Annotated in this window: 397 protein-coding genes, 7 tRNA genes, 2 rRNA genes, 1 pseudogene and 1 riboswitch (1 of these 408 cut by a window edge); of the genes and pseudogenes, 190 read left to right on the forward strand and 217 right to left on the reverse strand. The window is 70.6% G+C overall.

Annotated features, from left to right (window positions below; all coding sequences use genetic code 11):
• From K338_RS0100250 to K338_RS0100260, 3 genes are all read right to left on the reverse strand, one after another.
• Positions 1 to 1,222 carry the 5' portion of a GuaB1 family IMP dehydrogenase-related protein gene (locus K338_RS0100250; protein WP_022916179.1) on the reverse strand. Its footprint begins 233 nt before the window's first position, so 1,222 of the gene's 1,455 nt are visible here — the first part of the coding sequence; its start codon is at positions 1,220 to 1,222; its stop codon lies beyond the left edge, outside the window.
• A 108-nt stretch (positions 1,223 to 1,330) separates the two neighbouring features.
• Positions 1,331 to 2,413, reverse strand: a complete 1,083-nt coding sequence (locus tag K338_RS0100255) for a class I SAM-dependent methyltransferase (RefSeq protein ID WP_022916180.1) — start codon at positions 2,411 to 2,413, stop codon at positions 1,331 to 1,333.
• A 179-nt stretch (positions 2,414 to 2,592) separates the two neighbouring features.
• Complete coding sequence (locus tag K338_RS0100260) at positions 2,593 to 4,200, reverse strand: helix-turn-helix transcriptional regulator (RefSeq protein WP_169579500.1); 1,608 nt, start codon at positions 4,198 to 4,200, stop codon at positions 2,593 to 2,595.
• Positions 4,201 to 4,367: 167 nt separating this feature from the next.
• Between K338_RS0100260 and K338_RS24190 the strand changes: the two genes are divergently transcribed.
• From K338_RS24190 to K338_RS0100275, 3 genes are all read left to right on the forward strand, one after another.
• On the forward strand, positions 4,368 to 5,069 hold the full coding sequence (locus tag K338_RS24190; protein WP_022916182.1) for a YqaJ viral recombinase family protein: 702 nt from the start codon (positions 4,368 to 4,370) through the stop codon (positions 5,067 to 5,069).
• A 121-nt stretch (positions 5,070 to 5,190) separates the two neighbouring features.
• Positions 5,191 to 6,246, forward strand: a complete 1,056-nt coding sequence (locus K338_RS19565) for a ribose-phosphate diphosphokinase (protein WP_022916183.1) — start codon at positions 5,191 to 5,193, stop codon at positions 6,244 to 6,246.
• Positions 6,247 to 6,256: 10 nt separating this feature from the next.
• Positions 6,257 to 6,616 (forward strand): hypothetical protein, encoded by a 360-nt coding sequence (locus K338_RS0100275; protein ID WP_022916184.1) that lies wholly within the window; start codon positions 6,257 to 6,259, stop codon positions 6,614 to 6,616.
• Between the two features lie 55 nt (positions 6,617 to 6,671).
• Here K338_RS0100275 and K338_RS19570 read toward each other — a convergent pair whose 3' ends face one another.
• The 4 genes from K338_RS19570 to K338_RS0100295 form a co-directional block, all read right to left on the reverse strand.
• Positions 6,672 to 8,711, reverse strand: a complete 2,040-nt coding sequence (locus K338_RS19570) for a 3-hydroxyacyl-CoA dehydrogenase NAD-binding domain-containing protein (protein ID WP_022916185.1) — start codon at positions 8,709 to 8,711, stop codon at positions 6,672 to 6,674.
• A complete protein-coding gene (locus K338_RS0100285; protein WP_022916186.1) occupies positions 8,708 to 9,922 on the reverse strand; it encodes a thiolase family protein in 1,215 nt (404 codons plus the stop codon). Before K338_RS0100285 ends, K338_RS19570 begins: the two co-directional genes overlap by 4 nt.
• Before the next feature lie 217 nt (positions 9,923 to 10,139).
• Positions 10,140 to 11,375, reverse strand: coding sequence for an HRDC domain-containing protein (locus K338_RS19575; protein WP_022916187.1), 1,236 nt, complete (start codon positions 11,373 to 11,375; stop codon positions 10,140 to 10,142).
• Positions 11,372 to 11,950 carry a DUF3000 domain-containing protein gene (locus K338_RS0100295; RefSeq protein ID WP_022916188.1) on the reverse strand — a complete coding sequence of 193 codons (579 nt, stop codon included), beginning with the start codon at positions 11,948 to 11,950 and terminating at the stop codon, positions 11,372 to 11,374. The genes K338_RS19575 and K338_RS0100295 overlap by 4 nt, the downstream gene beginning before the upstream one ends.
• A 102-nt stretch (positions 11,951 to 12,052) precedes the next feature.
• On the opposite strand from K338_RS0100295, the gene K338_RS0100300 reads away from it, so the two are divergent.
• Positions 12,053 to 13,291 (forward strand): carboxylate--amine ligase, encoded by a 1,239-nt coding sequence (locus K338_RS0100300; protein ID WP_022916189.1) that lies wholly within the window; start codon positions 12,053 to 12,055, stop codon positions 13,289 to 13,291.
• Positions 13,292 to 13,369: 78 nt separating this feature from the next.
• On the opposite strand, the gene K338_RS0100305 is transcribed toward K338_RS0100300, so the two are convergent.
• The 6 genes from K338_RS0100305 to K338_RS0100330 all read right to left on the reverse strand — a co-directional run bounded on the left by K338_RS0100305 (position 13,370) and on the right by K338_RS0100330 (position 18,287).
• The gene (locus tag K338_RS0100305) at positions 13,370 to 13,843 is read right to left on the reverse strand and encodes a hypothetical protein (RefSeq protein ID WP_022916190.1); all 474 of its coding nucleotides are present in this window, start codon (positions 13,841 to 13,843) and stop codon (positions 13,370 to 13,372) included.
• 77 nt (positions 13,844 to 13,920) lie between these two features.
• Positions 13,921 to 14,346, reverse strand: coding sequence for an HIT family protein (locus tag K338_RS0100310; protein ID WP_022916191.1), 426 nt, complete (start codon positions 14,344 to 14,346; stop codon positions 13,921 to 13,923).
• Positions 14,347 to 14,496: 150 nt separating this feature from the next.
• Positions 14,497 to 15,252, reverse strand: coding sequence for an iron ABC transporter ATP-binding protein (locus K338_RS0100315; protein ID WP_022916192.1), 756 nt, complete (start codon positions 15,250 to 15,252; stop codon positions 14,497 to 14,499).
• Positions 15,249 to 16,301, reverse strand: coding sequence for an iron chelate uptake ABC transporter family permease subunit (locus K338_RS0100320; protein ID WP_022916193.1), 1,053 nt, complete (start codon positions 16,299 to 16,301; stop codon positions 15,249 to 15,251). The genes K338_RS0100315 and K338_RS0100320 overlap by 4 nt, the downstream gene beginning before the upstream one ends.
• Positions 16,294 to 17,277 (reverse strand): ABC transporter permease, encoded by a 984-nt coding sequence (locus K338_RS0100325; protein ID WP_022916194.1) that lies wholly within the window; start codon positions 17,275 to 17,277, stop codon positions 16,294 to 16,296. Before K338_RS0100325 ends, K338_RS0100320 begins: the two co-directional genes overlap by 8 nt.
• Positions 17,278 to 17,282: 5 nt before the next feature.
• Complete coding sequence (locus K338_RS0100330) at positions 17,283 to 18,287, reverse strand: siderophore ABC transporter substrate-binding protein (RefSeq protein ID WP_022916195.1); 1,005 nt, start codon at positions 18,285 to 18,287, stop codon at positions 17,283 to 17,285.
• 149 nt (positions 18,288 to 18,436) lie between these two features.
• Between K338_RS0100330 and K338_RS0100335 the strand changes: the two genes are divergently transcribed.
• Complete coding sequence (locus K338_RS0100335) at positions 18,437 to 19,336, forward strand: aminodeoxychorismate lyase (protein WP_022916196.1); 900 nt, start codon at positions 18,437 to 18,439, stop codon at positions 19,334 to 19,336.
• A gap of 5 nt (positions 19,337 to 19,341) precedes the next feature.
• The gene (locus K338_RS0100340; RefSeq protein WP_022916197.1) at positions 19,342 to 20,121 is read left to right on the forward strand and encodes a fructosamine kinase family protein; all 780 of its coding nucleotides are present in this window, start codon (positions 19,342 to 19,344) and stop codon (positions 20,119 to 20,121) included.
• Here the strand turns inward: K338_RS0100340 and treZ are convergent.
• The 7 genes from treZ to K338_RS0100380 form a co-directional block, all read right to left on the reverse strand.
• Positions 20,076 to 21,875, reverse strand: a complete 1,800-nt coding sequence (gene treZ, locus K338_RS19580; protein ID WP_022916198.1) for a malto-oligosyltrehalose trehalohydrolase — start codon at positions 21,873 to 21,875, stop codon at positions 20,076 to 20,078. The genes K338_RS0100340 and treZ overlap by 46 nt on opposite strands.
• Entirely contained in the window at positions 21,872 to 24,349 is a 2,478-nt protein-coding gene (gene treY / locus K338_RS0100350; RefSeq protein WP_022916199.1) for a malto-oligosyltrehalose synthase, read from the reverse strand. Before treY ends, treZ begins: the two co-directional genes overlap by 4 nt.
• Positions 24,346 to 26,469 (reverse strand): glycogen debranching protein GlgX, encoded by a 2,124-nt coding sequence (gene glgX, locus K338_RS0100355; RefSeq protein ID WP_022916200.1) that lies wholly within the window; start codon positions 26,467 to 26,469, stop codon positions 24,346 to 24,348. The genes treY and glgX overlap by 4 nt, the downstream gene beginning before the upstream one ends.
• 15 nt (positions 26,470 to 26,484) lie before the next feature.
• Complete coding sequence (locus K338_RS19585) at positions 26,485 to 28,104, reverse strand: molybdopterin-dependent oxidoreductase (protein ID WP_051154616.1); 1,620 nt, start codon at positions 28,102 to 28,104, stop codon at positions 26,485 to 26,487.
• Positions 28,105 to 28,135: 31 nt separating this feature from the next.
• Positions 28,136 to 30,283, reverse strand: a complete 2,148-nt coding sequence (locus tag K338_RS0100365) for a DEAD/DEAH box helicase (protein WP_022916201.1) — start codon at positions 30,281 to 30,283, stop codon at positions 28,136 to 28,138.
• A gap of 279 nt (positions 30,284 to 30,562) precedes the next feature.
• Positions 30,563 to 30,634 (reverse strand) — tRNA-Val (locus tag K338_RS0100375).
• Between the two features lie 69 nt (positions 30,635 to 30,703).
• On the reverse strand, positions 30,704 to 31,822 hold the full coding sequence (locus K338_RS0100380) for a chorismate-binding protein (RefSeq protein ID WP_022916202.1): 1,119 nt from the start codon (positions 31,820 to 31,822) through the stop codon (positions 30,704 to 30,706).
• A gap of 102 nt (positions 31,823 to 31,924) precedes the next feature.
• On the opposite strand from K338_RS0100380, the gene K338_RS0100385 reads away from it, so the two are divergent.
• The 3 genes from K338_RS0100385 (at position 31,925) to K338_RS0100395 (ending at position 32,199) form a co-directional block, all read left to right on the forward strand.
• Positions 31,925 to 31,997: transfer RNA gene (locus K338_RS0100385), tRNA-Gly, on the forward strand.
• Between the two features lie 51 nt (positions 31,998 to 32,048).
• A tRNA-Cys gene (locus K338_RS0100390) sits at positions 32,049 to 32,119 on the forward strand.
• Between the two features lie 5 nt (positions 32,120 to 32,124).
• Positions 32,125 to 32,199: transfer RNA gene (locus K338_RS0100395), tRNA-Val, on the forward strand.
• Positions 32,200 to 32,201: 2 nt separating this feature from the next.
• On the opposite strand, the gene K338_RS0100400 is transcribed toward K338_RS0100395, so the two are convergent.
• On the reverse strand, positions 32,202 to 33,242 hold the full coding sequence (locus tag K338_RS0100400) for a LacI family DNA-binding transcriptional regulator (RefSeq protein ID WP_022916203.1): 1,041 nt from the start codon (positions 33,240 to 33,242) through the stop codon (positions 32,202 to 32,204).
• Between the two features lie 228 nt (positions 33,243 to 33,470).
• Between K338_RS0100400 and K338_RS0100405 the strand changes: the two genes are divergently transcribed.
• From K338_RS0100405 to K338_RS0100425, 5 genes are read left to right on the forward strand one after another with little or no spacing between them, the layout of a single operon-like run.
• The gene (locus K338_RS0100405; protein ID WP_022916204.1) at positions 33,471 to 34,796 is read left to right on the forward strand and encodes an extracellular solute-binding protein; all 1,326 of its coding nucleotides are present in this window, start codon (positions 33,471 to 33,473) and stop codon (positions 34,794 to 34,796) included.
• Positions 34,793 to 35,734, forward strand: a complete 942-nt coding sequence (locus K338_RS19590) for a carbohydrate ABC transporter permease (RefSeq protein ID WP_022916205.1) — start codon at positions 34,793 to 34,795, stop codon at positions 35,732 to 35,734. Before K338_RS0100405 ends, K338_RS19590 begins: the two co-directional genes overlap by 4 nt.
• A gap of 2 nt (positions 35,735 to 35,736) precedes the next feature.
• Positions 35,737 to 36,618 carry a carbohydrate ABC transporter permease gene (locus K338_RS0100415; RefSeq protein ID WP_022916206.1) on the forward strand — a complete coding sequence of 294 codons (882 nt, stop codon included), beginning with the start codon at positions 35,737 to 35,739 and terminating at the stop codon, positions 36,616 to 36,618.
• A gap of 43 nt (positions 36,619 to 36,661) precedes the next feature.
• The gene (locus K338_RS0100420; RefSeq protein WP_022916207.1) at positions 36,662 to 38,626 is read left to right on the forward strand and encodes a right-handed parallel beta-helix repeat-containing protein; all 1,965 of its coding nucleotides are present in this window, start codon (positions 36,662 to 36,664) and stop codon (positions 38,624 to 38,626) included.
• Between the two features lie 38 nt (positions 38,627 to 38,664).
• Positions 38,665 to 39,129, forward strand: coding sequence for a P-loop nucleotide/nucleoside kinase family protein (locus K338_RS0100425; RefSeq protein WP_022916208.1), 465 nt, complete (start codon positions 38,665 to 38,667; stop codon positions 39,127 to 39,129).
• A gap of 28 nt (positions 39,130 to 39,157) precedes the next feature.
• Here K338_RS0100425 and K338_RS0100430 read toward each other — a convergent pair whose 3' ends face one another.
• Positions 39,158 to 39,802: a TetR/AcrR family transcriptional regulator gene (locus K338_RS0100430; protein WP_022916209.1), complete on the reverse strand. Its 645-nt coding sequence runs from the start codon at positions 39,800 to 39,802 to the stop codon at positions 39,158 to 39,160.
• Positions 39,803 to 39,916: 114 nt separating this feature from the next.
• On the opposite strand from K338_RS0100430, the gene K338_RS19595 reads away from it, so the two are divergent.
• The 22 genes from K338_RS19595 to K338_RS0100540 all read left to right on the forward strand — a co-directional run bounded on the left by K338_RS19595 (position 39,917) and on the right by K338_RS0100540 (position 64,143).
• Entirely contained in the window at positions 39,917 to 41,365 is a 1,449-nt protein-coding gene (locus K338_RS19595) for a glycoside hydrolase family 1 protein (protein ID WP_022916210.1), read from the forward strand.
• Positions 41,362 to 42,594 (forward strand): MFS transporter, encoded by a 1,233-nt coding sequence (locus K338_RS0100440; RefSeq protein ID WP_022916211.1) that lies wholly within the window; start codon positions 41,362 to 41,364, stop codon positions 42,592 to 42,594. The genes K338_RS19595 and K338_RS0100440 overlap by 4 nt, the downstream gene beginning before the upstream one ends.
• Positions 42,595 to 42,640: 46 nt before the next feature.
• Positions 42,641 to 44,416 carry a sulfatase gene (locus K338_RS0100445; protein WP_022916212.1) on the forward strand — a complete coding sequence of 592 codons (1,776 nt, stop codon included), beginning with the start codon at positions 42,641 to 42,643 and terminating at the stop codon, positions 44,414 to 44,416.
• 158 nt (positions 44,417 to 44,574) lie between these two features.
• Positions 44,575 to 46,581 carry a threonine--tRNA ligase gene (thrS, locus tag K338_RS0100450; protein ID WP_022916213.1) on the forward strand — a complete coding sequence of 669 codons (2,007 nt, stop codon included), beginning with the start codon at positions 44,575 to 44,577 and terminating at the stop codon, positions 46,579 to 46,581.
• A gap of 2 nt (positions 46,582 to 46,583) precedes the next feature.
• Positions 46,584 to 47,129: an HIT family protein gene (locus K338_RS0100455; RefSeq protein WP_040652497.1), complete on the forward strand. Its 546-nt coding sequence runs from the start codon at positions 46,584 to 46,586 to the stop codon at positions 47,127 to 47,129.
• Positions 47,116 to 47,745, forward strand: a complete 630-nt coding sequence (gene pgsA, locus K338_RS0100460; RefSeq protein ID WP_040652500.1) for a phosphatidylinositol phosphate synthase — start codon at positions 47,116 to 47,118, stop codon at positions 47,743 to 47,745. Before K338_RS0100455 ends, pgsA begins: the two co-directional genes overlap by 14 nt.
• Positions 47,742 to 48,713 (forward strand): phosphatidylinositol mannoside acyltransferase, encoded by a 972-nt coding sequence (locus K338_RS0100465; protein ID WP_027286273.1) that lies wholly within the window; start codon positions 47,742 to 47,744, stop codon positions 48,711 to 48,713. Before pgsA ends, K338_RS0100465 begins: the two co-directional genes overlap by 4 nt.
• Positions 48,710 to 49,873 carry a glycosyltransferase family 4 protein gene (locus K338_RS19600; RefSeq protein WP_022916214.1) on the forward strand — a complete coding sequence of 388 codons (1,164 nt, stop codon included), beginning with the start codon at positions 48,710 to 48,712 and terminating at the stop codon, positions 49,871 to 49,873. The genes K338_RS0100465 and K338_RS19600 overlap by 4 nt, the downstream gene beginning before the upstream one ends.
• Positions 49,870 to 50,469: a LemA family protein gene (locus K338_RS19605; RefSeq protein WP_022916215.1), complete on the forward strand. Its 600-nt coding sequence runs from the start codon at positions 49,870 to 49,872 to the stop codon at positions 50,467 to 50,469. The genes K338_RS19600 and K338_RS19605 overlap by 4 nt, the downstream gene beginning before the upstream one ends.
• Before the next feature lie 15 nt (positions 50,470 to 50,484).
• Entirely contained in the window at positions 50,485 to 51,849 is a 1,365-nt protein-coding gene (locus K338_RS19610; protein ID WP_022916216.1) for a PrsW family glutamic-type intramembrane protease, read from the forward strand.
• A 186-nt stretch (positions 51,850 to 52,035) separates the two neighbouring features.
• The gene (gene pdxS, locus K338_RS0100485) at positions 52,036 to 52,953 is read left to right on the forward strand and encodes a pyridoxal 5'-phosphate synthase lyase subunit PdxS (RefSeq protein WP_022916217.1); all 918 of its coding nucleotides are present in this window, start codon (positions 52,036 to 52,038) and stop codon (positions 52,951 to 52,953) included.
• A gap of 10 nt (positions 52,954 to 52,963) precedes the next feature.
• On the forward strand, positions 52,964 to 53,515 hold the full coding sequence (locus K338_RS0100490) for an NUDIX hydrolase (RefSeq protein WP_022916218.1): 552 nt from the start codon (positions 52,964 to 52,966) through the stop codon (positions 53,513 to 53,515).
• Positions 53,512 to 54,141: a pyridoxal 5'-phosphate synthase glutaminase subunit PdxT gene (pdxT, locus tag K338_RS0100495; RefSeq protein WP_022916219.1), complete on the forward strand. Its 630-nt coding sequence runs from the start codon at positions 53,512 to 53,514 to the stop codon at positions 54,139 to 54,141. Before K338_RS0100490 ends, pdxT begins: the two co-directional genes overlap by 4 nt.
• Before the next feature lie 19 nt (positions 54,142 to 54,160).
• Positions 54,161 to 54,922 (forward strand): YebC/PmpR family DNA-binding transcriptional regulator, encoded by a 762-nt coding sequence (locus tag K338_RS0100500; protein WP_022916220.1) that lies wholly within the window; start codon positions 54,161 to 54,163, stop codon positions 54,920 to 54,922.
• Between the two features lie 175 nt (positions 54,923 to 55,097).
• Positions 55,098 to 55,697 carry a crossover junction endodeoxyribonuclease RuvC gene (gene ruvC, locus K338_RS0100505; protein WP_022916221.1) on the forward strand — a complete coding sequence of 200 codons (600 nt, stop codon included), beginning with the start codon at positions 55,098 to 55,100 and terminating at the stop codon, positions 55,695 to 55,697.
• Between the two features lie 42 nt (positions 55,698 to 55,739).
• Positions 55,740 to 56,348 (forward strand): Holliday junction branch migration protein RuvA, encoded by a 609-nt coding sequence (ruvA, locus tag K338_RS0100510; RefSeq protein ID WP_022916222.1) that lies wholly within the window; start codon positions 55,740 to 55,742, stop codon positions 56,346 to 56,348.
• A complete protein-coding gene (gene ruvB, locus K338_RS0100515) occupies positions 56,341 to 57,369 on the forward strand; it encodes a Holliday junction branch migration DNA helicase RuvB (protein ID WP_022916223.1) in 1,029 nt (342 codons plus the stop codon). The genes ruvA and ruvB overlap by 8 nt, the downstream gene beginning before the upstream one ends.
• Before the next feature lie 124 nt (positions 57,370 to 57,493).
• A complete protein-coding gene (locus K338_RS24195; RefSeq protein ID WP_022916224.1) occupies positions 57,494 to 57,943 on the forward strand; it encodes a preprotein translocase subunit YajC in 450 nt (149 codons plus the stop codon).
• A 42-nt stretch (positions 57,944 to 57,985) separates the two neighbouring features.
• The gene (gene secD, locus K338_RS19620; RefSeq protein ID WP_022916225.1) at positions 57,986 to 60,064 is read left to right on the forward strand and encodes a protein translocase subunit SecD; all 2,079 of its coding nucleotides are present in this window, start codon (positions 57,986 to 57,988) and stop codon (positions 60,062 to 60,064) included.
• Positions 60,064 to 61,164, forward strand: a complete 1,101-nt coding sequence (gene secF, locus K338_RS0100530; protein ID WP_022916226.1) for a protein translocase subunit SecF — start codon at positions 60,064 to 60,066, stop codon at positions 61,162 to 61,164. The genes secD and secF overlap by 1 nt, the downstream gene beginning before the upstream one ends.
• Positions 61,161 to 61,703 carry an adenine phosphoribosyltransferase gene (locus tag K338_RS0100535; protein ID WP_022916227.1) on the forward strand — a complete coding sequence of 181 codons (543 nt, stop codon included), beginning with the start codon at positions 61,161 to 61,163 and terminating at the stop codon, positions 61,701 to 61,703. The genes secF and K338_RS0100535 overlap by 4 nt, the downstream gene beginning before the upstream one ends.
• 112 nt (positions 61,704 to 61,815) lie before the next feature.
• Entirely contained in the window at positions 61,816 to 64,143 is a 2,328-nt protein-coding gene (locus tag K338_RS0100540) for a RelA/SpoT family protein (RefSeq protein ID WP_022916228.1), read from the forward strand.
• 85 nt (positions 64,144 to 64,228) lie between these two features.
• On the opposite strand, the gene K338_RS0100545 is transcribed toward K338_RS0100540, so the two are convergent.
• Both K338_RS0100545 and K338_RS0100550 read right to left on the reverse strand, forming a co-directional pair.
• Complete coding sequence (locus K338_RS0100545) at positions 64,229 to 65,911, reverse strand: DUF349 domain-containing protein (RefSeq protein ID WP_022916229.1); 1,683 nt, start codon at positions 65,909 to 65,911, stop codon at positions 64,229 to 64,231.
• Positions 65,908 to 66,723: a peptidylprolyl isomerase gene (locus tag K338_RS0100550; RefSeq protein WP_027286276.1), complete on the reverse strand. Its 816-nt coding sequence runs from the start codon at positions 66,721 to 66,723 to the stop codon at positions 65,908 to 65,910. Before K338_RS0100550 ends, K338_RS0100545 begins: the two co-directional genes overlap by 4 nt.
• Positions 66,724 to 66,941: 218 nt before the next feature.
• On the opposite strand from K338_RS0100550, the gene hisS reads away from it, so the two are divergent.
• Positions 66,942 to 68,285: a histidine--tRNA ligase gene (hisS, locus tag K338_RS0100555; RefSeq protein WP_022916231.1), complete on the forward strand. Its 1,344-nt coding sequence runs from the start codon at positions 66,942 to 66,944 to the stop codon at positions 68,283 to 68,285.
• A gap of 27 nt (positions 68,286 to 68,312) precedes the next feature.
• Here hisS and K338_RS19625 read toward each other — a convergent pair whose 3' ends face one another.
• Positions 68,313 to 70,160, reverse strand: a complete 1,848-nt coding sequence (locus K338_RS19625) for a DEAD/DEAH box helicase (RefSeq protein ID WP_022916232.1) — start codon at positions 70,158 to 70,160, stop codon at positions 68,313 to 68,315.
• 333 nt (positions 70,161 to 70,493) lie between these two features.
• Between K338_RS19625 and K338_RS19630 the strand changes: the two genes are divergently transcribed.
• From K338_RS19630 to K338_RS24200, 4 genes are read left to right on the forward strand one after another with little or no spacing between them, the layout of a single operon-like run.
• Complete coding sequence (locus K338_RS19630; RefSeq protein ID WP_022916233.1) at positions 70,494 to 72,224, forward strand: dynamin family protein; 1,731 nt, start codon at positions 70,494 to 70,496, stop codon at positions 72,222 to 72,224.
• The gene (locus tag K338_RS19635) at positions 72,221 to 73,963 is read left to right on the forward strand and encodes a GTPase family protein (RefSeq protein WP_022916234.1); all 1,743 of its coding nucleotides are present in this window, start codon (positions 72,221 to 72,223) and stop codon (positions 73,961 to 73,963) included. Before K338_RS19630 ends, K338_RS19635 begins: the two co-directional genes overlap by 4 nt.
• Before the next feature lie 54 nt (positions 73,964 to 74,017).
• A complete protein-coding gene (gene aspS, locus K338_RS0100575; protein WP_022916235.1) occupies positions 74,018 to 75,826 on the forward strand; it encodes an aspartate--tRNA ligase in 1,809 nt (602 codons plus the stop codon).
• Entirely contained in the window at positions 75,823 to 76,626 is an 804-nt protein-coding gene (locus tag K338_RS24200; protein ID WP_022916236.1) for a GNAT family N-acetyltransferase, read from the forward strand. Before aspS ends, K338_RS24200 begins: the two co-directional genes overlap by 4 nt.
• Before the next feature lie 85 nt (positions 76,627 to 76,711).
• Here the strand turns inward: K338_RS24200 and K338_RS0100585 are convergent, their stop codons facing one another.
• On the reverse strand, positions 76,712 to 79,006 hold the full coding sequence (locus tag K338_RS0100585; protein WP_022916237.1) for an MMPL family transporter: 2,295 nt from the start codon (positions 79,004 to 79,006) through the stop codon (positions 76,712 to 76,714).
• Between the two features lie 33 nt (positions 79,007 to 79,039).
• Between K338_RS0100585 and K338_RS0100590 the strand changes: the two genes are divergently transcribed.
• From K338_RS0100590 to metK, 30 genes are all read left to right on the forward strand, one after another.
• Positions 79,040 to 80,386 carry a replication-associated recombination protein A gene (locus tag K338_RS0100590; RefSeq protein WP_022916238.1) on the forward strand — a complete coding sequence of 449 codons (1,347 nt, stop codon included), beginning with the start codon at positions 79,040 to 79,042 and terminating at the stop codon, positions 80,384 to 80,386.
• A gap of 232 nt (positions 80,387 to 80,618) precedes the next feature.
• On the forward strand, positions 80,619 to 81,245 hold the full coding sequence (gene rpsD, locus K338_RS0100595) for a 30S ribosomal protein S4 (RefSeq protein ID WP_022916239.1): 627 nt from the start codon (positions 80,619 to 80,621) through the stop codon (positions 81,243 to 81,245).
• Positions 81,246 to 81,395: 150 nt separating this feature from the next.
• A complete protein-coding gene (locus K338_RS0100600; protein ID WP_022916240.1) occupies positions 81,396 to 81,749 on the forward strand; it encodes a DUF948 domain-containing protein in 354 nt (117 codons plus the stop codon).
• Positions 81,746 to 82,102, forward strand: a complete 357-nt coding sequence (locus K338_RS0100605; protein ID WP_022916241.1) for a hypothetical protein — start codon at positions 81,746 to 81,748, stop codon at positions 82,100 to 82,102. Before K338_RS0100600 ends, K338_RS0100605 begins: the two co-directional genes overlap by 4 nt.
• Positions 82,103 to 82,184: 82 nt before the next feature.
• Complete coding sequence (gene alaS, locus K338_RS0100610) at positions 82,185 to 84,893, forward strand: alanine--tRNA ligase (protein ID WP_022916242.1); 2,709 nt, start codon at positions 82,185 to 82,187, stop codon at positions 84,891 to 84,893.
• The gene (ruvX, locus tag K338_RS19645; protein WP_022916243.1) at positions 84,886 to 85,395 is read left to right on the forward strand and encodes a Holliday junction resolvase RuvX; all 510 of its coding nucleotides are present in this window, start codon (positions 84,886 to 84,888) and stop codon (positions 85,393 to 85,395) included. The genes alaS and ruvX overlap by 8 nt, the downstream gene beginning before the upstream one ends.
• Positions 85,392 to 86,555, forward strand: coding sequence for an endolytic transglycosylase MltG (mltG, locus tag K338_RS19650; RefSeq protein ID WP_022916244.1), 1,164 nt, complete (start codon positions 85,392 to 85,394; stop codon positions 86,553 to 86,555). Before ruvX ends, mltG begins: the two co-directional genes overlap by 4 nt.
• Positions 86,552 to 87,412 (forward strand): shikimate dehydrogenase, encoded by an 861-nt coding sequence (locus K338_RS0100625; RefSeq protein ID WP_022916245.1) that lies wholly within the window; start codon positions 86,552 to 86,554, stop codon positions 87,410 to 87,412. Before mltG ends, K338_RS0100625 begins: the two co-directional genes overlap by 4 nt.
• A 128-nt stretch (positions 87,413 to 87,540) precedes the next feature.
• Complete coding sequence (locus tag K338_RS19655; RefSeq protein ID WP_022916246.1) at positions 87,541 to 88,200, forward strand: prepilin peptidase; 660 nt, start codon at positions 87,541 to 87,543, stop codon at positions 88,198 to 88,200.
• Between the two features lie 90 nt (positions 88,201 to 88,290).
• Complete coding sequence (gene aroC / locus K338_RS0100635) at positions 88,291 to 89,508, forward strand: chorismate synthase (protein ID WP_022916247.1); 1,218 nt, start codon at positions 88,291 to 88,293, stop codon at positions 89,506 to 89,508.
• Positions 89,505 to 90,044 (forward strand): shikimate kinase, encoded by a 540-nt coding sequence (locus K338_RS0100640; protein WP_022916248.1) that lies wholly within the window; start codon positions 89,505 to 89,507, stop codon positions 90,042 to 90,044. The genes aroC and K338_RS0100640 overlap by 4 nt, the downstream gene beginning before the upstream one ends.
• On the forward strand, positions 90,041 to 91,126 hold the full coding sequence (gene aroB, locus K338_RS0100645; protein ID WP_022916249.1) for a 3-dehydroquinate synthase: 1,086 nt from the start codon (positions 90,041 to 90,043) through the stop codon (positions 91,124 to 91,126). Before K338_RS0100640 ends, aroB begins: the two co-directional genes overlap by 4 nt.
• Positions 91,123 to 91,614 (forward strand): type II 3-dehydroquinate dehydratase, encoded by a 492-nt coding sequence (locus K338_RS0100650; RefSeq protein WP_022916250.1) that lies wholly within the window; start codon positions 91,123 to 91,125, stop codon positions 91,612 to 91,614. The genes aroB and K338_RS0100650 overlap by 4 nt, the downstream gene beginning before the upstream one ends.
• 76 nt (positions 91,615 to 91,690) lie before the next feature.
• Positions 91,691 to 92,308 carry a hypothetical protein gene (locus tag K338_RS0100655; protein ID WP_022916251.1) on the forward strand — a complete coding sequence of 206 codons (618 nt, stop codon included), beginning with the start codon at positions 91,691 to 91,693 and terminating at the stop codon, positions 92,306 to 92,308.
• A gap of 5 nt (positions 92,309 to 92,313) precedes the next feature.
• Positions 92,314 to 92,712 carry a hypothetical protein gene (locus K338_RS0100660; RefSeq protein WP_022916252.1) on the forward strand — a complete coding sequence of 133 codons (399 nt, stop codon included), beginning with the start codon at positions 92,314 to 92,316 and terminating at the stop codon, positions 92,710 to 92,712.
• A gap of 80 nt (positions 92,713 to 92,792) precedes the next feature.
• Positions 92,793 to 93,356 (forward strand): elongation factor P, encoded by a 564-nt coding sequence (gene efp / locus K338_RS0100665; protein WP_022916253.1) that lies wholly within the window; start codon positions 92,793 to 92,795, stop codon positions 93,354 to 93,356.
• Positions 93,356 to 93,799, forward strand: a complete 444-nt coding sequence (gene nusB / locus K338_RS0100670) for a transcription antitermination factor NusB (RefSeq protein WP_022916254.1) — start codon at positions 93,356 to 93,358, stop codon at positions 93,797 to 93,799. Before efp ends, nusB begins: the two co-directional genes overlap by 1 nt.
• A 1-nt stretch (position 93,800) precedes the next feature.
• The gene (locus tag K338_RS0100675) at positions 93,801 to 95,150 is read left to right on the forward strand and encodes an MFS transporter (protein ID WP_051154617.1); all 1,350 of its coding nucleotides are present in this window, start codon (positions 93,801 to 93,803) and stop codon (positions 95,148 to 95,150) included.
• A complete protein-coding gene (locus K338_RS0100680) occupies positions 95,147 to 96,553 on the forward strand; it encodes a pyridoxal phosphate-dependent decarboxylase family protein (protein ID WP_022916256.1) in 1,407 nt (468 codons plus the stop codon). The genes K338_RS0100675 and K338_RS0100680 overlap by 4 nt, the downstream gene beginning before the upstream one ends.
• A gap of 222 nt (positions 96,554 to 96,775) precedes the next feature.
• Entirely contained in the window at positions 96,776 to 97,330 is a 555-nt protein-coding gene (gene pyrR / locus K338_RS0100685) for a bifunctional pyr operon transcriptional regulator/uracil phosphoribosyltransferase PyrR (RefSeq protein ID WP_022916257.1), read from the forward strand.
• Positions 97,327 to 98,292: an aspartate carbamoyltransferase catalytic subunit gene (locus K338_RS0100690; protein ID WP_022916258.1), complete on the forward strand. Its 966-nt coding sequence runs from the start codon at positions 97,327 to 97,329 to the stop codon at positions 98,290 to 98,292. Before pyrR ends, K338_RS0100690 begins: the two co-directional genes overlap by 4 nt.
• Positions 98,289 to 99,614 (forward strand): dihydroorotase, encoded by a 1,326-nt coding sequence (locus tag K338_RS19660; RefSeq protein WP_022916259.1) that lies wholly within the window; start codon positions 98,289 to 98,291, stop codon positions 99,612 to 99,614. The genes K338_RS0100690 and K338_RS19660 overlap by 4 nt, the downstream gene beginning before the upstream one ends.
• A 38-nt stretch (positions 99,615 to 99,652) precedes the next feature.
• Positions 99,653 to 100,858, forward strand: coding sequence for a glutamine-hydrolyzing carbamoyl-phosphate synthase small subunit (gene carA, locus K338_RS0100700; protein ID WP_211218181.1), 1,206 nt, complete (start codon positions 99,653 to 99,655; stop codon positions 100,856 to 100,858).
• Entirely contained in the window at positions 100,858 to 104,172 is a 3,315-nt protein-coding gene (gene carB, locus K338_RS0100705; protein ID WP_022916261.1) for a carbamoyl-phosphate synthase large subunit, read from the forward strand. The genes carA and carB overlap by 1 nt, the downstream gene beginning before the upstream one ends.
• Complete coding sequence (gene pyrF, locus K338_RS19665) at positions 104,169 to 105,104, forward strand: orotidine-5'-phosphate decarboxylase (RefSeq protein WP_022916262.1); 936 nt, start codon at positions 104,169 to 104,171, stop codon at positions 105,102 to 105,104. The genes carB and pyrF overlap by 4 nt, the downstream gene beginning before the upstream one ends.
• Before the next feature lie 66 nt (positions 105,105 to 105,170).
• A complete protein-coding gene (mihF, locus tag K338_RS0100715; RefSeq protein ID WP_022916263.1) occupies positions 105,171 to 105,482 on the forward strand; it encodes an integration host factor, actinobacterial type in 312 nt (103 codons plus the stop codon).
• The gene (gene gmk, locus K338_RS0100720) at positions 105,475 to 106,056 is read left to right on the forward strand and encodes a guanylate kinase (RefSeq protein ID WP_022916264.1); all 582 of its coding nucleotides are present in this window, start codon (positions 105,475 to 105,477) and stop codon (positions 106,054 to 106,056) included. The genes mihF and gmk overlap by 8 nt, the downstream gene beginning before the upstream one ends.
• 144 nt (positions 106,057 to 106,200) lie before the next feature.
• Positions 106,201 to 106,464: a DNA-directed RNA polymerase subunit omega gene (gene rpoZ, locus K338_RS0100725; RefSeq protein ID WP_022916265.1), complete on the forward strand. Its 264-nt coding sequence runs from the start codon at positions 106,201 to 106,203 to the stop codon at positions 106,462 to 106,464.
• A gap of 7 nt (positions 106,465 to 106,471) precedes the next feature.
• Positions 106,472 to 107,770 carry a bifunctional phosphopantothenoylcysteine decarboxylase/phosphopantothenate--cysteine ligase CoaBC gene (gene coaBC, locus K338_RS19670; RefSeq protein WP_022916266.1) on the forward strand — a complete coding sequence of 433 codons (1,299 nt, stop codon included), beginning with the start codon at positions 106,472 to 106,474 and terminating at the stop codon, positions 107,768 to 107,770.
• On the forward strand, positions 107,767 to 108,975 hold the full coding sequence (gene metK / locus K338_RS0100735) for a methionine adenosyltransferase (RefSeq protein WP_022916267.1): 1,209 nt from the start codon (positions 107,767 to 107,769) through the stop codon (positions 108,973 to 108,975). Before coaBC ends, metK begins: the two co-directional genes overlap by 4 nt.
• A 14-nt stretch (positions 108,976 to 108,989) precedes the next feature.
• Here the strand turns inward: metK and K338_RS0100740 are convergent, their stop codons facing one another.
• Positions 108,990 to 109,580, reverse strand: coding sequence for an HNH endonuclease signature motif containing protein (locus tag K338_RS0100740; RefSeq protein ID WP_157612131.1), 591 nt, complete (start codon positions 109,578 to 109,580; stop codon positions 108,990 to 108,992).
• Positions 109,471 to 110,307: a DUF222 domain-containing protein gene (locus K338_RS0100745; protein WP_022916269.1), complete on the reverse strand. Its 837-nt coding sequence runs from the start codon at positions 110,305 to 110,307 to the stop codon at positions 109,471 to 109,473. The genes K338_RS0100740 and K338_RS0100745 overlap by 110 nt, the downstream gene beginning before the upstream one ends.
• Positions 110,308 to 110,800: 493 nt before the next feature.
• On the opposite strand from K338_RS0100745, the gene K338_RS0100750 reads away from it, so the two are divergent.
• The 10 genes from K338_RS0100750 (at position 110,801) to K338_RS25925 (ending at position 120,765) form a co-directional block, all read left to right on the forward strand.
• Complete coding sequence (locus K338_RS0100750; RefSeq protein WP_157612135.1) at positions 110,801 to 112,906, forward strand: primosomal protein N'; 2,106 nt, start codon at positions 110,801 to 110,803, stop codon at positions 112,904 to 112,906.
• A 104-nt stretch (positions 112,907 to 113,010) separates the two neighbouring features.
• A complete protein-coding gene (locus tag K338_RS0100755; protein ID WP_022916271.1) occupies positions 113,011 to 113,631 on the forward strand; it encodes an HAD family hydrolase in 621 nt (206 codons plus the stop codon).
• A 125-nt stretch (positions 113,632 to 113,756) separates the two neighbouring features.
• Positions 113,757 to 114,722: a methionyl-tRNA formyltransferase gene (gene fmt, locus K338_RS0100760; protein ID WP_022916272.1), complete on the forward strand. Its 966-nt coding sequence runs from the start codon at positions 113,757 to 113,759 to the stop codon at positions 114,720 to 114,722.
• Positions 114,719 to 116,221, forward strand: a complete 1,503-nt coding sequence (locus K338_RS19675) for an RsmB/NOP family class I SAM-dependent RNA methyltransferase (protein WP_051154619.1) — start codon at positions 114,719 to 114,721, stop codon at positions 116,219 to 116,221. The genes fmt and K338_RS19675 overlap by 4 nt, the downstream gene beginning before the upstream one ends.
• A 57-nt stretch (positions 116,222 to 116,278) precedes the next feature.
• On the forward strand, positions 116,279 to 116,944 hold the full coding sequence (rpe, locus tag K338_RS0100770; RefSeq protein ID WP_022916274.1) for a ribulose-phosphate 3-epimerase: 666 nt from the start codon (positions 116,279 to 116,281) through the stop codon (positions 116,942 to 116,944).
• Positions 116,945 to 117,106: 162 nt separating this feature from the next.
• Positions 117,107 to 117,234: riboswitch (FMN riboswitch) on the forward strand.
• Between the two features lie 86 nt (positions 117,235 to 117,320).
• Entirely contained in the window at positions 117,321 to 118,070 is a 750-nt protein-coding gene (locus K338_RS19680; protein ID WP_022916275.1) for an ABC transporter permease, read from the forward strand.
• Complete coding sequence (locus K338_RS0100780) at positions 118,067 to 119,077, forward strand: ABC transporter substrate-binding protein (protein WP_169579502.1); 1,011 nt, start codon at positions 118,067 to 118,069, stop codon at positions 119,075 to 119,077. Before K338_RS19680 ends, K338_RS0100780 begins: the two co-directional genes overlap by 4 nt.
• A 9-nt stretch (positions 119,078 to 119,086) precedes the next feature.
• Positions 119,087 to 119,350, forward strand: a complete 264-nt coding sequence (locus tag K338_RS0100785) for a phosphoribosyl-ATP diphosphatase (protein WP_022916277.1) — start codon at positions 119,087 to 119,089, stop codon at positions 119,348 to 119,350.
• Between the two features lie 71 nt (positions 119,351 to 119,421).
• A complete protein-coding gene (hisG, locus tag K338_RS0100790; protein WP_022916278.1) occupies positions 119,422 to 120,264 on the forward strand; it encodes an ATP phosphoribosyltransferase in 843 nt (280 codons plus the stop codon).
• A 9-nt stretch (positions 120,265 to 120,273) separates the two neighbouring features.
• Positions 120,274 to 120,765 carry a PH domain-containing protein gene (locus K338_RS25925; RefSeq protein ID WP_022916279.1) on the forward strand — a complete coding sequence of 164 codons (492 nt, stop codon included), beginning with the start codon at positions 120,274 to 120,276 and terminating at the stop codon, positions 120,763 to 120,765.
• Here K338_RS25925 and K338_RS0100800 read toward each other — a convergent pair.
• On the reverse strand, positions 120,694 to 121,833 hold the full coding sequence (locus K338_RS0100800; protein WP_027286281.1) for a DUF3866 family protein: 1,140 nt from the start codon (positions 121,831 to 121,833) through the stop codon (positions 120,694 to 120,696). The genes K338_RS25925 and K338_RS0100800 overlap by 72 nt on opposite strands.
• A gap of 77 nt (positions 121,834 to 121,910) precedes the next feature.
• Between K338_RS0100800 and K338_RS0100805 the strand changes: the two genes are divergently transcribed.
• The 9 genes from K338_RS0100805 to K338_RS19705 all read left to right on the forward strand — a co-directional run bounded on the left by K338_RS0100805 (position 121,911) and on the right by K338_RS19705 (position 132,001).
• Positions 121,911 to 122,873: a helix-turn-helix transcriptional regulator gene (locus K338_RS0100805; protein WP_022916281.1), complete on the forward strand. Its 963-nt coding sequence runs from the start codon at positions 121,911 to 121,913 to the stop codon at positions 122,871 to 122,873.
• Positions 122,873 to 123,889 carry a helix-turn-helix transcriptional regulator gene (locus K338_RS0100810; RefSeq protein WP_022916282.1) on the forward strand — a complete coding sequence of 339 codons (1,017 nt, stop codon included), beginning with the start codon at positions 122,873 to 122,875 and terminating at the stop codon, positions 123,887 to 123,889. Before K338_RS0100805 ends, K338_RS0100810 begins: the two co-directional genes overlap by 1 nt.
• A 4-nt stretch (positions 123,890 to 123,893) precedes the next feature.
• Complete coding sequence (locus K338_RS19690) at positions 123,894 to 124,223, forward strand: hypothetical protein (RefSeq protein ID WP_022916283.1); 330 nt, start codon at positions 123,894 to 123,896, stop codon at positions 124,221 to 124,223.
• A 37-nt stretch (positions 124,224 to 124,260) separates the two neighbouring features.
• Positions 124,261 to 124,596: a twin-arginine translocase TatA/TatE family subunit gene (gene tatA, locus K338_RS19695; protein WP_157612137.1), complete on the forward strand. Its 336-nt coding sequence runs from the start codon at positions 124,261 to 124,263 to the stop codon at positions 124,594 to 124,596.
• 35 nt (positions 124,597 to 124,631) lie between these two features.
• Entirely contained in the window at positions 124,632 to 125,399 is a 768-nt protein-coding gene (gene tatC, locus K338_RS0100825) for a twin-arginine translocase subunit TatC (protein ID WP_022916285.1), read from the forward strand.
• Between the two features lie 46 nt (positions 125,400 to 125,445).
• Positions 125,446 to 126,438 carry a diacylglycerol/lipid kinase family protein gene (locus K338_RS0100830; RefSeq protein ID WP_022916286.1) on the forward strand — a complete coding sequence of 331 codons (993 nt, stop codon included), beginning with the start codon at positions 125,446 to 125,448 and terminating at the stop codon, positions 126,436 to 126,438.
• A 9-nt stretch (positions 126,439 to 126,447) separates the two neighbouring features.
• Positions 126,448 to 129,222, forward strand: a complete 2,775-nt coding sequence (locus K338_RS0100835; RefSeq protein WP_022916287.1) for a DEAD/DEAH box helicase — start codon at positions 126,448 to 126,450, stop codon at positions 129,220 to 129,222.
• A 374-nt stretch (positions 129,223 to 129,596) separates the two neighbouring features.
• Complete coding sequence (gene lnt, locus K338_RS19700) at positions 129,597 to 131,255, forward strand: apolipoprotein N-acyltransferase (RefSeq protein ID WP_084480512.1); 1,659 nt, start codon at positions 129,597 to 129,599, stop codon at positions 131,253 to 131,255.
• A gap of 5 nt (positions 131,256 to 131,260) precedes the next feature.
• Entirely contained in the window at positions 131,261 to 132,001 is a 741-nt protein-coding gene (locus K338_RS19705) for a polyprenol monophosphomannose synthase (protein WP_211218178.1), read from the forward strand.
• On the opposite strand, the gene K338_RS0100850 is transcribed toward K338_RS19705, so the two are convergent.
• Positions 131,977 to 132,324 (reverse strand): RNA polymerase-binding protein RbpA, encoded by a 348-nt coding sequence (locus K338_RS0100850; protein ID WP_022916290.1) that lies wholly within the window; start codon positions 132,322 to 132,324, stop codon positions 131,977 to 131,979. The two genes, K338_RS19705 and K338_RS0100850, sit on opposite strands and share 25 nt — an antisense overlap.
• 143 nt (positions 132,325 to 132,467) lie before the next feature.
• Here K338_RS0100850 and K338_RS0100855 point away from each other — a divergent pair, with 143 nt between their 5' ends.
• On the forward strand, positions 132,468 to 133,400 hold the full coding sequence (locus tag K338_RS0100855; RefSeq protein WP_022916291.1) for an aldo/keto reductase: 933 nt from the start codon (positions 132,468 to 132,470) through the stop codon (positions 133,398 to 133,400).
• 63 nt (positions 133,401 to 133,463) lie between these two features.
• Positions 133,464 to 134,249, forward strand: a complete 786-nt coding sequence (locus tag K338_RS0100860) for a putative protein N(5)-glutamine methyltransferase (protein WP_022916292.1) — start codon at positions 133,464 to 133,466, stop codon at positions 134,247 to 134,249.
• A 21-nt stretch (positions 134,250 to 134,270) separates the two neighbouring features.
• On the opposite strand, the gene K338_RS0100865 is transcribed toward K338_RS0100860, so the two are convergent.
• The 6 genes from K338_RS0100865 to K338_RS19710 all read right to left on the reverse strand — a co-directional run bounded on the left by K338_RS0100865 (position 134,271) and on the right by K338_RS19710 (position 138,268).
• Positions 134,271 to 134,549, reverse strand: coding sequence for a hypothetical protein (locus K338_RS0100865; protein WP_157612139.1), 279 nt, complete (start codon positions 134,547 to 134,549; stop codon positions 134,271 to 134,273).
• A gap of 55 nt (positions 134,550 to 134,604) precedes the next feature.
• Positions 134,605 to 135,201: a DinB family protein gene (locus K338_RS0100870; RefSeq protein WP_022916294.1), complete on the reverse strand. Its 597-nt coding sequence runs from the start codon at positions 135,199 to 135,201 to the stop codon at positions 134,605 to 134,607.
• A gap of 66 nt (positions 135,202 to 135,267) precedes the next feature.
• On the reverse strand, positions 135,268 to 136,020 hold the full coding sequence (locus K338_RS0100875; protein ID WP_022916295.1) for a ZIP family metal transporter: 753 nt from the start codon (positions 136,018 to 136,020) through the stop codon (positions 135,268 to 135,270).
• A 43-nt stretch (positions 136,021 to 136,063) separates the two neighbouring features.
• A complete protein-coding gene (locus K338_RS0100880; RefSeq protein ID WP_022916296.1) occupies positions 136,064 to 136,738 on the reverse strand; it encodes a GntR family transcriptional regulator in 675 nt (224 codons plus the stop codon).
• A complete protein-coding gene (locus K338_RS0100885; RefSeq protein ID WP_022916297.1) occupies positions 136,725 to 137,459 on the reverse strand; it encodes a maleate cis-trans isomerase family protein in 735 nt (244 codons plus the stop codon). Before K338_RS0100885 ends, K338_RS0100880 begins: the two co-directional genes overlap by 14 nt.
• A complete protein-coding gene (locus tag K338_RS19710; protein WP_022916298.1) occupies positions 137,456 to 138,268 on the reverse strand; it encodes a maleate cis-trans isomerase family protein in 813 nt (270 codons plus the stop codon). The genes K338_RS0100885 and K338_RS19710 overlap by 4 nt, the downstream gene beginning before the upstream one ends.
• A 70-nt stretch (positions 138,269 to 138,338) precedes the next feature.
• Between K338_RS19710 and K338_RS0100895 the strand changes: the two genes are divergently transcribed.
• Together K338_RS0100895 and K338_RS0100900 are read left to right on the forward strand one after the other, a co-directional pair.
• A complete protein-coding gene (locus K338_RS0100895; protein ID WP_022916299.1) occupies positions 138,339 to 139,310 on the forward strand; it encodes a D-2-hydroxyacid dehydrogenase in 972 nt (323 codons plus the stop codon).
• Between the two features lies 1 nt (position 139,311).
• Positions 139,312 to 140,679, forward strand: coding sequence for an amidase (locus tag K338_RS0100900; RefSeq protein WP_022916300.1), 1,368 nt, complete (start codon positions 139,312 to 139,314; stop codon positions 140,677 to 140,679).
• 122 nt (positions 140,680 to 140,801) lie between these two features.
• On the opposite strand, the gene K338_RS0100905 is transcribed toward K338_RS0100900, so the two are convergent.
• Positions 140,802 to 141,314 carry a DUF3830 family protein gene (locus K338_RS0100905; protein WP_022916301.1) on the reverse strand — a complete coding sequence of 171 codons (513 nt, stop codon included), beginning with the start codon at positions 141,312 to 141,314 and terminating at the stop codon, positions 140,802 to 140,804.
• A gap of 45 nt (positions 141,315 to 141,359) precedes the next feature.
• Positions 141,360 to 142,601, reverse strand: a complete 1,242-nt coding sequence (locus K338_RS0100910) for an aspartate aminotransferase family protein (protein WP_022916302.1) — start codon at positions 142,599 to 142,601, stop codon at positions 141,360 to 141,362.
• Between the two features lie 72 nt (positions 142,602 to 142,673).
• On the opposite strand from K338_RS0100910, the gene K338_RS0100915 reads away from it, so the two are divergent.
• From K338_RS0100915 to K338_RS0100935, 5 genes are read left to right on the forward strand one after another with little or no spacing between them, the layout of a single operon-like run.
• A complete protein-coding gene (locus tag K338_RS0100915) occupies positions 142,674 to 144,146 on the forward strand; it encodes an NAD-dependent succinate-semialdehyde dehydrogenase (protein ID WP_022916303.1) in 1,473 nt (490 codons plus the stop codon).
• Positions 144,147 to 144,187: 41 nt separating this feature from the next.
• Entirely contained in the window at positions 144,188 to 144,637 is a 450-nt protein-coding gene (locus K338_RS0100920; RefSeq protein WP_022916304.1) for a helix-turn-helix transcriptional regulator, read from the forward strand.
• Between the two features lie 5 nt (positions 144,638 to 144,642).
• Positions 144,643 to 145,053 carry a VOC family protein gene (locus tag K338_RS0100925; protein WP_027286286.1) on the forward strand — a complete coding sequence of 137 codons (411 nt, stop codon included), beginning with the start codon at positions 144,643 to 144,645 and terminating at the stop codon, positions 145,051 to 145,053.
• Between the two features lie 6 nt (positions 145,054 to 145,059).
• Positions 145,060 to 145,596: a pyridoxamine 5'-phosphate oxidase family protein gene (locus K338_RS19715; protein WP_022916306.1), complete on the forward strand. Its 537-nt coding sequence runs from the start codon at positions 145,060 to 145,062 to the stop codon at positions 145,594 to 145,596.
• Between the two features lie 44 nt (positions 145,597 to 145,640).
• Positions 145,641 to 148,025: an ATP-binding cassette domain-containing protein gene (locus K338_RS0100935; protein ID WP_022916307.1), complete on the forward strand. Its 2,385-nt coding sequence runs from the start codon at positions 145,641 to 145,643 to the stop codon at positions 148,023 to 148,025.
• Positions 148,026 to 148,030: 5 nt separating this feature from the next.
• On the opposite strand, the gene K338_RS24885 is transcribed toward K338_RS0100935, so the two are convergent.
• The 5 genes from K338_RS24885 to K338_RS0100955 are packed head-to-tail and all read right to left on the reverse strand — an operon-like array spanning position 148,031 to position 150,949.
• Positions 148,031 to 148,354 carry a DUF3626 domain-containing protein gene (locus K338_RS24885; RefSeq protein ID WP_051154621.1) on the reverse strand — a complete coding sequence of 108 codons (324 nt, stop codon included), beginning with the start codon at positions 148,352 to 148,354 and terminating at the stop codon, positions 148,031 to 148,033.
• Positions 148,321 to 148,620 carry a DUF3626 domain-containing protein gene (locus K338_RS26535; protein WP_425413812.1) on the reverse strand — a complete coding sequence of 100 codons (300 nt, stop codon included), beginning with the start codon at positions 148,618 to 148,620 and terminating at the stop codon, positions 148,321 to 148,323. Before K338_RS26535 ends, K338_RS24885 begins: the two co-directional genes overlap by 34 nt.
• Before the next feature lie 17 nt (positions 148,621 to 148,637).
• A complete protein-coding gene (locus K338_RS0100945; protein WP_022916308.1) occupies positions 148,638 to 149,099 on the reverse strand; it encodes a VOC family protein in 462 nt (153 codons plus the stop codon).
• A complete protein-coding gene (locus K338_RS0100950) occupies positions 149,096 to 149,671 on the reverse strand; it encodes a DinB family protein (RefSeq protein WP_022916309.1) in 576 nt (191 codons plus the stop codon). Before K338_RS0100950 ends, K338_RS0100945 begins: the two co-directional genes overlap by 4 nt.
• 39 nt (positions 149,672 to 149,710) lie before the next feature.
• Positions 149,711 to 150,949: a pyridoxal phosphate-dependent aminotransferase gene (locus K338_RS0100955; RefSeq protein ID WP_022916310.1), complete on the reverse strand. Its 1,239-nt coding sequence runs from the start codon at positions 150,947 to 150,949 to the stop codon at positions 149,711 to 149,713.
• 116 nt (positions 150,950 to 151,065) lie between these two features.
• Here K338_RS0100955 and K338_RS0100960 point away from each other — a divergent pair, with 116 nt between their 5' ends.
• The 5 genes from K338_RS0100960 to rph all read left to right on the forward strand — a co-directional run bounded on the left by K338_RS0100960 (position 151,066) and on the right by rph (position 156,979).
• Positions 151,066 to 152,040: a helix-turn-helix transcriptional regulator gene (locus K338_RS0100960; RefSeq protein WP_022916311.1), complete on the forward strand. Its 975-nt coding sequence runs from the start codon at positions 151,066 to 151,068 to the stop codon at positions 152,038 to 152,040.
• A 217-nt stretch (positions 152,041 to 152,257) separates the two neighbouring features.
• Positions 152,258 to 152,941, forward strand: a complete 684-nt coding sequence (locus tag K338_RS24210) for a DUF998 domain-containing protein (RefSeq protein ID WP_169579503.1) — start codon at positions 152,258 to 152,260, stop codon at positions 152,939 to 152,941.
• Positions 152,923 to 153,204 (forward strand): hypothetical protein, encoded by a 282-nt coding sequence (locus K338_RS0100970; RefSeq protein ID WP_022916313.1) that lies wholly within the window; start codon positions 152,923 to 152,925, stop codon positions 153,202 to 153,204. Before K338_RS24210 ends, K338_RS0100970 begins: the two co-directional genes overlap by 19 nt.
• A gap of 124 nt (positions 153,205 to 153,328) precedes the next feature.
• Positions 153,329 to 154,195, forward strand: a complete 867-nt coding sequence (locus tag K338_RS0100975; protein WP_022916314.1) for a GNAT family N-acetyltransferase — start codon at positions 153,329 to 153,331, stop codon at positions 154,193 to 154,195.
• A 162-nt stretch (positions 154,196 to 154,357) separates the two neighbouring features.
• Positions 154,358 to 156,979 carry a rifamycin-inactivating phosphotransferase gene (gene rph, locus K338_RS0100980; protein WP_022916315.1) on the forward strand — a complete coding sequence of 874 codons (2,622 nt, stop codon included), beginning with the start codon at positions 154,358 to 154,360 and terminating at the stop codon, positions 156,977 to 156,979.
• A gap of 15 nt (positions 156,980 to 156,994) precedes the next feature.
• Here rph and K338_RS0100985 read toward each other — a convergent pair whose 3' ends face one another.
• Both K338_RS0100985 and K338_RS0100990 read right to left on the reverse strand, forming a co-directional pair.
• Positions 156,995 to 157,519 carry a lipocalin family protein gene (locus K338_RS0100985; RefSeq protein ID WP_022916316.1) on the reverse strand — a complete coding sequence of 175 codons (525 nt, stop codon included), beginning with the start codon at positions 157,517 to 157,519 and terminating at the stop codon, positions 156,995 to 156,997.
• A 105-nt stretch (positions 157,520 to 157,624) separates the two neighbouring features.
• A complete protein-coding gene (locus tag K338_RS0100990) occupies positions 157,625 to 158,506 on the reverse strand; it encodes an aminoglycoside phosphotransferase family protein (RefSeq protein WP_022916317.1) in 882 nt (293 codons plus the stop codon).
• A 75-nt stretch (positions 158,507 to 158,581) separates the two neighbouring features.
• Here K338_RS0100990 and K338_RS0100995 point away from each other — a divergent pair, with 75 nt between their 5' ends.
• On the forward strand, positions 158,582 to 159,646 hold the full coding sequence (locus K338_RS0100995) for an acyltransferase (protein WP_022916318.1): 1,065 nt from the start codon (positions 158,582 to 158,584) through the stop codon (positions 159,644 to 159,646).
• A 13-nt stretch (positions 159,647 to 159,659) separates the two neighbouring features.
• Here K338_RS0100995 and K338_RS19730 read toward each other — a convergent pair whose 3' ends face one another.
• Positions 159,660 to 159,875, reverse strand: coding sequence for a chorismate mutase (locus tag K338_RS19730; RefSeq protein ID WP_022916319.1), 216 nt, complete (start codon positions 159,873 to 159,875; stop codon positions 159,660 to 159,662).
• 1,416 nt (positions 159,876 to 161,291) lie between these two features.
• On the opposite strand from K338_RS19730, the gene K338_RS0101005 reads away from it, so the two are divergent.
• Positions 161,292 to 161,720, forward strand: coding sequence for a hypothetical protein (locus tag K338_RS0101005; protein WP_022916320.1), 429 nt, complete (start codon positions 161,292 to 161,294; stop codon positions 161,718 to 161,720).
• 737 nt (positions 161,721 to 162,457) lie between these two features.
• Here K338_RS0101005 and K338_RS0101010 read toward each other — a convergent pair.
• Positions 162,458 to 162,637, reverse strand: coding sequence for a hypothetical protein (locus K338_RS0101010; protein ID WP_022916321.1), 180 nt, complete (start codon positions 162,635 to 162,637; stop codon positions 162,458 to 162,460).
• Positions 162,638 to 162,867: 230 nt separating this feature from the next.
• Here K338_RS0101010 and K338_RS0101015 point away from each other — a divergent pair, with 230 nt between their 5' ends.
• Positions 162,868 to 164,043, forward strand: a complete 1,176-nt coding sequence (locus K338_RS0101015) for a plasmid pRiA4b ORF-3 family protein (RefSeq protein WP_022916322.1) — start codon at positions 162,868 to 162,870, stop codon at positions 164,041 to 164,043.
• Between the two features lie 22 nt (positions 164,044 to 164,065).
• On the opposite strand, the gene K338_RS0101020 is transcribed toward K338_RS0101015, so the two are convergent.
• The gene (locus tag K338_RS0101020; protein WP_022916323.1) at positions 164,066 to 165,328 is read right to left on the reverse strand and encodes a cytochrome P450; all 1,263 of its coding nucleotides are present in this window, start codon (positions 165,326 to 165,328) and stop codon (positions 164,066 to 164,068) included.
• Positions 165,329 to 165,359: 31 nt separating this feature from the next.
• Here K338_RS0101020 and K338_RS24215 point away from each other — a divergent pair, with 31 nt between their 5' ends.
• On the forward strand, positions 165,360 to 165,992 hold the full coding sequence (locus tag K338_RS24215; RefSeq protein WP_022916324.1) for a TetR/AcrR family transcriptional regulator: 633 nt from the start codon (positions 165,360 to 165,362) through the stop codon (positions 165,990 to 165,992).
• 7 nt (positions 165,993 to 165,999) lie between these two features.
• Here the strand turns inward: K338_RS24215 and K338_RS19740 are convergent, their stop codons facing one another.
• Complete coding sequence (locus K338_RS19740) at positions 166,000 to 167,034, reverse strand: glycoside hydrolase family 3 N-terminal domain-containing protein (RefSeq protein ID WP_245542870.1); 1,035 nt, start codon at positions 167,032 to 167,034, stop codon at positions 166,000 to 166,002.
• Between the two features lie 417 nt (positions 167,035 to 167,451).
• Here K338_RS19740 and K338_RS0101035 point away from each other — a divergent pair, with 417 nt between their 5' ends.
• The 3 genes from K338_RS0101035 to helR all read left to right on the forward strand — a co-directional run bounded on the left by K338_RS0101035 (position 167,452) and on the right by helR (position 171,376).
• Positions 167,452 to 167,859, forward strand: coding sequence for a YciI family protein (locus tag K338_RS0101035; protein ID WP_022916326.1), 408 nt, complete (start codon positions 167,452 to 167,454; stop codon positions 167,857 to 167,859).
• Between the two features lie 7 nt (positions 167,860 to 167,866).
• Positions 167,867 to 169,006 (forward strand): RNA polymerase sigma factor, encoded by a 1,140-nt coding sequence (locus K338_RS0101040; RefSeq protein WP_022916327.1) that lies wholly within the window; start codon positions 167,867 to 167,869, stop codon positions 169,004 to 169,006.
• Between the two features lie 105 nt (positions 169,007 to 169,111).
• Complete coding sequence (gene helR / locus K338_RS0101045) at positions 169,112 to 171,376, forward strand: RNA polymerase recycling motor ATPase HelR (protein WP_022916328.1); 2,265 nt, start codon at positions 169,112 to 169,114, stop codon at positions 171,374 to 171,376.
• Positions 171,377 to 171,405: 29 nt separating this feature from the next.
• Here the strand turns inward: helR and K338_RS0101050 are convergent, their stop codons facing one another.
• From K338_RS0101050 to K338_RS0101060, 3 genes are all read right to left on the reverse strand, one after another.
• The gene (locus tag K338_RS0101050) at positions 171,406 to 171,639 is read right to left on the reverse strand and encodes a hypothetical protein (protein WP_022916329.1); all 234 of its coding nucleotides are present in this window, start codon (positions 171,637 to 171,639) and stop codon (positions 171,406 to 171,408) included.
• Between the two features lie 218 nt (positions 171,640 to 171,857).
• The gene (locus K338_RS0101055) at positions 171,858 to 172,478 is read right to left on the reverse strand and encodes an L-threonylcarbamoyladenylate synthase (protein ID WP_022916330.1); all 621 of its coding nucleotides are present in this window, start codon (positions 172,476 to 172,478) and stop codon (positions 171,858 to 171,860) included.
• A gap of 15 nt (positions 172,479 to 172,493) precedes the next feature.
• Positions 172,494 to 175,892: a pyruvate carboxylase gene (locus K338_RS0101060; RefSeq protein ID WP_022916331.1), complete on the reverse strand. Its 3,399-nt coding sequence runs from the start codon at positions 175,890 to 175,892 to the stop codon at positions 172,494 to 172,496.
• A gap of 213 nt (positions 175,893 to 176,105) precedes the next feature.
• Here K338_RS0101060 and K338_RS0101065 point away from each other — a divergent pair, with 213 nt between their 5' ends.
• Positions 176,106 to 176,666 carry a hypothetical protein gene (locus K338_RS0101065; protein ID WP_157612143.1) on the forward strand — a complete coding sequence of 187 codons (561 nt, stop codon included), beginning with the start codon at positions 176,106 to 176,108 and terminating at the stop codon, positions 176,664 to 176,666.
• 24 nt (positions 176,667 to 176,690) lie between these two features.
• On the opposite strand, the gene K338_RS0101070 is transcribed toward K338_RS0101065, so the two are convergent.
• The 8 genes from K338_RS0101070 to K338_RS0101105 all read right to left on the reverse strand — a co-directional run bounded on the left by K338_RS0101070 (position 176,691) and on the right by K338_RS0101105 (position 182,247).
• On the reverse strand, positions 176,691 to 177,275 hold the full coding sequence (locus K338_RS0101070) for a MerR family transcriptional regulator (RefSeq protein ID WP_022916333.1): 585 nt from the start codon (positions 177,273 to 177,275) through the stop codon (positions 176,691 to 176,693).
• A gap of 229 nt (positions 177,276 to 177,504) precedes the next feature.
• Positions 177,505 to 178,038 (reverse strand): bifunctional nuclease family protein, encoded by a 534-nt coding sequence (locus tag K338_RS0101075; RefSeq protein ID WP_022916334.1) that lies wholly within the window; start codon positions 178,036 to 178,038, stop codon positions 177,505 to 177,507.
• A gap of 46 nt (positions 178,039 to 178,084) precedes the next feature.
• Positions 178,085 to 178,861 (reverse strand): transcriptional regulator FtsR, encoded by a 777-nt coding sequence (gene ftsR / locus K338_RS19745; RefSeq protein ID WP_022916335.1) that lies wholly within the window; start codon positions 178,859 to 178,861, stop codon positions 178,085 to 178,087.
• Complete coding sequence (locus tag K338_RS0101085) at positions 178,858 to 179,370, reverse strand: FHA domain-containing protein (RefSeq protein WP_022916336.1); 513 nt, start codon at positions 179,368 to 179,370, stop codon at positions 178,858 to 178,860. The genes ftsR and K338_RS0101085 overlap by 4 nt, the downstream gene beginning before the upstream one ends.
• A 208-nt stretch (positions 179,371 to 179,578) precedes the next feature.
• Positions 179,579 to 180,361: a DUF881 domain-containing protein gene (locus K338_RS19750; protein WP_022916337.1), complete on the reverse strand. Its 783-nt coding sequence runs from the start codon at positions 180,359 to 180,361 to the stop codon at positions 179,579 to 179,581.
• Entirely contained in the window at positions 180,358 to 180,690 is a 333-nt protein-coding gene (locus K338_RS0101095; RefSeq protein WP_022916338.1) for a small basic family protein, read from the reverse strand. Before K338_RS0101095 ends, K338_RS19750 begins: the two co-directional genes overlap by 4 nt.
• 64 nt (positions 180,691 to 180,754) lie before the next feature.
• The gene (locus tag K338_RS19755; RefSeq protein ID WP_022916339.1) at positions 180,755 to 181,615 is read right to left on the reverse strand and encodes a DUF881 domain-containing protein; all 861 of its coding nucleotides are present in this window, start codon (positions 181,613 to 181,615) and stop codon (positions 180,755 to 180,757) included.
• Entirely contained in the window at positions 181,612 to 182,247 is a 636-nt protein-coding gene (locus K338_RS0101105) for a CDP-alcohol phosphatidyltransferase family protein (RefSeq protein ID WP_022916340.1), read from the reverse strand. The genes K338_RS19755 and K338_RS0101105 overlap by 4 nt, the downstream gene beginning before the upstream one ends.
• A gap of 66 nt (positions 182,248 to 182,313) precedes the next feature.
• Here K338_RS0101105 and K338_RS0101110 point away from each other — a divergent pair, with 66 nt between their 5' ends.
• The 3 genes from K338_RS0101110 (at position 182,314) to K338_RS0101120 (ending at position 183,526) form a co-directional block, all read left to right on the forward strand.
• Positions 182,314 to 182,622: an MTH1187 family thiamine-binding protein gene (locus K338_RS0101110; protein ID WP_027286291.1), complete on the forward strand. Its 309-nt coding sequence runs from the start codon at positions 182,314 to 182,316 to the stop codon at positions 182,620 to 182,622.
• A gap of 3 nt (positions 182,623 to 182,625) precedes the next feature.
• The gene (locus tag K338_RS0101115) at positions 182,626 to 183,204 is read left to right on the forward strand and encodes a DUF4126 domain-containing protein (RefSeq protein WP_022916342.1); all 579 of its coding nucleotides are present in this window, start codon (positions 182,626 to 182,628) and stop codon (positions 183,202 to 183,204) included.
• Between the two features lie 109 nt (positions 183,205 to 183,313).
• The gene (locus tag K338_RS0101120) at positions 183,314 to 183,526 is read left to right on the forward strand and encodes a hypothetical protein (RefSeq protein WP_022916343.1); all 213 of its coding nucleotides are present in this window, start codon (positions 183,314 to 183,316) and stop codon (positions 183,524 to 183,526) included.
• A gap of 9 nt (positions 183,527 to 183,535) precedes the next feature.
• On the opposite strand, the gene K338_RS0101125 is transcribed toward K338_RS0101120, so the two are convergent.
• The 7 genes from K338_RS0101125 to K338_RS0101155 form a co-directional block, all read right to left on the reverse strand.
• The gene (locus tag K338_RS0101125) at positions 183,536 to 183,832 is read right to left on the reverse strand and encodes a hypothetical protein (protein ID WP_022916344.1); all 297 of its coding nucleotides are present in this window, start codon (positions 183,830 to 183,832) and stop codon (positions 183,536 to 183,538) included.
• A gap of 78 nt (positions 183,833 to 183,910) precedes the next feature.
• Positions 183,911 to 184,735, reverse strand: a complete 825-nt coding sequence (locus K338_RS0101130; RefSeq protein WP_022916345.1) for a hypothetical protein — start codon at positions 184,733 to 184,735, stop codon at positions 183,911 to 183,913.
• Between the two features lie 63 nt (positions 184,736 to 184,798).
• Complete coding sequence (locus K338_RS0101135) at positions 184,799 to 185,812, reverse strand: iron-siderophore ABC transporter substrate-binding protein (RefSeq protein WP_022916346.1); 1,014 nt, start codon at positions 185,810 to 185,812, stop codon at positions 184,799 to 184,801.
• A 9-nt stretch (positions 185,813 to 185,821) separates the two neighbouring features.
• The gene (locus tag K338_RS0101140) at positions 185,822 to 186,622 is read right to left on the reverse strand and encodes an ABC transporter ATP-binding protein (RefSeq protein WP_022916347.1); all 801 of its coding nucleotides are present in this window, start codon (positions 186,620 to 186,622) and stop codon (positions 185,822 to 185,824) included.
• The gene (locus K338_RS19760) at positions 186,619 to 187,668 is read right to left on the reverse strand and encodes a FecCD family ABC transporter permease (protein WP_022916348.1); all 1,050 of its coding nucleotides are present in this window, start codon (positions 187,666 to 187,668) and stop codon (positions 186,619 to 186,621) included. Before K338_RS19760 ends, K338_RS0101140 begins: the two co-directional genes overlap by 4 nt.
• Positions 187,665 to 188,750, reverse strand: coding sequence for a FecCD family ABC transporter permease (locus K338_RS0101150; RefSeq protein WP_022916349.1), 1,086 nt, complete (start codon positions 188,748 to 188,750; stop codon positions 187,665 to 187,667). Before K338_RS0101150 ends, K338_RS19760 begins: the two co-directional genes overlap by 4 nt.
• The gene (locus K338_RS0101155) at positions 188,747 to 189,760 is read right to left on the reverse strand and encodes a siderophore-interacting protein (RefSeq protein ID WP_022916350.1); all 1,014 of its coding nucleotides are present in this window, start codon (positions 189,758 to 189,760) and stop codon (positions 188,747 to 188,749) included. The genes K338_RS0101150 and K338_RS0101155 overlap by 4 nt, the downstream gene beginning before the upstream one ends.
• A 162-nt stretch (positions 189,761 to 189,922) precedes the next feature.
• Between K338_RS0101155 and K338_RS0101160 the strand changes: the two genes are divergently transcribed.
• From K338_RS0101160 to K338_RS0101190, 7 genes are all read left to right on the forward strand, one after another.
• The gene (locus tag K338_RS0101160) at positions 189,923 to 190,900 is read left to right on the forward strand and encodes an ABC transporter substrate-binding protein (RefSeq protein ID WP_022916351.1); all 978 of its coding nucleotides are present in this window, start codon (positions 189,923 to 189,925) and stop codon (positions 190,898 to 190,900) included.
• Positions 190,901 to 190,910: 10 nt separating this feature from the next.
• A complete protein-coding gene (locus K338_RS0101165) occupies positions 190,911 to 191,822 on the forward strand; it encodes an ABC transporter permease (RefSeq protein ID WP_022916352.1) in 912 nt (303 codons plus the stop codon).
• Complete coding sequence (locus tag K338_RS0101170) at positions 191,822 to 192,613, forward strand: ABC transporter ATP-binding protein (RefSeq protein WP_022916353.1); 792 nt, start codon at positions 191,822 to 191,824, stop codon at positions 192,611 to 192,613. Before K338_RS0101165 ends, K338_RS0101170 begins: the two co-directional genes overlap by 1 nt.
• Before the next feature lie 84 nt (positions 192,614 to 192,697).
• Entirely contained in the window at positions 192,698 to 194,095 is a 1,398-nt protein-coding gene (locus K338_RS19765) for a sensor histidine kinase (protein WP_022916354.1), read from the forward strand.
• Entirely contained in the window at positions 194,092 to 194,808 is a 717-nt protein-coding gene (locus K338_RS0101180; protein ID WP_022916355.1) for a response regulator, read from the forward strand. Before K338_RS19765 ends, K338_RS0101180 begins: the two co-directional genes overlap by 4 nt.
• Positions 194,809 to 194,943: 135 nt before the next feature.
• Entirely contained in the window at positions 194,944 to 195,834 is an 891-nt protein-coding gene (locus K338_RS0101185; protein ID WP_022916356.1) for an ABC transporter ATP-binding protein, read from the forward strand.
• Positions 195,831 to 197,051, forward strand: a complete 1,221-nt coding sequence (locus tag K338_RS0101190) for an ABC transporter permease (protein ID WP_022916357.1) — start codon at positions 195,831 to 195,833, stop codon at positions 197,049 to 197,051. Before K338_RS0101185 ends, K338_RS0101190 begins: the two co-directional genes overlap by 4 nt.
• A gap of 9 nt (positions 197,052 to 197,060) precedes the next feature.
• Here K338_RS0101190 and K338_RS26060 read toward each other — a convergent pair whose 3' ends face one another.
• Complete coding sequence (locus tag K338_RS26060) at positions 197,061 to 198,302, reverse strand: DUF2510 domain-containing protein (RefSeq protein ID WP_022916358.1); 1,242 nt, start codon at positions 198,300 to 198,302, stop codon at positions 197,061 to 197,063.
• Between the two features lie 269 nt (positions 198,303 to 198,571).
• On the opposite strand from K338_RS26060, the gene K338_RS0101200 reads away from it, so the two are divergent.
• Positions 198,572 to 199,924, forward strand: coding sequence for a mechanosensitive ion channel (locus tag K338_RS0101200; protein ID WP_022916359.1), 1,353 nt, complete (start codon positions 198,572 to 198,574; stop codon positions 199,922 to 199,924).
• Positions 199,925 to 200,172: 248 nt separating this feature from the next.
• Positions 200,173 to 201,522, forward strand: a complete 1,350-nt coding sequence (gene gdhA / locus K338_RS0101205) for an NADP-specific glutamate dehydrogenase (RefSeq protein WP_027286294.1) — start codon at positions 200,173 to 200,175, stop codon at positions 201,520 to 201,522.
• A 24-nt stretch (positions 201,523 to 201,546) separates the two neighbouring features.
• Here the strand turns inward: gdhA and K338_RS0101210 are convergent, their stop codons facing one another.
• Positions 201,547 to 204,030 carry a phosphoketolase family protein gene (locus K338_RS0101210; RefSeq protein WP_022916361.1) on the reverse strand — a complete coding sequence of 828 codons (2,484 nt, stop codon included), beginning with the start codon at positions 204,028 to 204,030 and terminating at the stop codon, positions 201,547 to 201,549.
• Positions 204,011 to 205,600: an MFS transporter gene (locus tag K338_RS19770; protein WP_022916362.1), complete on the reverse strand. Its 1,590-nt coding sequence runs from the start codon at positions 205,598 to 205,600 to the stop codon at positions 204,011 to 204,013. Before K338_RS19770 ends, K338_RS0101210 begins: the two co-directional genes overlap by 20 nt.
• A 78-nt stretch (positions 205,601 to 205,678) precedes the next feature.
• Between K338_RS19770 and K338_RS0101220 the strand changes: the two genes are divergently transcribed.
• On the forward strand, positions 205,679 to 206,203 hold the full coding sequence (locus K338_RS0101220; RefSeq protein WP_022916363.1) for a TetR/AcrR family transcriptional regulator: 525 nt from the start codon (positions 205,679 to 205,681) through the stop codon (positions 206,201 to 206,203).
• Between the two features lie 70 nt (positions 206,204 to 206,273).
• Here the strand turns inward: K338_RS0101220 and K338_RS0101225 are convergent, their stop codons facing one another.
• A complete protein-coding gene (locus K338_RS0101225) occupies positions 206,274 to 207,218 on the reverse strand; it encodes an AraC family transcriptional regulator (protein ID WP_022916364.1) in 945 nt (314 codons plus the stop codon).
• A 90-nt stretch (positions 207,219 to 207,308) separates the two neighbouring features.
• On the opposite strand from K338_RS0101225, the gene K338_RS0101230 reads away from it, so the two are divergent.
• Both K338_RS0101230 and K338_RS0101235 read left to right on the forward strand, forming a co-directional pair.
• Positions 207,309 to 208,172, forward strand: coding sequence for an SDR family oxidoreductase (locus K338_RS0101230; RefSeq protein WP_022916365.1), 864 nt, complete (start codon positions 207,309 to 207,311; stop codon positions 208,170 to 208,172).
• A complete protein-coding gene (locus K338_RS0101235) occupies positions 208,169 to 208,663 on the forward strand; it encodes an anthrone oxygenase family protein (RefSeq protein WP_022916366.1) in 495 nt (164 codons plus the stop codon). Before K338_RS0101230 ends, K338_RS0101235 begins: the two co-directional genes overlap by 4 nt.
• Positions 208,664 to 208,732: 69 nt before the next feature.
• On the opposite strand, the gene K338_RS0101240 is transcribed toward K338_RS0101235, so the two are convergent.
• The 3 genes from K338_RS0101240 to K338_RS19775 form a co-directional block, all read right to left on the reverse strand.
• Positions 208,733 to 208,806: transfer RNA gene (locus tag K338_RS0101240), tRNA-Pro, on the reverse strand.
• A 94-nt stretch (positions 208,807 to 208,900) separates the two neighbouring features.
• Positions 208,901 to 209,266 (reverse strand): VOC family protein, encoded by a 366-nt coding sequence (locus K338_RS0101245; RefSeq protein WP_022916367.1) that lies wholly within the window; start codon positions 209,264 to 209,266, stop codon positions 208,901 to 208,903.
• The gene (locus tag K338_RS19775) at positions 209,263 to 210,270 is read right to left on the reverse strand and encodes a LysR family transcriptional regulator (protein ID WP_084480471.1); all 1,008 of its coding nucleotides are present in this window, start codon (positions 210,268 to 210,270) and stop codon (positions 209,263 to 209,265) included. The genes K338_RS0101245 and K338_RS19775 overlap by 4 nt, the downstream gene beginning before the upstream one ends.
• A gap of 179 nt (positions 210,271 to 210,449) precedes the next feature.
• Between K338_RS19775 and K338_RS0101255 the strand changes: the two genes are divergently transcribed.
• On the forward strand, positions 210,450 to 211,694 hold the full coding sequence (locus K338_RS0101255) for a Glu/Leu/Phe/Val family dehydrogenase (protein ID WP_022916369.1): 1,245 nt from the start codon (positions 210,450 to 210,452) through the stop codon (positions 211,692 to 211,694).
• Between the two features lie 29 nt (positions 211,695 to 211,723).
• Here the strand turns inward: K338_RS0101255 and K338_RS24220 are convergent, their stop codons facing one another.
• Positions 211,724 to 213,394 (reverse strand): HNH endonuclease signature motif containing protein, encoded by a 1,671-nt coding sequence (locus K338_RS24220; protein WP_022916370.1) that lies wholly within the window; start codon positions 213,392 to 213,394, stop codon positions 211,724 to 211,726.
• Between the two features lie 103 nt (positions 213,395 to 213,497).
• Between K338_RS24220 and K338_RS0101265 the strand changes: the two genes are divergently transcribed.
• Positions 213,498 to 214,745, forward strand: coding sequence for an MFS transporter (locus K338_RS0101265; RefSeq protein WP_022916371.1), 1,248 nt, complete (start codon positions 213,498 to 213,500; stop codon positions 214,743 to 214,745).
• On the opposite strand, the gene K338_RS26065 is transcribed toward K338_RS0101265, so the two are convergent.
• From K338_RS26065 to K338_RS0101275, 3 genes are all read right to left on the reverse strand, one after another.
• The gene (locus K338_RS26065; protein ID WP_027286297.1) at positions 214,729 to 215,232 is read right to left on the reverse strand and encodes an anhydro-N-acetylmuramic acid kinase; all 504 of its coding nucleotides are present in this window, start codon (positions 215,230 to 215,232) and stop codon (positions 214,729 to 214,731) included. The two genes, K338_RS0101265 and K338_RS26065, sit on opposite strands and share 17 nt — an antisense overlap.
• Positions 215,115 to 215,417 carry an anhydro-N-acetylmuramic acid kinase gene (locus K338_RS26485; RefSeq protein ID WP_342662696.1) on the reverse strand — a complete coding sequence of 101 codons (303 nt, stop codon included), beginning with the start codon at positions 215,415 to 215,417 and terminating at the stop codon, positions 215,115 to 215,117. The genes K338_RS26065 and K338_RS26485 overlap by 118 nt, the downstream gene beginning before the upstream one ends.
• Positions 215,418 to 215,585: 168 nt before the next feature.
• Entirely contained in the window at positions 215,586 to 217,127 is a 1,542-nt protein-coding gene (locus K338_RS0101275; protein WP_022916372.1) for a glycoside hydrolase family 3 N-terminal domain-containing protein, read from the reverse strand.
• Between the two features lie 85 nt (positions 217,128 to 217,212).
• Here K338_RS0101275 and K338_RS0101280 point away from each other — a divergent pair, with 85 nt between their 5' ends.
• Genes K338_RS0101280 through murQ form a run of 8 tightly spaced genes read left to right on the forward strand, consistent with a single transcriptional unit; the run spans position 217,213 to position 226,251 of the window.
• Positions 217,213 to 218,397, forward strand: a complete 1,185-nt coding sequence (locus tag K338_RS0101280) for an exo-beta-N-acetylmuramidase NamZ family protein (protein WP_022916373.1) — start codon at positions 217,213 to 217,215, stop codon at positions 218,395 to 218,397.
• Positions 218,394 to 219,104, forward strand: a complete 711-nt coding sequence (locus K338_RS0101285) for a PIG-L deacetylase family protein (RefSeq protein WP_022916374.1) — start codon at positions 218,394 to 218,396, stop codon at positions 219,102 to 219,104. Before K338_RS0101280 ends, K338_RS0101285 begins: the two co-directional genes overlap by 4 nt.
• Positions 219,105 to 219,108: 4 nt before the next feature.
• Positions 219,109 to 220,089, forward strand: coding sequence for a GNAT family N-acetyltransferase (locus K338_RS19790; protein WP_022916375.1), 981 nt, complete (start codon positions 219,109 to 219,111; stop codon positions 220,087 to 220,089).
• A complete protein-coding gene (locus K338_RS19795) occupies positions 220,086 to 221,738 on the forward strand; it encodes an ABC transporter substrate-binding protein (protein WP_022916376.1) in 1,653 nt (550 codons plus the stop codon). The genes K338_RS19790 and K338_RS19795 overlap by 4 nt, the downstream gene beginning before the upstream one ends.
• Positions 221,735 to 222,712, forward strand: a complete 978-nt coding sequence (locus tag K338_RS0101300; protein ID WP_022916377.1) for an ABC transporter permease — start codon at positions 221,735 to 221,737, stop codon at positions 222,710 to 222,712. The genes K338_RS19795 and K338_RS0101300 overlap by 4 nt, the downstream gene beginning before the upstream one ends.
• Positions 222,713 to 222,715: 3 nt before the next feature.
• A complete protein-coding gene (locus K338_RS0101305) occupies positions 222,716 to 224,479 on the forward strand; it encodes a dipeptide/oligopeptide/nickel ABC transporter permease/ATP-binding protein (RefSeq protein ID WP_022916378.1) in 1,764 nt (587 codons plus the stop codon).
• Complete coding sequence (locus K338_RS0101310) at positions 224,476 to 225,318, forward strand: ABC transporter ATP-binding protein (protein WP_022916379.1); 843 nt, start codon at positions 224,476 to 224,478, stop codon at positions 225,316 to 225,318. The genes K338_RS0101305 and K338_RS0101310 overlap by 4 nt, the downstream gene beginning before the upstream one ends.
• A 12-nt stretch (positions 225,319 to 225,330) precedes the next feature.
• Positions 225,331 to 226,251, forward strand: a complete 921-nt coding sequence (murQ, locus tag K338_RS19800) for an N-acetylmuramic acid 6-phosphate etherase (RefSeq protein WP_022916380.1) — start codon at positions 225,331 to 225,333, stop codon at positions 226,249 to 226,251.
• Between the two features lie 21 nt (positions 226,252 to 226,272).
• Here the strand turns inward: murQ and K338_RS19805 are convergent, their stop codons facing one another.
• From K338_RS19805 to K338_RS0101330, 3 genes are all read right to left on the reverse strand, one after another.
• The gene (locus K338_RS19805) at positions 226,273 to 227,397 is read right to left on the reverse strand and encodes a serine hydrolase domain-containing protein (protein ID WP_022916381.1); all 1,125 of its coding nucleotides are present in this window, start codon (positions 227,395 to 227,397) and stop codon (positions 226,273 to 226,275) included.
• Positions 227,394 to 228,242, reverse strand: coding sequence for a MurR/RpiR family transcriptional regulator (locus tag K338_RS0101325; RefSeq protein ID WP_022916382.1), 849 nt, complete (start codon positions 228,240 to 228,242; stop codon positions 227,394 to 227,396). Before K338_RS0101325 ends, K338_RS19805 begins: the two co-directional genes overlap by 4 nt.
• Before the next feature lie 69 nt (positions 228,243 to 228,311).
• A complete protein-coding gene (locus tag K338_RS0101330) occupies positions 228,312 to 229,298 on the reverse strand; it encodes a diaminopimelate dehydrogenase (RefSeq protein ID WP_022916383.1) in 987 nt (328 codons plus the stop codon).
• Between the two features lie 104 nt (positions 229,299 to 229,402).
• Between K338_RS0101330 and K338_RS0101335 the strand changes: the two genes are divergently transcribed.
• Positions 229,403 to 229,744, forward strand: coding sequence for a nuclear transport factor 2 family protein (locus tag K338_RS0101335; protein WP_022916384.1), 342 nt, complete (start codon positions 229,403 to 229,405; stop codon positions 229,742 to 229,744).
• A gap of 63 nt (positions 229,745 to 229,807) precedes the next feature.
• Here the strand turns inward: K338_RS0101335 and K338_RS0101340 are convergent, their stop codons facing one another.
• The 10 genes from K338_RS0101340 to K338_RS0101385 are packed head-to-tail and all read right to left on the reverse strand — an operon-like array spanning position 229,808 to position 238,584.
• Positions 229,808 to 230,182 carry a hypothetical protein gene (locus K338_RS0101340; RefSeq protein ID WP_022916385.1) on the reverse strand — a complete coding sequence of 125 codons (375 nt, stop codon included), beginning with the start codon at positions 230,180 to 230,182 and terminating at the stop codon, positions 229,808 to 229,810.
• A 53-nt stretch (positions 230,183 to 230,235) separates the two neighbouring features.
• Positions 230,236 to 231,726 carry a ribosome biogenesis GTPase Der gene (der, locus tag K338_RS0101345; RefSeq protein WP_022916386.1) on the reverse strand — a complete coding sequence of 497 codons (1,491 nt, stop codon included), beginning with the start codon at positions 231,724 to 231,726 and terminating at the stop codon, positions 230,236 to 230,238.
• A 47-nt stretch (positions 231,727 to 231,773) separates the two neighbouring features.
• On the reverse strand, positions 231,774 to 232,481 hold the full coding sequence (locus tag K338_RS0101350) for a lysophospholipid acyltransferase family protein (RefSeq protein WP_022916387.1): 708 nt from the start codon (positions 232,479 to 232,481) through the stop codon (positions 231,774 to 231,776).
• Entirely contained in the window at positions 232,478 to 233,200 is a 723-nt protein-coding gene (gene cmk, locus K338_RS0101355) for a (d)CMP kinase (RefSeq protein WP_022916388.1), read from the reverse strand. The genes K338_RS0101350 and cmk overlap by 4 nt, the downstream gene beginning before the upstream one ends.
• On the reverse strand, positions 233,197 to 234,333 hold the full coding sequence (locus K338_RS0101360; protein ID WP_022916389.1) for a prephenate dehydrogenase: 1,137 nt from the start codon (positions 234,331 to 234,333) through the stop codon (positions 233,197 to 233,199). The genes cmk and K338_RS0101360 overlap by 4 nt, the downstream gene beginning before the upstream one ends.
• A 26-nt stretch (positions 234,334 to 234,359) precedes the next feature.
• Complete coding sequence (locus K338_RS0101365) at positions 234,360 to 235,379, reverse strand: DUF2332 domain-containing protein (RefSeq protein ID WP_022916390.1); 1,020 nt, start codon at positions 235,377 to 235,379, stop codon at positions 234,360 to 234,362.
• 6 nt (positions 235,380 to 235,385) lie between these two features.
• Positions 235,386 to 236,138, reverse strand: coding sequence for a pseudouridine synthase (locus K338_RS0101370; RefSeq protein WP_022916391.1), 753 nt, complete (start codon positions 236,136 to 236,138; stop codon positions 235,386 to 235,388).
• Positions 236,139 to 236,142: 4 nt separating this feature from the next.
• The gene (scpB, locus tag K338_RS19810; RefSeq protein ID WP_022916392.1) at positions 236,143 to 236,733 is read right to left on the reverse strand and encodes an SMC-Scp complex subunit ScpB; all 591 of its coding nucleotides are present in this window, start codon (positions 236,731 to 236,733) and stop codon (positions 236,143 to 236,145) included.
• Complete coding sequence (locus K338_RS19815; protein WP_022916393.1) at positions 236,730 to 237,659, reverse strand: segregation and condensation protein A; 930 nt, start codon at positions 237,657 to 237,659, stop codon at positions 236,730 to 236,732. The genes scpB and K338_RS19815 overlap by 4 nt, the downstream gene beginning before the upstream one ends.
• Entirely contained in the window at positions 237,643 to 238,584 is a 942-nt protein-coding gene (locus tag K338_RS0101385; RefSeq protein ID WP_084480473.1) for a ParA family protein, read from the reverse strand. Before K338_RS0101385 ends, K338_RS19815 begins: the two co-directional genes overlap by 17 nt.
• Between K338_RS0101385 and K338_RS0101390 the strand changes: the two genes are divergently transcribed.
• A complete protein-coding gene (locus K338_RS0101390; RefSeq protein ID WP_022916395.1) occupies positions 238,583 to 239,776 on the forward strand; it encodes a GNAT family N-acetyltransferase in 1,194 nt (397 codons plus the stop codon). The two genes, K338_RS0101385 and K338_RS0101390, sit on opposite strands and share 2 nt — an antisense overlap.
• Before the next feature lie 7 nt (positions 239,777 to 239,783).
• Here the strand turns inward: K338_RS0101390 and K338_RS25780 are convergent, their stop codons facing one another.
• A complete protein-coding gene (locus K338_RS25780; protein WP_022916396.1) occupies positions 239,784 to 240,221 on the reverse strand; it encodes a hypothetical protein in 438 nt (145 codons plus the stop codon).
• A gap of 55 nt (positions 240,222 to 240,276) precedes the next feature.
• On the opposite strand from K338_RS25780, the gene K338_RS0101400 reads away from it, so the two are divergent.
• Positions 240,277 to 241,098, forward strand: coding sequence for a MerR family transcriptional regulator (locus K338_RS0101400; RefSeq protein ID WP_022916397.1), 822 nt, complete (start codon positions 240,277 to 240,279; stop codon positions 241,096 to 241,098).
• Positions 241,095 to 242,021 (forward strand): transglutaminase-like domain-containing protein, encoded by a 927-nt coding sequence (locus K338_RS19820; RefSeq protein WP_022916398.1) that lies wholly within the window; start codon positions 241,095 to 241,097, stop codon positions 242,019 to 242,021. The genes K338_RS0101400 and K338_RS19820 overlap by 4 nt, the downstream gene beginning before the upstream one ends.
• Before the next feature lie 33 nt (positions 242,022 to 242,054).
• On the opposite strand, the gene K338_RS0101410 is transcribed toward K338_RS19820, so the two are convergent.
• Genes K338_RS0101410 through K338_RS0101420 form a run of 3 tightly spaced genes read right to left on the reverse strand, consistent with a single transcriptional unit; the run spans position 242,055 to position 244,516 of the window.
• Positions 242,055 to 242,630, reverse strand: a complete 576-nt coding sequence (locus tag K338_RS0101410; RefSeq protein ID WP_022916399.1) for a hypothetical protein — start codon at positions 242,628 to 242,630, stop codon at positions 242,055 to 242,057.
• Positions 242,627 to 243,583, reverse strand: a complete 957-nt coding sequence (locus K338_RS0101415; protein WP_022916400.1) for a site-specific tyrosine recombinase XerD — start codon at positions 243,581 to 243,583, stop codon at positions 242,627 to 242,629. Before K338_RS0101415 ends, K338_RS0101410 begins: the two co-directional genes overlap by 4 nt.
• A gap of 3 nt (positions 243,584 to 243,586) precedes the next feature.
• Positions 243,587 to 244,516, reverse strand: coding sequence for a heme o synthase (locus tag K338_RS0101420; protein ID WP_423817696.1), 930 nt, complete (start codon positions 244,514 to 244,516; stop codon positions 243,587 to 243,589).
• Between the two features lie 248 nt (positions 244,517 to 244,764).
• Here K338_RS0101420 and tkt point away from each other — a divergent pair, with 248 nt between their 5' ends.
• The 5 genes from tkt to pgl are packed head-to-tail and all read left to right on the forward strand — an operon-like array spanning position 244,765 to position 251,238.
• Positions 244,765 to 246,888 carry a transketolase gene (gene tkt / locus K338_RS19825; protein ID WP_022916402.1) on the forward strand — a complete coding sequence of 708 codons (2,124 nt, stop codon included), beginning with the start codon at positions 244,765 to 244,767 and terminating at the stop codon, positions 246,886 to 246,888.
• A gap of 2 nt (positions 246,889 to 246,890) precedes the next feature.
• Entirely contained in the window at positions 246,891 to 248,018 is a 1,128-nt protein-coding gene (gene tal / locus K338_RS0101430; protein ID WP_022916403.1) for a transaldolase, read from the forward strand.
• A gap of 9 nt (positions 248,019 to 248,027) precedes the next feature.
• Positions 248,028 to 249,560: a glucose-6-phosphate dehydrogenase gene (zwf, locus tag K338_RS0101435; protein WP_022916404.1), complete on the forward strand. Its 1,533-nt coding sequence runs from the start codon at positions 248,028 to 248,030 to the stop codon at positions 249,558 to 249,560.
• A complete protein-coding gene (locus tag K338_RS0101440) occupies positions 249,557 to 250,495 on the forward strand; it encodes a glucose-6-phosphate dehydrogenase assembly protein OpcA (RefSeq protein WP_022916405.1) in 939 nt (312 codons plus the stop codon). Before zwf ends, K338_RS0101440 begins: the two co-directional genes overlap by 4 nt.
• Positions 250,492 to 251,238, forward strand: a complete 747-nt coding sequence (gene pgl / locus K338_RS0101445) for a 6-phosphogluconolactonase (RefSeq protein ID WP_022916406.1) — start codon at positions 250,492 to 250,494, stop codon at positions 251,236 to 251,238. Before K338_RS0101440 ends, pgl begins: the two co-directional genes overlap by 4 nt.
• Positions 251,239 to 251,266: 28 nt before the next feature.
• Here pgl and K338_RS0101450 read toward each other — a convergent pair whose 3' ends face one another.
• From K338_RS0101450 to uvrC, 11 genes are all read right to left on the reverse strand, one after another.
• Positions 251,267 to 252,727, reverse strand: coding sequence for an HNH endonuclease signature motif containing protein (locus K338_RS0101450; protein ID WP_022916407.1), 1,461 nt, complete (start codon positions 252,725 to 252,727; stop codon positions 251,267 to 251,269).
• Positions 252,728 to 252,829: 102 nt separating this feature from the next.
• On the reverse strand, positions 252,830 to 253,186 hold the full coding sequence (locus tag K338_RS0101455; protein WP_022916408.1) for an RNHCP domain-containing protein: 357 nt from the start codon (positions 253,184 to 253,186) through the stop codon (positions 252,830 to 252,832).
• 342 nt (positions 253,187 to 253,528) lie between these two features.
• Positions 253,529 to 253,876 (reverse strand): RNA polymerase-binding protein RbpA, encoded by a 348-nt coding sequence (locus K338_RS0101460; RefSeq protein WP_022916409.1) that lies wholly within the window; start codon positions 253,874 to 253,876, stop codon positions 253,529 to 253,531.
• 8 nt (positions 253,877 to 253,884) lie between these two features.
• On the reverse strand, positions 253,885 to 254,130 hold the full coding sequence (secG, locus tag K338_RS0101465; RefSeq protein WP_022916410.1) for a preprotein translocase subunit SecG: 246 nt from the start codon (positions 254,128 to 254,130) through the stop codon (positions 253,885 to 253,887).
• Between the two features lie 89 nt (positions 254,131 to 254,219).
• On the reverse strand, positions 254,220 to 255,017 hold the full coding sequence (tpiA, locus tag K338_RS0101470) for a triose-phosphate isomerase (protein WP_022916411.1): 798 nt from the start codon (positions 255,015 to 255,017) through the stop codon (positions 254,220 to 254,222).
• A 45-nt stretch (positions 255,018 to 255,062) separates the two neighbouring features.
• Positions 255,063 to 256,259 carry a phosphoglycerate kinase gene (locus K338_RS0101475; protein WP_022916412.1) on the reverse strand — a complete coding sequence of 399 codons (1,197 nt, stop codon included), beginning with the start codon at positions 256,257 to 256,259 and terminating at the stop codon, positions 255,063 to 255,065.
• A gap of 101 nt (positions 256,260 to 256,360) precedes the next feature.
• Positions 256,361 to 257,368, reverse strand: coding sequence for a type I glyceraldehyde-3-phosphate dehydrogenase (gap, locus tag K338_RS0101480; protein WP_022916413.1), 1,008 nt, complete (start codon positions 257,366 to 257,368; stop codon positions 256,361 to 256,363).
• A 193-nt stretch (positions 257,369 to 257,561) separates the two neighbouring features.
• Positions 257,562 to 258,542: a DNA-binding protein WhiA gene (gene whiA / locus K338_RS0101485; protein WP_027286304.1), complete on the reverse strand. Its 981-nt coding sequence runs from the start codon at positions 258,540 to 258,542 to the stop codon at positions 257,562 to 257,564.
• 17 nt (positions 258,543 to 258,559) lie between these two features.
• On the reverse strand, positions 258,560 to 259,555 hold the full coding sequence (locus K338_RS0101490; RefSeq protein WP_022916415.1) for a gluconeogenesis factor YvcK family protein: 996 nt from the start codon (positions 259,553 to 259,555) through the stop codon (positions 258,560 to 258,562).
• An 8-nt stretch (positions 259,556 to 259,563) separates the two neighbouring features.
• Entirely contained in the window at positions 259,564 to 260,514 is a 951-nt protein-coding gene (gene rapZ / locus K338_RS0101495; RefSeq protein ID WP_022916416.1) for an RNase adapter RapZ, read from the reverse strand.
• Between the two features lie 4 nt (positions 260,515 to 260,518).
• Positions 260,519 to 262,510: an excinuclease ABC subunit UvrC gene (uvrC, locus tag K338_RS0101500; protein ID WP_022916417.1), complete on the reverse strand. Its 1,992-nt coding sequence runs from the start codon at positions 262,508 to 262,510 to the stop codon at positions 260,519 to 260,521.
• Positions 262,511 to 262,543: 33 nt separating this feature from the next.
• Here uvrC and K338_RS0101505 point away from each other — a divergent pair, with 33 nt between their 5' ends.
• Entirely contained in the window at positions 262,544 to 263,026 is a 483-nt protein-coding gene (locus K338_RS0101505; protein WP_022916418.1) for an OsmC family protein, read from the forward strand.
• A gap of 3 nt (positions 263,027 to 263,029) precedes the next feature.
• On the opposite strand, the gene uvrA is transcribed toward K338_RS0101505, so the two are convergent.
• Positions 263,030 to 266,008 carry an excinuclease ABC subunit UvrA gene (gene uvrA, locus K338_RS0101510; RefSeq protein ID WP_022916419.1) on the reverse strand — a complete coding sequence of 993 codons (2,979 nt, stop codon included), beginning with the start codon at positions 266,006 to 266,008 and terminating at the stop codon, positions 263,030 to 263,032.
• 104 nt (positions 266,009 to 266,112) lie between these two features.
• On the opposite strand from uvrA, the gene K338_RS0101515 reads away from it, so the two are divergent.
• Positions 266,113 to 266,811, forward strand: a complete 699-nt coding sequence (locus tag K338_RS0101515; RefSeq protein WP_022916420.1) for an MBL fold metallo-hydrolase — start codon at positions 266,113 to 266,115, stop codon at positions 266,809 to 266,811.
• Positions 266,812 to 266,840: 29 nt separating this feature from the next.
• Positions 266,841 to 267,137 (forward strand): YciI family protein, encoded by a 297-nt coding sequence (locus tag K338_RS0101520; protein WP_022916421.1) that lies wholly within the window; start codon positions 266,841 to 266,843, stop codon positions 267,135 to 267,137.
• Here K338_RS0101520 and K338_RS0101525 read toward each other — a convergent pair.
• The 8 genes from K338_RS0101525 to K338_RS0101560 all read right to left on the reverse strand — a co-directional run bounded on the left by K338_RS0101525 (position 267,134) and on the right by K338_RS0101560 (position 276,151).
• Complete coding sequence (locus K338_RS0101525; protein ID WP_022916422.1) at positions 267,134 to 268,102, reverse strand: TerC family protein; 969 nt, start codon at positions 268,100 to 268,102, stop codon at positions 267,134 to 267,136. The two genes, K338_RS0101520 and K338_RS0101525, sit on opposite strands and share 4 nt — an antisense overlap.
• 139 nt (positions 268,103 to 268,241) lie before the next feature.
• On the reverse strand, positions 268,242 to 269,258 hold the full coding sequence (locus K338_RS0101530; RefSeq protein ID WP_022916423.1) for a TerC family protein: 1,017 nt from the start codon (positions 269,256 to 269,258) through the stop codon (positions 268,242 to 268,244).
• A gap of 183 nt (positions 269,259 to 269,441) precedes the next feature.
• On the reverse strand, positions 269,442 to 271,040 hold the full coding sequence (locus K338_RS19830; protein ID WP_022916424.1) for a sodium/proline symporter: 1,599 nt from the start codon (positions 271,038 to 271,040) through the stop codon (positions 269,442 to 269,444).
• A gap of 78 nt (positions 271,041 to 271,118) precedes the next feature.
• Positions 271,119 to 272,006, reverse strand: coding sequence for a carbohydrate ABC transporter permease (locus K338_RS0101540; protein ID WP_022916425.1), 888 nt, complete (start codon positions 272,004 to 272,006; stop codon positions 271,119 to 271,121).
• Entirely contained in the window at positions 272,006 to 272,914 is a 909-nt protein-coding gene (locus K338_RS0101545) for a carbohydrate ABC transporter permease (RefSeq protein ID WP_022916426.1), read from the reverse strand. Before K338_RS0101545 ends, K338_RS0101540 begins: the two co-directional genes overlap by 1 nt.
• Positions 272,915 to 272,979: 65 nt before the next feature.
• Positions 272,980 to 274,410, reverse strand: coding sequence for an N-acetylglucosamine/diacetylchitobiose ABC transporter substrate-binding protein (gene ngcE / locus K338_RS0101550; RefSeq protein WP_022916427.1), 1,431 nt, complete (start codon positions 274,408 to 274,410; stop codon positions 272,980 to 272,982).
• 108 nt (positions 274,411 to 274,518) lie between these two features.
• On the reverse strand, positions 274,519 to 275,274 hold the full coding sequence (locus K338_RS0101555; RefSeq protein ID WP_022916428.1) for a sugar isomerase domain-containing protein: 756 nt from the start codon (positions 275,272 to 275,274) through the stop codon (positions 274,519 to 274,521).
• A gap of 16 nt (positions 275,275 to 275,290) precedes the next feature.
• Entirely contained in the window at positions 275,291 to 276,151 is an 861-nt protein-coding gene (locus K338_RS0101560; protein ID WP_022916429.1) for a MurR/RpiR family transcriptional regulator, read from the reverse strand.
• Positions 276,152 to 276,276: 125 nt separating this feature from the next.
• On the opposite strand from K338_RS0101560, the gene K338_RS19835 reads away from it, so the two are divergent.
• Positions 276,277 to 277,260, forward strand: coding sequence for an N-acetylglucosamine kinase (locus K338_RS19835; protein ID WP_022916430.1), 984 nt, complete (start codon positions 276,277 to 276,279; stop codon positions 277,258 to 277,260).
• A gap of 13 nt (positions 277,261 to 277,273) precedes the next feature.
• Here K338_RS19835 and uvrB read toward each other — a convergent pair whose 3' ends face one another.
• The gene (gene uvrB / locus K338_RS0101570) at positions 277,274 to 279,358 is read right to left on the reverse strand and encodes an excinuclease ABC subunit UvrB (RefSeq protein ID WP_022916431.1); all 2,085 of its coding nucleotides are present in this window, start codon (positions 279,356 to 279,358) and stop codon (positions 277,274 to 277,276) included.
• 141 nt (positions 279,359 to 279,499) lie between these two features.
• On the opposite strand from uvrB, the gene K338_RS0101575 reads away from it, so the two are divergent.
• From K338_RS0101575 to K338_RS0101590, 4 genes are all read left to right on the forward strand, one after another.
• Positions 279,500 to 279,967: a helix-turn-helix domain-containing protein gene (locus K338_RS0101575; RefSeq protein ID WP_022916432.1), complete on the forward strand. Its 468-nt coding sequence runs from the start codon at positions 279,500 to 279,502 to the stop codon at positions 279,965 to 279,967.
• Complete coding sequence (locus K338_RS24225) at positions 279,967 to 280,689, forward strand: alpha/beta fold hydrolase (RefSeq protein WP_022916433.1); 723 nt, start codon at positions 279,967 to 279,969, stop codon at positions 280,687 to 280,689. The genes K338_RS0101575 and K338_RS24225 overlap by 1 nt, the downstream gene beginning before the upstream one ends.
• Positions 280,690 to 280,762: 73 nt before the next feature.
• Positions 280,763 to 281,449 (forward strand): alpha/beta hydrolase, encoded by a 687-nt coding sequence (locus K338_RS0101585; protein WP_022916434.1) that lies wholly within the window; start codon positions 280,763 to 280,765, stop codon positions 281,447 to 281,449.
• 124 nt (positions 281,450 to 281,573) lie between these two features.
• On the forward strand, positions 281,574 to 282,008 hold the full coding sequence (locus K338_RS0101590; protein WP_022916435.1) for an OsmC family peroxiredoxin: 435 nt from the start codon (positions 281,574 to 281,576) through the stop codon (positions 282,006 to 282,008).
• 25 nt (positions 282,009 to 282,033) lie between these two features.
• Here K338_RS0101590 and coaE read toward each other — a convergent pair whose 3' ends face one another.
• Both coaE and rpsA read right to left on the reverse strand, forming a co-directional pair.
• Positions 282,034 to 283,242 carry a dephospho-CoA kinase gene (coaE, locus tag K338_RS0101595; protein WP_022916436.1) on the reverse strand — a complete coding sequence of 403 codons (1,209 nt, stop codon included), beginning with the start codon at positions 283,240 to 283,242 and terminating at the stop codon, positions 282,034 to 282,036.
• 149 nt (positions 283,243 to 283,391) lie between these two features.
• Entirely contained in the window at positions 283,392 to 284,858 is a 1,467-nt protein-coding gene (gene rpsA / locus K338_RS0101600) for a 30S ribosomal protein S1 (protein ID WP_022916437.1), read from the reverse strand.
• 278 nt (positions 284,859 to 285,136) lie between these two features.
• Here rpsA and K338_RS0101605 point away from each other — a divergent pair, with 278 nt between their 5' ends.
• A complete protein-coding gene (locus K338_RS0101605) occupies positions 285,137 to 285,994 on the forward strand; it encodes a class I SAM-dependent methyltransferase (RefSeq protein ID WP_022916438.1) in 858 nt (285 codons plus the stop codon).
• A gap of 18 nt (positions 285,995 to 286,012) precedes the next feature.
• Here K338_RS0101605 and polA read toward each other — a convergent pair whose 3' ends face one another.
• A complete protein-coding gene (gene polA, locus K338_RS0101610; protein WP_040652526.1) occupies positions 286,013 to 288,709 on the reverse strand; it encodes a DNA polymerase I in 2,697 nt (898 codons plus the stop codon).
• Between polA and K338_RS0101615 the strand changes: the two genes are divergently transcribed.
• Positions 288,708 to 289,130, forward strand: coding sequence for a PaaI family thioesterase (locus K338_RS0101615; protein ID WP_022916440.1), 423 nt, complete (start codon positions 288,708 to 288,710; stop codon positions 289,128 to 289,130). The two genes, polA and K338_RS0101615, sit on opposite strands and share 2 nt — an antisense overlap.
• Here K338_RS0101615 and K338_RS0101620 read toward each other — a convergent pair.
• The 23 genes from K338_RS0101620 to K338_RS0101735 form a co-directional block, all read right to left on the reverse strand.
• The gene (locus K338_RS0101620) at positions 289,049 to 289,756 is read right to left on the reverse strand and encodes a GNAT family N-acetyltransferase (RefSeq protein ID WP_022916441.1); all 708 of its coding nucleotides are present in this window, start codon (positions 289,754 to 289,756) and stop codon (positions 289,049 to 289,051) included. The genes K338_RS0101615 and K338_RS0101620 overlap by 82 nt on opposite strands.
• A 72-nt stretch (positions 289,757 to 289,828) precedes the next feature.
• Positions 289,829 to 290,443 carry an ANTAR domain-containing response regulator gene (locus tag K338_RS0101625; protein WP_211218183.1) on the reverse strand — a complete coding sequence of 205 codons (615 nt, stop codon included), beginning with the start codon at positions 290,441 to 290,443 and terminating at the stop codon, positions 289,829 to 289,831.
• A gap of 471 nt (positions 290,444 to 290,914) precedes the next feature.
• Positions 290,915 to 290,998 (reverse strand) — tRNA-Leu (locus tag K338_RS0101635).
• 78 nt (positions 290,999 to 291,076) lie between these two features.
• Positions 291,077 to 291,700 carry a hypothetical protein gene (locus K338_RS0101640; protein ID WP_022916443.1) on the reverse strand — a complete coding sequence of 208 codons (624 nt, stop codon included), beginning with the start codon at positions 291,698 to 291,700 and terminating at the stop codon, positions 291,077 to 291,079.
• Between the two features lie 161 nt (positions 291,701 to 291,861).
• Positions 291,862 to 293,094, reverse strand: coding sequence for an arginine deiminase (locus K338_RS0101645; protein ID WP_022916444.1), 1,233 nt, complete (start codon positions 293,092 to 293,094; stop codon positions 291,862 to 291,864).
• 3 nt (positions 293,095 to 293,097) lie between these two features.
• Entirely contained in the window at positions 293,098 to 293,817 is a 720-nt protein-coding gene (locus tag K338_RS0101650; RefSeq protein ID WP_022916445.1) for a hypothetical protein, read from the reverse strand.
• 97 nt (positions 293,818 to 293,914) lie between these two features.
• Entirely contained in the window at positions 293,915 to 294,628 is a 714-nt protein-coding gene (locus K338_RS0101655) for a hypothetical protein (RefSeq protein ID WP_157612150.1), read from the reverse strand.
• 103 nt (positions 294,629 to 294,731) lie between these two features.
• A complete protein-coding gene (locus K338_RS0101660; RefSeq protein WP_157612151.1) occupies positions 294,732 to 295,418 on the reverse strand; it encodes a hypothetical protein in 687 nt (228 codons plus the stop codon).
• Positions 295,415 to 296,845 carry a pyruvate kinase gene (pyk, locus tag K338_RS0101665; protein WP_022916448.1) on the reverse strand — a complete coding sequence of 477 codons (1,431 nt, stop codon included), beginning with the start codon at positions 296,843 to 296,845 and terminating at the stop codon, positions 295,415 to 295,417. Before pyk ends, K338_RS0101660 begins: the two co-directional genes overlap by 4 nt.
• Before the next feature lie 63 nt (positions 296,846 to 296,908).
• Positions 296,909 to 298,372, reverse strand: a complete 1,464-nt coding sequence (locus K338_RS0101670; RefSeq protein WP_022916449.1) for a glutamate synthase subunit beta — start codon at positions 298,370 to 298,372, stop codon at positions 296,909 to 296,911.
• Entirely contained in the window at positions 298,365 to 302,948 is a 4,584-nt protein-coding gene (gene gltB, locus K338_RS0101675) for a glutamate synthase large subunit (protein WP_022916450.1), read from the reverse strand. The genes K338_RS0101670 and gltB overlap by 8 nt, the downstream gene beginning before the upstream one ends.
• A 182-nt stretch (positions 302,949 to 303,130) precedes the next feature.
• Positions 303,131 to 304,180 (reverse strand): prolipoprotein diacylglyceryl transferase, encoded by a 1,050-nt coding sequence (gene lgt / locus K338_RS19850; RefSeq protein ID WP_022916451.1) that lies wholly within the window; start codon positions 304,178 to 304,180, stop codon positions 303,131 to 303,133.
• Positions 304,177 to 305,007: a tryptophan synthase subunit alpha gene (trpA, locus tag K338_RS0101685; RefSeq protein WP_022916452.1), complete on the reverse strand. Its 831-nt coding sequence runs from the start codon at positions 305,005 to 305,007 to the stop codon at positions 304,177 to 304,179. The genes lgt and trpA overlap by 4 nt, the downstream gene beginning before the upstream one ends.
• Complete coding sequence (gene trpB / locus K338_RS0101690) at positions 305,004 to 306,257, reverse strand: tryptophan synthase subunit beta (protein ID WP_022916453.1); 1,254 nt, start codon at positions 306,255 to 306,257, stop codon at positions 305,004 to 305,006. The genes trpA and trpB overlap by 4 nt, the downstream gene beginning before the upstream one ends.
• Entirely contained in the window at positions 306,254 to 307,069 is an 816-nt protein-coding gene (gene trpC / locus K338_RS0101695) for an indole-3-glycerol phosphate synthase TrpC (protein WP_022916454.1), read from the reverse strand. The genes trpB and trpC overlap by 4 nt, the downstream gene beginning before the upstream one ends.
• Before the next feature lie 87 nt (positions 307,070 to 307,156).
• The gene (locus tag K338_RS24230; RefSeq protein ID WP_022916455.1) at positions 307,157 to 307,705 is read right to left on the reverse strand and encodes a DUF4190 domain-containing protein; all 549 of its coding nucleotides are present in this window, start codon (positions 307,703 to 307,705) and stop codon (positions 307,157 to 307,159) included.
• A gap of 65 nt (positions 307,706 to 307,770) precedes the next feature.
• A complete protein-coding gene (locus K338_RS0101705; protein WP_245542871.1) occupies positions 307,771 to 308,100 on the reverse strand; it encodes a DUF2752 domain-containing protein in 330 nt (109 codons plus the stop codon).
• Between the two features lie 80 nt (positions 308,101 to 308,180).
• Positions 308,181 to 308,507, reverse strand: a complete 327-nt coding sequence (locus tag K338_RS0101710) for an HGxxPAAW family protein (RefSeq protein WP_022916457.1) — start codon at positions 308,505 to 308,507, stop codon at positions 308,181 to 308,183.
• A 3-nt stretch (positions 308,508 to 308,510) separates the two neighbouring features.
• The gene (locus K338_RS25785; RefSeq protein WP_169579505.1) at positions 308,511 to 309,113 is read right to left on the reverse strand and encodes a Trp biosynthesis-associated membrane protein; all 603 of its coding nucleotides are present in this window, start codon (positions 309,111 to 309,113) and stop codon (positions 308,511 to 308,513) included.
• Positions 309,110 to 310,678 (reverse strand): anthranilate synthase component I, encoded by a 1,569-nt coding sequence (locus tag K338_RS0101720; protein ID WP_022916459.1) that lies wholly within the window; start codon positions 310,676 to 310,678, stop codon positions 309,110 to 309,112. The genes K338_RS25785 and K338_RS0101720 overlap by 4 nt, the downstream gene beginning before the upstream one ends.
• Positions 310,675 to 311,055 carry a phosphoribosyl-AMP cyclohydrolase gene (gene hisI / locus K338_RS0101725; RefSeq protein ID WP_022916460.1) on the reverse strand — a complete coding sequence of 127 codons (381 nt, stop codon included), beginning with the start codon at positions 311,053 to 311,055 and terminating at the stop codon, positions 310,675 to 310,677. The genes K338_RS0101720 and hisI overlap by 4 nt, the downstream gene beginning before the upstream one ends.
• Before the next feature lie 42 nt (positions 311,056 to 311,097).
• A complete protein-coding gene (locus tag K338_RS0101730; protein ID WP_084480526.1) occupies positions 311,098 to 312,816 on the reverse strand; it encodes an ABC transporter ATP-binding protein in 1,719 nt (572 codons plus the stop codon).
• 56 nt (positions 312,817 to 312,872) lie between these two features.
• Entirely contained in the window at positions 312,873 to 314,726 is a 1,854-nt protein-coding gene (locus tag K338_RS0101735; protein WP_022916462.1) for an ABC transporter ATP-binding protein, read from the reverse strand.
• A 131-nt stretch (positions 314,727 to 314,857) separates the two neighbouring features.
• Between K338_RS0101735 and K338_RS0101740 the strand changes: the two genes are divergently transcribed.
• The gene (locus K338_RS0101740) at positions 314,858 to 315,484 is read left to right on the forward strand and encodes a TIGR03085 family metal-binding protein (RefSeq protein WP_022916463.1); all 627 of its coding nucleotides are present in this window, start codon (positions 314,858 to 314,860) and stop codon (positions 315,482 to 315,484) included.
• Here K338_RS0101740 and hisF read toward each other — a convergent pair.
• The 12 genes from hisF to K338_RS0101800 all read right to left on the reverse strand — a co-directional run bounded on the left by hisF (position 315,459) and on the right by K338_RS0101800 (position 327,774).
• On the reverse strand, positions 315,459 to 316,241 hold the full coding sequence (hisF, locus tag K338_RS0101745) for an imidazole glycerol phosphate synthase subunit HisF (protein ID WP_022916464.1): 783 nt from the start codon (positions 316,239 to 316,241) through the stop codon (positions 315,459 to 315,461). The two genes, K338_RS0101740 and hisF, sit on opposite strands and share 26 nt — an antisense overlap.
• Positions 316,238 to 317,125, reverse strand: coding sequence for an FKBP-type peptidyl-prolyl cis-trans isomerase (locus K338_RS19865; RefSeq protein WP_022916465.1), 888 nt, complete (start codon positions 317,123 to 317,125; stop codon positions 316,238 to 316,240). The genes hisF and K338_RS19865 overlap by 4 nt, the downstream gene beginning before the upstream one ends.
• Positions 317,126 to 317,168: 43 nt before the next feature.
• Entirely contained in the window at positions 317,169 to 318,569 is a 1,401-nt protein-coding gene (gene pafA / locus K338_RS19870; protein ID WP_022916466.1) for a Pup--protein ligase, read from the reverse strand.
• Positions 318,566 to 319,354: a proteasome subunit alpha gene (prcA, locus tag K338_RS19875; protein WP_022916467.1), complete on the reverse strand. Its 789-nt coding sequence runs from the start codon at positions 319,352 to 319,354 to the stop codon at positions 318,566 to 318,568. Before prcA ends, pafA begins: the two co-directional genes overlap by 4 nt.
• Complete coding sequence (gene prcB, locus K338_RS0101765; RefSeq protein ID WP_022916468.1) at positions 319,351 to 320,175, reverse strand: proteasome subunit beta; 825 nt, start codon at positions 320,173 to 320,175, stop codon at positions 319,351 to 319,353. Before prcB ends, prcA begins: the two co-directional genes overlap by 4 nt.
• Entirely contained in the window at positions 320,172 to 320,360 is a 189-nt protein-coding gene (locus K338_RS0101770; protein ID WP_022916469.1) for a ubiquitin-like protein Pup, read from the reverse strand. Before K338_RS0101770 ends, prcB begins: the two co-directional genes overlap by 4 nt.
• Positions 320,361 to 320,430: 70 nt before the next feature.
• The gene (gene dop, locus K338_RS0101775) at positions 320,431 to 322,035 is read right to left on the reverse strand and encodes a depupylase/deamidase Dop (protein WP_022916470.1); all 1,605 of its coding nucleotides are present in this window, start codon (positions 322,033 to 322,035) and stop codon (positions 320,431 to 320,433) included.
• A 155-nt stretch (positions 322,036 to 322,190) separates the two neighbouring features.
• Complete coding sequence (locus tag K338_RS25405) at positions 322,191 to 322,346, reverse strand: hypothetical protein (RefSeq protein ID WP_157612155.1); 156 nt, start codon at positions 322,344 to 322,346, stop codon at positions 322,191 to 322,193.
• 814 nt (positions 322,347 to 323,160) lie between these two features.
• On the reverse strand, positions 323,161 to 324,798 hold the full coding sequence (arc, locus tag K338_RS0101785) for a proteasome ATPase (RefSeq protein ID WP_027286317.1): 1,638 nt from the start codon (positions 324,796 to 324,798) through the stop codon (positions 323,161 to 323,163).
• 37 nt (positions 324,799 to 324,835) lie between these two features.
• Positions 324,836 to 325,843 carry a tRNA (adenine-N1)-methyltransferase gene (locus K338_RS19880; protein ID WP_051154624.1) on the reverse strand — a complete coding sequence of 336 codons (1,008 nt, stop codon included), beginning with the start codon at positions 325,841 to 325,843 and terminating at the stop codon, positions 324,836 to 324,838.
• Positions 325,844 to 325,931: 88 nt separating this feature from the next.
• On the reverse strand, positions 325,932 to 327,068 hold the full coding sequence (locus tag K338_RS0101795; RefSeq protein ID WP_022916474.1) for a site-2 protease family protein: 1,137 nt from the start codon (positions 327,066 to 327,068) through the stop codon (positions 325,932 to 325,934).
• The gene (locus K338_RS0101800) at positions 327,046 to 327,774 is read right to left on the reverse strand and encodes an HAD family hydrolase (protein ID WP_027286318.1); all 729 of its coding nucleotides are present in this window, start codon (positions 327,772 to 327,774) and stop codon (positions 327,046 to 327,048) included. The genes K338_RS0101795 and K338_RS0101800 overlap by 23 nt, the downstream gene beginning before the upstream one ends.
• Positions 327,775 to 327,921: 147 nt before the next feature.
• Between K338_RS0101800 and K338_RS0101805 the strand changes: the two genes are divergently transcribed.
• Together K338_RS0101805 and K338_RS0101810 are read left to right on the forward strand one after the other, a co-directional pair.
• Positions 327,922 to 329,298, forward strand: coding sequence for an FAD-binding oxidoreductase (locus K338_RS0101805; protein WP_022916476.1), 1,377 nt, complete (start codon positions 327,922 to 327,924; stop codon positions 329,296 to 329,298).
• Positions 329,299 to 329,434: 136 nt separating this feature from the next.
• Complete coding sequence (locus tag K338_RS0101810) at positions 329,435 to 330,244, forward strand: PAC2 family protein (protein WP_022916477.1); 810 nt, start codon at positions 329,435 to 329,437, stop codon at positions 330,242 to 330,244.
• A gap of 21 nt (positions 330,245 to 330,265) precedes the next feature.
• Here K338_RS0101810 and mshC read toward each other — a convergent pair whose 3' ends face one another.
• Entirely contained in the window at positions 330,266 to 331,513 is a 1,248-nt protein-coding gene (gene mshC, locus K338_RS0101815; protein WP_022916478.1) for a cysteine--1-D-myo-inosityl 2-amino-2-deoxy-alpha-D-glucopyranoside ligase, read from the reverse strand.
• Positions 331,514 to 331,522: 9 nt separating this feature from the next.
• Entirely contained in the window at positions 331,523 to 332,371 is an 849-nt protein-coding gene (locus tag K338_RS0101820; RefSeq protein ID WP_022916479.1) for an undecaprenyl-diphosphate phosphatase, read from the reverse strand.
• A gap of 42 nt (positions 332,372 to 332,413) precedes the next feature.
• Between K338_RS0101820 and K338_RS0101825 the strand changes: the two genes are divergently transcribed.
• Positions 332,414 to 333,364: an aldo/keto reductase gene (locus K338_RS0101825; protein WP_022916480.1), complete on the forward strand. Its 951-nt coding sequence runs from the start codon at positions 332,414 to 332,416 to the stop codon at positions 333,362 to 333,364.
• On the opposite strand, the gene K338_RS19885 is transcribed toward K338_RS0101825, so the two are convergent.
• Positions 333,346 to 333,678 carry a hypothetical protein gene (locus K338_RS19885; protein ID WP_022916481.1) on the reverse strand — a complete coding sequence of 111 codons (333 nt, stop codon included), beginning with the start codon at positions 333,676 to 333,678 and terminating at the stop codon, positions 333,346 to 333,348. The genes K338_RS0101825 and K338_RS19885 overlap by 19 nt on opposite strands.
• Before the next feature lie 114 nt (positions 333,679 to 333,792).
• Here K338_RS19885 and K338_RS0101835 point away from each other — a divergent pair, with 114 nt between their 5' ends.
• On the forward strand, positions 333,793 to 334,011 hold the full coding sequence (locus K338_RS0101835) for a DUF5703 family protein (protein ID WP_022916482.1): 219 nt from the start codon (positions 333,793 to 333,795) through the stop codon (positions 334,009 to 334,011).
• Positions 334,012 to 334,105: 94 nt separating this feature from the next.
• Here the strand turns inward: K338_RS0101835 and K338_RS0101840 are convergent, their stop codons facing one another.
• The 3 genes from K338_RS0101840 to K338_RS0101850 form a co-directional block, all read right to left on the reverse strand.
• On the reverse strand, positions 334,106 to 335,440 hold the full coding sequence (locus tag K338_RS0101840; protein WP_022916483.1) for a M20/M25/M40 family metallo-hydrolase: 1,335 nt from the start codon (positions 335,438 to 335,440) through the stop codon (positions 334,106 to 334,108).
• A complete protein-coding gene (locus tag K338_RS0101845) occupies positions 335,440 to 337,515 on the reverse strand; it encodes a M3 family metallopeptidase (RefSeq protein ID WP_022916484.1) in 2,076 nt (691 codons plus the stop codon). Before K338_RS0101845 ends, K338_RS0101840 begins: the two co-directional genes overlap by 1 nt.
• Positions 337,516 to 337,787: 272 nt before the next feature.
• On the reverse strand, positions 337,788 to 338,261 hold the full coding sequence (locus K338_RS0101850) for a tRNA (cytidine(34)-2'-O)-methyltransferase (RefSeq protein WP_027286322.1): 474 nt from the start codon (positions 338,259 to 338,261) through the stop codon (positions 337,788 to 337,790).
• Positions 338,262 to 338,430: 169 nt separating this feature from the next.
• On the opposite strand from K338_RS0101850, the gene K338_RS26340 reads away from it, so the two are divergent.
• The 3 genes and pseudogenes from K338_RS26340 (at position 338,431) to K338_RS0101865 (ending at position 348,731) form a co-directional block, all read left to right on the forward strand.
• The gene (locus tag K338_RS26340) at positions 338,431 to 341,283 is read left to right on the forward strand and encodes a S8 family serine peptidase (protein ID WP_169579506.1); all 2,853 of its coding nucleotides are present in this window, start codon (positions 338,431 to 338,433) and stop codon (positions 341,281 to 341,283) included.
• A 203-nt stretch (positions 341,284 to 341,486) separates the two neighbouring features.
• Positions 341,487 to 341,575, forward strand: a tRNA-Leu gene (locus K338_RS0101860).
• Positions 341,576 to 342,143: 568 nt separating this feature from the next.
• A pseudogene (locus tag K338_RS0101865) lies at positions 342,144 to 348,731 on the forward strand (Spy0128 family protein).
• Positions 348,732 to 348,746: 15 nt separating this feature from the next.
• On the opposite strand, the gene K338_RS0101875 reads toward K338_RS0101865, so the two are convergent.
• Together K338_RS0101875 and K338_RS0101880 are read right to left on the reverse strand one after the other, a co-directional pair.
• On the reverse strand, positions 348,747 to 349,598 hold the full coding sequence (locus tag K338_RS0101875; RefSeq protein ID WP_022916489.1) for an aldo/keto reductase: 852 nt from the start codon (positions 349,596 to 349,598) through the stop codon (positions 348,747 to 348,749).
• A gap of 62 nt (positions 349,599 to 349,660) precedes the next feature.
• Positions 349,661 to 350,218, reverse strand: a complete 558-nt coding sequence (locus K338_RS0101880) for a VIT1/CCC1 transporter family protein (RefSeq protein WP_022916490.1) — start codon at positions 350,216 to 350,218, stop codon at positions 349,661 to 349,663.
• A 171-nt stretch (positions 350,219 to 350,389) separates the two neighbouring features.
• On the opposite strand from K338_RS0101880, the gene K338_RS0101885 reads away from it, so the two are divergent.
• Positions 350,390 to 351,364: an epimerase gene (locus K338_RS0101885; RefSeq protein ID WP_022916491.1), complete on the forward strand. Its 975-nt coding sequence runs from the start codon at positions 350,390 to 350,392 to the stop codon at positions 351,362 to 351,364.
• A 24-nt stretch (positions 351,365 to 351,388) separates the two neighbouring features.
• Here K338_RS0101885 and K338_RS0101890 read toward each other — a convergent pair whose 3' ends face one another.
• Positions 351,389 to 352,378, reverse strand: a complete 990-nt coding sequence (locus tag K338_RS0101890) for a Gfo/Idh/MocA family protein (protein ID WP_027286326.1) — start codon at positions 352,376 to 352,378, stop codon at positions 351,389 to 351,391.
• Positions 352,379 to 352,448: 70 nt separating this feature from the next.
• On the opposite strand from K338_RS0101890, the gene K338_RS19895 reads away from it, so the two are divergent.
• The 3 genes from K338_RS19895 (at position 352,449) to K338_RS19905 (ending at position 355,413) form a co-directional block, all read left to right on the forward strand.
• Positions 352,449 to 353,447 (forward strand): aminoglycoside phosphotransferase family protein, encoded by a 999-nt coding sequence (locus K338_RS19895; RefSeq protein WP_022916493.1) that lies wholly within the window; start codon positions 352,449 to 352,451, stop codon positions 353,445 to 353,447.
• Positions 353,448 to 353,515: 68 nt separating this feature from the next.
• Positions 353,516 to 354,718 carry an AI-2E family transporter gene (locus K338_RS19900; protein ID WP_084480530.1) on the forward strand — a complete coding sequence of 401 codons (1,203 nt, stop codon included), beginning with the start codon at positions 353,516 to 353,518 and terminating at the stop codon, positions 354,716 to 354,718.
• Entirely contained in the window at positions 354,715 to 355,413 is a 699-nt protein-coding gene (locus K338_RS19905; RefSeq protein WP_022916495.1) for a spermidine synthase, read from the forward strand. The genes K338_RS19900 and K338_RS19905 overlap by 4 nt, the downstream gene beginning before the upstream one ends.
• On the opposite strand, the gene K338_RS0101910 is transcribed toward K338_RS19905, so the two are convergent.
• Complete coding sequence (locus K338_RS0101910) at positions 355,373 to 358,576, reverse strand: error-prone DNA polymerase (RefSeq protein WP_022916496.1); 3,204 nt, start codon at positions 358,574 to 358,576, stop codon at positions 355,373 to 355,375. The two genes, K338_RS19905 and K338_RS0101910, sit on opposite strands and share 41 nt — an antisense overlap.
• Before the next feature lie 227 nt (positions 358,577 to 358,803).
• On the opposite strand from K338_RS0101910, the gene K338_RS0101915 reads away from it, so the two are divergent.
• The 4 genes from K338_RS0101915 to K338_RS19915 all read left to right on the forward strand — a co-directional run bounded on the left by K338_RS0101915 (position 358,804) and on the right by K338_RS19915 (position 362,419).
• Entirely contained in the window at positions 358,804 to 359,274 is a 471-nt protein-coding gene (locus tag K338_RS0101915; protein ID WP_022916497.1) for a hemerythrin domain-containing protein, read from the forward strand.
• Between the two features lie 170 nt (positions 359,275 to 359,444).
• The gene (locus K338_RS25790; RefSeq protein WP_022916498.1) at positions 359,445 to 361,187 is read left to right on the forward strand and encodes an HNH endonuclease signature motif containing protein; all 1,743 of its coding nucleotides are present in this window, start codon (positions 359,445 to 359,447) and stop codon (positions 361,185 to 361,187) included.
• Positions 361,188 to 361,269: 82 nt separating this feature from the next.
• Positions 361,270 to 361,953, forward strand: coding sequence for an HAD family hydrolase (locus K338_RS24900; protein ID WP_022916499.1), 684 nt, complete (start codon positions 361,270 to 361,272; stop codon positions 361,951 to 361,953).
• A 4-nt stretch (positions 361,954 to 361,957) separates the two neighbouring features.
• Positions 361,958 to 362,419 (forward strand): nitroreductase family deazaflavin-dependent oxidoreductase, encoded by a 462-nt coding sequence (locus K338_RS19915; RefSeq protein ID WP_051154626.1) that lies wholly within the window; start codon positions 361,958 to 361,960, stop codon positions 362,417 to 362,419.
• Here the strand turns inward: K338_RS19915 and K338_RS26345 are convergent.
• Together K338_RS26345 and K338_RS19920 are read right to left on the reverse strand one after the other, a co-directional pair.
• Positions 362,410 to 364,083, reverse strand: coding sequence for a DNA polymerase Y family protein (locus K338_RS26345; protein WP_027286328.1), 1,674 nt, complete (start codon positions 364,081 to 364,083; stop codon positions 362,410 to 362,412). The two genes, K338_RS19915 and K338_RS26345, sit on opposite strands and share 10 nt — an antisense overlap.
• A gap of 19 nt (positions 364,084 to 364,102) precedes the next feature.
• Positions 364,103 to 364,996 (reverse strand): hypothetical protein, encoded by an 894-nt coding sequence (locus K338_RS19920; protein ID WP_022916502.1) that lies wholly within the window; start codon positions 364,994 to 364,996, stop codon positions 364,103 to 364,105.
• A 239-nt stretch (positions 364,997 to 365,235) separates the two neighbouring features.
• On the opposite strand from K338_RS19920, the gene K338_RS0101945 reads away from it, so the two are divergent.
• Positions 365,236 to 365,703, forward strand: coding sequence for a YbhB/YbcL family Raf kinase inhibitor-like protein (locus K338_RS0101945; RefSeq protein ID WP_338100860.1), 468 nt, complete (start codon positions 365,236 to 365,238; stop codon positions 365,701 to 365,703).
• Entirely contained in the window at positions 365,703 to 366,254 is a 552-nt protein-coding gene (locus K338_RS0101950; protein ID WP_022916504.1) for a YbaK/EbsC family protein, read from the forward strand. Before K338_RS0101945 ends, K338_RS0101950 begins: the two co-directional genes overlap by 1 nt.
• A gap of 113 nt (positions 366,255 to 366,367) precedes the next feature.
• On the opposite strand, the gene K338_RS0101955 is transcribed toward K338_RS0101950, so the two are convergent.
• The 3 genes from K338_RS0101955 to K338_RS0101965 are packed head-to-tail and all read right to left on the reverse strand — an operon-like array spanning position 366,368 to position 369,659.
• Positions 366,368 to 367,420, reverse strand: coding sequence for a dihydrodipicolinate synthase family protein (locus tag K338_RS0101955; protein ID WP_022916505.1), 1,053 nt, complete (start codon positions 367,418 to 367,420; stop codon positions 366,368 to 366,370).
• Positions 367,420 to 368,454, reverse strand: coding sequence for an NAD-dependent epimerase/dehydratase family protein (locus K338_RS0101960; RefSeq protein ID WP_022916506.1), 1,035 nt, complete (start codon positions 368,452 to 368,454; stop codon positions 367,420 to 367,422). The genes K338_RS0101955 and K338_RS0101960 overlap by 1 nt, the downstream gene beginning before the upstream one ends.
• Positions 368,451 to 369,659 carry an Nramp family divalent metal transporter gene (locus K338_RS0101965; RefSeq protein ID WP_084480495.1) on the reverse strand — a complete coding sequence of 403 codons (1,209 nt, stop codon included), beginning with the start codon at positions 369,657 to 369,659 and terminating at the stop codon, positions 368,451 to 368,453. The genes K338_RS0101960 and K338_RS0101965 overlap by 4 nt, the downstream gene beginning before the upstream one ends.
• Before the next feature lie 107 nt (positions 369,660 to 369,766).
• On the opposite strand from K338_RS0101965, the gene K338_RS0101970 reads away from it, so the two are divergent.
• Positions 369,767 to 370,774, forward strand: coding sequence for a LacI family DNA-binding transcriptional regulator (locus K338_RS0101970; protein ID WP_169579508.1), 1,008 nt, complete (start codon positions 369,767 to 369,769; stop codon positions 370,772 to 370,774).
• Positions 370,775 to 370,781: 7 nt separating this feature from the next.
• Here K338_RS0101970 and K338_RS0101975 read toward each other — a convergent pair whose 3' ends face one another.
• The 8 genes from K338_RS0101975 to K338_RS0102010 form a co-directional block, all read right to left on the reverse strand.
• Entirely contained in the window at positions 370,782 to 372,506 is a 1,725-nt protein-coding gene (locus K338_RS0101975; protein ID WP_022916509.1) for a pyruvate dehydrogenase, read from the reverse strand.
• Between the two features lie 97 nt (positions 372,507 to 372,603).
• Positions 372,604 to 373,989 carry a 6-phospho-beta-glucosidase gene (locus K338_RS0101980; protein ID WP_022916510.1) on the reverse strand — a complete coding sequence of 462 codons (1,386 nt, stop codon included), beginning with the start codon at positions 373,987 to 373,989 and terminating at the stop codon, positions 372,604 to 372,606.
• 34 nt (positions 373,990 to 374,023) lie between these two features.
• On the reverse strand, positions 374,024 to 376,903 hold the full coding sequence (locus tag K338_RS0101985) for a cation-translocating P-type ATPase (protein WP_022916511.1): 2,880 nt from the start codon (positions 376,901 to 376,903) through the stop codon (positions 374,024 to 374,026).
• A gap of 76 nt (positions 376,904 to 376,979) precedes the next feature.
• Complete coding sequence (metH, locus tag K338_RS0101990; protein ID WP_022916512.1) at positions 376,980 to 380,510, reverse strand: methionine synthase; 3,531 nt, start codon at positions 380,508 to 380,510, stop codon at positions 376,980 to 376,982.
• A 101-nt stretch (positions 380,511 to 380,611) separates the two neighbouring features.
• Positions 380,612 to 381,445 (reverse strand): class II fructose-bisphosphate aldolase, encoded by an 834-nt coding sequence (locus tag K338_RS0101995; RefSeq protein WP_022916513.1) that lies wholly within the window; start codon positions 381,443 to 381,445, stop codon positions 380,612 to 380,614.
• On the reverse strand, positions 381,432 to 382,361 hold the full coding sequence (locus K338_RS0102000; RefSeq protein ID WP_022916514.1) for a 1-phosphofructokinase family hexose kinase: 930 nt from the start codon (positions 382,359 to 382,361) through the stop codon (positions 381,432 to 381,434). The genes K338_RS0101995 and K338_RS0102000 overlap by 14 nt, the downstream gene beginning before the upstream one ends.
• Positions 382,358 to 383,227 (reverse strand): ROK family protein, encoded by an 870-nt coding sequence (locus K338_RS0102005; protein ID WP_022916515.1) that lies wholly within the window; start codon positions 383,225 to 383,227, stop codon positions 382,358 to 382,360. Before K338_RS0102005 ends, K338_RS0102000 begins: the two co-directional genes overlap by 4 nt.
• 1 nt (position 383,228) lies before the next feature.
• Positions 383,229 to 384,113, reverse strand: a complete 885-nt coding sequence (locus K338_RS0102010) for an SIS domain-containing protein (RefSeq protein ID WP_022916516.1) — start codon at positions 384,111 to 384,113, stop codon at positions 383,229 to 383,231.
• 102 nt (positions 384,114 to 384,215) lie between these two features.
• Here K338_RS0102010 and K338_RS0102015 point away from each other — a divergent pair, with 102 nt between their 5' ends.
• A complete protein-coding gene (locus K338_RS0102015) occupies positions 384,216 to 384,998 on the forward strand; it encodes a DeoR/GlpR family DNA-binding transcription regulator (RefSeq protein WP_027286333.1) in 783 nt (260 codons plus the stop codon).
• 6 nt (positions 384,999 to 385,004) lie between these two features.
• On the opposite strand, the gene K338_RS0102020 is transcribed toward K338_RS0102015, so the two are convergent.
• The 3 genes from K338_RS0102020 to K338_RS0102030 form a co-directional block, all read right to left on the reverse strand.
• Positions 385,005 to 386,093 carry an alpha/beta fold hydrolase gene (locus tag K338_RS0102020; RefSeq protein WP_022916518.1) on the reverse strand — a complete coding sequence of 363 codons (1,089 nt, stop codon included), beginning with the start codon at positions 386,091 to 386,093 and terminating at the stop codon, positions 385,005 to 385,007.
• A 12-nt stretch (positions 386,094 to 386,105) separates the two neighbouring features.
• Positions 386,106 to 387,062 (reverse strand): 5'-3' exonuclease, encoded by a 957-nt coding sequence (locus tag K338_RS0102025; RefSeq protein WP_022916519.1) that lies wholly within the window; start codon positions 387,060 to 387,062, stop codon positions 386,106 to 386,108.
• A gap of 94 nt (positions 387,063 to 387,156) precedes the next feature.
• Positions 387,157 to 388,113, reverse strand: coding sequence for an NAD-dependent epimerase/dehydratase family protein (locus K338_RS0102030; RefSeq protein WP_027286336.1), 957 nt, complete (start codon positions 388,111 to 388,113; stop codon positions 387,157 to 387,159).
• 156 nt (positions 388,114 to 388,269) lie between these two features.
• On the opposite strand from K338_RS0102030, the gene K338_RS0102035 reads away from it, so the two are divergent.
• A complete protein-coding gene (locus tag K338_RS0102035; protein WP_051154627.1) occupies positions 388,270 to 388,992 on the forward strand; it encodes a TetR/AcrR family transcriptional regulator in 723 nt (240 codons plus the stop codon).
• 190 nt (positions 388,993 to 389,182) lie between these two features.
• On the opposite strand, the gene K338_RS19925 is transcribed toward K338_RS0102035, so the two are convergent.
• From K338_RS19925 to K338_RS0102075, 8 genes are all read right to left on the reverse strand, one after another.
• Positions 389,183 to 391,183 (reverse strand): BNR-4 repeat-containing protein, encoded by a 2,001-nt coding sequence (locus tag K338_RS19925; protein ID WP_169579509.1) that lies wholly within the window; start codon positions 391,181 to 391,183, stop codon positions 389,183 to 389,185.
• A gap of 254 nt (positions 391,184 to 391,437) precedes the next feature.
• Positions 391,438 to 392,274, reverse strand: coding sequence for a TrmH family RNA methyltransferase (locus tag K338_RS19930; protein WP_084480532.1), 837 nt, complete (start codon positions 392,272 to 392,274; stop codon positions 391,438 to 391,440).
• Positions 392,275 to 392,340: 66 nt separating this feature from the next.
• A complete protein-coding gene (locus K338_RS0102050) occupies positions 392,341 to 393,513 on the reverse strand; it encodes a glycosyltransferase family 4 protein (protein ID WP_022916524.1) in 1,173 nt (390 codons plus the stop codon).
• Positions 393,514 to 393,686: 173 nt separating this feature from the next.
• A complete protein-coding gene (locus tag K338_RS0102055) occupies positions 393,687 to 395,711 on the reverse strand; it encodes an ABC transporter ATP-binding protein (protein ID WP_022916525.1) in 2,025 nt (674 codons plus the stop codon).
• Complete coding sequence (locus K338_RS0102060) at positions 395,711 to 397,441, reverse strand: ABC transporter ATP-binding protein (RefSeq protein WP_022916526.1); 1,731 nt, start codon at positions 397,439 to 397,441, stop codon at positions 395,711 to 395,713. The genes K338_RS0102055 and K338_RS0102060 overlap by 1 nt, the downstream gene beginning before the upstream one ends.
• Positions 397,442 to 397,479: 38 nt before the next feature.
• Positions 397,480 to 398,676 (reverse strand): SPFH domain-containing protein, encoded by a 1,197-nt coding sequence (locus tag K338_RS0102065; protein ID WP_022916527.1) that lies wholly within the window; start codon positions 398,674 to 398,676, stop codon positions 397,480 to 397,482.
• A 106-nt stretch (positions 398,677 to 398,782) separates the two neighbouring features.
• A complete protein-coding gene (locus tag K338_RS19935; protein WP_022916528.1) occupies positions 398,783 to 399,295 on the reverse strand; it encodes an NfeD family protein in 513 nt (170 codons plus the stop codon).
• Between the two features lie 62 nt (positions 399,296 to 399,357).
• Positions 399,358 to 400,200, reverse strand: coding sequence for an ABC transporter ATP-binding protein (locus tag K338_RS0102075; RefSeq protein ID WP_022916529.1), 843 nt, complete (start codon positions 400,198 to 400,200; stop codon positions 399,358 to 399,360).
• 108 nt (positions 400,201 to 400,308) lie between these two features.
• On the opposite strand from K338_RS0102075, the gene K338_RS0102080 reads away from it, so the two are divergent.
• Positions 400,309 to 401,055, forward strand: a complete 747-nt coding sequence (locus K338_RS0102080; protein ID WP_022916530.1) for a hypothetical protein — start codon at positions 400,309 to 400,311, stop codon at positions 401,053 to 401,055.
• A gap of 7 nt (positions 401,056 to 401,062) precedes the next feature.
• On the opposite strand, the gene glgA is transcribed toward K338_RS0102080, so the two are convergent.
• On the reverse strand, positions 401,063 to 402,262 hold the full coding sequence (gene glgA, locus K338_RS0102085; RefSeq protein WP_027286339.1) for a glycogen synthase: 1,200 nt from the start codon (positions 402,260 to 402,262) through the stop codon (positions 401,063 to 401,065).
• Between the two features lie 90 nt (positions 402,263 to 402,352).
• Here glgA and glgC point away from each other — a divergent pair, with 90 nt between their 5' ends.
• The gene (glgC, locus tag K338_RS0102090; protein ID WP_022916532.1) at positions 402,353 to 403,597 is read left to right on the forward strand and encodes a glucose-1-phosphate adenylyltransferase; all 1,245 of its coding nucleotides are present in this window, start codon (positions 402,353 to 402,355) and stop codon (positions 403,595 to 403,597) included.
• On the forward strand, positions 403,594 to 404,262 hold the full coding sequence (serB, locus tag K338_RS0102095) for a phosphoserine phosphatase SerB (protein ID WP_022916533.1): 669 nt from the start codon (positions 403,594 to 403,596) through the stop codon (positions 404,260 to 404,262). The genes glgC and serB overlap by 4 nt, the downstream gene beginning before the upstream one ends.
• Positions 404,263 to 404,274: 12 nt before the next feature.
• On the opposite strand, the gene K338_RS0102100 is transcribed toward serB, so the two are convergent.
• From K338_RS0102100 to fabG, 4 genes are all read right to left on the reverse strand, one after another.
• Complete coding sequence (locus K338_RS0102100; protein ID WP_022916534.1) at positions 404,275 to 404,604, reverse strand: hypothetical protein; 330 nt, start codon at positions 404,602 to 404,604, stop codon at positions 404,275 to 404,277.
• 238 nt (positions 404,605 to 404,842) lie between these two features.
• Complete coding sequence (locus K338_RS0102105; RefSeq protein WP_022916535.1) at positions 404,843 to 405,376, reverse strand: SixA phosphatase family protein; 534 nt, start codon at positions 405,374 to 405,376, stop codon at positions 404,843 to 404,845.
• Positions 405,377 to 405,380: 4 nt separating this feature from the next.
• Complete coding sequence (gene fabI / locus K338_RS0102110) at positions 405,381 to 406,148, reverse strand: enoyl-ACP reductase FabI (RefSeq protein ID WP_022916536.1); 768 nt, start codon at positions 406,146 to 406,148, stop codon at positions 405,381 to 405,383.
• 32 nt (positions 406,149 to 406,180) lie between these two features.
• The gene (fabG, locus tag K338_RS0102115) at positions 406,181 to 406,930 is read right to left on the reverse strand and encodes a 3-oxoacyl-ACP reductase FabG (RefSeq protein ID WP_022916537.1); all 750 of its coding nucleotides are present in this window, start codon (positions 406,928 to 406,930) and stop codon (positions 406,181 to 406,183) included.
• A 132-nt stretch (positions 406,931 to 407,062) separates the two neighbouring features.
• Between fabG and K338_RS19940 the strand changes: the two genes are divergently transcribed.
• From K338_RS19940 to K338_RS19945, 3 genes are read left to right on the forward strand one after another with little or no spacing between them, the layout of a single operon-like run.
• Positions 407,063 to 407,362, forward strand: a complete 300-nt coding sequence (locus tag K338_RS19940; RefSeq protein WP_022916538.1) for a DUF3099 domain-containing protein — start codon at positions 407,063 to 407,065, stop codon at positions 407,360 to 407,362.
• On the forward strand, positions 407,359 to 407,565 hold the full coding sequence (locus tag K338_RS0102125; RefSeq protein ID WP_022916539.1) for a hypothetical protein: 207 nt from the start codon (positions 407,359 to 407,361) through the stop codon (positions 407,563 to 407,565). Before K338_RS19940 ends, K338_RS0102125 begins: the two co-directional genes overlap by 4 nt.
• Positions 407,562 to 408,551, forward strand: a complete 990-nt coding sequence (locus tag K338_RS19945) for an SURF1 family protein (protein WP_022916540.1) — start codon at positions 407,562 to 407,564, stop codon at positions 408,549 to 408,551. Before K338_RS0102125 ends, K338_RS19945 begins: the two co-directional genes overlap by 4 nt.
• Here K338_RS19945 and K338_RS0102135 read toward each other — a convergent pair.
• Positions 408,524 to 410,122: an ABC-F family ATP-binding cassette domain-containing protein gene (locus tag K338_RS0102135; RefSeq protein ID WP_027286342.1), complete on the reverse strand. Its 1,599-nt coding sequence runs from the start codon at positions 410,120 to 410,122 to the stop codon at positions 408,524 to 408,526. The two genes, K338_RS19945 and K338_RS0102135, sit on opposite strands and share 28 nt — an antisense overlap.
• A gap of 90 nt (positions 410,123 to 410,212) precedes the next feature.
• Here K338_RS0102135 and K338_RS19950 point away from each other — a divergent pair, with 90 nt between their 5' ends.
• Entirely contained in the window at positions 410,213 to 411,145 is a 933-nt protein-coding gene (locus tag K338_RS19950; RefSeq protein ID WP_022916542.1) for a GNAT family N-acetyltransferase, read from the forward strand.
• 27 nt (positions 411,146 to 411,172) lie between these two features.
• On the opposite strand, the gene K338_RS0102145 is transcribed toward K338_RS19950, so the two are convergent.
• Genes K338_RS0102145 through K338_RS0102180 form a run of 8 tightly spaced genes read right to left on the reverse strand, consistent with a single transcriptional unit; the run spans position 411,173 to position 417,855 of the window.
• Entirely contained in the window at positions 411,173 to 411,511 is a 339-nt protein-coding gene (locus tag K338_RS0102145) for a metal-sulfur cluster assembly factor (protein WP_022916543.1), read from the reverse strand.
• A complete protein-coding gene (sufU, locus tag K338_RS0102150; RefSeq protein ID WP_022916544.1) occupies positions 411,504 to 412,007 on the reverse strand; it encodes a Fe-S cluster assembly sulfur transfer protein SufU in 504 nt (167 codons plus the stop codon). The genes K338_RS0102145 and sufU overlap by 8 nt, the downstream gene beginning before the upstream one ends.
• Positions 412,007 to 413,299, reverse strand: a complete 1,293-nt coding sequence (locus K338_RS0102155; protein ID WP_022916545.1) for a SufS family cysteine desulfurase — start codon at positions 413,297 to 413,299, stop codon at positions 412,007 to 412,009. The genes sufU and K338_RS0102155 overlap by 1 nt, the downstream gene beginning before the upstream one ends.
• Before the next feature lie 2 nt (positions 413,300 to 413,301).
• Positions 413,302 to 414,057, reverse strand: a complete 756-nt coding sequence (gene sufC / locus K338_RS0102160) for a Fe-S cluster assembly ATPase SufC (protein ID WP_022916546.1) — start codon at positions 414,055 to 414,057, stop codon at positions 413,302 to 413,304.
• Positions 414,058 to 414,086: 29 nt separating this feature from the next.
• A complete protein-coding gene (locus K338_RS0102165; RefSeq protein WP_022916547.1) occupies positions 414,087 to 414,434 on the reverse strand; it encodes a non-heme iron oxygenase ferredoxin subunit in 348 nt (115 codons plus the stop codon).
• A complete protein-coding gene (gene sufD, locus K338_RS19955) occupies positions 414,431 to 415,714 on the reverse strand; it encodes a Fe-S cluster assembly protein SufD (protein WP_022916548.1) in 1,284 nt (427 codons plus the stop codon). The genes K338_RS0102165 and sufD overlap by 4 nt, the downstream gene beginning before the upstream one ends.
• Entirely contained in the window at positions 415,714 to 417,165 is a 1,452-nt protein-coding gene (sufB, locus tag K338_RS0102175; protein WP_022916549.1) for a Fe-S cluster assembly protein SufB, read from the reverse strand. The genes sufD and sufB overlap by 1 nt, the downstream gene beginning before the upstream one ends.
• A 9-nt stretch (positions 417,166 to 417,174) precedes the next feature.
• A complete protein-coding gene (locus tag K338_RS0102180; RefSeq protein ID WP_022916550.1) occupies positions 417,175 to 417,855 on the reverse strand; it encodes a helix-turn-helix transcriptional regulator in 681 nt (226 codons plus the stop codon).
• Between the two features lie 204 nt (positions 417,856 to 418,059).
• Here K338_RS0102180 and K338_RS0102185 point away from each other — a divergent pair, with 204 nt between their 5' ends.
• The 6 genes from K338_RS0102185 to K338_RS19960 all read left to right on the forward strand — a co-directional run bounded on the left by K338_RS0102185 (position 418,060) and on the right by K338_RS19960 (position 423,533).
• Complete coding sequence (locus K338_RS0102185) at positions 418,060 to 418,959, forward strand: ABC transporter ATP-binding protein (RefSeq protein ID WP_022916551.1); 900 nt, start codon at positions 418,060 to 418,062, stop codon at positions 418,957 to 418,959.
• Positions 418,956 to 419,699, forward strand: a complete 744-nt coding sequence (locus K338_RS0102190) for an ABC transporter permease (RefSeq protein ID WP_022916552.1) — start codon at positions 418,956 to 418,958, stop codon at positions 419,697 to 419,699. The genes K338_RS0102185 and K338_RS0102190 overlap by 4 nt, the downstream gene beginning before the upstream one ends.
• Positions 419,700 to 419,962: 263 nt before the next feature.
• A complete protein-coding gene (locus tag K338_RS0102195; protein ID WP_022916553.1) occupies positions 419,963 to 420,856 on the forward strand; it encodes a MetQ/NlpA family ABC transporter substrate-binding protein in 894 nt (297 codons plus the stop codon).
• Positions 420,857 to 421,888 (forward strand): methionine ABC transporter ATP-binding protein, encoded by a 1,032-nt coding sequence (locus tag K338_RS0102200; protein ID WP_022916554.1) that lies wholly within the window; start codon positions 420,857 to 420,859, stop codon positions 421,886 to 421,888.
• On the forward strand, positions 421,885 to 422,544 hold the full coding sequence (locus tag K338_RS0102205) for a methionine ABC transporter permease (protein WP_022916555.1): 660 nt from the start codon (positions 421,885 to 421,887) through the stop codon (positions 422,542 to 422,544). Before K338_RS0102200 ends, K338_RS0102205 begins: the two co-directional genes overlap by 4 nt.
• A gap of 17 nt (positions 422,545 to 422,561) precedes the next feature.
• The gene (locus K338_RS19960) at positions 422,562 to 423,533 is read left to right on the forward strand and encodes a COX15/CtaA family protein (RefSeq protein WP_022916556.1); all 972 of its coding nucleotides are present in this window, start codon (positions 422,562 to 422,564) and stop codon (positions 423,531 to 423,533) included.
• 148 nt (positions 423,534 to 423,681) lie between these two features.
• On the opposite strand, the gene K338_RS0102215 is transcribed toward K338_RS19960, so the two are convergent.
• The 15 genes from K338_RS0102215 to K338_RS0102285 form a co-directional block, all read right to left on the reverse strand.
• Entirely contained in the window at positions 423,682 to 424,323 is a 642-nt protein-coding gene (locus tag K338_RS0102215; protein ID WP_022916557.1) for an NUDIX domain-containing protein, read from the reverse strand.
• A complete protein-coding gene (locus K338_RS0102220; protein WP_022916558.1) occupies positions 424,316 to 426,025 on the reverse strand; it encodes a CTP synthase in 1,710 nt (569 codons plus the stop codon). The genes K338_RS0102215 and K338_RS0102220 overlap by 8 nt, the downstream gene beginning before the upstream one ends.
• A 6-nt stretch (positions 426,026 to 426,031) precedes the next feature.
• A complete protein-coding gene (locus K338_RS0102225) occupies positions 426,032 to 427,117 on the reverse strand; it encodes a glycosyltransferase family 4 protein (protein WP_022916559.1) in 1,086 nt (361 codons plus the stop codon).
• On the reverse strand, positions 427,110 to 428,720 hold the full coding sequence (murJ, locus tag K338_RS19965) for a murein biosynthesis integral membrane protein MurJ (RefSeq protein ID WP_040652531.1): 1,611 nt from the start codon (positions 428,718 to 428,720) through the stop codon (positions 427,110 to 427,112). Before murJ ends, K338_RS0102225 begins: the two co-directional genes overlap by 8 nt.
• Positions 428,717 to 429,583: a hypothetical protein gene (locus K338_RS19970; protein ID WP_245542872.1), complete on the reverse strand. Its 867-nt coding sequence runs from the start codon at positions 429,581 to 429,583 to the stop codon at positions 428,717 to 428,719. Before K338_RS19970 ends, murJ begins: the two co-directional genes overlap by 4 nt.
• On the reverse strand, positions 429,580 to 430,590 hold the full coding sequence (locus tag K338_RS0102240; RefSeq protein WP_022916560.1) for a copper transporter: 1,011 nt from the start codon (positions 430,588 to 430,590) through the stop codon (positions 429,580 to 429,582). Before K338_RS0102240 ends, K338_RS19970 begins: the two co-directional genes overlap by 4 nt.
• Before the next feature lie 30 nt (positions 430,591 to 430,620).
• Entirely contained in the window at positions 430,621 to 431,814 is a 1,194-nt protein-coding gene (steA, locus tag K338_RS19975) for a putative cytokinetic ring protein SteA (protein ID WP_022916561.1), read from the reverse strand.
• The gene (recN, locus tag K338_RS0102250) at positions 431,811 to 433,547 is read right to left on the reverse strand and encodes a DNA repair protein RecN (protein WP_022916562.1); all 1,737 of its coding nucleotides are present in this window, start codon (positions 433,545 to 433,547) and stop codon (positions 431,811 to 431,813) included. The genes steA and recN overlap by 4 nt, the downstream gene beginning before the upstream one ends.
• The gene (locus tag K338_RS19980; RefSeq protein WP_022916563.1) at positions 433,544 to 434,389 is read right to left on the reverse strand and encodes an NAD kinase; all 846 of its coding nucleotides are present in this window, start codon (positions 434,387 to 434,389) and stop codon (positions 433,544 to 433,546) included. The genes recN and K338_RS19980 overlap by 4 nt, the downstream gene beginning before the upstream one ends.
• Entirely contained in the window at positions 434,386 to 435,228 is an 843-nt protein-coding gene (locus K338_RS0102260) for a TlyA family RNA methyltransferase (RefSeq protein WP_022916564.1), read from the reverse strand. Before K338_RS0102260 ends, K338_RS19980 begins: the two co-directional genes overlap by 4 nt.
• Positions 435,228 to 435,365, reverse strand: coding sequence for a hypothetical protein (locus K338_RS25795; protein WP_022916565.1), 138 nt, complete (start codon positions 435,363 to 435,365; stop codon positions 435,228 to 435,230). Before K338_RS25795 ends, K338_RS0102260 begins: the two co-directional genes overlap by 1 nt.
• Positions 435,366 to 435,425: 60 nt before the next feature.
• On the reverse strand, positions 435,426 to 436,484 hold the full coding sequence (locus tag K338_RS19985) for an HAD-IIA family hydrolase (RefSeq protein ID WP_022916566.1): 1,059 nt from the start codon (positions 436,482 to 436,484) through the stop codon (positions 435,426 to 435,428).
• Positions 436,477 to 437,622 (reverse strand): hypothetical protein, encoded by a 1,146-nt coding sequence (locus tag K338_RS25410; RefSeq protein ID WP_022916567.1) that lies wholly within the window; start codon positions 437,620 to 437,622, stop codon positions 436,477 to 436,479. The genes K338_RS19985 and K338_RS25410 overlap by 8 nt, the downstream gene beginning before the upstream one ends.
• Before the next feature lie 165 nt (positions 437,623 to 437,787).
• Positions 437,788 to 437,905: ribosomal RNA gene (rrf, locus tag K338_RS0102280) — 5S ribosomal RNA — on the reverse strand.
• Positions 437,906 to 438,054: 149 nt separating this feature from the next.
• Positions 438,055 to 438,311: ribosomal RNA gene (locus tag K338_RS0102285) — 23S ribosomal RNA — on the reverse strand; the annotation flags it as partial.

Below are 438,311 nucleotides of genomic sequence, written 5' to 3' on the forward strand. Positions count from 1 at the left end.
ACGCCGTGGCGTCCGCCGAGGTGCGGGCGGCCACCGCACGTGCCGAGGCCATCCCGAAGCTCTCCTTGTAGGCGCGGCCGTCGGCATCGTGGTGCAGGTCCCCGGTGGACTCGTACGTGCCAGCGAACCAGGAGCCGACCATCACCTGGGACGCCCCAGCAGCCAAGGCCAGGGCGACGTCCCTGGGGTGCCGGATACCGCCGTCGGCCCACACGTGCGCACCCAGCTCCCGGGCCCGCTGGGCGCACTCCAGCACAGCGGAGAACTGCGGCCGTCCGACCGCGGTCATCATCCGCGTGGTGCACATAGCCCCGGGGCCCACCCCGACCTTGACGACGTCCGCTCCGGCCTCCACCAGGTCGCTGACCCCCTCGGCGGTGACCACGTTGCCGGCCACCACCGGCACCTGCGGGTCCAGGGAGCGCACCGCGCGCAGCGCGTCGACCATCTTCGACTGGTGCCCGTGCGCGGTGTCCACCACCAGAGTGTCCGCCCCGGCCTGCAGCAAGCCACGCGCGCGTGCAGCGACGTCGCCGTTGACGCCGACGGCGGCGGCCACCCGCAGCCGGCCCGCGTCGTCCACCGCTGGGGCATAGATCGAGGAGCGCAGCGCGCCGGTCTTGGTCAGCACCCCGACCAGCCGGCCGTCGGCGTCCACGACCGGGGCGAACCGGCGGCGGGCAGCCTCCTGCGCCTCGTAGGCCTTCTCCAGCGCGTCCGGACCAGTGAGCACGTCCAGGGTCAGCACCGTCGGCTCGGGCGTCATCACCTGGCCGGCCTGGGTGAACTGGTCCACGCCCTGGCAGTCCGAGCGGGTGACCACACCCACCGGACGGCCGCTGTCGACGACCACCGCCGCCCCGTGGGAACGCTTCTCGATCAGGGTGAGCACCGTGTGCACCGTGTCCTCGCGGTCCACGGTCACCGGCGTCTCCAGCACCGGGTGGGCGGCCTTGACCTCACCGATGGTGCGCTGCACCTGGTCCAACGGCACGTCCTGGGGGAGCACCGCCATGGCTCCGCGGCGAGCGACGGTCTCGGCCATCCGGCGGCCGCTGATCGCGGTCATGTTCGCGACCACCACCGGGATGGTGGTGCCGGTACCGTCGCTCGTGGTCAGGTCGACGTCGAACCGGGAGGAGACCTGGGAGTAGGACGGGACCAGGAACACGTCCCCGTAGGTGAGGTCGTGTCCGCTGTGGTGGCCGGGCAACATTCGCATGAGCCCTAGCCTATTCGGTCCTGCCGCAGGAGAGCACAGATCCTTGCCGGGCTGCCACCCGCTGGTCGACCCGGTCCTGGTCGCCCGTCTGGCCGTAGTGCGCAGGGCTCAGGCCACGGCTCGGAAGTACACGTTGAACGGGTCGGAGTCCAGAGTGGTCGTCTGCACGTCGGTGAACCCCGCCGCACCGAGCATCCGGGTGGCCAGCTGAGTACCCCATCCGGAGCCCAGCCCTGCACCGCCCTGGCCGAGGGAGATCGTCATGCAGTGCAGCAGGGACACGGTGTACAGGTACGCACCCCAGGGCAGCTCGACGTTCTCCTCGAGGTTGCTGGAGGCACGAAAGTCGACCATCAGGAACACACCTCCAGGGCGCAGGCTGCGCCGGATCTCGGCCAGCACGCGGTCCGGGTAGGCCTGGTCATGGATGGCGTCGAACGCAGTGACCAGGTCGAACTGGCCCGGCGCCTCCAGGTGGGCGGCGTCCCGGCAGACGAACTCAGCATTGGTCAGACCCATCGCGGCGGCCTCGGCGCGGGCCACCTCGAGCGGTTCGGGCAGGAAGTCGTAGCCGGTCACCCTGCTGTGTGGGTAGCGCTGGGCGATGAGGTTGACGGCATGGCCTCGCCCGCAGCCGATGTCGGCCACGTCGATCCCGGTTTCGAGCTGGTCGGTCCGGTCGGTGACGGGCAGGATGTGGTCGATCAGTGCGGCGTCGTGCACGGCTGCGCTCTCCTCGGCCATCGCTTCCTGGAACCTGGGGTAGTCCCGGTAGCCGGTGCCGCCGCCCGTGCTGAAGCAGTCCCGGACCCGGGGCAGCACCCGGGTGAGCTCGCCGAGCATGGACAGACTTCGGGCCAGGTTGTCCGCCCCGTCGCCGGTGAGGACGGCCGCAGCAGCGGGCGGTAGCCGGTAGGTGCCCTCTCCAGGCTGGTAGCAGATGAGCCTGCCGCAGGTCGCGGCAGCGAGCCACTCCCGGACGTAGCGTTCCTGCAGACCGGCGGCATCGGCGATCTGGGCCGAGGTCGACGGCGGAAGGTCACCGAGCGTACGCAACAGTCCGGTGTCGTGGCCGAGCGCCACGAGCAGGGCCAGGGACCCGCCTTCCATCACCTGGAGCATCCGGGCGGTAGCGTCCTGGAGGGTCGGGTCTGGTGGTGCGGGTGGGGTGTCAGTGTGTTCGCGAAGCATGGGGCTCGCCTTCTTCGTCTCGGTCCGGTGCGGGCTGCACCGGTGATGGGACGACGCTAGGTGCCTCGGGTCGCGGCCGGCATCGGGCGAACACACCAACGTGTGCCAGCGCAGATGGGGCAGACAGTGCAGGCCGGCCAGGGGACTGGGCAGGACCTGTTCCGACATGGCGAGCAGGTTCAGCTGCCGATGCCGTGCCGGCGCGCCCATGCTGCGGCCGCGGTGCGGCTGGACACCTCCAGCTTGCGGTAGATGTTCGCCAGGTGCCGACCGACCGTCTTCTCGCTGATCACCAGCTCGCTGGCAACCTGCTTGTTGGTGGCACCCGCGCTGATCGCAGCGAGCACCTCCAGCTCGCGGCCGGTGAGCCCACCAGGCGTCCGCCCCCGGCCGGTGAGCCGGTCGACGTCCGGTTGAGCCCCCAGGGAGCGGTACACGGCCAGGGCGGTAGCGTGCTCGGCGCGAGCAGGGCCCCGCTCCCCGCGTGCCAGGTGGGCCCGGGCGAGCAGCTCGTGCACCGATCCGACGCCGTAGCGGTAGCGCTGCTGGCGATATACCTCCAGTGCCTCGCCGAGCCGGGTGAGGGCCTGCTCTGGCTGACCGGCGGCAAGGGCCAGAGCGGCGTGGGCGTGTGCGCTGCGGGCGCGCAGACCGGGGCTGTCGTACCACTGGGCGATCGCGGTCAGTCGCTCGGCGAAGCTCCGCGCATCCGGGAGCGCACCCACCAGGACCGCCACGTGCACGCCCGCAAGCAGCAGTCGACCACCCTCGAACCGGCGCCGGGTGGCAAGCGAGGCGTGCAGCTGGGCCAGGGCCCCGAACCCATCACCTGCGGCGGCGGTGAGCAGGGCGGGCCCGGGTTGGGGGTCGATGCCCAGGTCGCGGGCGGCGGCATATGCGCTCTTCGCGCCAGCGACATCGCCCCGCAGCCGGCGCACGTCCCCGAGCTCACGGAATCCTTCGCCGGCTACCCAGCCGTGGGCCGGGGCGAGGCTGCGGCTGCGGTCGTCCAGCTCCGCCACCACCCGGTCCCAGTCGCCCTCGGCGCTGCTCAGCTGCAGTCGATGCACCCGGGAGACGCCGTAGTAGGTGAATCGGCGAGACAGGGGTGAGGCCCAGCTTTCCATCGCGTCGGTCCACCGGCGCATCCGGTTCAGGTCCCCGAGCGCCTCGCACAGGTGCAGCACGCTGCAGTACACGTCCCCGGCCCACATCGCCGGCAGACGCCCACCTACTGCGGTCAGCATCGCCTCGTCCAGCAGGTCGAAACCCTCCTGCACGTGACCGTGCAGGACCGCGGACAGACCGGCCAGCACCCCGGCGAAGGCGCGCAGTGCCGGGTCGTCGAAGGTCTCGGCCAGAGTGGTCAGCTGGGCTGCGGCCTGGGCTGCCTCTTCGGCGCCGCCGCCGTCGGCCGTCAGCTCCCCGTCGGTCTCCAACCGGCTGACCGTCTCGGCGTAGACCAGGTAGCCGCCGGCCACGGAACGTTCTCGCCCCGCTAGTGCGCGCCGCGCACGGGCGAACCAGGCCGACCCCAGGCCGGCCTCGCCGGCGGTGTAGCTGATCAGGGCGAGGTCCAGCGCTCCGCGGGCGGCGGCCTCGACCCGACCGGCTGTCAGCTGTGCCCGGAATGCCTCTTCGGCCAGCGTGACGGCGCTGGGGACCTCACCGAGCCACCACTCGCACATCGCCAGCAGCGAGAGCGTGTCCGGATCCAGCGCCTCCTGGTCGCGGGCACGGCGCAGCTCCGCGCGGGCCACCGACCACTGGCAGGTCGAGTAAGCCATACGCGCCCGTCGCACGCGCTCGGTGACGTCCATGTCCGTTCCCAGCTGTCCCGCACGTAGCCTACGCCGTGTCGGTGACACGCGCCTTGCGGGTCTGGGCGGGTACCCGGGACAGCTGCGGCGTGCCTGCGCCACCGGCTGGCTGACCGGGTCCTAGGGTGGGGGCCGTGCCCAGCTACCGTTTCGCCCGTGACCCGGGCGGCGGTGTCATCTCCTCAGCGAACCGGGTGGCGTGGCTGCGCGCTCGGCTGTGGGGCGTGACCGCTACCGATGCCCGCCGGCTGGTCACCAGCCGGGGGAAGGTGAGCAAGCAGCGCCAGCGGCTGCTGGCAGAGAAGCTCTCCGGGCGTACGCTGCCCCGGCTGCCGCAGTTCGCGCACGGCATCGAACGCGAGCCGGTGATCGCTGCCTGGGTGCACCAACGGTTCGGCATCGCCCCCAGCGGTGCTCTGTGCATCGGTCGCAACGAGCGGCACCTGGCCACCCCGGACGGGATCGGGGAGCACTCCATCGCCGAGATCAAGACCTCGGTGGCGGACCTGGACAGTGCCGCTCGCACCTATGCCGACCAGCTGCAGTGGCAGCTGCACGTCACTGGCTGCGAGCGAGTGCTGTTCGTGGTGGAGCACCGGCACACGCTGCGCCGCGACTTCCGCTGGATCGTCCGGGACGAGGCACGGATCGCGCTGCTGGCCGAGCATGCGGACGCATTCCTCGCCGAGCTAGACGCTGCCCGAGCCGCCTGGGTGGCGCGGGCCGAGCAGGAGGAGGTCGTCGCGCACGGGTGGGACGAGCGCGCCCCGGAGACAGCACCTACCCCGGAAGACTGGGCCACCGTCACCCCGGCGCGCGTGGCGACCGGCACCTAGTCCGGCCCTGGCACCGTACGACCGGCCGCCCTCTCCGCGGCCGCAGGAGTCATCGCGCCCCCAGCACCCGGGTCCGGGAGCTAGCATGTGCCCAGCAGTCGCCGACGCGAAGGGAGGCCGGATGCGTCACGCCGGCCGGTGGGATGACACGAACGACATCGTGGTCTTCAGCGGCAGTGCCCACCCGGCGCTGGCGCGGAGCATCTGCGCGGAGCTAGGGCTGACGGTCGCCCCCTCCCGCACGTCCCGGTTCTCCAACGACTGCCTGCAGTCCCAGCTGCTGAGCAACTGCCGGCAGCGGGACGTGTACATCGTGCAGCCGCTGGTGCCACCCACCCAGGACCACCTGATGGAGCTGCTGCTGATGGTGAATGCCGCCCGCGGCGCGTCGGCCGCGCAGGTGACCGCAGTGATCCCGCACTTCGCCTACGCACGCTCGGACAAGAAGGACGCCTCCCGCATCTCCCTCGGTGGACGCCTGGTGGCGGACCTGCTGCAGACCGCTGGGGTGGACCGGGTGCTGACGATGACGCTGCACGCCCCGCAGGTGCACGGGTTCTTCTCCGTGCCGGTGGACCACCTGACCGCGCTCGGGGTGCTCGCCGAGCACTACCGGGAGCAGGACCTCACGGACTCGATCGTGGTCTCCCCGGACCTGGGCAATGCGAAGGAAGCGACCCAGTTCTCCCGGCTCCTCGGGCTACCGGTGGCGGCCGGGTCGAAGCAGCGGATGGCCGACGACCGGGTGGTGATCGACGCGATCGTCGGTGACGTGGCCGGCAAGCGGGCGATCATCCTCGACGACGAGATCGCCACCGGCGGCTCGATCGTCACCCTGCTCGAGCGACTGGCGGCGGACGGCGCCACCGGGGCGAGCGTGGCGTGCACGCACGGCCTGTTCACCGGGTCGGCGCAGGAACGGCTCAGCGGGCACCCGATGATCACCGAGGTGGTCACCACCGACACGGTGCCGGCCCCGCCGGACTGGCACGAGCTGACCGCGCGGTCGGTGTCCCAGCTGTTCGCCGAGGCGATCCGGCGGGTGCACGAGGGGGAGTCGGTCTCCAGCCTGTTCGACGGTGTGGACCCCACGCACGCACCCCCGCAGCCCAGCCTGTTCGAACCGGACCACCGCGCGATGCCGCGCCGCGACTACGCCAGCGCCCCCGCCCGCTGACCAGGCCTGCATGGGTACCCAGACCGAGCCCGAGCACCGGGTGCGAGCTGGGCTGATCGGCCTGAGCGGCCTCGGCGTCGGTACGTTGCTGCTGCTCTGGGTCGCGATCGTGCCGATGGATGCGGTGTGCTCGGCGGTCGGCGGGTCCGGCGAGCTGCCCCCGTGCACTGCTGCGGACCGGATTGCAGCGGGTCTTGGGTGGAGCTTGAGAATCGGCGCGGGCTACGGTCTCAGCGCGGGTGTGGTGTTGCTGTTTGGGCGCCGTCGTTCGCGCGTCGTGGTTCCGGCGGTACTGGTCGGTTACGGGGTGCTGTGCTTGGTCGCTCTGGGCCAGGTGATGGCCTCGACCGGGGTCGTGCTGTCGGGGTGAGATCGCCGTGTCGTGCCCGCCGGGTGCTGCCGCCCGGCGAGCACGACCAGATCGGCTATGCCAGCGCACCCTCGCGCTGCAGGTACGGGGTGATCCCGCCGAGGTGGAACGGCCAACCGGCGCCGAGGATCATGCCCAGGTCGATGTCCTCCTTCTCCGCCACCACCTGCTCGTCCAGCATCATCCGGACCTCGTCGGCCAGTGCCTGCTGCACCCGCGCGAGCAGCGCGGCCTCGTCCTGCCCGCCGACCTCGGAACGGGAGCCGAAGTACCGGGCGATCTGCGGATCGACGGGGGACCCCGCGCTGGGGCGACCCTCAAAGATGACGAACGGGGCGCCGTCGGCAATCATCTGCTGCAGCCCGGGGGAGTCGGGGTAGCGGTCCCCGAGCTGTTCACGCAGCGTGTCCAGCACGTGCCCGGCCACGGCCGGGCCGACCAGCTGCAGCAGCTGGAACGGGCCCATCGGCAGCCCCATCGGCCGCAGCGCGCGGTCGGCCACGGTGACGTCGGTGCCCTCCTCCAGGGAGCCGAGCACCTCACCGAGCAGGCGCACCAGCAGCCGGTTCACCACGAACCCGGGCGCGTCGGCGACCGCGATGGCCGACTTGCGACAGGCCTTGGCGACGGTGAACGCCGTTGCGTACGTGGCGTCGTCGGTGCGCTCGGTGCGGATCACCTCCACCAGCGGCATCTGGGCGACCGGGTTGAAGAAGTGCAGGCCGACCACCCGCTCGGGATGAGCCAGGTGCGCGGCCATGTCGGTGATGGACAGCGCCGAGGTGTTGGTGGCCAGGACGGCGTCCGGGCGGATCACCTGCTCCAGGTCGGCGAAGACCTGCTGCTTGACGCTCAGCTCCTCGAACACCGCCTCGATCACCAGGTCCGCCTCGGCCAGGTCGGCGAGGTCTGTGGTGCCGGAGACCAGGGAGCGGATCCGGTTGGCCTCGGCCTCGCCGATGCGGCCCTTGGCCACGAGCGTGTCCAGCTCGGCGCTGACATAGCCGACACCACGCTCGGTGCGCTCGGCGTCCAGGTCGCGCATGATCACCGGCACCTGCATCCGGCGCGCGAAGAGCAGGGCCAGCTGGGAGGCCATCAGCCCGGCCCCGGCCACGCCGATGCTGCGCACCGGTCGGGCCAGGTCCGCCTCCGGGGCGCCGGCCGGGTTCTTGGCTCGACGGCTGGTCAGGTCGAAGGCGTACACACCAGCAGCGAACTGCGGGGAGCAGATCAGCTCGGCCAGCGCCACGTTCTCCGCCTCGAAGCTCTCCGCCCGCTCGCTGGTGGCAGATACCTCGAGCAGGTCCAGGGCGCGGTAGGCAGCCGGTGCCGCCCCGTGCAGGCGGGCGTCCACCTGCTGGCGGGCGGCGCCGATCATCGTCTTCGCCTCGTCGACCGGGGTGGGCTCGCGGCGCTCGGGGGTGATGTCGCCGCGGAGCACGCTGACGGTGAACCGCAGGGACTCGGCGAGGAAGTCCGCCGAGTCGAGCACCGCGTCGGCGATGCCGAGCTCGCCGACCTGGGCAGCCTTGAGCTGGGTGTTGTTGCGCAACGGGTTGGTGATGATCACCTGCAGCGCGTTCTCCATGCCGATCAGCCGGGGCAGGTGGTAGGTGCCGCCCCAGCCCGGGATCAGCCCGAGGAACACCTCCGGCAGGCCCACGGCGCGGACCGCGGACGAGACGGTGCGGTAGTCGCAGGCCAGCGCCAGCTCGAGCCCGCCGCCGAGGGCCACGCCACCGATGTAGGCGAACGTGGGCACCGGCAGGTCGGCGAGGATCGCGTAGGTCTCATGGCCCATCTCGGCGATCTGCCGAGCCGCCTCCGGGGTGGTCAGCTGGGCCGCCTCGTGCAGATCGGCCCCGGCGGCGAAGTGGAACTGCTTGCCGGTGACGCCCACGGCGACGATCTCACCGGCCTCGGCGCGCGCGCTGAGCCGTTCCAGCGCAGTACGCAGCTCGGCCATGCCCTCGGGGCCGAAGGTGATCGGCTTGGTGGGACCGGCGCCGTTCTCCAGAGTGATCAGGGCGAGGGTGCCCAGGTCCTCCAGCTGTACGTCTCGGACTAGGGCGCGGGTGATCCGCTCGGTCATCGCTGGTTCTCCTTCTCCTCGGCGTGGTGCGGGTTGGCCCAGATCACCGAGCCGCCCTGGCCCAGACCCACGCACATGGTGGTCAGGCCGTAGCGGACCTCAGGGTGGGCCTGGAACTGGCGGGCGAGCTGGCTCATCAGCCGGATGCCGGAGGCGGCCAGCGGGTGGCCGACCGCGATCGCACCGCCGTAGGGGTTGATGCGCGGGTCGTCGTCGGGGATGTCGAAGGCGTCCAGGAAGGCGAGCACCTGGACGGCGAAGGCTTCGTTGATCTCGATCAGGCCGAGGTCCTCGATGCTCAGTCCCGCCAGGTCGAGCGCCTTGCGGGTGGCCGGCACCGGGCCCAGGCCCATCAGCGCCGGGTCCACCCCGGCGTAGGCGTAGGAGACCAGCCGGGCCCGGGGGGCCAGACCGAGCTCGGCGGCCAGGTCGGCGGAGGTGAGCAGGGCGGCGGTAGCGCCGTCGGTGAGCGGGGAAGAGGTGGCGGCGGTGACCCGCCCACCGGGGCGGAACGGAGTGGGCAGGTCGGCCATACCCGCGACAGTGGTGCCGGGGCGGGGTGGTTCGTCGGCGGTGGCCAGGCCCCAGCCGCGCTCCGGATCGGGTACGCCGACCGGGACCAGGTCGGGGGTGATGTGGCCTGCGGCGAGGGCCTCGGCGTACTTGCGCTGGGAGGCTTCGGCGTAGGCGTCCGCTCGCTCGCGGGTGAGTGCCGGGTAGGTGTCGTGCAAGTTCTCCGCGGTGGCGCCCATCACCAGGGCGTCGGAGGCGACGAGCCGTTCGGTGAGGAACCTGGGGTTGGGGTCGGCGTCCTTGCCCAGCGGGTGGTGTCCCATGTGCTCCACCCCGCCGGCGAGCACGGCGTCCGCCGCCCCTACGGCCACCTGGGCGGCCACCGAGGTGACGGCGGACATCGCCCCGGCGCACATCCGGTCGATGGCGTAGCCGGGCACCTCGCCGGGCAGGCCGGCGAGCAGCCCGACGGTCCGGCCCAGGGTGAGTCCCTGGTCGCCGACCTGGCTGGTGGCAGCGATGGCGACCTCGTCGATCTTCTCCGGCGGAAGCTCGGGGTGGCGGCGGAGCAGGTCCCGCACCACCGCGGTGGCGATGTCATCAGCGCGGGTGTGCGCGTACAGGCCGTCGGGCTTGGCGCGGCCGAAGGGGGAGCGAAGTGCGTCAACGAGCACGACGTCACGGCCGAGGAGTGGCATCAGGACCTCCCGGTCACCTCAGTGAGACTGCGAGTACTAGGTACTTTCGGTACCACTGTAGTACGTGCACCGCCAGGGTGCTGACCGGTGCGCGGACCGGGTGAAGCGATACCTGCGGCGCCGCGGCGATACCGCGGAGCACGTCCGCACGGGCGAAGTATCGCCCGAATCGTTTCAACCCGGGGTGGGAGCCGCGGGGTGGTGGGGTGGGGGCGGGTCAGGGGGCGGCGTCGAGGAGCTGGTGGCTGAGCGCGTCGGCCACCTGCTCGATCTGCCAGTCCCGTGCGCCGAGCTCGTGCAGGCTCTCTGCCACAGCCTCGGCGGAGATCCGGCGCGGCGGCGACCAGGCCAGGCGGCGCTGGTACTCCGGGGTGAGCAGGTTCTCCTGCGGCAGGTGCAGCTCCTCGGCGATGGTACGTACCGTGCTGCGCACCACCACCAGGCGCTCCGCACCCTCGGGGTTGCGGTCCCGCCACGCCTTCGGCGGGGGAAGGCTGTCCGAGACCGGTGCCCGCCGGGAGGGGTAGCTGGAGGGATCCAGGGCCGTGGCCCGCCGCAGCGCCTCGAACCAGGTGCGCAGCCGCCGGGCCGCGTTCTTCGTGCGGAACCCGGGCAACCTGCCCAGCTCGGCCATCGTGTCCGGGCGGGCGACGGCAGCGGCGACGATGGCAGCGTCGGTGAGCACCCGGCCGGGGGCGATGTCTGCGGCACGGGCCTGGGCGTCCCGGGTGTTCCAGAGCTCGCGCACGATCGCCAGGCCGAGTCCGTCGCGAACCTGGTGGCTGCCCGAGGTCCGCCGCCACGGGTCTCGGCGCGGCGGGGGCGGCGGGGCGGTGCGGACGGCCTCGAACTCCTGCTCGGCCCATTCCAGCTTGCCGGCCTCGGCGAGCTCGGCAGCAAGCTTGGTGCGCAGCTCGACCAGCACCTCCACGTCCAGGGCGGCGTAGCGCAGCCAGTCCTCCGGCAGCGGCCGGGTGGACCAGTCGGCGGCCGAGTGCTCCTTGGCCAGCTCCAGGCCGAGCTCCTCGGCGACCATCGTGCCGAGCCCGACCCGCTGGTAGCCGAGCAGCCGGGCGCCGAGCTCGGTGTCGAACAGCGCACCCGGGCGCATCCCGACCTCGGCCAGGCAGGGCAGGTCCTGGTTGGCGGCGTGCAGCACCCACTCCGCGGTACCGATCACCTCGGACAAGGCGCTCAGGTCGGGCAGGGCCTGCGGATCGATCAGGGCGGTGCCGGCGCCTTCCCGGCGCAGCTGCACCAGGTAGGCGCTCTGCCCGTACCGGTAGCCGGAGGCGCGCTCAGCGTCCACCGCCACCGGTCCGGTGCCGGCGGCGAACGAGGAGACGGTCTCGGCCAGCGCCTGCGGGGTGTCCACCACCCCGGTGAGCCCATCGGCGGGCTCGGTCAGTGGCGTCAGTTCCTGGTCGGTCTCCGGTGTGCGTGCTGAGCTCATCGTTTCGGCTTCAACGGGCTGACGTTGTCCGGGATCGGCGGCAGCCCGGCCGCCTGACAGGTCATCAGCGCCCAGGACCGCAGGTGCGGTGCCAGGTCGGTGGAGTTGGGCGTCCAGGAGGCACGGATCTCGATCTCCACCTCACCGGAACGCAGCTCCAGCCCGCCGAAGGTCTCCGACAGCACCCGGGTGACCGTTCCCGACAGCGAGTGGTACCCGGCGTCCTGGGCCTCCAGGGCGTCGGTGAGCCAGGACCAGCCGACCTCGCCGAGCATCGGGTCGGCGGCGAACTCGTCCTCCAGGGTGGCCCGGGCCATCACGATCACCCGGAACTCCCCGTTCCACGCTTCCTGGCCCTCCGGGTCGTAGAGCACCACGAACCGTCCCGAGCCGAGCATCTCTTCCGGGTCGTCGCTCGGGTTCACCTCACCGGTCAGGGCCAGGGCGTAGGGCGCGATGCGAGTGGGTGGCGGGATCTCCTCCAGGCGCAGCTCAGGGCGCATCCGGTGCCCGCGCAGGCTCAGCAAGGCGGCCTCGAAGTCCGGAGGCGCGACCGGGGTGCGCTGCACGTTCACGTGTACAGGCTAAGCCGCCCACCTGACCGGGACCGGCAGGGCGCGCCGAGGGGAGCCGGTAGACTCACCGCGGCCCGCGCACGCTAGGAGGATCCCGACCGGATGAGCTCGACCAGGCTGCGGCCGGTGCTGCTCGGCACCGACCTGGGCATCTACGCGATGGCCCGCTCCTTCCACGAGACCTTCGGGGTGACCTCGGTGGTGGTCAGCGAGCTGCCCCGCGGCCCGGTGAACGACTCGGCCATCCTGCAGAACGTGTTCACCGGCGCCGACTCCAGCGAGGAGGACACGCTCAGCGCACTGAAGAACGTGGCCGCGCAGGAGCCGGGGAGCACCCACGTGCTGCTGGTGAACTCCGACCACCAGCTCGCCTTCGTGCTGGCGCACCGGGAGCAGCTGGAGCAGCACTACGTGGTCCCCTACGCCGATGCGGCGGCGGTCGCCCGGTTGGCGGACAAGACCGCGATGTACCGGGTGCTCGCCGAGCTCGGCATCCCGGCGCCGGCCACTGTGCCGGTCGAACCGGGTGCCGGTGAGCAGGCCTGGCGGCAGGCTGCCGAGGGCCTGACCTACCCGATCGTGATGAAGCCGTTCGCCGGTGCAGAGTTCGAGGAGCTGGACTTCGCCGGGCACCGCAAGGTCTACCGCCTGGACGATGCCGAGGAGCTGGTCACCGAGCTGCACCGGATCGCCGCCACCGGGTACACCGGCACGATGCTGCTGCAGCAGCTCGTCCTCGGCGACGACACCTACAACCGGGTGGTGAACGTCTACCGGGACCGCCGGGGCCAGCTGACCATGGCGGCCTCCGGGCAGGTGCTGCTGGCCATGCACCAGCCGACCTTCATCGGAAACTCAGCGATCATCATGGTCGACTACGACGAGCAGCTGATCGAACCGGTGCGCGCGGTGCTGGAAGCGGTGGATTACCGCGGGTTCGCCAGTGTGGACTTCAAGGTGGACTCCCGCACCGGTGTGGCCTACCTGCTGGACATCAACCCCCGGCCGGGCCGCTCGCACTATTACGCCGGCGTCGGTGGGGCGTCCGCGGCACGGAGCGTGGTGGCGGACTTCGTCACCGACACCGCGCTGCCCACCCAACGGGCCACCCGACCGGGGGTGTACGCCTACATCCCCACATTCGTGCTCGGCCGCTACGTGCGCGACCGCGCACTGCTGCACCGGGTGCGAGCGGTGCTGCGCCGCCGCCGGGCGGTGCACCCGCTGGCCTATGCCGCCGATCGCAACCTCAAACGGTGGTGGTACCGGGTCTTGGCGCAGGTGAACCAGCTGCGCGGGCTGTGGCGCTACTACCGGCGGCCCACCGACTCCGGCTTCTGACCACCCCACGTCCGGTCCTCATGCTGGGCGTGCGCCCTAGCGCACCCTCAGCATGACGACCCGGTGGGGGTGCTGGCGCTAGCCCAGCCGGTTGGTGCCGGCGTACAGGTGCAGCACCGGTAGGCCGAGCTCCTCGCGGGCCTTGGAGGCCCAGTCGGCGTGGAAGGTGTCCTCCACAGCGTGCGGCCGGGTGACCACCACGAGCTCGTCGGCACGCAGGTTGTTCACCGCCTGGGTGAGGGCCGGCAGCGGGTCGTCGGCGATCACGTGCCCGTCCGCCACCGCCCCGGCCTCGGTGAGCCGTTGCAGGGAGAGCTGCAGTGCCTCGCCGGCCTCCTGCTTGGCCTCGTCGGCACCGGGCCGGTGGGTGAGGGACTCCCATGCTTCCCGCAGCTCGAACAGGGACAGGTGGTTGATGAAGTCCGAGACCAGGTTCCTCGAGGTGTCCGCCGGCACCAGCACGTGAAAGGTGGCGTCGGGATGCAACCCCAGGATGTTGCTGATGTCGTCAGCACGCAGGGCTTCCTCGGTGAGGACGATGATCGTGGCCATCCCCTGAGCATAGAGGTCGACGGCGGAGCCTGGGGTGGTCGGTCCGGCTCGCCCGGGCCGGTGGTGCGGCCCTAGGTTCAGCTGGTCGGCACCTGGGCGCCGTGGCCGGCTGCGCGGAGCGCGTCCCGGACCGTCTCGGCGGCCTGGTCCAGCTCCTCGGCCGGTGCGGGGCTGGTGGCGCCGAGGTCGAAGTCGGCGGCCGAACGGCTGGGCCAGACGTGCACGTGCGCGTGCGGCACCTCGTACCCCTGGATCAGCAACCCGATGCGGGCCGGGTCGTACGCCTGCTGCTGGGCCTTGCCGATCGTCTGCGCGACGGCGAACAGGTGCCCGGCCAGGTCGGCGGGCAGGTCCACCCAGTGGCTGATCTCCTCCCGCGGGACCACCAGCACGTGCCCGGGCTGCAGGGGTTCGATGGTCAGGAAGGCGGCGCACCGGTCGTCGGACCAGACGAACCGGCCCGGGATCTCCCCGGCGATGATGCGGCTGAAGACGGTGGTCATGGTCCTCCTCGGTTCCGAACTGGCTGCTTCCACGCTAGCGGGTCGCACGCTGCCCAGCCCACGCCCACGCTGCCCCAGTCCCGAACGCCCGACTTCGCGACCTGGATCGTTTCAGCCGCCGCGAACCCCAGCGTTCGCGAATGGGGTGGGTCAGTAGTAGACCGCCAGCGGACCGTTCGGGCCGTCGATCACCTGCACCGGCGTGTCGAACACCTCGGTGAGCACCGGTGCGGTCATCACCTGTGCGCACGGGCCGAACTCGACCACAGCGCCGTCCTTGACCGCGCAGATGTAGTCGGCGTAGTGGCTGGCGAAGTTCACGTCGTGCAGCACGATGACGATCGTGCGGCCGAGCTCGGCCGCTGCGCGGTGCAGGTGCTTCATCATCTGCACGCTGTGACGCATGTCCAGGTTGTTCAGCGGTTCGTCCAGGAGCACGAACTCGGTGTCCTGGCAGAGCACCATCGCTACGTATGCGCGCTGCCGCTGCCCGCCGGAGAGCTCGTCCAGGTACCGGCCCTCCAGGTCGGCGAGCTCGAAGAAGTCGATCGCCTGGCTGATCATCTCCTCGTCCACAGCGGTCAGCCGACCCTTGGAGTGCGGGAACCGGCCGAAGGCCACCAGCTGGCGCACGGTCAGCCGGGTGATGAAGTGGTTCTCCTGGCGGAGCACCGAGACCACCTTGGCGAGGTCCTTGGAGCGGGTCCGGGCCACGTCGTACCCGGCGATCTCGATCGTGCCGGCGTCCAGACCGAGCAACCGTCCGATCAGGGTGAGCAACGTGGACTTCCCGGCACCGTTGGGTCCGATCAGCGCGGTGATCCCACCGGCGGGGATCGCCAGGTCGACCGGGCCGATGCGTACCTCGCTGGTGTAGTCCTTGCGTACGCCGTCGAGAGTGATCACAGGCGCCCCTTTCGGAGGATGACGACCAGGAAGGTCACACCGCCCACCAGCTCGATGATGATGGAGACCACGCCCTGGGCGTAGAACAGGTTCTTCATCACGAAGTAGGCCCCGGACAGCACCACGAAGCCGGTGAGCACCGCGACCGGGAGCACGTGCCGGTGGTCGTGCGTGTCGGCGAACTGGTAGGCGAGGGTGGCGACCAGGAAACCGAGGAACGTCATCGGTCCGACCAGGGCGGTGGAGGTGGCCATCAGCACCGCCACCAGCACCAGCACCACGACGAGCTCACGGCGGTGGTTCAGGCCGAGCCCGGTGGTCACGTCCCGGCCCAGGGCCATCACGTTCAGCCGGCGGGCCCGGCGCCAGAGCAGCAGCCCGGCGCCGGCGGCGAGCGGTACGGCGATCGGCAGGTAGTCGGCATCGGCACTGGAGATCGAGCCGAACAGGCGTGCGGTGAGGAGGTCGAACTCGCTCGGGGTGAGCAGGCGCTGCAGGAACGTGGACACCGATCCCAGACCGGCACCGATGATGATGCCGATGAGCAGCAGCACGTGCAGGTTCCCGTGCTTGCCGGAGAGCAGCCAACCGTAGAGCGCCACCGCCAGGCCCACCATGAGCACGATCTGACCGATGAACTGTGGCACGCCGGTGAGCATGGTCAGCCCGGTGGCGCCGAGCAGGTAGATCGCCCCGGTCTGCACCGCCACGTACAGGGACTCGAACCCGAGGATCGAGGGGGTGACGATCCGGTTCGTGGTGACAGTCTGGAAGGCGACCGTGGCCATCGCCTGGCAGAACGCCACGATGAGCATGACCAGCACGTTCTTGCTGCGCAGCGCCACGATCCGCCAGAACCCTGCGGTGCCCACCGGCATCGGGTTGTCCCAGACGACCAGGGCGATGCCGAACGCGGCTGCCAAGAGCGCCAACCCGATCAGCACCAGCCAGTAGCGTCGCGCCCGGCGGGTGCCGGGGAGCGCTGCGGAGGTGCGCACCGTCCTGGGTGGGGTCGGGGTCGCGCGCACGGCGGTGGTCAGCTCAGCCATGGCGCCGCTGCCTGAGGATCAGGATGATGAACACCGCCGCACCGACCACACCGAGGATGAGGGAGACCGGTACCTCGAAGGGCATGATGATGGTGCGCCCGATCAGGTCGCACACGGTGACGATGGCGATCCCGAGCAGGCACACCCAGGGCAGGTTGGACCGCAGGTCGTCACCGCGGACCATGGACACGATGTTCGGCACGATCAGCCCGAGGAACGGCAGGTTGCCGACCACCACGGTGACCACCCCGGTCGCCAGGGCGATCAGCACTGTGCCCAGCAGCACCACACGTTGGTAGCTGACGCCGACCGTGGTGGCGATCTCCTCGCCGAGGCCCGCGACGGTGAACCGGTCCGCCACCAGGAACACCACCACGCCGACTGCGGCCACGATCCACAGCGGCTCGTACTGCCCGCGCAGCACTGTGGTGAAGCTCCCGGCGAACCAGATGCCGAGGTTCTGCAGCATGTCGGTCTGCAGCGCGACGAAGGTGGAGACCGAGCCGACCACGGCGCCGAGCATGATGCCGACGATCGGCACGATCAGCGAGGACCGCAGCGACACCTGCCGGAGGAACGCGAAGAACAGCATGGTGCCCAGGAAGGCGGCGATCACAGCGCCGCTCATCCGCGTCAGGATGCTGGCCGAGGGAAACAGGATCATCGTCACCAGCAGCCCCAGTCCCGCCCACTCGGTGGTGCCGGTGGTCGTGGGCTCCACGAACCGGTTCTGGGTGAGCAGCTGCATCACCAGCCCGCACATCGACATCGCCGCACCGGCCAGCACCAGGGCGATGGTCCGCGGGATGCGGGTGATGGCGAACATCTGGCTGCCGTCCTCGGCTCCGAAGACGTCGTAGACGCCGATGAGCAGCGAGCCGACCAGCAGCGCCAGCACGGCCAAGGTCCCCAGCAGCAGCTTCCAGTCGAAGAGCGTGCGGGATCCCGGCCGTGCTGGCGTCACTGCAGTCGTCATCAGGGTCAGCTCGCGGCCTCGAAGGCGTCGGCCAAGGTGTTGAAGAACTCCGTGTAGGTCTGGATGCCCTCGTTGGTGTAGGTGTCCGCGGGCATGTACACGATCTGGTCGGACTGCACTGCGGTGACGTTCGTCAGCGCTGCCGAGCCCTCCAGGACCTCGGCTGCCGGGGTGTACTCCGGGTCGTCCGCCATGACGGCCGCATCCCGGTCCATCACCAGGATCCAGTCCGGGTCGGAGTCGGCGATCGCCTCCACGGAGATCTCGTCTCCCTGGTGGTCGGTGCTGGCGTCCTCCACCTCCAGGGCAGGGGTGAGGTCCAGGATGTCGAACACCGGACCGAGGGTACGCCCCTCACCCGGAGCGGAGTAGCCGATCTGGCCACCGGAGGTGATCACCGCCATCACCGTGCTCTGGCCGTCATAGGCAGCACTCGCCCGTTCGATCGCGGCCTCGAAGTCTTCGACCAGGGTCTGCGCCTCGTCCTGCTTGTCGAACACCTCACCGAGCACGGTCACCTGCCGGGCGAGCTCGGTGTCGAACGGCTCGCCCTCGCGCGGGTCCAGCTCCAGGATGGTGGCCTCCGGCACCAGCTCGACGAAGTCGTCGTGGTACTGGGAGAACCGCTGGCCGTTGACGATCAGGTCGGGCTCGGCCGCGACGACCGCTTCCAGGTCCGGTTCCCGGTGGCTGCCCAGGTCCACGATCGAGTCGTCCTCGGTGTACGGGATCGTGCTGGGCATCAAGGACACGGCTCCGGCGGAGAGCTCCACGCCCCAGTCCGAGAGTGTCTCGAACGTGCGGTTGTCGGTGGCGACGACGGAGGTCGGTGGCGAGGGCACGGTCTGGGTGCCGTTGTTGTCCTCGACCTCGATGGTGGCACCCTGCTCGGTGCTCGCCGACTGCCCGCCACAGGCGGCCACGGCGAGCACAGCACCGGCAGCGGTGGCCGCGAGCAGGGCGCGGGTAGTGCGAGCGGCACGAGGGCCACGGAGGGGGTTCGATGGCATGGTGATCCTTCACTGAGCATGCGGACGGGTCCAGGGGCTGCCCTGGACGGAACATCTCCACCCTAGAGGTGAGCGTAGGCTTACCTTACTGGTTCTCAGATGAATTTGATCACATCACCATGTCATAAACCGGGGCCTATCCTGCTGTTGTGTCTCACACCACGAACACCTCTGCACCGCCTGTGCTGCTGCTGGTCGATGCGCCGACAGTCGCCGAACCGGCACGTGCCCCGGGATTCCGTGCCGCGGACCCGCACGCGCCGCAGGTCCAGGTCACCGACCTGGGCGTCAGCCGAGGTGATGGTGTGTTCGAGACGATCGGCGTGGTCGCTGGGCGACCGCTGCAGCTCGAGCCGCACCTGACGCGGCTGACACACTCCGCAGCAGTGCTCGACCTGCCCGCACCTCGCGCCGACGTCTGGCGTGCTGCAGTGCTCGCGGCGATCGGGGCAGCCGGTGGCGGCGACCTGTCGGTGAAGACTGTGCTCACCCGTGGGGTGGAGGGCACCGACCGGTGCACCGGGTGGGTGCTGGCCACCGCCGCACCGGACATGACCCGCGCGCGGCAGCATGGGCTGCGTGTGGTCACCCTGGACCGGGGGTACTCCTCGGACGTGGCGGTCACCTCCCCGTGGCTGCTGCAAGGAGCCAAGTACACCTCCTATGCGGTGAACATGGCTGCCCTGCGCGAGGCGCGCTCTCGCGGCGCCGACGACGTGATCTTCACCAGCACCGACGGCTACGTGCTCGAGGGCCCCACCGCCAGCGTGGTGCTGCGTGCAGCCGAGACGCTCATCACCCCCGCCACCGACCAGGGCATCCTGGCCGGCACCACCCAGTCGGAGGTGTTCACCTTCGCCGCCTCGCGAGGGATGCGCACCGAGGCCCGCCCGGTCCCGGTGGCCGAGCTGGAACATGCCGAGCAGGTCTGGCTGTGCTCGAGCGTTCGGTTGTGCGCCCCGGTGCGCAGCCTGGACGGACGAGAGCTCACCGTGGACCGAGAGCTGACCGAGGCGCTGCTGGCGCACCTTGCCGGACGTGGAGAGTGAGGCCGGTGGCCCAGACCTACACCAAGTCCGACGCCCAGGCCCCGACGGGCTTCTTCGCCACCGAGGCTGCTGGACTGCGGTGGCTGGCCGCCGCCGGCGGCGCACCGGTGGTCGGGGTGCACACGGTCTCAGACACCGAGCTGGTGCTGGACCGGCTGCACCCGGTACGCCCCACCCCGGGCGCAGCGCGGAACTTCGGGCGCGGCCTGGCCCGCACCCATGCGGCCGGGGCGGACTCCTTCGGGGCGCTGCCGCCGGGCGCGGCCGGCTACTGGTTCGGCCCGCTGTCCGACCCGCTGCCGTTACCGGAGGCGACCGCTGCTGCCTTCGGGGAGTTCTACGCCCAGGCGCGGGTGTGGCCGTTGACCGAGCGGTGCCGCCAGTCCGGGGCGATCGGCCAGCCACTCGCCACCGGGCTGCAGGAAGTGTGCCGTCAGCTGCGCGACGGGCGTTGGGACGAGGCTGCTGGGGCACCGGTGCGACCGGCACGGCTGCACGGAGACCTGTGGTCCGGCAACCTGATGTGGACCACCGACGGTGTGGTGCTCATCGACCCGGCGGCCTGCGGCGGGCACCCGGAGGCGGACCTGGCGATGCTGGAGCTCTTCGGCGCGCCGCACCTGGAGGAGATCCTGGCTGGGTACGGCGAGGTGGCCGAGCTGGCGCCGGACTGGCGGGCCCGGATCGGGCTGCACCAGCTGTTCCCGCTGCTCGTGCACGCCTTGCTGTTCGGCGGCAGCTACGCCTCTGCCACCGGTGCTGCCGTGGACCAGCTGCTGGGCTGACGCAGGATCGTCACGCCGACCGGCGGCAGCGTGAGGCCGTCGTCACCAGTGGCGAGGGGGTCGGCCCAGCTGAGCAGCGGGGTCATGCTCGCGGCCCCCGCCAGGGGCACCCGCACCGGCTGGTCCCCGGGAGCGTGGCTGACCAGCACGTGCACGCTGCCGCGGGTGAGCACCAGCCAGCTCCCGTCGACGGCGCAGCTCACCGTGGTGCGCCCGCGGTCACCACTGCGCAGGTCGTCCTGGTCGGCGCGCAGCCTGATCAGCCGCTGGTAGAAGTCCCGGACCTTCGCGTGCCGGCCGCTGCTCGCCTCGGACCAGTCCAGCACGCTGGCGGCCATGGTCGCCGGGTCTTGCGGGTCGGGCACAGTGATGTCGGTGCGTCCGTAGACCTCCTGCCAACCGTGCTCGGCGAACTCCCGCTGCCGCCCGGCACGCACCGCCTCGGCCAGCTCCGGGTCGGCATGGTCGGTGAAGTACTGCCACGGCGTGCTCGCCGCCCATTCCTGGCCCATGAACAGCATCGGCGTGTACGGGGCGCACAGCAGCAACGCGGCAGCCACCGCCAGCTGGGCGTCGGAGAGCCGTGCCGCCGGCCGGTCGCCCAGGCCACGGTTGCCGACCTGGTCGTGGGTGCTGGTGGAGACGACGAAGTGCAGCCCGTCGGTCGCCGCCGGCACCGGGCGGCCCCAGTCGCGGCCGCGGAAGGTGGAGTAGGTGCCGTCGTGCACGAACACGTCCGTGAGCGCCTTGGCCAGGGTCTGGGCAGAGCCGAAGTCCACGTAGTAGCCGTGCCGCTCCCCGGTGAGGTAGGCGTGGATCGCGTGGTGCACGTCGTCGTCCCACTGCGCGGTCATGCCCATACCACCCGCAGCGGTGGGGGTGACCATCGCCGCGTCGTTCAGGTCGGACTCGGCGATCAGGCTCAGCGGTCGGCCCAGCTCGGCGGACAGGTCCTGCACGGCGTCGGCCAGCTCGGCGAGCAGGTGGGTGGGCGAGTCGTCGATGAGCGCGTGCACCGCATCCAACCGCAGCGCGTCCAGGTGGAAGTCGGCCAACCAGCGCAACGCGTTGTCGATGATGAAAGCACGCACCTCGGCGCTGCCGGGGCCGTCCAGGTTCACCGCCTGACCCCACGGCGTCTGGTGCGCATCGGTGAAGTACGGGCCGAACTTCGCCAAGTAGTTCCCGGAGGGTCCGAGGTGGTTGTAGACCACGTCCAGGCTCACCGCCAGGCCCAGACCGTGCGCGCTGTCCACGAACGCCTGCAGCGCCTGCGGGCCGCCGTAGGCCTGGTGCACCGCATACAGGTCCACCCCGTCGTAGCCCCAGCCGCGGCTGCCCTCGAACGCGGCCACCGGCATCAGCTGCACCATGTCCACACCGAGCTCGGCCAGGTCCGGCAACCGGCTGGCAGCCGCCGCCAGGGTTCCCTCCGGTGTGAAGGTGCCCACGTGCAGCTCGTAGATGACCGCTCCGCGAGCATCCCTGCCGGCCCAGTCGTGGTCGGTGAAGGGGAACCGGGTGGTGTCGAAGTGCCGGGAGGCGGCGTGCACCCCGGCGGGCTGCCACGGGCTGCGCGGGTCCGGGAACGGGCCCTGCCCGTCCACCAGGAACGCGTAGTCCTGGCCGTGCGCCAACGGCCGGCCCAGGTCCCACCACTGGCCGTCCCGGGCGAGATCCTCCCGGCCCCCGGACAGCTCCACCTGCACCCGCGCGGCTCCTGGTGCCCACACCCGCAGCGAACCGCCGGTCATGGCGGGCTCACCCGCTCCAGCACGGCCACCGGGCCGCTGCGCAGCAGCTCGGCCAGCGGTACCTCACCGGCGGTGTGCTCGGCACCGGCGATCACATCTCGCCACCGTCCCTCCGGCAGCACCAGGCTGTGCTCACCCCAGCCGCCCACGCTGCGCAGCTGCTGCAGCCGCCGGGTCACCACGGTGACCACCTGAGGCGCCTCGGCCACGGTGCGGGCGAACGCCACCGCGTGCCCGGTGGAGGTGCGCAGCACCCGGTAACCGGCCTCTGCCCCGACGAACGCCTCCGACCGGCGCCGCCGCAGCCGTAGCAGCGCCGCGGTCATCCGCAGCTTCTCGCTGGCCAGGTCCCAGGGGCCGGCACCGGCGTCCAGGCGTTCCAGCGCGGCAGCGATCGGCCCGTGGTCCACCGGTCGGCGGTTGTCCGGGTCGACCAGGGCCACCGTGGTGACCTCGGTGCCCTGGTAGGTGTCGGCCACCCCGGGCACAGTCAGCTGCAGCGCCCGGGCACCCAGGGTCGCTGCCCGCACGGTCTCGGCGGTGCGCTCCACCCAACCGGTCATCACCTCGGCCACCTCCGGTGAGCCGAGCACGTGCCGAGCGTAGGAGACCAGGGCGGCTTCGCCGTCGTCATCTGGAGCGACCCAGCTGGTCCACTCCTTGGCCTCCCGGGCGGCCTTGACCAGGTAGTCGGCCAGCCGGTCGGCGGCCAGCGGTCCTTCGGCGGTCCAGGTGCCAGCCAGGGTCTGCCAGAGCAGGTTCTCACTGCGCCCGGGCAGGTCCGGTGGTCGGGCCTCGGCAGTGCACCCCCGCAGCCGGGCCACCAGCTCGACCCACTCGTGCGCGTGCTCGGAGAGCACCCCGATGCGGGCACGCACGTCCTCACCGCGTTTCGCGTCGTGGGTGCTCAGCGCCGTCAGTGTGTGCGGGTACAGCTGCTGGGCCCGGGCGCACCAGGCGTGCAGCTCGTCCGGCTCGATCGCGAACGTCTCCGGTGAGCCGCCGACCTCGCACAGGCTGGTCAGGTGGGTCCACCGGTAGAACGCGGTGTCCTCCACCCCCTTGGCCATCACCGCCCCGCAGACCTGCTGGAACCGGACGATGGCCTCCGCCCGGCGCTGTTCGCCGCGGCGGCCGGCGCTGCCGGCCTCCTGGCCGAGCACCAGGGCGGTGACCACCGCCAGGGTGTCGTGCCGTTCCTCTTCCAGCACGGTAGCGGCCTGGGCGGCCCAGTCCTGCACCAGGTGGGCAGTACCCGCATCGAGGGGTCCACCAGGGCGCACGTAGGCGCGGTACCGGTCGCAGGCCACCACCAGCTCGCGCACGCAGTCGGTGATGGCACCCAGGGTGTGGTCCCGCAGCCGGATGTCGTCGGCGCAGATCTCCGCGACCAGCGCGGCCAGCCGGTGCACCTCGGCGTGCAGCGACCCGGTGGCGATCTCCCGCTTGGCCTCGGTGACCAGCGCCGGCAGCGTGCCCAGTGCATCCGGGGTGAGGGTGGCCATCAGACCGCCCAACGGCAGTGCCCCGGCCTGCTCGGTGAGCACCTGGCCGATCCGCCAGGCGGCGTCGTAACCGGTGGTGCCGGCCACCGGCCAGCCGGCGGGCAGGTCCTCGTGCGGCTCGAGGATCTTCTCCGCGACCGTCCACAGCCCGCCGGAGGCCTCGTGCAGGCGGCGGAAGTACTCACCCGGGTCGGCCAGACCGTCCGGGTGGTCGATGCGCAGCCCGTCAATCAGTCCCTCGTCCACCAGCTCCAGGATGAGGGCGTGCGTGGCCTGGAAGACCTCCTCGCGCTCTACTCGCAGCCCGACCAGGGAACCGACGTCGAAGAACCGCCGGTAGTTCAGCTCCTCGCTGGCCACCCGCCAGTAGGCCAGCCGGTAGTGCTGGCGTTCCAGCAGCTCCTCCAGCGGCAGGTCCGCTGTGCCGTCCCGGATCGGGAACCGGTGCTCGTAGTAGCACAGCACGGGCTGGTCGGGGGTCAGGAACGCCTCCGGCTCCTCCACCCGCTCCACCCGCAGGGCGCCGGAGGCCAGGGCGGTGCCGATCCGTTCCCCGAGCACCGGCATGAGCACCTGGTCGGACTCCGAGAGGTCCACGTCGAACCAGTCGGCGTAGTCCGACTCCCGGCCCCGGGCGAGCACGTCCCAGAGCAGGCGGTTGTGGCTGGCCGGGGTGGGCACGGCCATGTGGTTGGGGACCACGTCCACGATCACCCCGAGACCGCGTTCGTGCGCCCGGGTGGCGAGCGCTTCGAACCCGGACCGGCCGCCGAGCACCGGGGAGATGGTGGTGTGGTCGACCACGTCGTAGCCGTGCGTGGAGCCTGGTGCGGCGGTGAGGATGGGGGAGAGGTACAGATCGGTGATGCCGAGGTTGACCAGGTGGTCCAGCAGGTTCGCGGCACCAGAGAACGTCAGGTCGGGGCCCAGCTGGAGCCGGTAGGTCGAGACCGGGACGCGAGCGCTCACGTAGTTGGTTCCTCCTCTGCCTGCCGGGCGAGGATGACGATGCACCGCCCGGTCACGGTCACCGTGGCTGCTGCGGCGATCTCGTCCGGCAGGTCCAGCTCGGTGTCGGTGCTCAGCACCGGGGTCCAGGCGGCACCGTAGTCCGCGGGCAGGGTGAACTCCAGGTCCTGCGCGCTGGCGCTGATGAGCACCAGCAACGAGTCGTCCACGATCCGACCACCGGTCATGTCCGGCTCCTCGATCGCCTCCCCGTTCAGGAACACGGTCAGCGAGCGGGCGTAGGAGGTGGTCCACGCCTCGGTGTCCATCGGCACCCCGCTGGGTTCGAACCAGGCGATGTCCGGCAGCTCCGGCAAGCCGTTAGCGGCGGAGGTGGAGCCGTTGAAGAACCGGCGTCGGCGGAGCACCGGGTGGTCGGCGCGGAAGGCGATCAGCTGGCGGGTGAAGGCCAGCAGCGGTTCGTCGATGTCCTCCCAGTCGATCCAGGACAGCTCGTTGTCCTGGGCGTAGACGTTGTTGTTGCCCTGCTGGGTGCGGCCCACCTCGTCCCCGTGGGAGAGCATCGGCACACCCTGGGAGATCATCAGCGTGGTGAGGAAGTTGCGCTGCTGGCGCCTGCGCAGCCTCAGCACGTCCTCGTCGTCGGTCGGGCCCTCCACCCCGCAGTTCCAGGACCGGTTGTGGCTCTCCCCGTCCTGGCCGTCCTCACCGTTGGCCTCGTTGTGCTTCTCGTTGTAGGAGACCAGGTCAGCGAGCGTGAACCCGTCGTGGGCGGTGACGAAGTTGATCGAGGCGACCGGGGTGCGTCCGGTGCGCTCGTACAGGTCGGAGGAACCGGTCAGCCGGCTGGCGAACTCTCCCAGGGTGGACGGCTCACCCCGCCAGAAGTCCCGGACGGTGTCCCGGTACTTGCCGTTCCACTCGGTCCACAGCGGCGGGAACCCACCCACCTGGTAGCCGCCGCTGCCCAGGTCCCACGGTTCGGCGATCAGCTTGGTCTGGGAGATCACCGGATCCTGCTGGATGATGTCGAAGAACGAGGAGAGCTTGTCCACCTCGTGGAACTGCCGGGCCAGGGTGGCGGCCAGGTCGAACCGGAACCCGTCCACGTGCATCTCGGTGATCCAGTACCGCAGCGAGTCCATGATCAGCTGCAGCACGTGCGGGGAGCGCATCAGCAGCGAGTTGCCGGTGCCGGTGGTGTCGAAGTAGTGCGCCTTGTCGTCGTCGACGAGCCGGTAGTAGGCGGCGTTGTCCAGACCGCGGAAGGACAGCGTCGGGCCCTGGTGGTTGCCCTCGGCGGTGTGGTTGTACACCACGTCGAGGATCACCTCGATGTTCGCCGCGTGCAGTGCCTTGACCAGGCTCTTGAACTCCAGCACCTGCTCACCGCGGGAACCCGAGGCGGAGTACCCGTTGTGCGGGGCGAAGAAGCCGATGGTGTTGTAGCCCCAGTAGTTGCTCAACCCACGGTCGACCAGCGGCGGGTCCTGCACGAACTGGTGCACCGGCATCAGCTCCAGGGCGGTGACACCGAGGTCCTGCAGGTGCTCGATGATCGCCGGGTGCGCAAGCGCCGCGTAGGTGCCCCGGATGTCCTCCGGGACGGCCGGGTGGCGCATGGTCAGCCCACGCACGTGCGCCTCGTAGATCACGCTCTCGTGGTACTCGTGGTCCGGTGGCCGGTCGTGCTCCCAGTCGAAGAACGGGTTGGTGACCACCGAGGTCATCGTGTGCGTGGCGGAGTCGGCCTCGTTCAGCTGACCAGACTCGTCGCCGAAGTAGTAGGAGAACAGCGCCTCGTCGCCGTCGATCTGACCGTCGATCGCCTTGGCGTACGGGTCGAGGAGCAGCTTGGCGGGGTTGCACCGGTGCCCGGCGGCCGGATCGTGCGGTCCGTGCACCCGGTAGCCGTACCGCTGTCCGGGGTTGACGCCGGGCAGGTAGGCGTGCCAGACGTCCGCATCCATCTCGGTGAGCTCGATCCGCTCCTCGGAGCCGTCGTCGTCGAGGAGGCACAGCTCCACCTGCTCCGCCACCGAGGAGTAGATGGCGAAGTTGGTGCCGCTGCCGTTGAACGTCGCCCCGAGCGGGTAGGGCTGGCCGGGCCAGATGCGCATCCTCACAGCGTGCCATTATCCCTGCTCGTTCGCGTGTTCATGGCGATGCGAGCGGGAAACGTTTGCCGGCGACGGCGGGGCGTGCGGTGATCCTGTCTGTGCCGTGGCGTACCTGGTCAGCTGATCAGCACGGAGACCACGTGGTAGCCGGAGGCGCCGTTCGGCAGCGGGGGAGCGGTGTGCTCGGTCTGCACCCCGGTGGCGTCCCAGGCGCGGCAGCGCACCGCGTGCCGGCCGGGATGAGCGCCGTCCCAGGTGAAGGACCACTGCCGCCAGGTGTCCACCCCCGGTGTGGCGGCCAGGTCGGCATCCTGCCAGGGGCCCTCGTCCACCTGCACCTGCACCCGGTCCACCCCGCGGTGCCGCCCAGGCGGTACCACCGATCGGTACGGAACCGGCGGGCAGCTCGGAACCGGATCGGGGTACGTCGATCCGGCACGCAGTCTTGATCGGGCCGCGAGGGTCCCAGCCTCGGTCGGTCCAGTAGGCGGTAGCGTCGGCGAACCTGGTCACCTCCAGCTCGGTGACCCACTTGGTGGCCGAGACGTAGCCGTACAGCCCGGGCACCACCATCCGCACCGGGAACCCATGCTCCACCGGCAGCGGCTCGCCGTTCATCGCGACTGCGAGCAGTGCATCCCGGTCGTCGGTGAGCACCGGGAGCGGAGTGGAGGCGGTGAAGCCGTCGACGCTGCGGGACAGGACCATGTCTGCGCTGGGGTCCACCCCGGCGCGGGCGAGCACGTCTCGGACCGGTAGCCCGATCCAGGTGGCGTTGCCGGCCAGGTCGCCACCCACAGTGTTGGACACGCAGGTCACGGTGATGGTCGCCGCCACCAGTGCGGCGTCGAGCAGCTCGTCGAAGGTGAGCCTCACCTCCTGGTCCACCAGCCCGTGCACGCGCAGCTGCCAGTCCTGCGGGTCCACCTGCGGTACCACGAACGCGGTGTCCACCCGGTAGAAGTCCTCGTTCGGGGTCACGAACGGGGGCATCCCCGCCAGCTCTACCTGCGTCCCGGGCGGGATCGGCGGCGCATCGTCCACCGGTTCGGACACCTGCACCTGTTCGCGGACCGCATCGGTGACGCTGCGGGAGCGGGTGAGCAGGCTGCCCACAGCGGCTACCAGGGCGGAGACGGCGATGGTCGCGCCGACACCGGTGAGGAACCGGCGGCGGTCACCGGGGGCCGCCGCGCCGCCGGCCCGCTGGAGCAGCAGGTGCAGAGCGAGCAGTCCGGCCACCCCAGCCAGCGCGCTGGGGACGAGAGCGACGAGGTCGGCGTCCGGGCGGGTCAGCGCGCACACCGCGCAGACCGCGGTGAGCAGGCACACCGCCGCAGTGGCCCAGGGGAGGTGCCGGATGCCGAGCAGCCCGATGGCCACCGCGAGCACCGCGCACACCGTGACCATCACCACAGCCAGGGCGACCTTGTCCGCGGTGCCGAAGGTCGCGATCGCCCAGTCCTTCAGCCCGGCCGGAGCCAGGTCCACCACCGTGGCGCCGAGGGCGGCGTGCGGTGCGGCCGGTGGGTCCAGCAGCGCGGCACTGGCCCAGCCGAGCAGGAAGAACACCGTGGCTGCGAGCAGACCGGCGAAGGTTGCCCGGCCACAGTGGGCACGTCCGGGTGCGGCCATGGCCCCACGGTACGCCGCGCGGTGACGGCCGTCAGCCGAGGGCGGAGACCATCAGGTGCACCAGCGCATCCACCTGCACGGTCTCGCTGGAGACGATCTCCTCGTCGCTGCCGTCCAGTGCGCGGGCGGCCAGGGACTGCTTGGAGTCGATCAGCTCGGCGATCTTCGTGTCGATGGTGTGCGCGGCCAAGATGCGCCAGGCGGTGACCGACTCCTCCTGCCCGATCCGGTGCACCCGGTCGATCGCCTGCTCCTGCTCGGCGGCGGTCCAGGACAGCTCGCCGAGGACCACGTTGGAGGCGGCGTGCAGATTCAGCCCGACGCCGGCGGCCAGCAGGGAGCAGACCGCGACAGAGACCTCGGGGTCCTTCTGGAACGCGTCGATCGCGGCCTGTCGCGCCTTGCTGGACTGGTCCCCGCGGATGGAGACGGTCTGCAGCCCAGCCTCGGTGAGCACCTGCTCAGCGGTGTCCATCACATCGATGTGCTTGGCGAAGAACACCACCTTGCCCACCGAGTGCACCAGCTGGGCGGCGTAGTCCGCCGCGAGCGACGCCTTCGCCTGACCGATCCGGCGGACCATGGTGAACACGTTGTCGCCGTCGGCGGTGGGGGAGGTGGAGTCCAGCTCGGTGCGGGCGATGCGGCGCATCAGCTCCAGGTCCGGTCCGTCGGTGGGATCGGCGTGCGACTCGCCAGCCTCGAGCATCCGGTGGTAACGCTGCAGCAACCGGCGCGCCAGGTCCTGCTCTGCAGCGCGGATGGACCGGCCGATCTCGTTGTCCAGCTCCACCGGAAGGTCGGCGACCCGTTTGGCCGGGAGGTCCTTGGCCACGTCGGCCTTGGTGCGGCGCACGATCCCAAGGTCGATCACCGCCGAGCGCGCCAGCGGGTAGAACTCCCGGTCGGCGGGGGTCAGCCCGGTGGCCTCGAGCTTCGCTGTCAGCTCCCGGCTGGGGCGTTCACCGTCGGTCCAGCCGAGGAACTGCCAGATAGCGTTGAAGTCCTCCACGTCGTTGATCAGCGGAGTACCGGTCAGGGCCATCAGCAGCGGGTCGCTACCCGGGATGCGTTCGCGCAGCTGCCGGGAGAGGTTGAGCACGTGCTGGGAACGCTGCGAGCTGAGGTTCTTGATGAAGTGTGCCTCGTCCACCACCATCGAGCGGAAGCCGAGGTTGCCCAACCAGGTCAGGTGCCGGTCCAGGACGGCGTAGTTGACGACGAACACGTCGGCGAAGGCATCCATGTCGTTGCCGTCCCCGTTGATCACGGTCACGCTGCGCTGCGGTGTCCACCGCTGCACCTCGCGTTCCCAGTTGATCTTCACCACGTTCGGGACCACGGCCAGCATCGGGTAGGCCCCCGCAGCCGAGGCAGCCAGCACCGACTGTGCGGTCTTGCCCAGCCCCGGTTCGTCGGCGAGCAGGAAGGTTCGGTGCCCACGACGGACCGCCTCGAGCAGACGTGCCTGGTGCGGCATCAGCTCCAGTCCCGGTGGGGAGTACCAGTCCTTCCGGGGCGGCTGGGGCAGCTCCATGGACGCCGCACCACCCCCGGCGCCCTGCTCGAACGCGCGGTACAGCGGGCCCATCAGGTCCCAACCGGAGAGGTAGCCGGGCGGCTCCTCCACTCGCGGGGGGGACAGGTCCGGCTCGAGGAACGGGTTCGCCCGGGTGCGGGCCCGTACCTGCCGCGGCACCACCTGACGCGCAGCGAGCTCGTCCGGCACCAACGTCACCCGGCGCTGCACCGGAGCCTTGATCCGCAGCTCCTCCTCGGAGAGCTCGGCACCGGACTCCAGCAGCCAGTCGTTACGCATCCGCTGGGCCGCCGGACCTGGTTCGGTGTCCGGGTCCAGCAGGGACAGCAGCGAGGTGTCCTGGGCGGCGGTGCGTGCCAGGATCTGGGCGACGCCGTCCAGCCGCTTGAGGATCTCGGTGCGCGCCGAGCCGGAGATCTCCTCGTCCGACTTGATCCGGGCTCGCTCCTCGCGCACGAGCAGGGCGATCACCTGGAACTTCACCCGGTTGGTCGGGCCCACCTTGCCCTTGACCGACTTGGCCTCCACCTCGCGCACGCGCCGGGCGAGGATGGGCAAGATCGGGGCAGGGTCGTTGCGGCGCGGGAGAGTGCGGGTCCCGTTCCGACCCGAGGTACGGCGGCGGCCGTTCGACGGCATGATCCTCCTGGATACGACGGGGCGGGTCCGACCCGGCCCCTTCAGGCGTGACGTCCCGGACAGCGCGGCAGACAGGAAAGCCGACATCATGGAGGAGTGTCGGGCTACCGCGCACGAGACCTGCGCTGGTGCGCAGTCTACGCGAGATACTTCTGGTTCGGGTACGACCACACGCAGGAATCGCCGGTGGTGCGTATCACACCACGGAGAACCGCCCTGGCGTGGGTGCACCGCCACACGACGAAGGCCGCGGAGGGGGCACCCTGCCGCGGCCTGCTGTGGGCGATACTGGGTTCGAACCAGTGACCTCCTCGGTGTGAACGAGGCGCTCTACCGCTGAGCCAATCGCCCGCATCACGGGCTTGCCGTGACGGGTACCGATCCTAGCAGCCGTTTCCCGGTGCGATGCACACCGGGGCGTCAGCTGCTGGCCAGCGCCACCAGCCGGGCCGCTTTCAGCTCGGTCTCGGCCCACTCGGCTTCCGGGTCGGAGCCGATGGTGATGCCCGCACCGGTGCCGAAGCGCAGCAGCCCACCGGCCCAAGTGAAGGTACGGATCGCCACGGCGACCATCGCCGTCTGCGCATCCGCATCGATCCAGCCGACCTGACCGCAGTACACCCCACGCGCAGCCGGCTCCAGCTCGTCGATCAGCTGCAGCGCACTGCTCTTCGGCGCTCCGGAGGTGCTTCCCGGTGGGTGCAGTGCACGGAGCACCCCGCCCCAACGGACCGGTTCGTCGCTGAGCCGCCCGCGCACCCGGGAGACCAGGTGCACCAGCCCCGGATGCTTCTCGGTTGCGAGCAGGTCGGTCACGGTCACGGTGCCCGGCGCGCAGATGCGCTGCAGGTCGTTGCGGACCAGATCGGTGATCATCACGTTCTCGGCCCGGTCCTTGGCGCCGAGGTCAGCGGGAGTCCGGCCCGTACCCTTGATCGGGCCAGACCGGACCATGCCCTGCTCGACGGCGAAGGACAGCTCCGGGGAGGCGCTCACCACCCAGCAGCCCGGCCAGGTGGAGGTGGCCGGTGCGCTGCCGTGCCCGTCCGTCGCGCCCAGGGTGGTGGCTGCACCGGGGATGTCCAGGTAGCCGGCGTAGGGAGCCGGATTGCCGCCGGCCAGCACCTCGGCCAGCGCACCAGCGTCCGGACGGTCCGGCACCGGGGCGGACAGCACCCGGCAGATGTTCGCCTGGTAGACGTCGCCCTCCCGGATCGCTTCCTGGGTGCGGGCCACCGCGTGCAGGTAGGCGTCCCGGTCCATCGTGCTGGACCACAGACCAGGGCGAGGTCCCTGCCAGGCCCGGGCCCCGCCGTCGTGCGCACCTTCCTGGCACTGGCTGCGTGCTGCCACCTGCGCGAACCGCCATGCGTGCACCGGGCCAGCGAACTCCCCGGCGATCGCCCACCAGCCGCCGCCGTCGAGAGCGTCCGGGGTCCGGGTGAGATCGGCGTAGTCGCAGACGCCCTCTGCCCGCACCCCGGCGAACTGCGCGACCCCTGGAGCGGTCGGGGCAGAGGTGGCAGCGGAGTGTGACATGCACGACACGCTAGCCCGGCCGGATCGATTGGACGTGGTCGCGACGCGTGGGTTAGAGTCTTCGACGCACGCAGGACGCACCACGGTGCGGTCGGCGGGCATGCGGATGTGGCTCAGTTGGTAGAGCATCACCTTGCCAAGGTGAGGGTCGCGGGTTCGAGTCCCGTCATCCGCTCGGAGGCGGCGGCCCCCAGCAGGAGAGACGGCAGGTCTCACGTCGTCACCCGGTGGGTTGGCCGAGAGGCGAGGCAGCGGCCTGCAAAGCCGTACACACGGGTTCGAATCCCGTACCCACCTCGCACGGGCGATTGGCGCAGCGGTAGCGCGCTTCCCTGACACGGAAGAGGTCACTGGTTCGAACCCAGTATCGCCCACCACATCAGCGGCCGGAGCTCATCGGCGGGGCAGTGGAGTCCCGCACGATCAGCCGGGTGGACAGCTGCACGTGGTGGGAGTCGGCACGCTCACCGCGCGACTGCTGCAGCAGCGTACGCAGGGCCACGCGGCCCATGTCGATGATCGGCTGCCGGACCGTGGTCAGCAGCGGGGCGGTGGACAGTGCTGCGTAGGTGTCGTCGTACCCGACGACGGACAGGTCCTCGGGTACGTGCAGCTGGCGCCTGCGCGCCGCCTCGAGCACGCCCAGCGCAGCGGCGTCGCAGCCGGCGAACACCGCGGTCGGCGGCTGAGCCAGGTCCAGCATGCAGGTCGCCATCTCCAGCCCGGCGAGAAAGGTGAAGTCCTGTTCCCGCACCAGCTCAGGGACCACGGCTACCGATGCTGAGCTCATCGCGCTGAGGAACCCCTGCAGCCGCTCGCGCGATGCCGCCGAGGCCGGCGGCCCACCAGCGAAGCCGATGCGCCGGTGCCCCAGCTGCAGCAGGTGCCTGGTCGCCTGCACGCCGCCGGCAAAGTTCGTCGACCCGACGGACACCACCTCGTCGTCGAGCGGATCCAGCGGGTCGATGAGCACCACGCTCAGACCCACCTCACGCATGAGCTCACGCTGCTGTGCGGTCAGCTCGGAGGTCACCACGATCACACCGGCACGCCGATGCGCGGCCAGGCGCCGGATCCAGGCAGGGGACAGCGGTCCGGCACCATCGGGGTCGAGGTCCAGCTTGTCCACCAGGACCTCGAGACCCTGCGCGCGGGCTGCTGTGACCACACCGTCGAGCACCTGCACCGAGTACACGTTGGCCAGGGTGTCGAAGACGACGTTCACCTTCTGCAGCGAGTCGGAACCGCGTGGCCCGGTGGACGGGACGTAGCCGAGCTCGTCGATCACCCGCTCGACCCGCTCGCGGGTGGTCGCGGACACGTCCGGGCGCTGGTTGAGCACCTTGGATGCGGTCGCCTTCGACACTCCCGCCACGCGCGCCACCTCAGCCAACGTGGCCCGGGCCGTCCCAACGACCATCAGCGCCCTCCTTCATCTCAGGCCGCAAACCAGCATAGTATCGAAATGGTTTCGATCCGCCTTCTCCGCCGGTAATCCGGGATGTATCAGGAAGATCTTGACCGCACATCAGCGGTCACCTACGGTGGAATCCACGGCAGGGCCTGAACAGTTTCTGCGAGGGTCTCGAAACGGGCCTGGTGAGACGTACCGACGCGACTCGACCAGGGCAGATCACAGGAGATCACCATGGATCAGCAGCACACATCCCGTAGGTCCTTCCTCACCTTGGCGATCAGCACACCGGTCGTCATCGGCGCGCTGACCGCATGCGGCTCATCTGGGCCGGGGGAGAACGCCGAGGGCGAGGCAAGCATCTGGATCCTCACCGGACAGCCGCAGGAGGGGATCCGCACCGACGCGGTAGACGCGTTCAACGAGGCCAACCCGGACGGGACGTTGACGCTCACCGGGTTCCAGAACGATGCGTTCAAGACCAAGATCCGCACGGCCATCGGCGCCGGAGAGGCCCCCACTGTCATCTGGACCTGGGGTGGGGGAGGTCTCAAGGACTATGTGAACAATGACCAGGTCGATGACCTCACCGGCTGGTTCGAGGACAACCCGGACGTCAAGGACGCCCTGTTCACCAGCTCGTTCGGCGCTGCGACCGTCGAGGACAAGATCTACGCGATCCCGTGCGAGACGGTCTCGCCGATCGTGATGTTCTACAACCTCCGGCTGTTCGACCAGGTGGGCGCAGAGCCGCCGGAGACGTGGGACGAGCTGATGGACCTGGTGCCGGTGTTCAACGATGCCGGCGTGGCACCGTTCGCCCTCGCCGGGCAGTCCCGCTGGACGAACATGATGTGGCTGGAGTTCCTCTACGACCGCATCGGCGGGCCGGACGTGTGGGCCGCGATCTACGCCGGTGAACCGGACGCGTGGTCCGACCCGGCGGCGATCGAAGCCTCCACCAAGGTGCAGGACCTGGTGAAGGCGAACGGGTTCATCAACGGGTTCGAGTCGATTACCGCCGACTCCAACGCCGACCAGGCGCTGCTGTACACGGACAAGGCGGCGATGATGCTGCACGGCGCCTGGGTGTACGGCTCGATGAAGGCCGATGGCGACGACTTCGTCACCGGTGGCCACCTCGGTTATGCGAACTTCCCGGTGGTGGAGGGCGGCAAGGGCGACCCCGCCGCCTCCGTGGGGAACCCCGCCTCCTACTACGCGCTCAACGCCAGTGCCACCGAGGAGGAGAAGGAGATCGCGAAGAACTTCTTCGCCACCGGTCTGAACACCGACGCCACCGCTGACGCTTGGATCGCCACCGGCGGTGTGCCGGTGATGAACGGTGTGGACAGCAAATTCTCCAGCTCTGAGGACGCCGACTGGCTGCAGTTCGTCTACGACGTCGCCTCCCAGGCACCCAACTTCGAACAGTCCTGGGACCAGGCGCTGAGCTCGCAGACGGCGGAGACCCTGCTGAACAACATCGAGCAGCTGTTCGGTCTGTCCATCACACCGGAACAGTTCGCCGACAACATGAACCAGACGCTGGGACAGTGAGCACCACGACGTCGGCAGCGCCCCCTGCGACCGGAGCCCGTCCGGAGCACCCACCGCGGTCCGGCGGTGCCAGGAGTGGATCGCTGGCCTGGTTGACCCTGCCTGCGGTGGTGGTCTTCGTCGCGTTCGCGATCATCCCGCTGCTGGGCGTGTTCTACCTCAGCTTCCAGAACTGGAACGGGATCGGTGCGATCACCCCGGCGGGGCTGTCCAACTGGACGGCGATGCTCGTCGACCCTGCACTGTACTCGGCGCTGTGGAAGACGTTCGTGGTGATGGGCCTGTCCTGGGCGGTACAGACACCGCTGAGCATCCTGCTCGGTGTGTTCATCGCCGGGAGCCAGCGCTACCGCGCGGTGTACTCGGTGTTCTTCTTCATCCCGCTGCTGCTCAGCTCAGCGGCGATCTCGATCGCCTTCAAGGCCTTGCTAGACCCGAACTTCGGGCTCGGGGCGGGCCTCGGGGTCCCCTGGTTGGCACAGAACTGGCTCGGTGAGCCGGCGCTGGCGATGGGGGTGGTGATCTTCATCGTCAGCTGGCAGTTCATCCCGTTCCACTCGTTGATCTACCAGGGCGGGATCCGGCAGATACCCGTCTCCCTGTACGAAGCAGCAGAGATCGACGGCGCAGGTCGGGTCCGGCAGTTCTTCAGTCTCACGCTGCCCCAGCTGAAGTACACGATCATCACCTCCTCGACCCTGATGATCGTCGGCTCGCTGGTGTTCTTCGACCTGATCTTCGTGCTCACCGCAGGCGGCCCAGCCGATGCGACCCGCGTCCTGGCCCTGGACATGTACCTGCGCGGGTTCCGCGGCCACATGATGGGTCCGGCGAGCGTCGTCGCCGTCATCCTGGTGCTGCTCGGGCTGGTGCTTGCGTTGGCCCTGCAACGGATCGGCGGGCGGGATCCCAGCGCCAGCCAGCTGGAAGGGGCCTGACCATGGCGATCCCAACCCAGGCGACCTCCCCCCGCGCATCGTCCGAGCAGCCTCGGACCTACGCCAAGCGGCGCCCGAACGTCCCGGCCGGCCTGCTCAGCACAGTGTGGCTGCTCATCGTCATGGTGCCGATCTACTGGGTGGTGATCACCAGCTTCAAGAGCTCCGCAGGGTACTACCGTTCCAACCCGATGGCCCCGCCGGTCGATCCGACGCTGGAGAACTACCGACTGGTGATCGAGTCCGACTTCGCCCTGTACTTCGTGAACTCCGTGGTGATCAGCGTCGGCGCAGTCGTTCCAGCGGTGCTGATGTCCTTCATGTGTGCGTTCGCGATCGTGCGCGGCGGCACCGGACGCTACCTGCGCGGGGTCAACGCGATGTTCCTCATGGGCCTGGCCATCCCGCTGCAGGCCACGATCATCCCCGTCTACCTGATCATCATCCAGCTGGGGCTCTATGACACGTTGCGCGGCCTGATCCTGCCGTCCATGGCGTTCGCGCTCCCGCTGACCATCCTCATCCTGTCCAACTTCATCCGGGACGTCCCCAACGAGCTGTTCGAGTCGATGCGGCTGGACGGAGCGACCGAGTGGGGCACCATGTGGCGCCTCGCCTTCCCGCTGACCAAACCCGCCCTGGTGACCGTGACCATCTACCAGGCGCTGGTGGTGTGGAACTCCTTCCTGCTCCCGCTGGTGCTCACCCAGAGCCCGGACAAGCGGGTGCTGCCGTTGGCGCTGTGGAGCTTCCAGGGACAGTACAGCGTGAACATCCCGGCCGTGCTCGCCTCGGTGATCCTCACGACGCTGCCGATCCTGGTGCTGTACGTCATCGGTCGACGGCAGCTGCTGTCCGGACTCACCGCGGGTTTCACCAAGTAGCACGCATACGCATCCCACCCTGGCGAACGAAAGGCGCACCCAGATGGCCGTCCTGCATGTTTCTCCGACCGGTTCCGACACGGCCGACGGGGCAGAGCGAACACCGCTGCGCACCATCTCCCGCGCGGCTGCGCTGGCCCTCCCGGGTGACACGGTGCAGGTGCACGGCGGCCAGTACCGGGAGTGGGTCCGGCCGGCCCGGGGCGGGATCAGCGACCAGCGCCGGATCGTCTACACCGCAGCGCCGGGCGAGCACGTGGTGATCAAGGGGTCAGAACCCGTGCCGGACTGGCAGCGCGAGCCCGACGGGGTGTGGCGAGCCGAGATCCCGAACACGGTGTTCGGTGCCGTCAACCCGTTCGCCGAAACGGTCCACGGTGACTGGCACGTGCCGCCGACGACCGGGGAGGAGCACCACCTCGGCCAGGTGTACCTGAACGGACGTGCACTACGGGAGGTGCACGACCGTGCCGCTGTCGCCCGCCCTACCACCCGCACCTCCGCCGTCGACGGCTGGACCGGGACGCAGCAACCAGTGCCGGACCCGGAGTGGAGCCAGGCGGTCTGGTACGCCGAGGTGGGCAGGGAGGTGACCACGCTGTGGGCCAGCTTCCATGGGGCGGACCCGACGGCCGAGCTCGTCGAGATCACTGTCCGCCGCTCGGTCTTCTACCCGAGCGAGCACCACATCGACTACATCACGGTCCGGGGCTTTGAGATGGCGCACGCCGCCACCCCCTGGGCACCGCCGACTGCGGACCAGCCCGGTCTGGTCGGCCCGAACTGGGCCAAGGGCTGGGTGATCGAGGACAACCTCATCCACGACGCCACCTGCTCGGGCATCTCCCTGGGCAAAGAGGCCGCGACCGGGCACAACTACGCCACCGAACGCGGCGACAAGCCCGGTTACCAGTACCAGCTGGAGTCGGTGTTCGCTGCTCGGCAGATCGGGTGGGACCGGGAGCACATCGGCTCGCACGTGGTGCGCCGCAACACGATCTACGACTGCGGTCAGAACGGGATCGTCGGTCACCTCGGCGCCGTCTTCTCCACCATCGAGGACAACCACATCCACCACATCGCGACCAGGCGGGAGTTCTACGGCTACGAGATCGCCGGCATCAAGCTGCACGCCGCGATCGACGTGCAGATCCGGCGCAACCGCATCCACGACTGCACACTGGGCATCTGGCTCGACTGGCAGACCCAGGGTACCCGGGTGAGCCGCAACCTGTGCTACGCCAACACCCGGGACCTGTTCGTCGAGGTGAGCCACGGGCCCTATGTGGTGGACCACAACGTGCTCGCCTCCCCGGTGGCGCTGGAGATCTTCAGCCAGGGTGGGGCGTTCGTGCACAACCTCGTGGCCGGGGCGGTACGGCTGGAGCAGGTGCTGGACCGGGCCACGCCCTACCACCGCCCGCACAGCACCCAGGTGGCCGGGTACGCGGTGGTCTGCGGCGGTGACGACCGGCTGATCGGCAACCTGTTCCTGGGCGGTGATGCCGACCGTGCGTTTGCCCCGGACAACGCCGGCCACCCGCTGGCCACCTACGGTACGCACGGCTACGACGGTTGTCCGCCGACCTTCGCGGACTACCTGGCCACGGTGAACGAGACGGTGGGTGACCACCAGCGGTTCCACGGCCACCACCAGCCCGCCTACATCCACCACAACGCCTACGCGAACGGGGCGCGGGCGTACCAGCACGAGCAGCACCCGAACCTGACCGGGGACCAGGTGCGCGTGGCAGTGGTCGACGAGGGTACGGAGGTGTACCTGGAGATGACGGTGCCAAAGGTGCTGGTCGGCGCCGCCGTGGGTGTGGTGAGCACCGAGCACCTGCCGCGGGTACGGCTGGCCGACGCCGACTTCGAAACGGTCGACGGTGCCCCGCTGGTGCTGGACACCGACCTGGTCGGCAACGCCAAGCATCCTGGTACCGGGTACCCGGTGGGTCCGCTTGCGGCGCTGCCGGCGGGCCGGTCCCGGACCCGGGTGTGGTGAGCCGACGCGCTCGATCAGCGGTGCTCTAGGCTCAGGGCGTGCCCCGCGTCGTCCTCATGTGCGGTCCGGCCGGTTCCGGGAAGACCACCTACGCCCGCGGTCTGGAGCAGCAGGGACTGGTCCGCCTGTCGATCGACGAGGAAGCCTGGGCTCGGGGCTACCGGCGCCAGCCGCTCGACGAGGAGGTGGTCGCCCAGATCGAGGGTGGGCTACGAGGGCGTCTCGTCTCGCTGGTGCGTGCTGGCCGGGACGTGGTCGTGGACCTCTCCTTCTGGTCGCAGCAGAAGCGCGCGGAGTACCGTGCCCTGCTCACCGAGCTGGGTGTGCTGGCCGAGACGGTCTACCTGGCGACGCCGCGGGAAGTGGTGCTGGCACGGGTGGCAGCACGCTCGGGGGCAGGTGCCGACGACGTGCAGCTCAGCCCGGCGACCGCCGCCCGCTACTTCGACCACTTCGAGGTACCGACCGAGGACGAAGGACCTCTGCTCGTCGTCGAGAGCTGATCGCCGGCCCGTCGCGGGCACCCCGGCATCACTCCTGCGGCGACGGCTCCGGGGCGGTGGGCGGCTCCGGGGCAGCGAGGGCGGTCAGCGCCCGGGCTGCCGCCGCGAGCGCATCACGGGCCGCACGGTCGTCCCGGTCCACCAACCAGGTCAGGGTGAGCCCGTCGGTGACGTGCACCAGCAACCGGGCCACCGTGCCGAGCGGTACCTGCCAGCGCGTCCCGGTCTCGGAGGCCGCCAGCTGGAGAGCGGCCGCAGCGATCTCCCGGTAACGGCGGTACTGGTGCTGCGCCAGCTCCGGTTGGCTCCGGATGGCGTACTGGGTGAGCTCCAGCATCGCCTGCTCCCGCAGTGGGTCGGCCCGCAGGTGCTCCAGGTACCCGGTGAGTCCCTCGATCAGCAGCTCCTCCAAGGTCTTTCCCGCCAGCTCCTGGGGCAGCACGGCCGCCTGCTCGCCGTCGGTGACCTCGGTGATGAGCATCTCCAGCAGCTCCTCGCGGGAGGTGAAGGCGTAGTGGAAGCTGGCCAGGGACATGCCTGCCTCGGCCACGACCGCACGCGCCGAGGTTGCGGCCAGGCCTCGGGTGGCGATCACCGTGAACGCTGCGGCGACCAGCTGGCGACGGCGTTGTTCCACCGGGATGCGCACCATCGTCTCCACCCTCTCGACCATCGACCTGCAGCTGTTTGCCAGGGCCTCGGACCGCGCCTAGGCTAGCGCGAACTGGGACGATCGTCCCAGTATGGGCGACGGCGGACGTCGAGGTCCGCTCAGGAGGCATCTGACGTGGACCACGATTCGACCGACCAGCTCATCCTTCCGGACGGCTTCCTGGTGGGCACCGCGACCGCAGCGGCCCAGGTGGAAGGAGGTGTGGCCGCCGGTGGACGCACCCGGAGCGTGTGGGAGGCGTTCAGCGCCGAGCCCGGGCGGATCCTGGACGGCAGCGACACGTCGGTGACCACCGACCACTATCACCGCTACCGCGAGGACGTAGCGCTGATGAGCGACCTGGGGGTGGACGCCTACCGGTTCTCCCTGTCCTGGACGCGTCTGCAGCCGCACGGCAGCGGTGCGTTGGACGCAGCGGGGGTGGACTTCTACGACCGGCTGCTCGACGAGCTGCTCGCCGCCGGGATCGCACCGTTCGTCACCCTGACGCACTGGGACCTACCGGTGGAGTACACCGGTGGCTGGCTGGACCGGGACACCGCAGCACGGTTCGGTGAGCTGGCAGCGCTGGCGGGTGACCGGTTCGGCGACCGGGTGCACACGTGGATCACGCTGAACGAGCCGGCCACGGTCACGTTGAACGGCTACGCCCTCGGGCTGCACGCCCCGGGCCAGAGCCTGCTGTTCGACGCACTACCGACCGTCCACCACCAGCTGCTCGCCCACGGTCTGGGGGTGCAGGCGCTACGTGCGGCTGGTGTACGCGGGCAGATCGGTATCACCAACGTGCACTCGCCGGTGCTGCCCGCCAGCGGCAGCCCGGACGACCAGCTGATGGCCGTGCTGTTCGACCTGGTGCACAACCGGGTGTTTGCCGACCCGGTGCTCCTGGGCCACTACCCGCAGGTGCCGGCCGAGCTGGCCGACCTGTTCGGATCGTTGGCGGAGGTCCCGGCAGCAGACCTGGCCACGATCGCCCAACCGTTGGACTGCTACGGACTGAACTACTACATGCCATCCCGCGTGGCCGCTGGTGCCGGGGACGGCAGCAGCCCGGACGGCAGCAGTGCTGCGATGGCGGCGGCCCCGTTCCGGCTCCTGGACCTGGACGGCTACCAGCGCACCGGTTTCGGCTGGCCGGTGGCACCGGAGTTCCTCAGCGTCACCCTCACCGAGATGGCGCACCGTTACGGCGCGCAGCTGCCGCCGGTGTACATCACCGAGGGTGGGGCGAGCTTCCCGGACGTCCCCGGTCCGGACGGCACGGTCGCCGACGACCAGCGCATCGACTACCTGCACCGGCACATCGCGGCGGCACTCGCTGCGACCTGCCCGGGCGGTCCGGCCGAGGAGCTGGACCTGCGCGGCTACTTCGTCTGGTCGCTGCTGGACAACTGGGAGTGGGCCGCCGGCTTCAGCCAGCGGTTCGGGCTGGTGCACGTGGACTTCGACACGCTGGTACGCACCCCGAAGGCGTCCTTCCGCTGGTTGCAGGACGTGCTCGCCCGACGCCGGCAGGCTCTGGGACGCCCGCCCGTGGCAGCACACCGCGGGCAGCGATGACCAGCCCGACCGCGGCCCGTCCCGGTGCTGCAGCGCAGCAACCGGTCGGTCCCGGTTGGTTGCTCGGTTTCGCTGCCGCCTGGTTCGGGTTCTGGTTGCTGGTGATGTTGCCCGGGCAGTTCATGGTGGTCAAGCTCGCCAGCGTGATCGACCCGGTCGACAAGGTCGCGCTCTCCTCAGCTCTGATCGCAGTGATGGCGGTGGTGATCGTGGTGTCCGTGCCGATCGTCGGCTGGTTGTGCGACCGCAGCCGGCCGCGATTCGGGCGCCGGCGCACCTGGGCGCTGGCCGGTCTGTTGCTGGGTACTGTGCCGTTCGCGTTCGTGGGCTTTCAGCAGGGCGGTCTCGGTGCCGGTGTGCTGCTCGCCCTGGTGGCACTGGGCGAGGCGATCATGCTGGTCTCGCTCTCGGCGATCATCGCCGACCGCGTGCCGCACGGGCAGCGGGGCAGCGCCTCTGCGGCGATGGGTGTGCCACAGGTGATCGCACTGGCCGGGGGCATGGTCCTGGTCACCGAGGTGATCACGGACGTGGGGCACAGCTGGCTGGTGATCGCCGTGCTCGCCCTGCTGTGCCCGCTGCCGTTCCTGCTGCGCTACCGCGAGGTGGAGGCGCCGCCGACCCCATCGCGCCGGTGGGCTGCCGGCGGGCCACGCCGTCGGGTGGACCTGGCCCGGTACCACGACTACACCTGGGCGTTGGTCTCCCGGGTGCTGATCAATGGCGGCAACCTGGTGGGCACCACCTATCTGCTCTACTTCCTCGCCGACGTGCTTGGTCTGCCCGACCCGGACGGGGCGCTCCTGGTGCTGGTGCTCGTCTACCTGCTGGCCTGCGGGCTCGCCTCCTGGGCAGGTGGAAGGCTGACCGACCGGGTCGGACGACGGCGACCGTTCGTCGCCGTAGCAGGGGCACTGCAGGCGGCCGCCGCCCTGACGTTGGCCCTGGTGCCGACCTGGGATGCCGCGATCGTCGCCGCTGTGCTGCTGGGGCTAGGGTTCGGCACGTTTCTGTCCGTGGACCAGGCGCTGCTCACCGACGTCCTGCCCGACCCGGCCACCCGTGCCCGCGACCTGGGCATCGTCAACTCCGCCCAGCACCTGCCGATGGCGCCGCTGGTCGGGTGGGCCGTGCTCAGCGTGGCCGGCTACAGCGAGCTGTACGTGGTGGCCGCGGTGATCATGCTCGCCGGAGCCGCCGCGGTGTACCAGATCCGGTCCGTAGCCTAGATGGAGGTCCGCAGAGCCTCCGAGCTCACCGAGAAGGGATGTTTCGTTGCGCGCGATCGTCGTCATGTTCGACACCCTGAACCGCCGCTTCCTGCCGCCCTATGGGGCCAAGGGGGTGCACGCACCGAACTTCGAGCGGCTCGCCCAGCACTCGGTGCAGTTCGACAACTGCTATGGCGGCTCGATGCCGTGCATGCCTGCCCGCCGGGAGATGCACACCGCCCGGTACAACTTCTTGCACCGCTCCTGGGGGCCGTTGGAGCCGTTCGACGACTCGGTGCCGCAGCTGCTCACCGAGTCGGGCGTGTACACCCATCTGGTCACCGACCACCAGCACTACTGGCTCGACGGTGGTGCCACCTACCACCCGCGGTTCCGCACCTTCGAGCTGTTCCGCGGTCAGGAAGGGGACGAGTGGAAGGGGCACGTGGCCGACCCGGACCTCAGTGATATCGCCCCGTTCACCGGCAACCACGAGCTCCGCCGCCAGGACCGGATCAACCGGGGGTACCTGACCACCGAGGCGGAGCACCCGCAGACCCGCACGTTCGATGCCGGCCTGCACTTCATCGACACCAACGCCGACCAGGACTCCTGGATGGTGCAGATCGAGACCTTCGACCCGCACGAACCGTTCTTCAGCTATGAGCAGTACCACCAGCTGTACGAGCAGGTGGCCACCGACTCCGGGCTGGAGTTCGACTGGCCCGACTACGTGCCGGTCACCCAGAGCGAGGCGGACCTGGCGCACCTGCAGCGTCGCTACCTGGCGCTGCTGTCGATGTGCGACCACTCCCTGGGCCGGGTGCTGGACGCGATGGACCGGCACCAGATGTGGGACGACACCATGCTGATCGTGTGCACCGACCACGGTCTGCTGCTCGGCGAGCACGACTGGCTGGGCAAGAACGTCATGCCGCTGTACGACGAGACCATCCACACCCCGTTGTTCGTCTGGGATCCGCGCACCGGCGTGGCCGGGGAGAGCCGAGACGCGCTGGTGCAGACGATCGACCTCGGACCCACTCTGCTCGAGGCGTTCGGTCTGGAGCCCACACCGGACATGCAGGGCCGCTCGCTGGCGGAGGTGATCCGGGCCGGGACACCGGTGCGGGACGCGGCACTGTTCGGGCTGCACGGTGGCCACGTGTGCGTGACCGACGGGCGGTACGTGTACATGCGTGCCTGCGCCGGGGACGACAACCAGCCGCTCTTCGACTACACGCTGATGCCGACCTCGATGCGTGGCCGGTTCACTCCGGAAGTGCTCGCCCGCGCTGAGCTGGTGGCCCCGTTCGGATTCACCAAGGGGGTCCCGGTGCTGAAGGTCCCGGCGATCGGACCGAACAACCCGGCCGCTTTCGGTTCCTTGCTGTTCGACCTGGCCACCGACCCGGTCCAGGCCGACCCGCTCACCGATCCGACGTTGGAGCAACAGATGGCCGAGCTGCTCGTGGCGCTGATGCGCGCGAACGAGGCGCCCGCGGAGCAGTTCGAACGGCTCGGTCTGCCCGCGACCGGACCGGTGCTCGTCGAGCACCTCGCGCTCGCTGCAGGGTCCGCCCCGAAGAGCACGGGACCCGATCCCCAGCTCCTGGCCGCGCTCGAGCAGACACCGCTGGGCACCCGGACCGTGCGTGAGCTGCGCGCCGACCGCGAAGCACTGGAGCAGCTGCGCAGCGTTCTCGGCGACTTGGTGGACGCACCGCTGCCGGCCCAGGCCGAGCAGATGACGCTGGTGCAGATTGCGGGATCCACCACCGGACTGCTCGGGGAGGCGCAGCTGCGTGCTCTGGCCGAGATCTTCAACAGCGGCCCCTGACCCCACCATTCCCGACCGCTCGGGTTCGCGGCCGGGAAGGGCTTTCCGGCCGCGAACCCGAGCGGTCGCGACCCGGGGTGGTTTTGAGGTACAGGGTGGCCCCAGTGACTCGCTACGATCGACGAGACCGATACCGACCCACCCCAAGGAGCACGACCGTGCCCGAGATCTCCCTGCTCATCGATGGAACACAGCGTTCGTTCCCGGCGGGCACCACGGGCACCGACGTGTTCGGCCAGGACCGGGCCATCGTGGCAGTGCGGGTGGACGGTCAGCTGCGCGACCTGGTGGCCGAGCTGCCGAACGGCGGTGAGGTCGAGGGGGTACGCATCGACTCCCCGGACGGGCTGAACATCCTGCGGCACTCCGCAGCACACGTGCTCGCCCAGGCTGTGCAGCAGGTGAACCCGGACGCAAGGCTCGGCATCGGACCGCCGATCACCGACGGCTTCTACTACGACTTCGACGTGGCCGAACCGTTCACCCCGGACCAGCTCAAGGCGTTGGAGAAGGCGATGCAGCGGATCGTCAAGGAGGGGCAGACGTTCCGCCGGCGGGTGGTCAGCGACGAGGAGGCGCGCGCGGAGCTGGCTGCTGAGCCGTACAAGCTCGAGCTGATCGGGCTCAAGGGTTCCGGTGGCGACGCCGCCGAGGCCGCAGAAGGGGCTTCGGTGGAGGTCGGCGCCGGTGAGCTGACCATCTACGACAACGTGCGCCGCAGCGGTGAGGTGGCGTGGAAGGACCTGTGCCGTGGCCCGCACCTGCCTTCCACCCGGTTGATCGGCAACGGTTTCTCCCTGATGCGCAGCGCGGCCGCCTACTGGCGCGGCAGCGAGAAGAACCCGCAGCTGCAGCGCATCTACGGCACCGCGTGGCCGACCAAGGAGGAGCTGGTCGCCTACAAGGACCGGCTCGCCGAGGCCGAGAGGCGGGACCACCGCAAGCTGGGCGCAGAGCTCGACCTGTTCTCCTTCCCGGAGGAGATCGGTTCCGGGCTGCCGGTGTTCCACCCCAAGGGCGCGATGATCCGGATGGAGATGGAGGACTACTCCCGCCGGCGGCACGTGCAGGCGGGGTACTCCTTCGTCACCACCCCGCACATCACCAAGTCGAAGCTGTTCGAGACCTCCAAGCACCTGGAGTGGTACGCCGAGGGGATGTACCCGCCGATGCACGTGGACGAGGTGCGCGAGGGTGAGGAGATCATCAAGCCCGGCCAGGACTACTACCTGAAGCCGATGAACTGCCCGATGCACAACCTGGTGTACAGCTCCCGGGGCCGGTCCTACCGGGAGCTGCCGCTGCGGCTGTTCGAGTTCGGTCACGTGTACCGGTACGAGAAGTCCGGGGTGGTGCACGGCCTGACCAGGGCGCGCGGCTTCACCCAGGACGATGCCCACATCTACTGCAGCCACGAGCAGATGCGTGACGAGCTCGGCTCGCTGCTGACCTTCGTGCTCGACCTGCTCAAGGACTACGGGCTGGACGACTTCTACCTCGAGCTCTCCACCCGGGACCCGGAGAAGTCCGTGGGTGATGAGGCCACCTGGGAGGAGGCCACCCGGACCCTGGCCGAGGTGGCCACCGCCTCCGGACTGGACCTGGTGCCCGACCCCGGCGGGGCAGCGTTCTACGGGCCGAAGATCTCCGTGCAGGCCAAGGACGCCATCGGCCGCACCTGGCAGCTGTCCACCATCCAGCTGGACTTCTTCGAACCGGAGCTGTTCGACCTGGAGTACACGGCAGCCGACGGGTCACGGCAGCGGCCGGTGATGATCCACCGGGCGCTGTTCGGGTCTATCGAACGCTTCTTCGGGGTGCTGCTGGAGCACTACGCCGGTGCGTTCCCCCCGTGGCTGGCGCCGGTGCAGGTGCAGGCGGTGCCGGTCGCTGAGGTCTTCGAGGACTACCTCGGCGACGTCGTGGCCCGGCTGCGTGCCGCGGGGGTCCGTGCCGAGCTGGACACCTCCGACGACCGGTTCAACAAGAAGATCCGCACCGCCACGAAGCAGAAGGTGCCGTTCGTGCTCATCGCCGGCGGCGAGGACGCGGAGGCAGGGGCCGTCTCCTTCCGGTACCGGGACGGCAGCCAGCGCAACGGCGTCCCGGTCCAGGAGGCGATCAGCTTGATCACCGACGCGATCACCACCCGGGTGCAGGTCTGAGCATGGAGGAGGCGGAGCAGCACCCGGCAGTCCCGGACGGGTACGACCGGTTGTGGACCCCGCACCGGATGGCCTACATCGACGGGGAGAACAAGCCCTCCGACGACAACGCCGGGCCGGGCTGCCCGTTCTGCGCCGCACCAGCGCAGACCGACGAGCAGGCGCTCGTCGTGCACCGGGGTGAGAGCTGCTACGCGGTGCTCAACCTGTACCCGTACAACCCGGGGCACCTGCTCATCTGCCCCTACCGGCACGTCCCGGACCTGACTACGATGACCGCCGTCGAACGGGCGGAGATGACCGAGCTGAGCGCTGCGGCGATGCGCACGCTACAGCAGGTGAAGGCCTGCGACGGGTTCAACCTGGGGATGAACGCTGGTGCGGTAGCCGGTGCCGGCGTGGCCGGGCACGTGCACCAGCACGTGGTACCGCGTTGGGCCGGGGACTCCAACTTCCTGCCGATCGTGGGCCGTGCGCGTGCGTTGCCGGAGCTGCTCGGCCAGACTCGTGCGCAGCTGGCCAGCGGGTGGGTCGATGGTCCTCGGTAACCACGGGCGGGGTTTCACCGCGGCGGTGTTCGGGCCGCTGGCACACCTGCTGGTGCGCCTGCGGGTGAGCCCGAACGTGGTGACCGTGATCGGCACCGTGGCCACCAGTGCAGCCGCCCTGCTGCTGCTGCCGCCCGGGCACCTGGTGGCCGGCGTGCTGGTGGTGCTGGTGCTCGCCTTCGCCGACTCGGTCGACGGGTTGATGGCGCGGGAGCTGGGTCGGGAGAGCGCGTTCGGCGCCTACCTGGACTCCACCATGGACCGCATCACCGACGCCGCGATCTTCACCGCTCTGGGCCTGTACCTGCTCGGGCAGGACGAGCAGCGCTGGCAGGGACTCGGCCTCGGCCTGGCGATGGCGTGTGTGTTCGCCGGGATGCTGGTCTCCTATGCCCGCGCCCGGGCGGAGGGTCTGGGGATCAGCGCCAAGGCCGGCATCGCAGAGCGCACCGACCGGCTGGTGTTCGCCGGGATCGCCACGCTCGCGGTGGGTCTTGGCGCCTCACCGGTGGTGCTGGTGGTCGCGCTGGCGTTGCTGGTGCTGGCCAACCTGGTCACCGTGGTGCAACGCAGCCTGGTGGTCCACCGGGCCTCGACCGAGCAGGAGCGCACATGAAGGCGCTGGACCCGGCCCGGGTGTTCCTGCTCGCGTGGCGGGTGGTGCCCCGGCTGCCGCGGCCGGTGGCGCGTGGGATCTTCGACCTGGTCGCGCTCGCCGCGCACACGTTGCGCATCCCGGCGGTGCGTCAGCTGGAACGCAACCTGACCCGGTTGACCGAGGGCGCCCAGGGACGCCAGCTGCGCCGTCTCTCCCGGGCCGGGATGCGCTCCTACATGCGCTACTACTGCGAAGCCTTCCAGCTGCCGGGGATGACCGAGGAAGAGATCGACGCCCGGGTGCGTACCAGCGGCTACGAGAAGTACGCCGAGCTGGTGGCTCGGGGGGAGACGGTGGTGCTGGCGTTGGGCCACTCCGGCAACTGGGATCTGGCCGGCGCGTGGGCGAACCGGCACATCGGCACCGTGATCACCGTGGCCGAACGGCTGGAGCCGCCGGAGCTGTTCGAAGCCTTCGCCGGCTTCCGGGAGTCCCTGGGCATGGTGATCGTGCCGTTCCAGAAGGGCGGCGGGGTGTTCCGGGACCTGCTGCGAGCCAGCCGCCGCCCGGGGATCGTGCCGCTGCTGGCCGACCGGGACCTGTCCAGCACCGGGGTGGACGTCCGGCTCGGCGAGCACGAGGTGCGGGTGGCGCCCGGTCCTGCCGCGCTGGCGCTGGCCAGGGGCATCCCGCTCATCCCCGTCCTGATCCACTACGAACGGCTCAGTGGTCAGCGCCGCCGGGCCGCCCGCAGCCCGTGGGGCATCCATGTCGACTTCCTTTCCGAGGTGGAGGTGCCTGCCGCAGACGATCCGGCCGTGACGAACGCCGACCGGGTGGCGCAGATGACCCGGCAGTGGTTCACCGAGTACGCTCGAGCGCTCGCTCACGTGCCGCAGGACTGGCACATGCTGCAGAAGGTCTACACGGCCGACCTCGATCCTGGCCGGCTGGCCCGGGCCCGAGCACAGGCGGAGGAGACATGAGGGTCGGCCTGGTCTGCCCGTACTCGTTCGACGCACCCGGTGGGGTGCAGTTCCACATCCGCGATCTTGCCGAGCACCTGATCGGCCACGGGCACCACGTCTCCGTGCTCGCCCCGGCCGACGAGGACACCGAGGTGCCCGACTACCTGGTGTCGGTCGGTGGTGCCGTTCCGGTGCGGTACAACGGGTCGGTGGCACGGCTCAGCTTCGGCCCGGCGGTCTCCGCACGGACCGCACGGTGGCTGGCCACCGGCGCCTTCGACGTGGTGCACATCCACGAACCGTTCGCCCCGTCGGTGGGGATGATCGCCCTGCGCCGGTCCGAGGCGCCCGTGGTGGCCACGTTCCACTCCGCGCAGGAGCGCTCCCGAGCGCTGCAGGTCGCCTACCCGCTGGTACGCCCCGGACTGGAACAGATCAGCGCACGCATCGCCGTCTCCGAGGATGCCCGCCGGACCGTGGTGGAGCACCTGGGCGGGGACGCGGTGGTGATCCCGAACGGGGTGAACACCCGCTACTTCGCTGATGCGACGCCCAACCCGGCCTGGCAGGGTACGCCCGAACGGCCCACGTTGGCGTTCCTCGGCCGCCTGGACGAACCCCGCAAGGGACTGCAGGTGCTGATGGCTGCTGTGCCCGCCATCCGGGCCCGGTACCCCGGGCTGCGGGTGCTGGTGGCCGGTCGTGGTGACCTGGCCGCCGCCACAGCCCAGCTGGGAGAGCATGCGGCGGCGGTGGAGGAGCTCGGTGCGATCAGCGACGCGGAGAAGGCAGCACTGTTCGCCTCTGTGGACGCCTACATCGCCCCGCAGACCGGCGGAGAGAGCTTCGGCATCGTCCTGGTGGAGGCGATGAGCGCGGGCACGTCGGTCATCGCCAGCGACCTGAACGCGTTCCGCCGGGTGCTCGACGACGGGGGATCGGGGTTCTTGTTCAGCACCGGCGACCCGGCGTCGCTGGCGGACACGGTGCTTCGCACGCTCGGCGACCCGGCCGAACGGGGCCGGCGGCGTGCGCATGCCGAGACAGCGGTGCGCCGGTTCGACTGGGACGAGGTGGCCGCCCGCATCCTGGACGTGTACGCGATGGTCACCGCTCACGGCTCCCAGCCCTCGACCGGGTGGCTCCGGCGGCTGTTCGGCCCGCGGAGCGCGCCGTGACCCCGGCCGAGATCGCACTGCTGGTGCTCGCGGCGCTCGTGGTGATCGTGCTCGCCCTGAGCAGCGTGGCGCGGCGGCTGGACCGGCTGCACCGGCGAGAGACCCGGTCCCGCGCCACCTTGGAGGCCCAGCTGGTGCACCGGGCCGAGGCCGCCACCGCCCTCACCGAGTCCGACCTTCTCGATCCAGCCAGCGCGCTGATCCTGGCCGAGGCCGGGTGGCGGGCGGCGGTCACCGCCCCGCGTCTGCTGGGTGAGGACGGCGCGGACGCTGCTGAGGAGCGGGGCCTGGCGGAGAGCGAGCTCACCCGTGCGCTGCGGGCTGCGCTCGGCCCGGCCGCCGACCAGGAGCAGTGGGCGACCACCCCGGAGAGCTCGCAGCTGCTCGCTCGGCTGGCCACTGCGAGCTATCGGGTGCAGCTGGCCCGTCGGTTCCACAACGACGCAGTGGTGCAGATCCGACGGATCCGGCGCAACCTCCTGGTGCGGTTCTTCCATCTCGCCGGGCGGGCACCGTTGCCGCAGACCTTCGAGATGGATGACGAGCTCACCGTGCTCGACCCGTCCTCTGGCACGAGCCCGAGCAGTGCTGGCTGAACTACGCTGACGAGCATGTCCGCGCCCCCACCACAAGGTCCACCCGGCCGCGAGTACCCGCGCGCCGCTCGACCAGCCAGCGGCCGCGGCGCGGGCAGCCCGGCCCCGGGCGGCTCGCCCGGTGGCCGGCCGGCAGAGGGCTGGCCCGGCGGCCGGTCGCCGACCGGGCAGCACACCGGATATCCGCCTGCCTACCGCCCGCAGCTCGGCGCTCCGGCGCCGTCGGGGTGGGGCACCGCCGGCTACGCACCACCGGCGAACACCACCGGTCCGATCGAGCAGCTGTGGACCCCCGGCCAGCGCACCAGCAACCGGCTGGTGTTCAACGTGGTGATCTACGTCGTCGGGGGCATCGCCCTGCTCCTTGCCCTCGGATACATCGCGCTGGGCACGGGCCTGTCCTCGACGTCGGTGGCCTTCGTGCTCGCCCTGGTGCCGTTGACGATCGTGCTGCTCGGTGTGCGCTGGTTGGACCGGTGGGAACCAGAGCCGAAGACGATCCTGCTCGTCGCTCTGCTCTGGGGTGCCGGGGTGGCGGTGCTCAGCGCACTGGTGCTCAACTCAGCCTTCCAGCTGTGGATCTTCTCCCGGACCGGGGACCAGCACGGCACCATGCAGACCACTGCGATCGTGGTCGCGCCGATCGTGGAGGAGCTGGTCAAGGGCCTGGGCGTGCTGGTGATCTACCTGTTCCGCCGACAACAGTTCGACGGGCCGGTGGACGGTGTGGTCTACGCGGCCACCGTCGCAGCCGGGTTCGCGTTCACCGAGAACATCCTGTACTTCTCCCAGAATGCCGACTTCGTGGCCGAGGTGTTCGTGATGCGCGGCATCTTCTCGCCGTTCGCGCACGCCCTGTTCACCTCCTGCATCGGGATCGCGGTCGGGCTGGCCGCCCGCTCCGCACGAGGCGGGGTGATCGTGCTGGCATTCCCAGCCGGGCTGGTCGGGGCGATGGGGCTGCACGCGTTGTGGAACGGTTCGGCGCTGATCGGTAACAACTTCCTGCTCCTGTACGCCCTCATCCAGGTGCCGCTGTTCCTGGCGATGGTGGCACTGCTGATCTGGCTGCGCCGGCAGGAGTCGAAGGTGATCCGCGCCCGGCTGACCGAGTACGCCCAGGCTGGCTGGTTCGCCCCGCACGAGGTGGACATGCTCGCCTCGATGCGACTGCGCAGCCAGGCGAAGCTGTGGGCGAGCGGATACGGCGAGCGCGCCAAGGCGACGATGGTCTCGTTCCAGCGCAATGCCACCATGCTGGCGTTCCGGCGCCAGCAGGTGCTCAGCCGGCGCCTTCGGCAGACCGTCTCCGAGGAGGAGCTGCTGCACGCAGTGCAGCGGGACCGGCACGCGTTCGCCGGCACGACGCTCGGCCGCTGACTCGCCTGCGCAGGGCAGCTGGTGTGGAAAGCTGCTGGTGCCCTGACCCCAGTCATCCTCCGCACGAGGGGCGGCCGCACGCACCCGCTGGCCCTCGAGACGGGGTCGATCCGTGCCAGCTGACCTCGGCTCCCGGCGGTAGACTGCAGCATGCCCGTCCCGCCGTCTGAGAGCCGTGAGGTCACTGTGTCCGACACCGCCAGCACCGCCACCCCGCCCGCCCCCGAGCACGGCACCAGCAGGGTGAAGCGCGGGATGGCGGACATGCTCAAGGGCGGGGTGATCATGGACGTGGTCACCCCGGAGCAGGCGAAGGTCGCCGAGGACGCCGGTGCGGTGGCCGTGATGGCCCTGGAGCGGGTGCCCGCCGACATCCGCGCGCAGGGCGGGGTGGCCAGGATGAGCGACCCGGACATGATCGCCGGGATCGTCGAGGCGGTCTCCATCCCGGTGATGGCCAAGGCGCGCATCGGTCACTTCGTCGAGGCGCAGGTGCTGCAGTCGCTCGGCGTGGACTACATCGACGAGTCCGAGGTGCTCACCCCGGCGGACTACACCCACCACATCGACAAGTGGGCCTTCACCGCGCCGTTCGTCTGCGGGGCCACCAACCTGGGCGAGGCGCTGCGCCGGATCACCGAGGGCGCGGCGATGATCCGCTCCAAGGGGGAGGCCGGCACCGGGGACGTGTCCAACGCCACCACGCACATGCGCACCATCCGCGCCGAGATCGCCCGACTGGCCGCGCTGCCCCAGGACGAGCTGTTCGTGGCCGCCAAGGAGCTGCAGGCACCGCACGACCTGGTCGTCGAGGTCGCCGCCGCCGGCAAGCTGCCGGTCGTGCTGTTCACCGCCGGCGGGATCGCCACCCCGGCAGACGCGGCGATGATGATGCAGCTCGGCGCCGAGGGTGTGTTCGTCGGCTCTGGGATCTTCAAGTCCGGTGACCCTGCGGCCCGCGCTGCGGCCATCGTGCGTGCCACGACGTTCTACGACGACCCGGCCGAGATCGCGAAGGCTTCCCGCGGGCTGGGCGAGGCGATGGTGGGCATCAACGTCGACGACATCCCGGTCCCGCACCGGCTGGCCGAGCGCGGCTGGTGACCCACGCCGCGTGAGCAACCTCGGCCCGGACTGGCAGCGGCTGCCCGACGGCACCGCTTTCCGGAAGGCTGCCCGCGTCGTCGTCTTCGACGCCGCGGGCCGGGTGCTGCTCGTCCGCGGGCACGACGCCGACCAGACCGAGCGCAGCTGGTGGTTCACCATCGGTGGAGGTATCGACCCGGGGGAGACCCCACGCGCTGCAGCGGTGCGCGAGCTGGCCGAGGAGTCCGGGCTGCGGCTGAGCGAGGCCGACCTGGTGGGTCCGGTGCTCACCCGGGAGGCAGAGTTCGACTTCTTCGCGGAGACCGTCCGGCAGGACGAGGTGTTCTTCCTCGCCCGTACCCGCGGCCAGGTGAGGCTCAGCACCGACGGATGGACCGCCGTCGAGCAAGGGTTCATGGACGAGCTGGACTGGTGGCACGCCGAAGATCTCGCCCAGCTGGACCTGGAGGTCTTCCCCGCCGAGCTGCCGGATCTGGTCCGCAGCTGGCGGGAGGGGTGGGACGGCCAGGTGCTGCACCTGGGTTTCCAGGACGACGGCGCTGGTCGGGGTGGTCGGTGACCTCGCCCGTCGTCGGGGTGCTCGCCCTGCAGGGCGACGTGCACGAGCACAGCCAGGCGTTGGCCGCCTGCGGTGCTCAGGTGGTGCTGGTGCGCCGTCCCGCCGACCTGGCCTCGGTCGACGGGCTGGTGCTCCCCGGTGGGGAGTCGACCACGATGGACAAGCTGCTGCGCCGGTATCAGCTGCTGGGCCCGCTGCGGGCGCAGGTCGCCCACGGGCTGCCGGTGTACGGCTCGTGCGCGGGGATGATTCTGCTCGCCGACCGCATCGAGTGCGGTGTCCAGGGGCAGCAGACCATCGGTGGCCTGGACGTGACGGTGCAGCGCAACGCTTTCGGCCGCCAGGTGGACTCCTTCGAGGAACGCCTCGACGCACCGGCCCTCGGAGCCGGTCCGGAGGAACCGGAGCTGCGGGCGGTGTTCATCCGCGCCCCCTGGGTGAGCGAGTGCGGACCGGCCGTGCAGGTGCTGGCCACGGTGAGCACCGGTCCGGCGGCGGGTAGGATCGTAGCGGTGCGCCAGGGCGCGTTGATGGCAACGGCATTCCACCCGGAGATCAGCGGCGACCTGAGGATCCACCGCGCATTCCTCGCGACGGTCTCGCGGGGCTGGGCGGCGCAGAAGTGACGAACGAGAGGTAACCACCATGGCGGGGCACTCCAAGTGGGCGACGACCAAGCACAAGAAGGCGGCGATCGACGCCAAGCGAGGCAAGCTGTTCGCCCGGCTGATCAAGAACATCGAGGTGGCTGCCCGTACCGGTGGTGGGGACCCGGCTGGCAACCCGACCCTGTATGACGCGATCCAGAAGGCGAAGAAGTCCTCTGTGCCCGGGGACAACATCGACCGTGCGGTCAAGCGCGGCTCTGGCCTGGAGGCTGGCGGTGCCGACTACCAGACGGTGATGTACGAGGGGTACGCACCCGGCGGTGTGGCCGTGCTGGTGGAGTGCCTCACCGACAACCGCAACCGGGCGGCCTCGGACGTGCGGGTGGCGTTCACCCGCAACGGCGGCTCGTTGGCCGACCCGGGCAGCGTGTCCTACCTGTTCACCCGCAAGGGCGTCATCCTGGTGCCGAAGAGTGACGGGGTGGGCGAGGACGAGGTGCTCACCGCTGTGCTGGAGGCCGGTGCCGAGGAGGTCAACGACCACGGCGAGGTGTTCGAGGTGATCAGCGAGGCCGGCGACCTGGTGGATGTGCGCACCGCGCTGCAGGCCGCCGACCTGGACTACGACTCCGCTGAGGCACAGTTCGTGCCGGCCACACAGATCGAGGTGGACGCCGACGGCGCGCGCAAGGTGCTGCGCCTCATCGACGCGCTCGAGGACAGCGACGACGTGCAGAACGTGTTCGCGAACTTCGACGCCTCCGACGAGGTGCTCGCCGAGCTCGAGCAGGACGGCTGATCGCGACTCGATCGCCGCTACGGGGGCGGCCGCCGGTTTGCGCCGCGACACCTAGCGCGCCGGGGCGATACCGCGGAGCACGACCTGGTGCAGGACGTATCGCCTGGATCGTTTCACGTCGAGGGGCGGGGTGTCGGTGGCTGGTCGGCAGTGCGGCACCTGAGAACCTGAGACGGTGAGCTTCCGTATCCTCGGCATCGACCCCGGGCTGACCCGCTGCGGCCTCGGCGTGGTGGAGGCCGGCCGCGGCCGCGCGCTGCGCCTGGTCGACGTCACCGTGGCCCGCACCGGGGCCGAGGAGGAGCCCGAGCGGCGGCTGATGCGCATCGGCGACGAGATCGAGGCCTGGATCAGCCGGCTGTCCCCGGACGCGGTCGCCGTGGAGCGAGTGTTCGCCCAGCACAACGTGCGCACGGTCACCGGCACCGCGCAGGTGGCCGGGCTGGCGATGGTGGCTGCTGCCCGGGCTGGGCTCCCGCTCGCGCTGCACACGCCCAGCGAGGTGAAGGCCGCCGTCACCGGCAACGGTCGCGCCCAGAAGGCTCAGGTGCAGGAGATGGTCCGCCGGCTGCTCCACCTGCAGCAGGCACCCAAGCCTGCCGATGCGGCCGATGCCTTGGCCCTGGCGATCACGCACGCCTGGCGGGCGCACGCTGTGGGCACCGCACACCGCGCCACCGGCGGGCAGCAGACCGCCGCCCAGCGCGCCTGGGCTGCCGCCGAGACCCGGGCCCGGACGGCGCGCCGCCCTCCCCACCGCACCGCCAGCCGGTAACGTGGCCGTAGTACAGATGTTCTCAGGTGGAGGGACGGCACGATGATCGCATCGGTCTCGGGTCAGGTCGAGCACGTGGGGCTGGACGCCTGCGTCGTGGTCGCCGGCGGGATCGGCTACCGGGTGCACACCACACCGGCCACGCTGGCGGCCGTCCGTACCGGCGCGCAGGCCACGCTGGCCACCAGCATGGTGGTCCGTGAGGACTCGATGACCCTGTTCGGCTTCGCCGAGGCCGAGGAACGGGACGTGTTCGAGCTGTTGCAGACGGTCAGCGGCGTCGGTCCACGGCTCGCGCTGGCGATGCTTGCTGTGCACACCCCGGACGACCTGCGCCGCGCCGTCGCCGGAGAGGACGTCAAGGCACTGACGATGGTTCCTGGGATCGGTCAGAAGGGGGCCCGGCGGATCCTGCTCGAGCTGGGCGACCGGCTCGGCCCAGCCGCCGCTGACACGCCGGCTGCCGCTGCCACCGCGCCTGTCGACGGCTCCCGCTCCGACGTGGTCACCGCCCTGACCGGCCTGGGCTGGCCGGCGAAGGCAGCCGAGCAGGCGGTGGACGTAGTGCTCGCCGAGGCGGGGGAGGGCGCCGATACCGCGAGCGTGCTCCGGGCGGCCCTGCAGCAGCTGGGCGGGAACCGGCATGGCTGATCCGGAGGAGCGGATGCTGGCCGCGGAGGCCGACGAGCTGGACCGCGCGGCCGAAGCGGCGCTGCGACCGCGCCGGCTGGACGAGTTCATCGGCCAGCCGGTGGTGCGTGACCAGCTCTCCCTGGTGCTGGATGCCGCCGTGGCGCGGTCCCGCCCCCCGGACCACGTGCTGCTCGCGGGCCCACCGGGGCTGGGCAAGACCACGCTGGCGATGATCGTCGCGAGCGAGGTGAGCGGTGCACTACGGATCACCTCCGGACCGGCGGTGCAGCATGCCGGGGACCTGGCGGCGATCCTGTCCTCGGTGCAGGAGCACGATGTGCTCTTCATCGACGAGATCCACCGACTGGCCCGGCCCGCCGAGGAGATGCTGTACCTGGCGATGGAGGACTTCCGGGTGGACGTGGTGGTCGGCAAGGGCCCTGGGGCCACGGCGATCCCGCTGACGCTGCCGCCGTTCACCGTGGTCGGGGCCACGACCCGCTCCGGGCTGCTGCCGGCGCCGCTGCGGGACCGGTTCGGGTTCACCGCACACATGGACTTCTACTCCACCGACGAGCTGGAGCAGGTGCTCACCCGGTCCGCCCGGCTGCTGGACGCGGACCTGCACACCGACGCCGCCGCACAGATCGCCGCCCGGTCCCGCGGCACCCCGCGGATCGCCAACCGGCTGCTGCGCCGGGTGCAGGACTGGGCGCAGGTGCGCGGCAGCGGCGTCCTCGACCTCGCCGCCGCGATGGCCGCGCTCGAGGTGTTCGAGGTGGACCCCCGGGGCCTCGATCGGTTGGACCGGGCCGTGCTGGATGCGCTGTGCCGTCGCTTCTCCGGCGGCCCGACCGGGTTGACCACCCTGGCGGTGGCGATCGGGGAGGAACCAGAGACGGTGGAGACCGTCGCCGAACCATTCCTGGTGCGGGAGGGTTTCATGGCCCGCACCCCGCGTGGACGGGTGGCCACCGCCGCGGCGTTCGCACACCTGGACCTGCCCCAACCTGCTGGTCCGGCCACCCTCTGGGACTGACCGGGCAGCGGACTACCCAGGCAGCCGTACCCTGCGCTGGTAGGGTCCGGGTGGTTCGTCACGCGTAGGATCTCACCTAGAATCGGGCGGAACCCGATCTCAATGCACTGGAGTGTGCCCACTCATGGACCCCTTTCTCCTGATGATCCTGGTCGTCGGCCTCGGCGGCCTGCTCCTGCTGAACTGGCGCACCCGGAAGAAGCAGCAGGAGCAGCTCTCCTTCCGCGACCGGCTGCAGATCGGGCAGCGGGTCCAGACGATCGGGCTCGTCATCGGCACGATCACCGCCCTCGACGGCGACCACGTGACCATCGAGACCACGCCCGGTACCGAGATCGTGTTCCACAAGCACGCGATGGCTCGGCTGATCGATGATCCGAGTGCACCGGAGACCGACGCGGACTACCCGGACAGCGCTACCGACGAGGACGCGGAGACGACCACGGAGCACGGTGCGGACACTGAGGTGGCCGAGGACGCCGTCGCACGCAGCCCGGAGGTGCCCGAGGAGGCGAGCACGAGCGTGTCCCCGGACTCCGGCGACGACGACTCCCCGCGCAGCACCCAGAACTGACGTCCCGGCTCCGGCGCCGGCAGCACACGGAAGAAGATCCCGTTGGCATCTCGAACACGACGAGTGCGTCCGCTGCGCACTCTGACCGCTCTGCTGTTCCTGCTCGTCCTGGTCTATGGCGGCCTGGGCGCGAACAGCCTGTGGGGCAAGGGGGCGATGACGCCCGGGCTGGCACTGGACCTGGAGGGCGGCACGCAGCTGATCCTCACCCCGAGCGCGGAGGGTGCCCAGATCAGCGACACGCAGATCAAGGAAGCCATCCGGATCATGCGCCAGCGGGTGAACGCTTCCGGTGTGTCCGAGGCGGAGATCTCCAGCCAGGGCGGGACGAACATCGTGGTGCAGCTGCCCGGCAACCCCAGCCAGGAGACCATCGACCTGGTGCAGTCCGCCGCACAGCTGCGGTTCCGGGCTGTGCTCACCGAGGCCGGTCCCGGGCAGATCGACCCGGCAGCTCTGCAAGAGCAGCAGGACCAGTCCGACGGCGCAACATCCGGGGACCAGGGCTCCTCCGGTGATCAGGCCTCGTCCGGGCAGGACGCGACCGGTGGTTCCGGTGACGAGGCGTCCGCTGCCCCGTCCGGCGGCACCGTCGCAGGAGCGCACGCCCGCGCACCGGAGGACGACCCCTCGGCTGAGGGCACCGACGCCCCGCCGGCCGAGGGGGACGAGGACGGTGAGCAACCCACCGACACGCCGAGCGAGCAGCCGCAGGGCTACACGCAGGAGGAGATCGAGGAGGCGGCGAAGCAGGCTGCAGACACCGATGGTGACGGCACGCTCTCCGACACCCCGGCCACCGACCCGACCAGCCCGTCGGACACCGCCTGGATCACCGAGCAGGTGATGTACGACTTCTACCTGCTCGACTGCACCGACCCGGCGAACCTCTCCGGCGGAGGCGGCGATGACCCGGAGCAGCCGCTGGTGGCCTGCTCCCAGGAGGGCGATGCCAAGTACATCCTCGGCCCGACAGAGCTCGAGGGCACCGACGTCGCCTCGGCGAACTCGGCACTGGCCACCAACGAGCAAGGCACGGTCACCAACCAGTACGTGGTGCAGCTGAACTTCACCTCCGCAGGGGGAGAGAAGTTCAAGGAGGTCACCCAGCGGCTGGCCACCCTGGTCTCCAGCGGCCAGAACCGGTTCGCGATCGTGCTCGACCAGCTGGTCATCTCCGCCCCTTCGGTGGACAACGTGATCGCCGGTGGGCAGGCGGAGATCTCGGCACCACCGACGGCCCCGTTCACCCAGGACCAGACGATCGCGCTGGCGAACCAGCTGAACTACGGATCGTTGCCGATCACGTTCGACCTGCGCAGCCAGGAAGAGATCTCCGCGACCCTGGGCACCGAACAGCTGGAGCGCGGCATCCTGGCCGGTCTCATCGGACTGGGTCTGGTGGTGATCTACTCGGTCGCGCAGTACCGCGGGCTGGCGATCGTCACACTGCTCTCCCTGGTGGTGGCCGGTGCCCTCACCTACGGGTCGATCACCGCGCTCTCGGAGCTGATCGGCTACCGGCTCTCCCTGGCCGGTGTGGCCGGTCTGATCATCGCGATCGGTATCACCGCGGACTCCTTCATCGTCTACTTCGAGCGAATGCGTGACGAGGTGCGGGAAGGCAGACGGCTCGAGGACGCCGTCGAGCTCGGGTGGTCCAGAGCCCGGCGCACTATCCTCGCCTCCGATGCGGTGAACCTGCTGGCCGCTGTCGTGCTGTACACGCTCGCCGTCGGCGGAGTGCGCGGTTTCGCGTTCACCCTTGGCCTGACCACGGTGATCGACGTGATCGTGGTGATGATGTTCACCCACCCGATGGTGCAGGCCCTGGTGCGCACGAAGTTCTTCGGTGACGGCCACCGGTTCTCCGGGCTGGACCCGGTGCACCTGGGCTCCACAGTGCCGATCTACCGTGGCCGCGGCCGGGTGCGTACCGGAGAGTCGATCGCCGAGCGCCGGCGGGCTGCCGAGCTTGCCGCCGCCCAGGCGGCCGCCGAGCGCGACGAGGGCGGCTCTGCCGACGGGGACGATCCACCCGGCAGCGCGGACGGGGACGATCCACCCGGCAGCGCGGACGGCTCCGCGCTTTCCTCCACCGGCCGGAAGGGTGACCGCTGATGGCCAGCTTCGCCAAGTTCGGGAACGACCTGTACTCCGGTCGGCGTTCCTACGACATCGTCGGCAAGCGACGGGTCTACTTCATCGCCGGCCTGGTGATCATGGTGCTCTGCGGGCTGCTGCTCGGCTTCCGCGGGCTGAACCCGGGCATCGACTTCCGCGGCGGGTCGGAGTTCACCGTCTCGAACACCCAGACGTTGGACCAGAGCCTTGCGCAGACCGCGTTGGACGAGGTGGTCAGCGACCAGGTGGCGCGGGTGAGCAGCGTCGGCTCCTCCACGGTGCGGGTGCAGACCGAGTCGTTGACCGAGGAGCAGACTGCCCAGCTGAGCGAGCTGCTCGCCGAGGCGTACGGCACCACACCGGAGGACGTCACCTCCTCGTTCGTGGGCCCCACCTGGGGGCAGGACGTCACCGGCAAGGCCGTGCAGGGGCTGGTGATCTTCCTGGTGCTGGTCTCCGTGGTGATGACGCTGTACTTCCGGCGCTGGACGATGGCCGCCGGGGCGCTGATTGCGCTGCTGCACGACATGGTGATCACCGCTGGGGTGTACGCACTGGTGGGCTTCGAGATCACCCCGGCTACTGTGATCGGGTTCCTCACCATCCTCGGCTACTCGCTGTATGACACCGTGGTGGTGTTCGACAAGGTCCGGGAGAACACCGACGGGGTCACCGAGCAGACCCGGTTCACCTATGCCGAGGGCGCGAACCTGGCGGTGAACCAGACGCTGGTGCGCTCGATCAACACCTCGGTGGTGGCCGTGCTGCCGGTGGCCTCGATCCTGTTCGTCGGTGCGTTCCTGCTCGGCGCCGGCACCTTGCGGGACATCGCCCTGGTGCTGTTCATCGGCATGCTGGTCGGCACGTTCTCCTCGATCTTTATCGCCACCCCGATGCAGGTGGCCCTGTACCACCGCAACCCGGTGATCAAGGAGCACAACGAGAAGGTGCTCACGCTCCGGGAGCGGCGCATCTCCGAGGCGGAGGCCGAGGGGCTGCCGGCTGCGTCCGTGGCCACCGGTGCCGCCGGCCTGCGGGCCGGTTCCCACCGAGGGCAGCAGGCACAGCCGCGGCGTAGGCCAAAGAGCAAGCGATGACCCCCGCGACCGTCTCTGCCCGGCTGCAGGACCTGATCGCCAGCAGGGTACGGGACGTCCCCGGGTTCCCAGAACAAGGGGTGCTGTTCCGGGACATCACCCCGCTCCTTGCCGATGCGACTGCCTTCTCCGCGGTGATCTCCAACCTGGCCGACACCTTCGGCGGGGAGGTGGACGCCGTCGCCGGCATCGAGGCCCGCGGGTTCTTGTTCGCCGCACCGCTGGCTGCGGTGCTCGGCTGTTCCCTGATCGCGGTGCGCAAGGCCGGGAAGCTGCCGCCCCCGGTGGCGCGGGCACAGTATCGCCTGGAGTACGGCGAGGCCGTGCTGGAGGTGTCCGAGCACGCTGTGCGTCCGGGGGCCAAGGTGGCGGTGCTGGACGATGTGCTGGCCACGGGTGGGACTGCTGCGGCGGCGTGCACTCTGCTGGAACAGTGCGGCGCCACAGTGGTGGGCCTGGGCTTCCTCCTAGAGCTGACCGAGCTGCACGGCCGCGAGCAGCTCACCGACCGGGACGTGCACACGCTGCTCACCTACTGACCCACCCACCCCACCCGCTCCCGGGTCGTCATGCTGGGCGTGCGCTGTGGCGCACTCCGGGCATGACGACCCCTCGGTGAAGGGGGCGGTGCGTGCGGCGTATCATGGCCGGATGAGTGAGGATCTGGCCGCCGGCACCGCCCAGGACGCCCGTCCGGGCCATGCGGTGCCGCCTGCCCGGGTCCGCTCCCGACTGGTCCGCTTCGGCGGGCGCGGCCACTCCACCCCGGCGGCGATCGAACCGCTGATCCGCGTGGTGCGCGCGAACCACCCCCGGGTGGACACCGCCATCATCGAACGCGCCTACGGTGTCGCCGAACGAGCGCACACAGGGCAGGTGCGCAAGAGCGGCGACCCCTATATCACCCACCCCGTGGCCGTGGCGACGATCCTCGCCGAGCTGGGGATGACGCCGTCCACGCTGGCTGCAGCCCTGCTGCACGACACTGTGGAGGACACCAGCTACGCGCTGGCCGACCTGCGCAAGGACTTCGGCGACGAGATCGCGCTGCTGGTGGACGGCGTCACGAAGCTGGACAAGGTCACTTTCGGGGAGGCCGCTCAGGCGGAGACCGTCCGCAAGATGGTCATCGCGATGGCCCGCGACATCCGGGTGCTGGTGATCAAGCTCGGCGACCGGCTGCACAATGCCCGCACCTGGAAGTACGTCTCCGCCGCCTCGGCTGCCCGCAAGGCCCGGGAGACGCTGGAGATCTACGCCCCGCTGGCGCACCGGCTGGGGATGAACACGATCAAGTGGGAGCTGGAGGACCTGTCCTTCGCCACCCTGTACCCGAAGGTCTACAGCGAGATCGTGCACCTGGTGACCGAGCGGGCGCCGGCCCGGGAGGAGTTCCTCGCGCTGGTGCGCGACCAGGTGGTGGAGGACCTGCGGGCAGCGAAGATCAAGGCCACTGTGACTGGTCGGCCGAAGCACTACTACTCGATCTATCAGAAGATGATCGTGCGCGGCCGGGACTTCGGGGACATCTACGACCTGGTCGGGGTGCGGGTGCTGGTGGACAGCGTCCGGGACTGCTACGCGGCGCTGGGGGCGCTGCACGCACGGTGGAATCCCGTGCCGGGGCGGTTCAAGGACTACATCGCGATGCCGAAGTTCAACATGTACCAGTCGTTGCACACCACGGTGATCGGGCCGACCGGCAAGCCGGTGGAGATCCAGATCCGCAGCCACGACATGCACCGGCGTGCGGAGTACGGGGTGGCTGCGCACTGGAAGTACAAGGAGTCCGCGCGGCAGGGGGCGAAGACTGCGACCGCTGAGGCAGACTCGATGCCGTGGCTACGCCAGCTGGTGGACTGGCAGCGGGAGACCGCCGACCCCAGCGAGTTCCTGGACTCGCTGCGGTATGAGATGTCCGGTGCGCAGGTGTACGTGTTCACCCCGAAGGGGGATGTGATGGCGCTGGCTGCCGGCGCCACGCCGGTGGACTTCGCCTACGCCGTGCACACCGAGGTGGGCCACCGCACGGTCGGGGCCCGGGTGAACGGCCGGCTGGTGCCGCTGGACTCCACGTTGGAGAACGGGGACACCGTCGAGGTGTTCACCTCCAAGGCCGACGGCGCTGGCCCCAGCCACGACTGGCTCTCCTACGTGAAGACGCCGCGTGCTCGGAACAAGATCCGGTCCTGGTTCTCCAAGGAGCGCCGCGAGGAGGCGGTGGAGTCCGGCAAGACGCTCATCGCCAAGGCACTGCGGAAGCAGAACCTGCCGATGCAGCGGCTGCTGAACCATGACACCCTCGTCGCGCTGGCGGACGAGATGCGCTATGCGGACGTCTCCGCCTTGTATGCGGCAGTGGGCGAGGGGCACGTGTCCGCGGCGAACGTGGTCAAACGGCTGGTCGCCTCCCTCGGCGGTGAGGACGCCGCCGAGGAAGACATGGCCGAGGTCACCCGGCCGGGCACCCGCAGCCGCACCGCGCAGCTCGGCGACCCCGGTGTGGTGGTCAAGGGCATGGACGTCGGGGACCTGTGGACCAAGCTCGCCAAGTGCTGCACCCCGGTACCCGGGGATCCGATCGTCGGGTTCATCACCCGCGGTGCCGGTGTGTCCGTGCACCGGGAGGACTGTACGAACGTGGCTGGTCTGCGCCGCCAGCCGGAGCGCATGATCGACGTGGAGTGGGCGCCGGGGGCGCAGAGCGTGTTCCTGGTGCAGATCCAGGTGGAGGCGCTGGACCGCAACGGTCTGCTCTCCGACGTCACCAAGGTTCTCTCGGACAACCACGTGAACATCCTGTCGGCGAACGTGGCCACCTCCCGGGACCGCACTGCGAAGTCCCGGTTCGTGTTCGAAATGGCCGAACCCTCGCACCTGGGACACGTGCTCCGTGCGGTGCGGAACATCGACGGCGTCTACGACGTGTTCCGGTTCACCGGCAGCCGCTCACGGGAGCCGTCCTCCAGCGACGCCTAGCGGTTCGCGAACGCTCGCCTTCGCAGCGTGAATCGGTTCACGAGCCGCGAAGGCGAGCGTTCGCGACCTGTCCGGTCGGTGGTCGCTAGCGGGCGTCGTCTGCCGCCCGCTGCACCTGCTCCAGCCAGGCTCGCCGTGCGTCCAGTGCTTCCTGGGCCCGCTGGATCTTCAGCTCGTCACCGCTCTGCTGGGCGGTGGCCAGGTCCTTCTCCAGGCCCGCGATCGCCTCTTCCAGCTGTGCGGCGGCTCCTTCGGCCCGGGCGCGCACCCGCGGGTTCTTCCGCCGCCACTCGTGCTGGTCGGCGTCCCGTACTGCTTGCTCGACTGCACGCATCCGACCCTCGACCCGCTGCAGGTCGCCGCGCGGCACCCGGCCGGCCTCTTCCCACCGGTCCTGGATGTCCCGCAACCTCGCCTTGGTGGCCTTGAGGTCCTTGACCGGCAGCAGCGCTTCGGCCTCCTCGAGCAGTGCCTCCTTGACCTTGAGGTTCTCCCCATACTCGGCGTCGATCTGCGCGTTCTGCGCGTTGCGTGCTTCGAAGAAGATGTCCTGGGCGGCGCGGAACCGTGCCCAGAGTGCGTCGTCGTCCTTGCGCGATGCGCGCCCGGCGGCCTTCCACTCGGCCATCAGGTCGCGGTAGGCGATGGTCGTCGGACCCCACTCGGTGGAGTGCGACAGCGCCTCCGCACGGGCGATCAGACGCTCCTTGACCTCCTTGACCTGCCCGTGCACCCTGTCCAGCTCGGCGAAGTACTGCCGCCGCTGCCGGTCGAACTTCGAGCGCGCGGCGGCGAACCGCTTCCAGAGCGCGTCCTCGCTGGGCCGGTCCAAGCGCGGACCTGCCTTCTGCGCCCGCTTCCACTCCTCGAGCAGCTCCCGGAGCTGCGTACCCTGGGCCCGCCACTGCATCCGGGCAGGATCGGTGTCGGCGATGGCCTCGGCACGTTCGACGATCGCGGTCCGCTCCGCAAGTGCTGTGGCTCGGGCCTGCTCTCGTTCGGCACTGATCTCCCGACGGCGTTCCTTGGCTTGCTCCTTCAGCTCACCGAGCCGAGTGCGCAGGGCGTCCAGGTCCCCGACCGCAGCCGGTTCCTCGAGCGCTTCGGTCAGGCTGCGCAGCGTGCCGTCGATGTCCTTGACGGTCAGCTGGGCCAGCCGCGCCCCGAACAGCTCCACCTGGGCCTTCAGGTCCAGGTAGCGGCGGATGTACAGGGACAGCGCCTCCTCCTCGCTGACGTCGGGAAACTGTCCGACGATGCGCTCACCGGTGGACTCCCGTACATGGACGGTGCCGTCCTCGGCCACCCGTCCGAACTCCTGCGCAGCGGAGACCTCGACCGGGTCCATGGCGGGAGCGTCCGGCTCGGTAGCAGGTACGACCGGGGGCGCCGGTGCCGGTGGCGGTGTGGCGCCGGCCGGCGGGGCGGGGCGGGGCCGGGCCATCATCTTGGGGGTCGGGATCTGTGCGGGGGTGGGGATCTGTGCCGGGGTCGGGACCGCCGGTGGCGTAGATGTGGGTGCTGCGTCACCGTCCCGCTCTGCGGACGAGACATCCTCGGCTGTGTCGGCCCCGCCGTCCCCGCCTGCCGGTGTGGTCTGCTCGGGTGCTGGTGCTGCGGTCTCGGGAGCCGGCGCAGCTGTCTCGGCGGCGGCCGTCGTCGCCTCCTCGGCGGGTGCTGCGGAGTCGGGCCGGTTCTGCTCGTTCACGGGGTTCTCACTCGTCTCGGTGGCCGGGTCCTGGTCAGGGCGGTGCTGCTGATCGGTCACTGGATGTCCACACTCTCGATGATGACGTTCTCGGCTGGTCGGCCGTCGCTGCTCCCGTCGGCGGTGCCCGCTGCCCCGATCTGCTGGAGCAGGTCGAGGCCGCCGGTGATCTGACCGAACACCGTGTACCCGCCGGCACTGTCGCTGGGCAGGGGCACGTCCTGGAACACCAGGAAGAACTGCGAGCCCATGCTCTCGCCGTCGTTCCCCTGCCGGGCCATCGCCAGCGTGCCGGCCGGGTAGACGTCGTCGGCTGGTGCGTTCTCGATCGGCCCGAAGGAGTAGCCGGGCCCACCGGTGCCGGTCGCGGTCGGGTCTCCGCACTGCAGCAGGGAGTCGGGCAGCAGACGGTGGCAAGCGGTGCCGTCGAAGAAGCCGTCACCGGCGAGCATCAAGAACGAGGACACCGCCTGCGGTGCCTCGGCACCGCTCAGGGTGACGTCGATGTCGCCCATGTTGGTGTGGATGGTGGCCTGCCAGTCGGTGTCCAGCGCATCCGTCTCCGGGGGTGGAGCCTCGTACGTGCGCGGCTCGGTGGTCGGTAGCGGTGCCAGCGAGCCGTCCTCATCGGCCGCGGCCGTCTCCGTCGGGGTCTGCGGCGCGGTGGCGGTCGGCGTCCCGGCCGCTTCGGGCCCGCTTTCGTCACCGCCGGTGAGGATGAGGGTCGCCGTACCCGCCACCACGACCACGGCTACCACTGTTGCGGCGATGATCCGGTTCCGGCGGGCGATCCGGCGGGCCCGTTCCTGGCGAGCGAGTCGCTTCTGGTATCGACGGCGTGCATACTCGCGTTCGCGCTTGCTCGGGGACACCCCGCCTCCTTCGTCATCGATCGTGGTCGAGCAGCGCAGCCGCACAGGCTCCACCGGGCTCCTCAGATCGCAGCACGCACGTGCTGGCCTGGCCAATACTAGGCAAGGCTGCCACACCCCTGGGCGTGCCAGGGCCACCCGCCGGGTCACGGGATGATCACAACTGGACCCGTCGACCGTGTCCGGCACCGGGGCGAACCGGTGGGAAGATGGCTGTCATGGCACGAATCGCACCCCTGTCCGGTTTCCCCGAGTGGCTGCCTGCCGGACGCATCGTAGAGACATCTATCCTGGACCAGGTCCGGCGGGTGTTCGAGCTGCACGGGTTCGCTGAGATCGAGACCCGAGCGGTGGAACCGCTGGAGCGGCTGCTCAGCAAGGGGGAGACCTCCCAGGAGGTGTACCTGCTGCGGCGGCTGCAGGCGGAGGGGGAGGAGCAGACCGGTTCCCGCTCGCTCGGGCTGCACTTCGACCTGACCGTGCCGTTCGCCCGGTACGTGCTGGAGAACGCCGGACACCTGGTCTTCCCGTTCAAGCGGTACCAGATCCAGAAGGTCTGGCGCGGGGAACGGCCACAGGACGGCCGGTTCCGGGAGTTCACCCAGGCAGACATCGACGTGGTCGGCTCCGGTACGTTGCCGTTCCACTACGAGGTCGAGGTCCCGTTGGTGATCGCCGAGGTGTTCCAGGCGCTGACTTCGCTCGGGCTCCCCCCGGTGCGGATCCTGGTGAACAACCGCAAGGTCGCCCAGGGCTTCTACGAGGGGCTGGGCATCGCGGACGTCGAAGGGGTGCTGCGCACCATCGACAAGCTGGACAAGATCGGCGCCGACGGTGTGCTCGAGGTGCTGCAGCGGGACAACGGTGCCACGGCCCAGCAGGCGCAGGCCTGCCTCGACCTGGCCAGCATCTCCGGGACCGACCACCAGGTGGCGGACCGGGTGCGTGCGCTCGGTGTCACCTCCGACCTGCTCGAGGAGGGGCTCGCTGAGCTGATGGCGCTGGTGGACGCGGCGAAGAAGCGGCTGCCGGGTGTACTCGTCGCCGACCTGCGGATCGCCCGCGGTCTGGACTACTACACGGGGACCGTGTACGAGACGATCCTGGTCGGGCACGAGTCGCTCGGGTCGATCTGCTCCGGTGGACGGTACGACTCGCTCGCCTCGGACGGGACAACCAGCTACCCAGGTGTGGGACTCTCCATCGGTGTCTCCCGGGTGGTGTCGCGCATCCTGGCGGAGAACCTGGCGCAGGCCACCCGCCCAGTCCCGACCGCCGTGCTGGTGGCGGTCGCCGACGAGGACCACCGGGACAGGAGCAACGACGTCGCAACGACGCTCCGTTCCCGTGGCATCCCGACGGACGTGGCGCCCACGGCAGCCAAGTTCGGCAAGCAGATCCGGTTCGCGGACCGCCGCTCGATCCCGTACGTATGGTTCCCGACCGAGAGTGGGCACGAGGTCAAGGACATCCGCTCCGGTGAGCAGGTGCCCGCCGAACCTGCCACCTGGTCACCACCGGCCGAGGACCTCTGGCCCCGGGTGGTGCCCACCAGGGGCTGACCGCCGCGGGTCGCGGGCACCCGGTCGTCAGCGGGAGGCGTGGTCCTTGCGGCGGAACCCGTCCCTCCGGGCACCTGGTCCGCGGCGGGAGTCCGGTCCGCGCCGCCGGTAGCCGTCCCGGCGGGGCCGCTCGCCACCTGCGCGACCACGTGGACCTTCGTCGGGCCGGATCCGCAGCTGCTGCCCGGCCACCCGGGCCGCACCGATCCGGCGCAGTGACTCCGCACCCACCTCTGTGGTGATCTGCACCAGGGAGAACCGGGAGAAGATGGAGATCTTGCCGAGGTCGCTGCCGCGCAACCCACCCTCACCGGTGATCGCCCCGACGATGTCCTGCGGACGCACCCCGTGGGTGTGTCCCACGGCCACACGGTAGACGGTGCCTGGACCGGAGAACTGTGCTGGCCCTCCCGATCGTGACCCGCCGCGCGGTCCGTTGCGCCGCTGGTCGCGGTCTGCGAACCGGCCGGTGTCGCTGTCGAACCGGTGCGTGGGGTTCTCCTCCTCGTCCCGGGCACGCTGCGGACCGTCGTCTCCGACGCTGCGGGCGAGCAACGCAGCCGCAGCGTCCAGCAGGTCATCCTCGCCGAACTGCGCGGTGAGCAGCTCTCGGTAGAGGTCCAGCCGGCCGGCCGTCACCCGCTCCGGCACCGTTGCCAGCGCCCGGCGGGCGCGGTGCTCGCTCACCTGCGCCGGGGTGGGGATGGTCGTCTCGGTCATCGTGGCGCCGGTGTGCCGTTCGATCATCCGCAACCGGCCACGTTCCCGCGGGGTGAAGAAGGTCAGTGCCCGGCCCTCCCGGCCGGCGCGACCGGTGCGTCCGATGCGGTGCACGTAGGCCTCAGCCTCGCGGGGGATGTCGAAGTTCACCACCAGGCCGATCCGGTCCACGTCCATACCGCGGGCCGCCACGTCGGTGGCGACCAGCACCTGCACCAGACCGGTCCGCAGCCGTTCGATGATCCGCTCCCGATCCTTCTGTGCCACGTCTCCGCTGATCGCAGCGGCCGACACGCCACGCTCCAGCAGGGCACCCGCAACCTCTTCAGCGGTCTGCCGGGTGCGTACGAACACCACCGCCGCCTCAGCGTCGGAGGTGGCCAGCAGGCGTGCCAGCGCACCGATCTTGTGCCGAAACGGCACCACGGCGTAGGTCTGGGTGATCGTCGTCGTCGTCGAGGACGGACGGGAGGTGGCGACCTCGACAGGGTCGTTCATGTGCTCCCGAGCGACTGCGCGGATGGCACGTGGCATGGTGGCGGAGAACAGTGCGGTCTGCCGGGTGGGGGCCGCGGAGGCGAGGATGCGGTCCACGTCCTCGGCGAAGCCCATCCGGAGCATCTCGTCCGCCTCGTCGAGCACCAGGTAGCCGAGCTCGGACAGGTCCAGGGCACGCTTGTCGAGCATGTCGATCACCCGTCCCGGGGTGCCGACCACGACCTGGGCGCCAGCACTGAGGCCACGCAGCTGCGGCCCGTACGGGGCGCCGCCGTAGATGGTCAGCACCGGGGCGTACCCGCGGGGAGCCATCGACTCGATGGCGTCAGCCACCTGGATGGCCAGCTCCCGCGTGGGTACGAGCACGAGTGCCTGCACCCGCCGGGCGGCAGGGTCGAGGCGGGCGAGCATCGGTAGCGCGAACGCCGCCGTCTTGCCGGTGCCGGTCTGGGCCACACCGGTCACGTCGCGCCCGTCCAGGAGGGCGGGGATGGTCGCCGCCTGGATCTCGGTGGGCGTGGTGAACCCGAGCGTGTCGATGGTGGCGAGCAGCTCGGCGGGCAGGTCGAGCCCGGCGAACGTCGGTGCCGCGGCCGGGAAGGCCGGGTCTGCGTCGCCGGCTGGACGTGCAGAGACGGGGGCAGTGTCGATCGTCATGAGTAGGCGCAAGAACTTTCATCGGGGCTGGAGGCGGCGGACCGGTGGGCCCTGCTCCGCCTCAGCCCGACGTCCCAGGTCGCCTCGTGCGGCCGGGTCAGCCGACCTCGCGGCTGAGATCTGGGGGGCGAGCTGGCGCCCGGTGCCAGAAGAAGGGGGCTTGTTCGCGGGATGTGCGCTCCAAGTGCGTCCAGTGTACGGGGCGACGGCCGACTTCCACCGGAACTGTGCCCAACCTCACCTCGCCGCATGCTGACTACCAGGAGTGCCCAGACGGAGAGGCAGCGCTGGTGCGGGTGCCCGTCTCCGGGGCGCACCTGGCATGATCGCCGCATGGACGCAGCGTTGAGCTCCCTGCGGGAGGCGGTGCAGGGCGCAGTGCTCCCGCTGCAGCTACCCGGGGCGACCGCGGCCCGACACTCCCGCCAGCACCTGCTCGACCAGCTGGACGACTACCTGCTGCCGCGGGCAACGAGCCTGGGTGCGCCGCTGCTGGCTGTGGTGGGCGGGTCCACCGGTGCCGGCAAGTCCACGCTGGTGAACGCACTGGTGGGGGATGTGCTCAGCCGCACCGGCGCCATCCGGCCCACCACCCGGGACCCGCTGCTCGTCCACCACCCGCGAGATGAGCACCACTTCACCGAGCCGCGCATCCTGCCGCACCTGCCGCGGCTGCGCAGCACGCTCTCCCGCCAGGATCCGCAGCCAGTCCAGCAGCGGGCGCAGACAGGGTCGCAGGTGTTGCGTCTGGCCGTCTCCGACGCGGTGGGCCCGGGCCTGGCCCTGCTGGATGCCCCGGACATCGACTCGGTGGTGGACGCCAACCGTCAGCTCGCCGGCCAGCTGCTGGCCGCCGCCGACCTGTGGTTGTTCGTCACCACGGCGCACCGGTACGCCGATGCGGTGCCCTGGGACCTGCTCACCGCTGCCGCTGCACGGGACGTGCTGGTGGCGGTGGTGCTGGACCGGATACCGCCAGCGGTGGTGCGTGAGGTCAGCGACGACCTGGCCGGGATGCTCGCCGACCACGGGCTCGCCGGGGCGCCACTGTTCCTGGTCACCGAACGGGAGCTGGACGTGCGCGGCATGCTCCCACCGGGGGCGGTGGCGGACCTGCACACCTGGCTCACCCAGCTGACCCAGGACGCAGCCGCACGTGCCGCAGTCGCTCGACGCACGCTCCTCGGCGCGGTGCGCAGCGCCACGGCGGCGGCACGTTCGCTCGCTGCGGCGGTCGACGAGCAGGCGGCCGCCGCCGAGGAGATGGACCAGCAGCTGGCACGCATCTTCGACGTCACCGAGCTGCTCACCCGGGTCACGGACGGCGCACTGCTGCGCGGCGAGGTGCTGTCCCGGTGGCAGGACTTCGTCGGTACGGGCGAGCTCTTCCGGTCCGTGGAGTCCACGGTCGGCCGTCTCCGGGACCGGGCGACGGCGTTCCTCACCGGGAAGCCGCGTCCGGCACGTCGCGTCGAGCATGCCTTGGAGCAGGGCCTGCACAGCGTGCTCGTGGAGCAGGCGGACCAGGCGGCCCACCGCGCCTACACCCAGCTCTGGCAGCAGCCGGCCGGTCGGGAGCTGCTGCCCGGACCAGAGCTGGAACGTGCCGCCGACACGTTCTCCGCCGATGCGGCCGCCGCGATCCGGCAGTGGCAGCGGTATGTGCTCGAGCTGGTCCGCACCGAGGGGCAGGACAAACGCACCACTGCCCGAGTGCTCGCGTTCGGGGTGAACGGTCTCGCCGTGGTGCTGATGGTGCTCGCGTTCGCTTCCACCGGTGGGCTGGTCGGGGCCGAGGTGGCGATCGCCGGTGGTACCGCTGTGGTGGCGCAGAAGCTGCTCGAGGCGATCTTCGGTGATCAGGCGGTACGCCGGCTGGCGGCCCGCGCGAGGGCGGACCTCAGCGACCGGGTCACCGTCCTGTTCGCCACGGAGCGGGACCGGTTCGGCACGCTGCTGCCGGATGCTGTCGGCACCCGTGCAGCAGCCGACCGGCTCCGCTCCACCACAGCAGCGCTGGACCACGCAGCCGCAGACCTGGAGCAACCGCCGGAGGGGCCGTGACGAGCGCAGCGAACCACCCGTTGCCCGTCCAGATCGACGCCCTGGACCGGGCCACGGAGCTGGCAGCCCGCGTGCAGCAGGTGGCCGGCGGCACCGACGAGCAGCTGCACCTGGCGATCCAGGGCGCCCGCGGCGCGATCTCGCGGGCGCAGCAGCGCACCGAGCTCTCTGCGGAGCACACGGTCGTGGCACTCGCCGGGGCGACCGGGTCGGGCAAGTCCTCCCTGCTGAACCTGCTCGCAGGTGCTCAGGTCGCCGCCGTCGGGGCGCGCCGGCCCACCACCGCGCACGCTCAAGCGGTGGTCTGCCACACCCGCCAGGGCAGCAGCGCCGAGCCGGCCGGCACCGAGAACGACGCCAGCGCGCTGCTGGACTGGCTGGGCATCTCGCGCCGCACCGAGGTCAGCCACGACCGGCTCGCCTCAGCGGTGCTGGTGGACCTTCCGGACCTGGACTCTCTGCACCGGGACCACCAGCTGCGCGCCGAGCACCTCACCCAGCGCGCGGACGTGCTGGTCTGGGTGCTCGACCCGCAGAAGTACGCCGACGCCGTGGTGCACCAGCAGTACCTGCGCCCGATGGCCCGCCACGCGGACGTGATGCTGGTGGTGCTGAACCAGGTCGACACCCTCGCTGCCACCGACCTGCCACCGGTGCTGGCGGACCTGACCGAGCACCTGGCGGCTGATGGTCTGCCCGGGGTGCGTGTCCTGCCCACCTCGACGACCACCGGAGCCGGGACCGAGGACCTCGTCACGGCGATCTCCGCCGTCGTGCACGACCGGCAGAACATGCACCGCCGCCTGGCCGCAGACCTGGGCACTGCGGCCGAGCAGCTCGCCGAGGTGTGCCCGCCCGCTGCCGCGCCCGGCGTCACCGCACAGCTGCGCCGCCGCCTGACCGCCGAGCTCGCCGCCGCAGCGGGTGCCGAGCGGGTAGCCGACGCTGTCGCCACCTCCTTCCGGATGACCGCGCGGGCCCGCACCGGCTGGCCGGTGACCCGTTGGGCCGGCCGGTTCCGGGCCGACCCGCTGCACCGGCTGCACCTGGGTGGCGGTGGGCGTCGTCCCACGTCGCAGCAGCCCACGGGCGGGTACGACGGACAGGTGCTCACCGCACCGTCGATGCCGGAGCCGGATCCGGCGGCACGTGCGGCGGTGGGCAGGGCGCTGACCGGGGCCGCGGACGCCGTGGTGGGCCGGGCACCGTCACCGTGGCGGCACTACCTGCGCAGCGGGGTCGGGCAGTCCGGCGACGCGGTCACCGCCGAGGCGCAGGATGCGATCTCTGGGGTGCTGGCGCGCGGCCCGGACCGGCGCTCGGGCCGGGTTCCGTCCTGGTTCGGCCTGGTGGGGGCGCTGCAGTGGCTGCTGCTGGCTGTCCTGGTGGTCGGTCTGCTCTGGGTGGCGCTGGTCGTGGTGCTGCGCTACCTGGGGATGGGGCCGGTGTGGACGCCCCAGCTGGGTCCGGTGCCCGCTGAGCCGCCGTGGCCCGCACTGCCCGCGATCCCCTGGCCGGTGGTGCTGCTCGGCGGGGCTGTGCTGCTCGGGGTGCTGGTGGCGGTGCTGGCCGGGGTGGCCGCCCGAGTGGGGGCGGCGCGCCGGCGGCGGCGCACCTACCGGCAGATCACGGAGGCGATCGGGGCAGTGGCGGGCGCGTCCGTGCTGGACCCGCTGGCCGCCCGCACCGCGGAGGCGCAGGAGTACACGCGGGCGATCGCGCAGGTCGTGAACCATTAGGATCGTCTGGCGTCGCGACCACCGCGGCCCAGACACGTTCCCGGGAGGATCCTCGTGCTTCGTACCCACCAGGCCGGCACCCTGCGCGCCGGTGACATCGGCACCACTGTCACCCTGACCGGGTGGGTGGATCGTCGCCGGGACCACGGTGGGGTGGCATTCCTGGACCTGCGGGACGCCTCCGGGATCGTGCAGGTGGTGGTCCGTGACGAGGAGGTGGCCCACCCGCTGCGCTCGGAGTTCGTGCTGCAGATCACCGGCCAGGTCGCACAGCGTCCGGAGGGGAACACGAACCCGAACCTGGGCACCGGTGAGATCGAGGTGGTCGCGAGCGACGTCGTCGTGCTGAACACTGCGGCGGCGCTGCCGTTCCAGGTCTCCACAGCGCTGGACGAGCAGGTGACCGTCGGGGAGGAGGTGCGGCTGAAGTACCGGTACCTGGACCTGCGCCGGCCCGGTCCGGCCCAGGCGATCCGGTTGCGGTCAGCGGTGAACCGGGCAGCCCGCACCGTGCTCGACGGCGAAGGTTTCGTGGAGATCGAGACCCCCACCCTGACCCGGTCTACTCCGGAGGGAGCCCGGGACTTCCTGGTCCCGGCGCGGCTGGCGCCGGGCTCCTGGTATGCGCTGCCGCAGTCACCGCAGCTGTTCAAACAGCTGTTGATGGTCTCCGGGATGGAGCGGTACTACCAGATCGCTCGCTGCTACCGGGACGAGGACTTCCGCGCCGACCGACAGCCGGAGTTCACCCAGCTGGACGTAGAGATGAGCTTCGTGGAGCAGGACGACGTGATCGCCCTGGCCGAGCAGGTGCTCGTCGCGCTCTGGGAGCTGATCGGGTACACGATCCCCACGCCGATCCCGCGGATGACCTACGCCGAAGCCATGCGCCGGTTCGGCACCGACAAGCCGGACCTGCGCTTCGGGCAGGAGCTGACCGACCTGACCGAGTACTTCGCCGACACCGGCTTCCGGGTGTTCCAGGCGCCGTACGTCGGCGCTGTGGTGATGCCCGGCGGCGGCAGCCAGCCGCGCCGACAGTTCGACGCCTGGCAGGAGTGGGCCAAGCAGCGCGGCGCCAAGGGCCTCGCCTACGTGACGATCGGCGCGGACGGCACCCTGGGCGGCCCGGTGGCGAAGAACCTCACCGACGCCGAGCGGGACGGGTTGGCCGAGGCCACCGGCGCCCGGCCGGGAGACTGCATCTTCTTCGCGGCCGGTGCGCAGAGTACGAGCCGGGCGCTGCTCGGCGCCGCCCGGCTGGAGATCGGCCGCCGGTGCGACCTCATCGACTCCGACGCCTGGGCGTTCGTGTGGGTCGTGGATGCGCCGCTGTTCAAGCCCACCGGGGAGGATGACGACGTGGCGGTGGGCTCCGGCGCCTGGACCGCCGTGCACCACGCGTTCACCTCACCCACCCCGGAGTGGATCGAGGACTTCGAGTCCGACCCGGGCAACGCACTGGCCTACGCCTACGACATCGTCTGCAACGGCAACGAGATCGGCGGCGGGTCGATCCGTATCCACGCCCGGGACGTGCAGGAGCGGGTGTTCGCGGTGATGGGCATCACCGAGGAGGAGGCCAAGGAGAAGTTCGGCTTCCTCCTGGAGGCGTTCGCCTTCGGCGCCCCACCGCATGGTGGTATCGCCTTCGGCTGGGACCGGATCGTCGCGCTGCTTGCCGGCGCCGATTCCATCCGGGACGTGATCGCCTTCCCGAAGTCCGGTGGCGGCTACGACCCGCTCACCGGAGCGCCGGCGCCGATCACCGCTGCCCAGCGCAAGGAGGCCGGTGTGGACGCCAAGCCGGAGACTGCAGCATCGGCGGACGGCCCCGGCGCGGCGCCCGGCACGGGGGAGTGAGCGCGACGCCCGCTGCCACGTTCCACCCGGTCCGCGGTCTGGCCGACCTGCCCGAACCATGGCGCACCTTCCCGTTCCTGACCGCTGATGTACCCCGCTATGTCGGTGCTACCGCCTGGGGCGGGCGGGAGGCGCTGGCGTTGAGCGTCGTCGCCGGGGACGGGGCGCAGCGTGCCCTGGTGGGGGTGGGTGCACCCGAGCCGCTGGCCGAGGTGGTGGCGATGGCGTTCGACGCGACCGGCTCCCCGGTCCCGCCCAGCGGGCTGGCAGCGGCACCGGTGGCAGTGGCGAGCCTGACCAGAGGTGCCTGGGACCTGCTCCCGGCTGCGGTGCGGGACCGTCTCGACCTCGAGCACGTCGCCCACTGGGACTGGCTGCTGACCACCACCGCACCCCCGTACCAGGACGGCGAGGAACAGGTGGTCGAGCTCGACCTGGTCACCGACCGGGCCGAGCTGGAGGGCCTGCAGCGGCTGGCGCTGCCGGAGACCTACACGACGTTGGACAAACCGGACACCCGCTGGTTCGGCTGGCGGGACACCGGTGGGGCGCTACGGTGCATGGCAGCGGCGAGCAACTGGTCCCGTGAGGTACACCTGGGCTCGATCGCCACCCACCCGCACTGGCGCCGCCGGGGCCTGGGCACCGCGGTCACGGCAGCGCTCACCCGTGCCGGGCTGGCCGCCACCGGGCAGGTGAGCCTCGGGCTGTACACCCGCAACGAGGCCGCCCGGCGGGTGTACGAGCGTCTCGGTTTCCGCCTCGGCCAGCAGGTGGAGTCCCGCCGGCCCGCCCGCTGACCCCTCCCTGTCCCGGGTCGTCATGATCAGCGTGCGCTAGGGCGCACACCCCCGACCTGCCGGCCCTGGGTCGGTTGCGGGCCGGTCAGTGGTGGATGCCGAACCGCTGGTAGGCGCGGGCCAGTGGCTTGGGCGCCCACCAGTTGCGTCTGCCCAGCAGGGTCATCGTCGAGGGCACCAGCAGCATCCGCACCAACGTGGCATCGATCAGCACGGTCACCGCCAGGGCCACGCCGACCTCCTTGATCGGCAGCAGCTCTCCGGTGGCGAACCCGGCAAACACCACGATGATCACCAACGCCGCCGAGGTGATGATCCGCCCCGACCGCTGCAGCCCAGCGCTCACCGACGCCTCGTTGTCGCCCCGGTGGATGCCGCCCTGCCCACCGTCGTAGAACTCCTTGATCCGCGCGATGAGGAACACCTCGTAGTCCATCGCCAGGCCGAAGCCGAAGGCGACCACCACCGCCACCACGTAGGCCTCCAGGCCGCCGACCGGGGTGAAGCCGAACAGACCGGAGAGGTTCCCGTCCTGGAAGATCCAGGTCGTCAGGCCCAGCGATGCGCACAACGACAGGGCGTTGACGATCAACGCCTTCAGGGGCACCAGCAGCGAGCCGGTCATCAGGAACAGCAGCACGAACGTGGCCAGCACCACGATCCCGGCGGCCAGCGGGAGGCCCTCCAGGAGCGCTGCGGTGAAGTCCAGCTGGTTCGCCGCCTGGCCCATCACCCAGTGCTGGCTCGCCGGGGCCGGATCCAGGTCCCGGATACCGCGGACCACCTCGGTGGCCACCTCGCCGCCCGGGTCGTCGGTGTCGACGTGCACGCCGATCACCTGGTACTCCTCGTTCACCTCTTCGGCCACCTGAGCCCCGGTGACGTCCGGCAGCGTGGCGATCTCTTCGGCCACCGCGGTGGCCTCCTGCGTGCTGCCGGCCACCAGCACCTCGGCGGTCGGGGTGGCGAAAGCGGGGTACTGCTCCTCCAGCACGGTGAGGAACTCCCGCTGCTCCGTGCCCTCCGGCACCATCTCGGTGGTGGTGTTGCGCAGGCTGAGGCCCAGCAACGGGGAGGCGAGGAACACCAGCACTGCCGTCACGGCCAGCATCACCAGCCACGGGCGCCGCTGTACCCCGCCGGCGAGCCGGGAGAAGACCCCGTGGGTGGGCGCAGTCTCCCCGAGCGTGCCGAGCAGACGGCGCAGGCCCGGCACCTTCATCAGCAGCGGCGGGCGAAGCATGCGCCGGCCCCGCAGCCGCAGCAGCGCGGGCACCAGCGTGAGCGCCGAGGCCACGGCGATCACCACCACGGACACCCCGGCGGCGCCGAGCGACTTGAGGATCTCCGGTCGCAGCAGGAGCAGACCAGCGATCGCGATGGCCACGGTGAGGGCGGAGAACGTCACAGTACGACCCGCCGTCGACAGGGTGGTGCGCAGCGCACGTTCCACCACCGGATCCCGCCTGCGAGACCTGCGCCGGCTACGACGGCGCCGCTCACCGGGCACGGTGTCGGCCAGCTCGGCATCCACCTCGCGGCGGATCTCCTCGCGGTACCGGGAGACGATGAGCAGCCCGTAGTCGATGGACAGCCCCAGACCCAGCACCGTCACGACGTTCACCACCACCGAGTCCAGCTCGATCAGGTGGGAGAAGCCCAGCAGGGCGCCCAGACCGCCGGCGATGGAGGCGATCGCCCCGGCCAGCGGCATACCAGCGGCGAGGAAGCCCCCGAAGACGATCACCATCACCAGCAGCGAGATCGGCAGGGCCACCGCCTCCCCGCGGGTGAGGTCGCTCTGCATCTGGCTCACGATCGAGTCGGTGAGCAGGTCGTTGCTGGAGACCAGCACCCGGGCGTCGTCGCCGAGATCTCTCTCGAACGCGGTCAGGTGGTCGATCACCTGCTGCTCGGCGCTCGCCTCGGCACCTGCTCCGATCGCACCGTCCAGGGTGATGCTGATCAGGAAACCGTCCCCGTCCGCGGCCAGGAACGGGGCGGCCTGCTCGGAGTCCAGCCCGTCGGTGAAGACGAACGGGTCGGCGACCTGCTCCACTCCGTCGACGGCGACCAGCCGGGAGTGCGCGGTGGTGATCGCGCGCCCGGCGGCGCTCAGCTCCTCCTGGTCAGTCAGGTCTACCCCGCGCACGATCGCTGTGACCGTGGTGGGTTCCTCGGCGACCTCGGCCAGGATCTCACGCGCTTCCTGGCTCTCCGAGCCGGGGACGACCGGTTCGCCGGAGTGCAACCGGTCGAACAGGCCCTGGCCGCCGAATCCGGTCAGTGCCAGACCTCCGGTGACCGCGACCAGAACGATCCAGCAGAGCACTGTGAGCAGTGGGTGTCGGGCGATCGTGCGCCCCAGGCGATCGAACACGGACCAATCATGGCAGCCGCGTAGGCTGGGGTCGTGGATCTGTTCGAGTCCGCCGGTCAGGAGACCACCGGTGTGCCGCGCGCCTGGGACGCAGCCCCGCTGGCGGTACGGATGCGGCCGGCCGCGGCCGAGGAGGTGCTCGGCCAGGAGCACCTGCTCGAACCCGGTTCTCCGTTGCGGCGGCTGATCGAGCCGCCCCGGCCCGGGTCGCTGCCGCCGTCGTCCGTGGTGCTCTGGGGGCCACCGGGGACCGGGAAGACCACGTTGGCCTATCTGGTGGCCACCTCTTCTGGACGCCGGTTCGTGGAGCTGTCCGCCGTCACCGCTGGGGTGAAGGACGTGCGCACCGTCATCGAGGATGCCCGGCGCCGGCTGGCGACCTCTTCCGGTGAGACGGTGCTGTTCATCGACGAGGTGCACCGCTTCTCCAAGACCCAGCAGGATGCCCTGCTTCCGGCAGTGGAGAACCGGTGGGTGACGTTGATGGCAGCGACCACGGAGAACCCGTCGTTCTCGGTGATCTCGCCACTGTTGTCCCGGTCGATCATGCTCACCCTGCGGGCACTGACCGCTGGAGACCTGGACGCCCTGCTCACCCGGGCGTTGGCCGAGGAGCGGGGCCTGGGCGGGAAGATCGAGCTGGCCGAGGACGCGCGCGAATACCTGCTCCGGCTCGCTGGGGGTGACGCGCGCAAAGGCCTGACCATCCTGGAGGCTGCCGCCGGTACGGCGCTGGAGGCCGGGGCCGAGGAGATCACCCTGGACGCGATGGAGCAGGCGATCGACGTGGCGGCGGTCCGCTACGACAGGGCCGGGGACCAGCACTACGACGTGATCAGCGCCTTCATCAAGTCGATGCGCGGTAGTGACGTGGACGCGGCGCTGCACTACCTGGCGCGGATGGTGGTAGCCGGGGAAGATCCCCGGTTCATCGCCCGGCGGATCGTGATCGCCGCGGCCGAGGACGTCGGGATGGCCGACCCCACCGCACTGCAGACCGCGGTCGCCGCCGCCCAGGCAGTGGCACTGATCGGCATGCCGGAGGCTCGCATCATCCTGGCAGAGGCGGTGGTGCACGTGGCCAGCGCACCGAAGTCGAACGCTGCGTACACCGGGATCGACCAGGCGATCGCGGACGTGCGCGCCGGCAAGGCGGGACCGGTGCCGGCGCACCTGCGGGACGCGCACTACTCCGGAGCCAAGGACCTCGGGCACGGCACCGAGTACACCTACTCCCACGACGAGCCGCACGCTGTGGCCCGGCAGACCTACCTGCCCGAGGAGCTGGCCGAGGCCCGCTACTACCGGCCCACCGACCGCGGCTTCGAACGGACGCTGACCGAGCGGCTGGAGCGGGTACGGTCGCTCCTCGGCCGGTGAGCACCCAGGTGACGGCGCTCACGCTAGTCGCGGTGCTGCGATGGGATAGACTTACCGGGTTGCCCGACCGGGCACACCTGGGGTCTTAGCCGACGGCTCTGCCACCCACCGGCCACCTGCGTCAGCTGCGGGACGTCGCCGGCACGTGCAGACCAGGAGTCGACCCCATGCGTCCAGACGGCCTGCCAGCGCCGGGGACGTATGACGTGAAGGAAACGACAGGAAGAAGTTCATGGCTTCGAAGAATCGCACGCGCCGGCAGGTCCGGCTCTCCCGCGCCCTCGGGATCCCGCTGACCCCGAAGGCCGTCAAGTATTTCGAGAAGCGGCCCTACCCACCCGGTGAGCACGGTCGCGCTCGTCGCCGCACCGAGTCCGACTATGCCGTCCGGTTGAAGGAGAAGCAGCGGCTGCGCGCCCAGTACGGCCTGCGTGAGGCTCAGCTGCGCCGCGCCTTCGAGGAGGCCCGCCGCGAGGAGGGCCTGACCGGTGAGACCCTCGTGGAGAACCTGGAGACCCGCCTGGACGCCCTGGTGCTGCGCGCCGGGTTCGGGCGGACGATGGCCCAGGCGCGCCAGGCCGTGGTGCACCGGCACGTGCTGGTGGACGGCAAGCTGGTGGACCGCCCCTCGTTCCGGGTGAAGCCCGGCCAGGTGGTGCAGGTCAAGCCGCGCAGCCAGACGATGGTGCCGTTCCAGGTGGCCGCCGCCGGTGCGCACCGGGACGTGCTGCCCACAGTGCCGGAGTACCTGGACGTACAGCTGGAGAAGCTGAGCTTCGAGCTGGTGCGCCGCCCGAAGCGCGCCGAGGTCCCAGTGACCTGCGACGTGCAGCTGGTCGTCGAGCACTACTCGCGCTGACCTGACGTTCGACGCACGCCCCGGGGGACACCGCACACGGTTGTTGCCCGGGGCGCCGTCGTCGGTGCCACCGGCACCCCGTCCCGGGTAGGGTCACCTGTGGGCTGCCACACCGGCCGCCCATCCCAGACAGCAGGAGGAGCCACCGCCATGTCCATCGGCGACATTGCCGGACTCATCGCCGCGATCGCGTTCGTGCTGCTGGTCGGCGCCCTGGCCGTCCCGCTGCTGAAGCTTGGCAGAGTGATGGACGAGGCTCGTCGCAGCCTCGCCGAGGTCACTGAGCACACCATCCCGGTGATCGACGAGGCCGCGACCACGATCAGCTCCACCAACGGCCAGATCGCGAAGGTGGACACGGTCACCACTGCGGCGGCTGAGGTGTCCACGAACGTCTCCGCACTCACCTCGCTGGTGGCGGCGACCGTGGGGGCGCCATTGGTCAAGATGGCCGCGTTCTCGTTGGCGGTACGTGGGCTGTTCCGCAAGGAGAAGAAGTCGTGAAGCGGGCGGTGTGGATCGGGATCGGCGTAGTCGGCACCCTGGTGGTGCTCCGGCAGGTGGCCAAGGCGAACGAACGGTTCGGCGCCGTCGCCAAGCTGACCAGCCCCTCGGGGATCGCCGAGTCGATCACCTCGCTGGCCGTGGCGGCCAAGGAGCTGGGGGAGCAGGTGCGCACCAGCATGGCGGAGAACGAGGCTGCGTTGCTGGAGGCGCTGGTGCCGAGCGAGGAGGAGCTGGCCCGCGCCCGCGACGTGCGCGCCCGGCACCGTTCCGCTGCCGCCGAGGACCGGCCCGCGGCGGAGGACCCGTTCGCCGCCCCGGACGTGTACCCCGAGGACGACTGGTCCGGCTGAACCGCTGCGCCGAATGCCTCGGCCGGCGACGGCCAGCTGCCCTGACTGCCCCGAACCTGCTATCCGAACAGACGAGACCTGAATGCGTACCGCAGAGATCCATCGCCGCTGGCTGACCTACTTCTCCGAGCGCGGGCACACGGTGGTGCCCAGTGCCTCGCTGGTGTCCCCGGATCCGTCGATCCTGTTCACCATCGCCGGCATGGTGCCGTTCATCCCGTACATCGTGGGCACGGAGAAGGCGCCGTGGCCGCGGGCGGTCAGTGTGCAGAAGTGCATCCGCACCAACGACATCGAGAACGTGGGCAAGACCACCCGGCACGGCACGTTCTTCCAGATGGCGGGGAACTTCTCCTTCGGGGACTACTTCAAAGAAGGTGCGATCGACTTCTCCTGGGAGCTGCTCACCACCCCGCAGGCCGAGGGCGGCTATGGCCTGGACCCCGAGCGGTTGTGGTTCACGCTGTGGGAGGAGGACGGTGAGTCCTACGAGCACGTGACCCGGGTGATCGGCCTGGATCCGGCTCGGATCGTGCGGCTGCCGTGGTCGGAGAGCTGCTGGGACACCGGACAGCCCGGTCCGGCCGGCTCCACGGGGGAGTGGCACTACGACCGCGGACCCGAGTTCGGCCCGGAGGCCACCGGCGGGACGGTCGCGAAGTGGCCCGCCGACGAGCGCAGCGAGGACCGGTACATCGAGATCTGGAACCTGGTCTTCGACCAGTTCCTGCGGGGTGAGGGTCAGGGCACCGACTACCCGTTGCTCGGTGAGCTGGACCAGCGGGCGATCGACACCGGGATGGGTGTGGAGCGGCTCGCCTACCTGCTGCAGGGCAAGAACAACATGTACGAGATCGACCAGTCCTTCGGGGTGATCGAGACGGCCAGCCAGCTCAGCGGCCGCGGCTACGCGAGCGGGCAGGAGTCCGACGACATCCACCTGCGGATCGTCGGGGACCACTTACGTTCGGCGCTGATGCTCATCGGCGACGGCGTCCGCCCGGGCAACGACGGACGCGGTTACGTGCTGCGGCGGCTGATCCGCCGCGCGGTGCGCTCGATGCGGCTGCTCGGCGTGGACGAACCGGCGATGCCGCACCTGCTACCGGTCTCCAAGGACGCGATGCGGGAGGTGTACCCGGAGCTGGAGCAGAACTTCGCCACCATCTCCCAGGTGGCCTACGAGGAGGAGGAGGCGTTCCGGCGCACGCTCTCCTCGGGCACCACGATCCTGGACACTGCCGTGAAGCGGGCAAAATCGGGTGGCGGGTCGCCCGTGCTGGGCGGCGACGACGCGTTCGCGCTGCACGACACCTACGGCTTCCCGATCGACCTCACCCTGGAGATGGCGGCCGAGCAGGGCGTGCAGGTGGACGAGGCCCGGTTCCGGACCCTGATGGCCGAGCAACGTCAGCGCGCCCGGGCCGATGCGCTGAAGAAGAAGACCGGGCACGTAGACGTGGCGGTCTACCACGACTTCCTCACCCGCCTGGAGGGCGGTGACACCTTCCTCGGCTACACCGACGACACTGTCTCGGCCCGGGTGGTCGGCCTGGTGGTGGACGGCGCCGCGGCTCCGGTGGCGCATGCCCCCGCGGACGTCGAGGTGATCCTGGACCAGACGCCGTTCTACGCGGAGGCTGGTGGCCAGCTCGCCGACCAGGGCACGATCAGCCTGGCCAGCGGCGGCATCGTGGACGTGGCAGATGTGCAGTCCCCGGTGAAGGGACTGCACGTGCACCGCGGCCGGCTGACCGAGGGCAGCATCGCTCTGGACGAGGTGGCGGTCGCCCAGATCGACACCGACCGCCGGCACGCGATCGCCCGCGCGCACACCGCCACGCACATGGTGCACAAGGCGCTGCACGAGTTCCTCGGCGAGCAGGCCACCCAGGCCGGCTCGGAGAACGCACCGTCCCGGCTGCGGTTCGACTTCCGGCACGGATCGGCAGTACCGGCCTCGGTGATCGGGGAGATCGACCAGCGGGTGAACGAGCGGCTCGCGGACGACCTGGACGTCACCGACGAGACCATGGACCTGGACACCGCCCTCGCCCAGGGTGCGATGGCCCTGTTCGGCCAGAAGTACGGCAACCGGGTGCGGGTGGTCTCCATCGGCGGCGACTGGTCCAAGGAGCTGTGTGCCGGCACGCATGTGCAGCGCAGCGGCCAGCTCGGGCTGGTCACTGTGCTCGGGGAGTCCTCGATCGGCTCCGGGGTGCGGCGCATCGACGCCCTGGTGGGCCAGGGGGCCTACGACCACCAGGCGAAGGCGCACGCCCTGGTCGGCCAGCTCTCCCAGCTGGTGGGGGTGCGCGGCGAGGAGCTTCCGGAGCGTATCGGCGGGCTGCTCACCCGTCTGAAGGATGCGGAGAAGGAGCTGGCGACCTTGCGGCAGGGTCAGCTGCTCGCTCGTGCCGGTGAGCTGGCTGGCGCCGCCGAGCGCCGCGGACCGGTCCGGTTCGTCGGTGCGGTCGTCGACGGCGTAGCGGGCGCGGACGACCTGCGTAGCCTGGCTCTGGACGTACGCCAGCGGCTGGGTGCCACAGAACCAGCCGTGGTGGTGCTCGGCGGGGTGGTCAAGGACCGTCCGGTGGTGGTCGCCGCCACGAACGAGCCGGCCCGGGGGGCTGGGGTCAAGGCTGGCGCCCTGGTCCGCACCGCCGCTGGACGTCTCGGCGGGGGCGGCGGCGGGAAGGACGACGTCGCCCAGGGGGGCGGAACCGACACGGGGGCACTGCCGGCCGCAGTGGCGGCAGTCGGGGCCGACCTGGACGGCGCTGGTGCCTGAGCTCCGACGCGGCGTCCGCCTGGCCGTCGACGTCGGCACGGTCCGTATCGGCGTGGCCCGGTGCGATGCCGGCGGGATTCTCGCCACACCGGTGCGAACGGTCTCCCGGAAGGGCCCTGAGGAGGGGCTCACCGAGCTCGCGGAGCTGGTGCGTGAGCACGAGCCGATCGAGGTGATCGTCGGGTTGCCACGGAGCCTGCACGGGGGCGAGGGTTCGGCAGCAGAGGCGGTTCGGGCGTATTCTGGGAGATTGAGCCGCGCCATCGACCCGGTTCCGGTGCGTCTGGTGGACGAGCGACTGACCACAGTTTCCGCTCATCAGGCGTTGCACGCCGCGGGCCGCAGCAGCAGGAAGCACCGGTCGGTCGTGGACCAGGTAGCGGCCGTGATGATCTTGCAAGCAGCACTTGACAGCGAACGCAACAGCGGCAGGCCGCCGGGCGCACCGCTCGACGCGCACACCGGTACCGCAGACCCCGAGACCGAGGAGGATCGCAGGTGACGGACCTCTTCGACCACCCCCGAGAGGTGGCCGACGACACGGCCTCCGAGCAGTCCGCCGAGACACAACGACGGTCCGAGCGCCGTCGCCGGGCCAAGCGCCGGGCGCAGCGCCGCCGGAACGCCATCTCCTTCGCGGTGATGATCATCGCACTCGCCCTCCTCGTGGGCGGTGCCTGGGTCCTCGTGCGACCGCTGCTGACCCCGGACGACGGACCCACCACGGTCAGCGACTACCCAGGCCCTGGGCACGGCGAGGTGCAGGTGGTCATCGAGGACGGGGCGAGCGGGGGACAGATCGCCGAAACCCTGGTGGATGCGAACGTGGTCGCGACCAGTGGTGCGTTCATCTCCGCGTTCAACGCCAACCCGGACTCCGCCTCGATCCAGCCGGGCACCTATGCGTTGCAGGAGGAGATGCGCGCTGCGGACGCGGTCCGCGCCCTGCTCGACCCGGCCTCCCGTGCGGACATGGTGATCACTGTCCCCGAAGGTGTCGAAGCGGCAGACATCTACGAACGGATCGCCACCCAGCTCCAGGTGGATGTCGACGACGTGCAGGAGGCCACCGACGAGGTCGCCGCCGACTACCTGCCCGAGGAGGCCGACGGCAACATCGAGGGCTGGCTGCAGGCCTCCACCTACAACATCCACCCCGATGACACGCCACGCTCGATCCTGGAGACGATGGTGGACCGCACGGTGGCCACGCTGGACGACCTGGACGTCCCCCACGAGCAGCGCGAGGAGATGCTGAACATCGCCTCGATCATCGAGGCCGAGGTGGTGCTGCCCGAGGACCGCGGGAGGGTGGCCCGGGTGGTGGAGAACCGGCTGGCCGGCTGCAGCGGCGACCGCACGATCGGGATGGATTCCACGCTGGCCTACGGTCTGGGCATCCCTGCCGGTGAGATCACCAAGGCGCAGTGGAACGACGCGAGCCTGCCGTACAACACCCGCGAGGTACCGGGCCTGCCGCCCACGCCGATCAACTCCCCGGGACGGGCCTCGCTCGAGGCGGCCCTGGACCCGCCTGAGGGCGACTGGTGCTACTTCATCACCGTGAACCTCGACACTGGGGAGACCCGGTTCGCGGAGACGATCGAGGAGCACAACGAGAACAAGGCGCTCTATCGCGAGTGGCTCGAGGAGAACCGGTGACCGCACCCGCTCCTCGCCGCGCCGCCGTGCTCGGGCACCCGGTCGCGCACTCGCTCTCCCCGGTGCTGCACCGGGCCGCCTACACCGAGCTCGGCCTGCAGGACTGGGAGTACCAGCGCCACGACGTCGACACGGACGAGCTCGCCGGTTTCCTCGCCACCCTGGACGACTCCTGGGCGGGGCTGAGCCTGACCATGCCGCTCAAGCACGTCTCGCTCACCCTCGCCGACCACGTGGAGCCGTTGGCGGAGGTGGTCGGCGCGGTGAACACGCTGCTGCGGTCGGCCGGCGGGCTGCTGATCGGTGCGAACACGGACGTCTATGGCATCGTCGCCAGTCTTCGCGAGGTGCTGCCGCCCGGTGCGCAGCCCCGCAGCGCTGTGGTCGTCGGTGCCGGAGCGACCGCGAGCTCCACGCTCGCCGCACTGGGCGAGCTCGGTATCCACGACCCGCTGGTGCTCGCTCGTTCGCTGTCCCGGACCGGACCGGTGCGGGTGGCCGCCAGCCGGATGGGCGTCGAACCGGAGTTCCTCGCCCTGGACGCCCGGCAGGTTCCCGACCGGCTGCGCACTGCGGACATCGTGGTGCTCACGCTGCCGGAGGGTGCCGCGGACCCGCTCACCGAGCACCTGGCCGGCCACACGCTGCGGCCCGACCAGGTCCTGCTGGACGTGGTCTACGCCGGCTGGCCGACCATGATGGCCGCCGCCTGGTCGCAAGCGGGCGGCGTGATCGCCCCGGGCTACCTGATGCTGCTGCACCAGGCGGGGGAGCAGGTGCGGCTGATGACCGGGTACGAGGCGCCGGTGGAGGCGATGCGCGAAGCGCTGCTGGCCGCGCTCGCCGCGCGCGTCTGATCGACGCCTGGCACAGGTCACAGACTGGCGCACGGTGGTCGTCCGCACCCTCGCACCGCAGCCACAGCACACCGGCGAGCATCCACAACCACCCCCGCGCCAGACCGCAGCCCTGCCAGACTGTCCAGATGTCGTCAGCGCTGCTCACCTCGCTGCCGCTTGCTCTCGTGTGCGCCGCGGCCGCCACGCTGCCGGCCTGGGCCGGCACTCCGACACTGGACCGGCTGGTCGGCCGGCGCACCGTCTGGACCGCCCGAGGCACGCACCTGGTGCTCGCCGCCCTCGGCGGCCTGGCCGCCGGCCTGCGTGGCCAGGGACCGGGTGAGGTCATCGCCCTGGTAGGCACCGCCGTCGGGCTGGCCCTGCTGGTGACCGCGGACCTGGCTGTGCACCGGCTGCCGGACCGGCTCACCCTGCCCACCGCACTGTGGGTAGGTGGCTGCTGGCTGGCGCTGTGCGTGGCGGGGGCTCCGTGGGCGGGCCTGGGGCGGGCGCTGCTCGCGGGCACGGCACTCGGTGTCGGGTTCCTGCTGCTCTGCCTGCTCACCCCAGGCGCGATCGGCCTGGGTGATGCGAAGCTCGCTGCCGTGCTCGGGCTGCTGCTGGGCTGGTTCGGGTGGGCGGAGGTGCTCACCGCGGTCGCAGGTTCCTTCGTGCTGGGTGGGCTGTTCGCGACCGGGCTGCTGCTGGCCCGCCGCGCGACCCGACGCACCGCGGTGGCGTTCGGGCCGTGGCTGGTCGCCGGCGGGGTGCTCGCCCTGGGCTGGGCACCGGTGCTGCTCGGCTGACCCGAGCATCCGGCTCGCGGGCCGGCAGGGCCCTGTCTGCCACCCGGACGCTGCTGCCGGAGGCGCCGGTGAGCGTGGGAGGATGGACACATGCTCAGATGGTTGACCGCAGGGGAGTCCCACGGCCCGGCCGTGCTCGGTGTGCTCGAAGGCCTGCCCGCCGGGGTGCAGATCACCACCCAGGACGTCGCTGACGCCCTCGCCCGCCGCCGGCTCGGCTACGGCCGCGGGGCGCGGATGAAGTTCGAGCAGGACCAGGTGCGCATCCTCGGCGGGGTGCGGCACGGGCTGACCATGGGTGGCCCGGTGGCGATCGAGATCGGCAACACCGAGTGGCCGAAGTGGGAGCAGGTGATGGCCGCCGACCCGGTGGACGCCGCCGTGCTGCAGGTCGACGCCGGCACCGGGGACGCTCGCGAGCAGGCGCGGAACAAGCCGCTCACCCGGCCCCGGCCCGGGCATGCGGACCTGACCGGGATGACCAAGTACCACCTGGACGACGCCCGCCCGGTGCTGGAGCGGGCCTCTGCCCGGGAGACCGCCACCCGGGTGGCCCTCGGCCGCGTCGCGGCCGCTCTGCTTTCCCAGGCTGCGGGGGTCGAGCTGGTCTCGCACGTGGTCCAGGTCGGTCCGGTGGCCGTGCCCGACGGCGCAGCTCGCCCGGGTCCGGGCGACGTCGCCGGGCTCGATGCGGACCCGGTCCGTTGCTTCGACAGCGCCACGTCTGCGCAGATGGTCGCCGAGATCGACGATGCGAAGAAGTCCGGCGACACCCTCGGCGGGGTGGTGGAGGTGCTGGCCTACCACCTGCCGCCTGGGCTGGGCAGCTATGTGCACTCCGACCGCCGCCTGGATGCCCGCCTTGCCGGTGCGCTGATGAGCATCCAGGCGATCAAGGGTGTGGAGGTCGGCGACGGGTTCCGCACGGCCGCCCGGCGCGGCTCGGTCGCCCACGACGAGATCGTCCGCGGCTCCGACGGGCGCCTGCACCGGCAGACGAACCGTGCCGGCGGTATCGAGGGCGGGATGAGCAACGGCGAGCCGGTCGCGGTGCGCGCCGCGCTGAAGCCGATCTCCACCGTGCCTCGCGCCCTGGCAACTGTGGACGTGACCAGCGGGGAACCCGCCACCGCGCTGCACCAACGCTCCGACGTGTGCGCCATCGCACCAGCGGCAGTGGTCGCCGAGGCGATGGTGGCGCTGGTGCTCGCCCAGGCGCTGCTGGAGAAGTGCGGTGGGGACTCGGTGACCGAGACCGCCCGCAACCTGGCCGGGTACCTGGAGCAGATCCCGGAGCAGATGCGATGACCCGGCCACGTCTGATCCTCATCGGCCCGCCCGGCGCCGGCAAGTCGACTGTGGGCCAGCTGCTCGCCGAGGTCTGGGACGTCACCTACCGGGACACCGACTCCGATGTGGAGGCCGCGGTGGGCAGCAGCATCCCGGACGTGTTCCTGGACCACGGCGAGGACTACTTCCGGGCCCGGGAACGGGAAGCGGTGCAGCGCGCGCTGGCCGAGCACGACGGCGTCCTGGCGCTGGGCGGGGGAGCGGTGCTGCACGCCGACACCCAGGCCGACCTGGCCGGGCACAGGGTGGTGTTCCTGGACGTGACGCTCACCGATGCGACCAAACGGGTCGGCCTGGCCCGCAGCCGGCCGCTGCTGGTCGGCAGCCCGCGCCGGCAGTGGCAGCTGCTGATGGAGGCCCGGCGACCGATCTACGAGCGGCTCGCGACCGCCGTCGTGCTCACCGACGGGCTGAGCCCGGAGCAGGTGCGCGAAGCGGTGCTGGCCGCACTGCACGATCCGGCCACGACCGGCGCTAGCGAGGAGCAACGATGACCACTGCGCTGACCGTCCCGGTGCAAGCGGAGCGGGACTATGACGTGGTGATCGGCCGGGGTGTGCGCCGCCGGCTCACCGAGCTGCTGCCCGCGGGGGTGCGGGTGTTCCTGCTGCACCCGCCGGCCCTGGCGGACGCAGTGGACACTGTTGCCGCCACGCTGGCCGATGCCGGCCACCAGGTGCTGCGGCACTGCACCCCGGACGGGGAGGAGGCGAAGACCGCTCTGGTGGCCACCGAGTGCTGGGCCGAGCTGGGTCGGGCCTCCTTCACCCGGGACGACGTGATCGTCGGCATCGGCGGCGGTGCCACCACCGACCTGGCCGGGTTCATCGCAGCGAGCTGGCTGCGCGGGGTGCAGGTGATCCACGTACCGACCACGCTGCTGGGCATGGTGGACGCCGCCGTGGGCGGCAAGACCGGGATCAACACCGGAGAAGGGAAGAACCTGGTCGGCGCGTTCCACTCCCCGCTGGCGGTGCTGTGCGACCTGGACTGGTTGAGCACGTTGCCCGCCGCCGACCTGCGTGCCGGTGCGGCGGAGATCGTCAAGTGCGGGTTCATCGCCGACCCGGCCATCCTGGCAGCGTTCGAGGCAGGTCCCGCAGCGGCGATCGACCCGACCGGTGACGTGCTCGCCGACCTGGTCCGCCGCGCGGTGGCGGTCAAGGCCGATGTGGTCTCCACCGACCTGCGCGAAGCCGGCCGGCGGGAGATCCTCAACTACGGGCACACGCTCGCACACGCGATCGAGCATCACGAGCAGTTCCGCTGGCGGCACGGGGACGCGGTCTCGGTGGGGCTGGTGTATGCCGCCGAGCTGGCCGGGCGGGCCGGGATGCTGGGGTCCGCCGTGGTGGCCCGGCACCGGGACATCCTGACCAGCCTCGGCCTGCCCACGACCTACCGCAGCGGTGCCTGGCCGGCGCTGCGGGAGGCGATGGGCCGGGACAAGAAGGCCCGCGGTGCCACGCTGCGGTTCGTGGTGCTCACCGACGTGGCCGCCCCCACCAGGTTGGAGGACCCGGCCGAGGAGCTGCTGCAGGACGCCTACACCGCGATCAGCGAGGAGCCGCGATGACCGACAGCACAACCGCCGACACCGTGGCCGCCGACACCCCGGCCGCACCGGTGCTGGTGCTCAACGGCCCGAACCTGGGCCGCCTGGGCACGCGGGAACCGGATGTCTACGGCCACCTCGACCACGCCGGTCTGACCGAGCAGGTGCGCCGCTGGGCCGGCGAGCTCGGTCTGAGCGTGGACGTGCGGCAGAGTGACGACGAGACCGAGCTGGTGCACTGGTTGCACGAAGCGGTCGACGCCGGTGCGGACGTGGTGCTCAACCCGGCTGCGTTCACGCACTACTCCTACGCGCTGCGGGACGCCGCCGCCCAGGTGACCACGGCGGGGCTGCGCCTGGTGGAGGTGCACCTGACCAACCCGGCCACCCGGGAGACGTTCCGGCACACCTCGGTGATCAGCGGGGTGGCCACCGGCACGATCGCCGGGTTCGGGGCAGCGTCCTACCGGCTCGCGCTGTCCGCGCTGGTCGGCTCGCAGAACGACTGAGCCCAACGCCCCCTTGATCCCCGCAGATCAAGTATTACGGCTTGATTGTCATAGATCAAGGCTCTACTATAGACGCATGTTCGTCATCACTGCGGACCAGGACGCCTCCCGCCGTTCCGGGGAGCACGTGGACGCACTGCTGGGGTCGCTCGCCGACCTGATCGAAGTTGAGGAGCTACCCGGCGTGCTCCGCCCGTTCGAGCGCACAGTCGGCGACGAGGTGCAGGCCGTGCTCACCGATGCCGCCACCACGGTCACCCTCACCCTGCACCTGCAACGGCTGCAGGAGTGGAGCGTGGGTATCGGCGTGGGGGAGGTCGAGCACCTGGCACCGAGCTCGCGGGCATCGTCCGGGCCGGTGTTCATCTACGCCCGGGAAGCGGTGGAGCGGGCTGCGGGCCGCACTGTGCCCGCACCGGTCGCAGTGGTCGGCCCCGACCCGGAGCGGGCCACGGAGGCCGAGGCGCTGCTGCAGCTGATGGCTGCCGTGGTGCGCCGGCGCAGCGACGCCGGCTGGCAGATGATCGATGCCCGCCGCACCGCACCGACCGCCCGCGAGGCCGCTGCCGCGGTCGGCATCTCCCCGCAGGCGGCGAGCCAGCGGCTGCAGGCGGCGCTGTGGGAGGAGGTCCGCGGAGTCGAGCCGTTGGCGGCGGGTCTGCTCCGCGCGATGGACCCCGACGGGGCAGGATGACCGGTATGCACACGCTGTGGACCGTGCTGGTCGTCATCGCGGCGCTGGCGCTGGCTGCCGGCGCCGGGGCGCCGCTGACCGCCGGCATCCTGCGCTGGGCGGACCGTCGCCGAGACCGTGGCGAGGAGGAGGGCGCGGAGCAGGTCGACGCCGGCGAGATCCTGCGCGGCGGGCTGTGGATCGGCATCCTGGAGCGTCTTGCCGTGGCCGGCTGCATCCTGCTCGCCTACCCGGCCGGTATCGCCGTGGTGGTGGCGATCAAGGGCCTGGGCCGGTTCTCCACCCTGCGCGACGAACCCTCCTCCGGGGTCTCCGAACGCTTCCTGGTGGGCACGCTCACCTCCTACCTGTGGGCTGCCGCCGTCGCCGTGGCAGCGGTGGGGGTGCTCGGGGCGATACCCTGAGTGCCGCACAGCAACCCACCGGCGCGGGCGCCCCACACCCTTCGGACCGCCCCGCCCCGCACACCCAGCAAAGGAAGCCCGTGGCAACGACCAACGACCTGAAGAACGGCATGGTGCTCGTCATCGACGGACAGCTCTGGTCCGTGGTGGAGTTCCAGCACGTGAAGCCGGGCAAGGGGCCGGCGTTCGTGCGCACCAAGCTGAAGGGCGTGACCTCCGGGAAGGTGGTCTCCAAGACGTTCAACGCCGGTGTGAAGGTCGAGACCGCGAACGTGGACCGCCGGGACATGCAGTACCTGTACAACGACGGCACCGGCTTCGTGTTCATGGACACTGTCGACTACGAGCAGCTCACCGTGCCCGAGGACGTGGTGGGCGAGGCCGCCAACTTCCTCCTCGAGGGCTCCGAGGCCATCGTCGCGATGCACGACGGCCTCCCGCTGTACCTGGACATGCCCGCCTCGGTGGTCATGGAGATCACGCACACCGACCCGGGTCTGCAGGGCGACCGTTCCTCGGCGGGCACCAAGCCGGCCACGATCGAGACCGGCTACCAGATCCAGGTCCCACTGTTCCTGGAGACCGGTACGAAGGTGAAGGTGGACACCCGCTCCGGTGAGTACCTCGGCCGCGTGAACGACTAGTGCCGGCACGCTCCAGAGCACGCAAGCGCGCGGTCGACATCCTCTACGAGGCGGACCAGCGCAGCGGGGCCAGCACCGCCGACGACCGGCCGGTGACCCCGGCCTCCGTCCTGGCCGAACGGTTGCTGCACCCGGGTGCGCAGACAGCGGTCCCGGGCTACGCCGTCGAGATCGTGGAGGGCGTGGTGGCGCACACCGAACGCATCGACGAGGTGCTCGCCACGTTCTCCCAGGGCTGGACGCTGGACCGGATGCCGGCGGTGGACCGGGCGATCCTACGGATGGGCGCCTGGGAGGTCCTCTACAACCACGACGTGGACGACGCGGTGGCCATCGACGAGGCGGTGACCCTCGCCAAGGAGCTGTCGACCGACTCCTCGCCCGACTTCGTGAACGGGCTCCTCGGCCGCATCTCCGACCTGGGTTCGGCACTGGTGGAGTGAGATGCCCGCCCCCGTCAGCCCCCGCGTGCGCACCAGCTATGCGCTCGGGTCGGTGGGGACGGGTGGTTTCGGCACGCTGCCGGGCCTGGTGCTCAGCTACTACCTGACCGACACGCTCGGCGTCGCGGCCGGTCTCGCGTCGCTGGTGGTGACGGTCCCGAAGGTGTGGGACGTGGTCATCGACCCGTTCATCGGCCGGCTCGCCGACCGGTACGCCGCCCAGCACTCCTCGCGGGTGCCGTTCATGCTCGTCGGGGCGCTCACCCTGCCGCTGACCTTCACTGCGGTGTTCGCCGCCCCGCTGACCGGGCCGGCGGGGGCCGCCTGGGTGGTGGGCGCGTTCGTGCTGGCCACCAGCTCGTTCAGCCTGTTCCAGGTGCCCTACATCGCGCTGCCGGCCGACCTGGCGCACGACTACCACGCCCGCACCCGGCTGCTCGCCCCGCGGATCGCAGTGCTGGCGGTGGCGATCCTGCTGTTCGGTGCCGGGGGCCCGGCCGTGCGGGACGCCGCCGGTGGCGGGGCGAGCGGCTACCTGCTGATGGGCGTGGCGTGCGGTCTGCTGATGGCCGGTGGGATGCTCGCCACCACGATGGGTGCCGGGCGGGCGGCGCGCGGGCAGGTGCAGGTGGCCGCTGCGGAGACGGCCGGCACCGGTGCGCTGCGCGCCGGCTGGCACGCGGTGCGCACCAGCGCCCCGCTGCGGGCGCTGCTGGGCACGTTCATGCTGCAGGCGCTGGCCACCGGGGCGATGCTCGCCGCCGCCCAGTACGTGGCCACCTACACGCTGGGCGAGGAGTCGGCGGTGACGTTCCTGTTCGCCGCCCTGGTGGCCCCGGCGCTGCTGGTGATGGTGCCGGCGCAACGGCTCGCGGAGCGGGTGGGCAAGCAGCGGGCGTTCGTGGCGGCGACCGTGCTGTTCGCGGTGGCCGCCGGCTCGTTGCTGCTGATGGCGGCCAGCCCCGGTGTCTGGGTGTATGTGAGCGTGGCGCTGGCGGGTGTCGCCTACGCTGGGATGCAGCTGTACCCGCTGGCGATGCTGCCGGACGTGATCGCCGCGGACCGGGAGGTCTCCGGGGACCGGGCCGGGGTGATCTCCGGGGTGTGGACCGCGGGGGAGACCGCCGGTCTGGCCCTCGGGCCCACGCTGGCGCTGCTGGTGCTGGCGGTCACCGGGTTCGTCTCCCGCACCGGTGGCCGGGTGCTGGACCAGCCGCCCAGCGCCCAGACCGGGGTGGTGCTGATCTTCAGCGTGCTGCCGGCGGTGCTGGCGCTGGCCTCCCTGCTGCCGTTGCGGCGTTACCGGCTCGAGGAGAGCCACCAGGTCGACAAGGAAGGAGCGGGTCCGTGACCACGACCGATGACGTGCTGAGCGAGCTGACCCGGCTGCGGGCCGGAGACCCACCCACGCACGGGGGCCGGGTGCTCTCGTACGTGTACGACCACGGCCGGCCGGAGCTGGACGAGCTGGTGGCTGCTGCTGTGCAGGCGTTCCTGCCGGTGAACGGTCTCGATCCGACCACGTTCACCTCGGTGGCGGTGCTGGAACGGGACCTGGTCGCCTTCTCCCGGTCGGTCCTCGGCGGGGACAGCGGGGTGGTCGGGTCGGTCACCTCCGGTGGGACCGAGTCCTGTCTGCTCGCGGTCAAGGCGGCCCGGGACTCCTGGATCGCCCGCAACCCCGGTGGGCGGCCGGTGCTGGTGATGCCGACGACGGCGCACCCCGCATTCCGCAAGGCCGCCGCGTATCTGGGGGTCGAGCTGGTCGAGGTCCCGGTCTCACCCGGGTCCGGGACGTGCGGTGCCGCTGCGGTGCTGGCCGCTGTCGCGGCCGCCAGCGACGGGGGAGCCGCACCGGCGATGGTGGTGCTCAGTGCACCGAGCTACCCGTTCGGGGTGCTGGACCCGGTCGCGGAGGTGGCCGAGGTGACCGCAGAGCTGGGCATCTGGTTGCACGTGGACGCCTGCATCGGCGGCTGGTTGCTGCCCTGGTGGCCCGGCGAGGTGCCCGGGTGGGACTTCCGGGTGCCGGGGGTGACGTCGGTGTCCGCGGACCTGCACAAGTACGGGTACGCCCCGAAGGGTGCCTCGGTGGTGCTCTACCGGGGCCGGGAGAACCACCGGGCGCAGTACTTCGCCACCGCATCGTGGCCGGGCTACCCGGTGGTGAACCCGACCGTGCTGGGTTCCCGGTCGGCGACCGCGCTGGCCGCTGCCTGGGCGATCACCCGCACCCTGGGGGCGGCGGGGTATGCGGAGCTCGTCGCCGAGACCGCGGCTGCGACGACGAAGATCCGCTCCGCGCTCGGTGGTATCGAGGGGCTGACCGTGGTCGGTGACCCGGCTGGTGCGTTGCTGGCGTTGCGCGCCGACCCGGCGTGCGCCCCGGCCCGGCAGATCGACCCGTTCCTGCTGGTGGACGCGGTGCGGGAGCGTGGGTTCCTGCTGCAGGCCCAGCCGGCGCTGCAGCAGTCGGACGGCACCGGGCTGCCACGGACAGCGCACCTGACCCTGACGGCGGTCTCCGCGCGGATCGACTCCGAGCTGATCGAAGCGCTGGTGGCCGCGGCGAACCAGGTGCGGGGCCGCAGCGCCCCGCCGCCAGATCCTGCTCTGGTGGCGCAGGTGGCCGCCGAGGGGCTGCCGGAGAAGCTGGCCGGAGTGATGTCCACCCTGGAGGCGATGCCGAAGGACCAGGCGCCGGCGGCGCTGGTGGACCTGCTGGCCGGGGTGATCGACCCGGACGCCGGCTGAGCCGATAACTCCACCATCTCGGCGGGGGTGCACTTGTGGTCGTAAATTCGGCGGATTGCGACCATAGGTGCACCCTCCCGCAGCCACAAGTGCACCCGCGGCTGGCACGTGGTGCCGGTCACAGCCGTGGCGTACCCAGGTGGCGGGCGCAGACCGCTATGCTCGGTCCTGGCACTCATCCTTTAACACCGTCCAGTGAGGCGGAGAAGGAGGCACCTGCCGGTGAACTCTGGCGCCCAACCCACGGTCGTCCTCTCAGGTGACGACATCCACCGGGCACTGACCCGGATCGCACACGAGATCCTGGAACGGAACAAGGGCGCCGCCGACGTGCTGCTGCTCGGCATCCCCACCCGGGGTGTCCCGCTCGCGGCCCGGCTCGGCACCCGCATCCTCGCCGCCGAGGGCCGCCCGGACTCTGACCTGGACCAGCTGGTCGGCACGATCGACGTCACGATGTACCGCGACGACCTGCGCCGCAACCCCACCCGAGCGCTGGAGCCCACCCGCATCCCGGCTTCCGGCCTGCAGGAGAAGGTGGTGGTGCTGGTGGACGACGTGCTCTACTCCGGCCGAACCGTGCGCGCCGCGCTGGACGCGGTCTCCGAGATCGGCCGGCCCCGCGCCGTGCAGCTGGCGGTGCTGGTGGACCGCGGCCATCGCGAGCTGCCGATCCGGGCGGACTTCATCGGCAAGAACCTGCCCACCTCCCGGGAGGAGCGGGTGAGCGTGCAGCTCACCGAGCTGGACGGCACGGATGCGGTGGTGCTGTCATGAGGCACCTGCTCTCTGCGGCCGACCTCAGCCGTGCCGAGGCGATCGAGATCCTGGACACCGCTGCCACGATGGCCGCCACCCAGTCCCGGGAGATCAAGAAGCTGCCCGCGCTGCGCGGCCGGGCGGTGGTGAACCTGTTCTTCGAGGACTCCACCCGCACCCGGATCTCGTTCGAGGCGGCCGCCAAGCGGTTGTCGGCGGACGTGATCAACTTCTCCGCCAAGGGCTCCTCGGTGTCCAAGGGGGAGTCGCTGAAGGACACCGCGCAGACGTTGCAGGCGATGGGTGCGGACGCCGTGGTGATCCGGCACGACGCCTCCGGTGCGCCACAGCGGCTGGCGACCTCCGGGTGGATCGATGCCCCGGTGATCAACGCCGGCGACGGTAAGCACCAGCACCCCACCCAGGCGCTGCTGGACGCGTACACCATCCGCCGGCACCTGGTCGCCGACCGCACCGGTGCGGGCCTGGACGGCCTCCGGGTGGCCGTCGTCGGCGATGTGCTGCACTCCCGGGTCGCTCGCTCGAACGTCGACCTGCTGCACACGCTCGGGGCCGAGGTCACCCTGGTCGCCCCACCCACTCTGGTTCCGGTCGGGGTGGAGACCTGGCCGTGCCAGGTGTGCTACGACCTGGACGCCACCCTGGACGAGCACACCCCGGACGCGGTGATGATGCTCCGCGTGCAGCGGGAACGGATGTCCGCCGCCGGGGGCGGGTTCTTCCCCTCGGCTGCGGAGTACTCTCGGCGCTACGGCCTGGACGCCGCCCGGCTGTCCCGGCTGGCCGAGCACACCATCGTGATGCATCCGGGGCCGATGAACCGTGGCCTGGAGATCTCCGCGCAGGCCGCCGACTCACCTCGCTCGACCGTGGTGGAGCAGGTGGCCAACGGGGTGGCGGTGCGGATGGCCGTGCTCTACCTCCTCCTTGCCGGCACCGACGAAGGGACGCACCCATGACCGCCTACCTGATCCAGGGCGCGCGCCTGTACGGCGAGGAGCGCGCCGACCTGCTGCTGACCGACGGCCGGATCGCCGCCACCGGTAGCGAAGCAGCCGACGCTGCGCCTGTGGGCACGGTCCGCATCGACGCGGACGGCCTGGTCGCCCTGCCCGGGCTGGTGGACCTGCACACCCACCTGCGCGAACCGGGCCGGGAGGACGCCGAGACCGTGGCCTCCGGCACTCGGGCTGCCGCCGCCGGCGGGTTCACCTGCGTGCACGCGATGGCCAACACCACCCCCACGGCCGACACCGCCGGTGTGGTGGAGCAGGTCTGGCGGCTCGGCCAGGACGCCGGCTGGGCCGAGGTGCGTCCGATCGGTGCAGTGACCGTGGGCCGGGCGGGCACCCAGCTGGCCGAGCTCGGTGCGATGGCGGACTCCGCTGCTGCCGTGCGGGTGTTCTCCGACGATGGCGACTGCGTGCACGACCCGGTGCTGATGCGCCGCGCCCTGGAGTACGTGAAGGCCTTCGACGGCGTGGTGGCCCAGCACGCGCAGGAACCTCGCCTCACCGAGGGTGCGCTGATGCACGAGGGTGTGGTCTCCGCCGAGCTGGGCCTGACCGGCTGGCCGGCGGTGGCCGAGGAGGCGATCATCGCCCGGGACGTGCTGCTCGCCGAGCACGTCGGCTCCCGGGTGCACATCTGCCACGTGTCCACCGCCGGCTCGGTGGAGATCATCCGCTGGGCCAAGCAGCGCGGCATCCAGGTCACTGCCGAGGTCACCCCGCACCACCTGGTGCTGACCGACGAGCAGGTGCGCGGCTACGACCCGCAGTTCAAGGTGAACCCGCCGCTGCGCACCGCCGAGGACGTCGCAGCCCTCCGCGCAGCACTGGCGGACGGGACGATCGACATCGTCGCCACCGACCACGCCCCGCACCCACGCGAGGCGAAGGACTGCGAGTTCGCCGCTGCTGCGATGGGTATGACCGGCCTGGAGACCGCCGTCGGGGTGGTCGCAGCCGCGATGATCGCCCCCGGCGAGCACGCCTTCACGTGGGCGGACGTGGCCCGCACCCTGTCCACGGTGCCGGCCAGGATCGGCCGTGTACCGCACCAGGGCCGGCCGCTGGCGCCGGGTGAGCCGGCGCACGTGACCCTGATCGACCCGGAGCGCTCCTGGCGGGTACACCCGGAGGACCTGCACACCGCCAGCGAGAACACTCCGTTCACCGACCGAGAGCTGCCGGCGCAGGTGGTGGCCACCTTCTTCCGCGGAGTGGCTACTGTGCTCGACGGCGACGTACGCAACGACCGAGAGGGCGCACCAGCGTGACCCAGCCAGCCTTGACCCCGAGCCACGACGACCGGGCGATGCTCGTCCTGGAGGACGGCACTGTGCTGCACGGGCGCGCCTACGGCGCCCGTGGGGCGACGTTCGGTGAGATCGTCTTCTCCACCGGGATGACCGGCTACCAGGAGACCCTCACCGACCCGTCCTACCACCGGCAGATCGTGGTGATGACCGCACCGCACATCGGCAACACCGGCATCAACGACGAGGACCCGGAGTCCACCCGCATCTGGGTCTCCGGCTTCGTGGTCCGTGACCCCGCGCGGCGTGCGTCCAGCTGGCGGTCCAACCGGGAGCTGGAGGACGAGCTGCGCGAGCAGGGTGTGGTGGCCATCGCCGAGGTGGACACCCGCGCCCTGACCCGGCACCTGCGCGATGGTGGGGTGCTACGTGCCGGCATCTTCTCCGGTGACGCGCTCCCGGACCTGCCCGGCGAGCTCGGTACCGCCGCCCTGCTGGAGCAGGTGCTCGCCTCCCCGGGCATGGCGGGTGCGGACCTGGCGGGTGAGGTGTCCACGACGACGGCCTACGTCGTCGAGCCGATCGGCGCGTTCGAAGGCAAGGAACCGGTGGCCGTGGTCGCCGCCCTGGACCTGGGGATGAAGTCGATGACCCCGCAACGACTCGCCGAACGGGGCGTACGGGTGCACGTGCTCCCGGCGTCGGCCACGTTCGCCGACGTGCAGGCGACCGGTGCGGACGGGGTGTTCTTCTCCAACGGACCCGGTGACCCAGCCACTGCCGACGAGCCGGTCGCGCTGTTGCGCCAGGTGCTGGAGGAGGAGATCCCGTTCTTCGGTATCTGCTTCGGCAACCAGCTCCTCGGCCGGGCGCTCGGCTACGGCACGTACAAGCTCGCCTACGGGCACCGCGGCATCAACCAGCCGGTGCAGGACGTGACCACCGGGAAGGTGGAGGTCACCGCGCACAACCACGGCTTCGCCGTCGACGCACCGCTAGGTACCGAGTCCATCGCACCGCACGAGGGCGGGCGGTACGGCCGGGTGATCGTCTCCCACGTCGGCCTGAACGACAACGTGGTGGAGGGCCTGCAGTGCCTGGACCTGCCGGCGTTCTCGGTGCAGTACCACCCGGAGGCGGCGGCCGGACCGCACGACGCCGCCTACCTCTTCGACCGGTTCGTCGCGATGATGACCAGCCCTGACAGCGGGCCCGCACCCGCTGCCGCCACCACCCCGTCCACCCACCCCGCGAAGGAAGCCTGATGCCCCGCCGCACCGACCTGTCCAGCGTCCTGGTGATCGGCTCCGGCCCGATCGTGATCGGCCAGGCCGCCGAGTTCGACTACTCCGGGACCCAGGCGTGCCGCGTGCTCCGCGAGGAGGGGCTGCGGGTGATCCTGGTGAACTCCAACCCGGCCACGATCATGACCGACCCGGAGTTCGCCGACGCCACCTACGTCGAACCGATCACCCCGGACGTGGTCGCCTCGATCATCGCCAAGGAACGCCCGGACGCGCTGCTGCCCACCCTCGGTGGACAGACCGCCCTGACCACCGCCGTCGCCCTGCACGAGGCGGGTGTGCTCGCCGAGCACGGCGTGGAGCTGATCGGTGCGAACATCGAGGCGATCCACCTCGCCGAGGACCGGGAGAAGTTCAAGGGCGTGGTGGAACGCTGCGGGGCGGAGTCTGCGCGCAGCGAGATCTGCCACTCGATGGACGAGGTGCTCGCGGCGGTGGAGCACCTGGGCTACCCCCTGGTGGTGCGTCCGTCGTTCACCATGGGCGGTCTGGGCTCCGGGATCGCCTACGACGAGACCGACCTGCGGCAGATCGCCGGTGCGGGGCTGCACTACTCGCCGACCACCGAGGTGCTCCTGGAGGAGTCGATCCTCGGCTGGAAGGAGTACGAGCTGGAGCTCATGCGCGACGGTGCGGACAACGTGGTGGTGGTCTGCTCGATCGAGAACGTGGATCCGGTCGGGGTGCACACCGGTGACTCGATCACCGTGGCACCCTCGCTCACCCTCACCGACCGGGAGTACCAGACGATGCGGGACGTGGGCATCGCGGTGATCCGTGAGGTGGGTGTGGACACCGGCGGGTGCAACATCCAGTTCGCCGTGCACCCGAGGACCGGACGCATCGTGGTGATCGAGATGAACCCGCGGGTGTCTCGCTCCTCGGCGCTGGCCTCCAAGGCCACCGGCTTCCCGATCGCGAAGATCGCCGCGCGGGTGGCGATCGGCTACACCCTGGACGAGATCCCGAACGACATCACCGGCTCCACCCCAGCCTCCTTCGAGCCGACGCTGGACTACGTGGTGGTGAAGGTACCGCGGTTCGCGTTCGAGAAGTTCCCGGCCGCGGACCCGACGCTGACCACCACGATGAAGAGCGTGGGGGAGGCGATGGCGCTCGGGCGGAACTACACCGAGGCGCTGCAGAAGGCGATGCGTTCGATCGACGTGCCCGGGTCGTCGTTCGACTTCTCCGGCGAGGCACCGGATGCGGAGACCACTGCGGCGCTGCTAGAAGCCAGCCGCACACCGACCGACCACCGGATCCATGACCTGATGCGCGCGATCCGGGGCGGCGCCAGCCTCGCCGAGGTGGTGGAGGTCACCGGGATGGACCCGTGGTTCGTAGACCAGCTGTTCCTGCTGCACGAGGTTGCTGAGCAGGTGCGGGCCACCGAGACGCTGACTGCCGACGTGCTCGCGCTGGCGAAGCGGCACGGCTTCTCCGACGCCCAGCTCGCTGGTGTCCGCGGCCTGGCCGAGGAGACGGTGCGCGAGATCCGGCACGCGTACGGGCTGCGGCCGGTGTACAAGACGGTGGACACCTGTGCCGCGGAGTTCGCCGCGCAGACCCCGTACCACTACTCCTGCTACGACAGCGAGACCGAGGTGGAACCGCGGGACCGGCCGGCGGTGATCATCCTCGGTTCGGGGCCGAACCGGATCGGGCAGGGCATCGAGTTCGACTACTCCTGCGTGCATGCGGCGCTGGCGCTGTCCGACCGGTTCGAGACCGTGATGGTGAACTGCAACCCGGAGACGGTCTCCACCGACTACGACACCGCGGACCGGCTGTACTTCGAACCGCTCACCCTGGAGGACGTGCTCGAGGTGTACCACGCCGAGCTCGCCGTGGGACCGGTGGCCGGGGTGATCGTGCAGCTCGGTGGGCAGACACCGCTGAGCCTGGCCGCTGGGCTGGAGCAGGCCGGTGTGCCGATCTGGGGCACTCCGCCGGCGGCGATCGACGCCGCCGAGGACCGGGGCCTCTTCGGCCAGGTGCTGCTGCGGGCCGGGCTGCCGGCGCCGGCGTTCGGCACCGCCCGGACTCTGGACGAGGCCCGGGAGATCGCTGACCGGATCAGCTACCCGGTGCTGGTTCGTCCTTCCTACGTGCTCGGTGGGCGCGGGATGGAGATCGTCTACGACGATGCGCAGCTGACCGACTACGTCATCCGCGCCACCGGCACCGACCGCGAAGGCATCCTGCCGGCGCCGGTGCTCGTGGACCGATTCCTGGACCAGGCGATCGAGATCGACGTGGACGCCCTCTACGACGGCACCGAGCTGTACCTGGGTGGGGTGATGGAGCACATCGAGGAAGCCGGTATCCACTCCGGCGACTCGGCCTGCGTGCTCCCACCGGTCACCCTCTCGGACTCGATGATCGCCCGGATCCGTACCTCCACCGAGGCGATCGCCGACGGCGTAGGGGTGCGTGGGCTGATCAACATCCAGTTCGCCTTGGCTGCTGATGTGCTCTACGTGCTCGAGGCCAACCCGCGGGCGTCCCGTACCGTGCCGTTCGTGGCCAAGGCCACCGGGGTGCCGCTGGCCAAGGCTGCGGCACTGCTGATGAGCGGCCGCTCGATCGACGACCTGCGTACCGCTGGCATCCTGCCCGCTGTGGACGCTGCCTGCACCGACCTGGACGCACCGCTGGCGGTGAAGGAGGCCGTGCTGCCGTTCAAACGATTCCGCACTGCCTCGGGGCAGGTCGTGGACACTGTGCTCGGCCCGGAGATGCGCTCCACCGGTGAGGTGATGGGCTACGACGTCGACTTCCCGCTCGCGTTCGGCAAGTCGCAGGCAGCCGCGTTCGGGGGGCTGCCGACCTCCGGGACGGTGTTCGTGTCGGTGGCCGACCGGGACAAGCGGTCGCTGACGTTGCCGTGCAGCCGGCTCACCGAGCTGGGCTTCACGTTGATGGCCACCTCCGGTACGGCCAGTGTGCTGCGCCGCAACGGCATCCCGGCCGAGGTGGTGCGCAAGGCCTCCGACGGGCGCGGACCGAACGGTGAACCGACGATCGTGGACCTGATCCACGAGGGGGCCGTGGACATGGTGGTGAACACGCCCGGGTCGAAGGGTGCTCGTGCGGACGGGTACGACATCCGCACCGCGACGACGGCGGCAGACAAGGCGATCGCGACCACGGTGCAGCAGTTCACCGCGGCGGTGCAGGCGATCGAGGCGATCCGGCGAGGTCCGTTCCACGTGCGCTCGTTGCAGGAGCACGACGCTGCGCGGGCGAACCGGATCGAGGCGCGGGCATGACTGCTCCCGACGCGGGTGGTCCGGCTGGCGCAGGTGACCACGTCGGCGCCGTACCCGCCCCGTTCGGGCAGCGGTTGAGCGATGTCGCCGACCGGGTCGGCCCGCTGTGCGTGGGCATCGACCCGCACCCCGGGCTGCTCACCGCCTGGGGCCTGGGCGTCGATGTGACGGGGCTGCGTGAGTTCGCCCTGCGCACCGTTGAGTCGCTCGTCGGTGCGGTCGGCGTGGTCAAGCCACAGTCTGCGTTCTTCGAGCGCTTCGGCAGCGCCGGGGTCGCCGTACTCGAGGAGGTGGTCGCCGCCTGCCGGGCGGCTGGGCTGCTGTGCATCATCGACGCCAAACGTGGCGACATCGGATCGACGATGGACGGCTATGCGGCCGCCTATCTCACCGAGGGCTCGCCGCTGGCCGGCGACGCGGTCACACTCTCCCCGTTCCTGGGCGCCGGCTCCCTCAGCGGTGCGATCGAGGTCGCCCGTGCCAACGGCCGCGGGGTGTTCTTGCTGGCGCTGACGTCCAATCCCGAAGGGGCATCGGTGCAACATGCCCGGAATGCCGACGGGATGTCGGTCGCTGCCGGTGTGGCTGCCGCCGCAGCGCGGTCGAACGCCACAGAGCGGGCCGCTGGTGACGAGCTGGGGCCGGTGGGCCTGGTGGTGGGTGCGACCATCGGCAGTGCAGCGACCGAGCTGGGTCTGGACCTGGCGAGCGTCGGAGGTCCGCTGCTGGCGCCCGGTCTGGGCGCACAGGGTGCCGGTCCGCAGGACCTGGCCACGGTGTTCGCAGCAGCTACGCGGGCCGTCGTCCCGACCAGCTCGCGCGGGGTGCTGGCTGCGGGACCGGACCCGGCCGCGTTGGCCACAGCGGCACGTTCGCTCAACGCTATGCTGAGAGGCCTACGCACACCGGCGTCCGGGTCGACCAAGGCTTGATCGGGCCCGCCCCGGCTCGCTAGGTTGCCAGACATACCCTGTCCCCGACGCTGAAGGTGACCCGCTGTGGCTCTTCCCCCACTGACACCGGAGCAACGCGCCAAGGCGCTCGAGAAGGCGGCTGAGGCCCGAGCGGCGCGCGCGGAGGTGAAGAACCGGTTGAAGTACTCCGGTGGCAAGCTCTCCGAGGTGATCGCGGAGGGACAGCAGAACGATGCGATCGGCAAGCTGAAGGTGCTGGCGCTGCTGGAGTCGCTGCCCGGGGTGGGCAAGGTCACCGCCCGGTCGGTGATGACCGAGGTGGGTATCTCGGAGTCCCGCCGGGTGCGTGGGCTCGGCCCGCAGCAGGTCGCCAAATTGGTCGAGCGGTTTGGCTGAGCCGGGCACGCACCCGGCTCGTCTGACTGTCCTGGCTGGTCCCACGGCCGTCGGCAAGGGGACGGTTTCTGCGGATGTCCGGGCCCGGTATCCGCAGATCTGGCTGTCTGTCTCGGCCACTACACGCCCCCCGAGGCCGGGGGAGGTGGACGGTGTGCACTATCACTTCCTCGCCCCGGCAGAGTTTGCCCGGATGGTGGCCGAGGGGGAGTTCCTGGAGTGGGCGGTGGTGCACGGCCGGAACTCCTACGGCACGCCCCGGGCTCCCGTGGAGGAGCGGCTGGCAGCCGGGCAGCCGGCCTTGCTGGAGATCGACCTGCAAGGAGCCCGGCAGGTGCGGCAGACCATGCCGGACGCGCAGTTCGTGTTCCTCGCCCCACCGAGCTGGGAAGAGCTCGTCCGTCGGCTGGAAGGTCGCGGTACCGAGGATGCGCAGGAGCGGGCACGCCGGCTGGTGACCGCTGAGGTGGAGCTGGCTGCAGCATCGGAGTTCGACCACACGATCGTCAACGACGACGTCCACCGCGCCACAGACGAGCTCGCTGCGCTGATGGGCTGCACCCCGCAGCCGTGAGACCGTTGCTGCCCAGGCGCGGTGGCGCAGCGCACTGTGCGCCGCAGGTGGACCCGGCCGCCACGACCGCTAGAATGGACAGCTGGTGCTCTGCGCCGACATGTCAGCGTCCGGGGACAGCGTCCCCGTGGAGATGAGGAACCTATGACTGGAATCGTGGCTGCCCCTGAGGGCATCACCGACCCGCCGATCGATGACCTGCTGCAGGCCGCCGACTCGAAGTATGCCCTGGTGATCTACTCGGCCAAGCGGGCCCGGCAGATCAACGCGTACTTCGCCCAGCTGAACGAGGGCCTGTTGGAGTACGTCGGTCCGTTGGTCGAGACGCAGCCGCAGGAGAAGCCGCTGTCGATCGCGATGCGGGAGATCAACGACGGTCTGTTGAGCCTGGAATCGTCCGAGGACTGACCGCACCATGCGCATCCTGCTCGGTGTGAGCGGGGGGATCGCCGCGTACAAGGTTGCGATCGTGCTGCGACAGCTGCGCGAGCAGGGCCACCGGGTGCGGGTGATCCCCACCGACGCCGCGCTGGAGTTCGTCGGCAGGGCCACCTGGGAGGCGCTCAGCGGCGAAGTGGTGACGACGACGGTGTTCGAGGGCACTGAGCAGGTGGACCACGTGCGGCTAGGCCGCGAGGCGGACCTGATGGTCGTCGCACCTGCGACGGCGGACCTGTTGTCGCGTGCCGCCACCGGGCGCGCGGACGACCTGCTCACCACCACACTGCTCACCGTCACGTGCCCGGTGCTGCTCGCACCGGCGATGCACACGGAGATGTGGGCCCATCCAGCCACCCGCGCGAACGTGGCGACCCTGCGGGAGCGCGGTGTGCATGTGCTGGATCCTGCGGTGGGCCGACTCACCGGTGCGGACTCGGGGGCGGGCCGGATGCCGGAGCCGGAGGAGATCGTGGCGGCGGCGCTGGCCCTGCGGAAGCGTGCTGCGGGTGAGGGAGCCACCGGCAGCGATGTGCCGTCCGGCACCGGGAGTCTTCACGGTCGGACCGTTGCAGTCAGCGCGGGTGGCACCCGCGAGGCACTGGATCCGGTGCGATTCCTGGGCAACCGGTCGTCGGGCCGTCAGGGAGTGGAGCTGGCTCGGGTGGCGGCGCAGCGTGGGGCCACTGTTCACCTTGCCGCGGCGAACGTGGATTCTGCGTTGCTACCCGACGGGGTGACGGTGCACCCTGTCGAGTCCACCGCTGAGCTGCAGGCCACGATGACGGCCCTGGCTGCGGACGCAGACGTGCTGGTGATGGCTGCAGCGGTGGCGGACTTCCGGCCGGCGCAGTCCGCCGGGACGAAGACGAAGAAGCGGGCTGATGGGTCGGTGGCACCGATCGAGCTGGTGCAGAACCCGGACATCCTCGCAGGGCTCGTCGCCGCCCGGCGCCCAGCGCAGGTCATCGTCGGGTTCGCTGCGGAGACGGGTGACGAGCACGGTTCGGTGCTGGAGCACGGGCGGGCCAAGGCCAGGCGGAAGGGCGCAGACCTGCTGGCGGTGAACGCCGTCGGGCAGGATGCAGGCTTCGGCGACGTTCCGAACGCAGTGCACCTGCTGGATTCGGCTGGGGAACAGGTCGGCGCGGCGAGCGGGACCAAGCACGAGGTGGCTGAGGGGATCTGGGATGCGGTCGGGACGCTGCTCAGCGAGCGGTCGACCACTGGGCGCGGCCACGCGGCCGCGCCGCGGACCGGTACAGTCGGCTCGTGACTTTGCGCCTCTTCACCTCCGAGTCTGTCACCGAGGGGCATCCCGACAAGGTGGCGGACCTGATCTCGGACTCGATCTTGGACGCCATGCTCGCTGCCGACCCGCATTCACGGGTGGCCATCGAGACGCTGGTGACCACGGGGCTCGTGCACGTGGCCGGTGAGGTCACGACATCGAGCTATGTGGAGATCCCGAAGCTGGTTCGGTCGGTGGTGAACCAGATCGGGTACACCTCCTCCGACATCGGGTTCGACGGCGACTCCTGCGGGATCTCGTTGTCGATCGGGCAGCAGTCCAGCGACATCGCCCAGGGGGTGGACAAGTCGCTGGAGTCGCGCACGGACAGCGCGGACCACTCCGAGTACGACCTGCAGGGTGCGGGCGACCAGGGGTTGATGTTCGGCTACGCGTCGGACGAGACGCCAGAGCTGATGCCACTGCCGATCCTGCTCGCGCACCGCATCTCGGCCCGTCTGGCACAGGTGCGCAAGACGGGAGAGGTCCCAGGGCTGCGGCCTGATGGGAAGACGCAGGTGACGATCGGGTACGACGGCGACCGGCCGGTGGCGCTGGACACGGTGGTGCTCTCGACGCAGCACGAAGCCAGTGTTCGGCTGGAGGACCAGCTCACGCCGGCCATCCAGCAGGAGGTCGTCGAGCACGTCGTGGTGCCGCTGGCCGAGCAGCTGGGCCTGGACGTGAGCGACTACCGGCTGCTGGTCAACCCCACCGGCACGTTCGTGATCGGTGGGCCGATGGGTGATGCGGGTCTGACCGGTCGGAAGATCATCGTGGACACCTACGGTGGTATGTCGCGGCACGGTGGGGGAGCGTTCAGCGGGAAGGACCCGTCCAAGGTCGACCGCTCGGCCAGCTATGCGATGCGCTGGGTGGCGAAGAACGTGGTGGCCGCTGGGCTGGCGCGCCGGTGCGAGGTGCAGGTGTCCTACGCGATCGGCCGTGCGCACCCGATCGCCATCTACGTGGAGACGTTCGGCACGGAGACAGTACCGGCCACCCAGATCTCGGCGGCGATCCGTGCAGTCTTCGACCTGCGACCGGCGGCCATCATCCATGAGCTGGACCTGCTCCGCCCGATCTACGCCCTCACCTCGAACTACGGCCACTTCGGCCGTGAGCTTCCCGAGTTCACCTGGGAGCGGACCGACCGCGTGGAACAGCTGAAGGCTGCCGTCGCGGGCTGATCGCGTGGAACAGCTCACAGTCGTCGTCGCGGACTGATCCTGTCGCTAGGTCTGTTGTCGACCCGCCCGGCACCTGTTGCGCTCGTGCCGTGGCCGCCCGGCGTGTCTCTGCCTCCCGCGCCGGTGGTTCCGGCGCCTCGTCTCACTCTCGTTGCGGCGGTCAGCAGGATGCCGTTGTCGGTGCTGGTGCGACCGCCGTGGTACCACCACAGGCAGTGGTGGATCTCCCCGATACCGGGCGGGGCGGCACATCCCGGGTACTGGCAGCAGCCGTCACGGGCGATGATCGCCCGCGCCTGGGCAGGGGTGAACAACCGCTCGGTGCGTCCAGAGTCCAGCACCTGACCCTCGGGGCCGAAGACGACCCGGTGGAGCTCGCCGTCACAGAGCAGCTTGACCAGCTGCCCGTGCGGGACCGGCGTCCCGTCGGAGAATGTCCCGGGCACCACCCCGCGCAGCTGGTCGAGGTCGAGGGTGGTGGGAATGACGACGCCGTCACAGCACGCGGTGCGGTCTGCCTGGGCCTCCTCTTGCGCACCGGCCAACAGGCCGAACGCCGTACCGTCGAACGGGCCCGGTTCCTCGGCACAGCTGCACCAACGCATCGGCGCGCTGCTGCGCCGGAGTACGGTCGTCGTCAGCGGCAGGCGTGCCGATGATCGCTCTCAGAGTCTCGGCGACCACCTGCCCCTCTTCTAGGCCGAGCCAGCCGTGCACGTCTGTGCCATCGAGGACCGGGGCGACGAACAGCTCCCGCTTCGCCGTAGCGTCCCGCCAGCAGCGGTCGGCTGCGTCAGGATCGGTGCGGGTGGCCCACTCCTTGAGTGCGCGGGTGAACTCCTCGACCGGTAGCTTCTGCGCCTGCGCCACCAGGAACGCCTCGCCCATCTCCTCGTCCAGGAGCTGCCCACGCTGGGCCTCGGTCTTCGTGAAGCGGGCCAGCACCTTCGCATGCTCGCCGCCCATTCGGCCCTCCGCCAGCGCCCGAGAGGTCAACGGCAACCTGTCCCGCAGGTCCCTGGCAAGCAGCTGCGTCGCACGACCCGTCGAACGCCGGCGATGGGTATGCAACCGCCACCACTGAGCGAAGGTTCGATATCCGGTGGCCGTCCATGCCTGGCCCTGGTCGACTCCACCCGCAGACGCTGTCACCAACGCTTCGCTTGCCCGCGTGACAGCCTCCACCCCGGCAACGACCTGGCCTGCCTCGGCCTCGCTGAAGGATCCGAACGGCCACCGCGCCAACACGCACAGCTCCTGCCGCACCACGGCCAACCGGTCGACCAGCTCGGCTGCGTCCACCGGCACCCGCTCGTCTGTGAGCATCGACATCGATCCTTCACCTCCTTTTGGTCGATGGTCTCGAAACAAATCCGTATGTGTGTTCGAGTACGCACTTACTGTATCCCGACACACTGACATCATGGCGGCACCCAGCACACCTGCTGCTCATTCGCCCCAGCTATGCCACGATCACGCACGTAGCGTCAGTACCTGACGACGGTCACCAGCCCGTACGTCACGACGCACGACAGCCGGTATCGCCGCACCAGACGATCATCGCTCGACATCCACCGCAGCACGCTCGGCACTCAGGCCCTACCATCCGGCACCGACGAACGCGATAACCAACAAGAGGGAGCTGTGGATATCGAGACATTCATTCGCGCCACGAGGAGCTGCTCTTTCTTCGCAGCACGCACATGTGCTGAAGAATCCTTGTTCGCGAGAGCACGGGGGCGTTCTGGGTCGAAGAAGCGAACGTTGGGATTGTTCTCCCCACGCGGTGTGCACGGCGTCGGTGGCTCGTGATGAGATCAGCACTGTGACCCAGACCCACCAGCCCAGCCTGCTGGACGTGCGCAGCGCGCCACGTCCGCAGGCTGACGTGGCGGGGGTCGCCCAGGTGCTGGTGGATGTGTCCCTGCCGCACCTCGATCACACCTTCGACTACGCGATCCCGACGAAGCAGACGGACCAGGTCCGGCCAGGGGTGCGCGTGAAGGTGCGGTTCGCCGGTGTGGAACGGGACGGGTTCGTCGTCTCCCGCACCGCGCGTCCGAACCATGAGGGCACGCTGGCCCCGCTGCGCCGAGTCGTCTCCGGCGTACCGGTGCTCACCGGGGCTGTGCTGGACCTCGCTCGTGCGGTCTCAGCCCGCTATGCGGGCACCACCATGGATGTGCTGCGGCTCGCCGTACCGCCGCGTCATGCGCAGACAGAGAAGTCTGTGTTCGACAAACCGTCGGTGACCGCTCCGCAGTGGCGGGAGGAGCCCGGTGCTCTCCCAGATCCAGGAGCAGGGTCTACGCCTGAGCTCGCACCAGAACCCTGGTCTCCCTACCCTGGCGGCGCTGCCTTCCTCCGGCGGCTGCAGGCGGGAGATGCGCCTCGCGCGGTGTGGTCGGCACTGCCGACAGGACCGGTCGGCGTGCGGAGCGCGGAAGCTCCTCGCGCCGAGCAGCAGCTCGTCTCCGGCACCCACTGGGCGCATGCGATCACCGCTGCCGCAGCTGCCACCGTCCTCGGTGGCCGGACTGTCGTGGTCTGCCTGCCTGACAAACGTGACGTCGACACGCTGCACGAGGTGATGTCCACTGCCGGGCTCGAGCACGTGGTGCTCACTGCGGAGCAGGGGCGGGCAGCACGGTATCGCCGGTTCCTGCTGGCGCTGACCGGGCAGGCGAGAGTGGTGATCGGTACCCGCTCGGCCGCCTTCGCACCGGTCGGGCAGCTCGGGCTGGTGGTGTGCTGGGACGACGGTGACGACCTGCACATCGAGCCGCGCGCCCCCTACCCGCACATCCGCGAGGTGCTCGCGCTGCGAGCGAACCTGGCGGGAGCCGCCGCACTGTTCGGCGGTTTCGTGCGCACACCGGAATCACAGCTGTTGGTGCGGGACGGGTGGGCCCGGGCGCTCCAGGCGCCGCGCGCGGTGGTGCGCGAGCATGCGGCACGCGTGCAGGCGCCCTCGGACGTCGATCTTGACCGGGAGGGTGCGGCTGGTCGGGCGCGGGTTCCGGGTGCGGCGATCCGGATGCTCCGTGCTGCGTTGGCGGACGGCCCGGTACTGGTCCAGGTGCCTCGCGCGGGTTACCTGCCCGTGGTGGCGTGCGTGCAGTGCCGCACGCCCGCCCGCTGTACCCACTGCCATGGTCCGCTCGCGCTGGCACGTGGTGACGGGGGTGCTCGGTGCTCCTGGTGCGCCCGGGCGCAGCTGGACTGGCGTTGTCCGGAGTGCGAGCACACCGGTCTGCGGGCAGTGCGGGTGGGGTCGCAGCGCACGGCTGAAGAGCTCGGTCGCGCCTTTCCTGGTGTGCTGGTGCGTACCTCTGGGGCCGACGGCGGAGTGTTGCCGAGCGTTGATGGCGCACCGCAGCTCGTGGTCGCCACACCGGGGGCAGAGCCGACGGCCGAGGGTGGCTACACGGCCGGGCTGCTGCTCGATGCGAACGTGCTGTCCTCTCGTCCGGAGCTGGGGGCCGGTGTGGAGGCACTGCGCAGGTGGATGCGTGCCGCTGCCCTGGTGCGGCCCCAGCACCGGGTGATGCTCCTTGGTCATGGCGCCCCGGTCCCGGTGCAAGCACTGGTGCGCTGGGACCCGGCGGGCTTCGCTGACCGTGAGCTGGACGAACGTGCGGAGCTGGAGTTCCCGCCACTGGTCCGGATGGCAGCGATCACCGGGGACGCCTCTGCCGTGCGAGCGTTCGCCCGGCGTCTGGAGCTACCGGACGAGGCAGTGCTGCTCGGCCCTGTGCAGCTGACCGAGGCTGAGCGAGGGGAGGAGGTCCAGGTACAGCTGCTTGCCCGCGCACCGCGAGAGCACGGACCGGCGCTGGCCCGCACGCTCATGCACGCGCAGGCGATCCGCAGCGCCCGGAAGGAGGCAGGTTCGCTGCGGGTACGGATGGACCCGGACCGGTTGACCTGACAGCCCTGCTGGCGTCCCAGCCTGGGAGGTGAGCGTCTGCTGCCCGGGGACACGCCGAGACCACGGCGTGCTCCGCCGTCGTGCGGATGTGATGGGCTGGTGCCATGACTGCGATCGACACGGTGGTGTTCGACTTCGGCCAGGTGCTGGTGGGCTGGGACCCGCGGCGGGTGTGGGCCGACGACCTGACCCCTGAGCAGGCCGACGACCTCCTGCACAGGGTGGGCTTCGCCGTCGTGAACCGGAGGCTGGACGCTGGCGCCCGCTGGGCGGACATCCGACCGGAGGTGGCTGCAGAGCTGGGTGATGACGTCCGCCACCTGGACACCTACCTGCGCGAGTACCACCGTTCGCTCACCGGGCCGGTCGAGGGGATGAGCGCTCTGGTCGAGGATGTGCGACGTGCCGGCGTGCGCACTGTCGGGCTGACCAACTGGGCTGCGGAGACGTTCCACCATGCGGCGGGCGGAGCCCCGGTCATCGGCACGATCACAGAGGTGCTCGTCTCCGGCCGGGAGGGGGTCGCAAAGCCCGACCCGGCGGTCTTCGCGCTGGCCGAGGAGCGGTTCGGCCTGGTGCCCGGGCAGACGGCGTTCCTGGACGACTCGGAGGCAAACGTCTCCGCAGCGCGTGCAGCCGGATGGCAGGCACACGTGTTCCTCGGCGCGGCGGAGGCCCGCTCCTGGTTGCACAGCCTCGGTCTGGCGCTTCCTGCTGCGGGCTGAGCGACACCGCGCCGCAGCCAGGTGTGGCGCGTACGGGCACACGCCCGGCACGGTGATCTTTCCTGCTGGCGGCTGCTGCAGGCGGACCGGTCAGCCGGTGCACAGCTGCTTCTAGACTTGCGACCATGCGAGTTCTGTTCGCGGGGACGCCCGCAGTGGCGGTGCCCTCTCTCGAGGCGCTGCTGGCCAGCGACCACGAGGTGGTCGGCGCGCTCACCCGGCCGCCAGCACCGGTGGGACGCAAGCGGGTGCTCACCCCCAGCCCGGTGCACACTGCCGCAGAGGCGGCCGGGGTGCGGGTGATCACCTCCAACCGTCCGCACGAGCAGGACACGCTCGCGGCCCTGACCGAGCTGGCTCCCGATGTGGTGGCGGTGGTGGCCTACGGTGCGCTGGTCCGCTCGCCCGCGCTCGAGGTCCCCCGGCACGGCTGGATCAACCTGCACTTCTCCCTCCTGCCGGCCTGGCGGGGTGCGGCACCGGTCCAGCACGCGATCATGGCCGGGGACCAGATCACCGGAGCAAGCACGTTCCAGATCGAGGCCGGACTGGACACCGGCCCGGTGCTGGGCACGATGACCGAGACGATCCGGCCTCGGGACACCAGCGGCGAGCTGCTCGACCGGTTGGCCCGCGCCGGCGCGCCGCTGCTGGTGGCCACGTTGGACGCGTTGGCCTCCGGTGCGGCCGACCCGAGACCGCAACCGGCGGACGGGGTGAGCCTGGCACCCCGGCTGCGCAGTGCCGATGCTCAGGTGGACTGGTCGCTACCGGCGCAGGTGGTGGACCGCCGGATCCGCGGCTGCACACCGGCCCCGGGTGCGTGGACCACGCTCGCCGGCGGACGGTTCAAGCTCGGGCCGGTCCGCCCGCAGCCGGACGCGCAGAGGTCCGGTGACGCCCAGCCGCTGGCCCCGGGAGAGATCCGCGCCGACGGCGGCGCAGTGGCGGTGGGCACCGGCACCGTTCCCGTGCTGCTGGACCGGGTGGCTCCTCCCGGCAAGGGCTGGATGGCTGCCGCGGACTGGGTACGTGGGGCGCGGCTGCAGGTCGGGGCTACGTTCGACGGCGGAGCGGAGGTGGCTCGGTGAGCGCGCCGGGATCGGGTGGTCGCTCCGGTCGAGGTGGTTCGTCCGGGCACCGGCGCCCAGGTCCTGGGCGGGACCGCCGCCGGTCGCGCAGCAGGCAGGCGCCCCGCGAGCGGGTGCGCAGCGCCGATCCAGCCCGACGGGCCGCCTGGGATGCGCTGCGCGCCGTAGGCCAGAGCGGTGCGTACGCGAACCTGGTGCTCCCGCCGATGCTCCGGGAGCGCCGCATCTCCGGTCGGGACGCAGCGTTCGCCACTGAGCTGGCCTATGGCACGCTCCGGCTCCGGGGCCGCTACGACGCAGTGCTCGACGCTGTTGCAGACCGCGGCGTGCAGAGCATCGACCCGCCAGTGCTGGACGCGCTCCGGCTCGGGGTGCACCAGCTGCTGGGCATGCGCGTGCCTGACCACGCCGCCGTGTCCGCGACCGTGGGCCTGGCCCGCGAGGCGGTCGGCGCCGGACCTGCACAGTTCGTGAACGCCGTGCTGCGCAAGGTCGCCGCTCAGGACCTCGATACCTGGTTGGCACAGATCGGAGCCACAGCGGACGACCAGACGCAACGCCTCGCCGTCACCGGCTCGCACCCGGCGTGGATCGTGCGCGCGTTCCGGCAAGCACTGGCGGAGACGACCGCGGGCGCCGGGGACCTGCCGGAGCTGGTGCAGGCGAACAACTCCTCTCCCGCAGTGCACCTGGTGCTCCGGCCAGGCCTGGTGCAGCCAGAAGAGGTGCACAGCACCGAACCCGGTCGCTGGACGCCGACCGCACAGGTGCTCACCGCCGGCGACCCGCATGCCATCCCGGCAGTACGCGAAGCGCGAGCCGGCATCCAGGACGAAGGCAGCCAGCTGGTGACGCTGGTGGCCGCCGCGGCACCGGTGAGCGGCAGCGACCGCACCTGGCTCGACCTGTGCGCCGGCCCCGGCGGCAAGGCCGCACTGTTCGGTGCCCTGCTCGCCGAGCGGGACACCAGCGGTGAGCTGCTCGCCAACGAGGTCGCCGAGCACCGGGCACAGCTGGTCCGCAGCTCCACCGCGGCTGTGCAGGAGAAGCTCCCCGGGCTGTCGGTGCGCACCGGCGACGGGCGAGAGATCGGTGCCGAGCTGCCGGGGCACTTCGACCGCGCGCTGGTCGACGTGCCCTGCACCGGTCTGGGTGCGTTGCGCCGCCGGCCCGAGGCCCGCTGGCGGCGTCGCACCGCCGACCTGGCTGAGCTGGGGGTGCTGCAGCGGGAGCTGCTCACCGCGGCGCTCGAGGCGGTCCGGCCCGGGGGAGTGGTCTCCTACATCACCTGTTCCCCGCACCTGGCCGAGACTCGCCTGGTGGTCGAGGACGTGGTCAGACGCACCGGTGCCGCCGAGGTGCTCGACGCCGTGGGGATCGCGGCCGAGGTGACCACAGCACCGCTGACCGACCAGCAGGGTCCCTACCTGCAGCTCTGGCCGCACCGGCACGGCACGGACGCGATGTTCTGCGCGGTGCTGCGCCGTACCGGGGCCTGACGGCGGCGTCCGGGCGGGCACAGCGCGCGCCCCGGCGTTCCCAGTAGGCTCGGCCCTATGGCGATCCTGATCTCCCCGAGCGTGCTGAACTCGGACCTGTCGAACCTGGCCGGCGAGGTCGGCCGGATCGGTGCTGCCGACTACGTGCACCTGGACGTGATGGACAACCATTTCGTGCCGAACCTGACCTTCGGCCTCCCGGTGGTGGAAAAGGTGATCGCGAGCACCGGGTTGCCGGCGGACGTGCACCTGATGATCGAGGATCCGGACACCTGGGCCCCGGCCTACGCCGAGGTAGGGGCCGCTTCGGTGACGTTCCATGCCGAGGCGTCCACCGCACCCGTGCGGCTGGCCCGCGAGCTGCGCCGGCTCGGTGCACGCGCCGCGATCGCGCTCCGCCCGGCCACCGACGTGGCGGCGTACCTGGACCTGCTGCCCGAGTTCGACATGGTGCTGGTGATGACCGTCGAGCCCGGGTTCGGCGGGCAGTCGTTCATCACCGGCACGTTGCCCAAGATCCGCCGCACCCGGGACGCCATCACTGCACTGGACCGGGACATCTGGGTGCAGGTGGACGGTGGCGTCTCCCGGGAGACGATCGGCGAGGCGGCCGCAGCTGGTGCGAACATGTTCGTAGCCGGGTCGGCGGTGTACAGCGCCGAGGACCCGAACGGCGCGATCGAGGAGCTGCGCACGCTGGCCACCGCTGCCTACCGGGACTGAGCCGCACCGGCCGCCAGGCCACGGGCGCGCACGCGGCAGCACCTTGGTGCTGCGCCGGTCCACGCCGCTGTGTGGCCCGCGTACCGGCTCTCGGTGTGGCGCACGTGACAAGGCCGCGCTGCCCCTCACCTCAGCAGGTGTGCGATACTGGCAGGTGAGTCCAACGTGCTCCGGGGTCGGTGAAAGTCCGAACCGGCGGTGACAGTCCGCGACCCGGCCGCTCCGGCGGTCGGTTGACCTGGTGAAACTCCAGGACCGACGGTTAAAGTCCGGATGGGAGGTAGCACGCGGCGTCGGCCCCCGACGCCGGTGGGACGGTTTGCACCGTGCACCGTCCCGACCCCGGGTGTGCACCTGGGGAAGGGAACGCAGGCCGGTGCAGCGAGCAGCCAGCAGGCGGCAGACGATCGCCGCCCCGGTGATCTTCGCCGTCATCGTGGTCCTGCTCTGGCAGGCCGCGAGCCTGGCCGTCCCCGCCCGGGTGCTGCCCGCCCCGAACGATCTCGTCGACCGGCTCTCCCTCGAGCTGAGCAACGGTATCCTCGGCTACACCCTCGTCACCCTCACCGAGAGCTTCCTGGGGTGCCTGCTCGGCCTCCTGGTGGCTCTCCCGTTGGGCTATCTGGTGGCACATTCCGACTGGGCGAACCGGGCGATCGGTCCGTACCTGGCCGCATCGCAGGCGATCCCCGCAGTGGCACTGGCCCCGCTGATCGTGCTCTGGTTCGGCTACGGGCAGCTCCCGATCGCGCTGCTGTGCGCACTCCTGGTGTTCTTCCCGATCTTCGTCAACACCCAGCTGGGCCTGACCACGCTGGATGCCGACATCATCGGCGCGGCACAGCTCGACGGCGCCGGCCGCTGGCGGCGGCTGGTCTCGATCGAGGCGCCGTTGGCGCTGCCGTCGCTGCTGGCCGGGATCCGCAACGGGTTCGTCCTGTCCGTCACCGGTGCGGTGGTGGGGGAGTTCGTGATGGGCGGGCAGGGCCTGGGGCTGCTGCTCTCCGTGTACCGGGACCGCTCGGACACGGAAGGGATGTTCGCCACCCTCATCGTCCTGGCCGCGGCCGCGGTCGGGATCTACCTGCTGATGAGAGCTCTGGAGAGGCGAGTGCGATGGTGGTGACCCGACGACAGATGATCGCGGCGATGACAGCGGCCGCGGGCCTGGTGGTGCTGGCCGGCTGCTCCGCCGGTGACGACGGTGACGGGGGCGGTGGCGATGCTGATCTGGCAGAGCTGACCCTCGGGCTGACCTATGTCCCGAACGTCCAGTTCGCACCGTTCTACCTGGCCGAGCAGAACGGCTACTTCACCGATGCGGGCGTGGACGTGACCCTGCGCCACCACGGCGAGTCCGAGGACCTCTTCGGTGCGCTGACCAACGGCACCGAGGATGTGGTGGTCGCCGGTGGCGACGAGATGATGCAGGCCCGCGACCAAGACGTGCCGGTGGTGGACATCGCCACCCTGTACACCAGCTACCCGGTCGCGCTCATCGTGCCCACCGACTCCGACATCACGGCCCCGGCCGACCTCGATGGGCACACTGTCGGTGTGCCGGGCCCGTTCGGGGAGACCTACTTCGGGCTGCTCGCGATGCTGCAGGCCGCGAACCTCACCGAGGACGACGTCCAGGTGGAGTACATCGGCTTCACCCAGCAGGATGCGCTGAGCGCGGGACATGTGGACGCTGTCATGGGCTACAGCAACAACGACGTCCCCCAGTTCGCCGCCACCGGCCTAGAGGTGCGTGCGGTGCCGCTCGGTGACGTTCCGCTGGTCGGCATCGGTCTGGGCAGCACCGACGAGCTGCTCACCAGCAAGCCGGAGGCGCTTCGGGCAGTGGTGCAGGCCGTCGGCCGGGCGGTGGCTGACATCGTCGCCGACCCAGAGGCGGGGGTGGACGCTGCAGCGGAGGCGATGCCCGGTACGGTCTCCGACGAGCAGCGGGCCATCATGTCGGCCACGATGCAGTCGACCGTACCGCTGTACGGGGACCTGAGCGTCCCGTTCGGGACGCACACCGGCCCCTGGGAGGAGATGTCGGCGTTCCTCGCTGAGAGTGGGCTCACCGAGCAGCCCGTCCCAGCAGACGAGGCATATACCGATGCGCTCGTCGGGGCCGAGTAGGCTCGGGGCGTGAAGACGTTCGAGGACCTGTTTGCCGAGCTCCAGCACAAGGCGCAGACCCGCCCCGAGGGCTCGGGCACAGTGGCGCAGCTGGACGCCGGTATCCATGCCATCGGCAAGAAGATCGTCGAGGAGGCGGCCGAGGTCTGGATGGCCGCTGAGTACCAGAGCGACGCGGAGGCGGCCGAAGAGATCTCCCAGCTGCTCTACCACCTGCAGGTGATGATGATCGCCCGCGGTCTGACCCTCGAGGATGTCTACACCCATCTATGACCACCTGCCCGTCCCACCCTGAACACCGCCCGGACGCCAGCTGACGCCCGGAGAGCCGAGTAAGGAATCCCGTGCTTCGAATCGCCGTGCCCAACAAGGGTGCCCTGTCCGAGCCCGCCAGCCAGATGCTCCGGGAGGCCGGTTACCGGCAGCGCCGGGACGGTCGCGAGCTGGTGCTGCCGGATGTGGAGAACGAGGTCGAGTTCTTCTTCCTACGCCCACGCGACATCGCCGTGTACGTCGGCGAAGGCGTCGTGGACGCCGGGATCACCGGCCGCGACCTGCTGGTGGACTCCGGGGTGGATGCGGTCGAGCACCGGGCGCTCGGCTTCGCCCACTCCACGTTCCACTACGCGGCCCCGGCTGGCACGATGAGCGAGCTGTCCGACATCGAGGGCAAACGAGTGGCGACCTCCTACGAGGTGGTGGTCCGCCGGCACCTCGCCGAGCAGCAGATCGACGCGCACGTGGTGCGCCTCGACGGTGCGATCGAGTCCACGGTGCAGCTCGGGGTGGCCGACCTGGTGGCGGACGTGGTGGAGACCGGCAGCACGCTGCGCGCCGCCGGCCTGGAGGTCTTCGGGGAACCGATCCTGCGGTCCGAGGCGGTGCTGATCCGACCCACTGGCGACCCCAAGCCCGGGCTGGACGTGCTGGACCGGCGGCTGAACGGCGTGCTGGTGGCGCACGAGTACGTGCTGATGGACTACGACTGCCCGGTGGAGCACGTGAACGCCTGCGTGGCGGTGACCCCAGGTCTGGAGTCGCCCACGGTCTCCCCGCTGCACGACCGTGGCTGGGTGGCTGTCCGGGCGATGGTGCCGCGTCGGCGGACGAACCCGATCATGGACCAGCTCTACGGCCTGGGCGCGCGGGCCATCATCGTCACCACCATCCACGCGAGCAGGCTCTGACGGAGCGCTGTGCGTCCCGCCGAGACACCTGAGCATCCCTTCGGTCCGGCGGACCTGTATGCGCCGTTCCGGCCGCGAGCCACCCGGATCGTCTCGTTCCTGCTGATCCTCTGGGTGTTCGGCGGCGCAGTGGCCTTCGTGGTGCTCGTCGAAGGTCTGGACCGCGCGCCGCGGTCCTACCAGGTGGGTGGGATGGCGCTGGCGCTGCTGATCTGCGCGTTCCTCTACCTGATGGCCAGCGTGCGGGCTGTGCCGACCCCCGAGGGGCTGCGGGTGCGCAACATCCTGCGCGGGGCGGACCTGGAGTGGGCGCAGATCGTCAACGTCCGGTTCGGGGAGCGGGACTGGGTGCTGCTGGACCTCGCGGACGGGCACGTGTTCCCGGTGATGGCCATCCAACGCGTGGACGGTGCTCGCGCCCAGGCTGCCTCACGCCGGCTGGCCACGCTGGTCGCCCAGCACGAGCCGGGCGGCATGGACGCCGGCAGCAGCAGCAGCTAGGAACGGCGCGGGGTCGTCGGCGAGGCTGCGGCCCATCGTGCTCAGCGGCACCGGGGAGGCTTCCAGCGCAGCCTGCAGCCCGCTGGTGGGCAGGTGCACGAGCCGGTGCCGATCGCCCAGAGCGGCGGCCTGCACCCGCACCCGGGCACCCAGGTCGCCGTCGAGCTCTGGGACGACGACGTCCGCCGGGGCCAGCGCAACCCGCCCGATCGCGGTGAGACTGTGGTGGGAGACGCCATAGTGCCGTTCCCGCCGGTCGGTGCCGGAGACCCGCAGGCTGGCCACGGGTCGGCCACCGAGCACCGCCGCGGCGTTCAACGCCTCCCCGGCAGCCACCCCGGAGAACCCCCAGCGGGTGCCGGTACCGGCGTTGCCAGGGCCCTGCGCCAGGACCACCACGTCCGCCCGGGCGACCAGGTGCGCAGCGAGCAGCCCGGAGTGCACGGTGACCGACTCCAGGTCACCGCCGTAGCACTGCCCGGTGGTGACCGTGGCCGTCAGCCACCCGGACTGGCGCAACCCTGCCACCGCACGGGAGAACGCGGCCGGCAACGCTCCGCCGTCGGTCATCACGTACGCCACGGACAGCTGCCTGCCCCAGGTGGCGGCCTCCGCGCGAACCCCTGCGACCACAGCAGGCAGCGCCGAGTGCAGGTCGGCGACCACCACTGGCAACCCGGCCAGGTCGTCCGCCTCGCGGAGAAGCTCGTGGTACGGCGACTCCTGCTCGTCCACGCCGAGCACCATCGTCTGCTGCGGGGTGTACCGCGCCTTGACGATGTGCCCCGGCCCGGGCGGTGGATCGACCGGGAGGGTGTCCGGCTGAGCCACCACCAGCGCGTAGCCCCCGGTCCCCAGGCCGCGCTGCTGGGCGGTGGTGTTCAGCAGCACCCGGTCCCCGGGGGAGAGCATGCCCACCAGGTCCGGGTAGGCCAGGGCACGCACCTCGTCTCCTGCCGCCGCTGCACTGCTTGCTGCGCCGCCCCCGAGCAGCTGGACGGTGAGCTCCTGGGCGCCGCTCCAGGACCGGCCGAGGGAGCGGACCACGCCGTGTCGCCAAGTCATCACATGGGCAACCTATCGCCACTAGCCTGGGGTCATGAGCGTGCGGAGGGTCCAGGGGATGCCTGGCGACGGGAGCGCTGATGGCTGACCGGGTACCCGCTGCCGAACGTCTGCTCGACCTGGTGATCGCGCTGACGCACACCCGGCACCGGATGACGAAGGCGGAGATCCGCGCATCGGTGAACGGCTACACGGATGCGGCCTCCGACGAAGCGTTCGACCGCATGTTCGAGCGGGACAAGGACCAGCTCCGGGCGCTGGGGCTACCGGTGGTGACGCTCACCGACTCCGCCCATGAGGACGACGTCGGCTACCGGATCGACACTGCGGAGTACGAGCTGCCGCCGGTGGAGTTCACCCCGGCGGAGATCGGGGTGCTCTCCCTGGCCGCGCAGGTGTGGCAGGACTCCTCCTTCGCCGCTGACTCCCGCCGAGGGCTGACCAAGCTACGGGCGGTCAGCGACGCCGCGGATCCGGGCCGCTTCGCAGGCCTGTCCCTGCGGGTGCGTGGCCCGGATGCGGCGTTCGCGGACCTGCTCGAGGCGATCGAGGACCGGATCACCGTACGGTTCACCTACCGTGCCGCGAGCACCGGCAGCACCGAGGCCCGCACCGTACAGCCCTGGCGGCTGTTCGCCAAGGATCGCGGCTGGTACCTGGTCGGCTACGACATGGCCCGGGAGGGGAAGCGACAGTTCCGGCTCTCCCGGATCGTCGGCCGGGTGCGGCGGGTGGGGCGACCGGGCGAGGTGCAGATCCCGGAGAGCAGCCAGACCGAGCCGGCGGAGAGCGAGCCGACGGTGGTGCGGCTCGCCGTGGCCCCCGAACGTGCCTCCGCGCTACGCGCCCGAGGCGAGCCGGCACCAGGCGAGGACGGCATCGACGGCCGGGAGACCTATCGGCTGGAGACCGCGGACACCGAACGGCTGGCTGAAGAGCTGGCCGGCTACGGAGATGCGGTCGTGGTGCTCGACCCGCCCGAGCTGCGCGCTGCGGTGCTGCGCCGCCTGCGTGCCGCCGCGACGCTGGGAGGGGAGGGCTGATGGCCCAGAGCGCAGGCGACCGGGTGGTGCAGATGCTCGCCCTGATCACCTATCTCGATGCCCACCCAGGGGTGCCGGTGGAGCAGGTGGCCGAACACTTCGGGATCAGCACGGGCCGGGTGCTGCAGGACGTGAGCACGCTGTGGGTCTCCGGCACCCCCGGGTACCTGCCGGACGACCTGATCGACTTCTCCGCCGACGACCGAGAACGCAACATCCTCACTCTCACCCAGGCCCGTGGGATGAACCGTCCGTTGCGGCTGGGCGCGCAAGAGGCGGTGGCACTGCTGACCGCGCTCCGCTCGCTGCAGGTCACTCCGGGGCTGGCCACCGACCCGGTGCTCACCTCGGCGATGGACAAGCTCACCGAGGCGGCCGGCGCCGCGGCGCGGTCCGCCCAAGCGGTGCAGGTCGCCGGGCCGGACGACACCGGCGAGCAGGTGGCCGAGCACCTCACCACGGTCCGGGCGGCGATAGCCGACCAGCAGCGGCTGCACCTGCGCTATGTCTCCGCAGCAGACGTGGTCAGCGAGCGGGACGTGGATCCGCTGCAGCTGCTCACCGACGGTACCCGGTGGCTGCTCGTCGGCTGGTGCTACCGGGCACAGGACGTCCGGCAGTTCCGGCTGGACCGCATCCTGGAGCTCACCGAGGCCGGGGCACCGGCCGCTGCCCACCCGGACGTCGCGCTGAGCGCCGACACCGAGCCGGAGCTGACGGAGGCACCGTGGCAGGTCCGCCTGGTGCTGGCCTCCCCGGCGCGATGGGTCGCCGAACAGTACCCCGTGACCGCGGTGCAGGACCTCGAGGACGCACGCTTCGCCGTCGACCTGGCGGTGCTGGACCTGGCCTGGCTGCACCACCTGGTGCTGGGCATCGCCGAGGACGTGCTCGCCGTGGAACCTGCTGACGTGGCCACCGGGATCGCCGACCGTGCCCGGGCGGCACTGGAGGCCTATCGGGCCGCCGGTCTGGACGACGCCGACGAGACAGACCCGCCACCGCCGTTAGGCTGAGGTCATGCTGTGGTTCGCGGTCTGGACGGTGCTCGTGCTCGGTGCGGTCGCCTGCGCCGTGCTGCTCGCGCTGCACCTGTGGCGGCACTTCAAGGCGCTGATGGCCCAGGCGAGCCGAAGCAGCGAGGTGTTCCAGCGGCTCGAGGCGACGATGGCCGAGCTGGACGAGCAGGTGCGGGCGCAGACGTTCACCCCGCACCTGAGTGCCACCGAGGAGCAGCAGGAGGTGTGGCGGCAGCGTCGACGGGACAACCTGGCCGCGCGTGCAGCGAGAGTGCAGGCGCGTCGATCGCGTACGCTAGAACGGTGGCGGGCGATCGGGCTGCCGTTCTGAACGCCGACAGCCACGGGATTTCACGGAGGAAATGCAGATGCTGAGGAACCCAGTCTTTTGGATCGTGATCGTCGGGCTGGTGCTGCTGCTCTTCGGCGCCAGTCGTCTGCCGGACATCGCGGGGAATGTCGGCAAGTCGCTCAAGGTGTTCAAGAAGGAGATCAAGGAGCTGCAGGAGGACACTGACCTGTCCGACGCGAAGACGGTGCTGCACGAGGACCAGTCGGCCACACCGCAGCAGAGCGCCCCGCAGACCCAGCAGGCTCCGCCCGCACAGCCCACCGAGGCGCCCCAGTCAGCCCCCGCCGCACAGCCCACCGAGGCACCCCAGCCGGCCCCTGAGCAGCGCAGCAACGACGCCACCACTACCTGACGGCAGTGGTCTCACGTTCCAACCCCGAGGGGAGGATGCCTCTCGGGGACCATCTCCGTGAGCTCCGCAAGCGCCTGATGCTGGCGTGCGCGGGCATCCTCGTCGGCGCGATCGGCGGCTGGTTCCTCTACGACCCGGTGCTGCACCTGCTGCAGGCCCCGGTGGCCGAGCTCCGCGAACGCGGTGTGAACGCCACGCTGAACTTCTCCCAGGTGGCGGCCAGCTTCGACATCAAGCTGCGGGTCGCTGCGTTCCTCGGCCTGTTGGCCAGCTGCCCCTGGTGGATCTACCAGCTGTGGGCGTTCCTCGCGCCCGGGCTGAAGCGCAACGAGCGCCGCTGGGCGGTCGTGGTGATCGCTGCTGGTGTGCCGCTGTTCGCCGGCGGCGTGTACATGGCGTGGATCGCGCTACCGAACACCTTCCTGCTGCTCACCCAGTTCGTGCCGGACGGGGAGACGTCCTCAGCGCTGATCGACGTCACCACCTACCTGAAGTTCGTGATGCAGTTCCTGCTGATCTTCGGGGTCGCGTTCATCCTGCCGCTGATCCTGGTGCTGCTGAACTTCCTCGGCATGGTCAAGGGGATCACCTGGTTGAAGGGGTGGCGCTGGGCGGTGATCATCATCGTCGTGCTCGCCGCGTTGGCCACACCCACCGCCGATGCCGTCACGTTCATCATGATGTCGTTGCCGATCGTCGCGCTGTACTTCGCGGCAGTGGGCATCTGCATGCTCAACGACCGGCGGGTGGCGAAGAAGCTGCGTGCCGCGGCGGACTCCGCAGACGTCGACAGCACGCACTGAGCCCGCAAGGTCACGAGGATCTGGCTACCTGGCTAGTCTGGGCCGCATGAGCCGACTGGGCGTGCTGATCAACCCCACTGCCGGGCACGGGCGCGCCGACGGTGGCGGCCGGGACACCCTCGCCTTGCTCGGCCGCAGCGGGCACGAGGTGATCGACCTGAGCGCACCGACCGCGGCCGAGGCGCTCGCCCGAGGCCGGGACGCGCTCTGGGAGCTGGACGCCCTCGTGGTGGTCGGCGGCGACGGGATGGTGCACCTGGGGGTGAACGTGGTCGCCGGGACCACGGTCCCGTTGGGCATCGTGCCGTTCGGCAGCGGGAACGACCTGGCCCGCACCCTCGGGCTGGCTGAGCACGACGTGCACCGGGCGGTGGCCGACCTGCTCGGTGCGCTGGATGCCGAGCCGAGGGTGGTCGATGCGATCGCGACCCGGGTGCACGTACCGGGCGCGGAGGACACCGACGCCGGCGGCAGCGCTGCGGGCAGCGCCGCTCTGGAACGGGACGAGCTGGCGGACCCCACGGCCGTGGAGTGGACTGCCTGTGTGCTCTCCGCCGGGATCGACGCCGCAGTGAACCACCGCGCGAACGCCTACCGCTGGCCGCGCGGCAGCGGCCGGTACGTACGCGGCACCGTCGCCGAGCTGGGGGTGTTCCAGCCGTACGGGTACCGGCTCACCATCGACGGGGTGGTGCGCGAGCAGGAGGCTTCCCTGGTGGCCCTGGCGAACGCGCCGAGCTTCGGTGGCGGGATGCGGATCGCGCCGGACGCCGCGATGGACGATGGCTGGATGGACCTGGTGATCGGGCACGCGATGGGTCGGGTGCAGCTGATGCGGTTGTTCCCCCGGCTGTACCGGGGCACGCACGTGCGCTCGGATCGGGTCGAGGTGCTGCGGGCCCGGGAGGTGGTGCTGGAGCCGTTGCTCGGACGACGGCGCCCCCCGCCTGTCTATGCCGACGGTGAGCTGCTCGGTCGGTTACCTCTGCGGGCGCGCCTGCGCCCTGGTGCGCTGCGACTGCTCACGCCGCAGACCTAGGCTGGGGGCATGTCCTCACCCGCCGAACGGTATGCCGCATTCACTCGTCGCCAGGCGGAGGCCCGCACCCTGTGGGGGCAGTTCCGCCAGTCGTTGGACTTCGAGCTGGACGACTTCCAGGTCCAGGCGTGCGAGGCAGTGCAGGCCGACCGGGACGTGCTGGTCGCTGCCCCCACCGGCGCGGGCAAGACTGTGGTGGGGGAGTTCGCCATCGCCCTGGCCCTGGCTAGTGGTCGGAAGGCGTTCTACACCACCCCGATCAAGGCGCTGAGCAACCAGAAGTACGCCGACCTGCGGGAGGTGCACGGCGCCGCGAACGTGGGTCTGCTCACCGGGGACACCACGATCAACGGTGAGGCACCGGTGGTGGTGATGACCACCGAGGTGCTGCGGAACATGCTGTACAGCTCCTCGCCCACGCTGCGGGGCCTGGGGTATGTGGTGATGGACGAGGTGCACTACCTCGCCGACCGGTTCCGGGGGCCGGTGTGGGAGGAGGTCATCCTGCACCTGGCCGAGGACGTGCACCTGGTCTCCCTCTCGGCGACGGTGTCCAATGCGGAGGAGTTCGGCGACTGGCTCACCGAGGTGCGTGGTGACACCGCGGTGGTGGTCTCCGAGGTGCGTCCGGTGCCGCTGTGGCAGCACGTGATGGTCGGCCGCGAGGTGCTCGACCTGTACTCCTCGCGGGTGGACCCGACCCGGCCGGGCACCAACCCTCCGATCAGCCCGGACCTGGTGGAGGCGATCCGGTCCGCCGAGCACAGCGTGAACCGGGGCCCCACCGGGGGACGGCGCGGACGGGGACGGCGCAGGCCACCGGTCAGCAGGTACCGGATCGTGCGCACGCCGCCGCGGCCGATGGTGGTGGATCGGCTGGACCGGGCCGGGCTGCTCCCGGCGATCGTGTTCATCTTCTCCCGGGCAGGCTGCGAGGCGGCCACCGACCAGGTGCTCGCCCACGGCATCACGCTGACCACCGAGGCCGAGCGGCGCGAGATCGCCGCGGAGGTGGAGCGCCGCAGCGCCGACCTGCCCCGGGAGGACCTGGGGGTGCTGGACTTCTGGAAGTGGCGCGAGGCGCTGCTGGCCGGGGTGGCCGCGCACCACGCCGGGCTGCTCCCGCTGTTCAAGGAGACGGTGGAGGCGCTGTTCGCTGCCGGGTTGGTCAAGGTGGTCTTCGCCACGGAGACGCTGGCTCTGGGCATCAACATGCCAGCGCGGTCGGTAGTGCTGGAGAAGCTCACCAAGTGGGACGGACGTGGGCACGCCGACATCACCCCGGGGGAGTACACCCAGCTGACCGGGCGGGCCGGGCGACGCGGCATCGACGTGGAGGGGCACGCCGTCGTGCTCTACTCCAGCGGGATCGACCCGGTGGCGGTGGCCGGACTGGCCAGCCGGCGCACCTACCCGCTGCGGTCCAGCTTCCACCCGACCTACAACATGGCGGTGAACCTCATCGCCACCACCGGGTTCAGCCGGGCACGGGAGACGTTGGAGACGTCGTTCGCCCAGTTCCAGGCAGACCGGTCGGTGGTCGGGCTGGCCCGGCAGGCGCGTTCGATGACCGAGGGGCTGGAGGGGTACGCCGAGGCGATGACCTGCCACCTGGGGGACATCGAGGAGTACCTGGAGCTGCGCACGCAGATCTCCGCCCGGGAGAAGGAGCTGGCCAAGGAGCGTTCCCACGCTGCCCGGCAGGCCACCACGGACCTGGTGCGTTCGCTGCGCCGGGGCGATGTGATCCAGATCCCGCACGGACGGCGCGCCGGGTTCGCACTGGTGCTCACCACCCCGGACGAGCCCGGGCTGGACGGGCCGTTGCTGCACGTGCTGACCACCGAGGCCCGGCAGGCCCGGCTGACCGCTGCGGACCTGCCCTACGGCACCGACCGGTGGGGGCGTATCCGCATCGGCAAGCACGTGAACCCGCGCCGGCCCCAGGAGCGGCGGGACCTGGCCGCCTCGCTGCGCAACGCGCTCGGGGCTGCCGAACCAGAGGCTGCTCCCCGCCCACCGAGCGCCGCGGGCAGCGACGGTGCCCTGACCGGGCTGCGCGAGCGGCTCCGGCACCACCCGTGCCACGGCTGCGCCGACCGGGAGGAGCACCTGCGCTGGGCGCGCCGGCGGGAGAAGCTGGCCGCAGAGCACGCGCAGCTGCTCCGCCGGATCGAGGGCCGCACGTCCTCGATCGCCCGGGACTTCGACCGGGTGTGCCAGCTGCTCAGCGAGCTAGGGTACCTGGCCGGGGACGGTGACGGGCTGCAGGTGACGCAGCAAGGGGAGTGGTTGCGGCGGTTGTACTGCGAGAAGGACCTGGTGCTGGCCGAGTGCCTGCGCCAGGGCGCGTGGGCGGACCTGGACCCGGCGGGGCTGGCGGCGGCGGTCTCGATCGTGGTCTACTCCTCCCGCTCCGACGACACCGGTGAGCTGCCGGTGCCACCTGGACCGCCGGACGGCCCGCTCGCGCTGGCCGTGCACACCACACGACGGATCGCCCGGAGGCTCGAGGCGTTGGAGCGTGAGCACCGGGTGCGTCGAGCGCAGCCCGTGGACCTCGGCCTGGTCCGGCCGATGGACGTGTGGGCCCGCGGCGGGACCCTGACCGCCGTGCTGGATGCCGGTGACCTGGCCGCCGGGGACTTCGTCCGGTGGAGCCGACAGGTGATCGACCTGCTGGACCAGATCGCGACCGCGGCGCCGTCCTCGCAGCTGCGTCGCACCGCCCGCCGGGCACTCACGGCAGTGCGGCGCGGGATCGTCGCCTACGGCACCACGTGAGGCTCAGCACACCGGTTGCCCGACACACCAGCCGACACGCCGAGCGAGACAAGAATCTTGCTCTGATTCCATCCGCTCTGACCTGCAGGGACACCGTTGACCTGCATCGTTGTCTCCTTGGCGGAACTGCTCAAGACCGGTATGTTCACGTTCCGTACTGCTCCTGGTCTTCAGGGAGCGGGCACCGACCGGGCCCGTGCATTCACTAGAAAACGGGGCGTCCGCGCAGGGGGTTCCGGCCCGAAGGATGCACGGGCCGGTCGGTGCGCTCACAGCACGTCGGAGCCCGCGGCAGAGGCACCAGCTGGTCGTGACGAGCGCCGACGAGGACCCGGTGGCCCGGCTCGGGCACGTATCCTGCTGTGGTGGCTGTGATGTGGACCCCCCGAGCGCTGAGCCTGCTCGTCGCTGCGCTCGGCGGCTGGGCCACCGATGCTGCCTTCCCGATGCGGGGCTGGTGGCCGTTGGCGTTCGTCGGGATGGCGGCGTTGGTGTGGGCGTGCGGCCGGGACAGTGCCCGGTGGAACGCGTTGGTGGGCTGGGTCTGGGGGCTCGGGTTCTTCCTGCCGCACCTGTGGTGGGCGCACTACGCCGTCGGGCCGGTTCCGTGGGTGGCGTTGTCGGTGGCGGAGTCCGGGATCCTCGCCGGTGGTGTGGCGGCCTTCACCTGGGCCCGGCGTGGACGCTGGGTGCGGCACCGCACGTGGCTGCACGCCCCGCTGTTCGCGACCATCTGGGTGGTCATCGAGCAGCTGCGGCAGGTGTGGCCGTTCGGCGGGTTCCCGTGGGGGCGCCTCGGGTTTTCCCAGGGTGACTCGCCGCTGCTGTCCCTGGCGACGATCGCCGGGGCTCCGCTGGTGTCCTTCGCTGTGGTGCTCATCGGGCACTATCTGGCTGATGCGGTCCGCCTGCTGCTGCCAGGCCCGGGCCGGCGCGACGAGGTGCCCGCGCACCGGCACTGGCGCCAGCCCGCCTACCGGCTGGTCGCCGGTGGTCTGGTGCTCGGCGTAGGTGCGGTGCTGCCGCTGCCGAGCACCCAGGCGGAGGAGGGCGTGCTGCGCGTGGGGGCGGTGCAGGGCAACGTCTCCGAACCCGGGCTAGGTGCGTTCGCGAACGCCCAGGAGGTGCTGCACAACCATGCCCGTGGTACCCACGAGCTCGCCGACGAGGTGGGTCAGGGGAACCTGGACCTGGTGGTCTGGCCGGAGAACGCCACGGACATCAACCCGCGTGCGGACGCGCAGGCGGCAGCCGAGATCGACGCGGCAGCCGAGGCGATCGATGCGCCCATCCTGCTCGGTACCGACCGGTACGACGACGAGGCCCGGTACAACGAGATGATCCTCTGGCAGCCGGGGGTGGGGTCCACCTACGCCTACGCCAAGCAGATCCCTGCCGCGTTTGCTGAGTACATCCCGATGCGGGAGGTGGCTCGCCTGTTCTCGCCGGCGGTGGACATGGTGCGGACCGACATGGCCGCCGGGCAGGAGGTCGGCGTGGTCCCGGTGCCGGTGCCGCGCACCGGCGAGGTGGCGGACGTCGGTACGGTGATCTGCTTCGAGGTCGCCTATGACGCGCTGATCCGGTCGGCGGTGCAGGACGGCGCCGAGTTCCTGCTGGTGCCCACGAACAACGCCTCGTTCGGGTATACCAGCGAGTCGGAGCAGCAGCTGGCGATGTCCCGGCTGCGGGCGGTGGAGCACGGTCGCACCACGCTGCAGATCTCTACTGTCGGGGTCTCCGGGGTGATCGCTCCGGACGGGACCGTGCTGGAGGAGACCGGGCTGTTCACGCACGAGAGCTTCGCTGCTGACATCCCGCTGCGCTCCACGCTCACGATCGCCGACCGGTTGGGGGACTGGCCGATGATCGTCTTCACCGTACTGGCGGTGCTGGCCCTGGCACTCGGGGTGGTCACCGGGCGCCGGCAGCGGCCCCGACCCGCCGGTGCGGAACCGGCCGAGGGTGCGCCGGTGCGGACGTCGCCCGAGCCAGCGACCGGGTCCGACGCGCATGTCGGGGCCGCCCCGTGACGCTGGTGATCATCCCCACCTACAACGAACGTCAGTCTTTGCCGGAGACACTGCGCCGTACCCGGGCCGCGGTCCCGGAGGCCGATGTGCTCGTGGTCGACGACGCCAGCCCGGACGGCACCGGCACCTGGGCGGAGGGGGTTGCCGGCCACGACCGGCAGGTGCACGTGCTGCACCGCACCAGCAAGGACGGGCTCGGGCGGGCGTACGTGGCGGGCTTCGGTTGGGGTCTGGCCCGCGGTTATGACCGGCTGGTGGAGATGGATGCAGACGGGTCGCACCATCCGGAGGACCTGCCCCGGCTGCTGGCCGCCAGCTCCGCGGACGTGGGGCTGGTGATCGGCTCACGCTGGGTTCCGGGTGGGGCCACGGAGAACTGGCCGCTGAGCCGTCAGCTGCTCAGTCGCGGTGCGAACCTGTATGCGAATGCGCTGATCGGGTTCGGTGTGCGGGATGCCACGGCCGGGTTCCGGGTGTTCCGGGCCGCGACGCTGCGCCGCATCGACCTGGCCGGGGTGAACTCGCAGGGCTACTGCTTCCAGGTGGACATGACTCGCAGGGTGCACGAGCTGGGGGAGCGGATCGTCGAGGTGCCGATCACGTTCACCGAACGCGTCCAGGGACAGTCGAAGATGAGTCGCGCGATCGTAGCCGAAGCCCTCTGGCGCACCACTGCCTGGGGCGCCGAGCGGCGCACCAGGCAGTGTCGGGAACGGGTGTCTCAGGCGCTGCGGCGGCGGAGCTGACCGCTGCGGAGCAGCTCCAGACGCTCATCCAGCAGCTCTTCCAGCTCGGCGACGGTGCGCCGCTCGAGCAGCATGTCCCAGTGCGTGCGCACCGGCTTGCCGGCCTTGGGTTCGGGACGGGTGGCGTCCCGCAGCAGCGCTTCGCCGCCACCGGGGGCCTCCCACACCGGGGGGATCTCGGCGTCGGCCGAGAACGGGATGATGATCACGCGGCCGTCCGGGCAGTCGTAGACAGCCTCCACCCGTGGCGCGAACTCGACCCCCTCCTCGGTCTCCATGCTGTTGGCACCGATCCGCATGCCACGCAGTGCTCGTTCAGCCATCGTGACTCCTCCTGTCCGTGACTTGTGGTCTCCATCTAGTCCAACGGGTGGGACGGGGCTTCTGTTCCGGCGACGCGGTGAAGGTGGTGTGAAGTTCGCGGGGACGGCTCGTGGCTAGGCTAGAGACCGTGACCAACGAGACGATGACCTACCGCCAGCTAGGAGCCTCCGGGCTGACCGTGTCCACCGTGGGACTGGGGTGCAATGCTCTAGGAGCCACGGTAGCGGACCAGGACGTGCCTGGCCTGGTGAACGCCGCGCTCGAGGCCGGCATCACCTTCTTCGACACTGCCGACACCTATTCCCGCGGCCGCAGCGAACAGCTCCTCGGTCGCGCACTGGGTACGCGCCGCGACGATGTGGTGATCGCCACGAAGTTCGGTATGGACACCCGTGGGCTGAACGGTCCGGACTGGGGTGTGCGCGGCTCCCGCCGGTACATCCGCAAGGCGGTGGAGGGCTCGCTGCGGCGGCTCGGCACCGACTACATCGACTTGTACCAGATGCACGCCCCAGACCCGCGCACCCCGATCGAGGAGACCTTGGCGGCACTGCACGAGCTGGTGGTGGAGGGGAAGGTGCGCTACATCGGCTCCTCGAACTTCACCGGGTGGCAGGTGGTGGACGCGGACTGGACGGCCCGCACCGGAACTCTGGCGCCGATGATCTCCGCGCAGAACCAGTACAACCTGCTCAACCGCAGTGCAGAGGCCGAGCTGCTGCCTGCCGTCGAACATGTGGGCGCTGGCCTGCTGCCGTTCTACCCGCTGGCCTCCGGGCTGCTCACCGGCAAGTACCGGCGTGGTCAGGACGCTCCGGCAGGCACGCGTCTGGCGAACCGGCCGGAGCGGCTGGCTGCGGCGGACTTCGACACGATCGAGGCGCTGCAGGACTTCGCCAGCGAGCGGGACCTGTCCCTGCTGCAGGTGGCAGTCGGCTGGTTGGCGGCCCAGCCGGCAGTGGCCTCGGTGATCAGCGGGGCGTCCAAGCCGGAGCAGGTGCAAGCAAATGCTGCAGCCGTGGCATGGGAGCCGAGCGCTGCGGAGCTGGTCGTGCTGGACGACCTGACCGCCTGAGGTCGCGGCTCGCTGCGTGCTTCCGGCAGTCGGGACCTGATGGCCTCCGGACCAGCAGGACCGGTGACGCCCGGGCCGGTCGAGCTGGTGCACCGGCTGCGGGCGGCAGGTTGTGTGTTCGCCGAGGAGGAGGCCGCCTTGCTCGCCGAGGCGGCCGACGACGCCGCGCACCTGGACCAGCTCACTGCCCGGCGCCTCGTGGGCGAGCCGTTGGAGCAGGTGCTCGGCTGGGTAGCCTTCGACGGGCTGCGTCTGCGGGTGCGGCCCGGGGTGTTCGTGCCCCGGCAGCGCACCACGTTCCTGGTGCAGGTGGCCGCCGATCTGGCACCGCAGGGAGCGATGGTGGCCGACGTGTGCTGCGGGATCGGTGCCATCGCTGCGGCGCTGACCGCGCGTCGCGCGGACCTGGACCTGTACGCCGCCGACAGCGATCCGGTCGCGGTGGCCCTGGCCCGGGAGAACCTGCCCGACCGGGTCGGCACCGGCTGCGGTGACCTGCTCGACGCGCTCCCGGCCCGGCTCCAGGGCCGGCTGGGCATGGTCGTGGCGAACACCCCGTACGTTCCCAGCGGGCAGATCGCGCACCTGCCGGTGGAGGCGCGCGCGCACGAGCCGCTTCCCACGCTCGACGGCGGAGCGGACGGTCTGGACGTGCAACGTCGCCTCGCGCAGCGCGCACCCAGGTGGTTGGCGCCGGGTGGGTACGTGCTCACCGAGATCGCCGCGACCCAGCGGGATGCAGCCGTGGCCGCGTTCACCGCAGCCGGCTTCCAGGCGACGGTGCGGATCAGCGAGGAGTGGGGGAGCGGGGTGCTGGTCGCCCGGGTGCCGCTAGCAGGCGGCGCCTGAGCGTTCCAACCCCGGGCGGTGCTAGCGCGTCCGCTCAGTCCCGCTGTCTGTGGTGCCGAGCCGCCCGTCCGTTGTCGCGACGATGACGCCATGGTTACCGGTGAAGGTCTCCAGCTGCTCCTGCAGGTGCGTGAGCAGGAGTGCCCAGCCGTCACTGGTGCCGAGAACGGTGCGCGCCTGGCGTCGGCGGATCGCTGCGAGCCGTTCGAACTCGTTCCCGTCCACGGTCCAGGCCAGCTGTCGCGATCCGGTCTGGTCCAGCGTGAAGGTGAACGTGCCGTCGGTGTAGCTGACGCCCATCCCGCTCTCTGCTGCGAGGGCGCAGACTCGCTCGATCGCCTGCACTGGCTGCTCGCTACTCGCCGGTCGAACCGTCGATCGACTCCCGGATCAGGTCGGCGTGGCCGTTGTGCCGGGCGTACTCCTCGATCATGTGGGTGAGGATCCAGCGCAGGCTGGGCGTCTGCCCGTCCGGCCAGCTGCGGGCGGCGAGGGTGCCCAGGTCCGCCACCTGGTCGGTGGCGCGCCGGGCGCGGGTCACCGACTGCTGCCAGAGGGCGAACAGCTCACCGGGTGCGTCGGAGGCGGCAGAGTTCCACTCCCAGTCCTGGTCGGCCTGCCAGTCCACGCTCTGCCACGGCTGTGGCATCGGTTCGCCGCGGAGCATCTGGGTGAACCAGTGGTCCTCCACCCAGGCGAGGTGCTTGAGGATCCCGCCGAGCGTCATCGTCGAGTCCGCTACCCGCACCTGGAGGTCGTCGGCGCCCAGACCGGAGCACTTCCAGTGCAGGGTGGCGCGCTGGAACTCCAGGAACCCGAGCAACGTGCCCCGCTCGTCAGCGGCCATCGGCGGTTCGGTCCGCCCCTGCTCGTCGATGACGGCGTCGCTCGGCCTGGTCACGTCCGAATCGGTCAGCAGGGGGATGGTCTGGCCTGGTGTGGTGCTGGACATGGTGCGACGCTATCGGGCAGGGCAAGGGATTTGCGCCTGGCGGTCCGCCGGCTGGCGCCGAAGTACTCAGGCCACCTGGCTGAGCGCCAGGCTGACCAAGAACCCGGCGCTGGCGATCACGCCGGTGTACAGGTGTGCCTTCTCGAACGCCTCGGGGATCATCGTGTCCGCGACCATCGTCAGGATCGCCCCCGCCGCGATCGCGGTCACCAGTGCTGTGGCGGTGCCGCTGGCGCCGCCGAGGAGCCCGGCACCGAGCCCGCCGGCGATTCCGGAGACCACGGCGATGGTCACCCAGATGCCGAACACGTACCGCGCGGACCGGCCGGCGTTCTTCATCCCGGCGGCCGAGGAGAGGCCCTCGGGCAGGTTGGACAGGAAGATCGCGGCGAGCACAGCCACGCCGACCCCTTCGCCGGTGAGCAGGGAGACACCGAGCACCACCGACTCCGGCACCCCGTCCAGCAGTGCCCCGATGGCGATCGCCGTGCCGCTGCCGGCCTGCTCCGACTCGGCCGGCTGCTGCCCTCCGGACCGCTTCCGGTGCCGGGCACCATGCCGGGCGAGCAGCACGTTGGCGCCCAGGTAGGCGAGCGCCCCGAGCAGGAAACCGAGCGTGGTCGGGGCGATCCCGCCGTCGGCGAGCGCGTCCTGGACCAGCTCGAAGGCCAGGGCGGAGATCAGCACCCCGGCGCCGAAGGCCATCACAGCGGCAACCACCCGTTGCGGCACCCGCACGAACCAGGACACCGCGGCCCCGACCACCAGGGCCCCGCCGGCGAGCAGCCCCCACAGCCCGGCCTGGAACCAGACCGGCATCAGCCTGACCTCCGCGTGCCCACCGCTCCACCCTCGCAGCCGCTCACGAGGCCGGCGGCACCCGCTTTGCTGCCAGGCGCTGCACGGCATCGTCCATGTGCGCCACGAGCAGCTCCTTCGCCCGCTCCAGGGTGCCCTCGCCGATCGCCTCGACGATCTCCTCGTGCTCGCGGACCTGGCTACCCAGGTCCGGGTAGGTGGTCTCCAGCTCACCGAGGCACATCCGGGTCTCCACCACCAGGGTGCGCATCGCCCGGATCAACCGCAGGCTGCCCGAGCACGCCACCAGCTCCTCGTGGAACGTGTGGTCGGCGTCGGAGACTCCGGGTGCGCTCCCGCGCCGGGCGGCGGTGCGCATCGCGGTGATGCTGGGCGTCAGCGCGCGCACGGTCTCCTCCCGGCGCCCGTCCATCACCAGCTCCAGCGCACCGCGCTCGATCGCTGAGCGGGTGCGGTAGATGTCCTCCACGTCGGCGGTTGACAGCTCGGTGACGAACACGCCGCGGTTGCGGACTGCCTCCAGCAGCCCTTCGGCGACCAGGCGCTGCATCGCCTCGCGCAACGGGCCACGGGAGACGTCGAGCCGTTCGGCCAGCTCGGTCTCTCCCAGCTGTTCGCCCTGCTGCAACCCGCCGGCCATGATCGCCCCGCGCAGCGCCTCTGCCACGTAGTCCACGGTGGACTGCCGCTTCGGCGGCCTCAGCTCACCGACCGGCATCTGCCATCCTCTCTGCGAACAGGGTCCCCAGCCGGGCACTGTACCGGGGTGTCCCGGCCAGTCGCAGCCCCTCCCAGATGGTGACCTGGTTGGCAGTGAGCACCGGCTTCCCGAGTCCGGACTCCAGGTCCGGCAGCACGGCCAGGGTGCGCATCGCCGTGTCCGGGACCAGCAGTGCTTCGGCTTCCGGGTGGTCGTTGCCGGTGACCAGGGCGGTCACCTGCGCAGGTGTGAGGATGCCGACCTCCGCGGCCGTGGCGATCCCGGCGCTGGAGAAGGAGACCACCTCGACCCCGGCAGAAGCGAGGTAGTCCACGAACAGGCGAGCGACGCCGTCGGGATAGCTCGCTGCCACGGCGACCTTCCGGATGCCGAGAGCCGAGAGTGCCGCCAGGTAGGCCCGGCTGGTGCTGGAGGTCGGCACCCCGGTCGCCTCCTCGAGCGTGGCGACCTGCTCCTCGGCCCCCTCTGGCCCGTAGACGAAGCTGCCGGACGTGCATGCCCACACCACCGCGGCCGGGCCGTGCCGGGCGAGCAGCCGGGCGCCTTCGGCGAGCCGGGCGGGGCTGCCCAGGTCGAGCAGCTCCGGGACGGCGTGCAGGTCGGTGCCGTAGATGTGCGCCACCGGGAAGCTCGCGTCCAACCAGCTCGCGGCCAGCGGGTAGTCGTCCTCAGCGGCGTGGTCGGGGTAGATGAACCCCACTGTGGGTGTGCTGGTCATGAGGCTCCCTCCTCGATGGTGTCCGGTGGGTCGGCGACCTCAGGCAGCGGCGGCGGCTCGACACCCTCCTGGAACACGCCGCGCAACCAGCTGCCCGGACCGACCATCGGCAGGTCCATCCGGCCCAGGCAGGCCCAGACCGTGAGCTGGTTGGCGGTCAGCACCGGTTTGCCCAGGTCCCGTTCCAACGGGGCGATGATGTCGTAGGTGGGCAGGTTGGTGCAGGAGACGAAGATCGCCTCCGCGGCCGGGTCATCGGCGGCCATCACCAGGTCGGCCACGGTCCGGTAGTTCACCTTCCAGATCCCGCCGCCCAGGCCCAGGTACTGGGAGTGCAGCACGGTCACCCCCAGCTCGGCGAGGAACTCCTCCAGGCGTCGGGTGAGCGGTTCGTCGTACGGAGTGACCACGGACATCCGGGTGAGACCGAGCTCACGCACCGCCTCGGCCAACGCTCCAGAGGTGGTGACCGCGTCCGGGGCGCCCGCGGCACGGATCGCCTCGCACAGCGCCGCCTCGTAGGCCACCCCGTGCACGAAGCTGCCCGAGCTGCACAGGAACGCCACCACCTCCGGCTCCACCCCGAGCACGTCCCGGGTAGCACGCTGCAGGTGATCGGTCGCGGACACCAGCTCAGCCATCTCCAGACTCACCGGCACCGGTTCGTACGGCGTGCGCGCCAGGTGCAGGCTGACCTCCATCGGCGCCCACCGCCACAGCTCACGTTCCAGGGCCAGGTCAAAGGGCGCGATGATCCCGATCCCGCGCTGGGCCAATGGTCCTTCGAACTCCGCGCCGCTTGCTTCCACAGGTCTCACCTTCGCGCCGGCGGATCATCTGATTGTTGACAATAGTAGGTGGGCCTCCTACGTTGTCAATATGCGTGATCGGCCGGTCGTTGTGCTGCACGACGGCAGCGCGCCCAGCGCCGAGATGATGGCCCCTGTCACCGAGCTCACCGCGGTGCGCTACACCGACGAAGCAGGGTTGGCCGAGGCGCTGTCCGGGGCCGAGGTGCTGTTCGCCTACCACTTCCTCTCCGATGCGCTAGCCGAGGCCTGGCACGGGGCGGACAGCCTGCGTTGGCTGCACGTGGCTGCCGCCGGCGTGGACTCGTTCATGACGCCGCAGGTGCGCGACAGCGACGTCGTGGTGACCAACTCCCGTGGCGTGTTCGACGACGCGATCGCGGAGTACGTGCTCGGCCAGGTGCTCTCCTTCGCCAAGGATCTGCCCGGCTCCTGGCGCCGGCAGCAGCAGCACATCTGGGAGCACCGGGAGTCCGAGCGGGTCGCCGGCACCCGGGCGCTGGTCGTGGGCACCGGTCCGATCGGGCGGTCGATCGCCCGGCTGCTGCGAGCCGCAGGTCTGCAGGTGCGCGGCTCGGGGCGCAGGGCCCGGGAGGGCGACCCGGACTTCGGCGTGGTACGCGCCCAGGAAGATCTGCCGGGTGAGCTGGCGGCCGCCGACTGGGTGGTGCTCGCTGCGCCGCTGACCGATGCCACCCGGGGGATGATCGACAGTGCAGCTCTGACGGCGATGCGCCCCTCCGCCCGGCTGATCAACGTAGGTCGAGGAGAGCTGGTGCGCACCGAGGACCTGGTCACCGCCCTGCGGGAGGGCACGATCGCCGGTGCTGCCCTGGACGTGCTGGAGACGGAACCGCTACCGGCCGGGCACCCCCTCTGGGACCTGCCCACCGCGTTGATCACGCCGCACAGCTCCGGTGACTTCATCGGGTGGCGCGGGGCGCTGGTGGACCTGTTCGCACAGAACCTGGCCCGCTGGCAGGCGGGCCAGCCGCTGCACAATGTCGTGGACAAGACCAGAGGATACGTACCAGGGAGCTGACGTGGAACCCACCGAGATGACCGCCGTCGAACTCGTCACCGCCTATGGTGCCGGTGAGCTCTCCCCGGTCGAGGTGACCGCCGCCGTCCTCGATCGGATCGAGGAGGCCGACGGCGAGCTGAACGCGTTCAACCTGGTGGACCGCGAGTCTGCCCTGGCCCAGGCGAGAGAGTCCGAGGAGCGCTGGCGCAACGGCTACAGCAAGGGGCTGCTGGACGGGGTGCCGATCTCGATCAAGGACATCTTCCTCACCAAGGGGTGGCCCACGCTGCGGGGCTCGAAGTCCGTCGCACCCGACCAGCCGTGGCCGGTGGACTCCCCGGTGGCGGCACGGCTCCGGGACGATGGCATGGTGTTCGTCGGTAAGACCACCACCCCGGAGATCGCATGGAAGGCGGTCACCGACTCCCCGCTGACCGGGATCACGAGGAACCCGGCCGACCCGTCGAAGACGCCCGGCGGGTCCTCCGGCGGAGCGGGTGCGGCAGTAGCGGCGGGGATGGCTCCCCTGGCAGTGGGCACCGATGGCGGTGGCAGCATCCGGATCCCCGCCAGCTTTTGCGGGATCGTTGGGCTGAAACCTACGCACGGACGGGTGCCGATGTACCCGGCGAGCCCGTTCGCACCGCTCGCGCACGCCGGTCCGATGACTCGGACCGTGGAGGATGCGGCGCTGCTGATGGACATCTTGGCGCTGCCCGACCACCGGGATCCGACGTCGCAGGCGCCACCGCACCTGACCTATCGGGGTGAGTTCAACCGTGAGGTCACCGGGATGCACGTGGCCTACTCCCGCGACCTGGGCTACCTGCAGGTGGACGCCGAGGTGGCGGCGATCGTCGACGCCGCAGTGACGAAGATCGACCAGGCTGGTCTGCACGTGGAGGCGGTCGACCCAGGCTTCGACGACCCGTTGGACGCGTTCGAGACCATGTGGGCCTGTGGTGCGGCAGCGCTGCTGCGCACCATGCCGAACGTCCGGGAGACGATCGACCCCGGGCTGGCGGCAGTGTGGGACAAGGGGGAGAGCCACAGCGGTGTGGACTACATCCAGGCACGCAGTGTCGGGGCGGCAGTGGGCATCACGATGGGGGAGTTCAGCGAGAACCACAATGCCCTGATCACCCCGACCGTGGCGATCCCGCCGTTCGAGGCCGGGCACGACGTGCCGCCGGGCAGCGGCCTGACCCGGTGGCCGCAGTGGGCGGGATTCAGCTACCCGTTCAACATGACCGGCCAGCCGGCGATCAGCATCCCGGTGGGCACCACTGCAACGGGTCTGCCCGTCGGGCTGCAGATCGTCGGGCCGCGGCACGCCGACGACCTGGTGCTCGCACTGGGCCGGTTCGTGGAGTGGCTGCTCGCCTGAGCAGTCCCGGTGCCGCACGCCACGGTCGCGAACCCGGTCGCGAACCCGGTCGCGAACGCTCGCATTTGCGACCCTGAATCGGTTCAGGGTCGCAAATGCGAGCGTTCGCGACTCACCTGGGGTCAGGCGCGGGCGTAGGTGAGGCGTTCGCCGACGAATCCGTTCCGCCACAGGTCGTTGCACGCCTCGGCCATCGCCGGCAGACCGTCGGTGATGGTGGCGAACACGTTCCCGGGCACCCAGCCGACGTCCCCGTTCAGCAGCAGGTTGTTCCGGTCGTAGAAGATCGCCAGGTCGGTGGCGCCGTTCTCCGCGTGTGCCTGGGACCCCTGCTCGTAGCCGTAGGCCGGGTTGCCGATCTCCCACGGTTCGAAGTCGAAGAGGCACACGTCGCCGGGGATCGGGGTCACCGTGGGGTTCTCCCGGCGCGGGGCGCTGGTGATCCTGGGTACCAGGGCGTACACCTCGTTCCGGGCGAACTTGGCGTGCACCGCGTCACCGGACTGCGGCAGCACGTCCCACACGGCCGTACTGGTCGCCGGCGCGACGTCATCGAGCAGCCGAGCGCGACAGGTCACGCCTCGCTGCTCCAGGGTGATGGTGATGTAGCGCGGCACAGCCGCCTCCTTGTTCATCTGTGGGTTCTTCCCCGCCGGGTCAGACCTTGGCCGCCAGGCCGGTCAGACCTCGGCGAGCACCTCGGACCAGATGCTCAGCGCCTCCTCGATCTCCGCGGCACTGACCACCAACGGCGGGATCATCCGGACAGTGTTCATGTACGCACCACAGGTGAGCAGGAGCAGGCCCTTGGCTGCCGCTGCCTGCTGGGCGGCGGCGGCACGAGCACCGTCCGGGCGGCCGTCCGCGGTGGTGAACTCCGAGCCGACCAGCAGACCCAGGCCACGCACGTCCCCGACCGCCTCGGTGGCCCGGTCCCGCACGCCGGTGAGCAGCTGATGGCCACGTTCGGCAGCGTTGGCGACCAGCCCCTCCTTCTCGATCACGTCCATCGTGGCCAGTGCTGCGGCACAGGCGACGGCGTTCGCGCCATAGGTACCACCCTGGGAACCGGGCCACGCCTTGGCCATCAGCTCGGCGGAGGCGGCCATCCCGGAGATCGGGAAGCCCGAGGCGAGCCCCTTGGCGATGGTGATGATGTCCGGGCGGACGTCGAAGTGCTGGTGGCCGAAGTACTTGCCGGTGCGGCCGAACCCAGTCTGGATCTCGTCCATCACCAGCAGGATGCCGTGCTCGTCCGCCCGCTCCCGCAGTCCTTGGAAGAAGCGGGTGTTGCCCGGCACGTAGCCACCCTCGCCGAGCATCGGCTCGACCACGAACGCTGCCGTCTCGGCCGGTGAGGTCACCGTGGCGAACAGGTAGTCCAGCTCGCGCAGGCAGAAGTCGGTGGCCGCTTCCTCGGACCAGCCATACCGGAAGGCGGTCGGGAAGGGGGCGACGTGCACGCCGGACATCAACGGGGAGAACCCGGCGGAGAACCGGGTGCCGGAGGTGGTCATGGTGGCCGTGGCGACGGTGCGGCCGTGGAACCCGCCGTGGAAGACGATCACGTTCGGCCGACCGGTGGCCTGCCGGGACAACCGGAGCGCGGACTCGACCGCCTCGGAGCCGGAGTTGGCGAAGAACACCGAGTCCAAGCCTTCGGGCAGCACGTCCCCGAGCCGCTCGACCAGGTCCAGCAGCGGGCGGTGCATCACAGTCGTGTACTGTCCGTGCACCAGCTTGCCGACCTGCTCCTGCGCCGCGGCCACCACCCGCGGATGGCAGTGCCCGGTGCTGGTCACCCCGATCCCGGCGGTGAAGTCCAGGTAGCGGCGTCCGTCGGCGTCGAAGATCTCGCAGCCGCGGGCGTGATCGACCACCACAGGTGTGGCCTGGCGCAGGTGGGGAGACAATGTGGCCATGGGACCCTCCAGAGAAGTATTGTCGGATTGTCGACAATACTTCTAGGCTGGCCATGAGGCAAGGAGTCGAAGATGGAAACCACCACACCCACCGCCACCGCTGAACGCGAGGCCATCGAGTCCGTCCCGAAGGGGCTGTTCGTCGCCGGCCAGTGGCGCCCGACCGAAGCCACCATGCCGGTGGAGGACCCGTCCACCGGTGAGGTGCTCTGCGAGGTCGCCGATGCCAGCCCGGCTGAGGCGATGCCGGCGCTGGACGCCGCCGCCGCGGCCCAGGCCGACTGGGCCCGCACCACCCCCCGCGAGCGCAGCGAGATCCTCTCTCGCGCCTTCGAGCTGATGATCGCCGAGACCGAGCGGCTCGCGCTGATCATGACCCTGGAGATGGGTAAGCCGCTGGCCGAGTCCCGCGGGGAGGTCGCTTATGCGGCGGAGTTCCTCCGCTGGTTCGCCGAGGAGGCGGTACGCATCGACGGCGGCTACATGACCGCCCCGGGCGGCGGCTCCCGGTTCCTGGTCACCAAGCAGCCGGTCGGCGTGAGTCTGATGATCACGCCGTGGAACTTCCCGCTGGCGATGGGCACCCGGAAGATCGGACCGGCGATCGCCGCCGGCTGCACCTCGGTGATCAAGCCCGCCGCACAGACCCCCCTGTGCACGCTCGCGTTCGCCGAGCTGCTCACCCGCGCCGGGCTGCCCGACGGTGTGGTGAACGTGGTCACCACCGGTCAGGCGGACCAGGTGATGAGTCCGCTGATCCTCGACCCCCGGTCCCGCAAGCTGTCCTTCACCGGGTCCACCGGGGTGGGCAAGCACCTGCTGGAGCTGTGCGCGAAGACGGTGATGCGCACCTCGATGGAGCTCGGCGGCAACGCCCCGTTCCTGGTGTTCGAGGACGCCGACCTGGATGCCGCCGTGGACGGGGCGATGCTGGCCAAGATGCGCAACATCGGCCAGGCCTGCACCGCGGCCAACCGCATCCTGGTGCACCGGGACGTGGCGGAGCAGTTCGCCGAGAAGATGGCTGCCCGGATGGCAAGCCTGCCGATGGGCCGCGGGACCGAGGACGGTGTGGTCGTCGGCCCGCTGATCGACGACCGGGCCGTGGCCAAGGTGACCGGTCTGGTCGCCGATGCCACCGAACGCGGTGCCACTGTGCACCTGGGCGGGAGCGCGCACGAGGGGCCCGGCCACTTCTACCCGGCCACGGTCCTCACCGACGTGCCCCCGGAGGCGGAGATGGCCCACACGGAGATCTTCGGCCCAGTGGCAGCGATCACGCCGTTCGACACCGAGGAGGAGGCGATCGCACTGGCCAACGACACCCCCTACGGTCTGGTCTCCTACGCCTTCACCCAGGACCTGGCCCGGGGCATCCGGGTCGGGGAGGGGCTAGAGGCCGGCATGGTCGGGCTGAACCTGGGTGTGGTGTCCAACCCGGCCGCACCCTTCGGCGGGATCAAGGAGTCCGGCCTGGGCCGAGAGGGCGGGTTCCTCGGCATCGACGAGTTCCTGGAGACCAAGTACATCGGCATCCGGGTCTGAACCCATGGACCCCGTGGTGGAGGCCGTGACACGATCGGGGCATGGCCTCCACCACGGCTGCGCAGCAGCGGCTCCGGGACCTGGCCCTGCTGCGGCGGGTGCGGGACCGCATCGACCGGGAGTACGCCGAGCCGTTGAACGTCCAGGCGCTGGCGCGGGAGGTGGGCATGTCTGCCGGCCACCTGAGCCGGACGTTCCGCGCCGCCTACGGTGAGCCGCCGTACAGCTACTTGATGACTCGCCGGGTGGAGCGTGCGATGACTCTGCTGCGCCGAGGCGACCTCTCGGTGACCGAGGTGTGCTTCGCCGTCGGCTTCTCCTCGCTGGGCACGTTCAGCAGCCGGTTCGCCGAGCTGGTCGGGATGCCACCCAGCCAGTACCGGGCGCAACAGGCGGACTGGGCGGACGGAATCCCGCCGTGCATGGCCCGGCGGGTCACCAGACCGGTCAGGAATCGAGAAGCCACGCCCGGTGGCCGCGCTCTACTGTGAGCCGCATGGACATCACGATTCACGCAAGCTTTCTCCCGCACACCGACGCCGAGGCCGCACTGCGCTTCTATCGCGATGCGCTCGGCTTCGAGGTCCGCAAGGACGTCGGTTACCAAGACATGCGCTGGCTGACCGTCGGCCCACCGGGACAACCGGACGTCAACGTCGTGCTCTACCCGCCCACCGCCGACCCGAACATCACCGAGGAGGAGGGCAGGGTCATCACCGAGATGATCGCCAAGGGCACGTTCGCCAGCCTGATGCTTGCCAGCCCGGACGTGGACGCGGCGTTCGCCGCCGTGCAGGCCCACGACGTGGAGGTGGTGCAGGAACCCACCGACCAGGACTGGGGGATGCGGGACTGTGCGTTCCGCGACCCGGCCGGCAACATGGTCCGGATGCAGCAGGTCGGCTGACCGGCCGTGTGCAGCCCAGCCAAAGTTGGCCCACCCGCCCGGCCCGCCCCGGCGGCACCGCGGGATGCTCAGCAGCGCAAGCAGGACGCCCTCAGCCTGCTCACCACTCCGGCGATCGATGCCTGGGTGGCCACCGCATCGCCCGACGGCGCCCCGTACGTCGTCCCGCTCTCCCTCGCCTGGATCGAGGGCCGGGTAGTTCTCGCCCTGCCTGCGGCAACGCGCACCGCGCGGAACCTGGCTGCCACGGCCAGGGCACGGCTCGGGGTGGGAGCCACCCGCGACGTCGTGCTCATCGACGCCGAGCTGGACCGGATGCTGGCAGTGGACGACCACGAGGCGGCGAGCGTCGGCGCCCGCTACGCAGCCCAGGCGGACTGGGATCCGCGCGCCGCTCCGGCTGGTCAGGTCTACGCTGTGCTGCGCCCGCAGCGCATCCAGGCCTGGCGGGAAGCGAACGAGCAGGAGGACCGCACGCTGATGCGTGACGGCGCCTGGCTGACCGGATCTGACCACCCGGCCCCACGGCGTCCGGCAGGATGAAGACCCCACCCGGACCGCTCCACCGAGCAGAGGAGAACCCCTCGATGGCCACCACCACCGAATCGGCCACCACAAGCACCCACCTGGCCGACAGCCACGACAAGATCCGGGTGGTCGGCGCCCGGGAGAACAACCTCGACGGCGTCTCCGTGGAGATCCCGAAGCGGCGGATCACCGTGTTCACCGGGGTGTCCGGCTCCGGGAAGAGCTCACTGGTGTTCGACACCATCGCCGCGGAGTCCCAGCGGATGATCAACGAGACCTACAGCGCGTTCGTCCAGGGGTTCATGCCCAGCCTGCCGCGACCGGACGTGGACCTGCTGGACGGGCTCACCACGGCGATCATCGTGGACCAGGAACGGATGGGCGCCAACCCGCGGTCCACTGTGGGCACCGCCACGGACACCTACACGATGCTGCGGGTCCTGTACTCCCGGATCGGGCAGCCGCACGTGGGACCGCCCACGGCATTCGCGTTCAACGTGCCCACCTCCCGAGCGGGCGGGGTGATGAGCACCGAGAAGGCCGGCCGGGTGGAGAAGAAGGTGGTCAAGGACGCGGTGTACCTCGGCGGGATGTGCCCGCGGTGCGAGGGCACCGGATCGGTCTCCGACTTCGACCTGACCGCGCTGTACGACGAGACCAGGTCTCTAGGCGAAGAAGCGTTGCTGGTGCCCGGGTACTCCATGAGCGGCTGGTACGGGCGGATCTTCGCCGGTGCCGGGTTCGACCTGGACAAGCCGATCGGGAAGTACACCAAGCGGGAGCGGGAGAAGCTGCTCTACGGCCCGCCGGAGAAGATCAAGGTGGAGGGTGTCAACCTCACCTACGAGGGCCTGATCCCGAAGATCCAGAAGACGATGCTGGCCAAGGACGTGGAGGCGATGCAGCCACACGTGCGCAGGTTCGTGGAGCGCGCGATCACCTTCGACGTCTGCCCGGACTGCGAGGGCACCCGGCTGAACGCCTCGGCCCGGTCGGCGAAGATCGCCGGGGTGAGCATCGCCGAGGCCACCACGATGCAGATCACTGACCTGGCCGAGTGGGTGCGCTCCCTGGCGGAACCCACGGTGGCCCCGCTGCTCGAGACGCTGCTGGACACGCTCGACTCGTTCGTGCAGATCGGCCTGGGCTACCTGAGCCTGAACCGGCCGGCCGGATCACTCTCCGGCGGCGAGGCGCAACGCACGCGGATGATCCGGCACCTGGGCTCCTCGCTGACCGACGTCACCTACGTGTTCGACGAGCCCACGATCGGGCTGCACCCGCACGACATCGACCGGATGAACCAGCTGCTCGTCCAGCTGCGGGACAAGGGCAACACCGTGCTGGTGGTCGAGCACAAGCCGGAGACCATCGCGATCGCCGACCACGTCGTCGACCTGGGTCCCGGAGCGGGGACCGACGGCGGCCAGATCACCTATCAGGGCGACCTGGCCGGACTGCGGCGCAGCGACACGATCACCGGCCACCACCTGGGCGACCGGGTACGCCTGAAGGAGCAGGTCCGCACTCCCTCCGGGGCGCTAGAGGTGCGTGGTGCGCACACGAACAACCTGCAGGACCTGGACGTGGACATCCCGCTCGGCGTGCTGTGCGCGATCACCGGCGTGGCTGGATCCGGGAAGAGCTCCCTGATCGGCGGGTCGGTGGCGAAGCGGGACGGTGTGGTGGTGATCGACCAGAGCGGCATCAAGGGGTCCCGCCGGTCGAACCCGGCCACCTACACCGGGCTGCTGGACCCGGTCCGGAAGGCCTTCGCCAAGGCCAACGGCGTCAAGCCGGGCCTGTTCAGCGCGAACTCCGACGGCGCCTGCCCGGCGTGCAACGGCGCCGGGGTGATCGTCACCGAGCTCGGCTTCATGGAGTCCTTCTCCACCACCTGCGAGGAGTGCGAGGGCCGGCGGTTCCAGGCCACGGTGCTGGAGTACACCTTCGGCGGTGCGAACATCGCCGAGGTCCTGGAGATGTCGGTGTCCCAGGCGGCGGAGTTCTTCGCCGACGGCGAGGCCAAGGTTCCCGCTGCGCACACCATCCTGGAACGCCTGGTGGACGTCGGCCTGGGATATGTGAAGATCGGACAGCCGCTGAACACCCTCTCCGGCGGTGAGCGGCAGCGGCTGAAGCTGGCGGTGCAGATGGGCGCCAAGGGGGAGGTGTACGTGCTGGACGAGCCGACCACGGGGCTGCACCTGGCGGACGTGGAACAGCTCCTCGCGCTGCTGGACCGACTGGTCGACGGTGGCAGGTCGGTGATCGTGATCGAGCACCACCAGGCGGTCATGGCCCATGCGGACTGGATCGTGGACCTAGGTCCAGGGGCAGGGCACGACGGCGGTCGCGTGGTCTTCGAAGGCACGCCGGCTGATCTCGTGGCCGGCCAGACCACGCTGACCGGCAAGCACCTCGCAGACTACGTGGCCGGCTGAGTGGGTCAGCGGCCGGTCCCGGCGTCGTCCCGCCCGAACCGGGCGAGGTAGTGCCACACCCGCTTCAGCACCTGCAGGTCGTACTTCCCGGACCGTGCCGCGTCCCCGATCACGTCCGGGGTGAGCACCGGAGCAAGCTCCTGGGCGAGCTGCACGTACTGCCGCCCGCGGTAGGACGGGTCCAGCCGAGCTGTCGACAGCCGGAAACCCGGGTGATAGCGCACCTCGCAGCCCAACGCCGCGGCGGCCTCTGCGACCTGCGAGCCGGCGAAGCACGGGTCCAGCACCAGGGCGGTCACGTCCCGGTCCACCTGGACGCCGCCGTGCACGTGGGCCTCGACCGCCTCGTCCAGGTGGTCCAGGCCCGAGGCGTCGGCCAGTGCACACAGCTTTGGCAGCAGTTCGGGTCGCCACGCCGGTTCCAGGCGCCGTAGACCGGCCGCTCGTGCGGGTGGCTGTGGTCGTACCGGCCCGCGAACAGCCGGCTCTCCCAACGCCACCGGTCGCCGCCGGGGTGCGCGGTGAGTCCGCCGTTGGATATCCCGGTGGCGAACTGGGACCGGTAGACACCGTCTGCGGCGAGAGACTCCAGCACCCTCCGGCCAGGTGGGCTCAGTCCAGGCAGAACTCGTTGCCCTCGGGGTCGGTCATCACGATGAAGCCGCCGCTCATCGGCTCCTCCGGCTCGAACCGCTGCACCCGGGTGGCCCCCAGGCCCACCAGGCGCGTGCACTCGGCCTCCAGCGCCGCCATCCGCTCCTCACCCTCCAGCCCAGGCGCGGCTCGGAGGTCCAGGTGCACCCGGTTCTTCGCAGTCTTCGCCTCGGGGACCCGCTGGAAGAAGATCCGCGGGCCGTCCCCGTCTGGGTCCTCCAGGGCGGAGCTGGACCGCCACTGGCTCTCCGGCACACCGATCTCGGCGAGGAACTCCTGCCAGACGCTGAACGGGTCCACGCCCTCGGGGATCTGGTGGCCCGGGGGAGCGGGGTGGACGTAGCCGAGCGCCTCGGCCCAGAAGTAGGACAGGGTGACCGGGTCGTGGGCGTCGAAGGTGACCTGGAAGGCGGTGCTCATGCTGGGACTCCGTTCGTGTGCAGGTACAGGTCGCGCAGCAGGCAGACCTCGGACAGGTGGTGGATCAGCTCGCGGTTGATGTGCAGCACCAGCACCGCCATCGCAGCCTCCGGGTACGGCTCTGCTTCCCCGACGGGCACGGCGAGGCCCTCCTGACCCAGCGAGGCGACGCCGTCGAGCCAGGTGTCCAGCTGCGTGTTCAGCTGGGCCAGCGCCTCCTCGGCCGTGCCGGCGTACTCCCAGGACTCGTACGAGGCCGGAGGTGCGCCGAAGTGTGCCGCGTTCCGGGCGGCCAGCACGCCGACGATCACGTGCCCGAGCCGCCAGGCGATGGTCGTGAACGGGGCCGGATCGGGTTCCGGGAAGGCGAAGTCGATCGTGAAGTCACCCGCCCCGCCCTGGATCGGCGCCGTCGACGTGCCACGCGGGTGGATGCTCCAGGCCCCGGGCACCGGGGACCAGAAGTACTCCTCGTCGGTCATTCCGGTCAGCCGCCGGTCCCACAGCGCGGCGCGGTGGAAGGTGATCTGTTCCAGCAGCTCGTGGTGGTAGTCCACGGAGTTCGTGTGCATGCGACCACCTTCTCTCCGAAACCGGACAGGATCGGTCCGCTACGGACGAGAGGTGCCCTTCGCGCGGCGGTACTCCGCGAGGAACTCCGCGATCCGACCGATCGCCTCCTCCAGCATCTGCACGTCCGGCAACGTGACCAGCCGGAAGTGGTCAGGCTCGGGCCAGTTGAACCCGGTGCCGTGCGTGACCAGCAGGTGCTTGGAACGCAGCAGGTCGATCACGAACTGCTGGTCGTCGGCGATCGGGTACACCTCCGGGTCCAGCCGGGGGAAGCAGTACAGCGCACCGTCCGGGCGCACCGAGGTCACACCGGGGATCTCGTTCAGCAGCCGGTCGGCGAGCATCGACTGCTCGTAGAACCGGCCACCCGGGACGATTAGCTCCTCGATGGACTGGTAGCCGCCGAGCGCGGTCTGGATGGCGTGCTGGGCGGGCACGTTGGAGCACATCCGCATGTTCGCCATCAGGGTGAGGCCCTCGATGAAGTCGGCAGCCAGGTGCTTGGGTCCGGACAGCATCAGCCAGCCGGACCGGTACCCGCACACCCGGTAGGCCTTGGACAGTCCGCTGAACGTCAAGCAGAGCACGTCGTCACCGGTGTAGGCGGCCGTGTGATGGTGCTCGGCGCCGTTGTACACGATCTTCTCGTAGATCTCGTCGCTGAAGATGACCAGGTCGTGCCGGCGGGCGAGGTCCACCAGGTCCTTGACCATCTGCTCGGAGTACACCGCCCCGGTGGGGTTGTTCGGGTTGATGATCACCATCGCATGGGTGTTCTCGGTGATCTTCGACTCGATGTCCACCAGGTTCGGCATCCACCCGTTGCTCTCGTCGCACAGGTAGTGCACCGGGGTGCCGCCGGCCAGGGACACCGCACCGGTCCACAGTGGATAGTCCGGTGCTGGCACCAGGATCTCGTTGCCGTCGTCTACGAACGTCTGCAGCACCAGGGAGATCAGCTCGGAGACGCCGTTGCCGATGAACACGTCGTCCACGTGCGCATCCTGCAGGCCACGGGACTGGTAGTACTGCGCGACCGCGGTGCGGGCGGAGAAGATGCCGCGGGAGTCGGAATAGCCCTGCGCCTCGGGTAGGTGGTGCACCACGTCCGCCTGGATCGCCTGCGGGGCCTCGAACCCGAACGGGGCGGGGTTGCCGATGTTCAGCTTGAGGATCCGGTGCCCCAGGGACTCCAGACGCTCGGCTTCGACCAGGATCGGCCCCCGCACGTCGTAGCGGACGTTCTTGAGCTTCTTGCTCTGCTTGATGGTGCGCACACCCTGATTCTCGCAGCGTCTGCGCGCTGCGGCGTACCCGGGTCCCGGTGCGCCGCAAACCCGGACCGGCAGGAAAGCGGACTGTTTCGGTCCACCTGACCTGCCACAGTGGCTGCATGGGTGCACCAGAGCGAGACGAGCGCGGCACGACCGAGCGGGTGCTCGGCCTGCTCGGGCGGCTGCAGCAGCGGCAGGTCTGGACCGGTCCGGAGCTCGCCCGCCGCCTCGGGGTGACCACCCGGACGGTGCGGCGGGATGTGGACCGGCTGCGTGCGCTCGGCTACGCGGTGGAGGCGAGCCAGGGGGTGGGCGGCGGCTACCGGCTGCGCGCCGGGCAGGAGGTGCCGCCGCTGCTGCTGGACGATGCGGAGGCGATCGCCATCGCCGTGTCCCTGCTTGCCGGCGCCGGCGGCGGGGTCAGCGGCGCTGAGGAGGCGGCGCTCGGTGCACTGACAAAGCTGGACCGGGTGCTGCCGGCGCGGCTGCGGGAACAGGTGCGGGCGCTGGCCGGGACCGTGGAGTCCTTCGGCACCACCCGCCTGCCGGTGGACTCCCGGGCGCTGATGACGTTGGCCCGCGCGTGCCGGGACGAGGTGGAGGTCGAGTTCGACTATCCCTCTCGGGGCGAGCTGCGCCACCGTCGGGTGCAGCCGTACCGGCTGGTCGCCTCCGGGCACTGGTGGTACCTGTTCGCCTTCGACACCGGCGCAGGGGACTGGCGCACGTTCCGGGTGGACCGGATGGGCCAGGTCGCCGCCCGCACCTGGCGGTTCACCCCGAGGCAGGATGCACCGGAGGCGGCCGCCTACGTGCAGGAGGGGATAGCCAGCCGCGGGTACCCCCGCCAGGCACGGTTCCTCGTACAGGCCCCTGCCGCCACGGTACGAGACCAAGTCCCGGCGCGTGCCGCCGTCGTGCAGGAGCGCGACGACCGCAGCTGTGAGCTGCGCGCCGGCGCGGAGGACCTGGACTTCGTGCTGCTGCACGTTGCTCTGCTCGGGCACGACTTCGAGGTGCTCGACCCGCCGGACCTGGCCGGCCGCGCCCGGGAGCTGGCCGAGCGCCTCGCCGGTGCCGCCGCTCGTGAGTAAGGCTGCTGGGGTGATAGCAGCAGTGATCTTCCACGCGAGACCTGGGTCGAGCGCCCCGCTTCCCAGTGGGCCGGGACCGACCGCCGTCGAGGTGGTGATGGCCCACCCGGCCTACGGCGAGCCGGGCTGGCCACGAGCGGCGGCACCGCTGGTCGTGCGGTCGGCGTCATCCCTTCGTCGGACGCTACCTCCCCGGGAGCACAGCCATGATGGGCAGATGACCTCGACGAGACCCTCCGCCGGCATGCGTGCCGCCGCCGTGGCCTGGTTGCTGCAACCGGTGTACCTGCTGATCGAGCTGGTCGCCGCCGCTGTGAACACCACCCCCTACAGCCTGTGGCACAACACGATCAGCGACCTGGGGGCCACCACGTGCACCATGATCGACTACCAGAGCGCCCAGGTCCCGGTGTGCTCCCCGGCGCACCTGGTGGTGAACCTCTCGTTCGTGCTGTTCGGCGCGGCGATGGCGGTCGCAGCGGTGCTGCTGCGCCCGCAGCTTCCCCAGGGGCGTCTGGTCACGGCAGCGGTGGTGTCCTGGGTGGTCGCGGGCGCCTCCTCGGTCGGCAGCGGGCTCACCCCGTTGGACCGGGCCCTGGAGCTGCACGCGCTGGTGTCCGCGCCGGGGATCGTGCTCTCTGGGGTGGCGATGGTGCTCACCGGGTGGGCGCTAGTGCGCACCTGGTCCAGCTCGTGGTGGGTGCTGCTGGCCGCGGGGGTGGTGAGCACGGCGGCCGGTCTGCTCATGCTGGTGCGGCTCGAGGTGCAGTGGGGTGGCCTGGTGGAGCGGATCGCACTGTGGCCCTCGTTGTTCGGCTGCGCGGCAGTGGCCCTCGCGCTGCTGCACCGTACCGGGAGCCTGCCTGCCCTACGCTGGTCCGGATGGACCACGGCACGCTGAGCGAGGAGCACGTGCTGCGGCTGCGCCGGATGGAACCGGCTGATGCAGCCGAGCTCGCCTCCTGGGCCCGGGACAGTGCCTTCTGCACTGCCGCCGGCTGGTCACAGGGCCTGCCCGAGGCGGAGCTGGTGGAGTTCTGGGAGAGCGTGGTCGCTCCCCGCCGCAGGACCTGCGGCGGCTCACGGCAACGCTGGGCGGCGTCGTGGTGGGCTACGTCGACCTGCACGGCGTCGTCCCGGAGGTCCTGGAGCTGGGCTACGTAGCCGACCCGGTACCTGCGGTACTCGATCACCCGGGCGGAGTGGCACACCACATTGGACCGGGCATCCGGGCGCACGCTCTGATATTCAGGTGCGCCCGCCCTGCCGGACGGTGTGAGATCAGGGGATGAGCCTTCAGCTGAGCACCCCCGACCAGGACGGTCTCGCGGCCGCTGTCGCCGCCCTCCGGTCCTGGCAGCATGACGTCGCGCCGATGCAGCTGCACCCCGGCGACCTGGGCTGGTACGAGCGGTACGGCAGCCAGCGGGCCGCTGCAGCCGTGCGCACCTGGAGCCAGGACGGACAGCTGCTCGCCCTCGCGTTCCTGGACGAGGCAGACCTGGCCCGACTGACCACCGCGCCCGAGGTGAGCGCGGACGAGGCGGTGGCCGCCGCGATCGCCGCCGACCTGGACGACCCCGCCCGGGGCGTGCTGCCCGCCGGGAGGGCCTACGTGGAGGCACCGGACACCTACGCGGTGAAGCCGGCACTGGAGGCCCGCGGCTGGCTGGTGGACGAGGCGTGGACGCCGCTGCGCCGGGACCTGGCCGAACCGGTGGACGACCCGGGCCTGCGGGTCGAGGAGGTGGGGCCAGAGCGTGCAGCCGACTGGGCCGGTGTGCTCTCCTCGGCGTTCGGCAACCCGGCCTTCGACGAGCGCCGGTGGCAGGCCATCGTCGCAGGGGTGTGCGCAGAGGACGCCACCAGCCTGGTCGGCTACGACACCCACGGGACGGCGGTCGCGGCGATCACCGTCTGGTCGGCTGGTCCTGGTCGGCCGGGCCTGATCGAGCCGATGGGGGTGCATGCCGAGCACCGCGGGCACGGGTACGGCCGGGGCATCACGCTCGCGGGTGCGGCGACGCTGCGGGAGCGCGGCGCCTCCAGCGTGCTGGTGTGCACGCCGAGCACGCTGGTGGGTGCGGTGGCGACCTACCGGTCCGCGGGCCTGGTGCCAGGTCCGGAGCGGACCGACCGGCGCAGGGACGGCTGACCGCTCCCAGCTGCCGGCACGGGAGGCTGCCCACCCCCTGGTGATCGCCCCCTGCATCTTCAGACTATGCCGTGGGTGGGGGCTTGTGGCAAGGCCCCACCCACGGGCGAGAATCCTCTCACTCGCCCGGTGGCCGCCGGGCCTGCTGCGGAGGGGGAACTCATGAACAAGGTCGCCGGAGTGCGGGACACCGACCGGTACGTGCTCGACCTGACCGGGCTGCGACATGCGGACCTGCCGCTGGTCGGTGGCAAGGCGGCGGGTCTGGGTGAGCTCACCCAGGTGGACGGCGCGCACGTGCCTGCCGGGTTCTGCGTCACCACCGCCGTGTTCCAGCAGGTGACGGCACGGGCGGGCTGGTTCGCGGACCTGCTCGGCCGCCTCGAGGCGCTGGCACCCGAGGATGGTGAGAGCATCCGGGCAGTGGCGGGCCAGCTGCGCCGCCAGATCGAACGGGCGCAGATCGCTGCCGCGGCCGCCGCGCAGGTCGTGGCACGACTGCGCGCGTTCCCGGCCGGCACGGCGTTCGCGGTCCGGTCCAGCGCGACCGCTGAGGACCTGCCGTGGGCCTCGTTCGCCGGGCAGCAGGACAGCTTCCTGAACGTGATCGGCACAGAGGCGGTGCTGCACCGGATCCGGTCCTGCTGGGCGTCGCTGTTCACCGAGCGGGCGGTGGCCTACCGGGTGCGTCACGGTATCGACCATCGAGCCGCGCAGATGGCGGTGGTGGTGCAACAGATGCTCGCACCGGAGGCCTCCGGTGTGCTGTTCACCGCCGACCCGATGACCGGAAACCGCACGGTGACCCAGGTGGAGGCCACGTTGGGCCTGGGGGAGGCGCTGGTATCCGGGCAGGTCGACCCGGACTCCTACCGCGTGAGCGATGCCCAGGTGGTCGACCGGAGGGTGACCCGGAAGACCACGGCGAGCTACGCCGTCGGCAGTGGCGGCACACGGCCACAGACGGTTCCCGTGCACCAACAGGACGCACCGGTGCTGACCGAGGCGCAGGTGCTGGCGTTGGTCGGCCTGGGCCGGCGGGTCGAGGCCCACTTCGGGCGGCCGCAGGACATCGAGTGGTGCCTGGTCGCCGGCGCCTTCCACCTGGTGCAGTCCCGGCCGATCACCACGCTGTTCCCGGTCCCAGCCGCGCAGGAGGTGGGCAACCGGGTATACCTGTCAGTCGGCCATCAGCAGATGATGACCGAGGCGATCAGACCGCTGGGGATCTCGTTCTGGCAGCTGACCACACCGCGCCCGATGGCGGTGGCCGGTGGTCGGTTGTTCGTCGATGTGACAGAGCGGCTCGGCTCTCCGGCAGCGCGCGAGGGGCTGTTGGCGGACATGGGCCGCTCCGACCCGTTGATGGGCGATGCGCTGGAGACCGTGCTGGCCCGGGAGGGCTACCTGCCGGAGGGGAACGATCCGGTGCCGCCGGCACCGCACCGGGCTGAGGCCGCCGAGCTGCCGGACGCTGACCCGGCGCTGGTCAGCGCCCTCGTGCACAGCTCGCAGGCCTCGCTCGCGGGGCTGGCCGAGCAGCTCGCCGGAGTGAGCGGACCGACGGTGTTCGCAGCGATCCGTGCGGACCTGCCAGAGCTCCGGCAGCAGCTGTTCAACGCCGACAGCATGCGGGTGATCATGGCCGGGATGACCGCCGCCTGGTGGTTGAACGAGCAGCTGGCCGACTGGCTGGGGGAGGTGAACCCGGCGGACACGCTCACCCGGTCGGTGCCGGACAACATCACCTCCCAGATGGGGCTGGCGCTGCTGGACGTGGCTGACGTGGTTCGCCAGCACCCGCAGGTGGTGGCGTTCCTGCACGAGACCGACGACCCCGGCTTCCTCCACCGGCTCGACCAGCTGCCCGGCGGGGACCAGGCACGTGCTGCGATCGAGGGTTACCTGGACCAGTACGGGATGCGCTGCGTGGGGGAGATCGACATCACCAGGCCGCGGTGGGTCGAGCAGCCGACTGCTCTGCTGCCGGCGCTGCTGGGCCATGTGGACACCGCTGCGCCGGGGGAGGGGCGGCGCCGGTTCGCCGAGGGGGTGCGGGCAGCCCAGGCGAAGGAGCAGGAGCTGCTCACCGCGGTGCGCGCCCTGCCGGGCGGCGCGGCGAAGGCGGCGGAGACGAAGCGGATGATCGATCGGCTACGCGCGTTCACCGGCTACCGGGAGTATCCGAAGTACGCGATGGTCAGCCGCTACCTGCTCTACAAGCGGGCGCTGCTGGCCGAGGCGCGTTCGTTGGCCGACGAGGGGGTGCTGGCCGAGCCCGAGGAGGTGTTCTTCCTGACGTTCGACGAGCTCGCTGAGGCGGTCCGCACCCGCCAGGTGGACCGGGAGGCCATCGACCGCCGAGCACGTGAGCACGAGGAGCACCGCGCGCTCGTGCCACCGCGGGTGCTCACCTCCGACGGTGAGGCGGTCGTGGGTCGGTATCGGCGCGAGTCGGTCCCGGACGGCGCGCTGGCGGGCCTGCCGGTCTCTGCCGGTGTGGTGCAGGGGCGGGCGCGGGTGGTGCACGATGTCGCCGATGCCGAGCTGGCCCCTGGCGACATCCTGGTCACCACCAGCACGGACCCGAGCTGGTCGCCGCTGTTCGTGACGATCGCCGGGCTGGTCACCGAGGTGGGCGGGATGATGACCCACGGTGCGGTGGTCGCCCGCGAGTACGGACTGGTCGCGGTGGTGGGCGTGCCGGGTGCCACGCAGCAGATCCGCGACGGCGACCAGGTCCGGGTGGATGGCACGCGCGGGTGGGTGCAGGTGCTGTCCTGATCTGGGGCCGCGGACTCAGTCGGCCTGCTCGGTGAGGAGTTCGTCGGTGACGCGACCGCCGTCCTGACGAGGCCGGATGAGGCGGTCCAGGTCGAATCCCTGCCGGGTGGCCTCGGCGAGGAACTCCCGCTCGATGCCGCCTTCGACGTGCGGCGTCCGGGAAAGGAACCAGAGGTTGGCCCGGTCAGGGGTGCCGACCAAGGCGTGCTGGTACTGCTCGTCGAGCTTGAGGACCCAATAGTCGCCCTTGGTGAACGGGATCCAGCGCAGCAGCTCGGGCAGGAAGGTGACCTCCAGCTGGGCGGGGGAGTCGCCGGCAGGTGTGGCCCGGCCGAGGGCCTGGGTGGGTTGGCCGTCGGCGTCGAAGCAGCGGTTGTCCACCTGGATAGAGCCGTCCTCGTTCAGGGCGTAGCTGGCGGTCACGTTGCTGGCGGCGTCGTCCTCGTAGCGCATCGGCAGGCGGGCGATCTCGTACCAGAGGCCGAGGTAGCGCTCCAGGTCGAGATGGTCGACGGCGGTCACATCAGTGGGGGAGGTCATAGGGGCCTCTCGTCGGAGGTGCTGGGAGTTCGACGGTAACCGGCGAGGTTCAGTGCGGCGACTCCAGACCCGGTCGGCCGCCCGGTACCTGCTGCCGTTGCTCGGTCAGTGGTCGAGCACGCGCTCGAGCGCGGCGTAACCGGCCGGCTCCCATGTCGGTTTTCCGCCCGGTAGTCTGTGTCGACCATTCTGTCCGACCTGGATGAGCGCGAGTGCGCGGAGAACGGCCCAGCCGCGAGCGCGGGTGACGAGCGCGTCGTCGGTGTGCGGGTAGGCCGCGAAGAAGGGCTCGGCGTCCCCGCGGGGGAGCAGCACCCAGGCGGCGGAGGCATCCCAGGCGGGGTCGCCGGCGCAAAGGTCACCGAAATCGAGCACACCGGCCAGACAGCCGGCTCGGGTGACGACGTTGGCCGGGTGCAGGTCACCGTGCAACCACAGGGGCGGTCCTGTCCAGGCGGGGGCGCCGACAGCCGCGGTCCAGAGATCGCGGAGCCGGTGTCTGTACGGATGGTCGGCGATCAGCTCGAACCATCCGTCCACGGGCCCTGCCTGGTCCAGCGGGAGCCCACGCGGCGGGTTCACCGGCGCGTCGACCGGTGCTGGGCGGTGCAAGGCGTCCAAGAACCGGGCGAGCACAGTGGCGGCGCCGGTGCTGGTGACCGGGGCGCGGTCCGCGGGCTGACCCTCGACCCAGCGCACGATCGCCCAGGCCCGGTCGAACAGCTCGGACGGCGCACCCTGGCGGAGCGGCACCGGGACTGGCAGGGGGAGGCCTGTGGCCAGGGTGGGCAGCCAGTCCTGCTCCTTCTGCAGCAGGCCCGGGGCCCGGTCGCTGACCGGCAGCCGCACAGCGAGCTGGTCACCGAGCCGCCACTGCCGGTTGTCCCAGCCGCCCTCGACCTCGGTGAGCGACAGGCCCGCCAGGTCTGGGTGCTGCTCCTGGAGCAGTGCACGTACGAGCGCTCGGTCGGGCACGACCTGGGTCATCGGAGGCTCCGGTAGTGGACAGTGTGGCCCTATTTTATTGGCGGCCCGAGGAGGTCGTTGTGGCACAGTGGCGGCGTGCCGTCGACCTCCAGCGTGATCCCCTGGGTGACCTGGCTGCGGATCGTGACCATCTACGCCGTCGTGCTGGTGCACACGATGGGGGCCACTGTGGCGGACCCGACCTCGACGACGACTGTGAACGGTTGGGTGGCCCGGGCACTCGACCTGCCGCTGATGTGGGCGCTGCCGGTGTTCGTGATGCTCTCCGGCACCCTCGCCCTGGACCCGGAGCGCTTCCGCGGAAGCGGCGACTACCTGCGCAAGCGCGCCCTGCGGCTGGTGCCCGCCACGCTGTTCTGGAACGCGGTCTACGTCACTGACCTGGTGCTGACCACGCGAGGATGGGGCGAGGACTGGCGGGACGCCGTCGGCCTGGTGCTGGCCGGCGAGGTCGCTCCGCACCTGTACTTCTTCTGGATCGTGCTGGGCCTGTCCGTGCTCACCCCGGTGCTGATGCCCTGGATCGCGCAGACGGGGCGGCGGGCATGGTTCGTGGCAGCCGGCTGCGCCTGGCTGGTCCCGATCCTGTCGATGTTTCCCCTGTTGCCGGGCGGCGAGCGGCTGGGAGTGCACACCTCGGCGTGGACCTGGTGGGTGCCCTACCTGGGGGCCTACCTGATGGGGTGGGCGCTGCGCGGTGTGCGGCTGCCGCGCTGGGCCGTGCCGCCGGCGGGTGTGCTGATGGTGGCGCTGATGGCGCTGCTGACCTGGCAGTGGGAGAACCCGAGCGCGCCGGAGTGGTTGCAGCAGTGGTTCCCGGCGAACTACTACGGGCCGACGGTGGCCGTGCTGTCCTGTCTGGTGGTGCTGCTCGCGCAGACGTTCGTCCGGCCCGGGGGAGTGGGGACAGTGCTCACCCGGCCGGCCGTGATGCGGTTCGCCCAACCGGTCGCCGCCGCGACGTTGGGCATCTTCGCGATGCACTTCCTCATCCTGACCACCGCTGTGCGGCTCGGCGTGCTGGGGGAGCCAGTGGCGTCCTGGCCGGTGCTGCTGGTGCGGTTCGTGGTCGTGAGCGTGGTGACGACGCTGCTCGTGCTGGTGCTGCGGCGGGTGCCGGTGGTCCGGCGAGTGCTGTGAGTGGCGCGTCTGGTCAGGAATGGCCCGCTGCGTCGTCCTGGTGGCGCGCGTGCTCCTCGAGCTCGAGGGCGATGAAGCTGTCGATCATCGCGGTCCACACGTTCGTGACCACCGAGCGGGAGACGCCCTCAGCATCGGCGAGGGCCCTGAGGCGCTCCATCATCGCAGCGCGTCGGTCCGCGGCGCGCACCGCAGTCGCGTCGGACTTGAACTGCGCGGCCTCGAGCACGAGCGGAGGCGTGGAGACCTCGTCACTGTCGCCGGTGGCGTCTACGAGGGCAAACCGCGGCCCGCGCTTGCTGCGCGTCGGGCTCCAGGCGTCCCGACGAGATTGGGCTCGACCAGAATAGCTTCGTGATGATCGACAAGGTCACGACCATCCGACGCAGCAACGTGGGGGATCGGGCGGCTGGAGCAATCCACATTGGTCGAGATGGAGAGGCGGCTCCTCGTCTTTCTCGGATTCGGCGGGTAGGCTCACCACCCTGGCTGCCGGATCTGACTCGCTCCGCGATGGCTCCGATCTCAGCACGGTCGCCCGTCGCGGCGCCCATCATTAGCCAGGAGAGCCGAGAATGGATATTCGCACATATCCGAACTTCGTTTCCCGCAGATATGCCGACATGCGTGCGACCTTTGGAAAGGCGCTGCTCGAAGGTAGACACAGCGTCGGACGCACGCCTCGCGACGGCGACGCGCCTTGGGGTGCCAGTCTCATAATCCGATTTTCCCATCCGGTGGCCAAGCGCCTCGCGGAAGTGGCCGAGACCTGCTGCCGTGCCGCACGGGTCCGGTTCTACGATACCGAGCTGACGAGTTGCATATCACGGTACGCAGTCTTGAGGGATACCGAGCGTACTCTCTAACCGAGGCACGACGTGAGGAACTTAGCTGCTACGTCACGGACTCCATCACTGGGGTATCGCCCTTCCAGATCCAGTTGCGCGGCCTATCTGGCGGCGGTGACTCTCTCTTCGCCTGCGGCTACGCCGAACCGGCACTCACCCAGATCCGTAACGCACTCCACTCTAGACGTCACCAGATAGATTCCACCGGCCCAACAAGTCCCGACGCCACTCGCATCCGAGATACCGCTCACGCGTCATTGGTAGTCTTTCGCCAGCGATCCGAAGCCGAGCCAAATATCGCCACGATCCTCGATGACTACGCTGAGGTGGACTTTGGAACCCAGTTGGTGAGGGAACTTACACTCGTCGAGTACACCCCGAACACATCATCGGTGGGAATGACTTCTTTAGCGACATTCGCCCTACAGTGATCGAAGCCTCAAGCAAGGTATCGAGTCAGTGGCGCGGAGGGCCACTGACTCGAGATCAACTGAGTGGTGCAGACCTGCGACTGGGTAGGAGCGGCGAGGCCGCGTCGTGATGCGTCGCGCGACGCGAGCCGCGGGCTGGGTTTTCCCGACCGCTAGGCCGATAGTAACCAGTGTGATCCCCATCGAGGATGAGTTGCGGTCTGAACGCGCCGACCTCAAGCAGGCTGCGCGCGGTGGAGTTGGTCGGGTTGCGGAACCCAACGCGGAGCCGCGCAGGTGCTCGAGCCTGCCGACAGCCACCTCACTACGTATGCGACATGCAGCGTGGCGATGACAACCCAACCGCTCTCCGGGGAAGATGGAGCGATGAACCGCAGCGATGACGTGCCCGCACGCGTCGCGCTGTTCTTCGGCTGGGCACGCTCACCGCTCTGGTACCGGACCGGGGAGCAGGTCGGGGACGTGGATCTGGACTCGCTGCCGATCTCCGCTGGTCTGCGCGAGCGACTCCGGCAGTGGAATGATCATGCCGACAGCATCCTGTCCTCCAACGCCTTCGAGTGGCCAGACGAGGCTACTGAGGCTCAGCACGTCGCCACCGGCTCAGCACTGGCTCAGGCGGTGCGCGACGAGCTCGGGACCGAGGTCATCTATACACCTGACGGGAATGTCGACGAACCGATGCAGCGGTCAGTGCCGCCACAAGAACAAGCCGGGGAAGGTTGGTGTGCGTACGCACCGCTGAGCAGCTCGACGTTCCGACCGCGGCGCCGGTGGCCCGAAGACCAATCCTGAGAGCAAGGCGGCTGGGCGGGACTGGGCAGTAGTTATGTCAGGACTTGACCGGTCGCGCCAGCCACCCGCGGCAGGGCGTCGGAGCACGTCACCTGGCTGTTGCAGCCTGCGCACCCAGGGACACCCGACGACGACCTATCCGCCAACGACAGCCGCCCGGCATCTCAGCAGCCGCTAGCGTTTTCTCAGGCACAGCACGTCCTGCGTGCCGCAACCCACCAGAGCACTGGGCACGAGCACACCACCGGGCACCATCGCAACACTCTCCCGAGAAGGCGCCTATCGCCGATAATGTACATTATGTCATTCTGTGCTCCGCGTATTGCATCAGATGAATCACCCCTTCCCCCAGCCGGCCTCCAGCAGGTGCGCCCCCTGGCGAGGCTGTGACCTGCACCGCGGCGGCTCACATCTGCCCGTCACTCGAACGGGTTGACGATCCGCACGCCCCGTAGCTCACTTCCGGTGGCCAGGTCCTCGGTGTCGACGCGGCACGACGCACCAACGGCGCATCTGCCGACATCACCGGAAGATCTATCACCTCCAGGCTCGCTTCGGCGTCCGCCCTCGTCCGCCCGAGCTTGCGCGTCAGGACCGTGTGCAGCTCGATCATCACCTGGGTGCTGATACCGCGTCGGCTGCCCGATCAAGAAACACTTCCCGGGGCACGTGCCTGCTTCTCCGGGACGCCATCATCGAATTGGTATGCAAGAACACGTTCGTGTCGAGGAACGTCGTCACCGGCCGGTCCCCAGGCGCTCGTCATAGAGCTCCGCACGCGACCACCCGCGCCCGCTGCTGGTGCCGGCCAGCCTGGTCGAGAGCTCCACGAAATTTTCAGCAGCCACCTGCCGCCGTTCCCGTTCCTCATCGACGCCCGCGTACTCCCGGAGTCGTTCGGCGAGGTACTGGTTCACCGACTCCCCCGCTCCAGCGCCCGGATCCGAGCGCGCCTGAGCGTCTCGTCATCAGTCACGACCGTCAAGTTCGCCACATGTTTAATGTAGCACTGGACCCGTGCTCCACGGATCGTGTCGATCCGGAGGAGACGGCGCCGCTCGAAGGCGGCAACGTCGTCCTCGAGCTACCCCGAACCGGTCGGTCTCCTCACTCGACGGCGCAGCTCACCTCGTGACAGGCTCTGGCCATGGCGCGCACGAGGTTATCGGTGACAGTGGAGCTGCTCGGCGGTCGCGGTGAGGAGCTCTGGCCCTGGCCGGGACGGACCTTCGCCGTCGGACCCTCGCACACGTTCATGGATCTGGCGCGCGCGATCAACACCGCGTTCGCCCGCTGGGACCATTCCCACTTGTGCCTGTTCACCCTCGCGGACGGACGGGAGGTCACCGACCGGGAGACCGCCGAGGAGACCGCCCTCTCCCCCTTCGGCCCGATACCCACCTATGACTTCGGCGACGACTGGATGCACCGGTGCGTGGTCGGAGCGGAGAAGATCGATCCGCTCGAGACGTTGGGTATGAGCCCACGCGCCCCGCTGCCCTACTGGGGCTGGGGGACCATGCCGGACCAGTACGGGCGACGCTGGGAGGCAGACGACGGCTCGGACGACCGTCTCCCCCGCCGGCCGTCGCGGCGCCATCCGATGCTGGACCACCAGTGGCCGGAGGAACAGCCCCAGGCGGAGCCGCTGAACATCCGCGAGCTTCGGGCAGCCATCGTGCGCCGGGACGCTACGGCGTTCCTCGCGGCTGTCACCGGTAAGGACATCGACGACGCGTTGCAGCACGTCGCCGCTGGTCTGCCGATGGCCCTGGAGCAGCGACACGCCCAGGCCGAACCCGTCGCGGCGTCGGTGCTGCACCGGCTCGAGCTACGCGACGGGCCCGGCGACCAAGAACTCGCCGAGGACCTGCTCGCCCGGCTGCGTGGCGAGCCGCTCCCGGGTCGGGTAGTGACCACCGACCTCGAGATGCTCGCCGACTCTGTGGACGGCTTCGGTGAGCTGTCCACCGGCTGCTACCTGGACCTGGAGACCGGCGAGGTCTACGACACCAGCGGGCTCGAGGACGGTGCCTACGACGAGGAGGTCGACCCGGAGGCCGACCCGGACCGGTGGTTGTTCCTGGAACGTCCTGGCTCGCGCGAGGGCTGGCAGGACATGGCCGACTTCGCGGCCCGGCAGTCCGACTCCGGGTTGCGTGACCGCCTGGAGCAGGCGATCGAGGGTAAGGGCGCGTTCCGACGGTTCCGCGACCTGGTGCACACCGAGGGTCTGGCCGAGCAGTGGGGCACGTTCTCCGACGACCGCCGCTACGGCCGGGTGCGCGAGCTGCTCGCCGCCGAGGGCGTGCGCATCGGTTGAGCCCCGGGCCGGGTTCAGCCGGCTACTGCGGGGGGATCGTGATTCGCACTCCCGGGTGCGGCCGCATGGCGGCAAACCCGCGCGCAGCCCGCGGCCCCCGGTCGAGCCGGTACTCCCCGTGCGCCAGCAGCCGGCTGAGCATCACCGTCAGCTCGGCCATCGCGAGCCCGGAACCGAGGCACCGGTGCTTGCCGCCGCCGAACGGCAGGTACTCCTCTGGCGCGCGGCGCGGTTGCTGCAGCCATCGGCCGGGGTCGAACCGGAGCGGGCCGGAATACACCTGGGCGTCGCGGTGCGTCGCGTAGGGGCTGAAGACCACCAGGTCGCCAGGGCGGATCTGCTCGCCGTCGTGCTCGAAGCCCTCGACGGCGTAGCGCACCGAGATCATCGCCGGCGGGTAGAGGCGTAGGGCTTCAGTCACGATCGCCCGCAGCACCGCCAGCCGGTCCAGGTCACCGGGGCCCGGGGCGCCACCGGCCAGCACCGTGGTCACCTCCTCGCGGGCTCGCACCTGCCAGTCCGGGAAGGTCCCGAGCAGGTAGACGATCCAGCCGATCGCCGCACTGGTGGTCTCGTAGCCGGCCGCGATCATCGTCACCGCCTGGTCCCGGACCTCCTGGTCATCGAGACCCGAACCGGCACCGTCGCGACCGTGCACCAGCAGCGGCAGCATCGGCCCCTCCCCCACACCTTCGTCCGGACCGCGGTCTCGTTCCCGGCGGACCTGCTCGTTCACCAACTCGTCCACGGCGGCCCTGGCGGTCATCGCCCGGCGCCAGGCCGGGGTCCGTAACCGGCGGTGGGCGTCCAGCACCTGCGGGAGCTTGTCGGTCAGGTCCAGCAGCGGCTGGAGCATCTCACCGACCTCATCCGCGCGGCGGGCCAGCTCCCCACCGAAGAGCACCCGCAGCGTCGAGCGTCGGATGGCCCGGCGCAGCAGCACGTAGGCATCGAACGGCTCACCGGGAAGCACCTCGGCGAGCGCTTCGTCGGCCGCCTGAGCCATCGTCTCCAGGTAGCCGTCGATCCGGCGGGGCGCCACCGCCGGCCGGATGAGCCCACGACGTCGGGCATGGTCCGCACCGTCGGAGAGCACCACCGAGGTGGGTCCGTCCACGATCTCCAACGCGGCGAACGCCTCTCGGGCCCGGAACCGCTCGTCATGACCGAACACCGCCGCGTTCGCTGCCGGGCCGAGCAGGTAGACCAGACGCTGCCGCCCGAGCCGCAGCCGGACCGCCGAGTCCCCGCGGGCTGCGCGGCGCACCAGCCAGTCTCCGGGCACGGATCGACAGAGCCTGCTATCTTCCATAGTTGTGGAAGATATCGCACCGGGCCTCCGCAGTCGACCCGAGCGGGCGCAGCAGCGTCGGACCGCGACGGCCAAGCTGCTCGATGCGGCGGTCGCCCAGCTCGCCCAGGATGGTGTGCCCGGGCTGACCCACCGCAAGGTGGAAGAACGCGCCGGCCTGGCCCAGGGCTCGGTGAAGTACTACTTCAGGTCCTCCGACGGGCTGCTCGAGGCGGTGCTGAGGCATCTCGCCGACCGCGCAGTGCCGCTCGTGCTCACCGTGTCGCCCAAAGAGCGGGAGGCCGCGGCCGCCGGAGACACCGGCGGGCTACAGCAGCGAGCCGCGCAGATCGCCGAGTCCATGCTCGCCGACCCCGAGGAGGTCCGCGCCCGGCTGCACCTGTATCTGCATGCGGCCGGTGACCCCAGGCTGACGGCCCTGGTCGCCGCGCAACGGGACCGGTTCGTGGCTGCCATCAAGGCCTCGCTGCCGGGGCCGGGATCGGAGGCGGCTGCCCGGTTCGTCTGTGCCGTGGTGGACGGCATCCTGCTGGACCAGGTCTCCGCCCCGCACCCGGCCGTGGAGCGGAACGCCGCGAGCTACCTGGTGGCCGCCGGTGCGGCCGCCGCAGTGATCGCCGCCGAAGGGCAGGACTGAGACCTGGTCAGCCGCACTCGGCCAGTCCGCGGTCGATCTTGAGCTCGACGACTCGGGTCACCGCCGCCTGGACGAGCTCGGCGAACTGCGCGTCATCGTCCATCTCGGTGGTGATCGCCTCGGTCATCGTCGGCACGGTTCCCGGGTCGGCAGTGAGCACGATGTCGCCGCCGGCGGCGATGAACATCGTCGCCCGCTCCCCCACCGGGACGTCCGCTACCGAGACGGCGTTGCCGACGTCGTCGGTGATCACCACACCGTCATAGCCCATCTGGTCCCGGAGCAGGTCGGTGACGATGCGGTGGGAGAAGGCGGCGTTCACGTCCGGATCGATCTGGCTGTAGATCGCCGTGCCGATCATCATGAAGTCGGTGCCGGCCTCGATCCCGGCAGCGAACGGGTCCAGGTAGGGATCGTCGGTGGTGGTCTCCTCGTCGGTGATGCCCGTGGCAGTCAGGTCGGTGTTGCCGGTGATCCGACCCAGCCCAGGAAAGTGCTTGGTGGTGGCTGCTACGCCGCCGGCGTGCATCCCCTCGATGAACGCCGCCACTTTGTCTGCCACCTTCCCGGACCGGTGGGAGTACTCCCGGTACCACTGCCCGATCGGCTCATTCGCGGTGCCCAGCGACTCAGGGACCGTGTCCGCCACCGGCGCGAGGTTGACGTTCACCCCGGCTGCAGCGAGCTGCTCGCCCCACTGGGTGGCATCCCGGGTCAGCTCGCGGTCGGTGAGCCCGCCCTGCTCGATCGCCGAGGGCATGTCGTCGAACCCCTGGCCCTGGAGCTGCTGCACGGCACCGCCCTCCTGGTCGACCGCGATGAACAGGCCCAACCCGCCGGTGGCCGACTCGGACGCCAGACCCGCAAGGTGGCTGGTGGTCGGCTCGATCGACGCCCGCCCGTCGTGCCAGCCGCCGAGCAGCACCACCCCACCCAGGTGCCGCTCGGTGATCAGGTCGTCCAGGCTGGACCGGGTGGCGCCGGCGTCCAGGCCGACCCAGAGCAGCTGGCCGGCTTGCTCAGCAGGCGAAAGGTCGGCCACGATCTGCTCCGCGCACGTGGGGGCATCCGAGGTGGCGCTCTCCGAAGGGGTGGGCGCAGACGGACCCTCGCTGGGCGCACCACTGGCCGGGGTGTCGCTCTCACCGGACGACTGCGACGTGGACGCAGAGCCGTCGCTGGGCGCCGGTCCCGTGGGCGAGGTGCAGGCGACCGCGCCGAGCAGCACAGCGCTGAGCAACGCTGCAGCAGCGGTCGAATGCCGGGCCGTCCGGTGGCGCCGACCTGTCGCCCGGGCGTGCGCGCGGAGTTCGTGTATCGAGGTCGTCATCACCACGGAAGGCTACGCTGGCAGGCTGGTCACACCGCTACGACCACGCCGATGTCGAGAAGCCGTGCCCGGCTCCGTCCCCTGGGTGAACGCGGCCGGACGAGCCGCACCGACAGAAGGAGAAGACCGATGGCCAAGTACCTGCTGCTCAAGCACTACCGCGGGGCACCCGCCGCCACCAACGACGTCCCGATGGAGCAGTGGACGCCCGAGGAGTGGGATGCGCACGTGCGGTACATGGACGACTTCGCCGACCAGCTGCAAGCGTCCGGAGAGTACGTCGACTCCCAGGCGCTCTCCCCGGAAGGCACGTTCGTCCGGTTCGACGGCGAGGGCAAGCCGCCGGTGACCGACGGCCCGTTCGCCGAGACGAAGGACCTGATCGCGGGCTGGATGGTGATCGACGTGGACAGCTACGACCGGGCTCTCGAGGTCGCCGGTCAGCTCTCCGCCGCACCGGGGGCCGGTAGCCAACCAGTCGGTGAGTGGCTCGAGCTGCGCCCGTTCCTGAACCAGACACCGGACACCACCGCGTGATGCGGTGATGGACGAGGACCTGCTGCGTTCCCTGGTCCCGGAGGTGATCGGCGCCCTCGTCCGCCGCGGAGCAGACTTCGCGGCGGCCGAGGACGCCGTCCAGGAGGGGCTGGTAGAGGCGCTGCGCACCTGGCCGGACCAGCCACCACGGGACCCGAAGGCCTGGTTGGTCACCGTGGCGTGGCGCAAGTTCCTGGACCTGGTCCGCGCCAGTGACGCCCGCCGCCGACGAGAGGAGCACACGGCGCTCGAACCTCCAGCGCCGCTCGGGTCGGCCACCGACGACACCCTGGAGCTGTACTTCCTCTGCGCGCACCCGGCTCTCACCCCGGCCTCGGCCGTGGCACTGACGCTGCGTGCTGTGGGTGGGCTGACCACCCGGCAGATCGCCGCCGCCTATCTGGTGCCGGAGGCGACGATGGCCCAGCGCATCAGCCGCGCCAAGCGCACTGTCGCCAAGCACGGCCTGGACCAGCAGGGCGGGCTGGCCACCGTGTGCCGCGTGCTGTACCTGATCTTCAACGAGGGCTACTCGGGCGACGTGGACCTCGCGACAGAGGCGATCCGGCTCACTCGGCAGCTGCGCCGGCTGGCGCCGCACCCGGAGGTGGCTGGACTGCTGGCGCTGATGCTGCTGCACCACGCCCGCCGAGCAGCCCGCTCCACTGCCTCCGGGGCTCTGGTGCCCCTGGCAGAGCAGGACCGGAGTGCCTGGGACACTGCTCTGATCATCGAGGCGATCGAGATGCTGCAGGCCGCCCTCGCTCGGGATGCTCTCGGCGAGTACCAGGCCCAGGCGGCCATCGCCGCCCTGCATGCCGACGCCCACCAGGCCGAGGAGACCGACTGGGTGCAGATCGTCCAGTGGTACGACGAGCTGGTCGCGCTCACCGACAGTCCGGTGCACCGGTTGAACCGGGCCGTGGCCGTGGGGCAGGCCGATGGCCCGCAGGCCGGTCTGGCCGCACTTGCCGAGCTCGATGCCAGCCTCCCCCGGTACGCGGCAGCCTCCGCCTACCTGCACGAGGCCGCCGGTGAGGAGCAGATCGCCGCTCGGCTCTACCGGGAGGCCGCCGATCTGGCGACCAGCGTCCCAGAGCGCGACCACCTGCTGCAGCAGGCTGCTCGTTTGAACACCTGCCGATGATCTCCACAGCCCCTTGCCACTACCAGTTATAGCAGTTCTCGCCCCAGCTCATGAGCATGCGGAAAACCTCCTACAGTGGCGCACTTCCCCGATCGGAGTGATGCCATGAATCCCCTGAGCACCAGCGTCTTCGCCCTCCGCGACGACAAGACCGGCAAGGCCGACCCGGCCCTGATCGCCAGCGACGAGGCCCACTTCGCCACGATCGCTGCACACCTGGAGACCACTGTCGCCGACCTCACTGAGCGGCTCGCCGCTGAGCGCCGTGCCCCGGGCGGCGGCGGTCAGGAGGCGATGGACCGAGACCTGCAGATCCACCGGCTCAGCGCTCGGCTGCGCCTCCTGGAACGCTTCAGCCTCGAGGTGTGCCTGGGCCGGATCGTCACTGGTTCCGGCCAGACCATCTACATCGGCAGGATCGGCCTGACCGACGGTGCGGGCGACCCGCTGCTGGTCGACTGGCGCTCCCCCGCCGCGGAGCCGTTCTTCGCGGCCACCCATGCCCGACCGATGGGCCTGACCAGCAGGCGCCGGTACCGGTGGAGCGCCGGGCAGATCACCGACTACTGGGACGAGGTCTTCACCGCGGCGGGACTGCAGCGAGGCACTGCCTTGGACGACCAGTCAGCGTTCATCGCCAGCCTGGGGGCGAGCCGCACCGAGCGGATGCGCGACGTCCTGGGAACTATCCAGTCCGACCAGGATGCGATCATCCGGGCCGACTCCCACGGACCGTTGGTGGTCGACGGCGGTCCAGGCACCGGGAAGACGGTCGTCGCCCTGCACCGCACTGCATTCCTGCTCTATGCCGACCCGCGTCTGGGGCACCGGCGCGGTGGGGTGCTGTTCATCGGACCGCACCAGCCCTACCTCAGCTATGTCGCCGATGTGCTGCCCAGCCTCGGCGAGGAAGGGGTGCGTACCACGACGCTGCGCAGCCTGGTGCCGCAGGGCGCCGGTGCGGTGCCCGAGCCGGACGCGCAGGTCGCCGCGCTGAAGTCCGATGCGCGGATGGTCGGGGCCATCGAGCCTGCGGTGGCGATGTACGAAGAACCCCCGGCTGAGCCGCTGCGGCTGCGCACCCCGTGGACCGAGCTGGTGGTCACCCCGCAGGACTGGGCGGAGGCGTTCGCGGCACCGGAGGCCGGCACTGCGCACAACGAGGGGCGGGAGGTGGTGTGGGAGGCGCTGCTGGAGCTGCTGGTGGACAAGCTCGCCGATACGGTCCCGACCGCCGAGGAGGACGATCTGCCCGCTGAGGATGCCGACCCGTTCGACTCGATGGATTCGCTTCCGCTGGGACAGACGGACCCGGACTCCTTCGACGCCTACGGCCTGGAGGAGCCGGAGACAATCGACCACCTGCACCGGGTGCTGGCCACCAACCGCGACCTGGTCAGCGCTTTCGGGCGGGCCTGGCCGGTGCTCGAGCCGACCGATCTCGTGGCCGACCTGTGGTCGGTGCCGGCGTACCTGCGACTGTGTGCCCCGCACCTGACCCGCGAGGAGGTCGCGATCCTGCACCGTGCGCCAGAGTCGCCCTGGACCGATGCGGACCTGCCGATCTTGGACGCCGCACACCGGCGCCTGGGTGACCCGCAGGCCCCACAGCGTATCCGGCGTGCCCGGGCGGAGGCGAGAGCCGAGCGGGAGGCGCGCTCCGCCGTCGTGGAGGACCTGATCAGCCACGACGACTCGGACCTGCAGGTGATGTCGATGCTCCGCGGTCAGGACCTGCAGGCGGCGCTGGCCGAGGACCAGGCCGCACCCGTGGATGAGCTGGCCGGGCCGTTTGCGCACGTGGTGGTGGACGAGGCGCAGGAGCTCACCGATGCCCAGTGGCAGATGGTGCTGGCCCGCTGTCCGTCCCGCAGCCTGACCGTGGTCGGGGACCGGGCCCAGGCGCGACGACCGTTCACCGAGCCCTGGTCCGACCGGCTCACCCGGGTGGGTCTGGGCCCGGCCCGGGTAGCGACGTTGACCATCAACTACCGCACACCCCAGGAGGTGATGGCCGAGGCGGAACCGGTGATCCGTGCTGTGCTGCCGGATGCGAACGTGCCCACCTCGGTACGCAGCACCGGCGTGCCGGTGGCCTACCGCCAGATTAACGAGCTGTCTGTGCTGCTCGAGGACTGGTTGACGCAGCACCCGGAGGGGCTCGCTGCGGTGATCGCCACGGCCGAGGCCGACCTGCCCCTGCCTGACCACCCGCAGGTCCGCCGACTCACCCCCGAGCTGGCCAAGGGGCTGGAGTTCGACCTGGTGGTCCTCGTGCAGCCGCAGTCCTTCGGCACCGGTCCCCAGGGAACGGTGGACCGGTACGTGGCGATGACGCGGGCCACCCAGCAGCTGGTGGTGCTCGACTGAGCGGCGCAGGAGCTCGCAGAGCTGTTCACTCACGTCCGGTCGGCGATCCCGACCTCCCCGGCAGCGCGGGCGCAGTGCGCACAGCAGAACATCCGCTCCCTGGCCTCCACCCCGTGGCCCAGGATGCGGCAACCGCAGAAGTCGCAGCTGCGGGCCATCGCGTGCACTGCGCACTCGAAGCTGTCGAAGGTGCCCGTGCGGCCACCCTGGGTGACGGTCAGCGGCTTGTCGTAGTCGTTGCCGCAGGTGTCACAGGTTGCCATCGTCCTCAGTCCTTCCGTCGAGAGGGCAACTTTCAGGATGGACGACGACGCCACGCTGCGCGACCGGAGCGGGCAACGCAACGGCGCGCCCGCCCGGGACGAGGGCGATACGTGCTGCGCGGGGGCGATACCGCAGAGCACGCCCTCACGCAGCAAGTATCGCCTGAATCGATTCAGTCGGTGGGGGCTGGCGGGTGGGGGCGGCGGATGGGTGGGGGCTACTCGAACGGCTCGGGATCGCCGGCGCCGTACCGGGCGATCTCGGCATAGCCGGCGGACAGGTCCACCACTGTGGTGGGCACGTCACCGCACTCCCCCGCATCGATCACCGCGTCCAGCTGGTGGTCCAGGGTCTCCTTGATCTGCCAGCCGTCGGTCATCGGGTCTTCCTCACCGGGCAGCAGCAGCGTGCTGGACAGGATCGGCTCGCCGAGCTCGGCCAGCAGCGCCCGCACCACCGGGTGGTCCGGGATGCGCACCCCGACGGTCTTCTTCTTCGGGTGCAGCAGCCGGCGGGGCACCTCCTTGGTGGCGGGCAGGATGAACGTGTACGAGCCGGGGGTGGCTGCCTTCACCGCGCGGAAGACGGCGTTGTCCACGTGCACGAACTGCCCCAGCTGGGCGAAGTCGGCGCAGATCAGGGTGAAGTCGTGCCGTTCGTCCAGTCCGCGAAGTCGCAGGATGCGGTCCTTGGCGTCCTGGTTGCCCAGCTGGGCCCCGAGCGCATAGCAGGAGTCCGTGGGATAGGCGACCAGCCCGCCGGCACGGATGATGTCCGCGACCTGGTGGATCGACCGAGGCTGAGGATTGACCGGGTGAACGTCGAAGTAGCGTGCCATGTCTCTATCCTCTCCTCAGCCGACGACGAGCACCAGGTCGCCGCCGTCCACCGGCCGAGCCGTGGCCGAGACCACCCGACGTACCGTGCCGGCCACCGGCGCGGTGATGGCGGCCTCCATCTTCATCGCCTCGATGGTGGCCACGGTCTGCCCTGCGGCCACCTCCTCCCCCTCGGCGACCACCGGGGTGACCGCGCCGGCGAACGGGGCGGCGATGTGCCCGGGCACCGCGGGGTCGGCCCGCTCGGCCTCCTGCACGGTCACCTGCGCAGCGTTGTCCCGGACCTGCACCGGGCGCAGGTGGTTGTTCAGCGTCGTCATCACCGTGCGCACGCCGCGTTCGTCCGGTTCGGACACTGCCTCTAGGCCGATCAGCAGCCGCACGCCACGCTCCAGGGTCACGGTGACCTCCTCGCCCGGCTGCAACCCGTAGAGGTAGTCCAGGGTGTCGATCACCGAGATGTCGCCATACTCGCGGCGCAGCTCGGCGAACTCCTTCGCCGGCCCCGGGAAGAGCAGCGTGTTCAACCGTTCCCGGCGCCGCTGGGGGCCACCGTCCAGCTCCGCTCGGTCCTCCTCGGTCAACGGGGCCCTCTCGCGGCGTGGCCCACGGCCGACGAGCGCCTTGCTGCGGAACGGCTCCGGCCACCCGCCGGGCGGGTCGCCGAGCTCCCCGTGCAGGAACGCCACCACCGAGTCCGGCAGGTCGTACCCGGCAGGGTCCGCCTCGAACTCGGCCGGGTCGGCGCCGGTGGCCACCAGCTGCAAGGCCAGGTCGCCGACCACCTTGGAGGACGGGGTGACCTTCACCAGGTGGCCGAGCATCCGGTCCGCGGCAGCGTACATCGCCTCGATCTGCTCGAACTTCTCCCCCAGCCCGAGGGCGATCGCCTGCTGGCGCAGGTTGGACAGCTGACCGCCGGGGATCTCGTGGTGGTAGACCCGCCCGGTCGGTGCGCGCAGCCCGGTCTCGAACGGGCCGTACAGGGTGCGCACCGCTTCCCAGTACGGTTCCAGGTCCGCGACGGCGGACAGGCTCACCTCAGGGGCGCGCTCGGTGTGCTCCATCGCGGCCACCAGCGCGGAGGCGGGCACCTGGCTGGTGGTCCCGCCCATCGGGGCGGAGGCCACGTCCACGGCGTCTACCCCGGCCTCGACGGCGGCGAGCAGCGTGGCCAGCTGACCGCCAGCGGTGTCGTGGGTGTGCAGGTGCACCGGCAGGTCGAACTCCTCCCGCAGTGCGGTCACCAGGGTTCGGGCGGCCGGGGGCCGGAGCAGACCGGCCATGTCCTTGATGGCGAGCACGTGCGCTCCGGCAGCGACGATCTGCTCGGCCAGGTGCAGGTAGTAGTCCAGGGTGTAGAGCCGCTCGCCGGGGTCGGTGAGGTTGCCGGTGTAGCACAGCGCCACCTCGGCGACGGCGTGGGTCGCCCGCACAGCGTCGATCGCCGGGCGCATCTGGTCCACGTCGTTCAACGCATCGAAGATGCGGAAGATGTCTACGCCGGTGCGGGCGGCCTCAGCCACGAAGGTGTCGGTGACCTGCGTCGGGTACGGGGTGTAGCCCACCGTGTTCCGGCCGCGCAGCAGCATCTGCAGCGCCAGGTTCGGTGCTGCCTCCCGCAACCGCTCCAGCCGCTGCCACGGATCCTCCCCGAGGAACCGCAGTGCCACGTCGTAGGTGGCCCCACCCCAGGCCTCCAGGGAGAGCAGCCCGGGCAGCGTGCGGGCCAGGTGCGGTGCGACAGCGAGCAGGTCGGTGGTGCGCACCCGGGTGGCCAGCAGCGACTGGTGCGCGTCTCGGAAGGTGGTGTCGGTGAGCGCCACCGGGATCTGCTCGCGCAGCCGGCGGGCGAAGCCCTCGGCACCGAGGTCAGCGATCAGCTGCCGGGATCCGGCAGCCGGCTCCACGCTCAGGTCGACCTGCGGCAGCTTGGTGGCCGGTGCGACCACGTGCTCAGGGCGCAGACCGTGCGGGGCATTCACGGTCACGTGCGCCAGGTAGCTGAGCAGCTTGGTGCCACGGTCGGCACTCTCCCGAGGGCTCAGCAGCTCGGGGCGTTCCTCGATGAACGAGGTGGCGACGTCCCCGCGGAGGAAGTCCTCGTCGTCCAGGACCGCCTGCAGGAACGGGATGTTGGTGCGCACCCCGCGGATCCGGAACTCGGCCAGCGCCCTGCGGGCCCGGCGGACCGCGACCGGGAACTGTGCCCCGCGGCAGGTGAGCTTGACCAGCATCGAGTCGAAGTGGCCGGTGATGTCCGCACCGGCGTGCGCTGTGGCCCCGTCCAGCCGGATGCCGGCTCCGCCGGGCGACCGGTAGGCGGTGATCCGGCCGGTGTCCGGACGGAACCCGTTCGCCGGGTCCTCAGTGGTGATCCGGCACTGCAACGCGTACCCGTTCACCCGCAGCTCCTCCTGGCGGATGCCGAGCTCGGCGAGGCTGGCGCCGGCCGCGATGCGCATCTGGGCGGAGACCAGGTCCACATCGGTGATCTCTTCGGTGACAGTGTGCTCCACCTGGATCCGGGGGTTCATCTCGATGAACACGTGCTGACCGGCGCGGTCCCCCTCGGTGTCCAGGAGGAACTCCACCGTCCCGGCGTTCTGGTAGCCGATGGCCCGGGCGAAGGCCACCGCGTCGGCGCACAGCGCCTCGCGTACCTCCGGGTCGAGGTTCGGCGCCGGGGCCATCTCGATCACCTTCTGGTGCCGGCGCTGCAGCGAGCAGTCCCGTTCGAACAGGTGCACCACGTCCCCGTGGGCGTCGGCGAGGACCTGCACCTCGATGTGCCGGGGTCGTAGCACCGCCCGTTCGAGGAAGACGGTCGGGTCGCCGAACGCGGTGTCCGCCTCGCGCATCGCCGCGGCGAGGGCGTCGGGCAGGTCCTGCGGTGCGGCCACGCGGCGCATCCCACGCCCCCCGCCGCCGGCGACAGCCTTGACGAACATCGGGAAGCCGACGTCCGCAGCGGCAGCGAGGAGCTCGTCGGGATCCGCTGAGGGCTCGCTGGAGGGCAGCACGGGAAGCCCAGCCTGCCGTGCTGCCCGCAGTGCAGCCACCTTGTTCCCGGCCATCTCCAGCACGTCAGCAGGTGGCCCCACGAAGGTGATCCCGGCCTCAGCTGCCGCCCGGGCCAGCTCTGGTTGTTCGGACAGGAACCCGTACCCGGGATAGATCGCGTCCGCCCCGGACTCCTGGGCGACCCGGAGGATCTCGTCGATGTCCAGATAGGCCCGAACCGGATGCCCCACGGCACCGATCCGATAGGCTTCGTCGGCCTTCAGTCGGTGCTCAGAGCTGCGGTCCTCGTGCGGGAACACTGCCACCGTGCGCGCCCCCAGCTCATAGGCCGCACGGAACGCCCGCACGGCAATCTCGGCTCGGTTGGCGACCAGCACTTTCGCGAACATTGTTCCCCCTCAGCAGGGACGGCGGCGAGACCTGCCGAGGGTACCGCCCCCTCCGAGCGGCCTGCAGCAGCGTCTCGCGAGCTGGTGTGCTGAGCATCACGCATGCCCCTGACCAGGGAAAACACCTGTAGACGATCGTCTGCAGCACGCTCTGTGACCGGCCCCACTGTGGTACGGCTGGCACAGCAGCGGTCGGAGCGTTTCGATGGTGTCGTGAAGCGATCAACACCCACTTTCCTGCTCTGCGCTGCCGTCCTGGCCGCCGTCGCTGCGTGCACTCCTACCGGTTCCGATGAGCCCACCTCCCCGGACACCTCCGAACCAGCGGCGGAGAGCGATCCCGCCGAGCCGGCGCCCAGCGAGAGCGCCGAGGCCGACGATCCGGACGACGACGCTGAGGCTGACGAGTCCGAGGACTCCACCGACTCCGCGGAGTCAGCTGATGGCTCCAGCTCAGCCTCGCGTCCGGAGAGCAGCCGCGTGACGGTGGACCTCGGCGGTGACAGCACCGTCGTGCAGCCCACCGATGTGTACTGCTCCGGTCAGCCGGGCGACATCGAGCACATCATCGGCAAGACGGACAACCAGCTGCCGCTCATCGAGGTCTCCGGTTCGCACTTCGCGATGGTCAAGCTCGACCAGCGCGGCGCGCCGGAGAAGACGGAGAACCCGCAGGGCATCAGCTTTGGGGAGGACTGGGTGACGTTCTCCGACGCGACCGTGGGGTCGGCGACCCTGGACGGTTCGATGGTCTGCACCGCCTGGGAGGACTGAGCAGCTCCTGACGGCGGCCGGGTGTCAGCCGGTGCGGCGGGCGGCGCGCCGCTTGGCGAGCTCGTCGCCGGCCACCGCTGCTGGCTCCTCGTCGCCGGCACGTTCGGTGGGGAACTCTGCGAGGTTGTTCTCCACCTCGCGCCAGACTCGTCCCACGGCGATGCCGAACACGCCCTGGCCGCCCTGCACCAGGTCGAACACCTCGTCGGCCGAGGTGCACTCGTACACGCTGGCACCGTCGCTCATCAGCGTGATCTGCGCCAGGTCGTCCACCCCCCGTTCGCGCAGGTGGGTGACCGCTGTGCGGATCTGCTGCAGCGAGACCCCGGTGTCCAGCAGCCGCTTGACGACCTTGAGCACCAGCACGTCCCGGAAGCTGTACAGCCGCTGCGTACCGGAGCCGGTCGCCGGCCGGATGCTGGGCTCCACCAGTCCGGTGCGGGCCCAGTAGTCCAGCTGGCGGTAGGTGATCCCGGCCGCCCGGCAGGCGGTCGGTCCGCGGTACCCGGTGTCGGTGTCCAGGTCCGGCAGGGTGTCACCGAACAGCAGCCCCTGCGCCCGCTGCGGGGTCGAGGGGGTGGCGCCCGTCTGCGCGTCGATGCCGCTCACGCCTTCTCCGTTCTTCTACCACGTCTGAGCACACTGTACTCGTGGTGCCATCCAGGCCGCTATCTGCCGCCGGTCCCACTCGAACCGGACACCACTGACGTTAGAGCCGGGAGAGGGTCGGGTCAACGACATGCGGCCGAACGGGTACCGGCGTGTCGCGCTCGGCAAGCCTGAACCTCAACCTCATCTTGAGGTGGTCGACGTTTTCCGCTTGTTCCTGCGGAACGGCTCAACCGGTTCCGGATCCGCCGCGGTCGGAGAAGTCCTCGGGGTCCACAGAGTCGAGGAACTCGCGGAACTCCGCCACCCGGGCCTCTGCCTCAGCTTCCCCCAGCTCACCGACCATCCGCACGTGTGCGTGGTCGTCCTCGTCCACGTCCAGCACCACAGCCGCCGCCTGAAGCACCGGCTCGGCGCACCACACCGGGACCTTGGCTCGCAGCGCGAGGGCGATCGCGTCAGATGCGCGGGCGTCCACCCGAGCCCCGTTGGAGAGCACCAGCTCCGCGATGAACGTGCCTTCCCGAAGCTCCACGATGCTCACCTGGGACAGCTCGACCCCGGCCGCTGTCAACGAGCTCAGCAGCAGGTCGTGCGGCCCGGGGCGCGGCATGCTCATCCCGGCCTGGGCCGTGGCGATGGCAACGCCCTCGTGCGGGCCGATCACGATCGGCAGGGACAGCTCGCCGTCGGACTCGGTGAGCACCACGAGCACCTCGTGCTCCGGCGCGTTCAACCGCACCCGCACACCCAGCACACCCATTCGTCGCACACCTCCACGCTACGCTGTCGCGGGCGCGAGCGCGAGGTCACTCCATCCGGTCGATCGCCGCCTGCAGGAGTGCGGTGTGCAGCGCTGTGAACGTCTTCGCCAGCTCGCTGGCCAGCGCGTGCGACCGGGCGCGGGCACCGCTGGCAGAGGGACCGCTGCGCTGGGAGCGTACCGGTGCGACGACCTGCTCGATCAGGTCCACCTGCCGGTCGGCGGCGTTACGCACCGTCCGCAGGTGGCGCTGGTCGATACCGTGCTCGGCGAGCTGACCGGCCAGGGTGGCGATCTGCACTGCCACCGGCGGGTACTTGCCGCCCGCGTCCGTGCGCAGCAGCCCGCCGCGGGTGAGCGCATCCACAGTCGCCGCGTCGCACCCGGACCGCTGGGCCACCTGCTCGGCGGTGAGCCGGGACGGTACGGCCGGGGACACCAGGTCGCCGTCCTCGGTGACCACGCGGGCACCGGGCGCCGGCACGTCCGGACCGCCCTTGTCCAGCTCGCTGAGCCGCTCCCGCACCACCTTCCAGGGCAGGAACGAGTCCCGCTGGGCGGCGAGGCAGAACCGCAGTCGCTCGACGTCCGCCTGGGAGTAGGTGCGGTAGCCGGAGGGGGTACGGTGCGGACTGACCAGCCCCTGGTCCTCCAGGAACCGGATCTTGGAGACCCGCACCGCCGGGAACTCCCGCTGCAAGATGCTCAGCGCCGAACCGATCGTCATCGTCGGGGTCCGGGAGACCCCGAACGGCCATCCGCCCTCAGTGCCCTGACCACCAGCCGACTGCTCGCCCGGTGCGGCTGCTCCCGCCGGGCTCACTGCTCGGAGGAGGGGGCCGAGACGGACGCGTCCTCACCGCGGCGTGGACTGGGGTGGAAGGTGAGCCGATACTTGCCGATCTGCACCTCGTCGCCCGCCTGCAGCGTGGCTTCGTCGATGCGGGAACGGTTCACGTAGGTACCGTTCAGGCTGCCGACGTCCCGCACGGTGAACAGACCGGCCTCCCCGATGAACTCTGCGTGCTTGCGGGAGACGGTGACGTCGTCCAGGAAGATGTCCGCGGCCGGGTCGCGCCCCGCGGTCACCCGCGGTGCATCCAGCAGGAACCGGGCACCGGCATTCGGGCCGTGCTGGACGATCAGCAGCGCGGAGTGCGGGGGCAGCGCCTCGACCGCCGCCCGGTCGGTGGCGTCGATCGCACCCGGTGGGAGCTCCTCGTAGTCGGCCGGCACGATCCGGCCCAGGGCCGCCGTCGTGTGCGGCGCCGGGCTGCTGCCGGCAGCGGAGTCCGGACCCGTCGGGTTCGTCTCGTTGTCCGGAGCTGTCATAGCGCGCCTCCCCGTCCCAGTCTGCCTCGCGGCCTGTCACCATCCGCCGGGTGGTCCGGATGGGTGTGGATCGTTGACTCTACCGGTTCCACTCTAGTTCGCGGTACGCACCCAGGACAGCCCGGCCACAGCCCCCCCCCCCCCCCCCCCCCCCACCCGGCCGCAGCTGGACAGGGCCCGTCGGGGCGCGGCACCCTGCCCGGACACATCAGTCCTCCGGATCGGTGACTTCTGCGTGCTCCGGCTGGTCCACGTCCCGCACCGCGGTGATCTGCACCAGGTCACGTTCGACGAGATCCACGCTGGCGCCGATGTTGCGCATGCTCGCCATCGCACCGCCGGGGATGTCCAGGGCGACCGCGAGCGTCTCCGGCCCACCGATCGCCCGCCACTCGTACGGGGCGGAGATGCTCACCCCGTTGACCTGCAGCCCATCGACGGTGTCGACGAAGGCTGAGGAGGCGGTCAGCCGTTGTCCGGAGACCGAGATCGCCTCGGCACCGGCGTTGCGCATCTCCTCGAGCATGTGCACCATCCGCTGCGCGTCCACCGGTTGGTCACCCGGCACCACGGTGACCACGACCCCCGGCCCCTCCACGGGGACGGTCCCGGCCAGGATCGCCTGCAGCTGTGCGTAGTCCTCGGCGACCTGACGGTCCCCCGACCCGGAGGACAAGGCAGACAGGTCCCGGCGCAGCTGGGTGCGTTCTTCGGTGAGCTGTTGGTTGCGTTCGGTGACCTCGCTCATCAGCCGGACCAGGTCGTCCTGCCGCAGGGCTGCGAACTCGTCCTGCTCGGTCTGGCGTACCTGGGCGACGATCCCTAGACCCAGCAGCACGCTCATCAGGCCGATGAGCAGCTGCGCCCGCAGTGAGCGCCCCCGCCCGCTGCGCCGCCGGGTCGCGCCGCGGCCGGGCTGCTCCGGCTGCTGCGCGGCTGGCACCTGCGGCTGCTCAGCCGGCTCCTGCGGGCCGTCGTGCTCGTCCGTCATGCCTTGAAGACGTGTCGGCGGATGGAGGCCGCGTTGGAGAAGATCCGGATGCCCAGCACCACGACCACGGCGGTGCTCAGCTGGGAACCGACCCCGAGCTGGTCGCCGAGGAACACCAGCAGAGCAGCGATGACTACGTTGAACAGGAAGGACGTGACGAACACCCGCTCGTCGAACACGCCCTCCAGACGGGCCCGCACTGCGCCGAAGAGCGCGTCCAGAGCAGCGACGACGGCGATCGGCAGGTAGGGCTGCAGCTCTACCGGGACCGAGGGTTGCAGGATGAGGCCGAGCACGACCCCGACGAGCAGGCCGGCGACAGCGATCATCGAACCCTCCCTTGGTGCTTCGGGCACAGTCTTGCACGTCCAGCGCCTGACGCCCGGAGCCCGATCATGACGATTCGGTCACATACCGCAGTGCTGTACCCGGACCGCCGGGCAGCTCCAGGTCCTCGGCGGTGCTGATCGAGGAGGAGATGGAGTACTGCTGGGCGAGCAGGTTCAGGGCGGCGGCTGCTGCGGTCCGGGCGAACTCGGTGCGCAGCTCGTCCGGGTCGCCGACCACCGAGATCACGTACGGGGAGACCAACGGCTGCAGGTCGACCAGGATGGCATCGCCGGCGGTGCGGATCGCTGTGCGACCGGTGAGCCGGTGCCCGTTGATCGCGACCGCCTCTGCACCGGAGGCCCACAGCCCGTTCACCACCACCTGCAGATCGATGTCCTTGACCCGCTCGTCCTCAGTGCCCGGCTCCCCTCGGCTGGCCCGTTCGGAGTCGGCCATCGTCACCTGGATGCCTGGCCCGTGCACCGCTGTGGTCCCGGCCCAGACCGACAGCATCTCCGCCTCGTCGAGCAGCCCCTGCCCGGCGGGGCCGAGCAGCTGCGCCTGCCGATCGGTGATCTCCACGCGCAGGTGCTCGTTCTCCGCGAGCAGCTCGTCCCCCACTTCGGAGCGCTGTCGGAGCTCCTCGGCCAGCACGCTGGACGCACTGGGCACGCCACCGGTAGGTATGCGCAGCTCCCGCGCCGCCCACACCCCGGCAAGCCCGAGCACCAGGGCCAGGGCGAAGTTCAGCATGCGGCTGCCGATCGACGGCGTTCGCGCCCGACCCTGGCGGCGGGCGTCAGCGGCGGCGGCATACCCAGGATCCAGCGGCCGCTCGATCACCTCGTTGAGCAATGTCATGGAGGCATCCGGGCGCCGCCCGGTCACCGCGCCGCCGGCACGTGCCGGCGGCTGTGCCGTCATGACGCCCCCTCCCCGCTGGCCCGCTCCACCCGGAACCGGCCGACCACCTGGCGGAACTGGTTGAGGTACAGGACCCCGGCAGCCCAGTACAGGAAGACACCCCACAGGGCTGCAGCCCAACCGATGACCCAGGCGATCGTACCTACAGCGCCGTCGATGTGCGCCAGCAGCAGCAACGGGAAGGCGTACATGAGCGCGAACGTGCCCGCCTTGCCAGCCACGTGCACGGGGAACCCGGCGTAGCCGCGGCGCAGCATGTATGGCAGGCAGGCACCGACCGCCGCTTCTCGGGCCAGGATCGCCGCCACCAGCCACCACGGGATGATGTCCTGGTAGGCCAGTCCGACGATGGTGACGAAGATGAACAACCGGTCGGCGGAGGGGTCCAGGAACCTGCCCAGCCGGGAGGTCTGGTCGAACCTGCGTGCGACGACCCCGTCCAGCCAGTCGCTCAGCCCCGCGCACACCAGGACCACGAACGCAGCCACCAGGTGCCCTCGGACGATCAGCACACCGACCACCGGCACGGCCAGGAGCCGGACCAGGGAGATGATGTTCGGGATGGTGAGCACCCGATCACTCACCGGCGCGGCAGTGTCGCCGTCCGGATCGGGATCTGAGGTCGCGCTCACAGAGCGAGCGTAAGCGATCGTCGCGGTGGCAGCGTGGCACCCGCCGAGATCTGGGACACTGGGCACATGCTGCTCGCATTCTCCATCGCCCCGCTGGGCGCGGGCGAGTCGGTCACCGAAGCCGTCGCCGACGCCGTGGCGATCGTCCGCGAGTCCGGGTTGCCGTACCGCCTGGACTCGATGTTCACCACGGTCGAGGGCGACTGGGACGAGGTGCTCGCTGTGGTCCGGCGTGCCAGCGACGTGCTCACCGAGCGGGGCCATCGGGTCTCGTTGGTGATGAAAGCAGACATCCGCCCGGGGCGCAGCGGTGAGCTCACCGGCAAGGTGGAGCGCGTGGAGCAGGAGCTGGACCGCCGCACGAGCACGGTCTAGACCGTGGAGCTGCTCACCGGAGGCGGCCTGGCGGTCGCTGCAGGCCTGAACGCCTACGTGCCGCTGCTGCTGGTGGGGCTGCTCGGCCGGTTCACCCACCTGGTCACGCTGCCCCCGCAGTGGGGGTGGTTGAGCGGTGATGTCGCGCTGGTGGTGCTCGGTGTGCTGCTGCTGATCGAGGTGGTCGCAGACAAGGTGCCCTCGATCGACCATGTCAACGACCTGCTGCAGACCGTGGTGCGGCCGACCTCCGGCGGCGTCGTGTTCACCGCCGGCAGCACCGCTCAGACGCCAGCGGTGGCTCATCCGGCAGACCTGCTGCAGGCTCCGATCCTCCTGCCGTTCCTCATCGGGGTAGCTCTGGCACTGCTCACCCACCTGGGCAAAGCGGCGCTGCGAGCCGGGGTGAACCTGTCCACCGCGGGTGTGGGAGCTCCGGTGGTGTCCACGGTGGAAGACGTGTTCTCGGTGTCTCTGGGGGTGCTGGCGCTGCTGCTGCCGCTGCTCGTGCTGGTGGTCCTTCTTGCCGGGGTCGGGATCGGGGTGGGGATGGTCCGGCGCCGACGACACAAGGTAGGTTGAGCACTGTGAAGCCCGGGATGTGCCTACCGCACAAACAGCGGTCCGACCTGGTCGGTCGCGCGCGCACCAGTGTCGGCGGCCGCGCCCAAGCAGAACCGGTGGTCGCGTCATGAGCCAACCGGAACGCACCCGGATCAGTCGGGACCGTCGGCTGTGGCGGCTGGGCACCCGGCAGATGCTGATCACGTTGGCGCTGATCGTGCTGATCAATCTCGCCGCTCGCCGGCTGGGTCTCGGTTTTGCCGGCAGCATCGTGCTCTGCGCGGTGGTGGCCTTCACCTGGCCGTTCGTAGCCACCTGGTGGGCTCGCCGACGGCGCTGAGCCAGCGTCTCACTCCGGGCTGTGGGCCGAGTCCCGGGCCGGGTGCGGCACCGGGATGCCGCTCGGGTCCGTGGGGTAGTCCGGTCGCTGGTAGTACGGGTCGGCGCTCTCCGGGTCCGGCCCGGTGACCGGTGCTTCCGCTGGTGGTGGGCTAGCCGGGTAGGCGCCTCCTAGGTACCCCCGCCGCGACGTCTCGCCCGGCCCGGTCGGGCTCACCGGTGGGTCTGCGCTGTCCTCAGGACTGCCCCATCCGGCCTCCGGTGCCGGGTGCCGGTCCCGCCGCCTGCCACCTCGTGCGCCGCGCATCACTCCTCCTCGTCTCGCACCTGGCTTCAGCATCGGACGCCCCAGCGCCGCTGGCAAGTCGGTGCACCCAGAGGTCGGCTACTCCCCCACCCGGGCCCGCACCGACACCTGGTCCTGGGCGACGTCCACGTCGACCTCGCCCACCACCAGACCTCCGACCAGGTGCGCGCCCAGGTCGATCTGGCGCCCCTCCCAAGCCTGCAGGTGCCGGCCGATCATCGCCAGACCCATCGAGACCAGCGCGTTCTCGCTGCTGACGGTCAGGTCGCTGAGGGTGAGCAGCATCGCCTCGTCCACCGAGGCGGTGCCGCGACCCTCCACTGTCGCCGACAGGATGCCGCGACGCACCTGTGCCTGCACGTGCACTCGTGCGGTGCGCATGCCGTGCGCCTCGATCCGGAGCCGCACGCCGGTCAGGGTGAAGCCACGCTGGGCCAACAGCGGACCGCCGATGTGCAGCAGTGCCTCCTCCAGGTCTGCGATGCGGGCAACCACCTGCACCCGGCCTGCGGCGCGCCGCTCGGCGGGGGCGGCAGCCTCCTCCTGCGGCAGCAGCCAGAGCAGGCCGGCCCCGTCGGTCGTCCAGGCGGCCGGCAGGTGGGACAGCTCTCCGGTCACCTGCACCCGTACCCCGCGCACGGTCACCGGTGCTGCGGTCAGGGTGAGGTGGTCCACCGTGACCGGGGTGCCACTGGTTGCCGGTGGCTGAGCGGCCACAGGGTCGAGCTGTGCACCGTCGAGGTCCAGGTGCAGGGCGGCCAGGTGCTCGGCGCTGGTGCCGGTGCAGCTGACCCGGACGGTGTCCTCCCGCTGCGGGCGCAGCACGGTCAGCAGCCCGCGGGCCAGGCGGTCGGTGAGCTCTTCGTCGGTGGTCGGGACGGGCCCGGGTGAGAACGGCAGCATGGCACCTGTCTGTGCTCGACGATGGGTACCGGCGGTCAGCCGGCCGAGCACAGCCTACGCAGGTCAGGAAGCGTTCTGGGCCGCCGCGCTGAGGAGGTCGACGTAGTCCTGCAGGCCCCAGGTCAGGGACAGTGCCGTCGGTGGGGACATCGCGGCGACCAGTGGGTCGCCGGTCACGTTCGCGACCGCTCCGTCCTGGACGGCGGGGATCGCCTGGGCGTAGGACTGCTCCAGGAAGGTCTGGGCTTCCTCGTCGGTGGAGGCGTAGTTCACCAGGATGTCCGCCTCGAGCCGGTCGGTCTGCTCGTAGGACAGTCCGTAGACGAAGGTCTCCCCGCCGGTGTCCAGCTCGGTCACTGCCGGTGCGGACTCCAGACCGAGGTCGAGCAGGAAGTCGACCCGGGCGTCGGCGGGCTTGTAGACGTAGAACGTGCCGCCCACGTCCCACACCGCCGCGACGGTCAGGCCCTGCAGCTCCGGGTGCGCGTCCTCGGCGGCGGCCAGCTGCCCGTCCAGGTCCTCGACCAGGGCGGTGGCCGCCTCGGCCATCCCGAGGGAGCGGCCGACGATGTCGATCACGTCCCGCCACGGGGTGGTCCAGGCGGCCTCCGGGTAGGCGACGGTGGGGGCGATCTCGGAGAGCAGGTCGTACTGGTCGGCGGTGATCCCGGAGTACGGAGCGAGGATCAGGTCCGGCTCGAGCGCGTCGATGTCCTCGTAGGCGGGCTCCTCCACGGTGGCGGGCACCATCGTGGTCTCGGCGTCCATCTCCGCGAGCTTCTCGCTCACCCAGGGCAGCCGGCCGGCATCGTCCACGGCGTAGGTCTGGGTCTCGATCCCGACCGGCACCACACCGAGCGCCAGGGCAGCCTCGGTAGACCCCCAGCCCAGCGTCACCACCCGGGTGGGCTCGGCCTCGATCGTGGTGCTGCCGAAGGCGTGCTCGATCTCCACCGGTGCCCAGTCGCCCTGCCCGCCGGTGGGCTGCTCGGCAGGGCCGTCGTCGCTGCTGCCGCAGCCGGCCAGCAGTGCAGCAGCGGCCACCAGGGCGGTGGCGGCGAAGGTGCGTCGGTTCATCAGCTCTCCTCAGGGTTGGGGTGCTCGGCCCACCGGCACCACCATCGGGGTGCCGGTCACCGGGTCGTCCATCACGTGCGCGGTCAGTGCGAAGGCCTCCTGCACGACGGCGGGAGTCACCACCTCCGCAGGCGTCCCGGTGGCCTGCACGCGGCCTGCGTGCATCACCACGAGGTGGTCGGCGTACCGGGCGGCCAGGTTCAGGTCGTGCAGCACCATCACCACTGTGGTGCCCCGCTCGGCGTTCAGGCTGCGCAGCAGGTCCAGCACGTCCAGCTGGTGTGCCACGTCCAGGAACGTGGTCGGCTCGTCCAGGAGCAGCACACCGGTGTCCTGGGCCAGGGCCATGGCGATCCAGACCCGCTGCCGTTGACCACCGGAGAGGGAGTCCACCTCCCGGTCGGCCAGGTCCAACGTGTCCGTGCGCAGCAGAGCAGCGGCCACTGCAGCCTCGTCCGCTGGGGTCCACTGCCGGAACCAGCGCTGGTGCGGGTAGCGGCCTCGGGCCACCAGGTCGGCCACGGTGATCGACTCCGGGGCTACCGGGGTCTGCGGCAGGATGCCGAGCAGCTGTGCCACCTGCCGGGCCGGCCGGGTGTGCACCGACTGCCCGTCCAGGAGCACCTGTCCGGAGACGGGCCGCAGCAGGCGTGCCATGCCGCGCAGCAGGGTGGACTTGCCGCAGCCGTTCGCCCCGACGATCACGGTCACCTGACCCGCAGGTATGCGCAGGTCCAGGTCCCGCACCACGGGGGCGCCGTCGTAGCCGAGGCTGAGCTGGTCCGCACGCAGGTCGTGCTTGCTGCTCATCGGCTGGTCCTCCTGCTCGTCCCGGTTGCCAGCAGCCAAAGCAGGTAGGGCGCTCCGACCACGCCGGTGACGATGCCCACCGGTACCTCCAGCCCGGTGAGGAGCTGCTCGGCCACCAGCTCGGCGGCCAGCACCACCACCGCTCCGACCAGCGCGGCGGGCAGCAACGCTGCTCCGGCCGCCGGGAGCAGGCGGCGTGCGATCGGTGCGGACATGAATGCCACGAACGCGACCGGACCGGCCACAGCGGTGGCTACGGCGGCCAGTGCCACACCCACCAGCAGCACCAGCAGCCGACTGCGGGTGACGCGCACCCCGAGCCCGGCGGCGGTCTCGTCCCCGAGCTGCATCGCCCGCAACCGCCAACCGGCATAGCCGGTCAGCGGCAGCAGCAGGAGGAGACAGGCGGCCAGGATGCCGATCGTGCCCCAGGTGGGCGTGCCGATCGACCCCACCATCCAGACCAGGGCCGAGCGGACGTCGTCGACCTGGCTGCGGGTGATCAGATAGCCGATACCGGACTGGCAGACGAACGCCAGTCCCACGCCGACGAGCACGAACCGGTAGCCGCTGAGCTCTCCGCTCCAGGACAGCAGCAAGATCGCTGCGGCCACGACAGCCGCGCCGCCGAAGGCAGCCAGAGAGACCCACGCACCGGTCAGGCCTGCGAGCAGGATCGCCCCGGCGCCTGCCAACGAGGCACCACCGGTGACGCCGATGATGTCCGGGCTGGCCAGCGGGTTGCGCAGCACCACCTGGAACAGCGCGCCCGCGAGACCGAACGCCACCCCGACAGCCACGCTCAGCACCGCTCGCGGCAGCCGGAGCCGGACCGCGAACGAGCGGTCTCCGCCGAGGCCGAGCAGGTGCTGCAGGTGCGCGACCGCCTCGGCCGGGGCGACGTCCCAGAGCACGGTCACCGCCACCAGCAGCAGCACCACGGCGACCAGCAGGAGCACCACCACGCGGTAGCGCCTGGCCGCACCGGCGCGCAGCCCGGTGACCTGCGCCACCCACGGCGCAGCGACGTCGCTCCCGGCACTCATACCTGCACCAGCCGTACTCTGCGCACGATCGCGATCATCACCGGTGCGCCGACCGCGGCCACCACCAGCCCTGCTTCCAGCTCGTCCCTAGGCACCAGCAGCCGGCCGAGCACGTCGGCAGCGAGCAGCAGAACCGGTCCGTACAACAGTGCGCCAGCCAGGATCCAGCGGTAGTCGGGTCCCACGAGCATCCGGACCAGGTGCGGGACGACGAGTCCGACGAACACGATCGGCCCGGCCAGCGCAGTGGCGGTGCCGGCGAGCAGCACCACCGCGACGGCGCACACCGCCCGGGTGAACCCGATCCGCACCCCCAGCCCACGGGCGAGGTCGGTACCCATCGCCACCAGGTTCAGCTGCCGGGCGGCCAGCACCGCCAGCAGCAGGCCCACGAGGAGGAACGGGGCAAGCGCCCAGGTGGTGGCCAGGTGGCCCGGCCCGTCCCGACCGGCCAGTGAACCCACTGACCAGAACCGGTAGGTGTTCACCGTGCGGGTGCTGGACAGCAGGATCAACGTGATCACCGAGGTCACGCCCGCGGTCACGGCGGTGCCGGCGAGCGCCAGGGTGACGGGGGTGGCACCGTCCCGGGTGAACGAGCCGACCAGGTACACGATCGCAGTGGCGAGTGCGGCACCGCCGAGTGCGAACCAGATGAACGAGCTCGGCCGGCTCACCCCGAGGTAGGCGATGGCCAGCACGACCAGCAGCGAGGCTCCAGCGTTCACCCCGAGCAGCCCGGGGTCGGCGAGCGGGTTGCGAGTGATGCCCTGCATCACCGTACCCGCAGCGGCCAGGCACGCCCCGACCAGCAGCCCGAGCAGCGTGCGGGGCAGCCGTTGGTCGAGCACCACGTCCTGACCGTGTGCACCGTCCTGGTGGTCCACCAACGCCTGCCAGACGACCCCCAGGTCGATGTCCCGCGACCCGAGCGCCAGGCTGGCGACCACGGCGAGCAGCAGCAGAGCGAGGCCCAGGACCAGGGTGAGCCTGCGCCGTCGGGCGGAGCGGGATCCGCGCACGGGACGCAGCAGCGCCCCGGTGAGGTCCGGGGTGGAAGGCTCGGTCGGGGCGAGCGTCACTGCCCTTCGGCGCGCCCCTGGCGCCAGTACCCCATGAAGGCCACCCGACGACGGCACACGCCCACCTCGGACACCAGGAACCGGCGCAGCGTCTTGATCACACCGGCCTCCCCGGCGAACCAGGCGTAGAACTCCCCGCCGCACCGCTCACCGCGGCCGCAGGAGTCGATCGGCTGCACCTGCAGCACCGGTGAGTCCCAGAGCAGCTGGGCATCCACGTCCACGTCCTCCAGCGACTGGGAGACGACCGCCTTCGCCGGGGCGATCGCCTCCAGGTGCCGTGCCGCCCAGTCCCGGACGGCCGGGACCAGCGCGTGGCCGTGCGGATGCTCCTCCCGGGCCAACCAGGTGATGTCGGCGCCCTGCGGCAGGTGCACGTCGAGGAAGTCAGCGGGGCTGGGCACCTCGATGAAGGCGTGCGCCGTGCGGCCCGGCTCGAGCGCCTCGAGGATCGCGCAGATCGCCGGCGCCGCGGTCTCGTCGCCGGCGAGCAGCATCTCCTGTGCGGCACCGGGAGCCCAGTCCCGCCCGCCCGCGGAGTGGATGGACCGGGCGTCCGGTCCGACGACGACGAGCTCGTCGTCGCGGGCGGCCTGCTGCACCCACCTGGAGGCGGGGCCACCGTCACCGTGCACCACCATGTCCACGTCCACCTCGGCCAGCTCCGGGCGCACCGCCCGCACCGTGTAGGTGCGCATCGGGCTGCGCTCGTCTTCCGGCAGGGTGCGCCAGTCCTCGTACCAGGTGCCACGGCGGATGGCCGCCTCGTCGTCTGCGCCGACGTCGGTGAGCTGACCGTCGGGCGCCGGGAAGAGCAGCTTGATCCGCTGGTCGTCGCCGTCGGTGCCGAAGTAGCCCAGCTGTGGACCGGTCAGGGTCACCCGCACGAAGTGCGGGCTGAGACGGTGCACGTGCCGCACGCTCGCACGGAACGGGCGGTAGGCGGGGCGATCGTCCTTCTCCGGGGCGGGCGGTGCGGGGGCCACGGACTGCGGTGTGGAGACGGCCATGGGCACAGTCAACCACGCCAGAGGCAGATACGTCACGCCGACCTTTCATATATCCGGGGGTCGTGACTGATGCCACAGCCCTCAACTTCTGAGACGAGGCTGCTCATCAAGCGGTCACTTGTGTAGTCTCGTGCGGATCGTCCCGAAGAGAGAGCACTCGCCATGAAGCGCACCGCCACCGCCCTCCTGGGAGCCACTGCCCTGGCTGCCACGCTCGGCCTGTCCGCCTGCGGTGAGGAGTCCACCGGTTCCGGCGGCCAGGACAGCTATCAGATCGGTATCACCCAGATCGTGGAGCACCCGTCCCTGGACGCTGCCCGGGAAGGGTTCAAGCAGGCCCTGGCCGACGCCGGTCTCGAGGTCAGCTACGACGAGCAGAACGCCCAGGGTGACCAGTCCACCGCGACCTCGATCGCGACCACGTTCGCCAGCAGCGACCTGGACCTGGTGCTCGCTATCGCCACGCCCACGGCGCAGGCCAGTGTGCAGGCGATCACCGATGTGCCGATCCTCGTCACCGCGGTCACCGACCCGGTGGAGGCCGGCTTGGTGGACAGCTGGGACGCACCGGGCGGGAACGTCACCGGTACCTCGGACATCAACCCGGTGGACGAGCAGCTGGGTCTGCTCACCGAGCTGGCCCCGGAGGTGCAGACGGTCGGCATCGTGTACAGCGCCGGAGAGGTGAACTCCACGATCCAGGTGGACCTGGCCCGTACCGCAGCCGAGGACCTCGGGCTGCAGGTCGAGGAGGCCACCGTCACCAACTCCGCAGAGGTGCAGCAGGGCGCCGAGTCGCTGGACGTGGACGCCTACTACGTACCCACCGACAACACCGTCGTCTCAGCGCTGGAGGCACTGCTGCAGGTAGCGGAGTCACGGTCGCTGCCGGTGATCGCTGCTGAGGGGGACAGCGTGGAGCGCGGCGCGCTGGCCACCTACGGTCTGGACTACGAGCGGCTCGGGTACCAGACCGGCGAGATGGCGGTACAGGTGCTCACCGAGGGCGCCGATCCGGCAGCGATGCCGATCGAGACCCAGGACGAGCTGTCCCTGGTCTTGAACGCGGACACCGCCGAACGGATCGGGCTCGAGCTGCCGCCCGAGCTCGTGGACTCCGCCGACACCGTCTACGAATGATGTCTCCGCGATGATCGGAGCTCTCGAGCTGGGCCTCATCTACGCGCTGATGGCACTGGGGGTCTACCTGACCTTCCGGATCCTGGACTTCCCGGACCTCACCGTGGATGGTTCGTTCACCACCGGAGGCGGCACTGCTGCGGTGCTGATCCTCGCCGGCACGTCACCGTGGGTAGCCATGCTGGCGGCCACCGGAGCCGGTGTGCTGGCCGGGGTGACCACCGGTCTGCTGCACACCAAGGGCAGGATCAACCCGCTGTTGGCCGGCATCCTCACCCAGATCGGTCTCTACTCGATCAACCTGCGCATCATGGGGGCGCCGAACCTCCCGCTGTTGCGCGAAGAGACGGTGATCACGCCGTTACGAGACGCCGGGCTCCTCGGCGGGGCGGTCGCCGTGGCGATCTTCGCGGCGATGGCACTCGTGGTGAAGCTGGTGCTGGACTGGTTCCTGCACACCGACCAGGGCCTGGCGCTGCAGGCCACCGGAGACAACGAGCGGATGATCCGCAGCTTCGGGGTGAACACCGACCGCACCAAGATCATCGGTCTGGCCGTGTCCAACGGTCTGGTGGGGCTGTGCGGGGCCGTGGTGGTGCAGTACCAGGGGTACGCGAACATCGAGATGGGCATCGGGCTGATCATCGCCGGGCTCGCCTCGGTGATCGTGGGGCAGGCGCTGATCCCGTCCCGGCTGATCGTGTGGGCGACCCTGGCGGTGGTGGTCGGGTCGGTGCTCTACCGGCTGGCCATCCAGGTCGCCCTGCAGGTGGGGCTGGAGGCGCAGGACATGAAGCTGATCTCCGCAGTGCTGGTGGTCATCGCGCTCCTGCTGCCGCAGTGGTCGCCGCTGCGGCGCCTGCCCACGCTCCGCTCGCTCACCCGGTCAGCGGCGGTGTCCGCCGACGGAGAGGGCCGCTGATGCTCGAGCTGACCACGATCAGCAAGACGTTCTTCGCCGGGACGGTGAACGAGCGGTTGGCGCTGCGGGATGTGAGCCTGCGACTGGCACCGGCGGAGTTCGTGACCGTGATCGGTTCCAACGGCGCCGGGAAGTCCACACTGCTGAACATCGTTGCCGGCGCACTGACCCCGGACCACGGCAGCGTGCAGATCGATGGCAGAGACGTGACCCGGCTGCCGGACCACCGGCGGGCCCGCACCATCGGGCGGGTGTTCCAGGATCCGATGGCCGGGACCGCACCGTCGATGACCATCGAGGAGAACTTGGCGATCGCCTATGCCCGTGGACAGCGGCGGGGGCTGCACCGCGGGGTGACCCGGTCGAAGCGGGAGCTGTTCCGCACTGAGCTCGCGTCGCTGGAGCTGGGCCTGGAGCACCGGCTGAAGACCACTGTCGGGCTGCTCTCCGGCGGCCAGCGGCAAGCACTGTCGCTGCTGATGGCCACCTTCTCCGAGCCGAAGATCCTGCTGCTGGACGAGCACACCGCCGCTCTCGACCCGAGGCGGGCCGAGCTGGTCGCAGGACTGACCACGGCAGCAGTGCGACGCCACCGGCTCACCACGTTGATGGTGACGCACAACATGGACCAGGCCCTGCGACTGGGCACCCGGCTGATCATGATGCACGAGGGTCGGATCGTGGTGGACATCGAGGGTGAGCGCAAGCGGCGCGCCACCGTCGCGGACCTGCTCGACGCGTTCGAACGCGTCAAGGGTGCCGAGCTGGACGACCGGACGCTGCTGCAGTAACCCCCAGGACAGCACTGGGCTCGACCGCGCTCTCCCCCGCACGGCGGAGGACCGCCAGACCCACCGCGACTATCCTGGGTGGTCATGTCCACCGCTGCCGCCACACCTGAGCAGCTCAGTCGCCGGACCCGGCTGTTCCACTGGTTGAACGACCCCGAGGATCCTCACTGGGAGCGGCCCGGGCCGACCCGGGCGCAGCGTCGGCACGACGTGCTCAGCGCGGTGCTCGCCCTCGGCGTGGGCCTGCTGATGGTGATGTTCGCCAAGTCCTTCGGGATGCGGATTCCTGCCGAGGCCACCTGGCGCGGCTATCTGGCGGTAGCGCTGATGGTGCTGCCCCTGGCGGCTCGGCGCACGTTCCCGCTGATCACCCTGGTGCTCGCCTCGGCGCTGTTCCTGGCGCTGAGCTACCTGAGTCCGGAGGCGGCCACGTCGCTGACGTTCCAGGTCGCCTACTTCGTCTCCCTCTACTCCGCCGTAGCGTGGGCACGGGACCGGCGGACGTTGTGGATCCTGGGTGCCCTGGTGATCGTGGAGATGGCGGTGTGGCTCACCGTCACGTTCACACTGACCAACGCCTTCACCAGTGAGGACCTGTTCGAGGACGCCGCCGGCCCGATAGCACCGATGCTCGCCTACGTACTGTTCACCACGGTGATGAACCTGGCCTACTTCGGCGGTGCGATCCTGATCGGGCGGACCAGCTGGCGCGGTGCCCTGGAGCGCAGCCGCGCCGACGCCCATGCCCGGCAGCTGGCCGAGCAGGCCGAAGAGCTGGCCCGCCGTGCCGTGGTCGACGAACGGATCCGCATCGCCCGCGAGCTGCACGACGTGGTCGCCCACCACGTCTCGGTGATCGGGATCCAGGCTGCGGCGGCGCGGCGGGTGATGGACCGTTCCCCGGAGCAGGCGACCGGTGCGCTACGCACAGTGGAGTCGGCCAGCCGGGAGGCGGTCACCGAGATGCGCTCCCTGCTCAAGCTGCTCCGGGACGACGAGGGCGTACCGGACGCGGACGGTGCCCGGTTGCCCGAGCCCGGGCTGGCTGACCTGGAGGACCTGGCCGCCACCTACGCCCCCTCCGGCCTGCAGGTGACGGTGAACCGGGTGGAGGCCTCCCCCGGTGACCTGGCGGCGGTGCCGTCCCCGCTCGCGCTCTCCGCGTACCGGTGCGTGCAGGAGTCGCTGACCAACGTCAGCCGGCACTCCACCGCCACCCAGGCCCAGGTGACCGTGCGCTGCGGGGGCCGGGACTCGCAGCAGTGGTTGGAGGTGGAGGTGCTGGACGCCGGACGTCCGCGACCGGGTACGACCGGGACCGGGTACGGTCTACGCGGCATCACCGAGCGTGCCGACCTGCACCAGGGCCTGGTCGAGGTCGGTCCGCGGGCGCACCACCCCGGCTGGCGGGTGCGGGTCCGGTTCCCTCTGCCACGCCAGCAACAGCTCATCCAACCGGCCGACGAGAGGACCTTGGCATGACGATCCGCGTGGCACTGGTGGACGACCAGTCGCTGGTCCGGTCCGGGTTCGCGATGGTGCTCTCGGTCGAGGACGACATCGAGGTGGTCGGGCAGGCCTCCGATGGTGCCGAGGCGGTGCAGCTGATCACCCGGGAGCGACCGGACGTGGTGCTGATGGATGTGCAGATGCCGGTGCTGGACGGGATCGAGGCCACTCGGCAGGTGGTGGCCGCGGACCTGGCGAAGGTCATCATCCTGACCACCTTCGACCGGGACGACTACCTGTTCTCAGCGCTCCAGGCGGGGGCGAGCGGGTTCCTGCTGAAGAATGCCGACCCGGACGAGCTGGTCGGGGCGATCCATGCTGTGGCGGAGGGGCATGCGTTGCTCAGCCCGGAAGTGACCGTCCGGGTGATTGCACGCCTGGCGCAGGACGAGTCCCGCCAGCCGGGCCCCAGCCCGTCGACGACGCCCCCTCCGCTGCCGCCGGTGGCCCCACCTGTCGATCCGCTCACCTCCCGCGAGCTGGACGTGCTCGCCCTGCTCGCCGAGGGGATGTCGAACGCGGAGATCGCCACCGAGCTGTACGTCGGCGAGGCAACGGTCAAGACGCACGTCTCCCACGTGCTGGCCAAGATCGGTGCGCGGGACCGGGTGCAAGCCGTGGTCTACGCCCACCGCGCCGGCCTGATCCGCCCGCCCTCCGGCGTGTCACCCCGGCCGGGCGCCTGACCCGCTCCCCCGCAGGGCGGAGAGCCGCCGCCACCGGCGCTGCCACGCGCACCGATCTCCCTCCCGTGGCCGACGCGCCCGGTACCCCTGCCCGCATAGTGTCGTGGCGTCAGCACGCCGTACCAGGGAGACACGATGACCAGCCCACCCCAGCTCGACGTCCACCACCTGACCCGGCGGTTCGGGGCGAACGTCGCAGTCGATGACGTCTCGTTCTCCGTCCGGCCCGGGCAGATGACCGGTTTTGTCGGGGCCAACGGCGCCGGGAAGACCTCGACGATGCGGATGATCATGGGCGTGCTGGCGATCCACGGTGGCGAGGTGCACTGGGACGGCCGACCGATCACCCGCGAGGACCGGGCACGGTTCGGCTACATGCCCGAGGAACGGGGCCTCTACCCGAAGCAGGGCATCCTCGACCAGCTGACCTACCTGGGCCAGCTGCGCGGGCTGAGCCGCCACGATGCCGCCCAGGAGGCGACCCGGCTGCTGGAACGCTTCGGCCTGGGCGGGCGCACGCGGGACAAGCTCGAGTCGCTCTCCCTGGGAAACCAGCAGCGCGTGCAGGTGGCCGCCGCACTGCTGCACGGTCCGACCGCCCTGATCCTGGACGAACCGTTCTCCGGTCTGGACCCGGTCGCGGTGGACTCTATGGTCGACCTGATCAGTGAACGGCTGCGGGACGGCGTGCCCGTGCTGTTCTCCAGCCACCAGCTGGACCTGGTGGACCGGTTGTGCGACTCGCTGGTGGTGCTGGCCGACGGACGGGTCCAGGCCTACGGCAGCGCCGACGAGCTGCGTTCCCGGGGTCCGCAGCGCTACCGCATCCGCACCGGCCACGACGCCGGCTGGCTGCGGGAGGAGCCGGGGGTGCAGGTACTGGACGTGGACGGTCCCACCGCCCTGCTGCAGCTGCCGGACGGTATCCCGGACGGGCTGCTCGCCCGCGCTGTGCAGCACGACCTGGTCGAGTTCTCCCCCCTCGTGCCCAGCCTGGCCGACATCTACCGTGAGGTGACCCGATGAGTACCACTACCCAGTCCCCCGACCGGACCCCGACCGCGGCGGCACCAGCGCGCACACCGGCACACCCGTGGCTGGTGGTGACCGTCCGGGAGGTGGTGGTCAAACTCACCGACCGGTCCTTCGTCCTGTCCACTGCGCTGATGGTCGTGCTGATCGTGGCCGGCGTCGGCATCTCCGCCTTCATGGGAGGCCGCAGCACGACCTTCGACGTCGGCGCTGTGGACACCTCCACCGGCACAGTCGCACAGGGGGCGCAGCAGCTCATCGCTGCCGGCGGCGATGACCTGCAGGTGACCTCCTACGACTCCGAGGACGCGCTGCGGGCAGCGGTCCTGGACGAGGAGGTGGACGCCGGGCTGGTCCAGGGCCAGGACGGGTTCACGCTGATCGGTAACGACGAGATCGACCCGACGTTGCAGCGTGCGGTGAGCTCCGCCGTCGAGGAGCACGTGCTCAGCCAGAACGCTGAGGCGGCCGGCACCACGCTGGCCGAGCTGCGCGAGGGCGCCACGGTGAGCACCACGTTGATCGGCGCGGACGCGGGCCGGGCGACCGCAGCCCAGGTCGCGGGGTTCATCTTCGCGTTCCTGTTCTACATGTCCGCGATCATGTTCGGCATGACGATCGCCAACTCGGTGCTGGAGGAGAAGCAGAACCGGGTGGTGGAGATCCTCGCTACCGCGATCCCGGTCCGGCAGATCCTCTACGGCAAGGTGCTCGGCAACTCGCTGCTCGCCTTCGGTCAGATCGCCCTCTTCGGGGTGGTCGGTCTGATCGGGGTAAACGTCGCCGGGATGGCCTCGGACGTGGGCTGGCTGCTCAGCGCGTCCGGCTGGTTCGCCGCATTCTTCGTGGCCGGGTTCATCGCGCTGGCCGCCGTCTGGGCGGTGCTCGGATCGCTGGCCAGCCGGTCGGAGGACCTGCAGTCCAGCACCGGCCCGGTGATCGGCGTGATCATGGTGGCGCTGTTCGCCGGTCTCTTCGCCCAGGGAATGCTGCTGCAGGTGGCCAGCTTCGTGCCCGTGGTCTCCTCAGTGGCCATGCCCATCCGGCTGCTCGCCGGGGAGGTGCCGCTGTGGCAGCCGGTGGTCTCGTTGCTGCTCACCCTGGTGGCCGCCGGTCTGCTGATCCGCCTCGGTGAGCGCATCTACCAGCGAGCTGTCATGCACTCCGGTGCGGCGATCAGCTGGCGGCAGGCGTTCCGCCTGGAGTCCTGACCGTCCCGGTCACTCCTTGCTGATCGTCAGCGTCCCGGAGACGTCGTCACCCCAGTACTCCTCGATCGACACCAGCAGCATGCCCTCCTCGGAGACCTCCACCTCCAGGTAGGGGTCCAGGTCGTTCTCCGTGTCCGGGTCGTCGCCGGAGCGGTCATCGCTGCTGGCAGACTCGCCGCCGGGTGCGATCACGGTCATCGTAGGATCTGCGTCGCTGGCCACGTCGAGAACGTACGTGCCCGGTTCCACCTCGAGGAGTCCCTCGAAGACCTGGTCGCCGGTGAGGTCGAAGCTGACCTCCCCGACGCTCAGCTCGTCCGCCTCCACCGGTTCGGCCAGGACCTGGATGCTGCCGTCAGTGCCCCAGTAGTCCTCGACGAGGACGGTGTAGTCGCCGGGGGTGCCGGGAAGCACCAGTGAGGCGTCGAAGCTGTTCTCCGACTGGTACTCGGTGTCGTCATCGCCGGCGACCTCCGTCCCCTGGGCGTCCAGCACGGACAGCACCGGGTCCATGTCGTCACCGCTGTTGGTGTAGATGCGCAGCGGGCCGGCATCGGTCACGGTCAGAGCCAGCGAGGCCCGGCTACCGCCGGCTACCTGCACCTCCGTGGCGGAACCGACAGCCAGGGTGCCGCCGTCGGTGTCCTGCGGGGTGTCGTCGGTCGGCTCCTCAGTCGGCTCGTCCGTCTCCTCGGTGGCGGTGGGGACGCTGGTCGGCCCGGCGGTCGGCTCGTCGTCGGAGCCGCCGGACACCAGCTTCACGCCGAGGACGATGAGCAGCACAAGGATGACGACCCCAACGATCCCGCCGACGATCAACGGGGTGCGGTTCGGCTTGCCACCCGGTCCACCCGGGCCCCCCGGACCGTATCCGCCCGGTGCGCCATATCCTGGCGCGCCAGCACCGGGCGGCCCGTACCCCGCGGGCTGGGTGCCGTACTGCATGGCCGGGTCACCGGTCCCGTAGGGAGCGGTCTGGTCCGCCGTCCCAGGTGCGGGGGCCGAGCCGTACCCGGCACCATGCTGCTGCGGCGCTGAGGCGGCACCGAACCCGGTAGCTCCCTGCGGCGGGGCGGACGCCGCCCCGAAACCGCCGTCCGTCGGCCCAGGAGCCGCACCGGAGGCCGGGTCGCCGCCCATCGGGGCCGCCCCCTGAGCGGGGGCCTGGTGCTCGGTCCACGCCGCACCGTCCCAATAGCGCAGCTGGTCCTGCTGCTGCGGATCCGGGTACCAACCCGCCGGAGTGCTCATCCGTCTCTCACCTCAGTTTTTCCGTCCAGTGACCTGCCCGTGATTCCTGCATCACCGGCGGTGAGGATACCGGTCTCGAGCCGGTCCGTGCGGACGGTCTCACGGGGAGAGGTCCCCAGCCGAGCCCGCTGCGGTGCAACGCGACCGACGAACGTGCAGCAGACCGACCCCTGGTGTGATCTTGACCACGTCCGGTAGCGTGCTTTGCCGTCAGGGGCAGGCACGATCGACCGTCCGCCCAAGAAGCCGGACAGAGGGAGTTCACTGGAATGGATGACTTCGACTGGGTAGGGATGCTTACCAAGGTCGGTATAGCCATCATCATCGTCCTCGTCACCTGGATCCTTGCGAAGGTGGTGAAGTGGGCGATCAGCAAGCTGGTCGGCAAGATCGGCTTCCTGCAGCGGCCCGGTGCCGACGGACGGTCGATGGGTGAATCGATCGGTCAGGTCGGCTCGCTGCTCGTATGGCTCTTCGGTCTGATCGCTGTGCTGCAGGTGTTCGCGTTGGATGCGGTGCTCTCGCCGATCCAGGGCGCACTGAACACGGTGATGGAGTACCTGCCGAAGGTGCTCGGTGCTGCGTTCGTGTTCTTCATCGGCTACCTGATCGCCAAGGTGGCACGGCAGCTGGTGGAGGCCGCTGTCGGCATGGTCAACTTCGGAGGTATCGCCGCCAAGGTGAAGTCGGTGGACCCGACCGGGCACAGCGGTGCGAGACAGCCGGGTGCCGGCGACCAGGGCGCGGCGCAGCCGCAGCCGGATGCCACCGGCCAGGTGCCTCCGGCGCACCAGGCCGCCCCCGCGACGGGCTACCCGGCCCCGGGCGGCTACCCTGCCGCTGAGCAGTACCAGGGTGCACCGCAGACCGGGCAGCCACCGCAGGGCGCTGCCCAGCCCGCCCCGGGCGGGGGTTCGCAGAAGGTCGCCTCGATCGTGGGCAGCCTGGTCTTCGCCGTGATCCTCATCATGGTGACCATCGCCGCGCTGCAGGTGCTCGGGATCTCCGCGATCTCCGAACCGGCAGTGAACATGCTCACCCTGATCCTCGACGCGATCCCGCTGATCCTCGCAGCAGTCCTGCTGCTGGGCATCGGCTACCTGATCGCCAAGTTCGTCGGGTCGATCCTGGAGAACACGTTGCGCGGGCTGGGCACCGACCGTGCGGTGGCGAGCCTGGGCATCATGGCCGAGGACAAGGGCGCCTCCCGGATCCTCACCCGCATCGTGCAGGTGGCGATCATGGTGTTCTTCGCCATCATGGCGGCCCGGGCGCTGCACTTCCCGGAGGTCACCGCGATCCTCGACGAGGTGCTCTCCCTCGGCGGGCGCGTGCTGTTCGGCGGGGTGATCATCGCAGTCGGCTTCCTGGTCGCCAAGATCGTGGCCAACGCGATCGGCACCGGCACCACCTCGACTGTGGTGCGGTACGCCACGATCGCCCTGTTCGTGGCGATGGGCCTGAAGTACATGGGCATCGCCGACTCGATCATCACCCTGGCCTTCGGCTCGGTGGTGGTCGGCGGTGCACTGGCTGCGGCGCTGGCGTTCGGGCTGGGCGGGCGCGAGGCCGCCGCGCGCACCCTGGCCAAGGCGGAGGCGAAGAGGGACACGCCCTCCTGACCCTTCACTCCAGGCGACGGCGGGCATCCGGGAGGGTGTCCGCCGTCGCCCTGTGCAGGGCCGCAGCAGCTGTGCCACAACGTGGACGGATAGTAACGACAGGATAAAAAGCGGGTATGCTCCAGGACGGCCCACCGCCGTGACCGGCTCCACCTCTGCGTGCGGCCGCGGTCCGGGCGCCGATCCGCACCGGCCCACATTCTCCGAGCGCGGGCCGGGCAGCATCATCGATTCTCTTGGAGACTTTCGTGGCGCATTTGGACGAGCAGCTCGTCGACATCTTCGACGAGGTCATTGCACGCAACCCTGGTGAGACCGAGTTCCACCAGGCCGTCCGTGAGGTCTTGGAGTCCCTCGGCCCGGTCGTGGCCAAGCACCCCGAGTACGCCCACGGTGAGGTGATCCGCCGCCTGTGCGAGCCGGAACGCCAGATCATCTTCCGGGTCCCGTGGCTGGACGACGACCGCCGGGTGCAGGTCAACCGCGGTTTCCGGGTGGAGTTCAACTCCGCGCTCGGGCCGTACAAGGGCGGGCTCCGGTTCCATCCCAGCGTCTACCTGGGCATCGTGAAGTTCCTCGGCTTCGAGCAGATCTTCAAGAACTCCCTGACCGGGCTGCCCATCGGCGGCGGCAAGGGCGGCAGCGACTTCGACCCCAAGGGCCGCAGCGACGCCGAGGTGATGCGCTTCTGCCAGTCGTTCATGACCGAGCTGTACCGCCACCTGGGCGAGTACACCGACGTGCCTGCTGGGGACATCGGTGTGGGCGGCCGGGAGATCGGCTACCTGTTCGGCCAGTACAAGCGGATCACCAACCGGTACGAGTCCGGGGTGCTCACCGGCAAGGGCCTGGGCTGGGGCGGTTCGCAGGTGCGCACCGAGGCCACCGGATACGGCACCGTGTTCTTCGTCCGGGAGATGCTCGCCGCGGGCGGCTCCACCTTCGAGGGAAAGAAGGTCGTGGTCTCCGGCTCCGGGAACGTGGCGATCTTCGCGATCGACAAGGTGCACGAGCTGGGCGGCACCGTGGTGGCCTGCTCGGACTCCAACGGGTACGTCGTCGACCCGGACGGCATCGACCTGAACCTGCTGAAGCAGATCAAGAACGGCCAGCGGGGCCGGATGACCGACTACGCCGAGCAGCGCGGGCAGAAGGTGAAGCACTTCGAGCAGGGCTCCATCTGGGACGTCCCGTGCGACATCGCCCTGCCCTGCGCCACCCAGAACGAGCTGAACGGCGCCGACGCCAAGACGCTGGCCGAGAACGGCTGCCAGATCGTGGCCGAAGGTGCGAACATGCCCAGCACCCCAGATGCGATCCGCATCTTCGGCGAGGCGGGTATCCGGTTCGCACCAGGCAAGGCGGTCAACGCCGGCGGGGTGGCCACCAGCGCCCTGGAGATGCAGCAGAACGCCTCCCGGGACTCCTGGAGCTTCGAGTACACCGAGGAGCGTCTCGCCGAGATCATGAGCTCGATCCACGACCGGTGCCTGGTCACCGCCGATGCCTACGGTGCGCCGGGCAACTACGTGGCCGGTGCGAACATCGCCGGGTTCACGCAGGTCGCGGAGGCGATGCTGCACCTCGGCGTGATCTGATCACCTGCACGTTGAGCTGATCACCTAGACGTTGTCGGCGCCGGTGTCCGCCAGCGAAGGCCCGCTGACGGCATCACCGGCGTCCGGCCACTGCCACTGGGCGACCTCGGGGATGTCGGTGCCGTGCTCACGGGTGTACCGCCGGGCGGCCAACCGGGCGTCGGCCATCTGCTGACGCAGGCCTGCGCACCGGGAGCCGAGCCCGGGTACCCGGTCGATCACGTCCATCACCAGGTGGTACCGGTCCAGGTCGTTGAGCATCACCATGTCGAACGGTGTGGTGGTGGTGCCGTTCTCCTTGTACCCGCGCACGTGGAGGTGTGCGTGCCCGTTCCGGCGGTAGGTGAGCCGGTGGATCAGCCACGGGTAGCCGTGGTAGGCGAAGATCACCGGCGCATCCGTGGTGAAGATGGTGTCGTACTCGCGGTCGGTGAGCCCGTGCGGGTGCTCACCCGGGTCGTGCAGACGCATCAGGTCGACCACGTTCACCACCCGCACCTTCAGCTCCGGCAGGTGCCGGCGCAGCAGGTCGGCGGCGGCGAGGACCTCCACAGTGGGGATGTCACCGGCGCTCACCAGCACCACGTCCGGGTCCTCGCCCGGGACCTCTGAACCGGCCCACTCCCAGATGCCGACACCCCGGTAGCAGTGGTCCTGGGCCTGCTCCAAGGTGAGGTAGTTCGGGTTCGGTTGCTTCCCGGCGACGACGACGTTGATGTACTGGCGGGTGCGCAGCACGTGGTCGAAGGTGGCCAGCAGCGTGTTCGTGTCTGGCGGCAGGTAGACGCGGACCAGGTCGGCGCCCTTGTTCACCACGTGGTCGATGAAGCCGGGGTCCTGGTGGGAGAAGCCGTTGTGGTCCTGGCGCCACACGTGCGAGCTGAGCAGGTAGTTCAGCGAGGCGATCGGCCGCCGCCAGGACAGCTCGTCGGTGACCTTCAGCCACTTGGCGTGCTGGTTGACCATCGAGTCGACGATGTGGATGAACGCCTCGTAGGAGGTGAACAGCCCGTGCCGGCCGGTGAGCAGGTAGCCCTCCAACCAGCCTTGGCACTGGTGCTCGGAGAGCACCTCCATCACCCGACCGGCCCGGGCCAGGTGCTCGGCCCGGTCGGTCTCGGTCAGCTCGGCGTTCCACTGCTTGGCGGTGACGTCGTAGACGGCCTGCAGCCGGTTCGAGGCCACCTCGTCCGGTCCGAACAGGCGGAAGTTGTCCGGGTTGCGCTCGATCACCTCGGTGAGCCACTGTCCGAGGATCTTCGTCGGTTCGGTGATCACCGCTCCGGGTGCTGGTACGTCGACGGCGTAGCTCGCCTGCTCCGGGAGGCGTAGGTCGCGCAGCAGCAGTCCGCCGTTGGTGTGCGGGTTGTCGCTCATCCGCAGCTGACCGGGCGGGGCGAGCGCGGCGACCTCGGCGACGAGCCGGCCGTCGTCGTCGAACAGCTCCTCGGCGCGGTAGGTGCGCATCCACTGCTCGAGCACCTGCAGGTGCTCGGGGTTCTCCCGGGCACCGGTGAGCGGCACCTGGTGGGCGCGCCAGGAACCTTCGGTCTGCTCGCCGTCGATCTGCTTCGGGCAGGTCCAGCCCTTCGGGGTGCGCAGGACGATCATCGGCCAGGCGGGTCGGGTCACCTGTTCCGGGTCGCTGGTAGCAGCGTCGGCCTTGATCTCGGCGATCTCGTCGAGCACGTCGTCCAGCAGTGCGGCGAACCGGGCGTGGATGGCGAGCGGATCCTCCTCGTCGAACCCGGCGGTGAACACGTGCGGCCGGTGCCCGTAGCCGCGCATCAGGGCGAGCAGCTCGTCTTCGGGGATGCGACCGAGCACGGTCGGGTTGGCGATCTTGTACCCGTTCAGGTGCAGGATCGGCAGCACCACGCCGTCCGTGGCGGGGTTGACGAACTTGGTGGAGTGCCAGCTGGTGGCCAGCGGGCCGGTCTCCGCCTCGCCGTCACCGACGACGGCGAGCACGAGCAGGTCCGGGTTGTCGAAGGCAGCGCCGTAGGCGTGCGACAGCGAGTAGCCGAGCTCACCGCCCTCGTTGATGGACCCTGGGGTCTCCGGGGCCGCGTGCGAGGGGATGCCGCCAGGGAAGGAGAACTGCCGCATCAGCCGCCGGAGGCCCTCGGTGTCCTGGGTGACGTCGGAGTAGATCTGCGAGTACGTGCCCTCTAGGTACGTGTTCGCCACGATACCGGGCCCTCCGTGCCCGGGGCCGGTGATGTACATCGCGGACTGGGCCCGTTCGGCGATCGCCCGGTTCGCGTGCGCGTACAGGAAGTTCAGGCCTGGTGTGGTCCCCCAGTGACCGAGGAGACGTGGCTTGATGTGCTCCGGGCGCAGCGGCTCGCGCAGCAGCGGGTTGTCCAGCAGGTAGATCTGCCCGACGGACAGGTAGTTCGCTGCGCGCCACCAGCCGTGGATCGCTTGCAGGGTCGCCTGGTCCGGTACCGGGCGGGTCCGGTGCTGCCATGGTCGAGCGACGGCGTCAGCGGTGCTCAGGCTCATCGGGTCCTCCTGTGGGATCGCTGGTTCTCTCCCAGCCTGGACCGGATTCCGCCTCTGTGCGACCGCTGGAGGTCCGGAACGCACGCCAGGTGAGCAGAGCGGCAAGCAGCACCACGACGATCGCTGTCGCTGAGGCGTGCTGCACACCGGCGTCGAACGCGGACCGGGCGGCCGCGCTGAGCTGCTCGCCGACGACGGTCTCGAGACCGGCGGCATAGTCCAACGTGGCGCCGAGGGTCTCGAAGTGTGCCGGATCGACACCGTCGAGCTGGGCCGGCAGCTGCAGCCGGGAGGCGTAGGTGGCGGTGAGCACACTGCCGATCACTGCGGTGCCGAGCACGGCGCCCACCTCGTAGGCCGTCTCCGAGATCGCTGAGGCGGTGCCGGCCTTGGCGGCCGGGGCGTTGGCCAGGATGAGGTCGTTGGTGAGCGTCTCGGCGATGCCGATGCCCACGCCCATGGCCACGAACGCGACCATGATCACTCCCACCCGCGGGTGCCCGGAGAGGGCGACGATCGCGTACCCGGAGGCGGTGAGCAGCAGGCTGAGCGGTACCAGCACACGTACCGGGACACGCACCACGAGCCGGACGGCGACGAATCCCACCACCATCGACACCACAGTGCCGGGCAGCAGCACCAGAGCGGAGGCCAAGGGTCCCAGCCCGAGGTCGAGCTGCAGCAGCTGCGCTGCGAAGTACAGGAACCCGGCCAGTCCCATCAGGCTGAGCATGTTCGCACCGATGGCACCGGTGAACATGGGGTTGCGGAGCAGTGCCAGGTCGAGCATCGGCCGCGCCCGCACCTGCTGACGCCGCGTGAAGGCGAGCGCGCAGACCACGGCGAGCACCGCCGTCGCGATGGTGAGCCGGTCCACCCCGGCGGTGGCGCCGCGCTTGATGGCGAACACTGCAGGGCCCATCACCCCCAGGGACAGCACGATGGAGAGCAGGTCGAGCGGGCCTGGGTCCGGGTCCCGGGACTCGCGCAGCAGCAGCAGCGCGAGTGGGACGAAGACGATGATCAGCGGCACGTTGATGAGGAAGACCGCACCCCAGGTGTAGTGCTCCAGCAGCCAGCCACCGACCACCGGACCGAGCGCCGCTCCCCCGGCGAAGAGCGCCGCCCAGGTGGCGATCGCCAGTCGGCGGTCCCCCTCGTTGGTGAACAGGTTCCGGATCATGGACAACGTGGAGGGCATCAACGTGGCCCCGAAGACACCCTGCAGCGCCCGGGCGAGGATCAGGTGCTCAGCGGTGACGGACGTGGCGGCATACACCGACGCCAGGCCGAAACCGACGGCGCCGACCAGCAGCAGGCGACGCCGCCCGAGCCGGTCCCCAAGCGAGCCCATCGCGAGCAGCAGTCCGGCGAGCATCAGGGAGTAGACGTCCACGATCCACATCAGCTGGGCCCCGCTCGGCTGCAGGTCGACGCTGATGGCGGGCAGGGCGAAGCTGAGCACCGTGCTGTCGATCGAGACGAGCAGCACGGGGATCATCAGCGCCGCCAGGGCGAGCCATTCGCGACGACCCGCCCGCGTGCTGGTGGTCGGGTCCAGGATCGTCATGGCATCTACTGTACCGGCTGGACGGTACAGCGTGGTCGTGGCCTCTGGTGACGTCGCTCACCACGTAGGCTCGAATGCATGACGACCCCGGATCGATCCACCCGCGACCGGTTGCTGAATGCGTTCGAGGCGCTGCTGGTGCAGCAGGGCCCGCGTGCGGCCACGCTCGAGGCGGTGGCAGCCGAGGCCGGTGTGAGCAAGGGTGGCCTGCTGTACCACTTCGCCAGCAAGGACGACCTGGTCGACGGCACCCTCGAGCGGCTGCTGACCCTGGCCCACCAGGACGCGGAGGCGATGCGCACCTCGAGCAGCGGACCGGTGCAGTACTACCTGGAGACCTCGGTCTCCACCGGCTCGGACCTCGACCGGGCGCTGGTGGCCGCAGCACGGCTGGCGCAGGACAACACCGAGCGGGTCAGCGCTGCGCTGGCACAGGTCCGCGAGGCATGGCTGGAGGTGCTGCGGGCGGAGCTGGGCGACGAGTCCCTGGCCCGGACCATCCAGCTGATCGGCGACGGCCTGTACTTCAACGATGTCTCCGGGATGCCCGATCCGGATGCGCTGGAGCACGTGCAGCAGGTGCTCGGGCGGCTGGGGCGCTGAGGCGGGGACCTCAGCCTGGTCGCCCGCAGCCGGAGACACCACCTCATCGAGCCTGTCCCATGGCTCGACATCAGGTCGATGGCCGCGCGAGGGCATGGGCCCGGTAGCTGCGCGGGCTGAGACCGAACTGACGCTTGAAAGCGGTGCTGAGCGCGAACGGCGTGGCATAGCCGACCTCGTGTGCCACCGCGGCCAGCGTGGCCTCGGAGGTGCGCAGCAGGTCGGCGGCGGTGGCGAGCCGCAGACTGGTGAGGTAGGAGATCGGCGGTCGGCCGATCTCGGCCGTGAACCGCCTGGTCAGCGTGGCGCGGGAGGCGTTCGCGGCACGAGCGAGGGAGTCGAGGGTCCACCCATGGCCGAGCCGCTCATGCATCAGCTCCAGGGCGGTGCCCACCACCGTGTCCCGCGTGGTCAGCCAGGAGAGCAGGCTTCCGTTCGACCGAGCGGCATAGGATCGGACCGTGCCGACGAGCACCACATCGAGCAGACGATCCAGCAGGCTGAGCTGGCCGGGACCATCCCAGGCGATCTCCCGTTCCATCAGTGCGACGACGTCGCTCACCTGGTTCTCGCCGCGGACCACCAGCGCTGCAGGAAGCGCCCCGGTGAGCAGCCGGCCGACCTCGCCGACCGACTGATAGACACCGATCAGCAGGGCATCTGTGCCGGAGCTCGCGTTGCCCCAGGTGCGCAGCCCGTGGCTCATCGACTCGGCGATCGGACGCCCCTCGAGGTCCACGCAGCGGTTGTCGGGCAGGATTCGCACCGTCGGCGCCGAGCCGTGCGCATCGCTCACGACATACGGCTGGGTGCCCTGGACGAGCGCGAGGTCCCCGGTCTGCAACTGTTCCTCGCTCCCACCGTGGCACAGGGTGGCGCGCCCGGTCAGGGTCGCGATCACGGTCAGGGCGGCACCGTCCCGCACGGAGAGGCCCCACGGCGGGTCGAACTGCGCGCGGAGCGTGAACGCGCCCTGCGCACGGAGCCCGCCAAGGAGATGGGTGAGCGGATCCATCCGGGCACGCTAGCAGCGTGAGCCGATCGCGTATGTGCATGACGCTTCCGGCCATTCCGGCCGGGACCTGCCTTGACCAGGCTGAGAGGCATGAACATCGAGCTCTCCCACCCTTATCTCCTCGTCGGCGGAACCGGGCGCACCGGCAGGCGGATCACCGCACAGCTGACCGCTCAGGGACGTCGCGTCCGCGTCACCTCACGGAACGGTCGACCGCCGTTCGACTGGCACGACGAGACCACCTGGGAGGACCAGCTGCGCGGCGTTCGCCGCGTGTTCGTCGCGTTCCATCCCGATGTCGCAGCACCTGGCGCCGCTGATCTGCTCGGCCGGTTCGCACAGCGCGCCGATACGCTCGGCGTGCGCCGCATCGTGCTGTTCTCCGGGCGTGGTGAGGAGGCCGCCCAGGACGCCGAGGCTCAGGTGGCGGACAACATACGCGAGTGCACCGTCCTGCGCTCGGCGTTCTTCATGGAGGACTTCACCGAGCACTTCCTGCTGGACGCGGTGCGCTCCGGGCTCGTCGCGATGCCCGCCGGAAGCGTCCCGGAGCCGTTCGTCGACCTCGAGGACCTGGCCGGTGTGGCCACCCGTGCACTCACCGGTGATGACCTGGTCGGCCAGACCCTGGAGCTGACCGGACCGGAGCTGCTCACGTTCGCAGACGTGGCCGCGGTGCTGTCCGGGGTCATCGGGTCTCCGATCGCCTACCACCCATGCTCGGTGGCCGAGTTCGCAGCCGGCGCCGAGGCCGAGGGGATGGCCCCGGCGGAGGCGCAGGTGCTCGCCAGCGTGTTCGCGCAGGTGTTGGACGGGCGCAATGCACACCTCACCGATGACCTGCCCACGATCCTTGGTCGTCCGCCTCGGCGGTTCGCCGACTTCGCCCGGGCGGCCGCGGCGAGCGGCGCCTGGTCACCGGCCGATGCCCAAGAGCAAGGAACCCGGGGATGAGCGGCACCGTCGTGGGCCTGCTCACCCTGGTCGCGGCCGTGGGCGCGGGCCTGAGCGCCGGTGTCTACCTGGCTTTCTCCACCGTCGTGGTGCCCGGGCTGAACACCCGGATCCCGCGTGAGGCGATCGTGGCGATGAACGCCATCAACCACGCGGCACCGCGCAACCCGCTGCTGCTGCTCGTGCTGCTCGGGACCGGCCTGGTCTGCGTGGTGCTGCTCGTCCTCGGAGTCCTCCAGCGCGACGAGCCTGCTGGTCGGTGGGGGCTCCTCGGTGCCGTGCTGTACCTGCTCAGCGTGCTCATCCTGATCGGATACCACGCCCCGCACAATGAACGGCTGATGCGGGTCGACCCGACGACGGTGGACGCCGATGCGGTCTGGGCCCGCTTCTGCTCCCCGTGGATGGTGTGGAACCACCTGCGCACGCTCACTGCGTCCATCGGAACGGTCTGCCTGACGATCGCGCTCACCGGTCTGCCAGCTCGCTAGACCTCTGCGTCCACACACGTGAGGCTTGCCGGGTACCCTCGCCCCTCGGGTACCCGGCAAGCCTCGAAGTCGGGCTGGCGGGATTTGAACCCACGACCCCCTGACCCCCAGTCAGGTGCGCTACCAAGCTGCGCCACAGCCCGTGATGTGCAGTTGTCGTCCGCGAACGGACCGAGGTGAGCCTACCGCAGGGTGGCCCGTTGCTCCCAATCCGGGACGTGGCGAAGATCGCAGACCTCAGGTGAGCCAGCAGAGGCAGAACGGGTGACCGGCGGGGTCGGAGTAGACCTGGAACGCCTCCCCCGGATCGTGCGTGGTGGTCGGCTTGAGTACCTGCGCACCCAGGGCCATGACACGAGCGTGCGCGGCCTCGAAGTCCTCCACCCACAGGTCCAGGTGGACTTGCTGCGGTGTGCCCTCCGGCCAGTCGGGGCGGATGTGCTCGGGATCGAGCTGGACGCCGATCCGGGGCCGGTCGTCGACGAGCACCATGTGCCAGTCGTCGTCGCGGTCCACGGTCCCGCCGAGCACACCGGCCCAGAAGGCGCTCTCGGTCTCCAGGTCGGCACTGTCGAAGACGACCACCTGGTGGTTGATCTTCATCTTTCGTTCTCCTCCTCCGATGGTCCGGGCGCGGGCGTGGGTTCCTCCGCTGCAAGCCGCTCCGGTGCGGGCGCGGGGGACCCCGGTACCGCTGGCCCGGCCGCCAGCCCCTTTTGTGCCGCCACCGTGCGTACGGCATCGATCACCAGCTCGAGCGACTGGCGCGGTGTGCTGGCGGCCCGGTGCACGATGGAGACCGTGCGCATCACCGGTTCCCGGACCGCGACGATGTCCACACCGGCCGGCAGCAGGGTGAGCGCTAGGTCGGAGACCAGGCTGACTCCGAGGCCGCTGGCCACCATCGCCAGCGCTGTCGCCTGTTCTTCGACCTCGTGGTTGATCCTGGGCTCGAAGCCGTTGTTGCGGCAGGCGATGCGCACTGCGCGGCCGAAGTGGGAGCGGGGACCGGCGAGGATCCACGGGTGCTCGGCCAGGTCGGCCAGCGACATCGTGGCGGCGGGCACGATACCGGCCGGCACTGCGGCGTGCAGCCGTTCGACGGCGACCTCTCGCCGTTCCAGGGCGGGGTCGCGGGGCACGGCGTAGTCGGAGTAGTCGATGATGAAGGAGAAGTCCAGGGTGCCGTCCCGGACCGCCTCGGCAGTGTCCTCAGGCGCCAGCTCGCAGGTGCGCACCTCGATGCCGGGATGGTTCACCGCCAGCGCCGCCAGGGCCGGGGGAAGCAGGCCCGAGGCGACAGACGCCCACACCCCTCCCTCCAGCCGGGCGCTCACCCCGTCCTGGGCCCGCTCCAGCGCCACCGTGGCTCGTTCGACCGAGGCGAGGATGTCCTCGGCGTGCTCGTTCAGCAACAGCCCCAGGTCGGTGAGCCGCACCCGGCGCCCGAGCCGTTCGATCAGCTGCACCCCCACCTCCCGCTCCAGCTGGGCGAGCTGCTGCGACACGGCCGACGGGCTGTAGTGGAGCACGGCGGCAGCGGCGGTGATCGTGCCGCGCCGGTGCAGTTCGCGCAGCATCCGCAGTCTCCGCAGCGAGAGCTCCATGATCCCTCAGGGTACGCATTGTGAAGCAACTATGGACATGAACGTGCATGAAACACCGATGGACGCACGTCGACACGCGTCGCACCCTGGGGACACAGGCCCCTTGGGGGTGCCACCGTGGTGCTCCCGGCAGGTGGAACAGCCGAACAGCAGCAGCAAGGACGCAGGAGGTGGTGGAAATGACGACCCTGGACAACATCCCACGCGCAGGGAACGGACACGAGAAGGATGCTCGGCACACCCCTGCGAACCCGATCGACCAGGAGCCGTACCAGCGGCTGACCTGGCACGACGAGGTGACCGGCGCCACCGGCTACCTGGTGGTGCACACGCTGGTGTGCGGTCTGGCCACCGGCGGCCTGCGGATGCGCCCGGGCTGCACGATGCACGAGGTGGAGGACCTGGCCCGCGGTATGGCCACCAAGACCGCCACGTTCGGTCTCCCGGTCGGCGGTGCGAAGGGCGGGATCGACTTCGACCCCAAGGACGAGCGCGCCTTCGGTGTGCTGGAGCGCTACTGCATGGCGATGCGCCCCTGGTTGGATGCGCACTGGGTGACCGCTGAGGACCTGGGCGTCACCCAGCACCTGATCGACGAGGTGTTCGAGCGGGTAGACCTGGGCCAGTCGTTCCACGCCGCGATCCAGCGATCGGAGAACCCAGAAGCGACGTTGGACCGGGTGCACGCCGGCCTGGCCGCCCGCACCGACGACGGGCTGCTCCTCGGTGACATCATCGGTGGTTACGGTGTGGCCCAGGCCTGCCGGGCCGTGATGAACGCACGCGGCTGGGACGAACAGCGCACCACCGTGGCGATCCAGGGTGTGGGCACGATGGGCGGCGGGACCGCCTGGTACCTGCACGAGGCCGGTGTCCCGGTCGTGGCCCTGGCCGACGCTCGCGGGACGCTCTACTCCCCCACCGGGCTGGATGTGCCCGCGCTGCTCGACCTGCGCGATGAGTATGGCGAGATCGACCGCACCAGGGTGCCGGACGACGTCGCCCAGCTGCCACGGGAGGCGGTCCTCTCGATGGAGGTCGATGTGCTGGTCCCGGCGGCGATCTCCTACGCGATCACTGCGGAGAACGTGGACACCGTCTCCGCCCGGGTGGTGGTGGAGGCGGCGAACACCGGGGTGCTGCCGGAGGCAGAGGCTGCGCTGACCGCCCGGGAGATCCTGGTGATCCCCGACTTCGTGGCCAACGCCGGCGCAGCCGCCTGGGCATGGTGGCTGCTGCTCGGTGAGGTCGGTCTGGACCCGTACGACTCCTTCGACCGGCTCCGCCTGGAGATGTTCGCCCGGGTGAACCAGATGATGGCGGAGTGGAACACCGTCGGTGTCCCGCCCCGGACCACTGCCCTGGGGATCGCTGCAGCGAACCTGAAGTCGATGGCAGGGGTGCACGAGCTGACCATTCCCTGACGGCGGAGCTCACCGGGCCGGTGACCTGCTCAGCAGGGCGGGATCTCTGGGCCGTGGCTGAGCTGCGTGGTGCTGCCGTCGACATTGCGGCGGTACCGGTGCCCGGTGGGGGTGGTCCATTCGAACTCCCCCGGTGCACTCTGGACCACCTGGAAGTCGCCGTGCGTCTTCACCTGGTGGTCCCGGTGGCACAGCGCCCCGAGGTTGGCTGGGCTGGTGCTGCCGCCAGCGGCAGGCTCCTGGTGGTCCCAGGGCCTGGTGTGGTCGAGCTGGCACTCCCGCGCTGGGGCGCTGCACCCCGGCCGGACACAGTGCTGGTCCCGGGCCCGGACGTGGTCGGCGAGCGGTGTCGAGGGTCGGTACCGGGTGTGGCCGAGGTCGAGCAGCCTGCCGCTGAGCGGGTCGGTGACCAGCCGGCGCCAGATGCCACCTGCAGCCAGCGCCCTGGCGGTCATCGGTGTGATGGGTCCATAACCGGTCAGGTGCGGCACCGCGTCCAGGTCGATCGCAGGTCCGGTGTCGGTGACCGGGTCGTCGGGAGGACGCCAGGGCGGTTCCAGACTGATCTCGTCGGCTGCGCCGGCCCACTCGACCCTGTTGGCCTCCTCGGCCCTGCCCGTGCCAGGTGGACCGGTGGCCATCCGCAGGATCGCGCCCGCCTCGCCCGAACCGGCGGCCGCGTCTGATGCAGCGGCGGCGCTCTGCGGGAGCAGGTGGGCCAGGGACACGGTCACGTGGATCTCCGGACGGCGACCGTCGGTGTGCGCCAGCGGCAGCGCAAGATGCTCAGGGCCCAGGTGTCCGGTGGCCAGCGCCTCGGCGGCGATGGTCGCCAGGGCGTCGAACCGGAGCTGGTCCACAGTGCGCTGGTCCCCGCAGGTCTTCGCGGCGGTGGCGGCCGCCTGCAGGGCGGTGTCCAGGGCCAGTACGTCCGCTGCGGGGCCTTCGATGGTCATCGCGGCGGTCTCGTCCGGCAGCGCCCGGGGCCGGGTCACCCGACGGCATCTGCGGCGCCGCTCCGCGCGGCGTTCTGCTTCGGCCGGATCGACGGCGATCAGCGCGCGGGCCACGTCCCGGCGCAGCTGGCCGGCGGTGCGCGAAGGAGCTGTGGGCAGCACCTGGTCCTCGACGGCCAGGGCGACCTGCCAGGGCACATCGGCCAACGAGTCGAGGATGGCGCGGGACCGACCGGTGTCGATCGTCCCGCGGCGAAGCTCCTCACCGGTGCCGAGCAGGTGGGTGCTGACCAGGCGGCCCCTGCGCACCAGGTCCCGGCACTGGTTCCGTGTCCAGCCCAACCGCACAGCGAGCTCCTCCGGCGCGGTGCACGCCTTCTCGGCCGCCACTGCGGTCCGCTCGCCGCTGTCGGCATCGGTGACGACGTCGGCCAGGGCCAGCGGGTTCATCGACTCGCGTTCGGACAGCACGCCGGCGGCTTGTGCCATCAGCGCCTCGGCGCACGCCGCGAGCCGGTTCGCAGCGGCGACGATCTCCACCAAGGTGGCGTCGTCGCTGTCGTCCAGATCCATCGCGAGCAGCCGATCCAGCAGCACGCCTCCGGTCCCGGTCGCGGCCAGCTGAGCGTCGGTGCCGAGCTGCTGGAACCCGGCAACCAGCCGGACCAGCGCTCGTTCCGCAGCACCGTCCCCGAGGCCGGCCGTGGGCCGCTCCTCGGGTGCGGTGTCGTCGATCTCGCTCATAGAACTAGTGTACTAACGCGCACTGACACTCGCCGGTATTCCCACGGCGTGGCGCCCAGGGCTGCGGACCTCTCCGGCCCCGAGCGTCGGTAGGCTCGCGGTCGTGCCCGCTCAGTTCTCCCGCACGCCCACCGTCACCCAACAGCACGCCCGAGCGGCTGTCGCGGCACTCTTCCTCACCAATGGCGCCCTGATCGCCAACCTGCTCCCCCGCTACCCGGAGATCAAGTCAGCACTCGCCCTGGGCAACACCACCTACGGGCTGACCATCGCGGCACTGCCCACCGGCGCGATCGCCGCGGGTCTGTTCGCCGCCGCGTTGATCCGGCGTTTCGGTTCCGCACCGGTCGCTGTGATCGGCACAGTGGGCACCAGCATCGCCATCCTGCTGGCCGGGATCTCGCCGTCGGCCGGCCTGTTCGCGGTCGGGTTGTTCCTGGCCGGCGCCCTGGACGCGATCACCGACGTCGCCCAGAACGCCCATGCCCTGCGGGTACAGCGGGAGTACCGTCGCTCGATCCTGAACTCCTTCCACGCCGTCTGGTCGATCGGTGCGGTGCTCGGCGGTTCGATGGCTGCCGCTGCGATCGCGCTGAACGTACCGCTGGGCTGGCACCTGGGCGTCTCGGCGCTCGTCTTCGCGATCGTCGCCCTGGTCGCGCTGCGGTTCTGCCTACCCGGCCCGGACCAGGTCGCGCAGCAACCGGACGGTCCCGGTCAGGGCACCTCGGCGGCTGCGGCACGGGGCGGCGGTCCGTCGCGCACCCCGGTCTCCGGCCGCACGGTGCTCGTGCTGCTGGCGTTCGTGCTGGTGGCGATCTCCGGTGCCCTGGTCGAGGACGCCGGCAACTCCTGGGCGGCGTTGTACCTCTCCGCCGACCTGGGTGCACCGGCAGCGCTGGCCGCTACTGGCTACATCGCACTGGTGGGTGCACAGACGGTGGGTCGGCTGCTCGGCGACCGGCTGGTGGACCGCTACGGGCAGCGGGCCGTCGCCCGGGCCGGTGGAGTGATCGTGACCGTCGGGATGGGCACCGCTCTGGCGCTACCCACAGTGCCGGGCACGATCGCCGGCTTCGCGCTCGCAGGGTTCGGGGTGGCCACCCTGGTGCCGGCGGCGATGTCCGAGGCGAACGACCTGCCGGGCCTGCGCCCGGGCACCGGACTGACTGTGGTGTCCTGGCTGATGCGGCTCGGGTTCCTCGCCTCCCCGCCGGTGGTGGGCCTGGTCGCGGACGCCACGTCGTTGCGGGTCGGGTTGCTGGTGGTGCCGCTGGCGGGTGTGCTGGTGGTCCTGCTCGCCGGGGTGCTCTCTGGCCGCAGACGTCGCACCATCACGGCACCGGGATGATCTGTCCGCCCGCCGGGGCCACGACCAGCCGGCGCACCGGCGCCAGCGCGGCGGTCCGCGGCACGGGCACCGGCGGCGTCAGCGAACCGAGCACTGTGGGCAGACGTGCTCCGGTGGCGCGCGGCCCGTCCGGGTCGGCAGGGTCGGCGGGTGCGGTGCCGGGCAGCCCGTGCACGGACAGGTAGCCGAGCAGCGCGAACAGGTACGCCTCTTTCGCGTCGGCGTCCAGGCCCCAGTCGGTCGCGGTCCGCAGCGGTGGCAGCAGCTCGGCCAGGCGCGCCATCAGCACCGGATTGCGCACTCCGCCACCGGAGACCACCACCCGGGTCACACCGGAGCCAGTGATCGCATCGGCCACAGTACGCGCGGTCAGCTCGGTGAGCGTGGCGAACAGGTCGGCCCCCTGCGGCGCCGGTACGCCTGCTGCGGCCAGGCGCTCGGCCACGTAGCCGGCGTGGAAGTGCTCCCGGCCGGTGGTCCGCGGCAACGGCTGGCGGTAGAAGTGCCGGTCTCCTGCGCAGCGGCGTCGAGCAGGCTGACCAGGGGTGCTCCGTGCCCGCCGGCGGCCACGTCCGCAGTGCGGAAGTCGTGCACCACCGGCAGCCCGGTCGCCGCGTGGATCCATGCGGGTGCGCCGATCTGCAACGTGCTGCGCACATCTACTGCGCGCACGTCGTGGAACAGCGTCTGGCCGTGGCTGGCGACCAGGTTTGGGCCAGGGCACCTCCAGGTGACCGCACGGGACCAGCTGGAGCGCGCCGTCGTCGACCGGGCTGAGCTCTGCCAGGGCGACGTCGATCGCGTCCACCGACGTGCCAGAGCTCACGGCGAGGACTCGCATCAGTCGCCGAGCACCAGGCGCAGCGCGGCCTCCGCGTTCGCCCGGCCCACCCCGTGGGCGAGCACCAGCCGGGGCGCGGGCGGGGCGGCTGACGCCATCCCGCCGTGCAGCACGACGGCGTCACCTCGCCGGTCCAGCAGCAGGTCCAGGTCCGCCTGCTCCCGCGGGTCGGCGAGCGGTTCGCGGGTCAGGGCCATCACCGCAGCGTCACCCAGGCCGTCGAGAACGTCCTCCAGGGGCGGGGCGTCGTCAGCACCGGCGAGCACGACGCGGGCGTCCGGGAAGCGTTCGACCAGCGCGTTCGCGAACCCTGGTGCGACCCGGCCGGTGGCCTGGTTGTAGCGTCGCCGCAGGTCGACCAGCACCGGGGGTGGCCCGGCGGATCCGGGCCCAGGCAGCCGCGCGTCGCCAGCTGCCACCTGCACGGCTGCGCGCGCCACGTCACGCCCGACAGCGGTCACCGCAGCCTCGGCCGCAGCCAGGTCCGGCACCGGGGCCTGCCCCTGGTACCGGGCCACATCTGAGCGGAGCCCGTCCAGGCGGGTGATGCTCGCCGCCAGTGCGGCGGGGTCCAGCTCACCGCGGTGCAGGGCGGTGAGGATGCCGTCGACGGCGGTGGTCAGCATCGCTTCGTCGTCCCGTCCGCTGGTGGTGCCCAGGCAGAGCAGGTCCGCACCGGCCTGCAGTGCCCGTACGCAGGCCACCGCCAGACCGGGACCGTCCCCGTCACTGACGGCAGCCATGTCCAGGGCGTCGGTGATGATCACCCGGTCCGCTCCTCCGGGGAGGGTGCGGACCAGGGCGGTGACGGCCGGTTCCAGGCTGGCTGGCCGGGGGCCGAGCGCGGGGATGTGCAGGTGCCCGGTCATCATCGCGTCCAGTCCGGCGGTGGCCGCGGCATGGAACGGTGGTAGGTCACGGACGGTCAGCTCCTCGGCGGTCACGTCCAGGCGGGGGAGCTCGAGGTGGGAGTCGGTGGTGGTGGCGCCGTGGCCGGGGAAGTGCTTGCCGCATCCCGCCACGCCCCCGGTGTGCAGCCCGGTCAGGAATGCGCTGCCGTGCCGGGCCACCTGCTGCGGGTCTGGGCCGAACGAGCGGACCCCGATCACCGGGTTCGTCGGTTCGCTGGCCACGTCCAGCACCGGCGCCAGGTCCAGGTCGATGCCCGTGGCCCGCAGCAGCGCGCCGAGCGCGGCGCCGGCCCGTTCGGTGAGCGCGAGGTCGTCGGCAGCGCCCAGTGCGGCCGCCCCGGGCAGGGCTGATCCCGACCCGGCCTGCAGCCGGGAGACGTCCCCGCCCTCCTCGTCCACGCTGATCAGCACCGGACCAGCGGCGTGCAGCGCAGCGGTCAGGGCGCGAGTGGTCTCCAGGTCGGGGGCGTTCTGGGCGACCAGCATCACCCCGCCCAACCCGTCCGCGACGGCACGGGTGAGCCATCGCGGCGCCGTGCTGCCGCTGAAACCGGGCATCAGCACCCCGAGGGCGAGCCTGCTGAGCGGGTCGAGCGAGACGCCGCCGGACGGCGTGGGGCTTCTGTCCATGGACACATCATGCTAGGTTCTGTGACTCATTGACGAAAACCGGATTCCGTACGTCAGTGCCTTACACCGATGTGGGGAGACATCTGTGCCGATCGCACCGCCGCGGACCGGGCTGGACCGCGTGCTCGACGACCCGGACCTGCTCCGGGTTGGCAGCATCGCCCTGTGCACCAACTACACCGCCGTCACCGGTGCACTGGGCCGCGGGGTGGACGCCCTGGTGACGGCGGGTCTACCGGTGCGACGTCTGCTCACCCCCGAGCACGGCTACTGGGGCGGTGTCCAGGCCGGCGAGAGCGAGGGCGACGGCCAGGACGAGGCCACCGGGCTCCCGGTGCTGGACACCTATGGCGTGTCCGGTGCCGACCTGGACACGCTGCTGGAACGCACCGGCGCCGACCAGGTGGTGCTCGACCTGCAGGACATCGGCACCCGGTTCTACACCTACACCTGGACACTGTTCGACCTGCTCTGCTCCGCGGCCCGAACCGGGCACCAGGTCGTGGTGTTGGACCGGCCCAACCCGCTCGGCGGCGTGGCAGCGGGTCCCGGGCTGGACCCGGCCTGCACCAGCTTCGTCGGCCGGGTGTCCGTGCCGCTGCAGCACGGCCTGACCCTGGGTGAGCTGGCCCGCTGGTTCAATGCCGTGCACGTGCCGGAGGCGACCGGCGCCCGGGCCGCGCTCCAGGTGGTCCAGGCCGCCGGCTGGACCCGGGAGGCGGCACCGCTCGGGCAGCTGTGGGTGCCGCCCTCGCCGAACATGCCGACCCGCACCACTGCTCAGCTCTACCCGGGCACCGGGCTGCTGGAGGGCACCACCCTCTCCGAGGGCCGGGGCACCACGAAACCGTTCGAGCTGTTCGGCGCCCCGTGGACCGACGCCCGGCTGGCAGCTGCCCTCGCCGAGCAGGCGCTGCCCGGGGTGCAGGTGCGGGAGGCAGTGTTCACTCCGATGTTCGCCAAGCACGCCGGTGCGCGGGTGCACGGCGCACAGCTGCACCTGAACGACCCGTCCGCCTTCGACCCGGTGCGCACGGGGCACACGCTGCTGAGCACCCTCGCCACGCTCTACCCCGAGCAGCCGCTCTGGCGGGAGGCGGCCCCCGGGCGGCCACACTTCCTCGACCTGCTCTGGGGCAGCCCGGCACTGCGCGAAGGCATCGATGCGGGCCGCTCGCTGGCCCAGGTGCTGGCCGCGAGCCCACCGGCACCCACCCCACCACCGGACACCCTGCTCTACTCCCCCACCACCACGGAGGTTCTCGCGTGACTGGCCGAACGATCCTCGCTGTCGGCGGGCACATCGGCGACATGGACCTGGCCGCCGGCCCGCTGCTGGCGCAGAACACCCTCGACGGCGGTCGGTCGGTGCTCCTGGCGCTCACCCCGGGTGAACGGGGCCACCCGCGGCTCGGCGTGGCCGAGTACAAGGAGCAGAAGATCACCGAGGCCCGCACGTTCGCCGCGGGCATCGGTGCCGAGGTGATCGTCTACGATGACCTGTCCGACGGGTTCCTGCACTGCACCGACGACGTCGCCGCTCGCCTGGCGCGGGACATCCGCACCATCCGCCCCGACCTGCTGCTCGCGCACTGGGGGCGCAGCATCCACACCGACCACGAGCAGGCGAGCCTGCTCGCCGAGCGGGCCCGGTTCCTGGCCGGGCTGCCCGGTTGGGAGGAGGACCCCGGCGCCGCCGATGGTCCGGGCCGCCGGCACGGGGTGGGTCAGCTGCTCTACACCGAGAACTGGGAGGACACGGACGGCTTCCTCGCTACCCGCTACACCGCCGTCTCACAGCGTGCCCGGGACCTGTGGCTGGAGGCGATCGGCTGCCAGGCCTTCGCTCGCGGGGAGACCTACGGCTTCCGCTACATCGACTACTACGATGCCCAGCTGATCACCCGAGGGTGCCTGGCCGGGGTGAGCCACGCCGTCGCACTGGCCGAGGGCGGCCACGGGCTGCGGGAGGTGTGATCCGATGGCGACCACCTTCCGCACCCACCGGGCCGGCGATGCTGCGGCGTTGGCGGCACTGACCACGCTGGCGATGCCGCAGGACGCCGTCGACGTGCCCACGCTCACCGAGAACGTGCTGCTGGACGAGAACTTCCAGCCCGAAGGGCTGATCGTCGCTGAGCACGACGGCGTCCCCGTGGGTTTCGTCTACGCGGTCACCAGTGCCGGGGCCGGGTCGGGCCAGGAGGCACCCGGCGGTTGGCTGACCATCGGCTGTGTGCACCCCGACCACCGCGGCCGCGGTGTGGGCACCGGGCTGCTCACCCGAGCGGTTCGCTACCTCGCCGAGCGGGGCGCTGCCTGGGTGAACGTGGCCGCCTACGCCCCCGCCTACTTCGTGCCCGGGCTGGACGTGGTCGCCTACCCGGAGGCGGCACGGCTGCTGGAGCAGCACGGTTTCACCCGGTTGTACACCGCGGCGGCGATGGCGCTGGAGCTGAGCACCTACCGCACTCCTGCGGACGTGCTCGCTCTCGCCGAGGAACGAACCGCGCAGGGCTACCAGCTCGGTCCGGCCACCCCGGACGACCTGCCGGAGGTGATCGACTTCGCCGGCCGCGAGCTCGCCCCGGACTGGGCGGACGCAGTGCGGGAAGCGGTGCTGCGCCACGGCCACCTGCACCGGCTGCGGATCGTGCGCGGCCCCACCGGTGTGGCCGGTTTCGCCATCTACGGCGCCTACCGGGGCCTGCGAGAGCGGTTCGGCCCGTTCGGGGTGGACGAGTCCCTGCGCGGCACCGGTCTGGGCAAGATCCTGCTGCACCACACACTGACCGCGATGCGTGCGGAGGGGGCGCACAGCGCCTGGTTCCTGTGGACCGGTGAGGACTCGCCGGCCGGGCACCTGTACCGACGCACCGGCTTCACCGTGACCCGGCGGTTCGACGTCCTCCGGCACGAGCTCACACCATCCACCCAGACCACGAGGGAGAGGTCCGAATGAGAACCCGACGACTCACCACTGCGGCGGCTGCGCTGACCGGCGCCGCACTGATCCTGTCGGCCTGCTCCGGCGGCGGGAACGAGGGCGGCGGTGATGGCACCGGTGAGGTGCAGCCGCTGACGATCCACGCCAACTCCGCGAACACCTACCAACGCAACTTCAACCCGTTCTCCGCCAGCGTGCTGCACGGCGCCCGCGGCTACATCTACGAACCATTGGTCGCCTCCAGCCCGCAGATGGATGAACCGGTGCCATGGTTGGCGGAGTCGGTGGAGTTCAACGACGACGGCACGATGATGACCTACACGCTGCGCGACGGTGTCACCTGGTCCGACGGGGAGGACTTCACCGCCGAGGACGTGGCGTTCACGTTCAACCTGTTCGTCGACGAGCCGGCCACGAACCTGGCCGCTCTGGACGTGGTGGAGGCGAGGGCCACCGACGATCTGACCGTGGAGATCGACTTCTCCGAGCCGATGTTCGCCTTCGAGCATGCCGTGGGCAACACGCTGATCGTGCCCGAGCACATCTGGGCCGACGTCGAGGACCCGATGGAGGACACCAACGAGGATCCGGTGGGCACCGGACCGTTCCTGCTCGAGGACTTCTCCCAGCAGCTGTACACGATGACCAAGAACGAGGACTACTGGGCCGCGGACGAGGTCCAGGTGGAGCAGCTGCGCTACCCGGCGAACACCGACCAGACGTTCACCACCAGCCTGCAGTCCGGTGAGATCGACTGGTCCGGCGGTTTCGTGGCGAACGTGGAGGACATCTTCGTGGCCCAGGACCCGGACAACCGCGGGTACTGGTACCCCGGTGGCGGGCTGGTCAGCCTCACCCCGAACACCCAGGAGGCACCGTTCGACGACCCGCAGCTGCGGGAGGCGCTCAGCCTGGCGATGGACCGGGAGCAGATCTCCGAGGTGGCGATGCAGGGCTACACCCCGCCGGCGCACCCGACCGGTCTGCCGATGCCCGCCTATGAGTCCTCGCTGTCCGCCGAGTACGCCGACGCGGCCTACAGCCGGGACGTCGAGGCTGCCAACGACCTCCTGGACGAGGCCGGCTACGAGATGGGCGCCGACGGTGTGCGCACCACCCCGGACGGTGAGCCGATGTCCTACCCGCTGGAGATCCCCTCGGACTGGGTGGACTGGGTGACGATCAGCCAGCTGCTGGTGGAGCAGTTCGCCGAGGTCGGCATCGAGATCACACCGCAGGGTGTCTCCTTCGACTCCTGGGTGGAGACGCGCAACTCCGGGAGCTTCGACCTGACCATCTCTGCGACCGCGATCGGGCAGAGCCCGTTCGACATGTACCGGTCGATGATGAGCTCGGAGTACGCCAGCGACGGTGCGGTCCGGCAGAACTTCAGCAGGTTCTACGACGACGCTGCGGACGCTGCCCTGGACGACTACGCCGCCACCGCCGACGAGGCGGAGCAGCAGGCGGCACTGGACACCTTGGAGCAGATCTTCGTCGAGGAGCTGCCGCTGGTCCCGATGATCCAGTCGCCGAACTGGTTCCAGTACAACACCGAACACTGGGAAGGCTTCCCGAACGAGGACGACCCGTACGCGTTCGGCGCGCCGTTCCAGAACCCGGACATCATGATCGTGCTGCGACACCTCACCCCGGCACAGTGAAGTACCTGCTGCGCAAGGTTGCGCTGTACGCGTTCATCGCCTGGTCGGCGATCACGCTGAACTTCCTCATCCCCCGGCTCATGCCGGGGGACCCGGTCACCCTGCTGGTGGAGCGGATGGAAGGGCGGATCGAACCGGAGGCGATGGCAGCGATCGCGGAGAGCTACGGCATCACCGACGACCCGTTGCACGTGCAGTACTGGACCTACCTGGGCAACCTGTTCCAGGGCGATCTCGGCCTGTCGATCGGGTTCCACCCCACCCCCGTGGCCGAGATCGTCATGGGTGCCCTGCCCTGGACGCTCGGGCTGGTCGGCATCACCACCATCATCAGCTTCGTGATCGGCACCGGCCTGGGCGTGGTGCTCGCCTGGCGCCGCGGCTCCTGGAGCGACCACGCGCTGCCCACGCTGACGTTCCTGAACGCCGTGCCGTACTTCTGGATGGCGCTGATCCTGGTGCTGGTGTTCTCGGTGAACCTGGGCGTGTTCCCGGTGGCCGGCGCCTACGACGTGAACATCGACCGGGCCTGGAGCTGGGAGTTCGTCTCCTCGGTGCTCTACTACGGCACGCTGCCGGCGATCACCATCGTGATCGCATCGTTCGCCGGCTGGGTGCTGAACATGCGGAACATGACCGTGACCGTGCTCGGGGAGGACTTCGTCACCCTCGCCGAGGCCAAGGGGCTGCCCAAGCGGATGGTGCTGGTGAACTATGCCGCCCGGAACGCGATCCTGCCCTCGGTCACCGGTTTCGCCCTCGCCCTGGGTGCGGTGGTCGGCGGTTCGATGCTCACCGAGGTGATCTTCAACTACCCCGGTGTGGGCTACACCCTGTTCCAGGCGGTGCAGAACCACGACTTCCCGCTGATGCAGGGGCTGTTCCTGATCATCTCCCTGGCGGTGATCGTGGCGAACCTGCTCGCCGACATCGTCTACATCTTCCTCGACCCGCGCACCCGAGCGGAGGCCTGAAGGATGCGGCTGCGTTCCTGGCTCCCCACCTCCGGCAAGGTCCTGGCCGGTCTGGTGATCGTCGTCGTCTTCGCGCTGGTGGCGATCGTCGGACCGATGGTCGCCCAGTACGGGCCGCGTGCCTCCGGTCCGGAGGTCCTCGCCCCACCCTCGGCCGCGCACTGGTTCGGGACCACGCAGACCGGGCAGGACGTGTTCGCCCAGTTCGTCTACGGTGCTCGGGTGTCCCTGGCGGTGGGCGTGTTCGCCGGTGTGGTCTCCCAGGTGGTGTCCATCGTGGTGGGCGTGATCGGCGGCTACTTCCGCGGGCTGGTCGACGACGGGATGTACATCCTCACCGCTGTGTTCCTGGTGATGCCGGGGATGCCGCTGCTGATCGTGCTCACCGGCTACCTGCCCTCGCGCGGGATGATCTCGGTGGCAGTGGTCATCGCGATCACCTCGTGGGCCGGGTCGGCGCGCGTGCTGCGGGCCCAGACGATGTCGCTGCGGCGCCGCGACTTCGTGGAGGCCGCGCGGGCGACGGGTGAGTCCCGGGTGCGGATCATCGTCAGCGAGATCATGCCGAACGCGTTGCCGCTGATCGCCTCCGGGTTCCTGTTCTCGGTGATCACCGGCATCCTGTCCGAGGCGGGTCTGTCCTTCCTCGGGCTCGGGTCGCTGACCTCCACCAGCTGGGGCACGATGCTGTACTTCGCGCAGAACGCGCAGGCGTTCCTCATCGGTGCCTGGTGGTGGTTCGTCCCCCCTGGGCTCGCGATCGCGATCATCGGGGCAGGGCTGGCGCTGATCAACTTCGGCATCGACGAGTACGCCAACCCCCGGCTGCGCACCGGGAAGAGCCGGGCGAAGAGCGCCCCCGCGCCGCTGGCTGCGGCCACCGCCGAGGAGCCCCACTCGCCTGTGCCCGACCAGGAGCCGCAGATCCGGCCGGGCGGCAGCCAGGCCGACCCGGTGATCGAGGTGGCTGGTCTGACGGTCGACTATGACACCGCCGAGGGGCGGGTGCATGCGGTCAAGGACGTCTCGCTGACCGTGCGCCGCGGTGAGCTGCTCGGCCTGGCCGGCGAGTCCGGCAGCGGCAAGTCGACGTTGACGAACACCATCACCCGGTTGCTGCGGCCACCAGCAGAGGTGACAGGTGGTTCGGTCACCTACCACCGCCGCGGCACCGGTGCTCAGCAGGAGCCGGTGGACCTGCTGCACCTGCCGGCTGATGAGCTGCGCCGGTTCCGCTGGACCGAGCTGTCCATCGTGTTCCAGAGTGCGATGAACGCGCTGAACCCGGTGATGCGCATCTCTGCACAGTTCGACGACGTCCTGCGCGTGCACCGGCCGCAGATGCGCCCGGCGGCGCGGCTGGAGCTGGCCCGCACGATGCTCACCCGTGTGGGAATCGACCCGGAGCGGGTCAGCGCCTACCCGCACGAGCTCTCCGGTGGGATGAAGCAGCGGGTGGCGATCGCGATCGCCCTGGTCTGCGACCCGGACGTGATCGTGATGGACGAGCCCACCACAGCGCTCGACCTGCTGGTGCAGCGGGAGGTGCTGGACCAGGTGATGGCGCTGCAGGAGGAGTTCGGCTTCGCGATCATCTTCACCACGCACGACCTGTCCCTGCTGCTGGAGGTCTCCGACACCATCGCAGTGATGCAGCAGGGCCGACTGGTGGAGTACGGCGCCGCCATGGACGTCTACACCGACCCGCGTCACCCCTATACGCAGACTCTGCTGCGTTCGCTGTCCGACCTGGGAGCCCTGGTATGACCGCCATCGAGACCGAGCCAGCCTCCCCCACAGCCGAGGTCGTGCTCGAGGCCCGCGACCTGGTCAAGGACTTCGCCGGCCGGCGGCGAGGGCTGCGCCGGGAACGGATGCGTGCCGTCGACCAGGTCTCGCTGCAGCTGCGCCGCGGGGAGGTCACCGCGTTGGTGGGGCAGAGCGGTTCCGGGAAGAGCACAGTGGGCCGTCTGCTCGCCCAGCTGCTGCCGCCCACCTCCGGGCAGATTCTGCTGCACGGCACACCCGTGGCCGCCACCAGCGGTCGGGCGTTCATCCGGTACACCGGCGCAGTGCAGATGACGCTGCAGGATCCGTTCGCCTCGCTGAACCCGGTGCACCGGGTGGACCATGTGCTCGGGCGTGCGCTGGCCATCCACGGCCGGGCCCGCGGCCGGGACCAGGTGCACGAGCAGAGCCTGGCGTTGCTGGAGAAGGTGGAGCTCACCCCGCCGGAGCGCTACCTGCACCGGTTCCCGCACGAGCTCTCCGGTGGGGAGCGGCAACGGATCTCCTTCGCCCGGGCGCTGGCGGCCCAGCCCCAGGTGTTGCTCGCCGACGAACCGGTGTCCATGCTGGACGTGACGATCCGCAAGGAGATGCTGGACCTGCTGGACAGTCTGCGACGCAGCGAGAACCTGGCGGTGCTGTACATCACCCACGACCTGGGGTCGGCGCGGGCCTACTCCAGCCGGACGCTGGTGATGTATCACGGGGTGGTCGTGGAGCGTGGCAGCAGCGCCGCCGTGATCGACGACCCGCAGCACGAGTACACCCGACGGCTGCTGGCAGCGGCCCCGAACCCGCGCCGGCGTCTGGCCGGCTGAGAGGTGCAGCAGATGACCAGCAGCGCACAGGACGCCCGCCACCTGGCGACCCTGACCACCGAGCGGGTGGACGAGCGCTACCACGACCTGGACCGGCGTTCCACCCTCGAGGTGCTCACCGCGCTGAACGATGCCGAGGCACAGGTGCCGCTTGCGGTGCGGGCGGTGCTGCCGGAGCTGGCACTCCTGGTGGATGCGACCGCGCGCCGGCTGCGGGCGGGCGGCCGCCTGGTGTATGTGGGGGCCGGCACGTCCGGTCGCCTCGGCGTGCTGGACGCCGCGGAGTGCCCGCCGACGTTCCACGTCGCTCCGGAGACGGTGACCGGGGTGATCGCCGGCGGACCGGCGGCCGTCTTCGCCTCGGTGGAGGCGGCGGAGGACTCTGCCGAGGCTGGGGCGGCCGAGATGACCGACCTGGCGGTCGGTGCCGGTGACACCGTGGTGGGCATCGCTGCCAGCGGGCGCACCCCGTTCGTGCTCGGTGCAGTACGTGCCGCCCGGGCAGCCGGGGCCCTGACCGCCGCGATCTCCTGCAACACCGGGTCCCCGCTGGCGGCGCAGGTGGACCACCCGTTGGAGGTGGAGGTCGGCCCGGAGGTGATCGCCGGCTCCACCCGGCTGAAGGCCGGATCGGCCACCAAGCAGCTGCTGAACATGCTCTCCACAGCGGTGATGGTCCGCAACGGCAAGACCTATCAGAACCTGATGGTGGACCTGACGATCAGCAACGGCAAGCTGCGCGACCGGGGGGAACGCCTGCTGGTGCGGATCACCGGCTGCAGCCGACAGGACGCGGCCACCGCGCTGCGCGCTGCCGGCGACCGGGTTCCGGTGGCGGCGGTGATGCTGGTGCACGAGGTCGACCCCGGCCGGGCGGACGATCTGCTCGCTGCCGCCGACGGCCATCTGGCCCAGGTCATCGACCCCGCCTGACCACTCTCAGGGGGTGGCCGGTCAGGTGGCGGTGCGGGCGAGCCTGGCCAGGTCCTGACGGAGCCCGGACACCTCGAAGCGGTCGCGGTGTGGATGCACCCGGTTGGTGAGCAGCACGGTGACCAGCTCCCGGGCCGGGTCGATCACCACTGCGGTGCCGGTGAAGCCGCTGTGGCCGAGCACGCCGGGATCGGTGGTGGCCATCAGCGACTCCTGCCCGAGGCGGAACCCGATCGCCTGGTCATACCCGACCCGCTGCGCCTCCGCTGCGGAGAGCGTGCCGGTGCGCAGCAGCGCGCGAGAGTCCTCGCTGAGCAGGCCCGCCGCCCCAGTGCGCACCTCCTCGCCGAAGACGAGCAGGTCATCCGCTGTGGAGAAGATCCCGGCGTTACCGGCGCCGCCCAGGGTCCAGGCGGTCTCGTCGTGCACCTGGCCGCGGACCAGCCCGCGCGGTGGGTCCTGCTGGTACTCGGTGGCCACGACCGGCCGCCCTCCCGGGTCGTAGCCGGTGTCGGTGAGCCCCAGCGGACCGGTGACGCTCGCCTGCACCAGCTCCGGCAACGGCCGACCGGTGAGGCGCTCCAGCAGCAGCCCGAGCACCAGGTAGCCGACGCAGGAGTACTCGTGCCGCTCCCCCGGTGGGGCGGTGAGCGGTGCGGACAGCACGCGCCGGGCGTGCTCGGCGCGGCTGCCCGGGGTACGCCACAGCTGTCGCACGGCCGGCAGGCCGGCCGTGTGGTTCAGCAGGTGCCGGGGCAGGATCCGGCGTCGGTCGGTATCTCCCCCGGCAGCGAGGTCGGGCAGGTCCTCGGCGACCGGGCGGTCCAGGTCGAGCACCCCGGCATCCACCTGCACCAGGGCGGTGACGGCGGTGAGCAGCTTGGTCACCGAGGCCACGTCCCACAGGTGCTCGCCGGTGACCGGTTCCCGCTCGGTCTCCGGCAGCAGGTCGCCGTCGGCGTCGAACGCGACCGCCCAGCCCGACCGTGCCTGGGCGAGCACCTCGCCCCGGCGGGCGATCAACGCCACTGCCCCCGGCGCGCCGTCGAGAGGACCATCCTGCCCCGGTGCGCCCGCCCGGGCCACCGAGGTGGCGCCGTCGAGCAGGTCCTGCAGCTCGCGCTGCAGCTGCCGGTGTGCGGTCATCGGCGCTGCCGGACCACGTCGTAGGTGCCGCGCAGCGCCTCGGCGGTCTCCTCCATCCTGCGCTGCGCCACGGCCACGAACAGGCAGTCCACCACCAGCAGCTGGGCGGTGCGCGAGGCCATCGCGCCGGAGCGGAACCTCGCCTCCCGCACTGTGGTCTGCAGCACCAGGTCGGCAGCCTTCGCCACCGGGGAGCTGCCCACGTTGGTCACCGCCACCGTCGTGACCCCACGTTCGCGGGCGGCGGCCAGAAAGGTGACCACCTCAGTGGTGGTGCCGCGGTGGGAGAAGCCGATCGCCACGTCCCCCTCGCCCATCAGTGCGATCGAGGTGAGCGCATCGTGCCCGTCGGCGAAGCAGTATGCGGTGCGCCCGATCCGGAACAGCTTGCGGTGCAGGTCGGCGGCACTCCAGCCGGACCCGCTGACCCCGTACAGGGAGATCCGGGAAGCGCCGTCGACGGCGTCCACCACCCGGGCCAGCTCGTCCAGGTCCAGGCTCTCGATCGTCTCCTCGATGCACAGGCTCTCGGTGTACCGGACGGAGTCCACCAGCTCGGCGAGCGTGGAGGAGGCGGAGATGTCCGCCACGTCGGTGCCCCCGCGGTGCGCCCCGTCGCGCCCCACCTCAGTGGCCAGCTGCACCCGGAGCTGGACGAACCCGTCCAGACCGAGCTCGCGGCAGAACCGCACCACCGTGGTCTCCGAGGTGTGGCAGCGGCGGGCCAGGTCGGTGATCGTGCCGCCCAGCATCCGTTGCGGGTCCGCCAGCACGTCCTCGGCGACGCGCCGGATCGAGGGCGGGTAGCTCTCCAGGCTCGCCTGGATGCGGGACTGGATGTTCATCGCTGTTGCCCTCCTGCCCGCTTCGCAGCGGCTTCCCTCTGGTCCGGTCCAGAGTATCGGGCTCCAGGCTCAGAGCAGGTCCGCTCGCAGCTCTTCGGCCGAGCGCGGGGAGAGCAGACCGGGTGGCACGTCGAACAGCGTGAGGGCGCCGTGCCGGTGCTGGGCGGCGAGCCGGTGGGTGGCGCGGGCGTAAGCGACCAGCACGCTGGCGGTGAATCCCGGGTTGTCGGCGAGGGTGAGACCGAACTCGACCAGCTGCCTGTCACCCGCGCCGGTCTGGCCGCTGCGCAGCACGAAACCCCCGTGCGGCATACCGGTGTGGTCGCGGTCCAGCTCCTCGGCCGTGATGAAGTGCACCGTCGTCTGGTACGGCTCGAAGTAGTCCGGCATGGTGACGATCGCCTCCCGCACCTCCTCGGCGTCCGCACCCTCGGCGAGCACCACGAAGCACTCCCGGGTGTGCTTCTCCCGGGTGGTCAGGTCCGGGTCCTCGCCCCGGCGCACCGCGTCCACCGCCGCCTGCGACGGGATCGTGTACTGCACGCCCGCGGCCACCCCGGGTACGCGGCGCACCGCGTCGGAGTGCCCCTGGCTGAGCCCGCGTCCCCAGAACGTGTACGTCTGCCCTGCGGGCAGGATCGCCTCGCCCAGCATCCGGTTCAGGGAGAACAGACCCGGGTCCCAGCCGGTGGAGATCAGCGCGGTCCGGCCGCCGGCGCGCGCGCGGGCGTCGACGGCGGAGAAGTAGTCGGGGATGCGGGCGTGGGTGTCGTAGGAGTCCACGGTGTGGAACATCCCGGCCAGCTCGGGCCCCTGCACCGGCAGGTCCTCCTTCGAGCCGCCGCAGAGGATGAGCACGTCGACGTCCTCGGTGCTGCTCGGCAGCCTGTCCCAGGCGAGCACCCGGGTCTCCGGCCGCTCGGGGCGCACCTGGGCCGGGTCGCGGCGGGTGAAGACTCCCACCAAGGTCATGTCCGCATTCTGTGCGACCGCGGCCTCCACCCCCCGTCCGAGGTTGCCGTACCCTGCGATTCCGATCCGGATGGTCTCGCTCACCTGTTGCCCTCCCGTGCCTTCCTGTGCGTGACTGGGAACCCGCCGTCGGCAACGTACACCACGCCGGCGACCGGTGAGAGTACCGACCGGACGATGGAGGAACGATGAGCGAAGACGTGCTGGCCACGCTGCCCGCACCGGTGCAGCAGTTCGTGGCGGCGATCAACTCCGGGGACACCGAGGCGTTCGTCGGCGTATTCACCGCCGACGGCTACGTGGACGACTGGGGCCGGGTGCTGCGCGGCCCGGACGGGGTGCGCTCCTGGGCCGGTTCGGATGCGATCGGCGCCGGGGCGCAGATGACGATCCTGTCCGGGGCCACCGAAGGGGACACGGTGCACACGCACTTCTCCTGGTCCTCGAGCGTGTTCAACGGGGAGTCCGACGGGATCTTCACCCTGGACGGGGACAAGATCGCCGGGTTCCGCATCCCACCGGCGCACTGAAGGGGACCCTGACGGCGGAGCACCTGGTCGTGGTCGAGTCCACCTTCAAGCGGGCTGTCCTGGTCACTGCCGCCAGCTGGCGATCAGGTACTCGATGGCCTCTCCGGCCTCCCCCTGGTCGCAGCCGCCGACGTTGATGTGGTAGCTGCCCTCGGGCGTGGTGTAGTCCACGTACGTGCTGCGCCCGCCCGGGCAGGACTCACCGAGCTTGATGTCCCCGGACAGTCCGTGCTCGTGCAGCAGGTCGGCGAGCTGGGCGGTCTGCTCCGGGTCGTCGGTGGTGGCCTCGCTGGTGTCGAAGCCCTCGATCGCCTGGTCCTGGCTGTAGACCGCGCTGGTGATCGTCATCGGGTCCGGGTCCTGGCAGCCGGCGAGCAGCAGCACGCCGGCCGCGGCTGCCAGCAGGGCGCCGCCAGCTCGACTGATGGAGAAGGTCATTCGACGAGCGTGGCAGTCCGGCCCTGGGCCGTCGATGGGGAGAACTGCTCAGCTCAGCGCCGACGTTTCTCCCGGATGCGCACACTGATCTCGATCGGGGTGCCCTCGAAGGAGAACGTCTCCCGCAGCCGGCGTTCGATGAACCGCCGGTAGCCGGGATCGAGGAACCCGGTGGTGAACAGCACGAACCGGGGCGGCCGGGAGTCGGCCTGGGTGCCGAACAGGATCCGGGGTTGCTTCCCGCCGCGCACCGGGTGCGGGTGGGCCGCGGTGAGCTCGCCGAGGAAGGCGTTCAGCCTGCCGGTGGGCACGCGCCGGTCCCAGGACTCCAGAGCCGTGTCCAGGGCCCGCACCAGCCGGTTGGTGTGCCAGCCAGTGGTGGCCGTGAGGTTCACCCTGGGCGCCCAGGTGACCTGCACCAGCTGCTGGGCGATCTCCCGCTCGAGAAACCCGCGCCGCTCCTCGTCCACGAGGTCCCACTTGTTGTAGGCGATCACCAGCGCACGTCCGGCGTCGATGACCTGCTGCACCACCCGGACGTCCTGCTCGGTGATCGGGGTACCGGCATCGATCAGCACCACACCGACCTCCGCCTTCTCCAGGGCACCCTGGGTGCGCAGCGAGGCGTAGAAGTCCGCCCCCGAGCTCTGGTGCACCCGGCGGCGGATACCCGCAGTGTCCACGAACCACCAGGGCCGTCCGTCCAGCACCACCAGCTCGTCCACCGGGTCGCGGGTGGTGCCGCCGACATCGTCGACCACCACCCGGTCGCTGCGGGTGAGCGTGTTCAGCAGCGAGGACTTGCCCACGTTCGGCCGGCCGACCAGCGCCACCCGCCGCGGCCCGCCCTCCGGGAGCTGCCCGGCCACGCCGGAGACCGCCGGGAGCATCGCCAGAGCAGCATCCAACAGGTCGCCGGAGCCGCGGCCGTGCAGTGCGGACACCGGGAACGGCTCCCCCAGGCCGAGGGACCAGAGCATCGCGGCGTCTGCCTCCCCCCGCTGGTCGTCCACCTTGTTCGCCACCAGCATGGTCGGCTTCTCGGCGCGGCGCAGCATCCGTACCACGCGTTCGTCCTCGTCGGTGGGGCCCACGGTGGCGTCCACGACGAACAGCACGGCGTCGGCGAGCTCGATGGCGATCTCTGCCTGGTCTGCCACTCGTCCGCCGAGCCCCTTGGTGCTGCGTTCCCAGCCGCCGGTGTCCACCACGGTGAACTCTCGTCCGGCCCACTCCGCCGGGTAGCTGACCCGATCGCGGGTGACGCCCGGGGTGTCCTGCACCACGGCCACCCGGCGGCCGAGGAACCTGTTCACCAGTGTGGACTTGCCCACGTTCGGCCGGCCGATGACGGCCAGCACCGGTGGCGGCCCGCTCGGTTCCGCCGCTGCGCCGCCGGCCTCCGGCTCCTGGAGCAGGGCACGATCCTCCTCGTCCAGCGCATAGTCGGCCAGCCCCGCACGCAGGGACTCGGCCCGCTGAGCCTCCTCCGCGGTCTCCGGTACGTCGTGGTCGGGAGCGGAACCCGCAGAGTCGTCAGTCACGCCCGCTATTGTCCACGTCGCACAGCGCACAACTCAACTGCAGCAGATCAGATCTCCGTGTCCTCCGGCAGCGGCACCCCGTGCTCGGCGGCGGAGCCGGTCACATGCTCGCTCAGCCGGGCCTGGATCCGGCCCATCGCGGCGGACACGGCGGCCCGCCCGATCCCGGCGCCGGGGTCCACCGCGGCGAACGGCTCACCGAACACCACCGTCAGCCGCGCCCGCGGACCAGGCACGTGCCCGGGCTTCTTCCCGGTCGGGCGGGTGCCCAGGATCGCCGCCGGCACCACCGGTGCCCCGGAGCGTACTGCGAGCCAGGCGATGCCGGCCTTGGTCTCTTTCACGTCCCCACGCCCGCGGGAGCCCTCGGGGAACACGCCCACGAGCCGTTCCTCGTTCAGCAGTGCGAGCGCGGTCTGCAGCGCGGCCCGCCCGTTGCGCCGGTCCACCGGGATCTGCCCAGCGGTCCGCATCAGGAAGCCGATGAACCCGGAGAACATCTCCTCCTTGATGATCATGTGCGACTCGCGCGGGATCACGCCGTGCAGCAGCGGGCCGTCGATGATGCCGGTGTGGTTCGCGGCGACCAGCAGCCTGCCGGTGCGTGGGATGCTCTCCGCACCGACCACCTGGGTGTTCCAGAAGCCGCGGGCGAGGAACCAGCCCACCCGGCGCGACCAGGTCGGCCCCCACCGCTTGATCTTCTCGGGGGTGATCGACTGGCCCGGCGAGGCCTTCTGCTCGGGTGCGCTCACTGCTGCTCCTGCGTGCGGGGGTTCTCGTCGGCTGCGGTGATCACGGCCCGCACCGTGGCCACCGCTTCGTCCAGGGTGAGGGTCGAGGTGTCCACGGTGACCACGCCGTCGGCGGCAGTGGTGAAGTTGGCGACAGTGGAGTCGTCGGCGTCCCGCCGGACCACCTGGTCCCGGGTCGCAGCCAGCGCCCCGGCGTCTGCGGTGCCGTGCAGCTCTCGAGCCCGCCGTTGCAGCCGGGCCTCCTCGTCGGCGAGCAGCAGGATCCGCACCGGGGCGTCCGGGGCGACCACTGTGGTGATGTCCCGGCCCTCGGCGATCACGCCGCGCCCGCCGCTGAACGAGCCGGGTTGCAGCTCGGCGGCGATCGCCTCTCGTTGTCGCTGCTGCAGCTCTGGGCGCACACCCAGGTTGGTGGCCACGGCCGAGACCGCGGTGGAGATGCGGGTGCTGCGGATCTCGCGCGCCACATCGTGGCCGTCGACGGCGAAGGTGGGGCGGGCAGGGTCGGTCCCGATCTCCATCGGGATGGTCCGCACGGCTGCGGCGACCGCTTCGTGGTCGGTCAGGTCCAGGCCCAGGTGCAGGCACCACCAGGTCGCCACCCGGTACATCGCGCCGGTGTCCAGGTAGGCCAGACCGAGCTCACCGGCGAGCCGTCGGCTGATCGTGGACTTGCCGGTGCCGCTGGGGCCGTCGATGGCGACCACCAGCCCGGTCACTGGGCCACCACCCGCCAGTTGCGCTCCTCCAGCGCTGCCTCGAGCCTCGCCGCGGCTGTGGGCATCACCGACACGATCGCCATCCCTACCTTCTGCTTCGGGGAGTGCTCCATCTGGAAGTCCTCGATGTTCACGCCGATCTCGCCGACCTCGGAGAACAGCCGGCCCAGCTCACCAGGCTCGTCCGGGACCAGCACGCTCACCTCGGCGTACCGCTTGCGGGTGCCGCCGTGCTTGCCGGGCACCTTGGCCACACCTTCGTTCCCGGCACCGATGACTGCGGCCAGACCGGCCACCGCCCCAGGCGCCAAGGGGCCGTCCTCAGCGGCGGCGGTCAGTGCGGCGATCAGCTCGTCCAGACCGGTGCGCACGCCACGCAGCAGGTCCAGCACCGCAGCGGCGTTCCCCGTGAGGATCGCCGACCACAGCCTCGGGTCGGAGGCGGCGACCCGGGTGACGTCCCGCAGCCCCTGCCCGGCCAGGGCGAGCGCGGAGTCCGGGGTGTCGACGAGCTGGGCCGCGGTGAGCGAGGACATCAGCTGGGGCAGGTGGGAGACTGCGGCGACGGCGTCATCGTGCTCGGCCGGGGCCATCGTGGCCACGGCGGCGCCCAGGTCCACGGCGAGGGTGCGCACGGCCAGCACCGCTGCTGCTGCGGACTGCTCGTGCGCGGCGACCACCCACGGACGGCCGAGGAACAGGTCTGCGGAGGCGGCGCCGGCGCCGGAACGCTCCCGGCCGGCCATCGGGTGGGAGCCGACGTACCGGGTCAGGTCCAGCCCCGGGTCGGCGGCGGCCATCTCGGTGAGCTCGGTGAGGATGATGCCCTTCACGCTGGCGACGTCGGTGACGACGGCGTGCGGCCGGGCCCGCAGCTGGGCAGCGACCAGGTCGGCGGTGACGTCCGGTGGTACAGCGACCACCACGAGCGCGGGCTCTGGGTCTGCGGCTGTGGCGATGCTGCCACCGCCCAGGTCGCGGGACAGCGCCAGCGCCGAAGGTGAGGTGTCGGTGAGGGTGACTGGCACGTCCCGTGCGGTGAGCGCGAGCGCGATAGAGGTGCCGAGCAGCCCGGTGCCGACGATGTGCACCGGGCCGGTGGTGGCCGTCGCGTCGGCCGCCTCCGCGGTCACTGTTGCTCCTGCCTGGTCACGAGCGCCTACTGTACCGGCGCGTGCCGTCCCCTCGTGTGCGCGGCACCGGTCAGCCAGTGCAGGTCGCGCCCGTGCGGGTGCGTGGTGGCCAGCGCACGTCCGTCCAGGCTGAGCACGAACCGACCGGGGGCCGCCTCCGGCACGTCGCGAACGCCCAGCTCGGTGCTCACCTGCGGACCTTCGAGGCCGATGCGGCGGACGTCCAGGCCGGTGAGCATGTCGGTGAGGACGGTGCGCTCCTCGCGGCCCAGGTACGCGGCCGCGGCGCTGTGCAGCACCACCACAGTGGCGTCCGGTTCGAACTGGCGCAGCCGGGACACCGCCGCGGGTACGTCGGCGGGGAACAGGCCCTGCGCCACCGGTGGTGGGGTGGCCCCTGCCCGGTCCAGGGCGGCCCGGAGCAGGCTCGCGCGGTCGGTGTGCTCCGGCCAGACCAGGCACTGCAGCCAGCGCCGCTGGTCGGCATCGCGCACGTCCACCGGTGCGGCGTCCAGGCCGAGCCGGGCGACGATCGGGGGCAGCTCCGTCGGTAGCGGCACGGGCCCGGTCACCTGGGTGCGCAGCCGCACCGGACCAGTGCCCAGCCGGGTGACGGCGCCGCTCTCGTCGGTCCACTCATACGCCCAGGTGTCCAGCAGCAGGCACAGGCCCGCGCTGGCGCCGAGCTCGAGCACCGCCAGCGGTCCGGGCAGCAGGGCGAGGGCGGGTAGCAGCACCGCACACCGGGTGGCCTCGTTGGTCTGGGTGGCGCGGGTGCGCATCAGCGCGTGCAGCGCCTCGGCGTGCTCGGCCAGGAACGTCAGGGCGGCGATCGGGTCCTCGACCGGTGCGTCGAACCAGCGCAAGGCGCCGAAGAACAGGTTCGGTTGCCGCTTCTGTCGGGGCAGGGTGTGCAGGAAGGCCAGTGCCGTCGGGTCGTCGGCGACGGCGTGGGCGAGCCGTTCGTAGGTCGGTGAGCTGCCGTGGGCCTCCAGCTGCGCCCAGCGGCGGTAGAAGGCGGCAGTGTCAGTCGCCTGGGTCTCCATTGGCGGTCACAGGCCGACAGCGGTCATCAGTGCGCCGAGCTCTCTGCCGCTGACCACCCGGGTGCGGCCCGGACGGAGGGTGCCCAGCCGGACCGGGCCCACCTGGGTGCGGCTCAGCCGGGTGACCGGGTGGCCGACGTGCTCCAGCAGCCGGCGCACGATCCGGTTCCTCCCTTCGTGCAGCACGATCTCCAGGATGGAGGCCTCGGCGCTGGTCTCCAGGATGGTGACGGCATCGGCCGCCACCGGGCCGTCGTCCAGCTCCACTCCGTCCATCAGGGTGCGGCGCAGCCCGCGTGGCACCCGGCCGGCCACCTGGGCGACATAGGTCTTGGCGATCTCGTAGGAAGGGTGGCTGAGCCGGTGCGCGAGCTCACCGTCGCCGGTGAGCAGGATCAGGCCGGTGGTCTCGGCGTCCAACCTGCCCACGTGGAACAGCCGCTCGGTGCGGTCGGCCACGTAGCGGGACAGGTCCGGGCGGCCCTGCTCGTCGGCCATCGTGGAGTACACCCCGGCCGGCTTGTGCAGGGCGAGGGTGACCACGCTGTCGTCGAGCTGCAGGCGCAGCCCGTCGACGTGGATGACGGCGGTGCGTGGGTCCACGCGTACGCCCTGCTCGCGGACCTGCACCCCGTCCACGGTGACCTTGCCGGCGGCGATCAGCGCCTCGCAGGCGCGTCGGGAACCGAGACCGGCACCGGCGAGCACCTTCTGCAGCCGGATCCCGTCCGGGTCGTGCACGTCGCGACCGGTGTTCACGTCCTCACTCTCCTTCGCCCGTGCCGTCGATGTCCTCGAGCGTATCGATGTCCGGCAGGTACGGGGCCAGCGGCGGCAGGTCGTCCAGGTGACGCAGCCCGAGGCGCTCCAGGAAGTAGCTGCTGGTGCGGTACAGCGTGGCGCCGCCGTCGGCGTCCTGACCGGCCTCCTCCACCAGTCCGCGGGTGAGCAGCGTACGCACCACGGAGTCCACGTTCACCCCGCGGATGGCGGAGATCCGGCCCCGGGAGACCGGCTGCCGGTAGGCGATCACCGCCAGCGTCTCCAGGGCGGCCTGGGTGAGTCTCGCCGTCTGCCCGTCCAGCACGAACTTCTCCACCGCCGGTGCGAATGCCGGTGCGGAGTAGAACCGCCACCCTCCGCCGGCCTCCCGCAGCTCCAGCCCGCGGGGTCGCGGTGAGGTGTCCAGCTCCTCGGCGAGGGCAGCCAGCGCGTCCGCCACCGCTGGCACCGGCACACCGAGCACTGTGGCGAGCTGCTCCGTCGCCAGCGGTGTCTCGGTGACCATGAGGATCGCCTCCACGGCACCGAGCAGCTCCTCACCTGCCCACGCAGGTTCCTCCGGGTCGGTCACTGGTCCTCCTCTGTCCGGGTCTGCTGACCGCCGTGGTCGTCGTAGTCGTCGTACTCCTCGCCCACGTCGATCTGCTCGTCCTGACCGCCGGTCCAGTGCACGCTCAGGTCACCGAGCGGCCCGGCCTGGTCGAAGGCGACCACCCCTTGGCGAAACAGCTCCAGCAGCGCCAGGAATCGGGCCACCACCACAGCGGTGGAACCGGCGTCGTCGGTGAGCGTGCGGAACGAGGCGCGGCGCAACCGGCGCAGCCGGCCGGCGATGTGTGCCGCCTGCTCCCGGACGCTGACCACGGGGGCGTGCAGGTGGGAGACGTCCACACCGGCAGGTTCCGGCCGGGGGGCGAGGGCTTTGGCGGCGAGCTGGGCCAGGTCCTCCGGGCCGATCTGCATCACCAGCTCGGGCAGCAGGGCTGCCAACCGGGGCTCCAGCGCCACCTGCCGCGGGAAGGAGCGCCCCGCCCGCTGCCAGGCGGTGTCCAGGTCGGCGGCGGCCTGCTTGAACGCGCGGTACTGCAGCAGCCGGGCAAAGAGCAGGTCGCGGGCCTCGAGCAGCTCCAGGTCCTCGGCGTCCTCCACGTCCCCGCGGGGCAGCAGCCGGGCAGCCTTGAGGTCCAGCAGCGTGGCGGCGATCACCAGGAACTCGCTCGCCTGGGACAGGTCCCAGGCCTCCTGGCCCCGGATGTGGGCGATGAAGTCGTCGGTGACCACGGCCAGTGCCACCTCGGTCACGTCCAGCTTGTGCTTGGCGATCAGGGAGAGCAGGAGGTCGAACGGGCCGGTGAAGTTCTCCAGCCGCACCTGGAACACCGGACGGTCGGAGACCGTCTCGGCTTCCTGCCCCTCCGCAGTGGCGACGTACGTGGCCGGGGCGGGTTCCGCCGTCACCGGCCCGGCCGGGGGTTGCTGGTCAGGCGACGTCGCCACGGTAGATGAGCTCGCGGGCCAGCTTGCGGTAGTGGTAGGCGCCCTGGTGGTTCGGGGCGAAGGACGTGATCGGTTCCGTAGCCACCGAGGCGTCCGGGAACTTCACCGACCGGGTGATCACCGTGTCGAACACCACATCACCGAAGTGGTCCCGCACCCGGGCGAGCACCTCGCGGGAGTGCAGGGTGCGCAGGTCCACCATGGTGGCCAGGATGCCGTCGGTGTGCAGCTTCGGGTTCAGCCTCGAGCGCACCTTGTCGATGGTCTCCACCAGCAGCGCCACCCCGCGAAGCGCGAAGAACTCGGTCTCCAACGGCACGATCACCCCGTGCGCGGCGGTCAGCGCGTTGATGGTGAGCAGACCGAGCGAGGGCTGGCAGTCGATGATGATCGCGTCGTAGTCGTCGGTGATGGGGCGCAGCACCCGGGCCAGCGCCTGCTCCCGGGCCACCTCACCGACGAGCTGCACCTCAGCGGCAGACAGGTCGATGTTCGCCGGGATGAGGTCCATCCCCTCCACAGCGGTCGGGTGGATCACCCGGTGCACGTCCGGCTCGGCTGCCATCAGCTCGGTGTAGATGGTGTCGTCCAGCTCGTGCGCAGCCACGCCGAGGCCGGCAGAGGCGGCGCCCTGCGGGTCGAAGTCGACGATCAGGACCTTGCGACCGTACTCGGCGAGGGCGGCGCCCAGGTTGATGGTGGTGGTGGTCTTGCCCACCCCGCCCTTCTGGTTGCACATGGCGATGACGCGGGCCGGCCCGTGACCGCTCAGCGGGGCCGGGACGGGGAAGTCACGGTCGGTGCGGGTGTCGGAGGCTTCGCTACTCACGCTGCCCACACTACTGGTCGTCGGCAGCGCTGCCCCGCCCAACACCCGCTGTACGGCCGTAGGCCCCGGCTGGGGAGCCGTAGGGTGGACGCTCATGAGCTTCTCCGTCCGTGCGTTGCACACCGCCGACCAGGGCGCCGCCCGGCGGCTCGGCCGGGAGGCGTTCGGCATGCCCGATGCCGCCCGCCCGGACCCGGAGCCTCCTGCCGACCGCCCGTGGCCCCGCCCGGGTACGCACGCTCTCGGTACGTTCCACGGTGCGCAGCTGGCGGCGAAGGCGGTAGCCCTCGACCTGGGCACCTGGGCCGCTGGGCACGAGCTACGCACCTGTGGTGTGGCCGGGGTGACTGTCGCGGCCGAGTACCGCGGCCAGGGTCTGACCCACCCGCTGCTGGTCGAGCTGCTCCGGGCCGCCGCCGACCGTGGGGACGTGCTCGCCACCCTGTTCGCTACCGCACCGGGGATCTATCGGCGGCTCGGTTTCGAGCTGGTCAGCACAGTGGACGAGGTGGTGGTGCCGGCCACTGCTGCTGCAGCGGTGCGCCCTGGTGGTCCGGTGCAGCTGCGGCGGGCCGAGCCGGCCGACGTTCCGGCGCTGCGGGCCTGCTACACCGCCTGGGCCCGGCAGCGGTACGGCCCGCTGACCCGCACCGGCGCCCTGGCCGACAGCGACGAGGCGCTGCTCGAAGGTTCCGATGCAGTCACCTTGGCCACAGATGCCGACGGGGAGGTACTCGGCTACGCCTGCTGGGACCGTGGCGGCATGGTTGCGCGGACGCTGACCATCACCGAGCTGGTCGGTCTGACCTCGGACGCCTACCGGGCGCTGTGGCGGATGGCGGGGGCGCTGGCGATGAAGGTGGACCAGGTGGTGCTGCACGCCCCGGCCGGGGACGTGGCCCGGCACTTCCTGCCGTCCAAGCACTGGCAGGTGGCGAGCCAGGAGCCCTACCTGCTGCGGGTGCTGGACCTCCCGGCGGCGCTGGCCGCCCGTGGCGGCTGCGGCAGCGGGCAGGTGTCGTTCACCGTGGCAGGCGATCCGCTCGGCCTGGTCGAGGGGTCCTACCAGGTGGTGGTCGACGGCGGAGCGTTGCGGTGCGAGCAGATCGCACCTCGTGAGGCTGGTCCGGTGCTCACCGTGAATGGGTTGTCCTTGCTGTTCGCGGGCGCTGCCAGGTGCGCGGACCTGCGCGTTCTGGGCCACCTCAGCGGAGGCGAGGCTGCCTCGGACCGAGCGCTGGAGGATCTGCTGAGCAGCCCGCCGTGGCAGCTGCGGGACACGTTCTGAGGCGACCTCAGCCCTCGGTGACGGGAATCTGCGCGATCGGTTCGAAGCCCGGTACCTCGAGGGTCAGCGCCTCCGGCTCGCTCTCGCCGCCCAGCGGACCGTATCGCGCGTTGAGGATCTGACCGGTGGGCGGGACGAACCGTTCTGCCTCAGGGTCGACCAGGCGCAGACCGTCGACGAAGTGCTGGTCGCCATCCAAGGAGAGGCTCTTGTGCTGTTCCGGGGAGAGCGACGTTTCCTCCGGCCAGGACAGCCGCACCCGCAGCAGGTAGCCGCTGCTGCCGGTGCGCTCCAGCTGCAGCACGTCCAGGGTGGCCCCCGAGGGCAGTCCCTCGGTGTGGGTGGAGGTGCTGGCGACCGGGTCGGGCTCGGCGGTCACGGCGGCGTCCAGCCCCTCGATCACGTCCTCCGGGATCAGCGGGACGGGTGCCCGAGCCGCGGGCACAGCGTCAATCCTGGCGCTTGACCTTCCCCGTGGGGGAAGCACCAGACTCGGCCTCGTGACCGAGCACCTGACCATCGGCGCGTTCGCCAGGCGAACCGGGCTGTCGTTGAAGGCGCTGCGCCGCTACGACGAGTCCGGGCTGCTGGTGCCCGACGCCGTGGACGAACGCACCGGTTACCGGTACTACTCCCCGGCACAGGTGAACCGCGCCCGGCAGATCAGCCTGCTCCGTCGGGTGGAGATGCCGTTGGCGCAGATCGCCGACCTGCTCGCGACCAGCGACCCGGTCGCAGCGAGCGAAACGCTGCTGGGCTGGTGGGCGGAGCAGGAGAGGCTGCTCACCCACCGGCGCGGAACTGTGGACTACCTGCTCGATCAGTGGCGTCGCGCCCCGGAGGAGCCGTTCCAGGTGGAGGTGCGGTCAGCGCCGGAGAGGACTCTGGCCACGATCACCTCCCGGGTGCTGCAGGCCGACCTGGTGGCCACCCTCGTGGAGAACGTGCACCGGCTTCGGGAGCACCTGACCGCGTCCGAGGCGGTGGTGACCGAGGAGTGGTGGGCGATCTACCACGGCGTCGTCTCCCCGGACAGCGACGGACCGCTGGAGGTGTGCGTACCGTTCGAGGGCCTGGTACCACCGGTCGGCCGGATCGCGATCCGGATCGAGGAGGGGCGCACCGAGGCGTACGCCCCGATCAGCGCCGCCCAGTGCTCCTACCCCCGCATCCTTCACGCCTACGATGCCGTGACCGACTGGGTACGTCGACACGGGGAGCCCACCGGTCCCCCGCGCGAGGTCTACCGGGTGCCCTGGCCCGAGGACCCGACCGCCTACGTGGCCGACATCGCCTTGCCCTACCGAGAGGCTCCCTGGTGACCCTGCTACGCGACCTACCTTCCGCCGTCGACCGCTGGACCCGGCACTCCGCCTACAGTGACCCGGGACCGTACGGCGACCTGCTGCGCGCCGTGGACCCGACCACCGAGGCGGTCTCCGCGACCGCTCGCAACCTCATCGCGCACTACCGCGGTGAGGCGCACCTCGTGCCGGCGAGCACGCGGGCGGACATCCACCTGCGATGGTTGGCCGACCAGCTCGCCACCGACCAGGACCGGCACCACACGCCGCTGACCGAACCACGCGCGCTGTCCGACCGGCTGCAGGGCTGCTGCCGGGACCACTCGCTGTTCTGCGTCGGCGCGCTCCGCGAGCACGGGGTGCCGGCGCGCACCCGGATCGGCTTCGCCGGCTACCTCAGCCCCGGCTTCCACCACGACCACGTCGTCGTCGAACGCCTGGACGGCACCCGGTGGGTGCGGTTCGACCCGGAGCTGGCCGCAGGTTTCACCGACGAGTTCGATGTGACCGACATGCCTACCGGGCCTTCCTCGCCGTTTCAGACGGCTGCCGAGGTGTGGCGCGAGCACCGCACCGGGCACCTGGACGTCACCCGCTACGGCGTGGACCTGACCATGGACGAGCCGCTGCGCGGGGCGCCGATCGTCGCCGCCTACGTGATCGGTGAGGTGGCCCACCGGCACGGCGACGAGCTGCTGCTCTGGGACGTGTGGGGCCAGTGCGCCGAGGACCCGACCGCGGATCCGGACCTGATCGACGACGTCGCGGCACTGCTGCTGGCGGCCGATGCGGAGGAACAGGCCGGAGAGCTGGACGGTCCCCGCGCGCGGGCGCTGGCCGACCGGTACGCCGCCGACGAGCGGCTGCACCCCGGAGCAGCCGTCTGGCAGCTCAGCCCGCTGCAGCCCGGCCGGGCGCCGGTGCAGGTGCCGTTGCGCTGACCGACCTCGGCCCGCGGGGCCGCAGCCGCTTCGTCATCGCTCCGGCACGCGGCTCCACACCTCCGCCTCGGCCAGGAACGCAGAGGAGGACGGACGCGATGGAGTACCGCTGCGGTGTACCTGGCCCGGCACCGGCTGCCCGCCGATGCTCAGCCGGCCGGTGCGGCACGGTGCGAGCACGAGCCGCAGACTGTGCGGCACGCTCCCGAGCGGGAACTCCTCCGTTGCCACCGCGCGCACGTCGAGCACGCCGGACAGCTGGACCTCCACGTCACCGGCCCGGGCGTGCATCCCCGCCGCGAGGTCGATCGCCAGCTCCACCGGCTCCCGCTGATAGTCCGGCGCCGGCCAGGGCAGCCCGTCCAGCTCCGGGAAGTGCCGGGTGAAGTCCTCGGCAAGCCACCGGGCGAGCGCGAGGTCGCTGCTCAGCACCCGCACCGTGTCCGGCTGCCAGAGCACCAGCGCCGTGCCGGCGCCATGCTGCCGGGACCAGTCCACCCGCCACACCGAGGCGTAGCCGGTGCACCCGCCATCGGCGTCGAACAGCTGCAGGCCCGGGTTGGCACCGACCAGCACCGGTCGGCGCAGGGCCGGGTCGTCGCCGCTCATCCGCGCGCCCGTGGGTGGCTCGCGGCGTAGACCTCTCGCAAGGTGTCCGGAGTGACCATCGTGTAGATCTGCGTAGTGGTGACCGAGGCGTGCCCGAGCAGCTCCTGGACCACGCGTACGTCGGCACCCCCGGCGAGCAGGTGGGTGGCGTAGGAGTGGCGCAGCGTGTGCGGGGAGATGTGTCCGCTCACCCCGCCGCGCTCGGCCGCTGCCTGCAGCACCGCCCAGGCGCTCTGCCGGCTGAGCGGGTTGCCCCGCTGGTTGAGGAACACGGCCGAGTTGCCGCGCCCGGACTGCGCCAGCACCGGCCGGGAGCGCACCAGGTAGGCCTCCAGAGCCTCCACGGCGAACCGCCCCACAGGCACGATGCGTTCTTTGCGGCCCTTGCCGAACAACCGCAGGCTCGGGTGCTGGGCGCCGATGTCCACGTCGTCCACGTCCAGGCCGACCGCCTCGGAGATCCGGGCACCGGTGCCGTAGAGCACCTCCACCAGGGCCCGGTCGCGCAGGCCCAGCACCCCCTCGGCCATCGAGGCTCCGGCGAGCAGCTTGTCCACCTCCTCCACGGCGATCGCCTTCGGCAGCCGCTTGGTGGTGCCCGGCGGGCGGACCGCTGCCGCAGGGTCGGTGTCCGTGTGCCCCTCGAGCGTGGCGAACCGGTGCCAACCGCGCACGGCGACCACAGCACGTGAGGTGGACGTCGGGGAGAGGGGATGCCCGCCGTCGGCGCCGGTACGGACCGCCTCCACGTAGGAGGCGACGTCCTCCTCGGTGACCTCGCCGAAGCCGGTGCGCCCCCGTCTGGCCAGGAACCGGGCGTAGCGCCGTAGATCGCGCCGGTAGGCGGCCAGCGTGTGCTCGGACAACCCACGCTCGACACCCAGGTGCGCCAGGTACTCGGTCAGCTCGACCTGGAACGGCGCCTCCGGGTCCTCCGGCGTCGGGTCAGCCATCGATCACCAAGGCAGGAACGGATCGATCGAGATCGCCACGAACACGATGGTCAGGTACATGATCGAGGCGTGGAACACCTTCATCGCACCCAGCTTGCGCGAGGTTCCAGCAGCGGTGCGGCGGTAGAGCTGGATGCAGGCCGCGCCGAACCAACCGCCGGCGGCCACCGCCACCACCGAGTAGAACCAGCCCATCTGGGCCACGGGGATGAGCACCAGGGTGCAGGCGACCATCGCAGCGGCGTAACCGATCATCTGCCGGGCGACCTTGGTGTCCGCAGCGACCACCGGCAGCATCGGCACGCCGGCCGCCGCATAGTCCTTCTTGAACTTCATCGACAGCGGCCAGTAGTGCGGCGGGGTCCAGAAGAAGATGATCCCGAACAGCAGGAACGGTGCCACGCCGAGCGACCCGGTGACCGCGGCCCAGCCGATCAGCACCGGCATGCAGCCGGCCGCCCCGCCCCAGACGATGTTCTGCCGGGTGTGTCGCTTCAGCAGCACGGTGTACCCGTAGGAGTACATCAGGTTCGCAGCGGCGGCGAGCGCGGCGGCCACCCAGTTCACCGTGAGCCACAGCCACACCACGGAGAACGCGCCGAGCAGCAGGGCGAACACCAACGCACCTCGCGGAGTGACCTCGCCGGTCACCAGCGGTCGCTTGCGGGTGCGGGCCATCACCGCGTCGATGTCCCTGTCGTAGTACATGTTGAACGTGTTCGCCGACCCCGCTGCAGCAGCACCACCGATCAGGGTGGCGATGATCAGCCACCAGGACGGGAACCCGCCAGCGGCGAGGATCATCGTGGGCACGGTGGTGATCAGCAGCAGCTCGATGATCCGCGGCTTGGTCAGCGCCACATAGGCGCGCAACCGGTTCCGCAGCGGTACCCGGTCCGCGGCGGCCCTGCTGGCGGACTCCGCTGCGGACAGTGGCACGTGGGGCACTGGGACTTCACTCTCCGTGGGCTCGGGTCGCGCCGGGTGCGGCGCGCGCTGACGGTCGGCACACCGTCCTGCCCAGTGTAGGCCGTCACCACAGGTGTCCATCCTGCGAATGGCCGCGCGACCGGTACCCCACGATTGAGTAGGGTTCTGTGCAGGACCTGCACAGGTCAGCACGCGAACACCGATCCATCGCGCCCGCGCCGTGGGCGCTAGGAACGCAGGAAGAAGGCCCCGTGAACGCTCCAGCCCCCAAGTCCGATGCCGTCGGGTGGACCGACGTCGACGTCAAGGCCGTCAACACCATCCGTGCCCTCGCGGCGGACGCCGTGGAGAAGACCGGGAACGGCCACCCCGGCGCCGCGATCTCGCTGGCCCCGCTGGCCTACCTGCTCTACCAGCAGACGATGCGGATCGACCCGGCGGACCCGGACTGGCTGGGCCGGGACCGGTTCGTGCTGTCGGCGGGCCACTCCTCGCTCACCCAGTACATCCAGCTCTACCTGTCCGGTTACGGCCTGGAGCTGTCCGACATCGAGGCGCTGCGCACCTGGGGCTCACTGACCCCCGGGCACCCTGAGGTCGGGCACACCAAGGGTGTGGAGACCACCACCGGACCGCTCGGCCAGGGCTTGGCCACCGCGGTGGGGATGGCGTTCGCCCAACGCCGGGTACGGGGTCTGCTCGACCCGGACGCCCCCGAAGGCACCTCCCCGTTCGACCACCGGGTGTACGTGATCGCCTCGGACGGCGACCTGCAGGAGGGCGTCTCCGCCGAGGCATCCTCGCTGGCCGGCACCCAAGAGCTGGGCAACCTCATCGTCTTCTGGGACGACAACCACATCTCCATCGAGGGCGACACGGACGTGGCGTTCACCGAAGACGTCCTCGCCCGCTACGACGCCTACGGCTGGCACACGCAGAGCGTGGACTGGACCGCTGGTGGGGAGTACCGGGAGGACGTGGACGCACTGGCCGCCGCGATCGAGGAGGCGAAGAAGGTCACCGACCGCCCTTCGTTCATCGCGTTGCGCACCATCATCGCCTGGCCCTCCCCCGGCAAGCAGGGCACCGGGGCAGCGCACGGCGCGAAGCTCGGTGCGGAAGAGGTGGCCGGTCTGAAGAAGGCCATCGGGTTCGACCCGGAGAAGCACTTCGACGTGGACCCGGCAGTGCTGGAGCACACCCGTTCGGTCATCGCCCGTGGCGCCGCTGCGCACCTGGAGTGGGACCGGGACTTCGAGAAGTGGGCGGCGGCCAACCCGGAACGGGCGGCGCTGCTGGAGCGGCTGCGTGCCAAGGAGCTGCCGGAGTCCTGGGCCAGTGCGCTGCCCCGGTTCGAAGCGGGCAAGGCGCTGGCCACCCGCGCCGCCTCCGGGCAGGTGCTCAATGCGCTCGCCCCGGTGCTGCCGGAGCTGTGGGGTGGGTCGGCAGACCTGGCCGGCTCGAACAACACCACGATGTCCGGGGAGCCGTCCTTCCTGCCGGCGGACCGGTCCACTGATGACTTCTCCGGCAACATCTACGGCCGCACGATGCACTTCGGCATCCGCGAGCACGCGATGGGGGCGATCGTCAACGGCATCGCCCTGGACGGCATCACCCGCCCGTACGGCGGCACCTTCTTCACCTTCAGCGACTACATGCGCGCGGCTGTGCGCCTGGCGGCGCTGATGCAGGCACCGTCGATCTATGTGTGGACGCACGACTCGATCGGTCTCGGGGAGGACGGACCCACGCACCAGCCGGTGGAGCACCTGGCTGCTTGCCGGGCGATCCCGGGGCTCGCCGTGGTCCGTCCGGCGGACGCGAACGAGACCGCGGCCGCGTGGCGTGCCGTGCTGGAGAACCGGGAGGGACCAGCCGGTCTGGTGCTCACCCGCCAGGGTGTGCCCACCTTCCCCCGCGGGGAGGAGGGGTTCGCCGAGGCGGACGGCGTCTCTCGGGGTGCGTACGTGCTGCTGGAGTCGTCCACTGCTACCCCGCAGGTGATCCTGATCGGCACCGGGTCGGAGGTGCAGCTCGCGGTCGAGGCACGCACCCAGCTGGAGGCAGAGGGGATCGGTACCCGCGTGGTGTCCGCCCCCTGCCTGGAGTGGTTCGACGCTCAGGACGAGACCTACCGGGAGCAGGTGCTGCCGGCCGCGGTCCGTGCACGGGTCAGCGTGGAGGCGGGGATCGCGATGCCCTGGTACCGCTACCTGGGTGAGGCCGGTCGCGCCGTCTCGCTGGAGCACTACGGCGCTTCGGCCGACTACAAGACGCTGTTCGAGCAGTTTGGCATCACCGCCGAAGCCACTGTGGCGGCGGCGAAGGAATCCATCGCGGCCGCCTCGGCCGCAGGCAGCGAAGGGAACTGACGATGACCAGCGCCACCCACGCACTCCAGCAGATCAGCGACGCCGGCGTCTCCATCTGGTTGGACGACCTGTCCCGAGAGGCCCTCACCTCCGGCGAGCTCGCTGGTCTGATCACGGACCGGAACGTCGTCGGCGTGACGACCAACCCGACCATCTTCGCCAAGGCGCTCTCGGAGGGTACTGCCTACGATGCACAGCTCGGTCAGCTGGCCGCAGCCGGTGCGGACACCGAAGAAGCAGTGCTCACCCTCACCACGGACGACGTGCGCAACGCCTGTGATGCGTTCGCCGACACGTTCCGCGCCACCGATGGTAAGGACGGGCGGGTGTCCATCGAGGTGGACCCGCGGCTGGCACGAGACACCCAAGGCACGATCGAGGCCGCGCACAAGCTGTGGAACACGGTCGACCGGCCGAACCTGTGCGTGAAGATCCCGGCGACGGTGGAGGGGTTGCCGGCGATCACCGCGGCCACGGCTGCCGGGATCAGCGTGAACGTGACGTTGATCTTCAGCCTGGACCGGTACCGGGCAGTCACCCAGGCGTACGTGGACGGCCTGGAGCAGGCGCACCAGGCTGGAATCGACCTGACCACGATCCGGTCGGTCGCCTCGGTGTTCCTCTCCCGGATCGACACCAAGGTCGACGACGCGCTCGAGGCGGTCGGCACCGACGAGGCGTTGGCACTGCGTGGCAAGGCGGCGATCGCTGGGGCTCGGCTGTGCTACCAGGTGTTCGAGGAGGTGTTCTCCACCCCGCGGTTCGCGGCCCTGGCTGCCGCAGGTGCGCACCGGCAGCGGCCGCTGTGGGCATCTACCGGTACGAAGAACCCGGACTACCCGGACACCATGTACGTGGACGAGCTGGTCGCTGCCGACGTGGTGAACACCATGCCGCACAAGACCCTGGACGCGGTCTACGACCACTCCCGGGCCACTGGGGCGGACACGGTGCACGGCACCTACGAAGCCTCCCGCGCCGTGCTCGATGACGTGGTCCGCGTCGGGGTACCGTACGAGAAGATCCTGGCCGACCTGGAGACCGCCGGTGTGGACTCCTTCGAGGCGAGCTGGGCCGAGCTGCTGCAGACGGTGACCCAGGGTCTGCAGGCCGCCGCAGAGAAGGGCTGACCGACCCGCATGCCGTCTGCCGCACGAGACAACCCGCTGCGCGACCCGGCCGACCGCCGTCTCCCCCGCATCGCCGGACCTGGCGGTCTGGTGCTGTTCGGGGTGACCGGTGACCTGTCCCGGAAGAAGCTGCTGCCCGCTGTCTACGACCTGTCCAACCGCGGTCTGCTGCCGCCCGGGTTTGGCCTGACCGGCTTCGCCCGGCGGGAGTGGGACGACGAGGACTTCCGCAAGATCGCCCACGATGCGATCCGGGAGAACTCCCGCACCCCGTTCGACGAGGGAGTCTGGGAACAGCTCTCGAAGGGTTTCCGGTTCGTCCAGGGCCAGTTCGGCGACGACGAATCCTTCGCCCGCCTGGCCGAGACCGTGGAGCGGCTGGACGTCGAGCGCGGCACCGGTGGCAACCACGCGTTCTACCTGTCCATCCCGCCCTCGCAGTTCCCGGTGGTGTGCCAGCAGCTGTCCGAGTCCGGGCTCTCCTCCCCCAAGCCGGGGACCTGGCGGCGGGTGGTGATCGAGAAGCCGTTCGGCCACGACCTGGTCTCGGCCCGGGAGCTGAACGACGTGGTGGAGAAGGTGTTTCCCCCGGACGCGGTGTTCCGCATCGACCACTACCTGGGCAAGGAGACGGTCCAGAACCTGCTGGCGCTGCGGTTCGCCAACCAGCTGTTCGAGCCGATCTGGAACGCCCACTACGTGGACCACGTGCAGATCACCATGGCTGAGGACATCGGCATCGGGTCGCGCGCCGGCTACTACGACGGCATCGGCGCCGCCCGGGACGTGATCCAGAACCACCTGCTCCAGCTGCTCGCACTGACTGCGATGGAGGAGCCGGTCTCCTTCGAGGCCGAAGCACTGCGCACGGAGAAGGAGAAGGTGCTCTCCGCCGTCCAGGTGCCGGTCGACCTGGAACGGCACGCCGCCCGCGGACAGTACACCGGCGGCTGGCAGGGTGGTGCGCAGGTGCAGGGCTACCTGGAGGAGGACGGTGTGCCGCCGGACTCGGTCACCGAGACCTACGCGGCGGTGCGGTTGGACGTGGATACCCGCCGGTGGGCCGAGGTGCCGTTCTACCTGCGCACCGGGAAGCGGCTGGGTCGGCGGGTCACCGAGATCGCGGTGGTGTTCAAGCGCGCGCCGCACCTGCCGTTCGACCTGAACGAGACCCAGGAGCTGGGCCAGAACGCGCTGGTGATCCGGGTGCAGCCGGACGAAGGGGTGACCATCCGGTTCGGGTCGAAGGTTCCCGGCACCGCGATGGAGGTCCGGGACGTCACGATGGACTTCGGCTACGGGCACGCGTTCACCGAGTCCTCTCCGGAGGCCTACGAGCGACTGCTGCTCGATGTGCTGCTCGGTGACCCGCCGCTGTTCCCGCACCAGCGGGAGGTGGAGCTGTCCTGGCAGATCCTGGATCCGATCATCAACCACTGGTACAGCAGCGGACGACCCGAGCCGTACCGCGCCGGTACCTGGGGGCCGGCTTCCGCCGACGCCATGCTCGGCCGGGACGGACGAACCTGGAGGCGACCGTGATCATCACGCTCGAGGACACCAGCACCGCCGAGATCGGCGCGCGGCTGGTCGACCTGCGCGAGGAGGGTGGCGTGGTGGCGCTCGGCCGGGTGCTCACCCTCGTGATCATCGCCACCGGGGACGAGGCCGAGACCGCGGTGGAGGCTGCCAACCGCGCCAGCCGGGAGCACCCGTGCCGGGTGATCGTCGTGGACCGGGCGAACGGTCGCGACGACGTCGCCCTGGACGCCGAGATCCGGATCGGCGCGGACGCTGGCGCTTCTGACGTGGTGGTGCTGCGACCCTCCGGCGGGGCACGTGCCGAGGTGGACACGCTGGTGATGCCGCTGCTGCTGCCAGACGCACCGATCGTGGTGTGGTGGCCGAGCCAGCCCCCGGAGGTGCTCGGAGCGGACCCACTGGGTGCGATGGCCTACCGGCGGATCAGCGACGTGGGCGAGTGCGAGGACGCGATCGAGCTGCTCGCCGGCCTGGGCGAGCGCTACACCGCCGGGGACACCGACCTGTCCTGGGCACGGACCACGCTCTGGCGCGGGATCACCGCCGCATCGCTGGACGGTGTCACCGGTCCGGTGCGCAACGTGACTGTGCGGGGGGCGGTGGCCCGTCCCTCCACCCACCTGTTCGCCGCGTGGCTGGCCGCCTACCTGGACGTGCCGACCGTGGTGGAGGCCGACCCGGTGGCCACGGCGATCACCGGAGTGGACCTGGAGCTGGCCGATGGGGTCATCTCGATGCGCCGCCCGGAGGGGTCGTCCGTGGTGACGATCAACCAACCGGGGCAGCCGGAGCACCAGATCGCGATGCCGAAACGACCGTTGGAGGACTGCTTGATGGAAGACCTGCGCCGTCTCGATCCCGACGAGGCGTACCGCAAGAGCCTGGTGGACGGCCTGCCGAGGGTTCAGGTCACCACGGCGGAGGCGGTCCGATGACCGGTGCTGAACGCGCAGTGGTGGTGCACCCGGACGCCGACACGCTGGCCCGTGCCACGGCCGCCCGCTTCCTGCTCGCGCTGGCCGATGCACAGTCACTGCGCCACCCGGTGCACGTGGCGATCACCGGCGGCACGATCGGCACCCAGGTGCTCGCCGAGATCGGCCGCTCGGACCTGCTCGGTGTGGTGGACTTCACCGGGGTGCACGTGTGGTGGATCGACGAACGGTTCGTACCCACAGGTGATCCGGATCGGAACGAGGGCCAGGCCGGCGAGGCGTTGCTGGCGCGGCTGCCCATCCCCGAGGAGAACGTGCACCGGATGCCTTCTAGCGAGGAGGCGAAGGATGTCGAGGCCGCTGCCCGGGCCTATGCTGAGCAGCTGGCGCGGTTCGCTCCCGAGGGAGCGCTGGCCCCGGAGCTGGACCTGGTGCTGCTCGGTATGGGCCCGGACGGTCATATCGCCTCGCTGTTCCCCGGCCAGGGCACTGTCTCCATCACGGACCGGGCGGTGATCGGGGTGCACGACTCCCCCAAGCCGCCGCCAGAGCGGATCTCGCTGACCCTGCCGGTGCTGAACAACACGCGGCAGACCTGGATCGTGGTGTCCGGCGCCGCCAAGGCGGAGCCGGTACGTCGCGCGCTCGAGGGGGCAGACCCGGACGACCTGCCCGTCGCGGCCGCTGCCGGCCGGGACGTGACCCTGTGGCTGGTGGATGCGGAGGCCGCCGGACAGGGCTGATGCTCCCGCGGGAGCACATCGGGTGGCCTCAGGCTGCGCGAGGTTCGGTCGTCTGCCGCTCCTCCCGCAGCTGCCGGTTCACCAGCAGCGTGGAGACGGCGTAGCCCAGGTTGAACGGGCGGCCGTCCATGGCGGTCAGGTCACCTGTGCAGCTGTCCTGGGTCCTCCCAGCGCTGACCGCGGCCGGTACTGTGCGCACCATCTGTCCGTCGGGTGCGTAGGTGCACAGTGTGCCGTCCGGGCCGCGGCGCAGGTCGAAGCCACCCTCGTGGTGGGCGCGATGGTGCTCCCCGCAGAGCAGCGCCATGTTCGCCAGCGTGGTCGGCCCACCGCGGACCCAGTGCCGCAGGTGGTGGGCGTGCAGGAAGCGGCGGCGCCCGCACCCCGGGAACACACAGCCCTGGTCGCGGTGCCACAGCGCCCGGAACAGGGCAGCGTTGGGCCGGCGGCTGCGGCGGCCGACGTCGATGGTGCGGCCGGGCCGTGGGCTGGACATCGACACCATCCCCTCCGCTGCTGCTCCCGCGGGAGCATCCTCGTGCAGGTGCATCACCACCCCGGTGTCACAGCACAGCCGCCTGGCGGTCTCCGCATGCAGGGCCGGTCCGAGCTCCAGATGGGTGTCGCCGCCGGCAGCGGCGGCCAGAGCGGTGAGCGTGGTGTGCAGCACCGTCTCGCTGCGCCGCGAGGCCCGCACGGGCTCGACGTCGCCGTTCGTGCCCGGGGACTGGACCTGCTCCTCCGCCTCGGCCTCCTCCGGCGCTGCGGCCACGTCGCTCTGTGCGCAGATGAGCACCAGGGCGTCCAGCAGGCTGTGGCCTGGCCGAGCGACCTCCTCCTCCACCGCCTGCACCGGATCCAGGTGCGCTGCGGCGTCACTGCTGGCCGCGGTACGTTCCAGGTAGTCCTGCGCGCGGCGCAGCGCCTCGAGGATCTCCGCACCGTCCTCCGGTGAGCTGCGCACGGAGAAGCACACCGACCCGTCCTCCTCGACCCGGTAGGACAGCCGACGGCGCCGGTGCCGGGCGTTGACGTCGTCGAGAGAGGCGCCGTTGCGGATGCCGGCGCACAGCCGGTCCAGCTGCACCGCACTGGCAGCCCTGGCCACCTGCACCAGCTCGTCCTCGTTCACCGCCGTGCCCACGCGTGTGATCGCCCGCACCTTGGAATAGCTGAGCCGACCGGCGGCGAACTCGGCCTGCGTCACGGGTAGGTCCCGCAGAGCGCGCGCGACTCGGACGTGCTCTCGTGCGGTGGAGCCGGACATACCGCACCGCCAGGAGAGCCAGTGCGCGCACGAGCACATGCCGACGTACTGGCGCCAGCCCTCCTGGGCGTCGAACTCCCCCAGCACCTGCAGGAAACGGCAGGTGTGCGCCGCGATCTCGGCGGCCAGCGTGCCGAGCTCCGCTGCCAGCTGGGCCAACGGCCGCACCTGCTCGGTCTCACCGGGGTGCTCGTCCACAGGGTGCCCCGTCGTCTGGCTCATGGTGCCTTCTCCCTCCACCTGCTCGAACGGTAGTTCCAGGCTAGAGCGAGGGTCTGACATCACGACCGCGCGAGCTCCCCGAGATGCTCCCGCGGGAGCACCTCACCTCACGCCACACACCCCGATCGCCCCGCGCGTCCCGACGGTTGCCACCGCCACCGGGTCGTCCGGCTGCACGAGATCCGCCAAGGCGAGCCGGTTCGGCCGCCGTGCGCCGCAGCTCGTGCACTCGTGCACCACCACCCAGCCTTTGCCCCGGCGCTGCTCCACCGCGACCGGGCGCATCACCGCACCACAGCCTGCCGCCCGGTCCCCCGGCTGCACGTCCAGGTGCACCGAGCACAGGCAGGCCGGGCAGTGGTTACGGAAACGTCCCCCTGTGCACGGACGGACCGCCGTCGCGCAGCACACACACCGGAACGCGACGTTCTCCACGATCCGGACCGAAGTTCTGGTCATGACCTGCTCCACGTCGTCGCGACAACGAGTGGTGCAGGGTTCCGTTGGTTCTCCCCCGGGCTTGCGGGGTCTCGGGCTGGCGGAGCGAGGGACGCGATTCACCGCAGGTGCGATTACTTCCGGTTCCTGCTTCACCGCACGGCGAGCGGGTGCTCGGGTGCGGCTCCGGACCACGACCGGGTTCCCCGGCCACTGTCACCAGCCGGCGCTGCGCAGGTGCGCTCACGCGGCGGGTGCCACCGGTAGGTGTCAGCTCCGCGCCACCGACGTCGGCGCCGTCCCCTGACGGTCAGGCCATGACGATGGCAACAGGTGCCATGTGCTCTCCTCTTCCAGAGGTTCTCAGCCGCCGCGGCGGGCGCGCAGCGCCTCCAGCGCCTCGTCCAGCAGGGCGGCGCCCTCGGCGTCGCTGCGGCGCTCCTTCACGTACGCCAGGTGGGTCTTGTACGGCTCGTTCCTCGGCGCCGAGGGCGGGTTCTCCCGGTCCTGCCCGGCGGGCAGCCCACAGCGTGGGCAGTCCCAGGTCTCCGGGATCGCCAGACCGGGCTCCTCGGCGAAGCTGGGCTTGGTCTCGTGCCCACCGGCGCACCAGTAGGACACCCACACCCGCGGCGCGGCCTCCCCGCGCTCCGCCTCTCCCATCGGGCCCGCTCCGACGCGGGACCCTCGGATCGCACTACCGCCTGCCATGCTGCTCCTCAGATCGCGAACCGCTGCACGAGACCGAGCAGCACGATGACGACGCCCCAGACGATGGCCGAGCCGACCGTGATCCGGTTCAGGTTGCGCTCGGCGACCCCGGAGGAGCCGAGGCTGGAGGACAACCCGCCGCCGAACATGTCGGACAGACCGCCCCCCTTCCCCTTGTGCATGAGGATGGTCAGCACCAGCATCGCACTGGTGAGCACCAGCAGGACCTGAAGGACGATGGTCAGAATGGTCACGGCCTGGCGTACTTCCTCAACTGGACGGCTCGCGCGCGACGTCGGCGCGCCTGGGACTCACGTGATTCTACGCGATGTGCGCAGCGGGTCTACAGACCCACCTGGTGGGACTGGTAGCGGGCGATGGCGGCGAACTCCTCCGCCTGCAGGCTCGCACCACCCACCAGTGCGCCGTCCACATCCGTCTGCGCCATGATCGAGGCGACGTTGCTGGACTTCACCGAGCCGCCGTAGAGCACGCGCACCGCCTCTGCCACCTCCGTGGAGTACAGCTCGGCGATCCGGGCGCGGATCGCCGCGCACACCTCCTGGGCGTCCTCCGGGGTGGCGACCTCGCCGGTACCGATGGCCCAGACCGGCTCGTAGGCCACGACGGTGCGGGCGGCGTCCTCGGCGGAGATACCGGTATAGGCGCCGTCCACCTGGGCGATGGTGTGCGGCACCTGCTCACCGGCCTGGCGGACCTCGAGCCCCTCACCCACGCAGATGATGGGTGTGATGTCGGCACCCAGTGCCGCCTTCGCCTTGGCCCCGACCAGCGCGTCGTCCTCACTGTGGTACTGGCGTCGCTCGGAGTGGCCCACGACGGCGTAGCTCACCCCGAGCTTGGCCAGCATCGTGGCGGACACCTCACCGGTGTAGGCGCCCTTCTCGTGGGCGGAGATGTCCTGCGCGCCGTAGCCGATCTCCAGCTTGTCGGCGTCCACGAGGGTCTGCACCGAGCGCAGGTCGGTGAACGGTGGGCACACCACCACCTCCACGGCGTCGTAGTCGTGCTTGGCGTCCTTGAGGGTCCAGGCGAGCTTCTGCACCAGGTGGGTGGCCTCGTGGTGGTCGAGGTTCATCTTCCAGTTGCCCGCCATCAGCGGGGTACGGCTGGTAGCCATCGGTCGTTACCTTTCGCGGGAGCAGATCAGTTCGGGACGTCGGTCTCAGTTCAGCACGTCGATACCGGGCAGGGTCTTGCCCTCGAGGAACTCTAGGGAGGCACCACCGCCGGTGGAGATGTGGCTGAAGCCGTCCTCGTCGAAGCCGAGGGTGCGCACGGCCGCGGCGGAGTCACCACCGCCGACGATGGTGAACGCGCCCCGGGAGGTGGCATCGACCAGCGCCTGGGCGACAGCCTTCGTGCCGCCGGCGAACGCGTCGAACTCGAAGACGCCCATCGGGCCGTTCCACACGACGGTCTTGGCATCGAGGATCGCGGCGCGGAACTGGTCACCGGCCTTCGGACCGATGTCCAGGCCGATCTGGTCGGCGGGCATGTCATCGGCGGCGACGACCGTGGCAGGCGAGTTCGCCTTGAACTCCGGCGCTACGACGATGTCGGTGGGCAGCACGATCTGCACACCGCGGTCGGCGGCGGTGGCCAGGTAGCCCTTGACCGTGTCGATCTGGTCTTCCTCCAGCAGGGAGTTGCCCACCCGGTACCCCTGGGCGGCGAGGAAGGTGAACACCATGCCACCGCCGATGAGCAGCCGGTCGGCCTTGGTGAGCAGGTTGGCGATCACGCCCAGCTTGTCGGAGACCTTCGACCCGCCGAGGACCACGACGTAGGGCCGCTCGGGCTCCACGGTCGCCCGCCGCAGCGCTTCGACCTCGGTCTGCACCAGGGAGCCGACCGCGCTGGGCAGCACCTTGGCGACGTCGTAGACGCTGGCCTGCTTGCGGTGCACCACACCGAACCCGTCGGAGACGAAGACATCCGCGAGCCCGGCGAGCTCGCGGGCCAGCCCGTCACGCTCGGCGTCGTCCTTGGACGTCTCCCGGGCATCGAAGCGGATGTTCTCCAGCAGCAGCACCTGCCCGTCGCCCAGCTCACCGGCGGCCGCCTTGGCGCCGTCCCCGATGGTGTCCGGGGCGAGGGTCACCGGGGCACCGAGGAGCTCACCCAGCCGCTCGGCCACCGGTGCCAGGGAGAAGGCCGGGTCCACCGTGCCCTTCGGCCGGCCCAGGTGCGCGGTGACGATCACCTTCGCACCGGCCTCGACCAGGCGCTTGAGCGTGGGCAGCGCGGCCCGGATACGACCGTCGTCGGTGATGGTGGTGCCGTCCAGCGGCACGTTGAAGTCGGAGCGGACCAGGACACGCTTGCCGCGCAGGTCGCCGAGGTCGTCGATGGTCTTCATGGTGAGCCTTCCCTTGTTCTGCTGGTCGAGGAGGTGCGGCGGACATGACTCGCGCCCGCGTGCGCACTGGCACGCGGGCGCGAGTCATGCGGCGGCGATGCTCAGAGCCGCTCGCCGATGTAGCTGGTGAGGTCCACCATGCGCTGGGAGAAGCCCCACTCGTTGTCGTACCAGGAGACGACCTTCACCTGGTCGCCGATCACCCGGGTCATACCCGCGTCGAAGATGCTCGAGGCCGGGTCGCCGGCGATGTCGGTGGAGACCAGCGGGTCCTCGGAGTAGACCAGGATGCCCTTGAGCTCCTCGGACTCGGCGGCAGCCTTCACCGCGGCGTTCACCTCCTCGACGGTGACCTCCCGGGATGCCGTGAAGGTCAGGTCGGTGGCTGAACCGGTCGGGACCGGTACCCGCAGCGCGAAGCCGTCCAGCTTGCCGGCGAGCTCCGGGAGCACCAGGGAGACGGCCTTGGCCGCACCGGTGGTGGTCGGGATGATGTTCAGTGCGGCAGCGCGTGCGCGGCGCGGGTCGCGGTGCGGGCCGTCCTGCAGGTTCTGGTCCGCGGTGTAGGCGTGCACCGTGGTCATCAGGCCACGGACGATGCCGACGCTGTCGTTCAGCGCCTTGGCCAACGGTGCCAGGCAGTTGGTGGTGCAGGAGGCGTTGGAGACGATGTGGTGGTTCTCCGGGTCGTAGCTGGTGTGGTTCACACCGACCACGAAGGTCGCGTCCTCGTTCTTCGCCGGGGCGGAGATGATCACCTTCTTGGCGCCAGCGTCCAGGTGCGCCTTCGCCTTGGTGGCGTCGGTGAAGATCCCGGTGGACTCGATGACGACGTCCGCACCGATCTCCCCCCACGGCAGGTTCGCCGGGTCGCGCTCTTCGAACGCCTTGAAGGTCTGGTTGCCGACCGTGATCGAGGTCTCGTCGTAGGAGACCTCCTCGGCGAGCTTGCCGAGGATCGAGTCGTACTTGAGCAGGTGTGCGAGCGAGGCGTTGTCGGTCAGGTCGTTCACACCGACGACCTGGATGTCCGCACCGCTGGCGAGCACCGCCCGCAAGAAGTTCCGTCCGATACGGCCGAAGCCGTTGATGCCGACGCGGATGGTCACGTTTTCCTCCTGGCGCGCTCGGTGCGCGCATAGCGTCTGGATTCACAGGTTGCGCCGCTGGCGCGGGTCCCGAGGGGAGCTCGGTGCGGAGTGCTTCCGACCAGGATGGCCGGAGTGGGCGATCACCGCAGGCTCTACGGTACACCCGGCGGAGACCAAGTTCCGTTCTGGTCCCGGTCAAGGGTGACCGCGATCACATATCCAGCATGTCCTGGGTGAGGTTGCTCTCCGTGTCCGGTACGCCGAGCTCGTGCGCGCGCTTGTCCGCCATGGCCAGCAGCCGCCGGATCCGGCCGGCGATCGCGTCCTTGGTCAGCGGGGGGTCGGACAGCTGGCCGAGCTCCTCCAGGCTCGCCTGCTTGTTCTCCAGGCGGAGCCGGCCGGCCTGCTGCAGGTGCTCGGGCACGTCGTCGCCGAGCAGCTCGAAGGCCCGCTCCACCCGTGACCCCGCAGCCACGGCGGCCTGTGCGGAACGGCGCAGGTTGGCATCGTCGAAGTTGGCCAGCCGGTTCGCCGTACCACGCACCTCCCGGCGGATGCGCCGCTCCTCCCAGGCGATCACCGCGTCGTGGGCGCCCATCCGGGTGAGCAGCGCGCTGATCGCGTCCCCGTCGCGGATCACTACGCGGTCCACACCGCGCACCTCTCGGGCCTTGGCGGGCACCCCCAGCCGGCGGGCCGCCCCGACCAGGGCCAGCGCGGCCTCCGGACCTGGGCAGGTCACCTCGAGCGCAGAGGACCGGCCCGGCTCGGTCAGCGAGCCGTGCGCCAAGAACGCCCCCCGCCAGGCGGCGACGGCGTCGCCGACGCTGGCGTTCACCACGTGCGGGGGCAGCCCGCGCACCGGGCGGCCGCGGGAGTCGAGCAGACCGGTCTGCCGGGCGAGTGCCTCGCCCCCGGTCACCACCCGTACCACGTACCGGTTCCCGCGGCGCAGCGCACCACCGGAGACGACGATCACCTCGCTGGCGTGCCCGTACACCTCGTGGATCGTCTGCCGCAGCCGACGGGCGGCCACCCCGGTGTCCAGCTCGGCCTCCACGACGATCCGCCCAGAGATGATGTGCAGCCCCCCGGCGAACCGCAGCGTGGCTGCGACCTCTGCCTTCCGGGCGGACATCTTGTCCACCCGCAGCCGGGCCAGTTCGTCCTTCACGTCGGCGGTCAATGACATGAGCGCCATCCTGCCATTCATCCTGACCTCTCTCCGACGTCGCCGAGGAACCGTTCGAAGGCGTCCGAGTACGCCGCAGCCAGCCGGAGCGTATCGTGCCGCGGGGTGCCGTCGCCCTCACTGACCTGACGCAAGAGTAGCCGTGCACCGACCGCCTGTGCGCTGCGGGTGAGGTCGTCGAGGTCCTGCACCGAGGAGGGGTCGGCGAGCACCACGTCCAGACGCAGGTCCGGGGCATAGTCCACCAGGGAGCGCACATGGTCGGCGGCGCTGTACCCGGTGGTCTCTCCGTCTTGCGCGGACAGGTTGAGGGTGAGCACGCGCCGCGCCTCGGTCTCCTGCAGGGCGGTGGCGATCTCCGGGACGAGCAGGTGCGGCATCACCGAGGTGAACCAGGAACCGGGGCCGAGGATCACCCAGTCGGCGGTGCGGATCGCGGCAACCGCCTCGGCGCAGGCCGGCGGCTCGGCGGGGATCAGCCGCACCCGCTCCACCTTGCCGGCGGTGACCGCCAGCCGGGACTGGCCGCGGACCAGGGAGTGCGGTGCGTTCGGTCCCGGCCCGAGCAGCACATCGGCCTCGATGTCCAGCGGGACGGAGGCCATCGGCAGCACTCGGCCCTTGGCGCCGAGCAGCTCGCCGATCAGGTCCAGCCCGGCGACCGGGTCCTCGAGCAGCTCCCAGACGGTGGCGATGAGCAGGTTCCCCACCGCGTGCCCGTCCAACGGTCCGGGCGAGACGAACCGGTGCTGCAGCACGTCCCGCCACACGTGCCCCCAGTCGGAGGTGTCGCACAGCGCGGACAGGGCCATCCGCAGGTCACCGGGCGGCAGCACACCGAGCTCCTGGCGCAGCCGTCCGGAGGATCCGCCGTCGTCGGCGACGGTGACCACAGCGGTCACCTCGGTGGTGACGTGCCGCAGCGCACCCAGGGTGGCAGCCAGGCCGTGGCCGCCGCCCAGGGCGACGACCCGGGGCTGGTGGTCGCGCCGATAAGCCCGCACCGGCGGCATGCCGATCCTCATTCTCGCCCCAGGTCCCGGTGGACGGTGCGCACTGTGCGGCCTTCGGCCCGCAGCCGGGTGGCGATCGCCTCGGAGATCGCCACCGAACGGTGCTTGCCACCGGTGCAACCGACCGCGAGGGTCACATACGGCTTCTGCTCCGCCAGGTAGCCGTCCAGGACCGGGTTGATCGCGGCCACGTACGCGTCGACGAAGTCCTCGGCGCCCTGCAGGTTGAGCACGTAGTCGCGCACCGGTTCGTCCTTGCCGGTCAGGTGCCGCAGCTCGGTCACCCAGTACGGGTTCTTCAGGAACCGCACGTCCACCACGTGGTCGGCATCCAACGGCAGCCCGTACTTGAAGCCGAAGGAGACGGTCGTGATCCGTAGCGGCGCCGCCTCGGCCTCGGTGGCCACCGTGTCACGCACCGCCCGGGCGAGGTCGTGCACGGACAGCTCACTGGTGTCCAGGGTGACGTCTGCCCGGGACCGCAGGTGGGCGAGCAGGCGGCGCTCCTCGGCGATGCCGTCCAGCATGCGACCATCACCCTGCAGCGGGTGCGGGCGGCGCACCTGCTCGAACCGGCGCACCAGCGCCTCGTCGGAGGCGTCCAGGAACACGATCCGGTAGTCCAGGCGGGCGCTGCGCAGGTCGTCGAGCACCTGCACCAGGTCGGCGAAGAACTCCCGGGAGCGCACGTCCACCACCGCGGCCAGCCGGCGCACACCGCCGTCGGTCTGCGTCATCATCCCGGCCAACGCGAGCAGCATCCGCGGCGGCAGGTTGTCCACCACGTACCAGTCGAGGTCCTCGAGCACCGCCGCGGTGCGGGACCGGCCCGCCCCGGACATCCCGGTGATGATGATCACCTCGGGGCGGTCGTCGCTGGGCGGCGGTGCGGTCTCGTCGAGCAGCGGGATGCCTTGGGGGACGGTCGGGGGCGGCTCGGGCCGAGTCTCCTCGCTCATGGACTCAGGATGGCACGTCCTGCGCCGGCGTGTCGGCAGCTGTGGGAGTGCGCAGCGCAGCAGAGATCGTCGCCGCCAGCGCCGGCCCGATCCCGGGCACCTGCGCGATCTCGGTCACGTCCGCCTGGGTGAGCGCCCGGACCGAGCCGAACTGCCGCAGCAGCGCCGCCTGCCGTTTCGGCCCCAGTCCGGGGACGGCGTCCAGCGCCGACCGGGTCATCCCCTTCCCGCGTCGCTTGCGGTGGTGGGTGATCGCGAACCGGTGCGCCTCGTCCCGCAACCGCTGCAGCAGGAACAGCCCGTCGCTGCTGCGCGGCAGCACCACCGGGAACTCCTCCCCCGGCAACCAGACCTCCTCGAGCCGCTTGGCCAGGCCGACCACGGACACATCCGTGATGCCCAGCTCCCCCAGCGCAAGGTGAGCCGCGGCGACCTGGGGGGCTCCGCCGTCGACCACCACCAGCTGCGGCGGGTAGGCGAACCGGCGCTTCTCCGCCACTGCCGTGGGGACAGCGCTACCGCTCACCCGCTCTCCGTCCTCCGCAGCGTCGATGTCGGCACTGGCAGCCCCGGCCCGCTCGGCGAGATAGCGGCGGAACCGGCGGGTGAGCACCTCGTTCATCGCCTCGGTGTCGTCCCGGGCGCCCTCACCGTCCTCGCCACGGACCACGAAGTGCCGGTACTCGCTCTTGCGGGGCAGCCCGTCCTCGAACACCACCATGGACCCGACCTGCTCGGTGCCCTGCGTGTGGGAGATGTCGTAGCACTCGATGCGCAGCGGCGACTCCGGCAGCCCGAGGTACTCGGTCAGCTCAGCCAGGGCCTGGGACCGGGCGGTGAGGTCACCGGCGCGGCGGGTCTTGTGCAGCGCGAGCGCGTGCTCGGCGTTCTGCGCCACCGTCTGCGCCAGGGCGCGCTTGTCCCCACGCTGAGCCACGTGGATGCGCACCTTCGCGCCCCGGATGCCGCGCAGCCAGGCGCTGATCTGCTCCAGGTTCTCCGGCAGCACCGGCACGATGATCTCCCGGGGCACTGTGTGCGCACTGTCGGCACCTTCGGCGAGATCGCCGTAGACCTGCTCCAGCAGGCGTTCCACCAGCTCTGCCTCGGTGACCGCCTCGACGCGTTCGGTGACCCAGCCGCGCTGGCCGCGGATCCGGCCGTCGCGCACGTGGAACACCTGCATCGAGGCCTCCAGCTCGTCGGCGGCCATCGCGAACACATCGGCGTTCGTACCGTCGGGGAGCACCACAGCGTTCTTCTCCACGACCTTGGTCAGCGCGGCCAGGTCGTCGCGCAACCGGGCGGCACGCTCGAAGTCCAGCTCGGCCGAGGCCTGCTTCATCTCCCGCTCCAGGCGGCGCACGTAGGGTCCGGTCTGCCCGGCCATGAAGTCGCAGAGCTCCTCGGCCATCGCCCGGTGGTCCGCCACGGAGATCCGGTCCACGCACGGGGCGGCACACTTGTCGATGTAGCCGAGCAGGCAGGGGCGGCCGGACTGCTGGGCCCGGTTGTACACCCCCTTGGAGCAGGACCGGATCGGGAACACCCGGAGCAGCAGGTCGACGGTCTCCCGGATCGCCCAGGCGTGGGAGTAGGGGCCGAAGTAGCGGTTGCCCTTGCGCTTGGCGCCGCGGGTGACCAGCACCCGGGGGACCTCCTCGCTCATCGTGACGGCCAGGTACGGGTAAGACTTGTCGTCGCGGTACTTCACGTTGAACCGCGGGTCGTAGGTCTTGATCCAGGAATACTCCAGCGCCAGGGACTCCACCTCGGTGGCGACCACGGTCCACTCCACGCTCGCTGCTGTGGTGACCATCTGCTGGGTGCGCGGGTGCAGGCCAGCCACGTTCTGGAAGTAGCTGGACAACCGGGCGCGCAGGTTCTTCGCCTTGCCGACGTAGATGACCCGGCCGTGGGCGTCCCGGAACCGGTAGACCCCCGGGTCGGTGGGGATCTCGCCCGGCTTGGGGCGGTAGGTGCTCGGGTCGGCCATGCCTTCCAGGGTAGTTCGCGCTAGCGTGTGGGGATGGGACCCCTTCACTCGTATTCAGTCGTCGTGGACTGGACCGGCGCCGGGGATCGCGGCACGGAGTCCTACACCTCCTACGGGCGGGACCACGTGGTCCGCATCGAGGGCAAGCCGCCACTACCGGGCTCGGCCGACGTGGCGTTCCGGGGCGATGTGGACCGGTATTCCCCCGAGGACCTGTTCGTGGCGGCGCTGGCGCAGTGCCACCTGCTCTGGTTCCTGCACAAGGCAGCGATGGCGGGGGTGGTGGTGACGGGGTACACCGACCGGGCCACCGGCACGATGCGGGTAGAGGTCGCCGGTGCGGGCCAGTTCACCGAGGTGGTGCTGCACCCGAAGGTGCAGGTCGCCGAACCGGTGGCCGAGGACGTGATCGCCGACCTGCACCAGCAGGCGCACGACCACTGTTTCATCGCCCGGTCGGTGAACTTCCCGGTGCGGCACGCCCCGCTGACCACGCAGGTAGCGGCGCGGGCGTAGCACTCAGGCAGACGCCGCGGACTTCTGCCGTCGGGACTTGCCCTTGGCTGCGGCTGCCTTGCGGCGGGCGGAGCGGGCCTTGGGTCGAGCGAGAGCCGCGACCTCCGTGACCGGCCGCAGCTCCGGGCGCGCGTCGGGCCCGAGGATCTCGGCGAGGAAGTGTCCGGTGTGCGAGGCCTCCACCGTGGCCAGGTCCTCCGGAGTGCCCTCGCCGACGACCATACCGCCGCCAGAACCCCCTTCAGGGCCCATGTCGATCACCCAGTCCGCGTTCTTGATGACGTCCAGGTTGTGCTCGATGATGATCACCGTGTTGCCCTTCTCCACCAAGCCCTGGAGCACGTCCATCAGCTTGCGGATGTCCTCGAAGTGCAGCCCGGTGGTGGGTTCGTCGAGCATGTAGACGGTGCGCCCGCTGGACCGCTTCTGCAGTTCGGCGGCCAGCTTGACGCGTTGCGCCTCACCACCGGAGAGGGTGGGGGCCGGCTGACCGAGTCGTACGTATCCCAGCCCGACGTCGACCAGCGTACGGAGGTGTCGGGCGATCGCCGGGACGGCGGCGAAGAACTCGGCAGCCTCGGCGATCGGCATGTCCAGCACCTCGGCGACCGTCTTGCCCTTGTAGTGCACCTCGAGGGTCTCCCGGTTGTACCGGGCGCCGTGGCAGACCTCGCAGGGCACGTACACGTCCGGCAGGAAGTTCATCTCGATCTTCAGGGTGCCGTCGCCGTGGCAGGCCTCGCACCGACCACCTTTGACGTTGAAGGAGAACCGGCCCGGGGTGTAGCCGCGGACCTTCGCCTCGGTCGTCTCGGCGAACAGGCGGCGCATGTGGTCCCACACCCCGGTGTAGGTGGCGGGGTTGGACCGTGGCGTGCGCCCGATCGGGCTCTGGTCCACGTGCACGACCTTCTCCAGGTCGTCCAGACCGGTGACCCGCTTGTGCCGACCGGGTACGTGCCGGGCCCCGTTCAGCTCGTTGGCGAGCACGTTGTAGAGGATCGCGTTGACCAGCGTGGACTTGCCGGAGCCGGAGACTCCGGTCACCGCGGTGAGCGTGCCGAGCGGGAAGGACACGTCGATGGCGCGCAGGTTGTTCTCGATCGCCCCGTGCACCTGCACCCACCGGTCGGGGTCCGGTGTGCGACGCTGCGTGGGGACGGGGATGGTGCGCCGCCCGGCCAGGTACGCCCCGGTGAGGGAGTCTGGCGCCTCGAGCAGCCCGGCATAGTCACCGGAGTGCACGATGTGCCCGCCCTGCTCACCCGCACCGGGGCCGATGTCCACGATCCAGTCAGCGGTGCGGATGGTGTCTTCGTCGTGCTCGACGACGATCAGCGTGTTGCCCAGGTCCCGCAACCGGGTCAGGGTCTCGATGAGACGACGGTTGTCCCGCTGGTGCAGGCCGATGCTCGGCTCGTCCAGCACGTACAGCACCCCGACCAGCCCGGACCCGATCTGGGTGGCCAACCGGATCCGTTGCGCCTCCCCACCGGAGAGCGTGGCCGCAGGCCGGGACATGCTCAGGTAGTCCAGGCCCACATCGAGGAGGAAGCCGAGCCGGGCGTGGATCTCCTTGAGCACCTGCGCGGCGATCGCCGCCTCCCGCTCCCCCAGCTGCAGACCGTCGAGGAACGCTTTGGCCTCCCGGATGGACAGGTCGCACAGCTGTGCGATCGACTTGCCCCCCACGGTCACGGCGAGCACCTCGGGCTTGAGCCGGGCTCCCTGGCAGACAGGGCACGGCACCTGCCGCATGTACTCCTCGTACTTGTCCCGGGACCACTCGGACTCGGTCTCGTGGTGCCGCCGCTCCAGGAAGGCGATCACTCCTTCGAACCCGGTGGAGTAGGACCGTTCCCGGCCCCACCGGTTCCGGTACCGCACGTGCACCTTGTGGTCCTTGCCGTAGAGCACCGCGTCCTTGGCGCGCTTGGGCAGCGCCCGCCACGGCACGTCCACGGAGAAGCCCAGGTCCTCGCCGAGGGCGGTGAGGATGCGGTCGAAGTACTGCGAGCTCGCGCTGGCCCACGGTGCCACCGCCCCCTCGGCGAGGGTGAGCTCCTCGTCCGGGACGACCAGGTCGGGGTCCACCTCCAGCCGGGTACCGATCCCGGTGCACTCCGGGCAGGCGCCGTAGGGGGCGTTGAAGGAGAAGGTGCGCGGTTCCATCTCCTCCAGGCTGAGCGGGTGGTCGTTCGGGCAGGCACGCTTCTGGGAGAACCGCCGCTGCCGGCCGGGGTCGTCTGGTCCCAGGTCCACGAAGTCGGCCACGACCAGACCGTCGGCGAGGCCCAGAGCGGTCTCCACCGAGTCGGTGAGCCGCTGCCGGATGGTCGGGCGCACGACCAGTCGGTCCACCACCACGTCGATGGTGTGCTTGAGCTTCTTCTCCAGCACCGGTGGCTCGGCGAGCTGGATGAGCTCTCCGTCGACCATGGCGCGGGCGAAGCCACGGGACTGCAGCTCGCGGAACAGCTCGGAGTACTCCCCCTTGCGCCCGCGCACCACCGGGGCGAGCACCTGGAACCGGGTGCCCTCCGGCATCTCCCGCAACCGGTCGACGATCTGCTGCGGGGTCTGCGCCACTACCTGCTCGCCGCACACCGGGCAGTGCTGCGTGCCGGCGCGGGAGTACAGCAGCCGCAGGTAGTCGTACACCTCGGTGATCGTGCCGACGGTCGAGCGCGGGTTGCGGTTCGTGGACTTCTGGTCGATGGACACTGCCGGGGAGAGCCCCTCGATGAAGTCGACGTCCGGTTTGTCCATCTGACCGAGGAACTGCCGCGCATAGGCGGACAGCGACTCCACGTACCGGCGCTGCCCCTCGGCGAAGATCGTGTCGAACGCCAGCGACGACTTCCCGGAGCCGGACAACCCGGTGAACACGATCAACCGGTTCCGGGGGAGGTCGACGTCGACGTCTTGGAGGTTGTGCTCGCGCGCGCCGCGAACCAGGAGGGAGTCACTCACGCGTGCCATGGTAGAACGACCGACCGACATAGTACAAGCGTTCGAGGTGCGTGCTCGGTCACAGCGCATCGTCAGGAGGTGAGCTCGACGCGAATCGGTGAGAGCCTGCTGCCATGACCACGAACCGTCCTGACAGCACTGGCACCCCCTTCGTTCCCGGGCACGTGGAGCGCGGCGGCCCGGCGATCGTCTGGCGCAGCGCCGACGCGGAGGTGCACAAGGCGAGCCTCTCCGCCATGGACAACAACGCATACCTGATCGTCGACCCTGCCACCGGTGACCACCTGCTCGTGGATGCCGCCGACGACCCAGCGCGGTTGCAGGAGCTGCTCGCGACCGAGGCCGCCACCGGCACGCTGGTCGGCATCCTCACCACCCACCGGCACCCCGACCACACCCATGCGCTGGCCGCGCTCACCAGCGCCACCGGTGCGCCCGTCCTGGCCGGCGCACCGGATGCCGACCACCTGCCCGTGCCGGCCGACCGCCGGCTCTCGCACGGGGACACGATCATGGTCGGCGAGCTGTCGTTGGACGTGGTCGGCCTGCGTGGGCACACACCTGGGTCCGTGGCGCTCGCTCTCGTCGTCGACGGCGTCCCTCCCCTGCTGTTCACCGGCGACAGCCTGTTCCCAGGGGGCGTGGGCAAGACCGGGTCGGCCGCCGACTTCCAGCAGCTGCTGGCGGACGTGACCGAGCGGATCTTCAACAGCTACTCCGACGACGCGGTGGTGCTGCCGGGCCACGGGGACAACACCACGCTCGGCACCGAACGGCCGGCGCTGTCCGACTGGCGAGCCCGCGGCTGGTGACCACGAGGGCGGGAGTACCCTGCCTGACCATGAGCACCTTCGCCGTCGAGTACACCTACGATGCCGACCGCAGCGAGGAGGCCGACCAGGTCCGGCCGGAGCACCGCGCGTTCCTGCGCGACCTGCTCGACCAGGGCCGGCTGCTCGCCTCCGGCCCGTGGGTCGGTGCGGCGCCCGGTGCGCTGCTGCTGGTCGTGGCCGACGACACCGCGGCCGTCGAGAGCCTGCTCGACGCCGACCCGTTCCACCGCGAGGGGCTGATCACCCGCCGCACCGTCCGCCGGTGGAACCCGGTGATCGGGCCGTTCACGGCCGACGCCGGCTAGTCCCGCGAACGCCGGCCCACGGTCAGCGACAGGACCGTGGTGATCGCCAGCACGCCGATGATCACGCCGAGGGACATCAGCGTCCCCGGTTCCGGGATGGCCTCCCAGGGCTCGCCGCCGTTGATGAACGGGAGCTCGTTGGTGTGCAGCGCATGGATCACCAGCTTGGCACCGATGAACGCCAGGATCGCGGCCAGCCCGTAGTGCAGGTAGACCAACCGGTCCAGCAGCCCGTCGATGAGGAAGTACAGCTGCAGCAGCCCGAGCAGGGAGAACGCGTTCGCTGCGAACACCAGGAACGGATCCTGGGTGAGCCCGAAGATCGCTGGGATCGAGTCCACGGCGAAGAGCACGTCGGCGCTGCCGATCGCGATGATCACCACCATCATCGGGGTCACGTGCCACCGGCCGGCCTGCTTGTGCAGCAACCGGTCGCCGACGAAGTCCTCGGTGGTCGGGAACAGCCGCCGCGCGACCCGGACCGCCACGTTCTCCTCGGCGCCCTCGTCGTCCTTCGTCCGTAGCTGGCTGGCCGCCGTGTACAGCAGGAACGCGCCGAACAGGTAGAACACTGCGCTGAACTGGTTGATCGCCGCCGCGCCGACGGCGATGAACGCTGCCCGCAGCACCAACGCGATGACGATGCCGATCAGCAGCACCTTCTGCTGGTACTCCCGCGGCACGCGGAAGCTGCTGAAGATGAGCACGAACACGAACAGGTTGTCCACGGACAGGGACTTCTCGGTGATGTACCCGGCGAAGTACTGCACGCCGAGGTCCTGACCGCCGGTCACCCAGACGGCCACGCCGAACAGCAGAGCGACCACGACGTAGGCCAGCGACCACAGCCCGGCCTCGCGCAGCGAGGGGGCGTGCGCCTTGCGCGCGTGGCCGAAGAAGTCGATCGCGAGCAGCACCACGATCACGCCGATCGTGGCGGCCCAGGCCCAGGCGGGAACATCCATCAGGAGACCTCCGGTGAGAGCAGATGACACCGGAGGTCTCCCCCGCCCGGGAACCGGGCCGCAGGCGCCGAGCCCGCACCGTACCGGGCTGAGATGACGGCGTCCGCGTCGATGGGGTACTCCCCTCCAGGCGATGAGTCTAGCGGTGCAGGCTCCGTTCCGGGGCCTCGGCGGAGGCGGCAGCACCGGCAGCCCGCTTCTTGCCGAAGGTCAGCGAGGTGACCGTGGTGACCAGGAGGATGCCGACGATCGCGACCAGGGACACGACCGTCGTCGGCTCCGGGATGACCTCCCACGGCTGGCCGCCGTTGATGAAGCCCAGCTCGTTCTCGTGCAGCGCGTGCAGCACGAGCTTGCTGCCGATGAACGCCAGGATCCCGGCCAGTCCGTAGTTCAGGTAGACCAGCTTGTCCAGCAGCCCGTCGATGACGAAGAACATCTGCCGCAGCCCCATCAGGGAGAAGGCGTTGGCGGCGAAGATGAGGAAGACCTCTTGGGTGAGTCCGAAGATCGCCGGGATGGAGTCCACGGCGAACAGCAGGTCCGCGCTGCCGATGGCGATCATCACGATCAGCATCGGGGTCACGTGCCGCCGCCCGTCCACCCGCGTGGTGAGGTGGTCGTCGACGTACCCCTCCGTGGTCGGGAACACCTTTCGGGTGAGCCGCACCGCCAGGTTGTCGCCGGAGCCTTCCTCGTCGTCGTTGCTCTTCAGCTGGGTGATGGCGGTGTAGATCAGGAATGCGCCGAAGATGTAGAACACGAAGGAGAAGTGGTTCACCACCGTGGCGCCGGCCAGGATGAACACCGTGCGCAGCGCCAAGGCGATGATGATGCCGACCAGCAGCACCTTCTGCTGGTACTTCCGGGGCACCCGGAAGCTGGTCATGATCAGCACGAACACGAACAGGTTGTCCACGGAGAGGGAGAGCTCCGTGATGTACCCGGAGTAGTACTGGACGGCGAAGTCCCCGCCCCACTCCCAGAGCACGACCAGCCCGAACAGCAACGCCACGCTGACGTAGGAGACCGACCAGAGGGAGGCTTCTTTCAGCCCCGGTTCATGGGCCTTGCGGATGTGGCCGAAGAAGTCGATCGACAACATCGTGACGATGAGTGCGACCAGCAGGATCCATGCCCAGGGTTCGACGTGCAACTACTGACCTCCGGTGAGTACGACGGACACCGGAGGTCTCCCCCACCCGGGCACCGGGCCGATGGCACCGAGCCTGCTGCTGGGCAGACTGTGGTGACGACACCATCGCTTGTGGGGTACTCCCCTCCACTGCGGGCGAGTCTAGCCCTGATCCGCACCTGTCGCGGGTCGGGCTGGTCACACTCAGCGTGTCGGTTCGTGGTCTGCCCCCGCCTCCGTGCTCGGAGCGGGGAACGCTGCAGCCGCAGCGGCGCTCAGCGTGGTGGCGGCGCGAGCAGCCAGCCGAGTGCCTGCCCGACTGAGCAGCCCGGGGCGGGGCAGCCGGTCGGTCATCTCCGCGAACTCGGTAGCCACCTGGTCACCGGCGCCCTGGGTGAGGCGGCTGACCAGCACGACGATCAGGAGCGTGAGGGCGAATGCGGGCACCAGCTCGTGCAGCGCCTGGTCGATCCCGGTGCGAACCCACAGCAGGATGCTCACGACGCCGCTGGCCAGTCCGGCCAGCGCACCCCAGCTGGTGGTTCCCCGCCAGAACAGGGTGAGCAGCACGATGGGTGCGAACGCCACGGCGAACCCGGCCCAAGCGAGGGTCACCAGGTCGAGCGCCGGGAGCAGGCCGCGGTGCGCGAGCCACGTGGCGCTGGCGGCCACGACCAGCACCGCGAGCCGGCTCAGCGCTACGTGCCGGCGGTGCGGAACCTGGCTGCGGGTGGCGAGCCGATACAGGTCCTCCACCAGCGCGGAGGAGCACAGCAGCAGCTGGCTGGCCACAGTGCCCATGATGGCGGCCAGCACACCTGTGGTCAGCACCGCCCCGAAGAACGGTGAGAACAGCAGCTCGGCGAGCCGGGCGACACCGTCCTCCGGGCGGTTCAGCGGTCGCCAGCTCTGCTCGAAGTAGGCGAGCGTGGTCAGGCCGACGAGGACCGCACCGGCGAACGCGACCACCATCCAGAGGAGCACGGTGCGGCGCGCCGCACGGGCGGCCCGTGGTGAGCGCAGCGCCATCATCCGTACCAGCAGGTGCGGTTGACCGACGTACCCTAGCGCCCAGGCGAGCGCGGTGAGCAGACCGGCGCCTACCCCGCCTGCGGCGAGCGACATTGCGCCGGGGTGCACGCTGGTCACCAGCTGGGTGGTCGTATCCCAGCCACCGAGCTCGTCCACCGCCCGGGTTCCGACGAGGACCAGCGCACCGGCGACCAGCAGTGCCAGCAGCACGTGCAGGTTCGCCACCCCGCGGAAGCCACCGAAGAGCACGGCGACGGTAATGACGGCCGCTACTGCCAGCAGCCCGAGCAGGTCGCCGGTACCGAAGGAAGCGGCGAAGAAGGCGCCACCGATCTGCAGTCCGGCGGCGAGATAGACGGTGAGGAGGACGAGGATGAGCAGCGCCGCGACGGCCCGCAGCAGGTGCGAGCGGTCGTGGGTGCGCCGGCCGATGAAGGTCGGCAGGGTGATCGCCTCCCCGGCGACCGGGGCATAGCTGCGCAGCCGAGGCGCCACGTAGGTCCAGGCGAACCAGGCGCCCAGGAGCAGCCCGATCGGGATCCAGGCGGCCTGCAGCCCGGAGGCATAGGCGGCGGCCGGCAGCAGCAGCACCAGCCACCAGGAGGCATCTGAGCCACCTGCGCTCAGACCAGCCACGCTGCCGGCCAGCCTCCGGTTCGCGAGCTGGTAGCCGGGCAGGGTGCGGGTGCTGCTGACCCCGGAATAGCCGAGGGCGAGGACCGCGATGAGGAAGAGGGCGATGGCCATCCAGACAGTGGTCTCGTCGCTCATCCGGACATCATGCCGTGCCCGGGCGGCCCGTGTCTGCTCGGTCCACCCGGGCGCGGCGGGACTGCTCCTGCCACCCTGCTACTTCATCGTGCCCTGGCTCACCGATCCCTGAAGCTGGCGCTGGAACAGGATGTAGGCGATCAGCACCGGGATGATGGTGATCACCACAGCGGCGAACAGCTGCCCCTGCCTGCTCTGGTAACCCGCCTGCGACACGAACGAGGCCACCGCCTGGGACAGCACCCAGTTCTCTCGGCTGGTGTTCAGCGCCACCGGCAGCAGGTACTGGTTCCACAGTCCGAGGAAGTTGAAGATCGCGACCGACGCCATCCCGCTGGTGGCCATCGGCAGCATCACCGAGAAGAACGTCCGCCACCTGCCGGCACCGTCGATCGCGGCGGCCTCGGAGATCTCCCCGGGCAGCCCCTGGAAGAACGAGTACAGGAAGAACACGGTGAACGGCAGCGCGAACGCGACGTAGGTGAGGGTCAGCCCCGGCAACGTGTTCAGCACGCCCAGGTTCTGCAGCACGAAGAACAGCGGCACGATCGCCAGGAACACCGGGAACGTCAGCCCGGCGAGCATCAGGTAGTAGATCGCCCGGCGGCCGAAGAACTCGAACCGGGCGAGCACGTAGGCGCACATCGCACCGAGCAGCATCACCAGCACCAGCGCAGCACCGACCACGAGGACTGTGTTGATCATCGCTCGGCCGAGCTGTCCCTCGGTGAGGGCTTTGATGAAGTTGTCGAGGTTCCACTGCTGCGGCAGCGCCAGCGGGTCGCCGGAGACGATCTCCCGATCGGTCTTGAACGAGGAGATGAAGACCCAGACCAGCGGCCCGATGACCACCAGCGACCAGATGATCAGCACCACGTGAGACCCCACTGCGACGGGCGTGTCGGCCCGCTTCGGGCGCCGCTGCGGTGGTGCTGTCTCGGAGACAGTCTCGGACAGTGTGGCCATCAGCTACTCCTCGTCGATCCACCGCTGAGCCGGTTGATGGTGAACACCAGCGCAGCGAACACCAGGGTCACCACGGCCATCGCCACACCGACCGCACTGGCATAGCCGAACTGGTTCTGGCTGAACGCCAACCGGAACAGGTACTGCGGCATGACCAGGGTGGAGTTGTCCGGTCCGCCGCTGTTGTTCAGGATGTGCATGAACACGAACGCGTCCAGGGCCGCGATGCCGATGTAGATCCACGCGGTCTGCACCGTTTCGCGGATGCTCGGTAGGGTGACCGACCACAGCGTGCGCAGGCGGCCCGCACCGTCCAGACGTGCCGCTTCGTAGACCTCTGCCGGTATCGACTTGATCGCGGCGATGAACAGCAGCATGTAGAAGCCCACACCGGCCCAGACGATGACGACCATCGAGGCGGGCATGGCGGTGCTGACACTACCGAGCCAGTTCTGTTCGAACGCGGCCGGCAGCAGCCTGTTCAGCAGCCCGTCAGACGGGTCGAACACCTTCATGAAGATCACGGCAGTGACCACTGCAGGGATCACATAGGGGAAGAAGGACACCACCCGGTAGAAGCCAGAGTTCTTCACCCCGACGGTCTGTCCTATACCGCGTCCTCCAACTGTGACCAACGTGGCGAAGATCAGTGCGATCACCAAGGTGACGAGCGGGATCACGATGGCGAGCTTGACGTTGTTGACCAGCGCAGTGAGAAACGTCCCGTCCTGGACCAGTCGGACGTAGTTGTCGAAGCCGACGATGTCGAACTCCTGGGAGAACCCGCCCCAGTTGGTGAAGGAGTAGAACGCGGCCTGCAGGAACGGCCAGATCACCAAGGTCAGGAACAGCGCCAACGGTAGTCCGAGGAACACCAGGAAGAAGCTGATGCTGTCGAACGACCACACTCTCCTCCGACGCGCCCGGCCGCCTGACCGGGGACCGGGCGCGCCGGCGCCAACAACTGGAGCTGTCACGAGACTGGGATGACTTCCTGGGTCTCGCGAGCCTCGTCGGTGATGGCTTGCAGATCACTGGTCAGCTCCTCCACGCTCTTGGAGCCGTCGAGGAAGCTGTTCCACACCGTGAGCTGCGCCTGGTTGAGGCCATAGAGGTTCACGAACTTGTGGGTGAAGGTGTCGGTGCCGGCAGCGGCCAGCATCTCGCTCTGCGACACCAGCGCGGTGGAACCGAAGCCGTCCTCCGGGACGGTGTCCGCGATGACGGTCGGGGCCAGCTTCTCCTTGGCGAAGTTGGCTGCCGCCTCCTGGGAGAGCATGATCCGCAGCATCTCCTTGCCACCGGCGCCGTTCTGCGCCTCGGTGGGCACGATGAACGGCTCACCGGCTTCCGAGTGCAGGGCGGTCACTGGCATCGCGGAGGAGTCGTCGACGACGAAAGACGGCACACCTGTCATCTGGAAGTCGTCCGCAGTGTTCGACTTCATCTCGTTCTCGATCCAGGATCCGGAGGGGTACAGCAGCGCCTCCTGCTCCAGGGACCACTGCGCCTGGGCCGTCTTGAACTCGGTCCCCGAGCCTCCGGGCTTGAAGTAGCCCGCGTCCACGATCTCCTTCATCGCGGTGAAGACAGCCTGGATTGCCTCGTGCGACCAGCAGTCCTCTTCGAGGTTCTCCAGGGTGAGCCTGACCTCGTCGCCCCCCTGCTTGATCGCCGAGTCGATCGCGAGGGTCTGGTAGTAGGTGGCTGCCTCCTTGCCCCAGACGAAGAGGTACAGGCCCTCGTCCTTGGCGGCGGCGCCGAGCTGCTTGGCTTCCTCCCAGGTGGTGGGCGGGGTCCAGCCGTGCTCGTCGAACAGGCTGGCGGAGTACCAGATCCCGTACAGGGAGAGGACGTAGTTGATCGCAGCCAGCTTGCCGTCGTAGACCCCAGAGTCGAGGACGTTCTCGCTGACCAGCGTGTCCCGGATGGTGGTGCCCTCCAGGTTCGGTGCATCGATGACGTCGGTGAGGTCCTCGATCTGGTCCATGATGGCGTTGAAACCCATCGACTGTGCGCCTGAGTTGTCGATCAGGTCCGGGGGGTTGCCGGCGACGAACCGCGGCTGCATGGTCGCCGTGATCTCCGTCTGCGGCTCCACGGTCGCCTCGCCGCCGTGCAGGTCGGCGAAGATGTCGGCGGCGAACTCGACGTAGTCCACGCCGTAGCCGCCGTTGAAGATCACGGTCTCGACCGTCGAGTCCGGCTCCACCCCGAATGGGTTGTCCGGGTCGACATCACCAGCGGGCTCGTCGCCGCCGTCATCGGTCTCGTCCTCACCGCCACCACCGCCGCCGGTGGCGCAGGAAGCGAGGGTGACACCGAGCGGAAGTGCCGCGGCGGTGTACAGGGCACCGCGAAGCACGGTGCGTCGGTCGGGAGCGGAGATGCGTGAGTCAGTCATCGTCCTTGATGCCCTTTCTGTGCTGGCATTCTGTGTGAAGGTGTGTTCACCGCCCGGGTGGGCCGGTGAGAGTGGGGCGCTGGCCCCGGTCGTCCCCGCTGACGGGGGTCACGCCAGACGGCGAAGGCGGCCTTCGTAGGCGTCCTCTAGTACACGGTTGTGCTCATCACCTCCTGGCCGGTTCGCCGAGATGTACAGCGGTGGTTCCTTGTCCGCGGCGAGCAGCCGTTCCACCACGCCCAGGGTGAGCACCTGGGCGATGTAGGCCGCGGTCAGTGACGACACCGCACCGGCGCCGTAGTCGTCGCCGAGCGTCAGCGTGGTGTCACCGTAGGGGGCGAGGTTGTCGATCACCACGTCGGCCACGTCTGCCAGCCGCTTGCCGCTGGGGTGCTTCGCGCTGACCGCTCGGGTGTGCTCCAGGCTGGTGACTGCGATGATCTTGTGCCCGCGCTCCGCCACTGCCAGGGCCAGGCCCACGACCGAGCCGTTCACCCCGGAGTTGGACGCGATAACGAACACGTCCTCCGGTGCGATCTGGGCTGTGGCGAGCAGCTCGTCGACCACACCGGGGTCCCGCTCCAGCTCCGACCCGCGCAGGTCGGCCACGTCCCGGTCGCCGAGCAGCGCCAGGTCGGACAGGGCGAGCTTGCTGGTCGGGATCAGCCCGCCGGCGCGGCCGGCCACCTCCATCGCGAACGCCTGGGAGTGCCCGGTGCCAAACGCCTGGATCACGCCGCCTGCCTCGATGGCGGTGGTGAGCAGGTCCACCGCCTCGTCGTACTCCCCCGCGGCGGCACGCTGAGCGAGCGTGCCCAGCCGGCGGGTGGTCTCGGTGAGGAACTCGGGGGCCGAGGTGATCATGGGGGTGTCTGTCCTTTCAGTCGGCGCGGCGGTGGCCGGCGACAGCGTCCGCGGACGCCGCGATCCGGGCGACCGTGTCGGCGTAGTCGTGCTGGGCGACGAGCAGGTAGAGGAGGTCGAGGACGAACAGCTGGGCGTGCTTGGCGGACAGGTCCGCCGGGTGCAGGTACCGGTCCGGGACGGAGGCGAGCAGGTAGGCGTCCGCGAGCTGGGCCAAGGGTGCGGTGGCCAAGCTGGTGATGGCGACCGTATAAGCACCGGAGGCCTTCGCCTTGGCCAGCATCTCGATGGTCTCCTTGGTGCGGCCGCTGTGCGAGATGCCGATCGCGACCGACCGCTCCGGGAGGATCGAGGCGCTCGCCAGACCTGCGTGCACATCTCCCCAGGCGTGCGCGTTCACCCCGATCCGGTACAGCCGGCTCATCATCTCCTCGGCCATCGCCGCACTCCCACCGGTGCCGTAGATGTCCAGGTGCGTGCCGGTCGCCATCTGTTCGGCGACCTGCGCGCAGACAGCCAGGTCCAGCACGCTCGCGGTCGCACGCAGCGAGCGGATGTGGGCGTTCAGCAGGGTGCGGGAGACGTCCTCGGGGCTGTCCTTCGGGTCGAGGGTGCGGCTCATCTCCGCCCGCCACCGGTCGTCCTCGGCGGCTCCTCTGCCGGAGTCGGTGGCCACGCCGACACGGAACTGCACGTATCCGGGGTAGCCCAGCTGGCGGCAGAACCGGGTGACGGTGGCCGCGGACGTGCCAGCACGGTCGGCGAGCTCGGTGATGGACAGCTCCAGCGGCGCCGACGGGTCATCGAGCAGCACCTCGGCGATCTTCACCATCGCCGAGGACATCAGCGGGAGGTTGGCATGGATGCGCTCGGTCACCCGCAGAGCCCCTTCTGAGGCCGGAGGCGCACCCACCATGGTGAAAATCCCTCTCACGTCTTTGTCGATCTGAATGAAAGGTATTCTCACGGTAGGTTCTCGTCAACCGATCGAGGGAAATCGTGATGTTGCGTTATCTAGGCGTGGATGCCGGGGGCACCTCCACCCGCGCCGTGCTGGTCGGTGCGGACGGGACCTGCCTGGGTCTGGGGCGCGCTGGGAGCGGAAACCCGGTCTCCTCCGGGCCCGATCTCGCCGCCGCCCAGGTGCTCGCTGCCTCGCTCCAGGCAGTCGCGGCTGCCGGCGTACGGCCGACCGAGGTGACGGGGGCGGTCGCGGCGATGGCCGGCGCGCGAGTGCTGGCAGAACCGGGGTGGCTGAACGAGGCCTGCCACGCCGGGGGGCTGCCGGTGACGTTCCAGCTGGAGTCGGACCTGCACGCGGCGTTCTGCTCCGCTTCCCCGGCACCGGCGGGCTACGCGCTGGTCGCCGGCACCGGGGCGATCGCGCTGCGCGTAGCAGCCAACGAGGTGGACCTGGTCAGTGACGGCATCGGCTGGCTGCTCGGCGACGCCGGATCGGGGTTCTGGATCGGGCGGGAGGTGGCCCGGGCCGGCCTGGCCGCCCTGGATGGTCGCACACCGCCCACAGCGCTCAGTCGCTTGCTGCTCACGCATCTCGGTCTGGATCCGGACCCGGTCGGACTGATCGAGGGCCGGTCCCGCAGCGTGCAGGACGCTGTGGACGTGCTGTACCGGTGGCGGCCGGTAGAGCTGGCCGCTCTGGCCCCGCTGGCGTTCGCCGCGACTGGGGATCCGGCGGCCGACCGGATCCTTGCCGAGGCGGCAGATGCGTTGGCCACGACGCTCGGTGCGGTGCGCACCCCGCAGTTGACCGGTCCGTTGGTGCTCGCCGGTAGCGTGCTCACCCGGCAACCAACGATGGCCGAACGGGTGCACGCACTGGCCGGCGGCTTCGACGACCCCGTGTTCACCGATGACGGTCTCGTCGGTGCCGCGAGCCTCGCTCTGCGCAGGCACGGGGTGGACGTGGACCGCCCGGTCTTCGACCGGCTGACCGCCACGATCGGCGCCGCCCGCACCAGCTGACCGCGGCAGAGCGTCAGGCGGTGGCCTCGGTCATCTGCCGCAGCTCCTTCTTCAGGTCGGCGATCTCGTCCCGCAGCCGGGCCGCGAGCTCGAACTGCAGCTCCTCGGCGGCGACGTGCATCTGGTCGGACAGCTCCTGGATGAGCTCGGCGAGGTCGCTGGCCGCTGCGCCGGCCAGCTTCTCCCGGGTGGAGGTCGGCGTGGGCGCCGCGCCCTTCTTGCCGGGCTGGCGGTACCCACCGGCGAGCAGCTCCTTGGTGTCCACGTCCTCCCGGCTGAGCATGTCGGTGATGTCCCCGATCCGCTTGCGCAACGGGGTGGGGTCGATGCCGTGCTCGGCGTTGTAGGCGAGCTGCTTCTCCCGGCGCCGGTTCGTCTCCTCGATCGCCTGCTGCATGGCTGCGGTGACCGAGTCGGCATACATGTGCACCTGACCAGAGACGTTCCGCGCAGCACGGCCGATCGTCTGGATGAGCGAGGTGCCCGAACGCAGGAAGCCCTCCTTGTCCGCGTCCAGGATGCTCACCAGGGATACTTCCGGCAGGTCCAGACCCTCACGCAGCAGGTTGATCCCGACCAGGACGTCGAAGGCGCCGGTACGCAGCTCCCGGAGCAGCTCTACCCGCCGCAGCGTGTCCACCTCGGAGTGCAGGTAGCGCACCTGCACCCCGCGCTCCAGCAGGTAGTCGGTGAGGTCCTCGGCCATCTTCTTCGTCAGGGTGGTGACCAGCACCCGTTCGCTCTTGCTGGTGCGCTCGGTGATCTCGGCGAGCAGGTCGTCGATCTGTCCTTGGGTCGGCTTGACGACGACCTCGGGATCGACCAGGCCGGTGGGGCGGATGATCTGCTCCACCACCCCGTCGGACTGGGAGAGCTCGTAGTCGCCGGGGGTGGCGGACAGGTACACGGTCTGGCCGATGCGCTCGAGGAACTCCTCCCAGCGCAACGGCCGGTTGTCCATCGCGCTGGGTAGCCGGAAGCCGTGCTCCACCAGGGTGCGCTTGCGGGACATGTCCCCCTCGTACATCGCGCCGATCTGCGGCACGGTCACGTGCGACTCGTCGATCACCAGCAGGAAGTCCTCGGGGAAGAAGTCCAGCAGGGTGTTCGGTGCCGAACCCGGGTCACGGCCGTCGATGTGCCGGGAGTAGTTCTCGATCCCGGAGCAGGAACCGATCTCGCGCATCATCTCGATGTCGTAGGTGGTGCGCATCCGCAGCCGCTGCGCCTCGAGCAGCTTGTTGCCCCGCTCCAGCTCCGCCAGTCGCTCACCGAGCTCGTCCTCGATGGTGCCGATCGCCCGTTCCATGCGTTCCGGGCCGGCCACGTAGTGCGTGGCGGGGAAGAGGAAGATCTCCTCCTCCGAGCGCAGCACCTCTCCGGTGATCGGGTGCAACGTGGCCAGGCTCTCGATCTCGTCGCCGAACATCTCGATCCGCACCGCGAGCTCCTCGTACACCGGGATGATCTCCACCGTGTCCCCGCGCACGCGGAACGTGCCGCGGGTGAAGGCCATGTCGTTGCGGGTGTACTGCATGGTGACGAACTGGCGGAGCAGGTCGTCCCGGTCGATCTGGTCACCGACGCGCAGCGGCACCATCCGGTCGACGTACTCCTGGGGGGTGCCCAGACCGTAGATGCAGGACACCGAGGCGACCACGACCACGTCCCGCCGGGTGAGCAGGCTGTTCGTGGCGGAGTGCCGCAGCCGCTCCACCTCGTCGTTGATCGAGGAGTCCTTCTCGATGTAGGTGTCCGTCTGCGGGACGTAGGCCTCAGGCTGGTAGTAGTCGTAGTAGGAGACGAAGTACTCGACCGCATTGTTCGGCAGCAGCTCGCGGAACTCGTTGGCGAGCTGGGCGGCGAGGGTCTTGTTCGGGGCCATCACGAGCGTGGGCCGCTGCACCTGCTCGATCAACCACGCCGTGGTGGCGGACTTCCCGGTACCGGTCGCACCGAGCAGCACGATGTCCTTCTCCCCCGCCTGCAGCCGCGCGGTGAGCTCGGCGATGGCGGTGGGCTGGTCGCCGGCCGGCTGGTACTCGGAGACCACCTCGAGCGGTGCGACGGTCCGCTGCAGGTCTGTCACTGGGCGCATAGGTTCTACGGTACGCGCCGGCACCGACAGCGAAGGAGTGAGCGAAGCGAGCCCGGCACGCTGGCGGCAACCACCCCCTCGTCCCCTTCCGGTGATGCAGCACTACTTGACGATGATCGTCAAGTAGTGGATGGTGGCCGGATGAGTGATGACCGGACCGGCCTGGCGGACGAGCTCTGCACCCTCGTCGACCGTCGGTTGGTGGACCCCTTGGAGATCCTGCTCGATTCGCCGGAGCTCCTGACCCTCCTTCGCGAACACGTGGCCGCGCAGGTCGGAGAATGGGCCCACGATCTCCTGGGTCACGATCCCGCCGCGGCGATGAGCACTGCCAGCCGGCTGCTCGCCGCGCTCTTCGACGGTGACGACTTCTCGCCACCGACCGCGTGGTGGCAGAGCGCCTTCGGCCAGATCGTGGCACGGCGAATCGGTTACCCGGGACGCTCGGCGCTGTCCGGTGTCCAGGCTGCAGCGATGCTCGGCATCAGTCGCCAGGGAGTGCACGACCTGGTCCGGCGGGGAAAGCTCGGGACCGACGAGGATGGTCGGATCCTGACCGCCTCCGTACAGGAGCGTCTGGCACCGAGCGGGCACGAGGTGGCCGGCTGATGCTCGCACTCCACGACTTCGGCGGCAGTGGGCGAGAGCTCCTGCTGCTGCACGGGACCGGCGGCGCGAGCGGCGATTGGGCGGGCGTCGCCGAGCATCTCGTCCACGACTTCCACGTCGTCGCCGTGGACCTACCCGGCCATGGCGGATCGCCAGCGCCTGCGCAGTGGAGCTTCGCTGAGGCCCTCGCCGAACTCGCAGAGATCGGCCTCGACCGACCGGTGGTGGCGGGCATGTCGCTCGGTGGGATGCTGGCGGTGCACTGGGGAGTGCGCCATCAGGACTGCCCCGCCGTCGTGAGCTTCGACGGCCACCGGTCCCCGGTGACGGCGCTGGCCAACTACCGGGGCCTGACCGCGGACCACGCCGCGATCCGGCGGGCCGAGCTGAAGGCGTCGTTCGATGCCATGCTGTCGATGTTCCCCGCGCAGCGCACGATGTTCGAGCAGATCGGTGCGGCGATGGCCGCGGACGACGTGGTCCCGGCATTGGCAGAGCTGAGGGTGCCGACCACGATGGTCGTCTCTACCCTCGACCTTCCGGGTACCGGGATGCACCGCGAACTCATGGCCGCGTTCCGGGCTGGTCTGGACGCGGACCTGCGACGGGCCGCGAACTCGAACGACCGTCTGCAGATCGCCGCACTCCCGACGACTCATGCCATGCACCTCGAAGCGCCGCAGGAGATGGCCGGTATCATCCGCGCTGCAGCTGGCGGATGAGCGAGGGGTGCACAGCCGACCACCGGCTGATCCCCCGCAACAGCGCACCGGTCGATGCGGTACAACTCCTGTCATGTCCACTGTGCACCCGCCCGAGCTTCCCATCGACCCTGCTGCCGTCATCTGGTCCGTGCCCACCTCGGAGCTGCCCGGGGCGCTCACCGGGCGGCCGTTGCTGGTGCTGCTGCACGGCTACGGTTCGCACGAGCGGGACCTGATGGCGCTGGCCGAGCACCTGCCCACCGGTCCGGTCGTCGCCAGCCTGCGCGCACCGCTGCCGGCCGGGCCGGGGTACGCGTGGTTCCCGATCACCGATCCGGCCCGTGCCGGCGACCCGGACCTGGACCTGGCGAACGCGGCCACCACCGGCGTGATGCACTGGCTGGAGGAGACCCAGGCGCTGACCCGGACCTCCGGGCCGGTGGGGCTGCTCGGCTTCTCCCAGGGTGGGGCGATGGTCACCCATCTGCTGCGGCACCACCCGGAGCTGTTCGCCTGCGGGGTGGTGCTGTCCGGGTTCACCGTGCCGGGCCTGGTCGGCGGGGACGAGGCGCTCGCGCAGATCGCCCCACCGGTGTACTGGGGCCGCGGGCTGGCGGACCCGCTGATCGGTCCGGGCGCCATCGAGCGCACCGAGCGGTTCCTGGACCGGCACACCACGCTCACGGCCAGGTCGTTCGCCGGGCTGGGCCACGGTGTGGCCGCCGAGGAGCTGATCGAGGTGGCCACGTTCCTGCGCACCCACCTGATCCCCTCCTGAGGCGCGGCGCGCTGCCCGGCCGGGCAGCGCCGTCGACCATCGCCAGGGCACCGACGATGCACCGGCGCCCGGCAGCAGGCAGGATAGGACAGGTACACGATTCCCGACACAGTTGGAGACCGCTATGCCTACTCCCGTCACCAGCAGCGCCAACGGCACCTGGTCCGGAGACCTCACCTCCGGTTCCGGCCAGACCACCCTGTCCACCTCCGGCCTCGGCACGTTCGACGTGAACTGGAAGGCCCGGACGGAGCCGGGTGCGGGCACCACGAACCCGGAGGAGCTGATCGCCGCCGCGCACGCCGCCTGCTACTCGATGGCGCTGTCCAACGAGCTCGCCTCGAACGGCACCACGCCGGAGTCGGTGCACACCACGGCGGACGTGACGTTCGTGGCCGGCACCGGCATCACCGGCATCCACCTGACCACCGTCGCCTCGGTGCCAGGCATCTTGGCAGAGGACTTCGCCCGGATCGCCGAGGGCGCCAAGGACGGGTGCCCGGTGTCGGCGGCGCTGAAGGCCACCCCGATCACGCTGGACGCCACGCTGCAGGGCTAGCCCAGTCTGCGGACGGCCGGGCCGCTCAGGGCTGCGGTGGGGCCCAGCCGGTGCGTTCGGCCCAGGCCTGGATCTGCGGCCACACCTGGTCGAACCAGGGTTCCTTGGCAGCGGCGTAGTCCCGGGTGCTGCCGGTGGTGGCAACCAGGTGCTCCTTGACCTGCTGATAGGCCGCCCGGGCCCCGGCGTCGTTGCGCAGCCAGTCCCGGCAGAGCAGGGCGTAGCGCCAACCGGGGCCGCCGGCCACCCGCACGTGCAGGTTCACCGCACGGCCGGGGTCGGCGTTGGCGTGGAACCGCTTGTCCCAGCGGGTACCAGGCTCGGCGAGCCCCGCCTTCGGGCTGTCGTACCAGTGCCCCTCCACCTGCGGGAAACCTGCAGCCGCGAGAGCGGGAGCGAGACGGTCGGCAGCGGTCAGGTCGGCCACGCCCAGCTGCAGGTCGAGCACGTCCTTGGCCAGCAGACCGGGCACGGAGGTGGAGCCGATGTGGTCGGCGGTGAGCACCAGGTCTCCCCCGGCGCGGCGCAGCCGGTCCAGGATCGCCTCCGCCTGCACTGCCCAGCTGCGCGGACCCTGCGGCGGGCTGGTCAGCTCGGGCCGCTCCGGGCGCGGGGCGCGGCGACCAGCGGCCAGGTTGGCGGCATAGGGGGCGATCCGCTCTCGCCAGAGCTGGCGCACCTGATCGGTCGCGGCGTCCGGGTCACCGTCGTTGTCGATCCACTCATCGGCCACCTGGGCGCGCTGGGTGTCGTCGGCCTGGGCCGCCATCCGGGCCTCGATCTGCTCGGCGGTCATCCCCCGGTCCCGTTGCAGCCGCTGTGTGCGGGTGGTCGCGTCCGCCCCGACGACGAGCACCAGGTGGTACTCGGCCGCCAGGTGGTTCTCCACGATCAGGGGCACGTCGTGCACCACCACGGCGTCATCGGGCAGGTCCGCGAGTCGCGCCCGGGTCTCGGCGCGCACCAACGGATGCACGACGGCGTTCAGTCGCCGCAGGGCGTCCTCGTCACCGAACACTCTGCGCGCCAGGGCGGGCCGGTCGAGCCGACTGTCCTTGGTGAGGATGTCGGGGCCGAACTCAGCCACCACTGCGGCCAGGCCCTCGGTGCCGGGGTCGAGCACGTCCCGGGCGACCTGGTCGGCGTCGATGAGGTGCCCACCGCACTCGGCGAGGGTCGCGGCGACCGTGGACTTGCCGGCTCCGATGCCACCGGTGAGGCCGAGGTGCAGCACAGTGGCCTAGCCTAGCGGCCCCTGGTGCATCCGCTTGACCGGTCGCAGAGGTTCACCCTGGCCGGCAACGATGGTGCACCTATGGTCGCGATCGGACCAGATCACAACCATAGGTGCACCCGCGCGGTGTGCCCGGGGACTGATCGGGATCAGTTACCGGTGAGCTTCTCCCGCAGTGCGGCGAGCGCCTCGTCCGAGGCGAGCGTGCCACCGGCGTCGGTGGGAGCCGAGGAGTAGGAGGAGTCGGCGACCTCGCCCACCGGTGCACCGGTGGTCTCGGCGTCCGCCTCCAGCGCCTTGGCGACCTGCGCCTTGTGCGCCTCCCAGCGGGCGTGCGCCTGGGCGTACTGCGCCTCCCAGGCCTCGCGCTGGGCCTCGTAGCCCTCGAGCCACTCGTTGGTCTCCGGGTCGAAGCCCTCGGGGTACTTGTAGTTGCCCTGCTCGTCGTACTCGGCAGCCATCCCGTACAGCGACGGGTCGAAGTCGTCCCCGTTCGGGTCGACGCCCTCGTTGGCCTGCTTCAGCGACAGCGAGATCCGGCGACGCTCCAGGTCGATGTCGATGACCTTGACGAAGACCTCGTCGTCGACCTTCGCGACCTGCTCGGGCACATCCACGTGGCGCTGGGCCAGCTCGGAGATGTGCACCAGGCCCTCGATACCGTCCTCGACGCGCACGAACGCACCGAACGGCACCAGCTTGGTGACCTTGCCCGGCACGACCTGGCCGATCGCGTGGGTGCGGGCGAACGCCTGCCACGGGTCTTCCTGGGTGGCCTTCAGCGAGAGGGAGACCCGCTCGCGGTCGAAGTCGACGTCGAGCACCTCGACGGTGACCTCCTGGCCGACCTCCACGATCTCGTTCGGGTGGTCGATGTGCTTCCAGGACAGCTCGGAGACGTGCACCAGACCGTCGACACCGCCGAGGTCCACGAACGCACCGAAGTTGACGATGGAGGACACCACACCGGGGCGCACCTGGCCCTTCTGCAGGGTCTGCAGGAAGGTGGAGCGCACCTCGGACTGGGTCTGCTCCAGCCAGGCGCGGCGGGACAGCACCACGTTGTTGCGGTTCTTGTCCAGCTCGATGATCTTCGCCTCGAGCTCCTGGCCGATGTAGGGCTGCAGGTCGCGGACGCGACGCATCTCCACCAGGGAGGCGGGCAGGAAGCCACGGAGGCCGATGTCCAGGATGAGCCCACCCTTGACCACCTCGATGACGGTGCCGGTGACGACGCCGTCCTCCTCCTTGATCTTCTCGATGGTGCCCCAGGCGCGCTCGTACTGGGCGCGCTTCTTCGACAGGAGCAGACGGCCCTCCTTGTCCTCCTTCTGCAGGACGAGGGCCTCGACGCGGTCTCCGACGGCGACGACCTCGTCGGGGTCGACGTCGTGCTTGATGGAGAGCTCGCGAGAAAGGATGACGCCTTCGGTCTTGTAACCGATGTCGAGGAGAACCTCGTCACGGTCGACCTTGACGACCGTACCCTCGACGATGTCACCGTCATTGAAGTACTTGATGGTCGCGTCGACGGCTGCGAGGAACTCTTCTTCCGAGCCGATGTCGTTGACCGCGACCTGCGGGACATTCGTCGGGGCCGGGCTGGTGATAGTCATACGGTGGTGAACTCCGTTGCGGACAGGGATAGTAGGTGGACTTGCGGACACGGCACACGCGTGACCCCGCGGACCGCAGCAGCCGCAAGCACCCGGTCCGACGGCCGCAGCCGCAGTGGACCAGTCGCCTTGCCGCCGCCAGGTGGGCACAGGAGCGCACGAGTAACCTGGACTACCCTACCGCGCGCGTCGGGCAGTTCACAATGCGAGCGACCAGCCAGGACACCTAGGCCGTGTGGGATCGGTCACGTACCGGTGGTGCAGGTGATACTGGCCGGATGCACGACCCAGCAGACGACCCGACCACCCGGAAGCACACCGATGAGCCGGGCAGGCTTGCCGAGGCCGGCTACCAGCACGTCGACGGTGGGCAGGCGGCTGCGGCGACGATCGACTGGTGGAGCCGCAGCGCTGCAGAGTATCTGGCCGACCACGGTGAGCAGCTCGGCGCGGCAGACTTCCGCTGGTGCCCGGAGGGGTTGCGAGAGGCAGACGCGCACCTGCTCGGCGACCTGGCACAGCTGCGCCGGGCACAGGTGCTGGAGGTGGGTGCCGGGGCAGCGCAGTGCTCCCGCTGGCTGCGGGCCCAGGGAGTGGCAGCGCTGGCCAGCGAGCCGGCGGCCGGGATGGTGGCGGCCGCCGCTCAGCTGGATGCCGCTACCGGTATCGAGGTGCCGATGGTGCAGGCGGACGCGCGGTCGCTGCCGCTGGCCACCGGCAGCATGGACGTGGTGTTCACCGCCTTCGGCGCGCTGTCCTTCGTCCCGGACCCGCAGCAGGTGCATGCCGAGGTGGCGCGGGTGCTGCGCCCCGGGGGCCGGTGGGTGTTCTCGGTGACCCACCCGCTGCGCTGGGCGTTCCCGGACGATCCGACGAGTGCGGGCCTGACCGCGCACCGCTCCTACTTCGACCGGCGACCGTACGCCGAGACCGACACCGAGGGCCGGGTGCTGTACGCCGAGTTCCACCGCACGCTCGCCGACCACGTGCGGGACGTCGTCGGGGCCGGGCTGACGATCACCGGCATGGTGGAGCCGGAGTGGCCGGCGGAGAACACCACCGTGTGGGGCGGCTGGGGCCCGGAACGGGGCGCCCTGCTGCCGGGCACGCTGATCGTCACCACCGAGCTCCGCTGAACGTACCCGGCGGCTGGATCAGTGGCCGGCGTCGCGCCAGTTGTCCCCGGAGCCGACGGACACGTCCAACGGCACCGCCAGCTCCGCAGCGGAGCCCATCTGCTCCCGCAACAGATCCTCGACCGCCTCTGCTTCCCCGGCGGCAACCTCGATCACCAGCTCGTCGTGCACCTGCAGCAGCATCCGGGACCTCAGTCCCTGCTCGGTGAGGGCTCCGTCCACACCGATCATGGCGAGCTTGATGATGTCCGCAGCGCTGCCCTGGATCGGAGCGTTCAGCGCCATCCGTTCGGCCATGTCCCGGCGCTGCCGGTTGTCGCTGTTCAGGTCCGGCAGGTACCTGCGGCGGCCGAGGATCGTCTCGGTGTAACCGACCTTCCGGGCCTGCTCCACCACAGAGTGCAGGTAGTCGCGCACCCCGCCGAACCGCTGGAAGTACTCCTCCATCAGGGACCGGGCCTCAGCCGTCTCGATCTTCAGCTGCCGGGACAGGCCGAACGCGCTCAGGCCGTAGGCCAGCCCGTAGCTCATCGCCTTGATCTTCGAACGCATCGGCGCGGTGACCTCCTCCGGTGCCACCCCGAACACCCGGGACCCGACGAACGAGTGCAGATCCTCACCGCTGCGGAACGCCTCGATCAGCCCCTCGTCGGCAGACAGGTGCGCCATGATCCGCATCTCGATCTGGGAGTAGTCGGCGGTCAGCAGCCGCTCGTACCCTTCCCCGACGACGAAGGCAGCCCGGATCCGCATGCCCTCCTCGGTGCGGATCGGGATGTTCTGCAGGTTCGGGTCCGCCGAGGACAGCCGCCCGGTGGCGGCGATCGTCTGAGAGTAGGTGGTGTGGATCCGACCGTCCGGGGCGACCGTGCGCAGCAGCCCCTCGACGGTCTGCCGGAGCCGGATGTGGTCCCGGTGCGCCAGCAGGTGTGCCAGGAACGGGTGCTCGGTCTTGACGTACAGGTCCGCCAGCGCCTCCGCGTCGGTGGTGTACCCGGTCTTCGTCTTCCTGGTCTTCGGCATCTCCAGGTCGGTGAACAGCACCTCCTGCAGCTGCTTCGGGGAGGACAGGTTCACCTCCCGGCCGATCACCTCGTACGCCTGCTCCGCTGCGGACCGGACCTGGGCGTCGAAGTGCTGCTCCAGCTCACGGAGGTAGCCGACATCGGCGGCGATCCCGGCCTGCTCCATCCGCGCCAGCACTGCGGCCACCGGGAGCTCCAGGTCGGCGAGCAGGTCGGTGGCGTGCCGCTCCGCGAGCTGCTCCCGCAGCGCCCCGTCCAGCTCCAGAACGGCAGCAGCACGGATCGCACCGAGCTCGGCCTCCCCCGGTCCGTCCAGCACGAGCATCTGCTGGGCGCCGCTGTCCGCCTCGGTGCGCAGCTCCCGGCCGATGAAACGCACCGACAGGTCCGCGAGGTTGTAGGAGCGTTGGTCCGGATGGCACAGGTAGGCGGCCACCGCCGTGTCGAAGACGACGCCGTCCAGCACCAGCCCGCGCCCGTCCAGGGCGTGCCAGGCGTTCTTCGCCTCGTGCAGCACCTTCGGGGCCTGCGGGTCGGCGAGCCAGGCGGCCAGAGCGGCCTCGTCCTCCGGGGTGATCTCAGCCAGGTCGACGCTGAGCACCGCCCCACCCTCGGCAGCCAGCGCCAGCGCCCACGCGTCCCCGCTGCCCTGGGCGGCGGTGCCGGCCACGTCCAGCCCGATCTCGGCGGAGGCGTGCGCATCCAGCCAGGCCTGCGCCTGCCCAGCGGTCAGTGCGGTGATGTCCAGGTCGAAGGCGGCGGCGTCAGCAGCCTCGGTGTCCTGCGGGTCCATCGCGAACAGCCGCTCACGCAGCACCCGGAACTCCAGGGCGTCGAACACCTCGTGCACCCGCTCCCGCTCGTACGGGCGGCGGGCCAGGTCCTCCAGGGTGACGGGCAGCTCCATGTCGGTGACCAGCTCGTTCAGCTGCCGGTTGAGCAGCACCTGGTCGAGGTGCTCCCGCAGCGAGGCACCCGCCTTGCCGGTGATCGAGGGGGCATCGGCGACGATGCCCTCCAGCCCGCCGTACGCGTGGATCCACTTGGCAGCGGTCTTCGGGCCGACTCCGGGCACCCCGGGCAGGTTGTCGCTGCTCTCCCCCACCAGTGCGGCCAGGTCGCTGTACTGCTGCGGACCCACGCCGTACTTGTCCGTGACCGCCTGCGGGGTCATCCGGCTCAGCTCGGAGACCCCCTTGCGCGGGTAGAGCACGGTGACGACGTCGTCGACGAGCTGGAAGGTGTCCCGGTCCCCGGAGCAGACGAGCACATCGAACCCGTCCCGGCGACCGGTGGCGGCCAAGGTGGCGAGGATGTCGTCGGCCTCGAAGCCTTCTTTGCCCAGTGTGGTGATGCCCAGGGCTGCGAGCACCTCTTCGATCAGCGGGATCTGGCCACGGAACTCCTGCGGAGTCTCGTCGCGGGTGCCCTTGTAGTCGGCATAGGTCTCCTTCCGGAACGTCTCGCTGGAGACGTCGAAGGCGACCGCCACGTGCGTGGGGTCCTCGTCCCGCAGCAGGTTGATCAGCATCGAGGTGAACCCGTAGACCGCGTTCGTGGTCTGCCCGGTGGTGGTGGAGAAGTTCTCTGCCGGAAGCGCGAAGAACGCACGGTAGGCCATCGAGTGGCCGTCGATGATCAGGAGCCGGGGTCGCGCAGTGTCGGTCACAGGTGACAGCCTAGGCGCCATGACCGACACTCCTGCGCCAGACGCGTCGTTCCCGTTCCCGCTCGAGCCCCTCCGCGGAACCCTGATCGAGCGGATGGGCATCGAGATCACCGAGGTGGCACCAGCCCGCGCCGTGGGTCGCATGCCGGTCACGGGCAACACCCAGCCGGCCGGCCTGCTGCACGGTGGTGCCTCGGCGGTGCTGGCCGAGACGCTCGCTTCGCTAGCCGCCACTGCGCACGCCGGTCCGGGCCGGCTCGCTGTGGGGATGGACCTGAATGCCACGCACCACCGGTCGATGCGCTCCGGTTGGGTCACCGGTACCGCGGTGGCGCTGCACCTCGGCTCGCGGGTGGCCGCCTACGAGATCGTGCTGGAGGACGAGTCCCAGCGCCGCGTGTGCACGTCGCGGTTGACGTGCATGCTGGTCGACTCGCGCTGACTGACCCGGTCGGCGAGCCGGCTCAGGTCCACTCCCCCGGGCGGTGTCTCCGGCAGTCCACGGCTGCGCCGCCGCCGAGCGATCAGCTCGTCCAACGCACGCGGACGACGCTCGCGCACCCTGCCGGGCGGATCGAGGCGGCGCAGCAGCGAGGCGGTCTCGGCGACGCGACGGGAGCCCGCTGGTGAGAACCCGAGACCGGAGAGGAACCGCTGCTCGCTGCGGGCTCCGGTGAGCGGCATCGTGACCACCCACTCCGCCCCGGCTCGCGCGGCCGCGAGGGCCACCTGGTGCACCATCATGCGGCCGGCACCACGGCGCCGTCCGCCCTGGGCCACGTACAGCGCCTCGAGCTGCACATGGCTGATGTCGGAGAACAGGTTCGGCGGTACCACCCGGGCGAGCGCGAACCCGGTCACCGTCTTGTCCTGCTCGGCGATCGCCAAGGTGCTGCCGGACATGCCGTACCAGGTGCGCAGCTGTGCGCTCAGCGTGCTGCTCGCCGGGGCGATGAACTGCGGCCCGAGCGGGGAGTCCGCCCGGGCGGCCTGGATCACCGGTACCACGGCCTCCAGGTCGTCCTCGGTGGCCAGGCGCGCCGACGCCGCACTACGCACAGCCGGCACGACACACCTCCTCACCTGTCACGGTGCTGCCCACCATACGCCTGCTGTCCAGGCCCGGGGCGAGCTCGTGTGCTACTTGGAGCCGACCTGGTCGATGACGGCGTCGGCCACCTCCCGCATGGTCAGCCGCCGGTCCATCGACGTCTTCTGGATCCACCGGAAGGCTTCCGGCTCGGTCAGCCCCATCTTGGTCATCAGCAGGCCCTTGGCCCGGTCCACCCGCTTGCGGGTCTCGAACCGGTCGGCCAGGTCGGCAACCTCGGACTCCAGCGCAGCGATCTCGTGGTGCCGGGAGAGGGCGATCTCCAACGCGGGCAGCAGATCGGCAGGGGTGAACGGCTTGACGACGTAGGCCATCGCGCCGGCATCCCGCGCCCGTTCCACCAGCTCGGTCTGGGAGAACGCGGTGAGCAGCACGACCGCGGCGATCCGGTCCTTGGTGATCCGTTCGGCTGCGGAGATGCCGTCCAGCACCGGCATCTTCACGTCCATCACCACGATGTCCGGCTCCAGCTCCGTCGCCAGCTTGATCGCAGTCTCACCGTCGCCGGCCTCACCGACGACCTCGTAACCGGCCTCCTGGAGAGTCTCGACCACGTCCAGGCGGATCAGGGCCTCGTCTTCGGCCACCACCACTCGTCGGGTGCGGCCGGGCTTCGACTTGGCCGGGGCCTGGGCCGTGGGCATCTGCAGGTCCAGCAGGCTCGCGTCAGTGCTGTTCGTCTCCGGCACCTCGCCGGTCGGTTCGTCCGTGGTCACGGTGACTGATCCTAATGCTCTTCGCGCTGTTGTGGGGAGCGACCGACGGCGAAAGCCCACGAATGTGCCCAGAGTCACCACTCGGCTACGCTGGCCGAGGTGCCGCGCGGGCGCCGAACGCCGAGCTGGTCTTCTTCAGCCGGCTCGGTGCCGGTCTCGGGCCGGACGGGGTGTACGAGGCGGTCAGCAGCCGCCAGCTGGTGGACGTCCGCGGGTTCCTGCGCCCAGCCGAGGACGTCGCCCTGGACGCCGCGGAGATGGCCGCCCGCCCGGTGGTTGGAGCACACCAGGTTCGCCCGCGAACAGGTGCTGGACCAGGTCCGCTCGGACGGGCCGCTGCCGGCACGAGAGCGACCGCCGGCGTCAGCAGCCTCGGGATCGCCCGGACGAAGGGGTCGGTGCCCCGCCCCGGACTCGAACCGGGACGCCCGCGAGGGCAGCCGGGTTTGAGCCGACCGCGTCTGCCTATTCCGCCAGCGGGGCGTGGACCGCTGCGCGCCCTTGGACGCTGCAGCGGGTTCATCCTAACGTGACCGCCGCACCGAGGCGGTCACCGCGGCCTCACTCCCAGGTCACCGGTGCCTGCAGGTACTCGTTGCCGTCGGTGCCGACCATCGCGGTGTAGTCTTCCGCGAGATACTGCGCAGACGTCACCTCCGCGTCGGTGCTGCTCAGCGCGACGAAGCACTGCAGCAGGGTGCGAGTCTCCTCGTCGTAGTCCGGCAGGCTCAGACCGCACTCGTCGCCAGGGCCGGCGAGCGTCACGTACCCGCTGGTCAGCCACTCGGCGTCGGTACCGTCGGCGAGCATCGGGAACAGGTCCACCGTGTCCGGATCCACCTCGGCCGGCAGGTCCTCGGCGAACTGGTGCTGGGTGACCACCAGGTAGGGGGTGTACTCGGCGAACTCCTCGGCGTTGCTGTACTCCTCGAACAGGGACGCATCAGCGGCGGCGATGTCCCGCACGGTCACTCCCTGCAGCCCGGTGTAGTCACCGCTGTCGGTGCTGAAGGTGTGTTCCAGCCAGGCGGTCTCCCCGAAGGCCAGGGTGGTCCCGGGTGCGGTCACCTCGCCCGGGGCGCCGAGGTCGACCGGCTCGTAGTCGTAGCTCTGCTGTCCGCAGCCGCTGAGCAGCACCCCGGCGGCCACTGCCAGCACAGCCGCTACCCGCACACGTCCAGTCATCGTCTCCCGGTCTCCTCGTCTGCCACCGGCGCGGCACCAGCACGATCGAGGAGGACGCGGGTCGCGCTCGGCGAGGGGCTGCTGCGCGCCATCACGTCGGTGCCGGCTGACGACGCTCACGAGCCGGACTGCTGCATCCTACCGCCCCGAGTGCCGGCTGCTCAGTACTCGACCGGGTCCCGGGCGATCGGGCAGGTCATGCAGTGCCCGCCGCCGCGGCCACGGCTGAGCTCACCGCCGCGGATCTCCAGGACCTCGATGCCTGCGGCCCGCAGCGCCGCGTTGGTGGCGGTGTTCCGGTCGTAGGTCATCACGACCCCGGGTTCCAGCGCGATCGCGTTGTTGCCGCTGTCCCACTGCTGACGTTCGGAGTCGTAGTCGTCCCCGCCGGTGGTAATCACCCGCAGCTCGCTCAGCCCCAGCGCCTTGGCGGCCTCCTGCACGAAGGTGCCTCGCCCGCCGTCCCGGACCTCCAGACCCGGCGCCTTGTCGCTCGGGTGCACGGTGATGGTGTGGATGTCGTCCACGATGGCCGGGTACAGGGTGACAGCGTCCCGGTCGGCGAACGTGAACACCGTGTCCAGGTGCATCGCTGCACGTAGCTGCGGCATCCCGGCGACCACGACCTGCTCGGCGGCACCGGCCTCGAACAGCGCCTTCGCCACCTGGGTGATCGCTTGGCGAGAGGTGCGCTCCCCCATGCCCATCAGCACCACCCCGTTGCCCACCGGCATCACATCCCCGCCTTCGAGGGTGGCCTGTCCCCAGTCCTGCTCGGGATCCCCCCACCAGATCCGGGCGTCGGCGAACCGCGGGTGGAAGGTGTAGATGGCCTTCATCAGCAGGGTCTCGTCGCGGCGTGCGGGCCAGTACAGCGGGTTCAGGGTGAGGCCCCCGTACAACCAGCTGGTGGTGTCGCGGGTGTACAACATGTTCGGCAATGGCGGCAGCAGGTACTCGCGCGCGCCGGCGGACTCCCGGGCGAGTGCCACATAGGGGGGTCGGTACTCGGCGGGCAGGTCGAAGGTGGCCAGCCCGCCGATCAGCACCTCCGCCAGCCGTGCCGGGTCGAGGGACTCCAGGAACGCCGTGGTCGCCTCGACCATGCCCAGCCCGACCTTGTTCGCCGTCACCTTCCGGGACAGCACCCACGCCCGAGCGGCCGGTAGGGCCATGGTCTCGGTGAGCAGGTCGGCCAGCTCGAGCACCTCGATGCCGCGGGAACGCATCGTGGCCACGAAGTCGGCGTGGTCGCGCTGGGCGGTCTCCACCCAGAGCACCTCGTCGAAGAGCAGGTCGTGGGCGGTGGACGGGGTCAGTCGCCGGTGCGCCAGCCCCGGCGCGCAGACGATGACGCTGCGCAGGCGCCCGACCTCCGAGTGCACACCCAGCACGGCTCAGCCCACCGTCACGCTCTCCACCAACGGGGTGCATGCGGGCTCGATGACCTCGCGGGCTGCCTCGTCGGTCCACTGGCAGTACACGTGCAGCAGCTGGGTCTCGGAGAACAGCCAGTAGCCCACGTAGTCGTAGCTGGCCAGGCCGATGTGCTGGGTGACGGCGGGCATCCCGGCGACCTCGGTCATCTCCGCCTCGCTCAACGGCTCCGCGTCGATGTGCTCCCGGTACCGGGCGAGCTGCTCCTCGACCGCCTCCAGCGGCACCCGCCCGCAGGCGTCCGCCAGGTCGCCCCAGTCCAGACCGGTGTAGAGCACCACGTTGAGCACGTTCAGCGTGGGCAGCTCCGGGTCGGTGGGGACGGCGTACCAGGTGGTGGCCACGTCCTCCACCGGGTTGTCCTCCACGTACAGGAAGCTCTCCTCGAAACCGTCTGGCATCGACCACGTGGCCGTGGTGAGGTCCACGTCGGCCAGCTGCAGCTCGTCCGGGTCGGCTTCCTTCTCCCCGCACTCCAGCAGCTGCGGCGGGATGGTGGGGTGGTCGTCGCTGCCACTGTGCCCGCCAGCAGCCTCGCTGCCGCCCGGTGTGGGCTCCGGTTCCGCGTGCTCCTCCCCGATCAGGTCGCAGCCGGAGACGGCCAGCAGCCCGCTCAGCGTCACCGCCAGCAGCGCACCCCCGACGCGCCGGTGCCGCCCGCCCCCCGCCCGCGTGCTCATCTGCCGGTCCTCCTCATCGCCTGCTCAGCCCGCCGTCGCAGCGCTGACTGAGTCATGGTAGGTCATCACCCCGCCGCACCCGGCCGGCAGCGGCAGCTCACCCGACCTGGACGGTGCTGACCAGGTCGGCGCAGGAGGCCTCGACCTCCGCCCGAGCGCTCTCGCTGGTCCACTGGCAGCCGATGAACAACAGCTCGGTCTGGGAGAACAGCCAGTATCCGCGGAAGTCGTAGCTGGGGATACGCATCGTCTGCGTCACCGCCGGCAGACCGCCGACCTCGGTCAGCTCCGCCTCGTCCAACGGTTCCGAGTCAAGCAGCTCCTGGTACTCGGCGACTCGTTCCAGCATCGCGTCCAGCGGCACCTGTCCGCACTCCTGGGCGAGCTGGCCCCAGTCCAGGCCGTCGTATCCGAGCACACCGACCAGGTCGAGCGTGTGATAGCCGGGGGCGGAGGGCACATAGGTGTGCATGAACATCCGCTGCTCGTAGTCCAGGTCGTCGTAGTACCCGCTCGCGGACTCGTAGCCGGCAGGCACGTCCCAGCTGGCGCCTGAGGCCACGTGAGCGTCGGTGAGCTCGACCGGGTCGTCCCCGTCGGTGCCCCCGTCGGCGCCAGACTTGCCGGCGGGATCACCACACTCGAGCAGCTGCGGCGGGATCGTCGGGCGTCCGCTCGGCTGCTCACTGCTCGTAGGTCCGGCGGTGGTCGGTTCGGGTGGGGTCTCGTCCGGGCCGAGCAGCGAGCAGCCGGTGACTCCGGCCAGCACCACTGCTGCCGCACCCCACACCGGGAGACGTCCGCCTCGCACCGCTGCTCCTCCTCTGCTACCGGTGATGATCGCCTGGTCGCAACCTACCTCCCGGGCCGCTCCTCTGGCTGCCCCGGCCGCGGGGAGAAGTCCCCGCCGCCGGTCAGCGGGCCGTCATCGAGCCGAGCAGCTCAGCGCACCCCGCCCGGATCACGTCCTCCTGGTCCGTCCACTGGCAGGAGACCATCAGCAGCTCACCCCGGCCGACGACGATCGTGGAGTCCACGGTGAAGCTGCGCCCGGTGTAGTGCTCCACCTCGTGCACGGCCGGCAGGCCGGCGACCTCGGTCCAGTCCGAGGCAGACGTGGTGATACCGGCGCTCTCGTGCCAGTCGGACAGGTAGGCGTCCACCCGCTTGCGGTCCACCTGACCGCACTCGTCGGTCAACGGGTCGGGTACGTTCGGGTAGTGCACGACGACGAGCACCTCCACTCCTGCCCCGGCGCTCTCCGGGGTGAGATAGGTGGCGGTGTACTCCTCCTCCAAGGGTGCGATCTGGGTGAAGCCGCCAGCGGTGGCGAACCCGTCGGGCGCGCTCCAGGACAGCTGGTCCAGCGGCGGCGGCGCCGGCTGTCTGCCGCACTCGCGCAGCTGCGGCGGGACTGTGGGCCGACCGGTCGTGGTCGGTGCGGCGGCGGGGCTGGCGGCAGGGCCGTCGGTACCGTGCTGCCCCGGCGGGCCGGCAGCGTCCCCGGAGCTGCTGCAGGCGACGCAGAGCAGCGCAGCCGCCACGGCGACTGCGCTGCGCCTGCTGTGCTGCGCCGTCGAACGACGCCAGCTGGACCTCACCGACCGGGGTAGCCGAGCTTCTCTCCGACTGTGTGCACCCGGATGGAGTTGGTGGAGCCGGACACGCCCGGTGGCATCCCTGCGACGACGACGACCATGTCGCCCTCCTCACCGTGCCCGGAGCCCTTGAGCACCACGTCCACCTGGTTGATCATGTCGTCGGTGTGCTCCACCTGCGGCACGGTGAACGTCTGCACCCCCCAGCTGAGCGCGAGCTGGTTGCGCACCACCGGCACCGGGGTGAAGGCCAGCAGCGGGATCGCCGAACGCAGCCGGGACATCCGCCGGGCGGAGTCGCCGGACTGGGTGAAGCAGGTCAGGTACTTCACCCCGAGGGTCTCACCGATCTGGGCAGCGGCCTTGGTGATCACGCCGCCGCGGGTGTGCGGGGTGGCGCGCAGCTTGGCGATCCGCTCCAGACCGTGCTCCTCGGTGTTCTCGATGATGCGGGCCATCGTGCGCACGCACTCGATCGGGTACTGGCCCACGCTGGTCTCCCCGGAGAGCATCACCGCGTCGGCACCGTCCAGCACAGCGTTGGCGCAGTCGGAGGCCTCCGCGCGGGTCGGCCGTGGGGCGCTGATCATCGACTCCAGCACCTGGGTGGCCACGATCACGGGTTTGGCGTTGCGCAGGCACATCTCGGTGGCGCGCTTCTGCACCAGCGGCACCTGCTCCAGCGGCAGCTCCACGCCCAGGTCCCCGCGGGCGACCATGATGCCGTCGAACGCGTCCACGATCTCGGCAAGGTTCTCCACCGCCTGCGGCTTCTCCACCTTGGCGATCACCGGGACCGTGCGCCCCTCCTCGGCCATGATCGCGGCGACGTCCTCGTAGTCGGCCGCGGAGCGCACGAAGGACAGCGCGATGAAGTCGGCCCCCTGGGCCAGGCCCCAGCGCAGGTCCTCGGCGTCCTTGTCGGTGAGCGCCGGGATGTTCACCGCCACGCCGGGCAGGTTCAGCCCCTTGTTGTTCGAGACCGGGCCGGGCACCTCCACCCGGGTGGTCACCCGGGGGCCGGTGACGTCGGTGACGCGCACCGCCACCCGACCGTCGTCGATGAGGATCGCGTCACCGGGCTTGACGTCCTGCGGCAGTCCCTTGAACGTGGTGGAGACCAGCTCCTTGGTGCCGGGCACGTCCTCGGTGGTGATGGTGAAGGTGTCGCCCTCGGCGAGCTCGTGCTGGCCCTCGACGAACCGACCGAGCCGGATCTTCGGCCCCTGCAGGTCCACCAGCACCGCCACCGCGCGCCCCGAGGCCTCCGCGGCCTCCCGGACCCGCTTGATCACCGCGGCGTGGGCATCGGCGTCCCCGTGGCTGCGGTTGATCCGGGCTACGTCCATACCGGCGTCGACCAGCGCCTGGACCATCTCTGGGGACTCGGTCGCCGGTCCCAACGTGCACACAATCTTCGCTCTACGCATACCGCAAACCCTATGCCCTCGACGTGCCTGCCCGAACCGCACGACCACCAGGTGACCCGGTGCTCAGACGGTGAGCGAGACGGTGTCCGGGGTGATCGGTGCTGGCAGGTCGGTACGTCCACGCAGGTAGGCGTCCACACCAGCGGCGGCGGCCCGGCCCTCGGCGATCGCCCAGACGATCAGCGACTGCCCACGCCCAGCGTCCCCGGCGACGAACACCGGTTCCTGGGCGGTGCCGAAGCGTTCGTCGCGCACGATCCGCCCGCGCGGGTCGACCTCCAGGCCGAGCTGGCCGACCAGCCCGTCGGTGGGCACTCCGGTGAAACCCATCGCGAGCAGCACCAGCTGGGCCGGGATGAGCTGCTCCGTGCCGGGCACCTGCTCCAGCCGACCCTCGGTGAAGGTCACCTCCACCACCCGCAGGTGACTGACCCGGCCACGTTCGTCGCCCACGAGCTCGACCGTGGAGGTGGCATACACCCGCCGGCCGCCCTCCTCGTGGGCGGAGGAGACGCGGTAGAGCGTCGGGTAGGTGGGCCACGGCTGACCGGGCGGGCGTTCCTCGGGGGGCCGGGGCATGATCTCCAGCTGGACCACGTTCGTCGCACCCTGCCGCAGCGCGGTGCCCAGGCAGTCCGCACCGGTGTCGCCGCCGCCGATGATCACCACGTCCTTGCCGGCGGCGGTGATCTGGTCGGGCACGTACTCGCCGTGGCTGGACCGGTTGGCCTGCGGCAGGTAGTCCATCGCCTGGTGGACGCCGGCCAGGTCCCGCCCGGGCACCGGCAGCTCGCGGCGCACCGTGGCGCCGATCGCCAGCACCACGGCGTCGTACCGTTCCAGCAGCTCGGTGCCGGTCAGGTCCGAACCGACCGCCACACCCGGGCGGAACCGGGTGCCCTCCGCCGCCATCTGCTCCAGCCGGCGGTCCAGGTGCCGCTTCTCCATCTTGAACTCAGGGATGCCGTAGCGCAGCAGGCCACCGATCGCATCGTCCCGTTCGTAGACGGCCACAGTGTGCCCGGTTCGGGTGAGCTGCTGGGCTGCTGCCAGCCCGGCCGGGCCGGAACCGATCACCGCGACAGTGGACCCGGTCAGCCGGTCCGGGACCTGCGGGGTGACCAGGCCACGCTCGAACGCCTCGTCGATGATGGACTGCTCGATGTTCTTGATCGTCACTGCCGGCTGGTTGATGCCGAGCACGCAGGCGCTCTCGCACGGTGCGGGACACAGCCGTCCGGTGAAGTCCGGGAAGTTGTTCGTGGCGTGCAGCGCTTCGATCGCCTCGGCCCACCGGCCGGTGCGGGTCAGGTCGTTCCACTCCGGGATCAGGTTGCCCAGCGGGCAGCCGTTGTGGCAGAACGGGATGCCGCAGTCCATGCACCGGCCGGCCTGCCGGGTCAGCGCCGCCGAGTCCTCCTCGCGGCGGGCGTAGACCTCACCCCAGTCCATCAGCCGCACCGGCACCGGGCGCCGGGCGGGCAGCTCGCGGTCACGGACCTTGAGGAATCCGCGCGGGTCAGCCATGGGTCGCCTCCAGTACTCGGTTCCAGACCTCGGGTTCGGCCGCGCCGGCTCCTTCCGCGCGGGCAGCGGCCAGCACGGCGTTCACCCGCGCGTAGGCCGGTGGCAGCACGCGGGTGAACCGGCGGGCCACCATCTCCGGCGAACCGGCCAGCTCGGCCGCCAGTGGTGCGCCGGTGTGCTCGGCGTGCCGGGTGAGCAGGTCGACCACGATCACGACGTCCTCGGGGTCCAGCTCGTCCAGGGAGAGGTCCCCGGCGGCCAGGGCCGGACCGTTCACCCGGCTCGGGACCAGGTCCAGCACGTAGGCGGTGCCGCCGGACATGCCGGCGCCGAAGTTGCGTCCGGTGGGGCCGATCACCACCACGGTGCCACCGGTCATGTACTCGCAGCCGTGGTCGCCCACACCTTCCACCACGGCGGTGGCACCGGAGTTGCGCACCGCGAACCGTTCCCCCACCACACCGCGCAGGAACAGCTCGCCGCTGGTGGCGCCGTAGCCGATGACGTTGCCGGCGATCACGTTCTCGCTCGCGTCGAACCTGGCCGCTTCGTCCGGGTGGACGATGATGGTCCCCCCGGACAGGCCCTTGCCGACGTAGTCGTTCGCGTCCCCGTACAGGCGCAGGGTGATCCCGGCCGGCAGGAACGCGCCGAGGGACTGCCCGGCGGAACCACGCAGGGTCACCTCGATGGTCCCTGGTGGCAGACCGCTCGCCCCGTACCTGCGGGTGACGGCGTTGCCCAGCATGGTCCCCACGGTGCGGTTCACGTTCCGCACCGGACGCTCGATGCGGACCGCTTCGCCACGCTCGAGAGCGGGTGCGGCAGCGGTGATGAGGTCGTTGTCCAGCGCGCGCTCCAGGCCGTGGTCCTGGGCCCGCACCTGGTGCGGGGCGGAGCCTTCGGGCGGCGTGGGGCGGGCCAGGATCGGGGTCAGGTCCAGCCCGCCGGCCTTCCAGTGCTCGACGGCGTCGGTCACGTCGAGCAGGTCGACCGCACCGATCGCTTCGTCCAGGCTGCGCAGGCCCAGCTCGGCGAGCAGCGCGCGCACCTCCTCGGCGATGTATTCGAAGAAGGTGACGACGAACTCCGGTTTGCCGCTGAACCTCGCCCGCAGCTCGGGATTCTGCGTGGCCACCCCGACCGGGCAGGTGTCCAGGTGGCACACCCGCATCATCACGCACCCGGAGACCACCAGCGGTGCGGTGGCGAAACCGTACTCCTCGGCACCGAGCAGCGCCGCGATCAGCACGTCCCGTCCGGTCTTGAGCTGGCCGTCGGTCTGCACCACGACCCGGTCCCGGAGGTTGTTGGCCACCAGGGTCTGCTGGGTCTCGGCCAGGCCGAGCTCCCAGGGCAGCCCGGCGTGCTTGAGCGAGGTCAGCGGGGATGCGCCGGTGCCGCCGTCGTGCCCGGAGACCAGCACCACGTCGGCGTGCGCCTTGGCCACCCCGGCGGCGACCGTGCCCACCCCGACCTCGGCGACCAGCTTCACGTGCACCCGGGCGGCCGGGTTGGCGTTCTTCAGGTCGTGGATGAGCTGGGCGATGTCCTCGATGGAGTAGATGTCGTGGTGCGGCGGCGGGGAGATGAGCCCGACGCCGGGGGTGGCGTGCCGGGTGCCGGCCACCCACGGGTACACCTTGGCGCCAGGTAGCTGGCCGCCCTCCCCGGGCTTGGCGCCCTGGGCCATCTTGATCTGCAGGTCGTCAGCGTTGGTGAGGTAGTCGGAGGTGACTCCGAACCGGCCTGAGGCGACCTGCTTGATCGCGCTGCGGCGCCGGGGGTCGTGCAGCCGGTCGGTGTCCTCCCCGCCCTCACCGGTGTTGGACTTCCCGCCGAGCGTGTTCATCGCGATCGCGAGGGTCTCGTGCGCCTCCGCGGAGATCGACCCGTAGCTCATCGCCCCGGTGGAGAACCGCTGGACGATCTCGCTGACGGGTTCCACCTCCTCGATCGGTATGGGGTCGCATCGGCCGGTGCGCAGCGTCAACAGCCCGCGCAGGGTCATCAGCCGGCGGGCCTGGTCGTCCACGCGTCGGGTGTAGTCGCGGAACACCTGGTAGTTGCGGGTGCGGGTGGAGTGCTGCAGCCGGAACACGGTCTCCGGGTCGAACAGGTGCGGTTCGCCCTCGCGGCGCCACTGGTACTCCCCGCCGACCGGCAGGTTGCGGTGCGCCGGGGCGATGCCGCTGGGCGGGTAGGCCCTCGCGTGCCGGGCGGCCACCTCGGCGGCGACCACGTCCAGGTCCACGCCACCGAGCGGGGTCGGGGTGGCGGTGAAGTAGGTGTCCACCAGCTGCTGGGACAGGCCGAGCGCCTGGAACACCTGGGCGCCGCGGTAGGAGCCCGCGGTGGAGATGCCCATCTTGCTCATCACCTTCAGCACGCCCTTGCCCAGGCCGCGGATCAGGTTCTGCACCGCACGTTCCGGGGTGACGCCCTCGACCACACCGGAGCGGGTCAGCTCCTCGACGCTCTCCATCGCCAGGTAGGGGTTGACGGCGGCGGCGCCGTAGCCCACCAGGAGGGCCACGTGGTGCACCTCGCGCACGTCCCCGGCCTCCACGAGCAGGGAGATCCGGGTCCGGGTCTGGGCACGGATGGTGTGGTGGTGCACGGCGGCGGTGAGCAGCAGGGAGGGGATCGGCGCCAGCTCGGCGTCCGACTCCCGGTCCGACAGCACGATGAAGCTCACCCCACGCTCGATCGCCTCGTCCACCTCTCGGTAGATCTCCGCCAGCCGCTGCTCGAGCGCGTGGTGCCCGCCGCGCACCGGGTACAGACCGGAGACGGTGATGGCTGAGAAGCCGCGGCCGGCCTCGGGGGTGCGGTGGATGTGCTTGATCTTGGCGAGCTCGTCGTTGTCGATCACCGGGAAGCCGATGGCGAGCTTGCGGGCATGTTCGGGGGTGTCCTCGAGCAGGTTCGGTTCCGGCCCGATCGCGCCCGCCAGGGAGGTGACCAGCTCCTCCCGGATCGCGTCCAGCGGCGGGTTCGTCACCTGGGCGAACACCTGGCTGAAGTAGTCGAACAGCAGCCGGGGCCGGGAGGACAGCACCGCCACCGGGCTGTCCGTGCCCATCGATCCGAGCGCCTCGGTGCCGGTCGCTGCCAGCGGCCGGAGCAGGATGCGCAGCTCCTCCTCGGTGTAGCCGAAGGTCTGCTGGCGGCGCAGCACCGAGGACCGGGAGTGGGCCACGTGCTCGCGCTCGGGCAGGTCTTCCAGGCGGACCAGGTGCTGCTCCAGCCACTGGTCGTAGGGGTGGGCAGCGGCCAGGGAGTCCTTGATCTCCTCGTCGGCGACCAGGCGTCCTTCGGCGGTGTCCACCAGGAACATCCGTCCAGGTGCCAGGCGCCCCTTCTGCACCACGCTGGCCGGGTCCGCCTGGAGCACACCGGATTCGCTGGCCAGCACCACCAGGCCGTCCTCGGTGACCCAGTAGCGACCGGGGCGCAGCCCGTTGCGGTCCAGCACCGCGCCGACGTAGCGGCCGTCGGTGAAGCACATCGCTGCCGGACCGTCCCACGGTTCCATGATGGTGGCGTTGTAGGAGTAGAACGCCTTGCGCGCCGGGTCCATGGTGGCGTGGTTCTCCCAGGCCTCCGGGATCATCATCAGCACCGCGTGCGGCAGCGACCGGCCGCCCAGGTGCAGGAGCTCGAGCACCTCGTCGAAGCTGGCGGAGTCGCTCTGCGTCTCGTCGCAGATGGGCAGCAGGTCCGCCACGTCTCCGAGCAGCCCGGAGGCCAGTGTGCCCTGCCGGGCGGCCATCCAGTTGCGGTTCCCGCGGACGGTGTTGATCTCGCCGTTGTGCGCAACGAGGTGGAACGGGTGCGCGAGCGGCCAGGAGGGAAAGGTGTTCGTGGAGAACCGGGAGTGCACCAGGGCCAGCTCGGTGGCCAGCGCCGGGTGGGACAGGTCGGTGAAGAACGGTTCCAGCTGTCCGGTGGTGAGCATGCCCTTGTACACCAGGGTGCGCGCGGACAGCGACGCAGCGTAGACGCCCAGGGCGTGCTCAGCGCGCTTGCGCACCCGGTAGCAGCGCCGGTCCAGGTCGATGCCGGCCAGCGCGCGGTCGGGGGCGGCGAGCACCACCTGCCGGAAGGTGGGCATGCAGGACCGGGCGGCGGGGCCGACCAGGCCGGCGTCGGTGGGCACGTCCCGCCAGGTGAGCACCTGCAGGTCCTCCTCGGCGGCGATCTCCTCGATCCGGCTCGCGGCGCGGCCGGCCTCGTCGGGTGCGGCGGGGAGGAAGAAGGTGCCGACGGCGTAGTGGCCCGGTGCGGGTAGGTCCACCTCGAGCACCTCACGGAAGAAGGCGTCCGGCACCTGCAGCAGGATGCCGGCACCGTCCCCGGAGCTTGCCTCGGCGCCGACGGCGCCGCGGTGGTCCAGGTTCGCCAGTGCGGCCAGCGCCGCGTCCACGATGTCTCGACCGGGCCTCCTGCGGAGCGTCGCGACGAAGGCCACGCCGCAGGCGTCATGGTCCCGGACCGGGTCGTACAGCCCCTGCTTCCGGGGCGCTGCCCTGAAGGCGGTGTAGGTCGTGCGCACCTGGGCGGGTTGGTTCATCCGATCATCCTCACGGGCGCGAGGAGTTCTCCTCGGCACCACATCCATCGACTCGCTTGGGACGTCTTCGACCCTCTGGTGCGGGAGAATTTACTCTTTCATGGGGCCGCATGTACAGACTGCGGCTGTCGATCGTGACGATCATCTGGGCGTGCGACGGCCGCGCACCCCGGTGGCGTCGCTCAGCGTCCGGTGGTGGAGTCTGCTTCCGGGTCTGTCGTTGCGGGGCGAGCGTCCTCAGCCCCGAGATCATCCTCTGCGGCGGGAGAGCCCGCGCTGTCAGCCCCGCTGCGACCGCTCGTGGCGCTCTCCGAGTCCTGCTTGCTCGGGGCGTCGTCGGCGCTGGCCTCGTCCTCTGGTTCCCGCCCTGGCAGCCAGGGGGAGGGCTCCCGCTCCGGGTACCGCTTGGAGAGCACGATGAAGATCGCCAGCGAGACCACGCAGACCAGGATCGAGGTCCACACGTTCAGCCGCAGCCCGAGCACGTGCTCGGCCTCGTCGATGCGCAGCGTCTCGATCCAGCCACGCCCCACGGTGTAGCAGAACACGTACAGCCAGAACACCCGGCCGTGGCCGAGGCGGAGCTTGCGGTCGATGAGCACGATCAGCGCGGCCATCGCCAGGTTCCAGAGCAGCTCGTACAAGAAGGTGGGGTGGAACAGGGTGCCGGCCGGGTAGTCCATCCCCTGCGCGGCGAGCACGCCCGCGTCGATCTGCAGCCCCCAGGGCAACGTCGTCGGGGCGCCGAACAGCTCCTGGTTGAAGTAGTTGCCGAGCCGACCGATCGCCTGGGCGACCAGCAGCGCCGGCGCCATCGCGTCGGCCACGGTCGCCAGCCGCAGACCGCGGCGACGTAGGTAGATCCACACCCCGAGCGCGCCGGCAGGGATCGCACCCCAGATGCCGAGGCCGCCGCGCCAGATGGCGAACGCGTTCCAGGGGTTGCCGTCCGGACCGAAGTAGGCATCCGGGGAGGAGAACACGTGGTAGAGCCGGGCGCCGATGATGCCCAGCGGTACCGCCCAGAAGATCGCGTCCAGGATGGCGCCTTCCGGTCCGCCCCGGGCGCGGTAGCGACGCACCGAGATCCAGGTGGCCACCACGATGCCGGCGAGGATCGCGAACGCGTACGCGCGCAGCGGGATGGGTCCCAGGTGCCACACCCCCTCCGACGGGCTGGGGATGCCGTCTGCGACCACCGACATCGCCAGGTGCCCACCGGGGCCGGTCATCGCGCTCCCCCGGCGCGCACCCCGGCAGCGAGGTCACGGACCAGCTCACCAAGGTCGGTCAGCGCAGCAGCGCGGTCGGAGTCCGGGCGGATCAGGGTGCGCACCAGTGCGGAGCCGACGATCACGCCGTCGGCATAGCCTGCGACCTCCGCGGCCTGGTCGGCGGTGGAGACGCCCAGCCCCACGCAGACCCGCTGCGCCCCGGCGGCGCGGGTGTCCTGGACCAGCTGCTGTGCCTTCTCCCCGACCGTGGCGCGGGTGCCGGTGACGCCCATGGTGGAGGCGGCGTAGACGAACCCGCGGGAGGCGGCGGCGGTCAGGTGCAGGCGTTCGGTGGTGGAGCTCGGTGCCACCAGGAAGACCTTGTCCAGCCCGTGCGCATCGGCAGCGGCGATCCACTCCCCGGCCTCGTCCGGGATCAGGTCCGGGGTGATCAGACCCGCTCCCCCGGCCTCGGCCAGGGCCGCGGCGAACGCGTCCACGCCGTAGCGCAGCACGGGGTTGTAGTAGGTCATCACCAGCGTGGGGGCGCCGGTGGCGGCAACCTCCCGGACCGCACGGAGCACGTCCCGGATGCGGGTGCCGCCGTCCAACGCGGCTTGCACGGCCTGCTGGATGACCACTCCGTCCATACCCGGGTCGGAGTAGGGCAGGCCGAGCTCGACGATGTCCGCACCGGCAGCGACCGCTGTCCGGGCCGCCTCGATCGATCCGTCCACGTCCGGGTAGCCGACCGGCAGGTACACGATCAGCGCGGCCCGCCCCTCGGAGCGGGCGGCTTCCAGAGCACCTGCAGTGCCACGCAGGGTGGGCCTGCTGGCGGTCATTCCGACACCTCCGCGTCCGGGTCCAGCAGGTCGAACCAGGCAGCTGCGGTGGCCACGTCCTTGTCGCCCCGGCCGGACAGGCACACCAGCAGCACAGTCTCGGCCGGGTCGGCACCGCCCGCGACCAGCCCGGTACCCAGCCGGAGCGCTCCGGCCAGTGCGTGGGCGGACTCGATCGCGGGGATGATGCCCTCGGTCCGGCAGAGCAGCTCGAACGCGCTCATCGCCTCGGCGTCGGTCACCGGTACGTACTCGGCGCGGCCGATCGAGGCGAGCCAGGAGTGCTCCGGGCCCACGCCCGGGTAGTCCAGGCCGGCGGAGATGGAGTGCGACTCCACGGTCTGTCCGTCCTCGTCCTGGAGCACCATGGTGCGTGCACCGTGCAGCACCCCGGGGTCGCCGGCGGTGATGGTCGCGGCGTGCCGGCCGCTGGCGACCCCGTCACCGGCGGCCTCGCAGCCGACCAGGCGCACGTCGGTGTCGTCGAGGAAGGCGTGGAACAGGCCCATGGCGTTCGAGCCGCCACCCACGCACGCCACAGCAGCGTCCGGTAGCCGGTCGATCCGCTGCAGCAGCTGGCTGCGTGCCTCCTCGCCGATGATCTTCTGCAGGTCGCGGACCATCGAGGGGAACGGGTGCGGGCCGGCCACCGTGCCGAAGATGTAGTTCGTGGTCTCCACGTTCGCGACCCAGTCGCGGAACGCCTCGTTGATCGCGTCCTTCAGGGTGCGCGAACCGGTGCGCACCGGCACCACCTCAGCGCCGAGCAGCCGCATCCGGGCGACGTTCAGCGCCTGCCGACGGGTGTCCTCTTCGCCCATGTAGATCGTGCAGTCCAGACCGAACAGGGCCGCAGCCGTGGCGGTGGCCACCCCGTGCTGGCCGGCACCGGTCTCCGCGATCACCCGGGTCTTGCCGACCAGCTGGGTGAGCAGCGCCTGGCCGAGCACGTTGTTGATCTTGTGCGACCCGGTGTGGTTCAGGTCCTCGCGCTTGAGGAAGATCCGGACCCCGCCGGCGTGCGCGGCGAACTGCGGCACCTCGGTGATCGGGCTGGGCCGGCCGGTGTAGTCCCGGTGCAGCACCGCGAGCCGGTCGGTGAACTCCGGGTCGCCCTTGGCCTTCTCCCACGCGGCGGTCAGGTCGTCCAGCGCGGCGATGAGGGCCTCGGGCACGAACCTGCCGCCGAAGTCACCGAAGTACGGTCCGACCACCTCGCGCAACGTCCGCGCGGCCTGGGAGCCGCTCATCGGGCCCGCACCGCACGCAGCGCAGGATGTGCACCAGCGGCGACCATGTCCGCCACCGCGGTGCGTGGCTGCCCCTGGGTGACCAGTGCCTCCCCGACGAGCACCACGTCGGCACCGGCGCGGGCGTACTCGAGCACGTCGTGCGGGCCACGCACACCGGACTCGGCAACCCGCACCACACCGCCGGGCACCCGCGGGGCGAGGTCGGCGAAGACCCCACGGTGCACCTGCAGCGTGTGCAGGTCGCGTGCGTTGATGCCGAGCAGCCGGGCACCGGCGTCCACGGCCCGGTCCACCTCCTCGGCAGTGTGCGCCTCCACCAGTGCGGTCATGCCCAGGGAGTGCACACGCTCCACCAGTGAGGTGAGCACGGTCTGCTCCAGGGCGGCCACGATCAGCAGCACCAGGTCAGCGCCGTGCGCCCGGGCCTCCCACACCTGGTAGGGGCTGACGATGAAGTCCTTGCGCAGCACCGGCACGTCCACCCGGGCGCGCACGTCAGCCAGGTCGGCCAGGGAACCGCCGAACCTGCGAGGCTCGGTGAGCACGCTGATCGCGCTGGCGCCACCGGCCTCGTAGTCGGCGGCCAGACCCGCAGGGTCCGCGATCTCAGCGAGGGCTCCCTTAGAAGGGCTGGACCGCTTCACCTCGGCGATCACGGTGACCGCGTCCTCCTGGCGGAGCGCGTCGACGGCGTTCTTCGCCGAAGGCATCGCCTCAGCGCGGCGCTTGAGCTCCTCCAGTGGTACGGACGCTTCCCGCGTGGCCAGGTCTTCCCGGACCCCACGGACGATCTCTTCCAGTACGGTCACGATCCGCCTCTCCGCTTCGGTTGGCCTCCATCGTAGGCCGTGCCAGGCACCACCTGAGCACACCGGGGCCCGCTAGCCGAGGGTCGGTCAGTACACGGATCGCCACATCGCGGTCCACCAGCCGGCCCACCCGACCACCAGGGCGATACCGAGCACGAGGGCGACCGCGCTGAGCACGATGCCGGTGGTCGCCATGCCACGGTTGTCCGCACGACCCTCGCTGGCTGCCTTGACGCCCATCACTCCGGTGACGATCCCGGCCACTGCGACCAGCTGGCTGAGCACCGGCACCAGGCACATCAGCAGCGAGGCGATGCCGAGCCCGAGGGCCCAGCCGCCGGCGCTGTTCTGCTTGTTCTGCAGCGGCGGGTAGCCGCCGTAGCCGGCCCCGTACGGCCCGTGGGAGCCGTAGGCACCCGGTCGCAGGTAGGTCTGGTCTGCACTGCTCGGCGTGCTGTAGGAGCCCGACGGCGCAGCACCCGGGGCAGGGTGGGTGTAGGGGCCCTGGTCGGTGCTGGAGGGCGGTGTGCCGCCAGCGCCACGGTAGGGATCGGCTGGCTGCGGTCCGCCGCTGCCGTGAGGTTCGTTCGGCTGCCCGCTGCCGTACGGGTTCGGGGCGCCACCGAAGGTGCTCACTCCACCCACCTCACCACGAGCTGTGCCACAGTTCGCCTACCCATCGTCTCCGCCCCTTGGTTCTCTCATGCCGGCCCCAGAAAGCCGTGCAGTACTGGAATGTTACGTGCCACGGCGAACACCACCATCGCCGCACCGATCGTCAGGAACAGCCAGGCAGGTGGGTCCCGAGGGGGCAGGTTCCGCCAGGACCGCCACAGCCATCGCGCCCACAGCAGACCGAGCACCGGCAGCCCGATGGTGAGCATCGGGTTCATCGCCCAGGCGCCGGCGAGGTCACCGGTGGCCAGGTCGTGCACCGTGCGCAGCCCCCCGCAGGTCGGGCAGTACCAACCGGTCAGCGCGAGCAGCGGGCAGAGAACCGGCCCACCCTGGTGCGGATCCCACCAGGCCACGAGTACGGTGCTGGCAGCGAGAACCCCTCCGAGGAGGAGCGGACCGGTACGGTTCCGGCGCACCGCAGCCGGCCGAGACGTCACTCGCGAGCCCGCACCCGCTCCACCTGTCCGTAACCAGCGGCGCGCAGCACGATGCTCGCGACGATGCCGACCACGGCCACCGCGATACCGGTGTAGACCAAGGTCATCGACGGCACGATCATCCCGGCACCCACGAGCAGAGCCGCGATCGCCCCACCGACGAACAGCGTCCACCCCGCCCCGGTGCGGCCATGGTTGGCCGGCGGCGGCCCCACGGGCAGCGTCTCGGCCACATCCGGCCTGGCGGCCACGGAGCCCTCGTCGTGGGTGTTCACATCGGTCATCGAGATCTTGCCCTCCACCAGCTGTTTCGACCTGGTCACAGACTACCGGTCCTCGGGATCGCTCGGGTCTTCACCACGGCTCAGCGCGTCCCAGTCGGAGATGCGTTGCCGGGTGCTCCCGGCTGCTGGGGCGGAGGCCTGGTCGCGTTCGTACCGCTGCCCTACCCGGTCCCAGGCGCCCATCCGGAACGGCAGCACCACCCCGACCAGGAGCAGCAGCACGGCCAGCACCAGTGCCACCACCGGCCAGGCGGTCACCTCGGCGGCACCCGCCAGCTCCGTCATACCGGTGTCCTGCCCGACCGCAGCACGCACCGCCGGCTCGGGGTCACCGAGCAGCTCGATCACCCCGACGCCAGCGAGCCCGCCGCCCAGGGCCACGGCGAGGGCCGCCACCACCCGTGCGACCCGCCCGGCCAGCGCCATTGCGAGCCCGGCGGCGAGCACCACCAGCGCGGCACTGGGCACCAGGGCGGCGCCGGTGCTGCCGGTCACGCTCACGGTGCTGGTCGCCATCGCCGACCGGGCCGGGGCGGTCGCCCAGGGGAGTGCCGTGCTGGCCAGCAGCAGCGCGCCACCACCGAGCACGACGAGCACGGCGGACCGACGACTGAGCCTCCGCCGACCCGGCTGAGGCTCGCTCACCGGACCTCCTCGACGGTGGCCGCCCGCTGGATGGCGCGCACAGCGGCGGCCGCCTTGTTCCTGCTCTCCCAGTACTCCGACTCCGGGTCGGAGTCGGCCACCAGCCCGCCGCCTGCCTGCACGCTGGCGCGACCACCGGTGATCACCGCGGTGCGGATCGCGATCGCCATGTCCAGGTCGCCGTCGAGGTCGAAGTAGCCGACGGTACCGCCGTAGATGCCCCGGCGCGCGGGCTCCAGCTCGTCGATGAGCTCGATCGCCCGAGACTTCGGTGCCCCGGACAACGTACCGGCCGGGAACGTGGCGGTGAGCACGTCCACCGCCGAGGCGTCGGCGCGCACCGTACCGGTGACCGTGGAGGACATGTGCATGATGTGGCTGAAGCGTTTGATCTCCATGAACTCCGCCACCGCCACGGTGCCCGGCTCGCACACCCGGCCCAGGTCGTTGCGGGCCAGGTCCACCAGCATCAGGTGCTCGGCCCGCTCCTTCGGGTCGGCGAGCAGCTCCGCAGCCGCGGCGGTGTCCTCGGCAGGGGTAGCCCCCCGCGGGCGGGAGCCTGCGATCGGATAGGACTGCGCCGCATCCCCGGTGACCTTCACCAGCGTCTCCGGGGAGGAGCCGACCACGTGGAAGTCACCGCCGTCGGCGTCGGCCAGGTGCAGGAAGTACATGTACGGGCTGGGGTTGATGGTGCGCAGCACCCGGTACACCTCCAGCGGGTCGGCCGGGCAGTCCAGGTCCAGGCGCTGGGAGAGGACCACCTGGAACACCTCGCCGTCGACGATCGCCTGCTTGGCGGCGAGCACACCGGCGGTGAACTCGTCGTGGCTGCTGCGGAACCTCAGCTCCGGTTCGGTGCCCTCCGCCTGGGCCAGCGGGCGCGAGCGCGTCGGTGCGGTCAGGTCGGCCTGCATCGCATCGAGCCGGGCCACGGCGTCGGCGTGGGCCTCGTCCACCCGCTCGTCGGTGTCGTCGGTGTTGATGGCGTTCGCGATCAGCCAGACGTCACCGGTGTGGTGGTCGATCGCGGCCAGGTCACCGACCAGGCACAGGCTCACTGTGGGCACGTCGGACTCGCTCGCCGCGCGCTGCGGGAGGGTCGGTTCCCAGTGCCGGGTGATGTCCCAGCCGAGGGAGCCGACCAGGCCGCCGGTGAGCGGCGGCACGTGGTCCAGGCCCGGGGTGTGCAGCGCCTCCAGTGTGCCGCGGAGCACCTCGAGCACGTCCCCCTCGGTGGGTACGGAGACGGGCACGTCCCCGCTCCAGACGGCCTGCCCGCCGGATTCGGTGAGGATCGCCCGTGCGGAGACGCCGACGAACGACCAGCGCGACCAGACGCCGTCGGTCGCGGACTCCAGGATGAACGTGCCGGGGCGACCGGAGGAGAGCTGGCGGTACAGACCAACTGGGGTGACGTCGTCGGCGAGGAGCCGGCGTACCACCGGGATGACGCGACGATCGTTGGCCATCTGCTGGAACTCCTCCAGGCTGGGCCAGGTCTGCCCCCAGGGCAGCCCGGTGGGCGCGTCGGGTGCGGGCCGCGCGCTGCCGGTGCTGGTCATCGTGGCACCTCCAGGTCGGTGCGTGCCGGCAGCGCACCGCCGGCCCGGAAGCAGCTGACCGCTCCGGTGTGGCAGGCCGGGCCGACCTGCTGCACCCGCAGCAGCAGCGCGTCACCGTCGCAGTCGATCGCGGCCGAGCGCAGGTACTGCACGTGCCCGGAGGTGTCCCCCTTGCGCCAGTACTCACCACGGGAGCGGGACCAGTAGGTGACCCGGCCCTCGGTGAGGGTGCGGCGCAGGGCCTCGTCGTCCATCCAGGCGACCATCAGCACCTCGTCGGTGGTGTGGTCCTGGACGACGGCGCAGACCAGGCCGTCGTCGTTGCGGGTGAGCCGTTCGGCCACGGCGGGGTCGAGTACAGGGGTGGTGTCAGGCACAGCACGATCCTGCCATGTCTGGTGAGCCTGCTGGTGCTCGCCTCAGCTGCTCGCGCTGACCCAGGAGGCATGCATCCGCCCGTAGACACCCCCGGCGGCGAGCAGCTCGTGGTGCGCCCCCGTCTGGACGATCTGCCCGTCGTCGACGACCACCACCAGGTCGGCCGCCTCTGCCGTGGACAGCCGGTGCGCGATCGCCACGCTGGTGCGTCCTGCGGTGAGGTGGGTCAGTGCGGTGGAGATCCGCTGCTCGGTTCCCGGGTCGACGGCGGAGGTCGCCTCGTCCAGGACCAGCACGTCCGCATCGGCCAGGTAGGCGCGGGCGATCGCCACCAGCTGGCGTTCCCCGGCGGAGAGTGCCTCACCGCGCTGGCCGACGTCGGTGCGCACCCCGTCCGGCATGGTCGCCAACCAGGGGCCGAGCCCCAGGTCGGTCAGTGCCTGCTCCACCTGCGCCTCGGTCATCCCCGGGCGGCCGTAGGCCACGTTGCTGGCGATGGTGCCGTTGAACAGGAAGCCCTCCTGCGGCACGATCACCACGCGTTCCCGCAGGTCCGCACGGGCCAGGTCGCGCAGGTCCACCCCGGACAACCGCACGGTGCCCGCATCCGGATCCATCAGCCGGGTGAGCAGCTTGGCGATCGTGGTCTTCCCGGACCCGGTCTCCCCCACGATCGCCACCCGGGCACCGGGCGGGATGGTCAGCGAGACGTCGCGCAGCACCGGCGGACCGCCCGGGTAGGCGTAGTGCACACCGGCGAGCTCCAGCCCGGCGGGCCCACGTGGGCCGGGGTGGACCGGATCGGCCGGGTCGGCCACGTCCAGCGGGGTGTGCACCACGGAGATCACCCGCCGCCAGCCGGCCAGGGCGTTCTGCATCTCGTTGAGCACTTCGGTAGCGGACTGCACCGGGCCGGTGAACAGCTGCACCAGGAACAGGAACCCGAGCAGCTGGCCCACGGTCAGGGTGCCGCCGATACCGAGCATGGTGCCGATCAGCACCACAGCCCCGAGGGCCAGCCCGGAGAGCAGCACCCCGGAGGAGAACGCCAGGGACGCGAACGTCTGCGCCCGCACTGCAGCGTTGCGGTGCTCGCGGATCGCCTCGTCCAAGCGGTGCTGGGTGCGCTGCTCGGCACCGTAGGAGCGGATCGTCTGCGCCCCGACCACGGCCTCGGACACGCGGGCGAGCATGATGCCCACCCGGGTGCGCACCTGGGCGTAGGCCACGTTCAGCGCGCGTTGGGCGCGGGGTGCGAGCACGATCATCGGTGCATAGGCGAGCCACACGACGATGGTCAGCTGCCAGGAGTAGACCATCATCGCGACCGTGGCAGCGGTGATCTGCAGGCTGGAGAGCACCAGCTGCATCCCGCCCCACTGCACGAACATGGAGATGGTGTCCACGTCGGAGGTGACGCGGGAGACCAGTGCGCCGCGCCGTTCGCTGTTCTGGGTGAGGGTGGACAGGGCGTGCACCCGGGCGAAGGCGCGCACCCGCAGCTGGGCCAGACCGGCCTCGGCAGCCTGGAACAGCCGTACGTTCACCCAGCTGGTGCAGGCAGCGGTGAGCAGCAGCCCGACAGCGCACAGCGCGGTGAGCCGCAGCACCAGCGGTACGTTCACCCCGGTCTCGGCGAGCAGCCCGCGGTCGGTGGTCACCTGCACCGCCAGCGGCACGATCAGCTTGCCGGTGGTGGCCAGCACGGCGAGCACCAGGGTGACACCGAGGCCGCGGCGCATCGCCGGGGACAGCCGCATACCCTCCCGGAGCGTGCCCAGCACACCGAGGGTGGAGGTGCTGGCGATCTGTGTGCTCACCGGACCTCCTGGCTGTCCCGGGCCTGCCGTTCCCGCTGGTAGGTGGTGACCAGGCGGCGGTACCCGGCGTCGCGGGCGAGCAGCTCGGTGTGGGTGCCGTGGTCCACCACGCGACCGCCGTCCAGGTGCAGCACAGTGTCGGCGAGCATGATGGTGGCGCTCCGGTAGGCGATGAGCACCACGGTCACCCCGCCGGCGTAGGAGCGCAGCCGGTGCAGGATGTCCTGCTCCACGACCGGATCCACTGCGGACGTGGCATCGTCCATGATCAGCAGCCGCGGTCGGCGGATCAGTGCCCGGGCGATCGCCAGGCGCTGCCGCTGCCCGCCGGACAGGGAGGCTCCGCGCTCTCCGACGACCGTGTCCAGCCCGTCCGGCATGGCGGTGACGAAGTCCTCGGCGCGAGCGGTGCGCAGCGCTTCCCACACCTGGTCGGCGTCGTACGGTGCCCCGGTGCTGGGATCCACCTGCCCGAGGGTGACGTTCTCGGCGATGGTGTCCTCGAAGACGAAGGCGTTCTGGGCGACGAGGGCGATCGCCGCGGTCCGGTCGGACGTGCGCACCGACGGCGCTGGCACCCCGTCGTAGCGCACCTGGCCACCGGCGGGGTCCTGCAGCCGGGCGAGCACGTCCACCAGCGTGGACTTGCCCGACCCGGTCGGGCCGACGACGGCGAGGGTGTGCCCGGCGGGCACGTCCAGGCTCACCTGGTGCAGCAGGTGCCGGTCGGGGCCCCCGGTGATACCGGGGACGGTGACGGTGACGTCTTCGGTGGACAGGTGCAGCCCGCCGCGGCCAGGCAGGTCCTGGTCACCCTCGCTGAGATAGCCGCGGGCGTCGATCACCCGGGAGATGCGTTCGTGGCCGACCAGGGATCGGGGCAGGTCGCCGAGCACGAACCCGATCGCCCGGACGGGGAAGGTCATCACGGTGAGCAGGTAGGCGGTGGTGACCACGGCCCCGGTGCCGGTCAGGCCGTCGGCCACCCGCACGGTGCCCGCGGCCAGCACCCCGAGGGTGGCCAGCGCCGGGAGCATGTCGATCACCGGGTCGAACACGCTGCGGATCTTGCCCACGGCCACGTTCGAGGCGCGCAGGTCCTGGGCGACCGCGTCGAACCGGGTCTCCTCGAGCTGCTCGGTGCCCAGCGCCTTGACCACAGCGGCGGCCTCGAAGCTCTCGTGCGCCACGTCCGAGGTGCGGGCCCGTTCGTGCTGCACCTTCGTGATCGCTGGGGACATGTACCGGCGGTAGACCGCGTTGACCACCAGCACCAGGGGCAGCACGCTCACCCCGATGAGCCCGAGCACCACGTCGGCGGCGAGCATCGCTCCCGAGGCCACCAGCAGCATCGCGAGCACACCGAGCGCGAACGGCAGCGGGGTGAACACGAAGCCGGCGGACTCCGCGTCCGCGTTCGCGTTGGAGAGCAGCTGACCGGTGGGGTGGCGGCGGTGCCAGGACATCGGTAACCGCAGGTACTGGCGGGTCACCAGGCGGCGGTGCCCGGCCTGTACGTCGAAGGAGGCCATCCCGGCGAACACGCGCCGCCCGGCGACGCCGACGGCGGTGAGCAGACCGATGCCGAGCAGCGCGAGCCCGGCCCACCATATGGTCGAGCGGGGCACCCCTGGGCCCTCGATCGCCGGCACGACAACAGTGTCGGTGATCCGGCCGAGCACCCACCCCTGGGCGACCATGCCCAGGCCGTAGAGCACCGAGGCGCTGATCGCGATCGCGAACGTGCGCGGCTGGGAGCGCAGCCCCCGGCCGATGAGCAGCAGGGAGCGGCGGACCGCGCCGCCGGGCAGGGCGTATGGCGTCTCGGCGCGTGCGGACGCGGTGGGCATGACGACGTGGGCTCCCTGGCACCTCGTGGTGAAGCATTCCCGCGCCGGCGGGCCGGCAGATGGCGGGTGAAGAGGACTGTGCTCATCTTTGCACACCGAGCGACGGGCAGCAGTTGTGCCAGGCTGGGCACATGTGGGCGCAGGTGGAGATGCAGTCGCTGGCCGAGACGCTGCACGCAGCAGGTCCGGACCGGGACACGCTGTGTGCCGGGTGGCGCACCCGGCACCTGGCCGCGCACCTGTACCTGCGGGCGCACCAGCCCTGGCAGCTGCTCGGGCTGGTGAGCGGCGGTGGGGTGGCGGAGCTGGCGCAGCAGTGCCAGGACCCGGCTCGGTACCACGAGCTGGTCGATGCGTTCACCGGGCCGGTACGGGGGCCGTGGCGGCTGTCTCGGTCCAGGGTGCTGGACGACCTGACGAACCTGGTGGAGTACGTGGTGCACCACGAGGACGTGCGCCGCGCCGGACCGGATCCGGCACCGCCGCGATCTCTGCCACCGGAGCAGCGGGCACAGGTCTGGGCGAAGTTCGCACGCACCGCGCTCGGCTTCTACCTGTCGGCGCCGGTCGGCGTGCTGCTGATGGTGCCCGGCGCGCCCACGTTCCGGGCCCGCCCTGGCGGCGATCCGGTCCGGGTGGTGGGCGAGCCGGTGGAGCAGGCGCTGTACGCGATGGGCCGCCGGCCGCAGGCCCAGGTGGAGCTTCGCGGCAGCACCACCCAGGTGGAGAAGCTCAGGCGGTGGGCAGCCGGACGCTGAACCCGGCCGCGGCGAGCGCGGCCTTGACCTGGCCGATGGTCAGCGTGCCGAAGTGGAACACGCTCGCCGCCAGCAACGCATCGGCACCGGCCTGGGCGGCCTGGACGAAGTGCTCCGCAGTACCCGCACCGCCGCTGGCGATCAGCGGCACCTGCACCTGCGCACGTACCGCCCGCAGCATCTCCAGGTCGAACCCGTCGGTGGTGCCGTCGGCGTCGATCGAGTTCAGCAGGATCTCCCCTGCACCTAGGTCCTGGGCACGGCGGACCCACTCCAGCGCGTCGATACCGGTGCCCCGGCGACCCCCGTGGGTGGTGACCTCGTAACCGGACGGGGTGGCTGCGCCGTCCCGGGTCCTGCGGGAGTCCACGGACAGCACCAGCACCTGGGAGCCGAACTGGCCGGCGACCTCGGCAATGAGCTCCGGGCGCGCGATCGCTGCCGTGTTCATCCCCACCTTGTCCGCACCGGCGCGCAGCAGCCTGTCCACGTCGGCGACGCTGCGCACTCCCCCGCCCACGGTGAGCGGGACGAATACCTGCTCGGCGGTGGCGGAGACCACCTCCACTGTGGTGGCCCGGCCGTCGGAAGAGGCGCTCACGTCCAGGAAAGTCACCTCGTCGGCACCGTCGGTGTCGTACCGGCGGGCCAGCTCGACCGGGTCACCCGCGTCGCGGAGGTTCTCGAAGTTGACCCCCTTGACCACGCGCCCGGCGTCCACGTCCAGGCAGGGGATGACCCGTAGCGCCACGCTCATCGGCTGTCTCCTTCGGTGCCGTCCAGTGCGGAGACGGCGAGAACGTCGATCACGTACACGAGGGTATCGTCACCGAACGCCTGCTCGGGCGGCACCACCAGCATGATCTGTGAACCCACCCGGGCGTCCACCAGCCCGTTCTGCCACCCCTCGATCAGTCCGGTGAAGGCGATGGTCGTCGGGCCCTGCCCGGCGGACCAGGTGGACTCGACCACCTCACCGTCAGCCCAGGAGACGGCCACGTACCGCACGGTGACCGCCATCCCGGAACGGACCTGGGCGCCGTCTCCCCGACGCAGCGGCACGATCTCCAGGCTGGTGGGAGGCTCGTCGTCCGGGATGGTCACCGTGGGCTCGCCGTTGTCGGCCACCGCCACGTCCGGTGCACCCGCGGGCGGGTCCACCGGTTCACCCCACGCCCGGGTGTGCATCACGTCGTAGACGATCACTACCGGCTCCGGGCGCTCGGCCGTGCCGAGCTCCACCCGCAGCAGCCGGGTGCCCTCGGTGGCGTCCAGCAGGCTCTCGTACAGCGGGCCGGCGTCCTCCTGCGTGACCCGCATCGTCTGCGGCTGGGAGCCGAAGTTGTCCTCGATCACCTCACCGGTGGTGGCGTCCACGGCCAGGTAGGACAGCAGCGCCACATCCCCCTCGGCCAGCACCCTGCCCTCACCCTCGATCACGATGCTCGTCTGGGTCTCGGTGACCTCCAACGGTGTGGGGAACGTCACCTGCGGGAGCGCACCGAAGTCCCCGCCCACGGTGACCTGCTCGACCGCGGAGGGTTCGTCGTCCTCGGTGCAGGCAGACAGACCGAGCAGGAGCGCGAGCAGCAGCACCAGGGCGCCAGCGTGGTGCGATCGGGCGGTCGGGGTGGTACGCACGGGGGCCGATCCTACGTGCCTGACCTGCACAGCGTGGTCCAGGTCAGTCCGGCAGGTGCGCCAGCAGCGGGTCGGCGGGGCCGCCCATCGCGGCGATCAGGGCATCCACCCGCTCGTCCTCGCTCTTGAACGGGTCCTTGCACAGCACAGTGCGGCCCGCGTTGTCGTTCAGCTTCAGGTGCACCCAGTCCACGGTGTAGTCACGGCGGCGGGCGGTGGCTGCCTGCACGAACTCACCGCGCAGCCTGGCCCGGGTGCTCTGCGGCGGGGTCGCGGTGGCGGCTGCGACCTGCTCGTCGGTGACCACCCGGGTGACCAGCCCGCGGCGGACCAGCCGGGCCTGCAGCCCGTGCTCAGCGGAGATGTCGTGGTACGCCAGGTCCAGGCGCAGCACCCGCGGGTCGGACAGCGGCAGGTCGTGCGCGCTGGTGTACCGGTCCAGCAGGCGCTTCTTGATCGCCCAGTCCAGGTCCCTCTCCACCAGGCTGTGCTCACCGGTGCGTACGGCACGCAGACCGCGGTCCCACAGCTCCAGGACGGTCGCATCGTGTCGTCCCCCTTCACCGGTGCCAGCGAGGAAGTCCCGGGCTCGGTCCAGGTAGATCTGCTGAATCTCCGCGGCGGTGCGGCGTGCCCCGCTGGCCATCGTCACCGGCACGGTGCCGGTGAGGTCGTGGGAGATCTCCCGGATCGCGCGGACCGGGTTCTCCAGGGAGAGCTCGGGGAAGATGTGCCCCGCCTCCAGCATCCGCAGGATGATGTCGGTCATCCCGACCTTGAGCAACGTGGTGGTCTCGGACATCGAGGAGTCGCCGGAGATCACGTGCAGCCGCCGGTACAGGTCGGCGTCGGCGTGCGGCTCGTCGCGGGTGTTGATGATCGGGCGGGACCGGGTGGTGGCCGAGCTGGTCGCCTCCCAGAGGTGGTCGGCCCGCTGGCTGAAGCAGTACACCGGACCGCGGGAGGTGACCTGCACGTGCCCGGCGCCGGTGAGGATCTGCCGGGTGATCAGGAACGGGACCAGCACGTCGGCGACCCGGCTGAAGTCGCCGCGGCGGCGGACCAGGTAGTTCTCGTGGCAGCCGTAGGAGTTGCCGGCCGAGTCCAGGTTGTTCTTGAACAGGTGGATGCGGCCGTCGATCCCGTCGGCGTCCAACCGTTCCTGCGCGTCTGCCGCCAGCCCGGCGAGGATGACCTCACCGGCCTTGTCGTGGGCGACCAGCTGGGCGAGGTCGTCGCACTCGGCGGTGGCGTACTCCGGGTGGGAGCCCACGTCCAGGTACAGCCGGGAGCCGTTGCCGAGGAACACGTTCGAGGAGCGTCCCCAGGCGACCACCTTGCGGAACAGGTAGCGGGCTGCCTCCTCAGGGGTCAGTCCGCGGCCGGTGTCGGCAGCGCAGGTGAGCCCGAACTCGGTCTCCAGGCCGAAGATCCGCCGGATCACGGGTGGTCCGGGGAGCTGGCGGTGCCGTTCGCAGCGTCGGTGCCCTCGGCCGGGGGCTGGCTGGCCTCTTCCGCCTGCTCCGGCGGCTGGGCCGGGGCCTGGTCAAGCAGCTCGGTGAGGGTGTGCACGGACAGCCGACGGAAGGTGCGCCGGGTGCGGGTGCGGTCCAGGACGGCGGCCTCCAGGTTGGTGGTCTCGATGGTGCGGGCGTCCTTGCCGGTGCCGGAGAGCACCTGCACTGCCAGGGCGAGCACCTCGGGCAGGCTCATCCCGGGTGTCCAGCGGGCACGTACCCGCTCGGCGAGCTTGTCGGCGGCACCCCCCATCACCACGAACCCGGGCTCGTCGGCCACCGAGCCGTCGTAGGCGAGCCGGTAGAGCTGGTCGCTGTCCTGGTCGGCGCCGACCTCGGCCACGGCGAGCTCTACCTCGAGCGGTTTGGACTCGGTGGTGAACACGGCACCAAGGGTCTGCGCGTAGGCGTTCGCGAGCCCACGAGCGTTCACGTCCTCCCGGTCGTAGGAGTACCCGCGCAGGTCGGCGTACCGCACCCCGGCGACCCGCAGGTTCTCGAACTCGTTGTACTTGCCTACGGCGGCAAACCCGATGCGGTCGTAGATCTCGCTGATCTTGTGCAGCGCACCGGAGGGGTTCTCGGTGACGAATGCGATGCCCTCGTCGTAGCCGAGCACCACCACCGACCGGCCTCGGGCGATGCCCTTGCGGGCGAAGTCGGCCCGGTCCTTCATCAGCTGCTCGGGCGAGACGTAGAACGGCTGGGTCATACCTCTCGGCTCCTCTCCGGCAGCGCGTCGATCTCCGCGGCCAAGGTGGCCAGCTGCTCGTCGGCGATCCGTTCCTGGCCGGTGGCGTCCACCCGCACCACGATCGGGTAGATGCCCCGACGGGCGTCCGGGCCGCCGGTGGCGGAGTCGTCGTCAGCGGCATCCATCAGCGCGTGCAGCGCCACGCGCACGGCGTCCTCGGCGTCCAGACCTGGGTGCCACACCTTCTTCAGCGACCCCTTGGCGTAGACGGCGCCGGAGCCGATGCTGTGGTAGTCGTGCTCGTCGTAGCGGCCGCCGACCACGTCGTAGGAGAAGATCCGGCCGGTGTGCTCACGATGGTCATAGCCGCCGAACAACGGGAGCGCCACCAGCCCTTGCAGCGCCATCGGCAGGTTGCCCCGGACCATCGAGCCGAGCCGGTTCGCCTTGCCCTGCAGGGACAGCAGGGTGCCCTCGATCTTCTCGTAGTGCTCCAGCTCCAGCTGGAACAACCGGACCAGCTCGACGGCGACCCCCGCGGTCCCGGCGATACCGATCACCGAGTACTCGTCGGCGGCGAACACCTTCTCGATCTGCCGGTGCGCGATCGCCGAACCGGCGGTGGCGCGGCGGTCCCCGGCCATCACCATGCCGCCCTCGTAGGTCAGCGCCACGATCGTGGTGGCGTGCGGGGTGCTCACCGGGGACTGCGGTGCCGGTCCTGCTCCGGGCAGCAGGTCCGGGGCGTGGGACCGGAGGAAGTCCACGAACGAAGAGCTGCCCGGGCGGGTGAACGCCGGCGGTAGCCGGTCCGGATAGCGGGCGTCCGGTGCGGTCATTGCCCGCCCTTCTGCACGAATCCGCGCACGAAGCTCTCCGCGTTCGTCTCCAGCACGTCGTCGATCTCGTCCAGCAGGGAGTCCACGTCCGAGGTCTGGGCCTGGGGTGCGGCGGTCGGCGGTGGGGCCGGGTCGTCCTCCGGTCGCGGGTCCTGGGGGCGCTGCTCGAACTGTCGGCGCGACATGTGTCCTCCTCCTGCGCTGGTACCTGTCTCGATCCTACGGCGTCTGGGCCGACCTGCAGGTACCGGTGGGTCAGCCAGGTGGTCTGGGCGGGGCGACGAGCTCGGCGAGCAGCGCGCCGGCGTCCGCGCTGCGGTCCAGCAGCTCTCCTACGTGCGTGCGGGTGCCGCGCAGCGGATCGGGGGTGGGCACCCGCTGCAGGCTGTCCGCCTCCGGTACGTCGAAGACCACAGCGTCCCAGTTGGCGGCGGCCACCTGGCGGCCGTACCGGCGGATCGCCTCACCGCGGAAGTAGGCGCGGGTGTCGGTGGGCGCGTGGCCGAGCGCGTGCTCCACCTCCTCGCGGGCGACCAGCGTCTCCACCGCACCGGAGGCCTCGAGCCGGGCGTAGATGCTCTTCTCCGGGCGCAGGTCGGACCACTGCAGGTCCAGCGCTGCCAGCCGCGGGGAGTCCCAGTCCAGCCCGTGCCGCCGGCGCATCCCTTCCAGCACCTGCAGCTTGGCGACCCACTCGACCTCGCGGGACGTACTGGTGACGTCGCGACCGAGCCGCTCGAGCACGTCGGCCCAGCGACGCAGCAGCTCAGCGGTAGCAGTGTCCGGTGTGCCGGCTGCGGCGACCTCCCGGGTGATGATCTCGCAGTAGGCCTGCTGGATCTCTAGAGCGGTCATCGTGCGCCCGTCCTCCAGGTCCAGCCGGGCAGTGAGCGTGAGGTCCCGGCTCACCTCGTGTGCCGCTGCCACCGGGTCGGCGAGCCGCAGCGCGCTGAGCTCCAGCATCGCGCTGCCCTGCTCCAGCAGCCACAGCAGCGTGGCTGTGGTGCCGAGCTTGAGGTAGGTGGAGACGTGCAGCAGGTTCGCGTCGCCGACGATCACGTGCAGGCGCCGGTATCGGGAGGCTTCTGCGTGCGGCTCGTCGCGGGTGTTGATGATCGGGCGGCGCAACGTGGTCTCCAGACCGACCTCGGTCTCGATGTAGTCGGCACGCTGGGAGATCTGGTAGCCGGGGGTCTGGCCGCGCTGCCCGAGGCCCACCCGGCCCGCACCGCAGAAGATCGGGCGGGTGACCAGGAACGGGGTCAGCACGGTGATGATCTCGTCGAACGGGACGGTCCGGTCCACCAGGAAGTTCTCGTGCGTGCCGTAGCTGGCGCCCTTGCCGTCGGTGTTGTTCTTGTACGGCACCACCTCGGGCATGCCCGGTAGCTGGGCGAGCAACCGGGAGGAGCGCAGCAGCACCTCGTCGCCGGCTCGGTCCCACAGCACACCGTCCCGGGGGTTGGTCACCTCGGGTCCGGAGTACTCCGGGTGCGCGTGGTCCACGTAGTACCGGGCGCCGTTGGGCAGGATGACGTTGGCTACTGTGGTCGGCTCCGGCTGCGGCGCGGGCCGCCGACGGGTGGTGATCCGGTGCGGGTCGCCTTCCGGGGCGGGGGCCGACGGGTCGTCGGTGAGCAGGCTCGGGTCGGCCTTGGCCCGGTCCAGGCGCCAGCCGCGGGCATCGCAGAGCGGGTCTTCGTCCTGGTAGTCCCACCTGGCTCGAGACACGCCTGCGAGGCCGTCGGTGGCGTAGGCGGTGACGAGCTGGGCGGACATCAGCATCGGGTTCGCGTTCGGCAGCCCGACACCGAGGATGCCGTACTCGGTCTCGATGCCCATCACGCGTCGCACGCTCATGGCCCCACCCTAGGCCGCCCGCCGCCCCTCCCCCGCCCGCTGAATCCATTCAGGCGATACTTCGCACGTGGAGTCGTGCTCTGCGGTATCGCCCCCACGCAGCAGGTATCGCCCAGCCAGGCCGCCGCCCCCTCGCCATCGCCGGTGCAGCGCACTCACCCGATCCAGACACCCCGGGTTGCCCGCTCCGCGAGCCTCCGGTGCACCTCGGCAAGCAGCCTGCCGGGGCGGGCCAGATCGGCCCACACCACCCGGATGAGGATCCATCCCTCCCGCTCGAGCGCGTCCTGGCGCCGCTTCTCCTGGAACACCACCTCGGCCGGGTCTCCCGCGTGGCGGTCTCACCTGCTGACTCCGCACGCCTGTCTGCCCGATCCAGCCGCCACCGCGCCTTGGCGGACCCACTGGCTCCGCGCCGGCCCGCCAACCGGTCGGCGATCTGCTCCCGCAGTCCCGGTTCTGCCAGCACGCGGTCCAGGACCATGAAGGCACCCAGGTCCGACATCGTCATGGCACAATCCACCGCTGTGCGCAGCACAGTGGTCACCGGCAGTGCATCGACCATCGTCATGTCCGCCTCGGCAACGGCTGCCCGATGGCGCACGATGGTCTGGTCCGCTCGGGCGGAGGCGCGCCCAGGTCGCAACAGATGAGTGCGGCTGGGGACGCGGTCCAACGGCAACCGGTGCAGCAGGGCGGCACTGTCGTGGCTGAACCACAGCGGACCCTCCAGCTGGCGGGCGATGGCGTGCATCTGCTGGCGGGCGCGCACTCGTTCGCGTACGTAGCGATCCTCGCTCTCGACGACCGCTCCATAGGCTCCGCGGCGGACCCGCTGCAACGTGCCGGCCCGCACTGCCTTCTCCAGGGTGTTGCGGTCCAGGTCACCGGTCAGGTACACCACTGCTCCGGCTGCTCGTTCATCCATGACCCGACCTTGACCGAGACGATGGTCCCGCGCGCAGCACGCACCCCCGGGTTGTGGACAACCTGGCACACCACCGCGGCGATACCTGCTGCGTGGGGGCGATACCGCAGAGCACGACGACGCGTGCGAGGTGTCGACTGAATGGACTCAGCGCAGTGAGGGGTTGGCTGGCGGTGAGGGGGTGGCTGGGTGCGAGGTCAGAGGTACTGGCCGGTGGGGCTGATGTTCTCGATCGTGCGTCCCGGCTGTGCGGTGCCCTTGTCCTGCACGATCGTGCGGATGAACACGATCCGCTCCCCCTTCTTCCCGGACACGCGGGCCCAGTCGTCGGGGTTGGTGGTGTTCGGCAGGTCCTCGTTCTCCTTGAACTCGGCCACGCACGCGTCCAGCAGGTGGTCCACCCGGATCCCGCGCACCCCGGTGGCGAGCAGGTCCTTGATCGCCTGCTTCTTCGCCCGGTCCACGATGTTCTGCACCATCGCCCCGGAGTTGAAGTCCTTGAAGTAGAGGATCTCCTTGTCCCCGCTGGCATAGGTGACCTCGAGGAACTGGTTCTCCTCGTCCTCGGCGTACATCCGGCCGACCGTGCGCTCGATCATGGCGTCCACAGCGGTCTGCGGATCGTCGTGGTGCTCGGCCAGGTCGTCCGGGTGGATCGGCAGCTCCGGGGTGAGGTACTTGGTGAAGATGTCCCGGGCGGACTCGGCGTCCGGACGCTCGATCTTGATCTTCACGTCCAGCCGACCTGGGCGCAGGATGGCCGGGTCGATCATGTCCTCCCGGTTGGAGGCACCGATCACGATCACGTTCTCCAGCCGCTCCACACCGTCGATCTCGGCGAGCAGCTGCGGCACGATCGTCGTCTCCACGTCGGAGGACACCCCGGTGCCGCGGGTCCGGAACAGCGACTCCATCTCGTCGAAGAACACCACGACCGGGATGCCCTGAGAGGCCTTCTCCCTCGCCCGAGAGAAGATCAGCCGGATGTGCCGCTCGGTCTCGCCGACGTACTTGTTCAGCAGCTCGGGGCCCTTGACGTTCAGGAAGTAGCTGCGTACCGGGGTCCGCTCACCGGTGGACCGGGCGGCGGTCTTGGCCAGCGAGGTGGCCACCGCCTTGGCGATCAGCGTCTTGCCGCAGCCGGGCGGACCGTACAGCAGCAGGCCCTTCGGTGGTTTCAGACCGTGCTCGCGGAACAGGTCGGGGTGCAGGAACGGCAGCTCGACGGCGTCGCGGATCTGCTCGATCTGAGCGGACAGGCCACCGATGTCGTCATAGGCGACGTCCGGCACCTCCTCGAGCATGAGATCTTCGACCTCCGCCCGCGGGATGTGCTCGAAGGCGAACGCGGTGCGCGTGTCGATGGTGAGCGAGTCCCCGACTCGCACCGTGTGCTCCAGCAACGGTCCAGCCAGGCGCACGACCCGCTCGTCCTCACCACGGCCGATGACCAAGACCCGGCCGGCGTCCAGCACCTCCTTGACGGTGACCAGCTCGCCGACCGGGTCGTACCCACCGGCTGCCACGACGGTCATCGCCTCGTTCAGCTGCACCTCTTGTCCGGGTCGCAGCGACTCGACCGGGACGTCGTGCGCCACACCGACGCGCATCTTCCGACCGGAGGAGAGGACGTCGATGCTGCGGTCGCCGCGGTCAGCGAGGAACAGCGCATAGCTGGCCGGCGGCTTGCTCATCTCCTCCAGCTGGGTGCGCAGCTCCACCAGCTGCGAGCGCGCAGTGGTGAGTGCGGTGACCAGCCGTTCGTTCTTCGCAGCGAGCTCGATCGCCTTGTCCTGCAGCTCCCGCTCGCGCGCGGACCCGTGATCGTCGACCATCATCACTCCCTCCGAGCGAGACCTCTTCTACTGTAGGTCAGTCCTGCCCGGTAGCGCCGTCCGGTCCGCTGGCTGAACCCTCCCGCAGCGCACGGGTGGTCTCGAACGACCGGCGCAGCTTGCGCAGCTTCTTCTGCGACACGGTCCGCTCCCCCAGGTCGGCGGCCAGGTCGGCCTCGTCGAACTTGGGCGCCTCCTCCGCGTAGGCGCCCGGTGCCGGCCGTCGACGGCGGAGCGGGGGGTGGACTCCTGGGGCCAGTCTGCGCGTGGTCACCAGGAAGCCGGTGTGCGCGATCATCCGGTGCTCCGGTCGTACTGCGAGGCCTTCCAGGTGCCAGCCCCGGATCATCGACTCCCAGGCCTGCGGTTCGGTGAAGTGCCCGTCGGACTTCGCGGCCTCGGTGAACCGGGACAGCTGGGTGGCGGTGGCCACGTAGGCAACCAGCACCCCGCCTGGGGTCAGGGCGGTGGCTGCGGCGTCCAGGTTCTCCCAGGGGGCCAGCATGTCCAGCACGATCCGGTCCACCGACCCTGGTTCGCGCACCTGGGCCACGACGTCGGCGAAGTCCCCGACCTGCAGCTCCCAGGCCGGGTGGTCGGCGCCGAAGAAGTCGGTCACGTTGCCGCGGGCGATCTCGGCGAAGTCCTCGCGCCGCTCGATGGACAGCACCGATCCGGTCTCGCCCACCGCGCGCAGCAGGGACAGGGTGAGCGCACCGGAGCCGACACCTGCCTCCACCACCCGGGCGCCGGGGTAGATGTCCGCCATGGTGACGATCTGGGCGGCGTCCTTGGGGTAGATCACCGCAGCACCACGAGGCATGGACAGCACGTAGTCGGCCAGCAGCGGCCGCAGCGCCAGGTACTCCACCCCCGCAGTGGTGCTGACCACAGTGCCCTCCGGGGCGCCGATGAGCTGGTCGTGCTCGAACGATCCGCGGTGGGTGTGGAAAGACTGCCCGGGACGCAGCGTGATCGTGGTCAGCCGGCCCTTCGGGTCGGTCAGCTGCACCTTGTCCCCGGCGCGCAGCGGGCCGCGACGCATCGCGGCTCCGGTGGCTGGAGCACGGCGGGCAAATCCGTCAGTGTGGTGAGAGGTCACGTCGGGGCAGTGTACGTGCCTGCGGAGGTCCTCAGCCGAGCCGGCGCACCACGTCGGCCACGGCGACCACACCGAGCAGACCACGGCGAGGGTCCACCAGCACCAGGTGGCGGGCACCGGCCTGCGCGGCGCGGGCCACCCGGGCGGCAGCGGCGGGACCCTGCAGCACTGTCAGCACCGAGACGGCCGGTAGCGGTGTGGCCACCGCGCTCACCGGTGTGCTGCCGCGCAGGTCGGGGGGCACGGACTGCCAGGCCTCTGCCGCGACCAGCGCCACCGGCCGGCCCTGGTCGAGCACAACCACTGCGGGACTCGTGCCTGCGGGCGCTCCAGCAGCGGCCACCCCGTCCACCTGTGCCACGGTCGCGGAACCGTCCACGGCCACAGCGGCGCGTGCGAGCGGCACCAGGTCGAGCCCGCGGGCTCCCATCTGCGCCTTGGCGTGCCGGACCGAGGCCTGGGCTCCGCTCCACAGCACAGCCCCTACCACCACCGCCCAGATGGCGGTGCTCACCGAGGGGCGCTGCCCGTGCGCCAGCGGCCAGCCGAGCGACACGACGACCACGGTGATCGCGAGCACCTGCCCGGCCCGGCCGGCTACCAGCATGCCCTGCAGGCGGTCTCTCGTGGTCGCCCAGATCGCCGCCTCGAGCAGCTTGCCGCCGTCCATCGGCAGCGCGGGCAGCAGGTTGAAGAGGGCGACGAACCCGTTCGTGTAGGTGAATGCAGTCATCGCGAGGCCGGCCAGCCCGTCGGTCGTGCCGCCGACCAGCCAGCCCAGCACCGCCAGCAGCACGTTCGCCGCCGGGCCGGCTACGGACACGATCGCCGAGTCTGCTGGAGTGGCCAGGCTGCTGCCGAAGGAGGTGTGCCCACCCCAGAGGGTGATCACGTACTCGCGGGCACGGATACCACGCACCTTGGCGGCCAGGCCGTGCGCGAGCTCGTGGGCGAGCACGGACAGCAGCAGCAGGGCAGGGACGCTGAGCGCCCACAGGTACGCTTCAACGCCGAGCCCGAGCCGGCTCTGCAGCCAGGGCCCGATGACGGCGACCAGCACCGCGGCGACCAGCAGCCAGCCGGCCGTGAGCACCACCGGGGCACCGCCGAGGGTGCCGATGCGCCACCCGCGGGTGCGGGGCCGGTCAGCCGGCTGGGAGGAGGTCATAGAGCTCTCCGGCGGCGATGCGGCGCAGGTCGGCCAGACCCACCTGTTCGAGGCTGGCCAGCCGGTTGCGTCCCGGCGCAGGAGGTACGGGCACCTTCGCCTGCACGGCCAGCACCCGGGTGCCTGCCGCAGTGGCGGACGCGATACCGGGCAGGGAGTCCTCGATGGCCACGCACGCCGAGGGGTGCACACCCAGTGCGCTCGCTGCCCTCAGGTAGGGCTCCGGGTGTGGTTTGCCCTGGTCCACCCCGTCACCGGTCACGACCACGTCGAAGGTGCCGGCGGGGATCCCGGCGAGCACGACGTCGCTGAGCGGTTTCCAGGACATCGTCACCAGGGCACTGGGTACCCCCGCCTCCCGGACGGCGGTGAGCAGCTCCCGAGCACCAGGCTGCCAGGGCACGCCGTTGCTGCGGACCTGCACGACCACCCGGGCGAGCAGCTCGTGCACGATCTCGGTGATGGTGCCCCGGATCCCGGCGCGGGCCTGCAGCTCGGCCGCCGAGGCTTCCAGGGACATCCCGACCAGGTCCAGGGCCAGGTTCTCGTCCCAGGTACCGCCGTGCTCGGCGGACAGGGCCACCTCGGCGGCCATCCAGTACGGCTCGGTGTCCACCAGCGTGCCGTCCATGTCCCAGAGCACGGCCGCGGGCAGCACCTCGCTGGCAGCAGGGTCGGGCACCACAGGCTGGTCGGGAGCTGGCAACGGCGTCTCCTGGGCTGTCTCGGCGGGATGGAGCGGTCAGAGCCAGGCTATCCGCCCCAGCACCATGTCCAGGTACCAGGCACGGGCCACTGGCAGCACAGTCACGTGCAAGTGGCGTGCAAGGCACCGTCCCTAGCGTCGGCGGGTATGAGCGTATCCACCCAGGACCCCACACGCACCAGCGTCGTCACCGCCCTCCGGACCGCTCTGAGCTGTCCGGTGCACGGTCCGCCCGATCCGGACTGGGAGTCCGTCCGGCGTGGCTGGAACCTGCACGTGGACCAGCAACCAGCGGCGATCGTGGCTCCGGCCACAGTCTCCGACGTGCAGGAGACGGTGCGCACGGCCGCGGCGCTGGGCGTCCCGGTGACCGTGCAGTCCAACGGGCACGGCGCCACAGCAGCGACGACCGGCACGGTGATGGTTCGCGCGCACCGGTTGCGGGACCTGAGCATCGACGTGCAGACCCGGCGCGCCCGGGTGGGCGCCGGGGTGAAGTGGGCGCACCTGGTCGCCGCACTGGCGGACTCTGGTCTGACCGGCACTCCGGGCAGCACGGACGACCTGACCGTGGTCGGCTACCACACCGGCGGCGGGCTGCCCTGGTTCGGTCGCGCCTATGGTCCGGCCGCCCGCTGGGTGCGTGCCTGGCAGGTGGTCCGGGCGGACGGGGAGCTGGTGGAGGTGACTGCAGACTCCGACCCGGACCTGTTCTGGGCGCTCGGTGGTGGCGGCGGCGGGCTCGGGGTGGTCACCGCTGTGGAGATCGAGCTGCTCCCGGCTCCCCCGCTCGTGGGCGGGCAGCTGATGTGGCCGGCGGACCGGGCCGCGCAGGTGCTGGCCGCCTTCGCCGACGTCACCCGCAGCGCCCCACCGGAGCTGACCTTGTGGCTCTGGCTGATCACCTTCCCGCCCAGCGAGCCGTTCCCGCCGGAGCTGCACGAGCGCTCGATGGTGAACCTCAACGTCACGTTCCTGGGTGCCGAGGCTGAGGCGGAGGAGCTGCTCGCCCCGCTGCGCGCGGTACCGGGACTGGAGGTGGACACGGTCGCACCGCTGCCGATGAGCGAGCTGTCATCGGTCGCGAACGAACCCACGCAGCCGCTGCCGGTGCTGGACTGGTCCCACTTCGTCGCGGAGCTGAGCACAGACTTCCAGCGGGGCCTGCTGGAGGTGAACCCGCCGCACCCGCAGACACCGATGATCGCGTGCATCCGACACCTGGGTGGTGCGTTGCGCCAGGAGCTGCCCACCGCCGTCGAACCGATCGCGGAGGAGTACCTGCTGTTCGGGTTCTCCCTGGCCGGCTCCGCAGCGCAGGAGGAGACCGTGCGCGCGCACTGGCGAGCCCTGGAGCGCCGGCTCGGTGCGCACCTGAGCCACCGGACCCACCTGAACATGCTCGGCCCGGATCCGGACATCACCCGCGGGTTGGGTCCGGCGACGCTGGCGAGGCTGCGGCGGGTGAAGGCCGCGCAGGACCCGCACCGGGTGTTCCGCAGCCACCGTCCGATCCTGCCCTGACCTGTCGGCGACCGCTGGGTCGGCCGTGAGGTCGGCAACCCATCTCCCGTAGGCTGGACCGGTGAGTACTTCCCCACGCCATCGTGGCCCCGCTCCGGACGAAGGCAGCGAGGAGAGCCCGCAGATCCCGCCGGCGATGGTGATCGCAGCGTTCGAGGGCTGGAACGATGCCGGCTCGGCCGCCAGCGCTGCGCTCGACCAGCTCGCCACCGAGTGGGACGCCCGCGAGGCCACCCGGCTGGACGTGGACACCTTCCACGACTTCCAGGTGAACCGTCCGATGATCTCCACCGATACCGACGGCAACCGGGTGCTGACCTGGCCGGCCACGACGATCTCCGTCACCGCCTCCCCACAGCGGGGCCGGCGGGTGGTGCTGGTGCAGGGGGTGGAACCCTCGATGCGGTGGCGGGAGTACTGCCGACAGGTGCTGGACGCCGTCGAGGAGCTGGGGGCGACCACGTTGGTCTGCGTGGGTGCGCTGCTCGCGGACGTGCCGCACACCCGCCCGATCCCGGTGCAGACCTCCAGCGACGACCCGCGGGTGCAGGCGCTGCTGGACGTGGAGACCAGCGAGTACGAGGGCCCGACCGGGATCACCGGGGTACTCACCCACCTGGCGACCGAGCGCGGGATGCACTCGCTGAACGTGTGGGCGGCAGTACCGCACTACGTCGCCCAGCCGCCCTCACCGAAGGCCACGCTGGCGCTGCTGACCGCACTCGAGGAGCTGCTCGGGGAACCGGTGCCGATGGGTGAGCTGCCGGAGGACGCCAAGGCCTGGCAGGACGGTGTGGACGAGCTCGCCGGTGAGGACCCAGAGGTGGCCGAGTACGTGCGCCAGCTGGAGCAGGCCAAGGACACTGCCGAGCTGCCCGAGGCCAGTGGTGAGGCGATCGCGCGGGAGTTCGAGAAGTACCTGCGCCGCCGCGACTCTGGGCACTGAGCCACCCGCCCGGTCACGGTCTCAGCGCAGGTCGATGCCCAGCAGCGCATCGACGGCGCTGACCACCTCAGCTGCGAGCGTGCCTGTGGCTGCCGCCCGGTCCACCACCTCCAGGCAGGCGGCGGTGTCCAGGTTGTCCGCCAGCGCTGCGCGCATCTGGTCCACGACGGCGGAGCCCGGCTGGCCCTGCCCGCTCACCGGGACGGCGGTGGTCGTCCCAGCGCTGCCGGTCGCGGCTTCCTGCCAGCGTCCCAGCCGTTGCACAGCCTCGGCCAGACCGGTGTCGGTGTACTCCCAGGACTCGCTGTAGTGGTGCGCCAGCAGCACCAGCCGCACCGCCCGGGCGTCCACACCGTCAGCGAGCAGCCCGGAGACGAACACCAGGTTGCCCAGCGACTTGCTCATCTTCTCGCCCTGGTAGGCGACCAGACCGGTGTGCAGGTAGGAGCGGATCGGTTCGGAGTCGGTCTCCTCCTGCAGGAAGCGCAGGTGGCTGGTGCCCATCTCGTGGTGCGGGAAGACCAGGTCCTGCCCGCCGCCCTCGAGAGTGACCGGCAGGCCGAGGTGGTGGGCGGCGATCGCACCGCACTCGATGTGCCAGCCGGGTCGGCCGGGACCGAGGCTGGCCCCGTCCCACCAGGGTTCGCCGGTACGCCGGCCACGCCAGAGCAGCGGGTCCAGCGGGTCCCGCTTGCCCTCGGTGTCCGGGTCTCCGCCCCGTTCGGCGAACAGCCCGACCATCTCGGTGCGGTCCAGGTGGGAGACGGACCCGAACCGCGGGTCGGCGCTCAGGTCGGCGTAGACGTCCTGGTCCACCCAGTAGGCGGCACCGACTGCGAGGAGGCGTTCTACGGCGGCCACGACCAGGTCCACCACCTCGACGACCCCCACGTAGTGCTCCGGCGGCAGCACCCGCAGCGCCTCCATGTCGGTGCGGAACAGCTGCACCTGGTCGGCGGCGAGCTCGCGCCAGTCCACCCCGATCTGCGCGGCCCGCTCCAGCAGCGGATCGTCCACGTCGGTGACGTTCTGCACATAGGTCACCGCCACGCCGGCGTCCCGCCACACCCGGACGAGCGTGTCGAAGGCCACATAGGTGAACGCATGACCCAGGTGCGTGGAGTCGTACGGGGTGATCCCGCACACGTACAGGTGAGCGACGCCGTCGACGACAGCATCGACCCGTTCCCCGGTGGCCGTGTCCTGCAGCTGCGGCCGGCGGCCGGGACCAGGGAGTGCGGGCAGGTGAGGGCGGGTCCAGGAGTGCACGCGATCAGACTAACCGGAGGCGGGCATGGCGGTGAGCGCACCGGCGAGCAGGAGGAGCACCACCACCACAGCCAGACCGATCCGGTAGTAGACGAACGGACGGTATGAGTAGGTGGAGACGATCTTCAGGAACGCGATGATCACCACGTAGCCGACACCGAACGCCACGATGGTGGCCAGCAGGGTGGGCCAGAACCCGACCTCCCCGGCGGTGCCGCCGCTCTTGATCAGCTGGTAGAAGCCGGAGCCGAGCACTGCCGGGATCGCCAGCAGGAAGGAGTACCGCGCCGCAGCCTCCCGGGTGTAGCCCATCAGCAGGCCCGCGGTGATGGTGCCGCCGGAGCGGGACACACCGGGCACGAGTGCGAGCGACTGGGCCAGGCCGTAGAGCCAGGCGTGCTTCCAGGTGAGCCGGTCCAGCGTGCGGGTCTTGGCCCCGCGCACGTCGGCGATGCCGAGGATCACACCGAAGACCGCGAGCACGGTGGCGGTCAGGTAGAGGTTGCGCAGCGCATGCTCGATCGCGTCCTGGAAGAGCAGCCCGAGGACCACGATCGGGATGGAGCCGCAGATCACGAACCAGCCCATCCGGGCGTCCGGGTCGGAGCTGGGCAGCTGCTTCTTCCACGGGCCGACCGGCAGGGACTTCGCCCAGTGGGCGACGATCCGGGCGATGTCCCGACGGAAGTACAGCACCACGGCCGTCTCGGTGCCGATCTGGGTGATCGCGGTGAATGCGGCACCGGGGTCCGAGCTCATCAGGTCGCCCACGATGCGCAGGTGGGCGCTGGAGGAGATCGGCAGGAACTCCGTCAGCCCCTGCACCAGACCCAGGACGAGCGCTTCGATCCATGTCACGGGGTCCAAGGGTAAGGGGCGCGGACCGGTAACCTCACCTCCATGGATTCACGGCGTGTGGGCGGCAGCGGGTTGCGCGTGTCGGCAGTGGGCCTGGGCACGATGACCTGGGGCCGGGACACCGACGCGCACGAGGCCGCCGACCAGCTGCGCGTGTTCCTGGACGCCGGTGGCACGCTGCTGGACACTGCCGCCACCTACTCCGACGGCGCGGCTGAAGAGGTGATCGGCGCCCTGCTCGCCGAGGAGGTGGACCGCCAGGACGTGGTGCTCTGCTCCAAGGCTGGTGTGCGCGACGGTCGGGTGGATGCTTCCCGCGGCGCGCTGCTGGATGCGCTGGATGCCTCGCTGGCGCGGCTGGGCACCGATCACCTGGACCTGTGGCTGGTGCAGGCCCCGGACCCGCGTACTCCGCTCGCGGAGACGTTGTGGACCCTGGAGCATGCGGTGGCCACTGGCCGCACCCGGTACGTGGGGTTGTCCAACCACGCCGCGTGGCAGCTGGCGCACGCAGCGACGGTGCTCGCTGACGGACCGGGCCTGGCCGCCGCGCAGATGGAGTACTCGCTGCTGCAGCGCGGCATCGAGCGGGAGCTGGTGCCCGCGGCCGCAGGGCTGGGTGTGGGGGTGCTCGCCTGGTCGGCGTTGGGCCGCGGTGTGCTGTCCGGCAAGTACCGGCGCTCGGTACCCGCGGACTCCCGGGCCGCCTCACCACACCTGCGCGGGTTCGTGGAACCGTACCTGAACGACCGCGCCCGATCGGTGGTGGAGGCGGTGGCGACCGCAGCCGACGGGCTGGGTCGGGCACCGGTGGAGGTGGCGCTGGCCTGGGCCCGGGACGCTCCCGGGGTGGCCAGCGCGATCGTGGGGGCCCGCTCGCCGGCGCAGCTGCGGGGGACGTTGGCCGCGGACGACCTGGAGCTGCCGGAGCAGATCCGGCAGGTGCTGGACGAGGTCACCGCACCGCAGCTCGGTTACCCCGAGCGGCGCTGACCCCCCGGGCCGGGCCCGTCCCGCCGGCCGGCGCGGGAGTCGTCCGCCACGGTGTCTTCCTCGAGGGCATCGTCGTCGAGATCGTCGAACTCGAAGTCCTCGTCCTCCTCGTCGCCGTCGTAGACCACCAGCGGGGTGTCCACGCCGTACTCCTCGTAGAGGGACTCGTCATAGTTCTCGAACGCCTCCGCGAGCGCGTCGGAGGTGGCCAGAACCACTGGCGCCTCGTCGTCCTGGAGCGTTTCCACAGCGTCCAGGTGCTCCTCGAAGGCCGCGAACAGTCGGTCCAGCGCGGCACGCGGGTCGGTAGCCATAGGGTGACGGTAGCACCAGGAACTGCCGGTGGGGAGGGGCATCTTCGCGCGCTCTGCTGCGGCGCAGCGACGTCGGTGCTCGACGCACCCAGGTGTGCTGGTTATCGTGCTGCCATGGCGAGCCAGACCGTGCACCCGGCGACCTCCCAGCCAGCGTACGAGTTTCGGGTACTCACTCTCCCAGCGACCACCAGACGCGCCGACCTGCGCCAGCTGCTCACCGACGAGGCCGAGTACGGCCGGTGGGAGCTGGCCCGGCACCGCATCTACATGGGCGGTGCTCGGAAGGTGTGGCTGCGGCGGAAGATCATCCGCGTGCGCAGCACGCTCTGACCCAGCGGTTGTCCCGCCCGTTCCTCGCGAACGCTCGCCTGTGCGGCTCCCGCTCGGCGTGTCGCCGCGAAGGCGAGCGTTCGCGACTGGGTGGTCAGCAGCTGCGCAGGAACCGGTCCAGCACCCGCACCCCGAACTGCACCGACTCGACCGGCACCCGCTCGTCCACCCCGTGGAACATGCCGGCGAAGTCCAGCTCCGGCGGCAGCTGCAGCGGTGCGAACCCGTACCCGGTGATGCCCAGCCGGGCCAGCGACTTGTTGTCGGTGCCGCCGGAGAGCATGTAGGGCAGCACCACGGCGCCCGGGTCCTCCGCGTCCAGAGCGGCCACCATCCGGTCCACCAGGTCGCCGCCGAACGGGACCTCCAGGGCGATGTTGCGCTGCACGTCCTCCAGCCGGATGCCCTCACCAGCCAGCTCGCGGATGGTCTGCACGGTCTGCTCCTCCTCACCGGGCAGGAAGCGCACGTCGATGACCGCTTCCGCCCCGGATGGCACCACGTTCGCCTTGTACCCGGCGTCCAGCTGGGTGGGGTTGGCGTTCGCGGCCAGGGTGGCGTTGACGAACTTGCTCGCCGACCCGAGCGAGGCGGCGAGCGCCTCGATGGAGGTCCGGTCGTCCGGGTCGTACCCGGTGCCGGTGAGCTCGGCGACCCCGTCCAGCAGCGCCCGCACCGGGGGCGAGAGGCTCAGCGGCCAGGCGTGCCGGCCGATCCGGCCGACCGCCTCGGCGAGCCGGGTGACCGCATTGTCGTCGTTGATCTGGGAACCGTGTCCGGCGGTGCCGTCGGCGATCAGCCGCAACCAGGCGATGCCCTTCTCTGCGGTCTGCAGCAGGTAGGCGCGGCGCCCGTTCACCTCCACCGAGTAGCCGCCGACCTCGCTGATCGCCTCGGTGGCCCCCTCGAAGAGCTCCGGCTTGTGGTCCACCGCCCACCGGGCGCCGTAGGTGCCGCCGTGCTCCTCGTCGGCGAAGAAGGCGATCACCAGGTCCCGTGCCGGCCGCCAGCCGGTGCGCTTCATGTCCCGCACGACGGCCAGGATCATCGCATCCATGTCCTTCATGTCCACGGCGCCACGACCCCAGATCATGCCGTCCATCTCTTCACCGCCGAAGGGGTCCATCTTCCACTCCGAGGCCTCGGCGGGGACGACGTCCAGGTGGCCGTGCACGACGAGCGCGTCCCGGGTGGGGTCGGCGCCGGGGATGCGGACCACGACGTTCGCGCGCCGGTCGGCGGACTCGAAGTACACCGGGTCGTAGCCGACCTCGGTGAGCAGCTCCATCACGTACTCGGCGGCTTCCCGCTCACCGGGTCCGGACCCGTCACCGTAGTTGGAGGTGTCGATCCGGATCAGGTTGCGGCAGATGGCCACTGCCTCCAGCTCGGCGGCAGTGGGAGTGCGGTTCTCGTCGGTGATGGTCATCAGTCCAGTCCTCGGCGCTTCAGCAGGGGGTCGATCGCGGCGTCCCGGCCGCGCAGGTCACAGTAGGAGGCGAGCGGGTCGCGGGTGTACCCGCGGGAGAGCAGGGCTTGGCGGAACCGGCTCCCGGCGGCGCGGTTCAGTCCACCGTCACCGTCGCGGGCTGCCTCCTGCCGAAACCACTCCACAGTGTCGGCGTCCAGCACCTCGCTCCAGATGTAGGAGTAGTAGCCGGCGTCGTAGCCGCCACCGAAGGTGTGGTTGAAGTACGTGGTCCGGTACCGCGGCGGCACCAGGGGATAGTCCAGCCCGAGGGCGGCCAGCGTCTGCGCCTCGAACTCCTCGACGGCTGCGGCGTCAGTGGGGACCTGCTCCGGGGTCAGCTGGTGCCAGGCCTGGTCCAGCATCGCGGCGGCGAGGTACTCGGTGGTGGCGAACCCCGCACCGTAGGACTGGGAGTCGCGCAGCCGGTCCAGCGTGTCGCCGGGCAGCACCTGGCCGGTCTGGTGGTGCCGGGCGAAGCTGGCGATCACCTCGGGGTGCCAGGCCCACATCTCGTTCACCTGGGAGGGGAACTCCACGAAGTCGCGGGGGACGTTGGTGCCGGAGACTGACGGGTACCGGCCAGCGGCGAACAGTCCGTGCAGGGCGTGCCCGAACTCGTGGAAGGCAGTGATCACCTCGTCCCAGGTGAGCAGCGTGGGTTGGCCGGCGGCCGGGCGGGTGATGTTCAGGTTGTTCACCACCACCGCCCGGCGGTCGAGCAGGCCGGCGGCGTCCACGAGGTTGTGCATCCACGCACCGCCGCGCTTACCTTCTCGGGCGTAGTAGTCACCGACGAACAGGCCGAGCCCGGTGCCGTCGGCCTCGAACACCTCCCACACCCGGACACCGTCGGCGTAGCCGACCAGGTCGGCTCGCTCGGTGAAGGTCAGGCCGTAGAGGCGGGTCGCGGCGTAGAACACCCCGTCGTGGATCACCCGGTCGAGCTCCAGGTAGGGACGCAGCGCTGCCTCGTCGACGGCGTAGCGCTGCTGGCGCACCCGGTCGGCGTAGTACGCCCAGTCCCAGCCGGCCAGCTCGGCCCCGGGCTGGTCGGCGGTGAGCGCCTCGACCAGCTCCGCTCCCTCCGCGCGGGCGTTGCGCACCGCTGGCGGCGCCAGCCGGCCGAGCATCGCGTTGATCGCCTCCGTGGTCTTCGCCGTACCGCCCTCGGCGACATAGCTGGCGTGGTGCTCGTAGCCGAGCAGGCGGGCACGCTCGGCGCGCTTCGCCGCCAGCGCCACCACCAGGGCACGGGTGTCCGAGCCCGGATCCACACCGGTGCCGCGAGCCACAGAGGCGGTGAAGACCTGCTCCCGCAGCCTGCGGTCAGCGGCCTGGGCGAGCAGCGCCTGCCCGGTGGGCAGCTGGAAGGTGACCAGGTGACCGCTCCTGCCGCGATCGGCAGCAGCCTGGGCGAGCGCGGAGACTGCGTCGTCGGCGAGACCGGCGAGCAGGTCCGGATCGGTCACGTGCACGGCGGCCGCCTCCATCCCGGCGACCACCAGCTGGGCGAACTCCGTCTCCAGGGCGGTGATCTGCCCGTTCAGAGCGCGCAGCGTGGCTTTGGCGTCCTCGTCCAGCAGGATGCCGGCGCGGACGAAGTCGGTCAGGTAGCGCTGCAGCACCCAGGCGGTCTCCTCCTCGGCCACGCCGGCGGCCTGCACCTGCGTCAGCCGGGTATAGATCCGCTCGTCCAGCCAGAACGCATCCTGGTGGGCGGCCAGCACCGGCGCGTACTCGGACTCGATCGCACGGAGCTCGTCGGTACCGGCGGAGCTGACCAGGGTGCCGAACACCGCCTCCACCCGCTGCAGCAGCTGACCGGAACGCTCCAGTGCGTCCAGGGTGTTGGTGACAGTCGGCGGCTCGGTGCTGCTGGCTACCGCCTCCCACTCGGCCCGCTGCTGGGCGAGTCCGGCGTCGATCGCGGGCCGCAGGTGCTCGGTGCCGATCGCAGCGAAGTCGGGCAGCTGATAGGGCAGCGAGGAGGGCTGGGCCAGCGGGTTGTCCGCAGGCAGCGTGGCGTCGGTCATGACTCATTCATACCCGAAAAGAGGACCTCTCCTTACCGGACAGATCGGGCACCCCGTCCGGTACCGACAAGGACTGTCATGTTGTACAGTTTGTGGCACGTCGGGATCAGTCCCCGTCCCCCTCGGAGGCGTAGAAGTCCCGGCCAGCTGCGACGGCCGAACGGCCCCCCTCTGAACGGCCAGTCGCGCGGCGGCCCCGGCAGCGTTCATCGCGTCGGGGCCGCTTCCTCTCTCGGGCTGGAACGCTACGCCGGGAGACTGGCGCTGCCCGGTCATGCTCCGCCGTCGTACCCGTGCTGACGCCAGGCCTCGTAGACGGCGATCGCGGCCGAGTTGGACAGGTTCAGCGACCGCACCCCGGGGCGCATCGGGATGCGCACCCGCTCGGTGATCCGCGGGTCGTCGAGGATCTCTTCGGGCAGCCCGGTGGGCTCGGTCCCGAACAGCAGCGCGTCTGCGGGGGCGTAGTCGATCTCGCCGAAGTGCTTCTGCGCACGTCCGGTGAAGGCATAGATGCGCCGACTGCCGTGGCGCTGCAGGTGCTCGACGGCGGAGGTCCAGTCCGCATGCACCCGCACGTTGGCCAGGTCGTGGTAGTCCAAGCCTGCGCGGCGCAGCTTGGCGTCGCTGAGGTCGAACCCGAGGGGTTCGACCAGGTGCAGCATCACTCCGGTCACCGCGGACAGCCGGATCGCGTTGCCGGTGTTCGGTGGGATGCACGGCTCGTGGAAGACGACGTGGAACACCCGCGCAGAGTACCGCCGCGCCCACACGGCTGCCGCACCGATCGAGCTGTGGTGATCCGGTGGAGGACCTGTGTGGCGATCTTCACACTGGACGGGTGGATACCGATATGTTCTTCGGGTGCCGATCGTGTCCCAGGCACGCTCCCCCGACTCGATGAGGAGACCTTTCATGCGTCGACCACCGTCGTCCGACCGCGTGCGGCCGCGCCGAGCCGTCGCGTGCGGGGGCATCGCCGCGCTGGCGTTGTCCACGCTCGTCCCCCTGTCCGCTGCCTCCGCCGACGAGGTCACGGACCTGGGCACCGCCTCCGACTACGGGGCCACGGATGCCCCGAGCGGGCTGCAGGCCGAGTCCTCCCCCACCGGTGCCTGGTTCGTGCAGACGGCTGGGACGCCGAGCGTGCAGGGCGGTTCGGTATCCACGAACGCTCAGCAGGCGAACGCGGCGATCGACGAGGCGGAAGATCTCGGTCTGGAGGTGGAGGTCCGGGAGACCTACTCCCACCTGTGGACCGGGTTCTCCGCCGAGATGTCCGACTACGACGCTGCTGTGCTGGCCGAGGCGGACTCGGTGCAGGCGGTGTTCCCGGTGCTGACCGTGGCACTCCCGCCGGAGCAGGCTTCGTCCACGACCCCGGAGATGGTCAGTGCACTGGCGATGACCGGTGCCGACATCGTGCAGAGCGAGCTCGGCTACACCGGTGCGGGGATCCAGGTGGGCATCCTGGACACCGGCGTGGACTATGAGCACCCGGACCTGGGCGGTAGCGGGGAGGGCACGTCGTTCCCGACCGCGCGCGTGACCACGGGGCATGACTTCGTCGGGGACGACTACAACGCCGACGCCTCCAGCCCGGACTACCAGCCGGAACCGAAGCCGGACGACGATCCGGACGACTGCTACGGGCACGGCACGCACGTGGCCGGTATCGTCGGCGCGAGCGGCGACCCGGCAGAGGGCGGGGTACGCGGTGTGGCCCCCGGGGTGACGTTCGGGGCGTACCGCGTGTTCGGCTGCAACGGGTCCACCGACACCGACATCATGCTCGCTGCCATGGAGATGGCTCTCGACGACGGCATGGACGTGCTGAACATGTCCGTGGGCGCCGGTTTCGCGTCCTGGCCGGAGTACCCGACCGCTGTAGCCAGCGACAACCTCGTGGATGCCGGCATGGTCGTGGTGGCTTCTATCGGCAACGACGGCGAGCTGGGCACCTGGTCCGCCGGAGCACCCGGGGTCAGCAACTCCGCGATCGGCGTGGCCTCCTACGACAACACGACGTTCACCGCGAACACGTTCTCTACCGCCCCGGACGGCGCCTCGTACGCCTACACCACCGCCTCCGGCTCCCCGACCGCCCCGACCAGCGGGCAGGCGCCGCTCGCGCTCCCTGCGGACGGTGAAGAAGAAGCCTGCGCACCGCTGACCGGTGACTTCACCGACCAGATCGTGGTGGTCTCCCGCGGCACGTGCGCCTTCTCCGACAAGGCGGTCCACGTCCAGGACACCGGTGCGGCCGGTGTGGTGCTGTACAACAACGAGCCCGGGCTGATCAACCCGACTGTGGAAGGCGAGGTGGAGATCACCATCCCGGTGGTGTCGGTCTCGCTGGAGTCGGGCACGGCGATCACCGAGGCGGTCGCCGCGGGCGAGGCCACCGAGCTGGTGTGGACCGAGGACACGGTCTCCCAGCCGAACCCGACCGGCGGCCTGGTCTCCAGCTTCAGCTCCTACGGTATGACCGCCGACCTGAAGCTCAAGCCCGACCTGGGTGCACCGGGTGGGCAGATCTGGTCCACGATCCCGCTCGAGCAGGGCGGGCACGGGTCGATGTCCGGCACGTCGATGTCCTCCCCGCACGTGGCCGGTGCGGTGGCGCTCATGCTGGATGCGCGCGGTGACCTGTCCCCGGAGCAGATCAAGGAGCTGATGCAGAACACGGCCGACCCGAAGCTGTGGGCGCTCGCCCCGGACTACGGCTACCTCGGCCCGGTGATCCGCCAGGGCGGCGGGCTGCTGGACGTCGACGACGCCATCCTGTCCTCGGTCTCCGCCTCCCCGGGGGCGCTGAACCTGGGCGAGAGCGAGTCTGGTCCGAGCACCCAGACCCTCACGCTGACCAACTCCGGGGACAGCGCAGTGACCTACGCACTGAGCTACGAGGACGCTGTGTCCACCTACGGCGACCCGACCAACCCGACCTTCGGCTACGCGCCGAGCCAGGTGGACCTGCCCGCGGAGGTGACCGTGGGCGCTGGCGAGCAGGCCGCTGTCGAGGTGACCATCGCGGCCAACCCGGAGCTCGACCAGGCCCAGTACGGCGGGTACGTGGTGCTCACCCCGGACGAGGGCGAGCCGCTGCGGATCCCCTACGCGGGCTTCGCCGGCGACTACCAGTCCGTGCCGCTGATGACCGACATCGGCTACGGGCTGCCCACGCTCGGCTCCCTGGCCGAGTGCGAACGGTTCATCGGTGTGGACTGTGTGATGGGTGGTTCCTACGACCTGGAACCGGACGGCACCACGTACACGATGCAGGACGGGGACGTCCCGACGGTGCTGGTGCACCTGCAGCACCCGGCGCAGCAGCTGTCGATGACGGTCTACGCAAGCCACAACGGCCAGCGTGGTGCCCAGTTCGGCCCGACCGCCACGTTCCTGGACGTGGACTACCTGGGCCGGGACGCGACGGCGACCTCGTTCACGCCGTACACCTGGGACGGGCGGTTGGACTCCGGCTACCAGCGCGGGCACCGCAACGACGACTGGCGGGTGCCGGACGGTGACTACATCGTCGAGATCACCGCGGTCTCCGCGCTCGGAGATCCGGCCAGCGCCGAGGAGTCGCAGACCGTGCACACCTCGGAGTTCACCATCGACCGGAACAACAACGGCAACCCCTGGTGGGAGACGATGCTGCAGATGTTCCACGTGCCGTTCCACCTGTGGGACGACGTGTTCTGCGCGATCAGTGGTCTGTGCCCCGGACCGGGCCACGGAGGTGGTGCCGGTAGCCGATGAGCACTGTGCGCGCTGGGCTCAGCTGTCGCTGAGCGCACTGCGTGATACCGATGACGGCGGGGGCCGGGCCTGGGTGGTCCGGCCCCCGTCGGTCTGTGCTCACGGCGTGTTCTGGGCCACTCCGGGCAGGTGGGGAGCAGGCGGGTGCCCATGGTATGTTTACCGTCGTTGCGGGCGGCCGTGAGGCTGGCCGCTGCACCCTTGTCCGGGTGGCGGAATTGGCAGACGCGCTAGCTTGAGGTGCTAGTGCCCTTTATCGGGCGTGGGGGTTCAAGTCCCCCCTCGGACACCACTGCCCAGGACGGGCTCCGGATCGCTCCGAACGACGGCTGGTTCGGCGTGACCGGAGCGGCGTCGTCTCGCCGCTGGTCTCGCGCACCGGCGGCGCCCGAGCTGCGACGATCTAGTCATTGGTCTTGCGGCCAACGCCCTCTGGCGGGATACTCAGCGGGACCTTTGGAGCGCGTCTCGCTCTGTCAGGGTCTGACCAAGGGCGGTACGGGAGGCTGTCGTGGGACACCAACGACGCAGGTCCACGGTGGGGGCGAGCGACGCGATCGGGACGGCAGCGACCAGCCCTCGCGACACTGGCGGCGATCGCGGTGCTGGTCTCCGGTCTCTGGGCGGGACCGAGCACTCCGGTGCACGCGGCTCCGGTGGATGGTGGGCAGACACCGACCGAGTGGCTGACCGACCATCCGACCTGGCACCGGTATCCGGGCTCGGTGACCGAAGACGCCGGGACCACCGGCCTGTCGGTGAACCCGGGGCGGATCTGGACGGACAAGACGGTCTTCGGCGACGACGCTGAAGCCAGTGAGGCTGGGGGCGACCACGACCTGAGCATCGCGGACGACGAGATGGCGGTGGCACTCTCGGCCCTCGGTACCACCCGCCAGGTGCAGTCCACCCGCCCGGCGGCCATCGACCTGGTGATCGTGATCGACAACTCCGGCTCGATGAGGTTCTGTGTCGGCAGCTCGTCCGAGTGCAACGGGACGAACCCCAACAACGCCAACTACTACCAGAACTCCCGGGCCTACGCGATGGTCGAGGGCGTCAACGCCGCGATCAAGCACATCGTCGACGCGGACCCGAACGCGCGGGTGAGCATCGTCTCCTTCGGGCAGCAGGCGAGTACGGTCACACCGTTGGCGGCACCGGAGACGGTGCCGGGCACCGAGGACTACCTGGTCTTCGGTCCGCCGGACGCTCAGGGCTACATGTCGATCCAGAGCGCCGAAGGAACCTTCCGGGTCGGGTACGTGGGCACCGCCTCCCAGGGGACGAACATCCAGCGGGGCATCAGTCAGGGACTGTCGGTGCTGGCTGACCAGCAGACCAGCGACGTAGCCGGTGACGTGCAGCACGTCCCGAGCGTGATCCTGTTCTCCGACGGCGAGCCCACCTACTCGGCCACCGAGCAGACCTGGTGGAACCTGACCGGTACGGGCACCCAGGGGCCGGGCTCCGGCGCGTACTACGGGAACGGCTACCTCGCCGCGCTCTCTGCCGCGTACGGCAAGAACCGGGTCACCGACGTCTACAACGACGAGGCGTTCAACACCGCCCACGGCCTCGATCCGGTCGAGACGAACATCTACTCAGTCGGCCTGGGGGTGTCCGGTCTGGCCGCCAACAGCCAGCAGCTCGCCTACGCCACGCTGAACCCCCAGGAGACGCTCCCGGAACAGGGCCAGACCGGCACGAACGAGATGGCGAACTCGTTCGCCAGCGCCATGGGCACCCACGCAGGCGGCGGGACGCCGGCGGTGACGGTGAACAACCGCGTGACGTTCACGGTGAACCAGCCGAGTGGTCAGATCGGTGACGGCTCCTCCGGCACCGTACCGGCGCTCACCTACAACCCGACGTATGAGCAGCTGCGGTACAACACCACCTTCGACGCGCCGAACACCGCTGAAGAGCTGGTGATCGTGTTCGAACGCATCGCCGACGACGTCCTGGCCGACGAACCGGTGCTGCCGATCGAGACCACCACCCCGGACCCGAACACTGACGGCTACGTCACGTTCACCGACCCGCTCGGCCCGTTCATGCGGGTGACCGACATGGACAGCATCGTGTTCTGCTCGCTGCTGCAGGACGCCGGCGACGCCGCGGACTGCGACCCGGAGGAGTTCACCGAGTTCAGCACGAGCACCAGCGGCAACGTCACCACCTACACGTTCGACGGTGCCTACCAGGCGAACGACATCTTCGACGAGACCTCGTTGTCCAACATCGAGGTGACAGTGGAGTCGAACCCGTCCCTGGCCATCGGGGACATCGTCACCTGGCGGATCCCGGTGGCCCTGCTGCCGATGCTGAACGCGAGCATCCTGGAGGATCCGGACGGCACGCCGGACAGCATGACCTGGTACAACTCCCACCCGGTGCACCTGTACTACAAGGTCGCGCCGAAGGCCGGTGTGGCGGCCGCGCTCACCGACCCGACGACGCTGAGCGCGGCCGACCAGCAGGCCCTCGCCGCTCACGTGGCGGCGAACACGGCCGACGACGCCTCGCTACGCTTCTACGCCAACGCGTTCACCACTGCTGCCGACGGCACCCGCACGTCCCAGGCGAGCGCCACGTTCCGACCGTCCTCGCGGAACGACTTCTACCGCTTCGGGCAGGATTCCGTGCTGTACACGGCGCCAGACCCGGCGGCCACGATCACCGAGTCCCAGTGGGCGAGCCTTCCCGCCGACGCCACCGTCTACCGGGCGATCTACCAGTACCGCACCACCGGCGGCCAGGGGTCGACACCGGACAAGGAGCTGCACTTCTACCCCACCACCAAGCAGAACCTCCTGGACGGACAGACGCCCGGGGTGCAGATCCACGCGGACAGCGGTGTGATGGTCGGCCCGGCAGGCCTGTACAACCTGTCCCCGCGGGTGCAGAACCTCGACATGCCCAAGTGCACCGCCGAGGACGTGACCTGGGCCGACGGCTCCCCGACCTGCACGAACCCCAGCTCCGATGCGAACCTCACCGAGACCGACCCCGAGGCGCGGCAGACCGCCGTCGTCCCGGAGGTGGCCCAGTCCGTGCAGGTCCGTCTGGGCAACAACGGGTGGCTGCAGTACGACGTGCCCGGTGCGTTCGAGGTCGCCAAGACCGTGACGACGGCGCAGGCGGGCCTCTCCCCTGACCCCACCCAGGGATTCGACTTCACCATCACCCTCACCGACGCCGACGGCAACGCGCTCGACGGCACGTATCCATACCGCGTGTTCGACACCGCCTCCGGCGAGCCGGTCGGCGCACCAGGCACGATCACCGACGGCGGCACGATCACGCTCACCGGAGGCCAGCACGCCCGGGTGATGGGCCTGCCCGATGGGGCGGGCTATGAGGTCATCGAGGAGGACCCGCCGTCGGCCTACACCCCCACTGCACCGGATGTCACCAGCGGGACGATCAGCGTGCCGCAGTCGTCCATCCCGCGACTGACCTGGCAGAACTCCTACGACGTGGAGCCGGCGACGCTGACCACGGTCACGGCCAGCAAGGCGATGGAGCAGAGCTGGCTGGACGGTACCTACACCATCCGGCTGTGCCCGAGGTTCGGCGCCCCCGTCCCCGAAGACGGCGCCGACGACACCGGGTGCGTGACCGCGGACGTCACCGCCGAGGGGCAGGTGGTCGACTTCGGCAACGTCACCTTCACCACACCGGGCACCTACTCCTACGGCTTGGTCGAGCTGCCCACCAACGTCGCCGGTGTGACGGACTCGCTCGCAGAGTTCCACTGGGACGTGGCCGTGACCGACAACGGTGACGGCACGCTGTCCACCACCAGCACCCTGACTCGGACCGCCGACGACACCGGCGCCACGGTGACCGAGGAGGTCCAGCCGCCGGCGACGTTCACGAACGCCTGGGCCGCCGGTGACCTGTCCCGCCCCCTGGAGATCGTCAAGCGGGTGCAGGACACGTCCCTGACCGACGAGGGGCAGACCCGCCCGCCGGAGATCCCCTACTTCTTCACCTTCAGCACGGTCGACCCGGACGGCGCCACGCCTGCGCCGCCCACGTTCCCTGAGGGTGCGACGAGTGTCGAGGTGTCCTCCACCGTCGGCAGCATGGCCGTGGCGTCACCGCCGTTGACCTACACCACGGAGCATGTCGGCAACACCTACTACTACCAGGCCACCGAGAGCCAGGGCGCCGAGATCCCCGGGATGACGCTCTCCGACGCGGTGTGGTTCTTCCAGGTGGAAGTCGGCTCCAGCACCAGCGGCAGCCAGACCCTGATCGACCCGGTCGTCGCTCTCTGCCAGACCACGCAGGATGCCGTGGCCGCCGACGCCCCGTGGGGTGACTGCGACCCGGCCACCGCCACCTACAGCGCGGAGGGTGAGGGCCCGGTCTTCCTCAACCTCTACGAGCCCGGTCCGGCCACCGCCCAGCTCACCGCGACCAAGGCCCTGGACGGACGCCCCTGGGACAGCACCGACACGTTCACCTTCGACCTGGCCGCGTTCGACGCCGCCACCACTGAGGCCATCGCCTCCGGCGCCGTCGAGCTGCCGACCGCGACCAGCACCACCGCGAACGCGCCCGCAGACGGCTCGGCCCCGAACGTCGTCTTCGACGCGATCACCTTCCACCGCCAGGGCACCTACCGGTTCGCGGTCACCGAGCAGCCGCCCTCGCCACCGGTCCCCGGCATCACCCCGGACTCCCGCACCGTGGTGTACACCGTCACCGTCACCGACGAGCCGGTCGCCGGCGGCACCAGCCGGGACGGCGTGCTCGAGGCCGAGGTGAGCGTCGAGAACAGCACGGGCACGTTCGAGAACACGTTCCGGTCGATCGTGACCCTCACCGAGAACGCGCTGATCACCAAGACCCTCACCGGTCGGGACGCCCGCGCCGGCGAGTTCACCGTCACCGTCGAGGCGCTGGATGCGGCGTCGCAGCAGAAGCTCGGCTGGGAGGCCGCCTCCCAGCAGTTCGCCACCACCTCCGAGGCACGGGACGGGCAGACCGCCCCGGTGACCCAGCTTCCACAGCTCACGTTCACCCAGGCCGACCTGGGGCAGGAGCTCACCTACCTGGTCACCGAGGAGGAGGGTGACGCCGGCGGCGTGAGCTACGACCCGACCGAGCACACCGTGGTGATCGCACCCCAGTACGACATCGACACCGACGAGATGTGGATCCAGACCACGGTGAGCACCGACGGTGGCGAGAGCATCACGTACGACTCCCGCACCGGCCAGACGCCGGAGGTCGCCTTCCGGAACACCTACGTGGCGGGACCGGGCGAGGCGAGCATCCCGTTCGACAAGCGGATCGTGGGCCGCGACTGGCGTGACGGCGACACCTTCACGTTCGAGCTCACCGGAGTGGACGGCGCCCCGGTGCCTGCTGCGAGCACCCTCGAGGTCACCGCCGCCTCGGACACCACCGCCCCGGGGATCCGGGCCGGTGAGTTCGGACCGATCACGTTCACCGAACCCGGCGACTACGTGTACTAGATCCGTGAGCTGCCGCCGGCCGATGACCCGGTCGAGGACATCGGCTACGACACCGACCAGCTTCTGACGGTCACCGTGCACGTGACCGACGACGGGTCGGGCACGCTGCAGACCGAGCTGACCGGCCCCGACCAGCTGTTCGAGAATATCTACCGCACGCCCTACCACCACGACATCTTCAAGCGGCTGGTCGGTCGCGACATGGCAGACGGCGAGTTCGGTGTCCGCGTGGTACCGGTGGACCAAGCCTCCGCCGACATCACCGACGGGCAGGTGCCGTATCCCGACGGGGTGGTGTTCGACCTGCCCGGGGCCGCCAACGGCCAGCTCTCCCTGGTGCAGCGCTCGGTGGCACCTGTGCTCACCGAGGACGCGCTCGGCCAGACCTACTGCTACGTCTACTCCGAGGAGGTGCCGGACGACCCGGCACCGGGGGTCACCTACGACAGCACCCGGTTCCAGATCTGCACGACACCGACCATGCGCCAGGACGGCATGATGCGGGCGACGGCGGTCATCACCGACGCAGACACCGGCGCCGAGATCAGCACGGTGGTCACCGACGAGGACGACGTGCCGATGGCCTTCCCGCAGATCACGTTCCAGAACAGCTACCACTCCTGGACGTTGGCGAAGAGCTCCGACCCGGCGAGCGGTTCCACAGTGCAGCCGGGGTCCACGGTCACCTACACGTTGACCGCCACCAACACGGCGACCACTACGCTGTCCGGTGCCCAGGCGGTGGACGACCTGACCGAGGTGCTCGCCCACGCGACCCTCGGCGATCTGCCCGACGGGCTCACCCTGGACGGCAGCACCCTCACCTGGGCCGTACCCGACCTCGGCCCCGGTGAGACCGCGACCATCTCCTACCCGGTGACCGTCGCCGCGGACGCCACCGGGGGCACGCTCCGCAACAGCGTCACCGGCGCCGGGGACGTGCCCCCGCCGGAGGCGTGCCCGGATGACGACCCGCAGTGCCGTGACACCGAGCTGCACACACCGGCCTGGACCCTGATCAAGGGTTCCGACCCCGCCAGCGGTTCCACCGTGCTCCCCGGGGACACGGTGACCTACACCCTGACGGCGGCGAACACCTCCGCGGACGCCAACCTGTCCGGCGCCCTCGCACAGGACGACCTCAGCGAGGTGCTCCCCTACGCCAGCCTCGGCGACCTGGCCGACGGGCTCACGCTGGACGGCAGCACGCTCACCTGGGCCATCCCAGAGCTCGCAGTCGGTGCGGACGCCTCGGTCTCCTACACCGTGATCGTGGACGAGGACACCTGGGGGTCCACGCTGCGCAACGCGGTGTCCGCCACCGGACCGGTACCGCCCGAGGCGTGCCCGCCGGACGATCCGTGCGCCACGGAGCACGTCGTCCCGGCCTGGACACTGACCAAGTCCAGCGACCCGGCCTCGGGTACCGAGGTGCTGCCGGGGTCGACGATCACCTACACCCTGACGGCGCTGAACGACGGCCCCGCGCCGGTCACCGGGGCCACGGTCACCGACGACCTCAGCGAGGTCCTCGACGACGCCGGCCTGCTCGAGCCCCTGGCCGACGGCGTCACCCTGGACGGCAGCACGCTCACCTGGGCAGTACCGTCGCTCGCGGTGGGTGAGCAGGCCGAGGTGACCTACGCCGTCCTCCTCAACGATGACGCCTACGGTGCACAGCTGCGGAACGTGGCGACCCCTGGTGCGGATGGTGGCTGCATCGACGCCTGCGCCACCGAGCACACCACGTCCACCGCGCCCAGCCCACCCACGCCACCGGGCCCGACGCCACCCGGTCCGGCGCTCCCGGGACCCGCGCCCGAACCGCCGACCACACCGTCGCCGATCCCCCCGACCGGTGCCGCCGGGGTGCTCGGCACAGCGGCCCTGGGCCTGGCGCTGGTGCTCGGCGGCAGTCTGCTGGTCCGTCAGCGGCGCGGCTGGCGACCCTGACCCGCGCGGCGCGGCTCAGGCGACGGCGTCCAGCGCCGCCACGCTCTCAGCGTCCAGCACCAGGTCGGCGGCGGCGAGGTTCTCGGTCAGGTGTGCCACCGAAGCGGTGCCGGGGATGGGCAGCATCATCGGTGAGCGCTGCAGCAGCCAGGCGAGGGCCACCTGGTGCTGGCTGGCGCCCAGCCGCTGGGCGATGGCCTCCACTGTGCCGCCCGGCTCGGTGGCCCGGCCGGCGTCCAGCGGCGCCCACGGGAGGAACGCGATCTGCTGCGCGGTGCAGTAGGCCAGCACGTCCTCGGACCTGCGGTCGGTGAGGTTGTAGCGGTTCTGCACGGACGCCACGGTGAAGTACTGCTCAGCGTCCTGCACCTGCGCCACGGACACCTCGGACAGCCCGAGCGCGCGCACCTTCCCTTCGCGCTGCAGGTCGGCCAGCACGCCGAACTGCTCGGCCGTGGGGACCTTCGGGTCGATCCGGTGCAGCTGGAACAGGTCCAGGGCTTCCACGCCGAGGCGACGCAGGCTCAGCTCGACCTGCTGGCGCAGGTACTCGGCGCGGCCGAGCGGAACCCACTGGTCGGGCCCGGTGCGTGCCTGCCCGGCCTTGGTGCCGATCCGCAGCCCGTCCGGGTACGGGTGCAACGTCTCGGCGAGGATGCGTTCGCTCACCTCCGGGCCGTAGGAGTCGGCCGTGTCGATGAAGTCCACCCCCTGCTCGACGGCGGAACGCACCACAGCACGTGCGGCGTCCAGGTCTGCGGGCTCACCCCAGATGCCTTTCCCGGTGATCCGCATGGCGCCATAACCCAGACGGGTCACCGTGCCGAGGTCCTTGATGTCGATAGTGCCGGCTGCGTCGATACCCATGCCTCCACTCTAGGAGCGGGCCAACATCCCTGCCGAGCCGGGCACCGGATCGTGCCCTGGGCTCAGGCGAGCATGCCGGAAGCGCCCAGCCAGGAGCCGACCGCGAAGGTGGCCGCGAGCGCCAGCGCACCACCCATGACGACCCGCAGGGCGGCGCGGACCGGGTCCGCCCGCCCGATCCAGGCTCCGACGGCACCGGTGATCGCGAGCGCGACCAGGACCGCGGCGAACGTGACCGGCACCCGGCTGCTCGGCGGCGGCAGCAGGATCGCGAGCATCGGCAGCACGGACCCGGCGAGGAACGCCACTGCTGAGGCCAGTGCGGCGTGCCACGGGCTGACCACCTCCTCCTCGTCGACTCCCAGGGCCCGCTGGGAGTCTGTCTGGCTGGAGACGGACACGTACTCCCCGAGGGCCATCGAGATGGCCCCGCCGAGCACAGCGGCCAGCCCGGCCACCAGGATCGGCCCGGTCGCGGTCGTCACCCCGGCGACGCCCACGACCACGGCCGCCACGGACACGATCCCGTCGTTGGCGCCGAGCACACCGGCGCGCAACCAGTTGAGCCGGCTGGCGAGGTCCTCGACGGGGTCGCTGAGGTCGTTCACACGGAGGGTCATAGCTGCCATATAAGCGTCTTCTGGCTGCGCGCGCTAGCAAGGTGAGTCTGGCCTAATCCGCAGCATCATGCGGAAAAGTAGGTGTGCCTCACCTGAATGCAGGCGTGCCTCACCTGGCTTGGGGACCGCGTCTGGTGCACGGCTGGCAGCGCTGCGGCTAGCATCTGCGCCGTGACTTCCCCACCACGCGCGGTCCTGGCCGGCGCCTCCGGGTTCATCGGCACCGCCCTGGTGCGGGACCTACGCGACCGGGGCTACGCCGTCGTACGTATCGGCCGCAACGGACCCGAGGTGCGGTGGGACGACCCGGTCGGGGTGCGCACCGCCGTCGACGGTGCGGACCTGCTGGTCAACCTGGCCGGGCGGAGCGTGGGTTGCCGCTACCACGACCGGAACCGGGCGGAGATCTACGCTTCCCGGATCGGGACGACCACGCAGCTGGCGCAGGCTGTCCACGCTGCCGCCGCCCCGCCGCGGCTGTGGTTGAACGCGAGCACCGCCACCATCTACCGGCACGCGATGGACCGGCCGCAGACCGAGGATGGCGGCGAGCTGGGCTCCGGGTTCTCCGTGGACGTGGCCCGGGACTGGGAGCAGGCGTTCTTCGCCGACGACCTGCCGGGTACCCGACGCGTGGCGCTGCGGATGGCGATCGTGCTGGGCAACGGCGGCGCGCTGACGATGCTGCGCCGGGCCGCCCGGTTCGGGCTCGGTGGCCCGCAGCTGGACGGCTGGTGGCCGGCGCACCAGCGGTACCGCGGGATCGGTCCCACCCCGACCGCACCGGCGGTGCACGCACCGAGCACCGGTGGCCGGCAGAAGTTCAGCTGGATCCACCTGGACGACCTGCTGCGGGCGATCGCCTTCATCGACACCCACGCTCAGATCGAGGGTCCGGTGAACCTGAGCGCACCCGAGGTGAGCGACAACCGCACGCTGATGGCGCAGCTGCGCCGCACGGTGCGGGCACCGTTCGGTCTGCCCGCCCCGCGCTGGCTGCTGGAGCCGGGCATGCTGGTGCTGCGGCAGGAGTCAGAGCTGGTGCTGAAGAGCCGGTGGGTGCTGCCCGAGCGGCTGCTGGCGGCCGGGTTCGCCTTCGCCCATCCCGAGCTTGCCGGGGCGCTGGAGGACCTCGCGGCCCAGTAGCCGCCCCGGCAGGGTGCGCACCGGTCAGGAACCGATCCGGTGCTCGCGCCGGTAGCGGCCCAGCAGCGCGTCCACGACCCGGGCGGTGCGGGCGGCACTCTCCCCGGTGCTCGGCGAGGTCCCGTGGCCGGTGAGCTCGTCCACCACCGCCTGGATCAGCGGCTGCTGCACCGTGCTCGGGTAGGGGGCCTCGATCTTCTCCGTCCCGGCCGCGGTGCGCAGCCGCAGCGGTTCCTGCCCGAAGGAGGAGAAGATCAACGATCCGGCGCTGCCCACGATCTCCACCTCGTCGCGCTGCTCCCCTGCCGCGTAGCACCACAGTCCGGTGCCGACGACGGCGGAACCCAGCTCGAACGTGGCGCTCACCACGTCCTCGGCCGAGTAGGCGCCGGCGGTGTTCGCGGCGAACCCGGTCGTGCGGGTCACCGGGCCGAGCAGGTGGTCGACCAGGTCGAGGGTGTGCGAACCGAGGTCCACGAACAGGCCCCCGCCGGAGATCTCGGGGCGCACCCGCCAGCCGAGTGCGGCCGGGTCGTCGGGCACGGTGGCGAAGTTCTCGATCCGGAACGCGCGCACCTGGCCGATCGCGCCGCCGTCGAGCAGCTCTTTGACCGTCGCGAACCGGGGCATGGCGCGCCGGTAGTAGGCCACGAACAGCGCCGTGCCGGTGCGGCGTGCGGCGGACAGCATCTCCTCGCACTCTGCCGCGGTGCGGGCCATCGGCTTCTCCACGTACACCGGTTTGCCGGCCCGCAGCGCCCGCCCGGTGTAGTCGGCGTGCGAGTCCGGTGGGGTGGCCACGTAGACGGCGTCCACCTCGGGGTCGGCGATCAGGGCATCGGCATCGTCGTACCAGCGCGGCACACCGTGCCGGCGGGCGTAGTCGGCGGCCCTCTGTGCGTCCCGGCGCATCACGGCGACCAGCTGGGAGCGGTCCGCCTGCTGGAAGCCGGGCCCGCTCTTGGCCTCGGTCACGTCCCCCACGCCGATGATCCCCCAGCGCACTGTCTCCATGGCGGCAGCCTAACGGGCGTGCAGCCGCCGCCACCCCGCCGGTGCGGTGCGGCTCGCCTAGAGTGGGCGCGTGCTCCCGCCATCGCCGCACCCGGAGACCGGGCCGACAGATGCCGTCACGCTGCCCCGCTCGCTGCTCGAGGGGGTGGGCGCGACCGCACCCGGAGCCGCCTGGATCCAGCGCCTCCCGCAGCTGGTGCAGCGGGCGCAGCAACGGTGGCAGCTGCAGCTGGCCGAGCCGTTCGGGGTGGGGACTGCGTCCTGGACTGCCCCGGGCAGGCTGCCGGACGGTACCCCGGTGGTGGTGAAGATCTCCTACCCGCACGACGAGGCGCGCCACGAGGCCGCGGCGCTGCGCGCCTGGCACGGGTGGGCCGCCGTCGAGCTGCTCGACCACCACCACGAGGACTGGGCGCTGCTGCTCCGCCGGGCGCACCCGGGCACGCCGCTGCTGCACGACACCTCGGCTGCGGACCTGCGCCTGGGGCACGGTCTGGAGGTGCTGCGCAACCTGCACCAGGCCGACATCACCGATGCACCGATGGCGCACCTGACCACGGTGAGCGCCCACTGGGCGCCCCTGGCCGCCGCACGTGCCGACCGGTGGGCGACGATGCTCAGCGGTGGGGAACGGCTCGTCCGCGCTGGTCTGGACCTGCTGCACGCGTTCGGTACACCTGGTGCGCGCCCTGGCCCGGTGGTGCTGCTGCACGGTGACCTGAACCCGGGCAACCTCATCCTGGACGCGCCCACCCAGGGTGCTGGGCACTGGCTGGCGATCGACCCCAAGCCGATGATCGGCGATCCCGCCTACGACCTGTGGCCACTGCTGGCGCAGGTGGACCAGCCGTTCACCGCAGCCGACCCGCTGGCGCTGGTGCACCACCGGGTACAGCTGGCCAGCCAGGTGCTGCAGATCCCGGCACTGCGGATCTGCGAGTGGGCGCTGGCCCGTACGATCGAGGCGTTGCTCTGGCAGCTGGACACCTTCACCGATCCGGCACGCCAGGCGGCCGCGCTGGGCGACCTGCACCAGGCGCAGGTCTGGTACCACCTCGCCTACGGCTGACTCAGGCGCCTGCTCGTGCGTCTGTCCACGCACAGCGTGCTCACCTGGTGCAGACTGGCGGCGTGAAGATGACCACCCGACGGCGGACCACGGCCCGCACGACCGAGCTGCCGAAGCTGACCCGGTCACCGGCGCGCGGTGCCCGTCTGCACGCCCACCGCCTACCGGAGCGGCACCTGCGCGCCGAGGACACCGGGGACGGCGTGCCCCGGTGGATGGTGAAGGCCGGCGGCTGGTCCTGGCGGCTGCTGCTGGTGATCGCCGTGGTCGCCCTGTTCACCTGGGCCACAGCACGGATCCAGCTGGTGTTCATCGCCGTGTTCCTGGCCCTGGTGTTCACCGCCGTGCTGCGTCCGTTCGTGAACGTGATGAACCGGGTGATGCCGCGGGGCCTGGCCACGGGCCTGTCCATCCTGGGTGCGTTCCTCGTGGTCAGCGGGCTGATCACCTACGTCGTGACCTCGGTGACGGGCCAGTGGAGCACCCTGTCCGAGCGGTTCTCCGACGGTCTGAACGAGCTCTTCGACATCGCCCAGAACCTCCCGTTCGGCATCTCCATCACGACAGCGCAGCTCGAGGAATGGGCACAGACTGCCCTGGAGTGGGTGAACGAGAACCAGTCCGAGCTGCTGGACCGCGCGGCCGAGGGCGCGGGGTCGGTGTTCGAGACGTTCACGATCCTTGCGCTGGCGATCTTCTGCACGGTGTTCTTCCTCTCCCGCGGCGACGAGATGTGGCGCTGGTTCATCAACCAGCTGCCCGGCAGGATGCGGGAGAAGTGGATGATCGCCGGCGGGGTGAGCTGGTACACCTTCTCCGGGTATGCCCGTGGCACGGTGATCATCGCCTTCGTCGACGGTGTGCTGGCATTCATCGTGCTGCTCATCGCCGGTGTCCCGCTGGCGGCACCTCTGGCGGTGCTGGTGTTCATCGGTGCGTTCATCCCGCTCGTCGGGGCACCGGCTGCGATGATCATCGCGATGATCGTGGCGCTGGCCGTCAACGGCCTGCTGAACGCTGTGATCGTCGGCCTGTTCATCGCCCTGATCGGCCAGTTCGAGGGCCATGTGCTGCAGCCGCTGGTGATGGGCAAGCAGGTGTCCCTGCACCCGGTGGTCGTAGCGCTGGCAGTGACCGCCGGGATCTTGGTGGCCGGCATCCTCGGGGCGATCATCGTGATCCCGATCGTCGCCGTGGTCTGGGCGGTGTACTCCCGGCTGCGCACCGTGGACCCGCCGATGACCGACGACGAGGTGGTCTCCGGTCGATGAGGGTGGCCAGCGCGACCTCCCCGCGAGGCCAGGTGACCTTGGTCCGGCGCGCCGACGCCCTCGAGCTCCGGGTGAACGGGGTGTTCGTGATGGACACCGCGCAGACCACCACCGAGCGGGCACTGGCGCGAGCAGCGCTGGCGCAGGTCAACCACCCGGAACAGGTGCTGGTCGGCGGCCTGGGACTGGGGTTCACCGCTGCCGAGATGCTCACCGACGAGCGGGTGACCCGCCTGGAGGTGGTGGAGATCGAGCCGGCGGTGGTCAGCTGGTTGGCCGACGGCAGCGTGCCGCACGGTCCGGCGTTGCTGGCCGACCCGCGCCTGCACGTCATCGAGGCGGATGTGGCCAGCTATGTGGCCGCTCTGCCGCCCGCGTCGGTGGACGCACTGGTCCTGGACGTGGACAACGGGCCGGGCTACCTGGTCCACGAGGGCAACTCCCGTCTGTACCAGCCGCAGATGCTCGGGACGATCGCCCGGGTGCTCCGCCCCGGCGGGGCGGTGGTGATCTGGTCCTCGGCTCGTGCACCGGAGCTGGCCACGGCCATGGCTGCTGTGCTCGATGAGTCCGACGAGCAGGCGCTGGCCGTGCAGCTGCAACGCCGCGACGAGCAGTACTGGCTCTACTCCGGTTGGAAGGACGAAGGCCAGATCAGCGGAAGTCACGGGACCGGCTTGGCACCCGCAGGCTGAGCTCGGTGACCTGGTCGGCCATCAGGTTCGTGACGCCGTCGGCATGCTCCACCACCCCTCGCACCACCAGGGCAGCACTGCCGCGCACCACCTTCCGGTAACGCTGCCACAGCCCGGCCGAACAGATCACGTTGAGCAGCCCGGTCTCGTCCTCCAGGGACAGGAACGTCACCCCGGCGGCGGTGGCCGGGCGCTGCCGGTGGGTGACGACCCCGGCCACCCGCACCCGCCTCCCCGCCCCGGCTGCGGGGACGTCGACCACCCGGAGCACTCCCCCGGCGTCCAGCTCCTCCCGGCGGAACTGGGTGGGGAAGGAGTCCACCGAGACCCCGGTAGCCCACACGTCCGCCACCGCAGTGGACACCTCGTCCATCGCGGGCAGGTCCGGCACGCTGGTACCTACGGCGGTCAGCGGCAACGGTTCGGCGATCCACCTTCCGTGCCGGGTGCCGCTCTCCGCTGCGAGCGCACCAGCCAGCCACAACCCTTCCCGACGGTCGCGGGTCAGGTCTTCGAGCGCTCCGGCAGTGGCCAGCGCCTCCAGCTGCGCGGCGGTCAGCCGCACCCGGCGGGCCAGGTCGGCCAGGTCGACCAGCGGCGCCTCCTGTCGGACCTGCACCAGCCGCTCGGCGGTCTTCTCCCCGATACCCCGGACCGGGGCGAGGCCCAGGCGTACGGCGAGAGGGCCGTCGTCGGCATTCCCCACCCGCTCCACCTGTGCCTGCACCCCAGAGGCGACCACGCTGGCCCGGCGCACCTCCACCCCACGGCGGCGGGCATCAGCCACCAACGACTGCGGGGAGTAGAACCCCATCGGCTGGGCGGCCAGCAGCCCGGCGTAGAACGCTGCCGGGTGGTGCACCTTCAGCCAGGCGCTGGCATAGACCAGGTAGGCGAAGGAGAACGCGTGCGACTCCGGGAAGCCGAAGTCCGCGAACGCCTTGAGCTTCTCGAAGATCTGCTCGGCCACCGCCCGCGGTACTCCGTTGCCGGCCATCCCCTCCAGCAGCCGGGTGTGCAGCGCCTCCATCCGCTCCATCGACCGCTTCGAGCCCATCGCGCGGCGCAGCTGGTCGGCCTCGGCGGCGGAGAAGGAGGCCACGTCGATGGCGATCTGCATCAGCTGCTCCTGGAACAGCGGTACGCCGAGGGTCTTGGCCAGAGCCGGTTCCAGCAGCGGGTGCAGGTAGGTGACCGGTTCCCGGCCGTTGCGACGGTTGATGTAGGGGTGCACAGCGTCCCCCTGGATCGGGCCGGGGCGGATCAGGGCCACCTCGACCACGATGTCGTAGAAGGTGCGCGGCTTCAGCCGGGGCAGAGTGGCCATCTGCGCCCGGGACTCCACCTGGAACACCCCCACAGTGTCTCCGGCGCAGAGCAGGTCGTACACGCCCGGGTCCTCCTGCGGCAGCGAGTGCAGGTCGAGGGTGAGGCCCTCGGTGCGTTCGATCTCCTCGAACGCCAGCCGCAGCGCGGTGAGCATGCCCAGTCCGAGCAGGTCGAACTTCACCAGCCCGGCGTCGGCGCAGTCGTCCTTGTCCCACTGCAGCACGGTGCGCCCGGGCATGGTGGCCCACTCCACCGGGCACACGTCGATCACCGGCCGGTCGCAGAGCACCATCCCACCGGAGTGGATGCCCAGGTGGCGCGGCAGGCGGAGCATCTGCTCGGCGATCTCGACCACCTGCTCCGGCGCGCCGACCTCCTCCCCGGCCAGGGACCCCCAGCGCTCCACGTTCTTGGACCAGGCGTCCTGCTGGCCCACGTCGTGGCCGAAGGCGCGGGCAGCGTCTCGGATCGCTGACTTCGGCCGGTAGGAGATCACGTTCGCCACCTGGGCGGCGTGGGTGCGCCCATACCGGGCGTAGACGTGCTGGATCACCTCCTCCCGGCGGCCGGACTCGATGTCCAGGTCGATGTCCGGCGGCCCGGACCGGCCCGGGGAGAGGAACCGTTCGAAGAGCATCTGGTGCTGCACGGCGTCCACTGCGGTGATGCCCAGGGCGAAGCAGACCGCAGAGTTCGCGGCCGACCCGCGGCCCTGGCAGAGGATGCCCTGGCTGCGGCAGAACTCCACGATCTCGTGCACGATGAGGAAGTAGCCGGGGAAGTCCAGGGCGGTGATCACCTCCAGCTCGTGGGCGATCGTGGCGTAGGCGCCGGGTGAGCGTTCGGCCTCCGGCGGGCCGTAGCGCTGGCGGGCGCCGCGCATGGTCAGCTCGCGCAACCAGGTGGCCTCGGTGTGCCCGGGCGGCACGGGGCAGGGTGGCAGGTTCGGGGCGAGCAGGTGCAGGTCGAAGGCGCACTCGGCGGCCAGCGCGGCGCTGGTGGCCACCGCCTGCGGGTGGCGGTGGTGCAGCGCGAGCATCTCGGCCGGGCTGCGCAGGTGGGCGGCTCGGGGTGGCAGCCAGCCGGCCATCTCCTCCAGGGTGGAGCGGGCGCGGACGGCGGCGAGCACGTCCGCCAGGTGCTGGTCGGCGGGGGTGGCGCAGTGCACGCCACCGGTGGCGACCAGCGGCAGGTGGGCGTCGGTGGCGAGCTGGGCGAGCGCATCGGCGCGCACCGCGTCCAGCGGGTCGCCGGTGGCGGTGACCTCCACGGCCACGTTGTCGGCGCCGAAGGAGTCGGTGAGCCGGTCCAGCTCGTAGCGGGCGGCGGGCAGGTCCACCTCCCCGGGGTGGGGTTCGAGCGCACGGCGCACACCGGACTTGCGGCAGCCGGTGAGCACCAGCCAGTTCCCGGCCGCCAGGTCGGCGAGCTCACCGAGCTCGTAGCGGGCCTCGCCCTTGGCGCCGCTGGCCAGGTGGGCGTTGGCGATCGCCCGGGACAGACGCCGGTACCCCTCCGGACCGCGAGCGAGCACCAGCAGGTGCCTGCCCTCCGGGTCGGGCATGCCGGTGGGCCGGGTGCTGGCGTCCAGGGTCAGCTCGGCGCCGTAGACGGTGGGCATCCGGGCGGCCGCAGCAGCCTCGCAGAACCGGACCACACCGTAGAGGCCGTCGTGGTCGGTGATAGCGATCGCGGACAGTCCCAGACGGACCGCCTCCAGGACGAGCTCCTCGGGCTGGCTGGCGCCGTCCAGGAAGCTGAACGCGGAGTGGGCGTGCAGCTCGGCGTAGGCGACTTCCGGGCCGGGGCCGGTGGCGCGGCCTGGGCGGGTCATCGTGGGCTCCGCAGGCACTGGCGGGGCGCACCCGACCCCTCGAGCGAATCGAACATACGTTCTATCGTAACGCTGGGTGCAGCGGGCTGCCGACCACTCTGTGGTCACGGGCGCGGCGGTCGGGCTAGAATCGCTGCAGCGTCGCGTGCCGGTGACAACCGAATGTCAGGCATGGAGGCGCCGGACACGAAGGAGAGACATGAGGATGTCTTCCCCTTCGCCCTCACGTGACTGAGGGCGAGACGACCAGGCTGATCGCCTGGAGCCAGGAGCTGCGGGCTGTGCACGGTCGGTTGCGCGAGGCGCTGCAGATCACCCGGGAGGCAGTGGCTGAGGGGCGCGGCTCCGAAGCGGCAAGCCGTGATCTGCTGCTGTTCTGCCACGGCTTCTGCACCGCGCTCGACGGTCACCACCGCGCCGAGGACCGCGAGCTGTTCCCTGCGATCGCGGAGCAGCACCCGCAGCTGCGGGCCACGCTGCGCTACCTCCAGCAGGACCACTCGATGATGGCGCACCTGATCGCCGAGCTGGTCGAGAGCGTGCAGCGGGCCGACTCCCCTGCCCAGCTGGACCGGCACCTCGAGGGGATTGCGGCGATCATGGAGTCGCACTTCCGGTACGAGGAGCGGCAGCTGCTGACCGTGCTGGAGGATCTGGCTCTGCAGCACCCGGTAGAGCAGGTGCTCGGACCGCTGTAGAGACACGCACATCCGCTGCAGAGGCACTCAGGCCCACTGCGGAGAGGCTCGGTGGCGCCAGCACCGGCCATGGTCGCCTCTCGTGTCGATTCGCGACGGCGAAGCACGGGCTTTCGTTGATGTCTCGCCATTCGCGGCGGTTTGTCAGTGGTCGGTGCTTGACTGTTCTCATGACCACGGCACCGCTCTCCTTCGTCCCGGGCCACCGCCTGGGGCGCGGCAGCGTGCTGGAGGACCTAGCGATGATCGAGGCCGGAGTCGACCAGGGGCTGCTGGTCCGAGCCGAGGTGCTCCTGGAGTGGGTGGAGGAGAACGAGATCCCGCCCGAGCCGGACCGGTTCGGGCCGGGCCCGAGCATCATCCCGGTGCCGGTGGGCGAGCTCAGAGCCGGTCCGGACGATCTCGGCGCACGGCTGACCAGCCGCGACGAGGACGGCGTGCTCCCGTCCCGACCGGTGCCTATCGCGGGCGAGGGGGCGCCGATGGTCTCCGACCTCGCGCTGGTGGACCTGGCAGCGACCTTGCGCCGCTCAGTGGTCTCCGCCACCCGGCTGGTGGGTGGCATCACCGAGCTGGGATACCGGCTACCGATGATCTGGGACCGGTGCCGCCAGGGCGGGGTGCCGTTGTGGCGGGCGCTGCGGGTGGCGGAGAAGACGATGACAGTGCCGACAGTCGTGGCCACCCAGGTCGACGCCGAGGTGGTCAGCGTGCTCGGCTCCTGCTCCTGGGCCCAGGTCGACCGGTGCATCCAGGCGGCCTTGACCCGCCACGAGGAGAGCCTGCGCGAGGCCGGTGCGGACGACGACACTGACGACGACACTGACACCGGGCAGAGCGACGGGCACGACGAGGCTGGTGCCGCCACCGAGGACGCCCGAGACGTGCGGGTCCACCTGAGCGATGCCGGCACCGATCCGCACATGCTCGGTGCCGATGGCATCGGTCTGACCGGCATTGACGGGCTGATCGACGATGCCGACGCACTGGACCTGGAGCAGGCGATCCGAGACCTCGCCGCGGCGCTGGCCGCCGCCGGCTCGAACGAGTCGCTGGGCGTGCGCCGGGCCAAGGCCCTGGGCATGCTCGCTCGCGGTGAAGCACCCTTGTCGTCCGGGCAGCATGCCCCGCACGGCGCGGGCGCCTCCGGTGCCACCGAGAACAGCTCGACGTCGAATGCCGGGCCGACGGGGGCAGCGCCGGCACCCGGCTCGCGTCGACAGGTGCTGCTCATGCTGCACCTGACCCAGGCCGGCCTGGACGGCGAGGACCCAGTGGGCCGGTGCGAGAACACCCTGGCCCCCGCCAGCGTCGAGCAGATCAAGGACTGGTGCACCGGCGCAAAGGTGAAGATCCAGCCGGTGCTGGACCTCTCTGGGCACCACCCGGTGGGCAGCTACGAGATTCCCGACCGGCTGCGCGACCAGGTGCGGAACCGGGACCTGGAGTGCGTCTTCCCACACTGCCACCGTCCTACACGTGCCTGCGACCTGGACCACATCACCCCATATCCGCAGGGTCCGACCTGTGCGTGCAACCTGGCACCGCTGTGCCGGCGTCACCACCGGGCCAAGACCGCCCGCCGGTGGACCTATCTCATGGTGCACCCGGGCACCTACTACTGGCGCGCACCCTCCGGGGCCACCTACCTGGTCGATGCCCACGGCACCCACCAGCTGCCCGACCTCGGCGTGCCTGGTGCCGCTGATCGGCACCGGCGACGCTGCCCGAGCGAGACACCGGGCAGCTCTCCGAGCGCAGCAACGACCCCGGGAAGCCCGCCGCCGACGCTCCACAGCAGTCGGGCACGCTCCCGTGGTGCCCGCAGGCAGAGCCGTCCTAACCGCAGCAGTCCCGGGCCCAGCTCGCGACCACCACCCGACCTGGGTTGGGATGACTCACCGCCATTCTGAGCAGCAGGCCCACCACCCCTCCTGCACGCGCACGTCATGGCACCGGTCGGCCTCGCCCCGCGCCCGGGCTACGGTTGGGGGTGTGAACGACTCCTCGCTGCGCCCGGTAGGCGGCGCCTTGTTCGACCTGGACGGCACGCTGATCGACAGCGAGCCCCAGTGGCAGATTGCCCAGACGCGGCTCGCGGAACAGGCGGGGGTGACATGGACCGACGAAGACTTCCTGGCCACCATCGGCCGACCGATGCCCCGGTGGGCGGCGCTCCTCTCCGACCGCGGTGTCCCGGGCACGATCGAGGAGATCATCGCCCAGGCCGTCGCGTTCGTCACCGAACAGATCCGCAACCACATGCCATGGCTGCCGGGCGCCCAGGAGCTGCTCACCGAAGCTGCCGCTGCTGGTGTGCCCTGCGCCCTGGTCACCAACAACGCAGCGGCTGCTGCCGAGCTGGTCGCAGAGGCGGCGGGCGTGTTCAGCACAGTGGTCTCCTCCGCCGACGTCACCGAGCCCAAACCGGATCCGGAGCCCTATCTGACCGCGGCACGCCAGCTCGGTGTGGATCCGGCCCGGAGCATCGCGTTCGAGGACTCTGTCTCCGGCGCCACCAGCGCTCACCGGGCCGGGCTCGCGGTGTGGTTCCTCACCGGGCACACCGCAGATCCGCAGGTGCCGGTCGACAGGACGCTCGGGTCGCTGACAGAGGTGAGTGCCCAAGATGTGCTCGAGGCCCTCGCCCGCGAACGGCAGAGCGCCCTGGGCCGGTGAGCAGATGCTGAAGATTCCTCGGCCCCTCGCCCGCGCGCCGATCATGCTCTACCGGCTCGGGCTGGGCGGGTTGCTCGGCCGCAGGTTCGTGCTGCTGGAGCACCGCGGCCGGCGGAGTGGTCGGATCCGGCAGGTGGTGCTGGAGACGATCAGCGTGGCCCCGGACGTGGTCCACGTGGTCTCCGGGTACGGCGAAGAATCCCAGTGGCTGCGCAACGTGCGCGCCGACCCGCGGGTGCGGGTCACCTGCGGCTGGGCGCGCTCGCGTGCAGCTCGTGCCCACGTCCTCCCAGCTGCCGAGGGAGTTGCCGTGCTCGAGGACTACCGGCGCCGCCACCCACTCGCTGCCCGGATGCTCGGTCCCGCCCTCGACCTCCCCGCCCTGGCCGCCGCCGAACCGCTGCCGGTCACAGTCGGTGACCGTCTGCTGGTGGTGCGCCTCGAGCTGCGGCGCGCTCAGTCGTAGATGCCCTCGACCCACCACCCCTCGGCATCCCCGCCGAGCAGCAGCGCATGCCCGGCACCGGTGACCTGCAGATAGCTCCGTTCCGCCCGTCCGGTCCACCACCGTTCGACCACCGGCCATGGCCCGGCCCACCCGCTCACCAGCAGCCGGCGGCACGGTACATCACCACCCGGCCTCCCAGCGTCCGCCGCACCGCTGGACCACTCCCCCGATGCCGCAGCACCGCCGTCTCCTGCATGCACCACGTCCAGCACCACATCCGGTGCCCCGCTGAGGTGGCCACGCTCGTCCACCCGCACCGGCGCCCCCTCGGCATCGAGGAGCTGTACCGGCACCGGATCCGCCGGGACCCGCGCCGGCAGCGGCCGGGGGATCTGCCCGGGCCACGGGGCGCCCGGATCTCGCACCGGGCTCAGCTCGTCCCCCCAGGCCACCAATCGGATCCGATCCCGTGGCGCGCGACCGCCCTCGGCCACCGGGGCCAGCACACCGTCAGCGCCGAGCAGCCCCTGGATCCGCAGCGCCGCCCTGCCCGCCTGTCGTTCCCCACGTCCGGTCTGCCCCCAGAGGCCCTCCTGCACTGCGGCTGCCGGCATCACCTCCTCAGCTGTCAGCGCCAGGTGCGTCAGCGGCGCACTGGGGGGACGCCCGCTGCGTCCGCTCAACCAGCCGTCGAGCTGCCAGCGCACCCGGTCGGTGAGCTCGGAAGCGCTCAGCGCACCGTCGATGCGCCAGGTCCGGACCAGCTCACCCCCTTCTGAGGTGCGGGCCAGCACGCGCAGCAACCCACACAGCACCCCTCGGCGGACCATCCGCTGGTGCAGCTCCTCGGCCAGCCGCCGGGCGGCGAACGCAGCCACGTCCAACCGGCTGGCCGGCGGGTCCAGGTCGGCTGAGCTGGTCAGGTCCGGCTCCGGCCGGGGCGCCTGCGGCGGGTGGGCGTCCAACCCCCGGGCCAGCCGTTGCGCCTGCTCCCCCAGGGCCCCGAACCGGGCATGCACCTGCCGCCGGGGGAGCTCGGCCAGCCCGCCGAGCGTGTGCAGCCCCAACCGGCGCAGCACCCCGGTGAGCTCAGTCATCTCCGCCCGCGCCTGCCGGGTGGTGGTCACGTGGATCAGCTCACGCATGTCCCGCCCGGCCAGGTACGCAGCGGAGGTGCCCGGCGCCAGCACAGTGTCCCCGCGGGCGGCGAGCACAGCGGCGAGCAACCCGTCGGCGATCCCCACCTGCGCCTCAGCACCGGCCTCGGCCGCAGCCCCCACGAGCTGCTGCGCCACCTGCATCTCCCCGCCGAGGTAACGGGTGGGACCGCGCGCCCCGGTGAGCACCAGCCCGGGACGCATCGGGACGAGGAGCGGGACCACCTCCTCGAGCGCCTGGAGCACCGGTTCGAAGGCGCGCACGTCTCGCCCCTCGTCCACCCTGAGCAGCACCAGGTCCGGGCACATCGCCTGTGCGCTGCGTCTGCGCATCCCCCGACGTACCCCCTGTGCTCGCGCCTGCGCGGACAAGGCGACCACCCCCCGCCCATCATGCAGCGCCACCGGCTGGTGCGCCCCAGCCAGCCCCTCGTTCAGAGCGGCGACCACCGGCCAGTCCGGCACCCACAGTGCCACCAGCCGGGTACCTGATGGCCAGGTTCCCGCCTCAGTTGCCACACTCATCGGCCCTCACCCCACGTCGTCATGCTGACTCCAGCTCCTGGACTCGCGACCTGACCTCACGCATCGCTCCGACACCGGAGGTCGCGACCGCAGGGCGGCCAGAGGCGATCATCGGTTCGGCCTCGTCGATGGCCCCAGGTCTGGCCGCGTCCGGGGCTGTCCCCAGACCCGCTGGCGCCAGGCCCGCCGACCCCAGCTGTACCCGAGCGGTCAGCTCGGTGGGGAACCGACGGTGCCGAGCAGCCAGCTCCAGCACCCCGGTGCGCAGCAACCCGTCCCCACGCCCGACCCCTTGCCAGGTACGGGACACCGCCCGCAGCACCACATCGGCACCAGGCCACGCTGCAGTGGTCAGCAGCACCGCTCCACGCACCCGCAACCGAGAGGTCAGCGAGCGCCGGTCCCGCTCCGCCAGCCCAGCCCCTCGGCCCAGCACCAGCACGTCGAACCCGTCCGCCACCGCTGCGAGCACCACTGGTGCCTCCGGTCCGGGCCGGGGCACCACCACCACCCGCTCCAGCACCAGCCCGAGCGTGGCCGCGGCCGCCAGCCCGGCGTCCGGCAGGTCCACCAGCGCGCACCAGGACTCCTCGCCCATGGCCGCCGCCGCGAGCGCGAGCAGCACCGACATCCCCCCGCTGACCTGCACTGTGCTCCCCCGCCGCACCCCGCCCTCGGGGAACAACCCGGCCAGCGCTGGCGGCACGGGCAGGATCTCCTCCGGGTCGACCCGCGGCAGCGCATCGACCTCCTGGGCCGGGTCCGCTGCACTGCTTGGACTCTGCACCGGGCGCAGGATGGACAGGGGTGAAGCCAGTGCTGTGGCACCACGCAGCCGGGTGCGCACGCCCATGCTCGCCTCAGCCTGGGCCAGCACCTGTCGGGCAGTCTCCCAGCGTGTCGCCGTCACCATCTCTCCTCCTTCCGGCGAACCTTTGTTCGATCTGAGAGTCACAGTACGGAGCGCCACCGACATTCCGCCGCGTAGAACATGCGTTCTAACAGTGAACGACGGCGGACCCTCCCTGTCAACTCCGCTCACCCGCCGTAGGGTGGACCTGTACCTGCCCACCTCGACCGGAGGAGTCATCCATGGATCTGCAGCGCCCACGGCCCCCACACCCCACCGAGCTTCTCCCCCAGCTTCCGGCGATGTCACTGACCAGCAGCGACCTCACCGATGGCGCCCGACTGGACCCACGGCACGCCGCCGCCGGGGAGAACGTGTCCCCGCAGCTGAGCTGGTCCGGCGCACCGGAGGGCACCCAGGGGTACCTGCTCTCCTGCTTCGACCCGGATGCACCGACTCCGTCTGGGTACTGGCACTGGACCGTCGTGGACCTGGACTCCGCAGCCACCTCGCTGGACCGGGGTGAGGGACAGAGCGACATCAGCCTGCCGGGTGCAGCGTTCCACCTGAAGAGCGACGGCGGTGCGTTCGCCTACGAGGGCGCCGCACCACCCGCTGGGGACACCGAGCACCGGTACGTGTTCACCATCCACGCCCTGGACGTGCCCACGCTCGAGCTGGAGCCGGAGGACAGCCCGGCGAAGGCGCACTTCACGGGCTTGTTCCACGCACTGGCCCGGGGCGTGCTGACCGTGACCTACCAGCTCTGATGCGGCTGGGCACCCTCACCTGGGAACCCGTTCTCGACCATCTCGACCTGGTCGCCGCCCCGGTGCGCTCCGCCCTGGAGACCTGGGCGCAGGAGGAGAGCAACGCCGTCGAGCAGGTCCTGGTGACTGAGATCGACCCCGAGCTGGCCGACACCACGGCGATGACCGAGGCCTATCAGCTAGAGCTGGCAGACTCGGTGAACTGCGTGCTGGTGGCGGGCAGACGCAGCGGAGAGGAGCGGCTGGCCGCCGCCGTCGTGCGCGCCACCACCCGGGCGGACGTGAACTCGCGGATCAAACGCACCCTGGACGTGCGCAAGGCCTCGTTCCTGCCGATGGACCGAGCGGTCGAGGAGACGGCGATGGCCTACGGCGGTATCACCCCGATCGGACTGCCGCCGGCCTTCCGGCTGCTGCTGGACGAGCGCACCAGCACCGGTCCGGCGATCATCGGCAGCGGCATCCGTGGCTCGAAGATCCTGCTGCCCGGTGAGCTGCTCACCACCCTGCCCGGTGCCGAGGTGATCGCGGACCTGGCGATCGACAGCTGAGCAATACACCTGTCTGAGGCCCACGAGGCGACCTGAGGCACAGCAGGACCGCCTCCAACACCCTCCGGTGCCTCAGACAGGTGCCTGCCGGGCTGCTTACGGCGAGTACCCCGTCAGGTCAGCCAGCGGTCCCGATGCTCGGCGACGAACTCCTCGTCCAGCAGGCCACCGTAGCGCTGCCGCACTCGCTCGATCAGCTCCGCCTGCCCCGGCGAGAGCCGTTCGCTCTCGGACAGGCAGCGCGCCGAGGACAGCAGCCCCTGCTGGCGCAGCACCTCGTTCACCCCGGGCACGCACCCGGCGAAGTCGTGCGCCACATCGAAGACGGCGGCATTCACCTCCACCAGGTCGCTGCCGGTGGCGAGCAGGTCCAGCGGCACCTGCCCGGCCTGGACCGCCTGCCGGGCCTCGTCGGCCACTGCCACAGCGGCCCGGGCGCCTACTGCCCACTGGCCGAGCAGCCCGCCGCGTGCGCACACCTGTCGCTCTCCCTGCCGGGTCGGGGTGACCAGGTCGGCCACGATCGCATCATCGTTACCGGTGAGCAGCACCACCTCGTCCCACCGGTCGTGCTCGAGCAGCACCTGCACCACGTCCCCGGTGCGGTACCGGTCGAACGGTGCAGTCTTGACCGCCACCACCGACTCCAGGTCGAACAACGCCCGCCAGTAGTCGCGGCTCAGCTGCCTCCCGCCCACGCTGGTCTGCAGGTAGAACCCGATCGTCGGCAGCACCTCACCGACCGCCCGGGCCCGCTCCAGCAGGGCGTGCTCACTGCGGTCGGTCATCCCCCACGGGCACAGCAGCGCCACCTGGTACCCGGCTTCTCGGGCGACCTCAGCCTCAGCCACGGCCTGGTCCGTGTCCCCGACCAGCCCGGCCACCAGCAGCGGGTCGGTCCCGGCACGGTCCCGTTCGGCGGCAGCCATCGCCCAGACCTCCGCGAGCATGCTCAGGTCGTCGTGCAGCTCGAACTGGGTGGTGTGCACGCCGACGGCCAGGCCGTCCACCCCCGCGTCCAGGTAGTAGCGGGTCAAGGCACGCTGGGCGCGCTCATCGATCGCACCGGTGGCATCGAGGGCCAGCGGGTGGGCGGGAATCACGGCCCCCTGGCGGAGCCGGTCGCTAGCACGGGACGAGGCGGCCCCGATCGGATCGGTGGTCATCAGAACTTCCCCTCTCGCTGCTGGAACTTCGTGGCCTTGCCGAGCTGCCGACCGCCGTCGGCGACCCACCGACCGACCCAGCGCACCAGCTGGCGCAGGCCGATGCTCGGGTACCCGAACATCTCGTGGCACAGCCCCGCGTCGGAGAGCAGCGCGTCGGCTGCTTCCTCGCCGGAGAAGATCGGCTCGACACCCATCTCCTCCCCCAGCAGAGTGGCGATCCGCCGCACCGAGACGGTCTCCGGACCGGTGGCGTTCAGGATCGTCGGGGGCACGTCGGCGGCGCCGATCGACTGCAGTGCCCAGGAGCTGATGTCCCCCTGCCAGGCCACGTTCACCGCCGGCATCGTCACGTCCACCGCCTCTCCGGCTGCCATCGTCGCGGCGATGTCGGCGACCACCCCGTAGCGCAGCTCGCAGGCGTAGTTCAGCCGGTAGACCAACGTGGGGGTGCCCCACCGGTGCGCGGCGTTGGTGAACAGCCGTTCCCGGGCCAGCGCCGACTGCGCGTACTCCCCCACCGGGGCCGGGTCGTCGGTCTCCACCGAGCCGCCGCGCACCACCGGGGTGAGCGGGTAGACGTTGCCGGTGGAGTAGACCATCGTCGGCACGCCCCGGTACCGGTCGGCCACCAGCACCGGGATGGCGGCGTTCGACCACCAGGTCTGGTGCTCGGCGGCGGAGGTGCCGAACTTCATCGCCGCCAGGTAGAACACGCCTGCGGCCTCGGGCAGCTCCGGGTAGGACTCGGAGACGGCGAGATCGGCGCGGTGCACCTGCACGCCAACCTGCTCCAGCTGCTCGGCGGCCGCCGGGTCGGAGAACCGCGAGACCGCGATCACCCGGGCGGAGGAGCCCACCGAGTCCAGCGCGCGGCGGGCCATCGTGGCCATGCTCGGGCCGATCTTCCCACCGGCCCCGAGCAGCACGATGTCCCCGCCCAGGTCGGCGAGCGCCTCGCCGACGCCGTCTCCCGGACGGGACAGCAGCTCCTCCAGGGCAGTCTCGTCAGTGGGCATCGGGATCGAGTTCACAGCAGGTTCCTCAGGTAGTTGACGGCAAGCAGGACCAGGAAGAGCACCCCGACGACCGCCAGCACCAGCTGGGCCACGGAGAGCTTCAGCTCGCCACGTTCGGGGACGCGGCCGAGCCAGACGAGCAGCACACCGATCAGCGGCACCACGAAGATGGTCACCGCCTGGGCGGTGATGATCAGCTGCACCGGCAGACCGCCGAAGATGGCAGCCACCACCCCGCCGAGGAGGATCACCACGCTGATGCACACCTTGACCCTGGCCGAGGACAGCCCACCGGACTCGATGTCCAGCGCACCGGCGAGCATGCTCCCGCCGATCGTGGAGTTGCCCACCAGGGAGGAGAACGCCGCCGCCCACAGACCCAGGGCGAACAGCGTGGAGGCCCAGCCGCCGATCGACGGTTCCAGGATGGCGGCCATGTCCGCCGGTGACTGGACGCTGGCACCGCGGGGGTTGAGCACAGCAGCCGCTGCGACCATGATCACGAAGGACAGCCCGCCCAGGATCAGCGTCCCGGCCACAGCGTCCTTGCGTGCGCTGCGGTAGTCGGCCGCGGTCCAGCCCTTCTCCCGCACCAGCTGGATCTGGTAGAGCGCACCGACCACGGAGAACGTGGTCGCCGCAGCCCCGACGACCAGAGCGGCCGACCCGGACGGGAGCCTCGGCACCAGCCCGGCCACGACCTGGCCGACGTCCGGGCGGGCCACCACCATCGTGATCAGGAAGATCACCACGAGCGCCAGGATGATCACCACCATCACCCGTTCCAGCTGGCGGTAGAACGAGGGCAGCCACACGAACCCGAGGCCGAGGAGGGTGAACAGCACCGCGAACAGGGTGGCGTCCCCGCCGAACAGCACCGACATCGCAGCGCCGGTGCCGGCCGAGTTGCCCGCCTGGAAGCTCGCGGTCACGGCGAAGGCGCCCAGCCCCACCAGGACTCCGGCCACCCGGGTGAACCGCTTGGAGATGGTGCCGATCGGCCCGGCATCGGTGCTCAGCCCGATCCGCACGCACAGGTCCACGAAGCACAGCATGAGCACCGTGGCGATCACCGGCACCCAGACCAGGTCGTAGGCGAAGTCCGCGCCCATCGAGCTGGCGGTGGTGATGCTCCCCGGGCCGAACACCAGGGCAGCAGTGATGAACGCTGGGCCGAACTTCGCCAGCCCGCGTCGCGTCGGCACCGACGTCGTCGTCATGAGAAAGCCTTTTCTTAGGGAATTTCTGCCGACCGTAGGAGAACACCAGGCGTCACGTCAAGCCCCGGCGGACACCACCGGGTGCTCTACTCTCTACAGTCATGGCGGTGAACCTGCGGGATGTCGCGCACCGGGCGGGTGTCTCGGTGCCGACGGCCTCCCGGGTGCTGTCCGGCAGCGACTACCCGGTGGCCCAGGACCTGCGCGCCCGGGTGCTCGATGCAGCCCGTGAGCTCGACTACGTGCCGAACGCGCAGGCGCAGGCCCTGCTCCGCGGTGACCCGCGGACGGTCGGTGTGCTGGTGGGCACGGTCGACGACCCGTACTTCTCCGAGATCGTCAACGGTGTGCAGGACGTGGCCACCGCCCAGCACCTGCTGGTGACCATCTGCAACACCGACCGGGACATCGACCGTGAGCTGGAGTACTTCCGGCTGCTGCAGGCGCACCGCACCGGGTACGTGATCGTGGCCGGGTCCGGTCTGGTGGATCCCCGGTACGTGGCCGAGATGGGGGCGCGGATCCGCTCCTTCACCGCCAGCGGCGGGCGGGCCGTGGCGATCGGGCACCCGCAGGTCGAGGTGGACCGGGTGGTCACGGACAACACCGGTGGCGCCGAGCAGCTGGGTCGGCACCTCACCGCTCTCGGGCACCGGCACGTGGGCGTGCTGGTCGGCGTGGCCAGCGTGAGCTCGACCATCGAACGGCTCGCCGGTCTACGCGCTGCGATCCAGGCCAAGGGAGGCACGCTGCACCTGCGTCATGGCGAGCCCACCAGGGACTCGGGCTACACCGGCGCCGGGGAGCTGCTCGATGCGCATCCGCAGATCACCGCGCTGGTGGGTACCGCCGACCAGATGGCGATCGGCGCCCTGTCCTGGCTGCGGGAGCACGACCGGCGCGTGCCGGAGCAGGTGTCCGTGGCCGGGTTCAACGACATCGCCGTCTCCCGCGACCTGCAGCTCACCTCGGTCCGGCTGCCGTTGCGGCAGATGGGCGCCACCGCGCTGCAGATCGCCCTGGCGCCCGCCCCGGACGATGCGCTGGTGCAGACCGAGCTGCCCACTGAGCTGGTGGTCCGGGCCACCACCGGACCGGCGCGCACCCACCCCTGAGCAACGCTCAGCGGGGCAGGTTGCGCAGGTTCGCCCGGGCGAGCTGGATCATCCGGCCCACACCGCCGTCCAGCACGGTGCGAGTGGCTGCCAGCGCGAACCCGCGCACCTGCCCGCCGGTGATCGTCGGCGGCAGGGAGAGCGCATTCGGGTCGGTACGCACGTCCACCAGCGCTGGTCCGGCATGCGCCAGCGCCGCAGTGAGCGTCCCCCGCACCTCCTCCGGTTCGGTCACGGTCCAGGACTCGATCCCGCAGGCGCGCGCGATCGCACCGAAGTCGGCGGCGTGGTCGGTGCCGAAGTACGGGTAGCCGGCCACCATCTGCTCCAGCCGGATCATGCCCAGCGACCCGTTGTTGAACACCACCACGGTCAGCGGCAGCTGCTGCTCGGCGGCGGTGAGCAGCTCCCCCAGCAGCATCGCCAGCCCGCCGTCACCGGACATGGCGACCACCTGCCGACCGGGATAGGCCTTCTGCGCCCCGATCGCGTGCGGCAGCGCGTTTGCCATCGAGCCGTGCCGGAACGAGCCGATCACCCGGCGGTGCGCGTTCGGGGTGAGATAGCGGGCCGCCCACACGTTGCACATCCCGGTGTCCACGGTGAAGATCGCGTCCTCGGCGGCCACCTCGTCCAGCACGTCCGCCACGTACTCCGGGTGGATCGGGCGCAGGTGCGCCACATCCTTGGTGTAGGCCTCCACCACCCGGGTCAGCGCGCGCTCGTGCCGGCGGAGCATGTCGTCGAGGAACCGGCGCCGGGTCTTCTCCTCGATCCGCGGCAGCACCGCCTCCAGGGTGAGGCCCACGTCACCGCAGATGCCCAGCTCCAGCGGGGTGCGCCGGCCGAGCGCCTCCGCGGCCGCGTCCACCTGCACCGTGTTCCGCTGCGGCAGGAACTCCGGGTACGGGAAGTCGGTGCCCAGCAGCAGCACCAGGTCCGCCTCGTGCAGCGCGTCGTGGCAGGCGCCGTAACCGAGCAGGCCGCTCATCCCCACGTCGAACGGGTTGTCGTACTGGATCCACTCCTTACCGCCGAGGGAGTGCCCGACCGGGGCCTTCACCTTCTGCGCGAAGGACAGCACCTGCTCGCGGCTGCCCGCCACCCCGGCGCCGGCGAAGATCGCCACCTTCTCCGCCTGGTCCACCATCCGGGCGAGCTTCTTCACCTGCTCCGCATCCGGTGCCACCCGTGCCGGCGGGATCGGCACACAGCTCGGCTCCCGGCCCACGGCGTCCCGGGCGCCCACGTCCCCCGGGAGCACCAGCACGGACACTCCCCGCTTGCCCACCGCCGTCTGCATGGCGATCCGCAGTGCCCGGGGGAACTGCTCCGCACTGTTGATCAGCTCGCACCAGTGGCTGCAGTCGGTGAACACCCGCTCCGGGTGGGTCTCCTGGAAGTAGGTGGAGCCGATCTGCGCCGACGGGATGTGCGAGGCGATCGCCAGCACGGGTGCACCGGTGCGGTGCGCGTCGTACAGCCCCTGGATCAGGTGGGTGTTCCCGGGGCCACAGCTGCCGGCGCAGACCGCCAGGTGGCCGGTGAGCTGGGCGTCGGCTGCGGCGGCGAACGCGGCGGACTCCTCGTTGTGGCAGTGCACCCACTCCATGTCCTGGTGCGTGCGGACCGCCTCGGTGATCGGGTTCAGGCTGTCCCCGACCAGTCCGTAGATGCGGCGTACTCCCGCCGCGTAGAGGTTCTCGACCAGCTGTTCGGCCACCGTCGGCACGGCGGGCTCCTCTCCTCGACTGCGCTACCGGTAGTCCATCATCCCGGCCGCAGCTGCGCATCCGGCGCTCGTAGCAGAGCCCGACGGCGGAGCTCACCTAGCGTAGGTAGGCCAGCTGGGGGTGGGTCTGCTGGAGGTCGGTGAGCACGTCGGCGGCCACGGCCACGGAGTCGGTGAGCGGGTGCGCCGCCAGCGCCCGCACGGCCGCCTGGCGACTGCCGGTCAGGGCCGCCTCCATCGTGCACCGCTCCACGTACTTCACCTGGGCGACCAGCCCGCGGGCGTACCCGGGCAGCGGGGCGGCCGGTAGCGGGTGCACGCCCCGGGCGTCCACCCGGCAGGGCACCTCGACCACCGCCGTCTCGTCCAGCTCGGCGAGCAGCCCGCAGTTGGCGACGTTCAAGATCAGCTCGGCGGCGTCGTCGTGGGCGATGGCGTGCATGATCGCCAGCGCCACCTGGTCGTACCCGCCGGAGACCAGGTCGGCCTCGTCCCGTTCGAAGCTGCCGGCGGCCTCCCTGTTGGTGGCCATGTAGGTGGCCTCCCGGTCGGCGCGGGTGTGCTCCCACAGGGTGTGCGCCTCGTCCGGGGGCAGCTCTGCTGCGACCGTGTAGAACCCGGCCTGCTGCCGTTGCAGGTAGACGCCGCGGGTGGCCTCGGCGGCCGCCTCCGCAGCGAGCGCCTCCCGCTGGTAGTAGTAGTAGTGCAGGTACTCGTTCGGCACTGCCCCGAGGGTCTGCAGCCACTCCGCCTTGAACAGCCGGCCCTCCTCGAAGCCGCCGAGCAGGTCCGGGCGGGCGAGCAGCTCGGGCAGCACGTCCTGCCCGTCCACGTGCAGACCGCGCAGCCAGCCCAGGTGGTTCAGGCCCACGTAGTCCACGTGCACGGCGCTGCCGCCCAGGCCCACCCCGGCAGCGCTGCCCGGGGCCACCAGGTGCGCGCCCTCCAGGGTGGTGAGCACCCGGCGGGCCAGCCCCACCGGGGAGTCGCAGATACCGACCACCCGCATCCCCAGCGTGCGTCTCATCACCTCGGTGACCAGCCCGGCCGGGTTGGTGAAGTTGATCACCCACGCCTGCGGGCAGACCGCACGGATCCGCTCGGCGAGCTCGACCACCACCGGCAGACCGCGCAGCGCGTAGCTGATCCCACCCACCCCGGTGGTCTCCTGCCCGATCAGCTGGTGCCGCAGGGCGACCTGCTCATCCAGCGCCCGCGCCGCAGTGCCGCCCACCCGGATCGCGGAGAACACGAAGTCCGCACCGGCGAGGGCCTGGTCCAGCTCGGTGGTGACCACCACCTCGGGTGCGGCCGAGCGGCCGGTGGCCATCGCGGCGAGCACCTGGGCGATAGCCCGCAGCCGCCTCTCGTCGGTGTCGTAGAGCCGGACCTGGGTGACCCGGTTCTCAGAGGTGTCGGCGAGCAGGGCACGGTAGACCAGCGGCACCCGGAACCCACCGCCGCCGAGGATCGTCAGTTGCACCCTGCGATCATGTCACCATTCACCGGTGGTGAGGTCACCGGCGGGCACGCAGGAGCAGCTTGCGCAGCTCGTCCATCCAGAGCACGCAGGAGGCCATCGCGGCCGCCACCAACCAGTGCGTCAGGTCCAGCGGCGCGGTCCCGAACGCCAGCTGCAGCACCGGCAGGTGGACCACTGCGACCTGCAGGACCAGTGCGGCGCCGAGGGCGGCCCACAACCACCGGTTCACCAGCAGCCGGTGGAAGGCGCTGCTCGTCTCCGACCGGGAGTTCAGGGTGTTGAACAGCTGCGCGAGCACGAGCGTGGTGAACCCGGCGGTGCGGGCCACGTCCAGGGAGTCCGACCCGGCCACCAGCCCGCCGGGCAGGAAGATGTCGATGGTCAGCAGCGAGACCACCGCCATCACCAGGCCGATGAACAGGGTGCCGGTCCACATCCGCCGGTCCAGCACGCGTTCGGTCAGCGCCCGCGGCCGGCGAGCCATGACGTCGTCGATCTCCGGGTCCACCCCCATCGCCAACGCCGGTAGGGAGTCGGTGACCAGGTTGATCCACAGGATCTGCACGGCCAGCAGGGGCACGACCACCTCCCCCGGCCCGGCCGCACCGGACAGACCGATCACTCCGGCCAGCAGCACACCGAAGAACACGGTGCACACCTCGCCCATGTTCGAGGAGAGCAGGTAGCGCAGGAACTTCTTGATGTTGTCGAAGATCGCCCGGCCGAGCCGCACCGCCACCACGATGGTGGCGAAGTTGTCGTCGCCGAGGATCATGTTCCCGGCCTGCTTGGTCACCTCGGTACCGGTGATGCCCATCGCCACGCCGATGTCCGCGGACTTCAGTGCTGGGGCGTCGTTGACACCGTCGCCGGTCATCGCCACCACCCGGCCGCCGGCCTGCAGGGCGTCCACGATCCGGTTCTTGTGCGCCGGGGAGACCCGCGCGAACACGCTCACCTCCTCGACCACCGCGGCCAGTCCGGCCTCGTCCAGCCGGTCCAGCTGCGCGCCGGTGCGCACCTGCTGCGCCAGGTCCGCACCGGCGGTGTGCTGGCTGGCGTCGATGATGCCCAGGTCGGCGGCTATCCGGGCCGCGGTGCCGGGGTGGTCCCCGGTGATCATCACCGTACGGATCCCGGCCCGACGGGCTTCGGCCACCGCCACGGCCACCTCCTCGCGCGGCGGGTCGATGATGCCCACCACACCGAGCAGCACCAGACCGGTCTCGAGCCGGTCCTCGGCAGGTGAAGGCCCGTCGTCCTCACCCGCGGTGGGCGAGCCGAGGTGCTCCTCGTCGGTCAGCGGACGGTAGGCGACCGCCAGCGTGCGCAACGCCTGCTCGCCGAACCTGCGTACGCCCTCGACCATCCGGTCGCGGTCCGTGGCAGCCAGCTCGACGACGTCGGTCCCGCGGGCCAGGTGGGTGCACCGGTCCAGCAGCACGTCCGGTGCGCCCTTGGCCACCAGCAGACGCTGACCGTCGGCGGCGACGGTGAGCACCGACATCCGCTTGCGGGCCGAGGAGAACGGGATCTCCCCCACGCGGCGGTAGCCGGCGGCGCGCTCACCGGCGCCGGGGACCTTGGCGGCGGCGACCAGGAACGCGGCCTCGGTCGGGTCGCCCTCGATGCTCCAGGTGTCGTCGACCTGTGTGAGCTGGGCGTTGTTGGCCAGGCTGCCCCCGACCAGGGTGCGCAGCACCTCCTCGCGCAGCAGGTCGGGCAGGTCGGCGCCGTCGATGCTGCGGACCTCGCCCAGCGGGGTGTAGCCGATGCCGCTGAGCTCCACCTCACCGCCGGCGGTGAGCACGCGGCGCAGGGTCATCTCGTTGCGGGTGAGGGTGCCGGTCTTGTCCGTGCAGATCACCGAGGCGGACCCGAGCGTCTCCACCGAGCCGAGCTTCTTGACCACCGCACCGCGGCGGGCCAACCGTTGCACGCCGATGGCCAGCACCAGGGACAGGATCGCCGGCAGCCCCTCAGGCACGGCGGCCACGGCGAGGGAGACCCCGAGCAGCAGCACAGTGACCAGGTCGCCCAGGGTGGAGACCTGGTTGACCAGCGCGACCACCACCATCACCACCACGGCGATCGCGATGACCGTGATGCCCAGCACCTTGGAGATCTGCGCGATCTCCCGGTCCAGCGGTGTCGGCTCCTGCGTGGTCTCCGCCAGCATCTGCGCGATGGCGCCCATCTGGGTGTCCATCCCGGTGGCGGTCACCACCGCCGAGCCGACGCCTTCGGCCACCGCCGTGCCCTGGTGCACCATGTTCCGGCGGTCGCCCAGCGGCACCGGCCGGGGCAGCACCGCCGGTCCCTTGCCGACGGCGAGGCTCTCGCCGGTGAGCGAGGCCTCCTGCACCTTCAGCCTGCTGGCGCTCAGCACGCGCGCGTCCGCGCCCACGGCGTCCCCCTCGCTCAGCCGGAGGATGTCACCGCGGACCAGCTCCGCCGCGGGCACGGTCTGCAGCCGGCCGTCCCGCAGCACAGTGGCGCTGGGTGCGGTGATCGAGCTCAACGCTGCGACCGCGTCCTCGGCCCGGGCCTCCTGCACCAGCCCGATCACCGCGTTCAGCAGCAGCACGGCGAGGATCACGATGGCGTCGACCGGCGCTCCGCCCGCGCCCTCGCCGGCCCAGGCGACCAGCGAGATGAGCACTGCCACCAGCAGCAGCGACACCAGCGGATCCTGGAACTGGGCGAGGAGCCGGCGCCACCACGGGACGCCCGGGGCGGTGCGCAGCTCGTTCGGCCCGTCGGCGGCCAGCCGCCGGGCCGCCTCCTGGCTGGAGAGGCCGCGGTCGGGGTCCGTGGCCAGCCCGCTGGTGACCTCCGCGGCGGTGCTGGTGGTGGGATCCGCGGACCGCCCCAGCGGCGCCCCGGGGGCCGGTTCGAGCGCAGGAGTGCTCACACGTTCATCTTGCCCGGTATCGCGGGCGCACGGGAGGCCGGGCCAGCCCGCGCAGCATGATCCTGCTCACGCAGGCTCACACGGAGAAGTACTTCGCCTCCGGGTGGTGGAACACCAGTGCGTCGGTGGACTGCTCCGGGTGCAGCTGCAGCTCCTCGCTCAGGCTCACCCCGATCCGGTCCGGGCGGAGCAGCTCGACGACCTTCGCCCGGTCGGCCAGGTCCGGGCAGGCCGGGTAGCCGAAGGAGTACCGGGCGCCCCGGTAGGCGACCTTGAACATGCCCTCCAGCTCGGCCGGGTCCTCGGCGGCGAAGCCGAGCTCTTCGCGCACCCGGGCATGCCAGTACTCCGCGAGCGCCTCGGTGAGCTGGACCGAGAGCCCGTGCAGCTCCATGTACTCCCGGTACCGGTCCTGGGCGAACAGCTCGGCGGTGCGCTCGGCCACCCTGGAGCCCACGCTGACCAGCTGCACCCCGAGCACGTCCACCTCCCCGGAGTCCTGGGCGCGCACGTAGTCGGCCAGGCACAGGTGCCGGTCGCGGCGCTGCCGGGGGAAGGAGAACCGGAGCCGCTCGGTGCCCGCCTCACCGCCGGAGCCGCCGTCCGGCCCGTCGTGGTGCAGCACCACCACATCGTCGCCGTCGGACACCGCCGGGAAGTACCCGTACACCACGGCGGGCACCAGCAGGTCCTCGGTGGCGATCTGCTCCAGCCACTGCCGCAGCCGCGGGCGGCCCTCCGTGGCGACCAGCTCCTCGTAGCCCGGCCCCTCGCCGCGGCTGGGCTTGAGCCCCCACTGGCCCATGAACGTGGCCCGTTCGTCCAGGAACGCCGCATAGCCGGCCTGGGCGATGCCCTTGACCACCCGGGTACCCCAGAACGGCGGGGTGGGTACAGGGTTGTCGGCGGCGACGTCGGACCGGGCCGGCAGGTCCTCCGGGGCGGTCTCGGTGATGGTCACCGTGGCGTGCCGACGCTTCTTCAGCGGCGGCAGACCGACCGAGGCGGGGTCGGCGCCGCGGGCGATCTGCACCAGCGGCTCCATCAGCCGCAGCCCCTCGAACGCGTCCCGCGCATAACGCACCTGCCCGGTGTACAGGTCGGCCAGGTCGTCCTCCACGTACACCCGGGTCAGTGCCGCGCCACCGAGCAGCACCGGGTAGGTGCCACCCAGCTCCCGGGCGTTCAGCTCCTCCAGGTTCTCCTTCATCACCACAGTGGACTTCACCAGCAGCCCGCTCATCCCGATCACGTCCGCCTGGTGGGTCTGGGCGGCCTCGATGAACGCGGCCACCGGCTGCTTGATGCCCAGGTTCACCACGGTGTAGCCGTTGTTGGACAGGATGATGTCCACCAGGTTCTTGCCGATGTCGTGCACGTCACCGCGGACGGTGCCCAGCACGATGGTGCCCTTGCCGCCTCCGGCGTCCACCTTCTCCATGTGCGGTTCCAGGTGCGCCACGGCGGTCTTCATCGTCTCCGCGGACTGCAGCACGAACGGCAGCTGCATCTCCCCGGCCCCGAACCGCTCACCGACCACCTTCATCCCGGCGAGCAGGTGGTCGTTGACGATGTCCAGGGCCTTCAGCCCCTCATCGAGGGCGGCGTCCAGGTCCTCGGTCAGGCCCTTCATCTCCCCGTCGATGATCCGGCGGGCGAGCCGTTCGGTCAGCGGCAGCGCGGCCAGCTCGGCGGCGCGCGCATCCTTCATGGCGGCGGTGTCCACCCCGGAGAACACCTCGAGAAGGTGAGCGAGCGGATCATGCCGCATCCCGCCGTCGGCGTGGTACTCCCGCTTGTCCCAGACCAGGTCCAGGGCGGCCTGGCGCTGCTCCTCGGGGATGGAGGCGAGTGGCAGGATCTTCGCGGCGTGCACGATCGCCGAGTCCAGCCCGGCGGCCACCGCCTCGTGCAGGAACACCGAGTTCAGCACCACCCGGGCGGCCGGGTTCAGCCCGAAGGACACGTTCGAGACGCCCAGGGTGGTGTGCACCCCCGGGTACCGGGACTTCAGCTCACGGATCGCGGTGATCGTCTCGATCGCGTCCCGGCGGGTCTCCTCCTGGCCGGTGGCGATCGGGAAGGTGAGCGCGTCCACGATGATGTCCTCGACCGCCATCCCCCACCGGGTGGTGAGGTCCTCGATCAGCCGGGAGGCGACCGCGACCTTGTGCTCAGCGGTGCGGGCCTGGCCCTGCTCGTCGATGGTCAGGGCGACCACGGCGGCACCGTGCTCCCGGACGAGCGGCATCACCCGGGCGTACCGGGAGGTGGGGCCGTCGCCGTCCTCGAAGTTCACCGAGTTCACCACGGCCCGCCCGCCGACGAGCTCCAGCCCGGCCTGGATCACCTCCGGCTCGGTGGAGTCGATCACCAGCGGCAGCGTGGAGGCGCTGGCCAGCCGGGAGATCACCTCCTTCGCGTCGCGCACGCCGTCCCGGCCGACGTAGTCGATGCACACGTCCAGCAGGTGCGCACCGTCGCGGGTCTGGGCGCGGCCGATCTGCACGCACTCGTCCCAGCTCTCCGCGAGCATCGCCTCCCGGAACGCCTTGGAGCCGTTGGCGTTGGTGCGCTCCCCGATCGCCAGGAACGCCGCGTCCTGGTCGAAGTCGGTGTGCGAGTACAGGCTGGCCACCCCATGGGTGGGTTCGGGGTCCCGCGGGGTGACCGGGTTGCCGCGGACCGCCTGCACCACAGCGCGCAGGTGCTCCGGGGTGGTGCCGCAGCAGCCGCCCACCAGGGACAGGCCGAACTCGCTGGCGAACTGGGTGTGCGCAGCGGCCAGCTCGTCCGGGGTGAGCGGGTACTCGGCGCCGTTCTTGCCGAGCACCGGCAGTCCCGCGTTCGGCTGGCAGGTGATCGGGACCTGCGCATGCTTGGCCAGGTAGCGCAGGTGCTCGCTCATCTCGGTCGGGCCGGTGGCGCAGTTCAGGCCGATCGCGTCGATGCCCAGGGCCTGCAGCACGGTCAGCGCAGCGCCGATCTCCGAGCCCATCAGCATGGTCCCGGTGGTCTCCATGGTCACCTGGGCGATGATCGGGATGTCGACGGCGGTACGCTCCCGGGCGATCTTGGTCGCGTTGATCGCGGCTTTCGTCTGCAGCAGGTCCTGGCTGGTCTCGATCAGGATCGCGTCCACGCCGCCGCGGATGAGGCCCTCGGCCTGGTCGGCGAAGCTGGCCTTGAGGTCGGCGTAGGGCACGTGGCCCAGGCTGGGCAGCTTGGTGCCCGGTCCCATCGCGCCGAGCACCCAGCGGGGGTGATCGGGGCTGGTGTGCTGGTCGGCGCTGCGGCGGGCGATCGCGGCACCGGCCTCGGCGAGCTCGCCGATGCGCTCGATGATGTCGTAGTCGCCGAGGTTGGAGGCGTTCGCCCCGAAGGTGTTCGTCTCCACGCAGTCCACGCCCACGGCGAAGTAGGCGTCGTGGATGGAGGAGATCACATCGGGGCGGGTGACGTTCAGGATCTCGTTGCAGCCCTCCAGGCCCTGGAAGTCCTCCAGGGTCAGGTCGGCGCCCTGCAGCATCGTGCCCATCGCACCGTCGGCGACCACCACCCGCTGGGTGAGGGCTTCGAGCAGGGCGGTGGATCTGGCTGAGCGCATGGTGGCAAGTGTAGAAGTGACCACCCGTCAGGTTGCACGCCGTCTCACCGCTGGCCTGTGCCGGGCTGCCTCAGCCGGGCACCACCTGCGGGGAGGTACACCTAGCCGGCGTACCAGCGCAGCAGCCGCTCCACCTCGGCACCGACGGCGGCGCTCGCCGGGGTGAACCACTTGCGGGTGTCCACCAGGTCCGCATCATCGGCCAGGACGGCGCGTACCCGGTGGGTGAAGATCTTGTTCAGGTGGGTGGAAACGTTGATCTTGGTCATCCCGGCCTGGATCGCCGCTCGCATACCCTCGTCGCTCACCCCGGAGGAGCCGTGCAGCACCAGCGGCACGTCCACAGCAGCGGCGATCGTGGCGATCAGTTCGGTGTCGAGCACAGCACCACGGGTGGTCATCGCGTGCGAGGAACCGACCGCCACGGCGAGCAGGTCCACCCCCGTGGCCGCGACGAACTCGGCGGCCTCGGCCGGGTCGGTGCGCACGCTCGGGTCGTGCACCCCGTTCTTTCCGCCGATCTCACCGAGCTCGGCCTCCACGCTCACCCCGACCGCGTGCGCGTCGCGTACCACGGCAGCGGTGGTGGCGAGGTTCTGCTCGGCCGGCAGGTGGGAGCCGTCGTACATGATCGAGGTGAACCCGGTCGCGAGCGCCTCGGCGACCAGGTCCAGGTCGTCGGCGTGGTCCAGGTGCACCACCACCGGCACCTGCGCGGCCCGGGCCGCAGCGAGCGTGCCGGCGGCGATCGGGGCCAGCGAGCCGTGGTACTTCACCGCGTTCTGGCTGATCTGCAGCACCACTGGCAGCCCGGCCCGTTCGGCGGCCGCCACGAACGTCTCCGCGTGCTCCAGGTGGATCACGTTGAAGGCGCCGAGGCCGCGGTCGGCGGCCCGAGCGTCCCGGGCGAGCGAGGTGAGGTCAGCGAGCGGCATCGATCTGGTCCATCCGGATCGTCGGGAGCATGCGGTGGTAGGCGACGAGGTCCACCTCGCCGGCGGTGGGGCGCAGCACGGCAGCCCCGGACAGGGCGACCACCTCGGCCAGGCGGGAGGACAGTGCCGGGCCGCGGGCGCCGTCGGCGAGCGCAGCGGCGAGCGCAGCCACAGCGGCGTCCCCGGCCCCGGTCGGGTTACCGGTCAGGGTCTTGGCCGGACGGGCCTGCCAGTGGTCCTGCTCAGTGGCCAGCAGCACCCCGTCTGCTCCGCAGGAGACGAGTACCGCCTCGGCACCGCGGTCGAGCAGGAGGCGTGCCCCGGTGCGCACGTCCGGGGCGCCGGTGGCGGCGAGCAGCTCCTCCTCGTTGGGTTTCAGGCACGCCGGAGCAGCGCTGGCCACCTCCAGCAGGGCCGGTCCGGAGGTGTCGACCAGCACGGCCGCACCTAGCTCGACGGCGGAACGCACCAGTCCAGGAAGGTCACCGGGGTCGGTACCCGGCGGGGTGGAGCCGGACACCACCAGCACGTCGCCGGCATCCAGCAGCCCGAGCACGTGGGCGGACAGCCGCTCCCAGTCGCGGGCGGTCACCTGCGGGCCCGGTTCGTTCAGCACGGTCGCCCCCCGGTCGTCCACCACGGTCACGGTGCGGCGGGTGGCCCCGCTGACCAGGATCCAGGACTGGTCCACCGGGGTGGGGATGAGCAGGTCCTCCAGGGTCTCCCCCGCCGGGCCGCCGAGGAATCCGGTGCAGCACACGCCGCGTCCCACCTGGGCGAGCACGCGGGCAACGTTCACCCCCTTGCCGCCGGCGGACTCGACCACCTGCTGCACCCGGTGCACCTCACCCGGGGTGAGCCGGGGCACCGTGTAGGTCACGTCGACGGCCGGGTTCGGCGTGAGGGTGACGATCATGAGGGTCCTCCGAGGTCCATCGCCAGGGCTCCGGCGCCCAGGCAACCCGCCCATTGTCCCAGCCGGGCCCGACGCAGGGGCGGCATCGCGTCGGCGGGGAGACGGGCGGCCATCGCCTCGTGCAACGGGTCGAGCAGCGCGTCCCCGGCTTCGGCGAGCCCGCCGCCGAGCACGAGCGGTACCGGACCGAGCAGCCCGGCCATCGCCGCGAGCAGGTCGGCCAACGCTTCGATCGCGGTATCGATCACCTGCCGGGCCACCGGGTCCTGGGCGGCGGCGCGGGCGAACACGGCCCGGGCGCCGCCCGAGGTGTCGCTGCTGCCGGCGGCGGTCGCGTACCGGCGGGCCAGCGCTTCGGCGGCACAGATGCGTTCCAGCGGGACCCGTCCGCTGCCGTCCGGGTCCGGCACCAGCACCTGGCCGATCTCCCCGGCCCAGCCGGTGCCGCGGACCGTGTGGTCGAAGATCAGCGCGCTGGCCAGCCCGGTGCCCAGCGGGAGGAACACCATGTCCGGTTCCCCGGCGCCCCAGCGGGACTCCGCCAGCGCTCCGGCGCGCACGTCGTGACCGGTGACCAGTGGGCTGTCCAGTCGCCGACCGAGCAGCTCCCGCAGCGGCAGGTCCCGCCAACCGAGGTTCGCAGCGTAGGTGACCGTGCCCCGGGACTCGTCCACGATGCCGGGACTGACCACGCCGATCGCGACGCCGGGTGTGTCGTCCGCCTCGGCGGCGACCAGGTCCGCCAGTGCGGCCGGATCCTTTGGTGTGGGGCGCTTCCGGGTGTGGGTCAGGGTGCCGTCCGGCGAGACCAGGCCGATCTTGATCGCGGTCCCGCCGATGTCCACACCGAGAACAGGTGCGGCCACCTCAGCCCTCCGTGGGCAGGTGCACAGCGCGGGACAGGTGCCGCGGTGTGTCCGGGTCCAGCCCGCGCACCTCGGCGCGCGTCACCGCGGTGCGGTGCAGCAGCACCAGGTGGGCGAGCGGGTCCAGCTCGCTGGTGACCAGGGTGGCGCCAGTGGCCGCGACGTCCTCGGCGAGCCCGGCAGGGACCGGTCCGAACACCCAGACCACCCGCCCGGGCTGCGCGATGGAGATCGGGCCGTGCCGGTACTCCATCGCCACGTAGGACTCCGTCCACGACTGGGAGGACTCACGCAGCTTCAGGGCGGCCTCGTGCGCCAGGCCGACCGTCCAGGCAGTGCCGAGGAAGGTGAGCTGGTCGGCCTGCACCCACGCATCCTCGACCGGTGCCTCCAGGGCGGCCCGGGCGTCGGCGACCACGCCGGTGAGGTCTTCGCCCAGGCTGGCGCGCAGCAGAGCGAGGGTGGTGGTGGCGAACCGGGTCTGCACCACCGAGGTCTCGTCTGCCTCGGCGAGCACGATCTCGTGGTCGGCGTGCTGTGCTGCTGGGCCCCCTGCCACGGCGGTGAGCAGCACGCTGGGGGTGGTGGTGGCCTGCAGCAGCTGCACGATCTCGCTGGTGGTGCCGGAGCGGGAGATGGTCACGATCCGGTCGTACCGGCGCCCGGTCGGGAGCTCCGAGGCGGTGAACGCGTCGGTCTCCCCCTGCCCGGAGCCCTCCCGGAGGGCGGCATAGGCCTGGGCCATGAACCAGGAGGTGCCGCAGCCCAGGACCGCTACCCGCTCACCTGCACTGGGTAGCCCCTCGGCGCCGGTGAGGAGGTCCGGCACCCCGGCCCAGAGATCTGGTTGGGACAGGACCTCACGGATGGTGGACGACTCGGGCACGATGGTCTCCTCGGACTCCGGGGGCGACAGCCGACATAAGGCTGCATGATCATGAGCAGTATAGAGTGGTTTCAATCAGAATCCATCATGATCGGAGCAGGCGTGAATCGGCACGAGCGGTTGGGCACCCTGCTGAACCTCGTGGTGGAGCGTGAGCAGCTGCACATCGACGAGATCGTCGCCGAGCTCGGGGTCTCCCCCGCGACCGTGCGTCGCGACCTGGATACCCTCGCCGACCAGCAGCTCGTGGTGCGCACCCGCGGGGGCGCAGCCGTGCACCCCGGCACGGGAGACCTGCCGCTGCGGTACAAGGCCGCCCGCGGCGGGGAACAGAAGGCCCGCATCGCTGCCGCCGCCGCCGCGATGGTCAGCCCAGGCCACGTGGTCGGGCTGAACGGCGGGACCACCACCACCGAGGTGGCTCGCGAGCTCGCGGTCACCGACCGGTTGCGCCAGCACGAGGGGCCACCGACCACACTGGTGACGAATGCGGTGAACATCGCCGCCGAGCTGGCCGTGCGCACGCACCTGCGCGTGGTGCTCACCGGCGGTGTGGTGCGTCCGCTCAGCTACGAGCTCACCGGTCCGCTCGCCGACCTGCTGCTCGGGCAGATCTCGCTGGACCTGCTGTTCCTGGGGGTGAACGCCGTCGACGCCGAGCTCGGAGCGTCCGCTCACGACGAGGGCGAGGCGGCGATCGGTGCCGCGTTGGTGAGCCGTGCGCGGCACGTGGTGGTGGTGGCCGATGCCGGCAAGCTGGGCCGCAGCGCGTTCGCCCGGATCGCTCGGCCCACGCAGGTGCATGCGCTGATCACCGACGACCAGGCGGACCCGGGTGTGCTGGCGGGCGTGCGGGAGGCCGGGATCGAGGTCGTGGTCGCCTAGCGTGGCTCAGCGCGCCCGGTCGCGCAGCGCGCGCAGCAGCCCGACGAACTGGGCCGGTGCCTCGGCGTGGAAGCCGTGTCCGGTGTCCACCCGCTCCAGGTGGCAGTCCGCGAGCGCGGCCTGTGCCCGCGCAGCGTCCGCATCGGTCATCGCACCTTCGAGGATCCCGTCCTCGGTCACCCGCCACCTGGCGTGCACCAGCGTGGTCGGCGCGGTGATCGCCTCGAGCGTGGCCTGCTGGTCGAAGCCGGCCTGCCACCGGCAGCTGTAGAACGTCTCGGCGAAGCGGGGGTCGAACTCGTGCATGTGCTCGTAGGTGCGGTTCACCGACGGTGGCAGGAACCAGAGGTTCAGCGGTGCGACCGGATGTGTCTGGCGGTAGCTGCGGGCGTGCTCGACGATCGGCCCGCGACCCTTCCCCACGTACTGGATCCAGGCGTTGTGCTCGATGTACCAGGTGGTGAAGTCGGTCTCGGTGCTCTGCGCCAGGAACTCGTGCGCCGGCCGGGCGAGGTCGATGTAGTTGAACTGCTGCGGCATCCGGTCGGGGTCGGTGGAGAAGAACGGTGGGTCCTCCAGCAGCACTGCGGTGACCGCCTGTGGCGCCGAGGCAGCCACCCAGGCGGCAAGCAGCCCGCCGGAGGAGTGACCGGACAGGATCGCCGGCGCGCCCACCACCTCCTCCAGGAAGGCGGCCAGGTCGGCGCCGATCGAGTGCACGTCGTAGCGTCCTGGCGTCCGGTCCGACGACCCGTGACCAGGCACGTCGACTGCGAAGACGTGGAAGTCCCGAGCCAGGTCCGGGAGCACCGGCGCGTAGTTCTCCCAGGCGACGGCCTGCCCGTGGACGAGCACCACCGCGGGACCGTTCGCAGGCCCCTCGGCGTAGTTCAGCGTGGTGCCGCTGGGCAGGGTGTGGCGGCGTTCGACGAAGCGTGCGCGCACCACGGCACGTCGGCCCCGGCGGGCAGCGGTGACGTTGCGCCACGCGTACACCCCGAGCGCCCCGGCTCCGGCTGCCACGAGGGCACCGAGTGTCGCAGCGGTCGCGGTGATCGTGCGGCGCAGCGCCCCACGCGTCGTGGATTCCGGCACCTGACCTGTCTATCAGTCGGTGGTCAACGCGTCGAGCAGCCGTTGCACCGAGGAGCCCAGCCCCCAGCGTTCGGTGAGCTCCTCGAGCGCCTCGCCGTCGGCGGGTACCGGGTGGCCGGGCATGCTGCCGGGCAGGCGGAGGTCGATCTCGCCCAGGTCCAGGTCGCGGGCCACGGCCACCACAGCCGCGGCAGCGTCCAGGTACTCCGCGGCGGCGTTCAGCTTGCCGCGCAGCCCGGCGGCCAGCGGGGTGCCCGGGTCCGCGGCTGCGGCGCGGATCCCGGCCAGGTCGCCGTAGGAGGCGAGGAGCGAGGCAGCGGTCTTGTCTCCCACCCCGGCCACCCCGGGCAACCCGTCCGAGCTGTCCCCGCGCAGGGTGGCGAAGTCGGCGTACTGGTCGGCGCGCACCGCGTACTTGCGCTGCACGACGGCGTCGGTCACCACCTCGTGCTTGCGCACCCCACGTGCGGTGTACAGCACCCGGACGGGGAAGTCGCCGTCGTCGGCTGCTCCGTCCTGGACGAGCTGGAACAGGTCCCGGTCCCCGGTGACCACGTCCACCGGCATCTCGGCAGAGGTGGCCAGCGTGCCGATCACGTCGTCCGCCTCGTAACCGTCCGCCCCCAGCACGGGGATACCGATGGCGGCCAGGGTGGCGGCGATCACCGGCACCTGGACCGCCAGCGGGTCGGGCACCTCCTCCACATCGGTGCCGGCCGGCACCTCCTCGACGACCCGGTGCGCCTTGTAGGACGGGATCAGGTCCACCCGCCACTGCGGGCGCCAGTCGTTGTCCCAGCAGCAGGCCAGGTGCGTCGGCCGGTACTGGCCGACCAGGCGGGTGATGAAGTCCAGCAGCCCGCGCACCGCGTTCACCGGTGTGCCGTCCGGTGCGGTGATCGAGTCCGGTACGCCGAAGTAGGCACGGAAGTACAGGCTCGCGGTGTCCAGCAGCAGAAGTCGGCTCACACTCAGAGACGGTAGCCGCACGGAGGGACAGAACGCCACGGGCGCATCGACTGCGCAGTGTCGGTACCGCGCAGCACCGGCCGCACGATTGCGGTCACGTCCTGACCGGTAGTCCGTCGAGCGTCGCCGCGGAGGTCCGCCAGTAGTCGATCGTGGCGGCGATCCCCTCGCGCAGCGGGGTGGGGCGCAGACCGAGCAGCTGCTCGGTGACCGTGGACCTCATCACGAACGGGCGGTCGGTCATATAGCTGGTCTCGGCAGCCTCCCGTGCCTGGCCGCTGACCACCCCGAGCGCGCGGAGCAGCCGGCTCGGTACCGCGAGGATGCGCGGCATGTCGACGCCGGCGACCTCGGCGAAGGTGCGCACCAGGTCGCGCTGGGTCAGCGCCGGGCCGGTGGGCGCGTGCAGCACCCGGTTCCAGGCCTGCACCTGGTCGGCGGCGGCGATCATCGCGGCCGCCAGGTCGGGTACGTAGGTGAAGGAGTGCAGCTGGTCCAGCCGCCCCAACGTCTGCACGCTCTTGCCGGCGAGCAGCCGCGGGACCATCAGCTTCCCGGCGAGCGCCGCGCGCACCCGAGGCCCGTAGAAGTCCGAGGCGACCATGCTCACCGTGTCCGCGGTGTGCGCGGCGCGCGCCCGGATCAGCTCCGCGCGTACGCCCAGCTTCCCGGTGCTGGCCGATGACGGCGTAGCCTCCGTCATCTCGCCGGTCACCGGTCCGTAGGAGTACAGGCTCTCCGGGAAGACCACCACGGCGCCCACGGTTGCGGCAGCGTCCATCACCGCCTGTTCGGCGCCGGGGAGCTCAGCGCGCCAGGCCGCGGCCTGGTACTTGCTGCCATGGATGGCGTGGAAGACGGCAGTCACCCCTTCGACCGCTCGGGCCAGGGCGGTGGTGTCGTTCACATCGAGCCGGATCCGGTGGATCCGCTCGTGCTCGGGTCCGCTGCCGGAGCGGGTGGCCAGGCGGACGGTCTCGCCCCGGTCGGCGAGCTGCTGGGCGACAGTGGCGCCGACGGGACCGGCTCCGGTGACGAGGTAGGTGGACATGAGGAGCTCCTGATCGTGGTGGTTGGTCGGTGCCGACGATTCCGAGAGCACCGCTCACACATGGACTGTGCTCCTCCGACGGCGGGCCTGTCAAGAGCAGCGCTCACTTTTGTGTCTAGTGTTCGCTCTCAGGGCTGGTCGGCGGTACGCTCGACGATGACCGTCGACCTCTGGAGGACTTCTGTGCCGCCCACTCCCCGACAGCTCGCCCGGGAACGCACCGAGGCCGAGATCCTGCGCATCGCGCGCGAGCACCTGTGCACCACCGGGCCGGCCAACCTGTCGCTGCGCGCGATCGCGCGCGAGCTGGGCATCGTCTCCTCGGCGATCTACCGGTACGTGAGCTGTCGGGACGACCTGCTCACCCTGCTGGTGATCGACGGTTACACCGCCCTGGGCGACGCAGTGGACCAGGCGATCTCCGCCGTCGACACCCGCGACCACCTGGGCCGGTTCACGGCCCTAGGACGGACGATACGCACCTGGGCGCTGGCCGAACCCGCGCGCTACGCGCTGCTGTACGGCACCCCGGTTCCCGGGTACGACGCGCCCGGGGAGCGCACCACCGAACCCGGCACCCGGGTGATCGTGGCGCTGGCCCGGATCACCGAGCAGGCGTGGCACGACGGCCACCTGCGGCTCGAGTCCCGCGACGACGAGGTGGCCCTGCCGGAGGATGTGGACCGGATCCGGTCCGAGTTCGCCCTGACTGCCCCACCGGCGGTGCTCGAACGCACCGCGCTGGTCTGGGCGGCACTGTTCGGCTGCGTGAGCTTCGAGGTGTTCGGCCAGTACGGCCCGGACACGTTCAGTGACCCGGAGGCACTGTTCGAGGCGCACCTGCTCCGCCTGGCCGGGCTGCTCGGACTGACTAGGTGACGAACTGACCTGCTGGACGAGACCAGGTCGCCACAGCGGCTGCTGCGGAGCGATCACTGCGTCGGAAACGGCGCCTCGCGGATCGCTCCGCGGAATCGACAACCACCCGGTGATCCGCGTGGAGCGCTCCTTCTCGGTCACCGGCTGTCCGGGAGGGCATGCCGGGGGCAGCATCGCCCACGTCGATCGCTCAGGCCTGCTCGCCGATCCGAGACCGGCGGGCGGCAACGAGGAGATCTAGGCGTTCGCGACGACTGAGCGTTCCCGTCTGGACCAGCCGCGTGCTGACGTCGTCGACGTGCCAAAGGAATGCGTCCCTGGAGCGCCAGTCCAGATCGTCCTCGATCACGTCGTTGACCGAGCTCTGTCCCCAGGCGATGCGGTTGGTCACCCCCGAGTCCTGCGTACCGATCACCACAGTACGGCGCTGATCAGGCTGGTGGGACTGCCGGCGCGGACTGGTGACAGCCTCAGTCATCGTGGTGGGCAGTGACCAGTACCGACCCTGGGAGTCACCGAAGTAGATCCGGGACTCGGTGAGCTCGGTCGGGTCACCGTCCGCCCAGAGCGCGAAGAACGGGTCGGCCTGCGCGAGCGGGCGGCGTGCGTAGCTGTGGTTGTACTCGCTGTCCTCAGTGACCTGCAGTACCGGCGTCCAGGACTGCCCAAGACCCGTACTGCGCCAGAGCACCATCTCGCCTCCGGTTTGATAGGGCTGAGGTCCGCTCCCGGTCGGCCCGTACACCAGCCACTCCTCACCGTCGAAATACAGGCTGCCCGAGTCGTAGTTGTGATCAGAGGTGGTGATCTCGGAGGTCTGCCACGCCGTGCCGTTCCATCGCGTCAGCTCCCAGGTGCGTGGATCGCCACCAGGGCCGGGCTGGTGATGGCTGCTGGTGACGTACAGCACGGCGGGGTTGCCATCGCCGTCGAAGTTCAGGTCCTTGACGTACACGAGCCGGTCGGACGCCTCGTAGTCGATGACCAGCGCCGGATTGTCCCGCCCGGTCAACGGCAGGTCGAGCACCCGCCCGTCCATCGTCGTCCAGGTCTGCCCCAGGTCATCGGTCGTGGCGACGTACAGGTTGGTACGGGTATCGACATTGCCGCCACGGTGGTAGTCGAAGGCCGTGACGATCCTCTTCCCGTGGACTTCACTGACCTGGTAGTGGCCGCCGAATCCGGCCAGCTTGTGGCCCGGGCTCCAGGTGACCCCGTCCGCGCTGGTCTCCCAGTACAGCTCACGGCCGCCGGAGTACTTGGTGAACAGGTTGACGAATCCCTGACCGTCGAGCCACCGCGGCTGTGGATAGGTCATCTCCTCGACGGTGACCTGTTCGAACTCCGTGATGCTGTACGGCTCGGCACTGCGGTACTTGTATCCCGGGCGGGCCGTGGCCCGGCCGCTGATGAAGACCCAGACGTAGCCCTCGCCGTCGAGAGCGATGCTGGCGTTGTCATGCGGATCGTTGACGCCGATCTTGTTGTGCACGACTGTTGGCTGCGGCACTCGGTGGTGATGGTGGTCGTAGGCCGAGGCCATGATGAGCAGGTGCCGCTCATCGGCCGCGGTGGTGCCCCCGTAGACGAAGAAGGTCTTGCCGACCTCAGCGGCGTGCACGGCGAGCGGCGAGTGCTTCATCGTGTAGGTGCCCAGGCCGCCGGAGTACTTGTCGCCCCACTCGGAGACCTGATCGAGGGCGAACCAGATGCCACGATAACCCGCGATGGTGGTATTCGGTTCACCCGGCGGTAGGGGCTGCTGGTGGAGCTCTTCGCGGGGACGGTCGCTGGGGAGATCCTCAGCGGTGCGGGCGATGGTGTAGTCCGAGACCACCACCACACCGGCCTGGTCGGCGATCTGCACACTCACCGCGTGCTCCCCGGCCGGGACAGTGAGCCAGTAGACAGTCTGCGGCCGGTGCGTCTGGTTCGCTGACGGCCACGTCAGACGATGGAAGAAGGCGCCGTCGAGATGAAGGTCCAGCACGGCCCCATCGCGAGAGACGGCGTCGATGAAGATGCCGAGCACCGTCGCCTCGTCGTGGTGCGCGACCAGCGTGAGCGGATGGAACAGCTCCGACCCGCCGCGATGGCTGCCGTACAGTCTGCTGCTCAACCCTTCGGCCGCGGCGACTGCTTGCTCCGGGGTGAGATCACGAAGGTCGAGCGTCCACCTGTCTGGCACCATGTCGACCTCGGTCACCCCCGGCACAAGGACCAGTGGCTCAGCCGGTGATGGCTCTGCCCGGGCCGCCGCAGTCAGCTGTGGACTGCTTCCCAGTCCCGCGACTCCCACTGTCGCCCCGAAGACCGTCAACGCGCGTCGACGACTGATGCTCCCTGCCATGTGGCCCTCCCTCGAGACCTGGCACGCTGAGTGATAGCGCTTTCCGGAGGTTATGGGCACCGAGCCGAATCGTCAAGCCTCGGGCTCCCCCGGGGTCACTCTCGAGATACCGGGTCAGTCTCGGGCTGGTGCCGGGCGCGGCTGCCACGGGCAGACGGTGCCGCGCTGGACTCAGACCGCGTCGCGTAGAACGCGACTGCCGAGGCCGCAGCGACGTTCAGCGAGTCCACCCCGTGCGCCATCGGGATCGTCACCCGCCGGTCCAGGACGCGGTCGGTCTGCCGTGCCAGGCCGTGCCCCTCGGTACCAAGGACCAGCGCCAGCCGCTCAGGAGCCTCGGCCACCAGCTGATCGAGGGTGATCGCCCCCTCCCCCAGGGTCAGTCCGGCCAGGACGAACCCGGCGTCCTTGATCTCGCCGGCGCCCGCCGGCCAGGACTCGATCCGGGTCCAGGGCACCTGGAAGACGGTGCCCATCGAGACCCGCACGCTGCGGCGGTACAGCGGGTCGGCGCAGGTGGGCGTCACGAGCACCGCATCGACGCCCATCGCCGCAGCCGATCGAAAGCACGCGCCGACGTTCGTGTGGTCGACCAGGCCCTCCAGGATCGCGATCCGGCGGGCGCTGCGCAGCACGTCGGCCACCGGCGGCAGCTGCGGACGGTGCATCGCCGCCAGCGCACCCCGGTGCAGGTGGAACCCGGTGATGGTGCGCAGCACATCCTCCTCAGCGAGGTAGACGGGTATGTCGCCGTGCTCGCCGGCGCCCACCTGCTGCAGCACGTCGTCCAGGTCGGCCAGCCACCGAGGTGCCATCAGGAACGAGCGCGGCCGGTGCCCGGCAGCGACTGCACGGCGGATCACCGTGGAGCTCTCCGCCATGAACAGTCCGCGCTCGACCTCCAGGGTGCGGCGCAGCGCCACATCGGTCATCCGGGTGTAGTCGGTGAGCTCGACGGCCTCGGGCGAGTCCAGGTGGAGGATCGGCACCCGGTGAGACTACCGGGTGAGCAGGCGTCTCCTGGCCGGCCGGTAGCCTGCCGCGCGGTCGCTGGCGTGGAACCTGATCGCGTTCTCGTAGTGGCGGACCACCTGCTCGTTCACCACCGGCCAGGTGCGCCCGGCGGTGGCCTCTCGAGCGCGCAGGCCCATCTCGGCGCGGGTGAACGGGTCCACGGTCAGCGAGCGGACGTGACCGCGCAGACCGGTCAGGTCGCCCGGGGTGTACAGGTAGCCGGTGGTGGCGTGCTCGACCAGGTCGATCGGGCCACCTCGCGCAGGGGCGACCACCGGCACACCGCAGGCGTGCGCCTCCTGGATGGTCTGGGCGAAGGTGTCCATCTCCCCGGTGTGCACGAACACGTCCAGGGTGGCCATCGCAGCGGCCAGCTCCAGACCACCCAGGTGTCCGGTGAACACGGCGTCCGGGAGTCGACCGGCCAGCCGCGACCGCTGCGGCCCGTCGCCGATCACCACCAGGCGCACCCCGGGCAGGTCCGCGAGCACGGCCAAGTCCTCCACCTGCTTCTCCCGGGCGAGTCGGCCGACGTAGCCGACCAGCACCTCACCTCCGGGGGCCAGCCGGGCGTGCAGGTCCTCGCTGCGCCGGGTAGGTGAGAAGTGCTCCCGGTCCACACCGTGCGGCCAGACGGCGACCCGGTGCACACCGCGGTCCACCAGCTGGCGGCAGGCATGGCTGGAGGGGGCCAGGGAGAGGGTGGCGCTCTTGTGGATGTCCTCGATCCGCCGCCACAGCAGCGGTTCGAGGTGGCCCACCCGATAGCGCTGCGCATAGCTGGGCACCTCGGTCTGGTACACCGCCACCGAGGGCAGGCCCAGAGCGTTCGCGGCGCCGATCGCCTGCCAGCCGAGCAGGAAAGGTGCCGCCAGGTGCAGCACGTCCGGGGCGAAGCAGCGCAGGTGCTCCCCCAGGGTGCGCACCCGCGGGGTGGACAGCCGCAGGTCGGAGTACCCGGGCAGCGGTACCGCGCGGTACCGGCGCACCTCTGCTCCGGCGTAGGCGGTCACGGCGTCCTGCCCTCGCCCTGCTGCTGGAGCGAGCACCAGGACCTCGTCACCACGTCCGCGCAGGTGCTCCAGCAGGCGCAGCAGGGTGATCGTCACCCCGTTGGCCTGGGGAAGGAAGGACTCGGCAACGACTGCGATGCGCACACTTCTATCGTGGCAGCCACGCCGTCCGGTCGGATCAGCCGGAAGGCTGACGTTTCAGCCGCTCCCTCCACCCTCAGTACCGCCCCCTCTCCTCTCGCGAACGCAACTCTCCGCGACTTGAATCGCTTCAGACCGCGCGAAGGCGAGCGTTCGCGAGAGGGGGCGGCGGCGGGTCAGTCCACCGGCGCGGCCGCGGCGGCGAACTGGGACTGGTACAGCCTCGCGTAGGCGCCGCCGGCCTCGAGCAGCTCGGCGTGGCTGCCCTGCTCGACGATGTCGCCGTGCTCCATCACCAGGATGATGTCGGCGTCGCGGATGGTGGACAGGCGGTGGGCGATGACGAAGCTGGTGCGGCCCGCACGCAGCGCATTCATCGCCTTCTGCACCAGCACCTCGGTGCGGGTGTCGACAGAGCTGGTGGCCTCGTCCAGGATGAGGATCGGCGGGTCCGCCAGGAACGCCCGGGCGATGGTCAGCAGCTGCTTCTCCCCCGCACTGACCGCCGTGCCGTTCGTACCCTCGTCGTCCAGCATGGTGTCGTACCCGTCCGGCAGGGTGCGCACGAACGGGTCCACGTGCGTGGCCTCGGCGGCCTGGAGCAACCGGTCGGTGGATACCTCCTCATGGGCGCCGTAGCTGATGTTCTCCGCCACGGTGCCACCGAACAGCCAGGTGTCCTGCAGCACCATCCCGATCTTGGACCGCACCTCCGCCCGGGTCAGGTCCCGGGTGTCCACCCCGTCGATGGTGATCCGGCCGTCGTCCACGTCGTAGAACCGCATGATCAGGTTCACCAGGGTGGTCTTGCCCGCACCGGTGGGGCCCACGATCGCCACCGTCTGCCCCGGCTCGGCCACGAACGACAGGTCCTCGATCAGCGGCTTGTCCGGGCTGTAGGAGAACTTCACGTGCTCGAACGCCACTCGTCCGGCCACCTCACCCAGGTGCGCCGGAGCGACCGGATCGGTGGACTCCTCCTCCGCGTCCAGCAGGTCGAACACACGCTCCGCCGAGGCCGCCCCGGACTGCACCATGTTCATCAGCGAAGCGATCTGCGTGATCGGCTGGGAGAACTGCCTGGAGTACTGCACGAACGCCTGCACGTCACCGAGCGTCATCGCACCGGAGGTGATCCGCACCGCACCGAGCACTGCGATCGCCACGTACCCGATGTTCGCCACCCAGCCCATCACCGGCTGGATCGTCCCGGTGATGAACTGTGCCTTGAACGAGGCCCGGTACAGCTGCTCGTTCTCCTCCCGGAACGTGGCCACGGCACGCTCCTGGTGGCCGAAGACGGTGACCAGGTCGTGCCCGGTGTACATCTCCTCCACGTGGGCGTTCACCGTCCCGGTGCGCTTCCACTGCTCCACGAACTGCGGTTGGGACCGTTTGGCGATCTGGGACACCACGATCGCGGAGGCCGGGATGGTCACCAACGCCACCAGCGCCAGCTGCCAGGAGATCCACAGCATCATGCCCAGGACACCGATGACGGTGAGCACCGAGGTGATCAGCTGGGAGAGGATCTGCTGCACGCTCTGGGAGATGTTGTCGATGTCGTTGGTCACCCGGGAGAGCACCTCGCCGCGCGCCTGCCGGTCGAAGTAGCGCAGCGGCAGCCGAGCCAGCTTGGTCTCCACCTGCTCCCGCAGCCGGTAGATGGTCTGCTGCACCACAGTGGTGGTGATCCGTCCCTGCAACCAGGTGAACAGGAACCCTGCGACGTACACCGCGAACACCACGCCCAGGCTGAGCGCCAACCGCTCGAAGTCCACCCCCTGGCCGGGCACCACGTGCGGCATGCCGGCCAGGGTGTCGGCGAGCGTGTCCTGCCCCTGGGTCCGCAGCGCCGCCACCGCCTGCTCCCGGGTCTGCCCCGCTGGCAGCAGCTTGCCGACGACCCCGTCGAAGATGACGTTGGTGGCGTTGCCGAGCAGCTTCGGGCCGACCACCATGCCCGCCGTGCCCAGGATGCCCAGGGACACGGCGACGAGGATCCGGGTCCGTTCCACCCGGAGCTCGCCGACCATCCGGCGCAGGGTGCCGCCCAGGTCGGCGGGCTTCTCCGCCGGCATACCCATCCCACCGCCGGGACCGTGCCCCTGCGGACGACGGGGCGCGGCTGTGGTCTGCGCCTTCAGCTCCGAGTCGTCGGCCTTCTCCCCGGCTGTCGGGTCGTGCGCTTCAGTGGTCATCAGGCCGCCTCCGCCGCGGTGAGCTGGGAGGAGACGATCTCCTGGTAGGTCTGGTTGGCGGCGAGCAGCTCGGAGTGCGTACCGCGGCCGACGAGGCGGCCGTGGTCCAGCACGAGGATCTGGTCCGCGTCCCGGATGGACGCGACCCGCTGGGCCACCACGATCACGCTGGCATCCCGGGTGCGGGGTCGCAGGGCGGCGCGCAGCGCCGCATCGGTGGTGTAGTCGAGTGCGGAGAAGGAGTCGTCGAACAGGTACACCGCTGGTCTGCGCACCAGGGCGCGGGCGATCGCCAGCCGCTGGCGCTGCCCGCCGGACACGTTCGTCCCGCCCTGGGCGATCGGTGCATCCAGGGCACCGTCCATCGAGGCGACGAAGTTCGCCGCCTGCGCAACCTGCAGCGCCTCCCACAGCTCCTCGTCGCTGGCGTCCTCCCGGCCGTAGCGCAGGTTGGAGGCAACGGTCCCGGTGAACAGGTAGGGCCGCTGCGGCACCAGCCCGATGATGTGGCTCATCAGCTCCGGGTCCAGGTCGCGCACATCGACCCCGTCGATGCTGATCGTGCCCTCGGTGGCGTCGAACAGGCGCGGTACCAAGGTGATCAAGGTCGTCTTGCCGGCCCCGGTGGAGCCGATGATCGCCGTCGTCTGGCCGGGTTCCGCAGTGAAGCTCAGCTCCTCGATCACCGGTTCTTCTGCCCCCGGGTAGGCGAACGAGACGTTGTCGAACTGCACCCGGCCCCGGACCTGCTCGGGGCGTCGTGGGTCCTTCGGCGGCAGCACGGTGGGCTCGGAGGAGAGCACAGCCATGATGCGTTCGCTGGAGACGGCGGCGCGCGGGGCGAACATGAACATCATGGTCGCGATCATCACGGCCATCATGATGAACATCAGGTAGCTGAGGAAGGCGATGATCGAACCGACGTCGGCGGCCCCCTCGTCCACCCGGTGGCCACCGAACCAGATCACGCCGATCGATCCGGCGTTCACGATCAGCATCACCAGCGGGATGGCGAAGGCCATCACCCAGCCGACCTTCAGCGCGACCTCACGCAGGTCAGCGTTCGCCCGCTCGAACCGGACCGCCTCCGCACGCTCCTTGACGAACGCGCGCACCACCCGGATACCGGTGATCTGCTCCCGCAGCACGCCGTTGATCGCGTCCAGCCGCTTCTGCATGGCTCGGAAGTAGGGCACCATCCGCCAGGCGACCATCGCCATCGTGCCACCGAGCACCGGCACCACGGCCACGAGCAGCAGGGAGAGGCCGGCGTCCTGGTTCACGGCCATGATCACGCCTCCGATGAGCATGATCGGGGCCATGATGATCACGGTCATCGCCATGAACGCGAACATCTGCACCTGCTGCACGTCGTTCGTGGACCGGGTGATCAGGGACGGGGTACCGAACTGGGTCATCTCCTGGGTGGAGAAGTCCATCACCCGGGTGAACAGGCTCTCCCGCACGTCGCGGCCCACCGCCATCGCCGTGCGGGCACCGAAGTAGATCGCCACCACGTTCGTCGCGGCCTGCAGCCCGCTGATGGCCAGCATCAGCCCACCGGTGCGCCAGATCAGGTCGACGTCACCGGTGACCACTCCTTCGTCGATGATCCTCGCGTTCAGAGTGGGCAGGTAGAGCGCGGCGAGGGTCTGCACCAGCTGCAGCACGCAGACGAGCAGGACCACGCCACGATACGGCCGGAGGAAACGCCGGATCAGAAGCAGCACACGTTGAAACTACACCGCGTCAGATACTTCCGGCCAAATCATTGCTCCTGCTGGTCCCAGGGCTTCGCTGTGGGCGGAACCTCGGGGTCGTCGGCCGGTCGCTGTCCGGCTGCTGTGCTCGGGTCGAATGGTGCACCGGAGGTCTCCCCGGCCTGGCTCGCCTCGGCCGTCGCCTCGTGCGCCTGGCCCCGCGCCTCGCGCAGCGCCTCGGCCGGATCCTGCAGCGAGGTCTCCGGCAGCTGCACGTCCAACGCGTCGATGTGCTCGGGGGTGCGCGCCGACGGACGCTCGGTCCCCTCGTCTCCCTCGTCGGAACCACCAGCACCCCCACCGGTGGGCGCGCCACCGGAGGGTCCGGGCCCGAACGCGGAGGTGATGGAACCCAGCGCAGCGGTGAACTCGGTGGGGATGACCCACAGCTTGGAGGAGGAGCCGTTGGCGATCTCCGGCAGCATCTGCAGGTACTGGTAGGCGAGCAGCTTCGGGTCTGCGTCCCCGCGGTGGATGGCGTCGAAGACCTGCAGGATGGCCCGGGACTCACCCTGGGCCTTGAGGATCGCGGCCTGTGCCTGCCCCTCGGCGGTGAGGATCGCGGACTGCTTCTCCCCCTCGGCGGTGAGGATCTGGGACTGCTTGACACCTTCGGCGGTGAGGATCGCCGCACGGCGGTCCCGCTCGGCGCGCATCTGCTGCTCCATCGCACCCTGCACGCTGGGCGGCGGGTCGATCGCCTTCAGCTCCACGCGGTTCACGCGGATGCCCCACCGGCCGGTGGCCTCGTCCAGCACGCCGCGCAGCTGGCCGTTGATCTGGTCCCGGCTGGTGAGCGTCTGCTCCAGGTCCATCGAACCGATGATGTTCCGGATGGTGGTGACGGTGAGCTGTTCGATCGCCTGGATGTAGTCGGCGATCTCGTAGGTGGCTGCCTTCGGGTCGGTCACCTGGTAGTAGACGACCGTGTCGATGCTGACCACGAGGTTGTCGGAGGTGATCACCGGCTGCGGCTGGAACGGCACCACTCGTTCCCGCAGGTCCACCCCGGCGCGGATGCGGTCGATGAACGGGATGAGGAAGTGCAGGCCTGCGTACATCGTGGACTGGTAGCGGCCGAGGCGTTCGATGATCAGCGCGCCGGCCTGCGGCACGATCCGGATCGACCGCGAGATCGCGACGATGACGAAGATCGCGACCAGCACGATGATGATGAATCCGATGATCTGTCCCGGGTCGTCCACGTCGTGCTTCCCCTCGTTGGCGTGACGGCGGTCTTTCCGCCTGCGGTCAGTCTATGGGTCGGTCGGTCTCGGGTCGGTCAGCACACGCCCGCGTCGCGCACCGGGCTCACTGCGGTGCGGCGGGCGGGTAGGGCTGGTTCGGGTCTGGGCCGGTGTACCCATACGGCTGGCTGGGGTCGGACACCTGCTGCGGTCCGACGATCGCCGTAGCGCCCTCGATGCGCAGCACCGTCACCGTGCTGCCGGTGGGCAGCACGACGCCCGGCTTCTCGATACGCGCGGTCCACACCTCACCGTGCAGCTTCACTCGTCCGGCCCGGTCGGTCACGTCGGCGACGACGGTCGCGGGCCTGCCGATCTGTGCGTCCACCCCGGTCTTCGCCTCCGGGGTGGAAGCCTTCAGCTTCGCCAGCGCCCACGGCCGTACCCCGAACAGCAGCAGCACCGCCACCACGGCGGCGACCAACAGCTGCACCCAGAAGGGGGTACCGAGAGCGCCGGCCAGCGCCGCGGCCACCGCTCCACCGGCGAGCATGAGGAAGAGCAGGTCGACAGTGAGCATCTCCACGACGCCGAGCACCAGTGCGGCGCCCAGCCACCACAACCAGCCCAGGTCCATCTCGATCTCCCTGTCGACGGCTCACGCGGTCAGGACCCGCTGGCCCTGAAGGTCAAGGATACCTAGAAGGGGCGCGCGGAGATGCCGGAGTCATGGGCATAGCGTGCCTCAGCGGTGATGTCGCTCGCGGCCCGGGCAGACCAACGGTGGCCGTAACGCTGCACGTCCAGCTCCAGCCCGAAGGTGGTCGAGAGGTTCTCCGCGGTGAGGGCCTGCTCGATCGGCGCTGCGGAGACCACGCGGCCCTCCCGCAGCAGCATCGCGTCGGTGAACCCGGGCGGGATCTCCTCCACGTGGTGGGTGATGAGCACCAGCACCGGTGAGGCCAGGTCCCCGGCAAGCTCACCGAGCGCCCCGACCAGCTCTTCACGTCCGCCCAGGTCCAGACCGGCACCCGGTTCGTCCAGGATGAGGATCTCCGGGTCGGTCATCAGCGCCCGGGCGATCTGCACCCGTTTGCGCTCCCCCTCCGACAGCGAGCCGAAGTACCGGTCGGCCAGCGCGGACACGTCGAACGCGGCGAGCAGGTCACGGGCCCGGCCGGTATCCAGGTCCTCGTACGCCTCCCGCCACCGACCGGTCACCCCGTAGGAGGCGGTGAGCACCACGTCGAGCACCGTCTCCCCACCCGGGATGCGGTCGGCCAGCGCCGCACTGGCCAGGCCCACCAGCGGCCGCAGCTCGAACACGTCCACGGACCCGAGACGCTCGCCGAGGATCTCCACAGTGCCGCTGGTCGGGTGCATCCGGGCGGAGGCGAGCTGCACCATCGTGGTCTTCCCGGCACCGTTGGGGCCGAGCACCACCCACCGGTCACCCTCCTCGACCGACCACGACACCTCGTCCAGGATGGCCTTCTCACCGCGTCGCACTGTCACGTCGTCGAACTGGAGCACGTCTCCCATAACCTCTGAGCCTAACCGCAGACCGACCCTGTCGAGCCCAGCCCACCGGGGTGTTCCGCGTTGCAGCGTACGGTGCGACCCACCGGTGCGGCGCGGTAGGTTCGCCGGGTGAGCATCGACCTGCCCCGCAGCGTGGTGGCCGCACTGTGGCTCGGCGCCCTGCGCCGGGACCCGACCCTGCTGCCGCCGGCGCTGGTTGCTGTCCAGGGGCAGGACGAACCACACCGCACCGGTGACGGGCAGACCCTGGAGGAGCTGCTCAGCAGGCTGGTCGTCGAGGCCGAGGTGGTGCATGCGGCGCTCCCGGTCCCCGGGGCACCGGGCGTCCCCGCCGGAGCCGCCGAGGAGGCGCTGGCAGCTCAGGAGGCGGTGCTGGTGCGCGGACCGGGCGGGCAGACGACCACGGCGATACCGGTGGTGACCGAGTTCGGCTCGGCCTGGGAACCGGGGGCGATGGTGACCTGGCAGGTGGTGGCGAGCTCCGCCGTCGTACCGATGCCGGACTCGCTCGGCGAGGCACGCCGAGACCTGACCGAGGCGCTCGAGCTCGCGATCGACGCGCTCACCCAGATGGACGTGGCCCAGTGGCGGGAGGAGGCGGCCACCGAGATCGCCACGCTCGCCTCGGCGGAGGTACCCGCCTCGGTGGCGCAGGTGCTGCCGCCCGGGTTGGACGTACGCGCCCGGGACCTGCTGGTGCGCGCCGCACGGCTGCAGGCGATCGTGGCGCTGGCCGCCGAGGACGACGGCGCTGCGGTGAACGTCTGGCAGGTGGACCAGCGGGCGGCGGCGATGCGGCACGTGGGCGGCACCGCCCGCCGGGCGATGGTCGCCGCCACGCTCAGCGCCGGTTGAGGACCAGTCAGGCGCCGAGCGCGTCCCGGTAGACCTCGAGGGTCCGTTCGGCGATCGCGGCCCAGGAGAACTGCTCGGCGGCCCGTTGCCGACCCGCCGCCCCCATCGCCGCCGCCCGGTCCGGGTCACCGGTCAGCTCGGTCAGCGCAGCGGCCAGGTCAGCGATGAACCGCTCCGGGTGCAGCGGGGTGCCGGTGCCGTCGGTGAGCTGTTCCAGCGGTACCAGCAGCCCGGTGGTCCCGTGCTGCACCACCTCCGGGATCCCACCGGTGGCGGAGGCCACCACGGCGGTGCCGACCGCCATCGCCTCCAGGTTCACGATGCCCAGCGGCTCGTAGATCGAGGGACAGACGAACACGGTCGCCATCGCCAGCAGCGCCATCACCTGCTCCCGCGGGAGCATCTCGGAGATCCACACCACACCGGTGCGCTGCTGCTGCAGACGGTTCACCCTCTCGGTGACCTCGGCGGCCAGCTCGGCGGTGTCCGGGGGGCCGGCGCACAGGATGAGCTGCACGTCGGCCGGTAGCGACTCGGCGGCGGCGAGCAGGTAGCCCAGTCCCTTCTGCCGGGTGATCCGGCCGACGAAGATCACCGCCGGGCGGTCCGGGTCGATACCGTGCGCCGCGGCCACCTGGGCGATCGCCTCCTCCGCGGGGCGCGCCCAGGCGTCGGTGTCGATGCCGTTGTGCACCACCACCACCTTCTCCGGATCGATCTGCGGGTAGGAGCGCAGGATGTCGGCACGCATACCGGCGCTGACCGCGATCACCCTGGCGGCCCCCTCGTACGCAGTGCGCTCGGCCCAGCTGGACAGGGCGTAACCGCCACCGAGCTGTTCGGCCTTCCACGGCCGCAACGGCTCCAGGCTGTGCGCGGACAGCACGTGCGGCACGTCGTGCAACAGTCCCCCCAGGTGGCCAGCGAGGTTGGCGTACCAGGTGTGCGAGTGCACCAGGTCCGCACCAGCCACGTCCGCGGCCATCCGCAGGTCCACCCCCAGGGTGCGCAGTGCCGGGTTGGCGTCCGCCAGGTCGGCCGGCACGTCGTACCCGGTGACGCCCGGGCGGTCCGGGCGGGGCCCGTCGAAGCACCGTACCCGCACGTCGATGTGCTGGGCGAGCACAGCGGACAGCTCCGCCACGTGCACGCCCGCACCGCCATAGACGTGCGGTGGGAACTCGCGGGTCAGCAGGTCCACGCGCATCTTCTTGCTCCCTCGGGTGTCGACGATCACAGCGAACTCGCGGCCTCATACCGATGGTGCGCTCTGCCCACTGACTCTATGGTTCTGAGCATGGCAGCACCACGGGTTCTCGCAATCGTCCTGGCCGGCGGAGAAGGTAAGCGGCTCATGCCGCTCACCCAGGACCGTGCCAAACCGGCCGTCCCGTTCGGCGGGATCTACCGGCTCGTCGACTTCGCGCTGTCCAACGTGGTCAACTCCGGGTACCTGAAGGTCGTGGTGCTCACCCAGTACAAGTCGCACTCCCTGGACCGGCACGTGGCCAAGACCTGGCAGATGTCCCGCATGCTGGGCAACTACGTGGCACCGGTGCCGGCACAGCAGCGGGTGGGCAAGAACTGGTTCCTCGGCAGCGCAGATGCGGTCTACCAGTCGCTGAACCTGCTGGATGACGAGAAGCCGGACATCGTGGTGGTGGTCGGCGCCGACCACGTCTACCGGATGGACTTCTCCCAGATGGTGGCCGAGCACCTCGCCTCCGGTGCGGAGATGACGGTGGCCGGTATCCGCCAGCCGCTGGCCCTGGCGGACCAGTTCGGGGTGATCTCCGCATCCGCCAGCGACCCGCAGCGGATCGCGGAGTTCCTGGAGAAACCGACCGACCCGCCCGGGTTGGCCGACTCCCCCGGTGAGGTCCTGGCCTCGATGGGCAACTATGTGATGAACGCTGACGCACTGGTGGACGCGGTCACCCAGGACGCCCGGTCGACCACCTCCCGGCACGACATGGGCGGCGACATCGTGCCGTTCTTCGTGGACAAGGGGCAGTGCGGCCTGTACGACTTCATCGACAACGACGTACCGGGATCCACCGACCGGGACCGGGACTACTGGCGGGACGTGGGCACGCTGGACGCCTACTACGAGGCGAACCAGGATCTGATCGCCGTCGAGCCGGTGTTCAACCTGTACAACAACGACTGGCCGCTGTACACCGGCTACACCGGGCTGCCGCCGGCAAAGTTCGTGCACGAGAGCGGCGACCGGGTAGGGCATGCGACCGACTCGATCATCTCCCCCGGGGTAGTGGTCTCCGGCGGTGATGTGCGTTCCTCGGTGCTGTCCCCGGACGTGCGGGTGCACTCCTGGTCCCAGGTCACCGGATCGGTGCTGATGGACGGTGTGGAGGTGCACCGGCACGCGCAGGTGCAGAATGCGATCCTGGACAAGTCCGTGGTGGTGGCCGAGGGTGCCACCGTCGGCGTGGACCGGGAGCAGGACGAGGCCCGAGGCTTCACCATCACCGCTGAGGGGATCACCGTGGTGCCCAAGAACGGTCGCGTGGACGCGGCGTGAGCGGTGGTGCAGCAGAGCAGCGGGAGCAGCAGGTCCGTCACCTGGTCGTGCTGGACGTGGACTCCACGTTCGTCACCGCCGAGCAGATCGACCTGCTCGCCGACCGCGCCGGGTCTGGTACGCAGGTGGCGGAGATCACCGAACGGGCGATGCGCGGTGAGCTGGACTTCGCCGCCTCGTTGACCGAACGGGTGGCGACCCTGGCCGGGCTCGAGGTCCGTGTGCTGGACCAGGTGCGGATGCAGATCGAGCTGAGCCCGGGCGCGGCAGAGCTGGTCGCCGCCCTGCACGAACGGGACTGGCCGGTGGCGCTGGTCTCTGGTGGTTTCCACGAGATCGTCGACCCGATCGCGGCGGCCCAGGGAATCACCCGGGTGCGGGCGAACCGGTTGGAGGTCGTCGACGGGCGGCTCACCGGGCACCTGACCGGCCCGATCGTGGACCGAGCGGCGAAGGAGCACTGGTTGCGCCAGTTCGCAGCCGAGGAGCAGATCCCGATGGCCCGCACGGTCGCTATCGGTGACGGCGCGAACGACCTGGACATGCTCGGTGCCGCGGGTCTGGGGGTCGCCTTCCATGCCAAACCGGTGGTCGCCGCCCAGGCGGACCTGGCGATCGAGACCGGTGGGCTGGAGCAGGTCCTAGCAGCGCTGCCGGAGCGCTAGCGGCGAAGCAGGTCAGGTCTGGAAGCCGTCCTCCGGGCAGCCGAGCGGGTCGATGAGCACCTCGGCGAGGGAGAGCGCCTCCGCCTCGGCCTGATTCTGCGCCACCTGGGACTGGGCGTAGGTGTCCACCGTCGCCCCGCCGCACGCGAACCGGGCGGAGACGCCCCACACGTGCTGCAGCACCTGCACCTCGATTCCCGAGACGCGGGTGCTGCGCAGCACCGTGCCCTCGTCGGCGTACAGGTCCGTCTTGGCGCTCGGCCAGGCGTGCGCGAACCGTTCCGGTGCGTTCTGGCTCAGCCCACCGGCCACCCAGGCGTCGGCCGACCCGTGTACCCGCACGCTGGCCTCCGGGTAGCCGCCGGCGACGAAGGCGTCCAGCAGCCACCGCTCCAGCTCGCTCAGCCCGGTGGTCTGCAGGTCGGCGCTTCCAGTGGGCTCCGGCTCAGCGGTGCGCTCCTCGGCGGTGGTCGACGGGCTGGCGCTCTCCTCGACCGCCGGGGCACCCGTGGTGCCCGTGGTTTGCGGTGACGGGCTGGTGGCGCCCCAGTCGCCGGAGTGCGGAGAGCCACTCTGCTGCCTAGCTGCGGCAGGTGGCCAGCGCGGTGAGCACCGCGCTGTGCCGGTCCAGCCGTTGCCACGGACCGCGGTAGCTGAACAACGCGGCGGTCGCCGTGGACAGCCCGGTGCGCACCCGCAACGCAGCCGCCTCCTGGGAGGAGGGACCGGCCAGGTGGTGGGCGACGGCGGAGCTCACCGGTTCGTGCCCGACCACCAGGACGTCGGTGGTCTCCTCGCCCAAGCCCTGCAGCAGCTCGAGCATCTCCTCCAGGTCGGCACCGTAGAGCAGCTCGAGATACTTCACCTCGATCGTCTCCGCCGACTGCGGGTAGGCGTTCGCGACCAGCTGCCAGGTCTGCCGGGCCCGGGTGGCCGTGGAGCAGAGCACCAGCTGGGGTGCCACACCCGCCTCGTGCAGCCGTTCACCGATCACGCGGGCATCACCACGGCCGGCGAGGGTGAGCGTGCGATCCACGTCGTGCAGGGCGTTCTGGTCGGCCTGGGCATGCCGGAGCAACGTCAGGCGCTTCGTCGGGACCTCGATGTCACTCATGCCACTAGAGTCCCATGGCGTGCACGCCGCCGTCGACGTGGACGATCTCCGCCGTGGTCGCCGGCAACCAGTCCGAGAGCAGGGCCACGATCGTGCGGGCGGTCGGTCCGGTGTCGGAGACGTCCCAGCCGAGGGGCGCGCGGGCTGGCCAGCCGCCCTCCATCTCCTCGAACCCCGGGATGGACTTGGCGGCCGTGGTGCGCAGCGGACCTGCGGAGACGAGGTTCACCCGGATACCGTCCGGGCCCAGGTCGCGGGCAAGGTACCGGGCCGTGGACTCGAATGCGGCCTTGGCCACGCCCATCCAGTCGTAGACCGGCCAGGCGTACTGGGCGTCGAACGTCAGACCGACCACGGACGAGCCACGGCCCATCAGCGGCCGGGTGGCCACGGCGAGCGACTTCAACGAGTACGCGGAAACCTCCAGCGCAGTGGCCACGTCCGGCCACTGCCCGGCCAGGAAGTTGCCACCCATCACCGTCTGTGGGGCGAAACCGATCGAGTGCACCACCCCGTCCAGGTGGTCCACATGCTCCCCGACCCGGTCGGCGAGCGCCTCGAGGTCACCGGCGTCGGTGACGTCCAGCTGGACCACCGGCGCCGGTTCCGGCAGCCTGCGGGCGATCGCCTGGGTGAGCCGCAGCTGGCGTCCGAAGGAGGAGAGCACCACCTGGGCGCCCTGCTCCTGAGCCAGCCTGGCCACGGTGAACGCGATGGAGCTCTCCATCAGCACCCCGGTGACGAGGATCTTCTTGCCGTCCAGCAGACCCATCTGCCTTGCCTTCCTCTCGTGATCGAACAGGTTCAGTGCCCCATGCCCAGACCGCCGTCGACCGGCACCACGGCCCCGCTGATGTACCCGGCACCGGGTGAGGCCAGGTACGTCACCGCGTCGGCGACGTCCTCGACCTGACCGAACCGCGCGGCCGGGATGGTGGCCAGGTACTGCTTCTGCGTGGCCTCCGGCAGCTCCTTGGTCATCGCAGTCTCGATGAAGCCGGGGGCCACCACGTTGGCGGTGATACCACGTCCCCCCAGCTCCCGGGTGACCGACCGGGCGATACCGACCAGACCTGCCTTGCTGGCGGCGTAGTTGACCTGACCGGGTGACCCATACAGGCCGACGACCGAGGAGATCAGCACGATCCGGCCCGTCCGGCGGCGGATCATGCCCTTGGCCGCACGGCGCACGCACCGGAACACCCCGGTGAGGTTGACGTCCAGCACGTCGGTGAACTCCTCGTCGGTCATCCGCATCACCAGCGTGTCCTTGGTGATGCCGGCATTGGCGACGAGCACCTCGGTGGGGCCCTGGTGCTCCTCGATCGCCGTGAAAGCAGCATCGACCGATGCGGTGTCCCGCATGTCGCCGGTGACGCCGAACACGCCCTCGGGTGCGTCTCCGCTGCGGGAGATGCCCGCTACCTGGTAGCCCTCGTCGACCAGTCGTCGGGCGATCGCCGATCCGATACCTCGGTTCGCTCCGGTCACCACGGCGGTGCGGGGGGCGGCGTCCTGGGTCACTGCACTGCTCCGTTCGACGTGCTCACTCATCGCTGCTCGGACACGCTAGCGTGAAATGCGCTGCTCGCGGGTCATCGGCCATGCTCCGGACGTCTACCGGCCGGGGCGCCCGGCCGCCGGCTGCCCGCGCGGGACGGCCCGAGAACGGCGTAGGCTGGAAGTGTGCCTGAGGTTCAAGCGATCACCACGGCCGGGCGCCCGCACAGCGAGCAGACCCGGGACAAGATCAGGCGCTACCTGATCACCATGGGGATCCGCACGGCTTGCTTCGTCGCGGCCATCTTCGTCGACGGTTGGATCCGGTGGGTGTGCGTGGCGCTCGCCGCGGTGCTACCGCTGATCGCCGTGCTGTTCGCGAACGCCGGTGGTGATCGGCGACCGGCCAACGCCTCGCTGGTCAACGCCGACGGACTTCCGGCCGCCGACCAGCCAGACCGCGACACTCCGGGACAGGTGCGATGAGCGAGCTGATGTGCAGTGCCAAAGGCTGCCGCGAGGTGGCCGAGTGGGCGCTGCGGTGGAACAACCCGAAGCTGCACACCGCCGATCGTCGCAAGACCTGGCTGGCCTGCGACGCGCACCGCACCCACCTGGAGAACTTTTTGTCCGCCCGGTCCTTCCTGCGGGAGACGGTCAGCGTGGCGGACCTTCCCGATGACACATGAGGGGCCGGTATGCCTTCCTGCGCAGCGGCCGCTGGTGGGGCATCGCTGCGCTCGCACTGGCGATCAGCATCGCCTGCGTGCTGCTCGGTCGCTGGCAGCTGAGCCGTTACGAGCACAAAGCAGACGAGGCCGCTCTGGTCGAGGCGAACTATGACGCACCGCCTGCTGCGCTGAGCCAGCTGCTGCCCACCCCGGGAGCCGACCTGGCGCACGGGGACACCTGGCGTCCAGTGCAGCTGCGCGGGCACTACCTGCAGCCCTCGTTGAGCCTGCCGCAACGACCGATCGAGGGGTCGGCAGCCGACCATGTCATCGGAGTGTTCGCCGCGGAGACGGACCAGGGCACGTGGTTGCTGGTGGTGGACCGCGGTTGGTACCCGACGAACGCGTTCGCGGACCACTCCGCGCAGGCGGACCTGCCCAGCGGTGAGGTGACGATGACGGTGCGGCTGCGGGCAGCCGAACCGGCCAGCACCCGGGACCTGGGGCCGGGGCGACTGCACCGGTTGCACCCGGAGCAGGTGCTGGAGAAGCTGCAGGCGGTCGACCCCGAACCGGCGGCGGAGGCTGGGGTAGACCTGGCGCAGGCCACCCTGGTGACCGGCGCCTACGGCACCCTGGCCAGCGAGTCTCCTGCGGTCGCTGATCCACCGGCGCCCTTGCCCCGACCGTCCACCGACCTGGGCAACCACCTGTCCTACACGTTCCAGTGGTGGGTGTTCGGTATCGGCGCCTGGGTGGGCTACGTCGTGCTCGCCCGTCGGGAGGCCGAGGCGCAGGAAGCCGCTGCGGGTGGCAAGGCCCGCGCGGCCGGCGACGATCCGGCCTCCGGTCCGAGCAGCCGGGTGCGCTCGGCCCGGCCGGCGCAGACGGGGCGGCCGCGCCGCCGGTTCACCTTCGCCGACGACGCTGAGGAGGACGCCCTCATCGACGCCCAGCTGGACGAGCAGCACGGCGCTCAGGCCAGGGACACCAGCTCCAGGTAGGACTCGCTCCACAGGTCCTCGTCCCCGTCCGGGAGCAGCAGCACGCGTTCTGGCTGCAGCGCCGCGACCGCACCTTCGTCGTGGGTGACCAGCACCACGGCCCCGGTGAAGGAGCGCAGCGCCCCGAGGATCTCCTCCCGGCTGGCCGGGTCGAGGTTGTTCGTCGGCTCGTCCAGCAGCAGCACGTTCGCTGCGGAGACCACCAGCAGGGCGAGCGCGAGCCGGGTCTTCTCCCCGCCGGAGAGCACCCCGGCCGGCTTGTCCGCATCGTCTCCGGAGAACAGGAACGAGCCGAGCACGCTACGCACCTGGGTGTCGGTCAGGTCCGGGGCCGCAGTGCGCAGGTTCTCCACCACGGTGCGGCTGGTGTCCAGGGTCTCGTGCTCCTGGGCGTAGTAGCCGATCTTCAGCCCGTGCCCGGGCAGCACCTCGCCGGTGTCGCTGGGCTCGATACCGGCAAGCAGCCGCAGCAGGGTGGTCTTCCCGGCACCGTTGAGGCCGAGGACCACCACCTTGCTGCCGCGGTCGATCGCTAGGTCGACGTCGGTGAACACCTCCTGGGAGCCGTAGGACTTGCTCAGCCCCTCGGCGCGCAAGGGGGTGCGCCCGCACGGCGCCGGGTCCGGGAAGCGCAGCTTGGCGACCTTGTCCGCAGCCCGCACCTCCTCCAGGCCGGAGAGCATCCGCTCGGCGCGGCGGGCCATGTTCTGTGCGGCGACCGCCTTGGTGGCCTTGGCGCGCATCTTGTCCGCCTGGGCGAGCAGCGCAGCGGCCTTCTTCTCTGCGTTCGCCCGCTCGCGGCGGCGACGCCGCTCGTCGGTCTCCCGCTGGGCGAGGTAGGCGTCCCAGCCCAGGTTGTACACGTCCAGCGCGGACCGGTTGGCGTCCAGGTGGAACACCTTGTTCACGCAGGCCCGCAGCAGGCCGGTGTCGTGGCTGATCACGACGAAGCCGCCTGGATAGGTGGCGAGGAACTCCCGCAACCAGGCGATCGAGTCCGCGTCCAGATGGTTGGTCGGTTCGTCCAGCAGCAGGGTCTGGGAGTCGGAGAAGAGGATCCGGGCCAGCTCCACGCGGCGACGCTGCCCGCCAGAGAGGGTGCGCAGCGGCTGGGACAGCACCCGGGTGGGCAGGCCGAGGTTGGAGGTGATCCGGGCCGCCTCGCTCTCCGCGGCCCAGCCGCCCTGGGCGGTGAACTCCGCGTCCAGGCGGGTGTAGCGGGCCATCGCCTTCTCCCGCAGCGCCTCGTCCTCGCTGGCCATGTCCGCCTCCGCCCGGCGGATACGGCGCACCACCTCGTGCAGGTTGCGGGCGGACAGCACCCGGTCCTGGGCGAGCTGGTCCAGGTCGCCGGTGCGCGGATCCTGCGGTAGATAGCCGACGGTGCCGTTGCTGGTGATGGTCCCGCCGGTGGGTTGCCCCTCGCCGGCGAGCATCCGGGTCAAGGTGGTCTTGCCGGCACCGTTGCGCCCGACCAGGCCGATGCGGTCGCCGGCGTTGATGCGGAAGCTGGCCCCGGCCAGGAGCTGACGAGCCCCGATCCGGAGCTCCACATCCTGCGCACTGATCACTGGTCGCACTCTACCGGCGCCCCCGCCGCCGACCGCACCGCATTTTCGCTGCCGGCGGGTGAGTTTGCGCACCCCGCGATACTGGAGGGCATGACGATCAGCTATCGCCCGTGGCAGGAGGGGGACGAGGTCGCCGCCCGCGAGCGGTTCGGCGAGCCGGACACCCCGCAGTCGGCTCTGGACCGCCCGTTGCTCGGTCCGGACGCGCCGGACCCGTGGCGTCGTTGCCTCGTCGCTCTGGACGGTGACCGGGTGGTCGCGGCCGGGGCGGTCAGTGAGGCTCGGCTGCATCCCACCCGGCTGTGGCTCTACGTAGAGGTGGCCCCGACCCACCGTCGTCAGGGGATCGCTACGCAGCTGGTGCGCCGCCTACGCCAGGAGGCTGCGCCGTCCGCGGTGACCGCCCTGCGGTCCCGGTACACCACCGAGAACCCGGCGGCAGCAGCGTTCGCCCGGGCGTTGGGCATGCAGCCGATCCAGCGGACCCGGATCGCGCGCATCGAGGCCGGGGGGCTGCCGGAGCCGATGTTCGGTCCAGCCGGGCCGGTGCTGGAGGACCTGGCCACCGGCAGTGTGGAGCTGACGAAGCTGGTGGCGGCCTACTACGACCGGGTGCATGCTAGCTGGGACCCCGCAGAGATGACCCTGGGCCGGGCACAGGACCTGCTCCTTGCTCCGCAGACCGGTGCGCACGGAGCGGTGGTGCTGCGCGACCGGGCCGGTGGGCTGGGCGGGTCGGTGCTGGCGTTCGCGATCTCCTATCCGGCGGCGACCGAAGAGGACGATGCGGCCCCGCGCCGGGACACCGAGCTGCTCCTCGGCTACGACACCGAGCTGGCGCCGGCTCGGGCGCGTGCGGCGGTGCGTCAGCTGCTCGCGATGGTCACTGCTCGCTACCCGGTGCTGCTGGAGGTGGACGACGCGATGGCACCGGTGTCCGACGTCGTGGACGCTCTGCTCGGTGAGGAGCTCGCGCAGGTGGTCACCGAGAGCACGCTCGTGGCCCTCGACGAGGGCGCGTAGCCGCTCGACGGCGCGCGGCGGGCAGGCTCAGACGTTGAAGCCGAGCGCCCGCAGCTGCTCGCGGCCGTCCTCGGTGATCTTCTCCGGTCCCCACGGCGGCATCCACACCCAGTTGATCCGCAAGCCTGCGGCGATCCCCTCGACCGCCTGGGTGGCCTGGTCCTCGATCATGTCGGTGAGCGGGCAGGCTGCCGAGGTGAGAGTCATGTCCACGACGGCGGTGTTGGTCTGGTCGATCGTGACGCCGTAGACCAGGCCGAGGTCGACGACGTTGATGCCCAGCTCCGGGTCGATCACGTCCCGGAGGGCTTCCTCCACATCAGCAGCGGTGGGTGCCGCGCTCAGGTCGTTGGTGGTGTCAGTCATCGTTGTTCATCCCGTTCTTCTCTTCGGCGGGTGGCGCTTGGGTCAGTGCGTGCGCGAGCGCGTCCCGCAAGGCCATCCAACCGAGCAGGGCGCACTTGATCCGGGCCGGATACTGCGCCACACCGGTGAAGGCGGCCGCATCCCCCAGCATCTCATCCTTCGCCGACGACAGCGAGCGGCCGCGGCTGTTCATCAGCTCTCGGAAGGTCTCGGCGAGCTCGTCGGCCTGGGCCACGCTCACCCCACGGACCAGGTCGGTGAGCACAGAGGCGGACGCCTGCGAGATGGAGCACCCCATCCCCTCCCAGCTGACCCGCTCCAGGAGAGGAGCGGGGCCGGTGGTGTCCAGGTGCACCCGCAGCCGGATCTCGTCCCCGCAGGTGGGGTTCACCTGGAAGGACTCCCCCGCATGTCCGGTGACCAGACCGTAGCCGTGCCGTTCTCGGGCGTGGTCGAGGATCACCTGCTGGTAGAGCTGGGTCATCGCGTCGTTCATCACGGCCTCCCGAAGAACTCCCGGACCCGCGCAAGGTGCTCGGCGAAGTAGTCGATCTCCGCGATGGTGGTGTGCACCCCGATCGAGGCCCGCGCCGAGGACTGGACACCCAGACGACGGTGCAGCGGCTGGGCACAGTGGTGCCCGACCCGGATGGCGATCCCGGCGGCGTCCAGGATCTGTCCGACGTCGTGCGGGTGCACACCGTCGACGACGAACGCGACTGCTCCGATCCGGTCCTCCGGCGTGCTCGGGCCGAGGATCTGCACGCCGTCGATGGTGCGCACCCGGTCCAGCAGGTGCGCGGTCAGGTGCGCCTCGTGGGCAGCCAGGGCAGGCATGCCGAGCTCGGCCAGGTAGGCGGCAGCTGCCTGCCACCCGACGCTCTGGGCGACCATCTGGGTACCGGCCTCGAACCGGGTGGGCGGCGGGGCGTACGTGGTCGAGGTCATCGTGACCACCTCGACCATCGATCCGCCGGTGAGCACCGGGGGCATCGCCTCGAGCAGCTCGCGCCGACCGTACAGTGCGCCGATGCCGGTGGGCCCGAGCATCTTGTGCCCGGAGAAGGCAGCGAAGTCCACGTCCAGCGCCTTGAGGTCCACCGGCAGGTGCGGCACGCTCTGGCAGGCGTCCAGCAGCACCAGGGCACCGACAGCGCGGGCAGCGGCGACCACCTCGGTCACCGGGGAGATCGCTCCGGTGACGTTGGAGGCGTGCGTGAGGGCGACCAGCTTGGTGCGCTCGGTGATCACGTCCAGGCTGGTCAGGTCGATCCGGCCGGTGTCGGTGACAGTGAGGTAGCGCAGCGCGGCACCGGTACGGGCGCACAGCTCCTGCCAGGGCACGAGGTTGGCATGGTGCTCGGCCTCGGTGACCACGATCTCGTCGTCCGGGCCGACCGCCAGTGCTGCGGAGGCCGGCGCACCACGCCCGACGCTGGCGTTGGACATCGCGTAGGCGACGAGGTTGATCGCCTCGGTGGCGTTCTTGGTCCAGACCAGCTCGTCGGAGGCTACGCCCACGAAGGCGGCGACGGTCTCGCGTGCCTCCTCGTAGGCGGTGGTGGCCTCTTCAGCCAGCGCATGCGCGCCGCGGTGCACGGCGGCGTTCCGGCGCAGGTAGAAGTCCTGCTCCGCGTCGATCACGCATTCCGGCTTCTGGCTGGTGGCCGCAGAATCCAGGTAGACCAGCGGCTGGCCGTCCCGGACGGTGCGTTCGAGCAGCGGGAAGTCGGCCCTGACGGCGGCCAGCTCGGCCGCCGTCAGGGTCTGCTCCGCTGTGGTGGACATGTTCAGGCCGGGGTGAGGAACCGGTCGTAGCCCTCCGCCTCGAGACGTTCGGCCAGCTCCGGGCCGCCCTGCTCGGCGACGCGGCCAGCCACGAACACGTGCACGAAGTCGGGGGTGACGTGCTGCAGGATCCGGTTGTAGTGGGTGATCAGCATGATGCCCACGTCGGTGGTGTTCCGCACCCGGTTCACCCCTTCGGCGACGACCCGCAGGGCGTCCACGTCCAGACCGGAGTCGGTCTCGTCCAGGACGGCGAACTTCGGCTTGAGCAGCTCCAGCTGCAGGATCTCGTGGCGCTTCTTCTCGCCACCGGAGAAGCCCTCGTTCACGTTCCGCTCCGCGAACACCGGGTCCATCCGCAGGTCCTTCATCGCGGTGCGCACGTCGGAGACCCACTGCCGCAGCGCGGGCGCCTTGCCGTCGATGGCGGTCTTGGCGGTGCGTAGGAAGTTGGACACGGTCACCCCCGGCACCTCCACCGGGTACTGCATGGCCAGGAAGAGGCCGGCGCGTGCGCGTTCGTCCACGCTCATCTCCAGCACGTCCTCCCCGTCCAGGAGGACCTGGCCACTGGTGGCCTCGTACTTCGGGTGGCCGGCGATGGCGTAGGCGAGGGTGGACTTGCCGGAGCCGTTGGGGCCCATGATGGCGTGCGTCTGGCCGCTGTTGATCGTCAGGTCCACACCGCGCAGGATGGGCTTGGCGCCCTCGGGGGTGGTGACGCTGACGTGCAGGTCGCGGATCTCAAGGCTGGACATTCGTTCTCTTTCCTTAGTCTGTGGGTCAGTCAGTCTGCGGGGGCGGCCGGGGAGTCCACGTCCACCAGGATCTTGTCGCCGTCGTAGGTCAGCGGGTAGACCGCGACCGGACGGGTGGCGGGCAGGGACAGCGGCTGGCCGCTGACCAGGTCGAACACGCTGCCGTGCAACCAGCACTCCACCGTGTTGCCCTCCACCTCCCCCTCGGAGAGGGAGACCTGCCCGTGCGTGCAGATGTCGTTGATGGCGTGGTACTCACCATCCTCGGCCCGTACGAGAGCGACCTCCACCAACGAGCCGTCGGCGGAGTCGAGCTCGAGCCGCAGGGCCTCCCCGGGTTCCAGGTCGTCGCGGGAGGCAACCAGCTGTGCGGTCACTTCGACGCACCTGGTTCAGCAGCCTCGATCGCGTCGATGACGGCCTGCTCGTCCTCGTTCTCGTCGTAGGCGCCGGTCAGGTGTCCGAGCACAGTGTCCAGCTCGGCGTCGATCGCAGCCAGCAGCCGCTCCTCGACCGAGGCGACGCCGATCTTGGTGATCATCTCGGCGAAGAAGCCGCGCACCACCAACCGCCGGGCGGCGGCTTCCGGGATACCCCGCGAGCGCAGGTAGAACAGCTGCTCGTCGTCGAACCGGCCGGTGGCCGAGGCGTGCCCGGCCCCCTCGATCTCACCGGTCTCGATCTCCAGGTTCGGTACCGAGTCGGCGCGAGCACCGTCGGTGAGCACCAGGTTGCGGTTCAGCTCGTAGGTGTCGGTGCCCTCGGCCTCCTTGCGGATCAGCACGTCACCGATCCACACGATGTGCGCCTCGTCGCCCTGCAGCGCACCCTTGTAGGTGACGCGGGAGATGCAGTTGGGCACGGCGTGGTCCACGAACAACCGGTGCTCCTGGTGCTGGCCCGCATCGGCGAAGTACAGCCCGTCCATCTCCACGTCCCCGCCGGTGGCGGTGAACGCAGACTCCGGGGTGAGCCTCACCACGTCACCACCGAGAGTGACGACCACGTGCCGCAACGTGGCGTCCCGGCCGATGGCGGCCCGGTGGCTGGAGGCGTGCACAGCACCGTCCTCCCAGTCCTGCACGGACACCACTCGCAGGTGTGCGCCGTCCCCGACGTGGATCTCCACGGTCTGGGTGAGCGCGGCCTGGCCACGGTGGTCGAGCACCACGACTGCTTCGGACTGCTCCTCGGCGACGATGCTCACGTGCTGGGCGGCCGGGGTGGAGTCGCTGCCGGTGATCGTCACCAGCGTCTCCTTGCTGGCCGCATGCTGACGCGGGATCGTGACCACGAGCGCCTCGGTGAAGGACTCCCAGGCGATCGCAGCGAGCCGGTCGCCGGGCGCACCCGCGGTACCGAGACGTTCGTCCTCACGGCCGACGTGCTCGACCCGCACCTGCTCATCCGCCTCGACCTGCACCTGCGGTCCGGCACCGGTGAGCACCCCCGACATCAGCGGGGCCAGACGGTTCATCGGGGAGAACCGCCAGTCCTCCTCCCGGCCGGTCGGCGGGGGGAAGTCCGCCAGGGCGAAGGAGGTCGCGCGGTCCCCGCGGGAGGCCTCCGGCACCACGCCGTGGCTGTGCGCGCCGTCGGCGGCCGCCTGGGAGTGGTCCGTGCTCAGTGAGGTGTTCTCAGTTGTGGTGGTCGACATCAGCCGACGGCCCCTTCCATCTGCAGTTCGATGAGCCGGTTGAGCTCAAGTGCGTATTCCATCGGCAGCTCCCGTGCGATCGGCTCCACGAAACCACGCACGATCATCGCCATCGCCTCGCTCTCCTCCAGGCCGCGAGACATCAGGTAGAACAGCTGGGCCTCGCTCACCTTGGAGACGGTGGCCTCGTGACCCATCTCCACGTCGTCCTCACGGACGTCCACGTACGGATAGGTGTCCGACCGGGAGATCTGGTCGACCAGCAGGGCGTCGCACAGCACGTTGGACTTGGAGTGCGCGGCGCCGTCGAGCACCTGCACCAGTCCACGGTAGGAGGATCGCCCACCGCCGCGGGCCACCGACTTGGACACGATCGAGGAGGAGGTGTGCGGGGCCATGTGCACCATCTTCGAGCCGGTGTCCTGGTGCTGGTCAGCACCGGCGAACGCGATGGACAGCGTCTCCCCGCGCGCGTGCTCGCCCATCAGGTACACCGCCGGGTACTTCATCGTCACCTTGGAGCCGATGTTCCCGTCGATCCACTCCATGTTGCCACCCTCGGCGACGGTGGCGCGCTTGGTGACGAGGTTGTAGACGTTGTTGGACCAGTTCTGGATCGTGGTGTACCGCACCCGGGCGTCCTTCTTCACCACGATCTCCACGACGGCGGAGTGCAGCGAGTCCGAGGAGTAGATCGGGGCGGTGCAGCCCTCCACGTAGTGCACGTAGGAACCCTCGTCAGCGATGATCAGCGTCCGCTCGAACTGGCCCATGTTCTCCGTGTTGATCCGGAAGTAGGCCTGCAGCGGGATCTCCACGTGCACACCCGGCGGCACGTACACGAACGACCCACCGGACCACACCGCAGTGTTCAGCGAGGCGAACTTGTTGTCGCCGGCCGGGATCACGGTGCCGAAGTACTCCTCGAAGAACTCCGGGTGCTCACGCAGCGCGGTGTCGGTGTCCAGGAACAGCACACCCTGACGCTCGAGCTCGTCGTTGATCTGGTGGTAGACGACCTCGGACTCGTACTGCGCAGCCACACCGGCCACCAGCCGCTGCTTCTCCGCCTCCGGGATGCCGAGCCGGTCGTAGGTGGTCTTGATCTCCTCGGGCAGGTCGTCCCAGCTCTGTGCCTGCTTCTCCGTGGAGCGCACGAAGTACTTGATGTTGTCGAAGTCGATCCCGGACAGGTCGGCACCCCAGTGCGGCATCGGCTTCTTCTCGAACAGCCGCAGCGCCTTCAGCCGGTTCTTGCGCATCCAGTCGGACTCGTCCTTCAGGTCCGAGATGTTGTTCACCACGTCCGCGGACAAGCCGCGCTGGGCGTTCGCTCCCGCGTCGTCGGCGTCGTGCCAGCCGTAGCCGTAGTTGCCCAGCGACGCGATGGTCTCTTCCTGCGTCATCGGCTCCTGGCCGGTCTGAGTGGTGGGTGTCGTCTCTGTGGTCATCGGGTCGCTCTATTCCTTTCCCCGGGTGGGGATCGTCACCGGGATGTGGGTGGTGCAGACGTGCTCGCCACCGGCGAGGGTGGCCAGACGCTGGACGTGCACGCCGAGCAGGTCGGCGAAGGCTCGGGTCTCTGCCTCGCAGAGCTGGGGGAACTGCGCGGCAACCTGCTGCACCGGGCAGTGCCCTTGGCACAGCTGGACGGCGAATCCGCCCAGCGGCCTGGAGCTTGCAGCGTAGCCGTCCTCGCTGAGGGCATCGGACAGGGCCGCTGCCCGTGCGTGCAGGTCCTCGCCGGCAGCATCGACGCGCGCCTGGTAGCGGCGTCTCATCTCCGTGGCCCGCTCCTCAGCGAAGGCTTCCACCGCCTCCGGACCGACTCGCTCACCGAGCCGCGCCAGGGCTCGGACGGCCATCTCCGCATAGGCGGCGCCCGCCTGCGGGTGGGCAGCGAGAGTGGCGATGTACCGCTTGGCCGGACGGCCACGGCCGCGTGGCACCGCCGCAGACTCCTCGCGCACAGTCACCTGTCCGGTGCGTTCCAGCGCCGCCAGGTGGCGGCGGATCGCTGCGGACGTCAGCTCCAGCTCGTTGGCCAGCTCGGCGGCAGTGACCGGGCCGAGCTCGATGATCAGGCTGCGCACGCGCTCCCGAGTGGTGGCCTCGGCGTCATCGACCGGTACGGACGTCACGCTCTCACCTCCTCACGAACGCGACCGCTGACCAGCGGCCACGAATTACTCAACATTCTCGTTGTCCAAATGAGGATCTGCAAGGAAGGCGACCCTTACAAGTGAGGAACCTCTCACTTCGAGGGCGCCCGCGTGGGCGGCACCCGGCGCCCCCGCCCGGTGCGCAGCCGACTCCCCCGGTGGGGTTTCGCATACCCTGCAGCCGTGACCTTCTGTGTGGAGCTGACCGGCGTGCACAAGGCCTTCGGGGCCACCCGCGCCCTGGACGGGCTTTCCCTGACCGCCGAGCAGGGCCAGATCACCGCCGTGCTGGGACCGAACGGCGCCGGGAAGTCCACCGCGATGGCGATCTGCGAAGGCCTGCACCGTGCCGACTCCGGCACCGTCCGGGTGCTCGGACTGGATCCCGCCACGTCCGCCGCACTGCTGCGCCCCCGGGTCGGGGTGATGATCCAAGACGGCGGCCTGCCGGTGATGGCCCGGGCTGAGGAGCTGCTGCACCACGTGTCCCGGATGTATGCCCGCCCCCGGGACGTCGGCGAGCTGGTGGACACTCTGGGCCTGGCACCGTTCGCACGGACATCGGTGCGGCGCCTGTCCGGCGGGCAGCGACAACGGTTGGCGCTCGCCATCGCGCTCGTGGGGTGCCCGGACCTGGTGTTCTTGGACGAACCCAGCGCCGGTCTGGACCCGCAGGCGCGGCTGGCAGTGTGGGCGATGGTCGAACAGCTGCGCACCGACGGGGTGAGCGTGCTGCTGACCACCCACCTGATGGACGAGGCCGCCCGGCTCGCTGACCACGTGGTGATCATCGATCACGGTCAGGTGATCGCCCAGGGCACTGTCGCTGGGCTCACCGGAGCTACCGGTGACGGCGCAGCCCACCTGGGCAGCAGGCCGCGCCCGGACCGAGGGGCACCCGCGGGTGCCCCGGGAACCATGCACCTGACCGGGACGTTCACACCTGAGGTGATCTCCGCCGTCGAGCACCTCGCCCGGACCCACCAGCTGCAGGTACGCACGGACCCCACGGGCGCGCCACCTGCACCGGAGCGCACCCTGGAGGACGTGTTCCTCGAGCTGACCGGACGGAGCCTGCGATGACCGAGCATGCCGGGGCCAGCCCCTGGGTCGTCCGGGTGCTCTCCCACGCCGGGTTCGAGATGCGCAACCTGCTGCGCAACGGTGAACAGCTGCTGCTCACCGTGATCCTGCCGGCGATCGTGCTGGTGGTGCTGGTGCGCACCGACCTGGTCCGCCTCGACGTCGGCGGGCAGGACCCGGTGCAGGTGGCCGCGCCTGGGGTGCTGGCCCTGGCGATCATGTCCACCGCGTTCACCTCGAACGCGATCGCCACCGGCTTCGACCGGCGAGCCGGGGCGTTGCAGCTGCTGGCCACCACTCCCCTGGGCCGCAGCGGTCTGCTCGGCGGCAAGGTGGTAGGGGTCTTCGCCGTGGAGCTGGTGCAGATCGCACTGCTCGGGACGTTGGCCGTGGCGCTCGGCTGGCGCCCCGCGCTCAGCGGACTCCCAGTCGCCATCGGCGCTGTGCTGCTCGGCACGGCGGCGTTCACCGCACTGGCGTTGCTGATCGCCGGCACGCTCCGGGCCGAGGCAGTGCTCGCCGGGGCGAACCTGCTCTGGCTGCTGCTGGTGGTCGGCGGTGGTGTGGTGTTCCCGGCCAGCGGGGTGCTCACCTCTCTGCCGTCCGCCGCGCTCGGTGACGCGCTGCGGGCGAGCCTCGGTGGGACCGGTGCGGGGACCGGCCTGCTCGAGCTGGTCCTGCTCGCGGTCTGGACGGTGCTGCTCGGTGGCGCGACCGTGCGCTGGTTCCGCTGGCACTGAGCTGGACCGGCCGTCACCGTCCGGCTGCTCCATCGGTGGCGTGCGACCGGACCACGGCCAGGCTCCGCACCGCTGGCGTCCACGTCCTGAGACAGGCGGGACGGTGCTGGCCCGGGTCCACGGTCCTGGGCCAGGATCGTCCCCGGCCCGGACACCCCGGGCAGCGCGACCGGCGGCGTCCGGTCGCGGCAGTCTCGTTGCCACCGACGGCGCGCGGTGGCGACCCACCGACGCGGGCGGTGGCCGCACACCTCAGGAGAACTATGTCTGCACGCACTCCCGCCCTGCTCGCTGTCGCCACCGCAGCCACGCTGGCGATGTCGGCCTGCTCCTCTGCGGACGGCAGCGCCGCGGACCTGGGCAGCGAGTCCCACCCGGTACGGCTGGGGGTGGTGGGCGCCAGCGAACCGTACTGGGACGTCTATGCCGAGGCGGTCGAGGACGCCGGCATCGCCTTGGAGATCGTCGACTTCACCGACTACAACCAACCCAACCCGGCAGTCAGCGAGGGTGAGCTGGACCTGAACCAGTTCCAGCACATCATCTACCTGGCGAACTACAACGTGCAGGCCGGGGACGACCTGGTGCCGATCGGCTCCACCGCGATCTACCCGCTCGGGCTGTACTCCACCCAGTACGAGAGCGTCGAGGACATCCCGGACGGTGCGCAGGTGGCCGTGCCGAACGACACCACCAACCAGGCGCGCGGGCTGCTCGTGCTGCAGTCAGCAGGGTTGATCACGCTCGAGGGAGGTGGCAGCCCATCCTCCACCGTCGAGGATGTCCTGTCCGAGGAGTCCCGGGTGGAGGTGCTCGCGCTGGATGCGGCAGTGACCGCCACCTCGCTGCCGGACGTGGCCGCGGCGATCATCAACAACGACTTCATCACCGACGCCGGGCTCACCGAGGAGGACGCGATCGCTCAGGACGACCCGTCCGACCCGTCCGCGTTCCCCTACATCAACATCTTCGCGACCACCGCGGAGAACGCCGACAACGAGCTGTTGGCCGAGCTGGTGGAGATCTACCAGACCACGACCGCTGTGACCGACGGGGTGGTCGAGGCCTCCGGCGGCACCGCGGTGCTCACCCAGACCCCGGTCGAGGACCTGGTCGCCAGCCTGGCCGAGGTCCAGTCCGACCTCGAGGTGGAGTAGGTGCCGCACGTCCGGCTGGATGAGGTCACCAAGGTTTTCCGCCCGCGCAGCCGCCGAGACTCGCCGGTGACCGCTGTGGACCGGGTGTCCCTGGACATCGAGCGCGGTGAAGTGTTCGCGGTGATCGGCTACTCCGGTGCCGGCAAGTCCACCCTGGTACGGCTGATCAACGGTCTGGAACCGGTCACCTCCGGCGTGGTGGAGATCGATGGTGTACCGATCAGCGCGCTGCCGGCCCGGGCGCTGCGCCGTCAGCAGCAGGGCATCGGGATGATCTTCCAGCGGTTCCACCTGCTCCGCTCCCGCACCGTGGCCAAGAACGTGGCCTACCCGTTGGAGGTGGTCGGCACCCCGCGGGCAGAGCGGGAGGCCCGGGTGGCCGAGCTGCTGGAGTTCGTCGGCCTGGCGCAGAAGGCCGCCGCTTACCCAGAACAGCTCTCCGGCGGTCAGCAGCAACGGGTCGGTATCGCCCGGGCGCTGGCCGCCAAGCCCTCCCTGCTGCTCGCCGACGAGGCCACCAGCGCACTGGACCCGGAGACCACCGCGGAGGTGCTCGACCTGCTCGGCCGGGTGAACCGGGAGCTGGGCGTGACGGTGGTGGTGATCACCCACGAGATGGAGGTGGTCGCTCAGGTCGCTGACCGGGTCGCAGTGATGGATGCGGGACGGGTGGTCGAGCACGGCAGCACGTATGAGGTGTTCACCGCCCCGCAGACCCCCACTGCGCAGCGGTTCGTGCGCACTGTGGTGCGTGCGCTGCCCGAGGGTGAGGAGCTGGCGGCACTGCGCGCTGCGCACGAGGGCCGGTTCTTCACCATCTCGTTCAGCGACGCGGGCGCGTCCGAGGCGCGTGTGTTCGGCGCCCTGGCTCGCGCCGGAGTGGACTTCAACCTGGTGCATGGTGGTGTGGACGACATCCGCGGCCGGGTCTACGGGCTGCTGACCATCGCGGTACGTGGACCGGAGGAGGCCGTAGCCGCCGCGTTGGCGCAGGTCGGCCCGGGCGTGCAGATCACGGAGACTGGTCGATGAGCGAGTTGCTCGAGATCGCCCCAGAGCTGGCGGTCCAGACCGGGATCATGCTGCAGATCGTTGGTCTGGGCATGCTCATCGGTGGTGCCGGCGGTCTGGTGGTCGGCACCGGGCTGTATGTCACCCGCCACGGCGGCATCCTCGCCCAGCCGGTGCTGTTCTGGCTGCTGAACCTCGTGGTGAACACGTTCCGCCCGATCCCGTTCATCATCTTCATGGCTGCGATCCAGCCGTTGGCGCGGCTGGTGGTCGGCACCGGGATCGGCAATCCCGCGGCGATCTTCGCCATCTCGTTGGCGGCAACCTTCGGGATCGCCCGGATCGTGGAGCAGAACCTGGTCTCGGTGGACCCCGGAGTGATCGAGGCGGCACGGGCGATGGGCGCTGGCCCGTGGCGGATCATCCGCACCGTGGTGCTCCCGGAGGCGCTCGGTCCCCTGGTGCTCGGCTACACCTTCGCCGTGATCGCCGTGGTGGACATGTCTGCTGTCGCCGGGCTGCTCGGCGGTACCGGACTGGGCAACTATGCGATCACCTACGGGTACCGGCAGTTCGACGATCTGATCACCTGGTCGGCACTCGTGGTGATCGTGGTCATCGTACAGCTGGTGCAGCTGCTCGGGAACGTGCTGGCACGTCGTGTGCTGCGCCGCTGAGCGGATACCGTAGAGGGGTGTCCGCACTGACCTACACCCGCCTCACCGGCCGCGTGATCGTGGCCAACCTGGTCGTCCAGATCCTCATCATCGCCACCGGTGGTGCCGTGCGGCTGACCGGTTCCGGGCTCGGCTGCTCCAGCTGGCCGAACTGCGCCCCGGGGCAGTTCACCCCGACGCTGCACGGCGAGTCCTCGTTCCACCCCTATGTGGAGTGGGGGAACCGGATGATGGGCGCGGTGGTGGTGGTCGTGGCGCTCGCGGTGGCGCTGCTGGTGTTCTTCGCCCAGCATCGCAGCGTGCGCCCTGCCCCCTCGATCCGGCTGCTCTGGCTGGCGACCGTGCCGCTGCTGCTGTCGCTGGTGCAGGCGGTGCTCGGCGGGCTGACCGTGGTGCTGGACCTGCACCCGGCACTGGTGGGCTCGCACTTCCTGTTCTCGGCCGCGTTGGTGTGGTTGTCCACCTGGCTGGTGATCGACTGGTACCGGCCCGGGCAGGCTCGCCTCGCGGTCCCCGCCCGGCTGCGCACGGTCGGCTGGCTGCTGGCTGCAGTGGCCGCTGTGGTGGTGGTGCTCGGCATGGTGGTCACCGGCTCCGGTCCGCACTCCGGGGACGACGAGGTCGGTTACCGGTTTGCTGTGGACCCGGTGCTGGTCGCCAGAGCGCACGCCGGTGCGGTGTGGGTGTTCGTGGCGTTGCTGGCGGTGCTGCTGGTGCTCGCCTTCCATGCCTCGCACGACGGCGCGGTCCGGCTGTCGGTGGTCCGTCGCCGGGCCTTGGTGCTGCTGGGGGTCACGCTCGCGCAGGGCGCGATCGGGTACGTGCAGTACTTCACCGGGCTGCCCGAGCTGCTGGTGGGGATCCACATGGTCGGGGCAGCGGTGCTGCTGGTGGCCACCGCCTGGACGGTGGCTGGGATGTCCGAGCGGGCCTCGCGGGCGGAGCTGGCGGCAGCCGAACCCACAGTGCCGGTGACCGTGCAGCACTGAGACCGCGCACCGGCGCCGGGCCCGCCGGGGTAGGCCACCGGGTCTGCTGGGGCGATAGCTCCTACGCGGGGGCGACACCAGGGAGCACGACCTGGCGGGCCAGGTATCGCCTGGATCGTTTCAGCGCCGGGGTGGGTGCTGTGCTGGGTCAGCGTGGGAGGGGGTCGGGTGCGTCCGCGGCACGCAGCGGCTGCCAGCCGGCGCAGCGGGCGGCGTGGGCTGCGAGGATGCCTGCCACGGCCGAGGGGTTGTGGATCTGCCCGGCCAGCACTGCTGCGTGCGCCTCGTCCAGGTCCACCCAGGACAGCGGCATCTCGAGCTCTTCGGCCTCGCGGGCGAACCGGTCGGCCTCCGGTACCGCGGTCAGGTCCCGGGCGAGGAAGATGCGGATGCGTTCGTCGCTGCCACCCGGGGTGGTGCAGAAGTCCACCAGGGTGTGCCAGGTGGCCGCGTGCAGGTCTGCTTCTTCGGCGAGCTCCCGCTGGGCGGCTGCGAGCAACGGTTCTCCGGGCACGTCCAGCAGCCCGGCCGGAACCTCCCACAGGTAGGCGCGCACCGGGTGCCGGTACTGGCGCACCAGCGCCACTCGGCCGGCGTCGTCCAGAGCGACAACGGCGACCGCTCCGGGATGGGCCAGGAACTCGCGGTACACCTCTCCCCCGGCACCCAGGTCGACCCGCTCACCGACCAGGTCGAACACCTTGCCGTGGTGCAGCACCTCCCGGTCAGCGACCGGCAGGTCGGCCCGCTGGTCCTGCACCGCTTCCTGCCCGGCACCGGTCTCAGCCACGCGGGGTCGGCTCCACCTCGAGCAGACGGGTCTCCCGTTGCCGTTCCAGGGCCGCAGTGACCAGCCCGACGAACAGCGGGTGCGCGCGGGTCGGGCGGGACTTGAACTCCGGGTGCGCCTGGGTCGCCACGTAGTAGGGGTGCTTGTCCCGGTCCAGCTCCACGAACTCCACCAGCGAGGAGTCCGGGGACCTGCCGGAGATCTGCAGGCCGGCCGCTGCGAGCACGTCCCGGTAGGAGTTGTTCACCTCGTAACGGTGCCGGTGCCGTTCTACGACGCGTTCGCTGCCGTATGCCTCGGCGACCAGCGAGCCGGGCTCGAGCACTGCCTCGTAGGCACCCAGGCGCATCGTACCGCCCAGGTCGCCGGCGCCCTCGACGATGCTCAGCTGTTCCTCCATGGTCGCCACCACCGGGTCGGCCGACTCTGGGTCGAACTCGGTGGACGAGGCTGCGGGCAGGCCGAGCACGTTCCGGGCGTACTCGATGACCATGCACTGCAGCCCCAGGCACAGGCCGAGCGTGGGCACCTGGTGCTCCCGGGCCCAGCGCAGCGCATCGAGCTTGCCGTCGATGCCGCGGATGCCGAACCCGCCGGGGACGAGCACTCCGTCCACGCCGGTCAGCGCCTTGCGGGCGCCGTCCTCGCCCACGCAGTCGTCGGCCGCCACCCAGCGGATCTTCACCCGGGTGTTGATGTGGAAGCCGCCGGCACGGACCGCCTCGGTCACCGACAGGTACGCATCGGGCAGGTCGATGTACTTGCCGACCAGCGCCACCTCCACCTCGTCGACCGGGTGGTGCACCCGCTCCAGCAGGGTGTGCCAGGTCTGCCAGTCCACATCCCGGAACGGGATGGCCAGGCGGCGGATCACATAGGCGTCCAGACCTTCGCTGTGCAGCACCTTCGGGATGTCGTAGATGCTCGGGGCGTCCACACAGGTGATGACCGCCTCCCGGTCCACGTCGCACATCGCGGCGATCTTCGCCTTCACCGGGTCGGGGATGTCCCGGTCGGCGCGGCAGACGATCGCGTCGGGCTGGATACCGATGCTGCGCAGGGCGGCCACCGAGTGCTGGGTCGGTTTGGTCTTCAGCTCACCGCTGGGGGCGAGGTAGGGCACCAAAGAGACGTGCACGAAGAACACGTTGTCCCGACCGACGTCCTGGCGCACCTGACGGGCTGCCTCGAGGAACGGCTGGGACTCGATGTCGCCGACCGTGCCGCCGATCTCGGTGATGATCACGTCCGGGCGCGGTCCGGGGCCGGAGGCCTGGGCGCGCATCCGCCGCTTGATCTCGTCGGTGATGTGCGGGATGACCTGCACGGTGTCGCCCAGGTATTCTCCCCGCCGTTCCTTGGCGATCACCTCGGAGTAGACCTGTCCGGTGGTCACGTTCGCGCCGGCGTCCAGGTCCACGTCGAGGAACCGTTCGTAGTGGCCGATGTCCAGGTCGGTCTCGGCGCCGTCGTCTGTGACGAACACCTCACCGTGCTGGAACGGGTTCATCGTGCCCGGGTCCACGTTCAGGTACGGGTCCAGCTTCTGCATGGTCACCCGCAGACCTCGTGCGCGGAGCAGGTGGCCCAGACTGGAGGCGGTCAACCCCTTGCCGAGCGAGGATGCGACCCCACCGGTGACGAAGATGTGCCGTGGAACGCTGACGAGTTGCCCGGAGTGCCGGTCCGAAGAGATCACCACGGGCTTCTACGCTATCACCCTGGCGTAGATCCCGAGGGTCTGTCGCAGCGCGTCGGCCAACGTCGGTAGCTCACCGGCGCGGCGTCGCCCGGCCCGGCGCAGCTCGTCGGCGAGGTCGGTGTCGCGGAGCACAGCGGTGATCTGGGTGGTGAGCGCGTCCGGGTCCGCATAGGGCACCAGCCGAGCTGCGTCGCCGGTGACCTCGCCGGTGCCGCCGACGTCGGTGGCCACCACCGGTACCCCGGCGGCCAGCGCCTCCTGCAGGTTGATCGGTTGCCCCTCCCAGGCGCTGGTGGACACGAGCACGTCCGCGCTGGCGAGCAGGTCGGGTACGTCGTTGCGGCGACCGAGCAGGATCACCGGGAGGTTCTCCCCGAGCACCTGGTCGGCCAGCTCGTCCAGCAGCGGCCCGCCCCCGGCAACCAGCCAGCGCGCCTCGGGCACCCGGTCGGCGAGCAGTGCGGCGCTGTCGGCGAGCAGGCCGAGCCCCTTCTGCGGGGCCAGGCGTGCCACGGTGAGCACCAACCGGTGCTCCATGGTGAGGCCGAGCGCACGGCGGGCGGGGCCGTGCAGGGGTGTGCCAGGCACAGTCTTCGGTGCCGGCACCAGGGCACGCTCGGCGAGTCTGGCGCCGTGCCCCTCGGCCCAGGCGACCAGGTCGGAGCTCACCCCCAGGACAGCGTCTGCCCGGGCTGCGATGGCACGGAGCAACCCGCCGGCGATGGTGCGCACCCCGCCGGAACCCACCGGCGCGTTGTGCAGGGTGACGACCAGACCGGTGCGGGCCAGCGCGGGGGTGCTCAGTGCGAGCGCTGCCAGCGCACCAGCACGCAGCCCGTGCGCGTGCACCACGTCCGCCCCCCGAGCCACAGTGCGGATCCGGGCGAGGTTGCGGGCGTCGGACACCTGCGGTCGGTCCGTGATCGGGACGGGCACGACGCGCACCCCGGCCCCGGGGTCGGAGATCACGTCGGCGGGTCCGGCCAGGATCACGCGGTGGTCGCCGGCCAGTGCGGCGGCCAGAGACCGCACGTGGCCGCGGATACCGCCGGTGGTGCTCCCGGTGAGCTGCACGATGCGTAGGTCAGGCACGGGTCCTCCTCAAGGTGCTCAGGATGCCACGGTCGGCCAGCAGCACTGCACCGGCCACGCCCGCTGCTGCGAGGATGGCTCCGAGCGCACCGGCCAGCACTGCGGCCAGCAGCGAGTGACCGGCCAGGTCGAGCACCACGGTGGTCGCCCACCGGCCGGCGCAGGCGCCGAGGCCGGCACCGACCAGGCCCACGGTGCTGGTGCGCAACGTGCCCAGACGTACCGACCCCGGCAGGGCGCGCGCGAGCGCGAGGAGCAGCCCGGCACCGGCTGCGGTCATCCCGATCGTATGTGCCAGACCGAGGGCGCCGAGGGTGGCTGCCTGGCGTCCACCGTCGGGCGCGACCAGGTGCACCCCGACCACGGCGCTGACGGTGACCACCAACCAGCCGAGACCGGTGGCTGCCACCGCGGAGCGCTGCCGGTCCAGGGAGAACAGGGCGCGGGACAGGTGGAAGATCAGGGCCAGGCCGATCACCCCGGGTGCCATCAGCGTCAGTGCGGTCGTCATCCCCGTGGTGTCGTTCCGCTGGGAGAAGACCGCCTCGGCCGCCGGGGCCACTGCGACCAGTGCGCCGGCACCGAGGAAGGACACCGCAATCACGGCCCGGGTGGAGCTCTGCGCGGTGCGGGCGAACAGGTCCCGGTGCCCGCCGGAGGCGAGCTCGGCGAGCTTCGGGAACACGGCCGTGGCCAGCGGCAGCGCAAGCACAGCGTAGGGCAGCAGGTAGACCGCCTGGGTCCACTGGAAGATGTTGATCGTGCCCTCTGCGCCACCGGCTCGGGAGAGCCACACCACCACGAGCACCGATACCTGCTGGGCGACCAGGGTGCCCAGGCCGGCGAGCGCGAGCGCACCGGCCCGGCGAGCCACACCCGGTGGGAACCGGAGCGCCGGTCGCAGCCGGACGCCGCAGCGCCACACCGGGATGAGCATCGGCAGGGACATCACCGCTACCCCGGCGGTGGTGCCCCAGGCGAGCCAGGCCAGCGCAGCGTCGGAGAGTCCTTCGGGACTGTTCTGCATACCGGCGGCGAGCCGGCCGAAGACCAGGTAGGACACGATCACCACTGTGGTGGAGGCGATCGGGGCGAGCGCCGGGGCGAGGAACCGGCGGTGTGCCTGGAGCACACCGGTGAGCACCACACCGATGCCGTACAGCACCACCTGCGGGGCGAAGACGATGAGGAAGTAGGTGGTCAGCTCCACCTGCGCGGCCGGGTCACCGCCGGCCGACTGCGGCAGCACGTGGGCGATCGGGCGGGCGAGCAGGGTGACCGCCACGGCGAACGGCAGCAGGGCGAGCACCGCCCAGGTGAGCAACGCTGAGGAGGTGCGGTTGACGTCGTCGGCGGCCTTCCGGGCGATCGGGGCAGCGAGCAACGGCACGACTGCCCCGGCCAGCGCACCGCCGGCGACCACCTCGTAGAGCACGTTCGGGATCGTGTTGGCCGTGGCGTAGGCGTTCCCCACTGCACCTGCCTGGACCGTGGCTGCCTGCACCAGCCACCGGCCGAACCCGAGCACGCGGGAGACGATGGTCAGCACGGCGATCATCGTCGCCGCGCCCGCCACACCGGTGATCACACGGCGGGTGCTCACAGCCGGCGACCCCAGGTGTCGACAGCGCGGAGCACCGGGACGCGCTCGATCACCGCGGAGAAGCTCACCTTCTCGCTGGCCATGATCAGGGCGACCACACCGGCGAGCGCACCGGTGCGCACTCTGGCGCTGGGCAGCAGCGCCAGAGCCGTGCCGGCCAGGGCACCGAGGGCGTTGGCACCGGTGTCACCGAGCATCGTGCGTTCACCGAGGTCGTCGGTCCAGGCAGCGGCGAGGACTCCGCAGGTGCCGGCGGCCGTCCGACCGGCCGGTCCGGCGCTGAGCAGCACCGGGGCGGTCAGTGCACCGGTGACCTTCAGCGCCCGGCCGGGGCGTAGGTCGAACAGGTTGACGAGGTTGGCAGTACCTGCGATCAGCGCACCGGAGCAGAGCACGTCGAGGCTGCGGCGTGCCGGGGCGCCGGGGCGGCTGGTCTGGCGGTCCAGCAGCGCGGCGGCCGCCACCGACAGTGCGGGGATGCCCAGCAGCTTGAGCGCACCGGTGGTCACCTCCCCGCGGCTGAGGGCGCGCAGGTGGCCGCGCAGCCCGCGCGCGGCCCCGGGGTCCGGGGTGAGGTCGTCGACCAGGCCGAGCAGGCCGGCACCGGCGGTGGCGAGCGCACCGGCCGCACTGGCCCGCCCGGTGCCCCCTGCCACTGCGGCGACGACCGTGGCTCCCGTCGCGGCTGCCAGCCCGCCGCTCAGGCTCACGGTACGGCCACGGTAGTTGGTGCGCTGCCACCGACCGTGGTCGGGCTGGCTGGTGCGCTCTGGCTCGGGGCGTTGGCCCGCCCGGGACCGCCACAGCTGCAGCACCATGGCGGTGGCTGCGGCACCGCTCAGCGCCGCAACCGCTCGCCTCACCCTTGCTCCTCGATCGGCCCGGGTGCGAAGGCTTGCGGGTCCGGCGCGGACAGCTGCTCCTCTGCGGGGATCACCGCATCGGCGCCCTCGGCCACACCGAAGTGGCCCCCGTCTCCGACGGTGGCGGCAGCGATCGCAAGGGGGATCGTGACCTGCCCGGTGATCGAACCCACGCTGTCGACGCTGGTGACCGTGTCGGCAGCATCGTCGTCCGCACGCAGCGCGGTCAGCAGCGAGCCTTGTCCTTCGGCGGCCCCGGCAAGCACGGACGCCTCGCCGGTGGGGCTCATCCCGGTGGCGATGGTGATGAACGCCGCGTTCAGCTCCTCCAGGTGCGCCAGCTCCTCCTCGGTGGGTGCCTCCAGCTGTGCCGGCGGCCCGAGGATCACGGTGGCGTAGGCCGGGCCGCTGAGCGTGGAGTCCTCGGTGATCAGCTCGCTGGTGCGCAGCAGCTCCAGCATCTGGGTCGCCTCAGCGGAGCTGTTCGCGGTCTGCTCGGGGTCGCGTAGGGTGAGCGCCTGGCCGAGGGCCTGGGCAAGGACCAGGTCCGGCGGTGCGTCGGCGTCGGGGGCCGGGTTCATCGACGGCACCAGGTTCTGTGCGATCCCGGAGCGGAAGGTGGACTGGGAGCTGTCCACCCAGGTGTCGGTGATGGTCACGGTACCGACCACGGTGGCCTCGGCCTGCTCCAGCCGGGCGGCCACTGCTTCGGTGACGTCCTCGTCCGCTCCGGGAAGCTCCACGAGCGCCACCGACCGGTCGGTCAGGGTGCCGGTGAGTAGGCGGGGAGCGGCCTCGGTGATGAAGGTGCGGCGCTCCTGCGAGGCACGCTGGGCGGCGTCCAGCTCGACACGCAGTGTCTCCTTCTCGCTGCGCAGCTGGTCGACCTGTCCGGTGAGCTCGTCAGCGATGGAGTCACGCAGCGGGCCGGCACCGAGCACGATGCCCACGGCCAGCGCCAGGAACACCGAGATCAGCGAGACGATGTGGTAGCGAAAGTCGATCACGTAGGGAGGATCTTTCTTGAGCCGGGGGCCTTAGAACAGCCCGGTGAACAGGTCGCCGAACCAGGACCAGAGGTCGTCGAAGCGGGCGAGCAGCAGCCCGAGGAAGGTCTGCCCGGCGCTGGTTGCGGCGAGGGCTGCGACCAGCGCCGACACACCGGCGAGGATCAGGACGCTCACCTGCCAGTTGGAGATGCGGTGCCGATACAGCCGGGAGACGCCCTTGGCATCGATGAGCTTGCCGCCGACCCGCAGCCGGGTGAGGAAGGTGCTGGCCATCCCGGCCCGGCCCTTGTCCAGGAACTCCACGAGTGTCTCGTGCGTGCCGACGGCCACGATCAGCGAGGCACCCTTCTCGTCGGCGAGCAGCATGGCGATGTCCTCGCTGGTACCGGTGGCGGGGAAGACCACGTGCTCCACACCGAGGTCCTGCACCCGGTTCAGGCCGGGCGCGGTGCCGTCTCGGTAGGCGTGCACCACGATCTCGGCACCTGAGGTCAGTGCCTTGTCCGAGACGGAGTCCATGTCGCCGACGATCATGTCCGGGCGTAGGCCCTCGTCCAGGATGGCGTCGGCACCGCCGTCCACCCCGACCAGCAGCGGCCGGTACTCGCGGACGTACGGGCGCAGCATCGCCAGGTCTTCCTTGTAGGAGTAGCCGCGGACCACGATGAGGACCTGCCGGCCCTCGAACGCAGTGGTCACCTCGGGCACGCCGACGCCGTCGAGGAGCAGCTCGCGTTCGCGGCGCATGTAGTCCATGGTGTTGGCTGCGAACGCCTCGAGCTGGACGGACAGGCCGGCACGCGCCTCCTCCATCGCCGTGGCGACCAGCTCGTCGGTCTGCCGGGTGCCCTCGGCGACGAGGGTGCCGTCAGCGGCGTAGACCTGGTTCTCCTCGACCCGTACCCGGCTTCCCTCGGTGAGGGTCATCACGTCGGCACCGAGGTCGTCGATGAGCGGGATGTCGGCGGCGAGCAGGATCTCCGGGCCCATGTTCGGGTACCGGCCGGAGATGGAGGCTGCGGCGTTCAGCACGGCTGCCGGACGGCAGGCGACCAGGGCCTCGGCCGAGACGCGGTCGATGTCCAGGTGGTCGATCACGGCGACCTCGCCGGCACCGAGCCGCTTCGTCAGTGACTTGGTGCGGCGGTCCACACGCGCCACAGCGAGGGCCTCGGCGGAGGCGTCCTCGTCGTGGGAGCGGCCACGCAGCAGAGAGATCATGCCTCCCATGCTCCCACGCCGGGACGAGCCAGGAGCTCTGCGGCATGCTGTCGGGCGGTGGTCGAGCCCGGGTCACCGGAGAGCATCCGGGCCAGCTCGGCCTCCCGGTCCTCGCCCGTGACGGCGCACACGTCGCTGGCGGTGACGGCCTCCCCCTGGTCGCTGGTCGTCTTGGTGACGACCAGGTGCCGGTCGGCGAAGGCCGCCACCTGGGGCAGGTGGGTGACCACGATCACCTGGGTGTGCCGCGCCAGCTCGGCGAGCCGGCTGCCCACCTCGACGGCGGCACGGCCGCCGACTCCCGCGTCCACCTCGTCGAACACGAACGTGGGCAGCGGGGCGTCCTCGGTGTCGGCCTGCCGACGGGCGAGCGCCACCTCCAGGGCGAGCATCACCCGGGAGAGCTCACCACCGGAGGCGCCCTTGCCGAGCGGGCGGGCGGGGGCCCCGGAATGGGCGCTGAGCAGCAGCTGGACGTCCTCCCCGCCGAACGGGCCGAGCTCGGGCAGGGGGCTGGTCTGGACCACCAGGGATGCCCCGGGCATGGCCAGTCCGGTCAGCTCGGCACCGGTGGCCTCGGCCATCGCCGCTCCGGCTGCTGCCCGCCCTGCGGAGAGCGTCGCGGCAAGGGCGCGCTCGGTCTCCTGCAGCTCGGCGACCCGGGCGATGAGGGCGTCCCGCCCGGCACCTGGGGCGGTGAGCTCGCTGATCCGGGCACGCGCCCGGGTGGCGAAGTCGAGCAGGTGCTCGAGCGTGTCGCCGTCGGTGTGGGTGCGGATCAGGTCGGTGATCGCGGCGCGGCGTTCGTGCACCTGCTCCAGGCGGGCCGGGTCGGCCTCGAGTCCGGCGAGGTAGGAGCCCAGCTCGGTGAGCAGGTCGGAAAGCTGGTAGCTGATGCCGTCCAGCCGGTGGGTCCACTCGACCAGGGCCTCGTCGTGCTCCGCTGCGGCCGCGAGGGTGCGGCGTGCCTGGTCGACCAGGGCGAGCGCTGCCTCCGGGGCGGCCGGGTCCTCCACCCCGCCGATCGCCTCGTGCGCAGCGCCTGCGGCCAGGCGGAGGTCTTCGACGTTGCCGAGCCGCTCGGCCTCGGCGCGCAGGTCGGCGTCCTCCCCGGCGCTCGGGTCGAGGGCGTCGATGGCTTCGATGGCGCGGGTGAGGCGGGCCAGCTCCTCCTCCCGGTCGCGGGAGTCGGCGTCCCAGGCGTCTAGCTCGGCCTCGGCGGACCGGCGGGCGGCGTACACATCGGTGTACTGCGCCAGGGTGGCCAGGTGGTCCGGCCCGGCGTACTGGTCCAGGGCTCGGCGCTGCTGGGCGGGTGAGCGCAGCCGCAGCTGGTCGCTCTGCCCGTGCACGGTGATCAGGTCCGCACCGACCTCGGCGAGCAGGCCCTGCGGGACGGACCGACCCCCCAGGTGTGCCCGAGAACGCCCCTGGGCGGCGACGGTACGGGCCACCAGCAGCGCGCCGTCGTCGAGCATCGCACCGGCCTCGGCAGCAACGGTGAGCGCGGGATGGCCCGGGGGCGGGACGAACCGACCCTCGACCGTGGCGCGGTCCCGGCCGGGTCGCACCGCCTCCGGGTCGGCCTTGCCGCCGAGCAGCAGGGACAGTCCGGTGAGCACCATCGTCTTCCCGGCACCGGTCTCGCCGGTGATCACGGTCAGGCCGGGGTCGAGCTCGATCAGCGCCGAAGAGATGACACCGAGGTCGCTGATCGCGATCTCTTCGATCATGGCGTGTCCTTCGCACCGCGCCAACCGGCCACAGGCAGGTTGAACTTGCCCACCAGCCGGTCGGTGAACGGACTGAGGTTGAACCGGGCCAGGCGCACCGGTGCGCTGCCGCGGACCACGTCGATGCGGGCCCCGGGGGCAGCGTCCAGACGGCGGCGGCCGTCGCACCAGAGCACCGCGGGGGTGAAGCTGCGGCTGAGGACCTCCACAGTCATCCGGGAGTCCGGACCGACCACCAGCGGCCGGGCGAACAGGGAGTGGGCGCTGATCGGCACCAGCAGCATGGCCGAGACGTCCGGCCAGACCACCGGCCCGCCGCCGGAGAAGGCGTAGGCGGTGGATCCGGTCGGGGTGGCCATCACCACTCCGTCGCAGCCGAACGTGGACAGGCCACGGTCGTCGATCCCGATCGCGACCTCGATCATCCGTTCCCGGTCCACCTTCTCCACGCTGACCTCGTTGATCGCCCAACCGTGGGTGGGGTCACCGTCCGGTGGGGTGAGCGTGAGGTCGAGTGTCATCCGTTCCTCGACCTGGTAGTCGCGCTCGGCGGCGCGGGCGACCACGTGCGCGACCCGGTCCACCTCCGACTCGGCGAGGAACCCGACGTGACCGAGGTTGATGCCGACCAGCGGGGTGCCGCGGCCACGGACCAGCTCGGCGGCGCGCAGGATGGTGCCATCACCACCGAGGACGATGACCAGCTCGATGTCGCCACCGTCGATCTCGTCCTCACCGATCGGGGTCATCGAGTGCCGGCGTAGCTCGGTGGCGACCAGCTCAGCAGTGTGCGCGGCCGCCGGCCGGCCCGGGTGGGTGAGCACCAGCACACGTCGGGTCATGACCGGACCTCCGCCGCCGGGCCGGCGGGGCCCGTGGCGATCGCGTCGGTGATCATCTGGTCGAGCTCCTCCTCGCTCGGGGTGGCATCGCGGTGCAGGTGCACAAAATACTCGACGTTGCCGCTCGGGCCCGGCAGCGGGCTGGCCACCACGGACCGCAGCCCGCGGCCGAGGCTGGTAGCAGCACTGACGACGGTGCGTACCGCCTCGGCGTGCAGGGCGATGTCCCGGACCACTCCCCCGGCGCCGAGGCGGTCCCTGCCGACCTCGAACTGCGGTTTGACCATGAGCAGCAGGTCGGCGTCCTCGGCGGCGGCACCGACCAGGGCGGGCAGCACCAGGGTCAGGGAGATGAAGGACAGGTCACCGACGACCAGCTCCGGTGGTGGTGCCACGGCCGCGGGGTCGAGGGTGCGGACGTTGGTGCGGTCCAGCACGGTCACCCGCTGGTCGGTCTGCAGCGGCCAGGCGAGCTGGCCGTAGCCGACGTCGACGGCGACCACGTGGGCCGCGCCGCGCCGCAGCAGCACATCGGTGAACCCGCCGGTGGAGGCTCCGGCATCGAGGGCCCGGCGTCCGGTGACCGCTGGGGCGGCGGTGCCCAGGGCGTCCAGGGCGCCGGCGAGCTTGTGCCCTCCGCGGGAGACGTAGTCCTGGCTGCCCTGCGGCGGGTCGAGGACGCGCAGCGCCTGGGCAGGGTCGACCTGGGTGGCGGGTTTGCTGGCAGCGCTGCCGTCCAGGAGGACGCGCTGCTGGGCGATCAGCGCTGCGGCGTGCTGGCGGGAGCGGGCCAACCCGCGGCGCACGAGCTCAGCGTCCAGGCGTGCTCGGCGCGCCATCAGTCCTCCGCTTGAGCGAGCTGGTCCTGCAGGGTGGCCAGGACGTGCTCGAAGGCAGCCACGTGCTCGGGCAGGGGACGGTCAGCCAGCCCTTCCACGGCTGCTACTGCGGAGTCGATCTGCTCACCTGCGTCCATGGTGGCTCCTCCCGCCGGTCCGATGCTGTCGGTGCTCACGCTACCTGGCCGGTGGCGTGCTCAGTCGGAGGCTACGACCACTGTGCCCCCGGGGGCAGGCAACACTGTGGACACGCCCGCTTCGTCGCTGGCTGCCCAGGCGGCGGCACAGGCGGCGCGGAGCTCGTCCAGGGTCAGCTCGGCACCGGCGTCGAGGTCGATCTCGCTGTCGCCGCGGCGCACCAGCACCGTCTGGTCCTGCACCTGGGCGACGGCGTCACGGCAGGTCCACCGCCCGCCCTCACCTCGTTGTGGGGCTGGGTGGGCCACCTTCAGGGCCCGTAGGTCGGTGCCCAGGTAGCTGGGGCGCTCGGCGCGGCGGGCGCGCAGCAGCTCGGCAGGGCCGTCCACACCGGTGAGCACGTGCAGGCCCGGGTAGCCGGCAGCGCGTGCACCAGCGAGGTCGGTGTCCAGCCGGTCGCCGACGACGATCGGGTGGCGCGCACCTGCGCGGGAGGCGGCCTGCTGGAAGATCTCTGGCTGCGGCTTTCCGGCAGCGCGCGGCTGGACGCCGGTGGCGTGCACGACGGCAGCGACGAGGGAGCCGTTGCCGAGGGCCAGCCCGCGGTCGGTGGGCAACGTGGAGTCGAGGTTGGTGGCCACATGGCTGGCGCCGGCGAGGATGGCGTAGGTGGCCTCGGCCAGGTCGGTCCAGGACAGGCTCTTCTCCAGCCCTTGGACCACGACGGTGGGTTCATCGTCGGCCGTGTCCACGAGCGTGAGTCCTTCTGCACGCAGCGCCTGGCGCAGCCCTTCTCCGCCGATGGCCAGCACCCGGGTGTCCTGGTCAGCGCTCTCGGCCACCATCCGGGCGGCGGCCTGGGCTGCGGTGGTGACCTCTTCGGGCCCGGTGGGCATGCCGAGGTCGGTCAGGTGCCGGGCGACGACATCTGGTGTGCGGGAGGCGTTGTTGGTCACGAACATCATCAGCATCCCGCCCTCACGGGCCTCGGCGAGAGCTGTGGGGGCGTGCGGAACGGCATGGTCGCCGCGGTAGACCACACCGTCCAGGTCCAAGAGTGCGACGTCGAAGCTCACCTGGAGTGGTTCGTCGCAGCCGCGGAGCGCACTGTCAGACATCGGTGCTGTCGTCCTCTCGTGGGTCTGCTGCTCGCTGTGGGTCTGCTGTGCTGGACGCGGTGGGGCTGTCCGGGTGCTCACCTGCGGTCGCCGGTTCGCGGTGCGCCAGCTCCTCTGGATGCAGGACTGCGAAGACGACCTCGTCCTCTTCCGGTTCCGGTGGCGGGATCGTCGCTTCGAGTGCTTCGGCCTCCTCGGTCCGTCCTGCCGCCTGCAACGCGGTGACACGCGCCTGGGCGACCCGGATCCGCATCTCTTCGTCGGCGACGTCGAGCACCAGAGGCTGGTCCAGCAGGAGGAGGGCCGCGTCGGGTTGTCCCAGGTCGAGCCGCGCACCACTGGCCACCAGCGCGAGCTCTACCCGGTCGGTGGTGGTCATGTCCTTGCTCGGTGGTGCAGCGGCCAGGTCGAGCGCCCGTTCCGGACGGCCCAGTCCCCGTTCGCAGTCGGCCTCGATCGCCCGGAGTGCGTCCAGCCCGCTGAGCCGACGTACGGTGCGGATCTCTCGCAGCGCCTCTGCGTACCGACCGGTGGCGTACGCGGTCAGCGCCACGGCTTCGCGCACGACGTCGACTCGACCGGCACGTCGTAGGGCGGAGTGGGCGTGCTGGTAGGCGAGCTCGGGGTCCTCCTCGACGAGCAGCCCGGCCATCACCAGGTGCCGGCCGACGCGTTCGGCGCTCTCCTTGCTCAGCGTCCGCAGACGCTGGCGCGCCTGGCGGTCCAGCTGGGCGAACGTGACGTCTTCGTAGATCGGTGGGTCAGTGGGACGGTCGGCCTGTGGTGGGCGGGACTCCCCGCGGGGCAGCGGGCGCCGATGGCCGCCTTCGCCTGCAGCCCGATCCGGCCCGCGCCCGCTGTCCTGCTGGCGTCGATCGTTCCATCCGCGGTCCGAGCGCCGGCCCTGCCTTCCCGGGCGGCCGCGGTCGTCACCGCCTCGGCGGTTCTCATGACGTCGCTGGCTGCCCTCACGTCCCGGCCGACCCGGAGCGTCTCCCTCCCGGCGTCTCTGGTCGGCACCACCGGAGCGCCCCGGCCGTCGTGGCCGACCGGGGGCACCGCGTCCTGGGTAGCGGTCCCGGGATCGTGGAGACTTCTCGGCGTCTCGTTCGTCGCTGTTCTCAGCCTCGCCGGCCATCACAATCCCTCTCCGCTGTTCAACTACGGGACAAGACTACCCGCGACAGCTGAAGCAGAGCCGGCCAGCGCTCCGAGTGTGCCCGTTGCCACACTCGGGAGTCGGGAGCCGGCGGGTTAACGCAGTCAAGCCACCCTGGTGGGGGTGGCTTGACTGGGATGTGTGGTCCGGCGGTGTCCTACTCTCCCACGACCTCGCGGTCGCAGTACCATCGGCGCTGAGGGGCTTAGCTTCCGGGTTCGGGATGGGACCGGGCGTTTCCCGCCTCGCTATGACCGCCGTAACTTTATGGAGATATCAAACCCCGGCCCCCGGGTCTGCCCCCCGGGGAATGTGTGGGGGGTGGGGGGTGGTGGTTGCCGGTATCTCGGGAACCGCACAGTGGACGCGCACGGGTTTGGTTTCATTCCCCCCACAAAAGAAGGGGGGGGTGTGGTTAAGTCTTCGGCGTATTAGTACCGGTCAGCTGGACACATTGCTGTGCTTCCACATCCGGCCTATCAACCCAGTGTTCTAGCTGGGAGCCTCTCGAGGCACAAGGTCCTCTAGGAAATCTCATCTTGAAGCAGGCTTCCCGCTTAGATGCTTTCAGCGGTTATCCCTTCCCAACGTAGCTAACCAGCCGTGCTCCTGGCGGAACAACTGGCACACCAGAGGTTGGTCCGTCCCGGTCCTCTCGTACTAGGGAC

The sequence above is a fragment of the Ruania albidiflava DSM 18029 genome, from assembly GCF_000421225.1.
Lineage (GTDB): Bacteria > Actinomycetota > Actinomycetes > Actinomycetales > Beutenbergiaceae > Ruania > Ruania albidiflava.

Coding starts and splice junctions, on each gene's coding strand:
- K338_RS0100255 (WP_022916180.1), bottom strand. CDS start 2,413: ATGCTTCGCGAACACACTGACACCCCACCCGCACCACCAGACCCGACC.
- K338_RS0100260 (WP_169579500.1), bottom strand. CDS start 4,200: ATGGCTTACTCGACCTGCCAGTGGTCGGTGGCCCGCGCGGAGCTGCGC.
- K338_RS19565 (WP_022916183.1), top strand. CDS start 5,191: ATGCGTCACGCCGGCCGGTGGGATGACACGAACGACATCGTGGTCTTC.
- K338_RS0100275 (WP_022916184.1), top strand. CDS start 6,257: ATGGGTACCCAGACCGAGCCCGAGCACCGGGTGCGAGCTGGGCTGATC.
- K338_RS19570 (WP_022916185.1), bottom strand. CDS start 8,711: ATGACCGAGCGGATCACCCGCGCCCTAGTCCGAGACGTACAGCTGGAG.
- K338_RS0100285 (WP_022916186.1), bottom strand. CDS start 9,922: ATGCCACTCCTCGGCCGTGACGTCGTGCTCGTTGACGCACTTCGCTCC.
- K338_RS19575 (WP_022916187.1), bottom strand. CDS start 11,375: ATGAGCTCAGCACGCACACCGGAGACCGACCAGGAACTGACGCCACTG.
- K338_RS0100300 (WP_022916189.1), top strand. CDS start 12,053: ATGAGCTCGACCAGGCTGCGGCCGGTGCTGCTCGGCACCGACCTGGGC.
- K338_RS0100305 (WP_022916190.1), bottom strand. CDS start 13,843: ATGGCCACGATCATCGTCCTCACCGAGGAAGCCCTGCGTGCTGACGAC.
- K338_RS0100310 (WP_022916191.1), bottom strand. CDS start 14,346: ATGACCACCGTCTTCAGCCGCATCATCGCCGGGGAGATCCCGGGCCGG.
- K338_RS0100320 (WP_022916193.1), bottom strand. CDS start 16,301: ATGGCTGAGCTGACCACCGCCGTGCGCGCGACCCCGACCCCACCCAGG.
- K338_RS0100325 (WP_022916194.1), bottom strand. CDS start 17,277: ATGACGACTGCAGTGACGCCAGCACGGCCGGGATCCCGCACGCTCTTC.
- K338_RS0100330 (WP_022916195.1), bottom strand. CDS start 18,287: ATGCCATCGAACCCCCTCCGTGGCCCTCGTGCCGCTCGCACTACCCGC.
- treZ (WP_022916198.1), bottom strand. CDS start 21,875: ATGACCGGCGGTTCGCTGCGGGTGTGGGCACCAGGAGCCGCGCGGGTG.
- glgX (WP_022916200.1), bottom strand. CDS start 26,469: ATGCGCATCTGGCCCGGCCAGCCCTACCCGCTCGGGGCGACGTTCAAC.
- K338_RS19585 (WP_051154616.1), bottom strand. CDS start 28,104: ATGGCCGCACCCGGACGTGCCCACTGTGGCCGGGCAACCTTCGCCGGT.
- K338_RS0100365 (WP_022916201.1), bottom strand. CDS start 30,283: ATGCCGTCGAACGGCCGCCGCCGTACCTCGGGTCGGAACGGGACCCGC.
- K338_RS0100380 (WP_022916202.1), bottom strand. CDS start 31,822: ATGTCACACTCCGCTGCCACCTCTGCCCCGACCGCTCCAGGGGTCGCG.
- K338_RS0100400 (WP_022916203.1), bottom strand. CDS start 33,242: ATGGTCGTTGGGACGGCCCGGGCCACGTTGGCTGAGGTGGCGCGCGTG.
- K338_RS0100405 (WP_022916204.1), top strand. CDS start 33,471: ATGGATCAGCAGCACACATCCCGTAGGTCCTTCCTCACCTTGGCGATC.
- K338_RS0100415 (WP_022916206.1), top strand. CDS start 35,737: ATGGCGATCCCAACCCAGGCGACCTCCCCCCGCGCATCGTCCGAGCAG.
- K338_RS0100420 (WP_022916207.1), top strand. CDS start 36,662: ATGGCCGTCCTGCATGTTTCTCCGACCGGTTCCGACACGGCCGACGGG.
- K338_RS0100430 (WP_022916209.1), bottom strand. CDS start 39,802: ATGGTCGAGAGGGTGGAGACGATGGTGCGCATCCCGGTGGAACAACGC.
- K338_RS0100440 (WP_022916211.1), top strand. CDS start 41,362: ATGACCAGCCCGACCGCGGCCCGTCCCGGTGCTGCAGCGCAGCAACCG.
- K338_RS0100455 (WP_040652497.1), top strand. CDS start 46,584: ATGGAGGAGGCGGAGCAGCACCCGGCAGTCCCGGACGGGTACGACCGG.
- pgsA (WP_040652500.1), top strand. CDS start 47,116: ATGGTCCTCGGTAACCACGGGCGGGGTTTCACCGCGGCGGTGTTCGGG.
- K338_RS0100465 (WP_027286273.1), top strand. CDS start 47,742: ATGAAGGCGCTGGACCCGGCCCGGGTGTTCCTGCTCGCGTGGCGGGTG.
- K338_RS19600 (WP_022916214.1), top strand. CDS start 48,710: ATGAGGGTCGGCCTGGTCTGCCCGTACTCGTTCGACGCACCCGGTGGG.
- K338_RS19610 (WP_022916216.1), top strand. CDS start 50,485: ATGTCCGCGCCCCCACCACAAGGTCCACCCGGCCGCGAGTACCCGCGC.
- K338_RS0100500 (WP_022916220.1), top strand. CDS start 54,161: ATGGCGGGGCACTCCAAGTGGGCGACGACCAAGCACAAGAAGGCGGCG.
- ruvA (WP_022916222.1), top strand. CDS start 55,740: ATGATCGCATCGGTCTCGGGTCAGGTCGAGCACGTGGGGCTGGACGCC.
- ruvB (WP_022916223.1), top strand. CDS start 56,341: ATGGCTGATCCGGAGGAGCGGATGCTGGCCGCGGAGGCCGACGAGCTG.
- K338_RS24195 (WP_022916224.1), top strand. CDS start 57,494: ATGGACCCCTTTCTCCTGATGATCCTGGTCGTCGGCCTCGGCGGCCTG.
- secF (WP_022916226.1), top strand. CDS start 60,064: ATGGCCAGCTTCGCCAAGTTCGGGAACGACCTGTACTCCGGTCGGCGT.
- K338_RS0100535 (WP_022916227.1), top strand. CDS start 61,161: ATGACCCCCGCGACCGTCTCTGCCCGGCTGCAGGACCTGATCGCCAGC.
- K338_RS0100540 (WP_022916228.1), top strand. CDS start 61,816: ATGAGTGAGGATCTGGCCGCCGGCACCGCCCAGGACGCCCGTCCGGGC.
- hisS (WP_022916231.1), top strand. CDS start 66,942: ATGGCACGAATCGCACCCCTGTCCGGTTTCCCCGAGTGGCTGCCTGCC.
- K338_RS19625 (WP_022916232.1), bottom strand. CDS start 70,160: ATGACGATCGACACTGCCCCCGTCTCTGCACGTCCAGCCGGCGACGCA.
- K338_RS19630 (WP_022916233.1), top strand. CDS start 70,494: ATGGACGCAGCGTTGAGCTCCCTGCGGGAGGCGGTGCAGGGCGCAGTG.
- rpsD (WP_022916239.1), top strand. CDS start 80,619: ATGGCTTCGAAGAATCGCACGCGCCGGCAGGTCCGGCTCTCCCGCGCC.
- K338_RS0100600 (WP_022916240.1), top strand. CDS start 81,396: ATGTCCATCGGCGACATTGCCGGACTCATCGCCGCGATCGCGTTCGTG.
- alaS (WP_022916242.1), top strand. CDS start 82,185: ATGCGTACCGCAGAGATCCATCGCCGCTGGCTGACCTACTTCTCCGAG.
- K338_RS19655 (WP_022916246.1), top strand. CDS start 87,541: ATGTCGTCAGCGCTGCTCACCTCGCTGCCGCTTGCTCTCGTGTGCGCC.
- aroC (WP_022916247.1), top strand. CDS start 88,291: ATGCTCAGATGGTTGACCGCAGGGGAGTCCCACGGCCCGGCCGTGCTC.
- K338_RS0100640 (WP_022916248.1), top strand. CDS start 89,505: ATGACCCGGCCACGTCTGATCCTCATCGGCCCGCCCGGCGCCGGCAAG.
- aroB (WP_022916249.1), top strand. CDS start 90,041: ATGACCACTGCGCTGACCGTCCCGGTGCAAGCGGAGCGGGACTATGAC.
- K338_RS0100650 (WP_022916250.1), top strand. CDS start 91,123: ATGACCGACAGCACAACCGCCGACACCGTGGCCGCCGACACCCCGGCC.
- K338_RS0100655 (WP_022916251.1), top strand. CDS start 91,691: ATGTTCGTCATCACTGCGGACCAGGACGCCTCCCGCCGTTCCGGGGAG.
- K338_RS0100660 (WP_022916252.1), top strand. CDS start 92,314: ATGCACACGCTGTGGACCGTGCTGGTCGTCATCGCGGCGCTGGCGCTG.
- K338_RS0100675 (WP_051154617.1), top strand. CDS start 93,801: ATGCCCGCCCCCGTCAGCCCCCGCGTGCGCACCAGCTATGCGCTCGGG.
- K338_RS0100690 (WP_022916258.1), top strand. CDS start 97,327: ATGAGGCACCTGCTCTCTGCGGCCGACCTCAGCCGTGCCGAGGCGATC.
- K338_RS19660 (WP_022916259.1), top strand. CDS start 98,289: ATGACCGCCTACCTGATCCAGGGCGCGCGCCTGTACGGCGAGGAGCGC.
- carA (WP_211218181.1), top strand. CDS start 99,653: ATGCTCGTCCTGGAGGACGGCACTGTGCTGCACGGGCGCGCCTACGGC.
- carB (WP_022916261.1), top strand. CDS start 100,858: ATGCCCCGCCGCACCGACCTGTCCAGCGTCCTGGTGATCGGCTCCGGC.
- pyrF (WP_022916262.1), top strand. CDS start 104,169: ATGACTGCTCCCGACGCGGGTGGTCCGGCTGGCGCAGGTGACCACGTC.
- rpoZ (WP_022916265.1), top strand. CDS start 106,201: ATGACTGGAATCGTGGCTGCCCCTGAGGGCATCACCGACCCGCCGATC.
- coaBC (WP_022916266.1), top strand. CDS start 106,472: ATGCGCATCCTGCTCGGTGTGAGCGGGGGGATCGCCGCGTACAAGGTT.
- K338_RS0100740 (WP_157612131.1), bottom strand. CDS start 109,580: ATGCGTTGGTGCAGCTGTGCCGAGGAACCGGGCCCGTTCGACGGTACG.
- K338_RS0100745 (WP_022916269.1), bottom strand. CDS start 110,307: ATGTCGATGCTCACAGACGAGCGGGTGCCGGTGGACGCAGCCGAGCTG.
- K338_RS0100755 (WP_022916271.1), top strand. CDS start 113,011: ATGACTGCGATCGACACGGTGGTGTTCGACTTCGGCCAGGTGCTGGTG.
- fmt (WP_022916272.1), top strand. CDS start 113,757: ATGCGAGTTCTGTTCGCGGGGACGCCCGCAGTGGCGGTGCCCTCTCTC.
- rpe (WP_022916274.1), top strand. CDS start 116,279: ATGGCGATCCTGATCTCCCCGAGCGTGCTGAACTCGGACCTGTCGAAC.
- K338_RS0100805 (WP_022916281.1), top strand. CDS start 121,911: ATGGCTGACCGGGTACCCGCTGCCGAACGTCTGCTCGACCTGGTGATC.
- K338_RS0100810 (WP_022916282.1), top strand. CDS start 122,873: ATGGCCCAGAGCGCAGGCGACCGGGTGGTGCAGATGCTCGCCCTGATC.
- K338_RS19690 (WP_022916283.1), top strand. CDS start 123,894: ATGCTGTGGTTCGCGGTCTGGACGGTGCTCGTGCTCGGTGCGGTCGCC.
- tatA (WP_157612137.1), top strand. CDS start 124,261: ATGCTGAGGAACCCAGTCTTTTGGATCGTGATCGTCGGGCTGGTGCTG.
- tatC (WP_022916285.1), top strand. CDS start 124,632: ATGCCTCTCGGGGACCATCTCCGTGAGCTCCGCAAGCGCCTGATGCTG.
- K338_RS0100830 (WP_022916286.1), top strand. CDS start 125,446: ATGAGCCGACTGGGCGTGCTGATCAACCCCACTGCCGGGCACGGGCGC.
- K338_RS0100835 (WP_022916287.1), top strand. CDS start 126,448: ATGTCCTCACCCGCCGAACGGTATGCCGCATTCACTCGTCGCCAGGCG.
- lnt (WP_084480512.1), top strand. CDS start 129,597: ATGTGGACCCCCCGAGCGCTGAGCCTGCTCGTCGCTGCGCTCGGCGGC.
- K338_RS0100850 (WP_022916290.1), bottom strand. CDS start 132,324: ATGGCTGAACGAGCACTGCGTGGCATGCGGATCGGTGCCAACAGCATG.
- K338_RS0100855 (WP_022916291.1), top strand. CDS start 132,468: ATGACCTACCGCCAGCTAGGAGCCTCCGGGCTGACCGTGTCCACCGTG.
- K338_RS0100865 (WP_157612139.1), bottom strand. CDS start 134,549: ATGGGCGTCAGCTACACCGACGGCACGTTCACCTTCACGCTGGACCAG.
- K338_RS0100870 (WP_022916294.1), bottom strand. CDS start 135,201: ATGTCCAGCACCACACCAGGCCAGACCATCCCCCTGCTGACCGATTCG.
- K338_RS0100875 (WP_022916295.1), bottom strand. CDS start 136,020: ATGCCGGTCTGGTTCCAGGCCGGGCTGTGGGGGCTGCTCGCCGGCGGG.
- K338_RS0100880 (WP_022916296.1), bottom strand. CDS start 136,738: ATGCCGGTCGGTGAGCTGAGGCCGCCGAAGCGGCAGTCCACCGTGGAC.
- K338_RS0100885 (WP_022916297.1), bottom strand. CDS start 137,459: ATGACCAGCACACCCACAGTGGGGTTCATCTACCCCGACCACGCCGCT.
- K338_RS0100895 (WP_022916299.1), top strand. CDS start 138,339: ATGCGTGATCGGCCGGTCGTTGTGCTGCACGACGGCAGCGCGCCCAGC.
- K338_RS0100905 (WP_022916301.1), bottom strand. CDS start 141,314: ATGAACAAGGAGGCGGCTGTGCCGCGCTACATCACCATCACCCTGGAG.
- K338_RS0100910 (WP_022916302.1), bottom strand. CDS start 142,601: ATGGCCACATTGTCTCCCCACCTGCGCCAGGCCACACCTGTGGTGGTC.
- K338_RS0100915 (WP_022916303.1), top strand. CDS start 142,674: ATGGAAACCACCACACCCACCGCCACCGCTGAACGCGAGGCCATCGAG.
- K338_RS0100920 (WP_022916304.1), top strand. CDS start 144,188: ATGGCCTCCACCACGGCTGCGCAGCAGCGGCTCCGGGACCTGGCCCTG.
- K338_RS0100925 (WP_027286286.1), top strand. CDS start 144,643: ATGGACATCACGATTCACGCAAGCTTTCTCCCGCACACCGACGCCGAG.
- K338_RS0100935 (WP_022916307.1), top strand. CDS start 145,641: ATGGCCACCACCACCGAATCGGCCACCACAAGCACCCACCTGGCCGAC.
- K338_RS0100945 (WP_022916308.1), bottom strand. CDS start 149,099: ATGAGCACCGCCTTCCAGGTCACCTTCGACGCCCACGACCCGGTCACC.
- K338_RS0100950 (WP_022916309.1), bottom strand. CDS start 149,671: ATGCACACGAACTCCGTGGACTACCACCACGAGCTGCTGGAACAGATC.
- K338_RS0100960 (WP_022916311.1), top strand. CDS start 151,066: ATGGGTGCACCAGAGCGAGACGAGCGCGGCACGACCGAGCGGGTGCTC.
- K338_RS24210 (WP_169579503.1), top strand. CDS start 152,258: ATGACCTCGACGAGACCCTCCGCCGGCATGCGTGCCGCCGCCGTGGCC.
- K338_RS0100970 (WP_022916313.1), top strand. CDS start 152,923: ATGGACCACGGCACGCTGAGCGAGGAGCACGTGCTGCGGCTGCGCCGG.
- K338_RS0100975 (WP_022916314.1), top strand. CDS start 153,329: ATGAGCCTTCAGCTGAGCACCCCCGACCAGGACGGTCTCGCGGCCGCT.
- rph (WP_022916315.1), top strand. CDS start 154,358: ATGAACAAGGTCGCCGGAGTGCGGGACACCGACCGGTACGTGCTCGAC.
- K338_RS0100985 (WP_022916316.1), bottom strand. CDS start 157,519: ATGACCTCCCCCACTGATGTGACCGCCGTCGACCATCTCGACCTGGAG.
- K338_RS0100990 (WP_022916317.1), bottom strand. CDS start 158,506: ATGACCCAGGTCGTGCCCGACCGAGCGCTCGTACGTGCACTGCTCCAG.
- K338_RS0101005 (WP_022916320.1), top strand. CDS start 161,292: ATGAACCGCAGCGATGACGTGCCCGCACGCGTCGCGCTGTTCTTCGGC.
- K338_RS0101015 (WP_022916322.1), top strand. CDS start 162,868: ATGGCGCGCACGAGGTTATCGGTGACAGTGGAGCTGCTCGGCGGTCGC.
- K338_RS0101035 (WP_022916326.1), top strand. CDS start 167,452: ATGGCCAAGTACCTGCTGCTCAAGCACTACCGCGGGGCACCCGCCGCC.
- K338_RS0101040 (WP_022916327.1), top strand. CDS start 167,867: ATGGACGAGGACCTGCTGCGTTCCCTGGTCCCGGAGGTGATCGGCGCC.
- helR (WP_022916328.1), top strand. CDS start 169,112: ATGAATCCCCTGAGCACCAGCGTCTTCGCCCTCCGCGACGACAAGACC.
- K338_RS0101050 (WP_022916329.1), bottom strand. CDS start 171,639: ATGGCAACCTGTGACACCTGCGGCAACGACTACGACAAGCCGCTGACC.
- K338_RS0101055 (WP_022916330.1), bottom strand. CDS start 172,478: ATGGCACGCTACTTCGACGTTCACCCGGTCAATCCTCAGCCTCGGTCG.
- K338_RS0101060 (WP_022916331.1), bottom strand. CDS start 175,892: ATGTTCGCGAAAGTGCTGGTCGCCAACCGAGCCGAGATTGCCGTGCGG.
- K338_RS0101075 (WP_022916334.1), bottom strand. CDS start 178,038: ATGGGTGTGCTGGGTGTGCGGGTGCGGTTGAACGCGCCGGAGCACGAG.
- K338_RS0101085 (WP_022916336.1), bottom strand. CDS start 179,370: ATGACAGCTCCGGACAACGAGACGAACCCGACGGGTCCGGACTCCGCT.
- K338_RS19750 (WP_022916337.1), bottom strand. CDS start 180,361: ATGACGGACGAGCACGACGGCCCGCAGGAGCCGGCTGAGCAGCCGCAG.
- K338_RS0101095 (WP_022916338.1), bottom strand. CDS start 180,690: ATGATCGCTGTCGCCGGCCTGCTCGTCGGGGTCGTGCTCGGCCTCATC.
- K338_RS19755 (WP_022916339.1), bottom strand. CDS start 181,615: ATGACGGCACAGCCGCCGGCACGTGCCGGCGGCGCGGTGACCGGGCGG.
- K338_RS0101110 (WP_027286291.1), top strand. CDS start 182,314: ATGCTGCTCGCATTCTCCATCGCCCCGCTGGGCGCGGGCGAGTCGGTC.
- K338_RS0101120 (WP_022916343.1), top strand. CDS start 183,314: ATGAGCCAACCGGAACGCACCCGGATCAGTCGGGACCGTCGGCTGTGG.
- K338_RS0101125 (WP_022916344.1), bottom strand. CDS start 183,832: ATGCGCGGCGCACGAGGTGGCAGGCGGCGGGACCGGCACCCGGCACCG.
- K338_RS0101130 (WP_022916345.1), bottom strand. CDS start 184,735: ATGCTGCCGTTCTCACCCGGGCCCGTCCCGACCACCGACGAAGAGCTC.
- K338_RS0101135 (WP_022916346.1), bottom strand. CDS start 185,812: ATGAACCGACGCACCTTCGCCGCCACCGCCCTGGTGGCCGCTGCTGCA.
- K338_RS0101140 (WP_022916347.1), bottom strand. CDS start 186,622: ATGAGCAGCAAGCACGACCTGCGTGCGGACCAGCTCAGCCTCGGCTAC.
- K338_RS19760 (WP_022916348.1), bottom strand. CDS start 187,668: ATGAGTGCCGGGAGCGACGTCGCTGCGCCGTGGGTGGCGCAGGTCACC.
- K338_RS0101155 (WP_022916350.1), bottom strand. CDS start 189,760: ATGGCCGTCTCCACACCGCAGTCCGTGGCCCCCGCACCGCCCGCCCCG.
- K338_RS0101160 (WP_022916351.1), top strand. CDS start 189,923: ATGAAGCGCACCGCCACCGCCCTCCTGGGAGCCACTGCCCTGGCTGCC.
- K338_RS0101165 (WP_022916352.1), top strand. CDS start 190,911: ATGATCGGAGCTCTCGAGCTGGGCCTCATCTACGCGCTGATGGCACTG.
- K338_RS0101170 (WP_022916353.1), top strand. CDS start 191,822: ATGCTCGAGCTGACCACGATCAGCAAGACGTTCTTCGCCGGGACGGTG.
- K338_RS19765 (WP_022916354.1), top strand. CDS start 192,698: ATGTCCACCGCTGCCGCCACACCTGAGCAGCTCAGTCGCCGGACCCGG.
- K338_RS0101180 (WP_022916355.1), top strand. CDS start 194,092: ATGACGATCCGCGTGGCACTGGTGGACGACCAGTCGCTGGTCCGGTCC.
- K338_RS0101185 (WP_022916356.1), top strand. CDS start 194,944: ATGACCAGCCCACCCCAGCTCGACGTCCACCACCTGACCCGGCGGTTC.
- K338_RS0101190 (WP_022916357.1), top strand. CDS start 195,831: ATGAGTACCACTACCCAGTCCCCCGACCGGACCCCGACCGCGGCGGCA.
- K338_RS26060 (WP_022916358.1), bottom strand. CDS start 198,302: ATGAGCACTCCGGCGGGTTGGTACCCGGATCCGCAGCAGCAGGACCAG.
- K338_RS0101200 (WP_022916359.1), top strand. CDS start 198,572: ATGGATGACTTCGACTGGGTAGGGATGCTTACCAAGGTCGGTATAGCC.
- K338_RS0101210 (WP_022916361.1), bottom strand. CDS start 204,030: ATGAGCCTGAGCACCGCTGACGCCGTCGCTCGACCATGGCAGCACCGG.
- K338_RS19770 (WP_022916362.1), bottom strand. CDS start 205,600: ATGACGATCCTGGACCCGACCACCAGCACGCGGGCGGGTCGTCGCGAA.
- K338_RS0101220 (WP_022916363.1), top strand. CDS start 205,679: ATGACGACCCCGGATCGATCCACCCGCGACCGGTTGCTGAATGCGTTC.
- K338_RS0101225 (WP_022916364.1), bottom strand. CDS start 207,218: ATGGATCCGCTCACCCATCTCCTTGGCGGGCTCCGTGCGCAGGGCGCG.
- K338_RS0101230 (WP_022916365.1), top strand. CDS start 207,309: ATGAACATCGAGCTCTCCCACCCTTATCTCCTCGTCGGCGGAACCGGG.
- K338_RS0101235 (WP_022916366.1), top strand. CDS start 208,169: ATGAGCGGCACCGTCGTGGGCCTGCTCACCCTGGTCGCGGCCGTGGGC.
- K338_RS0101245 (WP_022916367.1), bottom strand. CDS start 209,266: ATGAAGATCAACCACCAGGTGGTCGTCTTCGACAGTGCCGACCTGGAG.
- K338_RS19775 (WP_084480471.1), bottom strand. CDS start 210,270: ATGGAGCTCTCGCTGCGGAGACTGCGGATGCTGCGCGAACTGCACCGG.
- K338_RS0101255 (WP_022916369.1), top strand. CDS start 210,450: ATGACGACCCTGGACAACATCCCACGCGCAGGGAACGGACACGAGAAG.
- K338_RS24220 (WP_022916370.1), bottom strand. CDS start 213,394: ATGAGCGAGATCGACGACACCGCACCCGAGGAGCGGCCCACGGCCGGC.
- K338_RS0101275 (WP_022916372.1), bottom strand. CDS start 217,127: ATGGACAGAAGCCCCACGCCGTCCGGCGGCGTCTCGCTCGACCCGCTC.
- K338_RS19790 (WP_022916375.1), top strand. CDS start 219,109: ATGGCGACCACCTTCCGCACCCACCGGGCCGGCGATGCTGCGGCGTTG.
- K338_RS19795 (WP_022916376.1), top strand. CDS start 220,086: ATGAGAACCCGACGACTCACCACTGCGGCGGCTGCGCTGACCGGCGCC.
- K338_RS0101305 (WP_022916378.1), top strand. CDS start 222,716: ATGCGGCTGCGTTCCTGGCTCCCCACCTCCGGCAAGGTCCTGGCCGGT.
- K338_RS0101310 (WP_022916379.1), top strand. CDS start 224,476: ATGACCGCCATCGAGACCGAGCCAGCCTCCCCCACAGCCGAGGTCGTG.
- murQ (WP_022916380.1), top strand. CDS start 225,331: ATGACCAGCAGCGCACAGGACGCCCGCCACCTGGCGACCCTGACCACC.
- K338_RS19805 (WP_022916381.1), bottom strand. CDS start 227,397: ATGACCGCACACCGGCAGCTGCAGCGCGAGCTGCAGGACCTGCTCGAC.
- K338_RS0101325 (WP_022916382.1), bottom strand. CDS start 228,242: ATGAACATCCAGTCCCGCATCCAGGCGAGCCTGGAGAGCTACCCGCCC.
- K338_RS0101335 (WP_022916384.1), top strand. CDS start 229,403: ATGAGCGAAGACGTGCTGGCCACGCTGCCCGCACCGGTGCAGCAGTTC.
- K338_RS0101340 (WP_022916385.1), bottom strand. CDS start 230,182: ATGACCTTCTCCATCAGTCGAGCTGGCGGCGCCCTGCTGGCAGCCGCG.
- K338_RS0101365 (WP_022916390.1), bottom strand. CDS start 235,379: ATGGAGACCCAGGCGACTGACACTGCCGCCTTCTACCGCCGCTGGGCG.
- K338_RS0101390 (WP_022916395.1), top strand. CDS start 238,583: ATGAGCTTCTCCGTCCGTGCGTTGCACACCGCCGACCAGGGCGCCGCC.
- K338_RS0101385 (WP_084480473.1), bottom strand. CDS start 238,584: ATGAGCGTCCACCCTACGGCTCCCCAGCCGGGGCCTACGGCCGTACAG.
- K338_RS0101410 (WP_022916399.1), bottom strand. CDS start 242,630: ATGAGCGGCGACGACCCGGCCCTGCGCCGACCGGTGCTGGTCGGTGCC.
- K338_RS0101415 (WP_022916400.1), bottom strand. CDS start 243,583: ATGGCTGACCCGACGCCGGAGGACCCGGAGGCGCCGTTCCAGGTCGAG.
- tal (WP_022916403.1), top strand. CDS start 246,891: ATGACCAGCGCCACCCACGCACTCCAGCAGATCAGCGACGCCGGCGTC.
- zwf (WP_022916404.1), top strand. CDS start 248,028: ATGCCGTCTGCCGCACGAGACAACCCGCTGCGCGACCCGGCCGACCGC.
- pgl (WP_022916406.1), top strand. CDS start 250,492: ATGACCGGTGCTGAACGCGCAGTGGTGGTGCACCCGGACGCCGACACG.
- K338_RS0101450 (WP_022916407.1), bottom strand. CDS start 252,727: ATGAGCCAGACGACGGGGCACCCTGTGGACGAGCACCCCGGTGAGACC.
- K338_RS0101455 (WP_022916408.1), bottom strand. CDS start 253,186: ATGACCAGAACTTCGGTCCGGATCGTGGAGAACGTCGCGTTCCGGTGT.
- K338_RS0101460 (WP_022916409.1), bottom strand. CDS start 253,876: ATGGCAGGCGGTAGTGCGATCCGAGGGTCCCGCGTCGGAGCGGGCCCG.
- tpiA (WP_022916411.1), bottom strand. CDS start 255,017: ATGGCTACCAGCCGTACCCCGCTGATGGCGGGCAACTGGAAGATGAAC.
- K338_RS0101475 (WP_022916412.1), bottom strand. CDS start 256,259: ATGAAGACCATCGACGACCTCGGCGACCTGCGCGGCAAGCGTGTCCTG.
- whiA (WP_027286304.1), bottom strand. CDS start 258,542: ATGTCATTGACCGCCGACGTGAAGGACGAACTGGCCCGGCTGCGGGTG.
- K338_RS0101490 (WP_022916415.1), bottom strand. CDS start 259,555: ATGCCGCCGGTGCGGGCTTATCGGCGCGACCACCAGCCCCGGGTCGTC.
- rapZ (WP_022916416.1), bottom strand. CDS start 260,514: ATGAGCGAGGAGACTCGGCCCGAGCCGCCCCCGACCGTCCCCCAAGGC.
- uvrC (WP_022916417.1), bottom strand. CDS start 262,510: ATGGCCGACCCGAGCACCTACCGCCCCAAGCCGGGCGAGATCCCCACC.
- K338_RS0101505 (WP_022916418.1), top strand. CDS start 262,544: ATGGGACCCCTTCACTCGTATTCAGTCGTCGTGGACTGGACCGGCGCC.
- uvrA (WP_022916419.1), bottom strand. CDS start 266,008: ATGGCACGCGTGAGTGACTCCCTCCTGGTTCGCGGCGCGCGCGAGCAC.
- K338_RS0101515 (WP_022916420.1), top strand. CDS start 266,113: ATGACCACGAACCGTCCTGACAGCACTGGCACCCCCTTCGTTCCCGGG.
- K338_RS0101520 (WP_022916421.1), top strand. CDS start 266,841: ATGAGCACCTTCGCCGTCGAGTACACCTACGATGCCGACCGCAGCGAG.
- K338_RS0101525 (WP_022916422.1), bottom strand. CDS start 268,102: ATGGATGTTCCCGCCTGGGCCTGGGCCGCCACGATCGGCGTGATCGTG.
- K338_RS19830 (WP_022916424.1), bottom strand. CDS start 271,040: ATGAGCGACGAGACCACTGTCTGGATGGCCATCGCCCTCTTCCTCATC.
- K338_RS0101540 (WP_022916425.1), bottom strand. CDS start 272,006: ATGGCCACACTGTCCGAGACTGTCTCCGAGACAGCACCACCGCAGCGG.
- ngcE (WP_022916427.1), bottom strand. CDS start 274,410: ATGACTGACTCACGCATCTCCGCTCCCGACCGACGCACCGTGCTTCGC.
- K338_RS0101555 (WP_022916428.1), bottom strand. CDS start 275,274: ATGATCACCTCGGCCCCCGAGTTCCTCACCGAGACCACCCGCCGGCTG.
- K338_RS19835 (WP_022916430.1), top strand. CDS start 276,277: ATGTTGCGTTATCTAGGCGTGGATGCCGGGGGCACCTCCACCCGCGCC.
- uvrB (WP_022916431.1), bottom strand. CDS start 279,358: ATGCGCCCAGTGACAGACCTGCAGCGGACCGTCGCACCGCTCGAGGTG.
- K338_RS0101575 (WP_022916432.1), top strand. CDS start 279,500: ATGAGTGATGACCGGACCGGCCTGGCGGACGAGCTCTGCACCCTCGTC.
- K338_RS24225 (WP_022916433.1), top strand. CDS start 279,967: ATGCTCGCACTCCACGACTTCGGCGGCAGTGGGCGAGAGCTCCTGCTG.
- K338_RS0101585 (WP_022916434.1), top strand. CDS start 280,763: ATGTCCACTGTGCACCCGCCCGAGCTTCCCATCGACCCTGCTGCCGTC.
- K338_RS0101590 (WP_022916435.1), top strand. CDS start 281,574: ATGCCTACTCCCGTCACCAGCAGCGCCAACGGCACCTGGTCCGGAGAC.
- rpsA (WP_022916437.1), bottom strand. CDS start 284,858: ATGACTATCACCAGCCCGGCCCCGACGAATGTCCCGCAGGTCGCGGTC.
- K338_RS0101605 (WP_022916438.1), top strand. CDS start 285,137: ATGCACGACCCAGCAGACGACCCGACCACCCGGAAGCACACCGATGAG.
- K338_RS0101615 (WP_022916440.1), top strand. CDS start 288,708: ATGACCGACACTCCTGCGCCAGACGCGTCGTTCCCGTTCCCGCTCGAG.
- polA (WP_040652526.1), bottom strand. CDS start 288,709: ATGGCGCCTAGGCTGTCACCTGTGACCGACACTGCGCGACCCCGGCTC.
- K338_RS0101625 (WP_211218183.1), bottom strand. CDS start 290,443: ATGCCCACGGCCCAGGCCCCGGCCAAGTCGAAGCCCGGCCGCACCCGA.
- K338_RS0101640 (WP_022916443.1), bottom strand. CDS start 291,700: ATGACTGGACGTGTGCGGGTAGCGGCTGTGCTGGCAGTGGCCGCCGGG.
- K338_RS0101650 (WP_022916445.1), bottom strand. CDS start 293,817: ATGAGCACGCGGGCGGGGGGCGGGCGGCACCGGCGCGTCGGGGGTGCG.
- pyk (WP_022916448.1), bottom strand. CDS start 296,845: ATGCGTAGAGCGAAGATTGTGTGCACGTTGGGACCGGCGACCGAGTCC.
- K338_RS0101670 (WP_022916449.1), bottom strand. CDS start 298,372: ATGGCTGACCCGCGCGGATTCCTCAAGGTCCGTGACCGCGAGCTGCCC.
- gltB (WP_022916450.1), bottom strand. CDS start 302,948: ATGAACCAACCCGCCCAGGTGCGCACGACCTACACCGCCTTCAGGGCA.
- lgt (WP_022916451.1), bottom strand. CDS start 304,180: ATGACCGGCCCCGGTGGGCACCTGGCGATGTCGGTGGTCGCAGACGGC.
- trpA (WP_022916452.1), bottom strand. CDS start 305,007: ATGACCGCCAGCAGGCCCACCCTGCGTGGCACTGCAGGTGCTCTGGAA.
- trpB (WP_022916453.1), bottom strand. CDS start 306,257: ATGAGCGGCTCCCAGGCCGCGCGGACGTTGCGCGAGGTGGTCGGACCG.
- K338_RS0101720 (WP_022916459.1), bottom strand. CDS start 310,678: ATGACCAGCACCGGCAGCGCGCGGCCCGCACCCGACGCGCCCACCGGG.
- K338_RS0101730 (WP_084480526.1), bottom strand. CDS start 312,816: ATGCGGCTGTCCCCGGCGATGCGCCGCGGCCTCGGTGTCACCCTGGTG.
- K338_RS0101735 (WP_022916462.1), bottom strand. CDS start 314,726: ATGCCCACCGCGTCCGCACGCGCCGAGACGCCATACGCCCTGCCCGGC.
- K338_RS0101740 (WP_022916463.1), top strand. CDS start 314,858: ATGTGGGCGCAGGTGGAGATGCAGTCGCTGGCCGAGACGCTGCACGCA.
- hisF (WP_022916464.1), bottom strand. CDS start 316,241: ATGAGCGTGGCGCTACGGGTCATCCCCTGCCTGGACGTGGACGCCGGG.
- prcA (WP_022916467.1), bottom strand. CDS start 319,354: ATGACCCAGCCGTTCTACGTCTCGCCCGAGCAGCTGATGAAGGACCGG.
- prcB (WP_022916468.1), bottom strand. CDS start 320,175: ATGACCGCACCGGACGCCCGCTATCCGGACCGGCTACCGCCGGCGTTC.
- K338_RS0101770 (WP_022916469.1), bottom strand. CDS start 320,360: ATGTCGCGCCGACAGTTCGAGCAGCGCCCCCAGGACCCGCGACCGGAG.
- dop (WP_022916470.1), bottom strand. CDS start 322,035: ATGAGCGTGCGACGCGTGATGGGCATCGAGACCGAGTACGGCATCCTC.
- arc (WP_027286317.1), bottom strand. CDS start 324,798: ATGGTCGACGATCACGGGTCCGCGCGCGAGCGGGAGCTGCAGGACAAG.
- K338_RS19880 (WP_051154624.1), bottom strand. CDS start 325,843: ATGCGTCGCGGCCCGCTGCGCGCCGGGGACAAGGTGCAGCTGACCGAC.
- K338_RS0101795 (WP_022916474.1), bottom strand. CDS start 327,068: ATGACCTCCTCCCAGCCGGCTGACCGGCCCCGCACCCGCGGGTGGCGC.
- K338_RS0101805 (WP_022916476.1), top strand. CDS start 327,922: ATGAGCGTATCCACCCAGGACCCCACACGCACCAGCGTCGTCACCGCC.
- K338_RS0101810 (WP_022916477.1), top strand. CDS start 329,435: ATGGTGATCGCAGCGTTCGAGGGCTGGAACGATGCCGGCTCGGCCGCC.
- K338_RS0101825 (WP_022916480.1), top strand. CDS start 332,414: ATGGATTCACGGCGTGTGGGCGGCAGCGGGTTGCGCGTGTCGGCAGTG.
- K338_RS19885 (WP_022916481.1), bottom strand. CDS start 333,678: ATGGCTACCGACCCGCGTGCCGCGCTGGACCGACTGTTCGCGGCCTTC.
- K338_RS0101835 (WP_022916482.1), top strand. CDS start 333,793: ATGGCGAGCCAGACCGTGCACCCGGCGACCTCCCAGCCAGCGTACGAG.
- K338_RS0101840 (WP_022916483.1), bottom strand. CDS start 335,440: ATGACCATCACCGACGAGAACCGCACTCCCACTGCCGCCGAGCTGGAG.
- K338_RS0101845 (WP_022916484.1), bottom strand. CDS start 337,515: ATGACCGACGCCACGCTGCCTGCGGACAACCCGCTGGCCCAGCCCTCC.
- K338_RS26340 (WP_169579506.1), top strand. CDS start 338,431: ATGCGTCGACCACCGTCGTCCGACCGCGTGCGGCCGCGCCGAGCCGTC.
- K338_RS0101875 (WP_022916489.1), bottom strand. CDS start 349,598: ATGGGTATCGACGCAGCCGGCACTATCGACATCAAGGACCTCGGCACG.
- K338_RS0101880 (WP_022916490.1), bottom strand. CDS start 350,218: ATGACCCTCCGTGTGAACGACCTCAGCGACCCCGTCGAGGACCTCGCC.
- K338_RS0101890 (WP_027286326.1), bottom strand. CDS start 352,378: ATGGAGACAGTGCGCTGGGGGATCATCGGCGTGGGGGACGTGACCGAG.
- K338_RS19900 (WP_084480530.1), top strand. CDS start 353,516: ATGACCACCCGACGGCGGACCACGGCCCGCACGACCGAGCTGCCGAAG.
- K338_RS19905 (WP_022916495.1), top strand. CDS start 354,715: ATGAGGGTGGCCAGCGCGACCTCCCCGCGAGGCCAGGTGACCTTGGTC.
- K338_RS0101910 (WP_022916496.1), bottom strand. CDS start 358,576: ATGACCCGCCCAGGCCGCGCCACCGGCCCCGGCCCGGAAGTCGCCTAC.
- K338_RS25790 (WP_022916498.1), top strand. CDS start 359,445: ATGACCACGGCACCGCTCTCCTTCGTCCCGGGCCACCGCCTGGGGCGC.
- K338_RS19915 (WP_051154626.1), top strand. CDS start 361,958: ATGCTGAAGATTCCTCGGCCCCTCGCCCGCGCGCCGATCATGCTCTAC.
- K338_RS26345 (WP_027286328.1), bottom strand. CDS start 364,083: ATGAGTGTGGCAACTGAGGCGGGAACCTGGCCATCAGGTACCCGGCTG.
- K338_RS19920 (WP_022916502.1), bottom strand. CDS start 364,996: ATGGTGACGGCGACACGCTGGGAGACTGCCCGACAGGTGCTGGCCCAG.
- K338_RS0101945 (WP_338100860.1), top strand. CDS start 365,236: ATGTCACTGACCAGCAGCGACCTCACCGATGGCGCCCGACTGGACCCA.
- K338_RS0101950 (WP_022916504.1), top strand. CDS start 365,703: ATGCGGCTGGGCACCCTCACCTGGGAACCCGTTCTCGACCATCTCGAC.
- K338_RS0101955 (WP_022916505.1), bottom strand. CDS start 367,420: ATGACCACCGATCCGATCGGGGCCGCCTCGTCCCGTGCTAGCGACCGG.
- K338_RS0101965 (WP_084480495.1), bottom strand. CDS start 369,659: ATGACGACGACGTCGGTGCCGACGCGACGCGGGCTGGCGAAGTTCGGC.
- metH (WP_022916512.1), bottom strand. CDS start 380,510: ATGCGCTCAGCCAGATCCACCGCCCTGCTCGAAGCCCTCACCCAGCGG.
- K338_RS0101995 (WP_022916513.1), bottom strand. CDS start 381,445: ATGCCGCTCGCTGACCTCACCTCGCTCGCCCGGGACGCTCGGGCCGCC.
- K338_RS0102000 (WP_022916514.1), bottom strand. CDS start 382,361: ATGATCGTCACCCTCACGCCGAACCCGGCCGTCGACGTGACCTACACG.
- K338_RS0102030 (WP_027286336.1), bottom strand. CDS start 388,113: ATGTCCACCTACCTCGTCACCGGAGCCGGTCCCGTCGGCGCCACTGTC.
- K338_RS0102035 (WP_051154627.1), top strand. CDS start 388,270: ATGACCGTCGACCTCTGGAGGACTTCTGTGCCGCCCACTCCCCGACAG.
- K338_RS19925 (WP_169579509.1), bottom strand. CDS start 391,183: ATGGTGCCAGACAGGTGGACGCTCGACCTTCGTGATCTCACCCCGGAG.
- K338_RS19930 (WP_084480532.1), bottom strand. CDS start 392,274: ATGACCGATGTGGCGCTGCGCCGCACCCTGGAGGTCGAGCGCGGACTG.
- K338_RS0102055 (WP_022916525.1), bottom strand. CDS start 395,711: ATGACCACTGAAGCGCACGACCCGACAGCCGGGGAGAAGGCCGACGAC.
- K338_RS19935 (WP_022916528.1), bottom strand. CDS start 399,295: ATGGACCTGGGCTGGTTGTGGTGGCTGGGCGCCGCACTGGTGCTCGGC.
- K338_RS0102075 (WP_022916529.1), bottom strand. CDS start 400,200: ATGGGAGACGTGCTCCAGTTCGACGACGTGACAGTGCGACGCGGTGAG.
- glgA (WP_027286339.1), bottom strand. CDS start 402,262: ATGCGCGTGGACCTGCTGACCCGCGAGTTCCCACCGCACGTCTATGGC.
- glgC (WP_022916532.1), top strand. CDS start 402,353: ATGGCAGCACCACGGGTTCTCGCAATCGTCCTGGCCGGCGGAGAAGGT.
- K338_RS0102105 (WP_022916535.1), bottom strand. CDS start 405,376: ATGAGTGACATCGAGGTCCCGACGAAGCGCCTGACGTTGCTCCGGCAT.
- fabI (WP_022916536.1), bottom strand. CDS start 406,148: ATGGGTCTGCTGGACGGCAAGAAGATCCTCGTCACCGGGGTGCTGATG.
- fabG (WP_022916537.1), bottom strand. CDS start 406,930: ATGAGTGAGCACGTCGAACGGAGCAGTGCAGTGACCCAGGACGCCGCC.
- K338_RS0102125 (WP_022916539.1), top strand. CDS start 407,359: ATGAGCGAGCTGATGTGCAGTGCCAAAGGCTGCCGCGAGGTGGCCGAG.
- K338_RS19945 (WP_022916540.1), top strand. CDS start 407,562: ATGAGGGGCCGGTATGCCTTCCTGCGCAGCGGCCGCTGGTGGGGCATC.
- K338_RS19950 (WP_022916542.1), top strand. CDS start 410,213: ATGACGATCAGCTATCGCCCGTGGCAGGAGGGGGACGAGGTCGCCGCC.
- K338_RS0102145 (WP_022916543.1), bottom strand. CDS start 411,511: ATGACTGACACCACCAACGACCTGAGCGCGGCACCCACCGCTGCTGAT.
- sufU (WP_022916544.1), bottom strand. CDS start 412,007: ATGAACGACGCGATGACCCAGCTCTACCAGCAGGTGATCCTCGACCAC.
- K338_RS0102155 (WP_022916545.1), bottom strand. CDS start 413,299: ATGTCCACCACAGCGGAGCAGACCCTGACGGCGGCCGAGCTGGCCGCC.
- sufC (WP_022916546.1), bottom strand. CDS start 414,057: ATGTCCAGCCTTGAGATCCGCGACCTGCACGTCAGCGTCACCACCCCC.
- sufD (WP_022916548.1), bottom strand. CDS start 415,714: ATGTCGACCACCACAACTGAGAACACCTCACTGAGCACGGACCACTCC.
- sufB (WP_022916549.1), bottom strand. CDS start 417,165: ATGACCACAGAGACGACACCCACCACTCAGACCGGCCAGGAGCCGATG.
- K338_RS0102190 (WP_022916552.1), top strand. CDS start 418,956: ATGACCGAGCATGCCGGGGCCAGCCCCTGGGTCGTCCGGGTGCTCTCC.
- K338_RS0102195 (WP_022916553.1), top strand. CDS start 419,963: ATGTCTGCACGCACTCCCGCCCTGCTCGCTGTCGCCACCGCAGCCACG.
- K338_RS0102205 (WP_022916555.1), top strand. CDS start 421,885: ATGAGCGAGTTGCTCGAGATCGCCCCAGAGCTGGCGGTCCAGACCGGG.
- steA (WP_022916561.1), bottom strand. CDS start 431,814: ATGATCTCTCTGCTGCGTGGCCGCTCCCACGACGAGGACGCCTCCGCC.
- recN (WP_022916562.1), bottom strand. CDS start 433,547: ATGATCGAAGAGATCGCGATCAGCGACCTCGGTGTCATCTCTTCGGCG.
- K338_RS19980 (WP_022916563.1), bottom strand. CDS start 434,389: ATGACCCGACGTGTGCTGGTGCTCACCCACCCGGGCCGGCCGGCGGCC.
- K338_RS0102260 (WP_022916564.1), bottom strand. CDS start 435,228: ATGGCGCGCCGAGCACGCCTGGACGCTGAGCTCGTGCGCCGCGGGTTG.
- K338_RS25795 (WP_022916565.1), bottom strand. CDS start 435,365: ATGGACGCAGGTGAGCAGATCGACTCCGCAGTAGCAGCCGTGGAAGGG.
- K338_RS19985 (WP_022916566.1), bottom strand. CDS start 436,484: ATGTCTGACAGTGCGCTCCGCGGCTGCGACGAACCACTCCAGGTGAGC.
- K338_RS25410 (WP_022916567.1), bottom strand. CDS start 437,622: ATGGCCGGCGAGGCTGAGAACAGCGACGAACGAGACGCCGAGAAGTCT.